This is a genomic window from Pseudomonas sp. LBUM1641, assembly GCF_059716235.1.
In genome coordinates, this window is the sequence record NZ_CP166815.1 from 1,942,592 (window position 1) to 2,393,494 (window position 450,903).

Consider the following 450,903-nt stretch of genomic DNA (forward strand, 5'->3'; position numbering starts at 1 on the left):
GACCCAGGCGGAGCTGGCGGTGTTGCGGCGTATCCGCTGCGATCAGGTGCAGGGTTTCTTGATCTCCCACGCCGTGGCGGCGGAAAAATTCAGCGCCCTGTTAATCGAGGATGGCCCTGCGCCAGCACTTATGTGAGTGGCCAGGGTCACACAGTCAAGAAGCCCGAAGGAAGGGTCGCCCGGTCAGCCGGGCGTTATTGGCCAATGCCGGGATCAAGCATAGGCCCAACGTCCTGATTCAGGCTTCTGCGGTACTGACGATGAAACATGCAAGTCTGCGCCTGGACAAGCTGGCGCAAAGCTCTCAACGCCTGAACAAAGCCCTGTTATTGCTCACGGGGCTCGCTTTGTTGCTGTCCAGCAGTTGCTATTGGGCGGTATCGCGGTTGCTCGACGCCGAGCAGGAAAAGGTCGAGTTCCACTTCGCCCGCGTGGTGGAGATTATCCATGAGCACGAGGCGTTCCTGCGCAACGTGGCCAGCGGCTACAACCGCAGCAACGCACCGCCGCTGCCGTCGGTGCTGTCGACCTCGGTGATGGAGTTGCAGCACGATGCCGGGCAAGTGGTAGTGCAGGCCAAAGGGTTTGCCTTGTCGCTGCCGTTTACCTTGTCCCACGCCGAGACGTTCTCTGCGGATGACACGCGCCGGGCGCTGGCATTTGGCGTGCAACTGACCGACTACTATGGCGGCTATTGGGCGAGCTCGTTTTACGCCTCGCCGCAAATGTTCGTGTTCACCCCCAATGATGTCGCTAGCCTGGCCGTGCCCGGTGTGGGCGGTCTGCGCCAGCATCAACCGTTGCTGCGCGAACAGTACCGCGACGTGGTGAGCCGCTTGCACCAACTGCAACAGAGTCAACGCCCGTTGCTGAACGACAGTCGCGTGCGCTGGATGCGTGCGCCACCAAAGCTGTATCAGAACAGTCGCAGCGTGGTCGCGATGATCGGCCTCGACGCGCCCGCGGCCGTGTTACCGGCCAATCAGCCCCAGGGCCTGCTGACCCTGGCGGTGGTGGTGGACACCTCGCAGGTCGATGAATTCGAGCGGGTGCTCAGGCTCTCGGTCTACAACCAGTTCACCCTGATCTCGCCCCAGGGCGATGTGTTGCTCGGCAGCCTCGGCGATGAACAGATGGCGCCGCTGGGCCTGAGCTTCAACAGCCAGGGCTTGCGTTTCAAGATGCTCAGCGAGGGCGGCGAGCACTGGACCGGCCTGTACGCCATCAGCTATCAGGACTTTCTGCGCTATGCCAAATGGCCGCTGCTGGGCCTCGGCCTGACGTTTTTGGCGGCCGTGCTGCTGGGCTGGTGGATCAACCATTGGTACAAGACCCGCATCGTCAGCCCCGCGCAGCGCGCCCAGGAACGCTTGTTCGAGAGCGAGGCGTTCAACCGCATCATGCTGCACAACGCCCCGGTGGGCTTGTGCGTGGTGCGCCGCAGCGATCACCAGTTGCTCCTCGAAAACCAGCGTGCCTTGCAACTGCGCGGCACCGCACCCTTGCTCGCCGTGCTCAAGACCAACGATGGCCCGCAGACGCCCGGCGAGATGTGCCTGGCGGTCGAAGGGCGTTATTTGCAAGTCGTGGTGGTGGCGGCACGTTACGAGGGCGAGGACGTGTTCCTCTGCGGCTGCAACGACATCACCCGGCACGTGGACGAAGCCCAGTTGCTGACCCAGGCGCGCCAGGAAGCGACCGAAGCGAATGAGGCCAAGACTGTGTTCCTGGCAACCATGAGCCATGAAATACGCACCCCGTTGTACGGCGTGCTCGGCAACCTGGAACTGATGGCCCTGACCGACATGAGTGAGCGTCAGCGCCACTACCTGGAGATTATCCAGGGCTCGTCTACCGTGCTGTTCCAGTTGATCAGCAACGTACTGGATGTATCGAAAATCGAATCCGGGCAAATGGCCGTGGAAGCGGCGCCGTTCGGCCCTAGCCAGTTGGTGGAAGAGTCGGTGTTGGCATTCAGCGCGACCGCGCGCAACAAAGGCTTGCAGATTGATGCCGAAATCGACTCGCAGTTGCCGCCGCAACTGCTCGGCGACGCTGGCCGCATCCGGCAGATCCTGCATAACCTGCTGGGGAATGCGATCAAGTTCACCGATTCGGGGCGCGTGCGTTTGCGCCTGACGGTGCAGCAACTGCTTGAGGATGAGGTGACCCTGCAATGGCAGGTCACCGATACCGGCGTGGGCATTCCGGAAAAAGCGCTGGACCAGTTGTTCAAGCCGTTTTATCAGGTGGCGGGTGGGCAGGATGGTAATGGCGCCGGCCTTGGCCTGTCGATCTGCTCGCGCTTGAGTGAGTTGATGGGCGGCAGCATGCGCGTGGTCAGCGAACCGGGGTTGGGCAGCAGTTTTTCGTTGTTCATCACCTTGCCGATACTCGAGGAAACCTTGCCCTACGCGGTGCAACCGTCAATGCCCCTGTGCCTGGACGCCCCGTGTTTGAACGTGCGCGTACTGGTAGCCGAAGACAACCCGGTCAGCCAGGCCGTGCTGCAAGAGCAGCTCGAAGCCCTCGGTGCCCATCCCACCGTAGCGCGTGACGGTGAGCACGCCCTGCAAATCTGGGGCTCGCAGCCATTCGATTTGGTGATCACCGACATCAACATGCCGCGCCTCAACGGCTACGACCTGGCCCGCGCGCTGCGTGAACAAGGTGTGCAGGTGCCGATTATCGGCGTCACCGCCAATGCCCTGCGCGAGGAGGGCGAGCGCTGCCTGGCGGTGGGCATGAACGCGTGGGTGGTCAAGCCGCTGAGCTTGAGCATGCTGCGCCAGGCATTGATGGCGCATTGTCGACGGGCCACGGCCTTGCCGGTGGCGCAGGCGGACCGGGATCGCGAAGGCTGGATCGAGCTGTCCGCGGCGATGCGCCAATTGATGGCCGATACGTTGCTGGTCGATGTGCAGCAGATCGAACGAGGCCTGTCTGCCGGTGATGCCACCCTCGTGCGTGAGCGCCTGCACAGCCTTAACGGCGCGCTGGCCAGCGTGCGTGCCGGAGAACTGTCCAGCGCCTGCCAGGAATGGGAGAACGCGCTGTACGACGCGCCGCTGGATACCCACGCCACCACTCGGATCCGGGGCTTGTGCGCACGGTTGACGGCGGTGGCGCAGTGCTTGCTCGCAGAGTCGCAAACCTGATGAATGCCCACTACAAGGAAGATAAAAAATGCGAGAAATGAACGTTGTGATCGCCGATGACCACCCGATCGTGCTGGTGGGCGTACGCGAAATCGTACAGCGTGATTCGCGCTACAGCCTGGTGGGCGAGGCGGTCAGTTCCAGTCAACTGATCGAGCAGTTGCGCAAGCACCGGCCGCAAGTCCTGATCACCGATTTCAACATGCCGGGTGACGACACCTATGGCGATGGGTTAAAGCTGATCGAGTACATCCTGCGTCACTTTCCCGCGACCCAGGTGCTGGTGCTGACCATGATTTCCAACAGCCTGATTCTCACGCGTTTGCAGGAGCTGGGCGTGGCCGGGGTGATCCAGAAAAACCACCTGCACGGCGAGATCGAAAAAGCCCTCGGCGCGATCAGTGCCCAGCGCAGTTACCGCGCACCGGAGCCCGCCGCGACTTCGGTCTTGGCCAATGTGACCCAGGTGCAGGCGCGCTTCCAGAGCCTGTCGCCACGGGAGATGGAAGTGCTGCGTTTATTCGTGACGGGCATGAGCGTGAGCGATATCGCGCGGCAGTTGAGCCGCAGCAACAAGACCGTCAGCGCGCAGAAGATTTCGGCCATGCGCAAGCTGGACGTGGACAGTGACCAGGCGCTGCTGACCTATTGCATCGAAGCCCGGCAGTTTCAGTAATCAGCGGTACGTCATCTGCATCAACAGGGTGGCTTTGTAGCTACCCGCTTCGGGCAGCTCGCCCAGGGACACGGGCTTGACGCGCAGGGTCAGCGCCAACGGTTCGCCTTCTACCGGCCAGGTGCCGGTTTGGCCCAGGCCGATCCCCGGCTTGTCGGTCTTGTCACGCAATTGCACCTGCAACCCCAGGGATGGGAGAGTGGTGAGCAACACCGGGTTGACGCTGATAGCCCGGCCCATTTTCGCCGACAAACTCAGCTCGACGTGAGCGCCCGCCTGACAGTCGAAGACCAGCGGCACATCGGTGACGACGGTGCTGTCGTCGGCCAACTGGTTGAGGTTGACCTTGCCCAGGTCCACCTGTTGCGTACTCGGAAACCTCGCGGTGCACGGCGGCGCGGTCAGCTTGCCGCTGACGTCGATCTGCGCTTCATCCGCCGGTTGCGCAAGGGCGGTGCCGGCCACGGCCAGCAGCATCCAGGCGAGCGCTTTCATAGGTAATTGATCGTCATGACCATGGACGAGGTGAACGCGCCCGGCGCCAGCGTGCCGCGTTCGACCAGTTGCGCCTTGAGGCTGATATCCACGTCGCCGCTAAGGTTGGTGTATTTCTTGACGGTGCCATTGAGGTCTGCCGCCGTGTTGTCCGCCCACAGCAACGACACACCGAGGTTATCCGCCGTGGTCTTGGCCACGGTGGAGGTGTAGGTGCCGTTATTGGACGTGAAGCTGACGTTGAGCGAAGAACCCGACGAGCACTTCAAGCGCACCGGCACTTCCACAGCGCCGGTGGTCGCCACTTGGTCGGTACGTACATCGCCAAATGCGGCGGTGAGGGTGGTGCCGGTACTCAAGACGCACGGTGGGCGGGTGAGGGTGCCGCTGACGGTGATGTTCACCACGTCGGTAGCGTGAGCGGTGGTGCTGAGCAGCACCAGGGCGAGCAGCGGAATTTTCATGGCAAGGCCCTCATTGATAGTCGATGTTCAGCGTGTATTGGGTCTGAAACGCACCCGTCGGTGATTGCCCGGCCGCCAGTTGTGGCTTGAAGCTCAGGTTTACGTCATTGCTGCCCACGCGTAACTGCATAAAGCGCGGGGTAGTGAAGTTCACCGGGTTCAGGGTGTCGGTCCACAGCGCCTGCATGTTCAAACCTGCCAGTGAGGTACGCGTCACGCCGGTGGTGGCGTTGACTACCGTCTGGTTGGGCAGCAGGTAGACGTTGGCGCGCATCGCGGACTTGCAGTTGATCGACACAGTGGTCGATTGCATCTGGTTGCTGAGGTCGGCGTTACTGATGGAGCCAAAGCGCAGGTCGACGCTGCCGGGTGAACTCAGGCTGCACGCCGGTGGAACGACGGTGTATTGAAATAGTGTTTGCATGAACCACTCGCCATAACCCAGCCAGTTTTGCGAGGTCACGCCCAGCGCTACAGCTACAAATCGTGTGCCTGCTGTTCGGGGCGCAGTGCCCACCAGAATGTAGCGGTAAGGCACCACGGTATTCAGGGGCAGAGGCCGGCAATAGCCGCCCAGGCAATTGTTACTGTATTGGCCGATGGGCAGATTGGATAAGTAGATGTTGTGATACGGGTCGGTCAATCTCAACGGGGCTTGATCCGGGCCGCTCAGGTAATTGACTTGCGAATTTAAGCCGGCGGAATAGGGGAATGCACGGCGAACGGTGCACGTACCCTCGTAGACGATTCTGATCGCCTGACCGGGCGTAAAAGTGTAACCGCCGCTCGGAAAACCCGGCACTGTGCAGTTGAGGTTTCCCTCGACCAACGCGTGCGCCTGTTGTGACAGGCAGCTCAATACTGCGCACAACAGCGCAAGCATCAGCCGTCCACGTACCTTATGTGTTGCTTTAACGATCATGTCAGGAATCCTTGGCACCCGACCCACCGGCCGCGCGCTCACATTGAATATTCAGTTGGGTAATCCCGCCCTCGGCAGGCTTTGTGTCGTCCAGCTTCAATTCGCGGCTGCACCACTGCTGGCCGTCGACGCTGACCAGCAACCGCGCCTCGGGCGGCACGCCGGTCAGGAACGCGCGGCCTTTGTCGGCCACCAGGGTGTTGCCGAGGGCGCGGCCGTCCGGGGCGAACAATTCGGCGCGGGCGGCAAACGGCGCTGCTTCGCCAAGGTTGTCGCTGATGCGAAACAGGATGCGTTGGCCGCGCCGGGTGTCGAAGTCCGCCAGCACAAAGGCGCCACGGTTCGGCGTGACTTCCTGCACCGGCTCGGCGATGTCGACGTCAGACGGCATCGACTGGGTGTCCAGCGACACGCGGTTTTTGCGATAGGGCAGGGCCTGCGGCACCACGGTGTAGCCATTGCGGTTAGTGCGCACACCACGCTTGTTGCTGATGCCCACGTCGGCGGCGCCCGGTGTTGCGACGATCACGTTGGTTTCGCCCAGTGGCTGGCTGAACATCAGGTTGTTGCCATACGCCACCACCGAACCTTCGACGCCCATGTCCAGTTGGCGGCTGCCGGTGGTCTCGTTATAGGCGCCGCGCACAATCGCGTTGGGCGCGTCGTATTGCGCGGCGAAGGTGCCGCCGGTCTGGCGTTGCGCGCCGCTGACTTGCTGCGACACACCCGCGCTGTAGGCCAGCGTATCGTCCTCGAACGCGTTGCCGCTCAGGGTCGCGGTGCGTGATGCCGAGCCACGCGCGCTCTGGTTCATGTTGGCCGTAACGCGCTGGCTGCGCGTGCCGCCCAGGGGCATGCTGATGCTCAGGGACAGGCTGCGATCGTCGCTGTTGGCGCCTTTGTTCAGGCCCAGCCCAAGGGAGTAGGAAATGTCCCCGACGCTCGCGCTGTATCCCAGTTGGATCGAGGTGTCGGCCTTGCTCTTGTCCCAGTAGGCGGTTTTCGACACGTTGGCGTACACCCCGCCGTAGCCGCCCAATTGCTGCGACACGTTGGCGGTGAAGTTGCTTTTCATGTGGCCGCTGCGGTACGTGTCCAGGGTTTGCTCGGTGCTGCGGCTGTTCAGCGCTTCGTTGAACGAGTAGTAGCCGCCGGTGGAGTAGCGGTAGCCGATCAGGCTGAAGTTGGTGTCGGTGGCCGCCAGGGACTTGGAATAGCGAAAGCGAAACGACTGGCCGCTGGAGGTGGTTTTCTCCCGGCCCATGGCGTCGCTGCGGGCGTGGGTCACGTCCACCGAGATCGCGCCGAAGCCGGCAAAGTCGTGGGCAAAACCCAGCAGGCCGGCGTTGTATTGATCACTCAGCAGGCTGCCGCCAAACAGCGTGGTGCTGCCGCTCAAACCTCGTCGCAGGGAGGCCTGGATAAATGTTGGGGTTTGCTGCACAAAGGACGATTGCGCCGGGCGGTATTGGCCGGCGAATACCGAATAGCTTTGCTGGCCTTCACGCAGCATGTAGGGCACCGACGAGAACGACTGGGTGTAGACCTGGCGCCGGCCGTCCGGGCCCTCCACGGTGACTTCGATGTCGCCATTGCTGGCGGTGGGGTACAGGTCGGTCAAGGCGAACGGCCCCGACGGCACCCATTGCTCATGGATCACATAGCCGCGCTGGCGGATGATCACCCGCGAGCGGCCATTGGCAATGCCGCGAATCACCGGGGCGAATTCGCGGGCCTGGTCGGGCAGCATGTCCAGGTCCGAGGCGATGCCCAGCCCGCGATAGGGGATGGCGTCAAACAGGTCGCCTTCGGTGGTGGAATCGCCCAGGGTGGCGATCGCCATCATGTTGCCCATGTCGCGCTGGGCGTAGGTTTCCAGTGACTCCCAGCGCCCGGGCGTGGTGCTACCTTTTTGCCAGGTCGAAAAATTGCGCAGGCGCCAGGCCCCGGCATTCACGCCGCTGCGCAGGCTGCCGAACTGGTCCTGGCGGCGGCCGCTGTCGGACTCCACGGTGCTGCCGGTAAAGCTGTAATTGGTGAACGCCACTTGCTCGCCGTTGCTCCACTGCCGACGGCGCACTTCAAAAGGAATGCTGCCCAGGTAGGCCTGGGGGATTTCAATCGACAGGATCTGGCGGTTGAAGTCGTAGTCGTAGCTCACGCCGGCCAGGCCCTGATCGAACGCAATGCAGGTAGGGTCGGCGTCGGTGCGGTTTTGCAGGGCCGTGTCGGCCACGCCCTGGGCGCGGAAGAACTCGACATCCAGGCACGGGAACAGGCCGGTGCTCGAGCGTTCCTGGGTGCCGGTGGCGCGAATGAAGCGCACATCACGCTGTTCGATCGAGCGCTGGTTGAGCTGGATATCCACCCGGTAAATCCCCGGCAACTGGCCGTCGCTCATGGCGCTGACCTGTTGTTTCACAGCGGCCGAACTCTGCCCGCCGCCGATTTCGAGAAACGACGCATCGAACTCGTAGCCGGCGTGTGCGGGGGCCAAGTGCAAGGCGGCGGCGGCCACGAGCGGGCAGCCGAAAGCCTTCACGGCGCAACGGCGCATGAATGGGAATGAACGGAGCATGGTCGTTCCTGAAAAGGCGTTCCGGGGTTGTCGCGTGGGTATCAGTGAATGCGGATGACGGGGGCGGTCACGATGCTGCCGTAGTCATCGATGTAGCTCAGTTGCACTTCATCGCCGGCCTTTGCCTGGATCGGCAGCTCACGCGCTTCGCCTGGGCGCAGCACATCCGGCGCCTGGGTGATCGGCAGGCCGTTGAGCTTCAGTTCGCTGACCACGACGTGCAGCTTGGAGGCGTTATTGAAGGCCAATGCACCCGCTTGGGCCTTCCAGTTCACTTGCGCCACCGCGTCCTTGAGCGAACCTTTGAGGCCGGCCGGGCGGTAGAACAGCTTGATCGTGGTCTTGAGCGCGATCTGCAGCACGTTCTTGCCTTTTTGATCGTCGCTCATGGCCGGGATTGCCTTGACGTTCATCAGGAACAGGCTTTCGCGGTCCTGGGGCACCTCGGGGCCACCGGTAAAAATGATGCGCAGGATGTTTTCCTTGTCGGCATCCAGGCGGAACAGCGGCGGCGTGACGATAAAATTATCGACGCTTTCCTCGTTGCCACTGCCGAAGTGGCTGACCCAGGACTGCACGAGGTAAGGCGAGGTGTCGTCGCGGTTGCTGACGGTCAGGTTGGCTTCGTTGGAAGCGCCGTCGTAGATCAGCCGAGTGGCGCCGACGGTGACCGCGGCGTTGGCAGCGCTGTGCCAGAGCGGCAGCAGGGCGAGCAGAAGATAGACTTTCAAACGCATGACAGGGGACCTCCGAAAGCCCGCGGGCCGGCGCGCAAACGCCAGGCCCACGGTGTTGACGAGCAATTACTTGTAGGTAACGTCGAAGCTGGCCAGCGCGTGCACCTGACCGGTGCTGATGCCGGAGGTGGTCACCGCGTCGTCGCCTTCACCGGTGGTGGTGTCGGCGACGGTGCGCACGTAGGCAGCGGTGAAGTCAAAGGTGTTGGACTGTGCACGCAGGTCGTAATCGGCGGTCGGCGTGTTCAGTGGCAGCTTGGTGCCGTTACGGGAGTCGGTGATCTGGATCGCGATACCGCGCACCTGGTTTTCACCGGTCAGGCCCAGCAATGTCGGGTCGCTGGCGTCTTGCTGGCCGCTGAAAGTGATCGCGACGTTTTTACGGGTCGCGGTGCTGCAGTTGTCCAGGCTGATGGAAAACGGCTTGGCTTTATCGGTGAGCACCGAACCCACGGTGGGCGCGAAGTCAGCGATGCGCACCGGGTCCAGAGTCACCGACTTGTTCACGTCGCCGGTGGTGATGGTGCAGGCGTTATCGGTGACGGAACCGGTGAATTCGATCTGCCCGTCCGCCGCCTGTGCGGTGCCGGCCAGCAACCAGCAAGCGCCGCAGGCGAGGGTGAGTTGGCTCAGTTTGTTCAGCATTGCAGTGCCTCTTTTAAGAGAAGGAAGGTTGTCTGCCTACCCGTCAGGTAAGCCAATCCATAGTGCCATGCTGTGATTTAGAGGCACATGAGACGGATCTTAAAAACTGGCGAACTGATGGCCGCCCGACCGGTGAGTCCATATAAGGCGCCGAGCGTGATATTCTGCGCGCCATCTTGGTCTAGTCTCTATCGGGTACGTACATCCGTATACGTCCCGGCGGTTGGCTGTCGCCCAGGTAGCTGAAGCCAATAATGATAAGAAGTCAGCGCAGAAGGGACATAAAAGTGAGGTCGATACGTCGGCCTTGTGTGCCCACCCTGCGGTCCCCGAATGAATGTGCAAACCCCGCGGTGCGTTGCCTGGCGCAGCGTGATTGAGGGTTGCCCATGATCAGGGGCGGTGGGGCGGATGGCGTTTTATCATAGGTGCTACTGATGTTTAAAAAAGTAAACACTGCCCTGCTGGGGCTGGCTTTGTCGATGGGGATCACCTCCGTTCACGCGGAAGAGGCAAAGAAAGTCGATGTGCTGCTGATCGGCGGCGGCATCATGAGTGCGACCCTGGGTGTGTGGCTCAATGAGCTGCAACCGGATTGGTCGATGGAGATGGTCGAGCGCCTTGATGGCGTGGCCGAAGAAAGCTCCAACGGCTGGAACAACGCCGGTACCGGTCACTCGGCTTTGGCTGAGCTGAACTACACCCCGGAAGACAAGAACGGCAACGTTGAAATCCCGAAAGCGGTCGAGATCAACGAAGCGTTCCAGATCTCCCGTCAGTTCTGGTCCTGGCAGGTTCAGCAGGGCGTCCTGAAGAACCCGCGTTCGTTCATCAACTCCACTCCGCACATGAGCTTCGTGTGGGGCGATGACAACATCAAGTTCCTGAAGAAGCGTTACGAAGCGCTGCAAGCGAGCCCGCTGTTCGCCGGCATGCAGTACTCCGAAGACCCGGTTCAGATCAAGAAGTGGGTCCCGCTGATGATGGAAGGGCGTGACCCGAACCAGAAAATCGCGGCCACCTGGACCCCGATCGGCACGGACGTGAACTTCGGCGAGATCACCCGCCAGTTCGTCGCTCACCTGCAAACCACGCCGAAGTTCGACCTGAAACTGTCGAGCGAAGTGCAGGACATCACCAAGAACGCCGATGGCACCTGGCGTGTCAGCTACAAAAACCTGAAAGACGGCACCAAGACTGAAACCGACGCCAAGTTCGTGTTCATCGGCGCGGGCGGCGGTGCACTGCACCTGCTGCAGAAGTCGGGCATTCCTGAAGCCAAGGAATACGCGGGCTTCCCCGTTGGCGGTTCGTTCCTGGTGACCGATAACGCAACGATTGCCGAGCAGCACCTGGCCAAGGCCTACGGTAAAGCTTCCGTTGGCGCACCGCCGATGTCGGTTCCGCACCTGGACACCCGCGTGCTGGATGGCAAGCGCGTGATTCTGTTTGGCCCATTCGCCACCTTCTCGACCAAGTTCCTGAAAGAAGGCTCGTACCTGGACCTGCTGACCAGCACCACCACCCACAACATCTGGCCAATGACCAAAGTCGGTATCCGCGAATACCCACTGGTCGAGTACCTCGCCGGCCAACTGATGCTGTCGGATGACGACCGCTTTAAGGCGCTGCAAGAGTACTTCCCGAACGCCAAGAAAGAAGACTGGCGCCTGTGGCAAGCCGGTCAGCGTGTGCAGATCATCAAGCGTGACGAAGAGCAGGGCGGCGTCCTGAAACTCGGTACCGAAGTGGTCAGCTCGGCTGACAACACCATTGCAGGCCTGTTGGGTGCATCGCCAGGCGCGTCCACCGCGGCTCCGATCATGCTGACCGTGCTGCAGAAAGTGTTCAAGGAACAGGTTGCTTCCCCGGCGTGGCAGGAAAAGCTGCACCAGATCGTGCCTAGCTACGGCACCAAGCTGAACGACAGCCCGGAAGCTGTGGCTAAAGAATGGGCCTACACCGCCAACATTCTGCAACTGACGCCTCCGCCAGCGATTCCGCAACTGACTGCTCCAAAAGCCACCGAGGCTGCCAAGCCTGCGGCTGAGCCGAGCAAGCCAGCTTCTGACATCGCGCTGTAAGACGTTGGCGAGGTCCTGATTCAGGATCAACCCGATGTAAAAAAAGCCCGCTGAACCGGCAACGGTCAGCGGGTTTTTTGCAGGTGTTACCAGTGCGCGGGCAACTCGACCTGGCGGTCTGCAGCCGCCAACGCGGCCTTCAGTCCCTCTTTATCCAGAGGTATGCAGTACGCCGGCTTGGCGCGTTCAAACCGCCAGCTCTCATCCAGCCCGCCGGCATCCACTGCGTCGAAGCCGATCTCGTCCAGCAGGGCGATGACTTGCGCCTTGGCTGCCGGGTCATCCGCTGCGACCGGGAGCGCACGCCGGTCCGGCGCACCGCGGGTGCGGGCGTCCTGGGTCAGGTCCGGCGCCAGGATGGCATTGAACACTTTCACTACACTCGACTGCGACAGGTGCTCGGCCACCAACCGGCTGGTGGTGGTTTCGAAACGGTCGAGCACGGGAATATGGCCGTCGCGATTCGGGTAGTAGTTGTTGGCATCCATCACGGTTTTGCCTTCCAGCCACTGCGCCGGCACGCTGCGGTAATGCTCGAACGGAATGGCCAGCAACACTAATTCGCCAAATTGCGCCGCGTCTTGCGCGGTGCCCACTTGAACCCCACGAATGCCACTCAGCACGCTGCTCATGGACTGCGGGCCACGGGAGTTGCTCAACATCACTTCATGGCCGGCGGCCAACGCCAATTGCGCAACAGCGCGCCCGATAAAGCCTGCTCCGATGATGCCAATTTTCATGTCGATGCTCCTTGGGTGAGAGAGTCGTTATGATGATTGGCTACTGGGTGAGGATAAATGGCCGTTCTGGCCTTGGTGTTGTTACTGAGAGTGGTGAATGATGGACCGCCTATCAAGCATGAGTGCCTTTGTGATGGCTGCCGAGTTGGGGTCCTACGCCCGCGCGGCCGAGCGCCTGGGTATGTCAGCACAGATGGTGGCCAAGCATGTGGCGGCGCTGGAGCAGCGACTGGGCGCACGCTTGCTCAACCGCACCACGCGCCGGCAAAGCCTGACGGAGCTGGGAAGCGCGTACTACGAGCGTTGCAAACATATCCTGACGGAAGCAGAGGCGGCGGACTCCCTCGCGCAGATCATGAACGACACGCCACGGGGCAAGCTCAAGGTCAGCGCTCCCGTGACCTTTGGCTCTTACAGCCTGATGCCACTGGTGACCGAATTTTTACGGGACAACCCCGAGGTCGAAATTGACCTGCACCTGACCGATCGGTTTGTCGACCTGGTGGAGGAGGGCTACGAAGTGGCGTTTCGCATCGGCCCCCTGGCGAACAGCAGCCTCACCGCCAGGCCGCTGCAGCCTTACCGCTTGGTAGTTTGCGCGGCGCCGAAATACCTGGCCGAGCGGGGTACGCCGCTGACGCCCGCAGACCTTGAGCACCACGAATGCCTGGGATACGCCTACTGGTCACGCCCGGCTGATCGCGAATGGTCGTTCTATCAAGGCTCCGTGTTGCACAAGGCGCAGGTCGCCAGCCGCCTGCACGTGAATGAAAGCCGGGCCCTGATGTCTGCCGCGCGGGATGGCTTTGGGATTGTGCTCGGGCCTGAAGATTTTTTACGTTCGGCCTTGAACAGCGGCGAACTGGTACGCCTGCTGCCGGATTTTGAGGCGCCGAGCCGGCAAATGCATCTGCTCTACACCGCGAACCGTCAGCGCACCGCCAAGCTGCGGCGATTCGTCGACGCGGTGCTGCTGCGTTTCGGTCCGCCTTGATTCAGGGTCAGTTTTTCTTTACCTGCCGTCCGCCCGTGGGTTCAGCAATCTGACAGTTGGCACCTGTTAAAAAGTCTTATAGCCAAGCAGGAGCGCGGCTGGAACAAGGGGGCATTTTTACTGGTGTAAACGCTGGGCGGTGACGCCCGAGGATTCTGTATGTTGTTACGTTATGCGGCATTGGCGGCTCTGGTCGTCGCGGCTTCCGGGTGTGTAGAGGAGCGGGTCGTGCATGATCGACGACCGGTGCAGCGTGAATATGTAGAAGTCATCGCGCCGCAACCGCCGCCGGTGCAGGTCATTGAGGTCGAGCCGGAAGGGCGGCCAGGTTACCTGTGGTCGCGTGGCTACTGGCGTTGGGAAGGCGGGCGGTATGTGGCGGTGCATGGTCACTGGGAGCCGGAGCGACCGGGTTATCGCTACGTGCATCCGCACTGGGTACAGCGCAATGATGGCTATCACTGGCAAGGCGGTGGTTGGGTTCGCTGACCGTTTTCCATTGGCTTAAATCGGCTTCTTAGTACCCAGAAGCCGAACTTCCCTGAGCAGCGCCGCGCCCAACTGGCCGGTGCCGAGCTCCTTGTAACCCACGGCTTTTACATCACCGTTCTCTTCCGCCTGGATGAGGATCACCGGTGTTTCCTTGCCTGTGCCTTCGTCAACATGCATCGCGTATTGCGGGATATCCAGCTTGATCGGCGTGCCTGCCGGCTTGCCCTTCACATTGATCAGAAACGCCGCACAACCGGTGTCCACATCCTGGCTGGTAGCGGATCGACCGCTGACGAAGCAGGTGTCGGGCAGGTCGGGCCAGGTGATGGCTTCGGCGAGGGCGAGAGTGGGGATCAGCGTCAGGAAAAGTAGTGTGAGTTTGCGCACTTTGGTTCTTCCAGATTTGGGTCAGTCGTCATGTGTATGACGCGGATAGGCCGAAGGTTACGCGAACCGTGAAAGAGAGTTCCAGCCAGCTAGGAGGATTTTGACGCCTGTTTGGCGCAGGCTTGTGTCATCTGATCGATGCTGATCGGTTTATCGGGGCAGCGAATCAAACCTTTCAGCGCTTGAACACTGACGTTTTTTGGTTGAGGGGCAGGTTTGCTGTTCATTGATCAGGTTCCTTGGGCAAAGTTTTGGATGCGCTGAGTATTGCCAGGCGGTAAAAAGATAGCCCAACCGCTTTCTTTCCAGCATCGAATACTGCAGCTCAAAGAGATACAACATATGACCGACCGCCACCTCATCATCCCCACCTCCATGCACCCCATCGTCGAGCGCGCCGGCTACGTTCCTGCGGTAAAAGTCGGCAAGACTTTGTATTGCGCAGGCCAGGTCGGCCGCACGGAAAACCTGGAAGTCATCGCCGACCCCGAGGCGCAGTTCATCGCAGCCTGGGAGAGCCTGCGGCTGGTATTGGAGGAGGGCGGGTGTACCTTCGAAGACGTGGTCGACATGACCACCTACCACGTGAACCTGAGCGAACACATGGCGGTTTTCCGTGAAGTGAAAAACCGCCTGTTCCCGCGAGGGTTGTGCGCCTGGACGGTCATTGGCGTATCAGAACTGGCCAATCCAGGCTTGCTGCTGGAGATCAAGTGCGTAGCGGTTCAGCGCTGACTCACTGCACCACGCGGTAGCACGGTACATACGCCGCGCCGCCCGGCAGTTTCATCCGGTGCTGCTCCACAAACGCCTTCAGCAACTCGTCCAGCGGCTTCATGATCGCCGGGTCGCCATGAATCTCATACGGCCCGTTCTGCTCGATCAGGCGGATGCCCTTGTCCTTGACGTTGCCCGCCACGATCCCGGAGAACGCCCGGCGCAGGTTGGCCGCCAGTTCGTGCGGCGGCAGGGCGTGGCTCAGTTGCAGGCTGGCCATGTTAGCGTGGGTCGGGTCGAACGGGCGCTGGAAGCCTTCGTCGATCTTCAGCAGCCAGTTGAAGTGGAACGCGTCGTTGCGCTCGCGGCGGAACTGTTTGACCGCTTTCAAGCCGACAGTCATCTGCCGTGCCACTTCAGCCGGGTCGTCAATGATGATCTGGTAGTGGGCCTGCGCTGCTTCACCCAAGGTTGCGCCGACGAACGCGTGCAACTGTTGCAGGTACGGCGCGGCGTGTTTCGGCCCGGTGAGGATCACCGGGAACGGCACGTCGCGGTTGTCCGGGTGCATCAGGATGCCCAGCAGGTACAGGAACTCTTCGGCGGTGCCGGCGCCGCCCGGGAAGATGATGATGCCGTGGCCGACGCGCACGAAGGCTTCCAGGCGCTTTTCGATGTCTGGCAAAATCACCAGTTCATTCACGATCGGGTTCGGCGCCTCGGCGGCGATGATCCCAGGCTCGGTCAGGCCCAGGTAGCGCCCGCCGGTAATGCGTTGCTTGGCGTGGGAAATGGTCGCGCCCTTCATCGGGCCTTTCATCACGCCGGGGCCGCAGCCGGTGCACACGTCGAGGCTGCGCAGGCCGAGTTCGTGGCCGACCTTCTTGGTGTATTTGTATTCTTCGGTATTGATGGAGTGCCCGCCCCAGCACACCACGATCTTCGGCTCGACGCCCGGGCGCAGGGTACGGGCGTTGCGCAGCAGGTGGAACACGTAGTCAGTGATGCCCTGGGAGCTGCTCAGGTCGATGCGCTGGCTGTCCAGTTCGTTTTCGGTGTAGACGATGTCGCGCAGGGCGCTGAACAGCATCTCACGGGTGCTGGCAATCATTTCGCCATCGACGAAAGCGTCAGCCGGAGCGTTCAACAGTTCCAGGCGCACGCCACGGTCCTGCTGGTGGATACGGACTTCGAAGTCTTTATAGGCGTCGAGGATGGTCTTGGCGTTGTCGATGTGCGCGCCGGTGTTGAGGATGGCCAGGGCGCATTGACGGAAGAGGGTGTAGATGCTGCCGGTACCGGCTTCGCTCAGTTGCTGGACTTCACGTTGCGACAGCGTTTCGAGGCTGCCTTTAGGGCTTACGGAGGCATTGATGACTTGTCTTTGGGGCATTCTGATTCCCTGAAAGCACGGCCACCGGACCATGGAAGGCCCGTGGCTTGAGGATAGTGCGCGCCGTTTTCGGTCGCATTGGACTGGCATTTTCCCCGGCACTGGAGCCGAGCGCAAACACCGTCGCGCACCATCATGCCGCAGAAGTTACTGAATCAGCTTCCAGTTTTTGTAGAAAAACCGCCGCAAGGTAAAGACCGCTCCGGCAAAGCCCGCGATCAGGCCGTTAAGCAAGGACGGCACCAGGGTTGGCCGCACGATATCGATAAACAGGCAGTAGCGCTTGGCGTCGTTCTTGTTGAAGGAGGCGTGCATCAGCGTGTCATCGAAGATAAACAGCGGGTCATCGTGCCAGTAGTGCTTGTGCTTGCCGACCTGGATGTACACGCCGTCGTGATGGGGCGCCGGTGCCATGTTGTAGAGCACGCGGAACATCATGCGCAGCGGGCCGAAGTGAAACGAGGTGGAACGGTTTTCGTTGAATACCGACACGCCGATGGTTTTCACGTAGGGCAGTTTTTCCCGCAGTTGCGGGATATCCAGGGTGGTCTCGATCGGGCGACCGTACCATTGGAAAAACAGCATGCCGCGTTTTTTCTCGGCCATGCGCTCATCCAGGTACTGGATGATTTCGTCTTTGTTGGCCATGGCGTCGTCGATCACCTTTTGCAGGTCTTCGCGCCAGGCTGGCGGCAGGTCGTTCATCTTGTAAACGTGGCGATTGCGCAGGCTCAACAAATCAAACAGCGTGTTGAACGGTGCCAGCAGCCAGGTATTGCGGCCGTTGCCGACGAAGTACTTCTTGATGGTCGGGCCGTCGTACAAGCCATTGCGCAGGAAGTCGTACAGCCCGCAGAACATCACCAACAGCAGAAACACGAGGGTGGTACGCGGGAAGCAATAAATGAACAGCAATACGCCAAGGACCCAGGCGGCGGACGCCAGGCGTTTGCGGATGACACTCTTACTCATGAAACTGGGCTCCATCGGGCGGTTTTCGATCGCTTCAAAATCGCCCGATCCTGGGCTGGCAAGGCCAGGCAGATGAACGTAAATCCCTATGGCGGGTGCCGGATTTGAAACATGTCGAAATAATATCGCCATCATAAGGGGTTATTTAGCCGCCGGGCGGTTTAAATATTGCGAAATTGTGAAGGTCGAGCACAGTTTTTTACCACTGCCCCCGCAAACCACCGCAGTTGTGCGTCGGATCAAACGCTTGGCGGATAGCATTTTGTGAACAGAAGATTTGCGACTATCGTGACGCTTCGGTTTTCCGGACGTCATAGACCGGTACGATTGACGCTGTAATGGCCACCATTGGCCTTCGGCACCTTGGAAGAGGCAGAAATTTTATGATCATCAAACCGCGGGTTCGTGGCTTTATCTGTGTGACCGCTCACCCGGTTGGCTGTGAAGCGAACGTCAAAGAGCAGATCGACTACGTGACCGAACACGGTGCCATCGAAGGCGGCCCGAAAAAGGTGCTGGTCCTCGGGGCTTCCACCGGCTACGGCCTGGCCGCGCGCATCAGCGCTGCCTTTGGCTGCGGCGCTGACACCCTGGGCGTGTTTTTTGAGAAAGAAGGCGAAGAAGGCAAGCTCAGCTCTGCCGGCTGGTACAACAGCGCCGCCTTCGAGAAGTTTGCGCTGGAAAAAGGCCTGTACGCCAAGAGCATCAACGGCGATGCATTCTCCGACGAGATCAAGCGCCTGACCATCGAAACCATCAAGAAAGACCTGGGCAAGATCGACCTGGTGGTCTACAGCCTGGCCGCGCCACGCCGTACCGACCCGCAAGGCGTGGTGCACACCTCCACCCTGAAACCGATCGGCAAGGCCGTGACCCTGCGCGGTATCAACACCGACAAGGGCATCGTGGTCGACACCACCCTTGAGCCGGCTACCCAGGAAGAAATCGACGGCACCGTGAAAGTCATGGGCGGCGAAGACTGGCAGCTGTGGATCGACGCCCTGCGTGACGCCGACGTGTTGGCCGAAGGCGCCAAGACCACCGCGTTCACCTACCTCGGCGAGAAGCTGACCCAGGATATCTACTGGAACGGCTCCATCGGCGAAGCCAAGAAGGACCTCGACAAGAAAGTCCTGACTCTGCGCGACAACCTGGCTGCACTGAAGGGCGACGCCCGTGTGTCGGTGCTCAAGGCCGTGGTGACCCAGGCCAGCTCGGCGATCCCGATCATGCCGCTGTACCTGTCGCTGCTGTTTAAAGTGATGAAAGAGCAGGGCACCCACGAAGGTTGCATCGAGCAGGTCTACGGCCTGTTCAAGGACAGCCTGTATGGCAAAGAGCCCAAGCTCGACGCCGACGGCCGCCTGCGTGCCGACCTGAAGGAACTTGAGCCGAAGGTTCAAGACGCGGTAGCGGCCCTGTGGAATCAGGTCTCTGACGACAACGTCAACGAGATCAGCGATTTTGCCGGCTACAAGGCAGAATTCCTGCGCCTGTTCGGTTTCGAGATCGACGGCGTGGACTACGACGCTGACGTCAATCCGACCGTGAAGATCAAGGGCCTGGTTCAGGCTTAAGCGCTTCGGGTAATGAAAAGCGGCCTCCAGGGGCCGCTTTTTTGTGCGCGTCATGCCAGACTTAGGCCGTTATCACACCCACGCTAACGGAGGATCTTCATGACGATTCGTGCAGTCGTTTTTGATTTCGGCGGTGTCCTGTTCGACTGGAACCCGCACCATCTCTACCGCCAGCTGATTGCCGACGACCATGAGCGCCAGCAGTTCCTGGACACCGTCTGCACCCAGGCCTGGAACACCGAGCAGGACGCCGGGCGCACCCTGGCCGAGGCGACCCGCACGCTGATTGCCGAACATCCGCAGCATGAACCACTGATCCAGGCGTACTACGACCGCTGGCACGAGATGCTGCGTGGTTCATTGCCTGAGGGCGTGGCGATCCTCGAAGCCTTGCATGAGGCGAAGATGCCGCTGTTCGGCCTGACCAACTGGTCCGCCGAAACCTTTCCCTATGCCCGAGCCAACTACCCGTTCCTGCGATATTTTCGCGACATCGTGGTGTCTGGCGAAATCAAACTGATCAAGCCCGATCCCGCGATCTACCACGCCAGCCTGGCGCAGGTGCGCGCCCATCTGCCGGATATCCAGCCGAGTGAAGTGGTGTTTATTGACGACGTGGCCGGCAATATCGAGGCGGCCATTGCGCTTGGCTGGCAAGGGATTCACCACGTATCTGCCGCGCAGACCCGCGAACGCTTGCGCGAACTCGGGGTGGACCTCTAGCGCGCCCACTTCTCCATGACGAAATCCACAAATGCCCGCAGCTTGGGCAGGCGATAGCGGTCTTGGGCGTACAGCAAATGCATTGGCCGGCTGGGCAGTTGGTAGTCCGTCAGTAATGCCACCAGTTTCCCTGCCCGCAGGTCGGGCTCGACCAGGGCGTCAGGCAGCATCACGATGCCCATGCCTTTCAGGGCAGCCTGGCGCAAGGCCTGCGAACTGTTAATGGTCAACGAGCCGGAAACGGGGATTTCCACTTCGCCCTCTGCGCCGCGCATTCGCCACAACTTGTCGGCGTTGCGCCAATCGTCGGTCGCCGGGTAAGCGAACGCCAGGCAGTCATGTTGCTGCAGATCATCGGGGCGTTGAGGTATGCCACGTCGCGCCAGGTACTCTGCAGAGGCGCAGAGGGTGATGGTGTAATCCTGCATGGGGCGCGCAATCAGGCTTGGAGCGTCCAGGTCGCCCAAGCGGATGGCCACGTCAAAGCCGCTGTCGACCATGTCCATCCGCTGGTTGCTCAGCACCACGTACAGCTTGATCTGTGGGTAGCGCCGGGAAAATTCGCTGAGTGCGGGTGCCAGGCGTTCGGTGCCAAAGGCCGGTGGTGCGGTGATCCGCAGCAGGCCCTTGGGCACGTCACTGTTGGCTTGTTCGGCCATCTGCTCGGAGTCTGCCACCAACCCCAGCACTTCCAGGCAACGCTGATAATACAGGCCGCCAAACTCCGTCAGGCTTTGCTTGCGGGTGGTGCGCTTGAGCAGGCTGACGCCCAGCCTTTGCTCCAGGGCACGCAGGTGATTGCCGACCATGGTGGTGGACATGCCGCAGGACTGCGCGGCGGCCGTCATGCTGCCGGCTTCCACCACTTTCACGTACACCGTCATCGCCTGGAACAGATCCATTATAAAGTCCTGATTTAAAGTGATTGCAGATTTACGCAGTTTATCCAGCTCAGATGGCTAACGATACTGGCGCCATCACTACGATGCACTGGAGCTTGATGCCATGACCGCCGCCTGCCTGATGACCACTTATCAACCGTCGCCCCTGAGCTTTACCCGTGGCCTTGGCACGCGCCTGTGGGACCAGCAGGGTCGCGAATACCTGGACGCCGTGGCGGGCGTGGCGGTGACCAACGTCGGTCACTCCCACCCGCGCCTGGTAACGGCCATCAGTGAACAGGCCGGTTTGCTGCTGCACACCTCCAACCTCTACAGCATCGACTGGCAGCAACGGCTGGCCCAACGATTGACCCAACTTTCCGGGCTGGACCAGGCGTTCTTCAACAACTCCGGTGCCGAAGCCAACGAGACGGCACTGAAGCTGGCCCGGCTGCATGGCTGGAAAAAGGGCATCGAACAGCCGCTGGTGGTGGTGATGGAGAATGCCTTTCACGGGCGCACCCTGGGCACCATGTCCGCCAGTGACGGGCCTTCCGTGCGGCTAGGGTTTCAACAGTTGCCGGGGGATTTTATCAAGGTCGGCTTTGGTGACTTGAAGGCGCTGGAAGCCGTGACCCAGAAGTTTGGTGCGCGCATTGTCGCGGTGCTGCTGGAGCCGATCCAGGGTGAAAGCGGCGTGCAAGTCGCGCCGCCGGGTTATCTGAAAGCCTTGCGCGAGCACTGTACCCGGCAGGGCTGGTTGTTAATGCTCGATGAGATCCAGACCGGGGTCGGCCGCACCGGTCGCTGGTTTGCCTTCCAGCATGAAGGCATCGTGCCGGACGTGATGACCCTGGCCAAAGGCCTGGGCAACGGCGTGCCGATTGGCGCGTGCCTGGCCCGGGCTGCTGTTGCGCAACTGTTCACGCCCGGAAGCCACGGCAGCACCTTTGGCGGCAACCCGCTGGCCTGTCGCGTGGGTTGTACAGTGCTGGAAATCATCGAAGAACAAGGCCTGCTGTACAACGCGGCGCAACAAGGCGAGCGGCTGCTGGCGCGCCTGCGGGTGGCGTTGAGCGAACATCCCCAGGTGCTGGCGATTCGCGGACAAGGGCTGATGATCGGCATCGAACTGGCAACGCCTCACCGCGACCTGGCCCAGCGCGCGGCGCATGAGCATGGCCTGCTGATCAACGTCACGCGGGGCAAGATCATTCGCCTGCTGCCGCCGCTGACCCTCGATGCCAAGGAAGTAGAGATGATAGTGCGCGCACTTTCCCGGCTCCTGGACTAGATCTCCACGCCCCCCGTAGCAGCTGTCGAGCGCCAGCGAGGCTGCGTCGACCACACCTCGATCTCGGGTCAAACTCGATGACGGTGGTGCTGCCGACGCAGCCTCGCTAAAGCTCGACAGCTGCTACGAGGCCGTTCAGCGAATCAGGGAAGTAGAGAGATCGTGCGCGCACTTTACCTGCTCTTGGACTAGATCTCCCCATCCCCCGTAGCAGCTGTCGAGCGCCAGCGAGGCTGCGTCGGCCACACCTCGTTCTCGGATCAAACTCGACGACGGTGTTGCTGCCAACGCAGCCTCGCTAAAGCTCGACAGCTGCTACGGGGTTGTTCAGCGAATCAGGGAGTAGAGAGATCGTGCGCGCACTTTCCCGGCTCCTGGACTAGATCTCCCCCAACTTTCGTAGCAGCTGTCGAGCGCCAGCGAGGCTGCGTCGGCCACACCTCGGTCTCGGGTCAAATTCGATGACGGTGCTGCTGCCGACGCAGCCTCGCTAAAGCTCGACAGCTGCTACGGGGCCGTTCAGCCATTCCTGGTTCAGGGTCTCGGTATCCCCCAGGTAATCCAGCAACCACGCCATGGCCGGCGACAGTTTGTTCTGCGCCCACGCCACACACGATGGGCTGGCAGGGAAGGGCCGGGACAGTTGCAGGGCGCTCAGCTCGCCACGCTCGATCCATGGCTGCACCAGGTGCGCCGGCGCCATGCCGACGCACAGGCCATCCCGCAGGCAATCAATCGCCGAAGCCCAATGCGGCACCACCAACCGGCGCTGGTTATCCAGGGTCCAGGTGTCGCGCTTGGGCAGGTTGCGTGAGGTGTCGGTCATGCACAGGGAGGCGAACGGCCGTAACTGGTCATCGCTGAGCAGGCCTTCTACGGACGCCAGCGGATGCCGGCTGCTGACCACGCACAGCCAGTTCAGCAGGCCCATGTCGCGAAATGTGAATTGACTGGCCACCGGTACCGCGCTGGTGGCGCCGATCACGATGTCGGTACGGTCATCGGCCAGGGCATCCCACACGCCGTTGTACACCTCGTATTCCATCAGCAATTCCACCTCCGGGAACTGGCGATAGAAATCCAGCACCAGTTGCCGGCAGCGCTGCTGTTTGACGATGGAGTCCACCGCGACTTTCAACTGACCGCTCCAGCCATTGGCCACTTGCTGGCATAGCCGACGGGTGCCGAGCATTTTTTTCATGACGCCCCGGGCCTCGTCGACGAACAATTTACCGGCGGGCGTCAGCTCTACGTCTCGATGACGTCGGACAAACAACGGTACCGCCAGCCATTCTTCGATTTGCCGCACGGTATAGCTGATGGCCGACGGCACGCGGTGCAGTTCTTGGGCGGCGGCGCTGAAGCTGCCGTGGCGGGCTACCGCATCCACCACATCGAGGGAATATTCAGACCACATGAAAGTTGCCTTCAAAAATATTGATAAGAACGTTCAATTATTATCGCTTCACAGGGAAATGCTCAGCTTCATAATAGGCGCCAGTCAGCAAATAGTTTGATGGCAGTTTATACAAGGCTTCAATGAAAAATTCTTTTGGATTCACCTGGTACCTGGCGGGGCTGAGCATGCTCGGCTATCTGGCCATGGATATGTACTTGCCGGCGTTTGGCGCCATGGGCGAGCAACTGCAGATTTCCCCCGGCGCAGTGGGCGCAAGCCTGAGTATTTTCCTCGCCGGCTTCGCCGTCGGGCAGTTGTTGTGGGGGCCGTTGTCCGACCGGCTTGGACGCAAGCCGGTCCTGCTTACCGGCCTTTCCCTGTTTGTTCTGGGTTGCCTGGGCATGTTCTGGGTCGAGACCGCGCCGCAGCTGTTGGCCTTGCGTTTTGTCCAGGCGATTGGCGTGTGTTCCGCCGCCGTCAGTTGGCAGGCACTGGTGATCGACCGCTACCCGGCGGACAAGGCGCATCGAGTGTTCGCCGGCATCATGCCGCTGATGTCTCTTTCACCGGCCCTCGCGCCGCTGCTGGGGGCGCTGATGTTGAATCATTGGGGCTGGCAGGCGATCTTCGGTGTGTTGTTGGTGGTGTCGTTGCTCCTGCTGCTGCCCACGTTGTTTCTCCGGCCGCTGCCGAAACGCCTGACAACCGATGCCGAACCTTCCCGGCTCGGCTATGGGCAACTGCTCAAGTCGCGGGTGTTCACCGGCAACGTGATGATCTTCGCCGCATGCTCGGCCAGCTTCTTCGCCTGGCTTACCGCCTCGCCGTTCATCCTCGGCGGCATGGGCTACAGCCCCAACGACATCGGCTTGAGCTACGTGTTGCCAACGCTGTCGTTCCTGATCGGTGGCTACAGTTGCCGCAGCGCGTTGCAGCGGTTCCAGGGCAAGACCTTGTTGCCGTGGTTGCTGCTGGCGTACTGCATCAGCATGGTCGCGTTGTACCTGGTCGCGACCTTGACCGTGCCGACGCTTGCCACCTTGCTGATTCCGTTCTGCCTGATGGCGCTGGTCAATGGCGCCAGCTATCCGATCGTGGTGGCGAATGCGCTGATGCCGTTTGCGGAAAATTCCGGCAAAGCGGCAGCCTTGCAGAACACCTTGCAGTTGGGCCTGTGCTTTCTCGGGAGCCTGATTGTGTCGTCGATGATCGACCAGCCTCTGTTGATCACCGCGATCGTGATGCTGGCGACCGCGCCATTGGCCGTGTTGGGCTACTGGATGGCGCGGCCGAAGGTTGACGATGCGGATGCCGACCTGGTGCGCGCCCGCTAGAAAGTCACTTCCATGTTCACCGTCGGCGTTGATGTGCGGCTGCCCCGGCCGCCGTCCACGCCGAACTTGTTATGCCAATACTCGTAACCCACCCCCAGGTACAGGTTTGGCTTGACGCTTTTTCCCGGCCGCACCGCCACCATCAGCGCGGCGCGCATCAGGGTTTCCGGCGCGGTGTCGCGGCCATGGAAGTCCTCGCCCTTTTCCCCGACGTGATTGATAAACCCCTGGAACTTCGCCCCGTGATTGCCGATCTCGAAAGGCCGCATCCAGGTCAGGTTGAGCATGTAGGTATCGTCGAAGGTGTGGTCGGGTTCTTTCGCACCGGGGATGCCGGAATGGTTCCGTTCCTTGTAGTACATCAGGCTCAGGTCCAGCACGCCGACGGTGTTGAACTTCAAGGTCGGGCCAATCACCAGCGCACGTTTTTTCGCCGAGGCCAGGTTGTTGTTACGGTTGGCATCAAAGCCGAAGGTCAGCGCGTAATCCTTGATCACCCCGGTGCCCAGCGGCACATCGAATACCCGTGAGGCGTACAGCTGGTGCCGGTACACGGCATACACTTCGCTGCCGCCGTGGTCAGTGCCCTTGCGCGGGTCGCGGCTGTCGGACAGGAACACATCGAGGTTCAGGTAGTTGCTGCCGTACTGGTAGCCGCTGGCGTGGGTGAAGCTGTAGATGCGCTTGCTGAATTCATCGGGGTTGTTCGGATTGGTGAACTGCTGTCCGTAGCGAAATCCTACGCTGTTGTTCATCCATTCCAGCGCGACAGCCTCCCCGCCGCCGAACAGTGTGAGTAATACGGTTGCGCCGTGCAGTGCCTTTTTCATTGTTTTAATTCCTTTGGCGTTTTGGCTCATGGCGACCGCGCAAGGGTCGTCGGGCGCAGTATCTGCACATCCTTTGCGGGTTCCAAAGAACAGAATCTCGCCTGGGCCGATGCCGAAACGGCAGCACTGAAGCTGGCCTGAGAGTCAGGAAATACGTGGCGCCGAGGATGTTTCCTGATGTTCGCGCAAGCTGATTTCTTCACTGAGCAGATGGGCCATGGCTTGCACCGCTGTCGGCAAGTCCCGGTCTTTGCGGGCGTACAAGCCCAGGTCGCTGAAGATCCCGCCCTGGTCGCTGAGTGGGATGTGCAACAGTTCGCCGCGGGCCAAATCAGCCTCCACGCCGATGCGTGTCTGGAACGCGATGCCCAGTTGCTGGCGCGCCAGTTGCCGGGCCAGCTCCATCGAATTGCTTTGCAGCAGCGGCTTGTTCGCCGCCGCCGAACGCTTGTGCAGCGGCGCGATCAGGTGATGAACCGAGAGTTCGCTCTTGGCCTGGATCACCCCATGTTCACAGCAACGTGCATAACTCACGCACGCCTCGCCGGCCAATGGATGCCCCGGTGCCATCAGCGCACCCAGGCGGAAATGGCCGACACACACCTGGATGGTTTCGCTGCTGCGCGGTAACGCAAAAGCCAGCCCCAGGTCCGCCTGGCCGTTGACCACTGCGCCGGGAATCGACTGCGAACCTTGCACCGTGACGCCAATGGTGACTTTTGGATAACGCTCACGCATGCGCTTGAGGGCGGCGGGCAGCAGTTCCACGGTGGCGCCTTCCACCGTGGCGATTTCCACATGGCCGGTCTGCACGCCGTTCAAGCCATCGAGTTCGCCGCGCACTCGCTCCACATCCTGCAACAGAACACTCACGTGACGGGTCAGGATCTCGCCGGCTGCCGTCAGGCGCAGCCCGCCTGGCAGGCGCTCGAACAGCGCCGCGCCCACTTCGTCTTCCAGCTTGAGGATCTGCCGGTTCACCGCCGAAGACGCCACGTTCAGGCGGCGCGCGGCTTCGCGGATCGAGTGGCAACGGCGAACCATGTCGAAGTAGTAAATCGCCGGAGCGTGGATGCGCAGCTTGCGGTTGAGCATTTTTTTCAAGTCCTTGTGCGCAGCACTTCGAGCCACGGGGCAGGGCGGCTGAATGGATTTTTGTAACGCAGTTGAGGGTCTCTTTGTGAAATTGATTGTATACAACTCTATGGACATCCAATCTTTCTATTGCATACAGTGAGCGCACAACAAAAACAGAGAACCCCTCACCATGACTATCCCGAAGGCGTCACCGCAGCGGCCAGAAGATGAGAATCTCGGCGTCGCAGCCAACATGGCTTACGGCCTGCAGCATGTGCTCACCATGTACGGCGGCATCGTGGCCGTACCGTTGATCGTCGGCCAGGCGGCCGGGTTGTCGCCGGCGGATATTGGCTTGCTGATCGCCGCTTCGCTGTTTGCCGGTGGCCTCGCCACGCTGTTGCAAACCCTGGGGTTGCCGTTCTTCGGCTGCCAGTTGCCGCTGGTGCAAGGGGTGTCCTTTGCCGGGGTGGCGACCATGGTGGCGATCGTCGGCAGCGACGGCGCGGGCGGTATCCCGGCGATACTCGGGGCGGTGATGGCCGCGTCCTTGATCGGCTTGTTGATCACCCCGGTGTTCTCGCGAATAACCAAATTCTTCCCGCCGCTGGTCACCGGGATTGTGATCACCACCATCGGCCTGACCCTGATGCCCGTCGCCGCCCGCTGGGCCATGGGTGGCAACAGCCGCGCGGCGGACTTCGGCAGCATGCCGAACGTCGGACTGGCGGCGCTGACCCTGGTGCTGGTGTTGTTGCTGAGCAAGATCGGCAGCGCGACCATCTCGCGGCTGTCGATCCTGCTGGCGATGGTGATCGGTACGGTGATCGCGGTGTTCCTCGGCATGGCTGACTTCTCCAGCGTGACCCAGGGCCCAATGTTCGGCTTTCCCACACCCTTCCATTTCGGCATGCCAACGTTCCATCTGGCGGCGATCATTTCAATGTGCATCGTGGTGATGGTGACGCTGGTGGAAACCTCGGCGGACATTCTCGCGGTGGGTGAAATCATCGACACCAAAGTCGACTCCAAGCGCCTCGGCAATGGCCTGCGCGCGGATATGCTGTCGAGCATGTTTGCACCGATCTTCGGTTCGTTTACCCAAAGTGCCTTTGCCCAGAACGTCGGGCTGGTGGCGGTGACCGGGGTCAAGAGCCGCTATGTGGTCGCTACCGGCGGGATATTCCTGGTGATCCTCGGCCTGCTGCCATTTATGGGCCGGGTGATTGCGGCGGTACCGACTTCAGTGCTGGGCGGGGCCGGGATCGTGCTGTTCGGCACAGTGGCAGCCAGTGGTATCCGGACCTTGTCCAAGGTCGATTACCGCAACAACATGAACCTGATCATCGTCGCCACTTCCATCGGTTTTGGCATGATCCCGATTGCGGCACCGAGTTTCTATGACCACTTCCCGAGCTGGTTCGCGACCATTTTCCATTCGGGGATCAGTTCGTCGGCGATCATGGCGATCCTGTTGAACCTGGCGTTCAACCACTTCACCACCGGCAACTCGGACCAGCAGTCGGTGTTTGTTGCCGGGACTGAGCGCAGCCTGTGCTTCCAGGATGTGGCGGCGTTGCGGGACGGGGATTACTTCAGCGGCGGCAAGTTGTTTGATGCCGAGGGCAAGGAGATACCATTACTGGCAGAAGTGCCGAAGAAAGTGGTGGTGCAGGGTAGGGCGCAGACCAGCGAGGTCTGAAGAAGCAGACGTTCTTTGCGTAGCAGCTGTCGAGCCTTGGCGAGGCTGCGTCGGCGGTGTATCTGACACACCGCTACGCAGCCTCGCCAAGGCTCGACAGCTGCTACGGCTGGTTAGCCAGTCTTGAGTGCTTTGTGGGGAACAGAGCAGGCCTGATCCAAAAACTGCACCACCGTACCCATGCACGCCTGCCGCTCTTCAACATGCGGCATGTGGCTGGAGTCTTCGAACAGCGCCCAGCGCACATCGGCAATCTCATCCAGGAACGGCTTGACCACCAGCGGCGTGGCCTCGTCATGCCGGCCGGAAATCACCAGGGTCGGCACATTGACCTTCGACAGCCGGCCAATCACGTTCCAGTCTTTCAAACTGCCAATCACATGGAATTCCGTCGGGCCGCTCATGGCGTGATATACCGTCGGGTCCGAATCCACCTGAGCGAAGGTACGCGCGACTTCTTCCGGCCATGGATTGACCCGGCACACGTGCTGGTCATAGAAAATCCGCGAGGCGGCCAGGTATTCAGGGTCTTGGTAGGTGCCGGCCTGTTCGTGCTTGAGCAGGGTTTCGTGCACGCCTTCAGGCAGTAACTTGCGCAGGCGGTTGGCCTCGGCGACCCAGGTCCGCATGCAGGTCGGCGAGTTGGCGGGGATAAACGCGCGCAGGCCCTTGGGTTGCAGGATGGCGTGTTCGCTGCCGAGCATGCCGCCCCAGGATTGACCCAGGATTGCGTAGTTATTGCTGATTTGCAGGTGGTCCAGCAGGTTGTCCAGTTCTTCCAGGAACAAGCCCACGGTCCAAAACGACGGGTCTTTTTCAGGCAGGTGCGTGGAGCGGCCGTTGCCCAGTTGGTCGTAGTGAATGACCGCGTGGCCACTGGCAGCCACGTCCTTGTAGGCGTCGACATAATCATGGGTGCAGCCCGGGCCGCCATGGAGGATGACCAGTGGCGTGAGGCCGCTGTCCAGGTCGCCGGTGACCCGATACCAGGTCTGGTAGTCGCGAAAAGCCGCATAGCCTTCGCGGATGGTTTCGATGAATTCCATTTCGTGCCCTGCCCTGAGAAAAAGTGATCAGGCACACGATAGTCGGCACAGAAAGTTTAAGTAACTAGCAAAACAGCTAGGTTTTGCCTTCGGATCAGTCTTCCAGCAACCGGTAATGGGTGGCTCGCACGACCGCTTGTACCCGGTTCTTGGCCCCCAGCTTATGCATGGCCGACGCCAGGTGCAGGGTGACAACGGCCAGGGAGCGGCTCAATTGCGTGGCGATTTCGGCGGCGGTCAGGCCGTCGGCAGCCCATTTCAGGCACTCGCGCTCGCGTTTGGTCAGACGGATGTGCGGGTAGGAGCGCAGTTCCTTGCTGAAAAGCGGGTAGGCCGCTTCCTGCAAGGCGTGGGTAATCAGGTTGAAATCCGACAGGGTCTGACGGGCATCCTCCAGCACCGTGCTGGCCTTGCCGGTGCGCAGGCCGGTCAGTGAGGCGAAGCCGCCACGGGGCAAATGGATCGGCACGCTGACGCCGCAGGTCATCTGCTGGTCGTGCAGGTAGCTGGAAACGGGGGCGTGGCAGGGGTCGATGATCTTTTGCAGCGCGGTGTCGGCCTTGGCCTCGTAGGACCAGACAAACGGTGAAACCGTCGACAGTGCGAGGTGTTGCACCGGATCGATCTGATAAAAACCGGAACTGCACCACAAGCTGTACCAGTCTGGCGGCGTATTGCGCAGTTGCAGCACAGAAGGGGTGATCAGTGCACCATTATGGTCAATGGGCACGGGGGTGTAGTCGTAGACCAGCGCATCAAAACCCAGGTCCTGGGCCAATACGAGGGTGTTGTCCATCTGTTCATCCAGGCTCCTGCCGGGGATGAGACGGTCATTAAAGGCAGTTAACCTGGCCAGCATCCGTTCTGCTCCCGAATTCGTTTGAATCTCGTCTTGCTGCAAGTAGAATGCCACGCCCCGGCGAAGGACTGCCAGACCAAACCTATAAGAATTACCAGGTTATGGACGCGCGGCATCCTCGGTAGTGTTGGCCTTTAAACGGCCACTATCCCCAGGGCCGACACACAACAAGGAATGTATGCATGTGGCGTGAAATTGCCCCCGACCAGCAGTACAACGTGCAAGTCGATGGCCATAACCTCGTGGCCTACAGCTTTGGCGAAGGCGATGAAGTGTTGCTGTGTCTCAATGGCGGCCCGGGGCTGCCTTGCGACTACTTGCGCGACGCCCATGGCTGGCTCAAGGACAACGGCCTGCGAGTCGTTGCATTCGACCAGCTTGGCACCGGCGCATCAGCCAGACCGACCGATGTTTCGCTGTGGGAAATTAGCCGTTATGTCGAGGAAGTCGAGTCGGTGCGCCAGGCCCTGGGCCTGGGTCGCGTGCACCTGCTGGGACATTCCTGGGGCGGATGGCTGGGCATCGAGTACGCCATTCACTACCCCGACGCGCTGAAAAGCCTGATCCTGGAAAACACCGTCGGCGACATTCCGCACCTGTCCCTTGAGCTGGAACGCCTGCGCGGCGCCCTCGGTAGCGAAACCGTAGCGATGATGCAACGCCACGAAGCCATGGGTACCCTCGACCATCCGCAGTACCAGGCCGCCATCACCTTGCTCAACTACCGCCACGTCTGCCGCCTGGACGAGTGGCCGGCACCGGTCCAGCGCTCCCTCGGCGACTGGAACATGGGCCCCTACGAAACCATGCAGGGCCCCAACGAATTCCTCTACATCGGCAACCTCAAGGACTGGAACCGCATCCCCGAGATGGCGGAGTTCAAGATGCCGATACTGATCACTACCGGCCAGCACGACGAACTGACCCCGGCCTGCGCCATGCGTATGAAAAGCGCGGCCAGGCACGCTGAATTGCACGTGTTCCCCAACAGCAGCCATATGCCGTTTTACGAAGAGCCCCAGGCTTACTTCCCGGTGCTGCTGGACTTCCTTGCTCGTCACCGAGGCTGACGGATGAACCTGGCGCGTTACCGTTTTGTGCTGTCCCGGCCGCTGCAATTGCTGCCGGTGCTGTTTGGCATCAGCCTGATTACCTTCGTGCTGGTGCGCTCGATTCCCGGTGATCCGGCGCGGGCCCTGTTGGGATCGCGCAGCACCCCGGACGCCTTGTTGAAGATCCGCGCCCAGTACGGCCTCGACCAGCCACTCTGGCTGCAATATTTCTATTTCCTGAAAAACTTGCTCAAGGGCGATCTCGGCCAGTCGCTGCTGTACAAGGTCGACGCGCTGAAACTGATCGTCACTCGCATCGAGCCGACCCTGTTCCTGGTGCTCGGCAGCGTTCTGCTTGCGCTGTTGATCGCCGTGCCGTTGGCCACCGTGGCCGCACGTAATAAAGGTGGCTGGGCGGATAACCTGATCCGGCTGTTCACCACGGTCGGGCTGGGCATGCCGGCGTTCTGGCTGGGTTTGATGCTGATTCTGTTGCTCAGCGTGCAATGGGGCCTGTTCCCGGTCTCCGGCTATGGGCGCACCTGGCTGGACAAGGCGCACCACATGGTTCTGCCGTGCCTGACTATCGCGTTGGCGCTGTCGGCGGTGCTGGTGCGTAACCTGCGGGCGAGCATGCTGATGGAGTTGCAGGCCGATCACGTGACTGCCGCCCGGGCCCGCGGCTTGTCGGAGGCGGCGGTGTTTCGTCGCCACGTTTTGCCCAATTCCCTGGTGCCGGCGGTCAACCTGTTGGCGGTGAACATTGGCTGGCTGATCAGCGGCACGGTGGTGATCGAAAGCCTGTTTGCGATTCCCGGCATCGGCCAGTTGCTGGTGCGCGGGATTTTCACCCGCGACTACATGGTGGTGCAGGGCGTGGCGATGGTGCTGGCCTGTGCGACCGTGCTGGTCAACTTTGTCGCGGATGTGGTGACGGTCGCGCTGGACCCGCGAGTGAAGATGCAATGAGCAGTCGCCCCTTGATTGCCCCGTGGCGCTTGCGCCTGCGCTTTGGTTTTCGCAATGGCCGGCTGACGGCGGCCTGGGGTCTGTTGATTCTGCTGACATGGCTGGCGCTGGCACTGTTCGCTCCGTGGATCGCACCGTTCGATCCGATTGCGCAAAACACCGACATCAGTTTGCTGGGCCCCAGCCTCGCCCATCCATTTGGCACGGACAACTACGGCCGCGACATTCTTTCGAGGGTGATCTGGGGCGCGCGCATCGACCTGCAACTGGCGGTGGTCGGAGTGATCTTTCCGTTCCTGATCGGCACCTTTGTCGGCGCGGTGTCCGGTTATATCGGCGGGCGTTTTGACAGTTTCTGCATGCGGGTGATCGACGTCATCCTCGCGTTCCCCTTTCTGGTGCTGATGCTCGCGATCATGGCGATCCTCGGCCCGGGTTTGAAAAGCTTTTATATCGCCATGGCGCTGGTGGGTTGGGTGTCCTACGCACGACTGATCCGGTCGCAGATCCTGGTGCTCAAGGAAAGCGACTTCGCCTTGGCCGCCAAAAGCCTGGGCTTTGGCCATGGGCGCATTCTGTTTCGGCATTTGTTGCCCAACGCGATGTTCGGTTCGATTGTGTTTTCCATGTCTGACGCGGTGCTGGTGCTGCTCAACGGTGCAGCGGTCAGCTACCTCGGCCTGGGCGTGCAACCGCCGACCGCCGAATGGGGCACCATGGTTGCCGAAGGCCAGGCGTTTATCACCACCGCCTGGTGGATTTGCACCTTCCCGGGCCTGGCCATCGTGACATTGGCCATGGGTTTCAGCCTGCTGGCCGATGGTGTGGCGCAAGTGCTGGGGGATCGCTCATGAGTCTTCTGCAAGTGCAGGACCTGAGTGTGATCGCCAACAACACCGGGCGCGATGTGACCCTGGTGGACCGGGTGTCCTTCGACCTGGCCGAAGGTGAAATCCTCGGTCTGGTGGGCGAAAGCGGTTCGGGCAAGACCATGGCCTGTCGCGGGCTGATGCGCTTGCTGCCGTCCCCGAGCCTACGGGTGCAGGGCGGTTCGGTGCGCCTGGCGGGCAAGGACCTTCTGACACTGGATGACGCGGGCATGCGTGCGGTTCGTGGCGGGCAACTGGGCATGATTTTCCAGAACCCCAGCAGCCACCTCGACCCGCTGATGCGCATTGGCGAGCAGATCGCCGAGGGCATCCGCCTGCATCAGGGCGCGTCGAAAAAAGACGCGCGCCTGCAGGCCATCGAGGCGCTGCGCCAGGTTGGTATTCCCGATCCCCAGGCGCGTATCGACAACTATCCTCACGAGTTTTCCGGCGGCATGCGCCAGCGGGCGATGATCGCCGTGGCCCTTGGCTGCAATCCAAAGGTGCTGATCGCCGACGAGCCGACCACCGCCCTCGACGTGACCGTACAGGCCCAGATCCTGCGCCTGCTGCTGGACCTGCGGGACCAGCGCGGCCTGTCGATCATCATGATCACTCACGACCTGGGCGTGGTGGCGCAAACCTGCGACTCCATCGCCGTGATGTACGCCGGCCGCCTGTGCGAGCACGGCAGCAAATACGAGCTGCTGGCGCACCCGCAACACCCGTACACCGCCGGCCTGATCGAGTGCCAGCCCGCCACCAGCAGTGGGCACGCCTTGTTGCGCACTATTGCCGGGCAACCGCCGTTGCTCGATGCCTTGCCCAAGGGCTGCCGGTTCAACCCGCGATGCCCGCAAGTCGGCAGCTTGTGCACCGAGCTGTTGCCGGAAGGCGCACGGGTTGCCTGCCACTATCCCCTGGGAGTTCGCCCATGACGTTGTTGCAGGTGAATGACCTTGAGGTGCGTTTTGCCGCCTCCGGCAGTGGCCTATTTGGCCTGAATAAACAGTGGGTGAGGGCGGTCAACGGCGTGTCGTTGACGCTGGCTGCTGGCGAAACCCTTGGGTTGGTGGGTGAGTCCGGCAGCGGGAAAAGCACCCTGGGGCGGGCGATCCTGCACCTCAACCCGATCAGCGCCGGGCAGGTGGTATTTGACGGCATCGACATGGCTCACGCCGGGCCTGTCGACATCGCGCGTTTGCGGTACGAGACGGCGATGATCTTCCAGGATCCCTACGCGGCCCTGAACCCGCGTCTGACGGTCGGCGAAACCATCGCCGAAGTCCTGCGGGTGCAGCGCAAGGTGGCGTCAGAAAACATTCCACGCCGGGTCGACGAATTACTCGACCTCGTAGGCCTGCGCCCCGAACTCGCCAGCCGCAAGCCCGGCTCTCTCAGCGGCGGCCAGTGCCAGCGCGTCGGCATCGCCCGGGCGCTGGCGGTGGAGCCGCGGCTGATCATCGCCGACGAATGCGTGGCCGCCTTGGATGTGTCGATCCAGGGCCAGATCATCAACCTGCTGCTGGAACTGCAACAGCGCATGAACTTGGCGATCCTGTTTATCGCCCACGACCTGGCCATCGTCCGTCGCCTGTGCGACCGGGTGGCGGTGATGTACCTGGGGAAAATCGTCGAGGAAGGCCCGGTTGAAGCGGTGTTCACCACGCCGCGCCATCCCTACACCGCAGCGTTGATCCAGGCGATCCCGGAGATTGATCCGTACCGCCCACTGCCCAGCGAACCGTTGCCGGGCGAGCCGCCGAGCCCGCTGAAATTGCCCAGTGGTTGTGCCTTTCACCCGCGTTGCCGGCATGCACGGGCCGTGTGTGCCGAGGTATTGCCACCGACTCACGTTGTGCAAACGCATCGGTACAGTTGCGTGCTTGAAGAACCTTTGCTTTGAACCCTTCCTGCCGATCATGAACAACCGCCGTTATAGACAAGGAGTTATGACATGCAATCCCGTCACTTGAAGTTGCTCGCCGCCGCCACACTCACTGCGTGGTCGCTGACCGCCGGTATCGCCCACGCGGCCGGTGTACTCACCATCGGTTGCCGCGAAGACAGCACCACGTTTGACCCGATCAAAAGCGCGCAGAACCGCGACACCTGGGTGTTCGCCAACGTTTACGACACCCTGGTACGCGTGGATAACCTGGGCACCAAGATGGAGCCGGGGCTGGCAGAAAGCTGGGACATTTCCAAGGACGGCCTGACGTACACCTTCAAACTGCGGGCCGCGAAGTTCTCGGATGGCTCGCCGATCACTGCTGACGACGCCGCCTTCAGCCTGTTGCGCATTCGCGACAACAAGGCCTCGCTGTGGAGCGACCCGTTCAGCCTGATCAATACCGCCAAGGCTGCTGATCCGCAGACCCTGGTCGTGACCTTGAAAACCCCGGCGGTCGCCTTCCTCTCGCAACTCGCTTCGCCGACGGTGTCGATCCTGTCGGAAAAAGCCATGACCAAGATGGGCGAAGACGCCTACTCGGAAAACCCGGTGACCTCCGGCGCGTTTACCGTGGAAGAGTGGCGCAAGGGCGATCGGGTGATCCTGAAGAAGAACCCGAACTTCTGGCAGGCCAGTAACGTGAGCCTGGATGGCGTGGAGTGGGTGTCGGTCACTGACGACAACACGCGCATGCGCATGGTGCAGAACAACGAACTGGACACGGCGATCTTCGTCCCGTTCTCCCGGGTTGAAGAGCTGAAAAAAGACAAGAACGTGGTGGTCCACTCCGACCCGTCGACCCGTGAAGATCACCTGTTGATCAACCATGCCCACGGCCTGCTGGCCAAGCCGGAAGTGCGTCAGGCGCTGGACATGGCCATCGATAAACAATCGCTGGTGAAAACCGCCACCTTCGGCCAAGGCACCGTGGCCTATTCCTACATCCCAAAAGGCTCGCTGTACCACTACGCCAACAACCTGCAACGCCCGTATGACCCGACCGAAGCCAAGAAACTGCTGGCCGCTGCCGGCGCCCAGGACTTGAAGTTGAACTACGTGGTCAACGCCGGCAACGAAGCCGACGAGCAGATTGCGGTGATGATCAAGGATCAGTTGGCCAAGGTCGGTGTGACGGCCAACCTGCAAAAGGTCGACCCGACCCAAAGCTGGCAGATGCTGGTGGACGGCGAATACGATATTTCGGTGATGTACTGGACCAACGACATCCTCGACCCGGACCAGAAGACCACCTTCGTGCTGGGCCACGACACCAACCAGAACTACATGACTCGCTACAAGAACGACAAAGTGAAAGACCTGGTGGCGGCCGCACGGATCGAGGCGGATCCGGTCAAGCGCGAGCAGATGTATGTGGACCTGCAGAAAATGGCGAAACAGGATGTGAACTGGATTGATCTGTACTACAGCCCGTACATCAACATCTCACGCAAGAACGTGAGCAACTTCCTGCAAAACCCGCTGGGGCGTTTCACCCTTGAGGAAGTGGTGAAGAACTAAGTTCTAGAGAGCACCGCAATACAAATGTGGGAGCGGGCTTGCTCGCGAAGGCGGTGGATCAGTCGATATCTCTGTTGACTGACACTCCGCCTTCGCGAGCAAGCCCGCTCCCACATTAGGTTGCGCTATGTTCCAGATAGTTATTGCGCGTCAAATGCCTGCCCATTGATGCCCGTACTGTCCGGCCCCATCAGGTACAGGTACACCGGCATGATTTCTTCCGGTGTCGGGTTATCGGTCGGGTTCTCCCCTGGATACGCTTGCGCCCGCATGCTGGTGCGGGTGGCGCCCGGGTTGATGCTGTTGGCACGCACCGGTGCAACGTTATCCAACTCGTCCGCCAGGGTTTGCATCAGGCCTTCGGTGGCAAACTTCGACACCCCGTACGCCCCCCAATAAGCCCGGCCCTTGCGGCCCACGCTGCTGGAAGTGAACACCACCGACGCATCCTGGGACAGCTTGAGCAGCGGCAACAGCGTGCTGGTCAGCATGAACATCGCGTTGACGTTCACGTGCATCACCCGCATGAAGTTCTCACCGGACAGCTGCTCGATGGGCGTGCGCGGGCCGATGATCGAGGCGTTGTGCAGCACGCCGTCGAGGTGGCCGAATTCCTTTTCGATCATCGCTGCCAACTCATCGTATTGATGGGGCAGGGCGGTCTCCAGGTTGAACGGGATCACCACCGGCTGTGGCTGGCCGGCGGCTTCGATTTCGTCATATACCTGGGCCAGGTTGGCTTCGGTCTTGCCCAGCAACAGCACGGTGGCACCGTGGGCGGCATAGGTCTTTGCCGCTGCGGCACCGATTCCGCGACCGGCGCCGGTGACCAGGATGACCCGGCCCTTGAGCAGTTCTGGACGTGCGGAGTAATCAAACATAAACAACCTCGACAAAGTTCACAGAAAATCCATGTGATTGATTGCAGCTAAGGCTTCTGTGGCGAGGGAGCTTGCTCCCGTTGGGTTGCGAAGCAGCCCCAGCTTTTCGCGACTGCTGCGCAGTCGAACGGGAGCAAGCTCCCTCGCCACAAAGTTGCATCTACCTCAGGCAGTCCCAATCAGCAGCTGCACAGGGCGCTGTCCAGGACTTTGCGCAATTCCAGCGGGTGATCCACCACCACGTCGGCACCCCAGTTGCGCGGGTTGTCGTCCGGGTGGATATAGCCGTAGGTGACCGCCGCAGTGCGGGTGCCGGCGTCGCGGCCCGATTCGATGTCCCGCAGGTCATCACCCACGAACAGCACGCTCGCCGGGTCCAGGTCGAGCATCTTGCACGCCAGGATCAACGGCTCCGGGTCCGGCTTGCTGTTCTTCACGTGGTCCGGGCAGATCAACAGCGCCGAGCGTTCGGCCAGGCCCAGTTGCTGCATGATCGGTTCGGCAAAGCGCAGTGGCTTGTTGGTGACCACGCCCCAGATCAGCTTGGATTTCTCGATTTCCACCAGCAGCTCTTCCATTCCCTCGAACAGCTTGCTGTGAATCGCGCAGCCCTTGAGGTAACGCTCCAGGAATTCCTGGCGCAGCTCTTCAAAGCCTGGGGACTCGGGGTCCATGGAAAAGGTCACGGCAACCATCGCCCGGGCGCCGCCGGAGATTTCATCGCGGATGTGTTGGTCGTTCATCGGTGCCAGGCCGCGGTCAGCCCGCATGGCCTGGCAGATGGCGATAAAGTCCGGCGCGGTGTCCAGCAGGGTACCGTCCATGTCGAAAAGAACCGCTCGCAACTTCACAGGCTTACTCCTCGCGCAGGGTCTGGATCATGTAGTTGACGTCAACGTCGCTGGCCAGTTTGTAGTGCTTGGTCAGCGGGTTGTAGGTCAAACCGATGATGTCCTTGACGGTCAGCCCGGCCTGGCGGCTCCAGGCGCCCAGCTCGGAAGGGCGGATGAATTTCTTGAAGTCATGGGTGCCGCGAGGCAGCAGCTTCATGATGTATTCGGCACCGATGATCGCGAACAGATAGGCCTTCGGATTGCGGTTGATGGTGGAGAAGAACACCTGGCCACCGGGCTTGACCATGCGGAAGCAGGCACGGATCACCGAGGATGGATCCGGCACGTGCTCGAGCATTTCCAGGCAGGTGACTACATCGAACTGCCCGGGCATTTCTTCGGCCAGCTCTTCGGCGGTGATTTGGCGGTATTCGACGCTCACGCCGGATTCCAGCTGATGCAACTGGGCCACGGCCAATGGCGCTTCACCCATGTCGATACCCATCACGGTGGCGCCGCGCTGGGCCATGGATTCGCTGAGAATCCCGCCGCCGCAACCCACATCCAGCACTTTCTTGCCGGCCAGGTTGACGCGTTCGTCAATCCAATTGACCCGCAGCGGATTGATGTCGTGCAGGGGTTTGAACTCGCTTTCGCGGTCCCACCAGCGATGGGCGAGGGCTTCGAATTTGGCGATTTCAGCGTGGTCGACGTTGCTCATGGGGAATCCTCTAAATCTGATAAAACGTTTTGCTGGCCCTGGCATGTGCTGCCAGGGCCGGCGTTATTCGCTGTGTCCGCTGATGCGCTGGCCCCAGGCGATGGCCGTGGCGCACAACTGTTGCTCATCCAGGCGGGTCAGTTGCCGGTCGTCGAGCAATTGCTTGCCGCCGACCCAAAGGTGTTTCACACAATCGCGTCCGGTGGCATATATAAGCTGTGAGACCGGATCGTAGATCGGTTGTTGCGCCAGGCCCGACAGGTCGAAGGCCACGATATCCGCGGCCTTGCCGACTTCCAGCGAGCCGATTTCACTTTCCAGGCCCATGGCCCGGGCGCCGTTGAGGGTGGCCATGCGCAAGGCGCGGTGGGCATCCAGGGCGGTGGCCGAGCCGGCGACGGCCTTGGCCAGCAACGCGGCGGTGCGGGTTTCGCCCAGCAGGTCGAGGTCATTGTTACTGGCGGCGCCGTCGGTGCCTACTGCCACATTGACGCCGGCTTGCCACAGGCGTTCCACCGGGCAGAAGCCGCTGGCCAGTTTCAGGTTGGATTCTGGGCAGTGGATCACGCTGGTGTTACTTTCTACCAGTAAAGCCAGGTCGTCATCGCTGATTTGGGTCATGTGAACGGCCTGGAAGCGCGGCCCCAGCAAACCCAGGCGGCCAAGCCGTGCCAGCGGGCGTTCACCGCGCTGTTCAACGGACTGCTGCACTTCGAAGGCGGTTTCATGCACGTGCATGTGGATCGAGGCGTCCAGCTCCTCGGCGATCATGCGGATTTTTTCCAGGTTTTCATCGCAGACGGTGTACGGCGCGTGGGGGCCGAAGGTGATTTTGATCCGTGGGTGATGCTTGAGGTCGCCGAACAGCTCGACGCCCTGGCGAATCGCCTCGTCGGCGTCAGCGGCACCGGGAATCGGGAAATCCAGGATCGGGATGGCGATTTGCGCGCGGATGCCTGCGTTGTGCACGCGTTCGCTGGCGACTTTCGGGAAGAAGTACATGTCCGAGAAACACGTGATGCCACCCTTTATCTGCTCGGCGATCGCCAGGTCAGTGCCGTCGCGCACGAAGGCTTCGTCGACCCACTTGGCTTCGGCGGGCCAGATGTGGTTTTCCAGCCAGGTCATCAGCGGCAGGTCGTCGGCCAGGCCGCGAAACAGCGTCATGGCCGCGTGGCCGTGGGCGTTGATCAGGCCGGGGCTGAGCAGCATGCCCGGCAGTTCGCGCACTTCGGTCGCTGCGAGCTTCAAGGCCGCGGCGCGTGGGCCGATAAATGCAATGCGCCCGTCACGAATGCCCAGGCCGTGCTCCTTGAGCACTACGCCGGCAGGCTCGACAGGTACCAGCCAGGTGGGCAGCAGCAATAAGTCGAGCGGGGCGGCAGTTGGCGTCATCGAGGGTGGTTTCCCTGGCATCTATAAAGAACGGCGAAGTATACCCGAGCGTCCTGGCTGGCGGATCGCTATAATCGGCGGCTTTTGTTCATGAGTGCGGGGTGAGGGATGCGCGATCGACTGTTGGCTGCGGAGAAAGTGAAGGCCATCGACTGGCGTGATGGCGCACTGTACCTGCTCGATCAGCGTGTTTTGCCGTCTGCAGAAACCTGGGTCGTCTGCAACAGTGCTGCCGAGGTGGCTGAGGCCATTCGCTCGATGGTGGTACGCGGTGCGCCGGCCATTGGCATCAGTGCGGCGTATGGCCTGGTGCTGGCCGCCCGTGCTCACATCGCCGAGGGCGATGACTGGCAGGCTGCCTGGGAAGAGGACTACGCATTGCTGGCGGATACCCGTCCGACGGCGTCGAATCTTTTCTGGGCCATGAAGCGGATGCGTGATTGCCTCGATCGCCTCAAGAAACACGCCGACCCGCTGGCGGTGCTGGAAGCCGAGGCGGTAGCGATTCACCAAAGTGATCGCGAAGCCAACCTGACCATGGCGCAACTGGGTGTGGAACTGATCCGCAAGCACCAGGGCAACGTCCAGGCGATTCTGACCCATGGCAATGCGGGCGCGCTGGCGACGGGCGGCGTGGGTACGGCCCTCGGCGTGATTCGCGGGGCGTTCCTGGAGGGCATGGTGGAGCGGGTCTACGCCAACGAAACCCGGCCCTGGCTGCAAGGCTCGCGGTTGACGGCCTGGGAGTTGGCCAATGAGGGCATCCCCGTCACCGTGAATGCCGATTCGGCCGGCGCGCATATTCTCAAGACCAAGGGTGTGACCTGGGTGATCGTCGGTGCCGACTGCATTGCGGCTAATGGTGATGTGGTCAGCAAGATCGGCACGTATCAGTTGGCGGTGTGCGCCATGCACCACGGCGTGCGCTTCATGGTGGTGGCAGCCAGCTCCACCATCGACCTGATGGCGGCCAGTGGTGATGACGTGCCGCTTGAAGAGCGCGATGCCCGGGAGCTGCTGGAAGTCGGCGGCACCCGCGTAGCCGCCGATGTAGACGCCTTCAATCCGGTGTTTGATGTAACGCCAGCGGACCTGATTGATGTGATCGTCACTGAAAAAGGCATCGTCGAACGCCCGGACACGGCGAAGATGGCGCAATTGATGTGTCGTAAGCGCCTGCATTAAGGCAATTCGTCCCCAAAAAACATCCTGGATCCAGTTCTAAGCCCCTCTCGTCGCCGTCAAGCCTGTCATCCGTCAACTTACTATGCTCCATGCGCATCAGGGGGATAGGTGCGTGGCGGCGATTGTGATAACATCCGGCGGTTTCCAGGGTCACCCCAAGGGGTAACCTTTAATGCGCAGATCCGTGTCATAACTCGTTGATTTGTCGTAAGTCGTTGCCAGGCATCATGCCAGCAGCGGCGAGCTTCGTTCGTCCCATAGGATGTGACGAGGTTTCACCCGAAAAAGGAATCAGGCTTCTCATGGGCGAACTGGCCAAAGAAATCCTCCCGGTCAATATCGAAGACGAGCTGAAACAGTCCTACCTCGACTACGCGATGAGCGTAATTGTCGGTCGGGCACTGCCTGATGCGCGCGATGGCTTGAAGCCCGTGCACAGGCGTGTGCTGTTCGCGATGAGCGAGCTGGGTAACGACTGGAACAAGCCGTACAAGAAATCTGCCCGTGTTGTCGGTGACGTGATCGGTAAGTATCACCCTCACGGCGACACTGCGGTGTACGACACCATCGTTCGGATGGCCCAGCCGTTTTCCCTGCGCTACCTGCTGGTAGACGGCCAGGGCAACTTCGGTTCGGTCGACGGCGACAACGCTGCGGCCATGCGATACACCGAAGTGCGCATGACCAAGCTGGCGCACGAGCTGCTGGCTGACCTGCACAAAGAAACCGTGGACTGGGTGCCGAACTACGACGGCACCGAAATGATCCCGGCGGTCATGCCGACCCGTATTCCCAACCTGCTGGTCAACGGCTCCAGCGGTATCGCCGTGGGCATGGCCACCAACATCCCGCCACACAACCTCGGTGAAGTCATCGACGGTTGCCTGGCCCTCATCGACAACCCTGAGTTGACCATCGATGAGCTGATGCAATACATCCCGGGTCCAGACTTCCCGACTGCCGCGATCATCAACGGTCGCGCCGGCATCATCGAAGCCTACCGCACCGGTCGTGGCCGCATTTACATGCGCGCCCGCTCGATGATCGAAGACATCGACAAGGTCGGTGGCCGTCAGCAGATCGTCATCACCGAACTCCCTTACCAGTTGAACAAGGCGCGTCTGATCGAGAAGATCGCCGAGCTGGTTAAAGAGAAGAAGCTGGAAGGCATCACCGAACTGCGCGACGAGTCTGACAAAGACGGTATGCGCGTGGTGATCGAGCTGCGTCGTGGCGAAGTGCCTGAGGTGATCCTCAACAACCTCTACGCCCAGACCCAGCTGCAAAGCGTGTTTGGTATCAACGTGGTTGCGCTGATCGACGGCCGCCCGCGCATCCTGAACCTCAAGGATCTGCTGGAAGCCTTCGTGCGTCACCGCCGCGAAGTGGTGACCCGCCGTACCGTGTTCGAACTGCGCAAGGCCCGTGAACGCGGCCACATCCTGGAAGGCCAGGCGGTTGCGTTGTCGAACATCGACCCGGTCATTGCCCTGATCAAGGCTTCGCCGACCCCGTCGGAAGCTAAAGAAGCGTTGATCAAGATGCCGTGGGAATCCAGCGCCGTAGTGGCGATGGTTGAACGTGCCGGTGCCGATTCGTGCCGCCCGGAGACCCTGGACCCACAATACGGCTTGCGCGACGGCAAGTATTTCCTGTCCCCGGAACAGGCCCAGGCCATTCTGGAACTGCGTCTGCACCGTCTGACCGGCCTGGAACACGAGAAACTGCTGGCCGAGTACCAGGAGATTCTCAGCCAGATCGGCGAGCTGATCCGCATCCTCAACAGCGCCGTGCGCCTGATGGAAGTGATCCGCGAAGAACTGGAAGTGATCCGCGCCGAATACGGCGACGTGCGCCGCACCGAGATTCTCGATGCCCGTCTCGACCTGACCCTGGGTGACATGATCCCGGAAGAAGATCGCGTCGTGACCATCTCCCACGGCGGCTATGCCAAGACCCAGCCGTTGGCTGCGTACCAGGCACAGCGTCGTGGCGGTAAAGGCAAATCGGCTACCGGCGTCAAGGATGAGGACTACATCGCTCACCTGCTGGTTGCCAACAGCCACACCACGCTGCTGCTGTTCTCCAGCAAGGGCAAGGTGTACTGGCTGAAAACCTACGAAATCCCGGAAGCGTCCCGCGCCGCCCGTGGTCGTCCGTTGGTCAACCTGCTGCCGCTGGACAGTGATGAATACATCACCACCATGCTGCCGGTAGACGAGTACACCGAAGGTCACTTCATCTTCATGGCCACCGCCAAGGGCACCGTGAAGAAGACCCCGCTGGAATCCTTCAGCCGTCAACGCAGCGTGGGCCTGATCGCCCTCGAACTGGACGAAGGCGACGTATTGATCAGCGCGGCCATCACCGACGGCGAGCGTGAAGTCATGCTGTTCTCCGACGGCGGCAAGGTTACGCGCTTCAAGGAGTCCGACGTTCGTGCCATGGGCCGTACTGCCCGCGGTGTGCGCGGCATGCGTCTGCCGGAAGGGCAGAAGCTGATTTCGATGCTGATCCCGGAAGAAGGCAGCGAGATCCTCACCGCTTCCGAGCGTGGTTATGGCAAGCGCACCGCCATCAGCGAGTTCCCGGAGTACAAGCGTGGTGGCCAGGGCGTTATCGCCATGGTCAGCAACGACCGCAATGGCCGTCTGGTCGGCGCGGTCCAGGTGCTCGACGGCGAGGAGATCATGTTGATTTCCGACCAGGGCACCCTGGTACGTACCCGGGTTGATGAAGTGTCGAGCCTGGGGCGTAACACCCAGGGTGTGACCTTGATCAAGCTGGCCAAGGACGAAAAACTGGTCGGCCTTGAGCGTGTCCAGGAGCCGTCGGAAGTGGAAGGCGAAGAGCTGGAAGGTGAGGAGTTTGAAGGCGAGGTGATCGCAGCAGGCGATGACAACGTCGACGAGCCAACACTCGACGCTGCCGCAGACGAAGAAGAACCGCAGGAATAAGCGGACACACAGGGGGCGGATGAAGATTCGCCCCCTTGTTGTTTGTCCCGTTTGAAATACAACGCCGCCCCCTGTAGGAGCGAGCTTGCTCGCGAAAATCGCCAACGATAACGCGGGCTGCCTGATACGCCCTTGCGCTCTCGGGTTTTTCGCGAGCAAGCTCGCTCCTACAGTGTTTGATTTCAGTCCCACCAGATCAGAGAGATTGGATGTGAGCAAGAGAGCCTATAACTTCTGTGCCGGTCCCGCGGCGCTTCCTGAAGCAGTCCTGCAGCGCGCGCAGGGTGAACTCCTCGACTGGCATGGAAAAGGCCTCTCCGTGATGGAAATGAGCCATCGCAGCGATGAGTTCGTGTCCATTGCCACCAAGGCCGAGCAGGATATGCGCGACTTGCTGGACATCCCGTCTGACTACAAAGTGTTGTTCCTGCAAGGCGGCGCGAGCCAGCAGTTTGCTCAGATCCCGCTGAACCTGCTGCCGGAAAGTGGCACTGCCGACTATATCGATACTGGTATCTGGGGGCAGAAGGCCATTGAAGAGGCTTCCCGTTACGGTCACGTCAATGTGGCGGGCACTGCCAAGCCTTACGACTACTTCGCCATTCCTGGTCAGAACGAATGGAAGCTGTCGAAGGATGCGGCCTACGTTCACTACGTCGCGAACGAAACCATTGGCGGCCTGGAATTCGACTGGGTGCCGGAAGTGGGCGATGTTCCGCTAGTGTGCGACATGTCGTCGGACATCCTCTCGCGGCCTATCGATGTGTCCAAGTACGGCATGATCTACGCCGGTGCGCAGAAGAACATCGGCCCGAGCGGCATCCTGGTCAACATCATCCGTGAAGACCTGCTGGGGCGTGCGCGTTCGCTGTGCCCGACCATGCTCAACTACAAGGTCGCGGCCGACAACGGCTCGATGTACAACACGCCGCCGGCCTTCGCCTGGTACCTTTCGGGCCTGGTGTTCGAATGGCTGAAAGAGCAGGGCGGCGTGGCTGCCATGGGCAAGCTCAACGAAGAGAAGAAACGTACCTTGTACGACTTCATCGACGCCAGCGGCCTGTACAGCAACCCGATCAACCTGACTGACCGTTCGTGGATGAACGTGCCGTTCCGTCTGGCTGACGACCGCCTGGACAAGCCATTCCTGGCCGGCGCCGACGAGCGCGGCCTGTTGAACCTCAAGGGCCACCGTTCGGTAGGTGGCATGCGCGCCTCCATCTATAACGCTGTGGATATCCACGCCGTCAAGGCGCTGGTGGCTTACATGGCAGAGTTCGAAAAGGAACACGGCTAATGTCTGAGCAAGAACTCAAGGCGCTGCGCGTACGCATTGACAGCCTGGACGAGAAAGTCCTGGAGCTGATCAGTGAGCGCGCGCGGTGTGCCCAGGAAGTTGCACGGGTGAAGATGGCTTCCCTGGCTGAAGGCGAAGTGCCGGTGTTCTACCGGCCGGAGCGTGAAGCCCAGGTGCTCAAGCGCGTGATGGAACGCAACAAGGGCCCGTTGGGCAACGAAGAGATGGCGCGGTTGTTCCGTGAAATCATGTCTTCGTGCCTGGCGCTGGAGCAGCCGCTGAAAGTGGCTTACCTCGGCCCTGAAGGCACCTTCACCCAGGCCGCGGCCATGAAACATTTTGGCCACGCTGTGATCAGCAAACCTATGGCTGCGATCGACGAAGTGTTCCGTGAAGTGGCAGCCGGGGCGGTGAATTTTGGCGTGGTACCGGTGGAAAACTCCACCGAAGGCGCCGTCAACCACACCCTCGACAGCTTCCTTGAGCACGACATGGTGATTTGCGGCGAAGTTGAGCTGCGTATCCACCACCACCTGTTGGTGGGCGAAAACACCAAGACCGACAGCATCAGCCGCATCTATTCCCACGCCCAGTCCCTGGCCCAGTGCCGCAAGTGGCTGGACGCGCACTACCCGAATGTGGAGCGCGTGGCAGTGTCCAGCAACGCCGAAGCGGCGAAGCGGGTCAAGGGTGAGTGGAATTCGGCGGCAATTGCTGGCGACATGGCCGCGGGCCTCTACGGCCTGACGCGCCTGGCCGAGAAAATCGAGGACCGCCCGGATAACTCCACGCGCTTCCTGATGATCGGCAGTCAGGAAGTGCCGCCGACCGGCGACGACAAGACGTCGATCATCGTTTCCATGAGCAACAAGCCTGGCGCGCTGCATGAGCTGCTGGTGCCGTTCCACGACAACGGGATTGACCTGACGCGAATCGAGACTCGTCCTTCGCGCAGCGGTAAATGGACTTATGTGTTCTTTATCGACTTCGTCGGCCATCACCGCGACCCACTGGTCAAGGGTGTGCTCGAGAAAATCAGTCAGGAAGCCGTGGCACTCAAGGTGCTGGGCTCCTACCCGAAAGCGGTTTTGTGAGGCTTTAACATGAGTGGCAACTTCCTCGCCCTGGCACAGCCGGGCGTGCAACAACTGTCGCCTTACGTTCCGGGCAAGCCTGTGGACGAGCTGGCGCGTGAGTTGAACCTGGATCCGTCGAAGATCGTAAAACTGGCCAGTAACGAAAACCCGATGGGCCCAAGCCCCAAGGTATTGGCTGCGATTCGTGACGCGCTGGCTGAGCTGACTCGGTATCCGGATGGGAATGGTTTTGAGCTCAAGTCCTTGTTGGCGGAAAAATGCCGCGTTGAGCTGAATCAGGTGACCTTGGGTAACGGCTCCAACGACATTCTTGAGCTGGTCGGGCGTGCCTATCTGGCGCCGGGCCTGAACGCTGTGTTCAGTGAGCATGCGTTTGCGGTCTATCCGATCGTCACTCAGGCCGTGGGCGCTGAAGCTCGCGTGATCCCTGCGAAGGATTGGGGGCATGACCTGCCGGCCATGCTGGCGGCCATCGACGAGGAGACCCGCGTCGTATTTATCGCCAACCCGAATAACCCGACCGGTACCTGGTTCAGCGCCGAGGTGCTGGACAACTTCCTGCAAGACGTCCCTGAGCACGTGCTGGTGGTGCTGGACGAGGCTTACATCGAGTACGCCGAAGGCAGCGACCTGCCGGACGGCCTGGACTTCCTCGCGGCTTATCCGAACTTGCTGGTCTCGCGTACGTTCTCCAAGGCTTACGGCCTGGCGTCGCTGCGGGTCGGCTATGGCCTGTCCACCCCGGTGGTGGCCGATGTGCTGAACCGCGTTCGCCAGCCATTCAATGTCAACAGCCTCGCGCTGGCGGCGGCTTGCGCTGCGGTGCAGGACGCTGAGTACCTGGAAGAAGGTCGTCGCCTCAACGAAAGCGGCATGCTGCAGTTGCAGGAAGGCTTCCGTGAGTTGGGCCTGGGTTGGATTCCTTCCAAGGGCAACTTCATTTGTGTCGACCTGGGGCAAGTGGCCGCTCCTGTGTTCCAGGGCCTGTTGCGTGAAGGTGTGATCGTGCGTCCGGTGGCCAATTACGGCATGCCGAACCACTTGCGCATCACCATCGGACTGCCTGCTGAAAACAGCCGCTTCCTCGAGGCGCTGGCCAAGGTTCTGGCTCGTGGTTGATGTCACTGCATTGCAACCTGCTGTGCCTATGATCGGTCGCCTGGTGGTGGTCGGTCTGGGATTGATCGGCGGCTCCTTCGCCAAGGGCCTGCGGGAAAGCGGCCTGTGTGGCGAAGTGGTCGGTGTGGACCTGGACCCGCAGTCGCGCAAGCTGGCGGTGGAGTTGGGCGTGGTGGACCGCTGTGAGGCGGACCTCGCCGTTGCCTGCCGGGGTGCGGATGTCATTCAGTTGGCGGTACCGATCCTGGCCATGGAGAAGTTGCTGGCGCTGTTGGCCGGCATGGATCTTGGGCAGGCAATCCTGACCGATGTCGGCAGTGCCAAGGGCAATGTGGTGCGTGCGGCGCGGCTGGCCTTCGGTGGCATGCCTGCGCGCTTTGTGCCCGGGCATCCGATTGCCGGGTCAGAGCAGAGCGGCGTTGAGGCGTCCAATGCGCAGCTGTTCCGTCGCCATAAAGTGATTCTGACGCCGCTGGATGAAACCGATCCTGCGGCATTGGCCGCGGTGGATCGGCTCTGGCGCGAGCTGGGGGCGGATGTCGAGCATATGCAGGTCGAGCGCCACGATGAAGTGTTGGCGGCGACCAGTCACCTGCCACATTTGCTGGCGTTTGGCCTGGTGGATTCGCTGGCCAAGCGCAACGAGAACCTCGAGATTTTCCGTTACGCCGCCGGTGGTTTCCGCGACTTTACCCGGATTGCCGGTAGCGACCCGGTGATGTGGCACGACATATTCCTCGCCAACCGCGACGCAGTGTTGCGCACCCTGGATACGTTCCGCAGCGACCTCGACGCCTTGCGCGACGCGGTGGATGCAGGCGACGGGCATCAGTTGTTGGGCGTGTTCACCCGTGCGCGGGTGGCACGGGAGCATTTCAGCAAGATTCTGGCGCGCCGGGCTTATATGGATGCGGCTGCAAACGCTGATGACCTGGTGTTTCTCGCCAATCCCGGTGGCCGCTTGAGCGGGCAGATTCGGGTGCCTGGGGATAAGTCGATCTCCCATCGTTCAATCATGCTCGGCTCCCTGGCGGACGGCGTTACCGAGGTAGAGGGTTTCCTGGAGGGTGAAGATGCCCTGGCGACCTTGCAGGCGTTTCGCGACATGGGTGTAGTGATTGAAGGCCCGCACCATGGGCGCGTCACCATTCACGGGGTTGGCCTGCATGGCTTGAAGCCGGCGCCAGGACCGATCTATCTCGGTAACTCCGGCACTTCCATGCGGCTGTTGTCCGGCTTGCTGGCGGCCCAGAGCTTTGACAGTGTGTTGACGGGTGATGCCTCGCTGTCCAAGCGTCCGATGAATCGCGTGGCCAAGCCATTGCGCGAAATGGGCGCGGTGATCGAGACCGGGCCGGAAGGGCGCCCACCGCTGACCATTCGCGGTGGCCAGGCACTTAAAGGGCTGACTTACACATTGCCGATGGCCAGTGCTCAGGTTAAATCCTGCCTGTTGCTGGCCGGGTTGTATGCGCAGGGTAAAACCTCGATTACCGAGCCGGCGCCGACCCGTGATCATACCGAGCGAATGCTGCGTGGGTTTGGTTATCCGGTGAAGGTGGCGGGTGCTACGGCTTCGGTCGAGTCCGGTCACGCTCTGACCGCTACGCATATCGAAGTGCCGGGGGATATTTCCTCCTCGGCGTTCTTCCTGGTGGCAGCGTCGATTGCCGAAGGCTCCGAGCTTTTGCTTGAGCATGTGGGCGTCAATCCGACCCGTACCGGAGTGATCGATATCCTCCGGCTGATGGGCGCGGATATCACCCTGGAAAACCAGCGGGAGGTGGGTGGCGAGCCTGTTGCTGATTTGCGTGTTCGCGCGGCGCTGTTGAAGGGGATCGAGATTCCCGAGGCGTTGGTTCCGCTGGCTATCGATGAGTTTCCGGTGCTGTTCGTGGCTGCGGCATGCGCCGAAGGCCGAACGGTATTGCGCGGGGCAGAGGAGTTGCGGGTCAAGGAGTCCGATCGGATCCAGGTCATGGCCGACGGTCTGCTCGCCCTGGGCGTGAAGTGTGAACCGACCCCTGATGGGATTATCATCGACGGTGGCGTAATAGGCGGTGGTGAAGTGCATGCCCATGGCGATCACCGGATTGCCATGGCTTTCAGCGTGGCCTCCCTGCGAGCCGCTGCGCCGATTCGTATCCATGACTGTGCCAACGTGGCTACGTCTTTTCCGAATTTTCTTACACTGTGTGCCCAAGTCGGCATTCGTGTTGCCCAAGAGGCTCAATTGTGAATATCAAAGCACCGGTGATTACCATCGACGGGCCAAGTGGCTCGGGCAAAGGCACGATCGCCGGCATCCTGGCCAAGCGCCTGGGCTGGTGCCTGCTGGACTCCGGGGCGCTGTACCGCTTGCTGGCCTTTGCCGCACGCAACCATGGCGTCGACCTGACCAATGAAGAGTCGCTGAAGCTGCTGGCTGCGCATCTTGACGTGCAGTTCGTCGGGGCGACGGAAGGTCATCCCCAGCGCATCATCCTGGAAGGGGACGATGTGACCGACGACCTGCGTAACGAGCAGGTCGGTTCCTGGGCCTCCCAGGTCGCCGCATTGCCGGCGGTACGTGACGCGTTGCTGCAGCGCCAGCGGGCTTTCCAGGAGCCGCCGGGTCTGGTGGCTGACGGCCGCGACATGGGCACAGTGGTGTTTCCCGAGGCGCCGCTGAAGATTTTCCTGACTGCCAGTGCCGAGGAGCGGGCCCGCCGCCGTTACTTGCAGTTGAAGGGCAAAGTCGATGGTGTTAGTCTGTCGAGTCTGCTAGATGAGATCCGTGCACGCGATGAGCGTGATACCCAGCGTGCGGTAGCCCCGCTCAAGCCGGCGGCTGACGCCATACAGTTGGATTCCACGGAGTTGTCCATCGAGCAGGTGCTGGAACGCATCTTGAGTGAAATCGCCATTCGCGATATCGCCGGGTGACCAAGAAGGCCGCAGGGGACCAGTCATAGTCCTGTGGTGCTTCTTTTAATTGAAACTGACCCACACCGTCTGGGGTGTGGAGATGGGCGTATTCTTCGCCCTTATCAACAGGAATTAAAATGAGCGAAAGCTTTGCGGAACTCTTTGAAGAAAGCCTAAAAACCCTGAACCTTCAGGCAGGCTCCATCATCACCGGTGTTATCGTTGATATCGATTACCAAGCTCGCTGGGTAACCGTTCACGCTGGTCTGAAGTCTGAAGCTCTGATCCCGCTGGAACAGTTCTACAACGATGCTGGTGACCTGACTATCAATGTCGGTGACGAAGTTCACGTTGCTCTGGACTCGGTTGAAGACGGTTTCGGTGAAACCAAGCTGTCCCGTGAAAAAGCCAAGCGCGCTGAATGCTGGATTGTTCTCGAAGCAGCCTTCGCAGCTGAAGAAGTGGTCAAGGGCGTTATCAACGGTAAGGTTAAAGGCGGCTTCACTGTCGACGTTAACGGCATCCGTGCGTTCCTGCCAGGTTCTTTGGTCGACGTTCGTCCTGTGCGCGACACCACGCACCTGGAAGGCAAAGAACTCGAATTCAAGGTCATCAAGCTCGACCAGAAGCGCAACAACGTTGTCGTTTCCCGTCGCAGCGTCCTGGAAGCAGAGAACTCCGCCGAGCGTGAAGCTCTGCTGGAATCCCTGCAGGAAGGCCAACAAGTCAAAGGTATCGTCAAGAACCTCACCGATTACGGCGCATTCGTCGATCTGGGTGGCGTCGATGGCCTGCTGCACATTACCGACATGGCTTGGAAGCGTATCAAGCATCCATCGGAAATCGTCAACGTTGGCGACGAGATCGATGTCAAGGTTCTGAAGTACGATCGTGAACGCAACCGTGTCTCCCTGGGCTTGAAGCAGCTGGGCGAAGATCCATGGGTCGCTATCAAGGCTCGTTACCCAGAAAGCACTCGCGTCACCGCGCGTGTTACCAACCTGACCGACTACGGCTGCTTCGCAGAGCTGGAAGAAGGCGTGGAAGGCCTGGTACACGTTTCCGAAATGGACTGGACCAACAAAAACATCCACCCTTCGAAAGTCGTACAAGTCGGCGACGAAGTGGAAGTTATGGTTCTGGACATCGACGAAGAGCGTCGTCGTATCTCCCTCGGCATCAAGCAGTGCAAATCTAACCCATGGGAAGATTTCTCTGGCCAGTTCAACAAGGGCGATAAAATCTCCGGCACCATCAAGTCGATCACCGATTTCGGTATCTTCATTGGTCTGGACGGCGGCATCGACGGCCTGGTTCACCTGTCCGACATCTCCTGGAACGAAGTTGGCGAAGAAGCTGTTCGTCGTTTCAAGAAGGGCGACGAGCTGGACACCGTTATCCTGTCGGTTGACCCAGAGCGCGAGCGCATCTCCCTGGGTATCAAGCAACTGGAAAGCGATCCGTTCTCCGAGTACGTTCAAGAGAACGACAAAGGCGCAATCGTTAAAGGCATCGTGAAGGAAGTTGACGCTAAAGGCGCCATCATCACTCTGGCCGACGATATCGAAGCGACTCTGAAAGCCTCCGAAATCAGCCGTGACCGCGTTGAAGACGCGCGCAACGTTCTGAAAGAAGGCGAAGAAGTAGAAGCCAAGATCATCAGCGTTGACCGCAAGAGCCGCGTAATCCAGCTCTCCATCAAGTCGAAAGACGATGCTGAAGAGAAAGAAGCCATCCAGAGCCTGCGCGACAAGCCAGCTACCTCTGAGCCTTCTGCTGGTCCTACCACTCTGGGCGACCTGCTGCGTGCACAAATGGAAAAACAGAACTAAGTTCTGTTAGACCATAAAAAAAGGGCGACTTCGGTCGCCCTTTTTTGTGGCTGGGATTTGGTGTTGTGTGCAGCGTCGCCTTGGCGTTCTGCGGCTGGAGCGCTGTCGTCACGTTGGCAGCGCATTCGCGCTTGTAGGCTCTATCTGGCAGTGATCGCGCTGGAGTGGCTTCAGTGAGGCTGAGCGAGGGCTGGCTGCCGTGGGGTGCAATGCCTGCTCTCTTCGAGTTACACCCCAAGTCTTTGAATATAAGTCAATACATGGGCTGTTCAAATTCCTCCGGTCATGCTAAAACCTTCGAAGCGCTTTTCCTAGCTGCTTGAAAAAGAAGGGAAAAATATGACGAAGTCGGAGTTGATCGAACGAATTGTCACCCATCAAGGGCTGCTCTCATCCAAAGATGTCGAGCTGGCCATCAAGACCATGCTTGAACAGATGTCACAGTGCCTGGCTACCGGTGATCGAATTGAGATTCGTGGGTTTGGTAGCTTTTCACTGCATTATCGGGCGCCGCGTGTGGGGCGTAATCCGAAGACTGGTCAGTCCGTTAGCCTCGATGGCAAGTTCGTGCCTCACTTCAAGCCGGGCAAGGAATTGCGGGATCGGGTGAACGAAGACGAGGAAGAAGGCGTCTGAGGGTTTTTGGGGTAGGAGAAGATTATGCGTGGGGTTAAGCGTGTTGCGGCAGTAGTGACTGTATTGGTTGTTGCTTTGGTGGTTCTGGTTTTTGTGCTGGAGAACCAGCAGGGCACTTCGCTTTCGTTCTTCGGCTCGTCTACCGGGCAAATGCCAGTGTCTGTATTTGTCGTGATTGCTCTGTTTGTTGGGATGTTGATAGGACCGTTTTTGGGCGCTTTGACGCGTGCTCGGCGCCCTAAGCCCGTTCCGGTGAGTCGGAGCTAGAAATCGTATCCATCGCCTGTGACGGGATCGGTATGCTGGTGTAGTGACCGCCTGTCAGATAATTCTGCTTTACGGCTAATGCCTTGTTTTCTGCAGGCGTGCGTCCTGGGCCGCCGTAAATGTTGCAGAGTTATCGATATTGGTCCGGTTACTCGAATGTTCTTTCTGTTGTTTCCTCCCCGATGGGGCTTGATAAGGGCGATCCCTAGGCGTTAGGGAAACCTCCTACAGTTATGTCAAGACTTGTAATATGTCAGAGAGGTGACAGAATGCCATCTGTTCTCGATAACGGGCATTTTGTGAGCTAAAAATTTGGCAAAGACGCCGGGTTTTTGGCGGTCATCTAATTAGAATAAAAAATACGCAATTTGGTCTGCATAACGAGCCCGCAGTTTCTCTTTGAAGGCAGGTTTTTGTTGTGAGTAGTAGCTTCCGCGCGCCCCCGGTACCCTCGTCCAGCGACATTGATCTCGTAGCTCTTTTTCAAGCTTTCTGGAAGCAAAAAAAGCTAATCATGCTTACCGCCGCCAGTTTTGGCGTTGCTGCTGCTGCTTATGCTTTTTTGGTCACGCCGGAGTACCAGGTCAGCAGCGTCCTTCGACCCGCCGCTATAAACGAATTGGATGCATTGAATCGCTCCGAAGTCTATAAGCTTCCTCCTGGAGATGCGCTTATAAAAGTCGGGGCTTCTCTAGAGTCATATGAAACACGGCTGGGTTTTTTTCGGGCGAATCAAGGTCTATTCAAAAAGTTTGAACGCCCAGGCAGATCATTGGAACAAAGCTTTGATGAGTTCAATCGAGACGCCCTCAAGCTGGTTCTGCCCGACCCGAAGAAAGCCGATTTACTTAGCGCATTTATTGGGTTGGAGCTTAGTTATTCCGGTAATGTGGACGGTGTACGGATACTTAATAGCTTTGTTAAATATGCTATCGATGCCGAGCGCGACAATATTGCTGCTGATCTAAAAGCAATCATCAATAACCGTCTGGCGGAGCTCCAAGGGAAAATTGAGGCTGCTCGTTCGAGCTACCAGACAGGTAAAGAAGCCCGCATAGCGACGCTGCAAGAAGCAGATAACGTAAAGCGCGCACAGTTACAGGATGAGTTGAGCGCGTTGCGACTGCAGCTCAAGACGGGACGTATGGATAGGATTGCGCTTTTGACTGAGGCGATAAGCATTGCGAAGAGCCTCAATATACAAAAGCCGACTACGCCTTCGGCGCTGGGTGAAGCGGGTCGCTTGGGAGAATCAAGCGTTATGCGTACAGAGATAAACAATCAGCAAATACCTTTGTATTTTATGGGTGTTGAAGCTCTAGAAGCGGAGCGTTCAGCTCTTCTTCGGCGTAAGGCAGATGATTTTACCGAAGGCCGCATCGCGCAGATTGCTCGGGAGCTTGATTTGTTGAAAAGCAATCGAGAGATTGAGATTCTGAAGCAGCGCCAAAATGAAGATCTCTTTCTCCAAGGGGTTGAGCCATTAAGGGCTGAGTTAGTGAGGTTACGCAATCTCGGCAACCTTGATATCAGCAATATGAAGCTAGTTACGATTGACCGCCAAGCGCTTGAGCCTTTAGCGCCAGTAAAGCCTAAGCGTGCCTTGATCATAATGCTTGGGCTGCTGCTCGGTGGGATCGTTGGATTGCTGATTGTTTTGTCCAGACACGTTTTTTATAACGGCCCTGCCGAAAAGAAGGGTGTTGCAACGCTGACAGGTGAGCCTCGGAATAAATCTCTGACCGCCGAGAATATGGTGTAAGACGATTAAATGGCTGTGAAGTCCGGTAGAGTACTGTGCCAGGATTGTCCATTAAAAAACCTGGAATGTTGTATTTCTTTGTTGCCATTTTTTTCTCATGGGTCGAACGGATATCAGGCCCGTAAGCGCGTCGCTTTAGCGCCATTCCTCCGCTTCTGGATTGATTCGGCTGTGCGGGATAATGGCTATCTGCCTGTTATTTGCAGTCGGACCCAAAAGTTTGCGGATCTCAACGACCACGCGTCATTTAGGGCTATGGCGTTGTGATGCTAAAGGCGCGTGGTAAGCGTGGACTTCTTGAAATGGAGCGCGGGGCCTGTATCATTCAGCGATGTTTTAGAGTTTTCTCCATCTTGAATCGTGGCTGGAAAGAGTTGATTTGTATGACCCATGCATCGCATGGCAAGCTGTTCCAGGCTAGCTTTTCTAGTTCGTATTCTCTGTTGAGTCTAGAATTTGTGAATTTGAATCATGAGCCGATGTGGATGTCAATAGTAGGAGCTAGGAATAGAAGGAATAAGCCGACATTCTGGCAAAGCAAGCGAGGAGAGTACCAGGTGCGTAATACGTGGATATGAACCGCTTTACCACTATCTCTAAATCGTCAGCGAACAAGAGGCGAGATTGGTACCTGGTGCAAAGCAAGCCCGAGCGGGACGAGGAAAACCTCGCACGCCAAGGAGATGTGTGCTGTAGGCCTCGGTCCCGGCGTCACAGAGTCGTAAGTGGAGCGTTGCAATTTGTCGAAGAGTCGCTTTTCCCAGGCTGCCTATTTATACATATGTCTAAAGAAACGAACTGGGCGCCGCTGTTTTCTACCCGGGCGTAACGAAGGTGGTGGCGTTTGGTGGGTTTCCGCTGGCGGTCGCTGATGAGTTAATTGAAGAGTTGCAGCTGCGCAGTTACAAAGAGCGGGCTACGTGTTTTGGCGTCGGCGAAACGGCCACCATAGCTGAAGGCGAATTTTCAAGCGTTGATTCGATTTTCGTCTTCTCAGCGCGCGGTGCGAAACGTGCCTTGCTGCTGATGGATATCATGTGCCATCAAGCCCAGGTCAACGTGTTACGGGCGGATGTGTGGCGTATTTAAGCTGCCATCACGCTGCGCCGCTGGGCAGTGAGGATTGGGACGTTTTCAGGGAAGCGGCGAGAAATCCTGGGGCGGTAGCGTGTGAAGAGTGAAAAAGTTAGGCCTTTAAGCTGCCTGGCTCGGCGTAGCGTGATCTGATGACCGCACGTAGATTGTAAGTAAGCTTAATATTAGAAATTACATGTCGGAGCTGTGGAAAATGGCATACATCAATCAGGTCGAACTTGAATGTTTGGGGTTTAAAGCATTAGGCCGGCATGTGAAAATCAGTGATAAAGCGTGTATTTATAATGCCGATCAGATAGAAGTAGGCGATTACTCCCGTATTGATGATTTCTGCATTATTTCAGGGAATGTGAAAATAGGGCGATTTAACCATATAACGCCTATGTGTCTGGTGGCGGGAGGGACGCCTGGGGTAATAATGGAAGATTTTTGCACGCTTGCATATGGCGTCAAGGTATTCGCGCAGTCAGATGACTACAGCGGTGAAACACTTGCGAATTCGTTAATTCCGAAAAAATTTAAAAAGGAATTATTCGCATCTGTTCACTTGGAAAAGCATGTCATCGTTGGCGCCGGGACCACTATTTTGCCTGGAGTAAAAGTCGAAGTTGGTTGTTCGGTTGGTGCAATGAGCCTACTTACAAAAAGCACGACAGCCTGGGGGATTTACGCTGGTGTACCCGCTAGGCGAGTTAAGGAAAGAAAGAAGGACCTGTTGCAACTCGAAGATGATTTTTTGCAATCGTTAGCTGAGATCTGAGCGTGTGTGCGCCTAAGTGATAGTCATCATCGTTGGCGAAGTTTTTATAGTCGTGTTTTCAAAATTAAGTAGTTCATTTAGCAGCAGGGGTTAATGTGATTCCATTTAACAAGCCGCCTTACATTGGCGAAGAAGATAAATACGTTATCAAGGCCATGAGAAGTAACAAGATGTCGGGTGACGGTGACTTCGCCCAGAAATGTCAGGATTGGTTCGAGAAAAACCTACGGTGCAAAAAAAATCTGCTGACACCGTCTTGTACCCAAGCGCTTGAAATGGCTGCGTTGCTGATCGACATAAAGCCGGGCGATGAAGTTATCATGCCTAGTTACACATTCGTCAGTACAGCCAACGCATTCGTGTTACGAGGTGCGAAAATTGTATTTGTCGATGTTCATCCGGAAACTATGAATATCGATGAAACGGTCATTGAAGCTGCAATTACTGAAAAAACCAAGGCCATTGTTCCTGTTCATTACGCAGGTATTGCGTGTGAAATGGATACCATTATGGCATTAGCTGAAAAGTACAATCTCTTTGTAGTGGAAGATGCAGCGCAAGGCATGATGTCTACCTATAAAGGAAAGCCTCTGGGAACTATTGGACATCTGGCTGCGTATAGCTTCCACGAAACCAAGAACTACACGAGCGGCGGGGAAGGCGGCTTGCTGTTGATCAATGACGAGCGCTTTATCCTCCGTGCTGAAGTTATTCGCGAGAAAGGCACCAACCGCTCACAATTCTTCCGTGGGCAGGTGGACAAGTACACTTGGAGGGATCTGGGGTCGAGTTTCCTGCCAGGTGAACTCCAAGCAGCGTACCTGTATGCGCAGCTTGAGAACGCTAATAAAATCAATGAAAGAAGAATGCAAATCTGGAATAACTATCATCAGGCGTTTGCTCATCTCGAACAACAAGGCGTATTAACCCGACCGTTTTTACCGAGCTCGGTCAGCCATAATGCCCATATGTATTACTTAAAGCTCAAAAATATTTATGTGCGTAGCAAGTTTATCGCCGCGTTGGGTCAGAAAGGTATTCTGGCGCCTTTTCACTATATTCCACTGCACTCTAGTCCTGCCGGAGAAGTCTTCGGTCGATTTGCTGGAGAAGATAAGTTTACTACCGTCGAAAGTGAACGTTTGGTTCGCCTTCCGTTGTATTTCAATATGACAGAGGAAGAAAATAAAACTGTTATAGATGCAGTTGTTGAGGTCATGAGTAACCTAAGATGACTATGGTATCGTCGTTGGCTCTCACCTCTCTCGCCCATGGTGCAAAAATACTTGCCGGGTTCGCACTACTGAAAATCATGGCTGTTTACCTAGGCCCGGACGGCATCGGCCAGTTGGGGCACATGATGAGTGTGGTAAGTATTCTCACTGTGTTGTCAGGGGGAGGGATCATCAACGGTGTTGTTAAGTACACGGCAGAGTATAGAGGCAGACCAGTTCTACTGTTTCGCTTTGTCTCTGCATCAGCTTCCTATGCATTGTGCTTTGCATTGGCGGTGATGATACTGGGCATCACATTATCCGTTACCATAGCAAGGCTAGTATTCAATAACGGCGATATGTACCCGGTGATTTGTATCTTGGCCGTCATGCAGTTGCTTTTTGCTTTTGCGAACATAGTCTTTGGCGTCTCCAATGGCCTAACGGATACTAAGGTATTTGCATTCAGTCAATTGTTTGGTAGCCTGCTTTCCATTCCGCTATTTTGGGCTGTTATCTATTACTTTGCGGTGCCTGGTGCCGCACTTTCAATGGTGTTTGCCTCGTCATTGTGCGCTATACCTGCGTTTTTCTATTTTAGAAAGTCTAAATTTTGGGGACGGGTAAATTTCTCGATTTCACAAAATTCTAATTATCAAAAGTTATTTTCTTATACTGTAATGTTGCTGTTTAGTACGGTTTGTTTTCCCATTGTGGAAATTTTCGTTCGCCAAATGCTAATTAAGCAAGTGGGGTTCCATGATGCGGGGATCTGGCAGGCTTCGATTAGGCTTTCAGCCGCTTATCTAGGGTTCTTCACTGTTTTTCTCACCTTCTACTTCATGCCTAAAGCATCTCTTCAGAATGAAAAAGGCAAGCTGTCCGCGCTGGTTGTTAAATGTTTGCTATTTGTTCAGGCCGCTTTTTTTCTTGGTGCATTGACACTGTACCTAGGGCGCGGATACTTTATAACACTGTTGTTTTCTGAGGAGTTTTCAGCGCTTAAAGATTTGATCGCCTACCAGTTGATTGGTGATTTCTTTAAGATTAGCTCCTATGTTTTTGGATTTATCGCCGTCGCGAAGGCTGCTACCAAGCTATATATTGCTGCGGAAATTATTCAAGGTGGTATGTTCTTGGGTCTAGCTACGCTATTTAGCTCATCAACCCACGGTGTTGAAAGTGTAATGCAAGCTTATATGCTGACATATATACTTTACTTTGTTGTGAGTGCGCTCAGTGCAATAGTTTATTTGCGCAAAGGCAGTGGCAGAAAATGTGTGGTGGCTGAACAATTATTAATGGACAAAAAATGAAAGTCCCGAAAATAGTGCATATATCTACCAATGATTTTGGCGGGGCTGGAAGTGCAGCATTGCGCTACCATGAAGCTTTTCTTGCGTTGGGCTATGACTCCAAGATCTACATTGCAGAATCAAAAAGGCAATTGATTGATAGCACCACAAAAATTATTTCAAGTGATAATAAGGTTCTCCGACTGAAGTCACTTTTAAGACGTCTATTACCACCAAAAATTTTCTCGAAAATACGTAGCGCTGTTGCTTCGAAATCAAAGTTTTCGGGTGGTAAAAAATATCTGTTTTTTACCCGTGGGGAATCCGTGGGGCAGGGATTAAGTCCAAAACTTGTGGCGGAGATCCAACAGGCTGACTTCTTGTTTGTGCATTGGGTCGCAGGATTCGCCAATACGCATGACGTACTGGAAATTCACAAGAATACAGGCTGCAAGGTTTATTTCATTACGATGGATATGGCGCATTTAACCGGTGGCTGTCACTATTATTGGAGTTGCAGAGGTTTTGTTTCTGACTGTTCCGATTGCCCTGCGCTCGATTATGGTGTTCGTAACTATGCGGCTTACCAGTTGCGCGCCAAGGCGATAAATGTTGCAGCAATGGAGGCGACGATCTTATGTTGCAGCGAGAAGATTGTAGAAGAGGCGAAAGCGTCTGCGATTCCTTATGGTGAATATATAAGATTGCCCATACCTATCAATGAGCAATTCTATGTTCCGGCGACTGCGCCTCGTGTTGGTATTTTTAAGATACTGACAAATGCGAATGAAGTTGATGATCCACGCAAAGGGTTTAACTACTTACTGGAAGCCCTGATTCATCTTGATCGAATGTTGTCAGGCGAAGCCAAAATTTGTATTTTGTGCTTGAAATCTGATTTTTTCAGTGGTGTGGATTTCAAGCATATTGAGTTTGAGGAGTTTGGTTTTCGTCGAGGGGATGAGCAGCTTTCAGATCTCTATAGGTCCGTCAATGTCTTCGTAAATACCTCGATTGAAGATGCCGGTCCGATGATGCTCGCAGAGGCACTCATGTGTGGCATTCCAGTCGTATCTTTCGACGTTGGGATGGCCCGCGAGTTGATTCGCGAAGGAAAAAATGGCCATTTGGTTGCCAGACTGAACGCTAAATTGGTAGCAGAGAAGGTATTTTCTCTTTACTCATCCAATACTGAAGTATTTGATACGCCACTAGAAATACACCGGCAGGTTTCTGAAGTGTTTAGTATTAAAAACTGGAAAGATAAAGTTTCCAGTCTTGTTACGCTCTAAAAAATTTAAAGGAGTTGCAATGAAAAAGAAAGCCCTCATAACTGGAGTGACGGGTCAAGACGGGTCGTATTTGGCTGAGTTCTTGCTTGAAAAAGGTTATGAAGTTCATGGTATCAAGCGACGGGCATCTTCGTTTAATACCCAGCGTGTAGATCATATTTACCAGGATCCGCATGTGGAGAATAAGAACTTTGTTCTTCATTATGGCGATCTGACAGACTCTTCGAATTTGATGCGCATTCTTCAGGAGGTCCAGCCTGATGAAGTTTATAACTTGGGCGCGCAGTCTCATGTTGCGGTAAGTTTTGAATCTCCAGAGTACACCGCCGATGTCGATGCCATGGGGACTCTCCGTCTTCTGGAAGCCATTCGAATCCTTGGGTTGGAAAAGAAGACTCGCTTTTATCAGGCATCAACATCTGAGTTGTACGGTCTGGTTCAAGAAATTCCTCAAAAGGAAACAACACCTTTTTACCCTCGGTCGCCATACGCCGTGGCGAAAATGTACGCTTACTGGATTACGGTAAATTATCGTGAGGCGTATGGCATTTATGCTTGCAACGGAATTCTTTTCAACCACGAGTCTCCGCGCCGTGGCGAAACATTTGTAACACGCAAAATTACCCGAGCATTGGCGAATATTGGCCAGGGCATCGAGACGTGTCTGTATTTGGGTAACATGGATGCGCTTCGGGATTGGGGCCATGCTAAAGACTATGTTCGTATGCAATGGATGATGTTGCAGCAGGACAACCCCGAAGATTTTGTTATCGCCACTGGGGTACAGTATTCGGTCCGTCAGTTCGTCATCTGGTCCGCTAATGAGTTAGGCGTGACCCTTCGGTTCGAAGGCGAAGGCGTCGATGAGAAGGCGATCGTCGAAAAAGTTGATGGTGACAAGGCCCCGGCTTTGAAGGTAGGCGACGTTATCGTACAGGTCGACCCGCGTTACTTCAGGCCTGCAGAAGTAGAAACGTTGTTGGGCGATCCAAGCAAGGCCAAGGAGGTACTAGGCTGGGTACCTGAAATCACTGTGCAGGAAATGTGCGCGGAGATGGTCTCCGAAGACCTGAAGGCTGCTCGCCGTCACGCGCTGCTCATGTCTCATGGGCATGACGTACACGTGTCGCTGGAGCGATGATATGAATGCTGATCTGAGTAAGACTATTTTTGTTGCCGGCCATCAGGGCATGGTTGGGTCTGCGATCGTCCGGCGCTTGAATACACTTGGTTACACCAATGTGCTGACGAGAAGCAGGAAAGAATTAGACCTGCTCAGTCAGGCAAAAGTGGCAAGCTTCTTCAGTAAGAATAAGATCGATCAAGTATATTTGGCCGCGGCTAAGGTTGGCGGTATTCACGCTAACAACGTTTACCCTGCTGACTTCATCTATGAAAATTTGGTGATTGAAGCAAATGTGATCCATTCTGCCTACAAAAGTGGTGTTCAGAACTTGTTGTTTCTGGGGTCCTCGTGCATATACCCCAAGCATGCTGTTCAGCCGTTGAATGAAGACGCATTGTTGACGGGAACGTTGGAAGAAACCAACGAGCCCTATGCGATTGCGAAGATCGCCGGGATCAAGCTATGTGAAAGTTATAATCGGCAGTACCTAACAAACTATCGAAGCGTAATGCCAACTAACCTGTATGGTCCGCACGACAATTATCATCCAGATAACAGCCATGTGATTCCGGCGCTGATACGCCGGTTTCATGAGGCTGTTCAATCAGGTAATGAGGAAATTGTCATTTGGGGTAGTGGCAAACCAATGCGAGAGTTTATGCATGTTGATGACATGGCGGCTGCCTCTGTGCATGTCATGAATCTTCCAATCGATGTTTATGCTAAGCACGTACAAAAAATGCTTTCGCATATCAACGTTGGTACCGGTGTCGATTGCAGCATTCGTGAACTGGCTGAGGCTATGGCCGAGGTGACGAACTTCAAGGGCAAACTCGTTTTTGATACCTCTAAACCTGATGGTACCCCCCGGAAACTCATGGATGTATCTCGTTTGCAGGCGATGGGGTGGAAGGCTTCTATTTCGTTGAATGAGGGTCTGAAAGACGCTTACAGCTGGTTCGTAAAAAATGCGAGTTCTGTGAGAGGATAACTCTGTGTATTCGAGCGGGCGCTGGTGTCAGCCCCGCTTGAATTTTTTGGCCTTGATGGGCGGCGATATTGGTCTTAGAGGTATGTTTTTTTAGGGTTGTTAAAAGAGTCTTTATTAATGTTTTTATATTATGTTCCCTTTGTTGTTTCTTTTTGGTATTCGTCCATAGGACGGCCGGGGCGCCTTGCTTACTTTTTTTTGGCATGCCTGCTGATTGCAATGTGCGCGTTGCAAGCGCCAGGTGTTTCAGAGGATCATCTGAATTACGTCAATTACTTTTTAGGTGTTTCTGACGGCACGTTCGGCCTCTTTTTTATAGAACCAACCTTTTATATTCTATCCCAGTTTTCCCTCTTGTTGACTGGTGGGAGTACGTTCATGTTTTTGGTTTATGCCGTGCTGGGGGTGGCTATAAAATTTTACTTATCAAAGGAGGTAAGTAAATATTATTGGTTTAGTGCGTCCATTTATATATCGTACTTTTTTTTCCTACAAGACTTTACGCAAATTCGTATTGGCGTAGCGATGAGCTTTTTATTGCTTTCCACCTTCCGTTTTTATGAAGGTAAGCGCCTGAGTGCATTGCTACTTTTTGTAGGTGCTGTGTTTTTTCATTACTCAACAGTTTTTTTCTTACCGTTTTATTTGTTGTTCTATTTTAATAGCTTTCGTGTCACTTTGGCTTTGTATGTGTTGTGCTGTTTCCTCCTGCTTTTATTCATGCTGGACATCAGTCTGACTCAAGGTCTGCTGAGTATGGCGTCGAGCATGTCAATTGAACGACTGAGTTTTTACATTGAAAACGCATTGGCAGGGGAGGGCGGCGGGATCAACGTGGTTCGTGTGCTTTTTCACTTTATCCTGCTCACCCCGCCAGTGTTATTGTTTGATCGTATCAAAAGGCAATCAAGTTTTCTTTCCTACGCGGTAATGGTTCATTTGTGTGGGTTGATTATTTTACTGTCGCTTCATGACTTGCAAGTCTTCGCTTACAGATTGTCTGATATATTTAATGGATTTATGATTTTTTCCCTACTTTCATATATCGTTATTTTTGGTGGTTTCGTCGGCGGGGCACTGGTACTCAGCGTGGCACTGTTTCAAATTGTCTATGTACTGCTTATCCTCGGATTCGTGAATCCTTATACTTCTGTCTTGGGTGTTTTATGATCGTTCCTGTAATTATGGCCGGTGGTTTCGGTTCCAGACTGTGGCCAATTTCCCGCCAGCAACATCCTAAGCAGTTCCTACCGCTTATCGGTGATCTTTCCATGCTGCAGGTCACTATCCAGCGCTTGACCGGACTTGTAACCGCGGAACCCCAACTGATCTGTAATGAACAGCACCGGTTTCTGGCAGCGGAGCAATTGCGTCAAATTGGCCTGGAAAATGCCAATATTTTGCTGGAGCCACAAGGACGCAGCACCGCTCCTGCCATTGCTCTTGCAGCGCTAAGAGCCACCCAGGACGGTGAAGACCCGGTACTTTTGGTGCTGGCGGCCGATCATCACATACAAGACGTTTCAGCGTTCCACGAGAGTATTTTGACAGCGCTGCCTTTCGCTGAATCAGGAAAACTTGTGGTTTTCGGTATTGATCCAACTGCGCCTGAGACGGGTTATGGCTATATCGAGCGCGGCGAATCCCTCGGCGGTGGTGGCTATAAAGTGAAGCAGTTTGTCGAGAAGCCTAGTTTCACCGTTGCTGAGAGCTATCTTGCACAAGGTTGTTTTTCGTGGAACAGTGGAATATTCCTTTTTCGGGCAAGTACGTTCCTCGAAGAGTTGCGGCTTTTCCAGCCTGATATTTTTTCCATCTGTCAGGAGGCCCTTAATAAGGGCGCACAAGATCTGCACTTTACCCGTGTAGACCCCAAAATATTTGCGTCGTGTCCTGATATGTCTGTCGACTACGCCGTGATGGAAAAAACCGAAAATTCCGTTGTAGTCCCCATGGGGGCTGGCTGGAGCGACATAGGATCCTGGTCGGCGCTTTGGGAGGTCGGAGCAAAGGATGGATCGGGCAATATTTTGAAGGGCGATGTATTGACCCATGACACGCGTGATACTTACCTGCATGCCGAAAGTCGTCTGGTGACCGCGGTCGGTGTGGACAATCTTATCATCGTCGAAACAAAGGACTCGGTGCTCGTTGCGCACAAAGACCGTGTGCAAGATGTAAAAGTTATCGTAGAAGAACTGAAAGCACAGAGTCGGCCTGAGTTTGTTTTCCATCGCGAGGTCTACCGGCCTTGGGGTAGCTACGACTCGATTGATCAAGGCATTCGTTATCAAGTCAAGAGGATTACCGTAAGGCCGGGAGCCAAACTGTCGGTGCAAATGCATCATCACCGTGCAGAGCACTGGATTGTAGTCAGTGGAACCGCGAGAGTGACAAATGGTAAAGAGACCTATTTGGTGACGGAGAACCAGTCCACTTACATACCTATTGGTCAAGTTCACGCATTGGAAAATCCGGGTAAAGTGCCGTTGGAGTTGATTGAAGTTCAATCAGGTTCATATCTAGGTGAAGACGATATCGTACGTTTTGAAGATCTATACGGTCGAAGTTAATTAAGGTATATAACTTGAAAGTCATTATCGCAAGTTGCGTTTTTCCGCCTGAACCGGTTGTCAGCGCAAAAACCAGCATGGACGTTGCTCAATATTTTCACGAGTTGGGACACGATGTCATCGTCGCTTGCCCTACGCCCAGCCGCAATGTGTCGAAGGCGGACGCTGACGAGAAAGTCGCGTCTATGTCGCTTCCATTTGTGGTTAAGAGGCTGTTTGCAATATCTTCCGGAAAGTCAGGCTTCCTTTCTCGATTTATCGAGAATATTTCCTATGGTGTTTCGGTTTTATTCTTTTTATTGAAGCAACGAAACGTTGATGTCGTTTACGCTAATGTTTGGCCCGTTTTTTCATTGGGGCTACTTATGTTGGCGTGCAAAATTAAAGGTATCAAGGTCGTCGCAAGCGTTCAGGATCTTTATCCTGAGTCGCTGGCTGCTCAAAAACGCTTGAGCAGTACAGGTTTTATTTATCAGGTGTTGTTTTTTCTAGATTCATTTGTAACTAAGCGATGTGATCATATTATAGTTATTTCTGATGGGTTCAAGACGTCCTATGTAAAAGGGCGTGGAATATGTGAGGATAAAATCACAGTCATCCACAATTGGGTGAAGAGTACTCAAGTGACCGTTATGGACAAGGCGCATGCTCGAACTCAACTGGCTGCGCAGACTTCGATAGTGTTGGCCCATGATGATCTTGTTTGTGTCTATGGTGGCAACATGGGCGTTGCTTCCGGGCTCGATGAGTTTATGAGCTATATTGATAGGATCGATAGTAGGTTCATCTTCCTACTGGCAGGCGATGGTTCTCTCGTTCCTGGCTTGCGTGAGATGGTCGGGCAAAAGGAGCTGGAGTCACGAGTCAAGTTTTTGGTGCCATGGCCTTCCGAGTTGACGTCAATCGCCTTCGGATCAGCTGATTTGCTGCTGCTTCCCATCGCCGAGGGGCAGGAGTTTGCCTCGGTTCCCTCCAAGCTGATAACCTACCTGCTTTCTGCGCGCCCTATCATGCTGTTGACCAATAGCCGCAGTGAGTCGGCAATCGAACTTCAAAAATCGGGCGCCGGTTTTTGCGTTGAGGAACGTAGTGGCGACGCTATTTCTTCGTGCCTAGATCTTTTTTTGCGGCTATCTCCCGAGGGTCGTTTGGCCATGGGTAAGTCCGGCCGTGCTTATGCTGAAAACTTTTACTCTTCGGATGTGGCGTTAGCAAAAATTGGTACGATTTTTGAGGAGTTGATATGAATATCTTTCGCGCCAGCAGTGTCGATTCTGATTCAGTTCGCTACTTAGTGAACCTACATATTAATGCGTTCCCGGGTTTTTTTTTAACGTCCCTTGGCCCCGAGTTTCTAAGCTTACTCTACAGTAACTATCTTTCATCCTCGGCGTGCATCTGCTTGGTCGCTCGGGACTCTGAGGATTTGAACACTCATGCAATGGGCGTTGCCGTCGCGATCGCAAATCCTTCAACTTTTTACAATGGGTTATTGAGGACGCAAGGGTTTAAATTTTTTTTTCGCGCCATCCCCAGTTTGCTTAAGCGTCCGGGCGTCGTTTTGAAAAAATTGGCTTCAGCTCTGTTTTATAAAGGCGATGCGAGTGAAGAGGTTGACACTAGTAATGCTGTATTGTTAAGCACTATTTCCGTGTCCCCTGATGCTCAAGGCCTTGGTGTGGGTCGTAAGTTGCTGGAAGGGATCGAGCAATTTGCGAACCAATCCAAATTTGATTTTATTTATTTGACAACTGATCGTGACGGCAATGACGCTGTCAACGCGTTTTATCTCAAGAACGGCTATGTTTTGGATGCGGTACTGTCCAAAAGTGGAAACAGATTTATGAATCGTTATATCAAAAAGCTCGGAGTGTAATATGGCTAGCCTAGATTTTTTGCCTTTCGCTCTTCCTGAAATCGGGGAGGAAGAAATCAATGAGGTGGTTGATGCGATTCGTTCGGGTTGGGTAACCACGGGTCCCAAGGCACGCCAGTTCGAGCAAGACTTCTCTCAATTCCTCGGCGGTGAGCTGGAAAGTATCGCTGTCAACTCCGCAACAGCTGGGCTTCATCTTGCTTTGGAAGCTATCGGCATCGGTCCTGGCGACGAAGTCATTTTGCCAACCTACACGTTTACCGCCACAGCAGAAGTGGTTCGGTACTTGGGTGGCACCCCAATTTTTGTGGACGTGCTGGAAGATACCTACAATATCGACCCTGCTGCCATCGTAAATGCGATTACGCCACGTACGAAGGCCATCATGCCCGTGCATTTTGCCGGCCTGAGCTGCGATATGGATGCGATCCTGTCAATCGCAAAAGAGTACGGCCTACGAGTCGTCGAAGACGCTGCTCATGCGTTGCCGACAACCTGGCGCGGGCAGAAAATTGGCGCGTTGAATTCCGATTTCACGGTTTTCAGTTTTTATGCCAATAAAACCATGACAACCGGCGAAGGTGGCATGGTTGTTACTCGTGATGTCGATCTTGCGAAGCGCTGCAAAATCATGCGTCTGCATGGTATTAGTAAAGATGCTTTCGACCGCTATGTCTCAAAGACCCCGGCGTGGTCCTACGAGATTGTGGCCCCAGGATTTAAATACAATATGAGTGATATTGCGGCTGCGATGGGCATTCATCAACTACGCCGGCTACCTGACTTTCAGGTAAAGCGTGAGGTGATGGCGCAGGTGTATAACGCCGCACTGAAGGACCTCCCGCTGGTTTTGCCGCAGAATCCACCAGAAAGTGATCTCCACGCCCGGCACCTTTATCCTATTCGTTTGCTTCCTGAGGCGGGTGTTAGCAGGGATGTCTTTATAGAGAAAATGGCTGCTGCCGGTATCGGTTGCTCGGTCCATTTCATCCCGTTGCACTTGCATCCCTACTGGCGTGAAAGCTGCAATGTCAACGCCGAGATGTTCCCGGTTGCCCAAAAACTCTTTGAGCAAGAAGTTACGATACCGCTGTACACGAAGATGACTGAGGCAGATCTCTTGCGTGTAATCGAGACGATAAAGGCGGTGTTGGGCAATGCTTAAAAGATTATTTGATATCTTTGCGGCATTTTTTGGCTTGCTGGTGCTTAGCCCGTTTTTTTTGTTGGTTTTTGTATGGATCAAATTGGATTCGCCGGGCCCCGCGTTTTTCAGGCAGGTGCGGGTCGGGCGCTTTGGAATTCCTTTTCGCATTCATAAATTTCGCACCATGAGTACTAACTCCGAGGTGGGGGGGCGACTGACCATCGGTAAAGACGCACGCGTAACCCGCTCGGGTAATTTTCTTAGGCGTTTCAAAATTGACGAGCTTCCTCAACTGATTGATGTCTTGCTTGGCAATATGAGCTTAGTGGGGCCTCGCCCGGAAGTGCGAGAGTTCATCGATTGCTATGATCCTGCTGTTCGGGAAAAGGTCTTGTCGGTTCGTCCTGGTATTACCGACCGCGCCTCCATCGAAATGGTTGATGAGAATGAGATTCTGGCTAAGTACCCAGATCCTCGAAAGGCTTACATTGAGGTAATTTTGCCGATTAAGCAGGCCTATTATTTGCAGTATGTTGACCACCATGGCTTGTTGGTAGATATCCGAATCATTTTCGCCACGGTTCTTAAAATCGTGGCACGTTGACGGAAAAAATCGAGCCAGCTTCCTCACACTGTATAAGTGCTGGTTCGAGCTTTCCTAGGCCTAGCGCCGGCCTTTCTATGTGGCTATTTGACTAGGCTTGGTGTTCAGTGGTCTTCAGTTCTTTATGATTCAAAAATTTGGGAGGAGGCGGGTATTTCATGGACACTATTCGTGCATATTTATTGAGCTTGTCGCGCAGGCAAAAGCGGGTTTTGCAGGTGTTCACGGACGTGATTCTGGTTTGGGCTGCGTTGTGGCTCGCCTTTGTAGTTCGCTTGGGTATCGACGATATGATAAACCCGGTGGAGATGCATTTATGGTTGTTCATTTGTGCTCCCGTCGTTGCCATACCATTGTTTGTACGTTTTGGCATGTACCGGGCTGTGATGAGGTATTTTGGCAATGATGCACTCATTGCGATCATCAAGGCGGTCAGCCTGTCGTCGCTGATTATTGGCGTGCTAGTTTACTGGTACAGTAACCACCAGCAAGTCGTCCCCCGTTCGATCATCTTCAATTATTGGTGGCTCAGCCTGATCATGGTGGGGGGCTTGCGGTTGGCCATGCGTCAGTATTTTCTGGGCGATTGGTTCGCTGCCTCACAACATGTGCCTTTCACGAGTCGTGAAGATGGCTTACCTCGGGTCGCTATCTATGGTGCGGGTGCTGCAGGCAATCAACTGGTCGCTGCTTTGCGTATGGGCCGAGTGATGCGGCCTGTAGCCTTCATCGACGATGATGCGAGCATCTCTGATCGCGTGATTTCCGGTTTGCAGGTGTATAAGCCCAAGCACATCCAGCGCATGATCGATGCAACTGGTGCTCAAGAAATTTTGCTGGCTATCCCGTCTTCCAATCGTGGACGTCGCCGAGAAATTCTTGGGTTTCTCGAAGGCTTTCCGCTGCACGTGCGCAGCGTCCCCGGTTTCATGGATTTGGCCAGCGGCCGTGTCAAAGTCGATGATATCCAAGAGGTTGACATTGCCGACCTGCTGGGACGCGATACCGTTCCTGCCAATGGAGAGTTACTCGAACATTGCATTAAGGGGCAGAGTGTCCTTGTTACCGGCGCAGGCGGGTCCATCGGCTCCGAACTTTGCCGCCAGATCTTGTCGCTACGTCCCAAGACGCTTTTGTTGTTCGAACATAGTGAGTTCAACCTCTATAGCATTCTCTCTGAATTGGAGTTGCGCGTTACCAGGGAATCATTTCCAGTCAAAATTCTACCGATCCTCGGCTCTGTTCGTGACGAGAGAAAATTGCTTGATGTGATGCAAACCTGGCATGTTGACACCGTCTACCATGCGGCGGCGTACAAGCATGTGCCGATGGTCGAGCACAATATTGCCGAAGGTGTATTAAACAACGTCATTGGTACTCTTAATACCGCACAAGCTGCGTTGCAGGCTGGAGTGGCGAATTTTGTGCTTATCTCCACTGATAAAGCCGTTCGGCCAACTAATGTCATGGGCAGCACCAAGCGCTTGGCAGAGTTGACGTTGCAAGCGCTCAGTCGGGAACTTGCTCCTGTGCTTTTCAACGATAAGTCCAATATTTCGCGTGTCAATAAAACGCGATTTACTATGGTTCGTTTCGGGAATGTCCTCGGATCGTCGGGTTCCGTAATTCCGCTTTTCCACAAACAGATCAAGTCTGGTGGACCACTGACTGTTACGCATCCCAAGATTACTCGCTACTTCATGACCATTCCCGAAGCCGCTCAGCTGGTTATTCAGGCAGGTTCAATGGGGCTTGGCGGCGATGTTTTCGTATTGGACATGGGCGAGCCGGTGAAAATCGTGGAGTTGGCGGAAAAGATGATTCATCTGTCAGGTCTTAGCGTGCGTTCTGACAAGAATCCTCACGGCGACATTGCCATCGAGTTTTCCGGCCTACGCCCAGGTGAAAAGCTTTACGAAGAGTTGCTAATCGGTGACAACGTGGTTGCCACACTACATCCGATGATCATGAGCGCCAATGAAGATCATCTGCCATGGGACGTACTCAAAGCGAATTTGACTGAGTTGATTTCTGCTGTGGCTCAGGATGATTACACGCGAGTTCGCCAACTGCTGCGCGAAACCGTCAGTGGTTACTCCCCAGACGGCGAAATCGTCGACTGGATCTACCAACAGCGGCGTCTCGAACCATGATCTTACACGTTGTAACGTAGCCACTTTTGACTCTTCCAAAACATCGGCTAAGTTGAAATAGCAGTTTATGAAAAGCTGCTTTTCCTTTACCGATGTCATGGAGCGATATTTATGCGTGTAGCAAATTTCTTAAAATTGGTTTTTGCCGTTATGGCTAGTATTTCCCTCGCAGCCAACGCTGCACCTTCAAGCAAAATTGAAGCATCGACATCCGTCATTGCCCAGACGATCAAGGTCGAGCAAGCCAGCAAGGTCAATCTCAACTCCGCCGACGCGGAAACGTTGCGGCGTGACCTGTTTGGTATTGGCGCCGCCAAAGCTAAGGCAATCATCGCTTACCGCGAAAGTAATGGGGCGTTTAAGGCGGTTGATGAACTACTAGAAGTGAAGGGTATTGGCAAGGCCCTTCTGGAAAAGAACCGCGATAGACTTGAACTCAACTGATCATTTAAATGTAAACACAGAGGCCGGTCACTGATCGGTCTTTTTGTTGTCTGCGATTTGTGTTTTGAGGCTTTCGCGCACCACCTCTAAAACACACTCTGCCAACTCGGCACTTTCAAGGCTCCTGGCCAGAACTGATGCCCCCACTAGCGTTGACATGATCACTAGGCTCTGTTCTTCAGCCTTTGGGCTTTTCAGCGCAGCTTCCACCTGTTTCAACCGAGTCTCAAGCAATTCATCCGTAGTCGCACTGTGCTGCCCCCGCTGGCCCATTTTCGAAGACACGGTCGGCAGTGGACACCTATCTTCTGGCGATGTCTGATGCCACTGTGAAAGATAGCTGTCAATACGCTTCCAGCGGGCGCTCCTGGCTGAATAAAACTGCTCACAATGCGCATTCAGCTCCGAGGCAGCGGCCCGGAGGGCCTTTTCCACCAGTTCATCCTTGGATTTGAAGTGTGCGTAAAAACCTTCGTGGGTCGGGTTCAACGCTTTCATCAGTAGCTGTAAACCGGTTGCACCGATGCCATCGCGGCGAAAGCGTGCAGAGGCTTCTTTGATGATGCGCTGATGAGTGTGAGCTTTATGGTCGTATAAATAACGCATAGGGCTGCCTCTGGAACGTGATGAACTTATTTACACATCCACACGAAGCTGGTGGCGTTGGAATGAAGCGTGATTATTGAGCAGCAATTGTTCAACAATTATGGGGTGACTGTGACGTTCAGTTTGTCGTTAGCTCACCATATTGCCTAGGCGCTGCGTGCCGACATCATAGGCCGGCGGCTTCTGCCGGGTATGGCATTGGTCGAGGTGGAGTTGGTTAGGGCGTACAACGCTACACGCAATACGATCCGCGAGGCGCTGCATCATTTGGCGAGGAGGACTTGGCGCGGTTTGAGCAACAAGAGCGTGATGGTCCTCACCTGGGACGCGTTGAAGTACGTTACCTGTTTGTGGTCCGTCGCACCTTTGAGTTGCAGTCAATCGCCCAGTGCCTTGCATTGACCGATGATCACGATGCCACCAGCCTGACGTGTAGTGGCCACCCACAGTTTGCTGCGGCACATACAGATCGTGCGGCTGATGCGCAGCTTGTTGTTCGACGAATTTTTCGCAGGCCCTGGCCCAGGTGATCGCCTGGCTTTTTTTGCCGCGATTGATTTGTTGTGTGCGTTATCGACCTACCCGGGTGATGATTTGTCGCTGCCGAGGTGTTGGGGGGCGACGCACGGGATCCGCTAACGGTGTTGAGACCTACAGGTTGGAGGAGGAATTGCTTGACGGCTGGAGCTAGCAGGAGCGTGCCGCCTTTAAAGGGCTGCACGGCTTGTATACGACCAAGTCGCCAGGGAATAACCCTCAGCGATCCTGTGCGTCTTTGGCGTCTGCCTGAGCGTTTCGCTCGGCCACGCGTTTGCGTTGCTCATCGGTGAGTTCAACCTTGTTGCTGCTGTCACGCAGCATCATCAGGCCACCAACGATCGAGCCGATCGCGAGCACCAAAATCAACCATGCATACCACGGCATAACGCTCTCCTTGAATTGAGCAGATTACCGCGGGAGAATTTTCCCACGGTAGTAAATACTTCGAGTGACGGGCTATCTGAGTAGTTCAGTGTAGGCCCGTCCTGCCCTCAAGAGATCAGAGCCCGGTCAACATCGCGTCTGCCGGTGCGTTCGTGCGGTCCTGCGCCGTCAGTTGGAAGTAGATGAAACCCACCACCATGAAGCCCAGAAAGATCAGCCCGATCAGCGCGTTGAACCAGGCCATCGCCACCAGGCACACCGCTGCCAGCACCAAAGCGATACTCGGCACGATCGGATAGCCTGGTGCGCGGAAGGTGCGTTCCAGCTGCGGCTCGGTCTTACGCAATTTGAACAGGCTGAGCATGCTCATGATGTACATGACGATGGCACCGAACACAGCCATAGTGATCATCGCTGCGGTCAGGGTCATGCCGCCGAGGTTGATCATGCCGTCGCTGTAGATGGCTGCGATACCGACGATACCGCCGGCGATGATTGCCCGGTGTGGGGTCTGAAAACGCGACAGCTTGGCGAGGTAAGAGGGCAGGTAACCGGCCCGGGCCAGGGCAAAGAACTGCCGCGAATAGCCAAGGATGATGCCGTGGAAACTGGCCACCAGGCCGAACAGGCCTATCCATACCAGCATGTGCAACCAGCCGGAACTGTCACCGACTACGGTTTTCATGGCTTGTGGCAATGGATCATTGATGTTCGACAGGGCGCGCCAGTCGCCAACGCCTCCGGCGAAGAACATCACGCCCATTGCCAGCAGCACCAGGGTCAGGATGCCGCTGATATAGGCTTTTGGAATGGTGCGCTTGGGGTCTTTGGCTTCTTCAGCGGCCATGGCCGCACCTTCGATGGCGAGGAAGAACCAGATGGCGAAGGGGATCGCCGCAAACATACCGGCGATCGCCGGCGCACCAAAGTTGTCGGACCCCGCCCAGCCATTGAGTGCGAACTTGCTGAGGCTGAATGCCGGAGCGACCACGCCCATGAACACCAGCAATTCGGCCACCGCCAGTACGCATACCACGAGTTCGAAGGTTGCGGCGAGTTTGACCCCTAGAATATTCAGGCCCATGAATACAATGTAAGCGGCGACGGCTGCGTGTTTCGGGTCGAGTGCCGGGAACTGGACATTCAGATACGCGCCGATGGCCAAGGCGATGGCGGGTGGTGCAAAAACGAATTCAACCAAGGTGGCGAGGCCGGCGATCAAGCCGCCTTTTTCGCCAAAGGCGCGGCGGCTGTAGGCAAAGGGGCCGCCAGCGTGGGGAATTGCGGTGGTCAGTTCGGTAAAACTGAAGATAAAGCAGGTGTACATCGCAGCGACCATCAACGAGGTCACCAAAAAGCCCATTGTCCCGGCGACGCCCCAGCCGTAACTCCAACCAAAATACTCACCGGAAATCACCAGCCCGACCGCGATGCCCCACAGATGCAAGGTTCCCAAGGTGGGTTTGAGTCGTGTGTTCATCGTATTGCTCTCACTGAACGGTTTGGAATTATTAAGGGCGTAGCAGTGAGCATGCCAACGTGAACACACTGGTCGTAAGGCCGTGCAATTGTCGTGGAGGGAATGGTTGAGCGAGCGGGTGCATCCATCGGCGCACCGAATAAGTGCGGGGGCCACCCGGCTGGCGCGATGACGGGCATCAAGGGACGATTCAAACGAATACAACTTACCCGGCCGGTGGTTTAGTCGCGTCCTGCCTCAAAAAATTGAACGAAATATATATTGTAATGACTCAGATACACGCTCGATAAACCCTGAAGCCAATTTGCCTCGCTATATGCGCTGCCGGTGCATCGAAGAAAAGGCTCTCCACGGAAGAGGAAAACGTGAGTACATCGAATTTAGTCACCCTGTTTGTAATGACCGAAAAAGGGCTTGCGTTCGTCGAACAGGTGATTCCTTTATATAAAGATCTTATCGCTGAAGTAGTCATTGGCCAGGACGTTGCCGTCCTGAACGATTATTCAAACGAGATCGCCGCCGTTTGCGATTCGGAAAAAGTACGATTTCGCTTCCGCGTGGATTTTTCCAGGATCGACACTGAGTACGCGATGGCCATTTCCTGGCGTTGGTTGATCGATCATCCTGCTGATAAGTTGATCGTTTTTCATGATTCTCTGCTGCCCAAGTATCGGGGTTTTGCGCCATTGGTCAACGCGTTGATCAACCAAGAAAGTATGATCGGCGTGACCGCCATTTTTGGCGCTGCTGAATATGATCGAGGCGATATCATTCAGCAGTCATCTGTGCAGATCAGATATCCCATCACGATTGCCAAGGCGATATCAGTGGTTAACGACTGCTATGTGCAGTTGGGCAAGGCGATCATGCACACTTTTACCCAGGGCGAACCCTTGAGCGGCCAGGCCCAAGCGCATGACCAGGCCAGCTATAGCCTCTGGCGCGACGATGAGGATTATCAGATTGACTGGAACCTGCCAGCCAGCAAGATACGCCGCATTATCGATGCCGTCGGTGAGCCTTATAAGGGCGCTTACTGTCTGTTGGACAAGGTGCCCGCGCGTATACTCGCAGCCCAAGAGATGAAGGACGTTCAGATAGAGAATCGCACCGCGGGAAAGGTGATCTTCATGGAGTGCGGCATGCCAGTCGTTGTATGCGGCGAGGGTCTTTTGAAAGTGACCGCTTGTGTGGCCGATGATGATCTCCAAAGCTTGTTGCCGCTTTCAAAGTTCCGCTTGAGGTTCAGTTAGTCGAACCTGACCCTCAAGGCTCGCGCACTGTCGTGTGCGAGAGTGTGAGCCTATGACCGTTCAGTCGATGTGGCTGACGGTCGCTCCCCCCGTAAACCCCGCATAAACCCACTCTTTACGCCGTCTTTACGCCCCACCCATACCGTCGCTCTCGTTCCTTTACGCCACTCCTGCGGACAATCCTCCTACACGCGGCAGTCGCCGCACGACGGAGAAACTTCCATGAGCGTTCTGGACGGGGTGTCACTGCTGTTGGCTGTGGCGCTGTTCATTTATCTGCTGGTTGCGCTGTTACGCGCGGATCGGAACTAGGAGCAGGCTATGCACAGTTATGACTATTGGCTGATCATCGCCTTCTTTGCCTTGGTGCTGATTCCGGCACCGGCCCTGGGGCGGTTCTACTACAAGGTAATGGAAGGGCAGCGAACCTGGCTCACGCCGGTGTTCGGCCCGGTCGAGCGCGTTTGCTATCGCCTTTCGGGTGTCGATGCCGACCAGGAACAGAGCTGGCAGAAATACGCGCTGGCGTTGCTTGCCTTCAACTTCGCGGGTTTCTTGCTGCTGTTCGCGTTTTTGCTGTTCCAGCAATATCTGCCGCTGAACCCGCAGAAATTGCCGGGTCTGGAATGGACCCTGGCGTTTAACACCGCGATCAGTTTCATGACCAACACCAACTGGCAGAACTACAGTGGTGAAGCGTCCCTGAGCTACCTCAGCCAGATGGCCGGCCTCACCGTGCAGAACTTCGTCAGTGCGGCCACCGGTCTCGCGGTACTGGTCGCGTTGTGCCGTGGGATCGGTCGCAAATCCACCAAGACTTTGGGTAACTTCTGGGTCGACATGACCCGCGCTACGCTCTACGGCCTGCTGCCGATGTGCCTGGTGTTTGCATTGTTCCTGGTGTGGCAGGGCGTGCCACAAACCTTCGCGCACTATGTGAGCGCGGTAACCATGCAGGGTGTTGACCAGGTGATCCCACTGGGCCCGGCCGCCAGCCAGATTGCGATCAAGCAATTGGGCACCAACGGCGGTGGCTTCTTCGGTGTCAACTCGGCGCATCCATTTGAAGACCCGACAGCCTGGGCCAACCTGTTTGAATTGGGCGCGATCATCCTGATTCCGGTTGCGCTGGTGTTCACCTTTGGCCACTACGTGAAAGACCTGCGTCAGAGCCGCGCGATCCTCGGTTGCATGCTGGCCTTGTTCATCATCGGCGGCGCTACCGCGATGTGGGCCGAGTACCAGCCCAACCCGGCGCTGAACAACCCGGCGGTTGAACAGGCCGCGCCGCAGGAAGGTAAGGAAGCGCGCTTCGGCACCACCGGTACCGTGTTGTGGTCGGTGGCTACGACCGCCGCGTCCAACGGTTCGGTCAACGGCATGCAAGACAGCCTCAACCCTCTGAGTGGGATGATCTCGCTGGTCAACATGATGGTCGGCGAAGTGATCTTCGGCGGCGTCGGTGCCGGCATGTACGGCATGTTGCTTAACGTGTTGATCGCGGTATTCCTCGCCGGCTTGATGATTGGCCGCACGCCGGAATACCTCGGTAAGAAACTCCAGGCCAAGGAAGTGCAATTGCTGGTCGTGACCTTGCTGGTGATGCCGGTCGGCACCCTGGTGCTGGGCGCCATCGCCGCCAGCCTGCCTGGCCCGGCCGGTGCCATCAGTAACCCTGGCCCCCACGGTTTCAGCCAGTTGCTGTACGCCTACACCTCGGCCAGTGCGAACAACGGTTCGGCGTTCGGCGGTTTCAGCGCCAACACCACGTTCCACAACCTGATGATGAGCCTGTCGATGTTGCTTGGCCGCTTCGGCTACATCCTCCCGGTACTGGCCCTGGCCGGCAGCCTGGCGATGAAGAAGACCGCGCCGATTGGCCAGAACAGCTTCCCGACCCACGGCCCGCTGTTTGTGACCCTGTTGACCGTGACCATTTTGCTGGTGGGCGGCCTGACCTTCCTGCCGACGCTGGCACTGGGCCCAATTGCTGAACATTTGAGCATGGCTGCTTTTTAAATGAAGAGCCTAGGGGATATGAAAATGAACTTGCCTGCAAAAAACGCGGCTCCCGTCAAAACCCAGGAGCCGGCCAAAACCGCAATGTCGGCCCTGTGGCGCCCGGCGCTGGTCCAGGCCTTCGTCAAGCTCGACCCGCGCCAGCTGCAACGTTCGCCGGTGATGCTGGTGGTCGAACTGACCGCGATCCTCACCACCGTCCTGTGCTTCGTGCCGGATGTTGCCGTACCGACCTACGTCGCCGTGCAAATCGCCGTGTGGCTGTGGTTCACCGTGCTGTTCGCCAACTTCGCCGAAGCCTTGGCTGAAGGTCGCGGCAAGGCCCGCGCCGACAGCCTCAAGGCTGGCAGCGAGGGCCTCAGCGCCCGTCGCAAGGAAACCGACGGCAGCTTCAAAGTCGTACCGGCCACCAGCCTGCGCAAAGGTGATGTGGTGCGTGTGGTCGCCGGGGAAATGATCCCGGGTGACGGCGAAGTTATCGAAGGGATTGCCGCGGTCAACGAAGCGGCGATCACCGGCGAATCGGCTCCGGTTATCCGCGAGTCCGGTGGCGATCGCTCGGCCGTCACCGGCAACACCCGCCTGGTTTCGGACTGGTTGATGATCCGCATCACCGCCAACCCGGGCGAGTCGACCCTGGACCGCATGATCGCCCTGGTGGAAGGCGCCAAACGCCAGAAAACCCCCAACGAAGTCGCGCTGGATATCCTGCTGATCGGCCTGACGCTGATCTTCCTGCTGGTGGTGGTGACCCTGCAGCCGTTCGCCCACTTCGCCAATGGCAACCTGCCGCTGGTGTTCCTGGTGGCGCTGTTGGTCACGCTGATTCCGACCACCATCGGCGGCCTGTTGTCGGCCATCGGTATTGCCGGTATGGACCGCCTGGTGCGCCTCAACGTGATTGCCAAGTCCGGCCGCGCAGTGGAAGCGGCGGGGGACGTGCACGTGCTGTTGCTGGACAAGACTGGCACCATCACCTTCGGTAACCGTCGCTGCACCAACGTGATCGCTGCGCCCGGTGTCAGCGGCAAGGAGCTGGCCGAAGGCGCACTGCTGGCGTCCCTGGCGGACGACACGGCCGAAGGTAAATCCATCGTCGAGTACCTGCGTGGCCAGCACCCGCAAGCCGAGCCATCGACCGATGAGTTGACCTCCGTACCGTTCAGCGCGGAAACCCGCCTGTCCGGCGTCGACTACCAGGGCCGTGTGTTCCGCAAAGGTGCCGTGGATTCGCTGCTGGCCTTTATCGGCCTGCAACGCCGCGACCTGCAACCAGCGCTGTCCCGGGAAATCGACAAGATCGCCCAGAGCGGCGGCACGCCGTTGCTGGTGTGTGCCGACGGCAAATTGCTTGGCGCGATTCACCTCAAGGACGTGGTCAAGCCCGGCATTCGCGAACGTTTCGCCGAGTTGCGCAAGCTGGGGATCCGCACCGTGATGGTGACCGGTGACAACCCGCTGACCGCCGCCGCGATTGCCGCTGAAGCCGGTGTGGATGACGTACTCGCCGAAGCGACTCCAGAGAAAAAGCTGGCGCGCATTCGTCACGAACAGAACGACGGTCGCCTGGTTGCGATGTGCGGCGACGGCGCCAACGACGCCCCGGCGCTGGCCCAGGCGGACGTCGGCATGGCGATGAACGACGGCACCCAGGCCGCCCGTGAAGCGGCCAACATGGTCGACCTCGACAGCGACCCGACCAAGCTGCTGGACGTGGTGCAGATCGGCAAGGAATTGCTGGTGACCCGTGGCGCACTGACGACGTTCTCTATCGCCAACGACGTGGCCAAGTACTTCGCGATCCTGCCGGCGCTGTTCGCTTCGATCTACCCGCAACTGGGCGTGCTCAACGTGATGCACCTGCAAAGCCCGCAGAGCGCGATCCTCTCGGCCATCGTGTTCAACGCCTTGATCATTGTGGTGCTGATCCCGCTGGCGCTGCGCGGTGTGCGCGTACAGGCGGCGAGTGCGGCGGCATTGCTGCGTCGCAACCTGCTGATCTACGGCCTGGGCGGGATTCTGGTGCCGTTCGTGGGCATCAAGGCGATCGACATGCTGTTGACCGCGCTGCACCTGGTTTGACCCGATGCCTGCAGGCGCCGGCAAACCGGTGCCTGCAGGTTGCAATAACCGAATCGAGGAATTTGAAATGTCCAACATAATCCGCCCGGCCCTGAGCCTGCTGGTGTTGATGACCCTGATCACCGGCGTGGCCTATCCCTTGGTTGTTACTGGCGTGGCGCAAGTCGCGTTCCCAGATCAAGCCAACGGCAGCCTGGTACACGATGCCAGCGGCAAGGTTCGCGGTTCGAGCCTGATCGCCCAGGATTTCACCGGTGACGGCTGGTTCCACCCACGGCCATCTGCCGGTGCGTTTGCTACGGTTTCCAGCAGCGCCAGCAACCTCAGCCCAAGCAACCCGGCCTTGGCTACCCGCGTATTCGACGACGCCAACAAGCTGCTGGTATCCGGTCAGGGGCCGGTGCCGATAGCAATGCTGACTACCTCCGGCAGCGGTCTTGATCCACACTTGCCACCACAAGCAATTGCCTATCAACTGGCCCGGGTAGCAGCCGCGCGTAATCTGCCGGTGGCGACCCTGGAGCGTTTGATGGACGAGCACATCGAAAGCCCGTTGGTGGGCCCGCCGGTGGTGAACGTGCTGGCGTTGAACATGGCCCTGGAAAAACTGTAAGCCGTGGCGCCGCTTTCGCGAGCAAGCCCGCTCCCACATTCGACTGAGTTTCATGTTTGGAATGCGGTCAAATGTGGGAGCGGGCTTGCTCGCGAAGGCGGACTCAAGAAACCTACATCAACACCTGAAGGAAGACTGCCCGCATGAGCGACTCCGGCCGCGCCGATGCCCTGTTAGCCGATCTACCCCGGGACGGTCGTGGCCGGCTCAAAGTCTTCCTTGGCGCCGCGCCCGGCGTGGGCAAGACCTACGCCATGCTCCAGGCCGCTCACACCCAGCTGCGCCAGGGCGTGCGGCTGATCGCCGGCGTGGTGGAAACCCACGGCCGCGCCGAGACCGAAGCCTTGCTCAGCGGCCTGCCACAACAGCCGCTGCTGCGCTCCGAATACCGCGGCGTGATGCTGGAGGAAATGGACCTCGACGGCCTGCTCGCCGCCAAGCCCAAACTGGTGCTGGTGGACGAACTGGCCCACAGCAACGCCCCCGGCAGCCGCCACGAAAAACGCTGGCAAGACATCCAGGAATTGCTCTCTGCCGGCATCAACGTATTCACCACAGTCAACGTTCAGCATCTGGAAAGCCTCAACGACCAGGTGCGCGGCATCACCGGCGTGCAAGTGCGCGAGACCTTGCCTGACTGGGTCTTGCAGGAAGCCGATGAGCTGCTGCTGATCGACCTTCCATCCCGCGAATTGCTGGAGCGTCTGCGTGACGGCAAGGTCTACGTGCCGGAACAGGCCCGCGCCGCCATCGATGCGTTCTTCACCCAGACCAACCTCATGGCCTTGCGCGAGCTGGCGATGCAAACCGCTGCGGCCCACGTCGACGATGACCTGGCCCAGGGTTATCGCCAGTTGGGCCAGGCGGCACCGGCTGTGCGTGGCCGGTTGCTGGTGGGTGTGGACGGCGATGCCCAGGCCGAACGCCTGGTGCGTCATGCCAGCCGTGTGGCCCAGCGTCGGCATTTGCCGTGGAGCCTGGTGCATGTGGATAACGGCCGGGTGCGTGATGAACAATCGCGCCTGCGCCTGCAAAACGCCCAGCAACTGGCCGAGCGTCTTGGCGGCGAAGTGGTGCTGCTGCGGGCGGGGGAGGTGGCGAAGACGCTGATCCAGCACGCCGCCGAGCGTCGTGCCAGCTTGATCCTGGTGGGGCAATCCCGGCCGCGTTGGCATCGCACCGTGTTTGGGGGTGGCTTGGCCTCACGCCTGCTGCGCAATGCCCGGGGCCTGGAAATCAACGTCCTCGACAGCGACGAAGTTCCGGCTCCTCCGCGCCTGCCGGATGTGCGTGGGCTGGTGTGGTTTGACTATGCCCTGGCCGTGGTCGCGACGGTCATCGCCGCCGCCGTGGCGTGGGGCGTATCGAGCGTTCTGCCGTTGCCCAATATCTCGCTGGTGTTCCTCGCAGCGGTATTGCTGGTGGCGGTGCGCAGTAGCCTGGGCCCGGCGCTGGCCACGGCGGCACTCTCGTTTTTGACCTACGACTTCCTGTTTATCCCGCCGAATTTCTCCTTCGCCATTCAGCGTGAAGAGGACGTGTTGACGCTGTTGTTCTTCCTGCTGATGGCTGCGCTCACCGGCAACCTGGCCGCGCGCCAGCGTCGGCAGTTGCAGGCGTTACGCGATACCCAGGAAGAAACCACCGAGTTGCTCGACCTGTCCCGCAAGCTCACCGCTGCCACCGATCGCCAGGCGGTGATCAGTGCCGCCGCGCATCACCTGGAAGGCTGGAGCGACCTGCAATTGTGCCTGCTCAACCGCGATGGCCAGGGCGACTGGAAGGTCGAGACCGGTGGTCCGATCACCTTTACCGAAGCCGAGCGCGCCGCCGCCGATTGGGCCTGGCAGCACGATCAGCCGGCAGGCATGGGCACCGGTACCTTGCCGTTCGGGCGCTGGTGGTGGTGGCCGTTGTCGAGCGAAGAGGGCCCGTTGGGCCTGCTCGGTGTCAGCCCGAAAGCCGGCCTTGAACTGAGCGGCCAACGCCGTCGCCTGCTCACCGCCTTGAGTCAGCCATTGGCCCAAGCCTTGGCCCGTGCGCAGCTCGGCCAGGAACTGGAAGCGGCACGCCTGCATGGTGAGACCGAGCAATTGCGCAGCGCCTTGCTGGCCTCCGTGTCTCACGATTTGCGCACACCGCTGACGTCCATGCGTGGCAGCATCGACAGCCTGCTGGCCCTCGGCGAAGCGATTCCCCTGGAAGATCGCCGGGAGCTGCTGGAAGGCACCCGCGATGAGGCCGAGCGCCTGGATCGCTACATCCAGAACCTGCTGGACATGACTCGCCTGGGCCACGGCGCGCTGAAGCTGGCGCGGGACTGGGTCTCACCCGGCGATATCGTCGGCAGTTCCCTTGGCCGTTTGCGCGCAGTGCTGGCGCCGCTGCAAGTGACCACCGACGTGCCGCCCGAGCTGCCGTTGTTGTACGTGCACGCGGCCTTGATCGAGCAGGCGCTGGTCAACGTACTGGAAAACGCCGCACGCTTCTCACCGCCACAAGGCCGCCTGCAACTCAGTGCTGGTGTGCAGGATAATCAATTGTTCTTTGCGGTCGCCGATGAAGGCCCGGGCATTCCCGAGGAGGAGCGGGCAAAGATTTTCGACATGTTCTACACCGCCGCCAGAGGTGATCGTGGCGGGCAGGGCACCGGGCTCGGCCTGGCGATCTGCCAGGGCATGGTCGGTGCGCACGGCGGGCATATCAGCGTGGCCGAGGGCATCGAAGGTCGCGGTACCTGCATCACTTTATTCCTGCCATTGCAGACCCAGCCTGGCCTGGAAAGCGAACTGTAGGACCGAGGGGGCGCCTAGCGCTTGCTCGCGAAGATCGTTAACGATGATGATGGTGTTCTGAGTTAACGCGGAGCCCTTGCGTTTTTCGCGAGCAAGCTCGCTCCTACAATGAAATGTTTCTTCACGGATTTTGATTGGACACCATGAGCCAGACTGCGACGATTTTGGTCATTGACGACGAACCGCAGATCCGCAAGTTCTTGCGTATCAGCCTGGCCTCCCAGGGCTACAAAGTGATCGAGGCCGGCACCGGCAACGAAGGCCTGGCCCAGGCCGCCTTGAGTAAACCGGACCTGCTGGTGCTCGACCTCGGCCTGCCGGACATGGACGGCCAGCAAGTGCTGCGCGAGTTTCGTGAATGGTCCACGGTGCCGGTGCTGGTGCTGTCGGTACGGGCGAGCGAAGTGCAAAAGGTCGAGGCGCTGGATAACGGCGCCAACGACTACGTGACCAAGCCGTTTGGCATCCAGGAGTTTCTTGCGCGGGTGCGGGCGTTGCTGCGCCAGGCGCCGGCGGGGGAGGCCCAGGAAGCGGCATTGCGGTTTGGCCCGCTGACGGTAGACCTGGCTTATCGGCGGGTGCTGCTGGACGGTGTCGAAGTGGCGCTGACCCGCAAGGAATATGCAGTACTGGCGCAACTGGCGCGGCATCCCGGGCGGGTGATCACCCAGCAGCAACTGCTCAAGGATATCTGGGGCCCGACCCATACCGAAGACAGCCATTACCTACGGATTGTGGTGGGGCATCTGCGCCAGAAACTGGCGGATGATCCGACTCAGCCACGGTTTATCGTGACTGAGGCCGGGGTGGGCTATCGGTTGTTGAACACTGAAGCGTAAGGGTGGTGCTTAACCTGTGGCGAGGGAGCAAGCTCCCTCGCCACAAACGCTCGGTTCATAAATACTTCAGTGTTGCTCACTCTCATACCGATCCAGCGTATCGCTGGCGATCTCCCGTCCCAGCGCGATCAACTCCGGCGCTTTGTAAAACTCGAAAAACCGGCACACCCGCTTCGGCACGTTGATCAAAATATCCGGCGGATACCCTGCGATCTTGTACTGCGCCAGGGACGTCTGCATCACCTCGAAGCTCTGGTTGATCAGGTCCAGCAGCGACGCCGGCCCCACGTTATCGATGATGAACGAGCCGGTCGCCGACTTTGGCGCCCCGGCCTTTTCCGGTGCTGCCGCCGGTTGTTGCGCCTCGGGTTCGGCAGAGTCCAGCCACGGGTTGATATCGGCGGCCTGGGCCAGCAGCGCTTCCTGTTCCAGCATCAACAATTGCTCGGCCTGCTTGCGTCGAAACGGCAAGTGCGAACCCAGTGAGCGCACCAGATTATCGAAGCGGCTCCTGAACGCCGGCGGACGCTGGATCACCGGAAGCGTGTAGTGCTTCTGGTTGGTGGAGTTGAGGTTGACCGCGATGATCAGGTCGCAATGGCTCGACACCACTGGCACGATCGGCAGCGGGTTGAGCAGACCGCCGTCCACCAGCATGCGGTTGCCCTGCATCACCGGTGTGAACAGGCTGGGAATCGCCGCCGAAGCGCGCATGGCCTGGTGCAGGCAGCCTTCCTGGAACCAGATTTCCTGCTGATTGGTCAGGTCGGTGGCCACGGCGGTGTAGGGGATGCGCAGGTCTTCGATATTGATCTCGCCGACGATCTTGCGGATCTGCCCAAAGACCTTCTCGCCACGGATCGCCCCGAGGCGAAAGCTCACGTCGACCAGGCGCAGTACGTCGAGGTAGTCGAGGCTTTCGATCCAGTTTCGATACTCTTCCAGCTTGCCCGCGGCATAGATCCCACCCACCACCGCACCCATGGAGCAGCCGGCAATGCAGGCGATGTCGTAGCCGCGTTTTTCGATTTCCTCGATCACGCCGATATGGGCGTAGCCCCGGGCGCCACCGGAGCCCAGCACCAATGCAACACGTTTGTTCATGACCTGATCCTTCGCAAAACAGGTGCCCACAATGCACCCATCGAGGGGCGCGCTTCAATCATCACTGTCACAACCGATTATTTTCGCGAGCGGGCGATCATGCTCGGGTATGCTCTGGCAATCGGAGCTGCGGATTCAGGCAGTCGGATAAGGCACTTTTCTGTGTAGGCAACGTCTACAGCTGTGACTGTTTTTTCTTTTCTTGAGGTGTCATTTGATGAAAGCCTGGATGTGTGTGCCTGTGATCGTGTTGGCCCTGGCCGGTTGTGCCGGGAAAACCGCTTATCGCGACAGCTGCGGCACGCAACTGGACGCGGCGTGGCACGAGCTGGACCTGGCCAAGGCCGAAGGTTTTGCCGGCACCGTGAGTTACTCCAAGGCTCTGTCGTTGTTGACTGGCGCCAAGACCCAGCAGCAGTTCGAAGCCTTCGAAGGCTGCTCGACCAAGGCCGAGAAAGCCCGCTTCTACATTCGTGAGTCCCGTGCAGGGCGCTAACCCCGCATAGCAACTGTCGAGTGCAACGAGGCTGCATCAGCGGCCTCAAGCTCACAGAAGACTAATCATTGAGGAGGGAAGGATGTCAGCCTTGGTCGATCAGCTAGTCGCTCAGGTCATTGGCCTGGAAGTAGGGTTACTGAACTGCCAGGCGCGCCTCGCCGCCGTCACGGACGACGAGGCACTGCATGATCTGCGCACCACCGTGCGGCGCTTGCGCAGCCTGTTGCGACCATTGCGTGGGTTGCCCGGTGTCGAGCAACTCGAGGCGGCCGCCAGTGCCGTCGGCCAACTGACCACGCCGTTTCGTGACCGTGAAGTGTTGGCGGCCTACCTCCACCAGCACGGCCATCACGACGCGGCTGAGCGGCGTATGCGGCAGCAGCCGGCCACCTACCGCTCGGTTGCACAAGCGCCGGAGCTGGCGCAACTGCTGCTGATCCTCGATGCATTCCCCCGTTTTATCCGCGCCTCCCAACGGCAGAAGTTGCTCAAGGGCCTGAGCACGCGCATTGAAAAACGCCTGGCCAAGCAATGGAAAAACCTCGGCGAGGCGCTGCGCGATCCCAACCATGACCGCCATCGCCTGCGCCTGTTGATCAAGCGCGTGCGTTATGCCGCCGAGGCTTATCCCGAGCTCAACAAGCTGCCGCCTAAAGCCGTGTCCCGTCTCAAGGCAGCCCAAGGCGCCCTTGGCGATTGGCACGACTGCTGGCAATGGCTGGCGCAAGCCGGGCACGAGCCTGACTTGCAGCCGTGCGTGACCGGCTGGCACCGCACCATGGCCGAGGCCGAAGGGCAGGCGGACCGGGTGCTGGACAAGTTGAGCGCCGACTGCTTCGCGTGATTGAGCGGCCTTTCTGTCCGGACTTTTGGCTGGAATAGGTGCTGTGCGGCGCAGGCCGGGTGGTTAAGATCCCTCAATCCTTTCTTCAAGTTGAGATCGCCATGCGCTTTAGTGATTTGCTCGACGCTGCCCGCAGCCACCCGCTGGACGTCTCGGTCCCGGCCGAATGGGCCCAGGGCCGTGCCACCTTTGGCGGGCTGATCGTGGCGTTGGCGTACGAAGCCCTGCGTGCGCAGGTCCCGGCGGATCGCCCGTTGCGTTCGCTGGCGATTACCTTTGTCGGCCCGGTGGCGCCGGATGTGTCTGCCCGCTACGAAGTCGAAGTGCTGCGCGAAGGCAAGGCCGTCAGCCAGTTGCTGGGCCGTGTGGTGCAGAACGGCGAAACGATGACCCTGGTGCAGGCCAGCTTCGGCGCGTCGCGGCCATCGCAGATCGACGTCGCCGCTGAACCGGCGCCCACTTTCAAACACTGGGACGAATGCCAGGAGTTGCCCTACATAAAAGGCGTAACGCCGGAATTCATGCGGCACCTGGCGATGCGCTGGAGCGTGGGCGGCCTGCCGTTCACCGGCAATAAATCCCGTGAGATGGGCGGCTGGGTGCGCTTGCGTGGCGACGTGAAAGAAGAGCCCCTGACCGAAGCGCATATCCTCGCGCTGGTCGATGCATGGCCACCTTCGGTGTTACCGCACCTGACCCAACCAGCGCCGGGCAGCACCCTGACCTGGACCATCGAATTCGTCCAGCCGTTGCAAGCTCTCAGCACCCTGGACTGGTGCCAGTACCGGGTCCACATCGAGCATGCCCGCGACGGCTACGGCCATGCGGCTGCGCAGCTGTGGAGCCCTGACGGCCAGTTGATTGCTATCAGTCGCCAGTCGGTGGTGGTGTTCGCCTGAGCCCTCAGACCAACAGGTGTTGATCGTTGGAGGCATCGCTGGCGCGTGCTTCCAGGCTGCGACCGTGATGCTGCAGCGCCAGTGCGGCCAGAATGCCGACAACACCGATGGCCAGGCTCGCCAGGTTCTCGCTGAATACCCCGGAGACCATCAACAGAAAGCCGATCACCAACAGTGGCAGCGCAAGCAGCTGCAGCACTTGATTGGTTGCATGCTGATGATTCTGCGGGTGGGTGCGCCATTGCCAGGCGGGGAGATTCGGATGACGTTTGCCCATGATCGTGATTCCTCTGTCCGTTGAAACATCTTGAACAGAGTGTAGGACGGGCAGGGTGGGGCGGCGAATCAAGGATGGCTATGGAGGCCATAGCCATTCCTTCGGGTTTACAGCTTCAATTGTCCGATGGCCTTGCTCAGTTCCCCGGCCAGGGTCGCCAGCTCATTGCTGGTGGTCGCCGAGTCCACGGTTTGTTGCACGGTGTTCTCGGTGACGTCACGGATGCTCACCACCGCCCGATTCATTTCCTCGGCCACGTGGCTTTGCTGTTCGGCCGCCACGGCAATCTGCGTATTGCTCTCGCGCATCTGCGCCACGGCTCCGGTGATTTCAGCGAGGGCGATCCCGGCCTCTTGCGCCTGTTGCACGCAGTCGTCGGCCTTGAACGAGCTTTCCTGCATAAAATCCACCGCGTCCCGGGTGCCGGCTTGCAGGGCGGACACCATACGGGTGATTTCATCAGTGGAGCTCTGCACCCGCTTGGCCAGGTTGCGCACTTCGTCGGCGACCACGGCAAACCCCCGACCCATTTCGCCCGCACGCGCCGCTTCGATGGCGGCGTTGAGGGCCAGCAGGTTGGTCTGTTCGGCGATGCTGTGAATCACCCCGACCACACTGTTGATTTTCTGGCTGTCCTCGGCCAGCTTCTGGATCATTTCGGCGGTCTGCTGCACGCCGGTAGACAGCCCGGCAATCGAGCGTTGCACCCGGCTGACCACTTCCTGGCCGCTGCCGGCGAGGGTGTCGGCGGTCTGGGACAGGTCGCGGGTGGCACCGGCATGCTGGGCGATATGGTGGACGGTGGCGGTCATCTCGTTGATCGCGGTGGCGGCCTGGTCGGTTTCACTTTGCTGGCCGAGCATGCCGTGTTGTACCTCGTTCATGCTGCTGGCCAGGCGTGCGGCACCGTCGTCCAGTTGCTTGGCGGTGCGCGCGACGGTGTTGACCACGCGCTGATAACCCGCTTGCATCGCGTTAAAGGCAGTAGCCATCTGCCCGACCTCGTCTTTACACGCCAAGGGCACGCGGGCCGAGAGGTCGCCGGTTTTTTCGACGTGCAGCATTACGTCTTTCAAGGTGTTGAGCTGGCTGAGCAGAAAGCGGATCAACAGCTGTGAGGCGCCGAGCATGGCCAGCATCAGAATCATCACCGCCACGGCGTAGTTGGCGAACCGTTCTTCGAACACCTGGCTCAAGCTGGGTCCGTAGGCCAGCACGGCGACCTGCTGGCCGTCGGCACGAGCGATCACTTCGGCGCCCATCAGCGGGTTTTCGCCAAACAACGGCATGTGATTGAAGTCCACCCAGCCACTGGCGGTGGCCAGGGCTGACAGATCCTCGTCGACCAGTTGTGGGACTTTGCCCTTGGCATAGGTCAGCCAGTGCTCGCCCTTAGGCAGCGGTTGGCCGGCCGGCCAGGCACTGAGCAAGTGCGCCTGGGCTTGCGCCGAAGCCTGGGAGGCCTGGCTGCGGGCCTGTTGTTCGAGCTGCACGGCATACAACACCAACAGCAACGTGGTGATGAAGGCGACCGCGTTTACGGCCCAGAATTTGTATTTAAGCGAGATGTTGCTAAGCCAGGCACCCATGGAAGGTTTTCTCTGATAGCGGAAACAGCATTGGCAAGGTGCCATTATTGTGCCGCTATCGAGACGCCGGGTTTTGATGTGGGTCAATGAGCCGCGTCAATCCGGCACAGGCAATCCAAAAAAGGCCCGGGCGCAGGCGGTGCTGTGTTGCGCCAGGTCTTCCATGGTTTCTTCGCGGTGCAAGGCAACTTCCCGCAGGACTTCCGGCAAATAGGCGGGTTCGTTGCGCCCGTTTTTCGGCTTGGGTCGCAAGGTACGTGGCAGCAGGTAGGGCGCATCGCTTTCCAGCATCAGACGTCCACGGGGAATTTCCCTGACCAGCGGATGCAGGTGCGTCCCACGGCGCTCGTCGCAGATCCAGCCGGTAATGCCGATGTGCAGGTCCAGGTCGAGGTAGCTGAACAACGCACGCTGCTCGCCGGTGAAGCAGTGCACCACGGCGGCCGACAGGTGATCGCGGTAGTCCCGCAGGATTTCCAGCAGGCGTTGGTTGGCGTCACGCTCATGAAGAAAAACCGGGAGTTTCAGTTCCACGGCCAGGGCCAGGTGTTCTTCGAGGACTTTTTCCTGCTGGGGGCGCGGCGAGAAATCCCGGTTGAAATCCAGCCCGCATTCACCCACCGCACGCACACGGCTCTCCTTGAGCAGACCGCGCAGGCGCTTGGCGCTTTCGGCATTCCAGTCACTGGCGGAGTGGGGGTGGATACCGGCGGTGGCGAACAGGCGTTGGCCGCTTTCGTCCAGTTGTTTGCACAGTTCCAGGGCTTGTTCACTGCCATCGACACTGGTGCCGGTGAGCACCAATTGGCTCACGCCGGCGGCGTAGGCACGGTCGAGAACGGCCTGGTGCTTTTCGTCGAAACTTGGGTTGGTCAGGTTGACGCCGATATCAATGAGTTGCATGGTGCTACCTCCGCCTGCGGTCGGAAAGCATATCAGAGCTGTAGATTTATAAGAAAAGCCAAGAACTACAACGAGTTAAAGCTGTCTTTGAAAGTCGCAAGTAACACCGTGTTTGGTTTGTCGCCATCTGCCGTGCCACCCTTGCGCCCAAAGCCTGCGCTCATGGCGCTCTGTTTCTGTTCCCCAACGCCTCGTTTTTCGCGAAGCAATGGGCAGTATTCTTTCTTCCGGAGAGCGGATGATCCGACCCTCGGCGTTGCTTGTGTTGTGCCTGACGTTACTGCTGCCCATGGCGGCGGTTGCGCGTCTGGACGGCCCGCTGGAGGTGATCAAGCCCGGTAAGGTCCGGGATCTTGCGCAGATCCGCAGCAGCCGCACCTTGCGGGTGTTGGTCAACCAGAGTCGCAACAGTTCCGGTGAAGTCCAGGGCCAGGCCATCGGTGTTGAATACCACCGCCTGCGCGCTTTCGAGCAATACCTCAACGGTCACGCCCGTGACGGTGAAGAGATCAATCTCAAAATTATTCCCAAAGCCAAGGATCAACTGATTGGCGCATTAGCCCGTGGCGAGGGCGACCTGGTAGCCCCCGGCGAATTGCTTGATGTGAAGGCCGCCCACAAGATTGCCGCCAGCGACCCGATAGCCAGCGATGTGTCGTTGTGGCTGGTAGGGCTCAAGGGCGAGCGGCGGTTTACCAAGCTTGAGCAATTGTCCGGGCGCACGCTGGCCTTGACCACGGGCAGTGCCGCGTCGGACGCGATCAATCAGGTCAACCAGAAGCTCGCGCTGCACAAGTTGCCGCCGGTGAAGGTGGAATGGGTCGACCCCAGCCTGGCAGTGGAAGATGTGTTGGAGATGGTCCAGGCCGGGATTTTTCACCTGACGATTGTCGAGCGACCGATTGCCGAGCGCTGGGCGAAGATCCTGCCCAAGCTGCGGTTTGACCGGCAAGTAGCCATCAGCGAGCCGGGTGACGAATATTGGTTTGTGCGCCAGGATGCTTCGATGCTGCGGGCCAGCATTGACCGTTTCCTCAAGACCTACCACACGCCGTCCGACCAGGACGTGGCATTTCAGCGCATCTACCGCCGCCTGTATCAAGTGCGTTATCCACTGGCCCGCGCCGATCGCCAGCGCCTGGAAAAACTGCGCCCAGTGCTGCAAAAGCATGCCCGTGAGCAGGGCATGGATTGGCTGAACCTGGCCGCGCTGGCGTTCAAGGAGTCTGCGCTCGACCCCGGCGCCAGAAGCAGCGGCGGCCCCACGGGGCTGATGCAGATCACGCCATCGGCGGCCCAGCGGGTTGGGGTCAATAACATCGAGAGCCTGGACAGCAATGTGCAGGCGGGCGCGCGGTACCTGGCGATGATCCGGCGCAAGTTTTTCTCAAGCCCCAAACTCAACGAACGCGAGCGCATGGCGTTTGTGCTGGCGGCCTACAACATGGGGCCGGAGCGGGTCCAGGGAATGCGTGCCGAAGCGCGGCGGCGCGGGCTTAACCCAAACCAATGGTTTTTCCAGGTCGAGCGCATTGCCATGGAGCAGGTGGGAATGGGTGGCGTCAGCTATGTTAATAGCGTGAACAAGTATTACCTGGCGTTTGATCGGGAACGGGAGTCGTTGGAGCCTGCAGCGCCTCGAGTCGCCTCTCGTAAATAATCTATTAATTAGATTGTTATTAGCCATTTTATCGGCTTTTATCATTGCTTAAACTGATTAATATAGCGGCCAACCAACCCCTACATCGAAAAGGATTATCAGCATGAGCCCATTGATCACCCGCATCCTCTCCACCCGCGCCGGCTACGGCCTGACGGTTCTGCGGATTTTTGTCGGGATCATTTTCGCCGCCCACGGTTCGCAGAAGCTCTTTGGCTGGTTTGGCGGTGGCGGTCTGGCGGGCACTGCCCAGTGGATGGAAAGCATCGGCCTGGCACCGGGTACCTTGATGGCGCTGTTGTCGGGTGGTACCGAGTTCTTCGCCGGGCTGGCGCTGATCATCGGCTTGCTGGCGCGGCCTGCGGCGTTGGGCTTGTCGATCATTTCCCTGGTGGCGATTTTCTCGGTGCATATCCACAACGGTTTGTTCATGGCCAACAACGGTTACGAGTTCGCCCTGGCGTTGCTGGGCGGTACGCTGGCGGTCTTGTCGGAAGGTGCTGGCAAATTGTCTGCCGACCGCGCCATCATTCACTGATACCGCGTAAACCCCTTCAAAGGCCCGCCCCGTGCGGGCCTTTTCGTTGCTCGGGATTCTTGACACCGCCCTACAGGCTTCTCTAGGATGTTGCCCATGCGCCGATTTAAACAGCTAATTGCGGGGCGCCACGGGTGACTGATCACAGTCCCGACAGAAGCCAGAGCCATGGGCCAGCTTCGAAATTCCGCTAAAGCGCTGGTTCGGTGTTGCCTCTCACCTGCCCGCAGACTTTTGAGGCAGAGACACGACACGATGAATGCACTACGCCCCCTTATACGCCTGGCCCCGATCACCGCGGACCTTACCCAACGCAATCCGAAAATCCTCTTGGGCGGCAAGCACCAGCCGACGCTACTGCGTTATCTGGATGGTTGGCCACGCCGCACGGGGCGACCTTCAGCCTTTTTGATCCAGTTCGTCGAAGACGGCGACTCCCTTGCGCGCTTTGCGTCCAACAGCTTTGACTTGGCCGTTATTCAAGCCCCCAGTGCCAGCGACGCGGGCGAAGTGATACGCCAGTTGACCCGGATTGCCCGACAAGGGCTGATAGCCCGGCGTTGAATTCTCAGTGAAATGCCGCTGGAGGCAGGTGCTGGCGACGGCGGCGCAGCAGGAAGATAGCCCACGCAATCAGGCACAGTATCAGCGGTACAGGCAGGATATTGAGCAGCTTCACGTTGCGCTCCAAGGCGTGAACCTGGGCATATGACTGAAGCTTCAGCGCGTGAATTTCCATCGGTATTCGCAAACGTTCCTTGTTGAGCGCTTGCAGCAAGGCGTCGGAGGTTACCGCCTGAGCACCCGGAGAAAGCGTCCGGGGTTTCAGCAGTTGCCATTCCTTTTCCGTTTGTTCCAGGCGTTGCGCCCGCTCCGCGGACTTTTCCTGGAAGGCCTGTGCCGCGTCCTCGCGCATCGCCTGTAACACCTGCAGTGATCGACCGCCACCTGCGCGGGTGCGAACGTTCATCAGGGTGTCAGGCGCCGCCAGGTTATCCAAGGTATTCAAGACAAACATCGCGTTATCTGACGAGGGATCACTCGGCGCATCGTTGTCATGAAGCATTCCGGCCACACGATCGCTGAGCAGATCAGTGTCCGCGACCACGACCACATGAATGTGCGCAGACTTTTGCAAGCCGGGTTCACCCCCGCTGATCCCATCAGGAAAGACGGAGTAGGCGGGCCCCTCGACGCGCGCGGCGATCACCTGGTGCTGACCATGAGCGGCGGCTTCATTGATCAGAGAATCGAACTGCGCCGGCAGGGCAAAACGCTCAGCATCAAACAGGGCCGCTTGCCCGGAGCTTTGCAGCAGCGGGGTGAAGGTCATGCGGCTTTTCTTGGTGGGCGCCAGCGCACCGCTGCTCAAGACATTGACGCTGTGGAGTTTCCAGGTGCTTAAGTCATCCGGTGTCATCGTCTGGCGGGACAAGGACAACGCAGCGGGATGGCGCACCGCCGGCTGACCTGTGGTCATGATCACTTGAGTGGCGTAGTCATGATCGGCGATTACCTTATCCGCGGTCATCTGGATGCCCCAGGCGGCCAGCAATGCTTCCAGCCTGGGGTTTTCCGGGGCGGTGGCGCTGGGCTCCAGCCCGGCAAGCGGGTCGATAAACATCATCAGCTTGCCGGCGCCCAATACAAACTGATCGATCGCGTACAGGGTTTGCTCAGGTAGTTTGCCGGGGTGCACCACCATCAAGGTTCTGATGTGTTCGGGGATTTTCTCGATGCCTGGCTCCAGGCTTACGAGGTTGAATTGGCGGCGCATCGCCTGCAATGACTGCCAAGGAGGCGTATTCACGCCGCTGCGCTCATCCCGTTCGCCGTCCATTGGCAGCAGGGTTATCAGGCCTATCACCGGCTGCTCCGGGTGGAGCACTTTATGAAGCAAATGGCTGATCTCATAGTCCAGCAGCGACTCCCGGGCCAAGCTGAACGCCTCGATACTATGTGGCCCATGACCCGCGCTGGTACCGACCAGGCCGAAGAGTCCTTGTTGGGCGTCAAGCCCCAGTAACCTCGCCTTGTACTCATCTTCCGAAAAAGGCTTGGGGTCGATGAGGTGCAGGTTGATTTTGCCCTTTGCCGCTTTTTCATACTCCTTGAGCAACAACTCCACCCGTTTACCGTAGCTTTTCACGGCATTGGATTTTTGCAGAGGGTGGCTTGAGTTGAAAAAATACAGATCAACCGGTTGCTCCAGTGAAGCGAGCAGTGTCCGTACAGGGTCGGACAATGTATGAATTTTATGTTCTGAGAAATCAAACCGTACAGTTGGAAGTTTAAGCGCCCATACCAGATTAAAAGCGAGAAAGAGTAATAGCAGGATGGTAATTGTGATGCTGGCACTTAATGGCGATCTCATCGTAACGTGTCCTTCTCAAGCGTTTCTGACATTCAGGGCAATGGTCGTCATGGCAAGAAAGGCGACGATTATGCTGATGAAGTACAAACTGTCTTGAAGAGCCAGTACCCCTTGGTCAATAGCGTCAAAGCGCGTTGACGGGCTCAGGGAGATGATACGGTCAACGAGCCAGATCGGTGCTTGATGTTCTATGGTGTCAAGTAGAGAAGAAAGTCCGCTGGCGACCAGCAGCAGACAAAGTGTTACTGTAAATATGATCAGGCGATGGTGCGTCAGTGCGCAGATAAAACCGCCCACCGACAGATAACTTCCAGCCAATAGCCAACTTCCAACGTATTGGGACGCAATGACTGTGTTATCCGGATTTCCAAAATAGTTGACGGTGATGACGATTGGAAAGGTCAATAGCAAAGCAATACCAGAAACAAACCAGGCCGCCAAAAACTTCCCGACAACCATTTCAAAACCAGTGACGGGTAGGGTTTTCATGAAGTCCATGGAGCCAGCCGTGTGCTCGTCTGCCCAAAGTTGAGTGGAAAGCACAGGGGTCAACAGCAAATAAAGCCATGGGTGTAACTGGAAGAATCCGTGCAAGTCGACGCTGCTTTGTTCCAAAAGTTGGCTTGTATGAAAGCCAAATGCAGCGGCGGCTGTCAGGAAAACTGCAGTGCTCAGGTAGGTGACGGGGGCCGAAAAATAACTGGCAAGTTGACGCTTGATGATCACCGGTAGAAGTTTCAAATCGATGCCTCCTGGCGCATGTGATGGATAACGTCATCCAGGCGTCCGGGCTCCAGTTTCAGGGCATTGATTTTCCAGCGGCGGTGAGTGATCAGTGCGTTGATATGGGGGTAAATGGTTTGCCCCGGCATAGCGAGTACGGTCACTGTGCCGGGCATCTCGTGGTCTTCCTCGATGCCGGCGACCCCGGGCAATACCGCCAGGGCCAGTAGGTCCAGCGGCGTGTCAGCGGCAAGAGTGACTGCCTGGTAATGACGGGAACTGCGCTGCAGTTCGGGCAGGGGCATGTCTGCCACTAATCGGCCGTCGGCGATCACCAATGCCCGGTTGCAAATGCTGGCCAGCTCTTCGGGCATTCGGGACGCGACAATAATCGTCATTTCGTCGTTCAGCGACTTGATGAGCATTCTGACTTTGTGTTTTTGCTCGGCATTCAGACCTTCCGTTGGCTCATCGAGCAACAGCAGGCTGGGGTCATGCAGGATTGCCTGGGCGATGGCTACTTTGCGTTTCAACCCTGCCGGGAGGGTATCGACCGGGCATTTGAGTATCCGCCCCAGTTCAAGCCGTGCGACTGCGCGGTCAATCATCTTGCGTTTTTCCGAGCCGCGGAATCCGCGTATGCCGGCAATAAAACCGAGAAAGCCCGTTACACTCATTGCGCCATAACTCAGACATTCTGGCTGGTAGCCCGTGACTTTTTTTGCGTGGAATGTATTGAGGGTAATATCGTGACCGAATACTTTTATATGGCCTGAAGAGGGGAGAATCGAGCTTGCTAGCATTTTGATGAGAGTTGTTTTTCCCGCACCATCATTTCCAAACAGTCCCAGGCATTCCTGAGGTTGGGCACTAAATGAAAAGTCCTGGATGATAGCTTTCCCTCCCATCTTTTTTGTCAGGCTCGTTATCTCGATCATTATGCTTTTCTACTGGATGGATATGGCAAGGCTCGGTTAAGTCGAGGCCTCGATTAACCTGCATGAGCGGCAGGTTGTGATTGGTCGAAAAGTCAAAATTTGAAATATTTTTTGTTGTGCGCGTGTCCGGTGTCTTACATTTTAAAAAATGGTACGTTCAATAGGCGGTCTTGGAAACATTAAGGTTGCTGAATAAGATAAGTCCTACGTGTCAAGCTATGGCTCGCTGAAACAATTGTTAGGCATTTGATGCTTTAATTACTGTCGTTGTTTATTTGGCGTGTATTTGAAGTTCTGCCAATTTGAAATGGAGCCTGAACGTCATGCTGCTTCTACGTACCCTTGTTCTAGAACAATCCGGGCATGATGCGCCGGTCAACGGTGCACTGCTGTGTGGTTTTGCGGTGGCTCAGATCGCTTCGAACTTCCTCGCTTATAGTCTGGATGAAGAGACAGAGCCCGGTAGTTCACGGGTATACATCGCGGCGTTGCGCAAAAAATCCGAACGGTACTTTCTGGGGGCGATAGATTCCAAGGAAGACCTGCAAACCGCGACCCGTGTCTTCAAGCAAATCCTGACGCTTGCCGCTGCGCCCGGGACCAAATCCGCAAGCGCCGGCGAGGCCCACATTCCTTATCATTTCGTTGATCTGAAAGGCTGCAAGTTGCCCCCCGCCAGGCCTGAAGATCATCACTCGTTGACGATCAAGAAATCCCTGGTGATGAAGGTCATTACCCTGGGAACGTCGGCGCCCGGTTTGCCCGCCATCGAAAGCAATTCATTGATTGTCCCGTCGATTCGTTTCTCCTCAAGGATGATTTCTCCTCAGAGGGCCGCGGACCCTGCGGAGCCTGCACCGCCAGTGTCCGAACCGGTGCCACAGGCACCCGTGGATACGTTCGAGATAACCGAGCCACTGATTGCGCCACCGATCGAGCCGGTAGTCGCCGCGCCACCGCCACCGCAGGCACCGGCAACGCCGCAACCTGAACCCGCCCGGCAGGAAGCGCCCTCATTGTTCGAGGTGGACACTACGCTGGCCAATCTTTCCCGACTGGCGCAAGAGTTGACACAACAAAAGCTCGGCGTGCTCAAGCAGGAGGAAGCACTTGAGCAGCTACGTCTCGAGCTGCGCCAGGAAAAGGACGAGGTTGAGCAGGAAAGTCAACGGAGTGCCGAGAGAGTTGCCGAAAAAGAGGCCTCCCTGGAACTGTTGACCCGCACGCTGGCGACCCGGGAGGAGCATTTGGCGGATTGCTCGGCGTTAAACCAGGCAGAGCAGCGTCGAATGGACGAGCGTGCGCGTGGCCTGGAGAGCGAGGAAGCCCAGGTGCACAACCGTGAACGGGCGGTTAGTCAAAAAGAGCAACAACTGACGGCGACTCTGTCTCAGTTGCCTGTCCTGCGGGAAAACCTGAGTGCCGCGTTTCAAACCCTGGACGAGTCTCTTGCACGGCTGAGTGAGTTAGCACACAGCCAGCCTGTAAGTCGCCTACTCCAGTCGGACGCAGATTGACGCTGGATACTGGAATCCATCGGCGGGTCTGGCTACTTTCCTGTGTTCATTTATCATCGACCTCCACCGCCGACACTGAGCGTCAAATGCGTTGTGCCTGATGCGGCAGCGGGTCTGAACATTGGAAACTTCCAGGGGATGTAGAGCTTTTGAGCACCAAGCTGATTACCAAAGAAGGTCATGAAGCCCTGAAAAAGGAGCTTGATTACCTGTGGCGAGAAAAGCGTCCTGATACCACCCGTAAAGTCACGTGGGCCGCCTCCCTGGGAGACCGGAGCGAGAACGCCGACTACCAGTACAACAAGAAGCTGCTGCGGGAAATTGATCGCCGGGTGCGCTATTTGCGCAAGCGCCTGGAAGACATGCGCGTGGTGGAGTACATGCCGGAGCAGGAAGGCAAGGTGTTCTTCGGCGCCTGGGTGGAGATTGAAAACGAACAGGGCGAGACCAAGCGCTTTCGCATCGTGGGTTACGATGAGATCTATGAACGCATGGACTACATCTCCATCGACTCACCCATGGCGCGTGCGTTGCTGCGCAAAGAGGTGGATGACGAGGCGCTCGTGCAGACCCCGAGTGGCGAAGTGTGCTGGTGGATCACTGCCATCGAGTATGTGAAGTAACAACGGATGGCCCGCCCTCTTAGCAGAGGGCGGGCCATTTGCGTTTTCAGCCCTCGCGCAGCACCGTCAACGGGCTGGCGTTCAGTGCGCGGCGAGTGCCAAACACGCCGGCACCGCCGATCAGCACTGCACCGATCACCGGCAGCAGCAACAGCCACGGATGTGGGTGCCAGACCAGATCGAACGCGTAGCGATACAGCACCAGTGTCACCAGTTCCGTACCCAACGCCGCCAACAGGCCGCTGACCGCGCCCAACAGCCCGAACTCGATACGCCGCGCCTTGACCAGCAACTTGCGCTCCGCTCCCAGCGCCCGTAGAAGGGCGCCTTGGCGAATTCGCTCGTCAAGGGTTGCCTGGAGCCCGGAGAACAACACCGCCATCCCCGCAGCCAGGACAAACAACAGCACGTACTCCACCGCCAGGGTGACCTGGGCGAGGATGCTGCGCAGCTGTTCAAGCAGCGCCTCCACTTGCAGGATGGTCACTGCCGGGAAGGCCCGGGACAGGTCGACGATCTGCTGGTCATGGCCGGGCGCCAGGTAGAAGCTGGTCAGGTAGGTGGTAGGCAGGTCTTTCAAGGTGCCTGGCTGGAAGATCATGAAGAAGTTCGGCTGGAAGTTATCCCAGTTGATTTCCCGCAGGCTGGTGACCCGCGCTTCACGGTTTTCCCCGCCGACGGTGAAGACCAGATGATCGTTGAGCTTGAGTTTCAGGCTGTCAGCGACCTTGGCCTCCACCGAGACGCCGGGAATCTCGTCGGTGGGTTGCGCCGTCCACCAGGAACCCGCCGTCAGCTTGTTGCCTGGCGGCAGGTCGGCGGCCCAGGTCAGGCTCAAGTCGCGCTGTACCGCACGATCGCCGCTGGAGTCCTTGCTCACAATTTCCTGCACCGGGGCGCCATTGATGCTGATCAATCGGCCGGGCACTACCGGATACAAAGGAGCTGATTGCGCCTGTAATTCCAGCAGGCGTGCGCCGAAGGTGTCTTTATCGGCGGGCAGGATATTCAATGCGAAATAATTGGGGGCGTCCTTGGGCAACTGGTTTTGCCAGGTGTCCAGCAGTTCGCCACGCAGCAGCGCGATCAAGCCCATGGACAACAGGATCAGCCCGAATGCCAGGGACTGGCCCGCTGCCGCCAAGGGATGACGCAGCAACTGGCCCAACCCCAGGCGCCAGGGCAGGGAGGCCCGGGCCAGCAGGCGTCGAAGGCTCTGCAACAGCAGCAGGAGCAGGCCGCCGAGAATCAGCGCGGCAATCACGCCGCCGCCCAGCAGGGCGAAGGTCAGCACCAGGTCGAGGCTCAAGCGCCACATGATCAGGCCCAGGGCGAACAGCGCGGCACCGTAGACCATCCAGGTGCTGGAAGGGATCGGCAGCAGGTCGCGTCGCAATACCCGCAGCGGAGGCACGCGCCCCAGCGCGGCCAATGGCGGCAGGGCGAAACCGGCAAGGGCGACCAGCCCGGTGCCAATCCCGGCAATCGCTGGCAACAGCCCACCGGGTGGAACGTCCGCCGGCAGCAGGTCATGCAACAGCGCAAACAGCCCCAATTGCGCGAGCCAGCCGAGCAGGGCGCCGGTCAGGCTGGCCAGCAGGCCCAGCACGGTCAATTGCAGGCTGAACAGCAACATGGTCTCGCGCCGGGACAGCCCGAGACAGCGCAATAAGGCACTGGCATCAAAGCGTCGACTGGCGAAGCGGTTCGCCGACAACGCTACCGCCACGCCCGAGAGCAATACCGCCACCAGACTGGCCATGTTCAAGTAACGCTCGGCTTTGCCCAGTGCGCCACCGATCTGCTGGTTGCCGTCCCGAGCATCCTGCAGCCGCTGGTTGGCAGCCAGGCCGGGCTTGACCAGGTCGCGATAGGTTTGCAGTACGGTGCCGCCTTGGGGCGCGCGCCAGAGGTCGCGATAACTGACGCGGCTGCCGGGCTGCACCACGCCGGTGGCCTCGAGATCGGCCAGGTTGATCATCACCCTGGGCGTCAGGCTATAGAAGTTGCCGGCACGGTCCGGCTCGTAGGTCAGTACGCGGGCCAGGCGCAGGGTCTTCATGCCGACGTCGATGCTGTCGCCGATTTTCAGGTTCAGTGCCGTCAGCAGCCGTGCCTCCACCCAGGCTTCACCGGGCTTGGGCCCCCCCCCGGCGGTTTCCTCGGCGAAGGGTTCTGCGGCGCTCTTCAGCTCGCCGCGCAACGGATACTCGTCGTTGACCGCCTTGATGCTGGACAGCTGGATGCCATTGTCGGTGGCAATCACGCTGGAGAACTCCACCACCCTGGCGTGCTGCAAGCCCAGCTCGGTACCACTCTGGATTTGCTCGGTACGGGCGGGTGAGCTGCCTTCCAGCACCAGGTCGGCCGCGAGGAATTCCGTGGCACGCAACATCATGGCGCCGTTCAGGCGTGCACCGAAGTAACCAATAGCGGTGCTGGCGGCGACGGCCACCAGCAGGGCGAAGAACAGCACGCGCAATTCGCCGGCGCGGGCATCGCGCAGCAACTGGCGAAGGGCAAGGCTGAACAGGCGCAAAAAGGGCAAGCGTGCCATCAAGGCTCCAGGGGCGCGACCATCAGGCCGGCTTCAAGACGGATCAGGCGGCGGCAGCGGTGGGCCAGGCGCTCGTCATGGGTCACCAGCACCAGGGTCGTGCCGCTCTCTTTGTTGAGTTCGAACAACAGGTCGCTGATGCGCTCGCCGGTGTGGCTGTCGAGGTTGCCGGTAGGTTCGTCGGCAAACAGCACGTCCGGTTCGGCGGCAAACGCCCGGGCAATCGCTACCCGTTGTTGCTCGCCACCCGAGAGTTGGCGCGGCGAGTGAGTAAGGCGCTGGCCCAGGCCGACGCGCTCCAGCAGGTGCCTGGCACGTTCGCGGGCGTCCTTGCGGCCGTCCAGTTCCAGCGGCAGCATCACGTTTTCCAGTGCATTGAGGCTGTCGAGCAACTGGAAGGACTGGAACACAAACCCCACGTGCTCGGCGCGGATGCGCGCGCGTTGGTCTTCGTCGAGGGTGCTCAGGGCTTGGCCAGCGAGGGTGACTTCGCCACTGCTCGGCAGGTCGAGGCCGGCCAGCAGGCCGAGGAGGGTGGATTTGCCGGAACCGGAGGCGCCGACGATAGCCAGGCTATCGCCCTTGTTCAGTTCCAGGCTCAGTTCGTGCAGGATAGTCAGTTCACCTTCCGCGCTGGGAACCACTTTGCTAAGGTTTCGCGCGGTGAGAATGCTTGCGCCCATGGAGAATCCAATGCGAATGTGGTTTTTGAGTGCTGGCCTGGCCTTGATGTGCATGGCCCAGAACGCAGCGGCGGGTACAGTCCTGATCGTTGGCGATAGTATCAGTGCCGGTTTCGGACTGGATACCAGCAAAGGGTGGGTAGCGTTGTTGGGACAACGGCTCAAGAGCGAAGGTTTCGACGATAAAGTGTTCAACGCCTCCATCAGTGGTGACACCAGCGCCGGAGGCCTGGCGCGGCTGCCGGCGGCGCTTGCAGAGCATAAGCCGGACCTGGTGATCATTGAACTGGGCGGCAATGACGGCCTGCGTGGGCTGCCCCCCGCGCAATTGAAACAAAATCTTGCATCGATGATCGACCAGTCCAAGGCCAGCGGTGCCAAGGTGCTGCTGTTAGGCATGCAGTTGCCGCCTAATTACGGGCCGAAATACACCACCGCGTTTGCCAATGTCTACGCGGCCCTGGCCAAGGAAAAAAGCGTCCCGCTGGTGCCGTTTTTCCTTGAAGGCGTCGGTGGTCATCCGGAGCTGATGCAGGCTGACCAATTGCACCCGGCGGTCGGCGCGCAGGGCAAGTTGCTGGAAAATGTCTGGCCAACGCTAAAACCACTGCTATGACGCTTTTCTAGCAGCGGTCTTTCGGCTAAGGTGGCGCCCCCCCGATTTGGAGCCCCCGATGTCGCGTCCTGCCTGGTCCCTGTTTGCCTACCAACTGATCGAGCCTGACGAACAGCTGGATCTGTTCGCCTGCCAGGAAGTCCGGGTGCATCTAGTGACGCGTCAATTGGAGTTGGGCGGGTCGATCGACCGCACCCTCTGCGGTACGTTACTGCCTGCCCAGCCGCGCTGGTCGTCGGTGGATCGCTCGATCTTCCAGGACCAGCGTTTGTGCCCCCTGTGCCGGGCGATCCTCGAGTCGCAAAAGCGCGGTACACCGCCGATCTGGCCAGAGCTGCGCTTCGAACTTTGAATATGGGTGCCCGCCGGGCAGCCGTGTACAATCCATTTTTTACTACCCGTCGATCTGCGAAGGAATTCCCGGATGTTGTCGCGCCTTTCCGCCGTCACCTGCTGCCTGTCTCTTGCTGCGATCTGCGCGGCCGGTTCCGCTGCAGCGTTGCAGTTGCCTTTGCCGCCACCGGGTGAAGATATCGTTGGCCAGGTCCAGGTGATCAAGGCCAAATACGAAGATACCTTCGCTGACCTTGGCACCACCTACGACCTGGGCTATTCGGAGATGGTCGCGGCCAACCCGGGCGTCGATGCCTGGTTGCCGGGGGCGGGTACCGAGATCGTGTTGCCGACGCGCTTCATCCTGCCGCCCGGCCCGCGTGAAGGCATCGTGATCAACCTGGCGGAATACCGGCTCTATTACTATCCAAAGGGTCAGAACGTGGTGTACACGTTCCCGTTGGGGATTGGCCGTGAAGGCTGGGGTTCACCGGTGGCTCACACCACGATCACGGGCAAGATCCCGAACCCGACCTGGACCCCGCCAGCCTCGATCAAGGCCGAACACGCCGCTAATGGCGACCCGTTGCCGAACGTGGTGCCGGCTGGCCCGGACAACCCATTGGGCCCGTTCAAGTTCACCCTGGGCACGCCCGGCTACCTGATCCACGGCTCCAACATGAAATTCGGAATCGGTACCCGTACCAGCCACGGTTGCTTCCGCATGTTCAACAACAACGTGCTGGAAATGGCCGACATGGTGCCGGTGGGCACGTCGGTGCGGATTATCAACGACGCCTACAAGTTCGGCGCAGCCGGTGGCAAGGTTTACCTGGAGGCTCATACGCCGTTGAACGACGATGGCACTCCATCGGTAGTCGACAAGCACACCGCGGTGATCAACGCTTTGCTCAAGCGTGAAGACTTGTCCAACAAACTGCGGGTCAACTGGGACCAGGTGCGTGACGTAGTTGCCGCCGAAGACGGTTTGCCGACGGAAATCGGTGTGCCGGGCGGGGCGCCTATGGTGTCGAGTACGCCGGTCGATCTGCAGCAATAAACCTGCACGATCCATAACCCGTTATCGCCTCGCGCGGTGACGGGTTTTTTATTGTCTGGAATCCAGCCAGATTCCGGGCAAAAAAAAGCCGATCCAAGAATGGACCGGCTTGATAACAACCCCGAAGGATTATTACTTGCGGCTTGCTTTTTCAAGCATGCGCAGAGCGCGCTCGTTAGCTTCGTCAGCAGTCTGTTGTGCTTTTTGAGCAGCAGCCAGAGCTTCATCAGCTTTACGATAGGCTTCGTCTGCACGAGCCTGGGAGCGAGCTGCTGCGTCTTCAGTTGCAGTCAGACGAGCTTCGGTTTCTTTGGAGACGCTGCTGCAACCGGTAGCCAGAACTGCGGCCAGAGCCAGAGCAGAGAATTTCAGAACGTTGTTCATCGTGTTCCCCTTCAAGGACTTTCTATTAAATGACTACTCTCTCAGAGTGAGCTAATAGCCGGCGTACATACTACCCATTACTTGTAGTAAGTAAACTGACGTAGCGCAAGAAGCAAAAAAAATTCTCGCGGCCAATCTATTTTGGCTAATCTTTTGAGAGTCTGTATAAAAAATATCCAGGTTCTTGCACTCGGCCGAGGATTGGATCCAGCCTGAAAGGGCCGGCCGGCATGTGTTAAGCCATGTAAAGATAAGTCATTTTATATATCGTCCCTGACACTATTGTTCAGATTGTCTTTTCGGTCTTCGGTATCTTTTGTGCATGTTGAGGTGACTTTAAGAGCGCGTGTTCGTCTCAAGCTTCAACTGCCGGCAATGTTCAGGCCATCGACCTAAGGATGCTCGATTGGCCCTTTCTATGTCCGCCAGCGCAACGGAAGACGAGCGCGTCTTGAGCAATTGTGCGATTGGCGCCTACTATTTCCCTGTGTTGGTTGTGAGCGCCAGTGCGAGGCACTGGCGGCTTTTCTCGTTGTCGAAACCGGCACCGGGTGGCGTAGATGTTCCTTCGCCGGAAAAACATCGGTAAGGTAGGGGTCAGAAACCAAGACCCGCGAGGAGTAGTGATGAGCGAGGCGTTGTCCATCCACCATGACCAGGCTGGTCATCAGTTCGAGACCAATGTGGACGGTCATCGTGCCTATCTGACCTATATGGACCTTGGGAAGCAGACCCTGGATATCTATCGCACCTTCGTGCCCAACGCATTGCGAGGCCGTGGCATTGCTGCCGCGCTCACCGAGGAAGCGTTGAAGTTCGCCGAAGAGGCAGGCTATACGGTGATCCCGTCCTGCTCCTACGTGGAGCGCTATATGGAACGCCACCAGCGCCATGCCGCAAAGCTCTGAGCGAGCAGGCATAAAAAAACGCCGGGTTTAGCCCGGCGTTTTTGTGTCCGCAGTGTTTGCTCAGCCGCGTCGGCGCTTGGGCAACACGTCCTTGAGCTTGGCATGCATGCTGCGCAAGGTGGTCTCGGTGGCAGCCCAGTCGATGCAGGCATCGGTGATCGACACGCCGTATTGCAGGTCGGCCAGGTCCTTTGGAATCGCCTGGCAGCCCCAGTTCAGGTGGCTTTCGACCATCAGGCCGATGATCGACTGGTTGCCTTCCAGAATCTGGTTGGCCACGTTCTCCATCACCAGCGGTTGCAGAGCCGGGTCCTTGTTGGAGTTGGCGTGGCTGCAATCGACCATGATGTTCGGCTTGATCTTCGCCTTGTTCAGCGCCTGTTCGCACAGGGCCACGCTGACCGAATCATAGTTGGGCTTGCCGTTGCCGCCACGCAGCACCACGTGACCGTAGGCATTGCCTTTGGTGGTGACGATGGACACGCCACCTTCCTGGTTGATACCCAGGAAGCGGTGCGGGCTGGACACCGACTGCAGGGCGTTGATCGCCACCGTCAGGCCGCCGTCGGTGCCGTTCTTGAAGCCCACAGCCGAGGACAGGCCGGAAGCCATTTCCCGGTGAGTCTGGGATTCGGTGGTACGTGCGCCAATCGCCGACCAGCTGATCAGGTCTTGCAGGTACTGCGGGGAAATCGGGTCCAGGGCTTCGGTTGCCGTCGGCAGGCCCATTTCGGCGAGGTCCAGCAGCAATTGACGACCGATGTGCAGGCCATCCTGGATCTTGAAGGAGTCGTCCAGGTACGGGTCGTTGATCAAGCCTTTCCAGCCGACGGTGGTACGCGGCTTCTCGAAATAGACGCGCATCACCAGGTACAAGGTGTCGGACACTTCTGCCGCCAGCACCTTCAGGCGCTCGGCGTATTCGTGGGCAGCCTTGAGGTCATGGATCGAGCACGGCCCGATGACCACGAACAGGCGGTGGTCGGTGCCGTCGAGAATCTCACGGATGACTTCGCGACCCTTGGTGACGGTCTGCAGGGCAGCGTCGCTCAGGGGGATTTCGCGCTTGAGCTGATCGGGCGTGATCAGGGTCTCGTTGGATTCGACGTTAAGGTCGTTGATCGGTAAATCAGCCATCGTGTTACTCGTCAGGGTCACGGGTGCCGGCCGCCAGCGATCCCCGTGCGGCGGAGCACAGCATGATTTAAGTGCAGCGGGGAGCCGAACCTTAGCGCGTTACAAGGTTGCGAGACAATGGGCAAAGGTCGCTTTAATCCAGTACTGGCTGCACAAAAGCCTCATGGGAGAACTCGCCGGCATGGCGTGTGACCCATTCTCGGGCCAGCGCTTCGCTCTGCCGGGGTGTTGGCCTGGCGCCTTCGTGGAGTCGGCAGTAACGTTGGATCTGGCACACTTGCTCGCCCATCCGTGCCCCGAACAAGGCTTGCTCATCGGTAAAGGTGATGCCGACGCGGTAGCCGTTTTCAGCCTTGCGGCACCACGCTACATAGCCCGGATAGCGGGCCGTGAGGCCCAATGAAGGAATGCGCATCTCGATGGCGGTGCCCTGGCGCCAGGCGCGCGGGTAATTGCATGCGACGCCGCCCAGGCCGATAGTGTGCAGCCGTTGGCGGGAAATGCCGGAAATGGGACGTTGGGTTAATTCGACAGCGACATCATCAGGGTGAGGAAAGAAACGACCCATGCACACGGACTCCGAGCACCGTCCAGTTGACGGCGGTGGCAGCAGTATAGTGAAAGAACTGCACCTTACCGATCTGGATATCGACCAGCAATTATTGGGGCTTCCCGGCACCTCGCTGGTGGTGTTCACCGGCGACGGATGCTCGCGCTGCCGCTTCCTGCACCAGCAACTGCCCGGTTGGGATTTGCCCGTGGACCGGGTCTGTTGGGTGGATGCAGGCCACAATGGCGGCGCGGTGGAACGCTACGAAATCTTTCATCTGCCGGCGTTGTTTGTGGTGTGTGACGGGAAATTCCATGGAATATTAGCGTCACTGACGCGTCTGACCGCCGGCGACCTGACTCAGGGTGTGCAGCAGGCGCTCAAACGAATACCAGAGGAATTGCCATGACCGAAGTTGCAAAAACACAGTCGCCACGGATCGGGATTATCGGCACCGGGGCCATCGGTGGCTTCTATGGTGTGATGCTCGCGCGTGCCGGTTTCGATGTGCATTTCCTGCTGCGCAGCGAGTACGCGGCGGTCAGTGAGCGCGGCCTGCAACTTAACAGCACCCTCCACGGGACCTTGCACCTGCACCCGGTGCAGGCCTATGCCCGCGCCGCGGACATGCCGCCGTGCGACTGGCTGCTGGTGGGCACCAAGTCCACGGGGAATGTCGAGCTGGCCCCGACCATCGCTCAGGTCGCCGCCCCGGGCGCCAAGATAATCCTGCTGCAAAATGGTCTCGACGTAGAGGACAGCCTGCGTGAACACCTGCCGCCGTCGCTGCACCTGCTGGGTGGCCTGTGCTACATCGGCGTGCACCGCTCCGGCCCCGGCGTTGTCGAGCATCAGGCGCTGGGCCGGGTCAACCTGGCTTACCACAGTGGTCCGGCAGCTAACGACGGCGCCAGTCGGCAGGCGATTGTCGAAGAGGGCGCCGCGTTGTTTCACCAGGCCGGTATCGACTCCCAGGCCATGGCCAATGTGCATCAGGCACGCTGGCATAAACTGGTGTGGAACGTGCCTTACAACGGTCTCTCCGTATTGTTCGGCACCGGCACTACGGCGATGATGGCGGATGAGTCGAGTCGCGAACTGATTCAGGCGCTGATGGCCGAAGTGGTACAGGCCGCCCACGCCTGCGGGCATGAAATCCCCGCCAGTTACGCCGGGCAGATGTTCACCATGACCGAAAGCATGGATGACTACCTGCCCAGCATGTATCACGATTACGCGCACAAGCGCCCGCTGGAACTGGCGGCGATTTACGCACGCCCCTTGGCTGCGGCAAAAGCGGCCGGTTGTGAATTGCCACGCATGCAGGCGCTCTACCAGGCCTTGAGTTTTATGGATCGGCATAACCGCTGATTGGGGGGAACACCATGGCAAAGGGATTGGGCGACAAACTGGTGCTGGCGATTTCCTCGCGGGCGCTGTTCGACCTGAGCGAAAGCCACAAGGTCTACCTGGCCCAAGGGGTCGAGACCTATCGCAAGTACCAGATCGACCACGAGGATGAAATCCTCGAGCCCGGCGACGCCTTCCCGCTGGTGAAGAAACTCCTGAGCCTCAACGCCAGCCTTGGCCGCGCTCGGGTCGAGGTGGTGCTGGTGTCGCGCAACAGTGCCGACACCGGCCTGCGGGTGTTCAATTCGATCCAGCATTACGGGCTGGATATCTCCCGCGCCGCGTTTGTCGGCGGGCGCAGTCCTTATCCTTATCTGGCGGCGTTTGGTTGCCACCTGTTTCTGTCCACCCATGCCGAGGATGTGCGCAGCGCACTGGATGCCGGGTTTGCCGCAGCGACGATTCTGTCGGGCGGTGCACGTCGGGCCTCCAGCGCCGAGTTGCGGATTGCCTTTGACGGCGACGCGGTGCTGTTTTCTGATGAGTCCGAGCGCGTCTATCAGTCGGGAGGTCTTGAAGCCTTCCAGGCCAGCGAGCGGGAGTCGGCCCGCGAGCCGTTACGCGGCGGACCGTTCAAGGGCTTCCTGGCGGCGCTCAACTTGTTGCAACGTGAGTTCCCGGACGAGTCCTGCCCGATCCGCACCGCACTGGTCACCGCCCGTTCGGCGCCGTCCCACGAGCGGGTGATTCGCACGCTGCGGGAATGGGACATCCGTCTCGACGAGTCGCTGTTTCTCGGTGGCCTGGAGAAGTCGGCGTTCCTTGAGGCCTTTGCCGCCGATGTGTTTTTCGATGACCAGGAAGGGCATTGCGAGAAGGCCCGGGAGTTCGTGGCCACCGGGCACGTCCCCCACGGCATCAGTAACGAGTTGAAAATTCAGACCGAGGGCTGAGCACTGCCAAAGGCGCTGCTAAGCTGAATCAATCCCCGCCATCCTGGCTGCCCAGGAGGTTCTATGATTCGTTCGATGCTGTACGCCACTGACTTGGGTCTGTATGCACCTTATGTGATGCAACATGCCCTGGCGCTGGCGCGAACGTTCAAGGCCGATCTGTACGTGATTCACGTGGTCGAGCCCATCGGGCTGTTCGCCGAATCGGTGTTGCAGAGCTACCTTGATGAGAAGGCCTTGAGTGAATGGCAAAGCCAGGGGCTGACAACGGTGATGGCGACCATCGAGCAACGGGTGCTCGACAGTTTCCGCGAGGAACTGGGGGAAGGGGAGCAGGACCTCAAGTTGATCCGTTCGGTGCGAGTGATCCAGGGCGATCCCTGTGAAGTGATTCTCGACCAGTCGCAGAAACTCTCCGTGGATTTGTTGATCGTAGGTAGTCACAGCCAGGCGGTCGGGGTGGCAACGCCTCTGGGGAGAACCGCCGCACGGGTGCTGCAGTTGTCGCAGGTGCCGGTGTACCTGGTGCCGCTGTTGCAGCGTCGTCGCAGTGATGACGTGTGATTGGTAGAAAACGATAAAAAGTTCTAGATTTACACGTCTAACCTTTAATATAGTTATATACCGTCGCTGATACCCGTGGCGTCTATCCGCTTTGAGGGACACATATGAAGCTTCAACAACTGCGCTACATCTGGGAAGTGGCGCACCACGACCTCAACGTTTCCGCTACTGCTCAAAGCCTCTACACCTCGCAACCCGGTATCAGCAAGCAGATCCGCCTGCTCGAAGATGAGTTGGGCGTTGAAGTGTTCGCGCGCAGCGGCAAGCACCTGACCCGCGTCACCCCGGCCGGTGAGCGCATCATCACCACCGCCGGCGAGATCCTGCGCAAGGTCGAAAGCATCAAGCAGATCGCCCAGGAATTCTCCAACGAGAAGAAAGGCACCCTTTCTATCGCCACCACCCACACCCAGGCGCGTTATGCGCTGCCGCCGGTGATCAGCAGCTTTATCAAGCAGTACCCGGACGTGGCGTTGCACATGCACCAGGGTTCGCCGATGCAGATCGCCGAGATGGCCGCCGACGGCACCGTCGATTTCGCGATTGCCACCGAAGCCCTGGAGTTGTTCGGCGACCTGGTGATGATGCCGTGCTATCGCTGGAACCGCTGTGTGGTAGTGCCTCAAGGTCACCCACTGGCCAAGCTGCCGAAGCTGACCCTGGAAGCCCTGGCTGAATACCCGATCGTGACTTACGTATTCGGTTTTACCGGCCGTTCGAAACTCGACGAAGCCTTCAGCCATCGTGGCCTGACGCCGAAAGTGGTGTTCACCGCCGCCGACGCCGACGTCATCAAGACTTATGTACGCCTGGGCCTGGGCGTCGGTATCGTCGCCAAGATGGCGGTCGATACCAAGCTCGACAGCGACCTGGTGGTGCTTGATGCCAGCGAACTGTTCGAGTCCAGTGTGACCAAGATCGGTTTCCGTCGCGGCACCTTCCTGCGCGGTTTCATGTGCGACTTCATCGAGAAATTCGCGCCGCACCTGACGCGCGAAGTGATGGCCAAGGCCATCCAGTGCCACAACAAGCAGGAACTGGAAGAGCTGTTCGACGGCGTTGAACTGCCGGTTCACTGATCGGCTTTACTTCACCTCGGTAACAGTAAACTGTTGCCGAGCGCCTCCCACCAGTATCTCCACCTCATCCCCTTCGAACTTGCCCAGCAGGCTTTTGCCCAGGGGCGAGCGTGGGGTGATGACGGTCACCGGTTGCCCCACCACATCGACCTTCAACCCTGCGCCGTCCGGTGCCAGGAATAGCCACTGCTGGCGATCGTTTTCATCCACCAGCCCGAGCAATGCGCCCACCTCGATACCGCGCTGGTCATCGTAGGCACGCAGTTGCATGTTCTGGCAGAGCGTCAGGGCCTGCTTGATTTCTTCGACGCGCCGGGCCTGGCCGGCGGCCAGGTAGGACGCTTCCAGCCCCAAGGTGTCGTACTTGTTCTCGGCGATGTTTTCTTCGTGGGTCGCGGTTTCATACGCGGTTTGCGCGGCGCGCTGGGCGATATCGAGATCGACCGCGAGTTTGTCCAGGACCAGTTGGTGAACGGCGTGCTTATTCATGGGCGGCTTTCGTGATCAATCGCAAAATTGCAGGACGTTGGCCCGGCTCTTGTCGTTGGGAGCGTTCTGGTCCTGTTGCAGCCAGAACTGGCATTTGGGGTTGGACAGGTTGCGCGGGTTGTTGCGGGCCTGCTCCAGGGTTTGCTGTTGCTCCTGCTTGCGGAGGTTCTCCTGGTACTGCTCGAACATCCGGTTCGGCGGCTCTGGTGCAACCACCTCCGGCTTGCCCAACTGCTGCACCACGCGGGCCACTGGGGCTACAGTTTGCTCAGGCAGGTAGCGGGACGCCAGCCACAGGCTCAGCACAATGGCGATAAACCCCAGCCACAGGCCGAAGGCCACGGCGATGCTGAGTTTGAACAGCGAGAACGAACGATCAGACATGATGGCCTCCCGGCGGGCACGTGCGGCATGGCGCCGATTGTCCCACAGCCACTCGCAGAATAATCGCGATCAACCCTTCGCAATCGAGGCATTTATACGGACAATCGAGCCTTTGAGCGTTGGAGCCCGGAATGAAAGCCCGCTGGGATATTTTTTGCAGCGTCGTCGATAACTACGGCGACATCGGCGTGACCTGGCGCCTGGCCCGGCAATTGGTGGCGGAACAAGGTTGCGCGGTGCGTTTGTGGGTCGATGACCTGCGGGCGTTCGAACGCATGTGCCCCGAGATTGACGTGCAGGTGCACCAGCAGTGGCAAGAGGGCGTTGACGTGCGCTACTGGCCCTCCGACTGGCTGGCGAACGACGCGGCAGACGTGGTGATCGCTGCGTTCGCCTGCCAACTGCCGCCGGACTATATGGAAGCGATGGCCGCGCGCGAACGCACGCCGCTGTGGATGAACCTGGATTACCTGAGCGCCGAGGACTGGGTGGTCGGCTGTCACGGCCTGCCGTCGGTGAAATTCAAGGGCGTTCAAAAGTACTTCTTCTTTCCGGGGTTCCGTCCTGGTACCGGCGGCTTGCTGCGCGAGGATGGGCTGCTGGAACAGCGCGATGCCTTCCAGCAAGACGCCATCGCCCGGCAACACTTTTTGCAGGCGCTCGGGGTTTTCCCGGCAGCCGGTGCGCGGCTGATGTCGTTGTTCGCCTATGAAAACGCCGGGTTGGCCAGTTGGCTCGACGTGCTGGCGGCCGATGGACGCGCCACTCACCTGCTGGTACCGGAAGGGCGGATTCTTGGTGACGTGCAGCGCTGGCTGAGTGTCGAGTCGTTGAGCGTCGGCGATGTGCTCCAGCGCGATGCCCTGACCGTGCAAGTGCTGCCATTCGTGCGCCAGGAGCAATACGACCGACTGTTGTGGTGCTGCGACTTCAACGCCGTACGCGGTGAAGACTCGTTTGTGCGGGCGCAATGGGCAGGCCGGCCGTTGTTGTGGCACATCTATCGCCAGGACGAAGACATTCACCTGGACAAACTCGATGCCTTCCTCGAGCTGTATACCAACGGCCTGTCACCCGCCGCGAAAACCGCGTTGGTCAGCCTTTGGCAAGCCTGGAACGCTGATGGCGATATGGCACATAGTTGGAAAATGCTGTTGGAACACTGGCCGGAAGTGATCGCGAATGCCGAGAAATGGGCTCTGGAACAAGGCTCGCGGACCGATCTTGCGACGGCGCTGGTACAGTTTTATGTAAATTGGATATGATACGCGACCTTGATTTTTGTAAATCCCATCCAAATTTCGGATATTCGCAATGAAAACTGGTAAAGAACTGAAACCCGGTACAGTGATCCGTCTCGAAAACGACCCTTGGCTGGTTCAGAAAGCTGAGTTCACCAAGTCTGGTCGTAACAGCGCAATCATGAAGACCAAGCTGAAGAACCTGCTGACCGGTTACAAGACCGAGATCGTCTACAGCGCCGATGACAAACTGGACGACGTGATCCTCGACCGCAAAGAAGCGACCCTGTCCTTCATCAGCGGCGACACCTACACGTTCATGGACACCACCGACTACACCATGTACGAGCTGAACGCTGAAGACATCGAAGCCGTTCTGCCGTTCATCGAAGAAGGCATGGAAGACGTCTGCGAAGCCATTTTCTTCGAAGAGCGCCTGGTTTCCGTAGAGCTGCCGACCACTATCGTGCGTAAGGTTGCCTACACCGAAGGTTCCGCTCGCGGCGACACTTCGGGCAAGGTGATGAAGCCTGCCAAGCTGAGCAACGGTACCGAACTGCAAGTAGCCGATTTCATCGAAATCGACGACCTGATCGAGATCGACACCCGCGAAGGTGGTTCGTACAAAGGTCGCGCCAAGAAGTAATTCTTGGGTAACCGGTACGACACAAAAAAGCCCGACCATGCGTCGGGCTTTTTTGTGGGCGCTGCTTTTTACTTCAAGTGTTGCTTCAGCTCCTCGGACGCTTGTAGCAGCGCCGAGCGAACTTCCGGTACCTGGCTGACGACGTTCAGCAAACCGTAGTCATGGATCATGCCGTTATAGCGCACGGCAGTCACCGGCACACCGGCTTCATCCAGCTTGCGGGCGTAGGCTTCGCCTTCGTCACGCAGCACATCGGAGCCTGCGGTCTGAATCAGCGCAGGTGGTAAACCCTTGAGCTGTGCCGTGGTTGCCCGCAACGGCGACGCATAGATCTCGGCACGCTGCTTGGCATCGGTGGTGTAGTTGTCCCAGAACCACTTCATCATGTTTCGGGTCAGGAAGTGGCCTTCGGCAAACTGGTTGTAGGAGCTTGTGTCGAAGTTTGCATCGGTCACCGGCCACAACAGCAGTTGGAACTTGATCTTCGGGGTGCCTTTGTCTTTGGCCATCAGGCTGACGACTGCCGCCATGTTGCCGCCGACGCTGTTGCCGGCGACGGCCAGGCGATTGCCATCGACGTTGATCTCGCTGCCATGTTCAGCCACCCACTTCGTTGCGCCGTACGCCTGGTTGATCGCCACCGGGTAGTGCGCTTCAGGGGATGGCGTGTAGTTGACGAATACCGCCGCCGCTCCCGACCCCACCACCAGGTCACGCACCAGCCGCTCGTGGGTCGGGAAATCCCCGAGTACCCAGCCACCGCCGTGGAAGAACATGAACACCGGCAATGTGCCCTTGACCCCGGCCGGACGCACGATGGTCAGGCTCAGCGGCTGGCCATCGACCTGAATGGTCTTCTGGCTGACGTCGGCCTTGGGCAGCGTCAGTTTTACTCCCGACTGGGCACCTGTCAGCACGGCGCGAGCTTCTTTGGGCGTCAGTTGCTCCATCGGTTTGCCGGTGCCGGCGTTCAGTGCATCCAGGAACGCCTGGGTGTTGTGCTCCACGTCACCGCCGGCCGCAAAGGCATTGGTGATCGAGAAAGCGAGCAGGGTGCCGGTGAGTACTTTGCCAAATGTGTTCATGTTCTTCTCCAAAAAACCGCGTGGGGTTAGACGGTCACGTGCAGGCGTACATCGACGTTGCCACGGGTGGCGTTGGAGTACGGGCAAACTTGGTGGGCCGCGTCGACCAGGCTTTGTGCTTCGTCCTGGGCCAGGCCGGGCAGGCTGACGTGCAGGTCGATGTCCAGGCCGAAACCGCCGGGGATTTGACCGATGCCGACGTGGGCAGTGATCGAAGCGTCATCCGGGATTTTGCGTTTGGTCTGGCTGGCGACGAATTTCAGGGCGCCGATAAAGCACGCGGAGTAGCCGGCGGCGAACAGTTGTTCCGGGTTGGTGGCCTGGCCACCCGCGCCGCCCAGCTCTTTTGGCGTGGAGAGTTTTACATCGAGGATATTGTCGCTGGAAACAGCGCGACCATCACGGCCGCCGGTGGCGGTGGCTACTGCGGTATAGAGAGTTTGCATGGTGATTTCCTCGTCAATATTTGCGCTAATTGTTTGCGCGCTAAGTAGGTGGCGAGGTGAATGTATCGCGCTAATAGTTAGTGCACAAGATAAATTTACAAAATATTTTGCCTGGCTCGGTGGCAGGGCACTGCACAAGCAAATGTGGGAGCGGGCTTACTCGCGAATGCAGTGGATCAGTCAATGCATCTAGTGACTGTCACACCGCATTCGCGAGCAAGCCCGCTCCCACATTTTTTGATGCCTGGTGCCTTTAGAGGGAGACTTGCAAGTTTTTCCGCAGCGCCAGTAAATCGCCCTGGAGCTTGCGCAGTTGTTCGATGTCCAGCCCGCTGGCGCCCAGAATGCACTGTGGAATATCCATCGCCTTGTCCCGCAGGGCACGCCCGGCATCGGTCAACTCAACCACCACCACACGCTCGTCTTCACGGCTGCGGGTGCGACTGAGCAGGCCTTCGGCTTCCAGGCGCTTGAGCAGCGGGGTCAGGGAGCCGGGATCCGTCAGCAGGCGATTGCTGATTTCGCCTACGGTCAATCCATCCTCTTCCCAGAGCACCATCATGGCCAGGTACTGCGGATAGGTCAGGCCGAGGGCTTGCAGCAGGGGTTTATAGACCTTGGTCATCAACAACGAGGTGGAATGCAGGGCAAAACACAGTTGGTTGTCGAGCAGCAAGGATTCGCAGGTATCGAGGGGCTTGGTCATGGCAGTGCCTTAAAACGTGTCTGGTTTCGAATCTAGCGGGCAAATCTTTAACGCGCCAGACAATTCTGTCCGCTCGGTCAGCCAAAGGCGCTTTGCAGCGCAAGATCCCACGGCGGCACGGGGCTGAAGCGCGCCTTGAGGTATTCCAGCAATAACCGGCTGCGGGCGTTGGCGTGTTGCTCCAGGCGCAGGGCGTAGATTCCGGCGGTTTCAGGTGTCGGCAAGCCGTTCTCGCAGAACAGTGGCACCAACTCGCCGCGCACCAGGTATTCGCTGGCGAGCCAGGTGGGCAGGTGCGCGATGCCCAACCCCGCCAGGGCGCCTGAAAGCAAGGCTTCGGCGTTGTTGGCGCTCATGCGAATGCGTTGCGGGCGGTAGGTGGCCTTGCGCCCGTCCAACTCAAAACGCCAGGCGAACATCGGTGCCAGGCCTTCCCAGTCCAGGCCGTCGTGTTCGTTCAACTGGCTGGGATGAGTCGGTGTGCCACGGCTTTTGAGGTAGGCCGGGCTGGCGCAGGCGATGCGCACGATACTGGCCAGGGGCGTGGCGATCAGCCGGGTGTCGACGATATGCCCGGCCCGCAGCACCAGGTCGACCTTGCCCAAATGCTCGCCCTGCATGTCGACAAAGCTGTCGATCAAGTGCAGGTGCACGTCCAGGCCTGGATAGACGTTGAGAAAGTCGGCGATGGCAGGCGCCAGGTGCCGCCGACCGAAGGCGGCCGGCGCGTCCACGCGGATCAACCCTTCAGGCGCATGGCTCAGCGACACCGCTTCGGCCCGCGCCAGTTGCAGCTCGCTGACGATCCGGCGGGCGCGCTCGGCAAACGCCAGGCCGGCGGGCGTTGGCACCACCGCATGGGTGCTGCGTTGGAACAGCCGGCTGCCCACCGAGCTTTCCAGGCTGTCGATACGCCGCGCCACCGCCGAGGGTGTGAGCGGATGACGTCGCGCAGCGGCGGAAAAGCTGCCCGCTTCCAGTACATCCAGAAACAGGCTCAGTTGGTCGGTCAGTGTATTGGGGTTCATCAGCGACTGCTTATGCGAAGTTGGCACAGCCATTGTGCGTTGCTGTGCGTTTCCGCGCCAGGACGGACTGCGTAGCATGCAAGGCTTGGGAATGGCGGGAGCGAAGTGGTGGCAGATTTAGCGTTGTATTTGGCACTGGGTGTCGCGTTGGGCACGGTCGGCGGCTTGTTCGGCATTGGCGGTGGGCTGATTGCGATTCCAGTGTTGGGGGTGTTCTTTGGCCTGGACCAACAAATCGCCCAAGGCACGGCCCTGGTGATGGTGGTGCCGAATGTGATGCTCGCGTTGTGGCGTTATCACCAGCGCAACCGGATCGAACTGCGCCATGCATTGCCGCTGGGCGTGATGGGCTTCTCCTTCGCCTGGCTGGGCTCGATCTGGGCGGTGGGGATCGATGCTGACGTGATGCGTGTGGGTTTTATCGCCTTTCTGCTGGTGTTGGCGTCCTACAACCTGCTGCGAATGTTTACCCACAACGCACCACCTTCCGCGCAGATGCGCTACTCCTGGCCGTGGCTGGGGGTGCTGGGTGCGGCGTCGGGGTCCATGGGCGGCTTATTCGGGGTGGGCGGCGCGGTGGTGGCCACGCCGGTGCTGACCAGCATTTTCGGCACCAGCCAAGTGGTTGCCCAAGGGCTGTCGCTGGCCCTGGCCTTGCCGAGCACCAGCGTGACCCTGGTGACCTACGCCTGGCACCATGAAGTGGACTGGGTGATCGGTGTACCACTGGCCGTCGGCGGCCTGCTCAGCATCAGTTGGGGTGTGAAAGTCGCCCACGCCATGCCGGAGCGCATGTTGCGCGGGCTGTTCTGCGGGTTCCTGGCCGTTTGCGCGGTGATGCTGACCTTTAAAGTTTGAAGCCTTCGAGGATGTATTCGGCGAGGCATTCGGTAATCGGCGAAGTCATCCCGGGATTGCGCAACAGCCGCAGATTGACCGAGGGCAGCGGTGGGAAACCTTCTTCACTGCCCAGCACCCGCAAGTCTTCGGTTACCAGGCTCTCCATGCTGACAGTGACCGCCAGGCCCGCGCCGACCACTGCCTGGATCGCCGCGCCGTTGGAGCTGTGGTACGCCAGGCGATAATCACGGCCAATGGCATCAAGTGCAGCGCGGGTCCATTGGGTGCAGAAGCTGTCCATGCCGGAAATCGCCAAGGGCAGGGCGCTGTGATCGTCCAGGCAGAAACACGGGGCGGCCACCCAGACCATCCGCTCATTACGCAGCAGCTCGCCCATCTCATTTCCGGGTTCGCGACTGATGACCGTCAGGGCCAGGTCCCGGCGCTGCATCAATATCGGCGACGACTCGCAGTGCATTTCAATCTGGATCAGCGGGTAAGCCTTGGAGAAGCGCTTGAGAATCCCCGGCAAGTAGCGCATCACGTAATCGTCGGGTGTGCCGATGCGCACCAGCCCGACCATGTGCGGCTCGCGCAGGGTGTTGAATACTTCGCTGTGCAACTTCAGGATCCTGCGGGCATAGCCCAATAGCACCTGGCCTTCCGGCGTCAGCCGTACCTGGCGGCCATCGCGCTCGAACAACTTGCGCTGCAACACATCTTCTTCAAGGCGTTTCATCTGCATGCTCACCGCCGACTGCGTGCGGTTGACCTGCTCGCCGGCGCGGGTGAAACCACCCTGATCGGCGATGGCGACGAAGGTGCGCAGCACTTCAGTGTCGATACTCGGGTAGCTGGACAATCGATCAATCTCCGAGATGTATTGCATAAGAAACATTCGTTGGATTGATCATAGCCCCAGGCACAGACTTCAGTCATCCCCACTGGAGGGCGAAATGATGAAAGGTCAAAGAGGCTTTGTTCTGATGGCGAAGCGGCCGTTTTCCGGGCTGCTCCAACTGGGCTCCCGGTGGCTGGCTGTGCACCGTGAGCGCCAACTGTTGATGGGCATGAGCGATGATGCGCTCAAGGATATCGGGCTGAACCGTGGCGATGTCGAGCAGGAAAGCCGCCGGCACTTTTGGGAAGATCCGCTGCGAAAATGACGCGGGATGCAGTAGGGTGGTTCGCGAGCACACAAGGAGAGTCACATGCCCGCAGAGTTATCCTTTTCCCTCAAGCAGGCGCGACGCCTGGCGCTGGCTGCCCAAGGTTTTTCCGGGCGCCAGCCGCCGGCGTTGATCAAGGCCGCACAGGTCAATCGCCTGGTTGAGCGTTTGGGCGTGTTGCAGATTGATTCGGTGAATGCGGTGGTGCGCTCGCACTACCTGCCGCTGTTTTCCCGGCTGGGTAACTACTCTCCATTGATTCTTGAACAGGCCGCCTGGAGTTCGGGGCGGCGCCGTTCGCTGTTCGAGTATTGGGGCCACGAGGCTTCTTTGTTGCCGATGGCCCTGTACCCGCTGATGCGCTGGCGCATGGCGCGGGCGGCTCAGGGGCAGGGCATCTATCAGCAAATGGCGCGGTTTGGTCGCGAGCAGCAGGCCACCATCGCGCGGGTGCTGGGCATCGTTGAGCAGCAAGGCGCCTTGGGTGCGGGCAGTTTGTCGACCCGCGAGGAGCGCGCGGGCCCCTGGTGGGATTGGAGCGATGAAAAGCATGCGTTGGAATGGCTGTTCGCCGCCGGCCAGGTGACCGTCGCCGGGCGTCGTGGTTTTGAGCGCTTGTATGACCTGCCGGAGCGTGTGATTCCGGCCGACATTCTCCAGCAAGCCCCGTTGGACGAGGCCGAAGCGCAGCGCGGTTTACTGCTGCACAGCGCCACGGCATTGGGCGTGGGCACTGAAAAAGACCTGCGGGACTACTTCCGCCTCGACCCGGCCGACAGTCGTGGGCGTCTGGCGGAACTGGTCGAGGACGGGCAATTGATCGCGTGCGAGGTCCAGGGCTGGAAACAGCCGGCTTATTGCCTGCCCGAGCCAAAAGTCCCGCGCAAGGTGCCCGCCAGCGCATTGTTATCGCCGTTTGATTCACTGATCTGGGAGCGCAGCCGTACCGAGCGGTTGTTCGATTTCCGCTATCGTCTGGAAATCTACACGCCTCAGGACAAGCGGGTGTATGGCTATTACGTGTTGCCGTTCCTGCACAATGAGCGGATCGCCGCGCGCGTGGATTTACGCGCAGAGCGGGCGGCCGGGCGTCTGGCGGTGCATGCCGTTCACGAGGAAGAGCCGGGGCTGGACGAGGAAGGGATGCAGGCGTTGGCCCTGAATCTGCGGCAGATGGCCGACTGGCTCGGGCTTGAGCAGATTCAGCTCAATTGCCAGCGGGCCAGTGCGGCGCGGTTGCGGGTGGCGCTCTTAGCGCTTGACCTGTTTTAGCGTCTCGGCAATCAGGAAGGCCAATTCCAGCGACTGATCGGCGTTCATCCGTGGGTCGCAGTGAGTGTGGTAGCGGTCCGACAGCCCGTCTTCGGTAATCGGCCGCGCGCCGCCAATGCACTCGGTGACATTCTGCCCGGTCATCTCGATATGAATCCCGCCAGCGTAAGTGCCCTCGGCTTCATGCACCTGGAAGAATTCCTTCACTTCGCTGAGGATCTGCGCGAAGTCCCGGGTCTTGTAGCCGCTGCTGGCCTTGATGGTGTTGCCGTGCATCGGGTCGGAACTCCACAGCACCTGCTTGCCTTCGCGCTGTACCGCACGGATCAGGTTCGGCAGATGGTCACCGACCTTGTTCGCACCCATGCGCGCAATCAGGTTCAGGCGGCCCGGGTCGTTGTCCGGGTTGAGGATGTCGATCAAGCGGATCAGGTCATCGGGGTTCATGCTCGGGCCGACCTTGACCCCGATCGGGTTGTTCACCCCGCGCAGGAACTCGACGTGGGCACCGTCCAGTTGACGGGTGCGATCACCGATCCACAGCATGTGGGCCGAGCAGTCGTAATAGTCGTTGGTCAGGCTGTCGCGGCGTACGAAGGCTTGTTCGTAGTTGAGCAGCAGCGCCTCGTGGGCGGTGAAGAAACTGGTCTCGCGCAGTTGTGGCGAGCTGTCCATGCCACAGGCGCGCATGAACGCCAGGGTTTCATCGATACGGTCGGCCAGTTGGCTGTACTTCTCGGCCAGGGCCGAGTTGGCGATGAAGTCCAGGTTCCACTTGTGCACCTGGTGCAGGTCGGCAAAACCGCCCTGGGCAAACGCCCGCAGCAGGTTCAGGGTGGCGGTGGACTGGTGGTAGGACTGCAGCAGGCGGTCCGGGTCCGGCACGCGGCTTTTTTCGTCGAAGCCGATGCCGTTGACGATATCGCCGCGGTAGGCGGGCAGGGTGATGCCGTCGATGGTTTCATCGTTGGAAGAACGCGGCTTGGCGAACTGGCCCGCCATACGCCCGACCTTGACCACCGGGCAACCGGCGGCGAAGGTCATCACAATCGCCATCTGCAGCAGCACCTTGAAGGTGTCGCGAATTTTTGCGGCCGAAAACTCGGCAAAACTCTCGGCGCAATCGCCGCCTTGCAACAGGAAGGCGCGACCCTGGGTGACCTCGGCAAACTGACGGCGCAATTCACGGGCCTCACCGGCAAACACCAGCGGCGGATAACTCGCCAGGTTCTGCTCGACCTGCGACAGGTGCGCAGCGTCAGGGTACTGGGGTTGTTGCTGGATCGGCAGGGCGCGCCAGCTGTCGGGGCTCCAGGGTTGGCTCATCATGAACTCGAGTGATTTGCGGTCGGGCCGTCATGTTATCAGCAATTAGTACGTGACCTGCTGCTGCCGGTTCGCCCACAATCCCGCCTTTCCTGTTGGCCCTGCGTTAGGAGTTGTAATGTCTGAGGAGCGCGTCGAGCGCCTGCTGGCTGAGGTCCATGATGACTTCGGCATGATCCGTGTGCTGGAAGTGGCCGATTATCGCTTTCTCGAGTTCGGCGATGCCATCGAGCAGAGTTGCGTGTTTACCGCTGACCCGAGTTGGTTGGAATACGATTACACCCGGGCGATGCTGATTGGGGCGTTGTGTCATGAGCAGCCGGAGAGTGCGTTGTTCTTGGGCTTGGGCGCCGGGACGTTGACTCAGGCTTGTCTGAAGTTTTTGCCTTTGGAAGATGTTGAGGCCATCGAGTTGCGGCCTGATGTGCCGCGCCTGGCCATTGAGTACTTGGGGCTGGATGATGATCCTCGGCTGTATATCCGCGTTGGGGATGCGTTGGAGTTGCTGCCTTCGGCTGAGTCGGCGGACCTGATTTTTGTCGACCTGTATACCGATGTTGGCCCGGGCGTTGGGCATCTGGCTTGGACGTTTCTGGAGAACTGCCAGAAGAAGCTGAATCCGGGTGGGTGGTTGGTGATTAATCAGTGGGCTACCGATGACGGCAAGCCGTTGGGGGCGGCGTTGTTGCGTGGGTTGTATCACCGGCATTATTGGGAACTGCCGGTGAAAGAGGGGAATGTGATTCTTTTGGTGCCGGCGGACCTGGATCAGGAGCTTGATCTGGCTGCGTTGTCTGCGCGGGCTGAGGGGTTGGCATCGCGATTGGGGTATTCGTTGCAGTCGCTGATTAAGGCGATTCGGCCGGCTACGTAGGGGGGTACATATCCGTTGCTGCGGTAACGGCTACTTAGGGTTCCGCTCTTACAGCGGGTCACTTTTGGCAAACGCCCCAAAAGTAACCAAAAGGTCTTTGCCCCACCACTCGGTGCCTCGCCTAGGCTCGGCATGCCCGCACTCCGGCACGGTTCCGCGGGCCGCCGCGACGGGCCATCCATGGCCCGGCGCGGCTAAATCGGCTTCCCTGCCGATTTACCCGCTCCACCGTGCCTACTTGCGGCCATCGTGGTTGACGGGGCCCGCAGATCAAGATCAAAAGCAGATCAAGATCAAAGGCACGCAGCCTCGCTGGCGCTCGACAGCTGCTACGGTCGGGGTGGCTCTGCTTTTCTGTGGGAGCGGGCTTGCTCGCGAAAAACCTGAGAGCGCCGTGTTCATTCAGGATGCCCACGTCATCGTTAACGACCTTCGCGAGCAAGCCCGCTCCCACATTTGGACCGTGCCCGCTTTAGCTTTTGATTTGGCTTCTAAACACTCAAGCCGGCCGGTAGGCCGCTGTGCTTTTGATCTTGATCTTAGGCGCCCCGTTAAACCACGCTGGCCGAACGCAGGCTTTGGAGCGTGGGTAACCTGGCAGGACGCCAGGTTAGCCGTCCTGGGCCAAGGATGGCCCATGACGGCGGCCCACGGTCCAAAGCCGGAGTGAGGGCACACCGAGCCTAAGCGAGGTGCCGAGTGGTGGGGCAAGAGCGTTTTGCTTACTTTTGCGCTGTTCAAAAGTGAGCCGCTGTAAGAGCGGAACCAATAGTGGCCGTTACCTAAATAACGGATATGTACCCCGCCCCAAGCCCCCCCCAATCAACAGCCTTTAAAAACCCCAGGCCGCCTCTCGATCATCGCCCGTACACCTTCCTTGGCATCCTCACTATTCAGCAGTTTCTCCACCAAAACGGGCAACCCGGCCGCCGCCGCGGTCTCCCCTTCTATCCGCGCCTGGCGGGCCGACATCAACGTGGCCTGCACCCCCAGCGGCGCCTGCTGGGCTATGCGGTTTGCCAGCGCCACCGCCCGGGGCAGCAAATCCTCACTGGCCATCACCTCCTGCACCAACCCCAACCGCAGCGCCTCATGGGCATCAAACTCATCCCCCGTGAGCAACCAGCGCATGGCATTCCCCCACCCCGCGATCTGCTGAAAACGCAACGTCGCGCCCCCAAAAGGAAAAATCCCACGCTGCACCTCCATCTGCGCAAAGCGGGTATTGCTGGCACACAGGTTGATATCCGCCGCCAACATCAACTCGATACCAATGGTCAGGCAGTACCCCTGAGCCGCAACAATCACCGGCTTACTGACCCGCGGCCCCGCGAAAACTCCCCACGGATCACAGCCACCCAGAGGCGGTTGCCAGCCTTGTGCCATCGTTGGACCCACATTGGCCAGGTCCAACCCGGCGGTAAAATGATCGCCATGCCCGAAGACAACGGCCACCCGCGCCTCTTCATTGCGATCAAATTCGCCATACGCCAGGCTCAACTCATTGAGCAATTCCAGGTCGAACGCATTGCGCTTGGCCACGCGATCCAGGCCCAGCAACAGGATATGGCCCTGCTGTTCACGGCTGACGCGGCTGCTGGTGGCTTGGTTCATGGGGTGTGCCCTCGGGCGCGAAGGGAGGTTTCGGACCGAAGGGCCCGCTGTTAAGGGTGAACCGTTTAAGCGTCATGACCAACAGGGCCGGGCCTTTGAAAAATAGACCCAGTCGCCGCAATGCGCAAAGCCTTTGGCGCAGAGCAGTTCCACTGGGTTTTCCGATAAAAAAAGCTCCCTTTTTCAGCGATTTCCGGTATAGTGCGCGCCGGCCTTTAACCGGGCCGCGTTTAGGTAGCGCAATTCCCCGAAGTCAGCTTCGGCTGCACGTCCGCACAGCGGACTCTTCCTTGACGAATCTTTTTCATTCATTCGTTTTCGCAAATCCCCGCCGACAAAGCAGCCAGGGCGACTCTTGAGTCTCAACACGGCATGCGCAGCTTTGGAGCATGGGTCTTTGCGGATGCACTTAGAGGCAGACCCATGACCCAGGAAACCGGCGGCTTCGCCGCTTTTAATCTTAACCCGAATATTCTTGCTGCCGTCATCGCGACTGGCTACGAAGAACCTTCGGCTATTCAGCAGCAATCGATCCCGATCATCATGGCCGGCCAAGACATGATTGGCCAAGCGCAAACCGGTACCGGTAAAACAGCCGCGTTCGCCCTGCCAATCCTGCACTGCATCGATCCTGCCAAGCGCGAGCCGCAAGCCCTGATCCTGGCGCCAACCCGTGAGTTGGCGCTGCAAGTAGCAACCGCTTTCGAAACCTACGCCAAGCAAATGCCGGGCGTTACCGTTGTGGCCGTTTACGGCGGCGCGCCTATGGGCCCACAACTGAAAGCAATCCGTAACGGCGCACAGATCGTTGTCGCCACTCCGGGCCGTCTGTGCGACCACCTGCGTCGCGACGAAAAAGTACTCTCGACCGTGAACCACCTGGTTCTGGACGAAGCTGACGAAATGCTCAAGCTGGGCTTCATGGACGACCTGGAAGTCATCTTCAAGGCGCTGCCAGCAACCCGTCAGACCGTACTGTTCTCGGCGACCCTGCCACAGTCGATCCGTGCCATTGCCGAACGCCATCTGCGCGATCCGCAACACGTGAAGATCCAGACCAAGACTCAGACCGTTACCGCGATCGAACAGGCTCACCTGTTGGTTCACGCTGACCAGAAGACCTCGGCTGTATTGAGCCTGCTGGAAGTCGAAGACTTCGACGCCCTGATCATGTTCGTGCGCACCAAGCAAGCCACCCTGGACCTGGCCAGTGCCCTGGAAGCCAAAGGCTACAAAGCCGCTGCGCTGAACGGTGACATTGCCCAGAACCAACGTGAGCGCGTCATCGACTCCCTCAAGGATGGCCGTCTGGACATCGTTGTGGCGACCGACGTTGCCGCTCGTGGCCTCGACGTTCCACGTATCACTCACGTGTTCAACGTTGACATGCCTTACGATCCAGAGTCCTACGTTCACCGTATCGGCCGTACCGGCCGTGCTGGTCGCGAAGGTCGTGCATTGCTGCTGGTGACTCCACGTGAGCGCCGCATGCTGCAAGTGATCGAGCGTGTAACCGGTCAGAAAGTTGCCGAAGTCCGCCTGCCGGATGCCCAGGCTGTTCTCGATGCCCGCATCAAGAAACTGACCAACAGCCTGTCGCCGCTGGTGGCTGACGCTGAATCGACCCACGGCGACCTGCTGGACCGCCTGACTGCCGATATCGGTTGCACCCCGCGTGCCCTGGCCGCAGCCCTGCTGCGCAAGGCTACCAACGGTCAGGCCCTGACCCTGGCAGCCATCGAGAAAGAACGTCCACTGGTGCCGAACAACGCTCCGCGCGGTGATCGTCCAGAACGTACTGGCGACCGTCCAGACCGTGGTGATCGTGAGCGTCGTGCTCCGGTTCCATTGGCTGAAGGCCGTGCTCGCTGCCGTACCGCGCTGGGCGCGCGTGATGGCATCGCTGCCAAGAACCTGCTGGGCGCTATCCTCAACGAGGGTGGCCTGGCACGTGAAGCGATCGGTCGCATCCAGGTGCGTGACAGCTTCTCCCTGGTGGAGCTGCCGGAAGATGGTCTGGAGAAGCTCCTGACCAAGCTGAAGGACACTCGCGTTGCCGGTAAGCAGTTGAAGCTGCGTCGCTACCGCGAAGATTGATCCGCCCTTGGGCTGATTGATCGAACATAAAAAATCCCCGACTGGTTCGGGGATTTTTTTGCCTGCGATTAAGCGAAACGATAGATATCCATGCCCAGCGCGCCCATGGTGAAGCCTTGGTGGGCTGCGCTGAATTCACCGCCTGCGCCCCGGGCGAAGTACAGCGGCAGCAAATGCTCATCGCTGGGATGGCTGCGCACGGCATGGGGTGCCTGGCTGCGATAGTCGTGCAAGGCGGCTTCATCGTTGGCCGCCAGCTTGCTGACCATCCAATCGCGAAAATCCCGCGCCCAGGGCTCAATGCTCTCCGCCCCGGCATGCCAGTCCAGTTCGCCGAGGTTATGGGTAATGCTGCCGGAGCCGATCAGCAGCACGCCTTGCTCTCGCAGGCTCGCCAGTGCGTGGCCGACGCGGGTTTGCAGGGCAGGGCCCATGCGGCTTGGCAGCGACACCTGCACCACCGGAATATCGGCGGCCGGGTACATCAGCGACAGGGGCACCCAGGTGCCGTGGTCGAAGGGGCGCTGGTCATCAATGCGCGCCTCCAGGCCATCAGCCTTGAGTAACTGCACAATTTGGGTTGCCAGCTGCGGGTCGCCGGGCGCCGGGTATTGCACGGCAAACAGCTCCCGTGGGAAGCCGCCGAAGTCGTGCCAGGTCTCGGGTGCGGCGCTGCCGGTAACCAGCAGGCCTTGGCTTTCCCAGTGTGCCGAGACCACCACAATGGCCTTGGGCCGTGGCAACTCGGCGGCCAGGCGCTTGAGTGCCGGGCCGCTGGCACCGGGTTGCAGGGCAAGCATCGGTGAACCGTGGGAGATAAACAGGCTGGGGAGCATGATCGGGTCCTGAGGGTTAAGATGGGACCATCTTCAATCAGATCATTGATCTAAATCTAATATAAGTTTTAGCGCTATTTGATCAAGTTTTAGGGTGAATCATGGAGCCTGGATTTTGGCATGAGCGTTGGGCACGCAATCAGACGGGTTTCCATCTGCCCGAGGTGAATCCTTACCTGCTGCGCCACTGGCCCGGCCTGGGTGTGGCGAGCGGGGCGCAGGTGCTGGTGCCGTTGTGCGGCAAGAGCCTGGACCTGGTGTGGCTGGCGAGCGTTGGGCATCGGGTGATGGGGGTCGAGCTGTCGGAAAAGGCCGTTGAGGAGTTTTTCAGCGAGCAGGAACTGACGCCGCAGATCAGTCAGCGCGGTGCCTTCAAGGTCTACCAGGCGGGTGCCTGAGCTGTGGTGCGGGGATTTCTTCGCCCTGGATGCAGGCGCAGTGGCTGATTGCCGGGCGCTTTACGACCGGGCGGCGTTGATTGCCCTGCCTCCGTTGATGCGGGAGCAGTATGCCGCGCACTTGAACGGGCTCCTGGCGCAAGGCAGCCGCGGCCTGTTGATCACCCTCGACTATGAACAGGCGCAGAAGGCAGGCCCGCCGTTTGCAGTGAGCGACGAAGAGGTGCAACTGCTGCTTGGCGCGCAGTGGAGCCCCGAGGTACTGGAGCAGCAGGACATTCTGGGGCAGAGCTGGAAGTTTGTTCAGGACGGCGTCACACGCCTGGAAGAGCGGGCGTACCGGTTAGCCAGGCGCTGAATCGCGCCCACAAAAAAGGGGCGATCAAATCGCCCCTTCTTCTTTTTGCTGTCAGCCGCGACGACGCAGCGCGTCAATCCGCTCTTCCAGTGGCGGGTGGCTCATGAACATGCGAGCCATGCCTTGCTTGATGCCACCGTTGATGCCAAAGGCAGTCAGGGTGTTCGGCATATGCACCGGCAAGCCCTGTTCGGAGCGCAGGTGCTGCAGGGCGCTGATCATTGCGCCGGTACCGGCCAGGCGTGCGCCGGCTTCGTCTGCACGAAATTCCCGTTTGCGCGAGAACCACATCACGATCGAGCTGGCGAGGAAGCCCAATACCAGTTCGGCGAAGATGGTCGCCACGTAGTAGGCCATGCCCTGGCCCTGTTCGTTCTTGAAGATCACCTTGTCGACGAAGTTGCCGATGATCCGCGCAAAGAACATGACAAAGGTGTTCACCACGCCCTGGACCAGCGCCAGGGTGACCATGTCACCGTTGGCCACGTGGCCGATCTCGTGGGCCAGCACGGCCTTGATTTCGTCGGGCGAGAAACGCTCCAGCAAACCCTGGCTGACGGCCACAAGAGCGTCGTTCTTGTTCCAGCCGGTGGCAAAGGCGTTGGCTTCATAGGCCGGGAAGATCCCGACTTCAGGCATCTTGATCCCGGCTTCGCGGGACAGTTGCTCGACGGTTTGCAGCAACCATTGCTCATGCCGGGTGCGTGGCTGAGTAATGATCTGGGTGCTGGTGCTCATCTTCGCCATCCACTTGGAGATGAACAGCGAGAAAATCGAGCCGGCAAAACCAAAGACCGCACAGAAGATCAGCAGCTGATTGAGGTTCAGATCAACCCCGTTGGCCGCCATGATCCCATTGAAGCCAAAAAGGCTCAGCGTGATGCTGGCAATCAGCACGACCGCCAGGTTAGTGGCCAAGAACAGCAGAATGCGCATCATGGTTGTAGAATTCTCCTCATGCTAAATATGTCGCGTACTGCGGGGTATATAAGGTGCAGCATGGGGCTATTCAACCGAGGGACTATTTCAAACTGTGTCCTACAGCCTGAATGTAGAGCCTTGAAGGGAATTTCCGAGGCCCGGGGTAGCTCGGCAATCTCGCTCCATTACCTTACGGCCCTGTAATTATAGGGTGGTGCTCGACCGAGGGGGTAACCGGTGAGTGTGAACGGCGAGGGACCTGCGCAAGGCAGAGAAGTGTTGCCAGATAATCGCTGTACGACCATGGGCGGGCCGTACAGCGCAATGTCCATTACTGGCGATAGGACTTCAGGAAGTTGCCGATACGACCGATGGCCATCTCCAGGTCATCCACCCGCGGCAAGGTAACCACCCGGAAGTGATCCGGCCACGGCCAGTTGAACGCTGTGCCCTGGACCACCAGCAGCTTTTCCGACAGCAGCAGGTCGAGCACGAACTTCTCATCGTTGAAGATCGGGCACACTTTCGGGTCGATCCGCGGGAACGCGTACAGCGCGCCCATGGGCTTGACGCAGCTGACCCCCGGAATCGCGTTCAGCAGTTCCCAGGTGCGGTTGCGCTGCTCCAGCAGGCGGCCTTGTGGCAGCACCAGGTCATTGATGCTCTGGTAGCCGCCCAAGGCGGTCTGGATCGCGTGCTGGCTCGGCACGTTGGCACACAGGCGCATGTTGGCCAGCATGTCGATGCCTTCGATGTAACTCTGGGCATTGTGCTTGGGGCCGGAAATCGCGATCCAGCCGGAACGGAAGCCCGCCACCCGGTAGGATTTCGACAGGCCATTGAAGGTCAGGCACAGCAGGTCCGGGGCCAGGGACGCGGTGCAGATGTGCACGGCGTCGTCGTACAGAATCTTGTCGTAGATCTCGTCGGAGAACACCACCAGGTTGTGCTGGCGCGCCAGTTCGAGCATGCCCAGCAGCACTTCCTTGGAGTAGACGGCGCCGGTGGGGTTGTTCGGGTTGATGATCACCAGGGCCTTGGTGTTCGGGGTGATCTTGGCCTTGATGTCGGCCAGGTCCGGGAACCAGTCCGCGCCCTCGTCACACAGGTAGTGCACCGGATGGCCACCGGCCAGGGTGACGGCGGCGGTCCACAACGGGTAGTCGGGAGCCGGCACCAGCACTTCGTCGCCATTGTTGAGCAGGGCCTGCATCGACATGACGATCAGCTCGGACACGCCGTTGCCCAGGTAGATGTCTTCGATGCCGACACCTTCAACCTGCTTCTGCTGGTAGTACTGCATCACCGCCTTGCGCGCGCTGAACAGGCCTTTGGAGTCGCTGTAGCCTTGGGCGGTCGGCAGGTTGCGGATCACATCCTGGAGGATTTCGTCCGGTGCTTCGAAACCAAAGGGCGCCGGGTTGCCAATGTTCAGCTTGAGGATGCGATGGCCTTCCTCTTCCAGGCGTTTGGCGTGCTTGAGCACTGGGCCGCGAATGTCGTAGCAGACGTTGGCGAGCTTGTTCGATTTGCTGACCTGCATGGCGATGTGATCCTGAAAATGAACGATCCAGACGGTGTGGAGACTACCGTGCTGAGAATCCTGCGTTGGCCTGACCCATAAATACGTTTGAATGCCGGTAACGCGGGTGCCAGACTGGCGCTTTGAAGAGGCGCAATCATACGTGCCGCCTGATCCATGGAAAAGACACAGATCAGGCTTTTTCAGTTGCCGAGGTGTACCGATGGAAAAGTTGCAGAAAACCGTTGATGAATGGAAAGCCATGCTCGACCCGGAGCAGTACAACGTGTGCCGTCTCAAAGGCACCGAGCGACCGTTCAGCGGCAAGTACAACGGCACCAAGACCGACGGTGTTTACCACTGCATCTGCTGCAATGAGCCGCTGTTCGATTCCAGGGCCAAGTTTGACTCCGGCTGCGGCTGGCCCAGCTTCTACGAGCCGATTGCCGAGCAGGCGATGGTCGAGATTCGCGATATCAGCCACGGCATGATCCGTACCGAAGTCACCTGCGCCAAGTGCGATGCGCACCTGGGTCACGTGTTCCCGGATGGTCCGCCGCCGACCGGTTTGCGTTACTGCATCAATTCGGTGTGCCTGGATCTGGTGCCGCGCTAAACCGTCTATCTCCTGCGGGCCTTCGTGTCCGCAGGGGCCGTTATACCAAGGCATAAGCCCGAGCAATTAAATTGCGCACAATTGAATTGCCTACTATCTTTCAGTCCTTCTTATTTCTTTCGAGGCACTGCCATGAGCGACAACCTGCTGAGCATCCCTTGCACCACCATCAAGGGTGAGCAAAAGACCTTGGCCGATTTCGCCGGCAAGGCGATTCTTGTGGTCAATACCGCCAGCAAGTGCGGCTTCACCCCGCAGTACAAGGGGCTTGAAGAACTCTGGCAGCATTACAAGGACCAGGGCTTGGTGGTGCTGGGCTTTCCCTGCAACCAGTTCGGCAAGCAGGAACCGGGCAACGAAGGTGCCATCTCCGAGTTTTGCGAGCTGAACTTCGGTGTCAGCTTCCCGCTGTTCAAGAAGATCGACGTCAACGGCAGCGATGCTCACCCATTGTTCGTGCAGCTTAAAAAACAGGCCCCGGGTTTGCTGGGCTCCAAGGGCATCAAGTGGAACTTCACCAAGTTCCTGATCGGCCGCGACGGCGAGGTGGTCAAGCGTTTCGCCCCGACCACCAAGCCCCAGGACCTGACCCAAGAGATTGAAGCCCTGCTCAAATGACCGACCTGTCCCTGTCCCTTGACGACCAACTGTGCTTCAAGCTCTACGCCGCCTCCCGCGCGGTCACCCGGGCCTACAAGCCGATGCTCGATCAGTTGGGGCTGACCTACCCGCAATACCTGGTGATGCTGGTGTTGTGGGAATGGCAGGCCGCAGCCATGCCACAGCCGACGGTCAAGGCCTTGGGCGAGCGCTTGTTGCTGGATTCCGGCACGCTGACGCCGCTGCTCAAGCGCCTGGAGCAGCTTGCTCTGGTGCGGCGTCAGCGCAGTGTGCAGGATGAGCGTGAGGTGCACCTGAGCCTGACCGATGAAGGTCGACACTTGCGTGACCAGGTGCAGCCGCTGAAGGCCCGCCTGTTGTGTGACAGCGGGGTTGACCTGAACCAGGCCGATGCCTTGCGTGACGGCCTGGATCAGCTGTTGCGACTGATCAAAGACTTGTCGTAGTCGGCACCCACAGGTCGAGCAACGCCTTGAGTTCTTCCCGGCGAAACGGCTTGGCCAGGTAGTCATTCATGCCTGCCGCCCGGCAGCGCTCGCGTTCCTCGGACATCGCGTTGGCCGTCAGCGCGACAATCGGCAAGTCCGGCCAGCGCCCGCTGCGGCGGATCTGCCGGCTGGCCTCATAGCCATCCATCACCGGCATATTGCAGTCCATCAGCACCATGTCGAAGCTTTGTTCTTCCAGCAGCTTGAGGGCTTCGCCACCGTGGGCGGCGGCGATAACCTCGCAGCCGAGCTTGGCGAGCATGCCCTTGGCCACCAGTTGATTCACCGGGTTGTCTTCCACCAGCAGGACGCGCGCCCGGTGAGCGAGGGGGCCGGTTTCCAGCTGGATCAGGTCAAGCACCACGTCCGGATCGATGCGCAAGTTGCGTTGCAGAATCTGGTACAGCGCCGTGCGGCTCAGGGGGCGGGCTTGTTGTTGCAGCGGCGCCAGGGCCGCGACTTCTTCGCTGGGCATGAAGTTGCCGTAGGCGGTCACCACCAGGATCGGGGCGGTGATGGACGGGCGCAGGCGAAACAGGCATTCGGGGCAGTCGGTGATCAGCAGGTCAGGATTCTGCCCGCTCAAATCATCGTCAATGGAGTAGCAGCGCGGCGTCAGGCCCCAACTCGGCAGCAGGCTGTTGAGCAGTTCCGCCAGGCCGCTACTGCTGCTGGTGATCGCGATCACGTCGCCTGCCAGCGGCGCCAGGCGCATCGCCGGTAAATGCGTCGGCAGTGGCAGGTCGGCGCAGAACTGGCTGCCAAAGCCGGCTTCGGAGCTGATGCTCAGGCGGCCCTTCATGGCCTCGCACAGGTTGTGGGTCAGCGCCAGGCCCAGGCCGGTGCCGCCAAACTGGCGAGTGATGCCCGCACCGGCTTGGGTGAACGGCTGGAAGATCTTGACCTGAGCATCCTGCGCAATCCCGATGCCGGTGTCGCATACCTCGATTCTGACCCGGTCGGCCTGGGCACTGAGGCGCACGTCCACCCGGCCAAAGCGCGTGAACTTCAGGGCGTTGGACAGCAAATTGCTGACAATCTGCCGTACCCGCGTCGGGTCGCCCAGCACCTGGGCGGGAAACTGCGGGTTGATCAGGCACGTCAACTCCACGCTGGGCGCGGCGTTTTGCGAGAGCAGGTTGGCGGTGTCCTCCACCAGTGCGCCCAGGTCGAACGGGATGTTTTCCAGCTCCAACTGACCGGCATCGAACTTGGACAGGTCGAGGATATCGTTGAGCAACTCCACCAGCACTTTGCCCGAGTCATGGGCGATCGACAGTTGCTGGCGTTGCTCGGCATTCAGCGGGCTGTCGAGGGAGAGGGCGATCATCCCCAGCAGGCCGTTGAGCGGCGTACGGATTTCATGGCTCATATTGGCGAGGAACGCCGCCCGTGCCTGGGCCATGGACAGGGCCGTCATCTTCGCGGCTTCCAGTTCGTCGTTCGACAGCGTCAGTCGATGATTGATGGCCTTGAGCTCGGTGGTGCGCGCAGAAACGATGTCTTCCAGTTGGCCGAGGTATTCAGTCAGGCGGTTTTCGGCGTGGCGGCGTTGCTGGATTTCGGTCTCCATGTTTTCAAACTGCTGGTTGGCAACGTTGACCAGTACGCCGATCTCGTCGTGCTCGTGCCCCGGCGGACAGTCCAGGCGCTCGTGCTTGCGTGAGCTCAGTTCGCGAATAATGCGCACCAGCGGCTTGGTCAGCATCACGTAGAACAGCGCCAGCAGAATCCCGGTGAGGATCAGGCTGCGGGCAAAGCCGTTGAACAGAGTGATCTCGGCGCGGCGCAGGAAGCGGCTGCCGAACGCGTAGGTGTCGACGTCGAGACGTAATACGCCAAGGGCGTCATTGGGCATGTGGGTGAGGTACAGCCGGTCTTCGAATTGGCGGTTGGCGCCAAACAGGAAATCGCTGATGGGGCGGTAGGTGCTTTCCTTGCGCGGGCGCTGGACATCGGCCAGTACCAAACCGTTGTTGTCGACCAGTTGTGCCCGGGTGATGGCGGGGGAGTGCAGCAGGCCCAGGGTCAGTTCCTGAGCCAGTTCGGCGTCGATGTTGTAGGCGATGCGAGAAGCCGGGTTATGACTGATTTCAATCAGCGCGCGTATTTCCCGGTTGATGGATGCGTCTTCGCTGGCATAATCAATCCCAATCTGTAGCAGGCTGAGCAGGGTTCCCAAGACGAACCCGACCAGCACTGTCAGTCTGGCTTGTTTATAAGACAAGCGGTGGGCGAACTTGATATCCATCGGGTGCTGTACCACTTTACGTTTCCTTTCGCCCGGCAAGCATAGCTGAACATCCACAGGCTCAAACTTGCCCGGCATAAATCGATTTTATTCGGTGCAGCCCTGCTGAGTCTGCCTCAGGGTTGTCAATACGCCATCTTTTACAAGAACTTGCCAGAGGAATAGTCGTGGATTCTCGATTGAATGCCTTTCTTGAGCGTGCCGACGCGGTACTTGCTCGCCTGGAGCCCTTGTTGCCTGCCCCACGCGAAGCGGTTGACTGGAACCATTGCCTGGCTGCCCGCTGGCAGCGCGAAGGTCGCAGCGGCTTTTTATTGCCGCTGGAAGTCAGCCTGGACATGCGCCTGTCCGACTTGATCGGCGTGGACAAACAACGCGAACAATTGGCCCGCAACACCCAGCAGTTTCTCGACGGCCTGCCGGCCAACCATGCGTTGCTGTGGGGTTCGCGCGGTACTGGGAAATCGTCCATGGTACGCGCCTTGCTGGCCCAGCATGCCAAGGCCGGGTTGCGCCTGATCGAGATCGAGCGCGATCACCTGGCGGACCTGCCGCGAGTGGTCGAGCAACTGATCAAATTGCCACAGCGCTTTGTGTTGTTCTGCGATGATCTGTCCTTCGAAGCCGGCGAGAGCGATTACCGCGTGCTCAAGAGCGTACTCGATGGCTCCCTGGAGCAGGCGCCGGAAAACGTCTTGCTGTATGCCACCTCCAACCGTCGTCACCTGGTACCCGAGAACCAGAGCGACAACGAAAACTGGAAGACGGTAGATGGCGAGCTGCATCCTAACGAAGCGGTGGAGGACAAGATTGCCCTGTCTGACCGTTTCGGTTTGTGGCTGTCGTTTTACCCGTTCAATCAAGAGCACTTCCTGGATGTGGTCGAGCACTGGATTGGTGAGCTGGCAAACAAGGCCGGTTTGCAGTGGCAGCGCGATGAGGAGCTGGACATCCTCGCGGTGCGTTGGGCAACCGGGCGCGGCAATCGCAACGGCCGTTGTGCTTATCAGTTCGCCCGCTACTGGGTGGGCCTCAAGTTGTTGGAGCGTCAACCATGATCGATTTGCAACAGTCCGGAACCGGCCTTGATGGTTACGCCATGCTGCATGCGCAGCTGGAATCGTTGCTGGCGGATGAACGGGATTTCATCGCCAATGCCGCGCAGTTTTCTGCGTTCCTGTTCAACCAGCTGGATGATTTGAACTGGGCGGGCTTCTACCTCAACCGCAATGAAGAGCTGGTGCTCGGGCCTTTCCAGGGGCAGATCGCCTGTGTGCGCATTCCGTTTGGTCGTGGGGTGTGCGGCGCGGCAGCGGCCTCGCGACAAACCCAGCGGGTGGAAGACGTGCATGAATTTCCGGGGCATATCGCCTGTGATAGCGCGTCGAATAGCGAACTGGTGGTTCCGCTGGTCAAGGAAGGGCGCCTGATTGGTGTGTTGGACCTGGACAGCCCATCGCTGTCGCGGTTTACCCCGCAGGACCAGGCCGGCATCGAGCAGTTGGCGGCGATTTTCCTGCGGTTGACCGATTGCTGATGGCGTGAGCCTCCTGTAGGAGCGAGCTTGCTCGCGAAAAACCAGAGAACACCGCGTGCATCCAAAAATGACCGCGTTATCGTTGGCGATTTTCGCGAGCAAGCTCGCTCCTACAAATTATCGACGGTCCAGGACGTCCAGTTGCATCTGCAGCATCCTTTCCAGCTCAAGCATGGATTTCTCCATGGCCTTGATATCCACCTCGATAGCGTGCCGATTGTCACCTTGGCCACAGGCCAGCTCCAAAGCTTCGCATTGCCCGGCCAGGATGTCCGCCTGGATGATCCGTGCGGCGCCCTTGATCTTGTGGGCTTGCTCGATCAGGTCTTGGGGGGCGGCTTGTCGCGCCAGTAAGGCCATCAGCTCGACTCGATCATGCCGGCTGCTGCTGAGCAATTCTTCAAGCAAGCGCTGACTCAACTGTGGGTCGCCGCCTGTCATCGCGTCCAGGCTTTGAAGGGTGAACACATTACCGGTGGGCAACGGGGCAACCTGTGCCAGTTGCTGCTCCAGCGCTGTGAGGCTGATGGGTTTGAACAGGCAATCATCCATGCCTGCGTCGAAGCAGCGTTGTTTCTCCTCGGGTTGAGCGTTGGCGGTGAAACCGAGTATCACGCACGGCGTTTTTTGCTCGCGCTGCTCATACTCGCGAATGGAATGACTCAACTCATAGCCGTTCATGACCGGCATATTGCAGTCGGCAATGACCAGGTCGAAGTGCTCCTCGCGCCAGGCCTGAAACCCTGCAGCACCATGATGGGCGGCGGTGAACTGATGCCCCAGGAAGCCCAGTTGCTGGCACATGAGCAAGCGGTTGGCCGGATGGTCATCCACCACCAGCACATTGAGTACGGGCGCCGGCTTGGTCGCGGCAGGCTCCAGCTGGTCTACGGCCTTGACCGGTTGCAGGCTGGTCATCTTCAGGCTGACGTGGACCTGGGTGCCCACCATGGGTACGCTGCTCAGGCTCAGTTGCCCGCCCATCATGGCGCACAGGCTGCGACAGATCACCAGCCCCAGGCCGGCGCCGCTCCGGGCCAGGTGCCCGGAGTTGTCGGCTTGGGCAAAAGGCTCGAACAGGCGTGACTGATCTTCGCGATTGATCCCGATGCCGGTGTCCTCTACCACCAGTTTCATCTCGATCTGCTGAGGTTGCCCGGTCGCCTTCAATTGCACCTTGATCTTCACCTGCCCGCGTTCGGTGAACTTGATCGCATTGCTTACCAGGTTCGAAAGCACCTGTTTGAACCGCAACGGATCGATCAGCACATCGGTGTCGCCGGCATCGGGGCTGAACTCCAGCACCAGGCTCAGGGTTTTCTGGCGCGCCAGGCCATCGAACACGCGCACCACCGACTCGATCACCTCGCGCAGGTTGACCCGCTCCGGGGCCAGGCTCAGGCGGCCGGACTCGATGCGTGCAATGTCCAGAATATCGCCGATCAGCTCCAGCAGGTCCTTGGCCGAGTTGTACGCGACCTCGATGGCGGGGCGATCAAGATGACCCTGGTCGGCACGCTTGAGTGTCAACTCCAGCATGCCAATGACGGCGTTCATCGGTGTGCGGATTTCGTGGCTCATGGTGGCGAGGAACGTACTTTTCGCGCGGTTGGCTTCGTCGGCGCGTTCCTTGGCGGCACGAAGTTCATCGAACAGCTGGCGCCGTTCGCTGATATCGATCCAGCCGCCAATGATGCCCTGCACCTCGCCCATGGAGTCGCGGTACGGGAGAATCCAGTGATAGATCGTGAGTTTTTTCCCGTGGACATGCAGGGTGCGATCCAGGATCAGTGGTTTGCCTTCGGCCACCACCTGCTGGTAGTCGGCATTGTACTGAGCCGCCTCCGTCTCAAGGGCCATGTCCATCTGGGTGATGCTTTTGCCAATGATGTCCTCACGCTTGACGTCGAACGTTTGCAGGTAACTGTCGTTGCAGGTCTGCAGGAAGCCGTTGTGGTCACGTACGTAGATCGGATGCGGGGTTTCATTGACCAGCGCCCGCATGAACTCGAACTGGTCGTTAAGGGCGCGCTCAGCCAGTTTTCGATGCTTGATCTGGCGCTGCAGGTAGCCGTTCCAGGTCAGGGAAATCAACAGCAGCAGCCCGGTGCCGATGATGATCTGGGCAATCAGGCGGTGGTAATTGCGCCAGTAACCGTCGGATGCCGCGTTGTAGCCGCGCCAACGACTGTTGATCGCCGCCAGCTCATCCGGGGCAATGCTGAGCAGCGCCTTGTCGAGGATCGAGCTCAGTTCGGTGGCGTGGCGGGACGTCGCCAGCGCAAAGGTCGCAGGCAGCGTGCCAATGCTGGAGCTGATCTGTAACTTGTCCTGGAACACCGGTGAGGAGAGAAAGTAGTTGGCGATCACCAGGGGGTTCACTGCGCCGTCCACCTGGCCCTGTGCCAATAGTTCGGAGGCCTTGAAGGTATCACCGGCCTCTACCAGAGTGACCTGGGTAAACTCCTGGCGCAGGAATTTTTCCAGCGGGTTGCCTTGGGTAATCGCCAGGCGCTTGCCGGCCATCTGTTGAAGGCTTGCGGGCGCGCCTGCCTCTTTGCGCGTCAGCAGTACATAAGAGTTTTCCAGGTAGGGGCGGCTAAAGCTCAACTGGGACTCGCGCCCGGCGCTTGGAACGATTGCGCCGATGATATCGGCTGCCCCGCTATGGACCAGCTCAATCATGCTGGCGACGTCCCGCACGTGTTGAATCTCGAAGCGCAGGCCGGTTCGCAGGCGAATCAGCTCCAGCAGGTCGGCGGTGACGCCCCGGAAATTGCCGTCGGTATCAAAAAATGTAAGCGGGGCGAGGGTTTCGTTGACCACCACCTTTACCACCGGGTTGCCTTTGAGCCAGCGCTCTTCGCGCAGGGTCAGTTGCAGCTTTCGGTCGGTCAGTAGAATGTCGCTGCCCGCACTCCAGCGCTTGGCGATGCTGTCGCGTTCATAGGTTGATACGCCATCGAGCACTGAATCGACGATGCTCAGGAGAATGGGTTGATCCTTGCGCAAGGCGAAGCTGAAACCGTAAGCCTCGTGCTTGCCGAAGTTGGCCATGCGGATGTTTTTCAGGTAGCCCTTGTTGATCATGTAGTGAGTGGAAATGGTGTCGCCCAGAAAGACGTCCGCTTGGTCGAATGCCACCGCATTCAAGGCATTCTGATAGGAGGGGTAGGCATGGATGGTCGCCTTTGGATACAGCGCCTGCACCTCATTCATGGGCAGGTAGTGGTAGACAAGGCTCAGGCGCAGGCCCGCCAGGCCGTCGCCAAGGTTGCGGTGTTCACCTTCGCGGGTGACCAGTACCGGTTGATCCACTGCGTAGGGCAATGACAGGGCAATATCGGGATTCGCCGCTTCAAAGCCGTTGGCGGACCCCAGAAAGTCGATATCGCCGTTTTCCAGCGCCCGGATCGCGGCTTCCCGGGAGGGATAGCGCAGCACCTTCAGCGGTATTGCCAGCGTCCTGGCCACCAGGCCGGCGTAATCGGCGGTCAACCCTTCATAATCGCGACCGCTGGAGGTGATGTCGAAGGGCGGGTAGTCCGGTGCAGACGTGCCCAGTATCAGTTCGCGTTTGTTTTGCAGCCACTGGCGCTGAGTCTTGTTCAGTGGGGTGTCCAGTTGAACGGCACCGGCACGCCCCAACAGTGCGTATTGCTCGGGAACAGTTTGTTCGGCAGGCACGGAAGTGCTGAGGCACGCCCCGATACTCAATATGATTAGATAGTCCTTTAAACGCCTGGGCATCCGATTTCTCACACTAGCGCGTTACGTTTTGCCATCTCGATAAGTTCTACCAAGGATTTGGCTTTTAGTTTTTGCATGAGCCTTTTTTTGTAGGTGCTGACAGTCTTGTTGCTGAGAAACATGCCTTTGGCTATTTCCTTGTTTGTCCGGCCTTGTGCAAATAATTGCAATACCATGAGTTCGCGATCATTGACCACTTTGAACAATTCAAGCTCTTCGTTGCAATCTGTTTCATTAGTGTTGCCGTTGAGGGCCTGGCTCGGAAAGTAGTTGTAACCTGACAGGACTGCCCTGATAGCACTGAGCAGTTCGCTCAAGTCACCTTCCTTGCACACATACCCATCGGCACCGGAACGCATGCACCGTGTGGCAAAGAGTTTTGGCGTCTGGGCGGTGAGGATCAATGTCTTGGTCGGTGTACTCATTGCGTTGAACCGGCAAAGCACTTCCAGGCCGTCGAGTTTTGGAATTCCGATATCAAGGATGATCAGGTCCGGCTGGCACTCCTTGACCATTTGTATCGCATCACAACCGTTATCCGCTTCTCCAACTACTTTATAGCCTTCGTGTTCTAACAACATTCGAATGGCAAGTCGGATAACGGGGTGGTCGTCGATAATAAAAACTGAGTTCATGATCAAATTCGATGCAAGCGCAAATAAAGTCGGCACATTAGCTCACATGGCAATGAAGGAGGATGAACTCGATGTGGAACAAACGTAAAACAAGAACATTCCTACAATAAAAAAAGCAAGGGATTACGCCCCGTGAGGTGTTTGTTGTTTGGGTGTAAGAAATTTGCGTGGGTAGAGTTTAAAAATAAGTGGCAGCGGGCAAGCTGTTTTACAGGGAGGGATTTTCATACGGGGCGGGCGTTTAACTTCCTACTTTCTTGTTGTGCGGGGGAAGGGGTGATTGGCGTATGAGCTCGCTCAGTTCAACGTGGTTCAAAGGCTTCGACAAGTAGCCAAGCAGCGGAAAGTTGCGTTGGAATGCCTGGGCCTTGAGGATTTCCAGTTCGTTCACGGGCAGGCCGCTGAGCAATATCGCGGATTTTATAAAGCCCCTGCGGTTGGCGATTTCAATCAACTCCAGCCCAGGCAGGTCCGGGAGGCATTGATCACACAACAGAATATCGAATGGTACGGCGGTTTGTGTCATCAGCCGCATTGCCTGCTCTGCATTTTCAGCCAGGGTCAGGTCGTGGTAGCCATAGTTGCGTAGCAGGCATTGGGTGGCCAGCAACTGAAAGGGGTGATCCTCCACCAAGAGGATTTGAAGTTGTTCGTGCATGGGGTTTTCCATGAAGTGACCAAGCGCCCGGGAGACGCTCCGCCAGGGCACGTAGTAAGACGTTAATGGCCCGCCAGTTATGGGGCGCAGGAGTGTGTCGAAACACTGCGGTCATGGCGCGCGATTATTCATCGCGGTGGGGAAGAAGTTCGATCAGGCCGCTCTGTTCCGTGCGTAGGGCGATTCTTTGAAAAAGTGGCCCTGGCCATAAGCCAGGGCGCTGGGTTATTGCGGACTGGAGCGTCCAGTCATTTCTCGGGCCATTTCACTGGCGTAGCTGTCGGTCATGCCGGCGATGAAGTCGATCATGCGCAGGAACGAAGCGTGCAATGACCACGACGGGTCGGGGGCGCTGTTGCCCAGCAGGTCGAGGATGCGCCGGTTCTTGAACGACGGGGTGCGACCACCATGTTGTTCCAGGGCCGCGCCGCAGAAGGCATTCAAGAGGATTTCGAGGGTGGTGTAGGCGCCGATTTCATGCAGGGTCTTGCGCTTGTCCTGGAAGATCTTCTTGCGCGCCATGTCCTTGGCATCCAGTACGCAACGCTTGGCGGGGCCGTGCATATGTTCCACCAAGTCCCCCGGCAGGGTACCGGCCAGCAACGCGTCCTGTTGCTCGACGAACGCCCGGGCAGCGGCGTTGGTCAGGTGCTCGATGGCCTTGCCCCGCAGGATCGCCAGCTTGCGTCGCCGGGAATCCAGCGGGCCGAGTTGCCGGTAGGTTTGCGGTAAATCGTCGCCCACCAGGTCCAGCAGCAGTGACTCGACCTCGGCGTATTCCAGCAGCTCCATTTCCAGCCCGTCTTCGAGGTCGATCAACGCGTAGCAGATATCGTCGGCCGCCTCCATCAGGTACACCAAAGGATGTCGCGCCCAGCGCTGTTCTTCCAGTTGCGGCAAGCCAAGCTTCTGGGCGATCTGCTCGAGAATCGGCAGCTCGCTCTGGTAGCAGCCGAACTTGTGTTTCTTGTAGCCCAGCGAGTCGGCGTGGCGGGCGGTCCAGGGGTATTTCAGGTAGGTGCCCAAGGTGGCGTAAGTCAACCGGGTACCGCCGTCGAACTGGTGGTATTCCAGCTGCGTGAGTACCCGGAAGCCCTGGGCATTACCTTCGAAATTGAGGAAGTCATTGCGCTCGGCGCTGGTCATGTCATCCAGCCAGCCACGTCCGGAAGCTTGCTGGAACCAGTGCCGGATCGCGTCTTCACCGGAATGACCAAACGGCGGATTACCGATGTCGTGGGCCAGGCAGGCTGATTGCACCACCATGCCCAGGTCGCTCGGGTCACACCAGTCGGGCAGGGCGCTGCGGATCGTCTCGCCCACGCGCATGCCCAGGGACCGTCCCACGCAGCTGACTTCCAGGGAATGGGTCAGCCGCGTATGGATGTGATCGTTGCTGGTCACCGGATGCACTTGGGTCTTGCGGCCCAGGCGGCGAAACGCGCCGGAAAAGATGATGCGATCATGGTCTTTGTGAAACGGGCTGCGCCCCAGTTCTTCCGGGCTGTGCAGCGGTTTTCCAAGGCGTTCGCGGGTAAGCAGGGTGGGCCAATCCAAGGCGGGTACTCTCCGTGCGGTGAATGACGCCTCCCAGCTTCCCGGTTCAGCCGGGCCTTCGCAAGCGAAAAACTACAGGCCGGCGGCGTCGATATCGATTAGCAGCAGGCGCTGACCATTATCAAAGAATTGTCCGGCAGTCAGGCAGTACTGGTTGGTGGTGGCATCGCGATAGGTTGAGGACAGGGTCAGCCGCCGCTCCTCCCAACCTTCGGCCAGCAGATGATAAAAATACGGACGCCATGACCAGTTGTGGCCCAGGTAGCGGCTGTCGGCTTGCCAGGCGCCCTGGTGCCATTCGAAATTGGGCGTCAGTTGCGTGCCATGCCGGTCGCACTGGTAAAAACGCAGCAGCCAGGGAAACGCCGGTAATTGCGGCAGTTGGCTCAGCGGTGCATGGGTGTGGGCCCAGGTTTGCAGGATCTGCATCAGCTCCGCCAGTTGCTGGCGCAGCTGCATAATCCGGCCACGTTCGGCCAGCTTCTGTTGGACGTAACCGGTGCGCAGTTGGGCGAAGCGCGGCACGAACGCGTCGGTGTCGAACCAGTCCAGGTGGGCCTGGGCGAACAGGTAGCCCTGGACATAACGCGAACCACATTCCAGGGCGAAATTGAGCTGGGTCTCGGTTTCGACGCCCTCGGCAATGATCCAGCAGCCGGTTTTTTCCGCCATTTGTGCCAGCGCCCGCACCACGTCCCCGCTGGGGCCACCCCGGGCAGCAGCCTGGAACAGGCGCATGTCGAGCTTGAGAATGTCCGGTTGCAGGGCCAGCACCCGGTCCAGTTGCGAATAGCCAGCGCCGAAATCATCAATGGCAATCCGCGCCCCGGCTTCGCGGTAGCGCTCGACCACTTCGGCCAGGCGCTGGATATCGCCGCCCAGTTCCGTGATCTCGAAGACGATACGGCGCGGGTCGACGTTATGCACCTGCAATTGCTTCAGGCTCGGCAAGGCCTGCCCCGGGCGCAGCCGGGTAATCCAGCGTGGCGAGATGTTCAGGCTGAGGAACCACTCTTGCGGGGCTTCATGCAGACGGCTCAGGGCATTGTCGCGGATCTTTCGGTCCAGGCGGCGCAAGGCCACGGAGGGCGTGCGCGGGTCGGCAAACAACGGACCCACCGAGCGCAGTTCACCGTTCGCCTGGCGCAGTCGGCCCAAGGCTTCTACGCCGGCGATGCGGCCGGTAGCGGTGTCGATGAATGGCTGGAAGCAGGCGAGCGGTTGCCCGTCGATCACAGGGCCTCCTTAAAAGACCGGAATAAAAAAGGCCCGGCCCTCGAAGGTGAGGGCCGGGCCTGATCTGTTTGCAAGAATGCAGCCAGCGCGGCTTAACTTTTGCGCGAAGCACCCTGCATAGCCAATTTGATCAACGGGATCAGACCGGCGCCAAGCCGCACCAGGCGGGTCATGGTGCCGATTCCGCCGCCCTTGGCGCCTTTACCGGTAAGAAAGCCCAACAGCGTCACCACGCCCACGCCCCACAGCGGCGCGTGCTTGATGCCAAAACCGTCCTGCCAGCTCTGGCCCATGTTGCGCACCTTTTGCAGCGGCAGCATCAGTTGCTGGGACTCGTGACGAATTTCCTGGCGGTGCATTTCCATGCGCAGGCGGATCAACGCCTTGCGCATCTCTCGCCGGGAAGTGTTTTGCGGCAGTTCAGTCATGCTCATGGCAGCAGGCGCTCCCGGTCGTTGGCCAGCTCTTCGAGGGTGGCGTGGAACGGCGTGGACTCATCGAACACCGCCGCCTTCAGGCGCAACCCGCAGAATGCTGCGGCCAGTATGTAGAACACACACAGGCTGATGATCCCGGTCAGGCGGTAGGTATCCCACACCAGAATCATCACCAGCGCCGACAAACCCACCAGCAACAGGAGGGCAAACACCAGCGCCAGGCCCGCGAACAGCAACAGGCTGACGGTGCGGGCTTTCTGCTCCTGCAACTCGATGCCAAACAGCTCGACGTGGCTGTGCAGCAAACCCAGGACAGCCGCGCCCAGGCGCCGTGAAGTAGAACTTGGGCCCGTTGACGAGCCGGATTCGCCGATAGACATGATTAGCGCCTTGTAGCCAGCAGGCCGATCAAAAAGCCCACGCCGGCTGCAATGCCGACGGACTGCCATGGGTTGGCCTGGACATAATCCTCAGTGGCCGTGACCGCCGCCTGCCCGCGTTCGCGCAGGGAGTCTTCGGTCAGTTGCAGGGTTTCACGGGCCTTGAGCAGGCTGTCGTGAATCTTGCTGCGCAGCTCGTCTGCCTGGTCACCGGCCAGAATCGCCGTGTCGTCCAGCAGTTTCTCGGTATCGCTGACCAGGGTTTGAAAATCCGCCATCAGTATTTCTTGAGCAGTCTTTGCCGTTTTTCTGGCCATGGTTATCTCCGTGAGTAGCTGGTCTGTTTACTTTTGGTTTCGAGTCACCGGCATCGGTGAAGGTTCACTGCAATTGTCTGGTACAGCTTTTGCTTTGCCTTGGTGCGCAGGCCTGGGGCCTTGCGCTGAATCCGGGCGGTTGGGGCTCAAACCCTGAAAAACCTTACCCTAAATAACTAAAACTCGCGGAAAAACCCTGTCGGATTCTGCCTTTCTCAATGATCGATGCGCTAAACCGGTTCACGGCCTCAAAAGAAGGTCGAACCGTCGGGGCCAATTTAGTGCGCGTCATGAAGGTCATGAACTGCTTTGGTGCTTTTTCCTGCATGTGCAGGCCTGCCATCCTCCATGGAAAATTTGCAAAGCGCGGTGGACACCCTCGTCCACAGTTCCAACACGCTGTTCATTCTGATTGGTGCGGTCATGGTCCTGGCCATGCACGCCGGCTTTGCCTTCCTGGAAGTCGGTACCGTGCGCCAGAAGAACCAGGTCAATGCCCTGTCGAAAATCCTCAGTGACTTCGCCATCTCCACACTGGCCTATTTCTTTATAGGCTATTGGATCTCCTACGGCGTGACCTTCATGCAACCGGCGGCGGTGATCAGCGCCGACCACGGTTACGGCCTGGTGAAATTCTTCTTCCTGCTGACCTTTGCGGCAGCGATCCCGGCGATCATCTCCGGGGGGATTGCCGAGCGCGCGCGTTTTGCGCCGCAACTATGTGCCACCGCGTTGATCGTAGCCTTCATCTACCCGTTTTTCGAAGGCATGGTGTGGAATGGCAATTACGGGCTGCAAGCCTGGTTGCTGGCCAGCTTCGGCGCGAGCTTCCATGACTTTGCCGGCAGCGTCGTGGTGCACGCCATGGGCGGCTGGCTGGCACTCGCGGCCGTGTTGCTGCTCGGCCCGCGCCAGGGACGTTATCGGGAAGGGCGCCTGGTGGCGTTCGCGCCGTCGAGCATTCCATTCCTCGCGTTGGGCTCGTGGATCTTGATCGTCGGCTGGTTCGGCTTCAACGTCATGAGTGCGCAAACCCTGTCCGGGGTCAGCGGGCTGGTGGCGGTCAACTCGTTGATGGCGATGGTCGGTGGCACTGTGGCGGCATTGGTGATCGGGCGTAACGACCCAGGCTTCTTGCACAACGGTCCGCTGGCCGGGTTGGTCGCGATCTGTGCCGGCTCCGACCTGATGCACCCGGTGGGCGCCCTGGTGACAGGCGCGGTGGCGGGCGGCTTGTTCGTCTGGTTCTTCATCGCGGCCCAGGATCGCTGGAAGATCGACGATGTGCTGGGTGTGTGGCCGCTGCACGGGCTGTGCGGCGTGTGGGGCGGGATTGCCTGCGGGATCTTCGGCCAGACCGCCCTGGGTGGTCTGGGCGGCGTGAGCCTGATCAGCCAGTTGATCGGCACCGCGCTGGGCGTGGTCGTGGCGCTGGCCGGCGGCTTCCTGGTGTACGGCGTGATCAAGCGAGTTTACGGGCTGCGCTTGAGCCAGGAAGAGGAGTATTACGGTGCGGATCTGTCGATCCACAAGATTGGGGCGGTCAGTCAGGATTGAGGGGCGGTTTCCATTTAGGGTGTTGCGTCTTGCCGCTGATAGTATGGGCAAACAACAATAGCCAATAGCCAGGCGACACCCTTTCAAACGGAACTTGAATGCCAACCTCTCAACGATTGCCCCTCGCCTGTAGGCCAATAAACATCTTGGGGTCGGGGCACGCACTGCCTGAACACATCGTCACCAGTGCGCAGCTGGATGCTGAACTTGGCCTTGTGGCCGGCAGCGTCGCGCGCATCAGTGGTGTCACCCAACGGCACGTTGCCAGCCGTAGCGAAAATGCCGCGAGCCTCGGAGCCATCGCCGCACGCCGGGCATTGCTGGCAGCGGGGCTGGCGCTGGATCAGATCGACCTGGTCGCCTGTGCCAGTGGCACCATGGACCAGGGCATGCCGTGTAACGCCGCATTGTTGCACCGCGAATTGGGGCTGGGCGCTTCCGGCATTCCCGCCATGGACATCAATGCCAGTTGCCTGGGGTTTATCGCCGCTGTTGATACGCTGTCCTGGCCACTGCTTGCCGGACGCTACCAACGCATTTTGCTGGTGTGTTCGGATATCGCTTCCTGTGGACTGGACTGGCAGCAGGTGGAAGTCTGCGCAATCTTCGGCGACGGTGCCGCAGCGGTGGTGCTGGCCGTCAGCGACGGCGGGTCGAAAATCCTCGCCTCGAACCTCAAGACGTATTCCGAAGGCGCAGATATGTGCCAGATTCCTGCCGGTGGTTCGCGTCATCACCCACGGCGAATAGATGGGCCGTTCGAACCGCTGACCAGTTTTTCAATGCAGGGCAAAAGCGTGTTCCGACTGGCCGCCAAACATCTGCCCATGCTGGTGGATGAGCTGCTTAGCCAGGCCGGTTTGACCAAGCCCCAGATCGATTGGGTCATCCCCCACCAAGCCAGCCAACAGGCGATGCAACATGCGGCCCGGCGGCTGGGGTTTGCCCCGGAACAGGTCATCGATATCTTCGCCCGGCACGGCAATCAGGTGGCCGCGTCACTGCCCACCGCGCTGGATATCGCCATCCGTGACCAGCGTATTCAGCGCGGCCAGCGGCTGATGCTGATTGGCACCGGCGCGGGCTTGTCCCTTGGCGGCATGGTCCTGGAATACTGATGAAAATTCTCGTCACCGGTGGCACCGGATTCATTGGCCGGCACATTGTCTGGCGTCTCGCCGGCCAAGGGTGTGAAGTGCAGTTTACCGGCCGTAATGCCCGTGCTGCGGCCGAGGTCATTGGCCTGAGCCCTGGTGTGGCATCTTGGGTGCCGCTGGAGCACGGTACGTCAGGGGCTTGCAGCGCACTGCTCGATGCCTCACAGGATTGTGCGGCGGCGGTTCATTGCGCGGCGCTGTCCTCGCCATGGGGCACGCCGTCGGCATTTGCCAGGGCCAATCTTGATTCCACTGCCGAGGTGCTGCATGCCTGCCGCGTCAACCGTGTAAAGCGTCTGGTGCACTTGTCCACACCCAGTCTGTATTTTGCGTTCCGTGATCGTCTCGATATTCGCGAAGACGAACCGCTGCCACCCCCGGTCAACGAATACGCCCGCAGCAAGGCGCTGGCGGAAACACGGGTGCATGAAGCCGGGCTCGCCGAGGCAGTCATCCTGCGCCCGCGTGCGGTGTTTGGCCCGTGGGACGCTACCTTGATGCCACGTTTGCTGCGGGTAATGCAGCGCGGGCCGATTCCTCTGATGCGTGGCGGACAGGCGCAACTGGACCTGACCTGCGTCGATAACCTGGTGCACGCGGTAATGTTGAGCCTGACCCAACCGTTGCCGCGGGCGGTGTGCACCTATAACGTCAGCAACGGCACGCCGTTGACTGTCGCTGACTTACTGCACCGCGTCGCCGATCAGTTTCAACTGAACCTGCGCACTCGGCGCTTGCCATGGCGATTGATGGACGCGGTGGCTCGGGTGCTGGAAGCCAGCGCACACCTGAGAGGCAGCGGCGAGCCTTTGCTGACACGGTATGGTGCCGGTGTGCTGGCATTCAGCCAAACCCTGGACCTGAGCACCATCCGAAACGAGTTAGACTACCGTCCGGTAGTGACGCAGGACGAAGGCATTCGCCAGCACGCGCAGTGGTGGCTTGCCCAACAAGGAGTGGGAGCATGAGTCGTACGGTGAGCCTGAGTGTTCTGCGGGCCGGCTGGTGCCAACATCTGGAATGCATGGCCGATCGGGGAGGGCGCTGGGCACCGACACGCTTTCCGGCGTTGTGCGGCTTGATCCGACATCCCGACGCGGGCTGGATACTCTACGACACCGGTTACGCCGAACACTTTTTTAACGCCACACACGCACTGCCTGAGCGCCTGTATCGCACTGCGGTGCCGGTCGAGTTACCGGTGAAAGAACAGCTGCTCACGCAATTACGCGCATTCGGTATTGGTCCCGATGACATACGCACGGTGATCATTTCGCACTTTCACAGCGATCATATCGCCGGGCTCAGGGACTTTCCCAAGGCCACGTTCATTGCCTTGGATGCCGACCGCAAACACATCGAAAGCCTGCGCGGCCATCGCTGGCGAGCGACCCTCGGCGGTCACCTGCCGGCCTTGTTGCCCGACGATTTCGCCGCGCGCCTGACCCTCGCCGATACCTGCAAAAAAGCTACGTTGCCGCAGTGGATGGCGCCTTTTCGCCAAGGCATCGACTTGCTTGGCGACGCCAGCCTGCTGGGCGTACCGCTGCCGGGGCATAGCGAAGGACAGTTGGGGTTGTTTATACCCGATGCCCAGGGGCGGCCAGTGTTTCTGGTGGCCGACGCGTGCTGGTCGGTGCCCGCCTGCCGTGCCGGGCGGCTGCCAGCGCCACCGGCCTTATGGTTTGCCAGCCACGATGCCCAACAGTATCGCCAAACCTACAGCGGCTTGGGCACCTTGATCCGCCACGAGCCGGCCGTAGCGGTCTTGCCTTCCCATTGCACCCATGCCTGGGAGGCGTTCGGCGATGAGCGGTGAGCGCTTGATTGGCACATTGCGCAGCGCGCTCAGTTTCCTGCATAGCCGCTACCGGTTGAGGTTTACCCGCCGGGAACAATTGGAAGCCTGGCAGGCTCGGCAGCTGAAGTACTTCCTGCGACGGGTATTGCCTCAGTCTCAGCGTTTCAAGGGCAAGGTGGTGACGAATTTGAGCACGTTGCCGCTGATGGACAAAGCCACGTTGATGGGGGATTTCGCCGGGTTCAACACCCGCGGCTTGAGCCTGGAGGAGGTGCTGCCGCTGGCACGCCAGGCTGAAGTATCCCGGGATTTCAGCCCGACGCTGGGTGACATCACCGTCGGCTTGTCGAGCGGGACCTCGGGTAATCAAGGCGTATTCCTGGTCAGTAGCCTGGAGCGGCAACGATGGGCCGGGATCCTGCTGGCTCGCACTTTACCGCGTCATCTACTGCCACGCCTGCTTCTCCCATGGCATGCGCCGCTGCGCATTGCGTTCTTTCTACGGGCCAACAGCCGGCTCTATACGACACTGGCGAGTCGTCGCATCGACTTTGCTTTTCACGACCTGACCCTGGGGTTCGACGCAGCGCTGGCGCGTCTCAACACTCAGCAGCCCGACGTACTGGTGGCGCCGGCTACGGTACTGCGCGGGTTGGCCGAAGCAGCGCTGGCAGGGCGACTCTCCATCCGTCCCAGCCATATCCTGTCAGTGGCGGAAGTCCTCGAAACAGCCGAAGCTGAAGGGGTACAGGCAGCGTTTGGCGTGGCTCCGCGGCAGATTTACCAGGCCAGTGAAGGCTTTCTTGGCTACACCTGCGAAAAGGGCACTTTACACCTGAACGAAAGCCACCTGCACATCGAAGCGGATTGGCTGGACGCCGCGCGCACACGTTTTCAGCCGATCATCACCGACTTCTCCCGACGCACCCAGTTGATCGTGCGTTACCGTCTCAACGACGTTCTCCGGGTTGCCCAGGCGCCTTGCGCTTGTGGGCGTGCCGAGCGTGCGATTGCCGCTGTCGAGGGCCGTGTGGATGACATTCTGTGGCTACCCGACTTGAGCGGTGTTCAATTGCGAGCGCTCTATCCGGATGTGCTGCGGCGCGCCTTGCTGATGCATGGCGAGTGCTTGCAGGAGTATGAAATCCACCAGCAGGGCCTGCACTGGCAGATCAACGTGCAATCTGCTGCCAACTACGCCGACCTGTGCCGGGCCTTGATGCAGAGCATTCACGCATTGTGCTGCCAACAGGGGCTGCAACTTCCCGCGTTGAGCTTTGGCCAGTGGCAGCCGCCGCAGGCGTATGCCAAGCGCCGCCGCCTGAAACTGCTGCAACTGCCCGAGGGTTTGCCATGCATGTACTGATTCTTGGCGCGCGCGCCCCAGCCTGCCTGGAGTGGGCGCGGGCCTTTGATGAGGCGGGCTGGACGGTCAGCGTGGGGGATTCCTTGAGCCAGCCGCTGAGCCGTTTCAGTTGTTCGGTGCAGCACTTTGTGCGCCTGCCGGAACCTCGACAGGTTCCAGCAGCCTGGATCACGGCACTGGCACAGGTGATCCAGGCGCAGCACATCGATTTGCTGCTGCCCACCTGCGAGGAAGTGTTTTACCTGGCCCACGGTCTCGAGCGCCTGGCGCCGCTTTGCAGGGTGTTGACCAGCGATTTTGCCTTGCTGCATCGCTTGCATCACAAGGGTAGTTTCGCAGCCATGACGGCGGGCTGGGCGTTGGCGGCTCCTGAAACCCGCCTGTTGACTGATCGCCTGGCGGTACAGGCATTGACGTGTGAAGCGAGCCAGTGGGTGTTCAAACCGGCATATTCGCGCTTTGCCTCCCAGACGTTGATCCGCCCGAAAGTCAGGCAACTGGCAAAGGTACAGCCCAGTGAAGCGGCGCCTTGGGTGGCGCAGCGGTTTATCGAGGGCCGTGAATATTGCAGTTTCAGCGTCTTGGTCGACGGTGAGTTGCGCGCCCATAGCTGCTACCACCCGCGCTACCGGGTGGGACGTGGGTCGGGGATTTATTTCGAGCCTTGCGCACCGGCGCCGGTGCGCCAGTTCCTCGAACAATTCGGTCGCGAAACTGGCTACACCGGGCAGGTGGGTTTCGACTTTATCGAAGATACGGCTGGACATTTTCATGTGTTGGAGTGCAACCCACGAGCCACCAGTGGTGTGCATCTGTTCGATAATCAGCGCAGGCAACTGGTCGCCAGCCTGAGTGGCAGCGGCGTGCTTGAGCCGACCTGCGAACCCCGGATGATTGCGCTGGCGATGCTCCTGCTGGTGGCGCCAAAGCAGGTGTTGAACGCGGGGTTCTGGCGTGACTATGCCGATGCCCGCGATGTGATTACCCGCAAAGGTGATTTCTGGCCGCTGACCGCGCAAGTGCTGAGCCTGGCTGAAATTATCGCGCGTGCGGCTTCCCGGCGCTGCGGCCTGCTGGCCGCGTCCACCGCAGACATCGAGTGGAACGGCCAGCCGTTGAGCGAGGACCTGCCATGAGATTGATACTCGAAGAGCAACTGCTCAGTGAGCCCGTCCGCGCCGACGACAGCCTCGCCCGGCGCTATGTGCGTACGTGTGCCGGCGGCGCGCTGATCGGCAACGTCATTACCCGCATGGCGCTGCTCGACACAGGGACGCAGCACTTTCCCGTCAGTATCACCGAGGGCCTTGAGCCGGATGACAACTGCTACGTGGTGTCGCCTCAAACTGCTTATAGCGGCTACGCCCGCGAAGAGATCAAACGCCTTGGCCGGCCCTGGCTGACTTGGCCGCTGAAGATCCTGACTCAGGGCGTGGACCATCTGCTGCGCCGGGCCAATGTCGACAAATTGGTGCAGGTCAACAACTGGCTGCTGTCCACCAACCTCTACCCAGGCGACTGGGACATCACCGAACTGTCGGCGATCACCGCCTTGTTGCGTCGAACGTTTCCCGATTATGGGTTTGGTTTTCGCTCTCTGAATGACTTCAGCAATCGGGAGCTACGCCTGAATCTGGAAAGACTTGGCTACCTGAGTATTCCCAGCCGACAGGTCTATCTGTTCGATGGACGGGCTGGGGCGCAGGCTTCGTTTCTCAAGCACCACAACACCCGGCTGGACGCCACCTTGCTGCGCCGCAGCCCCTATGAAGTGGTGCGGGGCGCGGCGCTGGATGACAGCGACTTTCAACGCATCGAGCATCTTTACAACCTGCTTTACCTGGACAAGTACTGCAGGCTGAACCCGCACTATAGCGCCCAGTGGATGCAGCGTGGTCAACGTGAAGGTTGGTTGGAGATGCGGGCTTTACGCAATGCTGAGGGGCGCATTGACGGTGCCCTTGGCTGGTTTGCCAACGCTGGGACGCTCAGCACCCCGATAGTGGGTTACGACACCGCCCTGCCGCAGCGGGCCGGGTTGTATCGCCAACTCACGCGGTTGTGCCTGCAAGAGGCGGTTGAGCGCGGCGTGGTATTGAACTTCAGCTCGGGTGCTGCCGAGTTCAAACGCTTGCGGGGGGGCCAGCCGCAGATCGAGTACAGCCTCATCCATGTCGCCCATTTGTCCTGGGGTCGCAGGTGGGTGTGGCAGGTCCTGAGCCACCTGTTGCATGGCATCGGTGTGCCCTTGATGCGTAAGTTCAAACTATGAGTCAAGTAAACGGCTGGTGGCCGGTAGCCTTGAGCCACGAACTGCGAAATGCTCCGTTGGCACGCCAGTTATTTGGCCTGCCGTTGGTGCTGTTTCGGGATGAAGATGGGGACGTCGCTGCTCTACCTGATCGCTGCCCGCATCGCTTTGCGCCATTGAGCGCAGGCAAGGTTCGCGATGGGCAGATTGAATGCCCCTATCACGGTTGGCGATTTGCCGCCGATGGACGTTGTACGCGGGTGCCGGGCACCAAGCTGGCAACCTGCAGCAAGCCGTTGCTGGATAGCTTGCATAGTTGCGAGGCCGACGGGCTGGTATGGGTCAGTCTTGGTCCTGAGCGTCCTCAAACAACTCCCACTGCGCCTGCCCCGCAACAGCAGGATCTCGACACGTTCTGGATGACCGATCAGGTGCAGTGTTCACTACAAGACGCTGCGGAGAATTTTCTCGACGGTTTTCACACGCATTTCGTGCATGCCGGGTGGATACGCCACGACAGGCAGCGGCAAAAACTCAGTGTTCGTGTGCGCGCCCTCGCAGACGGTGTCGAGGCAGTCTATAGCGATGAGGGCAAGCAATCAGGGTTGATCTCGCGCTGGTTCGAGGGTGAGCGTGGCGTCAGCATGGGGCGCTTTCGCTTGCCGGGGCTGGCAGAGATCGAATATCGCGATGCGCGCGGCGGGCTTAATCTGCTGGTCAGCGCCTGGATGACGCCGGATGGGGATGGCCAAGTGCGCTTGTTTGCCCGGGTTACCACAACGCGCGGGGTATTGCCGGCGCTACTCAAACAGTTGGTATTGCGCCGATTGTTCCAGGTGATCTTGCGCCAGGACCGTCAGATCCTGGAGCGTGTCAGCGCTAATCAACTGCGCTTTCACACTACACCTGCGACGCCTATGGATGGGCCGCAAGACCTGCTTGGGCCAAGCATCCGGCAGTTGCTGGAGCACGGCCAGCCACTGGTCTTTGCCGAGCGGGAGCTGGAGATCTGGCTCTAGGGGGCATCAGGATAGAGTCGTGTTGCCAAGAGTCGATGTTTGGGCGTACCTCATCCACCCTTGGCAGCATCCGCTGTTGGCCCTACTGATCTGCAGTGTCCCGACGCTGTTAGAATAGTCGCCTGATTCTTCTCGGACCCTTTGCCATGCTTCCTGAATGTCAGTTGTTCGGCACCCTGGGCTGCCATCTTTGCGAGTTTGCCGAAGCCGAAATCATGCCGTTGGTCGAACACGGCCTGCTGGTGGAGTTGGTGGATATCGCCGATTCCGAGGCCTTGTTCGAAGCCTACGGTCTGCGTATTCCGGTGCTGCGCCGGGTGGATACGGGCGCGGAGCTGGATTGGCCGTTCGATGAAGCGCAGGTGGTGAGCTTTCTCCTCTAGCACTCTGCGATGGCGAGTTTCCGATTATTCAGTTACTGTATGTTTGTACAGCGATTGAATGAGAGGGAACGCCCGTGGTGAATGTTGAACAACTGAAAAGCAGCGTCAATCGCATGTCCGCCGACGTCGTGCGCGACGCGGTGAACGAGCTGCGCCTCGATGGCCTGGTCACGGAAGGCAAGACGCCCTTTAACAAAGTGCACTTCAATACGTGCTTTGCCGAGATCGAGGCGCTGTTCCAGCGTGCCGGTTATCACAAGCAGTTGGATGTGGTGGGCTATCAGGGCTTGCTGTATGCGCTTTATGACCCGGGCCGCTGGGAAGCGGTGGATGTGCTGCGCTGGCTCAAGGAATTCACCGAGGCAGCCAGTGCGTCGCCGGTGCTGCGCGCAGAATTGGCCAAGGCTTGAATCTGTGCTGGGCCTGATCCGGCCGCATGCGGGATAATGCCCGCCTGTATGTCCACGTTTTGAGCCTGCCCATGTCCGTTTTTTCCGCTGCCCAGCATCAAGCCAGCACCTTGTACCTGCCGCCGGGCGCCTGGGCCACCGTACTGGAGTGTCTGTGCGAGCACTTCCAGGCCATCAGCCGTGAACAATGGCTGGACCGCATCGCCCGGGGCCGGGTGCTGGACATTAACGGCGCACCTATCGCTCAGGACTTGGCCTACCGCGAAGGCCTGTGCATCTACTACTTTCGCGAAGTGCCGAACGAGAAAGTGATCCCGGTGCAGGAGACGATCCTGTACGCCGATGAACACTTGGTGGTGGCTGACAAGCCGCACTTCCTGCCGGTAACGCCCGCCGGCGAGTATGTCGAGCAGACGCTGTTGCGGCGCTTGATTCGTCGCCTGGACAACCCGGCCCTGGTGCCACTGCATCGTATCGATCGGCATACCGCCGGGCTGGTGCTGTTTTCGGCAAACCCGCAGACGCGCTCGGCGTATCAGCAGCTGTTTCCCACGCGCAAGATCGACAAGTTCTACGAAGCCATTGCTCCGGCATTACCGGGGCTGACCTTTCCGCTGGTGCACAAAAGCCGGCTGGTGGATGGTGAGCCGTTCTTTCGCATGCAGGAAGGCGAGGGCGCGAGCAATACCGAGACGGCCATCGAGGTGCGGGAAAAGAACGGCGACCTATGGCGCTACGGCCTGTTTCCGGTGACCGGCAAAAAGCATCAGTTGCGGGTGCACATGACGGCGTTGGGCGCGAGTATCTGTAACGACCCGTTCTACCCCGATGTCATCAAGGATGCCGAGGACGATTACGCCAACCCACTCAAGCTGCTGGCCCAAGGCGTGCGTTTCATCGACCCGGTTACCGGTCTGGAGCTTAACTTTCGCAGCGAGATCAGCCTGGACTGGTAAACCCCCAGGAACGAAAAAGCCCGCATTACGCGGGCTTTTTCGTATCTGGCGTTAAGACTTACAGGTCTTTAACGGTGCGAACCTGATCCTTGTTGATCTGGGTGCGCTTGCCATCCAGCTGTTCAAATTCGTAGAAGCCGGTGGACTTGTCGAAACTAGGAGTGTCGACGGCCTGGATTTCGCGACCGTCATTCAGGGTAATCACTGTAGGCGAGGCGCAACCGGCAAGGGTAGCGAGGCCCAGTGCAAGCATGAGAGCGGCGATGGTCCGTTGAGTCATGAGTTTGTCTCCGAGAGAATGCTTTGTTGAGTACTGACCTTGTGACGTGTGTAACGTCGGCAAAGTTCCTTGTTCGACGCTCATTCTGACACGCTGGGCGGGCGGTGCAACAACTCCGGTGTATTGAGGTTGGCCAGGCGTGGGTCGTCGGCGGGGCAATCCAGGGCCAGTGCCCCCAGCGCCTGCATGATCCGGCGCGGGCTGCGCTCGCCGGCTGCCCAGGCCTCATCGAACCGCTCGCGCAGCCGCGTCGGTACGACGCAGAGCAGTGGCTCCCAGAAATCGCCGTGGCGCACCATCACCGGCAACAACGGATTTTGCTGCGCCGTGCTGCGCAGGTCCGCGAGCAATCGCGTGTCGATCTGCGGCACATCACACGGCAGCACCAGCAGATGCGCATGCTGTGCCACCGCAAGTCCTGCGCGGATGCCGGCCAGTGGCCCGGGGAAATCCGGGCTGTCATCGCCGACCAATTGATCGGCGTAGGTCGCGTACTGCGGCTGGTTGCGATTGCAGGAGATGATCAGGTCGTCGGTCAAAGGCCGCACCAGACGATGCAGGTGCGCAATCAACGGCTGACCGTGCCAGTCGAGCAGGCCCTTGTCGAGGCCGCCCATGCGCTGGCCACGGCCGCCGGCCAGCAACAGCACGGAGCAGGGCAGAGGGGAAGAATGGCTTGGCATGGCGGCTCCTGCGGGCAGTGAAACGGGGGGCTGTGATATAACATCGGGCTGTTCCTTCGACAACCGGACCGAGCCATGAAAGCCAAGGCTGATGCGCCCTTTGTACCCCTGAATATTGCTGTATTGACGGTCAGTGACACGCGCACCCTGGAAACCGACACGTCGGGCCAGGTCTTCGTCGACCGCCTGACCGCCGCCGGCCACCTGCTGGCCGAGCGTGTTCTGCTTAAAGATGATCTGTACAAAATCCGTGCGCAAGTGGCGCACTGGATTGCCGAAGACGTAGTGCAAGTGGTGTTGATCACCGGCGGCACCGGCTTTACCGGCCGCGACAGCACCCCGGAAGCGGTGAGCTGCCTGTTGGATAAACAGGTGGACGGTTTCGGCGAACTGTTCCGGCAAATCTCCGTGGCCGATATCGGCACCTCCACCGTGCAGTCCCGTGCCCTGGCCGGCCTGGCCAACGGCACCCTGGTGTGCTGCCTGCCGGGCTCCACCAACGCGGTGCGCACCGGTTGGGACGGGATTCTCGCCGAGCAACTGGATAACCGTCACCGCCCGTGCAACTTCGTCGCGCATTTGAAGCAGGCCGAGCCCTGTGAATCCCGTGGGTAAGCCGGGCAAGACCGGTACGTTGATGCCGGTTGAAGACGCCCTCGAACAACTGCTGGCGATGGCCGAGGCAGCACCGATTCGTGAGCAGGAAACGTTGCCGCTGGCGGAGTGTGATGGTCGCGTGCTGGCGCAGGCGCTGATCTCGACCCTGGACTTGCCGCCCTGGCCCAACAGCGCCATGGACGGTTACGCCCTGCGCCTGGCGGACTGGACCGGCGAGCCGCTGGTGGTCAGCCAGCGCATTTTCGCAGGCACGGCACCGGAGCCTTTGGCCGCCGGCACCTGTGCGCGAATCTTCACCGGTGCCCCGGTACCGGAAGGCGCGGACTGCGTTGAGATGCAGGAAAACGCCGTGGTCCACCCCGATCAGCGGGTGAGCTTCACCGAAGCGTTGCAGGTGGATCAAAACATCCGTCCCCAAGGCCAGGAAACCACGGTCGGCGAACTGGTGTTGCCCGCCGGCACACGTCTTGGCCCGATCGAGTTGGGCCTGGCGGCTTCGCTGGGTCGTGATCGGCTGGAGGTGGTGCGACGCGCCCGCGTGGCCGTGCTGTCCACCGGCGACGAGTTGATCGAGCCGGGCCTGCCGCTGGGACCCGGGCAGATCTACAACAGTAATCGCCGGGTGCTGTGCAGCTGGCTGGAGCGCCTGGGCTGTGAAGTGGTGGACGCCGGGATCCTGCCGGATGACCTGGAACAAACCCGCGAACGCCTGGGCGCATTGGGCTCGGTCGACTTGATTCTGTCCACCGGCGGTGTGTCGGTGGGCGAGGCGGATTTCCTCGGGATTGCGCTGCGGGAAGAGGGCGAGCTGGCGCTGTGGAAGCTGGCGATCAAGCCGGGCAAGCCGCTGACGTTCGGGCATTTCCGTGGCGTACCGGTGATCGGTTTGCCGGGTAACCCGGCGTCGACGCTGGTGACCTTTGCCTTGCTGGCGCGGCCTTACCTGTTGCGCCGCCAGGGTGTCGAAGACGTGCAGCCGTTGCGCATTGAAGTGCCGGTGGGGTTTGTCTGGGCCAAGCCGGGGAATCGTCGCGAGTATCTGCGCGGGCGGCTGGAGCAGGGCAAGGCGATCATCTACCGCAACCAGAGCTCGGGTGTGCTGCGCAGTGCAGCGTGGGCCGAAGGTTTGGTGGAAGTGCTGGAAGGCACGACGCTGGAGATCGGTGATCGGGTCAACTTCATTCCGTTGAGTGAAGTTCTGAACTGATCTCCCCCCACTGTAGGAGCGAGCTTGCTCGCGAAAAACCAGAGAACACCGCGTGCATCCAGGATGCCCACGTTATCGTTGGCGATTTTCGCGAGCAAGCTCGCTCCTACAGGAGGTCAGACGATCAAGGCAAATCACGACTCGCGTAAAACGCACTCAACACCTTCACCAGGTGCGCCAGGTCGTGGCTGCCGCACAGCTCGCGAATCGAGTGCATGGCAAACGTCGGCAAACCGATATCCACGGTGCGCACGCCCAGGTGGCTGGCGGTGATCGGCCCGATGGTCGAGCCGCAACCCATGTCGCTGCGAACCACAAAGCTCTGCACCGGCACTTCTTCGGCCATGCACAGGTGGCGGAAGAACCCGGCGGTTTCGCTGTTGGTGGCGTAGCGCTGGTTGCTGTTGACCTTGATGACCGGGCCGGCATTGAGTTTCGGGCCGTGGTTGGCGTCGTGCTTCTCGGCGTAGTTGGGGTGCACGCCGTGGGCGTTGTCGGCAGACACCAGCAGCGACTTCTGGATGGTGCGTACGAACTCATCACCTTCCGGCAGCAAGCGGCGCAGGGTCTGCTCCAGCATCGGGCCGTCGGCACCGCAGGCGGAGCACGAGCCGACTTCTTCGTGGTCGTTGCACACCAGCACGCAGGTTTCGTCGGTTTCGGCGGTGAGCAGGGCTTGCAGGCCGGCGTAGCACGACAGCAGGTTGTCGAGGCGGGCACCGGCGATAAAGTCGCCATTGAGGCCAATCACCGCGGCGCCCTGGGTGTCGTAGAAGCTCAGCTCATAGTCGAGCACCACGTCTGCGTTCAAACCGTGTTCACGGGCCAACTGTTCGGTAAGCACCGCGCGGAAGTCCACACGTTCGTCACCGGCAAACTGCGCGAGGATCGGCGGCAGCTCGGTCTGGGCATTGATTGCCCAACCCTGGTTGGCTTCACGGTTCAGGTGAATGGCCAGGTTGGGGATGATCGCGATGGGCAGCTTGAAGTCGATCAGTTGGCTTTCGACCTTGCCGTCACGACGGAAAGTGACGCGGCCGGCCAGGGACAAATCGCGGTCGAACCACGGCGCCAGCAGCGCGCCGCCGTACACTTCCACACCCAGTTGCCAGAAGCCCTGGCGTTGCAGTTCCGGCTGTGGCTTGACCCGCAGGCAAGGGCTGTCGGTGTGGGCGCCGACCAGGCGAATACCGCCTTGCAGGGGCGAGTGGCGGCCGAGCTTGAAGGCGATGATCGAGGAGTCGTTGCGGGTCACGTAGTAGCGACCGTTGGCCTCGGTGGTCCAGGTCTCGCGCTCGTCAAGACGCTGGAAACCGGCGGCTTCCAGGCGCTGTGCAAGGGCGGCGGTGGCATGGAACGGGGTAGGGGAGGCCTTGAGGAAGTCGATCAGGCCTTGGTTCAACTCTTCGCGCATAAGTAGCTCCAGACAGCAATGGCGCGAGTTTACCGTCCGACGGGATAAGTGCACAGAACAAATGTGGGAGCGGGCTTGCTCGCGAATGCGGTGGATCAGTTAGCTCATTCAGCGACTGACACACCGCATTCGCGAGCAAGCCCGCTCCCACATTTTAATTGCGTTTGCAGGTTAAAACGGCGCGGGGCACTCGAAGCGCAAGCGCTCGCCGCTCTGGGGATGGGTGAAGCTCAACATGCTGGCATGCAGGCACAGGCGCGGCCAGGCAGCCAAGGCCTGCTCATGGGCGTACAAACCATCGCCCAACAACGGATGCCCGATGGAAAGCATGTGCACACGCAGTTGATGTGAACGGCCGGTAATCGGCGTCAGCTCAACCCGGCACCAGTCGCCGCAACGTTCCAGGACTTTCCAGAAGGTCAGCGCGTTCTTGCCGAACTCGTGGTCCACCACGTGCCGTGGCTTGGTCGGAGGGTCGTAGCGCAATGGCAAGTCGATGCTGCCGCTGTCCCGTTCCGGTTGTCCCCAGCACAGTGCGGTGTAGGCCTTTTCGGTTTCGCGGTCATGAAACTGGCGCGACAGTTCACGGTGGGTGTCGGCGTCGCGGGCCAGCAGGATGATGCCCGAGGTTTCCCAGTCCAGGCGATGGACGATGCGGGCTTCGGGGTAGCCGTTTTCCTGCAGGCGGGTGATCAGGCAGTCCTTGTTGTCTTCGGCGCGACCAGGCACCGAGAGCAGCAGGGTAGGCTTGTTCACCACCAGGACAGCAGCGTCCTGATGAAGGATGTGGACATTGGACAACGGCATTAAAACAGCCTCGTAACAAACGCCAACGGCGGCTGGGTTGCCGAAGTTCCTGTAGGAGCGAGCTTGCTCGCGAAAAACTCAAGAACAACACGCTCATTCAGGATGAGCGCGTTATCGTTAACGTCCTTCGCGAGCAAGCTCGCTCCTACAGAAGCCCAGTAACCGAGCCGCCGTGGCGACCGCCTTTTCGATCAACGATCAGGCAGGGTGATATTGAGTTCTAGAATCGAGCAGCTGCCGTCATTTTCCAGGGCGACATGCACGTCATCGTTACCGATATTGACGTACTTGCGGATCACCTCCACCAGTTCCTTCTGCAAGGCTGGCAGGTAATCCGGAGTGCTGCGTTGGCCGCGTTCGTGCGCCACGATGATCTGTAGACGCTCTTTCGCTACCGACGCGGTACTTGGCTTTTTGTTGGCGCGAAAGAAGTCGAGAAATTTCATTGTTTAGTTGCCTCCAAAGATACGCTCGAAGAATCCCTTCTTCTTAACATCGAGGAAGCGATGTTCCACGGTCTTGCCCAGCAAGCGATCAACGGCATCGCTGTACGCCTGGCCGGCGTCGCTCTGGTCGTCAAGAATCACCGGCACGCCTTGGTTGGATGCCTTCAGGACGGCCTGGGATTCCGGGATCACACCCAGCAGGGTCACGGCGAGGATTTCCTTGACGTCTTCAACGCCGAGCATTTCGCCGTTGCTGACGCGCTCAGGGTTGTAGCGGGTCAGCAGCAGGTGTTCCTTGATCGGGTCTTCACCTTTCTCGGCGCGCTGGGACTTGCTGGCCAGCAGGCCGAGCATGCGGTCCGAGTCACGTACCGACGACACTTCAGGGTTGGTCACGACGATGGCTTCGTCGGCGAAGTACATCGCCAGGTGAGCGCCGGTTTCGATACCCGCCGGGGAGTCGCACACTACGTATTCGAAGGTTTCCTTCAGTTCAGCGAGGACTTTGCCTACGCCTTCTTTGGTCAACGCATCTTTGTCGCGGGTCTGGCTGGCGGCCAGCACGTACAGGTTCTCAAGGCGCTTGTCCTTGATCAGGGCCTGTTGCAGGTTGGCTTCGCCGTTGACCACGTTGACGAAGTCGTACACCACACGGCGTTCACAGCCCATGATCAGGTCGAGGTTACGCAAGCCGACGTCGAAGTCGACGATGACTGTCTTGTGGCCGCGCAGAGCGAGGCCGGTACCGATAGCGGCGCTGGTGGTGGTCTTACCCACACCACCCTTGCCGGATGTAACCACGAGAATCTTGGCCAAGGTGTTTCACCCCTAAGGAAAAAGGACTTTCAGTCCCTGAAAAACATCTCTTGATACTCGCGGCAGGCGGACAGCCTTTGTAGGAAAAAGATGTGGTTTCCGTAGGGGAAACGCCAGCTTTCAATTATTCCTACACAAGTATTGCCGGTTTCGCTGTGCTATCAGAGTCTAGAGATGCTTGGAAAATGCGGCAGTATCCGTTAAAGACGGATGATGTTCAACACATCGCCCGACAGGCTGACTTGTACCCCGGCTCCCCACAGCGGATCGCGGCGCAAATCTTCCGAAACCTTGTACTGGCCTGCGATGGACACTAGCTCAGCGGTCAACTGCTGGCAAAAAATACGGGCCTTGGTGTCACCCTTTATGCCGGCCAGTGCACGACCGCGCATGGGGCCGTATACATGGATGTTTCCGTCGGCAAGAAGTTCCGCCCCCGGGCTTACCGGGGCGATGACGACAAGGTCGCCACCCTGGGCGTAAATCTGCTGCCCGCCCCGCACGGGAGAGGTGATGATCTTTGTAGGCTTGATCGTCGGCTCTGGCGGTTTCTCGGGTTTTTTCTTCTCTTCGCCGACCAACGGGTCAAGCGGACGCTCACGTGCGCCGGACGGCGGCAGTACTGGCAGTTCAATGGCGATCGCTGCGGCAATGTCTTCGATACGGCTGGCACGAATCGCCAGGGTGCGCAGGCCATGCTGGCGGCACACACGCATTAACCCGGGCAGGTCGACAGCGCCCTGGCCGGCCGGGAGTTTGTCCAGGGCCAGCACCAGCGGCGCATTGTTGAAGAAGTTCGGCGCCAGGGCGACCTTGGCGGCGAGCTGGCGGTCCAGGGCATCAAGGTCATTGCGGGCCAGTTCCAGCACGGTAATGGCGAGCATGCTGCCTTTCAACTGGAACACGGGATCTTGGTCTAGCGGTTCGGTTTGGCTCATGGTCGGCAAAGCGGCTTGTCACGAAAAGTGTCGAGACTTATAACGAGAACATCCGCTAGCCGCAAGCCGGGTCGAACCGTTGTAGAATGCGCGGCCGTTGTCTTTACCGGAATCTTTAATGGATCGCCCGCGTTTTCGAGCTGTATTTTTTCACCCGCGTTTCTGGCTGCTATGGCTGGGGCTCGGTTTGCTGTGGCTGATTGTGCAGTTGCCGTACCGGGCTTTACTGGGGATTGGCCGTGCCTTGGGTGCGGGAATGTACCGGGTGGCCGGTGAACGTCGACGCATTGCCGCGCGAAACCTGGAACTGTGCTTCCCGGAAAAATCCGCCAAAGAACGTAAACATTTGCTCAAGGAAAACTTTGCCTCCACCGGCATCGCTTTTTTCGAGATGGCCATGAGCTGGTGGTGGACCAAGCCGCGCCTCGCGCGCCTGGCCCATGTCGAAGGGCTGGAACACCTCAAGCAGGCGCAGCTGGAAGGCAAGGGCGTGATCCTCATGGCCCTGCATTTCACCACCCTGGAAATCGGTGCCGCCTTGCTCGGGCAGAAACACACCATCGACGGCATGTACCGCGAACACGGCAACCCGTTGTTCGATTTCGTCCAGCGCCGGGGCCGCGAGCGGCACAACCTTGATTCCCTGGCCGTAGAGCGTGAAGACGTGCGCGGCATGCTCAAGCTGCTGCGGGCCGGCCGTGCGATCTGGTACGCACCGGACCAGGACTACGGCGCCAAGCAAAGTATCTTCGTGCCGTTGTTCGGTATTCAGGCCGCCACCGTCGCTGCCACCAGCAAGTTCGCACGCTTGGGCAAGGCGCTGGTAGTGCCGTTCACCCAGGAGCGCCTGGCCGACGGCAGCGGTTATCGTCTGGTGATCCATCCGCCGCTGACCGACTTCCCGGGTGAATCCGACGAGATCGATTGCCTGCGCATCAACCAGTGGGTCGAGGCTTCCGTGCGCGAATGCCCCGAGCAATACCTGTGGACCCACCGCCGCTTCAAGAGCCGGCCACCGGGTGAGCCTAAACTGTACGAAAAACGCCGTCGTTGATCTGAAGTCCCCAAGCACCATGGAGTGATGCAATGCGCCCAGCTGAACCGGTCACAGGCTTGATTCTTTCCGGCGGCGGGGCGCGGGCCGCCTATCAGGTGGGGGTATTGGCGGCGATTGCCGAGCTGTTGCCGCCGGGGGCAGCCAATCCGTTTCCGGTGATTGTCGGCACCTCGGCCGGGGCGATCAATGCGGTGAGCCTGGCCAGTGGCGCCATGGACTTTACCGCCGCCATCCAGCGCCTGACCGCCTTCTGGCAGGGCTTTCGCAGCCACCTGGTGCTGCGCAGTGACTGGCCCGGAGTGATCAGCCAGGCCAGTCGTTTCCTTATCCACAGCTTGCTGGGGATTGGAGCGCAGGTGCCAGTGGCGCTGCTCAACAGTTCGCCGCTGCGGGATCTGTTGCGTGACAAGCTGCACCTGGATGGCATCAACGAGGCGATCCGCCAGAAACACTTGCATGCGGTGGCCGTCACCGCTTTCGGATACGAGTCCGGGCAAGCCGTGACCTTCTATCAGGGCGGCGGCACCATCGACGCCTGGTTGCGCCATCGGCGCATCGGCATTCCCACCCAACTGACCGTTGAACACCTGCTGGCCAGCTCGGCGATTCCATTGCTGTTTGCGCCGGTCAAACTCGATCAGGAATATTTTGGCGACGGTGCCGTTCGGCAGTCGGCACCCATCAGCCCTGCGTTGCACCTGGGAGCCAGCCGGGTGCTGGTGGTGGGCGTCAGCGGCAACCCGCGCGGCAACGACCCTTCGAACCCGGCACGTACCTTCACCGGCCAGGAGCCGACTTTGGCGCAGATCGGTGGGCACATGCTCAACAGCACGTTCATCGACAGCCTCGAAAGCGATATCGAATTGCTTGAGCGCCTGAACCAGTTCAGTCATGTGTTGCCTGCCGATGCGGCGATACAGGGTTTGGCGCCGGTAGAGGTGCTGGTGATCGCACCAAGCCAGCCGATCGACGAAATCGCGGCGCGTCATCGTCAGGAATTGCCGGCGGCATTGCGCCTGTTTCTGCGTGGGCCGGGGGCGACCAAAACGAGCGGGGCGGGCGTGCTCAGTTACCTGCTGTTCGAGGCGGGGTATTGCAGCGAGTTGATCGAGTTGGGAAGGCGGGATGCGCTGGCCAAGCGCGAAGAGCTAAAGCGGTTTCTAGGCCTGACCTGATTCCCTGTAGGAGCGAGCTTGCTCGCGAAGAACCTGAGAGCGGCGCGTTTATTCAGAATAGGCGCGGTGTTCTTGCGGTCTTCGCGAGCAAGCTCGCTCCTACAGGAGAAACATCAGAAGTGGTACTTCACCAACAGGCTCGCCGTATCCTGATTGGTCTCGAACGCGCCGCTGTCCTGGATCCCGTACTTGTTCTTCCAGTAGTCGTATTCGATACCGACATACAACTGCTTATCGCCCCAATGCAGCGCCTTGCCCAGGTCATATTTGATCTGCGGGTTGAAGTGCAGGTTGGCGTGGTAAGTGCCACGGGCGTTCTTGTCGTTATCCACGACCCAGTCCATAAAGCCGTCGATCAGCACATTGGAGTTGCCCACCGGAATCGTGTACGACCACACCGGCGTGATCTGCCACACGCCATCACCCGGGCGATTGCCTTCGGTCTGGCGCTGGTAGAAGTTCAGTTGGAAGTAGTCGAAGCCGGGGATTGCCAAGTCGAAACCAGGACCCACCAGGTACGACTCGTTGTCGCCTTCGCCGAACTCGTAGGTGAACGCCAGCAACACGTCCTTGATCGGGCCGAACGACAAGTCTTTGTCGAAGATCTTGCCGAACGACAAGCGTGGGCTGAACTCGCCGTAGTAAGTACTTGGGCCGACGTTGCCGTCTTCCTTGCCGTTGTAAAAGATGCGGTCGAGGAAGAAAAAGTTGTCGCCGTACTTCCACGCATCGGCGTGTTCGAAGGTTACGGTTTGCTGGATCTGCGGGTTAACGGTGAAGTTCTTGCCCCACAGATAAGTCAGGCTGTTGTTCTGCCACTGCAGCAGATCACCGGCCATGGCCTGGCCCCCGGCCAGCAGGGATCCTGCCAGCATCAGGCTGTTCACAGTACGTTTCATTCGGTTGCTCCCGAGGTAAAGGTTTCTGGTTTTTTTTCTAAGCGGACGCTCTGGTGTGGCGTCTTTTTGCTTGCCGCAAAAATCGTCTGTTCGGTCAGCTTTAATGCTTTTAGCAAGAGCTGCGCCAAGGTGTTTAAAAAGCCAAAAAATCCCCGTCGGCTGTGATCACCACAGTCGAATTCGGAGAGTTTTTGCACACATTGGCTGCGGACTTGGGGCCCGGATAAGTTGGCCTTGCAGTCAGCTTTTACATTCGCTGTTTTTTTTTGAGTCGATTTGAGCGGGCGCCGAGAATACTGACTCCGAGGCGGCTGCTCAAGTGCGCCGTTACAGCGCGCGCGGGGCGAGAATGGGGCACGGCGCGTGGCCGGCCCCGGGTGAATGGCGTGCATGGTGTATTCCCTGATCGTTATTGTTTTTGTTGTGACGCAGGAATCAATGTTGGTGTGCGTGTTCGCTTGCGGCAGCGCGTTCGGCGCCGCCCAGAATGTTGAACAAGAGGTTCAGCGACAGCGCGCTGAGGGTGGCCATGGCGATACCGCTGTGAGTGATCGGGCTCATCCACAGTGGCAATTGCGCAAAGAACTCGGGACGCACGACCGGGATCAATCCCATGCCGATACTCACCGCCACCAGCAACTGGTTACGGCGGTCGGCGATGTCGGCTTCCTGGAGGATCTTGATCCCGGTGGCCGCCACCATGCCGAACATGGCAATCGCCGCGCCGCCCAGCACTGCGGGCGGAATCGACGCTACCAGGAGCGCGGCCTTGGGCAGCAGGCTCAGCACAATCAGAAACGCCCCGGCCATGATCGTCACCGAACGGCAGCGCACACCGGTCATCTGCACCAGGCCGATGTTTTGCGCGAACGAGGAGTGGGTAAAAGTGTTGAAGAAGCCGGCAAAAAACGACGCGCCGGCATCACACAACAGGCCGCGACGCAGCATCTTCGGCGTGACCTCCTGGCCGGTGATCTTGCCCAGGGCGAGGAACATCCCGGTGGACTCGACGAAAATAATCACCACCACCAGGCACATCGACAGAATCGGCGCCAACTCGAACTTCGGCATGCCGAAATGCAGTGGCGTCACCACTTGCACCCACGGTGCCTGGGCCAGCCCGCTGAGGTCGACCATGCCGATCATCCCGCATAACCCATAGCCGAGGGCCATGCCGATCAACACCGAGATATTCACCCAGAAACCGCGCATGAAACGGTTGATCAACAGGATGGTGGCCAGTACCAGCGCGGCAATCGCCAGGTAAATCGGTGAGCCAAACGTGGACGCCGCCGCGCCACCGCCGGCCCAATTGACCGCGACGGGAAACAGCGAGAGGCCAATGGCGGTGATCACGGTGCCGGTCACCAGTGGCGGAAAGAAGCGCACGACCTTGGACATGAACGGCGCGATCACGATGCCGAAAAAACCGGCGGCGATGGTCGCGCCGAAGATCCCTTGCAGGCCGATGCCGGGCATGCCCGCCATGGCGACCATGCTGCCGACTGCGGCGAAACTGGCGCCCATCATCACCGGCATGCGAATGCCCACCGGGCCGATACCGAATGACTGGACCATGGTTGCGATGCCCGCCACCAGCAGGTCGGCGTTGATCAGGAAGGCGATTTCTTCACGGCTCAAGCCTGCGGCCTGGCCGATGATCAAAGGCACGGCGACGGCGCCGCCGTACATCAGCAAGACGTGTTGCAGGCCTACCAGAATCAGTTGCAAGAGGGGAAGCCGCACCATGGCGGGCGCGGCAAGAGTCTGCGGTTCTAGCTGGGACATGCAACACCTCGGATCTTTTTATTGTTGTGTTGTTCGGCATTCAATTGCCGGTAGAGCTGCCCTTGATCCCTGTAGGAGCGAGCTTGCTCGCGAAGGTCGTCAACGATAACGCGCGCATCCAGGTTGAGCGCGTTGGCCTTGAGCTTTTCGCGAGCAAGCTCGCTCCTACAGGGGAGGGGGCCGATGATTAATTGGTACGCGCCCCCTGATTGATCCAGGTACCAATCAAGTCCCGTTCCTGCTGGGTCATCTGGGTGATATTGCCCAGCGGCATGATCTGGCTGGCCACGGCCTGCGCCTGAATGCGCGGGGCCATTTGCTGGATCTGCTGCGGCGTATCAAACATCACCCCGGCCGGTGCGGTACTGAACAACGGGCTTGTCGGCTTGGCCGAGTGGCACACCGCGCAGCGCTCCTGAATCACCCCATGGACCTTGTCAAAATCAATCGAGGCCTGGGCCGGTGCTGCTTCGGCAGGCGCCGGTGCAGGTGCCGCGGGTGCAGCCGGTTTAAGCCCGCCACCCAGCGCCGTTTCCGGCAGTGGCTGGTACTCGATGGCCGCGGGTGCCTTGGCCACTTCCGGTGCAGTCGCCACCGGTTTTGGGCCGGTCACGTAGGCCAGGCAAATCATCGCCAGTGCGCCTACGGGCAAGGTCCAGGCATATTTCTGGCTGTTGTGACGGGTGTTGAAGTAGTGACGCACCAACACCGCCGCCACCGCGATACCTGCCAGGATCAGCCAGTTGTATTGGCTGCCGTAGGTGCTCGGGAAGTGGTTGCTGATCATGATGAACAGCACCGGCAAGGTGAAGTAGTTGTTATGACGCGAACGCAGCAAACCCTTGGCCGGCAGTGCCGGGTCGGGCGTGCGGTTTTCCGCAATCGCTGCCACCAGCGCACGCTGGGCCGGCATGATGATGCGGAACACGTTGCCCACCATGATGGTGCCGATCACGGCGCCCACATGCAGGTACGCACCACGGCCGCTGAACACTTTGCTGAAGCCGTACGCAGCGGCAATCAACAGCACGAACAGGATCAGGCCGAGCAGGGCAGGGCGCTTGCCCAGGGCCGAGTCGCAGAGAAAGGAGTAGATGAACCAGCCGGCCAGCAACGAGCCGAGGCCCAGCAACACACCTTCCGGACCGCTGAGGCTGCTGCCCGGGGCCAGCAGGTACAAGGTCGGGTTGGCATAGAACACCACGCACAGCAGCGCGATGCCGGACATCCAGGTGAAATAGGCTTCCCATTTGAACCAGTGCAGGTTGTCCGGCATGGTTGGCGGGGCCAGTTTGTATTTTTCCAGGTGGTAGATACCGCCACCGTGGATCGCCCACAAGTCACCGGCGAGGCCGTCCTTGGGGTTGACGCGGTTGAGGTTGTTTTCCAGCCAGACGAAGTAGAACGAAGCGCCGATCCAGGCGACGCCAGTGATCATGTGAACCCAGCGCACGCTCAGGTTCAGCCATTCCATCAAATGTGCTTCCACAGTCTTTACCTCTCGCCTGTCACTCTGTCGTCGAGTGATCAGACCTTCTCTTATTGGTGGGGGGCGAGGATCAACCGCTCATCCTCTTTAAAAAAATGCTCATCGCAGTTATTGCCTGTGCCACTGCGATCAACCACCAGGAAGTCATCCCGCTTTTCGATCGTCAGCACCGGGTGGTGCCAGACGCCGCGATGGTAATTAATGCCCTGCCTGCCGTTGGTAACGAAGGCGCGGACCAAGCCCGATACAGGTTCATCGCCAAGTGGCGCGACCACGATCAGAAAGGGGTTGCCGAGCAGCGGGATGAAAGCCTGGCTGCCCAGCGGGTGTCGTTCCAGCATGCACACGGTCAGCGGCATGTCCTGCGCGTCGGCGCGGAAAATGCTGATGATCGCGTTATCTTCTGGCGTGGCGGTTTGCACCGTCGCCAGTTTATGAAAGCGCATGGTCGACCCGTTGTTGATCATGAAGTGATCGCTGCCATCGGTTTCGATAACGTCTCCGAAAGGGGCGAAGGCTTCTTTGGTCAGGGGTTCGATCATCAGTGTGCGCATGGCTGTCTTCTTATCCGGATTCTGTGTTGTTTGCTTTTGTGGCGAGGGAGCTTGCTCCCGCTGGACTGCGTAGCAGTCCCATTTCTTGGGGCCGCTGCGCAGCCCAACGGGGGACAAGCCCCCTCGCCACAAGGGTTCACCGCTTACTTCGATACCTTGCCGAAAACCCGCAGGCGGCTCACACCACCATCCGGGAACACATTCAGACGAATGTGGGTGATCGGGCCCAGCACCTTGATCTGCTCGGCAAACGTGTGTTCAGCGTGCATTTCCAGTTTCTGCGCCGGCAGCAGTTCGCGCCAGAACAGTGATTGGGTTTCGATCTGGCTGTCGGTGCCGCCCTTCACGAATGCGCCCTGGATCGAGCAGGTGTCGGGGTAGTTGCCCTTGAAGTGCAGGGTGTCGACCACGATCTTCTCGATCTCGCCCGGGTGGCCCAGTGCGACGATGACCCAGTCATTGCCCGGCGTACGGCGGCGGGCGGTTTCCCAGCCGTCGCCCATGTTGATGCCACGGCCCGGGTTGAGGATGTTGCTCATGCGCCCGAAGTGTTCATCGGAGCAGGCCAGTGCACGGCCGCCGTTCAATGCAGCAGCCAGGTCGACCTGTTCGTTGTCGCCCACCGCCGACCAGTCGCGGAACGGAATGCCGTACACACGCAGACGGGCTACACCACCGTCCGGGTAGATGTTGAAACGCAGGTGGCTGAAGGCCTGGTCGTTGTTGATCTCGTGGAAGTGATGGCTGTTGCCTTGCAGCTCCACAGCCGACAGCACTTCAACCCACTGGGTGTTGTCATCCGGCTCGCCGGACGCCAGGAAGCAGGCTTCCAGGGACGCCGATGGCGGGAAGTTGCCGGTGAAGAATGAAGTGTCGATGTCCACGCCTTTGATCGAACCCGGTACGCCCAGGCGGATCACCGCGCTGTCGTAGCCTTCGAAGCGCTTGCGGCGCGACTCCCAGCCGTCCATCCACTTGCCGTTGTCATCGAAAACGCCCTCCTTCCACACGGCCGGGGTCGGCTGGAACAGGCGGTTGGCGTCGGCGAACCAGTCATCGGTAACAGAGATGATCTTGGTGCCCAGGCGGGCGTCGGCCAGGTTGACGAACTTCTCGAAAGGTACGGCGTAAGCTTTCATTCTTCTTGTCTGCCTTAAAGTAAGTGGCTTGGGATGCTCGCCAGGCCCTGGGCGTTCATGAACCGCTCGGGCCAGGTCTGCTAAAGGGTCAGTAATCGGAACAACGCGATTTTATTGATCTCGGCCAGTGCGCATTTGAACTCGGCTTCCACCGAGTTGTGAATGCGCGTTTCAAACGCGGCGAGAATCTGGTGCCGGTTGCTGCCTTTTACCGCCATGATGAAGGGAAACTTGAACTTGGCCTTGTAGCCATCGTTCAGCTCGGTGAAGCGCGAAAACTCGTCGATCGAGCATTGGTGAATACCGGCGCCAGCCTGTTCATGGGTGCTGGCTTCGGTCAACTGGCCCTGGACGGCAGCTTTGCCCGCCAGGTCCGGGTGAGCGTTGATCAGGGCCAGTTGACTGGTGTGATCGGCGCTCAACAGGATGTCGCTCATGCGCTGGTGCAGGGTTTCGATCTCGTCGATCGAAGCATCCTGGCCCAGGTCGAAGGCCTTTTCGGCCACCCATGGCGAATGTTCGTAGATGTCGGCGAAGGCTGCGACGAACTCGTCGCGGCTCAGGGTCGACGGTTTCAAGGTCTTGAAAGCAGTCATTTGGCGGCTCCCTGGAAAGGGTGTACGTCATGCCAGTGACGGGCGATGTCGACGCGGCGGGTAAACCACACCTGGTCATGGCCCTTGGCGTATTCGATAAAGCGCTTGAGTGCAGCCATGCGCGCCGGGCGGCCGATCAGGCGGCAGTGCAAGCCGATGGAGAGCATCTTCGGTGCTTCCGCGCCTTCGGCATACAACACGTCGAACGCGTCTTTGAGGTACTCGAAAAAGTCGTCGCCCTTGTTGAAACCCTGGACCTGGGTGAAGCGCATGTCGTTGGTGTCCAGGGTGTAGGGGATCACCAGGTGCGGCTTGCCGGTCGGGTTGTTGGGTTCCCAGTAGGGCAGGTCGTCGTCGTAGGTGTCACAGTCGTAGAGGAAACCGCCTTCTTCCATCACCAGCCGCCGGGTGTTGGGGCCGGTGCGCCCGGTGTACCAGCCCAGTGGGCGTTCGCCGGTGAGTTCGGTGAGGATGCGGATCGCTTCGAGCATGTGCTCGCGCTCCTGGGCCTCGTCCATGTATTGGTAGTCGATCCAGCGGTAGCCGTGGCTGCAGATTTCGTGGCCGGCGGCGACCATCGCGCGGATCACGTCCGGGTGGCGCTGGGCGGCCATCGCCACGGCAAAGATGGTCAGCGGGATATCGAATTCTTTAAACAGCTTGAGGATGCGCCACACGCCGGCCCGGCTGCCGTATTCGTACAGCGACTCCATGCTCATGTTGCGCTCGCCTTGCAGCGGTTGCGCCGAGACCATTTCGGACAGGAAGGCTTCCGACTCTTTGTCGCCGTGCAAGATGTTGCGCTCGCCGCCTTCTTCGTAGTTGAGTACGAACGACAGGGCGATACGGGCCTTGCCTGGCCAGTGTGGGTGAGGAGGGTTACTGCCGTAACCGATCAGGTCGCGTGGGTAGTCAGCGCTCACTGCAGTCTTCCTTCTTGTTCGTGGTAACGGTGTGTGTGGCGGCCGGGCAGCGAAAAGACTGGGGTGGCGTCACAGTGATGACTGATTGTATACAACTTAGTGCGCACTTTGTAAGCCTGTATTTCTGCATTTTTTCCGCAGGGTCTTCGCAGAATAGCACTGCAAGAAACCTGCCTGACTGGTCAACTATATTGAAAAAAACCTCCTTCACTGTTGGAGCGAGCTTGCTCGCGAAAAACCTGAGAGCGCCTCGTTAACCTTGAAGCGCTGCGTTATCGTTAACGATCTCCGCGAGTACGCTCGCTCCTACAGAATCGGCGTCAGCAACGGAAAGCGGGTTTGTTGAATTTATTGTGTACAATTTTTTTGAAAAGTGTCTTAATCAGTCATCGCCGGCTTTTTCAGTGACCTGAAAAGGTGCGGTCTTTCACTTTACTGACTTCGGGAGGCGCGCAGACGCTATGGGACGTTTGACCACACACGTATTGGACGCCGCGCACGGCTGCCCTGGCAGTGCGATCAAGGTTGAGTTGTACCGTGTCGAGGGCACACAGCTTGAACTGGTGGCCAGCACCCTGACCAACAACGACGGTCGTTGCGATGCACCTCTGCTGCAAGGCGATGACTACCGCAGCGGTGTCTATCAGTTGCAGTTCAGCGCCGGTGACTACTACCGCGCCCGCGGCGTGCAACTCCCCGAACCTGCGTTTCTCGACGTGGTGGTACTGCGCTTCGGCATCAGTGCCGAACAGGATCACTATCACGTGCCTTTGCTGATTTCGCCTTACAGCTACTCCACCTATCGCGGTAGCTGAGTCGTCACCGCGCTTCACACCCCCAAAGCTCTTCGTTGGTTTTTCGCCCGCTCACACTGCGGGCTTTTTTTCGTCGGGTGATCGGGCCCTATCTATGTAAAGCCCGCCGGGTGAACGCACTGCCTACCCTCGCTGTTTTCAGCTGGAGCGGTTGGCAACATGACCACAGAACCCGATCAACCCGAGCAGGCGGACGAACGGCAGGACCTGCCGGCGATGGACCTGGCGCGCATCCGCCACAACCTGATGCGCCGGCTCAATGCCAGCACCGCGCCCAGTCGCTTTATCAACGACCTGCACGCCGCCCATGGGCGCTGCACCGAGTCGGGTCGGCAACTGCGCCGGATCATGCACCATGCACCACGAATCCAGCGGCTGGTCCGTGGAGTACTGCGTGAGCATTTCAGCCTGGAGCCCGACAACCTGTTGTTCAATGTCGCAGAGCTGCCCGGGCAGCCCGGCCGGGTGGACAGCCTGACGGAGCGGGCCATGGCCTTGCTGCACGTGCGGGTGTTTCCCCTCAACATCAACCAATTCACCCGCTTGAGCATTCAGGGCGAACCCGCCAGCAGCGTACGGTTGACCCCACGGGAAATCCTGAACCGGGTCAACGCCCTGGACCTGCCGGCACGCATCAGCGTGGCAAGGGCGGGCTATTGGGAGGGCTTGTCGCCAGGCAGCGCGTTGTCACGCACCGAACATTGGGTGCAGTTGCAGCAGGATTTTTTCGCCGACAAGGCACTGCTGGCCCATGCCCTGTGCCAACTGTCGGACCACGGCCTGGCCTTGGTCATGGGGTTGGTCGATGCGCCAACACCGCAAGCGCGGCGGCGCGCGGGTGGCGCCTGGGCACGCTTGCACGCCAGCGAACTGATGTGGGGCCCGGTCCCGCTGGGCGGCGCGCTGCACCTGTGTCGGCGCGGCGCGGACTGGGACCTTCGGCAAGTGGTGTACCTGCCGGGAGCAGCCCAGGGGTTTTATGAATTTGCCAGTTGGGTGGCCATGCAGCGTGACCTGCCGGCGCTGATCGTCGGTCTGGGGCACGCGAGCCTGCCGCTGCTCCGCCAGAATGAATGGGCAACAGAGCCTTACAGCGTGAGCCGTCGTGCTGAACTGACCGTCGATGCACTCCGTCACAGTGCATTGGCGCAGGTCCAGGTCCAGGCCGACAACGAATGGGCATGCCTGGATCTACGGCGGCCAGGCGGGACACCGCCGGGCCTGAGTTTGCAGCAGCGTTTGCACCAGGTGGAGCGCGCCCGCCGTCCAGCCATCGGTACGCCGCCGTTGAACCAGGCCATCGAGCAACTGCTGGCGTGGGACCACAGCCGCCGCGCCAGGGAAGTCACCTGCGGGCTGCTGCATCCCGGCATGGCGGTGCGAACCCGTGAGTCGCTGGTGCAGCGTTATGAGCGGGGTGTATTGACGTTGCTGGACACGAAGGATTTGCTCAGGGACTGCCCGCCTTATGAGGCTTGCATCGCTCTGCAAACCCAGTGGCAGCAGCAGGTTTCAGCGGTTTCTACATTGCTGGAAGACCAGGAGGCTCAGCTTGCCCGGCGAGAATTCTGGCTGCACACGCCGGCGGGCATTGCTCACAGCCGGGCCGCGCAATTGTTGAGCGGGCAACGCAACGCCATGCTCCACGAGGCGCACTTGCAGCGGCAGTTGGGGTTGATCAGCGAGGCCAATCTGGACGCATTGATAGAGGCCTTGGATAAAGGCGATCAACCTCGTCGCTGCCGCGTATTGAGCCTGTCCTTTGGCCAGTCCCGACAGCCACTTTTTGCGTTGCATGGGGTGTTTGTCGTCACCACGCCGCAGGGCCTGAGCCAGCCGGCGCTGCCGGAGCCGGTGCTGTTACAGGTGCCGGGCAAGGACGGCGGCTTGCAGGCGTTTACTTCCCTGGACGAGCTCTCTGCCAGCCTCGATGCCAGCCTCAAAAGTCCGGATGGTTCGGCGTTATGGCATTGCGTCGGCCGCGACCAGCGGCGATCGGCACGGACGCTGATCCGTGGGCTGGGCGCTGACGCGCCAGTACTGGTCTACTTTCAGGTACTGGAGGGCAACCTCTTGTCTGAGCGTTTTCAGGCGTACATCCGGCAGGTGCAACAGGATCTGCTTTGGGTGGATGGCGGCGGGCGGCCGTTCAGTGAAGTGAGCGACATCGGGTTGGCGCGTACCCTGCTGTCCCAGGAGCTGGGGTATCAATTGCAAGTGCCGGACAGTGCCGCCCGGGCGGTGGCGTTGGCCAATATCAGCGTGCTACGGCTGGCGGCGGCGCACGTGAAAGCCCTACCGGAGTGGCTGGCCGGCGCCGGCCAGGCATTACGCAAACGTTACCAGCGCCAGTGGCTCCAGCAACTCGCCAGCAGCGCGGTGCTTGAGCAGCAGTTGGCGTTGGCGTTGCCCAGCCTGGAATCCTTTGCGCGCACCACCTTGATCGAGCGGTTGCGCAAGGACGGGCTTCACCCGCAACTGGACATTGACGAGCCCTTCCTCGACATGCCCGACGATGTCAGTACCCATTGGGAGTCTCACCCTCAACGACCGGCGGGGGATTCCGGGGTGCGGGTGGTGGTAAGCCCGCAACGCAACACCTACAGCCTTTTGCAACTGGCACTGCACAACCTGGATGCAGAGGCGCCCTGGACCGAACTGCGCCTGCACTACAGCCGCTACCTGGGTGCGCACTGGGCCAGGCACTTGCCGGCAAAGGCGTTGATCGAGCTTATTTCCAGCCTGGATGTGGCAGGGCAGTACGAGCAGTTAGTCACCCGGGCCTTTTACCCCGCAAAGGATGAGACGCCGGCGTTGCCTCCAGCGCTGGTCGAACGGCCCTTGAACCAACAGGCACGCACGGCTTTGTTCAGTGCCACTCAACAGGGCCTGAGTACGGCGGGCCAAAGCCTGTTCGCGACCGCGCTGGCTGCACGCACGCTACAGGACCTGCAGAAAAACGGGCACGCGCTACAACTGTGCTTCGTGCATCTGGCGGCCCTGACCCTGAAATTGCCTCGGCATGTCGCCGGTATGCTGCTGATCCATGATCAGGTCTCCGCGGTGACGCTGCTCTACTGGCCCCAGGTCAAGGGCCATGCACCACTGACTGAACATGCCAGCCTCGCGGCGGCGATGCAGGTGTTGATGGGCTTGGCGGCGCGCCCGGAAAATCGTGCACAACTAGCGCTACAGATTGCGTCGGGGTGGGAGGAGGACGCACTGGCAAGTTATCCGGTGCCGGTCAGTCGCCTGCCTTGGACGCTCGACTGGCGCGCAGTGACGCCGTCGTTGAATCGGGGGTTTCCCGTATCAGTGTTTGACGGCTTCATGTGGACCTATACCGTGATCAAGCGCTGGTTCGCGTTGCGCCGCCAGCAACCGGCCACCACCTTGGCGGAGACTGAACAGGAGATTGGCGAGCAGATCACACAGGATCCCCGGCGGTGGTTGGACATTACCTGCACCACCGGTAGCGACTTTCTGCAAATCCTCGCCCATGGCCAATTGCTGGGCCTGCAGCGGGACGTGCGAGCCGTGGCCAATTCACGCCGTGCGCTGCTCGACTACCGCCAGTTGCGCCTCGGCGAGCAGTCGGAGGCACGTGTGCGGGGCCTGTTGTCGTTTATCCCGGGCGTGAGTATTGGGGTCAATCTGTATGAGCTATTGCTCGCCGCGCGCCGCGCTCACCACAGTGGCGATCCGGCGGATGCGGTGGCAGCGGGCTTCGCCACCTTCGTGCTGGTGACGGACGTGGCCTTGTTTCTTATGCCACAGGGCAAAGCCAGCCCCAGGCTGGGGGCGTTGTTGAACAGGGTTCGGCACCGCCAGCGAGTGCTGGGTGGCGGAGTCGGCAACCTACGCCTTCCGTCTACGAGCAAGCCCTTCAAAGGGTTGGGCGCGCTCAAGAAGCCACCGGTGGCCGAGGAGGCCGTGACCTTGCATGGACCGGTCAACAAGGGCAGCCACGTCAGGGGCGGCGAGCAGTTTATCCTTGATGGTGATTCGGCGTATCCGGTGTACCGCCGCAAGGGTGAGCAGAACCTGCGTTTGAAAAAGCCCGGCAACGAAGGCCAGGACGAACTGCTGCTCTACATCGAGCAACCTGGAGAATGGTTGTTGCGGGCCGATGCTCCCGAACCTCGACCTGGCCCTAGTTCCGGGATTCATCGGCCGTGGGAAGCGGCGCGGGCTGGCACCGAATGGGTTGCGCCAGTTGTGCCCCACACTGAGCGCCTGGCCCGGCAACCGATGTTGGCTTCAAGTCATTGGCAGGCATGGGGGCGTGGGTTGGAAGGGCCTGGAATTCAGGAAATATCTCCGTCACGGCGGTTGTACCGTATTCAGGGGGCGCAGTCTTACGACGCTGTCATGTTGGGGGATAAATATTATGAACTGTTGCCCAATGGCTCGACTGCCCCCGAGGGCGTCATATTTTTAAAACAGCCCGAGTTGCCTCCTGTAACTGTAAGAGATGAGTTAACGCGTTGGATGCTGCCAGGACAGCGCGAGCAGCCGATCCCGGCCACCTTTGGAGCCGATCAGCTATGGACCCCACGCGTGCCGCTGTTTACCCGGCCCATTGCAGACTACGTCGGCGACGCCTTTCCCGGCCTGACACCGGCCAGTCGCTATTTCGTCACCACGCGCTTGCTGGAAATAGCCGACACCGGCCGTTCGATGACCGCCACTCGCATGCTCAACATCCGTGCAACCCTGGATGAGTGGCTACCCTCTCCCCCCGAGGTGCCGGGCCAGACTGACGACCTGTTTCGCATGCTCAGGCCGCTCGCTCGACGGCAAAAATTGAGTGTCAATATTGGCCGTGAGGGGAAAGCTCCGGGGCTTGAACGCGTCGATTTCGTGCCGGTGACGCCGATCGCCTCCGAGGTACTCAACAAACCTGCCGAGGGCTCCGGTTACGCTCGGCCTAACGCTGCCCAGCATGCGGTGTTACAGGTGCTGGAGCGTCAGGGCTTTGCCATTAAAAAACTACACAAAAGCAGTACCGCAGGGCTGTACAACTTATCGTGCACGCATCCGAAGTCCAACAATCTGTATTACGTATTAACGCGCTGGAACGACTCATCGAACGTTCGCCTGAACTCAGGGCGCAGGGTGCAGCTGTCCGACGCGTGGTTTCGCTATAACGGCGAGCAGCAAGCGCACACTTACGCGCCTGTCATACGGGCGTTGGACGAGGGACGTCTGGTCCGGATAATCGCGGGGTTGCAACAGATTGGGCAAGGTAATCCGGTCACGGTGTTCTTTGCCAAAATGGAACGTTTCTAAGCGTGCCCGACAGTGTGGTTGCTATCGGGCAATACCAGTCAGCGACTCAGCAACGATGCCGCGCCCGCGCCACTGAACAGCCCGGCACTGACCCGGTTGAACCAGCTTTGGCCCTTGCCGCTGCGCAGATACCGCGCAGCGCCATGGGCGCCCAAGCCATAGGCCAGTTTGCACAGCAGGTCGAGCACGCTCCAGGTGGCGATCATGATCAGCAACTGCGGCAAAAAGGCCTGCTGGGCACTGAGGAATTGCGGCAGGAAGGCGGCGAAAAACAGGATGTCTTTCGGGTTGCTGGCGCCCAGCACGAAGGCTCGGCCAAACAGCGCACGAAAACGCGGGGTGGCGGCCACTTGCGGCACGTCGGCACCGAGTGACGGCTGCCGCGATTGCTGCCAGCTCTGCCAGGCAAGATAAAACAGGTACAGCGCGCCGACGATCTTCAGGGCGCTGAACAGCTGCTCCGAGGCCAACAACAACGCGCCCAAGCCCAGCGCCGAGGCGCTCAACAGGCAGATGGAAGCAATCACCCCACCGAGAAAGGCCGGGTACGAACGGCGCAGGCCGTAGTTCAAACTGTTGCTGATCATCAGCAAGGACAGGGGCCCGGGGATCAGGATCACCACCAGCGCAGCGCCGCTGAACAGCAGCCAGGTTTCCAGACTCATTGCATTCCTCCATTCGTACAAAAGCCCCACCCGACGGGGTGAGGCAGGGTCAAGCCAGTTGGCCTACAGGAACGCGAACTTGGCGATAAAGATCGCGCACAGCACCCACAGGCTGATGGAAATTTCCTTGTGTCTACCGGTACCGGCCTTCAGCGCCACGTAGGTGATAAAACCCAACGCGATGCCATCGGCGACGGAGAAGGTCAGAGGCATCATGATCGCCGTGACGATCGCCGGAATGCTGTCGGTGGCGTCGTCCCAGTTGATGTGAGCCATGCCGCTCATCATCAGCATCGCCACATAGATCAACGCGCCTGCGGTGGCATAAGCGGGAATCATGCCAGCCAGCGGAGCAAAAAACATCGCTGCGATAAACAACACGCCAACCGTAACGGCCGTCAGCCCGGTACGGCCACCGGCGGCAACCCCGGCGGCGCTTTCCACGTAACTGGTAACTGGCGGTACGCCGACCATGGCGCCGAACACGCTGGAAGCACTGTCGGCTTTCAGGGCGCGGGAGAGGTTTTCGATCTTGCCATCGGCATTCACCAGGCCTGCACGCTGGGCGACGCCCATCAAGGTGCCGGCAGTGTCGAACATGTGCACAAACAGGAAGGCGAACACCACGCTGATCATGCTGACGTTGAACACGCCCATCACGTCCATCGCCATCCAGGTCGGCGCCAGGCTCGGCGGGGAGGCGATGATGCCGTGGTATTCCACCAGGCCCAGGCCCCAACCGGCGAGGGTCACGGCGATGATGCTGATCAGGATTGCGCCAAATACCCGGTGGTAGCTGAGGATCGCAATCAACAGGAAGCAGATGGCCGCCAGCAGCGGGGCGGGCTCATGCAGGGAGCCGAGCTTGATCAAGGTGGCCGGGCTTTGCACGATGATGCCGGCGGTTTTCAGGCCGATCACCCCGAGAAACAGTCCGACACCTGCGCCCATCGCGTGGCGCAGGCTCACCGGAATGCTGTTGAGCAGCCACTCGCGAATACGCGAGAGCGTCAGGATCATGAACAACACCCCGGAGACAAACACCGCACCCAGTGCCGTCTCCCAGTTGTAGCCCATGGTGCCGACCACGGTGTAGGTGAAAAACGCGTTCAGGCCCATGCCTGGTGCCAGGCCTACCGGCCAGTTGGCGTAGAGCCCCATCAACAGGCAACCCAGCGCAGCCGCGATGCAGGTGGCGACAAACGCCGCGCCGTGATCGATGCCGGCGTCGGCCATGATGTTGGGGTTGACGAAGATGATGTAGGCCATGGTGATAAAGGTCGTGAGGCCAGCGATCAGCTCGGTCTTCACTGTGGTGCCATGCAAGCGGAGTTTGAACAGGCGTTCCAGCCAACCGTTGTGGGTTGGCGAGAGGTCGAGCGTAGGGGCTTCGGATTTGCGGCTTTCCACAGCAAGTACTCCTCAAGAGTTTTATTGTTATTTCCAGCGCCGGTCACATGAGTGGGCAGCAGCGCTTTGAGGTACCAGCGGGTTTTGTTGACCAACAGGTCAGGAACTCGCACGAAGCGAATTATGCTTTTGTATACAAATAAAGCAAATAATGTTTTCTATTTTGTGTGCGAAAAGGATGAAAGGCAATTCAGGATTGGCCACCGAGTGCCTTGTTTACTGCCAGCCAGCCCTCTACTGCCGTCTCGCCAGCCTCTGCAAACGCCCGTTGCAGCAGCTTCACTTGCTCGCGACGCAACGACTGTTCGAAACGCTGACCTTCTTCGGTCAACTCCAGCAGGCGCTTACGTTTGTCGGTCTCTGAAGCCACGCTATTCACCAGGTGCATTTCCTGCAATTGGCGCAACGGCATGTTCAACGCCTGTTTGCTCACGCCGAGCAATTCCAGCAATTCCTTGACGCTCAAGGCCGGGTAGCGCGCGATAAAAAACACGATGCGTTGATGCACCCGGCTCAGGCCACGGCGCTCCAGCATTTCGTCGGCCTTGGCGGTGAACGCCTGGTAGCCGAAGAAGAAGGCTTCCATGGCGGTTTGTTGGCTGGTCTGGTTTTTAAGGTCAAGCATATTGACGTATCTGCCCAAGTCGTCGTAATTTCGGTCAACCAGTTTGACGTATTTTCCTCAGGCTTCGCTACCGGTGACCCATATGGCCTTCTCAGAACGTGTTTCGCGCCTCAAAAGCTCCTTGATCCGTGAAATCCTCGCGGCGGCGCAAAAGCCGCAGGTGATGTCCTTCGCCGGTGGCCTGCCGGCCGAAGTGATGCTGCCCAAGCTGGATTGGACCGACATGCCGCTGAACATTGGCCAGTACGGCATGAGCGAAGGCGAACCGCAGTTGCGTGAGTTGCTGGCGGCCGAGGCGCGGGGGCTGGGTATTACGTGCCAGGCCAGCCAGGTCATGGTGGTCAGCGGCTCCCAGCAAACCCTGGATTTGGCGGCCAAGTTGTATATCGACAAAGGCACCAAAATCCTGCTGGAAGGCCCGACCTATCTCGCGGCGTTGCAGATATTCCAGCTGTTCGGCGCAGAGTGCCTGACCGTACAGCTTGAGGCGGACGGTCCGGACCTGAAGGCACTGCGCAGCAGCCTTGAGCAGCATCGTCCGTCCTTCGTCTACTTGATCCCGACGTTCCAGAACCCCTCGGCGGTACGCTACAGCGAGGCCAAGCGCGGGGCCGTCGCCGCGCTGCTGGACGAGTTCGGCGTGACCCTGATCGAAGACGAGCCCTACCGCGAACTGACCTTCGACGGCGGCAGCGCGCAACCCATCGTCAGCCGGCTGAAAAAGGCCAGCTGGATCTACACCGGCACCGTATCCAAGACCTTGTTGCCCGGCCTGCGGGTCGGTTACCTGATCGCCAGCCCGGACCTGTTCCCGCACCTGCTCAAGCTCAAGCAGTCAGCCGACCTGCACACCAACCGCGTTGGCCAGTGGCAGGCGATGCAGTGGATCGGCACCGAGAAATACCAGCACCACCTGGTGGAACTGCGCGGTTTTTATCGAGGCCGCCGCGACGCATTCCAGGCTGCACTGCAGCGGCATTTCAGCGACCTGGCCGACTGGCAAATACCCCAGGGCGGATTATTCTTCTGGCTGACCTTGAAACAGCCGCTCGATACCCGCACCTTGTTGGCACCTGCGCTCGACCAGGACATCGCGTTCATGCCCGGTGAGCCGTTCTTTTCCGAGCCGGATAACCATCACGGTCACCTGCGGCTCAATTTCAGCCATATCGACCCGGCGCGTTTGGACGAAGGTCTCAAGCGTCTTGCCGCGGTGGTCCGTCAAGCACAGCACGCGCAAGCGGCATAGGGGAGCCTCCATGTACAAGGTTTACGGCGATTACAAATCGGGCAACTGCTACAAGGTCAAACTCATGCTCAGCCTGTTGGGCATCGACTATGAGTGGATCAATGTCGACATCCTGAACGGCGACACCCAGACTGCCGAGTTCCTGGCCAAGAACCCCAACGGCAAGATCCCGGTGCTGGAACTCGAAGACGGCACCTGCCTGTGGGAATCCAATGCGATCCTCAACTTCCTCGCCGACGGAAGCGAGTTCCTGCCCACCGAACCGCGCCTGCGCACCCAAGTGCTGCAGTGGCAGTTTTTCGAGCAGTACAGCCATGAGCCGTACATCGCGGTGGCGCGGTTTATCCAGTTTTACCTGGGGCTGCCGGAAGATCGGCTGGAGGAATACAAGAAGCTGCACAAAGGCGGTTACAAGGCACTGAAGGTGATGGAGCGTCAGTTGCAGTTGACGCCGTACCTGGTGGGCGACCAGTTCTCGATTGCCGATGTGGCGCTGTATGCCTACACCCATGTGGCGGATGAGGGTGGTTTTGACCTGGGCGCTTATCCGGGTGTGCAGGCGTGGTTGAAACGCGTGGCCAGCCATCCAAAGCATGTGCCGATGCTGGGCTGACAATCCGGTCAAAAATGTGGGAGCGGGCTTGCTCGCGAATGCGGTGGATCAGCCAACCTATGCATTGGCTGACACACCGCCTTCGCGAGCAAGCCCGCTCCCACATTTAGTTTTGCGGTGCGCCAGGTAATTCTTCATTGAGCAACTCAAAACAGCGCTGCGCCGCCGGGCTCAACGGCTGCCCACTCCGACTGATCAACCCGATCTCCCGGTTCACCCCCGGATGATCAATCGTAATCCGCTTCAACCCTTCCAGGCTGTCCGCCGCCGATTCCGGCAACACACTGATCCCCAAGCCCTGCCGCACCAACGCCAACACGGTCGACATGTAGTTGGCCTCCATCCCCGCGAGCATCGTCAGGCGTGTTTCGTCGAACAACGCGTCCACCTGTTCCCGCACGCTGCTGTCGCGGCCCGTGAGGATGATCGGCTGCTCGGCCAGTTGCTCCAGGCTCAACTTGGCATAGCGAGTCAACGGATGATCCAGCGGCACGAACGCACATAACCGATCATTCAGCACTGGCACAAACGCCAGCCCATGACTCAACCGCGCCCGCACGCCAATACCGAAATCCACGTCGCCCGAACGCACTTGCGCATGAATGCGATGGGCCACCAGGTCATGCAAGCGCACCTCGATCCCGGCAAACCGCTCGCGAAACAGACGCAGGGCAGGCGGCAATGCACCGGCGCACACGGAGGGCAGGGCGGCGATGGTCACCACGCCTCGGCGTAGCGCCGCAAGGTCGCGGGAGCCGGTGACGATGTTGTCCAGGTCCAGCAACAGCTTCTCCATCGGCCCGCGTGCATCCAGGCCGGCGGCGGTGATGCTGACGTGGCGCGGGCTGCGGTCGAGCAGGGCAACCCCCAGCCATTCCTCCAGTTGTTGCACCTGCACGGTCAGCGCCGAGGGCGAGAGATGCAGCTCATTGGCGGCCTTGGTAAAGCTGCCCGTGCGGGCAACGGCGAGAAACGCCTGGATATGCTGGATCGAATTTTTCATTTTTATTTTGCTCGAGCGTTTTGTTTTTTCGAATGTGGAGTGCCGAATATTCCAATTTACAAAGCCTAACGCGATTCCAATACTCCAGGGAAAACAATAACCGGCCGAAAACGCCGTTCTGGAGCTACCCCATGCTCGCTACCCTGGGTGTTATCACCATCCTGTGCCTGCTCACTGCCGTCATGAGCAAACGCCTGTCGCCACTGGTGGCCCTGATCGCCTTACCGATCATCGCCGCGCTGCTCGGCGGTTTCGGCCTGCAAACCAGCGCCTTCATCATCACCGGCATCAAGAACGTCGCCCCCGTGGTGGGCATGTTTGTGTTCGCGATCCTGTTTTTCGGGATCATGACCGATGCCGGCATGCTGGATCCAATCATTGATCGCATCCTGCGCACGGTAGGGACGCGTCCTACACGGATTGTCGTTGGTACCGCGACCCTGGCGTTGCTGGTGCACCTGGACGGCTCCGGCGCGGTGACGTTCTTGGTGACGATTCCGGCGATGTTGCCGCTGTATACGCGATTGGGGATTGATAAACGCATCCTCGCCTGTGTGGCGGCGATGGCGGCCGGGGTCAACTTCCTGCCCTGGACCGGCCCGGTGTTGCGCTCTTCGGCGGCATTGCATGTGCCGGTGGCGGACTTGTTCCAGCCGCTGATCCCGGTGCAGATCGTCGGCCTGGTCTTTGTGTTTGCCTGCGCCTGGTGGCTGGGCCACCGTGAAGAAAAACGCCTGGGGCTGGGCGCCGGTTCCAGCGTGGACGCCGTGCCGCAACGGGTGCTCAGCGAGGATGACATTGCCCTGCGTCGCCCGCGGCTGTTCTGGGTCAACCTGATCCTGACGGTGCTGGTGATGGTGGTGATGATTGCCGGTTGGGTCGACCCGGTGGTGATGTTCATGCTCGGCACCGTGGTGGCGCTGTGCATCAACTACCCGAACGTCGACGCCCAGCGCGCGCGGATCGATGCCCATGCAAAAACTGCCCTGACCATGGCCAGCATCCTGCTCGCCGCCGGTGTGTTCACCGGCATCATGCAAGGCACCGGCATGCTCAAGGCCATCGCCGAAGTGGCGGTGGCGCAGATTCCGGCGGGCCACGGCAAGCTGATCCCGGCGGTGGTGGGCTTCCTGTCGATGCCGTTGAGCATGCTGTTCGATCCCGATTCCTACTACTTCGGCGTGATGCCGGTGATTGCCGAAGTCGGCAAAGCCCTGGGCGTCGACCCGCTGCAAGTGGCCCAGGCCTCGTTGCTGGGCGTGCACACCACCGGCTTCCCGGTCAGCCCGCTGACGCCCGCGACCTTCCTGTTGGTGGGCCTGTGCAAGATCGAACTGGCCGATCACCAGCGCTTCACCATCCCCTTTCTGTTTGCCGCGTCGGTGTTGATGACCCTGACGGCTTTGCTCCTGGGAGTGATTTGACATGAAAACCTTGCGCATCGGTTCCGGCGCCGGCTACTCCGGTGACCGTATCGAGCCTGCGGTGGAATTGGCCGAACAGGGCGACCTGGATTACCTGGTCTTCGAATGCCTGGCTGAACGCACCATCGCCCTGGCGCAACAGGCGCGGATCAGCGATCCACAAGGCGGTTACGACCCGCTGCTGAGTGAGCGCATGCGCCGCGTGCTGCCCTTTGTCGGCCAGCCCGGCGGGCGCCGGCGCTTGCGGGTGATCACCAATATGGGCGCAGCCAACCCGGTGGCCGCGGCGGCTGAAGTTCGGCGGATTGCCAGTGAACTGGGGCTGAACCTCAAGGTGCTGGCGGTGATTGGCGATGATGTACTCGAGACCCTGCGGGGCCAGCCGGAGCAGTTGCTCGACAACGGCCAGACCCTTGGCTCATTGGGCGACCGGCTGATTTCCGCGAATGCCTACCTGGGTGCCGACGGCATCATCGACGCGTTGCGCGCCGATGCCGACGTGGTGATCACTGGCCGGGTGGCAGACCCTTCGTTGTTCCTGGCGCCGCAGATGTTCGAATTCGGTTGGGCTGGCGATGATTGGCAACGCCTGGGACGTGGCACGCTGGTGGGGCATTTGCTGGAATGTGCCGGGCAGGTCAGCGGTGGCTACTTTGCCGATCCGGGTTTCAAGGACGTGGACGACCTGGCACGCCTGGGCTTTCCGTTGGCCGAGATTGATGCCGACGGCGAGGCACTGATCACCAAGGTCGCCGGCACCGGTGGGCGGGTCCGCCGGGCCACGTGCACCGAGCAACTGATCTACGAAGTGCATGATCCGGCCGCCTACCTTACGCCGGACGTGTGCGCGGATTTTTCCGGGGTGGCGTTTACCGAAGAAGCCGTGGACCGGGTGCGAGCCCACGGCGCAAACGGACGGCCACGGCCAGAGCAGTTGAAAGTCAGTGTCGGGTATCTGGATGGCTGGATCGGCGAGGGTCAGATTTCCTACGGCGGCCCGGGTGCGGTCGCCCGTGCGCAGCTGGCCCGCGATGTGGTCCTGAAGCGGTTGGAGTTGACCGGCGTGCGCATGCAGGACGTGCGTGCCGAATTGATCGGCATCGACTCCCTGCACGGCGCGCGCAGCACTGTTGAACCCTGGGAAGTGCGCCTGCGCATTGCCGCCCGCTGCGAAGAACGCAGCGAGGCGGTGCGCGTCGGCAATGAAGTGGAAACCCTCTACACCAACGGCCCGTCCGGCGGCGGTGGCGCGAACAAGAGCCTGCGCCAGGTGGTGGCGGTGGCGTCGTTATTGCTGGCGCGCAATGCGGTCAACCCGAGGATCGAGTCATGAAGCTGCATACCCTGGCCCATTCGCGTACCGGCGATAAGGGCGACACCTCGAACATCTCGATCATCGCGTATCGGGCCGAGGACTATCCGCTGCTCTGCGAGCAATTGACGGCTGAGGTGGTGGCGGCGTTTTTTGCGCCGTTACTGGAGGAGGGCGCACCACCGGTGCGGCGTTATGAATTGCCCAATGTGCAGGCGCTGAACTTCGTGTTGCCGGGCATCTTGCGGGGTGGAGTGACGCGGTCGCTGGCGTTGGATGCCCATGGCAAGTGCCTGGGCTCTGCATTACTGGATATTGAATTGCGCTCCCTGTAGGAGCGAGCGTGCTCGCGAAAAACCTGAGAACCCCGCTGGGTGCCAGGCTTCCCGCGTTATCGTTTGCGACCTTCGCGAGCAAGCTCGCTCCTACAGGGGAAGCGTGGCCGGGCTTCAGGCCGCCGCAAACCGCTTGTCCAGGTAATCGATGATCACCTTGGAGTCGTACATCCAGGTGGTCTGGCCGTTTTCTTCAATGCGCAGGCACGGCACCTTGATCTTGCCGCCTTGCTCCAGCAAGGTCTGGCGATCCTGTTCGTTGTTCTTCGCGTCCTTCAAGGCCACCGGCACGTTCAGGCGGCGCAGGGTGCGGCGGGTCTTCACGCAGAACGGGCAGGCGTGGAATTGATACAGCGTCAGGTCCTTGGCCGCCTGGTCAACCAGGGCTTGGGCGCTCGCCGGGCGTTGTTGCTTGCGCGGGCGGGTGATGAAGTCGCCGAAGATGATGATCTGGCCGAGGCCTACTCGAAGCGCTTTAACGAACACGGTTATAAACCTCTTGCCCTAGACTTAAGGGGCCGCAGCTTACCTGATTTTTCACAGGCGAAAAAAAACCGGCGATGAACGCCGGTTTTTCCAGGTGCTGCGTATTACTTGATCAGGCTGAGAAACTCGCTGCGGGTCGCCGCGTTTTCGCGGAACTCACCCAGCATCACCGACGTGATCATCGACGAATTCTGCTTCTCCACACCGCGCATCATCATGCACATGTGCTTGGCCTCGATCACCACCGCAACGCCCAGGGCGCCGGTGACCTGCTGGACCGCATCGGCGATCTGGCGGCTGAGGTTTTCCTGGATCTGCAGGCGACGGGCATACATATCGACGATACGCGCGACCTTCGACAGGCCAAGTACTTTGCCGCTCGGGATATACGCGACGTGAGCCTTGCCGATAAACGGCAGCAGGTGGTGTTCGCACAGCGAGTACAACTCGATGTCCTTGACCAGCACCATTTCGCTGTTGTCAGAGCTGAACAAGGCACCGTTGGTGACTTCTTCGAGGGTCTGTTCATAACCGCGGCAAAGATACTGCATGGCCTTGGCGGCACGTTTTGGCGTGTCGAGCAGGCCCTCGCGGGAGACGTCCTCGCCGAGTTGGCCAAGGATCTCTGTGTAATTCTGTTCCAGGGACATGAAACTACCTAGTAGGGTTTTCGCAAAGGGCAAGGGTACGGCGGCCAACACATCGCTGCAAGCCTGACGATGGCACTTGTTACTCGTCCCGGCCTTCCATCATGGTGCGCTTGAGCATCACATACACCGCACCAGCGCCGCCGTGACGTGGCTGGCATGAGGTAAAGCCGAGCACTTGCGAGTGCTGGCGCAGCCAGGTGTTGACGTGGCTTTTGATCATCGGCCGCTTACCGTCCAGGCGCACAGCCTTGCCATGGGTGACGCGCACGCAGCGGATTTCGAATTTGGTGGCTTCGGCGAGGAACGCCCAGAGGGTTTCGCGGGCTTTTTCGACGGTCATGCCGTGCAGGTCGAGGCTGCCTTCGAACGGAATCTGGCCGACCTTGAGCTTGCGCATCTGGCTTTCCTGCACGCCGTCGCGGGCCCACATCAGCTCGTCTTCGGGGCCTACATCGATAACGAACTGATCCGACAGGCCGTCCACGGTGGTGGCGTCCGTGCGCACGGTCGCGGCCTGGCGCAGCTTGGCGATCTGGGCGCGGTCGGTCTTGGGTTTGCCGGTCTCGGCGCGATCGTGCTTGATCGGCTTGACGCCGCGCAGCTCGTTCTTGAATAGGGAAAAATCGTCGTCTTGCATGTCAGCCTCCGCGAAGGGCGGGCAGTTTACCTAATCGCGGCGGCTTGATGCGCAACAAACGCTATCTGGATGCCATCAGTCGTGCTTTTTCATCAGGTGCGAGGCAATGTTCAGTGACAGGGGCTGGCGCATGCGCCGACGGCAACGGCGCCACAGCCAAACGCCGAACCACAGCACCAGCAGGCCGATCACCAACAGTATTGCAGAACCGCCAGGGCTGGCGTTCAGTTCGCCCAAGGCCGGTGAATGTCCAGACAAACCAGCGGCACCGGCAATTGCCAGCAGCACGCCCACGATCGCAAACAGCGCGGCAAAGCCGGCGCCGATGCGCAGACGCCAGTTGCTCGGGCCCTTGGGGCGCAAGCGACGAGCATCAAAACCATCGGATATCTTCATTCCGACCTTTCCTCCAGGGTATCGGCCCTTCGACCGGAAGATACACAGGTTGTTCCGGGTACAGAGGCAATTGCAGCAAATGACAGGTATTTGCGGATGAGCGGGCGGCTACCCGCTCATCGAAGGTCGATCAGATCAGATCTTTGGTCAAGGCGAGGGTGGCGAAGTTGTCGGCCATGATGGCCATTTCGGTCTGCTGCACGTGGTCGGCGCTGAGGATGCCGCCCTTGTACGGCAGGTCGCGGGTGGCGCAGGCGTCTTCTACCAGGGTGCAGCGAAAGCCCAGGTTCTTTGCCGCGCGCACGGTGGTGCTGACGCTGGAGTGGCTCATGAAGCCGCAGACGATCAGGTCCAGGGAACCGAGGTCTTGCAGGTGCTTCTCCAGCCCAGTGCCATGGAAGGCGCTTGGCAGCAGCTTGCCGATGATGGTCTCGTCAGCCTGGGGCTCGAGGCCTGGAATGAACTCACCGCGCTCGCCCTGGGGATCAAACAGCCCGCCGACTGTGCCCAAGTGGCGCACATGCACGATCGGGCGCCCGGCGTTGCGCGCGGCAGCGGCCAGTTGCTTGATGTTTTCCACAGCCGCGTCCATGCCCGAGAGGGCGAGGGGACCGCTGAGGTATTCCTTCTGGGCGTCGATGATCACGAGGGTCGCATGGTTCAGGTTCGCCGCTGCGTAACCACGACCGCTGAGTTGAAACATCGTCTTTGGAACGGACATTCTGGGGCTCCTGTGAGTGGGGCTTTTGTGACATTGTCCTCTGGCTGAGCGCTTCTGTGAATCGCTACCATCGTAAGGTACGCCGTTGCTGGCGTGTAGCGATGTCAATAGGTCACTACGTTTAGGCAAAAACCGCGTTTAAGATGAAATCCGACGTGCGGTAAAGGGTTTTTTCGTACATCGTCGGTACAGCTTAAGACTGTTAGAATCGCCGGTCGTTTTTTCCAGGAGCTTGCCCCCGTGATCACTTCTCGCCTGCGCACCTTGCGCGACCACATCCGATGGGCCGTCAGCCGTTTCCATGGGGAAGACCTGTTTTTCGGGCATGGCACCGACAACGCCTGGGACGAAGCCCGGCAACTGGTGCTCGGCGCCTTGCACCTGCCGTGGGAAATTGCCGACAGCTACCTGGATTGCAACCTGGAAGAAGAGGAAATCTCCCACGTACAACGCTTGCTGCACCGACGTATCCACGAGCGCGTGCCGACCGCCTACCTGTTGAAGGAAGCCTGGTTCTGTGGCATGTCGTTTATCGTCGATGAGCGCGTGCTGATTCCACGCTCACCGATTGGCGAACTGATCGAAAACCGCTTCGAACCGTGGCTTGGCACACCGCCAGCACGCATTCTGGACCTGTGCACCGGTTCCGGTTGCATCGGTATTGCGTGCGCCTACGAGTTCCAGGACGCCGAAGTGGTGCTGGGCGACTTGTCCTTTGAAGCACTGGAAGTGGCCAACCAGAACATCGAGCGCCATGGCGTCGACGAGCGGGTCTATACCGTTCAAGGCGATGGTTTTGATGGTTTGCCGGGCCAGCGTTTTGACCTGATCGTGTCCAACCCGCCCTATGTTGATGCCGAAGACTTTGCCGACATGCCGGATGAATACCAGCACGAGCCGGAACTGGGCCTGGCTTGCGGAGATGACGGTTTGAACCTGGTTCGGCGGATGCTGGCCGAAGCGGCGGATCACTTGACCGAGAAGGGCTTGCTGATTGTCGAGGTGGGCAACAGCCAGGTTCACGTCGAGGCGTTGTACCCGGAAGTGGACTTTGCCTGGCTGGAGTTCCAGCGCGGTGGGCACGGGGTGTTCATGTTGACGGCAGAGCAGTGCCGGGCGCATCAGGCGGTGTTTGCCGCCAGGGTCTAAACCCTGCCTGACAGTATGCTGATACTTGTGGCGAGGGAGCTTGCTCCCGCTGGGCAGCGTAGCGGCCCCAAGAATCTTGGGAGCGCTTCGCACTCCAGCGGGAGCAAGCTCCCTCGCCACAAATACACTTTATGATTCAGCGATGCGTCGCAATCCAGATCAACAACCCCGCCTGAAACACGGTAAACGCCACCAAACACGTAATCGTAAAGCGCAACCCGCTGTCTTCGCGCTTGAACTTGGTGACCTTTTCCTCTTCCTTGCGCAGCTTCACTTCCTGCTCGGCGAGGTTCTGCTCGGCCTGTTGCAGCATCTGCGCCGCTTCCAGAATCTCTACGAACTGCAGCTTCTCCGTGTTCCAGCTGTCCAGCACATCGCTGACCTTGCCCGGCTGCACGTTGCCCTTCAAATGCTGGACATCGGCATACGCCACATCAAAGCCCTGGATTCGCAGGAAGTGGTCCCGGCGCAGGCGTGTGGCTTCGTTCAGTGCGTCCTTGTTGGCCAGGTCAACGCCGTCGACGCGGTAGTGCGACCACTTCTTTTTCGCCCAGGCAGCGCCCTGGGCCACCAGGAAGCGGCCGATGCCGCGGTTCGCCGGTTCGATCTCCAGGCTGTTGCCCGGGCCAAAATGCACGCGGTGGGTGGCGTGGTCGACCCAGATATCCAGGTGATTCTGTTCCCGACGCACCCGCTGGCCAGGCAATTGGATGACCATCCGCAGCAGGCTGTGGTCTTTGTTGTTGCGTTCGGCCCAGCCGAACTGCACAAAGCGCAGGGGCCGCACGCCGGTGGCGCGGTCGGTGGCCAAAGGGGCCAGGCGCAGCATCTTGAAATGTTCGGCCTGTACCTCCGCCCACGGTAACGCGGCCGATGCGGCGGCCTCGGTTTCAGCCGTGGTGTCGGCGGTAGGTTCGGGTGTTGCTTCGGTGTTCGTCATTCGGCGCGATCCTGTCCAAGCTCTGCGGGCCGACAGGCTTTTTGCTGTCGACCCAGGGCTTATCGGCCGTTTTACTCAGGACTGGAGGGGGAATACTTGCTTAACTGGCGCGAAGTCCGTCGATAAAGCGAACCAGGCGTGTGCCGAGTGCGGCAGCCAGCGGCAACTGTGGGTCGTTGTAGGATGCCAATTGCTGCTTCACGTCATTGGGCACGATGCGCATCACGTGGTTCATGCCCTCGATCACCGTCAGCTCAGCGTCGGGCTTGGCCTTCTGCAGTTGTTGCGCATCGGCCACGCCGACCTGCAGGTCATTGGTGCCCTGGATGATCAGCGCCGGCATCTTCAGTCGGGCAAATGCCGCCGAAGGATCAGCGCGGAACAGGCTGATCAGATAAGGCTGCACGCTGGGACGGAAAATGCCCTCAAGCGGTGTGGGCACATCGGCATCCACCTGGCCGGCCCTGAGGTGATCGAGAATCTGGTTGCTGCGCAATAACAGCGCGGGAGGCATGTGATCGGCCAGTTGCTGGCGGATGACCTGGTCCACCGGGCGTGCACTGCCCGACAGGGAAATTACCCCGGCCGGATTCAGCTGCGGGGCGGCGAGGGCAGCTACCAGCGCGCCTTCACTGTGGCCCAGCACAATCAACGGCCCCATGCGCGGGTCGGCTTTGAGCAACTTGCCCCAGGCCACGGCGTCGGACACATAGGCGTCCAGGGTCAGGTTACGTTCATCGGGGGTGGCGGCAAGGCTGGCGGCTACACCGCGCTTGTCGTAGCGCACGCTGGCGATGTTGTGTTTGGCCAGCACCCAGGCCAGGCGCTTGAGGCTGTCGTTGCGTGCGCCGTCGGCGCTGTTGCCGTTGCGGTCGGTGGGCCCGGAGCCGGCGATGATCAGCACCACCGGCACTGGCTTGTCGGATTTGGGTAACAACAGCGAGCCAAACAGCTCACCACTGCCGGTGTCCAGGCTGATGGGCCGTTGCAGCACGACAGGGGAGGCGGCGAAGCCAAGGCTGGAAAACAGGGTAAGGGTCAATAGCAGAACTCGCAGCATCATCGCGCCATCATGAGGAAGGTGCCGGTTGGACCAACGTCTACCGGTAAGGTTTCGAGGATGAACTAGTCGGTTAGCCTGCGTATACTGGCCGCCTTAAGTTATTACGGTTGACTTGATTCAACTGATTTCACGGAGCGCTCTGCATGTCCGGCAATACCTACGGCAAGCTGTTCACTGTTACCACCGCGGGCGAAAGCCATGGCCCGGCGTTGGTCGCCATTGTCGACGGCTGCCCGCCGGGCCTCGAGTTGTCCCTGGAAGACCTGCAGCGTGACCTCGACCGCCGCAAGCCCGGCACCAGCCGACACACCACCCAGCGCCAGGAAGCCGACGAAGTCGAAATCCTCTCCGGCGTATTCGAAGGCCGCACCACCGGTTGTGCCATCGGCCTGCTGATTCGCAACACTGACCAGAAGTCCAAGGACTACTCGGCGATCAAGGACCTGTTCCGTCCGGCCCACGCCGACTACACCTACCACCACAAATACGGCGAGCGCGACTACCGTGGCGGTGGCCGCAGCTCGGCGCGGGAAACCGCGATGCGCGTGGCGGCCGGCGCGATCGCGAAGAAATTCCTGGCGACCCAGGGCATCGTGATCCGCGGCTACATGAGCCAGCTGGGTCCGATCCAAATCCCGTTCAAGACCTGGGACAGCGTCGAAGACAACGCCTTCTTCTGCCCCGATCCGGACAAGGTGCCGGAGCTGGAAGCCTATATGGACCAGCTGCGCCGCGACCAGGATTCCGTCGGCGCCAAGATCACCGTGGTCGCCGAGGGCGTGATGCCAGGCTTGGGCGAGCCGATCTTCGACCGCCTCGATGCCGAACTGGCCCACGCACTGATGAGCATCAACGCGGTCAAGGGCGTGGAAATCGGCGCCGGGTTCGACTGCGTTGCCCAGCGTGGCACCGAGCACCGTGACGAGATGACCCCGGAAGGTTTCCTCAGCAACAACGCCGGCGGCATTCTCGGTGGCATCTCCTCCGGCCAGCCGATTGTTGCGCACCTGGCGCTCAAGCCAACGTCCAGCATCACTACGCCGGGCCGCTCGATTGATGTGCATGGCAACCCGGTGGACGTGATCACCAAGGGCCGTCACGACCCGTGTGTCGGCATCCGCGCCACGCCGATTGCCGAGGCGATGATGGCCATTGTGTTGATGGATCACTTGCTGCGTCATCGTGGGCAAAACGCCGATGTGAAGGTCAGCACTCCGGTGTTGAGTCAACTGTGACGGTGTGTGGCGAGCGAGCTTGCTCGCGCTGGGCTGCGAAGCGACCCCAAAGCCTGCAACCCGGTATTAGCTGGAGAACTGCGGCGCTTCTATTGGTGGGGCCGCTTCGCGCCCCAGCGCGAGCAAGCTCGCTCGCCACATGTCACTTATGCTGACGAAAGCACTCCCATACTGGCGACTCTCCAGCTTCTACCTGTTCTATTTCGCCCTGCTGGGGGCGACGGCGCCGTTCCTCGCGCTGTACTTCGATCACTTGGGCTTCTCCAGCGCGCGCATTGGCGAGCTGGTGGCCATCCCCATGCTGATGCGCTGCGTGGCCCCCAATTTGTGGGGCTGGCTGGGGGATTACACCGGCCGGCGCCTGGCCATCGTGCGCTTTGGCGCGGTGTGCACCCTGGTGAGCTTCTCGCTGATCTTTGTCAGCAAGACCTACGCCTGGCTGGCGCTGGTTATGGCCTTGCACGCGTTCTTCTGGCACGCGGTGCTGCCGCAGTTTGAAGTGATCACCCTCGCGCACCTGCAAGGCCAGACCTCGCGCTACAGCCAAGTGCGGTTGTGGGGCTCCATCGGTTTTATCCTCACCGTGGTGATCATGGGCCGCCTGTTCGACTGGCTGAGCCTGGATATCTACCCGGTGGTGATCGTGGTGATCATGGCCGGCATCATCGGCGCGAGCCTCTGGGTGCCGAATGCGCAGCCGCCGGCCCAGGGCAACCGCCTGGCCGGTGACGGCTTTTTGCGGCAACTGCGCAGCCCTGGCGTCCTCGCGTTTTATGCCTGCGTGGCGCTGATGCAAATGAGCCACGGCCCGTACTACACCTTCCTGACCTTGCACCTCGAACACCTCGGTTACAGCCGTGGGGTGATCGGCATGCTGTGGGCCCTGGGCGTGGTCGCGGAAGTCTTGATGTTCTTGGCCATGAGCCGGATTCTCTCGCGCTTTTCGGTACGCCGGGTGCTGATGGCGAGTTTCCTGCTGGCGGCGCTGCGCTGGTTACTGCTGGGCTCGTTCGCCGAATTCTTCTGGGTGCTGCTGTTGGCGCAGGTGATGCACGCGGCGACCTTCGGCAGTTTTCACGCGGCCGCCATCCAGTTCGTGCAACGCAGCTTTGGTGCTCGCCAGCAAGGCCAGGGCCAGGCACTGTATGCCGCACTGGCCGGTACCGGCGGTGCGCTGGGCGCACTCTATTCAGGTTACAGCTGGAACCTGCTGGGGCCGACCCTGACCTTCAGCATTGCCAGCGTCGCGGCCCTGGCCGCCGCCATAATCATTGGCATTCGATTGCAAGAGGAGCGGCCATGAGCCGCTCCCGTGACAGAGGAAGAGTTTGATGAGCTATCTCGCCGTTTACCACGTCTCCACCCCCGACACCCCGAACAAGGTCCTGACTCACCAGGACGATATCGCGTCGACCCTGGCCGAGCTGGGCGTGGCGTTCGACCGCTGGCAGGCGGCTACCCGGCTTGAGGCAGGCGCCAGCGAGGTTGAGATCATCGCGGCCTATCAGGCGCCCATCGACACGCTGATGACCGAGCGCGGTTACACCCATGTCGATGTGATCAGTGTCAGCAACGACCACCCGCAAAAAGCCGAACTGCGTGCCGAGCGACTCGGTGAACACCGCATGGCGCAAGACCACGTACGCTTCTTCGTCGCGGGCCGTGGGCTGTTTACCTTGCACATCGAAGACTATGTGTACGCGGTGTTCTGCGAGAAAAACGACCTGATCTCGGTGCCAGCCGGCATCAAACACTGGTTTGATATGGGGGAGAACCCGCACTTCGTGGCAATCCGCCTGTTCAGTGACCCTGAAGGGCAGGCGGTCAAGCTGACCGGCGACGCGATCGCCGAGGGCTTTCCCCGGCTTGAGGACTAAGTGCGCCCGCCAATGCCTCCTGAATAGGGGGCATTTTTTTAAGTTCAATCCCTGCATGTTGGAAATCGCCGTAGGAATAAACTTTAAAGTTTGTGGGCAGCAGCTGTTTCTTGTTGGCCTTACTTAATACTTCCACTCTTTGTGTAACTCTCTCTGGTCGCAATAGTTATTCGCCTGTCAATAGGAGTTATCCGATTTCAGGCGTTACAAGACCCATCTGAAGAGAGAGGCCTGCATGAGCGGTCCAGAGCCACAGGAACAACCGTCCACGCACACTGATAACGCGCCGGTTGCCAGCCGCAAGTCGCGTGCGATGTTGTCGGGTAAACCCCTGACCCCAAAGGAACGGGAAATTCTGCATTGGGCGATCGAGGGCAAGACGGTCTGGGAGATCAGCAGAATTCGCTCAGTTTCCCAGGCCACGGTGAAGTTTCACCTGCGCAACATCTACGGCAAGTTGCAGGTGACTAACCGGGTGCAGGCGGTGAACGAGGCGCTCAAGCAGGGGTTGTGCGAATAAAAAAAGGCCGTGGTGCGCAACGGCACCACGACCTGTTCGGGTCCTGCATGTCAATCAAGCCGAATGGTAGGTCGGCAGGGCAAAGCGATGCTGGCTTTGCAGCATCGAAATCTGTGGCAGGTCGCTGGCTTGTTCAGCCAGGTCGCGGCGAATGGCGCTGATGACCCACGTCAGTTGGTCGGCCGTGTGCAGTTGCTGATAAGAGATCGAACGTTTGATCTGCTTGCCTTCGCTGTTACGCAAGGTCAGCAGAATGCCGCCATCAGGACGTGCCTGGGTGGTGACGTCGAAATTGGAGAACACAGAAGAAAATTTATCTTGGATCAGGCTCATATCTATCAGCTCCGTTTGCTCATGTTTTGCAGCGTGGAGTGATAGGTGCAGTGATTGTGCCAGTACTGAGTATCTTAAAAAATCGTTGCAAATCAGATAGTTATAAATTTTTTAGATTTTCAGTTTCGTGCAATTTGCATGAATGGCCATCGTGCATCCTGCATTTTGCGGGGTTTTGCCAAGTGTTTCGCCGCGGGAGGGCGATGCAGGTCTTCCATAGTGACCGCGTCACCGGCCGTTAAATTCCTTTTCCTTTTGGGATACAAAACTTTTCAAATCCTGCGTGTACAGCCGAAGAATGGCTGGCGTATTTTCCTGCAAGGCATTCGGCACCGGTCTTACGGTGCGAAGGGTGCCTGAGGGTCATACGAACAATAAGAAAAAGGACGTTCCCGCCATGAGCCACCCGCCGAGTGACATGATCACCTGGGGCAAGATGCTGCGTAAGGTGCCCACCATTGTCCGTGCCCTGCCGCGCCTGGTCCGCGGTATGCGCGCAGCCAACGTCACAGACCCTGCGCAACCGTGCGGCCTGGGCTGGACGTTCGAGCAAGCCACTCAACGCAATCCCGATGGCGCCGCGCTGCTGTATGGCGACAGTGTGCTCAGCTATCGCCAGGCCAACCAGCACGCCAACCGCATGGCCCATTACCTGCAACAGCAGGGCATCGGCAAGGGCGACGTGGTGGCCTTGTTTATCGAGAACCGCCCCGAGTTGCTGCTCAGCGTGTTGGCCGTGGCCAAGGTGGGCGGTATTTGCGCGATGCTCAATACCTCCCAAACCCAGGCCGCGCTGGTACACAGCCTGAACCTGGTGACGCCGGTGGCGGTTGTCGTGGGGGCCGAGTTGGCTGGGGCCTACGAGGCCGTGCGCAGCCAGGTGGCAATTGAGGCCGATAAAACCTGGTTTATCGCCGATCAGCAGCACACCAGCGTGCCGCCGAATTATGTAGACCTGATGGCCGCCAGCGCCGATTTTCCGGTGGAAAACCCCACCAGCACCCAGCAAATCTACTTCAACGACCCTTGCTTCTATATCTACACCTCCGGCACCACCGGCTTGCCCAAGGCCGGTATTTTCAAACATGGCCGCTGGATGAGAACTTCGGCCAGTTTCGGCACCATCGCCCTGGATATGGGCCCCGAGGATGTCGTCTATTGCACCTTGCCGCTGTATCACGCCACCGGTCTGTGCGTGTGCTGGGGTTCGGCGATTGCCGGGGCCTCGGGGTTTGCGATTCGCCGCAAGTTCAGCGCCAGCCAGTTCTGGGACGATGCGCGCCGGTTCAATGCGACCACCCTCGGTTACGTCGGCGAACTGTGCCGCTACCTGATCGACCAGCCTGCCAGTGAGCAGGACCGGGATAACCGGGTGACGAAGATGATCGGCAACGGCTTGCGCCCTGGCGTCTGGGCTGAATTCAAGCAGCGCTTTGGCGTCGATCACATCTGCGAGCTGTACGCCGCCAGTGACGGCAATATCGGCTTCACCAATGTGCTGAATTTCGACAACACCATCGGCTTTTCCCTGATGCACTGGGCGCTGGTGGACTACGCCCATGACAGCTGTGAGCCGATTCGCGGCACTAATGGTTTCATGCGCGAAGTGCCGAAGGGCGGTCAGGGCCTGCTATTGGCCCGGATCGACGACAAGGCGCCGTTCGACGGCTACACCGACCCCGAGAAGAATCGCAAGGTGGTGCTCAGCGATGTGTTCGAGAAGGGCGACCGCTATTTCAACACCGGCGACCTGTTGCGCAATATCGGCTTCGGTCATGCCCAATTCGTTGATCGGCTGGGAGACACCTATCGCTGGAAAGGTGAAAACGTCTCCACCACCGAAGTCGAAAACATCTTCCTGCAGCACCCGCAGATCTCCGAGGTGGTGGCCTACGGGGTTGAGATTGAAAACACCAATGGCCGCGCCGGCATGGCCGCCATCACGCCCGCCGAATCCCTGGCCTCCCTGGACATGCGCGAGCTGCTGACGTTTGCCCATGGGCAACTGCCCGCGTATGCGGTGCCGTTGTTCCTGCGGATCAAAGTGAAGATGGAAACCACCGGCACCTTCAAATACCAGAAGGTGAAACTCAAGGAGGAGGCGTTCGACCCGGAAAAGGCCGGCGATGATCCGATCTTCGCCTGGCTGCCGGGATCGGACAGCTACGTGCCGGTCACGGGCCAACTGCTGGCGGAAATCCAAGCGGGCAAGTTCCGTTATTGATTCTGCCTATCGCCGCTTTTGGGAAAAAAGGCATGACAGTGGGGAACTCCATCGCGAGACTGGGCGCCTTATGAAACACCAGACAAGGAGCCCCACATGTCAGACCAAGCCAAACAAATGACCGAAGACGAAGCCGCCGAATTTGCCGAGCAAGTGTTCGACGTAGCGCGCAAGGGCGATGCCGCGATGCTGGCTGCGCTGCTGGCCAAGGGCTTGCCGCCAAACCTGCGTAACCATAATGGCGATACGCTGTTGATGCTGTCTGCCTACCACGGGCATGTCGACGCGGTGAAAGTGCTGCTGGAATTCAAGGCCGATCCCCAGATTGCCAATGACAAGAACCAGTTGCCGATTGCCGGCGCGGCGTTCAAGGGCAACCTGCCGGTGGTCAAGGCGTTGATCGAAGGCGGTGCGTTGGTCGAAGGCGCCTCTTCGGATGGCCGTACGGCGTTGATGATGGCGGCGATGTTCAACCGTACCGAGATGGTGGATTACCTGATCAGCCAGGGCGCCAACCCCAAGGCTACCGATGCCCAGGGCGTGACCGCGCTGGCAGCCGCGCAGACCATGGGCGCAGTGGATACGGCGGCGCAGTTGCAAAAACTGGTGTAGGCTTTGCGCCCTCAAAATCAGCCCCGCCACAGGACCACCCCATGAAAACCGCACTCGTCGAACTCATCAGCAAAATCAGCTCCGGCTGCATGAGCGAACCCGAGATCGCCAAGGTGGCGGACGAAGCGGCCCAGGCCTACGCCGATCCTGAAGCTTTCCTGGCCGCCAACCCCGACATCAACTACGACGACACTTTCCCGATTCCCTTGGGCGAGTGGATCGTTGTCGGCAGTTTGCCCGATACCGTGCTGTTCCAGGCCGACACCTACCTGGACCTGTTCGCCCAGATCGTTGCCTCATTTGGCCCGAGCGTGGCCTTCAACCTCAAGCCCAAGCAACTGGCCAAAACCGAAGCCCTGACCGCGCTGAACCGCATCCAGATCCAGATGAGCGCGCTCAACCCGGAAAACGGCGGCTACGTGCTGGTCAACTTCAGCCAGTTGCTGGACGACGAAATCCAGGCCGTGCTGGTCTACGGTAATGACGTGCCACGGGTGCTGGAGTTGTGTGCCGAAGTCGGGATCAAGGGCGAGCCGTCCCTGGAAGCCCTGCGGGTTGCGGTGCACGTCTGAAATAAAACGGAACCCCTGGCCACGGCTGACTATCCTAAGCAGGCAAGCCCTCACTTAGGAGCGACACCATGGGTTCCACTTTTAATGGTCTGATCGGGTTGATCATCCTCGCGCTGGATATCTGGGCGATCATCAACGTGTTCAAAAGCGGCGCGAGTACCGGCGCCAAAGTGCTGTGGATCCTGTTGATCCTGCTGCTGCCGGTGTTGGGTTTGATCATCTGGGCGATCGCCGGGCCGCGCGGTAACGTGCGTATCTGAAGATCTGCGACGTAGCAGCTGTCGAGCCCGAGCGAGGCTGCGTTCGCGGTGTGCCTGACACACTGCAGACGCAGCCTCGCTCAGGCTCGACAGCTGCTACGGTTACTAGATCAACCAGCTGCCTTCCAGCTCCAGCAACTTCACCTTGTTTTCAATCCCGCCGCCAAACCCCACCAGTGTTCCATCGCTGCCCACCACACGGTGGCAGGGGATGATGATGGAAATCGGGTTGGCGCCATTGGCCGTGCCCACCGCGCGAATCGCCTTGGGATTTTCCAGGTGTTGTGCCTGTTCAGCGTAAGTCCAGGTACGCCCATAGGGAATCTGCAACAACGCCTGCCACACTTGCTGCTGAAAGGGCGTGCCCACCGGCGCCAGCGTTAGATCAAACACTTCGCGCTTGCGTGCAAAATACTCATCCAGCTGCCGTCTTGCTGCATCCAACTCGTTAGTTGCCAGCGCCCAATCTGCCTGCACCGGGCATTGATGCACGTCCATATATAACAGGCGCAGACCTTGTTCATCGGCCGCGAGTAACAACGGCCCGAGGGGGCTTGGGTGGTAGCAATAAAACATCATGGGCAATCCAAAAGGGCAGAGGGCCAAGATACGGCCCCAAGTTGCTCGCTACAATCCCGGCTGTTTTTTGTGTGTCGAGATATTCGCTGTACAAAATTTTCACATTCCATCCAAGACAATTCGCCGGCTATTTTCCCTGCCAGGAGGCTCTAAGACGAGTCTCAAACACTGGCCGGTATGAGTAATCAATGGCGTTGCCGGCGTTGATCGGGCACCATTTGCGCCATTGCGTTAACTGCCTACCCCAGCGTGCCTGGGCGAGGGCGGGGCGCCGCTGTATTCATTCGCAACTTAAACTTCCAATGGGTCCTAAAACGACATGGCAAACCCGGACGCCCTGAATCAGCAGCGAGCTTCTAATCGCTTGCTGCAACCGACCGTCAAATCCCATCTGGCGTACACGCTGCTTTGTGCCTTGATCATGATGGTGATGTTCTCCCTGCTGCGCCTGGCGCTGCTGGTCTACAACCGCGAGATGATCCTCGACACGCCGGCCTCGACCTTCCTTGAAGCGTTCGCCAATGGCCTGCGCCTGGACCTGCGCCTGGTGGTGTACCTGAGCATTCCGTTGCTGCTGGCGCTGTTCAGCGTACGGGCCATGGCAGCACGCGGGTTCTTCCGCTTCTGGCTGACGGTCGCCTCCAGCATCGCGCTGTTCCTCGGCCTGATGGAGATGGACTTCTACCGCGAGTTTCACCAGCGCCTCAACGGCCTGGTCTTCCAGTATGTAAAGGAAGACCCGAAAACCGTAATGAGCATGCTCTGGTACGGCTTCCCGGTGGTGCGCTACCTGCTGGCCTGGGCCGTGGGCACGCTGATCCTGAGCATCGCCTTCAAAGGCGCCGACCGTGCGACGCGCCCACGTGGCCCGTTCAGTGGCGGCACCATCAGCACCCGTCAGGTGGCGCCGTGGTATTCGCGTATTGCGGTGTTTGTGGTCTGCCTGCTGATCGCCGTGGTTGCCGCCCGTGGCACCCTGCGCCAGGGCCCGCCGCTGCGTTGGGGTGACGTGTATACCACCGACTCGAACTTCGCCAACCAGTTGGGCCTTAACGGTACCTTGTCGCTGATTGCGGCGGCGAAGTCGCGTTTCTCCGAAGACCGCTCGAACATCTGGAAAGCCACTCTGGAGCAGCCGTTGGCCACCCAGACCGTGCGCGACATGCTGGTATTGCCAAGTGAAAAACTGGTAGACCCCGACACCGCCGCGGTACGCCGTGACTTCACGCCGCCGGCGGAGAAGACCCTGCCGATCAAGAACGTCGTGGTGATCCTGATGGAAAGCTTCGCCGGTCACTCGGTGGGCGCCCTGGGCCGCCCGGGCAACATCACGCCGTACTTCGACAAACTGTCCAAGGAAGGCCTGCTGTTCGACCGCTTCTTCTCCAACGGCACCCACACCCACCAGGGTATGTTTGCCACCATGGCGTGCTTCCCGAACCTGCCGGGCTTCGAATACCTGATGCAGACTCCGGAAGGCAGCCACAAGCTGTCGGGCCTGCCGCAGTTGCTCAGCCATCGTGATTTCGACGACGTGTACGTCTACAACGGCGACTTCGCCTGGGACAACCAGTCGGGCTTCTTCAGCAACCAGGGCATGACCAACTTCATCGGGCGTAATGACTTCGTCAACCCGGTGTTCTCGGACCCGACCTGGGGCGTGTCCGACCAGGACATGTTCAACCGTGGCCTGGAAGAGTTGAAGGCCCGTGAAGGCGGCAAGCCGTTCTATGCGCTGCTGCAAACCCTGTCCAACCACACCCCGTACGCGTTGCCGACGCCATTGCCGGTTGAAAAAGTCACCGACCGTGGCAGCCTCAACGAGCATCTGACGGCCATGCGCTACTCCGACTGGGCCCTGGGCCAGTTCTTTGAAAAGGCCCGCAAGGAGCCGTACTTCAAGGAAACCCTGTTCGTGGTCGTGGGCGACCACGGCTTCGGCAATGAGCAACAGATCACCGAGATGGACCTGGGCCGCTTCAACGTGCCGATGCTGATGATTGCGCCGGGCATGCAAGAGAAGTTCGGCGAGCGTGACCACACCGTGGGCACCCAGATCGACATCGTGCCGACCATCATGGGCCGCCTTGGCGGTGACACCCTGCACCAGTGCTGGGGCCGTGACCTGCTCAACCTGCCGGAAGGCGACAAGGGCTTTGGCGTGATCAAGCCGTCGGGCAGCGACCAGACCGTCGCCTTGCTTACCGGTGACCGCGTATTGGTACTGCCTAAGGAAATGCCACCTAAGTTGTGGGAATACGAACTGGGCGCCAACCCGACCGGGAAGGTGATTCCAGAATCGCCGGACGAGGCTGCGCTGAAGCAGAAGCTCGAGTCGTTCCTGCAGACGGCTACCAAGAGCCTGCTGGATAACACCGCCGGTGTGGTGGACGGCAAGCCGGACTAAACACCCGCGCATAAAAAAAGAGGCCTTTTAAGGCCTCTTTTTTTTGCGTGCTGGAACGCGTTATATCTTGCCGAGCAACAACAGAATCAACAGCACGACCAACACGGTACCGAGAATACCCGATGGCCCGTAACCCCAGTTACGTGAGTGAGGGAACACTGGAAGACCGCCGACCAGCAGGAGGATCAGAATAATGATAAGAATGAGGCTCATGTTTTGTTTTCCTTATTGTCTTCTGAAAAGACCTGTTATTTAACGGATAGGCCCGACAGCTAATACGGACGCCTTAATAACTCCGACCCATGTGTTTGGCAGAAAATTCCGTGTTTTTTTAAAGCTTTTTGCTAACTAGCTTATTTCCTTTAACCGCGTTGCAAATAACCTTTCTTAGTTTAAATAAATGGAACTTGGCGGGTTTCCCGCTATCCGACCCGGCCCACGGTTTGCCTGGGGCATTCAGCAGTCTGATGGTGCGTGGGTGCGGGAAAAACCTTCGCTACACTGCGGCTCACTTCTTCCGTGAACCACAAGGCTATTTTCCTATGCAAAATCGCATGATGATCACCGGCGCCGGTTCTGGCCTGGGTCGCGAAATCGCTCTGCGCTGGGCCCGCGAGGGTTGGCAGCTGGCCTTGTCGGACGTCAGCGAAGCAGGCCTGCAAGAAACCCTGAAGCTGGTGCGCCAGGCCGGCGGTGACGGGTTCACCCAGCGTTGCGACGTGCGCGACTACAGCCAGCTCACCGCCTTCGCACAGGCCTGTGAGGAAAAGCTCGGCGGCATCGACGTGATCGTCAACAACGCGGGTGTGGCGTCGGGCGGGTTCTTCAGCGAACTGTCCCTGGAAGACTGGGACTGGCAGATCGCAATCAACCTGATGGGCGTGGTCAAGGGCTGCAAGGCCTTCCTGCCGCTGCTGGAAAAGGGCAAGGGCCGCATCATCAACATCGCCTCCATGGCGGCCCTGATGCAGGGCCCGGCCATGAGCAACTACAACGTGGCCAAGGCCGGCGTGGTGGCGCTCTCGGAAAGCCTGCTGGTGGAGCTCAAGCAGCAGGAAGTCGGGGTGCACGTGGTGTGCCCGTCATTCTTCCAGACCAACCTGCTGGACTCCTTCCGTGGGCCGACGCCGACGATGAAGGCCCAGGTGGGCAAGCTGCTGGAAAGCTCGCCGATTACCGCCGCAGAGATCGCCGACTACATTTACCAGCAGGTGGCTGAAGGGCAATTCATGATCCTGCCCCACGAGCAGGGACGCATGGCCTGGGCACTGAAACAGAAGAACCCGCAGTTGCTGTATGACGAGATGACCGTCATGGCGGACAAGATGCGAGCCAAGGCTCAGTCGTTCAAAGCCTGAACATTGCGTTCAGTTCTGAGGCGCAATTCGCGATTTATCATCGCCTGTCTGTAAGGCAAATTACCTGCATGTGTAAGACGTGCCTGTTTAACCTGAAGGCCATTGATGGTGATGGTCGGGGAGCGCATGGTCGGGGTTCGGTAACTTAAAAAGGACGAACCCCATGCTGGTATTAAGCCGCGCGGTAGGTGAAATAATTTCGGTGGGTGACCAGATCACTTTGCGCATTCTGGAAGTTAACGGCACCCAGGTGAAGCTGGGGGTGGAGGCGCCAGTGGGGGTCAATGTGCACCGGGCGGAGGTCTATCAGAAGATCCTCAGTCGGCAGGGGCAGCAGGCCAACACCCATCCGGTGCCCGTGCCCAATCCGTGAGTGTCAGTCGAACAGATGCTTGGGCACATCGTGCTTGAGCATCAGCTGGCACTGCTCGCTCTCGGGGTCGAAGACAATCAGCGCCTGGCCCTTGGTCAGCGCCTGGCGTACCCGCAGCACCCGGGTTTCCAGGGGCGTGTCGTCACCATTGTCGGTACCGTCGCGGGTCACGAAGTCTTCGATGAGGCGGGTCAGGGTATCGACTTCAAGTGCATCGTAGGGAATCAGCATACAAGCCTCGGCTAAGGAATCCCGGCGATGCTACTGCGTCGGGATCCCAGTTGCCAGTCTCAGGTTTTTTGACCCACCAGGCTGTCCACCGACGGCACGCGGGTATCGCTCTCCATTTGCGTGTCGTGTTCGATCTGGTGGCTGAACCGGTCGAGGGAGCCTTTGGCCGGTTGTGCATCGCTGGCGAACACTGGCGGGCTGAGGATGTACGCGCCCAGCAGGCGACTCAGCGCGGCGAGGCTGTCGATGTGCGTGCGCTCGTAGCCGTGGGTGGCATCGCACCCAAACGCCAGCAGCGCGGTGCGAATGTCATGGCCGGCGGTCACTGCCGAGTGGGCGTCGCTGAAGTAATAGCGAAACAGGTCGCGGCGCACCGGCAACTCATTTTCCGCCGCCAGGCGCAGCAGGTGGCGGGACAGGTGATAGTCATACGGTCCGCCGGAGTCCTGCATCGCCACACTCACCGCGTGTTCGCTGGAGTGCTGCTCGTGGGCCACCGGCGCAATGTCGATACCGACGAACTCACTCACATCCCACGGCAAGGCCGCCGCCGCACCACTGCCGGTTTCTTCGGTGATGGTGAACAGCGGGTGGCAGTCGATCAGCAACGGTTGACCGCTGTCGACAATCGCCTTGAGCGCCGCCAGCAGTGCGGCAACCCCGGCTTTATCGTCAAGGTGACGGGCGCTGATATGCCCGCTCTCGGTGAACTCTGGCAGCGGGTCGAAGGCGACGAAATCGCCGACGCTGATGCCCAGGGAATCGCAATCGGCACGGGTGGCGCAGTATGCGTCCAGGCGCAGCTCGATGTGGTCCCAGCTGATGGGCATTTCATCCACGGCGGTATTGAACGCGTGACCGGAGGCCATCAACGGCAACACGCTGCCACGGATCACGCCGTTATCGGTAAACAGGCTGACGCGGCTGCCTTCGGCAAAGCGGCTGGACCAGCAGCCCACCGGCGCCAGGGTCAGGCGGCCGTTGTCCTTGATTGCCCGTACGGCGGCGCCGATGGTGTCCAGGTGCGCGGAAACGGCGCGGTCGGGGCTGTTTTTCTGGCCCTTGAGGGTGGCGCGGATGGTGCCGCGCCGGGTCATTTCAAACGGAATGCCCAGCTCTTCAAGGCGCTCGGCAACGTAGCGCACGATGGTGTCGGTAAACCCGGTGGGGCTGGGGATGGCGAGCATTTCCAGCAGCACTTTTTGCAGGTAAGCGAGATCCGGTTCGGGGATGGTTCGGGTCATGGAAACTCCTGATGAGTTGAGGGCATCGATGGTTTCGATGAGTGGGCCATTGGCTAGAGAGTCATCGACTGTTCCGACCCCATCGCGGGCAAGCCCGGCTCCCACATTGGAATGCATTGCAAATGTGGGAGCCGGCTTGCTCGCGAAAGCGCCAGTCAAGGCAACACCTTTCTCAAGCCGTCGGTTGGCTATGGGGGAACAACAAGTCCACGAACTTTTCAGCCGTCGGCTGCGGTTCATGGTTGGCCAGCCCGGCCCGTTCGTTGGCTTCGATAAAGACGTAGTCCGGTTGGTCGGCGGCCGGCACCATCAGGTCCAGGCCCACCATGGGAATGTCCAGGGCCCGGGCGGCGCGCACGGCGGCGTCCACCAGGGTCGGGTGGAGGATGGCGGTCACGTCTTCCAGGCAGCCACCGGTGTGCAGGTTGGCGGTACGCCGCACCGCCAGGCGTTCGCCTCGGGGCAGGATGCTGCTGTAGTCGTAGCCGGCAGCCTTTAGGGTGCGCTGGGTTTCCTGGTCCAGGGGGATTTTGCTTTCGCCATCAGTGGCGGCCTGGCGTCGGCGACTCTGGGCCTCGATCAACGCGCCAATGGAGTGCTGACCATCGCCGGTGACTTCCGCCGGGCGGCGAATCGCGGCGGCGACCACTTCAAAACCGATCACCAGAATCCGCAGGTCGAGGCCTTCGTGGAAGCTTTCCAGCAATACACGCGTGTCGAACTGACGGGCCGCTTCAATGGCTTTTTGCACGTCCTCGATGCTCTGCAAATCCACCGCCACGCCCTGGCCTTGCTCGCCGTCCAGCGGCTTGACCACAATGCGCTGGTGCTCGTCGAGAAACTCCAGATTGTCATCGGCACTGCCAGCCAACTGCTGCTCCGGCAGCCTCAAGCCTGCGGCCTTGAGCGCCTTGTGGGTCAGGCTCTTGTCCTGGCACAACGTCATGCTGATGGCGCTGGTCAGGTCGCTGAGGGATTCGCGGCAGCGCACCCGGCGGCCACCGTGGCTCAAGGTGAACAGCCCGGCTTCGGCGTCGTCCACCTGCACGTCGATCCCGCGCCGATGAGCTTCCTCGACGATGATCCGCGCATAGGGATTGAACTCCGCTTGCGGGCCGGGGCCGAGGAACAGCGGCTGGTTGATGCCGTTCTTGCGCTTGATGGCAAAGGTGGTCAGCGCGCGAAAGCCGAGCTTGGCGTAGAGACTTTTCGCCTGGCGGTTGTCGTGCAACACCGACAGGTCAAGGTAGCTCAGGCCACGGCTCATGAAATGTTCGATCAAGTGGCGCACCAGCACTTCACCCACGCCGGGGCGGGTGCATTGCGGGTCCACTGCCAGGCACCAGAGGCTGCAGCCGTTCTCCGGGTCGTTGAAGGCTTTGTGGTGGTTCAGGCCCATCACGCTGCCGATCACCGCGCCGCTGTCTTCATCCTCGGCCAGCCAATACACCGGGCCGCCTTGATGACGTGGCGTCAGCAGTGCCGGGTCCACCGGCAACATGCCGCGCCCCTGATACAGCTGGTTCACCGCTTGCCAGTCTGTCTCGCTCTGCACCCGGCGAATCCGAAAGCCGCGAAATACCCGGGTCGCCGGACGATAGTCGGTGAACCACAGGCGCAAGGTGTCGGACGGGTCGAGAAACAACTGCTGCGGATCAATCCCGAGGATCTGCTGTGGCGCTGCCACATACAACGCGATATCCCGTTCGCCGGGTTGCTCGTTGAGCAACTCCAGGGCCAGGCTCGCCGGGTCCGGGAAGGTGTGGCCGATCAGCAGCCGGCCCCAACCGCAATGCACGGCAATCGGCGTGGGGTCCAGTGCGCTGCCGTCTTCGGCTAAGCGGGCTTGCAGGCGCTCGTAGGAGGGCGCCTGGCCCCGCAGCAAGCGTTGGCTGTAAGCCGTGGCATGAGGTTTCATGAATCAGATTCCTTGTTCGCTGAGCCACAGGTTCAGCGCCGCCAGTTGCCACAGCTTGGAGCCGCGCAACGGGGTCAATTGGCCTTGGGGATCGGTGAGCAGGCGGTCGAGCATCGCCGGGTTGAACAGGCCGCGATCCTGGCTCGGGTCCAGCAACAGGTCGCGCACCCAGTTCAAGGTGTCGCCCTGCAAATGCTTGAGGCCGGGCACCGGGAAATAGCCTTTCTTGCGGTCGATGACTTCACTCGGGATCACCCGGCGCGCGGCTTCCTTGAGCACTTGCTTGCCGCCGTCCGGCAGTTTGAATTTGCCGGGCACGCGGGCCGAAAGTTCCACCAGGCGATAGTCGAGAAACGGTGTACGCGCTTCCAGGCCCCAGGCCATGGTCATGTTGTCGACGCGCTTGACCGGGTCATCCACCAGCATCACGGTGCTGTCCAGGCGCAAGGCTTTGTCCACTGCAGCATCGGCGCCGGGCTGGGCGAAATGCTCACGCACGAAGTCACCGGCGGCGTCATTCGCGGTCAGCCATTTGGGCGCGACCGTGGCGGCGTAGTCGTCGTAGCTGCGGTCGAAGAACGCATCGCGGTACGCGGCATACGGATCGCTGGCGCCGTCCACTTGCGGGTACCAGTGGTAGCCGGCGAACAACTCGTCCGCGCCCTGGCCGCTCTGCACCACTTTGCAGTGCTTGGCGACTTCCCGGGACAGCAGGTAGAAGGCGATGCAGTCATGGCTGACCATCGGCTCGCTCATGGCGCGGAACGCGGCCGGCAATTGCTCGATGATTTCGCTTTCGGCGATACGCAGTTGGTGGTGTCGGGTGCCGTAATGCTTGGCGATCAAGTCCGAATACTGGAACTCATCGCCGCGCTCGCCACCGGCGTCTTCAAAACCGATGGAGAAGGTCGACAGGTCCTGCACGCCGACTTCACGCAACAGGCCCACCAGCATGCTGGAGTCGACACCGCCGGAAAGCAGCACGCCCACGTCCACTGCCGCTCGCTGACGAATCGCCACGGCTTCGCGGGTGCTGTCGAGCACGCGGTCGGTCCAGTCTTCGAGCGTCAGGTTGGCTTCATCGGCGTGAGGGCCGTAGGGCAGGGTCCACCAGGTTTTCTGTTCAGTCTTGCCATCGGCGTCGATGCGCATCCACGACGCGGGCGGCAGTTTTTCAATGCCCGCCAGCAAGGTGCGCGGCGCAGGCACCACGGCGTGGAAATTCAGGTAGTGATTGAGGGCCACCGGATCGAGGATCGGGTTGATATCGCCGCCCTTGAGCAGCGCCGGCAATGCCGAAGCAAAACGCAGGCGCTGGCCGGTGCGTGACAGGTACAGCGGCTTCACGCCGAGGCGGTCACGGGCGATAAACAGGCGCTGGGCATCGCGCTCCCAGATGGCGAAGGCGAACATCCCGTTGAGCTTGGGCAGCAAGGCTTCGCCCCAGGCGTGGTAGCCCTTGAGCAGCACTTCGGTGTCACCACCGGAATAGAAGGCGTAGCCCAGGGCTTCCAGCTCTTCACGCAATTCCGGGAAGTTATAGATCGCGCCGTTGAACGCCAGGGACAGGCCCAGTTGGGCGTCGACCATCGGTTGGGCAGAGCCGTCCGACAGGTCCATGATTTTCAGGCGTCGATGGCCCAGGGCAATCGGCCCTTGGGCATGGAAGCCCCACGCGTCAGGACCGCGTGGCGCTAGGTGATGGGTGATTCGTTCCACCGCTGCCAGGTCGGCAGGTTGGTGATCGAAACGTAACTCTCCAGCTAATCCGCACATAAATTCCTTACCGGTTTTTCCGTTGGGGAGGGATAGAAATGCAGCCGCCAAAACAGCGGGTACCCAGAGACTGACCCGGGTAAATTGTGGGAGTTTTAGAACAATAAGTTATAAGGCAATGAGCCTTGACGGGCTGTGGGCCCGTCTTGGCCCTCAGGATTTGCTTGGGTTGCCGCGAATCAGGGCGCGCAGCGCGAAGCGATTGGGGTGGCAGGCTTCGCTGACACTGCGCGGCAGCGGCAACGGCTCATCGTCGAGCCAGGCGGCCAGCAGCTCTGCGCAGAGGGGCGCGGTGACCAGCCCGCGTGAGCCATGGCCACTGTTGATATATAGGCCATGCAGCCACGGGCACGGCGCATTCGGGACGTGCCGGGCGTCTTTGCTGAGGGCGGCGTAGGTGTGATCAAACGTCTCGCGTTCCGCCAGCGGCCCGACGATCGGCAAGTAGTCCGGGCTGGTGCAGCGGAACGCGGCGCGGCCTTCGAGCTGTTCGGGTGCCAGGCTGTCGGTGCCCAGGCGTTGCAGCAGGTCAGGGGAGATTTCCCGCAGCATCTCGAGGTTGCCCACGTGCTCGGCCACGGTGGGCGTAAGGTCGTCGCTCTTGAAGTCAAAGCTGGCGCCGAGGGTATGCTCTCCCAGGCGTGGCGGGGCGACGTAACCCTCGGCGCACACTACCGTGGCCAACGCCTGGCTTTGCGCCGTTTGCGGCAACCGGGTAATTTGCCCGCGGATGCGCTTGAGGGGTAGGTCAGCGCTGAAGGAAAACCGCTTGATCTCGGCGGCACCGGCCACCACCACCACACTGGCTTGCGCCAGAACCGTATCGCCCTGCAGCGCCTGCCACTCACCGTCGACCTGCTTGAGCTCAAGGGCGTCATGGTGTTGGAGCACTTCGATCAGCGGATGCCTGGCTTGCCACTGGCACAGCGCGGGCGGGTGTACCCAGCCGCCCTCGGGGAAGAACAAGCCGCCTTGCTCCAGGGTTATCCCGGCTCGCGCCTGGGCCTGTTGTTGATCCAGCAGGTGCAACAGCTGCGGAGCAAAAGCGCTGGCCAGCTGTGCCTGGCGCTCGGCTTCCTTGGCATTGAAGGCCAGTTGCAGCACGCCGCAGCCATCCCAGTCCACGCCACGTTGCAGATGCTCCAGCAGGCGCCGCGTATGGCCGAAACCGCTGAGAATCAACTGCGAAAGTGCCGTGCCGTGGGCTGAAAGCTTGAGGTACAACACCCCTTGCGGGTTGCCGGAGGCTTCCTGGGCGAGCGCTGCGTGGCGTTCCAGCAAGCTGACGCGCCAGCCGCGTGCCGCCAGGCTGGCCGCCGTGGCGCAACCGGCCAGGCCACCGCCGATGACGAGCGCGTGGCGTTCACCGGCAACGGCAGGCGGGCGCGCAAACCAGGGTTTTGTCGCGGCCGGTGCGGGCGTTTCAGTGGGCCAACCGAGAAACTCACCCCGCAGGATTTCCCACTTGTGGCCGATGCCCGGGGTGCGCTTCATCTTGAACCCGGCTGCATTGATCAACCTGCGCACCCAGCCGGTGCTGGTAAAGGTGCTGATGGTCGAGCCCGGCGCCGCCAGCCGTGCCAGTTCAGCGAACAGTTCGGCGGTCCACATATCGGGGTTTTTGGCCGGGGCAAAACCGTCGAGGAACCAGGCGTCGACCTGTGCGTCCAGTTGGGGCAATTGCTCCAGCGCATCGCCGATCAACAGCGTCAGGGTGACGCGACCGTTATCCAGCACCAGCCGCTGAAAACCCTGATGGATCGCGATGTATTGCGCCAATAGTTGTTCGGCGAACGCTGCAAGTTCCGGCCAGAGGGCGAGGGCGCGTTGCAGGTCGGCGTGGCTCAGCGGGTACTTTTCCACGCTGACAAAATGCAGGCGCGCACCCGGCACTGCGTGTTGCTCGAACAACTGCCAGGCACACAGGAAATTCAACCCGGTGCCGAAGCCGGTCTCACCAATCACCAACCGCCCACCCACCGGCAGCGCGGCAAAACGTTCCTGCAAACGGTTCTGCTCGAGGAACACATAGCGGGTTTCTTCAAGGCCCGACTTGTCGGAGAAGTACACGTCGTCGAACACCCGCGAGTGCGGGCGACCTTGGTCATCCCAGTCGAGCTGGGCGTGGGATACGGGGTTCATGGGCGGCTCATAAAATACGGCAGGCAAAGGCAAGGCGGCCATTCTAGCTGATCAACAGGGTTGTCATTGATCCATGACAATCGGGTGTGGAATTTCCTCCGGCGCTGCACCGTCCAATCCGCTAGTCTTGCCTCATTCTGGAACGGAGCCGCCCATGTTCGAATCTGCCGAAATCGGTCACGCCATCGACAAAGAAACCTACGACGCCGAAGTGCCGGCCTTGCGCGAAGCGCTGCTGGAAGTGCAGTACGAACTGCACCAGCAGAAGCGCTTCCCGGTGATCATCCTGATCAATGGCATCGAAGGCGCCGGCAAGGGCGAAACCGTCAAACTGCTGAATGAATGGATGGACCCGCGCCTGATCGAAGTACGCACCTTCGACCAGCAGACCGACGAAGAACTGGCCCGCCCGCCGGCCTGGCGCTACTGGCGCCAGCTGCCGGCGAAAGGTCGCATGGGGGTCTTCTTTGGCAACTGGTACAGCCAGATGCTGCAGAGTCGCGTCCATGGCGAGATCAAGGATGCGCGGCTCGACCAGGCCATCGCCGGTGCCGAGCGCCTGGAAAAGATGCTGTGTGACGAAGGCGCGCTGATCTTCAAGTTCTGGTTTCACCTCTCCAAGAAGCAAATGAAATCCCGCCTCAAGGCCTTGCAGGACGACCCACTGCACAGCTGGCGCATCAGTCCGTTGGACTGGCAGCAGTCAAAGACCTACGACAAGTTCGTGCATTTCGGTGAGCGGATCCTGCGCCGCACCAGCCGTGACTATGCGCCGTGGTACGTGATCGAAGGTGTCGATGCGCATTACCGTGGGCTGACCGTTGGCAAGATCCTGCTGGAAGGCCTGCAAAATGCGTTGAAGGTGTCCAAGGCTAAAACCAGCGGCATGAACCCGGCGCCGCTGCCGTCGGCGGTTGACCAGATGAGCCTGCTGAACAGCCTGGACATGAGCCTGAGCCTTGAAAAGGACGATTACGAAGAACAACTGATTACCGAGCAGGCGCGGTTCTCCGGGCTGATGCGTGACAAGCGCATGCGCAAGCACGCGTTGGTGACGGTATTCGAAGGCAACGACGCGGCGGGCAAGGGCGGTGCGATCCGCCGCGTGGCGGCAGCCCTCGATCCCCGGCAGTACCACATCGTACCGATTGCCGCGCCCAGCGAAGATGAGCGCGCCCAGCCTTACCTGTGGCGTTTCTGGCAGAAAATTCCGGCGCGGGGCATGTTCACCGTGTTCGACCGCTCCTGGTACGGCCGGGTGCTGGTGGAACGCATCGAAGGCTTCTGCACGCCGACGGACTGGATGCGCGCCTACGGCGAGATCAACGACTTTGAAGAGCAACTGCGGGATGCCGGGGTGATCGTGGTCAAGTTCTGGCTGGCGATCGACAAGCAGACGCAGCTGGAGCGGTTCCAGGCCCGCGAGGAAATCCCGTTCAAACGCTTCAAGATCACCGAGGACGACTGGCGCAATCGCGACAAGTGGGACGACTACCGGGCGGCGGTGGGTGACATGGTGGACCGCACCAGCACCGAGATTGCCCCGTGGACGCTGGTCGAGGCGAATGACAAGCGCTGGGCGCGGGTGAAGGTGTTGCGCACCATCAACCGGGCGCTGGAGGAAGCGTTCGACAAGACAGACAAGCATGACAAGAAAGGCAAGAAGAAGTAGCGCCATGCTTTTGCATACGCGGGATGAATGATTGTCGCGGTTGAAGAGGGCGGGATCTATGCTCGGTCCATCTCTCAACAACCCCAACAATAGAGGTAGCCCATGCGTGAAGTAGTGATCGTCGACAGCGTGCGAACCGGTCTGGCCAAGTCCTTTCGCGGCAAGTTCAACCAGACCCGTCCCGATGACATGGCTGCCCATTGCGTCAACGCGCTGCTGACCCGCAACGGCATTGACCCGGCCACGGTCGAGGATTGCATCGTCGGCGCCGGCTCCAACGAAGGTGCCCAGGGTTACAACATCGGCCGTAACGTGGCGGTGTTGTCGCAACTGGGCACCGGTACGGCGGGCATGACCCTCAACCGTTTCTGTTCCTCGGGCTTGCAGGCGATCGCCATTGCGGCCAACCAGATTGCTTCCGGTTGCAGCGACATCATTGTGGCCGGCGGGGTTGAGTCCATCAGCTTGACCATGAAAAGCGTGAACACCGATAACCTGATCAATCCGTTGCTTAAGGAGCAGGTGCCGGGCATCTATTTTCCCATGGGGCAGACCGCGGAAATTGTTGCGCGGCGGTATCACGTGAGTCGTGAAGAGCAGGATTTGTATGCGCTGCAAAGCCAGCAGCGTACGGCTCAGGCCCAGGCTGACGGGTTGTTCGATGATGAAATTGTGCCGATGGCGGTGAAGTACAAGGTTGAGGACAAGAACACCGGGGCGGTGCAGGTGTTGGATGGGGTGGTGGACCGTGATGACTGCAATCGTCCGGATACGACCTTGGCCAGTCTTGCGGGTTTGAAGCCGGTGTTTGCCGAGGATGGGTCGGTGACGGCGGGGAATTCGTCGCAGTTGTCTGATGGGGCTTCCATGACACTGGTGATGAGCCTGGAGAAGGCCCTGGAATTGGGGCTGAAGCCGAAGGCGTTTTTCCGTGGGTTTACGGTGGCGGGGTGTGAGCCGGATGAGATGGGGATTGGGCCGGTGTTTTCGGTGCCCAAGTTGCTCAAGGCTCGGGGGCTGACGGTGGCGGATATTGATTTGTGGGAGCTGAATGAGGCGTTTGCTTCGCAGTGTCTGTATGCGCGTAATCGGCTGGAAATTGATAATGCCAAGTACAACGTCAACGGTGGGTCGATTTCCATTGGTCACCCGTTTGGGATGACGGGGTCGCGGCAGGTGGGGCACCTGGTGCGTGAGTTGCAGCGGCGGAAGTTGCGTTACGGCATCGTTACCATGTGCGTTGGGGGTGGGATGGGGGCCACTGGGTTGTTTGAGGCGGTGCGGTAGGTTGGGAGGTTGGGGGTATATCCGTTATTTAGGTAACGGCTGCCTATGGTTCCGCTCTTACAGCGGGTCACTTTTGGCAAACGCCCGGAATGCCGGCCCAGCCAAAAGTAACCAAAAGGTCTTTGCCCCACCACTCGGTGCCTCGCCTGGGCTCGGCATGCCCGCACTCCGGCCCGATTCCGCGGGCCGCCGCGCCGGGCCATCCATGGCCCGGCGCGGCTAAATCGGCTTCCCTGCCGATTTACCCGCTCCACCGTGCCTACTTGCGGCCATCGTGGTTAACGGGGCCCGCAGATCAAGATCACAAGCAGATCAAAAGCAGAGCACAGCGGCCTACCGGCCGGCTTGAGTGTGAGAAGCAGAGGCAAGATCCAGAGCGAAAGCAGGGCTGCTTTTCTGTGGGAGCGGGCTTGCTCGCGAAAAACCTGAGAACGCCGCGTTCATCCAGGATGCCTGCATCATCGTTAACGACCTTCGCGAGCAAGCCCGCTCCCACATTTGGCCCGTGCTCGCTTTAGCTTTTGATTTGGCTGTTGCTTTTGCTCCACCACACTCAAGCCGGCCTGTAGGCCGCTGTGCCCTTGATCTGCTTTTGATCTTAGGCGCCCCGTTAAACCACGCTGGCCGAACGCAGGCTTTGGAGCGTGGGTAACCCGGCAGGACGCCGGGTTAGCCGCGCTGGGCCAAGGATGGCCCATCGCGGCGGCCCACGCTCCAAAGCCGGAGTGAGGGCACACCGAGCCCAAGCGAGGTGCCGAGTGGTGGGGCAAGAGCCTTTTGGTTACTTTTGGCTGGGCCGGCATTCCGGCTCTTTTCAAAAGTGACCCGCTGTAAGAGCGGAACCCATACAAGCCATCACCCAAAAAACGGATATACACCCACCCCCCGCGTCCCCCTAGAATGCACCTCCTCCACCTCAGGCATTCGGGGCACTCATGCACATCTCATCGGGCCGTTGGGTCTACGGTCTATCCCTGGCCCTGCTGACCGCGCTGCTCTGGGGCATCCTGCCGATCAAACTCAAACAGGTCTTGCAGGTGATGGACCCCGTTACCGTCACCTGGTTTCGCCTGGTCGTCTCCGGCAGTTGCCTGTTCGTCTACCTCGCGGCAGTCAGACGCCTGCCCAGCTGGCGTTCCCTCGGACCAAAAGGCGCCTGGCTGGTAGCAATCGCCGTGTGCGGCCTGATGGGCAACTACGTGCTCTACCTCGTGGGCCTGAAACTGCTAAGCCCCGGCACCGCGCAATTGGTGGTGCAGGTGGGCCCGATCTTCCTGATGATCGCCAGCGTCTTCGTGTTCAAGGAACGCTTCAGCCTGGGCCAGGGCGTGGGCCTGCTGGTGCTGATCACCGGCTTCGGCCTGTTCTTCAACCAGCGCCTGACCGAACTGCTGACCTCCCTGGGCAGCTACACCGCCGGCGTACTGACGATCCTCCTGGCCACCACCATCTGGACCTTTTACGCCCTGGGCCAGAAGCAGTTGTTGACCGTGTGGAATTCGTTGCAGGTGATGATGGTGATCTACCTGTGCTGCGCGCTCTTGCTGACTCCATGGGCGCACCCGATGGAAGCGCTGCAACTGAGCCCGCTGCAAGGCTGGCTGCTGCTGGCCTGCTGCTTCAATACGCTGATTGCCTACGGCGCATTCGCCGAAGCCCTGGCCCACTGGGAAGCCTCGCGCGTCAGCGCCACCTTGGCGCTGACGCCTTTGGTGACCTTCGTCGCGGTGGCCGTGGCCGCGTGGATGTGGCCCGACTACGTGCACGCCGAAGACATCAACGCCCTCGGCTACGGCGGGGCCGTGCTGGTGGTGCTCGGTTCCGCGACGGTCGCGTTGGCGCCATCGTTGTTCGCCGGGCTCAGGGCCCGGCGTGCACGGTTGGCGTCTTAATGACCGGCTTCCAGCATGTTTTCCGGACGTACCCACTGGTCGAACTCTTCATCCGTGAGGTAGCCCAGCTTGAGCGCCGCCTCCCGTAGGGTCAGCCCTTCGGCATAGGCCTTCTTGGCAATCTCGGCGGACTTGTCGTAGCCGATGTGCGGGTTCAGCGCAGTCACCAGCATCAGGCCACGCTCAAGGTGCGCGGCCATTTGCTCGGCGTCGGGTTCAAGGCCGGCGATGCAGTGCTCCTGGAAGTTGCTGCAGCCGTCAGCCAGCAGGCGGATCGACTCCAGCAGGTTGTGGATGATCACCGGCTTGTACACGTTCAACTGCAAATGGCCCTGGCTGGCGGCGAAACCGATGGTCACGTCGTTGCCCAGCACCTGGCAGGCCAGCATCGACAGGGCTTCGCATTGGGTCGGGTTGACCTTGCCGGGCATGATCGAACTGCCCGGTTCATTTGCCGGCAACTTGACTTCCGCCAGCCCGGCACGCGGGCCGGAACCCAGCAGGCGCAGATCGTTGGCGATTTTCATCAGGGCCACGGCCAGGGTTTTCAGGGCACCGTGCAGGGTAGTCAACGGCTCATGGCCGGACAGCGCAGCAAATTTGTTCGGCGCGGTGACAAACGGCAGGCCCGACAGCGCGGCCAATTCCGAGGCAATCGCTTCGCCAAACCCGTGAGGCGAGTTGAGCCCGGTGCCGACGGCGGTGCCGCCCTGGGCCAGTTCGCAGACGGCGGGCAGGGCGCTGCGGATTGCGCGTTCGGCGTAATCCAGTTGCGCTATAAAGGCTGAAACTTCCTGGCCGAAGGTGATCGGCGTGGCGTCCATCATGTGGGTACGGCCGGTTTTCACCAGCTTCATGTGGCGCGCCGACAACTCTGCCAGGCCGCCGGACAGTTCACGGATGGCCGGCAACAGCTTCTCGGTGACCGCCTGCACGGCGGCGATGCTCATGGCGGTGGGGAAGCAGTCGTTGGAGCTCTGGGAGCGGTTCACATGATCGTTGGGGTGAACCGGGCTCTTGCCGCCACGGGGCTTGCCCGCCAGCTCGTTGGCGCGGCCGGCGATCACTTCGTTGGCGTTCATGTTGCTCTGGGTGCCGCTGCCGGTCTGCCATACCACCAGGGGGAACTGGTCGTCGTGTTCGCCGGCGAGCACTTCGTCGGCGGCCTGTTCGATCAGCCGGGCGATGTCGGCGGGCAGGTCGCCATTGCGGTCGTTGACCCGGGCCGCAGCCTTCTTGATCAGGGCCAGGGCGTGCAGCACGGCGAGGGGCATGCGCTGGTCGCCGATGGCGAAGTTCACCAGCGAGCGTTGGGTCTGCGCGCCCCAGTAAGCGTCATCCGGGACTTGCACTTCTCCCAGGCTGTCGGTTTCGATACGGCTCATCGGGCACACTCCTTCAGGTTCGTTTGCGCAGTTTAGGCCGTGATGGACCTTGAGGGTTCCATTAAAGACTTTTCATCGGATTATGTACCGCAAAACCAGGCCCCATAAGGCGTGGGGTTGAGCCGCGGCGTTTTTTAGGCGCAGAATGGGCGCCCTTGGGGTCTTACCTCGCCTGCTAGAAAAGGAAACTCGATGACTCGTCTTCGTGCCATCTGTACCGCGGTTGCTCTGGTATGTGCCAGCGGCCAGGTTTTTGCCGATACCGCCAGCCACAACGCCAGTGCCGAAGCCTTCCTTACCCTGGCCCATGCCGACAAGCTGGGTACCCCGGTGTACATGCAAGTGCAGCAAATGTTCGCTCAGCGTTTCGAGCAGACCAAGGCGCCTGCTTCCAAGCAAACCGTTCTGGACACCTACCAGGCCAAGGCCAACACCGCCCTGGACCAGGCCATTGGCTGGAACAAGCTCAAGCCGGACATGATCAAGCTGTACACCAGTAACTTCAGCGAATCCGAGCTCAAGGACCTGGTTGCGTTCTACCAGTCGCCATTGGGCAAGAAAGTCCTGGAAAAAATGCCTCAGCTGACCCAGCAATCGGCCCAGATGACCCAGGCCAAGCTGGAAAGCGCGGTACCGGTGGTGAACAAGCTGCTGGAAGACATGACCAACGAGCTGACGCCAAAAGCCCCGGCCCCGGCCAAGAAGAAGTAAACAGGAATGACCATGCAACAGCGTATCGAATCGGCACTCGTCGCCCTGAGCCCGGAACACTTGAGCGTGCTGGATGAAAGCCATATGCACAGCCGTGGGTTGCAGACCCACTTCAAGGCCGTGCTGGTCAGCCAGCAGTTCGAGGGGCTTAACCGCGTCAAGCGCCACCAGAAGGTCTATGCCACGCTGGGTGACCTGATGAGCGAATTCCATGCGTTGGCGCTGCATACCTACACGCCTGAAGAATGGGCGAAAATCGACGCAGCCCCGGCCTCGCCGACCTGCGCCGGCGGACATTGACACTGTGGCACATTGGCTTGATGTGGCGAGGGAGCTTGCTCCCGCTGGGCTGCGCAGCAGCCCTTCTGCCAATCACCGCGATCTTACTGAAAGGTTGCAACTGCCTTGTTGGGGCCGCTTCGCAGCCCAGCGGGAGCAAGCTCCCTCGCCACAGTAAAGAGGCGGTCCATAATCGTCGCCATTTTTGATAGAATCCGCAACGCGCCGCTTAGTCGGCGCGTTTTTTTTGCATCCGGTTCACCCTTTACGAGGGTAGCCACCTGGAGAGAACACCCATGACTCAACCAATCGTCGTGGCGGCACTGTATAAGTTCGTCACCCTCGAAGATTACGTCGCCCTGCGCGAGCCACTGCTGCAGGCGATGGTCGACAACGGTATCAAAGGCACCTTGCTGATCGCCGAAGAAGGCATCAACGGCACCGTTTCCGGTAGCCGCGAAGGCATTGATGGCTTGATGGCCTGGCTCAAGAACGACCCACGCATGGACGACATCGACCACAAAGAGTCGTACTGCGACGAGCAGCCGTTCTACCGCACCAAGGTCAAGCTCAAGAAAGAGATCGTGACCCTGGGCGTCGAAGGCGTCGACCCGAACAAAAAAGTCGGCACCTACGTCAATCCGCAAGACTGGAATGCGCTGATCAGCGACCCTGAAGTGCTGCTGATCGATACCCGCAACGACTACGAAGTGTCCATCGGCACCTTTGAAGGCGCGATCGACCCGAAAACCACCAGCTTTCGTGAATTTCCCGACTACATCAAAGCCAACTTCGATCCGGCCAAGCACAAGAAAGTCGCCATGTTCTGCACCGGCGGAATTCGTTGCGAAAAAGCCTCGAGCTATATGCTCAGCGAAGGTTTTGACGAGGTGTACCACCTCAAGGGTGGCATCCTGAAGTACCTCGAAGAGGTGCCGCAGGAAGAAACCAAATGGCAGGGCGACTGCTTTGTGTTCGACAATCGCGTGACCGTGCGCCACGACTTGAGCGAAGGCGACTACGATCAATGTCATGCCTGCCGCACACCGGTCAGCGTCGAAGACCGTGCATCCGAACACTATGTGGCCGGCATCAGTTGCCCGCATTGCTGGGATAAGCTTTCCGAGAAGACTCGTCGCAGCGCGATCGACCGGCAGAAGCAGATTGAACTGGCCAAGGCCCGCAACTTGCCGCACCCGATTGGCTACAACTACAAGCAATCCCCATCCTCCGAGGCCTGAGCCATGTCCGCGCGCCTGCTCTATGTAATGGATCCGATGTGTTCATGGTGCTGGGGCTTCGCTCCGGTGGCCAAGGCGCTGGTTGAGCAGGCCCAGGCCGCAGGCGTGGAGCTGCACCTGGTGGTGGGCGGTTTGCGCACCGGCAGTGGCGCGGCGCTGGAGCCGACCACCCGGCGCTACATTCTTGAGCACTGGCAGGCGGTCACCGACGCCACCGGCCAGCCGTTCAAGCGGGAGGGCGCGCTGCCTGACGGATTTGTCTACGACACCGAGCCGGCATGCCGCGCGGTGGTCACGGCCCGCAGCCTGGCGCCGGATTGCGCGTGGAAACTGCTGGGCCTGATCCAGCAGGCGTTTTACGTCGAAGGGCGCGACGTGACCCGCGCCGACGTGCTGGTGGAGTTGGCCGAGACGGCCGGCGTGCCGCGTATCGAATTCGCCGAAGCCTTCGACCGGGCCGATCAGCACGCGGCCACCGCGGCGGATTTCACCTGGGTTCAGGATTTGGGCATCGCCGGTTTCCCGACCTTGCTGGCTGAGCGCAATGGGCAGTTGGCGCTGCTCACCAACGGCTATCAGCCGCTGTCCGAGTTGTCGCCGCTGCTGAGTCGTTGGCTGGAGCGAGCTGCCTGTGCATGATCAGCCCGATCCGGTCGAACAACCCAAGCGCGTCGACCGGCTGACCTGGGCGGAAGTCCGCCGCCTGGCCCTGCATCACAAAAAATCCCTGTGGATCGCCAATGGGGTCGCCGTGCTGGCGACCCTGTGCAGCGTGCCGATCCCGTTGCTGTTGCCGTTGCTGGTGGACGAAGTACTGCTGGGCCACGGCGATGCGGCACTGAAAGTGATGAACCACGCGCTGCCCCTGGGTTGGCAGAAGGCTGCCGGCTATATCGGCCTGATGCTGCTGGTGACCTTGCTGTTGCGTTGCGGCGCCCTGGTGTTCAACGTGTTGCAGGCGCGGTTGTTTGCGCGGCTGGCCAAGGACATTGTCTATCGCATTCGCGTACGGCTGATCGAGCGCCTCAAGCGCATTTCCCTCAGCGAATACGAAAGCCTGGGCAGCGGCACGGTGACCACGCACCTGGTCACAGACCTGGACACGGTGGACAAATTCGTCGGCGAGACCCTCAGCCGATTCCTGGTGGCGATGCTCACGCTGGTGGGCACCTCCGGGATCCTGATGTGGATGCACTGGAAGCTGGCGCTGTTGATCCTGCTGTTCAACCCGCTGGTGATCTACGCCACCGTGCAGTTGGGCAAGCGGGTCAAGCACCTGAAGAAGCTGGAAAACGACAGCACTTCGCGGTTCACCCAGGCCCTCACCGAAACCCTCGATGCGATCCAGGAAGTGCGCGCCGGCAACCGCCAGGGCTTTTTCCTCGGGCGCCTGGGCCAGCGCGCCCAGGAAGTGCGGGACTTCGCCGTCAATTCCCAGTGGAAAAGCGACGCCTCCAGCCGCGCCAGTGGCTTGCTGTTCCAGTTCGGTATCGACATTTTCCGCGCGGCGGCCATGCTCACCGTGCTGTTTTCCGACCTGTCCATCGGCCAGATGCTCGCGGTGTTCAGCTACCTGTGGTTCATGATCAGCCCGGTGGAGCAGCTGTTGAACCTCCAATACGCCTACTACGCGGCGGGCGGGGCGCTGACGCGGATCAACGAACTGCTGGCCCGCGCCGACGAACCGCAATACGCGGGCGGTGCCGATCCGTTTACCGGGCGTGAGACCGTCGGCATCGAGGTGCGCGGCCTGAACTTCGGCTATGGCGAAGAGCTGGTGCTCGACCAGTTGAACCTGAACATTGCCCCCGGTGAAAAAGTCGCGATTGTCGGCGCCAGCGGCGGCGGCAAAAGTACCCTGGTGCAACTGTTGCTGGGGCTGTATACGCCGCAGGCAGGCAGCATCCGGTTTGGTGGTTCGACCCAACAGGAAATAGGCCTGGAGACGATTCGCGAGAATGTCTCCGTGGTGCTGCAACACCCGGCGCTGTTCAACGACACAGTGCGCGCCAACCTGACCATGGGCCGCGAACGCAGCGACCAGGCCTGCTGGCAGGCGCTGGAAATTGCCCAGCTGGATGCGACTGTCAGGGCGCTGCCGTTGGGCCTGGACAGCGTGGTCGGGCGCTCCGGCGTACGCTTCTCCGGTGGCCAGCGTCAGCGCCTGGCCATAGCACGGATGGTGCTCGCGGAGCCAAAAGTGGTAATACTCGACGAAGCCACCTCGGCCTTGGATGCGGCAACCGAATACAACTTGCACCAGGCGCTGGCGCGGTTTCTCACTGGCCGTACCACCTTGATCATCGCCCACAGGCTGTCGGCGGTGAAACAGGCGGATCGGGTATTGGTGTTTGATGGCGGGCATATTGCCGAAGATGGCGACCATCAGCAGCTCATTGCTGACGGTGGCCTGTACGCCAAACTTTACGGACACTTGCAACAAGTGCGGTGATTTAGCCTACGCTGAGCTATCAGGAGCGGTTTTCACTCGCGTGCGTATTTTAGTTGTGCATGTGCAAGGGACCTCATGAAGCAAAAGCAGACTCTCGGAACCCCTCGGTTGTTGGGCATCGTGTGGCCCTTTATTGCCGTCGTACTGTTCCAGGCATTGTTAGGCTGCGTCAGTCTCTACGTGCTCTCGGCGGTGCGCGGCTATGTGGCGGGCGAGAGCTTGTGGTCCAAGGGCCAGAAAGACGCGATCTTTTACCTGACGCTGTACGCCGACAATCGCAACGAAGCCACCTTCCTCAAATATCAGAACGCGATTGCCGTACCCCAGGGCGGGCATGAGCTGCGCGTGGCCCTCGACCGCCCGACCCCGGACCTGAGCGCTGCGCGCTCGGGCATCCTCAAGGGCGGCAACCACCGTGACGACGTTTCCAGCCTGATTTGGCTATACCTCAACTTTCGCCATTTCAGTTACCTGGAAAAGGCCATCGAGCTGTGGACGGTGGGCGACGGCTATCTGTTGCAACTGGACGACCTGGCGCAGGAGATGCACCGGGCGATCGTGGCCAATCAGGTCAGCAGCGCCGACGTGCACGCCTGGAAGGAACGGATTTTCGCCATCAACGACGGCGTGACCCCGGCCGCCAAAGCCTTCAGTGACGCGCTGGGCGAAGGCTCGCGGATGATTCTGCGCCTGCTGCTGGTGACCAACCTGGCCACGGCGCTGGGCTTGATCGTGCTGGCGCTGTTGCGCACCCACAAGCTGCTGGCCCAGCGACATGCGTTTGCCGACGCGCTTCAGTTAGAGAAGGAGCGGGCGCAGATAACCCTGGAGTCAATTGGCGACGGGGTGATCACCACCGACGTCGACGGCGCCATTGCGTATATGAACCCGGCCGCCGAAGCCCTGACTCACTGGAAAGGCGCCCAGGCCCAGGGGTTGCCGCTGGCGGCGCTGTTCAACCTGCTGGATGAAAATGCCCAGGCCGACGGCTTTACCTTGATCGAACGCATATTGGGCGGCCAGCTCGGCGGGGGCAGCGAGCATTCAAAGCTGATTCAGCGTCTGGACGGCACCACCGTGTCCGTCACCCTGGTGGGCGCGCCGATCCGCAGTGCTGGAAAAGTCGTCGGCGCGGTGCTGGTGCTGCACGACATGACCCAGGAGCGCCAGTACATCGCCAACCTGTCCTGGCAGGCGACCCACGACGCCTTGACCGGCCTGGCCAACCGGCGCGAGTTTGAGTTCCGCCTGGAGCAGGTGCTGCACAACGTCGGGCGCCAGCAAAGCGGGCGCCATGCCTTGATGTTCCTTGACCTGGACCAGTTCAAGCTGGTCAACGACACCTGCGGGCATGCCGCCGGGGATGAGCTGTTGCGGCATATCTGCGCGCTGCTGCAGTCGGACCTGCGCGAAGGCGACACCCTGGCCCGGCTGGGCGGCGACGAGTTCGGCATCCTGCTGGAAAACTGCCCGGCGCAGGTGGCGGAAAAAATCGCCGAAAGCCTGCGCCATACCGTGCAGAGCCTGCATTTTGTGTGGAAGGGCAGGCCGTTTGTCACCACCGTGAGTATCGGCCTGGTGCACATCACCCAAGCCCCGACCACCTTGGAAACCTCCCTGCGGGCTGCGGACATGGCGTGCTACATGGCCAAGGAAAAAGGCCGCAACCGGGTGCAGGTGTATCACGCCGATGACTCGGAATTGTCCCTGCGCTTTGGCGAAATGGCTTGGGTGCAGCGCCTGCATATGGCCCTGGAAGAGAACCGCTTTTGCCTGTACGCCCAGGAAATTGCGCCGCTGGGGCACACCGAGCATGGCAATGGGCATATCGAAATCCTGCTGCGCCTGCATGACGAGGCGGGGCGGATCATCCTGCCGAACAGTTTTATCCCGGCGGCCGAGCGTTACGGTTTGATGACATCCCTGGACCGCTGGGTGGTGGAAAACGTGTTCAAGATCGTCGCGGGCTGCATGCGTGAGCGCCCGGCCCGGCCCATGGCCATGTGTGCGATCAATCTGTCAGGCATTACCATCGGCGACGAGGACTTTCTCGGGTTCTTGCGTGAGAAATTCAGCGCGTATGGCATTCCGCCAGAAATGATTTGTTTTGAAATTACAGAAACCAGCGCTATCGCGAATTTGGGTAGTGCAATTCGTTTTATCAACGAACTCAAAGAGTTAGGGTGCCATTTCTCCCTCGATGACTTCTGCGCCGGGATGTCCTCGTTCGCATATCTTAAACATTTACCTGTAGACTTCTTGAAGATCGATGGAAGTTTCGTAAAGGATATGCTGGATGACCCGATTAACCGCGCTATGGTCGAAGTGATCAACCACATCGGTCATGTCATGGGTAAGCGCACAATTGCCGAATTTGTCGAGACACCCCAGATCGAACAAGCCTTGCTTGAGATCGGGGTCGACTACGCTCAGGGATACCTGATCGAGCGACCGCAGTTGTTTACCTTTGATAGTTTGCAGTGTCGACCTGTGCGACCGCAGCCTCTGTTATTCAAGGCGCCTGGCACGTTCCGATGAAACATTTGCTGGTCTGTACATATCACAAATCAAAAGGAGCCCGACAGTGATCGACACATTCAACAGAACCGGCCCGCTTATGGAAGCCTCGAGTTACCCCGCCTGGGCACAACAGCTGATCCAGGCTTGTAGCGAGAGCAAGCGCCGCGTTGTCGAACACGAACTGTACCAGCGCATGCGCGATAACAAGCTCAGCGCCAAGACCATGCGCCACTACCTGATTGGTGGCTGGCCAGTGGTTGAACAGTTTGCGTTGTACATGGCACAGAACCTCACCAAGACCAAATTTGCCCGCCATCCTGGGGAGGACATGGCGCGCCGTTGGCTGATGCGCAATATTCGCGTGGAACTCAACCATGCCGATTATTGGGTGCATTGGGCGCGTGCCCATGGCGTCAGCCTGGAAGAGTTGCAGGCACAGGAAGTGCCGCCGGAGCTGCATGCACTCAGCCATTGGTGCTGGCACACCAGCTCGGCCGATTCGCTGATTGTCGCGATTGCCGCCACCAACTACGCCATCGAGGGGGCGACTGGGGAGTGGTCCGCCGTGGTGTGTTCCACCGGCGTCTATGCTGCGGCTTTCCCTGAGGAAGACCGCAAGCGCGCCATGAAGTGGCTGAAGATGCATGCCCAGTACGATGATGCTCACCCGTGGGAAGCGCTGGAAATCATTTGCACCCTGGCCGGCATGAACCCGACCCAGGCACTGCAGGTAGAGCTGCGTCAGGCGGTGTGCAAGAGCTACGACTACATGTACCTGTTCCTGGAACGCTGCATGCAGTTGGAAAAATCGGCGACTGCCACTCGTAAACAACCGACTCTGGTTGCCAGCGAAGCATAAATCGCGTGATGGCGGGGTTACTCTGAAGTAAAGCGGTTACCCCGCCATTGCCAGGCGATTGCGGCCTTCGCGCTTGGCCACATACAAGGCGTTGTCCGCCCGGCGCAATACGCTCTCGGCGGACTCTCCTGCCAGCAAGGTCGAGCAACCCAGGCTCACCGTCAATTCGATACGTTCATCATCCGCCCAGTATTCCTGGGCCTGTGCCGCATGGCGCAGGCGCTCACCGACCATCGAGGCCGCATCCCGGCCGGTGTTGGACAGCAGGATCAGAAACTCTTCCCCGCCAAACCGAAACACCATATCCACATTGCGCAGTTGGCTCTTGATCGAGGCGGCAACGGCCTTGAGCACCTTGTCGCCTGTGGCATGGCCGTGGCTGTCGTTGATGTGTTTGAAGTGGTCGATGTCCAGCATCAGCAAGGACAGCGGCTGCAGGTGCCGGCGGGCCATGTCGATTTCCCGTTGCAGGGTCTGGTCCATGGCGATGCGGTTACCGGTTTCGGTCAGCGGGTCGCGCAGGGCGCTACGGGTCGCCGCGCGGTAGAGCAGGGCGTTGCGCATCGGGTAGAGCAGGGTGGCCAGCAGTGATTCCAGGTTGGCCAACTCGTCTTCCATGAAGTGTTGATTGCGCCGAAACACCAGTTCGCCGAGGTGCTCGCCTTCGTGGCTGAGGGCATAGCTCACCGAATGATGGCCGCGATGGCCATATTCCAGGCGCAGGTCGCTGGCTTCGTGACGGTATTGCAGGGCGTCCAGTGGCACCAGGCGTTGGATCTCGCGGAAGAACAGCGCGAGGATGTGCTCCGGCTCCAGGCTGGTTTGCAATTGCATGCCCAGTTGCTGGCGAAGTTGCACAACGGTGGTGGGGCGGCGTGTAAGAAGGGAAGGCTGACCAAAGCCCAGGCGTTGCAATTTGGCGCTGTCGAAGTCAATTGCGTTGGTCTGGGTCGGTGTTTTCATAAGTGTATGAGCCTCTAAGCACAAAACTGTCTTACAGGCTGGGTGAGAGCGTCGTACTGTTCCTTCAGTTCCGTAGGACTGACGTATAGTCTAGCCCGGTTTGCCGAAGGGTATAACTGCCGCACGTCTTATAGCCGGGGCTGCGTTGCCGCAAGCCCCGGCGTGGGGCCTATTGTTTCTGCGGATCAAACTGCTTGTCGCGGATAAACAGCGCCGGGATCACCCCGCAGATAAAGTACGCGCCGCCCATCACCAAAAATCCTACGCCGATCGAGCCATGGGACGCCAGGAACCCAATGGCGGCCGGTGCCACCGCTGCGCCAATTCGGCCAATGTTGTAGGCCCCGCCCACCGCTGAGCCGCGAAATTTTGCTTCGAAGCTTTCGGTCATGTAGGTCGCATTCACGCCGTAGGGAATGCCGTACAGGAAGCCGAACACAATCAGCATCCACAGGATGTTGTCCGGGCTCTGGAACAGCACGATCACCGGCAGGAAAATCGCCGTGCCCAACGCGCCGACGGCGAACACCAGGCGCCGGCCCAGGCGGTCTGCGGCGAGCCCGGCGAGGATCTTGCCGAAAATCATCGCGGCGTAGGTGCCGACCATGTAGCTGGTCATCGACTTGAAGTTCATCCCCAGTTCGCCTTCCAGGTACGACGGCATCCAGTTATTGACGCCGTAGTAGCCGAACTGCAGGAAGCCTGCGGTCAGCGCCCAGAGGATAAACATGCGGCTGGCTTTCGGGTCGCTGAAGATCAGCTTGAACATGCCGTCGGGTTTCTTCGCCGACACGCGCTTGATGCCCTCGGCCTTTTCCCGGGCGCGTTCGGCCTGGGCCTTGATCCAGGCTTGAGGCTCCGGCACCAGGCGTTGCATCAGCACGGCGAGGATCACCGGGATGATCGCCACGTAGAACAGCCAGCGCCAGCCGTGGTTCGGCAGGATCCAGCCCGCGAGCAAGGTGGCGACGATGTAACCCACCGACCAGCCGGCCTGCAGGGTGCCGAGCACGGTGGTGCGATAGCGGGTCGGCACGTATTCGGCCATCAGCGTGTTGCACGCGACATACAGCGCGCCCAGCCCGAGGGAGGCGAAGAAGCGTGTGCTCGCAAACTGCCAATAGCTGTGGGTCATGCCCAGGATCGCGGTGCCGACGGAGAACAGCACGATGCTCCAGACCACGGTTTTCACCCGGCCAAAACGGTCACAGGCCCAGCCACCGTAAATCCCGCCGATGGCCATCCCGGCCAGGGTGAAACTGCCCAGGCTGCCGGCTTCGACACTGGTCAGGCCAAACTCGGCCTTGAGGCTGCTGAGGCTGTAGGACAGCAGCATCAAGTCGGCACCGTCGATCAGCAGGCCGAGGAAGCAGAAGATGAAAACAATGATCCACAGGTTATTTTTCGCGGGCGACAACGCACCCGCCTGAGCGGCGACTTCCATAGCGATACCTTGTTGTAGTTGTTAGGGCACTGGGTATGGGTGTTGCGGTAATGCGGTTGGAACACAGTCAAAATGTGGGAGCGGGCTTGCTCGCGAATGCGGTGTGTCAGTTAATGCATCCGGTGGCTGATGTACCGCATTCGCGAGCAAGCCCGCTCCCACATTGGTTCTGTGTTGTTCCGAGGGTTTAGTGTTTGGCCTCGCGAATCATGTTGCGGGCGATCACCAATTGCTGGATCTGCGTGGTGCCTTCATACAGCCGGAACAGACGCACATCGCGATAGAACCGCTCGATGGCGTACTCGCTCACATACCCGGCACCGCCATGAATCTGCACGCAACGATCCGCCACCCGGCCACACATTTCCGTGGCGAACATCTTCGAGCAGGACGCTTCGGTGCCGATGTTCAGGCCTTCGTCGCGCTTGCGCGCAGCGTCCACCACCATGCAGCGGGCGGCGTAGATCTCGGCCTTGCTGTCGGCGAGCATCGCCTGGATCAGCTGGAACTCGGCTATCGGCTGGCCGAACTGCTTGCGTTCCAGGGCGTAGTGCAGGGCATCGTTGAGCATGCGCTCGGCGGCCCCGACGCTCACCGCAGCAATGTGCAGGCGGCCCTTGTCGAGTACCTTCATCGCGGTCTTGAACCCCACGCCTTCGACGCCGCCGATCAACTGGTCGGCCGGCACGCGCACGTTGTCGAAAATCACGTCGCAGGTATGGGCGCCTTTCTGGCCCATCTTGTGGTCACGCTTGCCCAGGGACAGGCCCGGCGTGTTGCGCTCGACGATAAACGCACTGATGCCGCCCGAGCCTTTGATGTCCGGGTTGGTGCGGGCCATCACGGTGTAGATCCCGGCGTGGGGAGCGTTGGTGATAAAGCGCTTGGTGCCGTTGATGATGTAGTGGTCACCGTCGCGCACCGCTGTGGTTTTCAGCGAGGCAGCGTCGGAGCCGGAGTCCGGTTCGGTCAGGCAGAACGAGCTGAGCAGCTCGCCGCTGGCCAGTTTCGGCAGGTAGTGCTGCTTCTGCGCCTCGGTCCCATCCAGCAGGATGCCGATGGAACCGATGCCGTTGTTGGTGCCGAAGTAGGAGCGGAATGCCGGAGAGGTGCGCCCCAGTTCAAAGGCCACGTTGACCTCTTCTTCCATGGTCAGCCCGAGGCCGCCGTAGGCTTCGGGCAGGGTCAGGCCGAACAGGCCCAACTCGCGGAACTGGCTGACGATATCCGCCGGGACGTCATCGGTCTCGGCCAGTTCGTTTTCCCGTGGGATCAGCGCTTCGTTGACGAACTGCTGGAGGGTTTCCAGCAACAGATGAAGCGTTTCGGCGTCTCGGATCATGTGCATTCCTCAGCGGCCCGTTCGGCGGGCCTGTTGTCGTCAATCTGCCGAGGCCCTGCACCGATCTGTCTAGCGGGCGGCGGCCTCGATGTTGTTCACCATGTGCTTGAGACGGGGCCCGATGTCGTCCTCGAGTTTCTCCCGGGAAAGGTGAAAACTCGGTCCGCCACAGTTGAACGTCAGCAGCCCATGTTGTGCATGCAGCAGCGGTACGGCGATGGCGTTTACATCGCGGTGCCACTCACCGATCGACATGCAGTAGCCGAAATCGGTGTAATCCCGGAAGGCGCGTTCCAGGCCCTTCCTGATGCCCGGCCAGTCCTCCAGATGACGCTGGCGGATATGGTCGAGGATAAATTCCCGCTCGTTTTCCGGCATCGCTGCCAGGCAGGCGCGGCCTGCGGAACTCAAGTGCAACGGCAACCGCGTACCGACCTGGCGGCGCATGGTCATGTTGGCTTCGCCCTGGACCACGTCCAGGTACACCATGTCCAGACGGTCGCGGGTCGCCATGGCCACAGCGGCCTGGGCGTACTTGGCCATCGTCTCCATCAGCGGATGGGCCACGGCCCGCACCGACAGGTTCGAAAGCATCGCGTAACCGAACGCCATCACCCCTACATCCAGCTGATACCTACCCGACTGTGGCAGGTGCTTGAGATATCCCAAGCGAGTCAGCGTATGGGTCATCCGTGTAATCGTCGGCTTTGGCAGCCCGGTCTTGCGCGCCAGCTCCTGGTTACCCAGCACGCTTTCGCTAGGGGTAAAACAACGCAGCAATTCCAGGCCGCGTGCCAGGGCGGTAACGAACTGGCGGTCCTTGTCTTCTTCCTCGTCGGCATTCATCGGATCGATCAGCAAGTGCTCGAATGCGTGGTTGCCGGCAGGTGCTTCAGGTGTATTCGGGTCCAGGTTTCGACGGCGCATGTTAGTCCCCCTTTTTTTATAAAATCAACAAAACAAAATTGTATTCCGCACAGCGAAACTAATCAACTTCGCGGGTGATTGTCTTTTTGTTTAATAAAACCCTTCTAAACAAAGAGTTATAGCTCGATTTGCGGGCGACTCAGGTTTTTACGTTTACATCACGACGAGTCGGTCCTTATGATTATCGCTAAATACGGAATTTTGTTTCGCATAGCGAAACACTCGATATCCGAACTAACAAGAACATTGCAGCAGGAGAACTTGTGGCCAGCCTCGACCAACCCGTAGTGCACCTCGACGTCCAGGACAATGGCGTCGCCGTGGTACGCATCCACCGTCCCGACGTGAAAAACGCCTTGAACGCCCAGGTTCGCGAAGAACTGGCCGAACATTTTCGTGCCCTGGCCAAGCGTCGTGATGTGCGCGCCATCGTGCTCACCGGCGGCGATCAGTTCTTCGTGGCCGGTGCCGACATCAAGGAGTTCGCCAGCGCCACTCCGATCGAGATGTACCGCCGGCACACCGAGTATTTGTGGGAAGCCATCAGCCGCTGCCCGAAGCCGGTGATCGCCGCGGTGAATGGTTTTGCCCTGGGCGGCGGTTGTGAGCTGGCCATGCATTGCGACCTGATCGTCGCCGGTGAGTCGGCGCGGTTTGCCCAGCCCGAGGTCAAGCTGGGCCTGATGCCGGGCGCCGGTGGCACTCAGCGCCTGGTGCGCGCCGTGGGTAAGTTCCAGGCCATGCGTATCGCGTTGACCGGCTGCATGGTCAAGGCCCCGGAAGCCCTGGCCATGGGCATGCTCAGCGAAGTGGTGGCGGATGACCAGACTATCCCCCGCGCCCTGGAACTGGCTGCGCAGATCGCCGCTTTGCCGCCACTGGCGGTGGAGCAGATCAAGGAAGTGATGCTCGCCGGCGCCGACCTGCCGCTGGAAAGCGCGCTGGTGCTGGAGCGCAAGGCCTTTCAACTGCTGTTCGATTCGGCAGACCAGAAGGAGGGCGCCGCAGCGTTCTTCGAAAAACGCACCGCGAACTACCTGGGGGAATGACGATGACGGATTCAATCAAGATCATGGGCCTGGTAGGCACCGGCGTGATGGGCGCCGGCATCGCACAGATTGCCGCCCAGGCGGGCGTGTTGGTGCGCTTGTTCGATGCCCGCGATGGCGCGGCGCAAACCGCTCGGGACAACCTCGGTGCCACGCTTTCGAAGTTGGTAGCCAAGGGCAAGATCAGCCAGGCGGCGATGGACGCAGCGCTGGAAAACCTGCACGTCGCCGCCACGGTTGAGGCATTGCACGATTGCGACCTAGTGGTGGAAGCCATCGTCGAAAACCTCGACGCCAAGCGCAGCCTGTTGCAGCAACTGGAAGGCGTGGTCAGCGCGGGCTGCATCCTCGCCACCAACACCTCGTCGCTGTCGGTCACGGCCATCGCCACCGGTTGCCAACATCCTGAGCGGGTAGCGGGGCTGCACTTCTTCAACCCGGTGCCGTTGATGCGCGTCGTCGAAGTGATCGACGGCCTGGCCACGGCGCCGAAGGTCGGCGATGACCTGCTGGCCTTCGTGGCCCGCACCGGCCATCGCGGCGTGCGCGCCAAGGACACCCCCGGCTTTATCGTCAACCACGCCGGCCGTGCCTACGGCACCGAAGCGTTGAAAATGCTCGATGAAGGCATTGCCGAGCGCGGCGATATCGACCGTATCCTGCGTGAAGGCGCAGGCTTTCGCATGGGCCCGTTGGAACTGCTGGACCTCACGGGCCTCGACGTTTCCCACCCGGTGATGGAGTCGATCTACAACCAGTTCTATCAGGACCCACGCTACAAACCGTCGCCCCTGACGCGCCAGATGCTGGCGGGCGGACGCCTGGGGCGCAAGAGCGGACAGGGCTTCTACCGTTATGACAATGGCCAGGTAGTCGACGGCCCGCAGCCGCAGCCGGTGCCTTCAGTGAAGCAGTTGCCGCCGGTGTGGATCACCACCGAAAACGCCGACGACTACGAGCGCCTCAGCGCCTTGGTGATCGAGTTGGGCGCGCACCTTGAAAGCACGGCACAGCCTTCGCCTGAAGCGTTATGCCTGCTGGCGCCTTACGGCCTCGATGCCACATCGGCCAGCGAGCGCTTCCACACCGACCCGGCGCGCACCCTGTGCATCGACCTGCTGACCGACCTGTCACGCCATCGCACCCTGATGCAAAACCCGCTGACCTCCACCGCCACCCGCGACGCCGCCCACGCGCTGCTAGCGAGTGACGGGGTGGGCGTGACGGTGATCAGCGACAGCGTTGGCTTCGTCGTCCAACGCACCTTGGCGATGGTGGTCAACCTGGCCTGCGACATCGCCCAGCAACGCATCGCCAGCGTCGACGACATCGACCAGGCGGTACAACTCGGCCTGGGTTACCCACAGGGTCCGCTGGCCTGGGGTGATGCCCTTGGGCCGCGGCGCATCCTCACGATTTTGCAGCGCATGAGCGAACTCACCCACGACCCACGTTATCGCCCCAGCCCCTGGCTGCGGCGGCGTGCAGTGCTGGGGATTTCCCTGCGTCATGAAGAGCCGGCAGTCGGCTGATTTCGATTCATCACAGGACAAGAATAATGGGTGCATTGACAGGTTTGCGGGTGCTGGATTTAAGCCGGGTATTGGCCGGACCCTGGTGTGGCCAGGTGTTGGCTGACCTCGGCGCGGAAGTGATCAAGGTCGAACGGCCACAAAGCGGTGACGACACCCGTGGTTGGGGGCCGCCGTGGATGAAGACCGACACCGGCGAGTCGTCCGGGCAGGCGTCTTATTACCAGTCCACCAACCGCGGCAAATTATCCGTGGCCATCGACCTCGCCACCTGCGAAGGCCAGGAACTGGTGCGAGCCCTGGCGGCCAGCTCCGACGTAGTGATCGAAAACTACAAGGCCGGTTCCCTGGCGCGCTATGGCCTGGATTACGCGACCCTGGCCGAGATCAATCCACGGCTGGTGTACTGTTCCATCACCGGTTTCGGCCAGACCGGACCGCGTGCCGAAGAGCCCGGCTACGACTTCATCATCCAGGGTATCGGCGGCCTGATGAGCATCACCGGCGAGCGCGACGACTTGCCCGGCGGCGGCCCGCAAAAAGTCGGCGTAGCGTTCTCCGACCTGATGACCGGCCTGTACTCCACCGTCGCCATCCAGGCCGCACTGCTCAGCCGCGAACGCACCGGCGTTGGCCAACACATCGACATGGCGCTGCTGGATGTACAGGTCGCAACCCTGGCCAACCAGAGCATGAACTACCTGGCCTCGGGCAAGGTGCCTGAGCGGTACGGCAACGCCCACGCCAACATCGTGCCGTACCAGGTATTCCGTGCGGCAGACCGCGACTTCATTATTGCCTGCGGCAACGACAGCCAGTTTATTGCGCTGTGCCACAGCATTGGCTTGCCGCACCTGCCGGACGACCCGCGCTTTCGGCGCAATGCCGATCGGGTCGCGCATCGGGCGGAGATTGTCGAGCTGTTGTCGGCGCACTTTCTGGAGCGTACGGCGGACGAGTGGGTGGCGAGTATTCACGCATCGAAGGTGCCGGTAGGGGCGATCAACAACATCGCGCAATCGCTGGAAGAACCGCAGGTGATTGCCCGAGGGTTGATGGTGAAGATCCCGCATCCCAAGAATCCGGAGTTCGCCATGGTCGGCAGCCCGATCAAGATGTCGGGCACGCCGGTGGAGTATGTGAGGCCGGCGCCGATGTTGGGGCAGCATACCGATGAGGTACTGGGCGAGCGCCTGGGGTTGTCGGCGGAGCAACTGGGGCAGCTCAAGGCGGTCGGGGTGATCGAGCAGTTGGACTGAACAATGGCGGCCGTGAAGGCCGCCATCCGCCTTGATGACTGTTTAGCGCGCGACTTCTTTAAGGTAGGTGTTTCGGGCAGCTACGGCAGTCGGCGTGAAGTCCGTAAATACACCATCAACACCCGCCCGGAAGAAGGCCATGTATTCGGCCGCCGGATTGCCCTTGTAGGCACCGGCCAGGTACTTCGCTTCGTTGCGGAAGGTGAAGATATGGACGAACAAACCAGCCTTGTGCGCATCGCTGATCAGGTTGGTCGGCTTGAAGGTGTCGACTTCGGGCAAACCAGGGTTTTGCGCTGAAGTGGCGGTCAGCGACATCGCCTGCGGCTTCCAAGGCCCGATGCCGTCGGCGTAGGTCTTGACCTCGGCCAACCCGGCCGGAGTCAGCATCGCACCAAAGGCGCGTGGGTCGCCGGCGACGGTCCAGCTGTAGGGGCGGCCGCTGACGAAGGTGTTGGGTTTGTCTGTGATGAAAATGGTTTCGCCGGTCTTGAAGTTCACACCGTTCCCATCCACCAACTGCACTGCCCTGGATTGCAGGCCGATAGAGCGCAGGTACTTCAGGCTGTTCGGGTCAAAGCTTTGCACAAACACCGGCGCGTCTTTGCGATTGAGGTTGTTGTCTTTAAGGGTCTTGAGGAACGCCGCTTCGAACGGATGACTGCCCGGGGCGCCGCAACCATTGGCGATGGCCTGGGCGTTGTTCCAGATTGGGTTTTTGCTTTCCGGGTAGGTGGTAATCACACGGCCTGTGGCTGTGCTTTTGGCTTTTGCGATGTCGATCACTTCCTGGAAACTCAAGATCGGCAGCTTGCCGTTGAGTTCGGTTGGACGCTCGTCGCGGGCGTCGTACGTCGTGCCGCCGATCCATTGCTTGAGTTCGGCCAGGGTGAAATCGCTGATTGACCAGTCGTTGGTATGGTCTTCGCCGTCCACGATCAAGGATTTCAACACGGATTTTGGATCGTTGGGGTTGGTCAAATCACTCAGGTACTGGGCCGGGCCATTTTCTGCGGTGGCGGGATACCGGACATTGACCAACACACCTGGAACCGTGCGCTTGCGGCGAGCAACCTCTGGGTTGGTCTTCGCGACGTCGCTGATGTTGGTGTTGTCGCTCAACCAGGGATTGTGCCGAGCTACCAATACACAGTCCTTGGTCATATGCAGGTCCAGCTCGAGGGAATCTGCACCCGCGTCGGCCGCATGCTCATACGACGCCCGGGTTTCCTCCGGGTACAGCCCCGGCAGGCCGCGATGCCCGATCACCAGGGGCGGTGCACCGTCCAGGGTCTTGAAGGAAGTGGAGGCGGCAGGCGCACTCCCGGTCACACTGTCACACGCGCTCACCATCAGGCTGCATCCGATAACGATAAAACGGGCAAGCAGGGTTTTTACCGCTGGCGGGCCTGAGCGAGTGTGCATGTGTCGTCCTTCAAGAAGAGGGTAGGGGCGGGGTATCTGCGGATGTTGGCGTTGACGCATGACAGAGTCGTGACAGGGAGTGGAGTGATGACTTTTCAGCACGGCGCACATTGGTGAAGCAAAAAACTCATTGAGCGCTTGACTTCTCCTTTTCAATCAGTAACATACGGCGAATTCCGCGATAGCTCAGTTGGTAGAGCAAATGACTGTTAATCATTGGGTCCCTGGTTCGAGTCCAGGTCGTGGAGCCAGATAGTAAAAAAGCCTGCAGAGATGCAGGCTTTTTTTTGCCTGGGATTTGACCTGGCAAAACCTAGTGCGGGGTGATCTTGATCTGCACTCCGCCTGCATGGGCCACGTTCGTCACTTTGCTCAAGCGCGGCCTGTAGCGTCGATCAGGCTTTGCCGGAACCCAGCGGTGTGTTGAGGGTGAATGCGCCCGTCAGCTTTGGCGTGCAGCACCTGGCGCCGCTGTGGGGCGAGTTCATGAAGGCCTACCCCAATGTCGAGCTGGATATCAGCTTGAACGACCGATTGGTGGACCTGGTGGAGGAGGGCTTCGATGCGGCGGTGCGCATTGCGCGGATGGAAAATTCGTCTCTGGTAGGGCGGCGTCTGGCGGGGACTCGGATGTGCCTGTTCGCGTCTCCTGGCTACCTGGCCAGTCACCCGCAGATTCGCATCTTGGCCGACCTGGCCGATCATGGGGTGATTGCCTACACCCACTTTGCCATGGGCAACGAGTGGCAGTTCGAAGGGCCCAATGGCAGCGAGACTGTACGCACGCGCTCCACCGCACGCTGCAACAACGGTGATACCTGCCGCAGTATTGCGCTCTCAGGCGCAGGGATCGCCTTGCAACCCAGCTTTATGGTCGCCGAGGATTTGCGTAGCGGGGCCCTGGTAGAAATCCTTCCGGAATACCGCTCCATCGAACTGGGTATCTACGTGGTCTATCTCACGCGTAAACACCTGGCGAGCAAGGTTCGGGTGCTGATCAATTTTCTGGCTGAGCGATTCAGCCATCCCCAGTGGGAGCAGTAGGTACCTTCCGATCAGGGACGGCGCGACACGAACAAGTTCACGCCAATACATACGAGCAGAGCCAGCGCAGAGAGCAACATTGCGTTCGACATTCCCCGGGAGAATGCGGCCGCGTCAGCACCGGCGATCATCGCCCCCGAGACGGCGACGCCTATCACGCCACCCAGTTGCCTGGCGGAGGCCATCAACCCCGACGCGATACCCGCATCATGCTGGGTGACCGATGAGAGCATGGCGTTGGTAATCGACGGCACCGACATGGCGCTGCCAATACCGACCAGCATGAGCGCGCCATTGAGCAGCCACAAAGAGGCGTGTGACGTGGTTTGCGACAGCGTGACGAACCCGATGATTTGCACCGTGAAACCCGTGGTGATGATGCGGGTGGCGCTGAACCGTTTGGCGAAGCGCGATGAAAGCAGGGTTGAAAGCGTCAGGACCGCCGTCAGCGGAATAAACGACAAACCGGTTTTGAACGCGTCGTAATGCAGGAACGTCTGGAAGTAAATGCTGAAGACGAACACCGTGCCGTAAAAGGTCAGGTTGATCGCCGCGCCGGCCAGCGCCATGCTGCCCAGCACTTTGTTCGTGGCCAGGCGTGCCGGCAGCATGGGGTGCTCGACCCGCCTCTCAACCCAGATAAAGGCCACCGCGCAGATCAGCGCCAACACCATTGCGCCGAGTGTTGTACCGACCCAGCCTTGTGCGCTGGATTCGGTTAAACCGTAGGTCAGCGCTGCCAGGCAAATGGCGATGCTGATTTGCCCGGGAATGTCGATGTGCTTGTCTACGCGAGGGGAGGCGGGCGCATATTTCAGAATCAGCAGGATCGCCAGCAGGCCGATCGGAATGTTGAGCAGAAACACACTTCGCCAGCCAAAGTATTCGATCATCAGCCCGCCGATCACCGGGCCGGCCGCCAATGCGATGCCACCGCAAGCGCCCCACAGTGCGACCGCGGAGCGGCGTTTGTCCGGATCGTCAAACGACACGCGAATCAGCGTCAGTGAGGTGGGGATCAGCAAGGCGGCACCGATGCCCTGGATGATGCGCATCGTGATCAGCATGGGCATGCTATTGGCCAGGCCACAGCCGACGGAGGCGAGGGTGAAGATGGCGAAACCCATCGCGAAGACGGATTTTGCCCCCCATTTATCGCCCCATGCACCGCCCAGGATCAGCAGGGCAGAAAACGGCAGCGCATAGCTGTTGATGACCCACTGCAGGCCCGTGAGGTCACTATTGAATGCCTCTTTGAGCGCACCGAGGCCGACGTTCACAACACTGACGTCCAGTTGCACAACAAGAAAACCGAGGCACGCCGCGGTCAGGATGGCTCGTAACGAGGAAGAAGGGTGGGTCATAGCGGCTGTAATTCACCTCGATCGCCAGTGATAGCCTGGCTATCACTGGCGCAATTCACTTAAACGAACTGCAGAACGTCGTTGACGGCTTTGCGTGGTTTTTGTGGCCAGTTGGTCGCGCCTGGGTAGCCAACGGTGACCATCATGACGGGGATTTCCGCATCCGACAGGCCGAACTCCTTAGCCACTGCAGGTTGGTCGAATCCAATCATCGGGGTTGAAATCAGCCCTTGGCCTTTGGCGGCCAGCATCAGCGTCATCGCGGCCAGGGAGCCGGAGCGGATGGCTTCGTCGCGCTGTAACTGCGGGTTCTCCCCGTACATACCCTGGGCCGCACCCACCCACATGTCGTAGATCGACTGGTCGATGATGCCGGCATCCACCGACGGCTTCAGCGCAGCCGGCAACGTTTCGTGTGGGTTGAGGGTGCCGCAGACGATAAACGTCACGGCCGCGTCCACCACCTTCTGTTGGCCAAATGCCAATGGCAGCAGACGCGCCTTGGCTTCGCTGCTGCGTACCGCCACGAACCTCCAGTTTTGCAGGTTAAAGGCGGAAGGGGCGTGTGTAGCCAGGTTGACCAGCTCGGCGATCTGATCGTCGGTCAATTGACGTTCAGTGTCGTAGCTGTTGGCGGAAATTCGGGACTGGATAATTTCGGCAATACCGGACATGGCGATCTCTGTGCGTTAAGGGGCAAGTGTCTTCGTTCACATCAACGGCTGAACCCGTCGAACGGGGTCATGTACACCGCGCCGAACGGGTCCAGGCGCTTGCGGATTTCCGCATCCGGCGTGCCGTACACCACCAGGCTGGTGATGGTGCACAGTTCCAGGAACCGCTGGCCGAACGGTGCAAACGTGGTGTCGACGTGGCTGACCACGGCATCCGCGTTGTAGCGCTCAAGGATATGAACGGTGCTGGTGTCTTCGTTGGCGCTGTATTCGTAAACCAGCGTGCCTGGCTCTGCACGGGTGGCCGTGACGATTGAGGCGATCAGCGTCTTGAACTCGGCGAATTCCGCGGGTTTTACTGCGAGGTTAAACAGGCAGGAGATGTAGGGGTACATGATGAGTTTCCGTCAGAGGCGCCAGGCGGCGCCTGTTGAGTAGGAGGAGGTCAAGACTTGTCTGGGGCATCCCCGAACAGCTTGCCGGCGCCAGCCCAATCGGACGCTGCGACGTCTTCGAAAATGACGTAGATGTAATTGGCGTCAGTGCCGGTGTGCTTGACGATGCTTTCTGTGATATCGGCGGCAACAGCGGCTTTTTGCGCGTGTTCTTTACCTTCGAACCAGCTCACTCGTACGACGGGCATAAGGCATTCCTCTTGGGACATTGATCGGGAGCAGTGCGTGGTGTGCACTGTTGTTTGACTGGAATCCATCGTACTGGCGAACAAGCTGGCGATAAACGGCCTCCAGCTATAATCTGGGTAGACTAAAACTCTACAATCAGCGAGCCCGACATGGTCCCCATTGATTCCTTCCAGGGCGTTATCACCTTTGTGGTTGCCGCTCGCTCGTCCAGCTTCACCCAGGCTGCCGAGCGGTTGGGGCTGTCGAAATCTGCCGTGGGCAAAGCCATCGCCCGATTGGAGGAGCGCCTGGGGGTGCAACTGTTTCATCGCACCACCCGACGGATTTCATTGACCGCCGATGGCGAAGCCTATTTCGCGGCGTGCTCTACGGCGCTGGAAGAAATCGGCGCCGCCGAAAGTGGCCTGGGCCCCGGTGGTGGTGAGCCTTCAGGGCGATTGCGCGTCGATATTCCGGTGGCCTTCGGTCGTCGCGTCGTTGCGCCCCTGCTCTTCGAGATCGCCAACAAGTACCCGGCGCTGCAATTGAGCCTGACATTTTCCGATCATCTGGTGGACCCCTTCGAGGAGGGGATCGACTTGTTGGTGCGTTTCGGCGAATTGCAGGACACCAGCGGTCTGGTCGCGCGGCGGTTGATGCGCCAGCGCTGGGCTATCTGTGCCGCACCTGGCTACCTGACACGTTTTGGCGTGCCACACACCCTCGAAGACCTTAATCACCACCGCTGCATTGTTGGGCATCGACGCGGCCAGCCGTTGGCGTGGCGAGTCATGCAGGCAGGGCAGACGGTGCGCTACGCGCCACCCTCTACCCATCAGATTGGTGATGGCGAAGTCATGATTCTTGCGGCGGTTGCCGGCGCCGGCTTATGCCAGATGCCGCGTAGCCTGTTCCAGGACGATATCGACGCGGGCCGGTTGGTAGAGGTGCTGCACACCTATGAACCGGAAGCGGTGGATGTGCATGCCGTTTGGCCGAAGGTGTCGCACCTGCGGCCGAAGGTGAGGTATGTGGTGGATGAACTGGTCAAGCTGTGCGCGCATTGGCAGTGATGGGCTAATCGCTGAACAGCTCAAACATCAGTTGTCGGAACCATTTATTGGCCGGGTCCCGATTGTATTTGCCGTGCCAGAACAAGTTGATCGCAATCTCGGGCAAGGGCAGGGGCAACGGCAGGCTCGTCAGTCCAAAAGGGCTGGCGCAACTGTTGGCGAAACGCTCGGGGACGGTGGCGATCAGGTCAGTGTTCTGCAGGATATGACCCACCGCAACAAAGTGCGGCACCTCCAACCGAATCTCACGCTGCAGCCCGGCGCGCTGCATATGCGTGTCGATTTCGCCGTGGCCGGTGCTGGCGGCCACAATCCTCACATGTCCGAACTCACAGAATCGTTCCCGGGTCATTGGCAGTTCAGTCAGCGGGTGGTCTTTTCGGCACAGGCACACATAGCGGTGATGAAACAGGCGGCGCTGGTAGAAGCCTGCCTGCAGGTCCGGCAGGAGCCCGACCGCCAGATCCACCTCACCATTGGCCAGGCTTTCGGAGAGCTCGGCATTGCTGCGCAGGGTACTCACCGAAACGCCCGGAGCTTGCTTCAGCAGCGCCTCGATCAAGCGCGGCACAAAGTAAATTTCGCCGATGTCAGTCATCGCCACCACGAACCTTTTCTGGCTGGTGGCCGGGTCGAATTCATCGTGGCGGTTGATCGCGCCGTGCAACAGGCCGATTGCCTGGGAGACGGGTTCCGCCAGTTGCGCGGCATAGGGCGTGGGCTGCATGCCCTTGGGCGTCCGTACAAACAGTTCATCGTTGAACGTGGTCCGCAAACGCTTCAGCGCGTTACTGACAGCGGGCTGAGTCAGCCCAAGGCTCTCGGCTGCTGCTGACACACTTCGGTCCAGCAGTATCTGGTTGAAGATCACCAAAAGGTTCAGGTCCAGCTCGCGCAGGTTCATCTCGGCTTGTCGCTCTGTGGACTTCAGAAGGGTTATGCGTATTCAGGATGATGATAGTTTGTATGGCTGTGAGGGCATTTATCAATGGTTTGTGAATAGTCATGATCGGACTATTCCAAAAACAAACATAAGGTTTACCCATGACTAGCCCTCAATCTGTCTTGCAGGTGGGCATTGTCGGCGGCGGCATCGCTGGCGTGGCCCTGGCACTCGATCTGTGCCGTCACAAGCATCTGGAAGTGACATTATTCGAAGCAGCTCCCGCCTTTGGTGAGGTGGGTGCCGGCGTGTCGTTTGGTGCGAACGCTGTTCGCGCCATCGAAGGACTGGGCATTGGCAAACCCTACGAACGGATCGCTGACCGAACCCCGCAACCGTGGCAAGACATCTGGTTTGAATGGCGTCGCGGCGCAGACGCCGGCTATCTCGGTGCCAGCGTCGCCCACGGCGTGGGCCAGTCCTCCGTGCACCGTGCAGATTTCCTTGATACCTTGGCCAAACAACTGCCGGACGGCATCGCGCGCTTCGATAAGCGTGCGGTCAGCGCACAAGAGACGGGCGACAGGGTCAGCGTCCAGTTCACCGACGGCACGGACTATGAGTGCGACCTGCTGATCGCCGCAGACGGTATCAAGTCCAACCTTCGCGACTATGTACTTCAAGGCCTGGGCCAGCCTTTGGTCGCACCGCGATTCAGCGGCACCTGCGCCTACCGCGGCATGATCGACAGCGAACAACTACGCGCCGCCTATCGCGTGGCTGGTGTCGACGAGCACCTGATCAACGTCCCGCAAATGTACCTGGGCCTCGACGCCCACATCCTCACATTCCCCGTCAAGCAAGGCCGGCTGATCAACGTGGTGGCGTTTGTTTCTGACCGCAGCGACCCGAACCCGGTATGGCCACCAGGCACACCCTGGGTGAAAAGCACCAGCCAGGCCCAGATGCTGGAGGCGTTCGCCGAATGGGGCGATGCCGTGCGCGTTCTGCTCGAATGCATTCCCGAGCCGACCCTGTGGGCCCTTCATGAACTCGACGAGCTTGCAGGTTATACCCATGGCCGGGTCGGACTGATCGGTGACGCTGCTCACGCCATGCTCCCACACCAAGGTGCCGGGGCAGGGCAAGGGCTGGAAGATGCCTGGCTGCTCGCCCGCCTGCTGGGAGACCCACGAGTGTTGGAGAGTAACGCCCAAGACGTACTCCAGGCGTATGACGCGATTCGGCGACCACGCGCCTGCCGCGTGCAGCGAACCTCTTGGGAGGCCGGCGAGCTCTATGAGTTTCGGGACCTTCAGGTCGAGGATCGAGAAGCCCTCCTGTCCACCACCCTGGCCAGTCGATTCGACTGGTTATGGAACCACGACATGCAGTCGGACCTTACAGATGCACGCGCCCGGCTTGGGTGGGCTGAAGCCGTTTGATCGCGAATTGCGCCAGGCTCCATCGTCTGGCGCTGTCCACTTTTCCTACGGGCCAAGAAATTTTGCTGCTTTGACATCGCACGGATACGCGACTGTTTTTGACGCGTGGCAGTTTTTATTCTTGTTGAGCTATAGATTCGATGTCCGTCTCCACCTCGTTTTTCGTGGCACCGTTGTGATTTCTCAGTAGCCAATGACTGTTAATCATTGGGTCCCTGGTTCGAGTCCAGGTCGTGGAGCCAGATAGTGAAAAAGCCTGCAGAGATGCAGGTTTTTTTTGCCTGGGATTTGACCTGGCAAGCCGAGCGAGCTGCGTGGCTGGCATGAGGACAACAGGATCCAGCTCGCAGTTACATGCACGCCAATGGTCTTGCCTCCGGAGCGTTGATGAGCTCACTCAAGACACATTACGATTGTTAGTAACAACTGGTAACAAGCCTGTTTGGCATATTGCCATTATTGGCATTGTTTTTTGCTTTCGCTGCTTGACTCTGTGGTGGCTACAGGGTTTATGTTTGCTCACGACAACTATTCAGCGAGATTAAGATAAGGGATAAATGCCGGACCTGAGAGACTTCTTAGTCTCACATCCCGTGTCAGTTGTCTTTGCTATGTTGTGTGGCATGGAACAAAAGCGAGCCATTCTAATAACGGATGCTGTCTATCCACTACAACAAGGACGTTGATGAAATGAAAGACCCCTGATGTTATTTGGCCTCGTAATAAAGGCCTGTCTTCTCTGCGAATAAATAGTACCCCTCTTGGTAAGCCTAACTGATTTTTAGATCAGTTGGTTGTGGCGCTTTCGGCCGGGTGCTCATTAGAAAAAATAAAAAATCAGTGCCAATAGTTTTTGGCTCATTGCTTGCCTGCGCGTGCTTTTAAAGAAATAACAAAAACAATTAATTGAAATAAGGACGCTTCATGAATAAGCATGACTTTTCATCGCAACTTAAATCCTTGGGCGTTGACCCATTGAAAGCCGCTGCTGCTTCGGTCTCGGAGCTTTATCGGTTGCCTCAACAAACACTTGACTCGATCAAAGCATCGTTGATTATCGAGGCGTTCAGGTTTCATTATCGAAACAATGATTTTTATCGCAAAGCGTGTGAAAGCAAGGGCATTGACGAATACAGCATCAACCGCTTCGAAGATTTGATACGGATTCCGCTGGTGCCCATCGCCAAGTTTAAATCCGCCAGCAGTCATGAATTGCTGTCGAAACCGCTCTCGCAAATCGAACACGAAATGCGCAGCACCGGCACCAGCGGTATTCCCAGTATTTCCCGACGTTGCCATGACACTGTTGATGTCGCAGTCGTGGCAATTTATGCGATGTACCGCGAGTTCCTGGGCATTTCCAAGGGCGCTGGACTTTATATCTGCCCGTCCACCGAGGAAATTCCGGAAATGGGCATGATCAAGGCGCTGAACATGCTCGCTGGGCTGTTGGATACCCACACCTTCATGGTTAAGCAGGAACGCTTCGTTCCCGAACAGGCCATCGAACAATTGAAGGGCTGGGAAAACCAGTTTACCCGTCACATTATCGGCCCCCCGTTTCTCATTTACCGTCTTCTGCAATTTCTCAAGCAGACGGGTCAGCGTCTTAGCCTGGATCGCGATAGTCGGGTCATCACCCTGGGCGGTTGGAAGCGCTTCACGGGCCAGATGATTTCACGACGCGAATTCAATTTGATGTGCCAGGAGTATCTCGGTATTGATCCGGGCTCTGTGCGCGATATCTATGCACTGGTCGAGTCCAACGTCATGGCTATCGATGACGAACATCAAATTAAGCATGTATCGCCTTATGTGCACTTCACCGTACGCGATGTGAACGACTTGAGCCGAGAAGTTGCCCCAGGGGAAAAAGGCGTATTGGGTATTCTGGATCCGCTGGCGCTGGCGACGCCTGGCATGATTTTAACCGAAGACATCGTAGTTCTGTTGCCAGGTGAAAGTCCTTCCGGTCGCAGCGGCCAACGCATGGAGTACATCATGCGCGCGCCTACTTCACTGGAGTTTGGTTGCTGTGCAGTGAATCTGGAAAAAACCATGGACGAACAACCCTCGCCGACAGCGGCAGTGTGCCCGGTCGCCAATTAATACAATTGACCTGACAAAAGGAACTTGTATGTTTAACGATATTATCGTCAGGCATTTTTCCGATGCCACTTATGCTGCTGAGCTGGACGCCCATGGCGCCGTTATAGAGTTGGGAAACCCTGTGTGCGGGGATCGTATTCGTGTGCAGTTTGAGGTTGAAAACGACTTGATTAAAGGTGTTCGCTTTCAAGCATGGGGGTGCGCAACTTCACTGGCAACCGGCAATATATTTTGCACACAGGTCGACGGAAAAACGCTAAGCGAAATCGACGAACTTACCCGCGCCGATATAGAGCATATGTTGGGGGAGATAGAGCCTTCACAGCACCACTGCCTGGAAATGCTCCACTCCCTCTTTACCCGGTTACGGCAATACAAAGCCGCCTGAGGAATAACAGTATGCCAACTTTCGGTTATTTCGATTACAACGCAACGACGCCGATGTGCCAAGAAGCCTCACGAGCATTAAGTGAAGCGTTGAACCATTTCGGTAATCCTTCAAGTTTGTACAAGCTGGCCAAGCAGAACCGCAATGCCCTGGCCACGGCACGGCAACAAGTAGCCCGTTTGATGAATTGTGCATCTGCCGAACTGGTCTTCACCTCGGGTGGCACCGAAGCGAATAACTGGGCGATCAAGGGTGCCTTGCTGGCATGCGGCGCAATAGGCCGTGTTGCACAGCCCACCCACATCATCATCTCGGCGATCGAACATTCGTCGGTCTTGGAAATCGCCGAGCACCTTAAGCGGGTCTTCGGCTTTGAGATAACGCTGCTGACACCGGACAAGGAAGGTATTGTCAGCGCCGAGCGGGTACGCACGGCTTTGCGGGACACCACGCGGGTGGTCTCGATCATGCTGATGAACAATGAGGTCGGTACCTTGCAGCCGGTATCCGACATTGCGCAAGTGCTTCACGGGCGTGCGATTCACTTCCATGTCGATGGTGTACAGGCAGTGGGCAAGATACCCGTGGATGTGAAAGCACTGGGTATCGATACGCTGTCTTTTGCAGGCCATAAATTCTGTGGCCCAAAAGGCGTCGGCGGCTTGTATGTGCGCAGCGGCGTGGTCCTGGAGCCTCTGCTGCATGGCGGTGGCCAAGAGGGCGGCCTGCGCGGGGGAACCGAGGCCTCGGCGTTAGTCACCGCAATGGGCGTCGCGGCAGACGTTGCGGCTACCTCCATGCCGGAAACAATTGCGCGAATGTCGGCTTACCGCACCAGTCTGATTCAGCAATTACAGCAGCGAATCGACGGTGTGACGATCCACGGCTCAGCGGACAAAACCACACAAGCGCCCAACACCCTCAGCGTGCGCATCGAAGGCATACGTGCAGAGTCGCTGGCTGCTCTTCTGGATCAACTTCACGGTATTCAAGTATCGCTCGGCTCGGCCTGCTCCAATAACGGCTCAAAGTCTCTTTCCCACGTGCTGCTAGCAATGGGCCTTAGCGAAGCAGCTATAGAATCGACTATGCGCGTCAGCCTCGGCCCGCTCACCACGCAGGACAGTCTGGAGCGCTTCGTCAGTGCCGTTGAGGCGTGCGTCAATACGCTGCGGCGCATCAGCGGGGAGGCCCAAGCATGAACACCCCAATTGTGCTGGACACCGCCAGCACCATCCTGGATTGCCTCAACCATTACGGCACTACCCGGCCCGAAGAGCCGGCCTACACCTTCGTGGGTCACCGGGATGTTGATCGGCAGGTATTAAATTATGGTGAGTTGTTGGAGCGGGCAAGGCGTTACGCTGCCGTTCTGCATGACGCCGGGCTGTCAGGCAAAAATGTCCTGCTACTGTTCCCGACCGGGCTGGACTTCATCGTCGGTTTTTTTGCCTGCGCCTACGCAGGGGCAGTAGCGATTCCGGCCAACATTGCCCGTAACAGCCACCACTACACGCGGCTTGGGCAGATCGTTGCAGACTCCGGTGCTGTAGCAGTCCTGACGGTGACGGAGTTGAAGGTCTCTATCGCTCAGGGGCTGGGTAACAGTGACTCGCTCACGTTCTACTGCGAGCCGCCTGCTTCAACGCAAACCTGCCTGCACGCTGCGCTTCCAGGGCCTGAACGGCTGGCATTCATCCAGTACACCTCGGGGTCCACCGGCGTTCCGAAAGGCGTGATGATCAGCCACGGCCAATTGATCGCCAACGAGCGGGCTATTCAGTCGGTCTCTCGCCTGCACGAGGGGTTTATTGGTGGCGGCTGGTTGCCTCAGTTCCATGATATGGGGTTGATCGGTGCAGTCCTGCAACCCATCGCAATGGGCGGTCACTACGTCTTCATGTCCCCGCTGCATTTTCTGCAACGACCTCTTCGTTGGCTGGTCCTGCTCAGCCAATACAAAGCGATCGCCACGGCAGCGCCCAACTTTGCCCTGGAGTTGTGTCTGCAGGCCGATGTCGATGAGGACACTGCCGCCCAACTGGACCTTTCGGCACTGCAGATACTCTTCTGCGGCGCAGAACCGGTGAGCGCCACGGTGCTGGAGCGTTTCGAGCGTAAATTCGCGCGCTATGGCTTGCGGGAAGGCGCCGTCACACCTTGTTATGGGCTGGCGGAAGCTACCCTGATTGTCTCCGGTGGTTTACCTCTCGACGGCCAGAGAGTCTTGAACGTCGCGCGCAAGGCTTTGGAAAACGGCAAGGCCCACACTCAGCAGGAGACGGGGGCGGAGCTGCAATCGCTGGTGAGTTGCGGGCCTGTGGTGCGACACCATCAGATCGTCATCGTTGCTCCCGATAGCCACACGATTCTCGACGAAGGCCTGACGGGAGAAGTCTGGTTCTCGGGGCCCAGTGTCGCGTTGGGCTACTGGGCGAATGAACAGGCCAGCACCACCGTTTTCGGCGCGACGACCGCATGCGGTCAAGGCCCTTACATGCGCACCGGAGATCTGGGTTTTGTCCACGATGCCAACCTGTACATCGCTGGCAGAATCAAGGAACTGATCATCCTGCGAGGTCGTAATTTTTATCCTCATGACATCGAGGCAACGTTACGCAGCGCGATGCCAAACCTGCGCGATGCGCACACTGCAGTGTTTGCCGTCGGGTCAGGGGAGTCGCAGCAGGTTATTGCCTATGTCGAGTTTCCCCGACGCGATAAAAGCATCGCTGGCCTCGACTTTACATCGTTTACCCGAGCGTTAAGGGCTGCCGTTCTGATGGTCCACGACGTTCGGCTCGGGGATGTCGTCTACCTGTACCAAGGTGCTATTCCACGTACATCCAGCGGCAAGGTTCAACGTCACTTGTGCGCGATCCGGTATATAGACCGCAGCATCGACCAGCACCGGCAACTGATCCACTCGACCCGCCTGCCCACCTTGTCCTGCCTTGAGACTATTGCGCCATGAACATCGACCAGACACTCATTTCCTCGTTGCCCGATGCCTCCTGGCCTGCGGAAGAAGGTGCGGCTGCCGTTGGCGCGCTCATCAAACTTAAACTGCGGGAATACCTGAAGGTCCATCAGCCCGAATTCGTCGAGGAGATCCACGACAATTTGTCATTTGATTACATTGGCCTGGACTCGGTCGCCCGGGTCGAACTGGTCGCAGCATTGGAGAATCAGTTGGGCATTGCAATCGACCCAACCGCTGCCTATGACTTTGTCACCGTCGGAGCACTGGCCAGCTTCGTCTGGTCGCAACTGTCCGACACGCCTCTGGACCTGAAAGCGGCACTGGGGGTTTGAATGCTTGAGTGCCTTGTCATCGGAGGGGGCCAATCCGGTCTTCTGTGTGGACATCTACTGGCGCTGGCCCGAATCGACTACCTGGTGGTCGATTCGGGAACCCGTGCAGGAGATGTCTGGCGTCAGCGGCCCGCCAGTCTGCGGTTATTTACCTCGCGCCAATTTTGTACGCTGTCGGACCTGCTGATGCCTGGTGACCCAGACGGCTATCCTTCCGGCAGCGAGTTTGCCGATTATCTGGAGCTATTCGCCCGAACAAAATATGTGCGGGTTTCGTTCGGGACCCGCGTGATGAGTTTGTCCCGCTCGCCAACGGGTTTCGAGGCCTTGCTCGACAATGGCGAAACCCTCCAGTGCCGAACAGTGATTGACGCCACCGGTTCGAACCAGGCACCGATTATTCCAGCGTTCTCCCGGAGCCTGAGCCCGGACGTCGTGCAACTGACCGCAGGCCAGTTTCGTGATTCCGATTTCATGCCGCCCAACTCCCGAATTGCGGTTGTCGGTGACGGCGCCAGTGGACGTCAAATCGCCTTGACCCTTGCTGCGCGACACCGTGTGACCCTGAGTTGCGGGCGCCGACGCAAACTCGTCGCCAACAGAGTATTGGGCAAGGATGTTTTCTGGTGGCTGGACAAGCTCGGAATATTATCGGCACGCCACGATTCATGGATTGCCGCCATCATCAAGAAACGTGACCCCATTCCGGTGGCCAGTGCCAGCAACCCGGTGCTTGCCCACTTGGGCGTGGATATAAAAGGTCGTGCCATCGATGCGCGCCAGGCTGGCCTGATATTTGAAGACGGGCACCACGTGCCGGTTCAAGCGGTGATCTGGTGCAACGGCTATCGGGAAAACACTGATTGGCTTGAACTGCCAAGGCTCAAGGATCCTGCCCTACCGGTCGGACTTGAGGGCAAAACCGCGCAGCCTGGTTTCTTTTTGATGGGCAGGAAGTGGCTGACCTGTCGCGCTTCGGAGCTGGTTCTTGGGGCCAATAATGATGCGTCTCTCATCGTCAAGTATGTCCAGGCCCATCTGGAAAAATAACGACACTTCATCTGAAGGATGAATTAATCATGATAAGAAATACGGTTGCCTGGATCGTCAGATACAGGTTGTGGGTTCTTATTGTCATCAGTTTGGCGACCTTGTTTTTTGCCACCCAGGTCCGGAACCTGCAAATCGTCATCAACCCCAACACGATGCTGCCGCAAGCACACCCGAGTGTGATCGGTACCAACCTGGCTGAATCGCTGTTTGGTTCCAAGCATGTGGTCGTCATCGGCGTTAGTGCAGCTGACGGTGGTACCGCGCTGACACCTCGAATCCTGACAACGCTCGGGCAGCTTTCTCAAGCCATCAGCGAGCTGCCCGGCATCAAGGGGCACACCTTGATGAGCGTGACGGCGAACAAGGCCAAGTCGATTTCAGGCACCGCCGAAGAGATGCGTGTCGATCCACTCCTCGACAGCCCGCCTGACGCTCGGGCTATTGCGCGCCTGCAAGAACGCATCGCGACTAATCCGGTTTATCAAGGCACGCTGGTATCCGAAGATGGCAGCCTCGTCTCGCTGTCGTTTGCCATCCAGGCCGATCAGGGTGGCTTCCGGAAAATCATGGACGGTGTTCAAAAGGCCATTGATCAACAGAGCTCTGCCGAATTGAAGATTACCGCCAGTGGATCGCCGGTGTTTTTCGCCGCCGTGGAACGCTTTGCTCAACGCATGGCTATCTTGTTCCCCATCGCACTGCTGATTATCGGTCTGATCCACCTGGAAGCCTTCCGCACTGTGCAGGGTCTGATACTGCCGCTGCTTACTGCGTTGCTTGCCGTTATCTGGGGCCTGGGCGTAATGGGCGCGGTCGGGGTGCCGATGGATGCATTCAATGCGACTACACCGATCCTGATACTGGCCGTTGCCGCCGGGCACGCGGTGCAGATCCTCAAACGCTACTACGAGGAGTACGACAAGCTCACCGCCGGCACGACCACGGACTCTCCTCAGCAACTGAATAACCTGGCGATTATCCAGTCTCTGAGTCGGGTTGCACCGGTTATGCTGACGGCCGGTGGGGTAGCCGCACTGGGCTTTTTCTCGCTGGTTACCTTCGAAATCGCCACGATCCGGACTTTTGGGCTGTTCACCGGCCTTGGCATTCTCAGTGCGCTGTTGATCGAGCTGACGTTCATCCCGGCTCTGCGCAGCTACCTGCCCGCGCCTGCGATCAATAAAACGGCCGCCCCGAAGGGCCCTAGAGTCTGGGACAGGCTGGCCGATCAACTCACCAGGTTGATCCTGAAGCGGAGCAGGCTGATCCTTTCAGTTTTCGCGCTGATCGCTTTGTCGTCATCGGTCGGCCTGTTGTTTCTCAACAAAGAAAACTCGACCAAGAGCTATTTCGGCAGCCAACTGAGCGTGTATCAGGATGACGAATTCCTCAATCGCAAGTTGGCCGGCACCAATACCCTGTACGTGGTGTTCCAAGGCGAGCACGCCGACAGCCTGAAAGATCCCCATACCCTGCGCATGATCGAAGACACGCAGCGGTTTATCGAAAAACAGCCCGATGTGGGCAAGACCACCTCCATCGTCGACTTCATCAAGCAGATGAGTCAGTCGATGAATGAAGGCAAGCCACAGTTCTACCGCGTGCCAGACGCCCAGGACATGGTTTCACAATATTTGCTGCTGTATTCCATGTCTGGCGACCCTACCGACTTCGACGCCTATATCGACTATGACTACCGCAATGCGAGCCTGATTGTGTGGGCTAAAAACGACAGTAGTACTTACGCAGCCGAGCTGGTGGAGGCGATTCGTGGGTACCTGAAAAACCGCCTGCCACCCGGTGTGAAAGTGCAAATCGGCGGCAGTGTTCCACAATCCTCAGCCCTGAGCGAAACGCTGGTTGAGGGCAAGCTCAAGAATATTTTTCAGATGATGGGCGTGATCCTGCTGGCGGGAGCGTTGGTTTTTCGGTCGTGGATGGGTGGCGTTTATCTGGTCGTGCCTCTGGCGGTCACTGTGCTGGTGAACCTTGGCGTGATGGGTGTGACCGGTATCCCGCTCAATACACCTAACTCCGTAGCTTCCGCCATGGCGATCGGGATTGGCGCCGATTATGCCATTTACATCCTGTACCGCATGCGCGAGGAGTTGCGACGCCTCAATGATTTCGACCTGGCCCTCCAGGAGACCATGCGCACTGCCGGCAAGGCGGTCGTTTATGTCGCAACAGCGATTGCCGGTGGTTATTCAGTGCTGATGCTCTCGTTCAACTTCTACGTCCATATCTGGTTCGGCTTTCTGATCGTACTTTCGATGATCGTCAGTGCGCTGTGCGCTCTGGTGCTGATCCCGGCCCTGATGAAAGCCTTCCCGCCGACCTTTATGCGAGTACACGACATGAAAAAGCCTGTACCGGTCACAGCCCTGCTTGCCTTGTTTGCCATCGTCATCGGTATGACGGCCTTGCCCGATAGCGCGCAGGCTCAAACCCCTGATGCTGACCAAATCATGTCGCGCAGTTACCAGGCCACACGTATGGACAGCTCCCTCTCGCAGTCTACGTTCACGCTGACCAGTGCTTCGGGGCAGGAGCGGGTGCGCAAGACCTTTGCCGCGACCCGTCTTCAGTCCGACGGTGCAAACAACCGCCGGGTAATTCGGTTTTTATCACCCAGCGACGTACGCAATACCACCACGCTGATCATCGAAAAGTCCGAACAGGACGATGTGTGGGTCTATCTGCCTACTCTGAAAAAGGCCAGGCGCTTGGCCAGCAGCAATAACAACCGAAGTTTTGTTGGCACAGACTTGTCCTATGGCGACCTGATCGGCCATAAGCCACAGGATTGGACGCACCGCGTGTTGCGTGAGGAGTCTCTCGAAGGTGTCACAGCCTATGTCATCGAATCCCTGCCCAAATCGGCGGAGATCGCCAAGAACACGGGCTACTCGAAACGCGTCAGTTGGGTGGCGAACGATTCGTTCGTAGCGGTCAAGTCGGAGCTTTACGACGCATCACAAGCCTTGCAGAAAACGGCAATCAACCGCGAGCTGAAAGTCGTGGATACGGCACGCAAAAAATATCAGCCCATGCTTGTGACAGTCAGCAACCACCAGACCGGACATTCCACCACCGTCAGGATGGACCGCTTTGAGGCCAACATCGACGTCAGTGACAACTACTTCACTAACGGCTATCTCGAAAGAGAAGAGTGAGTCATGCGCGCCTATCTGCTTACGCTGACAGCCGTTGCAGGCGGTTTTTCATACAGCGAACTTGCGCAGTCGGAAAACCTGCCCTTCGGTGAATGCCGCACCGGCTACTGGTCGTCCAGCCGTAACCTGGACGATCGTCGCGATGTCACCAAGGGCACTTGTCTGATCAATTGGCGCAGCGACCTTGCTGAACAGACACGTTTGGTCCTCGGTGCCAGGATCGGCATCGACGACAGTGCCAAGGCAGACGATTACAGCGGCCGCCTGCGCGAGGGTTACATAGAAACCGGCACAGGCGAATGGACCTGGCGAGTCGGTCGCCAGATCATCGCCTGGGGCCGGTCGGACCGGGTCAACCCCACTGATAATTTGTCGCCGCGAGACCTGACCTTGCTGGTACCTGAAGATGAAGATCAGCGTATGGGTATCAATGCAGTACAGATCCGCCGCACGCTTGATGACAACCTGACGGTCACGGCGGTGCTGGCTGATTTTGAAGCCAACCGAATGCCCACCGGTACGCTGCCGCGTAGCTTGCTCAAGCGGGGGCAACTCGATGCAATCGAGTCGGCGTTAAAGCTCGATCGCGCCGGAGATAGCCTGGACTGGTCCATCTCCTGGTTTGACGGCTACGAGCGTGCGCCGCGTTATCAGGCAGTCCTCTCGGCGGCTCCACTGTTTGTCAGCGCGTACGAACGCAAGCGCGCCGTAGGTGCCGACTTTGCCTGGGCTGCACAAGCCTGGACCCTGCGAGGCGAAATGGCCCACGAGCGGCTTGAACTGGACTGCTCGGGCTGCCGTACGGTGCAGCGCAAGGTCAGCCGGATAGTGCTGGGCGCCGACCGTAACATTGGCGAGTCCGCCAACTTCAATGTGCAGATATTTGGCGTACAGCGTGACTACCAGGCACCAGGAGACGGGGAGATCCGACGTTTGATTGATCAGGGAACAGACCGTTTGAACTCTGAATTCGGTGCTCGCGATTGGGGGGTAACCACCCGGGTTTCAGATATGTTTTTCAACGAGCGGCTCAAGCTCGAAATGTCCGCTGTCGTGGATCTTTCCGACAGCAGCTATGTGGTCAGACCCAGAGCGAACTATTCGCTGACTGACTCGCTAAAGCTGATGACTGGCCTCGATTATTTCCATGGCGCCCAGCAGAGTTACTTCGGCGTCAGAAAGAAGAACAGCCTGTCATTCGTGGAGCTGAGCCTGATTTTCTAGAGGCGGCGCAGGCCCTAATACAGCCCTGACCCTCACGGCTCAACTCGGTGAGCGTGGGGGCTCACGATGCTCGCACGCAAGGCTCGACGCAGTGCTGTCACGTGCCTCCTCGCGGATACGACGCACGTTATTGTTAAGTACTTTGTAAAAGAAACGATGGTACAGCCAGCCCTTCAAGCCATTCAGGTTGGTCTTGTGCTAGGTATAGAACTCGTCCGGCGAGGCATATACCCCAAGCTCCCGGGCAATACCTTCGCGCTGGATAAAGGTGTCCCGTCCCGTCCATTGCACGGCCGGGTTGGCCAAGCAAGGGGTTGCGATGGCATAGCCGAGGAAGGCGTGTTGGCATTTACTGAACTTGTTCTGCACCGCGCGCAGGTATTGCTCGTCCAGAATCACACCTTCAAGTACAACCCAGCGTTCGTGCAGATTGACCTCGACCCAGGTGTGAAGAATTTCCTTCGGCGACATGAAGTAGACAAAGGGCGTCATTGCGCCTTTTTGCAGACGCTTGTTGATGGTGAAACCGCGCAACCGGCAAGGGATGTCCAGCGCACGCAACAATCCCATCAGCAGGGTCGATTTGGTGTTGCAGTGGCCCAAGCCTTCTTCAAGGATAGCGGACATCGGCAGGCTGTCAGCGCCGGCGTTGTAGCCGAACAGGATCTCATCGCGACAGAATTCGTAAACAGCTCTCGCGGCCTCTTCCTGTGGCAGCTGGCGCCAGCCGCGCGCGTCAATGAGCTGAGTGACGTTGCGCGCATCGAAGTCGAGTATCGATGTGCGCTGTAGATAATCCTGATTCTGCCGCTTGCTCATGGCCAAAGCCTCCGTGGTTTTGAGTAGCCTGAACCCTATAGCTGCATCAAGGTCAAGGTTCTATGAGCAGAAAGCGACAAGCCTGACGTGTTACCCAATTGTTGGCAGCGCATCCGGCTTCTGATTTTTTATTGCTCAAAGACGGCCAAAGTCGGGCACCCTACACGCTATCCATTTCTGCTTTTCGACAGGATTCGAACATGTCACCACTTCCCGAAACGTCCACCGATCCCTACCAATGGCTTGAAGACGTCGAAGGCGAGCAATCGATGCACTGGGTGCACGCCCAGAACCTCAAGACCGAAGACCGACTCGCCCGCTCCGACAGCTTCCAGCAAATCAAAGCCGATGTGCTGGAGATGCTGGACTCGGACAGCAATATCCCCTACGTCGACAAGGTCGGCGCCCATTACTACAACTTCTGGATGGACGCCGCTCACCCGCGGGGCCTGTGGCGTCGCACCACGCTGGCGGAATACCGCAAGCCGCAGCCCGCCTGGGAAACGTTGCTGGACCTGGATGCGCTGAATGCAGCCGAAGGCGAAAACTGGGTATGGCACGGTGCTGACTATTTGCGCCCGGACTACCAGCGCTGCCTGCTGGCGTTGTCCCGCGGCGGCGCGGATGCGAGTGTCACCCGGGAGTTTGATCTGGCCACCAAGACCTGGGTCGAAGACGGTTTCCAGTTGCCCGAGTCCAAGGGCGGCCTGGGCTGGATCGACCGTGACAACGTCTATGTCTTCACCGATTTTGGTGAGGGCACGATGACCCGCTCCGGTTACCCGCGCATCGTCAAACAGTGGCAGCGCGGTACACCGCTGAGTGCCGCCCGTGTTGTCTACGAAGGCACGCTGGATGATATGTACATCGCGGCGATGCACGACGACACGCCCGGCCATGAGCGTGACTTCGTCAGCCGCACGCTGGCGTTCTACAACAACGAGCTGTACCTGCGGGGCAGCGACAACCAGTTAAGCAAAATCGATGCGCCGAACTCGGCTGAAAAGTCGGTATACAAAGACTGGCTGCTGCTGGAACTGCGGGAGGACTGGACGCTTGATGAGGTGTTTGTGGCCGGTTCGTTGCTGGCGATCCGGTTCGATCGTTTCATGGCAGGGCAGCGGGATTTCGACGTGCTGTTCACCCCTACGGACAGTACCTCGCTGGCGGGTTTTTTCTGGACGCTGAATCACCTGGTGCTGAACGTACTCGATCACGTCAAGAACCGTCTCAGTGTGCTGACTCCCGGCGCGAACGGATGGCAGCGCAGCGCGTTCACCGGCGCGCCCGGCATGGGGACGGTGTATGCCAGCGCGGTGGACAGCGACGACAGTGATGCGGTCTGGCTGGTAACCACCGACTACCTGACGCCGACCACCTTGTCGCTCGCCGAGATCGGTCATCCGCCCGAGGCACTGAAAACCCTGCCGGCATTCTTCGACTCCAGCCTGCACCTGGTCGAGCAGCACTTCGCGGTGTCCAGGGATGGCACCCGTGTGCCGTATTTCGTGGTGCGCGGGAAAGACTTGCCACTCGATGGCACGGCGCCGACCTTGCTCTATGGCTACGGCGGTTTTGAACACTCCCTGACCCCGCATTACTCCGGTGAAGTAGGCCGCGCCTGGCTTTCGAAAGGCGGGGTGTACGTGGTTGCCAACATTCGCGGTGGCGGTGAATACGGTCCTCGCTGGCACCAGGCGGCACTCAAGCAGAACCGTCCGCGCGCCTATGAAGATTTTGCCGCGGTGGCCCGTGACCTGATCGGCCGTGGGATTACTTCGCCCCGACATCTGGGCGCGGAGGGTGGCAGTAACGGTGGCCTGTTGGTCGGCAATATGCTGACCCAATACCCTGAACTGTTCGGTGCAATCGTCTCCCAGGTGCCCTTGCTCGACATGCAGCGTTACCACCTCTTGTTGGCCGGAGCGTCGTGGATGGGGGAGTACGGTAATCCGGACGAGCCTGAAGAGTGGGCGTACATCCAGACGTTTTCGCCGTACCACCTGTTCGATCCGGCGAAGGCCTACCCACCGGTGTTTTTCCTGACCTCGACCCGCGATGACCGCGTGCATCCGGCCCACGCCCGCAAGCTGGCGGCGAAGATGATCGACGCCGGCAAGGACGTGACGTACTACGAAAATATCGAGGGTGGGCACGGCGGGGCGGCGGACAATGCACAGGCTGCGCATATGAGTGCGCTGGTCTACAGCTTTTTGTGGGAGAAGTTGAGTCCTAACTGACGTTCGCCAGCCTTAATTGTTGGTACGCCTGCACCAACTGGTCGAGCGTAAACCCAAGGTTTCTCCCGCTGGGATTGGGCAGAACCCAAACAGCCGCATGCCCCAGGGTGTGCGGTTGAAGCCCCCAGGCAATCTGCTTCTGCCCGCTCAACGCGCTATAGGCTGCCTTTCCCAGAAACGCCACATACCGTGGCGCATAACGGGTGATCTTGCGTTCAAAACTCGCTGCTGCTGCCTTGAATTCATCCGCTGACAACTGATCCGCCCGGGCCGTAGGCCGCTCCACCACCGTGGTCAGCCCGCACTGGTACTGCAAAATCGTCCGGTCGTTTTCCGGCTGCACTTCATGGGGCGTAAACCCGGCCAGGTGCAGCGTGCGCCAGAACCGATTGCTCCTGCCCATGAAGTGATGGCCGGTGGCGGCGGCCTTCAGGCCCGGGTTTATTCCGCAGAAAATCACGGCCAGGTCTTTGGTCAGAATGTCTTCGAGTGTTTCGTTCATGCTGAGTCTCAGGCAAGGGTCTTTCGCGACGTTTGGAATAACACAGGGGGCGGTCTGGCGTATGGCGTTAGTCGGGATGGATACCCTGTGAACCTGTTCAGGCTATCTTTTACAGCGGCTAAATCGGCTTTCCTGCCGATTTACCCGCTCCACCGTGCCTACTTGTGGCCATCGTGGTTAACGGGGCCCTCAGATCAAAATCAAAAGCAGATCAAGAGCAGAGCTGCTTTATGTGGGAGCGGGCTTGCTCGCGAAAAACCTGAGAACGCCGCGTTGAATCAGGATGCCCGCGTCATCGTTAACGACCTTCGCGAGCAAGCCCGCTCCCACATTTGGACCGTGCCCGCTTCTGGTTTTGCTGTTGCTGTTGCTGTTGCTTCACCACACTCAAGCCGGCCTGTAGGCCGCTGTGCTTTTGATCTGCTGTTGATCTTGATCTTAGGCGCCCCGTTAAACCACGCTGGCCGAACGCAGGCTTTGGAGCGTGGGTAACCCGGCAGGACGCCGGGTTAGCCGCGCTGGGACAAGGAGGGCCCATCGCGGCGGCCCACGCTCCAAAGCCGGAGTGAGGGCACACCGAGCATTAGCGAGGTGCCGAGTGGTGGGGCAAGAGCGTTTTGCTTACTTTTGCGCTGTTCAAAAGTGAGCCGCTGTAAGAGCGGAACCAATCGAAGCCATCACCCAAATAACGGATATGCCCCCTAACCCAACAACGCCCGAGCAAACTCATCAGACGCAATAAAGTCCATGGCCTTACGCAACTCGCAAGCCGCCTCAGCACCAAAAGCCGCATCAAACCGCATCGCCATCTGCCTGGACACCACCCGCGCCTCCTCGTACTTACGCTGCCCCGCATCGGTCAACAGCACCCGTCGGCTGCGGCGGTCCAACTCATCCACCTGCAACACCACCAACCCATCCCGCACCAGCGGCTTGAGCGTATGCCCCAGCGCCGACAAATCCATCACCAACGATTGCGCCAAATCACGCATCTTCGGCGAGTCCCCATTGGCGATATGGTTCATCAACGAATACTGAGTAGCCTTCAGCCCAAACGGCAAAAACGCCTCATCATAAATTTGCGCCATCCGCCGGGACGCACGACGCACGGCTCCATTGGAACAGGTGCTGGGACTATTCAGGACGGGCGGTGCGCATTTCACAGGTTGATCACTCGCTACAGATCAAGGGTTAACCGAACGTTAATCCGGCAAGATGAATATTGACACATGTAGCAACAAATTAGTTGCGTATACCTCTAAAAGCTATATCGTGGCATATGCCTCTATTTTGACCGGATGTCAGCGCAGTTGGCCCGGAACACAGACGGGCGAGGCAGGAGGAAAGCACTGTTCAGTGCCTCCTTCAGTGTTCAACTTCCTGTCTGGATCACACCTATGCTCAGCCTTGTGCGCATCGCATTGCGGCGCCCCTATACCTTCCTGGTATTGGCTATTTTCATTCTGATTGTGGGCCCGCTCGCGGCCTGGCGTACCCCGACCGACATCTTCCCCGAAATTCGCATCCCCGTGATTGCCGTAATCTGGCAGTACACCGGCTTGCCTCCGGATCAGATGGCCGGCCGGATCACCTCGCCGTTCGAGCGCGTGCTGACCACCACGGTCAACGACATTCGCCATATCGAGGCGGAGTCGTTGAACGGCTTCGGCATCGTCAAGGTGTACTTCCAGCCAGGCGTCAATATCAGTACCGCCAACGCGCAAATGACTTCGGTGTCCCAGGCCATCCTGCGTCAATTGCCACCGGGCACCACGCCGCCGCTGATTCTCAACTACAGCGCCTCGACCGTGCCGATCGTGCAATTGGCGTTGTCCGGTAAAGGCCTCAGCGAACAGAAACTCGGTGACCTGGGCCTTAACACCGTGCGCCTGATGCTGACCACGGTGCCCGGTGCGGCACTCCCATACCCGTTCGGCGGCAAGACCCGCCAGGTGCAGATCGACCTCGACTCGGCGCGGATGCAGGCGCGCGGGCTGTCGGCGCAGGACGTGGCCACCGCCCTGGCCACGCAGAACCTGATCACCCCAATAGGCACGCAAAAGATCGGCAGCTACGAGTTCAACCTGCAACTGAACAACTCGCCGACGGATTTCCACGACCTGGAAAACCTGCCGATCAAGACCGCCGACGGCACTACCGTGTTGATTCGTGACGTGGCCACCGTACGCGACGGCAACCCGCCGCAGACCAACATCGTGCACGTCAACGGCAACCGTTCGGTGCTGTTGCCGGTGCTCAAGACCGGTTCGGCCTCGACCCTCGGGGTGATCGCCGGCATTAAGGACAAACTGGCCGACAACAAAGGCGCGTTGCCGCCCAACCTGAACATCGACCTGATCGGCGACCAGTCGCTGTTCGTGCGTTCGGCCATCAGCGGTGTGGCCCGTGAAGGGGTGATTGCAGCGGCGCTGACCAGCCTGATGATCCTGTTGTTCCTCGGCAGTTGGCGCTCCACGGTGATCATCGCCACCTCGATTCCGCTGGCCATCCTGTCGTCGATTGCCACGCTGTCGGCGCTCGGTGAAACCCTCAACATCATGACCCTCGGCGGCCTGGCATTGGCCGTGGGGATTCTGGTGGACGACGCCACGGTGACCATCGAAAACATCAACTGGCACCTGGAGCAGGGCAAACCGGTGGAGACGGCGATCCTCGACGGTGCGGCGCAGATCGTCACGCCGGCGTTCGTGTCGCTGCTGTGTATCTGCATCGTGTTCGTGCCGATGTTTTTCCTGGAAGGCGTGGCGCGCTTCCTGTTTGTGCCGATGGCGGAAGCGGTGATCTTCGCGATGATCGCCTCGTTCATCCTCTCGCGAACCCTGGTGCCGACCCTCGCCAATTACCTGCTCAAGCCTCACGAACATCATGCGGACGGCACGCCGGTGGTCGCGCCGTCGAACAACCCGCTGGTGAAATTCCAGCGCGGGTTCGAGCGGCAGTTCGAGGCGTTTCGCGGGGTTTACCACGGGGCACTGGAAAGTGCCTTGCATCACCGCCGTATCGTGGTGATCGCGCTGCTGGCGTTTGTTGCCGTGTCGTTTGCGCTGGTGCCATTTCTCGGCCGCAACTTCTTCCCTGAGGTCGACTCCGGGCAGATCCTGCTGCATGTGCGTGCCCCGATCGGTACACGGGTCGAGAGCAATGCGCGGTTGGTCTCGCAGATCGAAAACACCCTCCACAAAGTCATCGACTCGCAGGAGCTGGCGGCCATCGTCGACAACATCGGCCTGGCCATCAGCGGGATCAACGTGGCCTACAACAACACCGGCACCGTTGGCTCCCAGGACAGCGATATCCAGATCAGCCTGAAAGAGGGCCATCGTCCCACCGCCGATTACATGCGCGAACTGCGTGAACGACTGCCCCGTGAATTCCCGAATGCGGTGTTCTCGTTCCCGGCGTCGGACATCGTCGGGCAGATCCTCAACTTCGGGTCTTCCGCGCCGGTGGATGTGCAAGTCAGCGGCAATAACCTGCCAGCCAACTTCACCTATGCCAGCACGTTGCTGCGGGAAATCCGGCGGGTGCCGGGTGTGGTGGATGCGCGTATCCAGCAGTCGCGGCAACTGCCGACTTTCAATATCAACGTGGACCGTACTCAAGCCCAACTGGTGGGCCTGAACGAGCGCGACGTGACCAACAGCCTGGTGGTTAACCTCGCCGGTTCCAGCCAGGTGGCGCCGACGTTTTGGCTCAACCCGGCCAACGGCGTGTCCTACCCGATTGTGATGCAAACCCCGCAATACGGCCTCGACACCCTGGCCGCCTTGCATAACCTGCCGTTGAGCGGCAGTGCGGGTGCGGCATCGGACCAGACCCTCGGCGGCCTGGCATCCATCGACCGCAGCCACAGCAACTCGGTGGTGACCCAGTCGGATATCCAGCCGGTGGTGGAGGTGTTGACCGCGATCCAGGGCCGCGACCTCGGCGCCGTCGCCGCCGACATCCAGAAGATCCTCGCCGCCCACGCCAGCGAGGTGCCCACCGGTTCCAAAGTGCTGTTGCAGGGCCAGGTGCAAACCATGAACGCGGCTTTCAGCGGCTTGCTGTTTGGCCTGCTTGGCGCGGTGGTGCTGATCTACCTGTTGATCGTGGTCAACTTCCAGTCATGGGCTGACCCGTTCGTGATCATCACCGCCTTGCCGGCGGCGCTCGCGGGGATTGTGTGGATGCTGTTCATCACCCACACGCCGCTGTCGGTACCGGCGTTGACCGGGGCGATCATGTGCATGGGCGTGGCCACCGCCAACGCGATCCTCGTGGTGAGCTTCTGCCGCGAACGCCTGGCGGTGCACGGGGATGCGGTGCAGGCGGCGCTTGAAGCCGGCTTTACCCGTCTGCGTCCGGTATTGATGACCGCGATTTCGATGATCATCGGCATGGCGCCCATGGCCCTGAGCCTGGGGGAGGGCGGCGAACAGAACGCTCCCCTGGGCCGTGCGGTCATCGGCGGGCTGGCCTTCGCCACCATTGCCACGTTGTTCCTGGTTCCGCTGATTTTCAGTCTTGTGCACGGGCGGCGTCAGCACGCCACGCTTGCGACCACCGCCACTCAAGGGGTTTGACATGTCCACTTCCGTTTCCAATCCGGGTTCACCCCGCCGTAAATCCCGTGGTCTGCTCTGGCTCGTGCTGGGGCTGGTGATGCTGGTCGCCGTGGTGGTGTTCGGCATCGGCGTGCGCGCCAGCGAATCCCGCGACCTGAAAACCTGGACCGATGCCCAGGCCTTGCCCAGCGTGATCCTGATCACTCCGAGCGTGCAGCCCCAAGGGCCGATCCTGAATTTGCCGGGGCGCCTTGAGGCGTACTCCCGAGCGTCGATCTTTGCCCGGGTCAATGGCTACCTCAAGACCTGGAACGTCGACATCGGCGACCACGTGAAGGCCGGGCAACTGCTGGCCGAAATCGACACGCCGGAGCTCGATCAACAACTGCTGCAAGCCAAGGCTGTACTGGCTTCGGCCCAGGCCGACGAGTCGCTGGCACAGACCACCGCCAAGCGCTGGCAGGCGATGCTGGCCTCGGATTCGGTGTCGCGCCAGGACGTGGATGAGCGCACCGGCGACCTCACCGCCAAGCAGGCCAAAGTGGTCGCGGCCAAGGCCAACGTCGACCAGTTGGTTGCCACCAAGGGTTTCCAGCGGTTGACCGCACCGTTCGCCGGCGTGGTCACCGCGCGTTCCACCGATGTGGGTGCCTTGATCAGTGCCGGTGGTGCCACTGGCAAAGAGCTGTTCGCGGTCTCCGATGTCAGCCGCCTGCGGGTGTATGTGCAGGTGCCGCAGTCGTCGGCGCCGCAGATCAAGGTGGGCACCGTGGCGCGTCTCAGCGTGCCGGAATATCGCGGCGAAACCTTCACCGCCAAGGTGATCGCCACCGCTGATGCGGTCAACGCCGCGTCCGGCAGCACCCTGGTGCAACTGTTGGTGGACAACCCCGGCAGCCGCCTGTTGCCGGGCGGCTACACCAGCGTGCAGTTCACCTTGCCGGTGCAGACCGACGTGCTGCGCCTGCCTGCCAGCGCCCTGATATTCGATGACAAAGGCATGCGTGTGGCCACCCTCGATGCGAACAATCACGTGCACTTCAAGACCGTGACCATCGCCCGTGACTTTGGTGACAGCGTGGAAATCGGCAGTGGCCTCGTCGCCACTGACCGGGTGATCGACACCCCGCCCGACGGCCTGGCCGACGACGATTCGGTGCAACTGGCCGCCAACACCGCAGAGGCCAAACCCCATGGCTAAGCGTACTTGCCTGGTATTGATCGCGACCCTGGGTCTGGGCGCCTGCCACCTGGCGCCGCCGCTGGACGTGCCGGAGGTACCCGTGGCCGCGCAGTTCCATACCCAAGGACCGTGGACCGTCGGCACACCGAACGACCAAGCGAGTCGTGACGGTTGGTGGCATATCTACAAGGACCCGCAACTGGATGGGATGGAGCAGCAGTTGCTGCAAAACAACCCGGACTTGAGCGCGGCATTGGCTCACTATTCCCAGGCCCAGGCGTTTTTGGCCCAGGCGCAATCCGGGCTTTTTCCGAAGCTGATCGGTTCCAGCAATGCCCAGCGGATTCGCCAGTCGGACACCCGGCCACTGCGCTCAGCCAGCCCGCCGAATGTTTACGATTCCGGGACAGTGGGTGTAGAACTGGACTATGAAGTCGACCTCTGGGGCCGCGTGCGTGACACCGTTGCCGCCGGCACCAGCGACGCCCAGGCCGCCAAGGCAGACCTGGCTTCGGTGCGCTTGAGCTTGCAGGCTCAGTTGGCTGACAGCTACATCCGCCTGCGTGGCATCGACCGGCAAGACCAGTTGCTACAGGAAACCAGTGACGCTTACGCCAAGGCTCTGAGCCTGACTGAAGGCTTGCATGGCGGCGGTATCGTTTCCGGCCTGGACGTGGCGCGGGCGCGTACCCAGCTGTCGACGGTCAAGTCGCAACTGAGCCAGAACCGGGTGCAGCGTGCAGTGCTTGAACACTCGATAGCGGCGATGTTGGGTGAGTCCGCATCGACCTACGCGATTGCCCCCAGCGTCGCGGATATCGCCTTGCCCGGCGTGCCCACCGGCGTACCGTCTACGCTGTTGCAGCGCCGGCCGGATATCGCCGCTGCCGAGCGTCGGATTGCCTCGGCCAATGCACGCATAGGTGTGGCGAAAGCGGCCTGGTTCCCGGCCCTCACGCTGAGTGCCCAAGGCGGTTTCCAGAGTGATGAGTTCGCGCATTTGTTGAGTGCGCCCAACATTTTCTGGGCCATTGGCCCGTCGCTGGTGGGGACGATTTTTGATGGTGGCGCGCGCCAGGCCGGAGTCGACAGTGCCAAGGCGGCAACCGATGAAGCCGCAGCCAAGTATCGTGGTGTAGTGTTGACCGCGTTCGAGCAGGTGGAGAACAACCTGTCGATCATCTCCGGGCTCGACACTGCCCTGGTTGACCAGCGTGATGCTGCCGCTGCTGCGCAGTACGCCGAGGACTTGTCCCTGGCGCGCTATCGCCAGGGCGGCGCCGCGTACCTGGATGTGGTGACGGCGCAGGTAGCGTCGTTGCAGGCACAGCGAACTGTGCTGGATCTACAGACTCAACAGTTAAGCGCCAACGTAGGGTTGATCAAGGCATTGGGTGGCGGCTGGAATATTGCCCAACTGGCCCAAAAAAACCTGTAGGAGCGAGCTTGCTCGCGAAGGTCGTTAACGATTATGCGTATTTGTAGGTTAAACGCGGTGCTCTCGGGTTTTTCGCGAGCAAGCTCGCTCCTACAGTTAGTTATTTAGTTAGTTGCTGTGAACATTGAATCCAAGGAGTAGTGGCATGACTGATTACGTACCGCCAAAAGTCTGGACCTGGAAAACCCAAAACGGCGGCACTTTCGCCAGCATCAACCGGCCCATCGCCGGTGCGACCCACGACAAGGAATTGCCGGTCGGTCGTCATCCGTTGCAGCTGTATTCCCTGGCAACGCCCAATGGCCAGAAAGTCACGATCCTGCTGGAAGAGCTGTTGGCCCTGGGTCACCAGGGTGCGGAATACGATGCGTGGTTGATCAAGATCGGTGACGGCGACCAGTTCGGCAGTGGCTTCGTCGGCGTCAACCCAAACTCGAAGATTCCCGCGCTGCTGGACCGCAGCGGGCCCAAGCCAATTCGGGTGTTCGAGTCGGGGGCGATCCTGCAGTACCTGGCCGAGAAGTTCGGCGCGTTCTTGCCCACCGAACCGGCGGCCCGTGCCGAGTGCCTGTCGTGGTTGTTCTGGCAGATGGGCAGCGCGCCATATCTGGGCGGTGGTTTCGGGCATTTCTATGCCTACGCGCCGACCAAGATCGAATACGCCATCGACCGTTTCGCCATGGAAACCAAGCGCCAACTCGACGTGCTGGACAAGCAACTGGCCGAGCACGAATACATCGCTGGCGACGAATACACCATCGCCGACATGGCGATCTGGCCGTGGTATGGCGGCCTGGTGAAAGGCCGCTTGTATGAGGCGGGGGAGTTTCTCTCGGTGCAGGATTACACGCACGTGCTGCGCTGGGCCGATGCCATCGAAGCGCGGCCGGCGGTACAGCGAGGGCGCCGGGTCAACCGTGTGTCGGGCGAGCCTTCAGAGCAACTGCGCGAGCGGCATGAGGCGTCGGACCTCGACCTGCACCGTTGATAGAGCTGGCAACCCACACCTTGTGGCGAGGGGGCTTGTCCCCCGTTGGGCTGCGTAGCAGCCCTGAAAATTTACCGCGTTTTTTCAGGAAAATTCGGTGAGCTTATTGGGGCTGCTGCGCAGCCCAACGGGGGACAAGCCCCCTCGCCACAGGTTTCTGCGGTGCCTTCACGGCGCTCCCACTTGGCAATCACCAGCGGTGCCAGGGCATTGCCCAGCACATTCAATGCGGTGGTCGGCATTTCCATCAGGCGATACACCCCGGCGATAAACGCGATGCCCTCCAACGGCAAGCCCGCACTCGCCAGGGTCGCCGACAGAATCACGAACATGAACCCCGGCACGCCGGCCGCGCCCTTGGACGTCAGCACCATGGTCACCACCAGCAGGGCCTGGTCGCCCAGGCTCAGGTCGATGCCATACAACTGCGCCACGAACAGCGTGCCGATCCCCAGGAACAGCGACGCACCGTCTAGGTTGAACGAATACCCCACCGGCACCACAAAGCTCACCAGCGAAGGCGGCACGCCGTAGGTTTCGAGCTTCTTCATCAGTTGCGGCATCACCGCCGCCGAGCTGGCGGTGGAGAACGCCAGGATCAGTTCGTCCTTGATATGCCGCATCAACGCAAACAGGTTGATCCCGCAAAGCCGCGCCACCAGGTTGAGCACCACCAGCACGAAGAACGCAATCGACACGTAGCTGACCATGATCAACTTGGCCAACGGCAGCAGCGAACTGAACCCGAAGTTGGCCACGGTGACCGCGATCATCCCGAACACGCCGATGGGCGAGTAGGCCATGATCATCGACGTCACCTTGAACATCGCCTCCGACACCCCGCGCAGCAGGGCAATCACCGGGTCTTTGCGCTCGGCCGGCAAGCGCGAAACCCCGAGGCCAAACATCACCGCGAAGAACAGCACCGACAGCAAGCTGCCCTGGGCCATGGCGTTGATCACGTTGTCCGGGATGATCCCGACAATGATCTGCCCCAGGCTGTGGCCACCGCCGGCGCTGCTGGTGGGCAAGGTCACCGCGCTGGCTTTCAGGCTGGCCAGTTCGGTGCCGGCGCCCGGCTGGAGCAGGTTGCCCATCACCAGCCCGACGATGATCGCCAACGTGGTGATGCAGAAGAAATAGCCCAGGGACTTGGCCCCGATGCGTCCCAGGGATTTACCGTCACCGTGCCCGGCAATGCCCACCACCATGCAGGCAAACACGATGGGCACGACGATCATCTTCATCAGCTTGATAAAGATATCGCCCGCCGGTTGCAGCAGGTTGTCCACCAGCCACGGCCGGGACTCGGGAAAACGGTGCAGCAGGGCACCGATGGCGATGCCGGCGAGCAGGCCGATCAGGATTTGCCAGACCAGCGCGATGCGGGGCTTGTGCATGGGAATGCCTCATTTATATCAATGATTATGAGTGTTGTTCTAGGCAGTCAATGAGCGGCCATCCGTGGCCGCCGGGTGGGGCGGGTATCCGTCAGCGCAATCGATGGCACGCTTCATTCAGGCGACGGCAACCTTCTTCAATCACTTCAAGCGAGCTGGCGAACGACAGCCGGATATACGGCGACATGCCGTACGCCGCACCACTCACGGTGGCCAGGCCGTGTTCCCGCAGCAGGTACTCGGCCAGTTGTGTGTCGCTGTCGATCCGCTCGCCGTGCTCGGTGGTCTTGCCCATCAATCCGGCGACGTTGGCGAACACGTAGAACGCGCCATCCGGCGGGGTGAAGCTCACGCCGGGTACGTCTTCGAGCAGGCTCAGCATGTGTTCGCGGCGTTGCTGGTACACCTCGCGCATCCCGGCGATGGGCGCCTGGTCGCCGGCGAAGGCGGCAACCGCAGCGGCCTGGCTGAGAGAGCTAGGGCAGGTGGTGGTTTGCGAAAGCAGCTTGGCAATGGCCGCGATCAGCCACGCCGGGCCTGCACCGAAACCCAGGCGCCAGCCGGTCATGGCATAGCCCTTGGAGGCACCGTTGACGATCAGCGTGCGCGGCTTCAAATCCGGTGCGAGTCGGGTCAGGGACACGTGGCGGGCAGCGTCGTAGACAAAGTGCTCGTAGATCTCGTCAGCCATGATCAGCACATGGGGATGACGCCGCAGCACCTCGGCCAGGGCCAACAGCTCGGCTTCGTTGTACACCGCGCCGCTGGGGTTGTTCGGGCTGTTGAGGATCACCCATTTGCTGCGCGGGGTGATCGCCTGTTCCAGGGCTTGCGGCGACAGCTTGAACCCCAGTGACTCATCGCCGGGAATGATCACCGGCGTTGCGTCATTCAGCCGCGCGATGTCCGGGTACGACACCCAATACGGCGTGTGCACGATGACTTCGTCGCCGCGATTCAGGGTCGCCGCCAGGGCGTGATAGATGATGTGCTTGCCACCGCAGCCGGCAATCACTTCGTCCAGCCCATAGTCCAACTGGTTATCACGCTTGAGCTTGAGGCAAATCGCCTGGCGCAGGGCGAGGGTGCCGCTGGTGGAGGTGTAATGGGTGTCACCACTGTGCATCGCGGCGCTGGCTGCTTCGAGGATGTGCGCGGGTGTATCGAAGTCCGGCTCGCCCACGGTGAAGTTGACGATGTCCCGACCCTGGGCGCGCAGTTCGCTGACCAGCGCGTTGGCGGCGATGCTCGGTGAGGGCGCAATGCCCAGCACCCGATCGGACAGAAATGCAGTGCTCATGATGTACCCCTTCAACCCGCCAGGCCGGCCTGTTGCAGCACCTTGTCGATCCAGCTCTGGCGCACCGCACCGCTGGCGATTTCGGCTTTGACTTCCTCTTCGTGGGCCGCGTGTTGTGCAGCCTTGCGCAGTACTTCGGCGGCGTCGGCCTGGGAGAAGGCGACCAGGCCGTCTTCGTCACCCACCAGCACATCCCCCGGGTTGATCAGCATGCCGCCGATGGACACCGGCACATTCACTTCCCCCGGGCCGGTCTTGTAAGGCCCGCAATGCACCACGCTGCGGGCGTAGCAGGGCGTGTCCTCGAAGCTCGCGACATCCCGAATCGCCCCGTCAATCACAAACCCCACACAGCCGCGTTGCTGGGCGTAGAGCTTGACCAACTCGCCGATCACCGCGTTGTTGGTGTCGCCCTGGGCGTCCACCACCAACACGTGGCCGGGCTCCAGCATGCTCATGGCCTTGTAGATCAGCAGGTTGTCGCCAGGGCGGGTTTTTACCGTGAGCGCGGTGCCCACCAGCTTGCCGGTACGGTTGTAGCGGTTCAGCCCACGGGCGCCGATGTGCCGGCCGAGGTTGTCGCTGATGTGCGGGGTGACCACGTGAGTGAAGGCTTCAAGCACTTCGGCAGAAGCCAGCGGTGGGTTGGGGAGGATGCGGGAACCGGGCAAGGACATGGCTGTAACTCCGATTGATCTTATGGGTCTGTGGCTAGATCTTAGGAGCGATGAAGAAGCAGTTTTAGCGATATTTTATTATCTGATAGGATCGCTTTTTCTCATGGGAGGTGGCCGATGATCACGTTCAAGCAAATCGACGCGTTGTACTGGATTGCCGAGCTGGGCAGTTTCGAAGCGGCGGCGAACAAGCTGAACATGTCGCAGTCGGCGATTTCCAAGCGCATCCAGGAGTTGGAAGAAACCTTCGATGTCGAGATTTTCGACCGCAGCAAACGCAATGCCCGGCTGACCGAAAAAGGCGCCGAGTTGCTCGACTACGCCAAGGACCTGCTGGAGCGCCGCGACTACTTGCTGGAGCGGGTCAGCACCCGTGAAGTGCTGGTGCGCAGGTTTCGCCTGGGGGTGACGGAACTGACGGCCTTCACCTGGTTGCCGGCGCTGGTGGAAGCGTTGCGTGAGGCGTATCCCAAAGTGCAGATCGAGCCGTCAGTAGAGTTGAGCAGCGAGCTGTTTCGCAAGCTGGAGAGTGATGAACTGGACCTGGTGATCGTGCCCGATGCCTACAGTGATTCGCGCTTCCTGAGTACGCCGTTGGGCAGTGTGGAAAACGCCTGGATGTGCGCCCCGTGGTTAGTCAGTGAGCCTGATCCGGTAGGGCTTGAGGCGTTGGCGGGGTACACGGTGCTGACCCAGGGTTCGCACTCCGGGACGGGCCTGCTTTATGAGCGCTGGCTGGCGGCGCATGCTGTGCAGATGCCGCGTAAGCTGACCAGCCATAACTTGCTGGTGCAGGTCGGGCTGGCGCTGTCGGGGGTGGGGGTGAGTTACTTGCCCAAGGCGTGCTTGTCGCATTTGATCGAGCGCGGAGAATTACGCGCATTGGAGACGGAACCGGCGCTGCCCAAGGTTGGGTATGTGGCGTTGCATCGCGGGGATCGGCAGTTTGGCTTGAACCAGAATGTGGCGCAGTTGGCGGTGCAGTGTTGTGATTTTTCGCGGTTGTTGTTTTGAGTGTATATCCGTTATTTAGGTAACGGCTACTTAGGGTTCCGCTCTTACAGCGGGTCACTTTTGAAAAGCCGGAATGCCGGCCCAGTCAAAAGTAACCAAAACGCTCTGCCCCGCCTGTCGGCACCTCGCCTAGGCTCGGTGTGCCCTCACTCCGGCATTACTCCGCGGGCCGCCGCGCCGGGCCATCCATGGCCCGGCGCGGCTAAACCGGCGTCCTGCCGGTTTACCCGCTCCGCAATACCTGCGTTCGGCCTCGGGCTGAATGGGGCAGTCAGATCAAAATCAAAAGCAGAGCACAGCGGCCTCCCGGCCGGCTTGAGTGTTAGAAGCAGAGGCAAGATCGAGAGCGAAAGCAGAGCTGCTTTTCTGTGGGAGCGGGCTTGCTCGCGAAAAACCTGAGACCGCCGCGTTGAATCAGGATGCCCGCGTCATCGTTAACGACCTTCGCGAGCAAGCCCGCTCCCACATTTGGAGCGTGCCCGCTTTAGATTCTGATTTTGCTGTTGCTGTTGCTTCACCACACTCAAGCCGGCCTGTAGGCCGCTGTGCTGTTGATCTGCTTTTGATCTTGATCTTAGGCGCCCCGTTAAACCACGCTGGCCGAACGCAGGCTTTGGAGCGTGGGTAACCCGGCAGGACGCCGGGTTAGCCGCGCTGGGCCAAGGATGGCCCATCGCGGCGGCCCACGCTCCAAAGCCGGAGTGAGGGCACACCGAGCCCAAGCGAGGTGCCGAGTGGTGGGGCAAGAGCGTTTTGCTTACTTTTGCGCTGTTCAAAAGTGAGCCGCTGTAAGAGCGGAACCAATAGTAGCCGTAACAAAACCAACGGATATGCCCCCAATCACCGCCCCCAACGCCATATGCCTGACGCCCCGAACCGCTGAGTGAGCCGTTGTTGGCCTACCAGCGGTAAGTCACCGAACTCGTACTGCTTGCCTTCGGTGGGCACAAACACTTGCCCGGCCTTGCTCACACCCGCTACCGGGAAGAACGATTCGCTGTAGCTCAGGTACGGTGCCAGGCCGTTGTCAGCCTTGTACACCAACCCTGCGCGCGAGGTGGTGGCCTCGTCGAACTTGATCTGGTCCTGGAAATACACGCCTTTTTGCAGGGAGTCGATCTGCGAACCACGGTCGGTACTCGGTGATCGGTTGACCACGACCGGCTGGTTGTTGATGGCGTTCGCAAGGTCCAACGACGGAGCATTGCCACGGAAGTTGTGGGCGGTGTGCGTGGAATGAAAGCAAGCACGGGCCAGGTAGGACCCCTATATTTATGCGGCCCTTGCTGATAAATAGAGCGGGTGAATCCCCAAGTAGATACCCGGTGTAATCAATCATGAAGCGCCATTTCGAAGATTTGCAGTTGGGCAGCATCGAGCTGTTCTGCCTGGCTGCCGAGGCCAGCAGCTTTACCGCCGCCGCCCAAGTGGCGGGCGTGACGCCGGCGGCGGTGAGCCGCAGCATCTCTCGGCTGGAAGAACGCCTGGGTTCCCGATTGTTTGTACGCACTACCCGCAGCATCCGCCTGACCGATGGCGGGCGGACGTTTTTCGAGCAATGCCGCCAGGCCCTCACGCAACTGGTGGAAGCCCAGCAGGAAATGATGGGCGCGCAATCGGTGCCGTCCGGGCTGTTGCGCATCAGCATCCCGACCACCTACGGCCATCACCGGATCCTGCCGCTGCTGCCGAAATTCCGTGCGCTGTACCCGCAAGTCACCGTGGATATCCACATCAGCAACCGCAATATTGATTTCGTCGCCGAAGGCTATGACCTGGCCATCCGCGTGCGTGCCCAGCCGGACTCGACGCTGATTGCGCGGTTGCTGGAAGACGCCAAGCTGGTGGTGGTTGCGGCGCCGTCGTATCTGAAGCGTGCCGGCACGCCCCAAACCCTGGAGGATTTGCCGGACCATGAGTGCATCCAGTACGAATTGCCGAGCAACGGGCGGCGCATTTCCTGGCTGTTCCAGGTGGACGGCAAGGAGCGGGAGTTTGCCGGTGAAGCGGGCTACAGCTGCTCTGACGATGTGCTCGGTGGCGTAACCCTGGCCAAGCACGGTGCCGGACTGTTCCAGACCTATAAATTCATCGTCGAGGACGAGTTGGCCAACGGCAGCCTGGTGGAGGTGTTGCAGCCTTACGGTGGACGCTCACGGCCGTTTACCTTGCTGTATCCCCACGGCCGCTACGTGCCCCATCGGGTGCGGGCGTTTGTGGACTTTCTGCTGGAGCATCGCGCCGAATGGGCGGCGCTGTAGCGGCGGATAAATCCCAGGTCAGCATCAGTTGGCCGATGGCAGTATCGATGGCATTAGCGTCAACGCCATCCCGGGCCAGGATCGACACACCCTGCAGGAAACTGTCGTAGACCGTAGCCATCGCACGGGCGTTGGTCTCGGCGGGTAACTGGCCTGCGCGAATGCCACGCTCGACGCAATGCACAATGCCCGCTCGGGTGCGCTCCCGTGAATGAGTCAGCGCATGGGTCACTTGCGCGTTCTCGGGGGAGGGCGCGCTCATCACGCCCAGGGCCACCATGCAGCCTTTGGGATGCCCCTCTTCACACTGCATGCGTGCGGATTGGCGCAGCGCGGTCTCGATGGCCTGGCGCGGTGGCAGGCCGTCATCCCACAGGCATTCGGTGACCTGGGCGAACGTCGCCAGATAACGCTGCACGCATTCCTGGAAAAGCGCGTCCTTAGAGCCGAACGCCGCGTAAAAACTCGGCGCGGAGATGCCACCGCCCAATCCGCTTTTCAACTGGCTCAGGGACGTGGCGTCGTAACCGTGCTCCCAGAACAGGTGCATGGCCTGTTCCACGGCCTGGTCTCGGTCGAAAGTGCGGGGGCGGCCCATCTGCGCCATGGGGGAATCCTCTCGGGGTAATGAGATAAATACTAGTCGATACATAAGTCGTTGACAACGCTACGTGGTGCGCCCAACATTTATATCGATCGGTATTTAAGTCCTCTAGTTCAAGGAGTTTCCCTGTGACCCCCTCAACCACCTTATCGGCAGACGCCGTTCCCGACCGCTTGCCCATCGGCGCCTTGCTCGCCCTGGCCATGACCGGTTTTATCTGCATCGTCACTGAAACCCTGCCGGCAGGCCTGTTGCCGCTGATCAGCGATGGCCTGGGCGTTTCAGCGTCCATGGCCGGGCAGATGGTCACCGCCTATGCGCTGGGTTCGGTGCTGGCGGTGATCCCGCTGACCATCGCTACTCGCGGCTGGCGTAGACGCAATGTGCTGCTGCTGACCATCGTCGGTTTTCTGCTGTTCAATTCCATCACGGCGCTGTCGTCCCACTACGGGCTCACGCTGCTGGCGCGGTTCCTCGCCGGGATGGCCGCCGGGCTGGCCTGGAGTTTGTTGGCCGGCTATGCGCGGCGCATGGTTGAACCGCATCAGCAGGGCAAGGCATTGGCGCTGGCCATGGTAGGAACGCCGATTGCCCTGTCACTCGGCGTGCCGCTAGGCACCTGGCTGGGTGGACTGGTGGGCTGGCGCACCACGTTCGGGATCATGTCGGCGCTGACCCTGGTGTTGATTGTCTGGGTGCTGGTGAAAGTACCGGATTATCCCGGCCAGTCGGCCCATCAGCGCATGCCGTTGCGCAAGGTGCTGACCACGCCGGGCGTGCGGCCAGTGCTGGCGGTGGTGATCTCATGGATGCTCGCTCACAACATTCTCTATACCTACATCGCGCCGTTTGTGGCCCCGGCGGGCTTGGTTGATCGGGTGGATCTGGTGTTGTTGGTGTTTGGTGTGGCGGCGCTGCTCGGGATTTGGGTGACGGCCAGGTTGGTGGATGGGGCGTTGCGCAAGACCGTTTTGATCAGCCTGGCGGGCTTCGCGGCGACGTGCCTGGCGTTCGGTTTTCTCGCGCAGGTGCCCGGTGTGATTTATGTCGGTGTGGCGGTCTGGGGCTTGAGTTTTGGCGGCGCGGCAACGTTGCTGCAAACGGCATTGGCGGACGCGGCCGGGGACGGGGCAGACGTGGCACTGTCGCTGAATGTGGTGGCCTGGAACAGCGCCATTGCGGGAAGTGGTGTGGTGGGCGGAGTGTTGCTCGATACCTGGGGTGTGGCGTCATTCCCGTGGGCGATGTTGGTGTTGCTGGCGGTGGGTTTTGCGATTACGTGGGCCGCTCGCAACCATGGTTTCAAACCTGGGTTCAGGGCGCACGGCAAGCCTGCGGTTGGCGGGGACTGATATTTCCAAAGTCGCTGAAATAACCGGTTCTAACATCAGACAAATCTTAAAATAATCCGCCAATCGGCCGATATCCCGAGGCATAGGCTTTTAACCCCGGGAGTATTGGCATGAGCATCAAGAGAATGTCTGCAATCCATGTTGGCCTGCTGTTCAGCCTCTCCGGCGCCTGCATGGCCGCGAGCCCGGTGGGGCAGGGAGTCATTTACTTTCACGGCAGCATTGTCGAGGCGTCTTGCACGCCGCTCACCATGGCCGACGGACTAAAACTCAGCAACTGCCCGAGCCTGGCACGTGGCAGCGCCATCAGCGTCCGTAACGTGGAGCCGGTGAGCTCGGTCACTGCCCTTGATCACAGCGCCGTCAGCGTGAAACTGGTCGCCGACAGCGGGCGGTCGGGGCCTTATTACCAGCAGCAATACACATTGGTGGATGGCCAAGGGAAGCCTGTGAATTCAGGCAAGTACCTGGTGACATTGACCTCCCCTTAAGCGGAATAAAACCGGCTTATTCAGGTGCCTTGACTAGCATGTACTTGCTGAAATTATTGATGTGATCGTCGAGGTTATCCTCAAGCATCATCCGGTACTGATCACAGAAATACTTCAGCATCGCTTCACGGGCCTGGGCCATTTCTTCGCCGGATTTAAAGCTGCGTGCGCTGACCCAGGCATTGAACCGTGTGGTGCCGAACATCATAGAGGCGCTGATTTTGCCTAGGTCGGCGAACGCCCTGAACTGCTCGTTGGACAGCTCGATGTGCGCGTCCGCGCGGTCGTAGAAGCCGTTGTCGGTAGTGTCTGGCATTGCGGTTACCTTCCTGTTCGTGAGTGCGGCGAAGGTACCGCCGCGCTCCCCGGGAAGGCAACCACGTTGGCCGCTTCAGGCCTCATTTATTGCGCGTCACCCTCCACACCGTGTTGGCCAGGTCATCGGCAATGATCAGCGCACCCTTCGGATCAACCGTGACCCCCACCGGCCGCCCGCGAGTCTTGCCATCATCTCCACGGAAACCCGTGGCGAAGTCCAGCGGTTCGCCGGCCGGCTTGCCATTGCGGAACGGCACGAAGATCACCTTGTAGCCCACCGGATTATCCCGGTTCCAGCTGCCGTGCTCGCCGACGAATACGCCGTCGGCATATTTCTCGCCCATGGCCGGGATGGAGAAGTCGACGCCCAGTGCCGCGACGTGGGAACCCAGGCTGTAATCCGGTTTGATCGCGGCGGCGACCTTGGCCGGGTTTTGCGGTTGGGCGCGGGTGTCGACGTTGTGGCCCCAATAGCTGTAGGGCCAGCCGTAGAACTCACCTTCGCGCACCGAGGTCAGGTAATCCGGTACCAGGTCCGGGCCCAATTCATCCCGTTCGTTGACCACCGCCCACACCTGCCCGGAGCCCGGTTGAATGGTCAGGGCGGTCGGGTTGCGCAAGCCGGTTGCATAAGGCTTGTGAGCGCCGGTGGCGGCGTCGATCTGCCAGACCATCGCCCGGTCGATCTCGACCTCCATGCCGCGCTCGGTGATGTTGCTGTTGGACCCGATGCCGACATACAGCGAGCGGCCATCGGGGCTGATCGCCAGGGATTTGGTCCAGTGATGATTGATCGCGGCAGGCAGGTCGGTGACGGTGGTGGGCGGGCCACCGGCCTTGGTCTGGCCGTCTTCGTAGTCGAAGCGCACCAGCGCATCCTGATTGGCCACGTACAGCTTGCCGTCGGCAAATGCCAACCCATACGGTGCGTTGAGGTTGTCGGCGAACACGGTTTTCAGCTCGTAGGTGCCGTCACCGTCGGCATCGCGCAGCAGGGTCAGGCGATTGCCACCCTTGACCTTGGTGTTGCCCTCGGCCTTGATCACGCTGGCGATCACGTCCTTGGGCTTGAGCTTCGCCGCGCTGCCGCCGCGGCCTTCGGCGACGAGGATGTCACCGTTGGGCAGCACCAGGGTCTGGCGCGGAATCCGCAGGTCGGTAGCGATGGCCGTGATGCTGAAACCCTCGGGCACGGTGGGTTTCTGCTCACCCCAGGCCACCGGTTCGGCGATCTTCATGCTGGGCAGCAGGCCGCGTTGAGGTTCCGGCAGCTTGGGGTCGGGGCCGCGAGCCTGAGTGCTGTCGGCTTCGCCACCGCAGGCGCTCAACAATATCGCCATGCTTAAAACGGTCAGCGTGCTGGAAGGCTTCATTGGGCACCTCCCGAACGCAGGTTGGTCAGGCCGACCCACGTGGTCACGCAGGCCAGCAGGGTCACGATTGCGGACAGCACCAGGCCCGAAGGCATCACGGCCCAGGCATCCTTCGCATGTTCAAAGGCGTTGACCAGGCCCAGTGCCCAGGTGACCAGCAACAGCAGGAAGTACACCGTCGGGCGCCCGGCCTTGCGGTCGGCCCGCAGCAGGTTGACCAGCGCAAACAACCCCGCCAGCCCACAGAACACCAGGCCGCCGGCGATCAGCCAGGCGGCGAAGTTGCTCCATTGGATCTGGTAGGTCTGGTAGTAGGCAATGTCACTCAGCAAGGCGCCGAGAAACAGCGGGACGGTACCGGCCAGCAAGGTCGCGTGAAGCGGGCCAGGCGTGCAGCGGTAGGTGAGGGCGGGGGTGACGGTCACGGGCGGCTCCTTATCGTTGAGCGGCCCTGATGAGGCTCATCAGGGCCGCGCTGACTGCGCTTAAGGAAGGAGCCTGCTGCTTGCGCGTTAGTTCACCGTCTATTCGTTTCTAAATATGTTGTGTCAGTTGATGCGTGGATGCTGTTGCACCAGGTTTTCGCGCTTGGCTTCCAGTTCGGCGATTTGCGCGTCGATGTCTTCGATCTTCTGCTCGATATTGTCTTCGTGCTCCTGCAGCAGCTCCTTGGCTTCCTCGATATCCGACGCCGCCGGCGCTGCGCCGCGCAGGGGTTTGTTGGCGGTTTCCTTCATGGTCAGGGCGGTGAAAAGCCCCAATACGGCGAACACCATCAGGTAGTAGGCCGGCATGTACAGGTTGTTGGTGGTCTCCACCAGCCATGCCATGGCGGTCGGCGTGAGGCCGGCCACCAGGATCGAGATGTTAAAGGCGCTGGCCAACGCGCTGTAGCGGATGTGGGTAGGGAACATCGCCGGCAGGGTGGACGCCATCACGCCGATAAAGAAGTTGAGCACCACCGCAATGATCAGCAGCCCCGAGAAAATCAGCCCGAGTTTGCCGCTGTTGATCAGCATGAACGCCGGAATGGCGAGGAAGAACAGCGCGATGCTGCCGAACAGAATGAAGGGTTTACGCCCGATCTTGTCGCTGACAAAGCCAATCATTGGCTGCACGAACAACATGCCGACCATGATCGCGATGATGATCAACACGCCGTGGTTTTCGCTGTAGTGCAGGTTGTGAGACAGGTAGCTCGGCATGTACGTGAGCAGCATGTAGTAGGTGACGTTGGTCACCACCACCACGCCGACGCAGGTCATCAGGCTGCGCCAGTGCTTGGTGGCGACTTCCTTGAACGACACTTTCGGGCCGCCCGCCAGGCCTTCGCGATCGCCTTGTTCGAGTTGCTCCACATGCTGTTGAAAGGCCGGTGTTTCTTCCAGGGCATGACGCAAGTAGAGCCCGATCATGCCCAATGGCAGCGCGAGGAAGAACGGCAGGCGCCAGCCCCAGGACTGGAACGCCTCTTCGCCGATCACCGCCGAAATCAACACCACGACACCGGCGCCAAGGACGAAGCCGGCGATGGAGCCGAAGTCCAGCCAGCTGCCGAGGAAGCCGCGCTTGCGGTCCGGGGCGTATTCGGCGACGAAGATTGACGCGCCGGTGTACTCACCGCCCACCGAGAAGCCCTGGGCCATCTTGGCCAAGAGCAACAGGATCGGCGCCCAGATCCCGATCGAGTCATAAGAGGGGATCAAACCGATGGCAAAGGTGCTGATGGACATGATCACGATGGTCGCGGCCAGGACCTTTTGCCTGCCGTATTTGTCCCCCAGTCGGCCGAAAAACAGGCCGCCCAACGGGCGAATCAGGAACGGCACCGAGAAGGTCGCCAGGGCGGCGATCATCTGTACGCTGGGGGATGCCTCGGGGAAAAACACCTTGCCGAGTACATAGGCGACAAAGCCGTATACGCCGAAGTCGAACCATTCCATGGCGTTGCCCAGCGCAGCGGCGGTGATCGCCTTGCGCATCTTGGCGTCGTCGACGATGGTGATGTCATCCAATCCAATCGGATTGACGGTTTTCTTGCGTGATTTCATGGGAATTACTCAGCCCTGGTCCATTTCATTGCCATTGTTTTAATGGCACGTGCTCTTTGGTCAGATACATGCGGACACTGAATAATTCACCGTTGGCTGGATTTTTTTGTTAATGGCCAGCAAATATCAATGGATCCGGTCGCCCCCCAGGGAATCACGCTGCATCGATTGCAGGTTTTTCTCGATGGTTTCGCAGATGGTCTCCATCTGGATCTGGTGTTCGCTGTCACGAAACGGGCTTTGCAAATCGGTGCCGATGCGTTCGATCGCCAGCAGCATGAAGCCCACCACCGTGGACGCCAGCGGGGTGAACCAGCCCAGGGATTCCACCAGGCCCACCGGCACGATCAGGCAGAACAGCGAAATGAACAGCCGTGGGAAATACACGTAAGGGTAGGGCAGCGGCGTATTGGCGATGCGCTCCATGCCGCCCTGGCTGTTGGACAAATCCACCAGGGTCGATTCCAGTCGCGCCAGGCGAATGCTGTCCAGGCGACCGGCCTTGTATTCCTGGGCCAGCAGGGCTGCGGAGCCGTTGAGGATGTCGTTGGAAAAGTTATTGGTACTGGTGCTGCGGGCGAACTCGTCGGCTGGCAGGAACGCGCGGATTTCCTCCGGGCAAGGCTGGCCCCGCAAGTGCGCCGCCAGGCAGTTCACGTAGGCCACGTGACGGCGCAGCAACGTCGACTTTATCGGGTTGACCTCATTGTTCGGGTCATCCAGCAGCGTCAGCACTTGCCGCGCAAAGCTGCGGGAATTGTTGACCATTGCGCCCCACAAGGTGCGTGCTTCCCACCAGCGGTTATAGGCGCTGCTGTTGCGGAAACTGATCAGCACCACCAGCGCCGAACCGAGCAAAGTCAGTGGCATCAGCGGCAGGTTGATCTTGCTGTTGAGGAACAGCATGAAGTCCACGGTGACGGCGATATCCCAGAGCAGGAGCCAGAACAGTGCCCAGCCCACATAGCCCATGGTCTTGATGATCAGGCGGTATTTTTTGATGATGGCAGCTTTCAAACGGAAACCTCGCGGCGAGCGGTAAACATCAATGCCCTAGCTCGGACGGTGTTTACCGGGTAAAGGTTCGCCGGGGTGCCAGGTCTTCAGGCCTTAAAAGTCAGGACGAAGCGGTTTTCGCCTTGGGGCTTGCCGTCCGGTGCGGGTTGTTCAGGCACGAAACCGCAGCGGGTCAGGACTTTTTGTGAGCCCACATTCTCCGGGTACACGTACGCCACCAATTGCTTGAGTGCCCAACGCGCCTGTGCCTCGTGGATCAGATGGTTCAGCGCCAGGGTTGCCAGCCCTTGCCCGCACGAGCGCTCGCCCACGCGGTAACCGACTTCGGCAGAGCCCTTCGGTGAGTCGATGCTTTTCAGATTGGCGCGACCGACGATTTCGCCGCTGGCGTCTTCGATCACGAACGGGTGCCAGGCGCCCGCGGCAAGGCCAGATAAATAGCCTTCAATATGCTCGGCGACGCCCTGCACCGAGTAAAACGAAGGGTCGCGCGCCTCGATATGCGAATCGAACCACTCACGGTTACGGGTTTCGAAGGCCAGCAATGCTTCAGTGTCCGTACTGCTCAGCTCGCGAACGCGAAATGACGTCATTGCTCAAATCTCCCAGGTTGTTCTGTCCATTTAGTCATGGCTTCGTCATAAAGGCGTGTGAAATTTGCCTGCCAAAAATATGAAATCATGGAGTTTTTCCGATGAGGGTAGTCACCTCCGGCTCGGCGTATCTGGACATCGATGCATACGCCTGCTGCATCGCGTATGCCGAGTTGTTGAATCGCCAAGGGATCGAGGCTCGGGCCGTCAGCAGTGCTCCCTTGAATGCCAGCATCTCCAGGACCGTGCTCGGCTGGTCATCGTCACTGGATGACTACCGGCCCGGGCCCGGTGATGAGTTTGTGTTGGTGGATATCTCGGACTTCCACCACTTCGACCCGGTGGTCGTGCTCGATCAGGTGGTGGAGGTTATCGACCATCACCCGGGCTTTGAAACCTATTGGGCGCAGCAACTCGGGCCTCATGCAGACATCCAATCGATCGGCGCGGCGGCGACGCAGGTTTTCCTGCGTTGGGAGGCGGCCGGTTTATTGCCGCTGATCAGCGAACACAGTGCCGCGTTGCTGGCCACGGCAATCCTGGACAATACCCTGAACTTTACCGGGCAGTTGACCACCTCGGCGGATATTCGGGCTTATGAAGCCCTCGCTCTGCTGGCGAAACTCGCGGCGGACTGGCCTGAGCGATATTTTCATGAGTGCCAGGCCACTATCGAATCAGACCTGGTGGGCGCGCTGGCGGGCGACATGAAGTGGCTGAAGGCTGACAGCAACCTGCCGCTGGTTTTCGCGCAGATGACGGTGTGGGATGCCGGTGCGCTCATCCGAAAGCATCGCTCGACCATCGTTGATTGGCTGGCGGCCCAGGGTCAGGACTGGCTGGTGAATATCATCAGCATCCGTGAGTGCAAAAGCTATTTCCTGGCTGAGCCTACGGTCAGCCAACAAAAAATCAGCCAGGTGCTTTCCATTGACTGGCAGGCCGGGATGGCAGTGCTTGATCGTTCGCTGTTGCGCAAGGAACTGGTGAGACTGGCGGCCACTGATTGACGGCGCTCGCCAATGCGACGTTCCTCTTTGATGAACCCGGAATACAATGGCCAAGGTATTACCGAAAAGGAACGACAGTTGAACGAACACACATTGTCCATGCGCCTGGAACGCGTGGCGGCCCATATACCCGCCGGGGCGCGCCTTGCGGATATCGGCTCTGATCACGGTTATCTGCCGGTGGCGTTGATGCGTCGCGGCGCTATTGTGGCGGCGGTGGCGGGCGAAGTGGCCTTGACGCCGTTCCGCGCAGCCGAGCGTACGGTGCGCGAGAATGAGCTGGAGCAACACATCACCGTTCGCCTGGCCAGTGGCCTGGCGGCAATCGAGACGGCAGACGGGATCACCGCGATCAGCATCTGCGGCATGGGCGGCGAGACGATCCGCGACATCCTCGACAGTGACAAGGTACGCCTCAACGGCCAGGAGCGCTTGGTGCTGCAGCCCAACGGCGGCGAGCAACCGTTGCGCCAATGGCTGATGGAAAACGGCTACCGCATCGTGTGCGAAGAGCTGCTGCGGGAGAATCGCTTCTTCTACGAAATCATCGTTGCCGAGCGCGCCGGGCCGGTGACCTACACCGCCGAAGAGCTGTACTTCGGCCCGCTGCAAATGCAGGCGCGCCGCCCGGAATTCCTGCTCAAGTGGCAGCGCATCCTGCGCCACAAACAGCAGACCCTCAGTGACTTTGCCCAGGCACGGCAGGCGGTGCCCGAGGACAAGGTGCAAGAGGTGGCCCAGCAGGCGCGGTGGATTACCGAGCTGCTGGCTTAAAGGTCAGCCGGCGATGGTGTTCAGTTCTGCCAGCACCTCATCCGAAAGATCCAATGCGCTCACCGCCATGTTTTCACGCAAGTGAGTGACGGAGGACGTGCCGGGGATCAGCAGGATATTGGGTGAACGACGCAGCAACCATGCCAGCGCCAATTGCATCGGCGTGACGCCAAGCCGCTGCGCAACGTTCGACAACACTGCGGACTGCACCGGCGAGAACCCGCCCAGCGGGAAGAACGGCACATAGGCAATGCCGTCCAGGGCCAGCTCGTCGATCATCGCGTTATCGTGTTGATGGGCGATGTTGTACAGGTTCTGGACACACACGAAGCGCACGATTTTTCGCGCCTCGGCCACCTGCGTCGGGGTCACGTTGCTGATGCCGATATGGCGTATCAACCCTTGTTGTTGCAGCTCCGCAATGGCACTCAGTGGCTCTTCGATCGAGCCTTCGGCAGTGCCCATCACGCCGTGCATGGCTCGCACATTCACCACGTCCAGCACATCCAGGCCCAGGTTGCGCAGGTTGTCATGCACGGCCTGGGTCAGCTCGGCCTTCGACGACGCATTGAACCAGGCGCCATCGTCGCCACGACGGGCGCCCACCTTGGTGACGATGGTGAGGTCGTCTTTATACGGATGCAGTGCCTCACGAATGATCTGATTGGTGATATGCGGTCCGTAGAAATCGCTGGTGTCGATATGGTTTACGCCGGATGCGATGGCCTCGCGTAGTACTGCGAGCGCCGCCTCACGATCTTTTGGCGGGCCAAACACCCCGGGACCGGCCAGTTGCATGGCGCCGTATCCGATGCGGTTGACGGTACGATCGCCGAGATTGAAGGTGCTGAGGTTCATGGTTGTAGCTCTTGCTTGGCGGGAGGAAGCCTATAATATGAAGGATCCTTCAGGTTTTGAATTCGCATTCCATGAGCACTCTCAAAGCGTCACTAAAGCCAAGAAAATCAGCGGTTCAAGCCCGGTCGGCGGCGACGGTCGAAGCGTTGCACACGGCGACCCTTCAGGTTTTGACCGCTCAGGGTTTGGTCCGCTGCACCACGACCCGCGTGGCCGAACGTGCGGGCATGTCGGTGGGCAGTCTCTATCAGTACTATCCAAACCGCGATGCACTGCTCGCTGCGGTTTTGGAAAAGCATCTGGTCCATGTGGCCGAGACCGTCGAGCAGGCCTGCGACCAATACCAGGGCACGACGGTTGCTGAAATGGCATCGGGGTTTGTCACGGCTTTTCTCGCCGTGAAACTGATGGATCCGACGGCGTCCAAAGCCCTCTATGCCATCGCGGGTGAGCGGGGCGGCGCGGAGCTGGTCGCGCGGATCAACAAGCGGATGGTGGCCGCGATTGCAGCGATGTTGGCGACGGCGTCGGATGCCCGTTTTGAAGACCCATCCCTGACCGCCGCCATCTCGCTCAGCGCGGTGGTGGGACCGGTGCGGGCGTTGCTTGAAGGCAATGCATCAGCGGCCTTTGAAGCCGGCCTGGAACAGCAGGTGACACGCATGCTGCGGGCTTATCTTCAAACCTATCAGTCACTTACGTAAACCGTACACAGGGTATTTTGCAGCACGGTTTCGCACTAAAGTGACATCCATGGGTCCATAAGCCCCGCAATCGAACTTTGAAGATTTAACCCATGCACCTACGCAAAATTGCAGTTGGGCTATCGGCCCTTGTTTTGCTTTCCACTGGGGCAGAAGCTCGTGGTCTGCTGGACCTCATCAAGCTGCCTGCCGAGCATCAGCAACACACCTCCCGCTCGGGTTCCATCAGCCAGGGTGCCGCCCTGGATCTCTATTCAAACAAACAGCAACGTGCCTCGTTCGATGGCTGCGCCGATCTGTTCCCGTCCGCGCAACCGATCAACACGGCCACGGTGCCGGCCACCATGAAACCCCTGGCGCTGTGCTCGGATAATTTTGCGGTGCTGTACTCGCAAACCAGCAAGACCCCGCTGGTAGTGGTCGAACGTCTGAATGCCCGCCAGTTGCAGGACGCCAAAGGCGAGGAACGCACCAACCAGTTCTACCCCGACCCGCGCATTCCCAAGGGCGCACGCGCCGAGTTGAGTGACTACCGTGGCCAACATCCGGCCGTGGACCGTGGCCATCAATCCCCGGCCGCCGATGCGCCGAGCACCAACGCCATGGCCCAATCCTTCGCACTGTCGAACATGGTGCCCCAGGACCCGACCAACAACCGCAAGATCTGGAGCAAGGTCGAGGCGGACGTGCGCAAGTTTGCCAAGCGCGCCGACGGCAATGTGTACGTGTTCACCGGCCCGCTGTTTGACCCGGGCTACAGCACCATCGGCAACAACAAGGTCTGGGTGCCGACCCGTTTGTTCAAGCTGGTGTATGACGTGTCGTCCAAGCGTGCCTGGGCGTATGTACTGCCCAACGCTGAAACCCGTATCCAGAAGCCGATGGATTACGAAACGTTTGTGAAGACTACCGGGCTCAAGTTGTTGGGGAATTTGCCGGTAACGGGGTCAGTTGGGCGCACTTGATGGCTTGAAGCTGTTGGCGTTACTTGCCCTTTTTCAACGTCTTCAACCGCAACGTTGCGCGCTGCACAGCGGCCATCTTCTCTGGCCGCTTCATCTTTTTCCATTTGCGAATGTCGTCCTTGGTGCGTCCACAGCTGACGCACAGCTCACCACTGAGCTGGCAGGTTGAGACGCACGGATTCTCGATATCCTTAGCCAAGGCTTCGCCCCTTTACCGCATACAGTTTAGCCAGGCGCAGACGCCAATCGCCGCCATGCTGGAGGTGGCATTCTTCCTCGGAGTCGAAGCGCACGTAGCGCTCCGAAGAGGGGCGATCCACGCCGGCGTCTTCCAGCGCCGTGGCCGTCAGCTCGCGCATGCGTTGGTCCAGTCCGCTTGAAAGAGCCAGTTCCTTGTTCGCACGTGTGTCGAATACCCAGATGACGACCAGGCTTTGTGCGATGGACTGGTAGTCGACTTCGTGGGTCAGCCAATCGAAGCCGGTGATTTCGGCCTTGGCGATTTCACAGGCTTCGGTCAGGGTCGTGACCAGGCGGCGCTCGATGCGCGCGCTGTCGCGTTTGGTTGAAGACATAGGGATTCCTTGAGGCGCGAGGAGGGTGATGATACGCGAGAGAGCAACTGTGGGAGCTGTCGAGCTTTAGCGAGGCTGCGATGGCGGACTGGTAGGCGACATCTTTATTGCCTGACACGGCCTCTTCGCAGCCTCGCTGAAGCTCGACAGCTCCCACATTGGTTTGTTGTTGCTTGTCAGATCGCGATCTCCTGAGCCGTCAAGCGAACACAATATTCAAGCCTGCGAAGATCAACTGTGGGAGCTGTCGAGCTTTAGCGAGGCTGCGATGGCGGACTGGCAGGCAACATCTTTATTGCCTGAAAGGGCCTCTTCGCAGCCTCGCTGAGGCTCGACAGCTCCCACATTGGATTCGTTTTGCCTGTCAGATTTTCTTCGGCCGATCCAGCTTGCGCGTCATGGTGTACACCGCCACCCCGGCGGCCAGGATGCCGGAGGCCGCGCCGACTGCCAGCGCCCAGCGTGGGCCGAGGTGGTCGGCCACCCAACCTACAATCGGAGCACCAATCGGTGTGCCGCCAAGGGCCACGCCCACCCGCAGGGCGATCACTCGGCCGCGCATGGCGGGCTCGGTGGTGAGTTGCATCAGGCTGTTGGTGGTGTTGCTGAAGGTCAGGGCGCCCACGCCGATGATCACCAGCGCCCCGGCGAACAGCCAGTAATTCGGGGCAATCGCCGCCAGGGTGCAGCCCACCCCGAACACCAGCACGCCGTACAGCAGTGACTTGAAGTGCGGCCGCTCGCGGCCCGCGGCGAGCAGCGCCCCGGCGATGGTGCCGATGGCCAGGGTCGACGTCAGCAGGCCATAGCCACGGGCATCGGCGTGGAACACGGTGACGGCCATGGTCGAGATAAAGATCGGAAAATTCATGCCGAAGGTGCCGATCAAAAACAGCATGACCAAGATCGCCATCAGGTCTGGTCGCGCCCACACATAGCGCAAGCCTTCAGTGAGGCTGCCCTTGGTACGCAAGGCCCGCAGGCGGGTGTGCAGCCCGGAAACCCGCAGCAGAAACAGCGACGCCAGCACCGCGAAAAAGCTCGCGCCGTTGAGCAGGAAGGCCCAGCCGGTGCCCACCGACGCGATGGTCACGCCGGCCACCGCCGGGCCAATCATGCGGGCCATATTGAACGAGGTGGAATTGAGCGCGATGGCGTTGGACAGGTCTGCCTCGCCCACCAGATCCGCCACGAAAATCTGCCGCACCGGCGCGTCGAACGCCGAGGCACAGCCGGACAGAAACGCGAACACATACACGTGCCACAGCTGCACGATGCCGGTCAGGGTAAGCACCCCCAACATCAGCGCCAGCACACCCATCACGCCCTGGGTGACGATCAGCAACTTACGCTTGTCGTAGTGATCGGCCGCGAAGCCGGTCCAGGGCAGCAACAGCAATTGCGGCCCGAACTGCAACGCCATGACGATGCCGACGGCCGAAGCGTTATGCGGCGTGAGCTGGGTCAGCACCAGCCAGTCCTGGGCGGTGCGTTGCATCCAGGTGCCGATATTCGACACCAGGGCGCCGACAGCCCAGATGCGGTAGTTGACGCTGCGCAGCGAGCGGAAAATGCCCATCGAACTCACACCGTTCGCGAGGTGTGCGTTTCAAGCAAACCGAGGATGTCTTGCGCAGTACCGGTTTCGCCCAGCTTCGGGAACACCTGATGCAGGCTGTAGTGGTGGGCCTCGGGGTTCGCGTCGGTCATGGCGTCGATGGCCAGGGTCACGTTGAAACCGGCCTCGTAGGCCTGGCGAGCGGTGGATTCCACGCCGGTGCCGGTGGCTACCCCGGTGATCACCACTTGGGTCACGCCGAGTGCCTTCAACTGCGCCTCGAGATCGGTGCTGGCGAACGCGCCCCAGGTGCGTTTGGTCACCACAATGTCGCTGGGTTGCTGACCGAGTGCGGGCAACAGGTCGGCCCAGCCCGGTGGGAACACGTCGCTGCGCCGTGGCCGCTCGGTGCGCCCGGGCGCGAAGCCTGTGACGTTGACCAGCACCACCGGCATCTCGCTCTCACGGAACGCGTCCAGCAGTGCACGCGAGCGCTCCACTACGCTGCCGATGGGGTGGATGAACGGGTATTCGGCGATGCCTTTTTGCAAGTCCACGATGATCAGTGCGGTATTCGGATCCAGCGAGGTGACGGCCATGGGATGTCCTCGAGCGGGTAGGGTGCAGCTCAAAAATCGGCAAGGCGTTCCAGCAGCTTTATCGCCGCCGCGAGTTCAGCTTGTTCTTTGGCAGACAGTTGCTCCTGCAGCGCCCGCAGCAGCCAATCGTCCTTGGCTGCCCGGCTGGCGATGAGGTGTTTACGAAAGCCGGGAGTCAGCTCGATCAAGGTTTGCCGCCCGTCACTGGGATCGGGTTTGCCCCTGATCGCTTTCATCGTTTCCAGACTGGCCACAGTGATGCGCATGGACTGCGGCCGCACGCTTTCCGCCCGGGCCAGGGCCGAAACGGTACTGGGCCCGTCACGGTCCAGGCGCAGCAGCACCGACTTCTGGGCGGAGGTGAAATCGTTCGGATGGGTTTGTTCCCGCAGCCGACGTATCAGCTTGCCCAGGGAGATACGCAGCTCGGCGGCCAGGGCGGCGGAGTGGGCTTCGGAGGTGATGGAAGGTTTGTTCATGTCCGGACGTTAGCATGCGTGCAGAAAAACTGTACAGTTTAGCTGTATGAATTTTTATTCATAAAAGGCGCCGCATTCCCTGCACGCCATAGAGCGCCATTGCAGAAGGCAGACTGATCAACCACTCTATTGACGATGTTCCACCCTGCATAGGCGCTCTTACGTGACACCCAACACTGATGAACAACGCCGCCAACTCAAAGCGGCCTGCACTGTCGAGATCAACGGGTTTGCAGAGCCCACGCCTGCCCAGTGGTTCCAGGAAATGGCGGATTGGGCGCAGGCCAACGACGTATCCCATGACAATTATGGCAGCGGTCAGTTGATCGAAGGTTTTGAAGCCAAGGTTGCCGAACTGCTGGGCAAACCCGCTGCGGTGTTCATGCCCAGCGGGGTGATGGCGCAATTGATCGCGGTCAACATCTGGAGCGAGCGCCGCCGGCTGCCGCGTTTCGGGATACATGCGTCGTCGCATTTGCAGCTCCACGAAGAGCAGGCGTTTCAGGCTTTGTTACGCCTCCATGGAGTGATGGTGGGGCACCGGTTGCGACCGATCCTTGCCGAAGACCTGTCAGCGATTGCCGAGCCCCTGAGCTGCCTCGTGGTGGAGTTGCCCGCCCGGGAGATCGGTGGGCAACTGCCTGAATGGCATGAGCTGGAGACCCTGAAAGCAGCGGCTGCGGCCTCCAATACACCGCTGCATATGGACGGCGCCCGCCTATGGGAAACCCGTGCTTACTACCAGCGTTCTTACGCCGAAATCGCTGAGGGCTTCTCCTCCGTATACGTCTCGGCCTACAAAGGCCTCGGTGGTATTGCAGGCTCGCTGCTGGTCGGCGAAACCGACTTTATCCAACAGGCTCGCCTGTGGCGTAAACGGCTGGGCGGCACCCTGATAAAACAGAGCCCGATGGTGGTCTCCACGGCCATGCGCTTTGATCAAAGGCTGGCGATGCTGGACGCCTGCTATCAGCGCGCGCTAAGCCTGGCAACCTGCCTGCAAACGATCCCCGGCATTCGTCTCCTGCCGCGCACGCCTCAGGTCAACATGCTTCACCTGTATTTCGACGCAGACCGGGCGGCGTTGCTCAACGCCCGCGATGAGATTGCGCGACAGCACGGATGTTGGCTGTTCACCCACCTGGAACCCGCAGAGGTGCCGGGGTGGTGCAAGACCGAGTGCTATGTCGGTGATCGATTATTGGGTCTGGAGGATGAGCGGGTTCTACAGCTGTTCACGGACCTGATGCGGCAAGCGACTCAAGACGACTGACGCAACCCTTTCGTTAGATCGACTGTCGCCGGCTGGCCCCCGGCGGCTGCCCGGTAACGCGCTTGAACGCCCGGCTGAACGCCGCCTGGGAGTTATAGCCAAGGCGCTGCGCCACGGTTTCGATCGGCAGCCGTTCCAGCGTCAGCCACTGGCTGGCCAGGCGCATCCGCAGTTCGGTGGCGTAACGCAACGGGGGCGTGCCGATGGTGGTTTGAAAGTGCTGGGCGAACACCGAGCGTGAGGTATGACATTGCGCTGCCAGCTCCTCCACCGTCCAATCGCGCCCGGGCTGCTGGTGCAACGCCAGCAGGGCCTTGGCCAAGCGCGGGTCGCGTAACGCGGCCACCAGGCCGGACGCATTCCCGCAGGCACACTCCACCCAACCACGAACCACCAAGGCCGCCACCACCTCTGCGAGGCGCGCCAGAATGCCGGCGAAGCCGATACGGGCGCTGCTGACTTCGCGCTCCATGGCCGCCAGGATCGGCATCAGCCCCGGATAACGCTGGCCCTTGGCGTCGATCAGCATCAGGTCCGGCATCAGGCGGCCAAGGCCGTGCAAACTCCCCAATTCAAACTCCATGCAGCCGCTGAAGAGCAGGGCGCTTTGCGTCACGCCCACATCGGCCCGGGCATCCACGGCACACACTGCATCACCGAGGGACGCCGCATCGAAGCTGCTGATGTCCTGCACCGGCATGTCCGCGCGGGAGAGCAACTGATGGGCGCCCCCATGGGAGATGAATACGGCGTTGCCTGGCGTCAGTTCGTACAGGGTGCCGTCCTCGGTACGCAACGTGGCGCAGCCGGCCGCGATGAGGTGGAAATAGGCGTGCCCGGGCTTGGCCGGGAAGCCCAGGCCAAACGCCGGCCCAGTCTGGATGCGCCGGTACTCGACACCCCGCAGGCGCATGCCGCGCAGCAGCTCGTTGATGAGGTCAGAGGACTGATCGAACGGATCCGTGGGCATCATTTCCGGGGTTTCGGTGAAGGATTTGAGATTTTGCATCATAGATCATCCTGGTCGTCGCACCTAGACTGCCGGTCGCGATAACTTTTGGAGGATGACCGTTGATGAGCAGTTGTGTGTGTGACGCCGTAACCGGTGCAGATGTAGCGCCCGCGACGCCGGCCTGGATGGCGGTGTTTTCGTTGGCGATGGGCGTGTTCGGATTGCTGACGGCGGAGTACTTGCCGGCCAGCCTGCTGACGCCGATGGCAGCCGAGCTGGGTGTTTCGGAAGCTTTGGCAGGGCAGGCGGTGACGGTCACGGCGGTGGTCGCCTTGTTCGCCGGGTTACTGGTGCCGGGCCTGACCCGAGGGATTGACCGCCGCGTGGTGTTGCTGTGCTTCAGCGCATTGATGATCTGTTCCAACCTGCTGGTGGCGGTCTCGTCGAGCCTCACGGTGTTGCTGTTGATGCGTATCCTGTTGGGCATCGCACTGGGTGGCTTCTGGAGCATGGCGGCGGCGGTGGCGATGCGGCTTGTGCCGGCGGCGCTTTTGCCGCGTGCCTTGTCGATCATCTTCAGCGGCATCGCGGTGGGCACCGTCGTGGCGGTACCGCTGGGCAGCTTTTTGGGTGGGCTGTACGGATGGCGCAGCGCTTTTCTCGCAGCCGCCGCAGTGGGCGGCGTGACCCTGGTGTTCCAGCTATTCACCCTGCCTCCACTTGCACCCCGCCGGACGGCACGCTTGAAAACCGTGCTTGAGGTGCTGCTGCGTCCGGGCATCGCCGTGGGCATGTTGGGATGCGTGCTGGTGCATACCGGGCACTCTGCGTTGTTCACCTATATCCGGCCATTCCTGGAAAGCACCACTGGCGTCGGCGCCGAAGGGCTGGCGCTGATGTTGCTGGGTTTCGGCGTTGCAAACTTCGCCGGCACGCTGCTGGCCGGTTGGCTGCTGGTGCGTCTGCCACGCGGCACCTTGGTGTTGATGCCGGCCCTGGTCGGCGTGGCAGCGCTCGCCCTGGCGCTGTTGCCGGCTACCGTGACGGGCCAGGTGTGGTTGTTGATGCTCTGGGGCCTGGCGTTTGGCGGCGTGCCGGTGGCCTGGTCAAACTGGGTGGCCCGTGCAGTGCCCGATCAGGCCGAAAGCGCCGGCGGCATGGTGGTGGCTTCGGTGCAGTCTGCGATTGCAGCGGGTGCGGCGGCGGGCGGAGCGATGTTCAGCTTCAGTGGTATCGACGGTGTGTTTGTGGCGGCGGGCGTCTTGATGTTGCTGGCGGCGTTGTTGATTGCGTTGAAGGTGAAGGTTGCAGCGCCTCCACAAGGTGCAGAGGCGGGGCCGGCGTTTCATCTTTGAAAAGGCGTTGCACTGGCAAATCGGCGAGTCAAATCATCCAGAAGCCATCGGCCTGCTGTGCCTAAAGAACGGTTGTGCATGTGCGCGGCGTAGATCGTAAGAACTCATGAAGGTGCCGCAGCAAGTTAGCATCGCTTAAGCGTGACTCTATTTCCGGAGTCAACGGCAATCTTATAATTGCCTCTTAGTTTCTTCAGCACGCTAAGGCTCCTCACGGACACTGCCATGGATATAGCGGCCGTGGTTGCTGCGGCCCCGAGGACGCTAAGGGCTGCGCCGGATCCCGCAATTGCTGATTTATCGGCCGTCTCTTGCCTTTCTTTAACGTCAAGGCATGCCTGCATATCTGCTGACTTGGTTACCAGATTAAAAGTAGCGTAGATGAGGTAAGGGGCGTGAAGTTATGCGACGCCGTACCCCTCTTTACTTCAGCACCCGCGCAAAATAACCTCTGCCTCGCAGGCATCGTCCTGCCCATTCAGACTTGGCAATGCACCTCACACCCCAGAACCGCCTCGTCGATGCAGGTCAGCCGCTCCAGCCGAGCAATCAGGGAAGATAATGTTGACGACTACCGATGTTCCTCACACGTTGCGTGCACCATCTGAACTTGATTACTACGACAGCAGGTCAGTCCCGCTGCCTACTGAAATCACCGCGCTGGATGCCTGGAACATCATGACCGGCGAACCGGGGCCGTTGATGCAGGTGGCTTTTCGAATCAGGGATGCAATTTCCTCGTTGTTTGGTGTGAAGCGCATCGGCGGGTTCTCCGGGGCCCGGCGCGAGACCGTGCAGGTCGGCGACCGGCTGGACTTCTTCCTGGTGGAGCACAGCGCCCCCGACATGCTGGTGCTGACCGAGCGTGACCGGCACTTGGATGTGATGATCTGTCTTTGGATCGCTGACCGTGTGCTGACGATCACCGCGTCGGTGGTCACCCATAACACCTATGGGCGCCTCTACATGCTGCCGGTGGGCCCGGCGCACAAGCTGATCGTCAACAGCCACCTCAAACGACTGAAACGAAAGCTGCAAGAGACCACATAACGCCCGGCGGGTAGGGTGACCAACTACACCCCCTTGGCCTCGCCAATCAGAATATCCTCGAAAAACGCCCCGATCGGTTGGGTCGGATGACACAGCTGAATCTCCAAAACCCAGACCATCTCGCTCGGTACGATCTCGACCTCAGCCAGCTTGTCCTGCCCGAACAGGGCATGCGGGAAGTCGGCGATGCGGTGCCCGGCCAGGTTGCGCTCAAGACGCCAGCCTTTGGAGTGGGCACTTTGCTCGGCGAAGTCATACAGCTCGCGTCCTGTCAGCCCTTGGTGCCAGGCGTCGCGGGTTTCGTCGAACACTTCATGCAGTGCCTTCACGCAGGCGCCATGCAACGGGTGCTCGCCGAAGACGAAGGTGTCGCCGTAATCGCCTTCATAGCCATCCCACACCGGGCCAAGGTCGACCACGGCGATGTCGGTGGCGCGCAGCTTGCGTTGCGGGTCGATGCCTTGGCGCGGTGTGCGGATGGTGTCGTCGCCAAAGCGGATATAGGTGGGGTGCCAGGTGTGAGACGCGCCCATGGCCTGCAAGATTTGACTGGCCATGTCGAGGGCTTGCGCGGTGGTCATGCCGACTTTCAATTGGTCGGCGATGGCGGCCAGGGCTCTGACCGTCTGCTCGCGGGCAGCGAGCATGCCGTCCAGCGAGTAGCGTGGGCCGACTTTTTCCAGCACCGGGTGCCGCGTGTTGAGCGACTCCGCTGGTGTCAATGCACCGCTGGGAACGAAGGCTTCGGCGACAAAACGGTGAGCCTGGGCGCCCGCTGCCAGACAGGTTTCGCGGACTTGGCTGATCATCTTGCTGTTGCCGCAGGCGTAGATTTGGCTATCCGCCCAGTTGTGAGGCTGTGTCAGCGCAACCTGTTGCACGCGGGCGTCTACCGACTGCACTCGATGCCAGTGAAAGCGTGGATGTGCCTGGCTGGCCCGCTCGAGAAACTCAGCGTCGTAGAAGTCCGCCGGCGACGAGTTCCCCCAATACAGGGTGACTTCGGCCTGGCGTGCCAAGGCCGTCAGCAACAAGGGCTTGATACCGGCATAACCGGTCCCGGTCGCGAACAGCACAACAGGGCGCTCATCGTCGTGTTGCCAGGTGCAGGCGCCCACGGGGCCTTCGATTTTCACTGCGTCACCCACTTGCAGGGTCGGCAGGATGCGTTCGGAAAACAGGCCGCCGCTGACCTGGCGAATATGAAACACCAACCGGCCTTGATCCTGTGCGGGCAGATTGACGACGGAGAAACAGCGGCTGTCGCCGTCGTCAAGGCGAAACCTGACGTACTGGCCGGCCCGCACGTCGAGTGGCTGGGCGGTCAGTAACACCAGCTCGACGATGTCGGCGCTCAATGCGTGCTTGCTGATCACCTGTGCGCTGACTTCCAGCGTTGGCGTGTCCAGCGACCAGCCGGGAATTTCCAGGCGCATGTCGCTGCAGGCATGGCTCTGGCACAGCAACATTTCATCAGCCGCGAGAGGGTAGGAGGCGGCCGGGGTGTCGGGTGTGAGCATCTTTTCACGGAACTCGCCCGACACCACCTTGACCTTGCACGACCCGCAGGCGCCGCGGCGGCAGGAGAAGGGTACGGCGAGACCGCTGGCGAGCATGGCGTCGAGCAGCAATTGGTCGGCGGCTTCGAAGGATTTGCCCGAGGGCAACAATTCAACGACATGGCGGTTGTGCATAAACACCTCGGGGCAATTGAGGTTCGATTGTTGCGTTAGACTAGGACCAGAAGAACCTCCAGTTTTGGATAATTCACATGGTCCAGCTCCGCAAATGGCGCCCGCTGCTCAAGCTCGATGGCGCGCAGCCGCAGGCGTCGTACAGAAAGATCATCGAGGGTTTGGTAAGCGCGATTGCCGAGGGACGCCTGCGCCCCGGAACGCTGTTGCCCGGCACGCGGGAAATGGCGCAACTGCTGGACGTCAACCGCAAGACGGTGATCCTTGCCTACGAGGAGGCGGTGACCAAAGGCTGGCTGGTCAGCATTCAACGTCGCGGCACCTTCGTCAGTAAGCAACTGGCGACAGGAGCGGTGACTGCCGCCAGCGCGCCGAAGTCGTTTGCCCCGGCGTTGCGGGACGTGCCTGCGGCTGCCTATTTCACCCCGGGCGAGCAGGCGACAGCGCTGCAACATCGGCCGGGCGCGCTGTTTTTCGATAATGGTGCCTGTGACCATCGTTTGCTGCCCCAAGCCGTCCTGCATCGCTATTACCGCAACGCCTTGCGCAACAGCTTTACCACCAACACCGTGCGCCATGGCACCGAAGGCAGCGGCCAGTACCTGCGCAACGCCCTGGCCGAAATGTTGCGGCACAATCGCGGCCTGAATGTCGACGCGCAGCAGATCTGCCTGACCCAAGGCGTGCAGATGTCGCTGTACCTGACCGCCAGCGCGTTGCTCAAACCCGGTGATGTGGTGGTGGTCGAACGCCTGAGTTACCCACCTGCCTGGGAGATTTTCCGCCAGTTGGGCGCGCAACTGGTCACCGTGGACCTCGACGACGAAGGTTGCCGGGTCGATCAGCTCGACGAACTGTGCCGCTTGCACAACGTGCGGATGATGTATGTCACCCCCCATCACCAGTTTCCTACCACCGTCAGCCTGCGCGCCGGACGTCGCCAGCAACTCCTGGAATTGGCCCGGCTGCATGATTTCTGCATCATCGAGGAAGATTACGACCACGAGTATCACTTTTCCGGACGGCCCTATTTGCCCCTGGCCAGCGACAGCGCGCAGCGTCACGTGATCTACATCGGCTCACTGTCCAAGTCCCTGGGCAGTACCTTCCGTTGCAGCTATATCGTTGCCCCGTCGAACCTCATCGAAGTGCTCGAGCGCACGGCGGCGGTGAGCCTGGGCCAGGGCGATGCCGTCATGCAGCGGATGCTGGCGGACTTGATCAACGATGGCGAGTTGAAGAAGCATCTGCGTCGGGTATCCAAAGAATACCGTCGGCGTCGGGAGACACTGCTGGGTTGTTTGCTGGAGGCGTTTGGCGAGCAGATAGCCGTGCAGGAGCCGGAAGGCGGGCTGGCGTTGTGGGTCAGGTTCGCCGACTCAATCGACGTCGATCAACTGGCTGAAAAAGCTCTGGAGCTGGACCTGGTGGTGCGCAGCGGTCGCCTGTTTTCACCTTTTGATCATCCTGAGAATGCCTTGCGCCTGGGTTTCGCCTCGCTCAATCCGGAGGAAATCCGCGCTGCCACGCAGCGCCTGGCTCAGGCGGCGCGGGCGATTGGGGAAGCGGCTAAATAATGATGCCGGCTGAAAGGTGAATGTGTAAGGATATGTTACTTAGCTTTTGATACTGCCCATTACAGGAACCGACTCTGATGCTCGCTGCCTTCAGACACTACCCGTTTTCGGTCAATCTGCTGCTGTCATCTGCGTTGTTCCTGACACTGGGGCGCGCCATTACCCTGCCGTATATGGTGATTTATCTGTCATCCAACTTCACGTTGGGCATCAGCGAGATCGGCCTGGTCGTGGGCGGTGCGATGCTCGTCGGCTCGTTGCTTAGCCTTTACGGCGGCTACCTGACTGACAAGATCTCCAGCTATCGATTGATCCTCAGCTTCACGGGGTTTTTCACCGTTGGCTTCATCGGCATGTGCGTCACGTCGCACCTGTGGCTGTTTTTCCTGTTTCTGGTGTCGTTCAATTTTGCCTATTCAGTGATCGATATCGTGGTCAAGGCGGCGTTTGGCAAACTGCTGCCGGAAGCTGAACGCGGCAAAGTGTTTTCGGTGCGCTACACCCTGATCAACGTTGGCTACGCGGTGGGCCCGTTCATTGGCGCCGGGCTCGCGCACATGGACATGAAACTGCCGTTCCTGGTGTCTGCGATCCTGGGCATGGGCTTCTTCCTGACCTACATGGTGTGGGGCGACAGGAGCCTCAGCTCCGCCGACCCGGCCAATGCCCCAGTGTCGTTTGTCGCGGTGGGGCGCATCCTGCTCAAGGACTATCGCCTGGTCTGCTTCACGGTTGGCGGCGCATTGAGCGCCGTGGCGTTCGGCCAGTTCACCGGCTACATCTCGCAATACCTGGTGACCACAAGCACACCGGAATTTACCTACCGGGTCATCAGTTCGGTGGTGGCCGTTAATGCGACGGTGGTGATCTGCCTGCAGTACATCGTGGGCAAGCGCATTACCAATGAACATTTGAATCAATGGCTGACGGCGGGCTTCAGCCTGTTTCTGCTGGGCGTCGTCGGCTTTGCGTTGTCCACCACCGTGCTGCATTGGGCGTTGGCCGTGGCGATCTTCACCGTGGGCGAAATCATCGTCTTCCCGGCCGAGTACATGTTCATCGACCGCATCGCGCCGGACCACTTGCGCGGCATGTATTACGGCGCGCAAAACCTGTCCAGCCTCGGCGGCGCGCTGGGGCCGGTGTTATGCGGGTTTGCCCTGGCAACGCAGTCGGCGCATTTCATGTTCTACATGCTCGCGGCGTTTATCGTGGCGGGCGGGTGCTTCTATCTGATGGGCGCCTCGTATTCCAAACGCTACGACACTGGACGCGGTGATCGTGGGCAATGAGAAAAATAGAGAAGGAAAAAGCGGACGCTGAAGCAGGCTATCTTGCAGATACGTAGCGTTTGATTGACCGCTACCTTCCCTGGAAATCGCCCAATAAGGACTATGCACATGGACGTTGGAATGGCTCATGCGATCGAGACCGCAGAAAGCGAGTATTTGTGTTCCCGCGTTGAGAGTTTGTCCCGGGTAAGTGGAAACCCTTTTGGTGCTCGTGTGTTTTTCAACGAAGCGTTTCCATGCTTTCAAGTGAAGGCATCACCTAGCCCGATGTTCAATCGCATCTACGGCGACAGCTCCAGCAAACCCCAGGCACTGTTGAGCCTGCTCAAGGAATCAGCCGAATACTCGACCGTAACGCCCCTTATCGGCAAGGCCTCGACGTTGGAACAGCACGCTTTTGTCGGGGAGGGGCGACTGGAGCGCCTGAGGGGTTGGACGCACCTGCAGCTCGCGTGCTCCATCGAGGACGTGGTCCTGAACCACCACGCATTCGAAATCAAAGAAGCCACCTCACACACGCTTCCTGAGTTCGCCGCCGTTCATGCGAGTGGCTTTCATACCAAGCCAGAGCATCGTCAGATGAGCCAGGCTTCGTTTGCAGGACAGATGGCAAATGACCGTCTGAAAATCTACGTCCTTAAAGCTGATGGACAGGTGGTTGCAGGCGCGTTGATGTACCTGGCCAGCAACGGAGTTGCCTACCTTGGGACGGCAGCCACCCGAAAAGATGCACGAGGCTTGGGTTACCACGGAGCCCTGATATCTCACCGCATAGAGCAAGCAAAGAAGCACGGCAGTCTTGTGATCGCCGCAACTGCGCTTCCCGGCTCGCAAAGTCGCCGTAATTTGCAGCGTGCAGGGCTAGGGGCATCTCACGCTCAGGCGCTGTATCGTTTATCGCATTGAGGTGATCGACGCCATTATGACGTGCTGATACAAGCACGGTGGGGCCGTGGTTCATGAGGCGATAGGCTTCTTCCAGCACAACGGAAGCAATAATCGCATCGATGTGTGTCGTAAATTCTTGATTATGATTTGGTCTTTTGGAGGTGCCTGTGGCTTGAGCGCGCTGATTGAGGACTCAATGATTTGGATGCGTGTAGTAAATCTTGCTAACCACAGTCCACTTGCCATCGACCTTCAGCAGATGAAAGAAGTCTGTGAAGGAAATACCTGACATGTCGTTGGCGTCGATGCGAGCACTCGCCGCAGTACCGACGATGTTGATACTGGTGATAGCCGCCTGTGCGTCAGGAGAGGGTTGGAAATCCTTGTCGATCCCATCGAAGAGGTTTTGAATCGGGCCGCCTACCAGCTGGCCATCGGCGCCGACGCTGTACATCGTTGCATTCTTGCTGAATGCGGGCTTCATGATACTGCTCTTGGCTTGCTTGCAGCCCTCGATGTACTTGCTTAGCACTTCGGTGATGGCTTGGTGTTCTTGTACATAGGTAGGGTTATTCGTGGCTTTACCACTGATAGCGTGTTGATCGAGCGGTAGTTCTTCTGCTTGAGCAGTCGCGCTTAGGCCCGCAACCATTGCCACGAAAAATAACGCCCTGAGAATAGTTGTTTTCATTTCGTTGCTCCTAACTAAGGGGGGCATGTGCTGATTAACGTTCAGCTGTAAAAAGCGCAGCGGCATCGCGAGACACTTTGTGCCGCAGTAGCCTCGCGATGAAATGAGTGGCGTGTTTTTTCCATGAATGCCGCAGTGTCGCCGTGACCTGCGGGTTCATTGGTTTTGCTATTACTGGCTCAGGTTCGTTTTGAGTTCTTGCGATGCTTGCGCGATCGCGCTTTGCACTGCCGGCAGATGGTTGAACGCGTTCGATAGCCCAAAATCATGAATCATGCCGTTGTAGCGCACCGACTTCACCTGCACACCCGCAGCGTCGAGCTTGCGGCCGTAAGCTTCGGCTTCATCGCGCAGGACATCGAATTCAGCAGTCTGGATCAACGTCGGCGGCAAGCCTTTCAACTGCTCGGGCGTCGCCTGCAGCGGCGATGCGTAAATCTGCTTGCGTGCCTCGGCGTCGGTTGTGTAGTTGTCCCAGAACCACACCATGAGGTCTTTGGTCAGGAAGTAGCCGTTGGCAAACTCCTGGTACGACGGCGTGTCGAAGTTTGCATCCGTTACCGGGCACAGCAATAGCTGCGAACGCAGTGCAGGTGAGCCTTTCTCGTTCGCCATCAGGGCAACAGCTGCGGCCAGGTTGCCACCTGCGCTGTTACCCGCTACGGCCAGGCGCTTGCCGTCGACATTGATCTGCTGGCCATGCTCGGCCACCCATTTGGTTGCGGCATAGGCTTGCTCGATGGCAACGCCGTATCCCGCCTCAGGCGACAGACTGTAGTTAACGAACACCGCCACCGCGCCAGAGCCCGCCACCAGGTCACGCACCAGCCGTTCGTGTGTTGGGAAGTCGCCCAGCACCCAGCCGCCGCCGTGGAAGTACATGAACGCGGGCAGGGTCTTCTGTTGGCTGCCGGCCGGGCGCACGATGGTCAGTTTCAGGTCGCGGTCATTGACACGAATCGTCTTCTCGCTGACCTCAGCTGCCGGCAAGGCCACGTTGGAGGCGGCCTGGGCACCCGCCAGCGCGGCGCGGGCTTCGGTTGGCGACATGCTGTCGAGCGTCTGGCCGCCCTCCAGGGACTGCAAGAATTTTGCTACGTTGTGTTCGACGCCGGGCCGTTCGGCGGCGGAGGCGCTACCAAGCGACAGGGCCACGACGGAAAGGGCGAAAGCGGAAGTGAGAGGTTTCATGATGTTTCCTTTTTATCGCCTGAGTGTGTGTGTCATTGAATAGCGGCCTGTTTTATTACTTTGTTGCGCCTGCGGTCAGGCGATCGAAGTCAGCGGATTTCAGGCGGTGTGCCTTACGCACAGTTGCAGCGCCGCTCGGCTGCAAGGAAAAACACGACAGATAGGGTTGAAAGCCTCATCTGCCGCGTGCTCAAGGAAGGTAGATATTCAAGGCGCGACATGGGTATGGAAGATCTTGCTGACGACCGTCCACTTGCCATCGACTTTCAGCAGGTTGAAGAAGTCTGTAAAGCAAAAGCCCGATACGTCATTGGTGTCGATGCGCGCGCTGGCAGCGGTGCCTACGATGTCGATCTTGACGATTACACCTTGAGCTTCAGGAGACGGGCGGAATGCGCTGTCGATGCCATCGAACAATGTCTGAATCGGGCCGCCGGTCAGCTTACCGTCGCCATCGACGCTAAACATCGTTGCTTGCTCACTGAAAGCTGGCTTCATGATGCTGCTTTTGGCCTGCTTGCAGCCTTCGTTGTATTTGTTCAGTACCTCGACGATGGCTTGATATTCCGGCACATAAGTAGGTTTGTTCATGTTTGTATTCCTGGTTGTTAATTCGAGTCATGTTAAAAAATCGGCCACGTTTGGCTGGCATTGAGATCCACCCCTGTGACCATCCGCAGCAGCGTCCACTGTTGGGGCTCAGGGTGTCACTTTTGAAGCGTTGCCCAGTTGGCTTATCCAGCGAGCGTAGGCCAATCGGTGTAACCCTTTGCGCCGTTGCCGTAATAGGTTTCGCGTGGCGCAACAGCGAGTTCTGCACCTTCTTTTAATCGACGCACCAAATCCGGATTGGCAATAAACGGGCGACCAAAAGCCACTGCATCGACCCTGCCTTCAGCACGGCGGGTAACGGCCAGTTCGATGTCGTAATTGTTGTTGCCGATGTACGGGCCTTTGAACCGTGCACGTAACGCATCGAGATCTACGTTCTCGGGAACAGTGCGTGACGTAGCGGTAGCGCCCTCGACAAAATGCATATAGGCGAGCTGGAAGCGATTCAGTTGCTCAATCAGATAGCCATAGGTTTGCATTACCTGGCTGTCCAAGGGCGTGTTGCCGGCATCTGGCGTCACGGGAGAGAGGCGGATGCCAACGCGGTCATGACCCCAGATCTCGACGACTGCGGCGGTTACTTCCAGCGTGAGTCGTGTGCGATTCTCAATCGAACCACCATAGTGGTCGGTTCGCTGATTGGTAGAGTCGCGCAGGAACTGATCGAGCAAATAACTATTGGCCGAGTGCACTTCAACACCATCAAAGCCGGCGCGTTTTGCGCATGCGGCGGCGTGTCGGTACTGCTCGATAATGTCTGGTATCTCGGATGTTTCCAGCGCTCGCGGCATGGAGACGTCCATCATTCCATTTTCAGTGAAGGTCTGACCTTCGGCTTTAATCGCCGAGGGCGCTACCGGTGCCGTGCCATCGGGCTGCAGGTCCACATGCGAGAAGCGCCCCACATGCCACAGTTGGCAAACAATAAGTCCACCAGCGGCATGCACCGCATCTGTTACCCGTTTCCAGCCTGCTACGTGCGCTTCAGTCCAGATGCCTGGCGTTAATGCATACCCCCGCGCTTGCGCCGAAATATTGGTCGCTTCACTAATGATCAGACCGGCGCTGGCACGTTGTGCGTAGTAGCGAGCGTGCATTTCGTTGGGTACGCCTTCTGGCCCCATGCGGCTGCGCGTTAACGGGGCCATGACAATACGGTTAGCCAGAGATAAGGCGCCTAAAGTCATTGGAGTGAAAAGATCAGTTGATGGGCTGTTGAGTGCCATTGTGATTCCTAGTGATAACTGTTCTGCCGGATGAAATTCCTTGCTATATCAACTATGGAGGTCAATGATAATGACGTAAATAGTCATAGGTGTGGATACAGTATGATCAAAAAAGTCATAATCCAGGGGCCGACGCGAGCTGAGGACATAGAGGGTTCACTTCCTTTACCGCCGGTGCATTTCCCCGGTCTTTTAACCTTCGAGGCGGCCGCCAGACATTTGAACTTCGCGCGCGCCGCCGCAGAAATCGGTGTCACGCCAACTGCGGTATCACGCACGATCAAAAGTGTGGAAGCACAACTCAATGTGCGGCTATTCAATCGAACAACACGCAGTGTCAGCCTGACCGAAGCCGGGGCGTCATTGAACGCAGCATTAGCACCTGCGCTTGCTTTGATCAGAGACTCCTTGTCACAAGTCTTGCTCGCGACTGATCAACCATCGGGCACCGTGCGCCTCAACTCTTCGTACGTTGCATACCGCATCTTGATCGAACCCCACCTAACCGCCTTCATGGAAGAATTCCCGCTGATTAATGTCGAGGTATCCTTGGATAACCAACTCGGCGATATCGTTAATGCCGGTTTCGATATCGGCATGCGCATGGGGAAAAGAGTGCAAAACGACATGGTCGCGGTACAGATGGGAGCGGCACAAAAAAGAATTGTGGTGGCTGCGCCTGATTACTTCAGTACGCGGGTTGAGCCCCAGACGCTGGAGCAACTGCTGAAGCACAACTGCATTCGCCAGCGGTATTCAGTTGGCGGAAGATTTTTTGAATGGAAGTTCGATGATGGCGGGCAAATGGTTCAAGTCGATGTTCAAGGGCGTTTTGTTTTTGACGAGATGAGATCCGTCCTTGAAGCGGCAATACAAGGCCAAGGCATTGGTTTCGTTTTCGAGGACTTCGCGAAGCAAGAATTAGAAAACGGGATGCTTAGTCAGATATTGAAGCAGCACAGCGGCATGGACGATGCGTTTCATCTTTACTACCCTCATCGTAAACACATGCCAGGTAAGCTGCGTGCGTTTGTTGATTTCATGCGGAGTGCTAATGAGGTGGGAACGTTCTGATTTAACTTTCCCATGTCGGATGGTGGCGGATCGCTGCCCATCTTTAGAGAATTGGCACCGCCCCATTACTCAGAGGCCCACGCATCCGATGCCGGTAGATAAGATCATCAAACACCTGCCCATTAATTTGATAAGCATCGCTCTCACGCCGCTCAAACACGAAACCGCACTTCTCCAGCAGGCGGCAAGAAGCGGCATTACCCTCGGTCACAACAGCCTTCAGCACCTTCAACTCAAGTGTGTCGTGGGCGTAATCCATAACCCGTTGCAGCGATTCAAAACCGTAACCCTTCCCGTGTTGCCCGCTGAGGAACAAGTAGCCGACTTCTGCCGTCGCTTCTTCATCGGGCTCCAGCTTCAATCCCGTGACCCCAACGGCACAACCACTTTGCCGATCGAACACGACGAGGCACAACCAATGCCTGGAGCCTGGCAACCAGTGCGGTAACCGGGATTCAAATCTCTCGCGGGTTTCGGTTTCGGACGGGGCGTCGCAGACGTACTGGATCACCGTCGGGTCGGTGTGCAACGCGAGGAATAAATCCCAGTCGCCGGCTTCCAGTTGCCGCAGGTAAAGCCGCTCGGTGTATAGCTCCATTATTTAACGCCCCCTGTTGATCCTGGCTCAAGCGGTTAAACAAATCGGGTATCTTTAGCCGCCTCAGACCGCCAGTCTGCCTCAGGCTCAGCGCATGATCGATAGTTTAGGGAAAAATGGAATGACACTCAGGGTGATGGTGGTCGGTGGCTACGGCAATTTCGGCAGCATCGTTTGCCGGCATTTGGTGGTGGCACCGGGCATTGAACTGGTGATCTCCGGCCGCGACCCGCACAAGTTGCAGCGCAAAGTAGATGAGCTGAAAAGCCAGTCGGGCACCGGCTGCGAAGGCTGGTGCGGCGATGCCATGGGGGCGGGGTTCGCGTCCGTTTTGCGGTCGATGAACATCCAGCTGGTGATCCACACCGGCGGGCCGTTCCAGGGGCAATCCTATGCGGTCGCCCAGAGCTGCATCGACGTGGGCGTGAACTACTGCGACCTGTCCGACTGCCGCACCTTCGTCAATGGCGTGAGCGTGCTGGATGCACAAGCCCGGCAGACAGGTGTGGCGATCCTCAGTGGTTGCAGCTCCGTGCCGACACTGTCGTCCGCCATCATTGATCAGTACCGTTACCGCTTCACGCGCATCGACGCGATCGAACACGGTATTTCCTCTTCGGCCAAGATGCCGGGCCTGTCCACCGTCGAAGGCGTGCTGGCTTATGCGGGCAAACCGATCAAGCAACTCCGGCATGGCCAGGTGCATGAAGTGCTGGGCTGGCAGGACCTGACGCTGCGCAAGATGCCCGAGCTTGGCACGCGGGTGTTGGCGAATGTGGACGTGCCCGACATGGACATTTTCGCCAGCCGTTATGGCGCCCACACCCTGAGCTTCAAGGCTGGCGCGGGGCTCAAACTGGGTGGTGTCGCCAACTACCTGCTGGCCCAGGCGCTGCGCACCGGAATCGTCCAAGACCATGTCGCCTGGGCCGCACGCCTGCATCGGCTGGGCACCTGGTTCGAGCGCTTTGGCGATGGCAAAAGCGCGATGTACATCGACGTGCAAGGCCTCGGCACCGAAGGGCAGCCGCTGTCCCTGGCGGTGCAACTGACGGCCCTGAATGACAAAGGCCCGGAAATCCCCAGCTGCGCCGCCGTTGCCCTAGCCCTCAAAATCGCCCAAGGCTACGTGCCCGAACCCGGTGCGCGACCGTGCGTTGGCGAAATCACCGTCGATGAATACATGGCCGCCATCAACGACCCGGCGAACCTCAGCCTGGCCGTGCATTTCTCTGACGGGCAGGGCTGAACCATGCTCTATCTGGGCCTGAAGTACATTCACATCATCGCGGCGATTTTCCTGTTCGGCTTCGGCATGGGCTCCTACCTGTACCTGATCGCCGCAAGCCGTACGGCCAACCCGCAAGTGATCGCCCAGGTGGCGCGGATGGTGGTGCAGTTTGATACCTGGATTACCACGCCGGCGGGCTTTGTCCAGATCATCACCGGCTTTCTGCTGATCAAGCTGGCCGGGTTGCCGCTGACCACCGAATGGGTGCTGACGTCGCTGATGATCTTTCTGTGCGTGGGCGCGCTTTGGCTGCCGGTGCTGGTGCTGCAGAAGCGGTTGCAGCAGATGGCGCTCAGTGCGGTCGAGACGGGCAGGCCGCTGGATGATGGATACCGCGGCGTTTACCGGAAATGGTTCTGGATGGGCGTTTTCGGGTTTTCGGGGATGTTTGTGATCGTGCTGATCATGGTGACGAAGATGACGCCGTGGCAGTTCATTGGGCTGTGTTGCTGATAAAAGGAACTGCCAATGAGTGAAACCGAAATCCAATCCACCTCACCGGATGATCACTACCGGGTCGAGGTGACGCCCTGGGAGGCGCGGAATACGCAGTGGGTGTGTTCACCGCAGATTGTGGATACATGGCAGGGGAGCTGTGTTTTTCAGTTTGAGGACGCTCGTTGGTCGGCGGATCAGTCGGTGTGGCTAAACCCGACCACAGTGGAGCTCAAGTTGCGCAAGTTCCCGGGAGATAAAACAGGGCGGGGCGTGTGTGTGGTGATTGATTGTGCAGGGCTTGTTGCACGCTTGGGCGATGGCAGCGTGGTTGAGTTATCAGTGCTGGAAGTTGCGCTTGATGCCATTGAGCTGAAATAAAGGCCCGTTCAGGGCTTGGTATTCCAAGCCACTGCACACAACGCCAACCCCGCCACATTCAGCGACACCGGATTAAACGCCTCCCTGAGCATCGCCGGGCTGAACACCGCCACATCCACCAGCAGCCCCGCCAGCGCAGCCGCAGCCACGGCAATCGGCCAGGCGCTGCGTGGTGAAAGCAGTATCCATACCGCCAGGACAATTTCCCCAACCCCCGCCAGCGTGGCGAACACCTGCACTTGCTCGATCCCGTGAGCCTGGATCATCGTCCGCTCGCCCTGGCTCAACCACAGCAGCTTCGGCACCAGCCCATGGTAGGCAAACATGAACGCCAGGCCGCCTCGGGCGATCCAGTTGATGCGCACCAAGGTATTCATGGCTGTTCCTTCAAAAAGCGCTGCTCATGATCCGGATCGGGCAACAGGCAGGTGTCGTACTTCCCGAAAAGTCGATAGCGATTGCGTGCGATGCGATCGTAAGCCCAATCCCGAAGAAAGCGCGGGATTGCGCGCAGCACCAGCAGCGGGCGCCAACGGGCAGGCAGTTGCGCAATGATTTCGAACACCGCCTCCGAACGCGCCCAATAGTGCCGGTCGCGGATCACTGCGATGGTGTCGAACTGATCCAGCGGTAATCCCGCCCAGGCCAATAGCGCCTGACCTTCGGGCGACTGAACGGCCGCCAACCGCACACGCCGGTCGCGGTCATGGCGAATCAGGAACCTCGCCCAGCCGTTGCACAGCTTGCACACACCGTCGAACAGCACCACGGTTTCGCCGGTCTTGAGGAGTGGTGCGGGAGTAGGGCGGGTGTGGGAGGCGGGCATGTGTGTGGGTCCAGTCGGGCCGGGTTAGCCTGGATCATACCCGCGTTCGCCCACACTGTTCAGTCCGGGAGTGGAGATCTAACAAGCGAAGAAAATCCAGTGTGGGAGCGGGCTTGCTCGCGAATGCGGTGGGTCAGTCAGCACATTTTTCACTGCCACACCGCATTCGCGAGCAAGCCCGCTCCCACAGTTGATCTTTGTTGGATTGGGCATTGCGTTCACAACAGCCGAACCTAGCGCGACAACACCGGCGCTGCGCCTTTTTCCTCCGCGCCCACATCATGCAGCGAAATCCGTGACGTCTCCGGCAACGCCAACCCTCCCGCCAGCGCCAGCAACGCCACCGCAATCAGATAAAACGCCGGCGACAAATTGCTGCCCGTGGTGCTGATCAACCACGTCGCCATCAACGGCGCCGTACCCCCAAAGATCGTATAAGCCATGTTGTAAGTAATCGCCGAAGCGGTATACCGCGTGCGGGTCGGAAAGGTCTCCGACAGCAACGCCGCCGTCACCACCCCACACAACACCGCGCCCACCGCCAGCAACATCACCCCGACGATAGACGCCGCGAACGAGCCGGAACTGGCCATCAGGAATGACGGGTACACCACCACCATCAACAACACACAGGCCGTCATCACCGTGACCCGACGCCCCACCCGATCCGAATACAACCCCGCCAGCGGGCAAATTGCCGCCGCGAAGATCAGTGCAATCAGCGACACCAGCAACGCCATCGCCCGGCTCAGCCCACCCGCCACCTGCAGATACGTCGCGAAGTAGGTGGTGAACATATAAAACGACAGCGCCGTGAGCGACACAAAAGCGCCCAGGCAGCAGATCGCCGCACCATGGTTGCGCAGGGTTTCCTTGAGCGGGGAGTGGGCGACCGCGTGTTCCTGCTTCACCGCCTGGAAGGCCGGGGTCTCATCCAGCTTCCAGCGCAGGTAAAGCCCCACCAGCCCCAGCGGCGCGGCGATCAGGAACGGCAGGCGCCAGCCCCAACTGCCCATCGCCTCGGCGGACAACGACGCTTCAAGTGCATAGGCCACCACCGCTGCAGCGGCGAACGCGGAAAAGGTCGACACCGGCACAAAGCTGCCATACCAGGCGCGCTTGTCACTCGGCGCGTGCTCCATCAGATAGGCACAAGCGCCGGCATATTCACCGCCGGCGGAGAAGCCCTGGGCGCAGCGGATCAGCGACAACAGAATCGGCGCCGCCACGCCGATGGCGGCGTAGGTGGGCAGCAGGCCGATCAGCGTGGTGGCGCCGGCCATCAGCAAGATCGTCATGGCCAGCGTGCGTTTGCGGCCGATCCGGTCGCCGAGCATGCCGAAGAAAATCCCGCCCAGTGGCCGAAACGCGAAGGCCACCGCGAACACCGCGAAGGTCTTGAGCAGCGCCGCGCTGGCGTCACCGCTGGGGAAGAATTGTTGGGCGATGGTGGTGGCGAGGAAGCCGTAGACGGCGAAGTCGAACCACTCGACGAAGTTACCGATGCCGGCGGCGATGATCACTCTTCGCAGGGTTTGCGGGCTGACCTGTTCGGTGGATGGGCTCGTCATGGGGGAAGGCCTCGGCGGTGGTAGGGGGATGCTTGATTATCGTGGTCGGCCGTTGGGCGGCGGGGCTCAAAAGAGTCGTCCGCGTAGTCAGTAGCGACTTGATGGGGTAGGGCAGACGCAGGAATTGGGCCAATACATGTGGCCCGCAGGGTGAAATGATTTGAATCCAGCGCGCGCCTTGTAGAGAATCCCCGCCTTTGGCTCGAAAGGATGCGTGCGATGAAGTTCGATGGGACTTTCCAATACCTGGGCAATCACGGGATCGTTTTCAACGTCTCGCAGATCACCCTCACCGACAGCGATCGCGGACGCCTGAGCGAGCTGCATTTTGGCGAAGCGAAAAGCGCCCACTATGAGGTCAACCGTAAGGTCGTCGAGGTGTACGACAAGATGTTGGCCAAGAACCTGCCGTGCCAGATGATGATCGGCATCTCCAAGCCGCTGACCCGGCAACAGGGCGATACCCTCAATGCCCAGCGCACCAGGATCGCTAACCTGGCCGCCTCGGCCTTCGCTGGCGCCACCGCTTATGTGGCCACCCCCTACGTGGGCGCTCCCGTAGGGATCGGTGTGCGCATGTATGTGAATGACACCCTGCCCACCTATCATGCAGGCGACGTCCTGGTCAGCATCGAGGCGCAGGTCAACGGCGGTATCGGCCCGCAGCGCACCGGTTCGACACTGATCATCAAGACCTGACTGGAGAAACACATGTCCGAAATTATCCAGTTGGTTATTGCCCTGGTGCTGTTTTTTCTGCTCGACCGGTTTCTGAAGGCGTATCTGCTTCGCAAGTGGCTAGGGGGGCTGCTGGTGGTGGTAGGGGCGGTGGGCTGCGTTGTGGCGAGCCAGACGCAGTTCTTAGGGCTGGATCTGGGGTTGCTGTCGATCTTTGCCGTTCCGCTGGGATTGGGTTTGTTCAAGAGGCGGCGACGGTTCGAGCCGATTGGCTGACGAGAGGCAAGCATTTCCGCCGATTGGCGCCTGCTCAACCTTGGTATTACTCAACCCGGCCCCATAACTAGGGCTGTATCCATCCAGGGGAAGAACACGCCATGAGCAACCAAACTGAAACCGCCATCCTCGCCGGCGGCTGCTTCTGGGGCATGCAAGACCTGTTGCGACGCTACCCCGGCGTGCTGCAAACGCGCGTCGGCTACACCGGCGGCGATGTGCCGAACGCCACCTACCGCAACCACGGTAACCATGCTGAAGCTATCGAGATTGTTTTCGACCCGAGCGTGATCACCTACCGGCAGATCCTCGAGTTCTTTTTCCAGATCCACGACCCGAGCACGCCTAACCGTCAGGGCAATGACCTTGGCCCCAGCTATCGTTCGGCGATCTATTACCTCAGCGAACAGCAACGCGACGAGGCTGAAGACACCGCCGCGGATGTGGATGCCTCGGGCTTGTGGCCAGGCCGTGTCGTGACGGAAATTGAACCGGCGGGGCCGTTCTGGGAAGCGGAGCCGGAGCATCAGGATTACCTGGAGCGGATTCCGAATGGCTACACCTGCCACTTCATCCGCCCCAACTGGAAACTGCCGAAACGCGGTTAAAAATGTGGGAGCGGGCTTGCTCGCGAAAGCGGTGTGTCAGTCAGCAAATGCTTCACTGACCCACCGCTTTCGCGAGCAAGCCCGCTCCCACATAAAGCAGCTCCTACACAAGGCGTCTCGCTCACAAGACGCCTTTCCTCTCAGCGCATCTGCAGAATAATCGGGCTACTGCTCGCCGGGCCCGTGTGCTCACGCAACTTGCCCACTGCCTTCGCATCCACCGCACCACCCTGATTGCCCCACGTGCCGCGCACAAACGTCAGCACTTCAGCAATCTCCTGGTCCGACAACTGCTCCCGAAACGCCGGCATGCGATAAGCATCCGCCACATTCGCCGCCACCACCCGCTGCGAGCCATTCAAGGTGATGTTGATCGCCGAAGCATTCTCCTTGGCCAACGCCGAAGTGGCACCCGCCAGCGGCGGCATCCAGTCCGGTTGCCCTTTGCCTTCCAACCCGTGGCACGAAGCACAACGGGTCACGTAGGTATGGGCGCCCGGCGCATCCAGGCGTTCCGCAGCCGACACCGCCTGATACTGCCAGGCCTTACCATCACGCTGCTCGTCACCCGGCAACGACCTGAGATAGCGCGCAATCGCCGCCAGGTCATCGTCGGTCATGAACTGCGTGGAGTTGTTGAACGCCTCGGTCATCGACCCATAAACCACCGCATGTTTATTGCGACCGGTCTTCAGGAATTGCACCACTTCCGGCTCGCTCCAGCGCCCCAGGCCTGTGTTGTGATCGTCCCGCAGGCTCGGTGCGTACCAGCCATCCAACAAGCCACCGGCCAGATACGGTTTACCGCTCTCATCCAGCGCCTTCTCGTTAAAGGCCAAGCCCCGTGGCGTGTGGCAACTGCCGCAATGCCCCGGCCCCTGCACGATGTAGGCGCCGCGGTTCCACAGCTCATCCTTCCCAGCCTTCGCTACGTAGGGCTTGCTGTCGGTAAACACGCCATTCCACAGCGCGATGGGCCAGCGCATATTCAATGGCCACGGGATCGAACTCTTGATATTCGCCTGCTGCACCGGCGCCACGCCCTTCATGAAGAACGCATACAAGGCGCGCACATCATCGTCGCTGAGCTTGGCATAGGACGGATACGGCATCGCCGGATACAGGCGACGCCCCCCCGGCGCGACACCCTGGCGCACCGCGCGGTCGAAGTCGGCGAGGCTGTAGCGGCCGATACCCGTTTCCGGGTCCGGCGTGACGTTAGTGGCATGGATCGCCCCCAGCGGCGTGGCCATTTCCAGCCCACCAGCAAAAGGCGCGCCGTTGGGCACGCTGTGGCACGCCACACAGTCGCTGAGCCGGGCGACATACTCGCCTCGGGCGATCAGCGCCGGGTCTGCGGCGACAGGCTCGGCGCCCAGCGGCGAAACCGGCTCACGGGTGACATACCAGGCCAACAGGCCTGCCGCGACCAGGCACGGCAGCGCCAGCCAGCCAACGGTTCTTGCGAATCGACGGTTGTTCATAAGTGCTCAGGCCCCGGTCAGGTAAAGGAGTAGCGGCTTAACGGCATGCTGCGAATGCGCTGCCCCGTCAAGGTCGCCACGGCGTTGGCCACGGCAGGTGCCACGGCTGGCAGCGGCGGTTCGCCGATGCCACCCATTTTTTCCCCGCTCTCGATCACGCGCACATGCACCCGCGCCATCCGCGAAGGCGGCAGCACCGGATACAAATCGTAGTTACGCGCCCGAGGCAAGCCGTCCACATACACCGCCTCTTCCAACAGCACCTGGGACAAGCCCAGCGACACCGCCCCATTCACCTGCGCCTCGACAATCGCCGGGTTGACGATGCTACCCGGGTCGATCGCCTGCCAGATGTCATGCACCTTGACCTGCCCGTTCTCGATCGACACCTCGGCGATCACCGCCGTCTGCGTGCCGAACGGCGACGCCATCGCCACCCCACGGGCGCGCTTGCTGCCGTCTTCGGCGACAAACGGGCCACGTTTCCAGCCCCCCGACAACTCACCCACCGCCTTCAGCAGCGTGGTCAGCCGCTGGTTGTCCCGCAACAGATGCAGGCGCAACTCGAAGGGGTCTTTGCCGCCCTTGTCAGCCAGTTCATCCAGAAAGGCTTCATAGAAAAAGTCATTCAGCGAGTTACCCACCGACCGCCAGTAACCCAGCATCACCGGGCCCTTCACATAAATCTGTGCGATGCGCTTGTTGGGAATCGCATACGACTTCCCGGACAACCCCTCCAGCGCCGTCGGGTCGAGCTTCTCGCCCTGCTTGCCGGCCAGGGCCTCGGTAGGCCCCTCCGTGGCACTCACCGCTTCAATCGCCACCGGCCAGCCATCACTGTCCAGCGCCCCACGGAAATTCACCGCCGCCACCGGGCGCAGCACGTCCCGCAGAAACTCTTCCTCACGGCTCCAGATCAACTTCACCGGGCGCCCAACCGCCTTGGCCAACTCAATGGCCTGCGGGTAAGGGCTGGCCGAGTCATACAGAAAATGCCGGCCGAAAAACCCACCCAACAGCGGCGAATGCAGGGTAATCCGCGACGGGTCCAGACCGGTGCGCTTGGCGATATCGGCCAGGAACATATCCTGCGCCTGATTCGGCAACCAGATCTCCAGCGAACCATCAGCATTGAAACGCGCCAACGCCGAAGGCGGCTCCAGCTGCGCATGGTGCAGATACTGGTTGTGGTAAGTGGCCTCGATCTTGGTCTTGGCATTGGCCAGCGTGCCGGCCACATCACCCTCGTTCTCATCATCCCGGGCCGGGCCGGTTTCTGCGGCCAGGCGCTTGAAATGCTCGTCGCTGGAAAAGTCCTTCGGCATCCCGCGCACTTTCGAATCCGCCGTCGGCTCCAGCCAATCGACCTGAATCGACTCCACCGCACGCTTGGCATGCCACCACCGCTCAGCCACCACCGCCACCGCACCCGGCAGACGATGCACCGAATGCACCCCCGGCATGGCCTTGACCTGGTCCTCATTGCGCAGGTTGCCCACCGTCATGCCCAAGCGGGGCGCATGCTGCACCGCCGCGTGGAGCATGCCGTCGACCTTCATATCAATGCTGTACAGCGCCTTGCCGGTGGACTTGTCATACGCATCCAGACGCTTCACCGGCTTGCCGATCCAACGGAACTGGCTCGGATCCCGCAGCTTCACGCTGGCCACGTCCGGCACCGGCAGGTCCATCGCCCGCCCGGCCAACTCGCCATACGTAAGGGAACGCCCGGACGCCGCGTGTACCACTTTGCCCGGCTCGGTCGACAACTCACCCACCGGCACCTTCAACGCCTGCGCCCCGGCCTCCAGCAACATCGCCCGGGCCAACGCCCCCAGCCGGCGCATCGTCGGGTAACTCATGCGCACCGACATACTGCCGCCGGTGATACGCATGCCATTTTCCATCACCACAAAGGCTTCACCGGGCGGGGCGCACTCAACCAGGAAAGTGGCCGGGTCGGCGTCCAACTCCTCGCCGACAATCTGTGCCATCGCCGTGAACGTGCCCTGGCCGCCTTCAATAAAGGGGCTGAGCAAACGGATCGTGTTGTCCGGACGAATCTCCAGGAACGCCGGCACCTGCGTACCGCGTTCACCAGCCGCCGCAGCAGTGGCCGCCTGCACCCGGCCAGAACCCAACGGCAGACCAAAACCAATCACCAACGCACCCACGGCCGTACTGGCCAGGAAACGACGGCGGGACAGGTTCACCGGGTCATTCAACGCCGCGACCAAAGGCAGGGCAGCGGAATCAATGCGAACGTTCATCAGGCCTCTCCCTTCGCAAGGTCATGCACCGCCGCATGAATCGCGTTATAGGTGCCACAGCGGCAGAGATTGACCATCGCCGCGTCGATCTGTGCATCGGTCGGCTTGGGCGTTTGCTTGAGCAGCGCCGTAGCCGCCATCACCTGGCCGGACTGGCAGTAACCGCACTGAGCGACCTGATACTCGACCCAGGTCGCGACCACCCGCTTACCGACATCATCGGACTCGATCGCCTCGATAGTCGTGATCTCCCGGCCGACCACACCGGAGACCGGCGTGACGCAGGAACGGACCACATTGCCGTCCACAAGCACCGAACACGCACCACACTGCGCCAGACCGCAGCCATATTTGGTACCGGTCATGCCCAGGTTGTCGCGGATGACCCAAAGCAGAGGCGTGTCGGGTTCTGCATCGACTTGGTGGGTCTGCTGGTTAATTCGTAATTCCATGGCTCACCCGCTGATCATCGGTTGGTTTTGCATTTTTTTAGTATTTTTGGGCGGTGAAGTGGGGCTTCGCCGCAGGGCATCGTTGGCCCGTTATGGTTCACGCGCGCGTGGTTTGAGTAGTTTAGCGGGCGTTTGGATTGACTCTAGACCGTAGGTCAGGGGGGCGCTATGCGGAGGGTGAAAGGTCGGAGGATTAGGCAAGTATTCGACAGGAATGCGATAGGGGAGGCGGGAGTATGGGCGTAAGCGTCAATCGGTGGACGTTCGATCCACGAAGCTTCGTGGTTGCCTTGGTCAGCACAGTAGCTGTAATTTCGTTCTTCAGTTAGCGAGGATATTTCATTGAACGACTCTGAACATCTGGAAGCACTTTGCGCCCGTTTCAACTCCGGGGAACAGCTGAGTTTTACGTTTTTCTGGGGGCACCAACGCAGCAAAACGGCCGTCACCGCTTCGTGCTTCAGCCAATGGTTCGAGGCTGGGTTCATTGTTGAGGGGCAACATTACCCTACAGCCGAACACTTCATGATGGCCGAGAAAGCGGCCTTGTTCGACGATCAGGAAATTCGTGCGCAGGTGCTACGCGCGCCTACTCCTAATGCCGCCAAAGCACTTGGCCGCAACGTGCGCGGATTCAATGACAAGGTTTGGCTGCAACACCGATACGACATCGTCGTTCGAGCGAACCAGGCCAAGTTCTCTCAGAATCCACCGTTGAACGAATACCTTCTACAAACTGGTTCAAGCGTTATTGTCGAAGCCAGCCCGGTTGATAACATCTGGGGTATAGGGCTCGCACAGGACAACGCGGATGCGAACAATCCGAATCTGTGGAAGGGTTTGAATCTGCTGGGGTTTGCGCTGATGCAGGTGCGGGATGGGACAAGTATTCCAGCCTCAAGGTAGTGCCCTGAGCTTACTCAAGGAAAACGCACAAGCCCTGGTATACGCCAGGGCTTATTGCATGCGGCCTTATCGAAGACAGCGCGTTAATCAACAGAAGCTGAGTCGCCCGAGTTTTCGTCGATGCGTTCGAGCGGCGGCTTCTGGCCGAAAGCAATCACCGCTTTAGTCGTCCGCGCCAAGCTTCTCGACGCCCTATGCGGCGAGTCATCGGGCTAGTGAGTTGCAGGGTTAGTCATTAGCCAGGGCAGGGCGCTTTGCGGTCGAGGAGCCTGGCGTTGATTGGTCAAGAGTGGGTTGTTATCAAGGTGCTGGTAGCTGGACAATAGGTCCGGACGAGCCGGCAACCATGGACCAAGTGTGCGTACTTTTGGTTCGCTCGGCTGGGATCTACGAACTGCAAGATTACTGATCGGAAAAAAGACCAATGCTAGGGAAAGTCAGCAAAAAATATCTCGTCTGGGGCGCGGTTGCACTCTGCGCGACCCTTCTGTCCGGGTGCGCGACGTCGCGCTACGACGGCAAGCACGCACCGGACCCGAGTAAGGCGATCATCGTGGGTTCGATTGGTGAGAGCTATCTGATGCAGCCGCATGGGCTGGTGGTTGAGATCAGGCAAAAGGGAGGGCCCGGCACCGTACTGCGGCTGACGACGTTGGGCAATGAAGATGACCAGCCGTCACCAAATATACTGGGCCATTTCTTCATGTATGAAGTGCCACCTGGTGAGTATGAGTACACGCAGTGGAGTTACGTGTATTACGCGGGAAGATCCATGCCGCGCCCTGTGCCTGCGGTGTTCTCGGTGAAGGCTGGGGAAACCCTCTATATCGGCGATCTGCGCGCCGATGCCCTGCGCTTCTGCCTGTCCAACGTGAATAACGCCGAGAACACTGTGGAGGAGCTGAAGCGCAAGTACCGGATGCTCAAGGACCGGAACATCGTGAATTTGACGGCAAAGAGCGGTTTTGCGCCTTGGCCGAGTTCTGATGCCACTGACTTCGGTAAAGGGCTCTGCACGCTCTGAATCCGGTACCGGTGACAGTCACCGATACCGCCGCCCATTGATCCAAGTTCAAGGAGTTCCATGCCATGAAGCGCTGCACGCTACTCTGGGCCAGCCTGTTCGCGGCCCTGGCCTCACTGACCGGCTGCATCAGCGGTCCGGACCTGACAGGCCAACCATTCTTTACGTCACCGGCAGAACCCCGTCCGAACGAGGCCACGGTGTACTTCTATCGCACGTCGGCCAGCATCGGTAACGGAGTCGCCCCGACCATTCTGGTCGATGGCCGCGCCATCGGCAGCTTGCCCTCCGGTAGTTTTTTCAAAGCCGGCATTCCCGCCGGCAAGCACAGCGTCGCCTCCACCTCGCCACCTATCATCAGCGGTATGGTTAACAAACGTTTCGATATCACCGTCGAGAATGGAAAGGTGTATTACATCGCAGACCAACTCAGCACGTCTGTCTACAAGGACGGACAGACCTTGGGCGAAGTAGATGAGGGTCGTTTCGGTGGAACAATGTTTTACTCGCGCTACGCGCTTGTACCTGCCGAGGAAGCGCTGCGTTCTATCAAGTGGTGCCAGGAGCTGCCGGCAACCGCACCGTAGCCATGCGTAACCCATGCTCCGGCCAGCCTCGTTCCAAGCCTGCCGTGGCAAAATAGATTGTTGAGGGAAAATCCGACCAGCCCTACGGGGCTGCATTGGAGAGCGTGACCACGATAGAAAATCGTGAGACGTGATCCGATCTTCCTATACTGGCCATCCCAGCATGCCAGGCGAAGCGCAACCTATGCCCATCAAACCCAATCAAAACGCCCCAGTGACGTTAGTCCGCGCTCAACAAAGCGACTTGGACGATCTTGTTGCCCTTCGAATTGAGGCCATGCGCGAAAGTCTGGAGCGCGTCGGGCGATTTGATCCTGTACGGGCGCGCGAGCGGTTTGTTAGCGGTTTTGAAGCCCGCAACACACATCACATTGAGGTGTCTGGAGAGAGGGTTGGCTTTGTAGTGGTCAAGCATCACCCCAATGAACTCGTGCTCGACCACTTCTACGTAAGGCCGAGCGCGCAAGGATCAGGGATCGGCTCTGCTGTGCTCACTCAGATTTTCAAAGAGGCGGATGCAGCTGCACTCCCGATTAAAGTAGGTGCCCTCAAAGAAAGTGCCTCGAATCGTTTTTACACCCGCCACGGCTTCCAGTTCGTCGAAAGCAGTGAGTTCGACAATTATTATGTCCGTCTGAATCTACGGTGAGCGGCCCAACGTGTTAGTGGGTTGACGGGATGCAGGAATTCCGCTTATCAGCGCCTCTAAGCGCTAGCCTGAAACCAGCAAATAAAGGGGACGGCTTCATTAAAAATGGATCCGTCCCTTTTTCGTTCCATCTCTCGACTTACGCGACCTGGGCCTTGGCGGAAGGCCGGGCAGACTTGCGATAAGTCAGCAACACAATCCCCGTCACCACAATAACCCCGCCCACCACCTGGCCGGCGCTGAGCATCTGGTCGAGCACGATCCAGCCCATCAACAACGTCGCCAGCGGCTCAATGTTCATCACCGGCGCATTACGCGGCATATCCAGGCGCGGCACCGAAATGAACAGCACGATAAACCCCGTGCCATACAGCACCACCAACGTGGCCAATGCCTGCCAACCGGTACCGGTTGTGGGCAGGCTAACGTAGGATGGCTACGTCTCTAATGAATCGCCCCGGATTCTCTAGACACCTTGCAAGCTCATTGCGTAACGTTTTTCAAACTCTACCGGTGACAGCTGATTGTTGAAACCATGGCGGCGTTTTGCGTTGTAGAACATTTCGATGTAATCAAACACATCACTGCGAGCATCTTCCCGCGTGGTGTAGATTTTTCGCTTGATCCGTTCCCGTTTCAGAAGCTGGAAAAAGCTCTCGGCCACGGCGTTGTCATGACAATTGCCTCGGCGGCTCATGCTGGCAACCAAATTGTTTGCCTTCAAAAAACTGCGCCAATCGGAGCTGCTGTACTGGCTGCCCTGGTCGGAATGAACCATCACCTCTTGTTTCGGTTTTCGCCTCCAAACCGCCATCAATAACGCATCAATGGCCAAATCACTGGTCATCTGCGCCTTCATTGACCAGCCAATGACCTGACGAGAAAACAGATCCAGCACCACCGCCAAATACAACCAACCTTCATACGTACGAATGTAGGTGATGTCGGTGACCCAAATTTTGTTAGGTTCTACGACATCGAACTGGCGCTTCAGTAAATTGGGTGAGGCGACCGCTGGCTTACCGCCGTATTTGCCAGGACGGCGTCGATACCCTGTCTGAGAGCGCAGACCTTCAAGACGCATCAGCCTCGCCACACGATGCCGACCACAAGCTTCACCGACCTCGCGCAGGTCGTCATGGATTTTGCGATAGCCATAAACTCCGCCGCTCTCCAGCCACGAGTGCTTGATCAAACCCAGCAATCGCTGGTCGTCTTTAGCGCGTGCAGATTGCGGCTCAGACAACCAAGCGTAATAACCACTGGGATGGACTTTCAGCGTCAGGCAAAGCCGTCGAATGGAATAGTCGCCCGCGCGCTGCTTGATAAAGGCGTACTTCAGCCGCACTCCTTGGCAAAGTACGCGGCGGCCTTTTTTAAGATGTCTCGCTCTTCAGTGACCCGCTTGAGTTCCGCTCGCAGACGACGCAGTTCAGCGTGCTGATCGTCGTCTTGCTGCCGTTCTGCCTGAGGTTTGCTGTAGCGCTTTATCCAGGCATAGAGGCTATGCGTCGACACGCCAAGACGCGCCGCCACATCAGCGACAGGCAGCTTCTTTTCGGTCACTTGATTGACCGCTTGGATTTTGAATTCTTCGGGATAACGTGGGTTGCTCATGGCACCTCCTGATTGGCCTCAGTTTAAGGCATGGAGGTGTCTACGAAACCCGGGGCGATTCATAATCTGCTAAATTACATCTCAGATCTAAACCCATGGAAGGTACCAATCCTATGTTCAATTTTCTTGTCACATCTGCGGAAGGGGCATGGAACGATCCAGGTTACGAATACAGCAGAAGTCGATTTCTTGAGTATACGAGCGACGAAATCGCGGAAAGCTTTCAAGAACTGAAAGATCCGCAGCTCAAGGCGTTGATGGAGCTACCTTGTCTGTTTGCCTATGAAGGTAAGGACGAGCCTCTGCGAGTAGGTCGTCTGAAAATAGTCAAGCTCCGCCATGGGGGGCGTACTCTCTATCTAGAGCCGGAGTTCGACACAAGGGTTGATCCAATTCCATTTGACAGAATCAGACCTTTACAAGCTGCCTTAGATATCCGTGATTGGGAAATTACCCGTACCCATTGGGCGATTAAAGACGCTGACTTAGCTGAAGTATTGAGTGCAGTGGGCCTTATCCCGCAGGAAGTAGAGCCCCCTAAGGTGACAAAGTCTGATTTGCCGCCGACACCGCCACCTGAGTTTCAGGCTAACAGTGTAGGATCTCTTATCGAGGAGGTTTTAAATTTAAATCACAATGGACGAGAAGTTTTCTATCGTGGCCACTCAAATCGAAAGAAGTATCGCCTTGAGCCTTGTATTTTTCGAAAGGATGAGTACGGGAATTTCATGTATCGAGATGAGGAGGATCGTTTGTATCGAGAGCTGCTTGTCTCAAACTCGGGCGACTTCATCGGTGATGTCTACACGTTAGATCGTCTCGTTCGGATGCAGCATTACTCTTTGCCGACAAGATTGTTAGATATAACCTCCAATCCTTTGATTGCATTATATTTTGCTTGTAAGAGCCATTTGGAAGAAGATGGTGAGGTTATAGTTTTTTCCATGGATAGGAGTCAGATAAAATACTTCGACTCTGATACGGCAAGTTGCATAGCTAACTTAGCCCGCATATCAAAGCCTTCAAAAGATTCTATAGACTATAGTAGCAATGAAGTTCGTGAATTCAATGAGCAAAACCCGCTAACACAGCTGTTGCACTTTATAAAGGAAGAAAAGCCTTTTTTCGAGGGGAGAGTAAATCCCCAACATCTAAAGTCCGTGATCTGTGTTAAGGGTAAGCACACAAATAACCGAATATCGTTTCAGTCTGGAGCATTTCTACTGTATGGGCATGAAGCAAGTTTGGATGAGAGCGGAAACGCTGATATTTCAGTTCATCGCATTGCTGTTACCAACAAGCGAGCAGTGTTGAAACAGCTCGACCAGCTTAATATTAACGAGAGTACAGTATTTCCATATATCGAAAACTCGGCAAAGTATATTGCTAAGAAATTCGAATTTCGCAGAGAGAACTCTTAATTTATGCTTTTGATAACGATAGCCATCGTCGAACATACGACTCAAACCGAAATAGACGAGATCAGTCACAGTTGAGTGATTTTTATCGTGGTCTGAGTCAATCTGTCTTCGTTCGCAGAGCGTTTAGCGCCGCAAGACTTTTATGCTTACGCGCTAGTTTCATTAATGGAAATGTAGACAGAAGAGATTCAGGATGAAAGTGAGTATGCTCACTGAGCGCGAAGCTACCCTTACGCTCAAGAAATTGATTCAAACGTGCAATCAATATGCCGTGGCTGTGGCATGGGCTGGCGCGAACGAAATTGTCGACGCCATGCTGGATGCCAAAGAGAAACTTAGAAAAGTCGTAATTGGTACGCACATGTACCAGACTGACCCTACGGTGCTGCGACGCTTCAGCAAGTGCAAAGATGCTCGATGCCTTCCTCCAAGTGGACGCCTTTTTCATCCCAAGCTCTATTGGTTCAAGATGACTGATGGTTACACAGCAGTAGTTGGAAGCCATAATCTAACCGGGGGAGCTTTTGGAGGAACAAACATTGAAGCTAGTGTTTTGCTTCAGGGGGGCGAGGAAGACATTGTTTTTAATGATATTAAAAATTTTATCGATTCAAGTTGGGCTAATGCCGAAGATATTCATGAGGATAAGTTTCTATTTGCCTATGAAGTCCAATACTTTGCAAAGAAAGATAAACTTGGTGACCTAGATAAGTTCTGTCGCCTTAAAAAACCTCGAATTGGCGCGCAGCTCTCACCTTTAGCCATTACATGGCCAAGTTTTGTCAATGATGTCAAGAACGATGGGCACCACAGTCTAGAGGGGCGGCTTGCCGTTCTGGAGCGCGCTACCTCTTTGTTTTCGGAATACGAGTCGTTTGATGAGATGTCTCGATTAGAGCGAAAAGCTATTGCAGGGACTTATGCGACTAACGAACCTGGACTCGATAATTTTGATTGGGCTTGGTTTGGTAGAATGTCTGGTCAAGGGGATTTCAAAAATTTGGTCAATGAGTCTCCTCGACTACTTTCCAAAGCATTAGACAATATTCCCGCGGACGGATCGGTTTCTGAAGAGAACTTTAAATCCTTCAGTCAGGATTTCGACCTCGCTTTCCGCAACAAAGCTCATAAGGGTGGCATAGCGACCGCCTCTCGCCTACTGGTAATGAAACGTCCGGATTTTTTCGTCGGCGTCAACGACGCTAACAAACGCGGCATATGCGGAGCATTTGGTGCAGCCCACACTACGTTGGCCTTAGGGAATTATTGGGATCGTATCGTTGTGCCGATGCGGAACAGCCCTTGGTGGCTAGCGCCCAGACCTAGAGCAAAGCTTGCTGCTAGAATTTGGGATAACCGTTCGGCGTTGCTCGACAGCATTTACTATGAGCCAAGGTAGTTTGCGTAACGCAGTAAGGTCGAGTTAAAGGGTTGCTGTCAGTCTTCGCAGTTGCATTGGTTTGGGTTACTCCTGAAGCGACGGCTGTCCGAGCAGATTGGTTCATGGGATGTAGGAGTTTCAGCTCATTTAGCGTCTCTAAGCTCCAGCCTAAAATTAGTAGTAGAAGGGGGGATTTACTCGAAAATAGATCCACCCCCTTTTGTCTTATATGTTTGAAAATAAATGTCCCATTTTCGTCGTGCCTCTTAGCTTATGCGACCTGAGCCTTCACGGCAGTCTGGGCAGACTTGCGATAAGTCAGCAGCACAATCCCCGTCACCACAATAACCCCGCCCACCACCTGGCCGGCGCTGAGCATCTGGTCGAGCACGATCCAGCCCATCAACAACGTCGCCAGCGGCTCAATGTTCATCACCGGCGCATTACGCGGCATATCCAGGCGCGGCACCGAAATGAACAGCACGATAAACCCCGTGCCATACAGCACCACCAACGTGGCCAATGCCAACCAACCGGTACTGGTGGCCGGCAGGTTCAGGCCATCGACAAGCGCACCGCTCAAGCCCGCGAGGTTGACGCTGCTGAACACGATAAAGATCGTCAGCAGACTGCGCACTGAACCGCGCACCTGAGACAACTTGTGGTCGGTGATCCACAGCGCGCAGGCGAATACGAACGCGGCGCAAAAGGCCAGGGAGACGCCGACCAGCCATTGCGGGCCGAGGGTGGTGTTGGCGGAGAGGCGGCCGGGTACGTCCAGCACGAACACCAGGCCCACCAGAATCAGGCCCATCAGCAAGGCTGTGCGTGCGGTGGGGCGTGGCCCGCCGAGTGCCCAGGTGAGCAGGGTCAGCAGGATAGGGAAGACGTTGGCGACCAGTAAGGCCAGCGCTACCGGCACGCGGGCGACGGCGGAGTAGAGGCAGAGGCTTTGGGTGGCGATGAGCAGGCCGAGGAGGGCTTGCCAGCGCCATGCGCCGGGAGGGAGGCGGAGGTTTTGGCGTTGGTAAAGGACCAGTATTGCCAGAACCAACAGGGTGCCGCCGGAGCGCATGAGGATTGCCAGGAGGACTCCGGCGCCGTCGTCGAAGGCTACGCGCGCGGCGATGTGGTTGCCGGCGAAGGCGCAGCCCATGCAGAGGAGGATCAGGACGGCGATGTGGCGGGGGAATTGGGTGGGGGCAGGGGGAGTCATGGTGGGGGCTCGGGGAGTTGGCGCCATCGTCGGGGATGGGGAACTATTTTTAGGTTGTCGTACAACTAGGTGATGGGGTTTGTATCGTGTTTGGTACGAGGGAGCAAGGGGTTGTTTTAGTTTGGTTCCCTACGAGTGCCTACTGAAGCAGTTTCCACCGAAATTCGTCGGGCGCGCCGGGCCTGGGACGGATAGCTCTAATTCAGCTGGTCGTTAGAAGGAGATCGTATGAGACGTTTGACGGAAGCGTCCCAGCGTGTTTTCGGCAGCTAGGTCGGAAAGGGACGGATTTATTGATTTGGAATAGATCGCTTTTGTCCCAACAATATGGAGATAAGTTGAATAATTCGTGATGGTCGAGAACGGCTGTTCGCGAAAGACCGCTTTCGGCCAAAAGTGGACGGTGGACACTGTGGTGGCAAATGAGTAGTGTCACGAATGTTGCTCTCGACTCCAGAGGGCAGCAGGGCTTGCCGTCATCCATATCGCCTTCTCTCTGAGCAATGACCAGCTCGAAGCTAGACAAGGATATGCAGGGCGACAAGGAACGTTGTACGACATGCTAGCGCTACAAGAAACGGACATGGCATGTCACTTAATAGTTAGGTTTATTTATCATGTCCGAAGCAGCGCTTATAGATCGACTAATAAAGAATGTCGGGCATGATTTTGAAATTCGCCGAGAAGTACCGGGGTATCATCCGATATATAAGAAAAATGTTCGGATAGACCTCATGCTTAAGGCGAGGTCTCATCTGCAAGAAGCAGGCTTCACTAATGAGTGGTTTGGCGTTGAGTGCAAATGGTCTGACACAGTTCACGGCGCCACGTCTAAGGTCACGCGCATGGCTTGGCAAAGCATTACGTACGCGCAATCAACATTTTTAATTGACGGCGAACATTTAGTTCCGTCTTTTGTCGCCGTATACACTCCAGATAATCTAGACAGAATAATTGAGACTCATCTAGAAACACTATTAAGTCTTGGACTTTACGGCAACGTTGGCCGCCTGTATTTTTATAGGGATCTATCATGGGGCATAAAATTCGCTTCAATTTATGCACGCAGCAGCCCCAATGGCTTTCACATGAAACATAATCAATTACCTGGAAGAAGAGCAGGCAGTGTCTAATAACCTAACCATGCGCTCAAACCGTTCACTTCGCTCACTGGGGCCGCATTCCGCGGCTCTTTAGCTTAATCGTTGGCTGGCAAAATAAACCATGCAAAATTCAGAAGCCCGACAAATTGCAGAGTTGCTTAACCGCAGAAATCAACTCACCCAAAATTACACCGAAGCCATAATCCTTAAGTCTGCGGGCAGCTATCTATTTCGAAAAAACAACGACGTAGTAGTCGCTTGCGTTGAGTTAAAAAAGACCCAGTGGTATCAATCTGAAATTTGCCATCTAACAGTGCATGAACAGCATGAGAGACAAGGTCACGGTCGCGAGCTAATTCAACAAGCCACTGATGTAGCCATAAAGCAAGGTTCAAGAATTTTGCAATGTACAATCCGTGTCGGAAACAACGGCAGTGAAAGAGCTTTTCTCGAAGCCGGTTTCGTAATAACTTGCTCATTTCATAATGCAAAAAGCGGAAACAATGTGAATGTGTATCAGAAATCTATCGTTGTTGTTCGTTAGTAATACGCCCAAAGGCAGTGCGCGTGCATTCGCCGAGCGCTGGTAGGCGCCTAGTCATGAGGTTAACATCCGCTTCTGGCTGTTTCTGACCTATCCCCACCGTCAGCTTTGGGCCGGAAGCCGCCTGACCCGACCGGCTGCTTTTGACCGGTTAGCGGCGGTCTGACGTCGACCGTCGCTATACATAGTCAAACCTCAGTCTGTTCCGCTATCTCTAGGGCGTCATCGACCTCAATCCCCAGGTATCGAGCAGTGCTCTCCAGCTTCGTATGGCCGAGCAGCAACTGAACCGCCCGCAGGTTCTTCGTCCTGCAATATATCAGTGATGCCTTCTTACGTCGCATTGTGTGGGTGCCATACATGGCTGGATCAAGGCCCACGGCTTTCACCCAGCCTTTGACGATACGAGCGTATTGACGAGTAGATAGATGGTCTGAAGTATGCAGCCGGCTAGGAAACAGGCAGTCCTCGCTGCGTAGCTGGGCCCGATGTATCCAGGCCGCGAGAGCAGACCGTGTTTGCTCAGTGATCTCAAACTGCACAGGCCGCTGCGTTTTCTGCTGCATCACCATGGCTCGTGATGATACGTGCTCGCCATGAGCGACATCGCGCACGCGGAGGTTGGTTAAGTCGCAGGCTCGAAGCTTACTGTCGATAGCCAGATCGAAAAGAGCCAGATCTCGGGTTCTTTCCGCAATTTGAAGCCTTACTCGAATGGCCCAGATATCTCTCAGTCGGAGTGGGGTTTTCTGCCCGACCAGTTTTCCTTTGTTCCAGGGCTGACGGCTGCAGGTAGCAATGATGTTCATAACAAGTCCTCCACGTGGGGAAGGACAAGGATGGCTAATCAGAACAACGGTCGCTAACCGGCCAAGAGCAGCCCTTCGGAACGGCAGATCAATGGTCCGCTTAAAATTCAGACGTTTCACAAAAATTGAACCCATCAGATTTCAAGTGATATTATTTTGGTATGGCGCGCTTTTAGGATGAAGTATAAAATTATGCATAGTATCGAACGCAAGAAAAAACCTTCTACCCACTACTATTAGAGAATAGTCAAACATGTTCGACCTGAATAAAATACGAGAAGAAATTCATGACAACATCGACGCCAAAAATGATCTAGCTTTAGCCAAAGTTCGTGGCCAACTGCATTGGCTATCACGCACAGATAAAACATACCAAAACTCGAAAATCACTTGGGCTCTCAAAGCTCAAGAAGGGACACTTGAAAAATTTCGAGATATATACAATGCATCAAAATTAGAAGGCGATACCGAGCTGGTGGCGCTTGCACGGAATATTTTTGAAAATATAATATGGTTAAAGCTTTTCAATAAAGATCATGGTTACGGACTGGTATTTTGCTACCAGCTAATCAACGAGCAATTAAAAAGCCAAAAGCAAGTTATTGAAAAGGCCCGAGGCGAGATAACGCTATTCGAAGAGCTGGCCGAAGAAGACAAAGTTGATCTGGGACAATATGGCCACTTAGTGCATCAGGGTAGTGCTTCTGAAGAAGAGATAAAGAAAGCACGGGAGTATCTCTCTAATCGAAGTGCTATGGTAGATTCTAAGGCCCGTAATTCTTTTTCGATATACGCTGCATCCGCCAAGCACAATGGATATTCGTATCAAGCTCACTTAATAGCAACCAAGGTTATTCCATATCATGAGGAGCGCATATCAGCACTGTGTAAGCATCTAGAAGATCTAAAAAAATCACACTCTGAAGCAGATCTTTCAAAATTAGAGGAGCTTGGGTCAACTAAACGTTGGAATTGGTTTGACAAGGCGAAAAGCATAGGGATGGCGGAGCACTACCATTTTCTCTACGCATTTACAAGTCGCTCACTGCATTGTACCGCAATGAATATTATCACGCCAAAAGCTCTTGACGACAGCGAGAGACATCTTTTGCTGGACTACATATTTATCACTATTAATAATTGTTACGACGAAATAGAAAAATTTTATTACCTTGGAAAAGTTAACTTGGCGTATTTAGATATTTAGCAGTCACAGTGCACGTAAACTAGCTCTAGTTCTAAAATATACTTGTACGTTAGGGCATTGCAGAGCAGTGCGCATTGCTCCGCCTCGCGCCGTTGCAGGCTGTCTATTCGCAGATCACGAGGAAGATAGATTCCCGTGCCGGACTGGAGATCGTCTCCCTGTCGTTAAGCGCACTGTGATTGATGGTAAGCGGCACACTCGGATTATTGGCTGAAGTTTTGCTGTGAGGACACCGGGTCACCAACTGGAAATCTGGAGTGAAATCCCTTCCGGTGTCTCGCTGCCAATGTCCGCTTTGGGTCGATTCTGTTGAAAAAGTCAGTCTCCCCAAACGACCTAATCATTGGCTGGTGAAAACGCCTGTTTTGCACGCTGCTGCGTGAAATCTGCGTCTGGAAGCCTCGACCGAACGTAAAGATTTCAATCTCGGACGCGTACTTTTCAGCTGCGAAAACCATGGCCGACTTTTTCAACAGAATCGGTCGAAAGGGGTCGTTCATGAGCGTCAACTACCGGCCAGAAGCGGTCATTCAATACGTCTACAAAAATAGGGTCGATTCAAACCTCATTTTAACGAAACGCACGCTAGCGACTTCTATTACCCCGTTGAATTCCCATCCAATGGAGCCAATAATTCTTCGGGAAATACCCATTGCAATTTATAATTTTTAGGCTTGCAACTGGTCGCCAAAAACTTTGAGAAATCTATCGAGATTATTCTTCGTAGATGCGAGCACGTCTGCTGGCTGCACTACACCAAATTGACGATACAGGAACACTTCGCACATCAAAGAATATGCATATACAAATAAAAAGTAAGCATGAGCATATGTCTTAAGTGTCGCTTTGCTTGACCTAAATGGAGGGCGAACACTTCCGTGAAACCGCTCGTTTCTAAATTGCGGAAGAATTGTACTTATCATTAGCTGGGAAACTTTATCGGCAGAGAGCTGGTATGTGTTCGCGCCCACCGTAACTTGTCTGCCGGATATTATGATCTTGAGTAACCCTCCAAGCTTCCTTTGAGTTTCAGCTCTTTTGCTCGAAGTAAGCCATCCACTGTCGTATTTATTGTGGATATCACTAAGCAGTCCAGAGCCCAACGTGCTTTTTACTCTTTTGGTAAAGGCTTCGGAATGCTCGTTTGGGTTGGATGTGCTATCGAGAATCCTTTTCGCAAAGAACTCGCAAGTTTGCAAAGGGATATGTGCCGCTAAATCATGATGCGACTTTGAAGTGAAAGTGCTAGTTGATACATGTAGTGAGAACGCGGAAAATCTAGATTGATTAACAGGAGTTCCAGGGATGGCCTTCACTCGGAAAAACTCCGCATCAAGCGCCTTCCATACTTGATCAAACGAAAAGTCAGGGCGGAGAGGCAGGTAATCCAGTGAATCAATGCAGTGCGAAAGAAATGTCTGGAAGTCGTGGTTGTCGGAGTATTTTAGCTGAATCGGAAGAAAGACAGATGCCAAATTATGCTTCGCAAGACGTTGAATTACGGATTCTTCTGTAGGAAACAAAAATTTTGCAGGCCAAACATTATTGAATTTTGTTCTGGTCTCACTTGCATTTAACATGGGAATCCTTAGGTTGTATGTGACTTTAATCAAGCAATATAATCAGAACCTTGAATGAAGCGCTTGCGTCGCATAATATTTACTACCATCTTAACTGAATGCATATCAAGCTAATTTTAGTAGTTTGAAGGCGACATTGCAGTTAGAGGTTATGCGTTCATTAGACGGATGTCCATAGGCCATTCTCGGCCATTTTATTCCGGTCACCGCTGGCAGCTATACGCCCACGGCAATCATCTGGTACGTAGCCACTAAGAGTCGATTTCTGCCCTTCACGACAGACAGCAATCGGCCAAAAGCGACCCTTCGTCGCAGGCAGAAATTTGCCAAAATTAGCCATTCGCAAATGACCGTTTTTCGGCTACGGGTGGACTTCACGGTGTGTAGCGAGGATCACTGCGAAGGTTGAGGCCATCGTTTTCAGCGGTCTTGTCTCTGAAAACGAGGGTACTCTCCACTTTTGAAGGTACTGTGCAACTCGCCAATCTTATTAAGAGCATCTGCGGTTGGTGTCAGATGATTTCGTCCAGTGCTTACATATCGCAGTTCCTGTGTTCAGAGCATGGTGCATGCTAGAATAAATGGAACCATAAATACGCAGCTTTTAGGGGTAGTCCAATACGATGTTTCCCATAACTATTCGTTAGATCACTAGCCGTATTTGAAAAAATTAACTATCGATACAGGCTGGGGCGAGCTATGCAATACCAAATATTCGACATTTCCAACTTCAAGCATGAAGAGTTTGAGCCGCTAGGAACAAAAGCCAAATATTGGTGCTCTGATAGCTCCGGCAATGATTATCTTTTTAAATCTATAGAAACTCATGACTCTAAAAACAATTCGGTTTCGCGTGACGGCGAAGATTGGTCAGAGAAAGTATCTTGCGAAATTGCGAAGTCGTTACTAATTCCCTGTGCGGACTATGAGTTGGCTTACGACAACGAAATACGAGGTGTTATTACAAGAAATTTTATTACAAGAGATAATGCGTATCTTGTTACCGGCAATGAAATTCTTAAAAATTATAGCGCTCCGGTAAATATCGAAAACGCAAAAAAAACTGAAAAACAAAATATTATGCATGTTTATATTGTTCTCAGAAGAATAATTAGAAACAAGCCTTTGGGTTTCAACAGCCGTCATAATATCAAAACTGCAGCTGATTTTTTTACGGGCTATTTGATGCTTGACTCCCTTCTGTCAAATCAAGATAGGCATAGCGAAAACTGGGGCTTGATCGTAACGGGAAAAGGAAGATTTCATCTTGCACCCTCTTTCGATCATGCAGCCGGTCTAGGGAGGAACGAATCGGACGAAACGAAATTAAATAGACTCACTTCAATTGATAAGGGCCAGCAGGTCGGAACATATGTGCAAAGGGCGAGGTCTTATTTTTACCTAAAGGAAAAAAGGCTTAAAACTTTTAAAGCATTTGAGTACTTCGGAATACTTAATCCAAAAGCTGCGCTGAGTTGGCTAGAACAGCTCGATGGATTGACTGCTGAGAAAATGCAAGATATTATCGCGCCAGTGCCTGTGGAAATAATGAGCAATGTATCTAAAAAATTTGCCCTTGAAATGCTTATTTGTAACAAGTCGAATATGATGAAACTTATACCTTTTTTCAAGGACAACTTGGATTCATCATTTAGAAAGCGGCAGATTAAGACATATGAATAGTGCATTCGTCATTTGGCAAGACCCTGAAACAACGATGTGGGAGCCTGTTGCCAAGCTGACAGAGTTACATGGTGTTTATATTTTTTCTTATACACATGGAGCTCTCCACAAAAACTTTATACCTTTTCCGCGCATGAGTATTCTAGAAAAAGAATATGTTTCTCATGAGTTGTTCCCTTTTTTCCAAAACCGTATCATTCCTGAACGGCGCCCCGAATATTACACCATGCTTTCTTGGTTAGATATGATGCCTGGTGCTCATGATCCACTAGATATTCTAAGCGCGTCTGGTGGCTCTAAAAAGACAGACAACTTCAGGATCGTAAAAATCCCTAAAAAATCGCTTAGTAACGAATATAGATTGAAGTTTTTTATTAGCGGTGTTGCTTATACTTCTGATGCAGCAAAGCAAGATTTAATTACCTTGGATTCTCGAGATTTGCTATCGTGTGTGATTGAGGACAATAATCGAGCAGACTCTAACGCCATCGCCATTATTAATCCAGCATCTGGTCACAGGCTCGGATATTATCCTCGCTACTTAAATGAAGATCTAATTAGAGTCAATCGTTTGCTAGGAGTGAATGACAATAACTTAGTCACGCAAATCCCTGTCCTGAAAGTTAACTTCAGTGCTCCTGAACAATACCGAGTGTTTTGCGAATCTGTAACACCATGGCCAGATGGGTTTCTACCATTTCAGTCCTATAAGTATCAATCATTAGCACCTTCGTGCTAGCATGCTACTTTTCTCAATTAAAAAGTTCCTTCGCGCTCATTAACGCGAAGGACTAGAAGAAGGAGCAGCGAAACTTTAAAAATCCAGGTGCTTTCCGCAGTGGCCTATTACGATTTTGTTATCTTTTGCTACCCAGTCAAAATGAACCCTTAAGGTTTCCGCCAGAGAATCTTTAACTCCATGCTTAAGATGTCTCTCCATCAATATATCATGGCCTCTATAGTTAAATATTCTACGTTTTTTTCCTTCGTTACTCATGCCTGCCTCGTTCGCAGTAAACGAAGATCCGAATACATTCTTCGCTTGTTGGTCTCCCTGTCCATTGGCCATAGCTTGCCAATATGCAGTGACTAGGCGAGTTAGTAATTCATAAGCTTTGGAAGTATGGTTAAATCCGGCTTTATCGGATTCTGCGGCTGACGAGAAAGCCGTATCAAGCACAACTATTCTGTCTGCATATAAAACGCTTACAAGTCTCAAAGCATCTTCAAGCTTCGCACATCCGGCTTTTAAAGCTGATAGCGTGTTTCTGATATAAAAAAATACTTCACCTAGTTCATCTTCGTCAAATTCATTTGATTGACGGCCAGATATTTGATGCTTTAAAGCGTCGATGGTAGCCTGAGATTTTCTTGCTTCTGATTCCATTTCTTCCAATTGTTGGTTCAATATTTCAATTTCTTGGCCCTTCGCATCTAGTTCCCTATCAGCCTCGTCAAGCAAGTCAGCGAAGTACTTGATTTCCTCTGAACTGTCTGTGCTTTTAGCTTGTGCTGCAGCGTGCCCCAGCTTAGACCTCAAAACCTCGAAACGTACCGCTTCAATCGAAACATGCTTTCTAGAAAGAGAAACGTTACTTCTGTGAGTAATAGCAGCTAAAATCTCTGACTCAATTGTTATCGCTTCTCTACTTTTTTCGGGAAAATTATCTGGCATGAAGATGGCTGTTTCGCAAAACACTCCATTTGTAGTAGTTCGGCCAGGAAAAATCACCTTTGTAGCACCGGCGAAAGCTGTAAATCTTCGACCTACAATCTCTTCGAGCTTGAATGTGTCAACGTGGGATGGAATAACCACTACTTGAGCTAGTCCGAGTACTTGGCGTCTCAATATTTCGGGATCGATAAAAAAGGCGCCGTCTTTAGAGCTTATTAGAATAATCGCATTTTTGCGTGAGGTTTTTTCTATTTCCTGTAGAAAGGCATCAGCGGTTTCTGTCGTAAGGTTTTTTATAAATAGCCCAGGCGTACCATTGATAGGCCTGCACTTTTCAACTAGCTCAGCAACAAGTTTGGGTCTGGTAACTTTTATAGGAGCAGTTACCTTTGCGCTAACCTCATCAGTTTTCAGCAAAACTGAACAATCAACTACACCTCCATATTCAGCTTGGCGTACGCCCACCTCTGTTATCCACTGGCGGCCCTTAATGATCTCGTCTTGATGCACAAGCCGGAAGCTGAATAGGAAAGGAAACGTAGCCTGCTCATCTGAGCCAATTGTTGACCAGGAACTAATCGCGAATTCCTTTATAGTGAGGCTGCTTATCCCTCGAATTAACCTTGCAGGATCTACGTATCCTCTGGCTTTCCGTCCTGTCCAACTCGCGATGATTTTAATTAATTGTTCAACGCCCTCTTCGGGTTCAAATTCGAATCTATTTGCATAAACAAGCATTTGTACATCTCCATATGTAGAATAAAGATGGCATTATGCCTTTATGCTGATGTGTGGGTAAAGGTGGTACCTTCTTCTTTCGTCAGCACGGTTCCCAGCTAGGCGTACGCTCGATGATGGACGACAGTGCAATCGCTGCTATATACCGCCCCTCGGTAAGCGTCAGACTGACGATGGGGTTTGGAGGAAGCAATCAAAAGGACTTTCTTCTCTTGAGGCTTCATCAATGTACGGGAGGTATCCTTTTTGGCCGGTGGCGGTCGCTTTCCAAGATCCGCATTTGGCCGAAACCAGCCCTTTAATCCCCATACCGGTCTACCATGCCATCCCCGGCAGTGGTTCCACGCGCTACCGACCTCAATCTCAAGGTATCGCCCAATGACCTCTTTAGCTCGTACCACCCTATCCCGCATCTCATCCGAGGCATCCCAATGAGCATCGACCAAATCAGCCTCCCAAAAGGCGTAGGTCCTCAGGCCATCAAACTCCTCGACGCCATCACCGGTGCTGACACCAAAGAAGACCTGAACCGCGCAGGCGGCAAAGCCGAAGGTTTTGTATTGGGGCTGGAAAGTGCTAAAGCCATCAAAAGCCAAATCGCCGAGTCGCTATACGTTGCATACGACGACGCGGCGAGTAATCGGTTGGGTGAGTTGAAGGGCTAATCCCGAAGGACCGCGTTCGGCTCTACGCCCGAGGTGTTTCGCGGTCCATCAGTTTGCCAATCAGCTATACGCTCGATTCGCTCAGCGGGTGAATGGCCTACGCCACGTCGCAGTCTTTATAGATCAACGACCTTTGTGGTTTTGCCATTCACTCCAGCAATTCTCCGCAATCAGATCCTCATAGCCGCGCTCCCTTTCCATATCAAGCGCAACGCTGAAGGGAAGGGTGATACAAACCGCCTGGTCTCGAATATCACAGACCTCAGCCTCGGTAAGAGGTGAGCCCTTTCTGTCTTCAGCGGCGGTGAGAACGGCTACGAGGGCTGGTACAAATACTAGGCATAGCGGATCAGCTTCCATGAATCACCTTTTGGGTTTCGACTTGGCTCATTACAACGAACCAGGCGGGGTTCAGCAATGGCGGAATGCACTGCGTACCTCCCGCCGAGTCGCTGTATGTGGCATACGACGACGCGGCGAGTAATCGGTTGGGTGAGTTGAAGGGCTAGTCCCGCTGGACCGCGTTGGGCTCTATGTCCGAGGTGTTTCGCGGTCCATCAGTTTGCCGATCAGCAGCACACTCAATTCGCTCAGTTGGTGTATGGCCAATGCCACGTCGCGGTCTTTGCCGGTCAGTTCGTCGGACAGGTCGAGCAGCAGGGCGCTGACGGAGGAAACGGTTTCGTAGCTGTTGGCGATCAGGATTTCGCTGCTGACGCCGGAGGTGACGCTGAAGAGGGCGGTTGCCTCTGGGGCTGTCTCGGTATCAGTGCCGGGATTGAGGTAGTGATCAATGGCGCGCTGGGCAGCCTGGTGGAGTTTTTGATCCGGCTTGTTTGGCGGATTCGGCGTTATTTTGAACATATATAGATACCCTGGATGAGGCTGCCACCTTGTCGCTACTAAACGATGGGGTGGCAGCTGTGCACAGGTTAGTAGACCGGTGGATATCTAAAGCCGGCGCGCCCGAAGGCGCCCTGCACACAGCCACCATCAAGCACAGACAACTTGTCTGAAGAAGGTGAAGCTCATGCACAGATATCCAAACTCAGGCTACTAAACCCGATCACTGAGTTTTCAGCGACCGAGCAACCTTAGAGATGACCACCCAGGTGCACAAGCCGGCGGATTCTGACGCAAGCGTAGGCAAAGGAGCAAGGTGCTACGGCTTACGCAAAGTCTCCTTTATCCCGCAAATGGAAGCACCAGCCGGTACGCCCTCAACCCCAAATCACTCAACCCCTCCAGGCTCTCGCCCTGGCCAGGCATGAGCAGGCTGATCCCCAGATAATGCTCAAGGTGCAGGGTGAGGGTCTGGCCTTGGACGCACAAATCCCAATAGCGCTGATCCAGCCCGTCGGCCTTTAGGGTCCATTCACCTTTCAAACCGTGCTCCAGCGTTTCGGCGATGGTCGCGAACAATTGCCAGTCGGACGTTTCCGAAATCTGTATTTCCATAAGGGATCATCGATAGGGTGAAAGGGCGTGTTTCGCCGTGAGATGCTTGTCATAGAATGTGACAGAACCTGCGCAGCTTTCAAAGGAATGAACCCCTGGCAAGCCACGCCCCACCGCACGGAAGCCTGTTTATGAACATCCCACTATGGATTGCCCTGTTCCTGGGCTGCCTGTTACCGCAACTGTGCACGGCCAACAGCCCGCACATCGACCCGCACGCCGAGAGCCTCTATCAGCAAGCGGTGCCGTACCTAAAACAAGCAGATGCCAAGCTGGAAGCGGTGCCTGCGAACTTCCCCACCGCCAGCGCAGACGAGAAAAAGCGTTCCCAAGTGCTGGTGGAGGAGGCGGGCGAGTTGCTCAAGCCGGCGATCAAGCTGCTTGAACAAGCTGCCGCGCTGGACCACCCGGTGGCCCAGCATCGCCTCGCGATGATCTACGTGATGTTCTACCCGGTCGACGAGATCAAGGAAAAAGCCTGCCCGTTGCTCCAAAGCAGCTTCCTACAAGGCTTTGCACCACCGGCACTGCAGCTTTCATCCTTTTGCTTTGAATTTACGGACACGCCGGAATTCCAGACAACGCTGAAGGCCATTGCGACCGGCGCGCCCGCGTATGAGCAATATTTTCCGCAGCCTGCGGTGAAGCTTGAATGCAGGGCCGAGATGCCTCAGGGCATGGCGTTGCAGTGGGGCAGCAGTCGGGATTATCAGGCTGAAATGTACCGGCTGCTGGGGGACAGTAACCGTGCGCAGCGTACGGAGTATTACCAGCAGGCGATCGCGATCAATGATTGCTACAAGGCGAAAAAGCGCCTGGGGTTAAGTCAGTAACCGGGCGTATATGAATGACTATTTGAGACGCTTGCTGCGTTAAATTCACCCGCAACCCTCGATGCGATGACCGTTATGAAAGCTCCGAGAATGACCAAGGCACACGCGCTTCAACGAGCTCAACAGCTGGTGGCGCTCGGCTGGACCGTTAAGCATGAGTTCATGGCTGACGGCGAAATATACGAGTGGTATCTGGAGTGGGAACACGTTGAAGACCCGCCGTTGGAAGATAAGGATAAAGCGGGTCGCTAGTCGTTCTGTGCCGAGGGCGCAGAGGAAAGAAAAATACACTTTTTGCTGCGCGGGGCGTCCAACCCTGAAACCGCCGTCAAGGCTTTCATCTCCAGGCAGCTGCTCTCAGCTAAGGACCGATTATGGTGACGATGTTTATTTTTCTTCTGGCCTGCGGTGCTGCGGCGAGCACCGGCATTATCTTCAAACCGGGCGACTGGTACGCCACCCTGGTCAAACCCAGCTTCACGCCACCCAACTGGCTGTTCCCGGTCGCCTGGACCATCATCTACCTGCTGCTGGCTTGGGCCGGCTACCGCCTGACCCTGATCCCCGGCAGCGAAATCGTGCTGGCTCTATGGGCCGCGCAGATCGCACTCAACACCCTGTGGACGCCGGTGTTCTTCGGCGCCCACCGCATTCTTGCCGGGATGGTGATCATCACGCTGCTGTGGCTGGTGGTCGCCGCCATGGTGTTGCTGACGGTGCGGCTGGATGTGATCACCGGGCTGATCCTGTTCCCGTACCTGGTGTGGCTAAGCGTTGCGGCTGCGTTGAATTTCTCCATCCTGCGCAATAACCGCTGAGCCTGGCGACGTGGGGAGAGGGCGGAAACATCATTGCCATGATGCCCACGCACACTGGCCAAGGTGAACATCTCTTTTAGAGATAGAGGAAATACAGATTGGGAACTCATACGCTGTGGCCTGCTGAAGAACATGAACTGGCGCAAATGCAGCGCTTCAACCAAAGGCTCGCCTGGTTGCCGCGCTTTCGCATCCGCAACCGCGTGACGCCCCGGGTGATCCAGGCGCTGTTGCGCTCCGGCCAGATGGTGGCCGGCAACAAGTTGCTCAAGCATGGTCTTCAGGCAGAAAGCCGGCGGGTGGGCTCGGTGCCGCTGCGCATCATCCGGCCGAAGGGCAAGGCCAAGGGCGTGGTGCTGGATATCCATGGCGGCGGTTGGGTGATCGGCAATGCGCAGATGAATGACGACCTCAACGTGGCCATGGTCAACGCGTGCGACGTGGCAGTGGTATCGGTGGATTACCGGCTGGCGGTGAACACGCCGGTGGAAGGGATTCTGGACGACTGCCTGGCTGCGGCGCGCTGGTTGCTCGCGGACTGTGAGGAGTTTGCCGGCCTGCCGGTGATCGTCGTCGGCGAGTCTGCCGGAGGGCATCTGGCGGCGGCTACGTTGCTGGCGCTGAAGCAATGGCCCGAGTTGCTGGCGCGGGTGAGCGGGACGGTGCTGTATTACGGCATCTACGATTTGACCGGCACACCGAGCGTGCGCACGGCGAAGCGGGAAACGCTGTTGCTGGATGGGCCGGGCATGGTGGAGGCGCTGCGCTTGCTGACGCCGGGCTTGAGTGATGAGCAGCGTCGGCAGCCGTCGTTGTCACCGTTGTATGGCGACCTTGCGGGGCTGCCGCCGGCACTGATGTTTGTGGGGGATCTGGACCCGTTGTTGGATGACACGCTGCAGATGGCGGAGCGGTGGGCGGGGTCTGAGGTTTATCTGTTACCGCAGGCGGCTCATGGATTTATTCATTTTCCGACGGCGATGTCGGGCCGTGTGCTGGCTTACAGTCGTGAGTGGATATCGGCTCGAGTCGGGGTTTAGAGAGGGGACACCGAGGGGCACACCTTTGCCTGGTCGCTTTTAACCGGCTCGCGACTGACTTCTCCTGTGGCTCCATTCTTGACGATCTTATGAATGGCGATCGTGCAGAGCTCTGAGGTTGCCTCATAGTCAGCACCGGCTTCAGGCACAAAGTAAACGCTGTAGAAGCACTGATACCTTCTGGCAGTGCCTGAGTACACCACGGTCAGTGGCGTGTTGGGTTGCACATACACTTCAGCGCTGTTTTTCGCGCCCTCGCCACCCGGAATTCCCAAGCGTTTGTCATTGTGGGTTTGATCATTCAGCGGGGCTGAACTCCTTGAATTGACCGCGCCGGCCCCCGGCAAATCCCAGTTGACGCAGCGGGTATCAGGTATCAACCGGACTACCTGGTCAGTGATCACTCGAAGTCTGCTGGTGGTCGGGGTTTGCGGTTCTTGATACGCAGTGGTGAATGACTTGAGGCTGTCCAGGGTAGAGCACCCGGAAAACAGTGGTAGTGATAAAAGGGCCAGGAATCTAAAGGCTTTCAATCGACTCGCTCCATGCTGAGTGTTCATTGGTTTCTCTTGGCGATCCTTGCAAGCAAGTGCGGCCCGAAGGAAAATCATCCGGTTTATATAACAAGGTCACAGGGAACAGTGAAAGCAAAAATACTATTCATCGCTTCGTTGGGGATGTTATCGCTCGTTCAAACATCACTGTCCTTCGCGGAAAATGTGAACGGCAAAAATATCTACGTGCAGCGATGTGGCATGTGCCATGGAGCCGATATCAAGGGCTCAGGGCCCTTGGCCAACAAAAGCAATCCGCCTACGCCTGACCTGACAACGGCTACTTTCAAAAAACGCTTGAGTGATTATCCGGGCGTTATCGTGTCGTCCGTCATTCTTCGTCCAAATGGCGACCTGATTCCAAGAACGTTGCGGGAGAACGGTGTAAAGCTGTCGCCGTTCACCTGGAAAGTTCAGGACTTCCGCGACTTGAATCAGTACATGAGTGGTGTGATTTCAAAAAGTCGATGATGCTGTGATCGTTCCCACGCTCTGCGTGGGAATGCATACCGTGACGCTCCGCGTCACCAACAGCGGGACGCAGAGCGTCCCCGGCGGCATTCCTTTGCTGCGCGTGGGAACGATCAATTAGCAACCACTCAACGCCACCTGCGGACGCTCGCCCGCAAAGAAGAACGGCCGCAACCGCACGCCCACGCTGTTGCCGATAAACGCCGCCACCAACCACACCCACCCATGCAGGCTGCCCGACGCAATCCCGCTGAAGTACGCGCCGATATTGCAGCCGTACGCCAGTCGCGAGCCATAACCCAGCAGCAGGCCACCGATCACCGCGGCGAACAGCGAGCGAGCCGGAATCTTCAGGCTTGGAGCGAAACGCCCGGCCAATCCCGCAGCCAGCAGCGCACCAAGGATGATGCCGATGTCCATTACGCTGGTAACGTCTTCCCACACCGGCGCTGCCAGGGCCTTGGCGTTGCCCGGCATTTGCCAGAACACCCAACTGCCCACGTCCACGCCCAACCCGCTGGCGACCTTGGCGCCCCACAGCGCGAACGCCGAAGTGATACCCCACGGCCGCCCGGCCAGTGCCAGGGTGGCGTAGTTGAGCAGGGCCAAGCCAATTGCGCCCCACACCAATGGCCATGGCCCGCGCAGGAAGCGGCGCAGGCCCTGGTGTTCGCTGGTGACGCCGGCTTCGAGCTGCCCGTGACGGCCTTTTTCCAGGCGCACGGTGACTGCCGCGATGATGCCGAATACGGCCAGGCTCAGCAGCAACGCCGGCACCACGCCGAAGCTTTTGACGATGGAAACCGCCGGGAACGAAGGAAGGGCAAACCACCAGTCGACGTGGTGAGTCGCGATCAACGAACCGCAGATAAAGAAGAACAAGGTCACCAGCATGCGGGCGTTACCGCCGCCGACGGTGAACAGGGTGCCGGACGCACAGCCGCCGCCCAGTTGCATGCCGATGCCGAAGATGAATGCGCCGAACACCACCGAAACCCCGGCCGGCGCCACCAGCCCGACCACGGGTTGGCCGAACAACGTACCGGCTCCCAGCGCGGGGAAGAACAGCACCACGGCAATCGCCAGCATCACCATCTGCGCACGCAAGCCCGCACCGCGCCGGTCGGTGATGAACACTCGCCAGGCCGAGGTGAAGCCGAAAGCGGCGTGGTACAGCGTCAGGCCCAGTGCGGCGCCGACCACCAGCAACAGCACTTGGCGCGAGCCGACGCTGTTTTGCAGGAAGGCGGCGCCCAGCAGCAGGATGACAAACGCCAGCAGGGGCGCGAGCGGTTTGCGCGCAGGGGTTGTAGAGAGGGAAAGGCTCATCGGGTATCTCGGTTCGTAGGCCGTGGGTTAAAGGCGAGGGTGCCGAGTATAAACCTCGCACCCTTCCACTGGCGTCTCGAATCCTCCGATGAGGGGCATTAGCCGAGGCGAACTGACAGCTCGACGTCGTCGCCAATCGGCACCGACAGGTAGCCATTTGCCGGGGAGCGCACACGGGCCAGGTAGTCGGGGCAGTAGTCGGTGTTGTCGGCGACGATCAATGCGCCGGGCTTGAGGCGGCTTTCCACCAGGTTCAGTACATCGCCATACAAGGCTTTGGCGCCGTCGAGCAGCAGCAGGTCGACGCTGTCGGGCAGGCCGCTGGCCAGGGTGACCAGTGCATCGCCTTGGCGGATCTCCACGAGGTCGCTCACGCCGCCTTGCTCCAGGTGTTGCCGCGCGAGGGCGATCTTCGAGGGCTCGAACTCGCTGCTGATCAGCGCGCCGCCGCCGTTGTCCCGCAGGGCGGCCGCCAGGTGCAGGGTGGACAGGCCGAACGAGGTGCCGAACTCGACAATGGCATGGGCTTTGGTGCTGCGGGCCAGCATGTAGAGCAGGGTGCCGGTGTCGCGGGAGACGGGCAGCCACAGGTCTTTCAGCATCCCGTAGAGTTCCAGGTAGTCGGTTTTGCTGCGCATCAGGCGATCACGTTCTTCAGGTGTCACGTTGGTGAGGACGGGGCTCGTGACGGCATCGGCCTGTGTGTACAGCCGTTCAATCAGAGCCGCCATCGGGGCCGAGGTAAGCGTATTCATGGGGAGGTCCTGTTGCAGGTTGAGCGCCGTGAGGCGCCGGGCTAGTATGCGAATGATTCGTCGCATTTAAAGTATGCGAACAATTCGTCACATTCGCTATTCGCATTCAAACCGCAGCAGGCAAGCCCCATGACCGATCGCCAGACCTCGCAGATTTCCTCACGCAAAGAGCCCAAACAGGCGCGATCCACCGAGTTGGTGTCGGCCATTCTCGAAGCGGCTATTCAGGTTTTGGCCAAGGAAGGTGCCAGCCGTTTCACCACCGCCCGGGTTGCTGAGAAGGCGGGCGTGAGTGTGGGTTCGGTGTACCAATACTTCCCTAACAAGGCGGCCATTCTGTTCCGGTTGCAGACCGATGAATGGCAGCAAACCTCGCAAATGCTCAGCCGGATTCTGGAGGACGTGAGCCAGCCGCCGCTTGAGCGACTGCGGGCGTTGGTGCATGCGTTTATTCGTTCGGAGTGTGAGGAGGCGCAGATGCGGGTCGCCTTGAGCGACGCGGCACCGCTTTATCGAGATGCGCCCGAAGCCCATGAGGTGAGGGCGGGAGGTCAACGGATCTTCCAGACGTTCATGCTTGAATTGCTGCCGCAGGTGCCTGACGCCACTCGCGCCCTGGCGTGCGACTTGATCGTCACCACCTTCAGTTCGGTGGGTAAGGAATTCTCGGGAAGCCCGCGCACCGAGGCGCAAATTGCCGCCTACGCGGACGCGATGGCGGATATGTTCGGTGCGTATGTGACGGTGCTTAACCAGACAGCACGATGACCCGCAGGGCGGGCCATCGTTTGCAGCGCTTGCGTTAGCGGCGGTTCAGCCACACGGTCTGCGCATTGCAGAATTCCCGCACACCAAAGTGCGACAACTCCCGCCCGAAACCACTCTTTTTCACACCCCCAAACGAGACCCGAGGGTCGGACACGCTGTAGGCGTTGATAAAGATCCCGCCGGTTTCCAGTTGGTTGGCGATGTGGCGCGCCTTTTCCGGATCGGTGGTGAACACGCTGGCGGTCAGGCCGAATTCACTGTCGTTGGCCAGGGCCACGGCGTGCTCTGCATCCCGGGCGGTGATGATGGAGGCGACCGGCCCGAACAGTTCCTGTTTGAACGAGGTCATCTGGTCGGTGACGTTGGCCAGCACGGTGGGTGCGTAGAAGTTGCCTGCGCCTTCGACTTTATGGCCGCCCAGCAGCAAGGTGGCGCCTTCAGCCAGGGTGGCCTGGACCTGGCCGTCAAGTTCGTCCCGCAGGTCGAAGCGGGCCATCGGGCCGATGTAGGTTTCGCTGGCGGTCGGGTCGCCCATCACCAGGTTGCGGCTGGCTTCGAGGAATTTGGCGGTGAAGGCTTCTACCACGCCTTCCTCGATGATCAGGCGCTTGGCGGCGGCGCACACCTGGCCGGAGTTCTGGAAGCGGCCGATCAGCGCGGCTTGCACGGCTTCGTCGAGGTTGGCGTCGTTGAGCACGATGAACGGGTCGGAGCCGCCCAGTTCCAGCACGCATTTCTTCAGCGCGGCACCGGCCTGTGAGCCGATGGCCATGCCGGCGCGCACGCTGCCGGTGAGGGTGACGGCGGCGATGCGTGGGTCGGCGATGGCTTTGGACACGCCGTCTTGGGTGGCGTTGATCACTTCGAACAGGCCATCGGCGAAGCCGGCGCGCTGGAAGGCTTGTTTCATCAGGTAGGCGCTGCCCATCACGTTAGGCGCGTGTTTGAGCACGTAGGTGTTGCCGCTGAGCATGGTCGGCACGGCGCCGCGCAGCACTTGCCACACCGGGAAGTTCCACGGCATCACGGCGAGGATCGGGCCCAGCGGGCGGTATTCGATCTGGGCGGTGCCGTTGTCCACCAGGGTGGCTTCCGGGGCGAGCATGGCCGGGCCGTGGGCGGCGTACCACTCGGCGAGTTGGGCGCATTTCTCGATTTCGCCACGGGCCTGGGCGATGGGTTTGCCCATTTCCAGGGTGATCATCTGGGCCATTTCTTCGGCCTGGTCCCGCAGGGTGCTGGCCAGGGCCAGCAGCAACTCGGCGCGCTGGGCGACGGGGGTAGTGCGGCCGTTGCGGAAGGCGTTGATCGAACGGGTGAGGGCGGCATCCAGCTGCGCCTCGGTTTCGTATGGGTAGCTGGCGACCGTTTCACCGTTGGCGGGGTTGATCGACAAGGCGTGGGTCTGGGAGGAAATGGAGTTCATGGCACCGTCCTGCGCAGTGAATGGGATGGAGGCCAGCGTACGGGGCTGTATCTTTTTCGGAAACTGAATAATATTAAGCAATACGTTCACGTTTGGAGAATGACTTGGATCTGGTCCAGCTGGAAATTTTCAAAGCCGTTGCCGAGCAAGGCAGCATCAGCGCCGCCGCGCAGTTGATCCATCGGGTGCCGTCGAACCTGACCACACGGATCAAGCAGTTGGAGCAGGACCTGGGCGTGGATTTGTTTATTCGCGAGAAGAGCCGATTGCGGTTGTCGCCAGCCGGGTGGAATTTCCTCGGGTATGCCCGGCGGATTCTCGACCTGGTGCAAGAAGCCCGGGCGACGGTGGCGGGGGAGGAGCCTCAGGGCGCGTTTGCCCTGGGTTCGCTGGAGAGCACGGCGGCGGTGCGCATCCCGGCATTGCTGGCGGCGTATAACCAGAAGCACGCCAAGGTTGAGCTGGACCTGACCACCGGGCCGTCCGGGACGATGATCGAGGGCGTGTTGTCGGGGCGGTTGGCGGCGGCGTTTGTCGATGGGCCGGTGCTGCACGCGACCCTGGAAGGCGTGGCGGTGTTTGAGGAGGAAATGGTGGTGATTGCGCCGCTGCACCACGCGCCGATCACCCGGGGGCAGGATGTGAGCGGGGAGAGCATCTACACGTTTCGCTCGAACTGTTCGTACCGGCACCACTTTGAGCGCTGGTTTTCACAGGATGGTGCGGTGCCGGGGAAGATCTTCGAGATGGAGTCTTATCACGGAATGCTGGCTTGCGTGAGCGCCGGTGCGGGGTTGGCACTGATGCCGAGGAGCATGCTGGAAAGCATGCCAGGGTTTAAGACGGTGAGCGTGTGGCCGTTGGCTGATACGTTCCGGATTTTGAATACCTGGCTGATCTGGCGCCGGGGCACGGTGTCGCAGAGCTTGAACAGTTTTGTGCGGTTGCTGGAAGAGCGCGGCCTGGCCCTGGCATCGTAGCCGTAGCAGCTGTCGAGCCCCAGCGAGGCTGCGTTGGCCGCGCTGCCGCTATCGAGTCATACACTCAAACCGAGTCGCGCCTGACGCAGCCTCGCTGGGGCTCGACAGCTGCTACGGGAAGTTCAACTCAGGGAGTTAATCGCCAAATTGCAGGGTGTCTGCTTGCACCGAGTTGCACAAACCATAGTTGCCGGAAGAGAGCGGACTGAAGGTGAAATAGGCCCCCTGTGGGAGCTGTCGAGCTTTAGCGAGGCTGCGATGAGGTCGGCACAGTCGATATTGAGGGTGCCTGACCCACCGCTATCGCGGCCTCGCTGAAGCTCGACGGCTCCCACATTTGGTCTTTGTCAGCCGCCGAACTGCAGGGTGCCCATGGCCAGTTTGGCCATCAGCGCGCCGGCGCCCAGTTGCACCAGCCACAAGGCCAAACCGCCGAGGAATACGCCGAGGGCGACTTGCAGTACCAGGCTTTTCTGGCGCTTGACGGGTGGTGGGCGCGGGGTGAAGTGGTCCAGTTCGTCGCGGTCGGCACGCAGGTCCAGGTCGTCGTTTCTCATAGGCTACTCAAGGGAAGGGACTGTCTTGCTGTCAGTCTAGGGGTAGCGGACTGAAAGCAGCGAATTTTTAGGGGGGATGCCCTATTTGTTTAGGCAACCCACTTACCCTGTGGCGAGGGGGCTTGTCCCCCGTTGGGGCGCGAAGCGGCCCTGATTCAGGCACCGCATTCACTCAGAAAGTTCACGGTGGCAGGTTTTTGGGGCCGCTGCGCAGCCCAACGGGGGACAAGCCCCCTCGCCACAGGTTCGGTGTTCACAAAAGAATGTTGCAGTAAAAAGGGGAAGCCACCGGCTTCCCCTTTTTTTGCATCACAACAGGCTTACAGCACCTGAACGATGGCCTTGGTCACTGCATCAATGTTGTTCTGATTCAACGCCGCCACACAGATGCGGCCGGTGTCCAGCGCGTAGATGCCAAACTCGTTGCGCAGGCGGGTCACTTGCTCAACGCTCAGGCCAGAATAGGAGAACATCCCGCGCTGGCGACCAACGAAGCTGAAGTCGTGGCCAGGAGCTGCCTTGGCCAGTTCAGCCACCATCTGCTCGCGCATGCCGCGAATGCGCAGGCGCATTTCGGCCAGTTCGGCTTCCCACTGGGCGCGCAGCTCAGGGTCGTTCAGCACCGCTGCAACGATTGCCGCGCCGTGGGTCGGCGGGTTGGAGTAGTTGGTGCGGATCACACGCTTGACCTGGGACAGGATGCGCGCGCTTTCTTCTTTGGAGTCGGTGACGATGGACAGGGCGCCCACGCGCTCGCCGTACAGCGAGAACGATTTGGAGAACGAGCTGGACACAAAGAAGGTCAGGCCCGACTCGGCGAACAGGCGCACCGCCGCGGCGTCTTCGTCGATGCCGTCGCCAAAGCCCTGGTAGGCCATGTCGAGGAACGGTACGAGGTTTTTCGCCTTGACCACGTCCAGCACTTGTTGCCAGTCGGCCGGGCTCAGGTCGACGCCGGTCGGGTTGTGGCAGCAGGCGTGCAGCACGACGATGGACTGTGGCGGCAGGGCGTTGAGGTCTTCCAGCAGGCCGGCGCGGTTGACGTCGTGGGTGGCGGCGTCGTAGTAGCGATAGGTCTGTACCGGGAAGCCGGCTTTTTCGAACAGCGCTTGGTGGTTTTCCCAGCTCGGGTCGCTGATGGCGACGACGGCGTTGGGCAGCAGTTGCTTGAGGAAGTCTGCGCCGATTTTCAGGGCGCCGGTGCCGCCGACCGCTTGGGCGGTGATCACGCGGCCGGAGCTGATCAGTGGCGATTCAGCGCCAAACAGCAGCTTTTGCACGGCCTGGTCGTAGGCGACAATGCCGTCGATCGGCAAGTAGCCACGGGCGGCGTGTTGCGCCACTCGAATGGCTTCCGCTTCGGCAACGGCACGCAAGAGTGGAATCTTCCCCTCCTCGTTGCAGTAAACGCCCACGCCAAGGTTCACCTTGGTGGTTCGGGTATCGGCGTTGAATGCTTCGTTGAGGCCCAGGATTGGATCGCGTGGTGCCATTTCGACAGCGGAGAACAGGCTCATTTTTGCGGCAGCTCTATAGAGAGTGGAGGGACGTGTCGCGCTCCAGCCGAATGCACTAGAGCGGTGCACAAACGGGGAGCTAGTATAGAGGCCATCACTGCTCACGGCGACAGCCGAAACGGCTTTTCGGCCAAGTTTTTCGGTTTATTTATCGACCGTTAGTCTTATTGCAACATTGACCGGCAATGGCATGTAGGACGATTGCCTTGAAACCCGTCACATTCGCCTCCACTTCTACAGCTATCATGGTTTTTTCCTGCAACCTGCACCGAACGGTCGCGGGTCGCGGTCTTTTTCGTCCCCGCTGCTTTTTCCGGCCCCGGGGTGACTCAAGAGGTACGTTATGTCGGATTTCCAGCTAGTCACCCGCTTCGAGCCTGCCGGCGATCAACCGGAAGCCATCCGCCTGATGGTCGAAGGCATCGAAGCCGGCCTGGCACACCAGACCTTGCTCGGGGTGACCGGCTCCGGCAAGACCTTCAGCATCGCCAACGTGATCGCCCAGGTGAACCGCCCGACCCTGGTGCTGGCGCCGAACAAGACCCTGGCCGCGCAGTTGTATGGCGAGTTCAAGGCGTTCTTCCCGAACAACGCGGTGGAGTACTTCGTTTCCTACTACGACTACTACCAGCCGGAAGCGTATGTGCCGTCGTCCGACACCTTTATCGAGAAAGACGCCTCGATCAACGACCACATCGAGCAGATGCGACTGTCGGCGACCAAGGCGCTGCTGGAGCGCAAGGACGCGATCATCGTCACCACGGTGTCGTGCATCTACGGCCTGGGCAGCCCGGAAACCTATTTGAAGATGGTGCTGCACGTCGACCGCGGCGACAAACTTGACCAGCGCGAACTGCTGCGGCGCCTGACGAGCTTGCAATACACCCGCAACGACATGGACTTCGCCCGGGCGAGCTTCCGCGTGCGTGGCGATGTGATTGACATCTACCCGGCGGAATCCGACCTGGAAGCGATCCGCATCGAGCTGTTCGACGATGAAGTCGAGAGCCTGTCGGCCTTCGACCCGTTGACCGGCGAGGTGATCCGCAAGCTGCCGCGCTTCACCTTCTACCCGAAAAGCCACTACGTGACCCCGCGCGAAACCCTGATGGGCGCCATCGAGGGCATCAAGGGCGAACTGGTGGAGCGCCTGGAATACCTGCGTTCCAACAACAAGCTGGTGGAAGCCCAGCGTCTGGAACAGCGCACCCGTTTCGACCTGGAGATGATCCTCGAACTGGGCTACTGCAACGGCATCGAAAACTACTCGCGCTACCTCTCGGGCCGCGAGTCCGGGCAGGCGCCGCCTACCTTGTTCGATTACTTGCCGGACGACGCCTTGCTGGTGATCGACGAATCCCACGTCAGCGTGCCGCAGGTGGGCGCGATGTACAAAGGTGACCGCTCGCGTAAAGAAACCTTGGTGGAATACGGCTTCCGCCTGCCGTCGGCGCTGGATAACCGGCCGATGCGTTTCGACGAGTTCGAAGGCATCAGCCCGCAGACGATTTTTGTCTCGGCCACGCCGGGTAACTACGAGGCCGAACATGCCGGGCGTGTGGTTGAACAACTGGTGCGCCCAACCGGCCTGGTGGACCCGCAAATCGAAATCCGCCCGGCGCTGACTCAGGTCGATGACTTGTTGTCTGAGATCGGCAAACGCGTGGCGCTGGAAGAGCGGGTGCTGGTCACCACGCTGACCAAGCGCATGTCCGAAGACTTGACCGATTACCTGGCCGACCACGGCGTGCGCGTGCGGTATTTGCACTCGGACATCGACACCGTTGAGCGCGTGGAAATCATCCGCGACCTGCGCCTGGGTGCGTTCGATGTGCTGGTGGGGATCAACCTGCTGCGTGAAGGTCTGGACATGCCGGAAGTGTCCCTGGTGGCGATTCTGGATGCTGACAAGGAAGGCTTCCTGCGGTCCGAGCGCTCGTTGATTCAAACGATTGGCCGGGCGGCGCGGAACCTCAATGGCCGGGCGATTCTGTATGCGGACCGGATTACCGGTTCCATGGAGCGCGCGATTGGCGAGACCGAGCGTCGTCGCGACAAGCAGATTGCCTACAACCTGGAACATGGGATCACGCCGAAGGGCGTGTTCAAGGATGTGGCCGACATCATGGAAGGCGCGACCGTGCCGGGCTCGCGCAGCAAGAAGCGCAAGGGCATGGCCAAGGCTGCGGAGGAGAACGCCAAGTACGAAGCCGAATTGCGTTCGCCGAGTGAGATCACCAAGCGGATTCGTCAGTTGGAAGAGAAGATGTACCAGTTGGCGCGGGATCTGGAGTTTGAAGCGGCGGCGCAGATGCGCGATGAGATTGGTAAGTTGCGGGAGCGGTTGTTGGCTGTGTGATGTGCAGCGATGCAGCTTCTGTGGCGAGGGGGCTTGCTGTGGCGAGGGAGCTTGCTCCCGCTGGACCGGGCTGGCGCTCCAGTGCGAAGCGCTCCCAGGATTTTGGGGCCGCTTCGCAGCCCAGCGGGAGCAAGCTCCCTCGCCACAGGTTATTTCAGTGGGCTTCCCCAGCCTTAAGCCCCGCCGGCAGCGCCTTGGTCAACAAGATCGCCACCATACTGATCCCCAACGCCAACCCCACAAAGTGAAACGCATCGTTGTAGGCCATGATCTGCGCCTGCTGATGGGCAATCTCACTCAGCTTGCCCAACGCCGCCGTCTCACTGCCAAACGTCTCCGTCAGCCTGGCCATCCGCTCCGCCACCTGCGGATTGGTCGGCACGATCGCCTCACGCAGGTAATCAAAGTAGGTCTTGGTGCGCGCATCCAGCAGCGTCGCCAGCAACGCAATCCCGATCGCCCCACCCAGGTTTCGCAAAATATTGAACAGGCTCGACGCCGACCCTGCGTCCTTCGGCATGATGTACGCCGTGGCAATCAACGAAATCGTCACCATGATCAGCGGCTGCCCCAGTGCGCGGATGATCTGGATCCGGTTGAACTGGTCGCCGGCGAAGTCCGGGTTAAGCACTCCCGATGAAAAGCTCGCCAACCCGAACAGCCCGAACCCCAACGTGCACAGCCATTTGGGCGACACGTATTTCATCAGCTTGGGTACCAGCGGAATCAGGAACAGCTGCGGAACGCCCATCCACATGATCACTTCGCCGATTTGCAGGGCGTTGTAGTTCTGGATCTGCGCCAGGTACAGCGGCAGTAGATAAATCGAGCCGTACAACCCCACGCCCATCCCCAGGCTGGAAATGCTCGACAGCCCGAAATTGCGATTGCCGAGGATGCGCAGGTTGATCAGCGGGTTGGGCTTGGACATCTGCACGATCACAAAGGTGATCAGGCTCAGCAGGGCGACGGTGCCCAGGCTGACAATCAGGCTGGATTCCAGCCAGTCCTTGCGATGGCCTTCCTCAAGAAACACCTGCAAACACCCAAGGCCCACGGCCATGGTGACGATGCCGAGGTAGTCGGTGCTTTTAAGCAGGTCCCAGTTGGAGTCCTTTTTCTCCAGGCCGTACAGCAGCCCGGCGATCATGATCAGGCCCGGCGGGATGTTGATGTAGAAGATGTATTCCCAGCCCCAATTCTCGGTCAACCAGCCGCCGATGGTCGGGCCGATGGACGGGGCGAAGGTGGCGGTCATGGCGAACATCGCCATGCCTTTGGCGCGGTGATGCTCGGGCAACTTGATCAGGGTGAGGGTGAACGCCAGCGGGATCAGCGCGCCGCCGGTAAACCCCTGAAAGGCGCGGAACACGATCATGCTTTCCAGGCTCCAGGCCATGGAACACATCAGCGAGGCGATCAGGAACCCGCCGGACACCCACACCGCCAGGCGGCGCGCCGACAACAGCTGCACCAGCCAGGCGGTGAGGGGGATCATGATGATTTCGGCCACAAGGTAGGAGGTGGAAATCCACGAGCCTTCTTCCAGGGTGGCCGACAGTGCGCCCTGAATGTCCTTGAGGGACGAGTTGGTGATCTGGATGTCGAGCACTGCCATAAAGGCGCCGAGCATCACGCTCATGACCGCGATCCAGTCGCGCCGGGTCGGTTCTCCGATCGGGGCCAGCAGTTGATCACCGGCCATCGTGCGGGTCTTTGATATTCACTTTGACCGTCACCGACATGCCCGGGCGGATTTTGCCCTGCAGCGGGTTGTCGGCGGCGAAGGTCAGTTTGACCGGAATCCGTTGTACGACTTTGGTGAAGTTGCCGGTGGCGTTGTCCGGCGGCAGCAGGCTGAACTGCGCGCCGGAGGCGCCGAACAGGTTGGCGACGCGGCCTTCGATTGGGGTATCGCTGTAGGCGTCGAACGTCAGCTCGGCCTTTTGCCCGGGCTGCATGTGGCCAATCTGGGTTTCCTTGAAGTTGGCCTGCACCCAGATGTCCCGGTCCGGGACGATTGACAGCAGGTAGGCGCCGGCTTGCACATATTGGCCGTTACGCGCAGCACGCTGGCCGATCAGGCCGCTGATGGGCGCGTGGATTTCGCTGCGGGTCAGGTTCAGTTCGGCCTGGGCCAGGTCGGTCTTGGCGTTGGCGATCATCGCGTCGAGGCGCTTGATCTCGGCGTTCAGGGCGTTGACTTGCTGGCGCTGGCCCTGCAGGTCGGCCTGGGCCATGGTCACCTGGGAGCGGGCGATATGGTTGTCGGCGTCGAGGGTGGTGACGCGTTCTTCGGAGACGTAGCCGGGTTTGCGCAGGGTTTGTGCGCGGTTCAGGTCGATCTGCGAGCGGCCGAGGGTGGCCTGGCTGGAAGAAACCTTGGCTGCACCGGCGGCAATCAGGCTGGCTTGCTGGGTGAGTTTGCTCTGGGCCTGTACGCGTTCGGCTTCGCGCATGGCCAGGGCGGCGTTGGCGTGGTCGACAGCGAGGTGGAAGTCGTCGCCTTCGAGCTTGACCAGCAGTTGGCCTTTTTCCACGTGTTCGTTGTCGCCCACCAGCACCTCGACGATGCGCGCGCCAAGCTGGCTGGAGACGCGGGTGATCTCGCCCTGGACGTAGGCGTTGTCGGTGCTTTCATAAAAGCGGCCCTTGAAGAACCACTGGGCTAAAAAGCCCGCGGCAATCAGGACCACGATCAACAGGAAGATAAACAGGCGGCGTTTGAGCGGGGCAGGCATGGCGATCATGTCGGTAACAAAAGGTAATGGAATATAGCCAGCGAACCGTCTGGCAAATAGCCATGTCGAGTCTTGAGACCGGAGCTTGTCTCATATGCCCTTTGTTCGCCTCCCCACGCTGGAGCCCAAGGGCTTGGGGCTGTTACCATTCGCCCCTTGTTTCATTTTCAGTTTTATCGCCAATTCGAGACCCGCCATGACCACCGTCCGCACGCGCATCGCGCCATCGCCTACTGGGGATCCCCACGTAGGTACTGCTTACATCGCCTTGTTCAACTACTGCTTTGCCAAGCAGCATGGCGGTGAATTCATCCTGCGGATCGAAGACACCGATCAACTGCGCTCCACCCGTGAGTCGGAACAGCAGATTTTCGATGCCCTGCGCTGGTTGGGCATTACCTGGGCTGAAGGCCCGGATGTCGGCGGCCCCCACGGCCCGTATCGCCAGAGCGAGCGCAGCGACATCTACAAACAGTACACCCAGCAGTTGGTCGACATGGGCCACGCCTTCCCGTGCTTCTGCACCGCCGAAGAGCTGGACCAGATGCGCGCCGAGCAACAGGCCCGTGGCGAAACCCCGCGCTATGACGGCCGCGCGCTGCTGCTGTCGAAAGAAGAAGTGGCCCAGCGCCTGGCCGCCGGCGAGCCGCACGTTATCCGCATGAAGGTGCCGAGCGAAGGCGTGTGCGTGGTGCCGGACATGCTGCGCGGCGACGTCGAGATCCCGTGGGACCGCATGGACATGCAAGTGCTGATGAAGACCGACGGCCTGCCGACGTACTTCCTGGCCAACGTGGTCGATGACCACCTGATGGGCATCACCCACGTACTGCGTGGCGAAGAGTGGCTGCCATCGGCGCCGAAACTGATCCTGCTCTACGAGTACTTCGGCTGGGAACAACCGCAGCTGTGCTACATGCCGCTGCTGCGTAACCCGGACAAGAGCAAGCTGTCCAAGCGCAAGAACCCGACTTCGGTGACCTTCTACGAGCGTATGGGCTTCATGCCTGAGGCGATGCTCAACTATTTGGGCCGCATGGGCTGGTCGATGCCGGACGAGCGCGAGAAGTTCTCGTTGCAGGAAATGGTCGATAACTTCGACCTGTCCCGCGTGTCCCTGGGCGGGCCGATCTTCGACATCGAGAAACTGTCGTGGCTCAACGGCCAGTGGCTGCGTGACCTGCCGGTGGAAGAGTTCGCCAGCCGCTTGCAGCAATGGGCGTTGAACCCCGAGTACATGATGAAGATCGCGCCGCTGGTGCAGGGCAGGGTGGAGACGTTCAGCCAGGTCGCACCGTTGGCGAGCTTCTTCTTTGCCGGTGGCGTGAACCCGGACGTGAAGCTGTTTGAGTCGAAGAAACTCTCGGGTGACCAGGTTCGCCAGTTGATGCAGTTGATCCTGTGGAAGCTCGAAAGCCTGCGCCAGTGGGAGAAGGATGCAATCACCGCGACTATTCAGGCGGTGGTTGAATCCCTGGAATTGAAACTGCGCGATGCCATGCCGCTGATGTTTGCCGCGATCACCGGGCAGGCCAGTTCGGTGTCGGTCCTCGATGCGATGGAAATTCTGGGCCCGGACCTGACCCGTTTCCGTCTGCGCCAAGCCCTTGATTTGCTTGGTGGTGTGTCGAAGAAAGAAAACAAGGAATGGGAAAAGCTGCTGGGCGCTATCGCTTAAGTAAGCTGTTGTAACGGTCAAACCCCGGTTTTCCGGGGTTTGCTCGGTAAGTGATTGTTATCTCGGCAAAAAATTTTGGAAATTGTTGAAAATAAATTTGACACGTTTCAAATACGCCATTAAGATTCGCCCCGTCCTCACCGACGAGGGGCTATAGCTCAGCTGGGAGAGCGCTTGCATGGCATGCAAGAGGTCAACGGTTCGATCCCGTTTAGCTCCACCAATTTACAGGTTCAAGGTCTGGCCACACCGTCCTTGAATTCGATCAGGTCTCAGCGCTGATCAGTTGTATAGAAGGTTTGTGTCCCCTTCGTCTAGTGGCCTAGGACACCGCCCTTTCACGGCGGTAACAGGGGTTCGAGTCCCCTAGGGGACGCCAGTTTCAACAAGCAGCTCGAAAGGTCTGCTGCGCCGCGAGGCGAAAAATCCGGGGCTATAGCTCAGCTGGGAGAGCGCTTGCATGGCATGCAAGAGGTCAACGGTTCGATCCCGTTTAGCTCCACCAATTTACAGGTTCAAGGTCTGGCCACACCGTCCTTGAATTCGATCAGGTCTCAGCGCTGATCAGTTGTATAGAAGGTTTGTGTCCCCTTCGTCTAGTGGCCTAGGACACCGCCCTTTCACGGCGGTAACAGGGGTTCGAGTCCCCTAGGGGACGCCACGATTACCCGCTCTGCGGGATTTTTAAGGGTCATTCAATTATTGAATGGCCCTTTTGTTTGTCTGGCGTTTGGCCAATCCTCCTTCCTCTTCTCTAAATGTTCTTCTGACCAATGGTCATGCCTGTGGCTTGCGAAATATTATTATGGTAATAATATTCGAAGCATGAGATTCGGAGGCAACGATGAACGATAAAAAAGCGCAAACCCGCGAACGTATTCTGCAAGCTGCCGGCGCCGCCCTGGTGCAGCGTGGCCCGGCCGAGCCGAGTGTGGGCGAAGTGATGGGCGCGGCGGGGCTCACCGTCGGTGGTTTCTACGCGCACTTTGAAAGCAAGGATGCGTTGATGCTGGAGGCCTTCACCGCGTTGTTGGCCCGGCGTCGCGCGTCCATCGATGACATGGACTCGAACTTGACCGGTGAAGAGCGCCGCGCCCTGGTGGCAGCGTTCTACCTGTCGCGCAAGCACCGTGACTCCACCGCCCAGGCGTGCCCGATCCCGGCCACCGTGGGCGAGATGAGCCGCCTGCCGGACGAATTCCGCCAGGCCTTGAACGAGCATTGTGAGCTGATGGCTGCACAGTTGGCTGCCAGCCCGGAAGACACCGACAAGGCCCTGGCCGACATGGCGCTGATGATCGGCGGCCTGTCGCTGGCCCGCGCCTTGGGCCCGGGTGAGTTGTCGGACCGTGTGTTGCGTGCGGCCAAGTCCGCAGTGCGTTAAAAACGGCTTCTGGCCTGAGGAATGAGCGATGGGCACGTTGAAATGGATTCGTGGCGTCAATGGCACCTTGGGCCGGCTGGCGCCGCACACCGTTGCCAGCAAGATGCGTCGAGTATTCATGACGCCTCGCGATCTGCCGCCCCGTGACTGGGAGCTGCCGTTGCTGGCGCAGTCCGAGCGCATCACTTTGCGTTTCGGTCTGTCGGCGCTGAAGTGGGGCCAAGGCCCAGCAGTGTTGTTGATGCATGGCTGGGAAGGGCGCCCGACGCAGTTCGCCAGCTTGATCACGGCATTGGTGGAGGCGGGCTATTCGGTGGTTGCGCTGGATGGTCCGGCTCATGGCCGTTCGCCGGGGCGCGAAGCCCACGTGCTGCTGTTCGCCCGCGCCATGCTGGAAGCGGCTGCCGAGTTACCGCCGCTGCATGCCGTCGTCGGTCACTCCATGGGTGGCGCCAGCGCGATGCTCGCGGTGCAGTTGGGTTTGCGCACTGAGGCATTGGTGAGCATCGCCGCACCCTCGCGGTTTCTCGACGTGCTGCGTGGTTTTGCCGGCATGGTTGGTTTACCGGCCCGTGCGCGTTCGGCGTTTATCCAAGAGGTGGAGCTGACCATGGGAATGCCTCTCAGGCACCTCGACGTGGCTCATTATCAAATGAATATCCCGGGCCTGATCGTGCATGCCGAAGACGACACGTTCGTCTCGGTCAAAGCCTGCCAGGTCATCCACGACGCCTGGTTCGACAGCCGCCTGCTGCGCCTGGAGCAAGGCGGGCACCAGAAGGTGCTGGCAGATCCGCGCGTGATCGAAGGCGTACTGGCGCTGCTGGCCGGCCGCCACGTGCCAGAGCGCCAAACCGCCTGAACCATGGGTTACACTGCTCGCCGCCGACATTAATCGACTGGGAGCACCGCATGGGCTGGGATTTGGCAACGCCGTTTATCATCGATCTTCAGGTCGGTGCCGAAGACATCGACGGCCTGGGGCACGCCAACAACGCGGTGTACGTGTCCTGGCTGGAGCGTTGTGCCTGGCGCCATTCCCAGCGCTTGGGGCTGGACCTCACCGAGTACCGCCGGCTGGACCGTGCCATGGCCGTGGTGCGTCATGAGATTGATTACCTCGCCGCCGGCTACGAAGGCGACGAGCTGCAGTTGGCGACCTGGATCGTCGACTGGGACCAGCGCCTGAAAATGACCCGACGCTTCCAACTGGTACGCCCGCGTGACGGCGCCACCTTGCTGCGGGCGCAAACCACCTTTGTCTGCATCGAACTGTCCAGCGGCAAGCCCAAGCGCATGCCGTCGGAATTTCTTGAAGGTTACGGCCCTGCGCTGCAAGGCGAATTACCCTCCGGCGCCTGAAGCCCGTAAACTGCGCCACGTTTTTCGTTGAGTGTTTTCCATGCAAATTGCTTTGGCGCCCATGGAGGGGTTGGTCGACAACATCCTGCGGGACGTGCTGACCCGGGTCGGCGGTATTGATTGGTGCGTGACCGAGTTCATCCGGGTCAACGACCGCCTGCTGACGCCTGCCTATTTCCACAAACTTGCCCCTGAGTTGCTGCACGGTGCCAAGACCGCTGCCGGCGTGCCTCTGCGCGTGCAGTTACTCGGTTCAGACCCTGTGTGCCTGGCGGAAAACGCGGCCCTGGCGTGTGAGCTGGGCTCCCAGGTGGTTGACCTGAACTTCGGTTGCCCGGCCAAGACCGTCAACAAGTCACGGGGTGGGGCGGTGCTGCTCAAAGAGCCGGAACTGCTCAACCAGATCGTCGAGCACGTACGGCGTGCGGTGCCGGCCCACATTCCGGTCACTGCCAAGATGCGCCTGGGCTTCGACAGCCCGGACGGTGCCCTGGTGTGCGCCACGGCCCTGGCCGAAGGCGGCGCGGCGCATATCGTGGTGCACGCACGCACCAAGGTTGACGGCTACAAGCCGCCCGCGCATTGGGAGTGGATCCCGCGTGTGCAGGAGGTGGTGAAGGTGCCGGTGTTTGCCAACGGTGATATCTGGAGCGTTGAAGACTGGCGACGTTGCCGGGAAATCAGCGGCGTGGAAGACATCATGCTCGGCCGCGGCCTGGTGGCCCGTCCCGACCTGGCCCGGCAGATCGCTGCCGCACGTGCTGGCGAAGAAGTCGTGGAGATGACCTGGGCGCAGATGCAGCCGATGCTTCATGAGTTCTGGAGGCAATCGGTGGAGCAACTGACCGAGCGCCAGGCGCCTGGCCGTTTGAAGCAATGGTTGGCGATGCTGACCCGCAACTACCCCGAGGCGGTGGAGTTGTTCACGGCGATGCGCCGGGAAACGGACCTGGAGCAGGTCGGACGATTACTGGGAATACCGGATGCTGGCGCGCAGGCGTTGGCACTGAAAGATTAAGTTCATATATATAAGCATTTCAAGCCTGCATGAGAGGGCGCCGTTGGCGCCCTTTTTTGTGCTTGCGATAAAGTGTCTCATCGCCGGAGTACGCGGGCGAGCGGCAAGTTTTTAATCTTATGTTGTTTTTTTTATCCACCTTATATTTGCTTGATATGTGTTAGGTGGTGCGTATTTGCTACATGTTTTTACTGTTGGGGCTGACGTATTTTATTGGATTGGTTAGTTGGGTATGTGGGCGCGCCCGATAACATAAGTCTGGTTTGATTGTATGAGTGACTGATTTCATCGATTTGCCGATGGCGCTGAGTATTGCTCAATGTATCGGGTTCTGGGGGGCGGAAGTCGAGTAAGAACACGACATTTTCTGGAATGTCCATAGGATAACGTCCCGGTTTTAATTTTGATGTCCTTATGTGAGGGCTGATTATCGGAACTCGATGGCTGCAACCCCCACGAAAGTAGGGAGTGTGCATGACTCGTGTTTGTTTTCAGTTCAACATCAGATCAATTGATCCCCAGGCCAGTAACGGTGTTTGGGGTATCGCTTAATAAGGATTTATCAATGTCTAATTTGTCAGTTAATAACTTTCCGCGCTTGAATAATGATCTTCACTCGCCGGTGACGGATACACCAAAGCCGGTGGCTAACACTGCCAGCGATTCCCCTTCAAGTACGGACAGTAACTTGCTGAAGAACGGTACAACTGTTGCAAAAGACGGCACCGTGACCTTCAACAAGGACGCGCTTGAAAAGTTGTTTGAGATGTTTGAGTTTGCGTTCAAAGCGATACGCAACATGCTGTCGGGTCAGGGAGGCCTGCCCAGGCCGATGCCCGATGCAGCACCGCAGTCCAATAAATCCGAGCAGAGCGGCGATGCGTTGGCGAAGGTCAAGGCTGACAGCAATCCAGCGGTGCCGACCCCGGCAACCAACATCAAGCCGGATGTGAAACCAGCGGTTCAGGACCTTGCGCCCAAGGTTCAGGCGGACAGCAATCCAGCGGTGCCGACCTCGGCAACCAACATCAAGCCGGATGTGAAACCAGCGGTTCAGGACCTTGCGCCCAAGGTTCAGGCGGACAGCAATCCAGCGGTGCCGACCCCGGCAACCAACATCAAGCCGGATGTGAAACCAGCGGTTCAGGACCTTGCGCCCAAGGTTCAGGCGGACAGCAATCCAGCGGTGCCGACCCCGGCAACCAACGTCAAGCCGGGTGTCAACCCAGTAGTTCCGGCGCCGAGGCTTAACGTCGCGCCTGAAACGAATGCGTTATCAACGCGACACAGGATCGACCCTGGCTTCCGGCCGGACGCATTCCCGGACAATAGGGTGACTACCAATGTCACCGTTCAAGTTATGAACTGTCCCTGCCCTCATCCCGAGGTGCAGCCCGGGTCGCAAGACCGAAGGCCAGTAAAGCCCGGAGTTGATGACCAAGCGCCAGTTGTTCCTGACAGGCCAGTAACGCCAGTCGTTGATGACAAGACGCCAATCGCCCCCCAGCCTCCAGTAACGCCGGACGTGACGGCTCCAGGACCTGCCGAGGACGACTTTTCTGAGTTGTCCGGCAACAGCAGGAAACAGGCTTCCAACAACGATTGGCGCTTCAATCCAGGTCGTCGGATAAGCCGATAAAACGGCAACCTCTCAAGGTTTATCAAGGAAATTGCTTCCCGGTCGTCAAGACCGGGGGGCTTCTGGAAAAGGGGGATTTATGTCTTGTTTACCTATTAGTCAAAGGATGCAGGCAAGCACGGAGTATCAGCATCTGGACTCGTGTCCAGTACGGCCAAGGACGGTTTCGACGGACGAGATAAAAGTTGATGGGGGGGCTGTATCAGTATTCAGCAATAACGATCGAGGCGTGGGCGATGCAACAAACAACGGTCCAATGCTGGCGAAGTTGCTCGAAGTCTTTACGCAGTTCTTTGCCCAGTTGCAAAGTGTGCTGGCTGGCAAGGATCCGACGAACACGGTTCCGACCCCGGTAACACCGTTGCCACAGCCTCCGGTGATACCCCGTCCTGTTTCACCGCTTCCTGACCCGAATGCGCAGCCTCTTCGAGACCTGTCCAGCAAGCGCAATGGTGCGAAACCCGACAATGTCTGGAACGGTTTCCGCCAGGGCCCCGATGGTAACTGCGTGACGATTTCGGCGATCAAGGCGGCGATGATGAGGTTTGGGCAAAGCCCGACCGATATTTTCAAGTCTGTTCAAGCCATAGGTAATGACTACCGCGTGGAGATGCGGGACGGATACAAGCTGGACTTGAAAAAACATGAGCTGGACATGGCGATAAGGGGCTCAAAGTTTGTCCCGATGCGTGATCCCGGCATGCTCAAGGACGCGCACTTTCTGTTTGCCGTGAGCGCCAAGCGGGCGATGATGGAAAACAATGACGGAACTGCTGGGAGAAGTATTGAGGCCGCCATACACAGCCTTAACAATGGTGAAGATGAAAGAGGGGCGGGGGAAGGCTTTCAGCGGCTGGGATTGCGCAGGTACATGGCGACGGTATCGGTAGATGCCTTTCTTAAGGATAAGTCGTTGATAGGGATGGTCAACAGGAGTGCTCACTCAGTAGCGGTGGTTGATGGATGTGAGGAGTTATACGGCAAGAAAGGAGGGCCGCCGCGTAAGGGGGTGGCCATCGCATTAAAAAATGACGTTCTCGCAGGCTGACACCTGGATTCAGCATGTGGTGGTTTTTAGAGGGGTGTGACCATGAGTGTGTTGAACTCAGGTTTTGCGATGAACTTCGGTCTCAACGTTTTTCATGGATTGCAGGAAGCACAAGAAAGGCCGGCCGATATCGTCAATGCCTTCAGTTCTACCGAACGTAGATTTGCTGAGCACTTTGATACCAGTACTCATTCGGCGGTCATCAAAATGATGATGGTTACATTCGGTTCTCGCCCCGCCGATATGTTCAGCGAAGTCCGGCACGTCGGCGGCGGCTACGACATCACTCTGAAAGACGGCTACACGTTGCATCTTGCTGAACATGAGCTGCTCCGAACCACAGCCGCGTCGAGGTTCGACGGTAGCGATGCAGGCGCAATGGAAAATGCCAATTTTGCGTTGGCGGTCTTTATCAAACGCAAACAGTTGTCCAGCGCGGACAGCAGTATCAACAGCAACTTTGACGCGGCCTTGTCGACCTCTCTACAGGGAGAAACCACCTTTAATCTGCTCAAGGGCATGGGGATGAAGCGGTTTATGCAGCGTATACCTGCGCTGCAGCTCATCGGCAAGGACGCCGTTGGTGTAATGGAAACTCATGACTTTGGCGCCTCATTGATCCGTAACGGGGTGGCGCATCGGTTTGACCGTCAACACCGCCCCGACTGCCATTACGTCTATGTGTTGGACAACGCCGAGCAGGCGAGGCGCAACCCTGAGAAACCCTCCGGCATCCTGAATGGTTTTAATGCGGTTGAACCAAGGTTTGGCGAGTCGTTTGATGTCAGCAGCCACGCCGCCGTGATCAAGATGCTCATGCTGAGATTTGGCCAAAGCCCGGCGGATATGTTTGAGAAAGTCATCCCGGCAGAAGGAGGCTATGACATCACGATGAAAGACGGCTTCGCGATTCACCTTTCCGAACAGGAACTGAACCAGGCGAGCGACGCGTCCCGGTTTGCCGGACCTGACAGGCAGGCCCTGAACCAGGCCAACTTCATGTGGGCGGCCTACGTGAAGCGCAGGCAACTGACCCGTTTTGATCCCGCGCCGGACAAATCATTTGGCAGGGCTTTATCAAACGCCCTGAAAGGCGATACGCCCTACAGGGTCATGAAGGGGCTTGGGATGGTCGGTTTTTTGCGGCTCGTTCCCCCCGGCAAGATGATGGAGCAAGGCGCTGTCGCGGTAATCAATACCTTCGGCTATTCGGGCGCCTTAGTGCTGGATGGCGTCCAGCACAGTGTTGGAAAACCAGCTTCTGTCGCCAGGTCGTATGGCTACATGCTCGCCGAGGAGGTGCCTGCCGGATTACCGATTGATTCAATCCCCACGGTTTCTCCGACGTCCGATGTCCCGGTGGGGATCAAGCCCGCCAATATCTGGAGCGGATTTTATCAAGGGGTCGAGGGTAATTGCGTCACGGTATCCGCGATCAAGGCGGCGATGATGAAGTACGGTCAAAATCCCCGGGGCATCTATAAAAGCATCATCCCGACGCGCGAGGGTTATACCGTGACCATGCGCGACGCCTGTACGGTGCGCTTGACCTATGAGGAGCTGAAAAAAGCCCGGGAAGGCTCACACTTCAAGGGCGCTGACCCCGGGTTGCTGAAGGACGCGACGTTCTTGTACGCCGTCAGTGCCAAGCGGGCGCAAATGGAGAATCACGAGTTTCGCGCCGCCGCCGGTTTTGAAGCGGCCATGGGCACGCTCAATGATGGCGAGAGCCCCGGTGATGCGCTGCAGCGGCTGGGACTGTATGCCTTTACACGGCAGAGCAGCGTCCAGGAACTGGCCAGTGGCGTGGCCGGTACACTGGCAAACTTCGGGCACTCTGTAGCGGTTGTTGATGGCGTTTTTGATGATTACGGCGCCAAAACCTCACTGAAGACATCGGGCTGGATGCGTGACGATGGCATCGCACTAAAGTTGGTTTAACTGCAACGGCCCGGCCTGCACCAGCCGTTGCCGGAAACCCTCCATAGGCAGCGGCCGGCTGTGCAAATACCCCTGGTACAAATGACACCCAAGCCCCTGCAAGAACGCCAATTGTTCGGTCGTTTCCACACCTTCGGCAATCACCTCCAGGTTCAAGCTGCGGGCCATGGCCACAATCGCGCGGATGATTTCCGCGTCGTTGGGGTCATGGGTCGCATCGCGCACAAACGACTGGTCGATTTTCAGCGCATCCACGGGCAGGCGCTTGAGGTAGGTCAGTGACGAGTAGCCGGTGCCGAAATCATCCATCGCAAAGCTCACGCCGAGCTTTTTCAGGCGGCGCATCTTGCTGATGGTGTCGTCCAGATTCTGAATCACGATGCCTTCGGTGATTTCCAGTTTCAACAGCGTAAAAGGCAGTTGGTGGGTGCGCAGGCTGCGCTCCACCCGCTCGACAAAATCGTTCTGGCGAAACTGCCGTGGGCTGATGTTCACGCACAGGCTGAAATTCAGCGGGTCCACCAGGCCCTCGGCGATCAGTTGCGCGAAGGTCCCGCAGGCTTCATCGAGGATCCAGGTGCCGACTTCCAGAATCAGTCCGCTGTCTTCCAGCACCTTGATGAATTCAGCCGGCGATTGCGCGCCCAACTGCGGGTGCTGCCAGCGCACCAGGGCTTCGGCGCCGACGATCCTGTTACCCCGGGCATCCACTTGCGGTTGGTAGTGCACGCTGAATTCACCGCGGGACAGGGCCAGGCGCAGGTCGGTTTCCATACGCAGCCGCTCACTGGCGGTTTTCTGCATGCTGTTGTGGAACATCTGGATCGTGTTGCGTCCCGAATCCTTGGCCCGGTACAGCGCGATATCGGCGCGCTTGAGCAAGTCTGCCGGGGTCGAGCCGTGATCAGGGATCAGCGCCACGCCAATGCTCGGCGTGACTTGCAGGCGTTGGCCATCCAGAAACATCGGTTCGGATAACAGTTCGCGCAGGGTGTCGGCCAACTCCGAAACCTGGGCACTGACCTGCTGGCGCGAACCCTCCAGGCCACTGAGCAGGACTACAAATTCATCGCCTCCCAGGCGCGCCACGGTGTCTTCCATGCGCACGCTGGCTTCGAGGCGAGCGGTGACGATTTTCAGCACGGTGTCGCCCACCGGGTGGCCGAGGGAATCATTGATGTGCTTGAAGTGGTCCAGGTCGAGGAACAGCAGGGCGCCCCGCAGGTTATGGCGTTTGAGCAAGGCGATCTGCTGGCTCAGGCGGTCCATCAGCAGGGCGCGGTTGGGCAGGTTGGTCAGCGGGTCGTGATAGGCCAGGTGGCGAATCTGCGCCTGGGCGTTTTTCAGCAGGCTCACGTCCCGGGCGGTCAGCAGCAGGCACGGGGTTTCATTGAGGGTGATGGGTTCCACCGACACTTCAACCGCCAGTACTTCGCCGCGCTTGTTGTGCCAGAGCATTTCCAGGTGATGAATGCGGCCCTTGATCTGCAGCTCGGCCAATAACGCAGCGCGCTGGTTTTCGTCGGCCCAGATGCCGATCTGATACAGCGTCAGGCCGATCGCCTCTTCGGCGCGGTAGCCGGTCAAGCGGCAGAAACCGTCATTGACCTCGACATAGCGCCCGGTATCGCGTTCGGTGATCGATACCGCGTCGGGGCTGGAATGAAAGGCCTTGGCGAACTTCTCTTCGCTGGCCTTGAGCGCCGCTTCCGAGCGTTGCTGCTGGGTGATGTCCCGCAAGGTGGTGACGATGCAGGGTTGGTCGCTGACCTGGATCAGGCGGCTGGAGATCACGCAGTTAAGGGTTTGGCCGTTCTTGTGATGAACGGTGATTGCCACGTTGCTCAGGGATTGTTCGCGAATCACCTGCTCGATGCGTTGCAGGCGCCTGCTGGGTTCATCCCACAAGCCGATCTGTTCGGCGTTGTTGTTGAGCACCTCGGCGGCGGTCCAGCCGAAGGTCTGGGTGAAGGCCGGGTTGATCTCGATAAACTGGCCGGTCTCCAGGCGTGTCACGCAGATCGGGTCGGGGCTGGCGAGAAACAGGCTGGCGAACTTTTCTTCCGACGCGGTCAGGCGTTGTTCGCGTTCGACCTGGTCGGTGATGTCGAGCAGCGTGCCGGCCATGCGCAGGGGCACGCCCAAGTCATCGCGATACAGGCGGGCGCGGCTTTCCAGGTAGCGCGAACTGCCATCTTCCAGTTGCACGCGATAGGTCAGTTGGTAGTTGCCCGCCGGGCCTTCGCGCAGGGTCCGGTAGGCGTTGCGCATGCTCTCACGCTCTTCCTGAGGCATGCCTTCAAAAAACGCCTCGAAGGATTCGTGGAACGGCTGGGGTTCCAGCCCGTGCAATTGCGCGGCGCGGGCCGAGCCGTAGAGCATGCCGCTGGGAATGTGCCAGTCCCAGGTACCCAGTTGTGCCGAGTCGAGGGCCAGGTCCAGGCGTTCCTGGCTGTCCTTGAGGGCTTGCTCGGCGTTCTTGCGGTCGGTGGTGTCGAGGAAGGTGCTGATCAGGTAGTCCTCGCCGTCCAGCTCGACTTTCTGGGCGCTGAGGGTGCCATCGTGGATCTGCCCGTTGCTGGCGCGAAACTGCACCTCCATGGTGATGGGGGTGCTTTTGCGCTGGGTGGCCTTGATCAGCAGCGCGCGTTGTTCGGGGTGTACCCAGAGGCCCAGCTCCAGCGTGCTGCGGCCAATGGCATCGGCCAGTGGCCAGCCGAACAGGCTCTCGAAATACTGGTTGGCTTCGCTGATCAGGCCGTCCGCCTGGCGGGTCAGCAGGACCATCAGCGGGCACAAATGAAACAGGGTGGCGAAGCGCTTTTCCGAATGGCTGAGGGCGTGTTCGCGCTCGCGCTGGTGGGTGATTTCGCGGATCACTCCGATCATCCGCCGGCGACCGGCCTTGTCCGGCAGCAGGCTGCCGTTGATTTCCAGCCAGTGCAGGCTGCCATCGGGCCATTGAATACGGTGGTGCATGGCTTGGGCTGCGGGCTCGCCGGCCAGCACCGCATGAAAGGCCCGGACCACCTTGGCGCGGTCCTCGGGAGCCAGCAGGTCCAGGTATTCCAGGTCTTTAGGCAGTGGGTGGCGCGGGTCGAAGCCGAACAGTGCCTGGGTGCCTCGGGACCAGCTTATCCGGCCGGTATCGATTTCCCAGCTCCAGGCGCCCAGCCGGGCAGCGTTGAGCGCCGCCAGCAGTTGCGGCGCGCTGTCCCAGCTTTGCTCCGCCTCCTGTGGGTCCAGGGCGTAGATGCGAGGCAGAGGTGGCACGGAATTGACGGGGTTGCGCATTATCACAGGGCCTTGGCTCGATGGGCGTTCGGCGCGGGTTCATGGTCTACGGGCCACAGCGATTCATGCCTGATTCCCTGGCAGATCGACCTGTGCATCCAATAGGCTCATGAAAGCCCGCGCAGCGTTCGACAGCGTCCTTTCGGTGTGCACGATATAGCCTAGCTGGCGACTGAGCTGTATGCCCGGCAAAGCGATGCGTGCCACCTGATCATCGAGCATCGTGCGCGGCAATACGCTCCAGGCCAGGCCGATGGAGACCATCATCTTGATGGTTTCCAGGTAGTTGGTGCTCATGGCGATATTCGGCGTCAGGCCCTGGGCCTCGAACAGCCGCTGCACGATATGGTGGGTAAAGGTGTTGCCGCCGGGAAACACCGCCGGGTGCCGGGCGATGTCCGCCAGGTTGACGTTGCCGTTGCTGATCAGGCTGTGTTCCGGTGCCACCACGAAATCCAGCGGGTCGTCCCACACCGGGGTGGCGCGCACCAGTGTGTGGGGCTCCGGCGCGAGGGTGATGACCGCCACTTCGGCGCGGCCATGGAGGATTTCTTCGTAGGCCACTTCTGAATCGAGAAACTGAATATCCAGGGCGACGTTCGGGTATTCCCGGGTAAACGTTCGCAGTACGGGCGGCAGGCGATGCAGGCCGATGTGATGGCTGGTGGCCAGTGTCAGGCGCCCGCTGACTTCGCCGGTGAGGTTGGTCAGGGCGCGGCGGGTGTCGTCCAGCACGTTGAGAATCTGATAAGCCCGCGGCAGTAACGCTCTCCCGGCTTCGGTAAGGCCGACTTCACGCCCCAGCCGGTCGAACAGACGCACCTTTAATTGCTGCTCCAGGCCGGCGATGCGCTTGCTGATGGCGGGTTGGGTCAGGTGCAGGCGTTCGCCGGCACCGGAGAAGCTGCCAGTCTCGGCGATGGCAATAAAGGCATTGAGGTTGGCCAGGTCCATTGTGCTATTCCAGTTGGTAATCCAAAGCATAAAAAATATGAATTTGAGTTATTTAATGTAGCGCCATACCATCAGCCTCACAAGCCAAAGGGTTATTGAATCGTTCAAGGCCTGGGGCATAGAAACACCTGATGAGGACCGCGTGATGGCCGGCAAAACGCTTTACGACAAGCTTTGGGATTCCCATGAAGTGAAACGGCGCGATGATGGGTCGTCGCTGATCTACATCGACCGTCACATCATCCATGAAGTGACCTCGCCTCAAGCGTTCGAAGGCCTGCGACTGGCCGGGCGCAAGCCTTGGCGCGTCGACTCGATCATCGCCACCCCGGACCACAACGTGCCGACCACCCCGGAGCGTAAAGGCGGGATCGAAGCTATCGTCGACACCGTGTCGCGCCTCCAGGTGCAGACCCTCGATGATTACTGCGACGAATATGGCATCACAGAATTCAAGATGAATGACGTGCGTCAAGGCATCGTTCACGTGATCGGCCCGGAGCAGGGCGCCACCTTGCCCGGCATGACCGTGGTCTGCGGCGACTCCCACACCTCCACCCACGGGGCGTTTGGCGCGTTGGCGCACGGCATCGGCACTTCCGAGGTGGAGCACGTATTCGCCACCCAGTGCCTCGTTGCCAAGAAAATGAAGAACATGCTGGTGTCGGTGGAAGGTGAGTTGCCTTTCGGCGTCACTGCCAAAGACATCGTCCTGGCGGTGATCGGCAAGATCGGCACCGCCGGCGGTAACGGCCACGCCATCGAATTCGCCGGCAGCGCGATTCGCGACCTGTCCATCGAAGGCCGCATGACCATCTGCAACATGTCCATCGAAGCCGGTGCCCGTGTGGGCATGGTGGCGGCGGACGAAAAGACCATTGCCTACGTCAAGGGTCGCCCATTCGCACCGAGCGGTGCCGATTGGGACGCCGCTGTCGAAGCCTGGAAAGACCTGGTGTCCGATGCCGACGCGGTGTTCGACACCGTGGTCACCCTCGACGCCGCGCAGATCAAGCCGCAAGTCAGCTGGGGCACGTCGCCGGAAATGGTGTTGGCCGTTGATCAGAACGTGCCGGACCCGGCCAAGGAAACTGACCTGGTCAAACGCGGCTCCATCGAGCGCGCCTTGAAGTACATGGGCTTGAAAGCCAACCAGGCGATCACCGACATCCAGTTGGATCGCGTGTTTATCGGTTCCTGCACCAACTCGCGGATCGAAGACTTGCGCGCTGCGGCGGTGATCGCCAAGGGCCGCAAAGTCGCCTCGACCATCAAGCAGGCGATCGTGGTGCCAGGTTCGGGTCTGGTTAAAGCCCAGGCTGAAGCCGAAGGCCTCGACAAGATTTTCCTCGAAGCCGGTTTTGAATGGCGCGAGCCGGGCTGCTCGATGTGCCTGGCAATGAACCCGGACCGTTTGGAGTCGGGCGAGCATTGCGCGTCCACCTCCAACCGTAACTTCGAAGGGCGTCAGGGCGCCGGTGGCCGTACCCACCTCGTCAGCCCGGCCATGGCCGCTGCGGCTGCCGTCAACGGTCGTTTCATCGACGTTCGCGAATTGATCTGAGGAATACCCGATGAGAGCTTTTACCCAACACACCGGTTTAGTCGCGCCGTTGGACCGTGCCAACGTGGACACCGACCAGATCATTCCCAAGCAGTTCTTGAAGTCGATCAAACGCACCGGTTTTGGCCCGAACCTGTTCGACGAGTGGCGCTACCGGGACGTGGGCTACGCCTACCAGGACAACTCCAAGCGCCCGTTGAACAAGGATTTCGTGCTCAACGCCGAACGTTACCAAGGCGCCAGCGTGTTGTTGGCGCGGGAAAACTTCGGTTGCGGCTCCAGTCGTGAACACGCGCCGTGGGCCCTGGAAGAATATGGCTTTCGCAGCATCATCGCGCCGAGCTACGCCGACATCTTCTTCAACAACAGCTTCAAGAACGGCTTGCTGCCGATCATCTTGAGTGATGCCGAAGTGGATGAGTTGTTCCAGCAAGTGGAAGCCAATGTGGGCTACCAGTTGACCGTCGACCTGGCCGCGCAGACCGTGACCCGTCCGGACGGCAAGGTGTATCACTTTGAAGTGGACGCCTTCCGCAAACACTGCCTGATCAATGGCCTGGACGATATCGGCCTGACCTTGCAGGACGGTGATGCGATTGCAGCGTTTGAAGCCAGGCACCGGGCGAGCCAGCCTTGGTTGTTTCGCGATGCGTAACCCACTGTAGGAGCGAGCTTGCTCGCGAAAAACCTGAGATCGCCACGGGGTGTCAGATGCCCAGCGTCATCGTTGGCGACCTTCGCGAGCAAGTTCGCTCCTACAAAAAGCACAACAACGAGGAGCTTCCCATGACCAGCACCGCCCACACCCAAGTCGTGCAAAAACAATTCGGCGAACAGGCCTCGGCCTACCTGAGCAGTGCAGTTCACGCTCAAGGCACCGAATTCGCGCTACTCCAGGCCGAACTGGCCGGGCAGGGCGCTGCACGACTGCTGGACCTGGGTTGCGGCGCCGGTCATGTGAGTTTCAACGTTGCACCGTTGGTCAAAGAAGTGGTGGCGTACGACCTGTCCCAACAAATGCTCGACGTGGTCGCCGCCGCTGCCGTGGACCGTGGCCTGGACAACATCCGCACCGTGCACGGCGCCGCCGAGCGTCTGCCGTTCGCCGATGGCGAGTTCGACTTCGTGTTCAGCCGCTATTCGGCCCACCACTGGAGCGACCTCGGCCTGGCCCTGCGTGAAGTGCGCCGGGTGCTCAAGCCGGGCGGCGTGGCCGCGTTTGTGGACGTCTTGTCACCGGGCAGCCCGCTGTTGGACACTTACCTGCAAACCGTCGAAGTACTGCGCGACACCAGCCACGTGCGCGATTATTCCGCCGGCGAGTGGATGCACCAGCTCAGCGAAGCCGGTTTGCATGTGCGTAACAGCAGCCGCCAGCGCCTGCGCCTGGAATACACCTCGTGGGTTGAGCGCATGCGCACCCCAGAGGTATTGCGCGCCGCGATTCTTGAGTTGCAAAAGGCGATGGGCCAGGAAGTGCGCGATTATTTCGAGATTCAAGCCGACGGCACCTTCAGCACCGACGTGCTGGTGGTGTGGGCCGAACGCTGATTAATTTTTCCGACCTGCCCACGGGCGGGTCGCTTGATGAAATGAGGAACCCATGAGCAAGCAGATTCTGATTCTCCCTGGCGACGGCATTGGTCCGGAAATCATGGCCGAAGCGGTCAAGGTCCTGGAAGTGGCCAACGCCAAGTACAGCCTGGGCTTCGAACTGAGCCACGACGTGATCGGCGGCGCGGCCATCGACAAGCACGGCGTGCCCCTGGCCGACGAGACCCTGGACCGTGCGCGCGCAGCCGACGCCGTGCTGCTGGGCGCCGTGGGTGGCCCGAAATGGGACAAGATCGAGCGTGACATCCGCCCAGAGCGCGGCCTGCTGAAGATCCGTGCGCAACTGGGCCTGTTCGGCAACCTGCGCCCGGCGATCCTTTACCCGCAGTTGGCGGACGCTTCCAGCCTGAAGCCGGAAATCGTCGCGGGCCTGGACATCCTGATCGTCCGCGAACTGACCGGCGGTATCTACTTCGGCTCGCCACGGGGCGTGCGCACGCTTCCGAATGGCGAGCGTCAGGCCTACGACACTCTGCCGTACAGCGAGAGTGAAATCCGCCGCATTGCCCGTGTCGGCTTCGACATGGCGCGTGTGCGTGGCAAAAAGGTCTGCTCGGTGGACAAGGCCAACGTCTTGGCGTCCAGCCAGCTGTGGCGTGAAATTGTCGAGGAAGTCGCCAAGGACTACCCGGACGTCGAGCTGAGCCACATGTATGTCGACAACGCCGCGATGCAACTGGTGCGTGCACCCAAGCAGTTCGACGTGATCGTCACCGACAACCTGTTCGGCGACATCCTGTCCGACCAGGCCTCGATGCTCACCGGTTCCATCGGCATGCTGCCGTCGGCATCCCTGGATGCCAACAACAAAGGCATGTACGAGCCGTGCCACGGTTCGGCGCCGGACATCGCGGGGCAGGGCATTGCCAACCCGTTGGCGACCATTCTGTCGGTGTCGATGATGCTGCGTTACAGCTTCAACCTGACCGACGCGGCGGATGCCATCGAGAAGGCTGTGAGCCTGGTGCTGGACCAAGGCCTGCGCACCGGCGACATCTGGTCCCAGGGTTGCACCAAGGTCGGTACGCAAGAAATGGGCGACGCAGTAGTCGCCGCGCTGCGGAATCTGTAATCTCTCGGGCCCGCTTGCAGATGTTGCTGCAAGGCGGCCCACTTTTGAACAAGGTGTAGTTGCGATGAAACGTGTAGGTCTGATCGGTTGGCGCGGTATGGTCGGTTCCGTGCTCATGCAGCGGATGCTGGAAGAGCAGGATTTCGATCTGATTGAGCCGGTGTTTTTCACCACTTCCAATGTGGGTGGTCAAGGGCCGTCTGTGGGCAAGGACATTGCGCCGCTCAAAGACGCCTACAACATTGAAGAACTGAAGACCCTCGACGTCATTCTGACCTGCCAGGGTGGCGACTACACCAGCGAAGTCTTCCCCAAACTGCGCGAAGCCGGCTGGCAGGGCTACTGGATCGACGCCGCTTCCAGCCTGCGCATGCAGGATGACGCGGTCATCGTCCTGGACCCGGTCAACCGCAAGGTGATCGACCAGCAACTGGACGCAGGCACCAAGAACTACATCGGCGGCAACTGCACCGTCAGCCTGATGCTGATGGGCCTGGGCGGCTTGTTCGAAGCCGGCCTGGTGGAGTGGATGAGCGCCATGACCTATCAGGCGGCCTCCGGTGCCGGCGCGCAGAACATGCGTGAGCTGATCAAGCAAATGGGCGCGACCCACGCTGCGGTGGCCGATCAACTGGCTGACCCGGCCAGCGCGATCCTCGACATCGATCGCCGTGTAGCCGAAGCCATGCGCAGTGAAGCCTACCCGACCGAGAACTTCGGCGTGCCATTGGCCGGTAGCCTGATCCCGTGGATCGACAAGGAACTGCCTAACGGCCAGAGCCGTGAAGAGTGGAAGGCCCAGGCCGAGACCAACAAGATCCTTGGTCGCTTCAAGAGCCCGATCCCGGTGGACGGTATCTGCGTGCGCATCGGCGCCATGCGTTGCCACAGCCAGGCGCTGACCATCAAGCTGAACAAAGACGTACCGATCGCCGATATCGAAGGGCTGATCAGCCAGCACAACCCTTGGGTCAAGCTGGTGCCGAACAACCGCGATATCAGCATCCAGGAACTGAGCCCGAACAAGGTGACCGGTACCCTGAATGTGCCGGTTGGCCGTCTGCGCAAGCTGAATATGGGTACTCAGTACCTGGGCGCGTTCACCGTTGGCGACCAACTGCTGTGGGGCGCGGCTGAGCCGTTGCGTCGCATGCTGCGGATCTTGCTGGAGCGGTAATCGCTGCTTGTTATAAGAAACCCGCGTACTGGTGACAGGCGCGGGTTTTTTATTGCGCGCTCGGGCCTCTTCGCGAGCAAGCCCGCTCCCACCTTGGATCGAATTTCAACTGAAGAAACTCGGTCCAATGTGGGAGCGGGCTTGCTCGCGAAGAGGCCATCAGCCACACCACAACCCCCAGGTTAATTGCCTCACCCCCAACCACCCGGTAAAGTGCCGCTCCCCCCGCAATGCCCGAGGCAGCCCCCATGACCCAGACCTTTGATATTGCCGTGATCGGCGCCACCGGCACCGTTGGCGAAACCCTGGTGCAGATCCTCGAAGAGCAGGACTTCCCGGTAGGCAACCTGCACCTGCTGGCCAGCAGCGAGTCGGCCGGGCATTCGGTGCCGTTTCGTGGCAAGAACGTGCGGGTACGGGAAGTCGATGAGTTTGATTTCAGCAAAGTCCAGTTGGTGTTCTTCGCCGCCGGCCCTGCGGTCACCTTGAGTTTCGCCCCGCGCGCCACCGCCGCCGGTTGCACGCTGATCGACCTGTCCGGCGCCTTGCCGGCCGATCAGGCGCCGCAAGTGGTTCCGGAAGCCAATGCCCACGTCCTGGATGGCCTGAAAAAGCCGTACCAAGTCAGCAGCCCAAGCCCGTCGGCCACCGCCCTGGCCGTGGTGCTGGCGCCACTGCGCGGCTTGCTGGATATCCAGCGCGTCAGCGTCACGGCCAATCTCGCCGTTTCCGCCCAGGGTCGGGAAGCGGTCAGCGAACTCGCCCGGCAGACCGCCGAGTTGCTGAACGTGCGCCCGTTGGAGCCAAAATTCTTCGATCGGCAGATGGCCTTCAACCTGCTGGCCCAGGTCGGCAAGCCTGACGCCCAAGGCCACACCGCCCTGGAAAAGCGCCTGGTGCACGAATTGCGCGCGGTGCTGGAAATGCCTTTGCTAAAGATTTCCGCAACCTGCGTTCAAGCCCCGGTGTTTTTTGGCGATAGCCTGACTGTGTCACTGCAATTGGGGGCAGCGGTCGATCTTGCCGCCGTCAACCTTGCCCTGGACTCGGCGCCGGGTGTCGAGCGGGTGGAAGAGGGCGATTACCCCACGGCGGTTGGCGATGCGGTCGGTCAGGACGTGGTCTACGTTGGCCGGGTGCGTGCCGGTGTCGATGACCCGGCGGAACTAAATGTGTGGCTGACGTCAGATAACGTACGCAAAGGCGCCGCACTTAACGCCGTACAGCTGGCGCAGTTGTTGATAAAAGGCCTTGTGTAAAAGATACTTGGCGGCAATTTGTAGATTGATTCTAGCCAAGCGCTATGCTTGGCCCCAAGCTGGAAAGATTGCGCGTCGGTGACCTATCGGCTCGCCATGCCTTATGGCAGCGGTTACCACCCTTCTCGCAGGCCGGGGAGTGTTCAAAAAGGATGAGGCTATGGTTCAAGTTCGCAAACTGGTGTTAGCAATAGCGGCCGCCTCGGCGCTGTCCTCCGGTATGGCGCAAGCACTGCAACTTGGGGAGATGACTCTCAAGTCGAAGCTGAACCAGCCGCTGTCGGTGGAGATCGAGCTGCTCGACGTCGGTGGCCTGACCGCCTCCGAGATCACCCCCAGCCTCGCTTCGTCCCAGGCCTTCGTGGATGCGGGCGTTGATCGCCAGGCTTTCCTGAATGACCTGACCTTCACCCCGGTGGTCAACCCGAACGGCCGCAGTGTTGTGCGTGTCACCTCCAGCCAGCCGTTGCCTGATTCCTATGTGCGTTTCCTGCTGCAGGTGCAATGGCCCAACGGCCGCCTGATGCGCGACTACAGCGTGTTGCTGGACCCGGCCAAGTTCGACCAGTCGACTCCGACGGCCGGCGCGCCTGCACCTGCACCGCGCCTGACGTCGCCTGTGACGTCGGCTCCGGCAGTCACCAAGCCTAAGGAACACACCACGACTTCCCACGACACCTTGTGGGAAGTCGCCGCGAAGAATCGCAATGGTGCCTCGGTGCAGCAAACCATGCTGGCCATTCAGGCACTGAACCCTGATGCCTTTGTCGGCGGCAACATCAACCGCATGAAAACCGGACACGTCCTGCGCCTGCCGGATGTGGGGCAGAGCACCAGCCTGCCGCAGCCTCAGGCGGTTGCTGAAGTGACTGCGCAAAATGCAGCGTGGCGCGAGGGGCGTCGCGGCGCCAATCAGCCCGCCGGCAAGGCGCAACTCGACGCCACCAAGCGTACCCAGGCCGGTAACGCACCTGCGCAGACCAATACCAAGGACAACTTGAGCCTGGTTTCCGCCGAAGCCGCCAAAAAAGGCGTAAAGGGCGGAGCTGGCGACAGTCGGGCCCTGAACAACAAGCTGGCGGTGACCCAGGAAAGCCTGGATTCGACCCGTCGCGAGAATGAAGAACTGAAAAGCCGCATGGCTGACCTGCAAAGTCAGCTGGACAAACTGCAGCGGCTGATCGAGCTCAAGAACAATCAATTGGCCAAGTTGCAGACCCCAGGTGGCGCTGCGGCGCAGCCTGCTGCCACGGCTGCGATGCCGGCTGAAGTGGCTGCACAACCGGTCGCGCCGGTTGCGGCAACCCCGGCGGCTGCTCCCGCGGCTGCGCCGGTCGAGACGCCGGTCAAGGCTGACGCGGTGCCTGCTACCACCGAAGGTAAATTCAACGACCTGCTGACCAACCCGATTGTGCTCGGCGTGATCGGCGGCGCGGCGGGTTTGCTGGTGCTGTTGCTTCTGCTGCTGTGGGCGCGTCATCGCAATGCGCGCCTTGAAGAAGAAAAGCACCTGCGCATGGCGCGGGCCCTGGCTGAAGAGCCGGAATTTGCGCCGAACATTGATCACGATCTGCCATCCGACAGTTTCGAAGGCCTTGATGTGCCGCCGCCGAACGTCAAGCTGGCTCCAGCTCCAGCTCCAGCTCCGGCAGCAGTGGTTGCTCCGGTGATTGCACCGGTTGTCGCTCCTGTTGCTGCTGAGCGCCCGGCCGACGCCCTGGCTCAAGCCCAGTCGCACATCGACCGTGGCCACCTGAACCAGGCCGCTGAAGTACTGGAAGATGCGATCAAGCAAGAGCCTGCCCGCAGCGACCTGCGCCTCAAGCTGATGGAAGTCCACGGTTTGCAGGGCAACAAGGACGGGTTTGTCACCCAGGAGCGCCAATTGGTCGCCAATGGCGACAACCATGCCCAGGTTGAACAGCTGAAAAGTCGCTTCCCGGCCATGGCCGTGCTCGCGGCCGGCGTCAGCGCTGCCGTTGCTGCGGCTGCCCTCGACGCCCAATACGTCAAGGACCTGCTCAAGGACGAACCCGCGCCGCCTGCTCCTGCGCCGGAACCTGACGCGTTTGATACCGACTTCGACCTGAGCCTGGACGATCTGGAAGCCGCTTCCCCGGCCGTGGTCAAGCCAGCGTCGGACGACCTGAGCTTTGAGTCGGTGCTGCAACAGCAGACCGAGGCCAAGGCCAGCGAGGAAGACCTCTCGGACTTCGACCTGGACCTGCAGCTCGACCCGCCATCGTCGACCCAGTCCGACGACGAGTTCCTCTCCGGTCTCGAAGACCAGATGAAGGGCCAGCCACCGGTAGAGCCGCCGACCCTGACACCAGCCGACCTGGACGACCTCGAGCTGCCGGAAGATTTCGACCTGTCCCTGGCCGACGAGCCCGAGTCGCCTGCAGCGACCAAGCCCGATGCATTCGCCTCGGAGCTTGACGACGTCAATGCCGAGCTGGATCGCCTGTCGCAAAGCCTGGAGCATCCGCCGATCGAGCCGTCCTTCACCGAAGCAGACGCGGCATTGGGTGGCGACGAGCCGGAATTCGACTTCCTCTCCGGTACCGATGAAGTGGCGACCAAGCTTGACCTGGCCCAGGCCTACATCGACATGGGCGATGCCGACGGCGCGCGCGATATCCTCGCCGAAGTGCTCAAGGAGGGCGATGACGGTCAAAAAGGCGAAGCCAAGGAAATGCTCAGCCGGCTGGCTTGACCCCTTCCCCCCTGTAGGAGCGAGCTTGCTCGCGAAGAACTCCCAGGCACCGCGTTCATCCAGGATGGGCGCGTTATCGTTAACGACCTTCGCGAGCAAGCTCGCTCCTACAAAAAGCCCCAAGCTCGGCGCGCGGCCTTATAATGGCCTCCTTTGCGCAACTCATCAGGCTCTCAGTTCTTGGCAAATATAGATAACGCGGCCGCCGAAATGGCGGCCGCAGGCTTTTTCAGAATCGCCCTGGGCGTGGAATACAAAGGCTCACGCTATCGCGGCTGGCAGCGCCAGGCCTCCGGCGTGCCGACGGTGCAGGAAACCCTGGAGAAGGCCCTGTCGAAAGTCGCCGACTCACCGGTGTCGCTGATGTGTGCCGGGCGAACCGACGCCGGCGTGCATGCCTGCGGGCAAGTGGTGCACTTCGATACCCAGGCCGAGCGCTCGATGAAGGCGTGGGTGATGGGCGCCAATATCAACTTGCCCCACGACGTCAGCGTCAGTTGGGCCAAGGTGATGCCGGCGGATTTTCATGCGCGCTTCAAGGCCATTGCCCGGCGTTATCGCTATGTGATCTACAACGATCAGATCCGCCCGGCCCATCTCAACGAAGAAATTACCTGGAACCACCGCCCCCTGGACGCCGAGCGCATGGCTGAGGCCGCCCAGCATCTGGTGGGTATCCATGATTTCAGCGCGTTTCGTGCCGGCCAGTGCCAGGCCAAGTCTCCGATCAAGGAAGTCCATCATCTGCGGGTGACGCGCCACGGCAAGATGATCGTGCTGGATATTCGCGCCGGCGCCTTCCTGCACCATATGGTGCGCAATATCGCCGGGGTGCTGATGACCATCGGTACCGGCGAGCGTCCGGTGGAGTGGGCCAAGGAAGTGCTGGAAAGCCGGATTCGTCGCACCGGCGGCGTCACGGCGCATCCGTTCGGCCTGTACCTGGTGGATGTGGAGTACCGCGACGAGTTCGAACTGCCGCAGCGGTTCATCGGGCCACACTTCCTCACAGGTTTCAGCGAACTTGGCGGCTGACGCCCTCAAAAGCATTTGTTACCATCCGGGACTTTCTCGGACACGCCCTGAGGTTTCATCGACATGTCTGCCGTTCGCAGCAAGATTTGCGGGATTGCCCGCATAGAAGACGCGTTGGCGGCGGTCGAGGCGGGGGCCGATGCCATCGGTTTCGTGTTTTATGCCAAAAGCCCGCGGGCGGTGAATGTGTTGCAGGCGCGGGCGATCATTGCCGCGTTACCGCCGTTCGTGACCACTGTTGGCTTGTTCGTCAACGCGAGCCGTTGCGAACTCAATGAAACCCTCGATGCGGTGCAGCTGGACATGCTGCAGTTCCATGGCGACGAAAGCCCTGATGAGTGCGAGAGCTATCAGCGCCCGTATATCAAGGCGTTGCGGGTAAAGGCCGGCGACGATATCGCTGCGGCATGCGCTGCCTACACCGGGGCGCGCGGGATTCTTCTCGACACCTACGTCGAAGGTGTTCCCGGTGGCACCGGTGAGGCGTTTGACTGGTCGCTGATTCCCGAAGGCCTGAGCAAGCCGATTATCCTGGCGGGCGGCCTGAATCCGGGCAATGTCGCCAGCGCCATCCAGCAGGTTCGCCCTTACGCCGTTGACGTCAGCGGTGGGGTAGAGCAGGCCAAAGGCATCAAGGATCACGCAAAGGTTCGCGCATTCATGCAGGCCGTGCGCGACAGCAGTGGCACGATGTGACGGCTGGCAGTCTGCCGCCGTCCATAACTACCACTGTGTAAAACAGCCCGGCGCCGCCTGTGGGAGGCCCGGAAATGAAGTGGCAACCCTGCACTGCAGGTTGTCTGGAAGGCTGAGGGCACAGGCAGGAAATGGCAGGTCGAACGTCTGACCCCGTCCAGTTTGTGTCATCGCCACATATGAATTTAGCTCAAGGGCATACGCGGGGCTGTGTTCAAGCCACCGGTACTGGAGAAAGAAAGCATGAGCAACTGGTTAGTAGACAAACTGATCCCCTCGATCATGCGTTCCGAGGTGAAGAAAAGCTCGGTTCCTGAAGGTCTTTGGCACAAGTGCCCATCCTGCGACGCGGTGTTGTATCGCCCGGAGCTGGAAAAGACCCTGGACGTTTGCCCCAAGTGCAACCACCACATGCGTATCGGCGCCCGCGCCCGCATTGATATCTTCCTCGACGCCGATGGTCGTGCCGAACTGGGCGCTGACCTGGAGCCGGTTGACCGTCTGAAATTCCGCGACGGCAAGAAGTACAAAGACCGCCTGACCGCTGCCCAGAAGCAGACCGGTGAGAAGGACGCGCTGATTTCCGTCAGCGGCAAGCTGCTGGGCATGCCCGTAGTGGTTTCCGCCTTCGAATTCTCCTTCATGGGTGGTTCCATGGGCGCCATCGTCGGTGAGCGTTTTGTACGTGCCGCCAACTACGCCCTGGAAAACCGCTGCCCGATGATCTGCTTCGCAGCCTCCGGCGGCGCGCGGATGCAGGAAGCGCTGATCTCCCTGATGCAAATGGCCAAGACCTCCGCGGTACTGGCGCGTCTGCGTGAAGAAGGTATTCCGTTCATCTCTGTGCTGACCGACCCGGTCTACGGCGGCGTTTCCGCCAGCCTGGCCATGCTGGGTGACGTGATCGTCGGAGAGCCAAAGGCCCTGATCGGTTTCGCCGGCCCGCGTGTTATCGAGCAAACCGTTCGCGAAAAACTGCCGGAAGGCTTCCAGCGCAGCGAGTTCCTGCTGGAGCACGGTGCGATCGACATGATCATTGCCCGTTCCGAGCTGCGTCCACGCCTGGGCAACCTGCTGGCCCAGATGATGGGCCTGCCGACGCCTGTGTACGTCGCGCCTAAAATCGAGCCGATCATCGTGCCGCCGGTGCCTGCAAACATATGACCCAACGTACCCTGGGCGAATGGCTCGCCTACCTTGAGCAGTTGCATCCGTCAGCCATCGACATGGGCCTGGAGCGCTCGCAACAGGTAGCGGCCCGCCTCGGGTTGGGCCGGCCGGCGCCGCGCGTGATCACGGTGACCGGCACCAACGGCAAGGGCTCCACCTGCGCCTTTGTCGCGGCCTTGCTGCAAGCCCAGGGCCTGAAGGTCGGCGTGTACAACTCGCCGCACCTGCTGCGCTACAACGAGCGAGTGCAACTCAATGGTGTCGAAGCCACTGACGAGCAACTCTGCGAAGCCTTCGCCGCACTCGATGCAGGGCGTGGCGAGATTTCCCTGACTTATTTCGAGATGGGCACCTTGGCGGCGTTCTGGCTGTTCGAGCGTGCGCAACTCGATGTGGTGGTGCTGGAAGTCGGCCTGGGCGGGCGTCTGGATACGGTCAACGTGGTAGATGCTGACCTGGCGCTGATCACCAGCATTGGTGTCGACCACGTCGACTATCTGGGTAACACCCGTGAGTCCGTGGCCTATGAAAAAGCCGGGATTTTCCGCCAGGGCAAGCCTGCACTGTGCGGCGACCTGGATCCGCCGCATACCTTGCTGGACAAGGTGCGCGAGCTGGACTGTCCGTTCTTCCTGCGTGGACGTGATTTCAATCTCGAGATTGGCGACCTGCATTGGCAATGGCGCGGGCTCGATGCGCGCGGGCAAACCGTTGAATTGCACGATCTGCCGCTGCTGAACCTGCCAATGGAAAACGCCGCGCTCGCGCTGCAAGCCTATTTGTTGCTGGATCTGCCCTGGCATGCCGAGCAGATTGCCGCTACGTTGCAGGCTACTCGCGTGGTGGGGCGCCTTGATCGGCGCAGCTTCGACTGGAAGGGCAAGCGCCTGAACCTGCTGCTGGATGTGGGGCATAACCCTCACGCCGCCGAGTACCTGGCCAAGCGCCTGGCACGTACGCCGCCTATCGGTCGCCGCCTCGCGGTGTTCGGGTTGCTGTCCGACAAGGACCTGGACGGTGTGGTTGCGCCATTGCTGGGTGACGTCCAGGCCTGGGCGGTTGCACCGCTGGATACGTCCCGCAGTCGTCCCGCTGGCGAGTTGCAGGTTGCGTTGCAGAACCTTGGCGCGTCGGTGACGTCCCATGCAAGCGTGACAGCCGCCCTGGAAGCCCAGTGCGCGGTTGCGACGCCTGAGGATGAGATTCTGTTGTTCGGATCATTTTATTGTGTTGCCGAGGCACTCGAGTGGTTGGCCCGGCGCTCCACGGAGGAAGCTGCACATGGCATTACTGGATAGCGCATACAAGCAGCGAATGGTTGGAGCCCTGGTTCTGGTGGCGTTGGCGGTGATTTTTCTGCCGATGCTGTTTTCCCGTCAGGACGAGCAGCGCCAGGTGACCGTCGAAGCCCCCGCTGCGCCTCAGGCGCCCGCGGTGCCTCAGGTCCAGGTTGAGCCGGTGGTGGTGCCCGAGCCGCAGGCGCTGCCGGAAGAAGAGCCGGTGCCGACCGATGACGAAGTGGCTGCACAGCAAGCGCCGTCGATGCCGATTCAGCCGAGCGTGCCTGTGGTGAAGCCTGCACCTGCTGCTCCGGCAGTCGCGGCCAAGCCTGCTGCGCCGGCACTAGCGCCAAAACCTGTGGCGCCGCAACCGGCTGCACCGGGCAAGCCTGACGTCGGTCAAAGCCGCATTGATCCGAATGGCCTGCCGATCAGTTGGTCGATTCAGCTGGCCAGCCTGGCTAATCGCGAAAGCGCCGAAGCGTTGCAGAAAACCCTGCGCAGCCAGGGTTACAACGCCTATATCCGCAGTGCGGACGGCAAGAACCGGGTATTTGTCGGACCGCTGATCGAACGCGCCGAGGCGGATCGCCTGCGTGACTCGCTGGATCGCCAGCAAAAGCTCAAGGGTTTTGTGGTTCGCTTCCAGCCAGAGAAGGGCTAAGGCTGCAAGGATTCAAGTTGGAATGCGGTCAATGTGGGAGCGGGCTTGCTCGCGAAGGCGGTGTATCAGTCAGCAGATTTATTGGCTGGCCCACCGCCTTCGCGAGCAAGCCCGCTCCCACAGGTGTTTTGGGTGTGCCGCGACAGGCCGGTTTCCATTCCCCTATAACTCATTGATTTCAAATGCACAGCCAATCACAGCTTACCGATAGCCCGACGCTCTGCTAAAATGCGCCGCCTTATCCGTCTGTAGGCTGAACTGTGCCATTTACCTGGGTTGATTGGGCGATCGTTGCAATCGTCGCCATCTCCGCTTTGATCAGTCTGAGCCGCGGCTTCGTTAAAGAAGCATTGTCGCTGCTGACATGGATCATCGCAGGGGTTGTAGCCTGGATGTTCGGCGGTTCATTGTCCGTCTACCTGGCCGGATACATCGAAACACCTTCGGCTCGCGTCATCGCGGGCTGCGCCATCATGTTCATCGCCACATTGTTGGTGGGGGCAATGGTCAATTATCTTATCGGCGAATTGATACGCGTCACCGGCCTCTCCGGGACCGATCGATTTCTCGGCATGGCCTTCGGCGCCGCGCGTGGCGGCTTGCTGGTGGTTGTGGCGGTCGGGCTGTTGAGCCTGGGGCCGGTACAGCAGGATTCGTGGTGGCAGGAGTCTGTACTCGTGCCAAAATTTCTATTGGTTGCAGATTGGTCCAAAAACCTCATTTTGGGGTGGAGCAGTCAGTGGCTGGCCAGCGGGATCAGCGTACCCGCTGATCTTCCGTTCAAGGAACACCTCTTGCCGGCCAAAACGCCTCAGTAAGTTGTGTTCAGTCAAGATTCATTAAGTAGGGGTTGCGTCGCATGTGTGGCATCGTCGGTATCGTCGGTAAGTCGAACGTGAATCAGGCGCTGTATGACGCGCTAACCGTCCTCCAGCACCGCGGCCAGGATGCTGCCGGTATTGTGACCAGCCACGACGGCCGGTTATTCCTGCGCAAGGACAATGGTCTGGTGCGTGACGTGTTCCATCAGCGCCACATGCAGCGCCTGGTCGGGCACATGGGTATTGGCCACGTGCGCTACCCGACAGCGGGCAGCTCGACCTCGGCCGAAGCCCAGCCGTTCTACGTCAACTCGCCGTATGGCATCACCCTGGCGCATAACGGCAACCTGACCAACGTTGAACAGCTGGCCAAGGAGATTTACGAATCTGACCTACGCCACGTCAACACCAACTCGGACTCCGAAGTACTGCTGAACGTGTTCGCTCACGAGCTGGCCCAGCGCGGCAAGCTGCAGCCAACCGAAGAAGACGTGTTCGCTGCCGTGACTGACGTGCACAACCGTTGCGTCGGTGGTTATGCCGTGGTGGCGATGGTGACCGGCTACGGCATCGTCGGTTTCCGCGATCCCCACGGCATCCGTCCGATCGTGTTCGGCCAGCGTCACACCGACGAAGGCGTCGAGTACATGATCGCCTCCGAAAGCGTGTCCCTGGACGTGCTGGGCTTCACCCTGATCCGCGACCTGGCGCCAGGCGAAGCGGTCTACATCACTGAAGACGGCAAGCTGCACACCCGTCAGTGCGCACTGAACCCGAAACTCACCCCGTGCATCTTCGAACACGTCTACCTGGCGCGTCCGGATTCGATCATCGACGGTGTTTCGGTGTACAAGGCGCGTCTGCGCATGGGCGAGAAGCTGGCGGACAAGATCCTGCGCGAGCGTCCTGATCACGACATCGACGTGGTTATCCCGATCCCGGACACCAGCCGCACCGCAGCGCTGGAGCTGGCGAACCACTTGGGCGTCAAGTTCCGCGAAGGCTTCGTCAAGAACCGCTACATCGGCCGTACCTTCATCATGCCCGGCCAGGCCGCACGCAAGAAGTCGGTACGCCAGAAGCTCAACGCGATCGAGCTGGAATTCCGCGGCAAGAACGTGATGCTGGTGGATGACTCCATCGTACGCGGCACCACCTGCAAGCAGATTATCCAGATGGCCCGCGAAGCGGGGGCGAAGAACGTTTACTTCTGTTCTGCCGCGCCTGCCGTGCGTTACCCGAACGTGTACGGCATCGACATGCCGAGCGCCCACGAACTTATCGCCCACAACCGTTCGACCCAGGACGTTGCGGACCTGATCGGCGCCGACTGGCTGATCTACCAGGACCTGCCGGACCTGATCGAGGCCGTCGGTGGTGGCAAGATCAAGATCGATGAGTTCGACTGCGCGGTGTTCGACGGCAAGTACGTCACCGGCGATGTCGACGAGGCCTACCTGAACAAGATCGAGCAGGCCCGTAACGATTCCTCGAAGATCAAGACCCAGGCGGTCAGTGCGATCATCGATCTGTACAACAACTGAGTAGACACTGGCCCTGATACCGGTGGCTGATAATGTAGGAGCGAGCTTGCTCGCGAAGGTCGTCAACGATAACGCGGGCATTCTGAATGAGCGCGTTATCCTTGAGCTCTTCGCGAGCAAGCTCGCTCCTACAGGTTATCCCTGGGGCGTTTGAATCGTTAAAGCATTCGAGTTGAGGAGTAGAGCATGAGTCAGGAATGGGATGCCGGTCGCTTGGACAGCGACCTCGATGGCGTAGCTTTCGATACCCTGGCTGTGCGCGCCGGCCAGCACCGCACCCCGGAAGGTGAGCACGGTGACCCGATGTTCTTTACCTCCAGCTACGTGTTCCGCACCGCGGCCGATGCGGCTGCGCGGTTTGCCGGTGAAGTGCCGGGCAACGTGTATTCGCGCTATACCAACCCTACCGTGCGTGCGTTCGAAGAGCGTATCGCCGCGCTGGAAGGCGCCGAGCAAGCCGTCGCCACCGCCACTGGCATGGCCGCGATTCTCGCGGTGGTCATGAGCCTGTGCAGCGCCGGCGACCACGTGCTGGTGTCGCGCAGCGTGTTTGGTTCTACCATCAGCCTGTTCGAGAAGTACTTCAAGCGCTTTGGCATTGAAGTCGACTACGTGCCGTTGGCCGACCTGTCCGGCTGGGATGCGGCCATCAAGGCCAACACCAAATTGCTGTTCGTCGAGTCGCCGTCCAATCCTTTGGCCGAGCTGGTGGATATTGCCGCATTGTCCGAAGTGGCCCACGCCAAGGGCGCGATGCTGATCGTCGACAACTGTTTCTGCACCCCGGCGCTGCAACAGCCGCTGAAGCTGGGCGCAGACATTGTTGTGCATTCGGCTACCAAGTTCATCGACGGCCAGGGCCGTTGCATGGGCGGCGTGGTTGCCGGTCGCAGCGAGCAGATGAAGGAAGTGGTGGGCTTCTTGCGCACCGCCGGCCCGACCCTGAGCCCGTTCAATGCCTGGATCTTCCTCAAAGGTCTGGAAACTCTGAGCCTGCGGATGAAGGCCCATTGCGCCAACGCCCAGGCTCTGGCCGAGTGGCTGGAGCAGCAGGACGGCATCGAGAAAGTCCACTACGCCGGCCTTAAGAGCCACCCGCAACACGCGTTGGCCCAGCGCCAGCAGCGAGGTTTTGGCGCGGTGGTGAGTTTCGAAGTCAAGGGCGGCAAAGAGGGCGCGTGGCGCTTTATCGATGCAACCCGCCTGATTTCCATCACCGCCAACCTGGGTGATAGCAAGACCACCATCACGCACCCAAGCACCACGTCCCACGGGCGTCTGGCGCCGCAGGAGCGTGAAGCGGCCGGTATCCGCGACAGCCTGATCCGCATTGCCGTGGGCCTGGAAGACGTTACTGACTTGCAGGCCGATCTGGCCCGTGGGTTGGCTGCCCTGTGATCGAGTGGTCCATGGAGGCGGCGGGCGCGAGTAACGGGCGCGTCGCATTGGTGACTGGCGCGGCGCGGGGCATCGGCCTGGGGATTGCCGCCTGGCTGATCAGCGAAGGCTGGCAGGTGGTGCTTACCGACCTGGATCGCGAACGCGGTTCCAAAGTGTCCAAGGTGCTGGGCGACAACGCCTGGTTCATCACCATGGACGTGGCGGATGAGCGGCAGGTCGCCCTGGGCGTGGCCGAGGTGCTTGGCCAGTTCGGGCGCCTGGATGCGCTGGTGTGCAATGCGGCGGTGGCCGATCCACGCAACATCACCCTGGAAAGTCTCGACCTGGCTTACTGGAACCGCGTAATGGCGGTCAACCTCAGTGGGCCGATGCTGCTGGCCAAGCACTGTGCGCCGTATCTGCGGGCCCATGGTGGTGCCATCGTTAACCTGGCGTCGACCCGGGCCCGTCAGTCGGAGCCGGATACGGAGGCTTACGCGGCGAGCAAGGGGGGGTTGCTGGCCCTGACCCATGCGCTGGCCATGAGCCTTGGGCCGGAAGTGCGGGTCAATGCCGTCAGTCCGGGCTGGATCGATGCACGGGACCCGGCTGCACGCCGTGCCGAGCCCCTGACGGATGCCGATCACGCCCAGCACCCGGCGGGCAGGGTAGGCACTGTGGAAGACGTGGCGGCGATAGTGGCATGGTTGCTGTCGCGCAATGCGGGGTTTGTCACGGGGCAGGAGTTCGTGGTCGACGGTGGCATGAGCAAGAAGATGATTTACAGCGAGTAGGGCGGGTCACGGTCTTGAAGTGATTTTGTCTTTTTCAGAAAAACTTCAAGCAGGCTATTGACTTAGGTCCGCTACCTGCGTAAATTTCGCGGCCTCAACGAAGCAAAGGGTGATTAGCTCAGCTGGGAGAGCATCTGCCTTACAAGCAGAGGGTCGGCGGTTCGATCCCGTCATCACCCACCACTTCTTGAGAGTTTTGCCTTCGGGCAAGACGCAACGTTAAAGGTTGCACCGACGCGCAGCGGTAGTTCAGTCGGTTAGAATACCGGCCTGTCACGCCGGGGGTCGCGGGTTCGAGTCCCGTCCGCTGCGCCATATTTTCCAGGTCTGATGTTTCAGATTTGAGATTGAACAGCCAAGGCTGATCAGTCAGATGTTTGAAGACGGTTGAAGGTGACACTTCAGCAGTCTGAGCGATACGCAGCGGTAGTTCAGTCGGTTAGAATACCGGCCTGTCACGCCGGGGGTCGCGGGTTCGAGTCCCGTCCGCTGCGCCATATCTGTTCCAGGGCCCACTGAACGCCCTGAGACGCCAAAGCAAGCCGCTGGCTTGGTTGGATCGATAGCAAAGACCCTGGTCGAAAGATCGGGGTTTTTTGTGTCTGCGATTTGGCTCGGAGCTTGGTGTGCGGGGCCGGCAAGCCAGCCCCGCGATCCGGGATTAGAACCCCAGCTTGTCCCGCAGCCCGTAGTACCAGGCCCCCAGCGCCGCAAATGGCGTGCGCAACAGTTGCCCGCCCGGGAACGGGTAGTGTGGCAGGTCGGCAAACGCATCAAAACGCTCAGCCTGGCCTCTCAGTGCTTCCGCCAGCACCTTGCCCGCCAAGTGGGTGTAGGTCACGCCATGGCCGCTACAGCCCTGGGAATAGTAGATGTTATCCCCCAGGCGACCGACCTGCGGCAGACGTGACAGGGTCAGCAGGAAATTGCCGGTCCAGGCGTAGTCGATCTTCACGTCCTTGAGCTGCGGGAACGCCTTGAGCATCTTCGGCCGGATGATCGCTTCGATATTCGCCGGGTCTCGCGCGCCATACACCACGCCACCGCCGAAAATCAGGCGCTTGTCGTTGGTCAGGCGGTAGTAGTCCAGCAAGTAATTGCAGTCCTCGACGCAGTAATCCTGCGGCAGCAGTGTCTTCGCCAGCTCATCGCCCAGTGGCGCGGTCGTGATGACTTGCGTACCGCACGGCATCGACTTGGCTGCCAGCTCCGGTACCAGGTTCCCGAGGTAAGCATTACCCGCGACGATAATGAACTTGGCCCTGACCTTGCCGTGGGCTGTATGCACCACCGGATTGGCGCCGCGTTCAATGCGAATCGCCGCCGACTGCTCGTAGATCGTGCCGCCGAGGGATTCCACCGCCGCCGCTTCGCCCAGCGCCAGGTTCAGCGGGTGAATGTGCCCGCCGCTCATGTCCAGCAGGCCGCCTACATAGTTGTCACAGGCGACCACTTCGCGAATGCGGCGCTCATCCAGCAACTCCAGTTGGGTGTGCCCGTAACGCTCCCACAGGCGCTTCTGCGACTCCAAGTGGCCCATGTGCTTGCTGTTCAAGGCGGCGAACACACCGCCGTCCTTCAAGTCGCACTGGATCTGATACTTGGCCACACGCTCCCGAATGATTTTGCCGCCTTCAAACGCCATCGCGCCCAGCAACTGCGCCTGCTTGGGGCCGACGCTGCGCTCGATCACATCGATATCGCGGCTATAACTGTTGACGATCTGCCCACCGTTGCGGCCCGACGCGCCAAACCCCACCTTGGCGGCTTCCAGCACTGTGACGCGAAAACCGTTCTCCAGCAGGAACAGCGCGCTGGAAAGACCGGTATAGCCAGCACCAATCACGCACACATCGGTTTCGACTTCACCTTGCAGCTCAGGGCGAGGAGGTACCGCATTCGCAGACGCGGCGTAATACGACTGGGGGTAGGGGGTGTTCGCCATCCTGGAACCTCTGTTTTATATTTTTTACGAGTGCGCCGATCCTACCTGAGTTGAAAATCCGCTGCCAGCCACCGGAAAAATACCGTCGTGTCGCCCACAAATAAAAAATTCGCATATTCATAGGCTTAGCTGCAAAAAAGGTGTTGACACCCCTCGGGAATTCCGTAGAATGCCGCCTCACAGCAGGCACGTAGCTCAGTTGGTTAGAGCACCACCTTGACATGGTGGGGGTCGTTGGTTCGAGTCCAATCGCGCCTACCAAACAAAATCCGCTCTGCTGGGCGGTCTAGAAGGGCTCACCGAAAGGTGGGCCCTTTTTTGTTGCCTGCGATTTGCAGAACGTTTGCAAAACTCCACCTCAGGACGTCAATTCGGCGCGCACTCCAGGTGCTCGATCTTCTTTTCGTCGGGCCGCTCCTGATAATGCTCGCTTGGCAGTGTTCCTTCCACGGTGTGAGTTATGCGGAGCTAAAATCGACAATACCGTCTACCTTTCAAGGGGGTATTCCCCTTTGGAGAAGACGATCATGTTCAAATCTCGCTCGTTTGTAGCCGCTGTTACCTGCCTTGCTTTGGCCGTTGGCTCAGTGGCGGCGCTGGCCGACCCTGGTAATGGGAAGGGTCAAGGCAATGGAAAAGGCAACTCCCAGGGCGGTCAAGGCCATGGCAACCAGGGTAACAAGGGGAAAGGTTCCAGCGGAGATGATTGGGGGCGCGGACCCAGCATTGACCGGGGCGGCGTACTGGGCGTGGTCGGTGGCTACCGTGACTACTGGCGCCCAGGTCCCTCACTGCCACCCGGAATACAAAAGAACCTGGCAAGAGGAAAACCTCTTCCTCCTGGCATTGCCAAGAAGCTGGATGGTCGCTTGCTCGGCAGACTGCCCCATTACGACGGCTACGAATGGCAACAAGCGGGTACTGATCTCATCCTTGTCGCAATCGCTTCCGGCATAATTTACGAAGTCCTCAACGGGGCCTTTGATTGATGTGCTTACGGGCCCATGACCTCGTCGCCCGGGTCGCGTCTAAACTCACTTAGGCCGATATTGCGAACACTATCGTTTGGGGAAACGGCCACCGGACTCCACGTTTTGGTATGTCTCAACAAAAAATCCAGGCAACCCTTTCAGGTTCGGTCGGTATCCAACAGGGCGTACATCTCAAAGTCCCCGGGGCTGCCCCGCACCATACGGAATGACCTCAGCGTTCCTTCATATTGATATCCGCATTTTTTCAGGACGTTGGCCGAACGAGGGTTCGTCACGAGAACGGTGCCTTGTACCCGGACAAAACCATATTCCAGGAATGCCCACTGAGTTATCGCAGAGCACACTGCGCTGGCAATGCCTTTGCCCCAGTAAGCAGGTGAGAGGTCATAGGCTATCTCCGCGCTTCGGTTCGTTTCGGAAATCGTGTGAAAACCGATTGTGCCGATGAGTTCGCGGTCTGCCCCATGAGTGATAGCCAGACGCCTGTTTGAAGAAGGACGGGGCGAGTCCAGTTCGTCAAATAATGGCAAAAGGTCATTCTCGTTTTTCAAGTCCCAGCTTGTGTGTTGAATGACTTCTCTTTGTGAAAGGTAGGCATACCACGCAGGAATATCTGATCGCTCCAGTTGTCGCAGGGAGATATCCAGATGGTTCACGGCAGGGGGTTTTTGAATTCGCATGTTGGCGCTGATCCTTAGCCTGGGCGCAAAGCAATCAGGGTAACGCCGTTGCATGCCATTTATGAAGGCGTACCGCTTTGGCGCTGCCTGACTAAAATCACAGGCAAAGAAAAGCCCGCGATGGGGGCGCGGGCTTTAGGGTTTCACCAGGAGCAGGCAAACCATAGGTGTTCATCTGTGAAAGGAATGTGAAAGGGTTTCAGCGCCCAACGTTTTCACCCGCCAGAGCCAGGTTACCCAGCACCTCATCAATCAGCCCAAGCTGCCAGTTGAAGTACGGATTGAACGTCAACCGCGCGTGCATCTTGCCCGGCTCACGATAACCCCAGTCCGAATACCACACCTCTGACCCCTGCTCGCAGGCGCGGGTGGCGTCTTCCGTCTGGCCGTTCCAGCAAAACCGCAGGCTGCCCTGTTCGCCGTAGAGCGCGTTGTCGGGTGAGAACAACAACCCCATGTGCGAGAACTGGCTGATCCGCAGTTCCGGCACGTAGTCGGTGCGCGCTTTTACCCGCTGTGTGTCCCAGGCGCTCTCCGGCAGTGTTCCGTACCAGGCCAAGCGGCTGTGGGGATTACTGAAGCGTTGCTGGAAGGTCTCCAGCACATAGTTCGTATCGAGCACTGAGTCGTGGGCCGCGACGGCAATGAACACCGGCTTGTCGTAGGGACGACGCTCCAGGTCCTGGCGGGCCACTCGGCTGCTGCGGTAGAACTGGGCGAAGCCATTGGTGGGGACGGTCATGTAGCGCACCAGGCTCTGTTGTGGCCGGCTTGCGTCTGGCGCCAGCAGCCACGGGCGTGCCCAACTGATCAGGGGTGTCAGCCAGTCGTAGGTCATGCTGGACTGGAAAGCGGGGGAGAACAGCAGCAGCCCGGCGACGTCGTCGTGTTTGTAGGCGTAGTCGAGAACCAGGTTGGCACCGGTGGAGAAGCCGCCGAGGTAAATCTCGCCCACTTCTGCGCGAAGTATCGCGGCCTGTTCGTCCACCACCCGGCGCCAGTCTTCCATACGTACTTGCAGCATGTCGGCCGGTTGTGTGCCGTGGCCGGGAAGCAGCACGGTCCTCACCAGGAAGCCGCGGGCAGCCAGTGCGCTGCCGATATCGTGGAACGACCACGGAGAGTCGCCCAGGCCGTGCACCAGAATGATCCCGCGTTTGGGTGTTCCCGCCGGGCGCCATTCCTGCGGCGCGTTCCAGTTGAGTTCGGCTTCTCTGTCGGTGCCCTGGAAGTCGCGATGCTCCCGCAGCCATTGCAAGGTATCGAGGCGATATGACTCGAACGATTTCTGGCCCAAAGGCATGGCCGATTCGGCGATGGCGCTATTGGCAAATAGAAGGGCAATGATCGCAAAGGCGGCGCTTCGCAGCATCGTGCGCATGGAAAAGGAGTGGGTGTTGTTCAAGGCGGGTTCCCGGCGTCGCGTAACCGTAAAGTCATGCACGATAATCACCGGGCTGCCGCTGCTGGTAGTGCAAAACAGTCGCAAGACATTTCGCCTGTAGCGCTGGCCGGCGCCGTAAAAGGCGCCACCGCAGCGGGCATGCTCACTGCTGGGAAAGGATCGCCTGGACCAGCCCTGGAAACCGGCTGTCCATTACATCAGTGCGCAACGAGTTCATATGGGTCGTGCCCACACTGCGGGTGTGTACAAGCCCCGCATCCCTTAACACCCGGAAGTGATGGGAGACGCTGGATTTCGGCCGTCCGCCGTCCAGCTCGCCGCAAGTGGCCTCGGTGACGCCAGCCAGGCAGCGAACGATTTCCAGTCGAACAGGGTCACTCAGCGCGTAGAGCACGCGTTCGAGAATCAGGTCTTCGGCATTGGGGTGTTTGAAGGCTCGCATGGGGCGAATGATAACAGGGCTATCGCTTAACACCATAGTTCGATTAACATCGAACAATCGAAAACTACCCCACCTTCGCTTCAGGAGACTTTTCATGGCTGCATTGTTCGAACCCTACAAGCTGAAAGACGTGACGTTGCGCAATCGGATCGCTATCCCGCCGATGTGCCAGTACATGGCTGACGACGGCATGGTCAACGACTGGCACCACGTGCACCTCGCCAGTATGGCCCGTGGCGGCGCGGGCCTGCTGGTGGTCGAGGCGACCGCTGTAGCGCCTGAAGGGCGCATCACACCTGGCTGTGCGGGGATCTGGAGCGACGCGCATGCGCAAGCCTTCGTGCCCATGGTCAACGCCATCAAGGCCGCAGGTTCGGTTCCTGGCATCCAGATTGGTCACGCCGGTCGTAAGGCCAGTTCCAATCGTCCGTGGGAAGGGGATGACCATATCCCGGCTTCCGATGCCCGGTCCTGGCAGACCATTGCACCCTCGGCCATCCCTTTTGGCGCACACCTGCCGAATGTTCCCCGCGCCATGACTCTGGAAGACATCGCACGGGTTCGCCAGGACTTCGTCGATGCTGCTCGCCGTGCCCGTGACGCTGGTTTTGAATGGATCGAACTGCATTTCGCCCACGGTTACCTGGGCCAGAGCTTTTTCTCCGAGCATTCCAACCAACGCACCGATGCCTACGGTGGCAGCTTCGATAACCGCAGCCGTTTCCTGCTGGAAACCCTTGCCGCAGTGCGCGAGGTATGGCCAGAAAACCTGCCACTGACCGCACGTTTTGGCGTGATCGAATATGACGGTCGCGACGAGCAGACCCTGACGGAATCCATCGAGCTTGCCCGTCGTTTCAAGGCCGGTGGCCTGGACTTGCTGAGCGTCAGCGTCGGTTTCTCCACGCCCGATGCCAACATTCCGTGGGGCCCGGCATTTATGGGGCCGATCGCCGAGCGTGTGCGTCGCGAGGCCGGTTTGCCGGTGACTTCTGCCTGGGGCTTTGGTACGCCGCAACTGGCTGAAGGCGCGTTGCAGGCCGGGCAACTCGACCTGGTATCGGTAGGGCGCGCCCATTTGGCCGATCCACATTGGGCGTACTTTGCGGCCAAGGAACTGGGGGTCGATAAGTCATCCTGGACCTTGCCCGCGCCTTACGCGCACTGGCTGGAACGTTATCGCTAAGTAGCACCAACAGACGGGCGGCCCCGAATTTGGGTGCCGCTCCGGTCAGAAACGACTCAGCCGATAGGGTTCCAGCGCCGGCAAGCCGTGGCTGAAAAAAACCGGCGACACCAGTTGGCCAATCAACTCCGCTGTCACCGCCGCCTGCGTCAGCCCCAGATGCTGGTGCCCAAACGCAAGCAAGACCTTGCCATCGCACACCTTGTCGATAATCGGCAGCGAGTCCGGCAGGGAAGGGCGAAACCCCATCCACGGCGTCGCATCTTCAGCACTCAAATCACGACGAAACAGCCCCTGACTCAGTCGGTGCAACTGCCACGCGCGCTGCATGTTCGGCGGGCGATCGAGGCCGGCAAACTCGACGGTACCTGCCAGCCGCAATCCTGCGTCCATGGGCGTCATGATGAACTTGCGCTCCAGCGACGTGACGGCGAACGGCAGCCGCCCATGCTCATTGGGCAGCATCAAGTGATAGCCGCGCTCTGTATCCAGCGGGACCTTTTTGCCGGTCAGTTCGGCGGTCAATTTGGCCGAATGCGCACCGCAGGCGATCAACACCTGACGCGCCGCGACCACGCCTTGGTCAGTCTTCAGCGAAACACCGTGCTCGCCCAGCTTCCCACCCAAAACCGGTTGCTTGAGAAATTGCACCCCACAGGCCTTGGCCGCTTCCACCAGTTCGCAAACCACCCGGTAAGGATCGAGAAAATGCCCGGTGCGCGGAAAGAACAACCCGCCCTGAATTCCTTCGCTGAGTTGCGGCGCCACCTCCTGTACCGCACTGGCCTGCCAGTAATCCACCGGCACTGCTTGCTGGCGCATGCGTGCCTGCAAGGCGTCGATGGCCTGACGTGAGTCGGGGCGCTCGAAGACCAGCAATGAGCCGTCTTCGCGCATCAGTTCGGTACGGTCGATACTGTCCAGCAGACGGTGCCAGGCGCCCAAGCTGCTTTCATTCAGCGCGCGGATTCCGGCGACGGTGCGCTGGAATGGCGCCGGGCGCAGATTCAACAGCAGCCGGGTAAACCATGGCAGGGCGCGCGGCAGGTATTTCCAGTCCAGGCGTAGCGGGCCCATCGGGTCCATGAGCATGGCGGGCAAGCGGCTGAGGATCGACGCATCCGCGATGGGAAACACTTGCTCGGTCGCCAGGTGACCGGCATTGCCGAACGAAGCCCCGTGGCCGGGTTGCTGTTGGTCGATGACCACCACTCGCCGCCCCTGGCGTGCCAGTTGCAGCGCGCAGGCGACGCCGATGATTCCGGCCCCGACCACGGCGATGTCTGGAATGACGTTATCGGTCATGGCCTAGGCTTCTCTCTGACCGTCGAACAGGCGCCGCAGCAGCAATGGATTGCCGTGTTGCAGCGCCGTCGGCAGCAAGCCATCCGGGAAGTCCTGGTAGCACACCGGCCGCAGGAATCGCAGGATCGCGGCCGTGCCCACCGAGGTGGTGCGCGAGTCTGACGTTGCCGGGAAAGGCCCGCCATGCACCATCGCATCACAGACTTCCACGCCGGTCGGCCAGCCGTTGACGAGCAGGCGACCGGCCTTGCGTTCCAGGGTCGGCAGCAGCGCGCGGGCGGTTTCCAGATCGTCGTCATCCAGATGCAAGGTGGCGGTCAACTGGCCTTCCAGGTGCTCACTGACTTGGCGGACTTCATCGGCGTTGGCGCATTGCACGATCAAGGAGGCGGCGCCGAATATCTCGGCCTGCAAGCTGTGGTTGGCGAGAAAATCCTGTGCGTGGGTCACGAACAGGTGGGCCTGGCCCTGGTTCGGGCCTTGTGCCGCCAACCCTTTGCCCGCGACATGAGCCTGCTTGGCCAGGGCGCTGACACCGTCGTCATAAGCCTTGAAGATTCCCGGTGTAAGCATGACCTGGGCAGCGCTGCGCTGAAGCAGATTGGCGGCGTTGTCGATGAAGTAGTCCAGCGCCTGCCCCGCAACGGCAATCACCAGTCCGGGATTGGTGCAGAACTGGCCGGCGCCTTGGGTCAGGGATGCGACAAACCCCTGGGCCAATGCTTCACCGCGCGCGGTCAATGCGGCGGGAAACAGGTAGACCGGATTGATCGAACTCATCTCCGCATACACCGGAATCGGCTCGGGACGTGCCTGGGCTGCCTGGCACAATGCGATGCCGCCGCTGCGCGAACCGGTGAAACCCACGGCCTTGATGCGTGAATCGCAGACCAGTGCGATGCCCACTTCGCGGCCCGAGCCGTACAACAGCGAAAACACACCGTCAGGCAGACCACATTGCTGAACGGCCTTGGCCACCGCGCGGCCCACCAGTTCGCTGGTGCCAGGATGCGTACTGTGTGCCTTTACGATCACCGGGCAACCGGCCGCCAGTGCCGAAGCGGTATCACCGCCGGCCACTGAGAATGCCAGCGGAAAATTGCTCGCGCCGAACACCGCCACCGGCCCCAAAGGTACCTGGCGCTGACGCAGATCAGAGCGGGGCAGGGGCTGGCGATCCGGCTGAGCGGAATCAACCCGCACATCCAGCCATTCACCCGCGCGCACCGTGCGGGCGAAGGTGCGTAGTTGGTGACAGGTACGCCCGCGTTCACCCTGGATACGTGGGCGGGGCAGGCCGGTCTCGGCCATCGCCCGTTCAATCAGCTCATCGCCCAGGGCTTCGATTTCATTGGCGATGCTTTCAAGGAATTCGGCGCGAGCCGCCAACGGCGTTTCGCGGTAGCTATCGAAGGCGCTCCATGCCAACGCACAGGCTTGTTCGACATGCTCGGCGGTGCCGCCGGCATAGGCAGGTTCCAGCGCAATATCGGTGGCAGGATTGATCGCCCGGATTGCCTCGCGGCTGCCTGGAATGGAGTGCTGACCAATCAGCATGGTGCCCGTCAGAGTCATGGCGTAGTCCTGAGAAAGTAAAGAGGGGCAGACAAAGAGAATCTACTGTAGGGAGCTGTCGAGCCAGAGCGAGGCTGCGATGCAGGCGCTGCGGTCTGGCAGGTACACCGCGATAATCCCATCGCAGCCTCGCCGGGGCTCGACAGCTCCCACATTTATCTTTGCTGCCTTGAATAGTGTTAGGCGACGTTCTGCTCGGCCGACCAGTTGGCGTACCACTGGCGGAACAGCGCGTACTGATTCTCGGCATAACGACGCTGGGCATCGCTGAGGGCATCGGTCTCGTTGAAGTGCAGGGTGTATTCCTTGTCGCCGTTGAGCACCATCAGATGTTTATAGAACAGCACCAGGTCGCAGCCTTCGTCGAAGGACGACAACACCGCCAGCGCCGACTCCAACTCCCGTGCCTGGCGGCGCGCGGTGGCGTCGCCCTTGGCGGCTTTCTTGCTCAGGGCCACCAGTTGCAGGACTTCCCGTGGCAGCGCGTTGCCGATGCCGGTGATTGCGCCAGTGGCGTTGCAGTTGACGAAGCCGTGGACCACCTGGGTGTCCACGCCGACCATCAAGGTCACGGCATCATCTTTGGAGGTGATGTGTTCGGCCGCGTAACGCAGGTCTGCCGCGCCGCCGAATTCCTTGAAGCCGATCAGGTTCGGGTACTCGCGACGCAGCTCAAAGAACAGATCGGCGCGGGTGGCGAAGCCGTAGTAAGGGCTGTTGTATATCACCGCCGGCAGGTTCGGCGCCGCCTTGAGGATGGCCGCAAAGTGATCCTTCTGTGCCGTCGCCGAGGCGCCACGGGACAGCACGCGCGGGATGACCATCAAGCCATGGGCACCGACCTTCGCCGCATGCGCCGCGTGGGCCACTGCTTCACGGCTGTTGACCGCGCCGGTGCCGACGATGGTCGGTACGCCGGCGGCCACCAGGCGCGCCACGCCTTCCTGGCGCTCGGCTTCCGTCAGCAACGGCCAGTCGCCCATGGAGCCGCAGTACACCACCGCGCTCATGCCGATATCGATCAGTTCGCGGCCCTTGGCGACCAGTGCGTCAAAGTCCGGTTTGCGCTCGGCAGTGCACGGGGTCATCAGGGCGGGGATGCAGCCGGTGAAGATCTTGGTATTCATGGTTTCAGCTCCAGTTTGATTGAAGGGGCGGGGGCGGTTCAGATGCCCCACGCGAAGGGATCCTGTTCGTCGATCAGCAAGGTGCTGTCGGCGGTCATGTAGGCGCGGCCGGTGATGGAAGGGCGTACACGTTCGCCTTCCCATTCGTAGCTGCCTTCGAATTGGCTGCCGGTGATGCTGGCTTGTATCCAGGGCTCACCGGCGGCGAGTTTGCCGTCGGCCGCCAGGCACGCCAGTTTGGCGCTGGTGCCGGTGCCGCAGGGCGAGCGGTCGTAGGCTTTGCCCGGGCACATGACGAAGTTGCGGCTGTCGGCCTGGTCGTCGTCGGCGAACAGTTCGATATGGTCGATCAGCGCGCCTTCTTCACCGTAAATGCCCTGGGCCTCAAGGGCCTTGAGCATCGCCCAGGTGTAATCGGTCAGGGCTTCGACGTTGTCCATTTGCAGCGCTTGCCCGTGCTCGGAAACCAGGAAGAACCAGTTGCCGCCCCAAGCGATATCGCCGTAGACCCGACCATGTCCAGGCACCTCCACCGGTACCTGTTGGCGATAGCGGTAGGCAGGCACATTGCGCAACGTCACCGCGCCGTCGGCGTGCAACGTGGCGCTGACCGGGCCCACCGGCGTGTCGATCTTGTGCACGCCCGGTGCGATCTGCCCCAGGTGATGCAACGAGGCAACCAGGCCGATGGTGCCGTGGCCGCACATGCCGAGGTAGCCGGCGTTGTTGAAGAAAATCACGCCGCAGGTGGCATCGGCCGAGACCGGCGCGCAATACAGCGCGCCCACCAGTACATCGTTGCCACGGGGCTCCAGCAGGCACGCCCTGCGCCATTGGTCATGCTGGGTGCGCAGGTCGTCGAGCTTGTCGACCATGCTCTCGCCGGCAAGCGTGGGGAAACCTGTCATCACCAGGCGCGTGGGTTCGCCGCCGGTGTGGGAATCGATGATGTGAACTCGTTTCATAACAGTGTCCATTCAGGGGTGGGCTGATGTTCAGGAAGCCAGCTGCACGCGGCCGATGTCGGGCTCAGGCACTTCACTTTCGTCATCTTCGGTTTCCAGGCGAACCAGATGCGCCGGCACGCCGGTGGCCACGCCCCAGTAATAAATCCCCAGTGCACAAGCGGCGACGACTACGGTGTCGAACGGATGGCTGAGGATGCCCAGGCCACCAAAGCTGCCGAGCTTCGACAGGATGATGGTCACGGCGTAGAAGCCGATCAGCCACGCAGAGGAGCGAACCTGGCGGCCGAGGCTGAGGTGCAGGGTCGGCACAAAACGGCCGCACAGCAGGTACACCACAAACATCAGGATTTGCAGGCCGAGCAGCCACGACACAGTGCTCCAGCCCGACCAGTAGACGATCAGCGCGGCGATGATGAACGACAGTGGGCCGAGCACACCCATCCACTTGACCCGGAACGGGCGCGGCAGGTCAGGCGCATTGCGGCGCAGTGCGGCAACGGACACCGGCGCCACGGCGTAGCTCAGCACCAGTGCGGCGGACACCACGTTGATCAGCGCTTCCCACGACGGGAAGGGCAGGGTCCAGAACACCGACAAGCCAAAGGTCAGCCACAGCGCCGGGCGCGGGATGCCGGACTTTTCGTCGATGCGCGTGAAGATCTTGAAGAAGGTCCCGGTTTGCGCCCAGCCGTAGATCACCCGCGGCGTGGCGTTCATGTAGATGTTGCCGCAACCGCTGGGGGAGATCACCGCGTCGGCCACCACCAGGTAAGCCAGCCAGCCCACACCCAGGGCGAGGGCGATATCGCGGTACGGCAGGGCCAGTTCCTTGGCGACGCCGGCCCAGCCGTTCGCGAGCATTTCGGTGGGAATGCCGCCGAGGAATGCGGTCTGCAACAACACGTAGATTGCGGTAGAGAGCAGCACCGACAGGATCAGCGCAATCGGAATGGTGCGTTGCGGGTTTTTCACTTCGCTGGCCACCGAGATGATCGGCGTCAGGCCCAGGTACGCGAAAATCACCCCGCCGGCGGACACGGCCATTTCAATGCCCGACAGGCCGAACGGCGCGAAGCCCTGGGCGTGGAAATTTTCCGGTTTGAAGAAGGTGAACAGCACGCCGATCACCAACAACGGCACGATGAACTTGAACACGCTGACCAGGTTATTGGCCATGGCGAAGGTCTTCACGCTGCGGTAGTTGAGGGCGAAAAACAGCGAGAGCAGCGCAAACTGCACGAACCAGCCGAGGACGGTGGGGTTGCTGGAACCCGCCTGCGTCAACTCGGGAAACCAGGCCGCGGCGTATTGGCGCGAGGCGACCACTTCAATCGCCACCAGGCTCGAAAACGCGATCAGCGTGATAAAGCCCATCAGGTAGCCCAGCAGCGGGCCGTGGGAGTAGACCGGATAGCGCACCACGCCGCCGGCGCGGGGCAATGCCGCCCCCAGTTCGCAGTACACAATGCCCAGCAGCAACACGGCGAACCCGCCCAGCAACCAGGAAAAGATCCCCGCCGGCCCGGCGATGGCAGAGACGTGACTGGCGGCGAACAGCCAGCCCGAACCGAAGATCGCTCCCAGTCCGATAAAGGTGAGGTCGATCAATGAAAGCTGTTTCTTGAACTTGCCTTGGGCTGACATGGCGGCGCCTTCTTGTGGGTTATTGGATAGGCATGCAGTGGCCATACAGTGAACCCATCAACGGCGAGGCGATTGATGTTTTGCGCAGGCTGACATGACGAAATCAGCACAGTTTCGAGCGCTCGACATGCCGGCGCCCATGCGGCAATCTGCTCGCCAGGCACCGCCCGCCGGGCGCCTGGCCTGGCCGCTGAATGCAGGAGAAAGCGTCATGATGCAGAGCGCGTTCGCGACCCTTTGCCAAGGGAGCGACACCAATCGCCCGCACACCATCGAAGAATTACTGGCCGGCGTGGGGCTGTTGTTGCCGATGCTGGACGTGATTCCGAATGCCGCGATTTTTATCAAGGACGTGCAGGCGCGCTACGTATTGGCCAACCGCACCTTGGTGCAACGGTGCGGGTTGAAGCACTTGCAACCGCTGCTGGGGAAAACCAGCGCCGAGGTCTTTCCCGCGCAGTTGGGGCCCGGCTATACCGAACAGGATCGACGGGTGCTGGAGCAGGGATTTGTCCTGGAGGACCAGCTGGAATTGCACCTCTACGGCACCCGCGAGCCGGGTTGGTGCCTGACGCACAAATGGCCGCTGTACAGCCGTGACGGTGCGATCATCGGCCTGGCGGGCATCTCGGTCGACCTGCAAACCGCCAGCGAAACCCACCCGGCCTATCAACGGCTGGCGGCGGTGGACGAGCACATCCGGGCGCATTTCAATCGGCGTGTCACCCTGGGTGAATTGACGCGGATTGCCGGGATTTCAGTGGCGCAACTGGAGCGCTACTGCAAGCGCGTGTTCCACCTCACGCCGCGCCAGATGATCCAGAAGGTGCGCCTTGAGCATGCACACCGACTGCTGCATACCCAGCTGCCGATCACTGAGGTCGCGTTGCAGTGTGGGTATACCGACCACAGTGCGTTTACCCGGCAGTTCAAGGCGTTGACCGGGTTTACGCCGCGCCAGTATCGGCAGGTGACCAGTGTGCGGTGATGTCTAATTGATATTGTCTGGGTACAATCGCCCAAGGCCAACGCCGGCCGGGCTGTTTTACAGGGAGGTTTGTCTTTGAAAAAGATCTTGTTGGCGCTGTGCTGCAGCTTGAGTGCCGGTTGTGTAGGTTTCTATCAACAACCTGCCGCCACTGCGCCCCACGCAACGCTCGAAGCCATCCAGGGACCTAACACCCTGTTGAACGGTGGCGTCCAAATGTATTGGGCCTACTACGATCCGGGCTGCAACGATACGGCAGAAACCGGCGTGCTCGGCACTCGCAAAGGCGAGGTCAGCGAGCGGTTTTTACTGATCCCCGATCGACGGATCTACGTGAATGTCATGAGCAGCGGTGGTGCCAACAAGGAGGGCACCAACGCTCTTCGCAGTTGCGCAAACCTGGTCAGTTTTATCCCTGCCGTTGGCGCGACTTATCAAGTCATCCAGTCCGTGCCCGTGAGTGGCTGTGTGGCGGATATCACCGACAAAACTACCGGGCGCTCGCCTGATTCGTTCAGAAGAGAAGCGGTCGTGGGTGGGTGTTCGCCTTGACTCAGTAGGGCTGCGTCACCTTGGTAATCACTGGCCGGCCTTCAACGTTTCAAACATCGCCTGCGCCGCCAGCGCATGAACCTTGCGCGTCGGGTGCCATTCATCCCAGTAGTAATGCGCATCCGGGTTTTCACACACCGGTTTCACGTCCGGATAGGTGTATTGGCAGGGCGTATCCAGGTCTTTCAACCCCGCCACCTGGGGAGCCGCGCGCAGCTTGTCGCTGAACGCCACGTGGTCGAAGTAGCTGATGCTGACCTGATGCGCTTTAGCCAAAGTGCTCAGCACCACCGGCAGTTTTTGTTCCAGTACCTGCTGGTGGTTTTTCGCGTTCTCGACTTGATTGCCCTGCACCACGGCTGGCACGTGACTCAAATCCGTGGTGCCCACTACCATCACGTGTTTTGCGCCTGCTGTAATCAGTGTCTCGGTGGCTTTCTGAATATTTGCCACGCTGTTCTGGCTGAGCACTGAAACCGACTCTGGGTGCGAGAAGTCGGCCCATTCAAAAAAGTCGTTGGCCGAGATGAAAATGAAATACAGCGCCTTCGGGTCGGCTTTGTGTGCCTTGGCGGACTTCAGATAGTCAGCGATTTGCCCGGCAACACCGGTGTCTCGGGCGGGCTCCATCCAGGCGTAGTAGTTGCCGTTGCCACTCTTGGCGCCGCCCACGGCGTAGTCGGTCAAGGGTGTTTTCAGGGCTTGTGCCAGGTTCTCGACGGCGGTCGGGCCATTGCTCCAGCGGCCTTTCCAATACAGCGAACCGGGCAGTTCCTGGGCATCCTTGACCTTCTGCGCGGCCAGGGTTTTGGTGAAGTGCTCACCCGCACCGTTGTCGGAGTAGCTGTCACCGAATGCATACAGGTGATCGTAGCGGGGGGCGCCAAAGGCGGTGGAGGCGGTCAGTACCAATAGAGCGGCCAAGCAAGCGCGTAGAGTCATTGGAAATCTCCCGGGTGGTGCTCCAAGAGTACTGGCGGTGAAGTGCATGCCCACGGGCGGTTGCGACCTGTGTGTAGCTGAGGGCGCAAAGACTGTCCTGTATGCGACAGGTGGCTATCGCTGGTAGTGTCCGCAGAATTGGGCATTCACATCAGGAAGATTGAGATGGCATCAGCGATAGAGTTGTCTTTTGACGTTACGGAGCAAGAGCGCCAGGCCATCCTTCAGCCGCTGAGGGCATACAACATCAGCCAATGCGGCGAGAACCCGTTCGAAACCTTCGGGCTGTTACTGCGTGATCCCGCCAGCCAGGAAGTGGTAGGCGGCCTCTACGGGAAAATCTCCTATGGCTGGATGTTCGTTGAGCTGTTGAGCGTGCCGGAATCGCTGCGCACCCAAGGCATGGGCTCGCGGCTGATGCACGCGGCTGAGGAGCTGGCACGAGAGAAGGGCTGTGCGGGGATCTGGCTGGACACCTTCAGCTTCCAGGCGCCCGGGTTCTATCGGAAGCTGGGCTTCAGCGAGTTCGGGCATATTGCCGACTACCCGGCAGGGCACACGCGTCACTTTTTCCAGAAGCACCTGGGCTGAGGGCTAGCGGGTCACCGACCGCCACGTGACCAAGCCGTCCAGCCCCTGGTCGGACTTCAAGTACCTGAGCACGTTCTGCGCCTGGGCCTTCTCTTCAAACGGGCCGACAAAGGCGTGAGGCGGCTCATCGAGCACGGTGGGCACATCGAGCGCTCGCAGTTGCGCAACCAGTTCGCCAAACGCGTTGTCGTTATCTGCGGTAAGGCGCACCACCCAGCCGCTGCGATATTTCAGGGCGATAGGTTCCACCGCGGCGCCACAGAGTTTGCATTGCGCGGCGGTTGCTTTGATCGGGCTTTCACACGCGGGGCACGGGCGCAGGTCCTCGTGTACCAGGGCGTCCACACCGGTCTTGGGAACGCGCGGCATCAGCAGGAGGGCGATCAGGGGGACCACCGGCACGAACAGCCCAATCGCAAACCATCTTGGCCCTGACCTGCCGCGCTGACTGGCCAGGTAGGCAGTCACAACGGTGAGTGCCAGCCATAGTGGAATGTAGATGCTCATTTTTACGTCCTTGTGTTGATTTAGCGGGAACGATGCTTGAACCTCCCGCCGTCTGGCAAGCGATGACTGCCAAATGCCCTCTAACGCTTCAAACACCCACAAACTTTATTGGATTGCAGCAACAATTTTTCTTGTTGGACACCTCCCTCCCCAAGCAGCAAAGATGCGGCCACTGACGCTCGACCTTCCAGGTCAACAATAAAAAATCGAGCCGGGCTGCACGCCGTTTTCTTGCAGTGAACCCTTTGTTCACTACCTGCTTTACTGGCGCCGCAGCGCGCACTTAAGGACCTCACCACCATGCAAACTGTTGTGAACCTATGGCCGCTGATTGGCGTACTCGTCATCGTGGTCGGCTTTGTGTTGCGCTTCAATCCGCTGTTGGTCGTCACGGCGGCAGCGATTGCCACCGGGTTTGCCGCCCACTTCCCGCTGGAAAAGATCCTCGCCACCATGGGCGACGGCTTCCTCCAGACCCGCGCCTTGCAATTGATCCTGTTGTTGCCCCTGGCCGTCATCGGCTTGCTGGAGCGCCACGGCTTGCGCCTGCATGCGCAAAACTGGATCGCGCGTTTTGAGCGGGCCACGGTCGGGCGCTTGCTGATCATCTACCTGTTTGTGCGTGAATCCACTGCGGCCATGGGCCTGACGAGCCTGGGCGGGCACCCGCAAATGGTGCGCCCGTTGCTGGCGCCGATGGCGGAAGGCGCGGCGGAAAAACGCTATGGCAAACTTCCCGACAAGCTTCGCCACAAGGTCCTGGCCATGTGTGCCGCGACCGACAACGTCGGGCTGTTTTTTGGCGAGGATATCTTCGTCGCCTTTGGTGCGATTGCGCTGATGCACACCTTCCTGCTGGGTTCGGGGATTGATGTCGAGCCTCTGCACATTGCGGTCTGGGGCATCCCGACGGCGATCTGCGCCTTCATCATTCACGCCATCCGCTTGCACCGCTTTGACCGAATGCTGACCCGAGAGCTGTCACCGGCCAAGCAAGCGGAGGCGGCGCAATGATCATTTCCATTGAATACCTGTACTGGCTGGCCGGCATTCTGTTGGTGATCACCTCCGGGATGATCCTGATGGATCGCACCCACCCCAAGCGCTGGTCGAGTTCGTTGTTCTGGCTGCTGTTTGCCATTCCGTTCCTGGTGGGGGAGCGTTTGCCCTCGGTGGTGGTCGGCGTGGGCGTGGTGGTGATGGCAGTCATCGCGGGCCTGGGCGGCGTAGGCCGCGGCGCGCATGCCCAGTTGCATGACAAGGCCGCACGGGCCAGCGCTGGTCGCCTGGGGCATAAATTGTTTATCCCTGCATTGGCCATTCCGTTGACCACGGTGATCGGCTCGGTATTACTCAAACACACCGAGATCGGCGGCGTGCCGCTGCTGGACCCGAAGAACACCACCTTCGTGTCCCTGGGCATCGGCTGTCTGATTGCACTGGCGCTGGCCTGCTGGCTGACGCGGGACACCCCGGTGCAAGCCCTTCGCGAATCCCGACGCCTCACCGAAGCACTGGGCTGGGCGATGGTGCTGCCGCAGATGCTGGCGATGCTCGGGCTGTTGTTCAACGAAGCGGGCGTGGGCACGGCGGTTGCGCACATCACCACCACCTACATCAACCTGGATTACAAGCTGGTAGCGGTGATGGTGTATGTGCTGGGCATGGCACTGTTTACCGTGATCATGGGCAATGGCTTTGCGGCCTTCCCGGTGATGACCGGCGGCGTGGGTGTGCCGGTGCTGGTGGGCATCTACGGCGGCAACCCGGCGGTGATGGCTGCCATCGGCATGTTCTCCGGTTACTGCGGTACGCTGATGACACCGATGGCGGCCAACTTCAATATTGTCCCGGCGGCGTTGTTGGAGCTGCCGGATAAAAACGCGGTCATCAAGGCACAGATGCCGACGGCGTTGATGATGCTGGTGGTGAATATTGTCCTGCTCTACCTGCTGATGTGAGGCTGTAATGCGCACTGTATTGCTGACGGGTTTCGAACCGTTTGACCAAGACCTTATCAACCCATCCTGGGAGGCGGTACGCCTGTTGGAGGGTGTGCAGTTGGGCGCTGATGTGCGGATTGTCGCGCGGCAGTTACCCTGCGCCTTTGCCACGGCGGGCGAGCGTCTGGCTCAGCTGTTGGCCGAACATCGCCCGCAGATGGTCATTGCTGTCGGGCTGGGCCCCGGGCGCAGTGATATTTCCATCGAGCGGGTCGCGATCAATCTCAACGACGCGCGGATTCCGGACAACCTGGGTCAGCAACCTATCGACACAGAGGTGGTGCCCGGCGGCCCTGCGGCCTACTTCGGTACCTTGCCGAGCAAGGCCATGGTGAGGGCCGTGCGCGAAGCCGGCATTGGGGCCAGCGTGTCGCAAACCGCCGGCACTTTCGTGTGCAATCAGGTGTTCTATCTCTTGCAGCACGCGCTCGCCGGGTCAGCGGTACGCAGCGGTTTCATCCATGTGCCGTGGTTGCCGGGGCAGGTGGTGGGCCGTATACCCGAGCCGGCCTCGATGGCGTTGCCGATGCAGGTTGAGGGCTTGCGGATTGCGCTGCTGACCGCCTGGAATACCCAGGTGGATATCACTGAAGCGGGTGGGCAAGTCAGCTGAGGTTTTCCGCTTCGCGTCCCGGGAAAAACAACGCGAAGCACGTCACACCGTCCTCGCTGCTGACGCTGTAGCGCCCGTTGTGCAACTGCATGATGGTCGCGACGATGGACAGCCCCAACCCGTTGGAATGCGCCGATCGCTCCCGGGATTCATCCACCCGATAAAACCGCTCGAACAACCTTGGCAAGTGCTCCGCCGGGATGGTCGCCCCATGGTTGGTCACCGTCAGGCTAATGCCTTCGGCGCTGGGTGTGGCCTGGATCAGCAGTTCAGAACTTGGCGCTCCATATTTGATGGCGTTGGCGCACAGGTTGGCCAGGGCACGGCGCAACAGCATCGGTTCGGCCCAGATCACACCGGTGCCCTGGGCGAGGATGCTGATGTCGACATCGCCCGCCGGCCCTTCGAAGTAGTCGGCCATGCGCTCCACTTCATCGGCGGCATTCAGTTCCTGGCGTTGGCGCAAGGCGCTGGCGGGGTCGGTGCGGGCCAGGAACAGCATGTTGTCGAGCATGCGCGCCAGGCGTTCAAGCTCTTCGACATTGGAGGCCAGCAGTTGCTGATAGGCCTCGACGCTGCGGTGTTGTTGCAACGCCACCTGGGTTTCCCCCAGCAAGTTATTGATGGGCGTGCGCAGTTCGTGGGCCATGTCGGTAGACACCTGACCCAATTGCACAAAGCCCTTGGCCAGGCGTTCGAGCATGGTGTTGAACGAATCAATCATCGGCAGCAGTTCTTTGGGTGCGCCCTGGCTGTCGAGGCGCGCGGCGAGGTTGCCGACGCCGATGCCCTTGGCATGCACCGCCAGGCGCCGCAAGGGCAGCAGGCCGCGATGCACCATCAGGTAGCCGACCACCGCCAGTACCAGCGCGGCGATGCTGGCGAGCACATAGACACTCAGCCGGTAGCTGGCGAGCACGGCGGTGCGCTCGGTCATCAGGCGCCCGGTGGTGACTTGCAGGCTGCCCAGGTCGCCGGAATCGATGGTGGCGGCCAGCATGGAGAAGGGCACTCCGTTGACGCCAGGCAAATGCTGCACATCGGCGAAGTCCAAGGCATGGTTCCTGGGTACCGGTGTCACGGCGGGCATATTGATGTTGCCGGGGTTCACCTCCAGCAACGGCTTCTGCCCCGGCGCGGCGATGCTCAGCACCGATTCACGGTTGCCCAGCATGTTCTGGAACAGCTCTGGCTTGGTCTTGATCAGGTCCAGGGTGTTGCTGTCGTTCAGCAGATTGCGCAGTTGGTCGACGCGATAAATCAACGCGGCGTCATCGCGGCGGATCAGTTCGCGCTCAAGCTCGCGGTACAGCGCCACACCGAGGGTCGCCAGCAGGGCGAACGCCAGCAAGGCAAAGATCAGCGCCAGGCGCAGTGTCAGGGAGTAATGCCGAGGCTTGCTCATGGCTGCGTATCGAAGCGGTAGCCGATGCCGCGCACGCTGTGGATCAGCTTGAGCTGGAACGGGTCGTCGATTTTCAGGCGCAGGCGGCGCACGGCCACGTCGACCACATTGGTGTCGCTGTCGAAATTCATGTCCCACACCCGCGAGGCGATCAGCGAGCGCGACAGCACCTGGTCCTGGTGGGTGGCAAATAAGTGCAACAAGGCGAACTCCTTGTTGGTCAGGGTGATGCGCACGCCGCCGCGGGTGACGCGGCGCTTGAGCACGTCGATCTGCAGGTCGGCGATCTGTAGTTGTTCTTCTTCACGACTTGGTCCGCGCCGGGTCAGGGTGCGCAGGCGCGCCACCAACTCGGCAAAGGAAAACGGCTTGATCAGGTAATCGTCGGCGCCCAGTTCCAGGCCTTTGATGCGGTCGGCAATGTCGTCCCGGGCGGTGAGGAACAGCACCGGGGTGTCGGCCTCCTTGCGCAGGCGGCGCAACACTTCCCAACCGTCCATTTTCGGCATCATCACGTCCAGCACGATCACGTCGAACGGGGTTTCCAGGGCCTGGTGCAAACCGTCCACACCGTCGCGGGCGAGGCTCACGGAGTAGCCCAGTTCCTGCAGACCGTTAAGCAGGTAGTTGCCCGCCTTGGGCTCGTCTTCGACTACGAGGATATTCATGGGAGTTGCCCTGGTGATGTGCCGGTCGTTCGTGGCGCAAGTGTAGCCCGATCAATTGTCATTGGGGCAGCCGATGCCCTGTACCTGATAGTCCAGCACGTGTTCGCGGCCCTGGCTGTCGAGGTAGTCGAGGCGGGCGGGGACGATGCCGCACTGGCCGTAGGTGTCGGTGCTCGACAGCACTTTGGCCACGTCCATGTGCATGAAGAAGCCGGGCGTGTCATGGATCACCGAGGTAGCGGCAGTGGTACCGGCAAAAGCCGAGCCGGTGGCGAGGAGGGCAGCAAAGCCGAGGATAAACAGTTTCATGGCGGTATCTCTCTTTAAGGGTTGGCTGCCGGTATCGGGCAGTGAGTTCACAGTAACCAGGCGACACAAACAGCCAACCAACAGGATGATGACAAGGTTGTAATGAAGGGCTTAAGGCTGGCGACCGGAAGCTTCGAGGATCAGGTCGGTGATTTCCTTGGCGTGGGAAACCAGCGACAAGTGGCTCGACGGCACCTCGATGGTGGTGGCGTTCATGCGTTTCGCGAGGAAGCGTTCCAGGTCCGGGTTGATGGTCTGGTCGTTGCTGGACACCGCATACCAGGACGGCTTGGTGTGCCAGGCGGCGTTGACGGTGCGACCGCTGAACAGGGTCTTGGCGATCGGTTGTTGTACGGCGTACAGCTCCATGGCCTTGGCGTGGGGCACGTCGGCGGCGAAGTACTTGAGGAAGGCGTCCTGGTTCAGGGTCAGGTAGCCGTCGTGCTCCACCACACCGGCACGTACGGGTGTGCTCGGGTACTCGGCGGACAGGGCGACGAAGTCTTCGTTTGCGTCCGGAGCGCGGGCGGCTACGTACACCAGGGAGCTGACCTTGGGGTTGACCCCGGCGTCGCTGACCACGGTGCCGGCGTAGGAATGGCCGACCAGCACGGTAGGACCGTCTTGTTGATCGAGTACGCGATTGGTGGCAGCGACGTCATCCGCCACCGAGGTCAGCGGGTTTTGCACGGCGGTTACATGCAAGCCGGCGGCCTGCAGGCGGGTGATCACTTCGGACCAACTGGAACCGTCAGCCCAGGAGCCGTGCACCAGTACCACGTTGTTGGCTTTCACCGGTGCAATCGGGCCGGCCATGGCGGTACCGGTGCCCAGCATCAACAGGCTGGCGGCGATCAGGCAGAGTTTGCTTACAGGTTTCATCGGGCGGGCTCGCTTCTTTATCAGTGGGAAGTTGGGTCACCCGCTGTGGGTGACTGACGACTTCACTGTATGAAGTGAGGGTGCTGGCAACACTGACAGCTTGATGACAAGTTTGTAATGCAATGGGCAGCCTGGAGCTGCCCTTGTTGGGCGAAGATTCATCAGACAGTACGGGCTGCCTGCAGGCGTTCAGCGCCACCTTCCGCCAGGCCGCGTTCGTGCAGGCGGTCGGCGCCGCCCTCGGCGAGCAGGTGGGATGGCTGGTCCTTGACCGCGGCGGCGTGGGTGTTGGCCGACGCCATGGATGACAGCCCGAGGCCCGCGACGACAGCCAGGCCGAATACCAGGGACGAAGCTTTCGAGAGTTTGAACATGATGAGTCTCCTACGAGTGAGCCAGCCGGATTAGCTGGTGGTCGTAGTTAATCCCCGGGGTGTATCCGCCATGTGTGCCCGGGCGTGGCGAAATGCGGGTTCGCGTATCCAGGCAGGCTTTCCATACAGTCCGATACAAACCACGGGAAGGTTTACAGCGTTTGGGGCGATCCGTAGATTGCATCGGGCAAGCGGTTCGTCAGCACCCAAGTCCGGGTGACGAAAACATGAGGAAGCCGAGCAGTGTCCACCCGTGATTCAGCTGTATTCGCCAACCGTTACCGCGCCTTCTTGTTCGATATGGATGGCACGCTCCTGAACTCCATTGCCGCTGCCGAACGGGTATGGGCGACCTGGGCTGAACGCCACGGGCTGGATGTCGCGGCCTTTCTGAAGACCATTCATGGCGCCCGGGCCATCGATACCATCACCCGCCAGGCATTGCCCGGGGTTGACGCGCAGGCGCAGGCGCAGTGGATCACCGAGGCTGAACTCGAGGATGTAGAAGGGGTGGTGGCGATTGCCGGCGCGGTGGAATTTCTCAACGCGCTGCCCGGCGATCAATGGGCGCTGGTCACGTCCGCACCCAAGGCACTGGCTCTGCGCCGCATGCAGGCGGCTGGAATTAACCCGCCGGCGGTGTTGGTCACCGCGGAGGATGTCGCCAGTGGCAAGCCGGATCCGGCCTGTTATGTGCTCGGTGCGCAACGCCTGGGGGTGCCGGTGCAGGACTGCCTGGTGTTTGAAGATGCCAGCGTCGGGATTCGTGCCGGCGAGGCAGCAGGGGCCGATGTGATGGTGGTGACCTCGACGCACCTTACGCCTATGGTCACGGAACACCCCTCGATTGCCGGGTACGAGCATTTGCAGGTTTTGCGGGACGAAGCCGGGATGTTGCACCTGCAGCGCCTGACGTAAAAAAGGCCGATCCGGTAACCGGATCGGCCTTCTTCATAAACGGACGGCTCTACAGACGGTCAGGACGAGGCTTTCCGGCGATCACTGCGATGGGTTCGCCGACACAGTTTTCGATGAATGGCTGCCTGAATGGGCTGGAGACAGAAGACAAACAAGTACGCGCCCAGAAACAGCGTCAGGTCCAGCCAGGTGTAAGCATTCTCGGAGATGCCTTCCATTTCGTATCGCACGGCATACTCCAACCCGAAAAAAACCACGGCGATCAGCCCGGCGATTACCCAGGACTTGGATAGGTAAGGCTGTTTAACAGGACGCCTCATCAACGTGCTCCTCGGCGCGCTGCAGACTGTAGGGGATTTGTCACGAGTTTCGGCTCTGGAATACTCAACAAGTTCCATTTGTATGCAAGCTGTTTCATGCGTAGAGGACAGCCAGCGGCTATTACTGTGAAGTGTTCCTGCCGTCCGTCACGCAAAGGGAGTACGCCTTATGTTCGTTCAGTGGTTACTTGCAGCCGTCCATTTACTGGCATTCGCTATGGCGTTGTCGGCCGTGCTCGCCCGGGGCAAGGCGTTGCGCTGCCTGGTGGAGAGTGAACCATCCACCGTGCGCCGCGTATTGATCACGGACAACATCTGGGGAGTTAGCGCCCTGGTGTTGTTGGTAACCGGTGGCCTGCGAGCCTTTGGCGGCTATGAAAAAGGTGGTGATTATTACCTGCACCAGCCGTTGTTTCACGTGAAGATGACGCTGCTGGTATTAATTTTGTTACTTGAGCTCACGCCGATGATCCGCTTTATCAAATGGCGCATCGCCTTGGCGCGCGGTACGCACCTCGATTTTCACCAGGCAGGTCTTTTTGCGCGCATCAGCCACCTGCAAGCGTTGCTGGTTGTGCTGATGATGATTGCGGCGAGTGGTATGGCACGCGGCGTCAGCTTGGGGTGACGCTGGCCTGGCGTTGGAATAGGGAATAGGACGCGCTGGACGCGGGAAGCCGCGAGCAGGCTAAAGGAGGTTTTCGCCAGCCGTTACAGTGAACGAAAAGGCTGGCTACTGGATGCGCTTCAAGGTGTCTGGTTTTTATCCGGAGCCGTCAGGCCCGCCTGGATACGTTGGTAGATCTCCTCGCGATGCACGGCAACGTCCTTTGGAGCATTGATGCCGATTCTTACTTGCTGGCCGCTAACGCCCAGGATGGTGATAGTAATGTCATCACCGATGTTTATGCTTTCACCGACTTTGCGGGTGAGTATCAGCATGGACTTCTCCTTGATTGCTTTGAAGGACACATGTTTCAGACAGGGCAGATGTCGGATGTGTGTAGCTTACTGCGAAGCGCTTCCCTGTGGCTGCCTCTTTTAGGACGCATAGAGGCGGCATTAATTCCCATGGCGCCATCATACAGGTCTGCGATACATGATTCGCATTGTTTAAGCCAACGTTTATGACGGCCAGAATAGACAGTGAATGATAAAGTCGCCTCTTTGATCCTCTAAGGAGCAGGGTAGTGCGTAAAGTAGCGATGGCAATTGCGGTGTTGGCATTGGCCGGTTGCGGTGAAGGTAAAAGTGTCGATGCGCCCAAGGCCAGGCCCGCCGTTGCCGAGGCGCCCGCCCAGGCCCAACCAGCGGTCGGTGCGATCGCCTCTCAAGAGTGGGATGTATGGGTGGGGCCGCCGGATCACAAGCTGCAAGCGATAACTGACCTGACCGCGTGGTTGCTGGAACACGGTTTCAGTTTCTATCTGACGAAGGAAGACGGTAAGGACCAGGTACTGCTGGGGCCTTTCAGCACCAAGGCCGAGGCCGAGGCCAAGCAGGTGCAGTTGACCGAGAAACTGGCCACTGCGAAGAAAAATGACACCGTGTCCGAGGTCATCGAACACAAGGTTGCGCAGTAAAGGACCGACAAGCGGGAGCCCATGGCGCTCCCGCTTTTTACGTTCAGCCGCAGGCTTTCAAGTTCACCGGGCCGACAAATTCATTGCCGCGCCCCATCACGCACGCCACGGTTTGATTGCGCTGGCGCTCCCAGGATTGTACCGGGTAGGTCTTGTTCCAGGCTTCGTAGAGCTGACGGTCCTGCTTCGACAGGCGCAGGCCATATTGTTTGCTCATATAAAAGTACGTACGGGCGATCATGCCGCGAATGGACGGGCGGGGCATGACCTTCTTGGCCTTGAAGTCCACCTGGGTGAGGCACGAGCCATATTGCCCGCGTTGTACCGGCAGCCAGCCAAAACTGAAATTATTTCGGTCGCCATTGACCTCGCCGATACTCGGCACCAAGTTGTGCAGGTCGGCTTCAGCGCGTTTGTACACCGCATCCTTGCGGGTGCAGTTCTTGCGTCCGCCGTCCTGCCAGCACTGGCGCTGATGGCCGATCTGCCAGGCCGGAACAATGTGCTCCCATTCAATACGCGCCGCCCGGTTGGCGTTCTTGCGCGGGACATAGCCGCAGGCTTTCAGGTCAACCCGGTTACCGTTGTATTTGCAGCCGCAATAGAACTCCGTGGATTGCGGTTCATACAGTTTCCAGGCGATTTTCTTGGCTTCGCTGAACGTCTTGGGGGCTTGGGCTTGAGCGGTGACAGCAAAAAATACAAACAACAGGCTGATAAAACGGACACTCATTGACTCAATCTTCCTTCGGTACAACCCAGAAAATCTGCACGCCACCGTCATCGCGATAAGCGAGGGTTACGTTGTCGTTTTCTGCGATCTCCTCCAGTAGTCGTGCCCACTCGTCTTCCGGTTCCTCCGGCAAACGGAAGATCAGCGCCGCTTTGTTCTTTTGGGCGTTGGTGGAATTGATGATTTTTTGCACACGAACGGCAAGGCGTTGATAGGCGTCAGGCGCTGCTGGTGCTGCGGAAGAGGGCTTTGCCACGGAGTATTCCTTATTAGGCTGTACGTGCATACAGTATTTAACTGTGGGCAATTTCGCAACTGCTTAAAATCCAAGAATTTCTTCTGACAATGGTTTTGCCGATTTGGTGTAGGAGGGCTTTGTTTTTCAAGGGTTTTTTGCGCGGGGGTAAAGCGGGGGGGATTGCACCCGCTCGCGGTGCGCCACGAGCGGGATGGCCCAACCGTTACCGGCCAGGCCTGGGATCGATCAATATTCCCAGAACATCCGTTGCAGTTCCTTGCTGTCCTGAGTCTTGGTCAGGGCGACCATGGCCAGGATGCGGGCTTTCTGCGGGTTCAGATCATGGGCAACGACCCAGTCGTATTTGTCGTCAGGCTGTTCGGCGTTACGCAGAACGAAACCGCCGGCATTTACGTGGGAAGAGCGAATGATCTGCACGCCTTGCTTGCGCAGCTCTTGCAGGGCCGGTACTACCTTGGAAGACACCGAACCATTGCCGGTACCGGCGTGGATGATGGCTTTGGCGCCGGCCTGGGCCAGGGCCTTGTAGGCAGTGTCGCTTACGTTGCCGTAGGAGTAGGCGATTTCGACATCCGGCAGACTTTTGATGGTCTTGATGTCGAATTCCGAGTTCATGGTGTGGCGCTTGGCCGGCAGGCGGAACCAATAGGATTTGCCTTCAACCACCATGCCCAGCGGGCCCCACGCGCTCTTGAACGCTTCAGTCTTGATGTTGATCATCTTGCTGACGTCGCGACCCGACTGGATCTCGTCGTTCATGGTCACCAGTACGCCTTTGCCGCGGGCGTCTTTGCTGCCGGCGACGGCTACGGCGTTGTACAGGTTGAGCATGCCGTCAGCGGACATGGCGGTACCCGGGCGCATCGAACCGACCACGACAATTGGCTTGTCGGTCTTTTCCACCAGGTTGAGGAAGTAGGCGGTCTCTTCCAGGGTGTCGGTGCCGTGGGTGATCACGATGCCATCGACGTCCTTGCTGTCGGCCAGCTCGGCGACGCGGCGACCCAGTTGCAGGAGGTTTTCGTTGGTGATGCTTTCGGAGGCAATTTGCAACACTTGCTCACCGCGAACATTGGCGATCTGACTAAGCTCAGGAACGCCGGCGATCAATTGTTCGATGCCAACTTTGGCGGCCTGGTAAGTCGCACTGTTGGCCGCGCTGGCGCCAGCGCCGGCGATGGTGCCGCCGGTGGCGAGAATCACCACGTTGGACAGTTTTTGCTGGGTTTCAGCTTCTTTTGCCTGAGCGGCAACAGGGAACAGCAGCAGGAGGGCTAACGCGCCCGGAACGAAGGTTTTCAAAGCAGATTTCATTATTCTTCTCTCTAGTTTTTGATGAGTGCTGATGCAGGTTCATCTAGAAACACCCGGGCGGTTCTGAACGCCGCGAGGTGCTGAGTAAGAGCAGGATTTGTACCAGCGGTATTTTGTTATTCATTAGAATTTAACTTATTGATTTATATCTATTTTTATTTGATTTTCAGGCGAGGGTTTTCGTTTCGCGTCCGGCTTTCCGAACAAAGCGCCGGGTTGCTGTTCGGTTGTCCGAAAAGGATGACGGGAAAAAGACGGAGTAATACGGGGCAGGCACACCGCAGCCTGTCGTTTTAGAGAACGATCAGGCGCTGCTGAGGTTTAAGCAGAACACTCAATGGTCGAGAGGGCAGGGCGTAGAGCGGATTCATCAAAAGGCTGTTTTCTTCCGTTGACAAATCCCGACAAGCTTCTCATAGTTTGACCTAACGCAAACGTTTGCGAGATGTTTCACGGGGTTCTCCCTGAGTGCCGTGAAAGCTCGTATCAGTCGCCCGGGTGGGATGGCTGCCGAAGCGTTCTTCGGTGCAAGCGTTGCTCACAATAATCATAAGATCGGAGTGAACCCATGAAGCTGCCATTCGCTGGACGTCTTCTTGCTGTCGCTGTGCTTGCTGCCGCATCCGCTGCCCTGCCTCTTTCCTCTGCATTTGCTGCCGAGACCGCCGCCAAACCCAAGGTCGGCCTGGTCATGAAATCCCTCGCCAACGAATTCTTCGTCACCATGCAGGACGGCGCCAAGTCCTACCAGAAAGAACACGCCGCCGATTTCGACATGATCACCAACGGGATCAAGAACGAAACCGATACCAGTGCCCAGATCGATATCGTCAACCAGATGATCCTCGCCAAAGTAAACGCCATCGTGATCGCGCCTGCGGACTCCAAGGCGTTGGTCACTGTGCTGAAGAAAGCCTCCGATGCAGGCATCAAGGTCGTCAACATCGACAACCGCCTTGATCCGGAAGTGCTGAAAAGCAAAAACCTCGATATCCCGTTTGTAGGCCCGGACAACCGCAAAGGGTCCAAGCTGGTGGGCGACTATCTGGCCAAGCAACTGGCTGCGGGTGACAAGGTCGGCATCATTGAAGGTGTGCCGACCACCACCAACGCCCAACAGCGTACCGCAGGCTACAAAGATGCGATGGACGCTGCCGGCATGAAGATCGTCTCCACCCAGTCGGGTAACTGGGAAATCGACCAGGGTCAGAAAGTCGCTTCCGCCATGCTGAGCGAATACCCGGACCTCAAGGCATTGTTGGCCGGCAACGACAACATGGCCCTGGGCGCTGTCTCTGCCGTACGTGCGGCAGGCAAGGCCGGTAAGGTTCTGGTCGTGGGCTACGACAACATCGAAGCCATTAAACCCATGCTGCAGGACGGCCGCGTATTGGCGACCGCCGACCAGGCGGCTGCCCAGCAAGCGGTGTTCGGTATCCAGAACGCGCTCAAGCTGGTCAAGGGTGAAAAAGTCGATGCCAAAGACGGCGTAATCGAAACCCCGGTCGAACTCGTCCTCAAGAAGTAATTCCCGGCAGCACCAAACAGCGTCCGCTCACTCGAGCGGACGCCTGGAGACGTTCCTATGTCATCTTCCGCACCGAACGCTGTCCTATCGGTCAGCGGTATCGGCAAGACCTATGCCCAACCGGTTCTGTCCGACATCACCCTGACGCTCAATCGTGGGGAAGTGTTGGCGCTTACCGGTGAGAATGGCGCGGGGAAAAGCACCCTGTCGAAAATCATCGGCGGGCTCGTCACGCCGACCGACGGCCAGATGCAGTTCAATGGCCAGGCCTACACGCCGGGCAGCCGTACCCAAGCTGAAGAGCAGGGCATCCGCATGGTCATGCAGGAGCTCAACCTGCTGCCGACCCTGACGGTCGCCGAAAACCTTTTCCTTGATAACTTGCCAAGCCACGGTGGCTGGATCAGCCGCAAGCAACTGCGCAAGGCCGCGATTGAAGCCATGGCCCAGGTTGGCCTGGACGCTATCGACCCCGACACCCTGGTCGGCAGCCTTGGCATCGGCCACCAACAGATGGTCGAGATCGCCCGCAACCTGATCGGTGATTGCCACGTATTGATCCTCGACGAACCCACGGCGATGTTGACCGCCCGTGAAGTCGAGATGCTGTTTGAACAAATCACCCGCCTGCAAGCCCGCGGCGTGGCGATTATCTATATTTCTCACCGGCTCGAAGAGCTCGCCCGTGTCGCCCAGCGCATTGCGGTACTGCGTGACGGCAAGCTGGTGTGTGTCGAGCCGATGGCCAACTACAACAGTGAGCAACTGGTCACGCTGATGGTGGGCCGCGAACTGGGCGAGAAAATCGACCTGGGCCCGCGCACCATCGGCGCGCCGCTGTTGACGGTAAAAGGCCTGACCCGCTCGGACAAGGTCCGCGACGTGTCCTTTGAAGTGCGTGCCGGCGAAATCTACGGCATCTCCGGCCTGATCGGTGCTGGCCGTACAGAGTTGCTGCGCCTGATCTTCGGTGCCGATATCGCCGACAGCGGCACGGTGGCCCTGGGCACCCCCGCGCAAGTCGTCAGCATTCGTTCGCCCGTCGATGCGGTCGGTCATGGCATCGCCCTGATCACCGAGGACCGTAAGGGCGAAGGCCTGCTGCTGACTCAATCCATCGGCGCCAATATTGCCTTGGGCAACATGCCGAAGGTCTCCAGCGCTGGCCTGGTGAATAGTCGTGACGAAACCGCCTTGGCCAAGCGCCAGGTCGACGCCATGCGCATCCGCAGTTCCAGCCCGGCGCAATTGGTGTCGGAGCTGTCGGGCGGTAACCAGCAGAAGGTGGTGATTGGTCGCTGGCTGGAGCGCGATTGCGAAGTGATGTTGTTCGATGAGCCGACCCGGGGCATCGACGTTGGCGCCAAATTCGATATTTATGCGTTGCTCGGCGACCTGACCCGCCAGGGCAAGGCGCTGGTGGTGGTGTCCAGCGACCTGCGTGAGTTGATGCTGATCTGCGACCGCATCGGCGTGCTCTCCGCCGGGCGCCTGATCGAGACTTTCGAGCGCGACAGCTGGACCCAGGACGAATTGCTTGCGGCCGCATTTGCCGGCTATCAGAAACGTGATGCGCTGCTCAACGACGCAGCGCCTAGGAATACCCCATGAAAACCACTTCTTCCCCCGCAAAACATGGCGGCAACTTCTACGGCCTGGGCACTTACCTGGGCCTGGCCGGTGCTTTGCTGGCGATGATCGCGTTGTTCTCGTTCCTGAGCGATCACTTCCTCTCGTACGACACCTTCAGCACCCTGGCCAACCAGATTCCCGACCTGATGGTGTTGGCGGTCGGCATGACCTTCGTACTGATCATCGGCGGCATCGACCTTTCCGTAGGCTCGGTGCTGGCTCTTGCTGCATCGGCTGTCAGCGTGGCAATTCTCGGCTGGGGCTGGAGTGTGTTGCCGGCAGCCATATTGGGCATGGGCTGCGCCGCGTTGGCCGGGACCATTACCGGTTCCATCACCGTGGCCTGGCGCATCCCGTCGTTCATCGTGTCCCTCGGCGTGCTGGAAATGGCCCGCGGCGTGGCGTACCAGATGACCGGCTCGCGCACCGCCTATATCGGTGATTCGTTTGCCTGGTTGTCCAACCCGGTGGCCTTCGGGATTTCGCCTTCGTTCATCATCGCGTTGCTGGTGATCATCGCCGCGCAGCTTGTGCTGACGCGTACCGTGTTCGGTCGCTACCTGATCGGAATCGGCACCAACGAAGAGGCCGTGCGCCTGGCCGGTATCAATCCAAAGCCCTACAAGATCCTGGTGTTCAGCCTGATGGGCCTGCTGGCCGGCGTGGCGGCACTGTTCCAGATTTCGCGCCTGGAAGCGGCAGATCCAAACGCCGGTTCCGGCCTGGAGCTGCAAGTGATTGCTGCCGTGGTAATTGGCGGCACCAGCCTGATGGGCGGGCGTGGCTCGGTGATCAGTACCTTCTTCGGCGTGCTGATTATCTCGGTACTCGCGGCAGGGTTGGCGCAGATTGGCGCCACCGAACCGACCAAACGTATCATTACCGGTGCCGTGATCGTGATCGCGGTGGTGCTGGATACTTACCGCAGCCAGCGCGCCAGTCGGCGAGCCTGAGCCATGGCAACGATCAAGGATGTGGCGGCGCTTGCGGGAATTTCCTACACCACGGTGTCCCATGTGGTGAACAAGACGCGCCCGGTCAGCGAGCCGGTACGGATCAAGGTCGAAGCGGCTATCAAGCAGCTCGACTACGTGCCCAGCGCGGTCGCGCGATCGCTGAAGGCCAAGACCACCGCGACCATCGGCCTGTTGGTGCCCAACAGCCTCAACCCCTATTTTGCGGAACTGGCGCGGGGCATCGAGGATTACTGCGAGCGGAATGGCTATTGCGTGATCCTCTGCAACTCCGACGATAATGCCGAGAAGCAGCGTAGCTATTTAAGGGTGCTGCTTGAAAAACGCATCGACGGTTTGATCGTGACCTCTGTGGGCGGCGATGACAGCGGCCTGGCAACGGGCCTGAAAGCGGTGCGTACGCCGATGGTCATCGTCGACCGCGCGCTGGACGGGATCGATGTGGACTTGGTGCGCATTGACCACGAACAGGGCGCTTACCTGGCGACCCGGCACTTGCTGGATTTGGGGCACCGCGACATTGCCTGCATTGGTGGCCCGAGCCATACCCGCGTGGCGCAGATGCGTATGGCGGGCTATTACCGCGCCCTGGCCGAGGCCGGGCTTGAAGTACCGGCCGGCCGCGTGCTGGAGAGTGATTTCACCAGTACCGGCGGGTATGCGGCGGCGGCGCAATTGCTGGTGGATAATCCCCCCAGCGCGATTTTTGCCGGCAACGACATGATCGGCTTCGGCGTATTGCGCGCGGCGGCCGAGCGTAATATCCGCGTGCCCGGCGAGCTGTCGGTGATCGGGTTCGATGATATTCAAATGAGCCAGTACGTGTACCCGGCGCTGACCACGGTGGGCCAGTCGATCCTGCAACTGGGAGAGATGGCCGCCGAGCTTTTACTGCGACGAATTGCGACACCCCAATTGCCGATCGATCAACGCATCGTCACGCCGAGTATTGTCCTGCGCGAGTCGACGGCGCCGTTGACCGGCGTATTTGCCCAATACCGCTGAACCGAATTGATGAGTACTGATGTATGCCAGCAAAAGTAGTGGTAATAGGCAGCCTGAACATGGACCTGGTCACCCGGGCCAGCCGGCTGCCCCGCGCCGGTGAAACCCTGATCGGCCAATCGTTTTCCACCGTTCCCGGCGGCAAGGGCGCAAACCAGGCGGTCGCTTCGGCGCGTCTTGGGGCCGAAGTCGCCATGGTCGGCTGCGTGGGCAGCGATGCCTATGGCGCGCAATTGCGCGACGCACTGTTGGTGGAAGGTATCGATTGCCAGGCCGTGAGCACCGTCGACGGTTCCAGCGGTGTGGCGCTGATCGTGGTGGATGACAGCAGCCAGAATGCGATTGTCATCGTCGCCGGCAGCAATGGCGAATTGACCCCCGCCAAATTACAGACCTTTGACAGCGTGCTGCAGGCTGCCGACGTGATTGTCTGCCAGCTTGAGACGCCGATGGACACTGTTGGCCATGCCCTCAAACGCGGTCGCGAACTGGGCAAGACGGTGATCCTCAATCCGGCGCCGGCCAGCGGTCCGCTGCCTGAGGATTGGTACGCCGCCATCGATTACCTGATTCCCAACGAAAGCGAAGCCTCGGCCTTGAGTGGCGTAGTGGTGGATTCACTGGACAGCGCCAAGGTCGCCGCCACGCACCTGATCAAGGCCGGTGCCGGCAAAGTCATCATTACCCTCGGCTCCGAGGGCGCATTGTTTGCCGATGGCCAAGGCTTTGAGCACTTGGTGGCGCCCAAGGTCAAGGCGTTCGATACGACCGCTGCCGGTGACACCTTCGTCGGTGGTTTTGCGGCGGCACTGGCTAACGGTAAAAGCGAGTCTGAGGCCATTCGTTTTGGCCAGGCGGCTGCTGCGCTGTCGGTCACCCGTGCCGGTGCGCAACCGTCCATTCCTACATTGCATGACGTCCAAGGTTTAGTGTCCTCATGAAAAAGACTCCCTTGCTTAATATTGCGCTGTCGCGGGTGATCGCATCTCTTGGTCACGGCGACATTCTGGTGATCGGTGATGCCGGCCTGCCGGTGCCGCCTGGCGTTGAACTGATCGACCTGGCGCTGACCAAAGGCATCCCGGATTTCGTCAGCACCTTGCGCATTGTTCTTAGTGAAATGCAGGTGGAAAGCCACGTGCTGGCGGAAGAAATCCTGCTCAAGCAACCGCCGGCCCTGGCTGATCTCAATACCCTGACCGAACAGGCCGCCCTCGGCGAGCGACGCCTGCTCAGCCATGAAGAGTTCAAGCAGCTCAGCCGCAAGGCGAGGGCGGTGGTGCGCACCGGTGAGTGCCAACCTTACTGCAATATCGCGCTGGTCTCCGGCGTAACGTTCTAGAATTCCCAACGACAAGGAGTGCGTCATGCAACGTGGTACCCAAACCCTGCGACACCTTTTCCGGAGTGTGCTGCTTTTGTCCTTCCTAACTGCTGCAAGCGCCCACGCGGCGGAAAAAATCGACCTGATCATCGATACCGACCCCGGTGCGGACGATGTGGTGGCCTTGCTGTTCGCCATGGCTTCGCCCGATGAGCTGAACATCCGCGCGCTGACCACCGTTGCCGGTAACGTGCGCCTGGACAAGACCTCCCGCAATGCGCGCCTGGCTCGCGAGTGGGCAGGGCGCGAGGAAATCCCGGTATACGCCGGTGCACCAAAACCGATGCTGCGCACGCCGATCTACGCCGAAAACATCCACGGCAAGGAAGGCATCTCCGGCGTCACCGTGCATGAGCCGAAGAAAGGCCTGGCCGAAGGCAATGCCGTTGATTACCTGATCAAGACCCTGAGCACCGCCAAGCCACACAGCATCACCATCGCCATGCTCGGCCCGCAGACCAACCTGGCGCTGGCATTGACCCAGGCGCCGGAGATCACTCAAGGCATCAAGGAAGTGGTAGTGATGGGTGGCGCGCACTTCAACGGCGGCAATATCACGCCGGTGGCTGAGTTCAACCTGTTCGCGGATCCGATCGCGGCCGAGATCGTGCTCAAAAGCGGCGTCAAGCTGACTTACCTGCCATTGGACGTGACCCACAAGGTCCTGACCAGTGAAGCACGCCTGAAGCAAATCGCTGCGTTGAACAACAACGCGAGCAAGGTGGTGGGCGATATTCTCAATGAATACGTCAAAGGCGATATGGAGCACTACGGCATCCCGGGTGGCCCGGTGCATGACGCTACTGTCATTGCCTACCTGCTCAAGCCTTCGCTGTTCAGCGGCCGTGAAGTCAATGTGGTGGTGGACAGCCGTGAAGGCCCGACCTTCGGCCAAACCATCGTCGATTGGTACGACGGCCTGAAACAACCGAAGAACGCGTTCTGGGTTGAAAACGGCGATGCCCAAGGCTTCTTCGATCTGCTGACCGAGCGTCTTGGTCGCCTGAAGTAAGCGGTTTACCGGTCGGCGTTCGTCGGCCGGGTCTTATTCGCGCTCGGGGTCTGGTGCCCCCATATGATCGGCCGGGTATTTTTCGAATACCTGGCCGATAAATGCCTGCGCGGCCTGAGTTCCCAGCTCCTTGACCAGCAGGTCGATACCGATGATTGCCAACTCCTCCGGGCTGCCCGGGCTATAGGAGCTTTGCCCTTGGGGCCACTTGGCTTTGATGTCGGCGTGGATCGTAACGATGGTCATGGGTGTCTCGCGAGGCTGGAAGGCGGTTGGTGCTGTCTTGCGAGTGGAGTTAACCATTTTGCGCAGCGTTTGGCACTGCTACTTAGGCATGAGGGGAGGGCTGTGCGACACTGTCCGCCTGTTTAATTGCCAGGGCAAACCGCGTGCAGATCGATTTGAACAACCCCGAAAACCTGACGCTGGAGGCTGTGAAACAGTTGCTGGCCTCCGCCAGTGACAACGTTCACACCCAATTGCGCGTCACCAAAGCCGGCATTGCCTACATCTCTTCGGGCGTGGTGGGCGGTGTTGATATCGACGGCCTGCTGTTTCGTCTCGAAACCTGGGCGGCGGGTTCCGGTTATGTCGGCAACGTCGCAGCCAGCGACGAGGTGTGGGTGATGCAGATTTTCAATGCGCTCAAGCAGAACTGGCCGACGCCGCCGTTTGATTACATCGACATCTACTGAGCGCGTTCATATCTGGTGACGATTGATTCGCTGGCGCCCAGCGCCGACTCAGGCAGACTGGCCAACGGCCAATTGTGACAATTCTGAAACCAATCGGCCAAACCGCGGTCGCACGGTCTCTGCCCATTTTTTCTTAAAGGAGGCTTCATGCCTTGGAAGCTCGCATCATTCGGTACTTTGTTGGCTGCGCTTGTCTTGACGGGTTGCAGCACCCCGGGTACCTCTGAGCCAGCCAAAGACACTGCCGTGACCGATGCTGGTCATAGCCGCTGTGAGGCGAAGGCTGCCGAGTTCGCAATCGGCCAGAAGGCTTCGCCACAACTGCTGGAACAGGCCCGTAGCCGCGCCGGTGCGCAGAACGCACGCATTCTCAAGCCAGACGACATGGTCACCCTGGAATACCGTTCCGATCGCCTGAACCTCAATACCGATGACAACCTGGTGATCAATCGCGTCAATTGCGGCTGATTGCTTCAGCGCTTTTCTCCAGGCCATAAAAAACCCCGTCACATGGACGGGGTTTTTTTAGTTCGGCGCGGAATTACTCTGCGCGAACCTGTGCAGCTTGCATACCCTTTTGGCCTTTCTCAGCCACGAAGGAAACGGTTTGGCCTTCTTTCAGGCTTTTGAAACCGTCGCTTTCGATAGCTTTGAAGTGTACGAACAGGTCGTCACCGCCACCTTGAGGAGTGATGAAGCCGAAGCCTTTTTCATCGTTGAACCATTTAACGGTGCCGGTTTGGCGATTAGACATGGTGTATCTCCAAGAAACATATATTTTCAGTAGTGCTGTGCTGCTCAGGCCAACTGGGCACACCGAGCTATCATAGTCGAAATGTTCGACTTGGGAGCCCCCCCAAGGCATTGTTTGCTAATCAATCGCGTTGTGTTTCATGCCTTGGTTGGCTGAAAGCCCCGATCTACGGGGCTTTTAAGCGAAATATCAGCTGGTAAAAAAAGCCGTAAAAGCTGCGTAATTTGTGAGAAATGGCAGTTTTCAGGGCGATTTTTGGTCCTTTAGCCGGTCTGGCGGGGTGTGAAAATTACTTTTTCTTCACGACTTTGCAGGACGAAATTGCCGCGACAGCTTTGTTCTTCAGCTCGGGGCTCGCGTTCTGGTTGGTCATGAGCTCTTTGATCTCGGCACTGCTCAATTCGGCATTGATCTTGTCCGCGCCACATTCACAATGGTCTTTGGCGGTTTTGGCATCAACGCTTTGCTGAGCGGCTGAACTGCAATCCTTGATGAAGCTGTCCCGTGCACCGGCGGGCCAGTTCGACGGGGCTGCGGCGTGCGCACCCAAGGACATGAGGGTCAGGGATGCGGCAAGGGCGAAAGTCGAGGTAAAACGCATAATGAAATGCTCCTGGAGTCATGGACGAACGGTGATTCTCGGTGTGTTTGAGGCCCGCCGTACAGTTCAAGTTCACTTTTGCCCCTAAATGCCGGGAATTTGCGTTTCGTTAAGCGGCGTCGGCACCATGACCGTTCATCTGTGCTAGCATCTTTCGCTTGGCTATTTTCCGGCGCGCCTTATGCCGCCCCGCCAAGCTCTTTTTTGTTTAACTCCAGTCACTCTGGTTCGATTACCGGTTGGCCGAAAGGCTCCTGCCGCTGTAAGGCAGGCGTTCATTATTGAACGGCCTGGTGTTGGATCTTGTACTGGCTCATCCCAACCCACGTGACCTTTGGTAGGGGTCACCACTAGGAGAGGAGGCGCCATGCCAACTATTACTCTTCCCGACGGCAGTCAACGTTCATTCGATCATTCGGTTTCCGTAGCCGAGGTCGCCGCATCCATTGGTGCCGGCTTGGCCAAGGCCACCGTGGCCGGCAAGGTCGACGGCAAGCTGGTTGACGCCAGCGACCTGATCACCGGCGATGCCAGCCTGCAAATCATCACGCCCAAGGATCAAGAGGGGCTGGAAATCATTCGCCACTCTTGTGCGCACCTGATTGGCCATGCGGTCAAGCAGCTGTACCCAACCGCGAAGATGGTCATCGGCCCGGTCATCGACGAAGGCTTCTATTACGACATCGCCTACGAGCGTCCTTTCACTCCGGACGACCTGGCGGCCATCGAGCAGCGCATGCACGCGCTGATCGAAAAAGATTACGACGTCATCAAGAAAGTCACTCCGCGTGCCGAAGTGATCGACGTGTTCACTGCCCGCGGCGAAGACTACAAGCTGCGCCTGGTGGAAGACATGCCGGACGAGCAGGCCATGGGCCTGTATTACCACGAAGAATACGTCGACATGTGCCGTGGCCCGCACGTGCCGAACACGCGCTTCCTCAAGTCGTTCAAGCTGACCAAGCTGTCCGGTGCCTACTGGCGCGGCGACGCGAAGAATGAACAACTGCAGCGGATCTACGGCACTGCCTGGGCTGACAAGAAGCAGTTGGCGGCCTACATCCAGCGCATCGAAGAAGCCGAAAAACGCGACCATCGCAAGATCGGCAAGCGCCTGAACCTGTTCCACCTCCAGGAAGAAGCGCCGGGCATGGTGTTCTGGCACCCGAACGGCTGGACCCTTTACCAAGTGCTTGAGCAGTACATGCGCAAGGTTCAGCGCGACAACGGCTACCTTGAGATCAAGACACCGCAAGTCGTTGACCGCAGCCTGTGGGAGAAATCCGGGCACTGGGCCAACTACGCCGACAACATGTTCACCACCCAGTCGGAAAACCGCGACTACGCCATCAAGCCGATGAACTGCCCGTGCCACGTACAGGTGTTCAACCAAGGCCTGAAGAGCTACCGCGAGTTGCCGTTGCGCCTGGCCGAGTTCGGTGCCTGCCACCGTAACGAGCCATCGGGTGCACTGCACGGCATCATGCGTGTGCGTGGCTTCACTCAGGACGATGCCCACATCTTCTGCACTGAAGAGCAGATGCAGGCCGAATCCGCTGCGTTCATCAAGCTGACCATGGACGTTTATCGCGATTTCGGTTTCACCGAAGTCGAGATGAAGCTGTCCACTCGTCCGGAAAAACGCGTCGGTTCCGACGAACTGTGGGATCGCGCCGAAGCTGCACTGGCCGCCGCCCTTGATAGTGCGGGCCTCGCGTACGACCTGCAGCCAGGCGAGGGCGCGTTCTACGGTCCGAAGATCGAGTTCTCGCTGAAAGATTGCCTTGGTCGCGTCTGGCAGTGTGGTACCCTGCAGCTCGATTTTAACCTGCCGATCCGTTTGGGAGCCGAATACGTCTCCGAAGATAACAGCCGTAAACACCCGGTTATGCTGCACCGGGCGATCCTCGGTTCGTTCGAACGGTTCGTCGGGATCCTGATCGAGCACTACGAGGGTGCATTCCCTGCGTGGCTGGCTCCGACTCAGGCAGTGATCATGAATATCACTGATAAACAGGCAGATTTTGCCGCTGAAGTTGAAAAAACTCTCAATGAAAGCGGATTTCGTGCCAAGTCCGACTTGAGAAATGAAAAGATCGGCTTTAAAATCCGCGAGCATACTTTGCTCAAGGTTCCCTATCTTTTGGTTATCGGAGATCGGGAAGTCGAGATGCAGACTGTCGCTGTGCGTACTCGTGAAGGTGCTGACCTGGGCTCGATGCCCGTCGCCCAGTTCGCTGAGTTCCTCGCGCAAGCGGTTTCCCGGCGTGGTCGCCCAGATTCGGAGTAATTATTATTAAGCGTGAAATGAGACAAGATAAACGAGCTGCACCGAAAGCCCCGATCAACGAGAATATCTCGGCACGCGAGGTTCGGTTAATTGGCGCTGACGGCGAGCAGATTGGCATCGTCTCGATTGATGAAGCGCTTCGTATTGCTGAAGAGTCCAAATTGGACCTGGTGGAAATCTCCGCCGACGCAATCCCACCCGTTTGCCGGGTGATGGACTACGGCAAATCGATCTTCGAGAAGAAGAAGCAGGTTGCCGCAGCGAAGAAGAACCAGAAGCAGATTCAAGTAAAAGAAATCAAGTTTCGTCCAGGGACGGAGGAAGGGGATTACCAGGTAAAACTGCGCAACCTGGTACGTTTCCTGAGTGATGGGGACAGGGCCAAGGTATCCTTGCGATTCCGCGGCCGTGAGATGGCCCACCAGGAGCTGGGGATGGAACTCCTCAAGCGGGTTGAAGGCGACCTGCTCGAGTACGGTTCGGTCGAACAGCATCCTAAGATGGAAGGACGCCAGCTTATTATGGTCATCGCCCCGAAAAAGAAGAAGTAATCAATAGGGCACGGCAGGCCTTCTGATTATGTTTATCAACTGAATGCGGAGTACCGAACATGCCAAAGATGAAAACTAAAAGTGGTGCTGCTAAGCGGTTTCTGAAAACTGCTAACGGTATCAAGCACAAGCACGCTTTCAAGAGCCACATCCTGACTAAAATGTCGACCAAGCGTAAGCGTCAACTGCGCGGTAGCAGCTTGCTGCATCCGTCTGACGTCGCAAAAGTCGAGCGCATGCTGCGCCTTCGTTAATTTTAGTCAAGAATAGAGGAAGTAACTCATGGCTCGTGTAAAGCGTGGCGTCATGGCGCGTAAGCGCCACAAGAAAATTCTGAAACTTGCTAAAGGCTACTACGGCGCGCGTTCACGCGTATTCCGTGTTGCCAAGCAAGCGGTTATCAAGGCTGGCCAATACGCCTACCGTGACCGTCGTCAGAAAAAACGTCAGTTCCGCGCTCTGTGGATCGCTCGTATCAACGCTGGTGCACGTGTTAACGGTCTGTCCTACAGCCGTTTCATCGCTGGCCTGAAAAAAGCGTCCATCGAGATCGACCGTAAGGTTCTGGCTGATCTGGCAGTGAACGAAAAAGCGGCGTTTGCTGCGATTGTCGAGAAAGCTAAAGCCACCTTGGCTTAAGTACCCCCGACAGTCACCCTGGGTCGCTTCCGCGGCCCAAGGTGTTAAACGTCTTAAATAGGGGAAGAGCCTTCAAGCTCTTCCCCTATTTTGTATCTGGAGTCTGTACATGGAAAACCTGGATGCGCTGGTCTCTCAAGCACTAGAGGCTGTGCAAAGCGCAGAAGATATCAACGCCCTGGAGCAAATCCGGGTTCACTACCTTGGCAAAAAGGGTGAATTGACTCAGGTGATGAAGACCCTGGGGAATTTGCCGGCTGAAGAGCGTCCGCAAGTCGGTGCGCTGATCAACGTCGCCAAGGAGCGTGTTACAGAGGTTCTCAATGCGCGCAAGGCGTCGCTCGAGGAGGCCGATCTTGCGGCCAAGCTCGCCGCCGAGTCCATTGACGTGACCCTGCCTGGCCGTGGCCAGACCTCGGGCGGCCTGCATCCGATTACCCGGACTCTGGAACGTATCGAGCAGTTCTTCACCCACATCGGCTACGGCATTGCCGAAGGCCCTGAGGTCGAAGACGACTATCACAACTTCGAGGCGCTCAACATCCCAGGCCACCACCCGGCCCGGTCGATGCATGACACCTTCTATTTCAATGCGAACATGCTGCTGCGCACCCATACCTCGCCGGTACAGGTCCGCACCATGGAATCGCAGAAGCCGCCGATCCGCATCGTCTGCCCAGGCCGTGTGTACCGCAGCGACTCCGATATCACCCACTCGCCGATGTTCCACCAGGTCGAAGGCCTGCTGGTTGATCGCGACATCAACTTCGCCGACCTCAAAGGCACCATCGAAGAGTTCCTGCGGGTGTTCTTCGAGAAGGAGCTGGCGGTGCGTTTCCGTCCCTCGTTCTTCCCGTTCACCGAGCCATCCGCTGAAGTCGATATGGAATGCGTGATGTGCAGCGGTAAAGGCTGCCGCGTCTGCAAACAGACCGGTTGGCTGGAAGTAATGGGTTGCGGCATGGTTCACCCCAACGTGCTGCGCATGTCCGGGATTGACCCGGAAGAATTCTCGGGCTTTGCCTTCGGCATGGGCGTTGAGCGTCTGGCCATGCTGCGTTACGGCGTGAACGACTTGCGTCTGTTCTTCGACAACGACTTGCGGTTCCTCGCGCAATTTCGCTAGTCGTAACGGATCTTTAGGAGAGCAGGATGAAATTCAGTGAACAATGGCTGCGTGGCTGGGTAAGCCCGCAGGTAAGTCGCGACGAGCTGGTTGCCCGTCTGTCGATGGCCGGCCTTGAGGTCGATAGTGTGACGCCGGCTGCCGGTGTTTTCAGTGGCGTGGTAGTGGGCGAGGTGCTGAGCACCGAGCAACACCCGGACGCTGACAAATTGCGTGTGTGCCAGGTCAGCAATGGCGCGGAAACCTTCCAGGTCGTGTGCGGAGCGCCAAACGTGCGCCCGGGCCTGAAAATCCCGTTCGCGATGATCGGTGCCGAACTGCCAGGCGACTTCAAGATCAAGAAGGCCAAGCTGCGTGGCGTTGAGTCCAACGGCATGCTGTGCTCCCAGGCGGAGCTGCAGGTCGGTGAAGGCAATGATGGCCTGATGGAGCTGCCGGCCGACGCGCCAGTGGGTCAGGACATCCGTGTTTACCTGGAACTGGAAGACGCCAGCATCGAGGTCGACCTGACCCCGAACCGCGGCGACTGCCTGTCCCTGGCTGGCCTGGCGCGTGAAGTCGGTGCGCTGTACGCCGCCACCGTCACCCGTCCGGTGGTTGCCGCCGTGCCTGCGGTGCACGACGAAGTGCGTTCGGTCGAAGTGCTGGCTCCCAACGCTTGCCCACGTTACCTGGGTCGTGTGATCCGAAACGTCGACCTGTCCAAGCCAACCCCGCTGTGGATGGTTGAGCGCCTGCGTCGTTCCGAAGTACGCAGCATCGACGCTGCTGTCGACATCACCAACTACGTGATGCTGGAACTGGGTCAACCGCTGCACGCCTTCGATCTCGCTGAAATCAATGGCGGCATCCGCGTACGCATGGCCGAGGAAGGCGAGAAGCTGGTGCTGCTCGACGGCCAGGAAGTCAGCCTGCGTGCCGACACCCTGGTGATCGCTGATCATTCCCGCGCCCTGGCGATTGCCGGCGTGATGGGCGGCGAGCACAGCGGCGTGTCCGCAACCACTCGCGACATCTTTCTCGAAAGCGCCTTCTTCGATCAGATCGCCATCGCTGGCAAGGCCCGTTCCTACGGCCTGCACACCGACGCCTCACACCGCTACGAGCGTGGCGTGGACTGGCAATTGGCCCGTGAAGCCATGGAGCGCGCCACTGGCCTGCTGCTGGAAATCACTGGCGGCGAAGCCGGCCCGATCATCGAAACCGTCAGCGAGCAGCACCTGCCGTCGGTTGCACCGATCGTCCTGCGCGCCAAGGCCGTTGAGCAAATGCTCGGCCTGGTGATCGACCCGGTTGAAATCGAGCGCCTGCTGTCAGCACTCGGCCTCGGCATCTCTGCAGGTGAAGCAGGGCAGTGGCACGTAGAAGTGCCAAGCCATCGCTTCGATATCAGCCTGGAAGTCGACCTGATCGAAGAGCTGGCCCGCCTGTACGGCTACAACCGCCTGCCGGTTCGTTACCCGCAAGCGCGTCTGGCCCCGCAGCCGAAAGCTGAAGCCCGTGCACATCTTCCAGAGCTGCGTCGCCTGCTGGTTGCCCGTGGTTATCAGGAAGCGGTGACCTACAGCTTCATCGATCCGAAGCAATTCGAACTGTTCAACCCGGGTGTCGAGCCGCTGTTGCTGGCTAACCCGATCTCCAACGACATGGCTGCCATGCGCTCGTCGCTGTGGCCTGGCTTGGTGAAAGCGCTTTCCCACAACCTGAACCGTCAGCAAGACCGCGTGCGCATGTTCGAAAGCGGCCTGCGTTTTGTCGGTCAACTGGATGGTCTGAAGCAAGAGCCGATGCTGGCTGGCGTAGTCTGCGGCAGTCGCCTGCCGGAAGGCTGGGCACAAGGTCGCGACACCGTCGACTTCTTCGACGTCAAGGCGGATGTGGAAGCGGTGTTGGGCTTTGCCGGTGCGCTGGATGCGTTCACGTTCACCCCCGGCAAACACCCTGCGTTGCATCCCGGCCAGACCGCACGTATCGAACGTGAAGGTCGCCTGGTGGGCTTCGTTGGCGCGATCCACCCTGAACTGTCGAAAACCTTGGGGCTGGACCGTCCAGTCTTCGTTTTTGAGCTAGTCTTGGCTGAAGTGGCCTCGGGCAAAATGCCTAAATTTAGCGAGTTGTCGCGTTTCCCTGAAGTACGACGTGATCTGGCGCTGATTGCCGATCAAGGCGTTGCGGCCAGTGCTGTTCTGGACGTAATCCGTGAAAATGCAGGGGAATGGCTGACAGACCTCAGGCTATTTGACGTTTATCAGGGTAAAGGCATTGATCCGCATAGAAAAAGCCTTGCAGTTGGCTTGACCTGGCAGCATCCATCGCGCACTCTTAATGACGATGAGGTGAATACGACGACACAAAATATCCTCACCTCGCTCGAACAAAGGTTAAACGCCACGTTAAGGAAGTGACGTATGGGGGCTTTGACGAAAGCTGAGATGGCGGAACGTCTGTATGAAGAGCTGGGCCTGAACAAGCGCGAGGCCAAGGAATTGGTCGAGCTGTTCTTTGAAGAAATCAGGCACGCTCTTGAAGACAACGAACAGGTCAAATTGTCCGGTTTCGGCAATTTTGACCTTCGGGACAAACGCCAGCGGCCTGGCCGCAATCCAAAAACGGGAGAAGAAATCCCGATCACGGCTCGCCGTGTGGTCACCTTTCGTCCAGGGCAGAAGTTGAAGGCCCGAGTTGAGGCTTATGCTGGAACCAAGTCATAACGACGAACTGCCCGTCATCCCAGGCAAACGCTACTTCACCATTGGTGAAGTCAGCGAGCTCTGTGCGGTAAAACCGCACGTGCTGCGCTATTGGGAGCAGGAGTTTCCTCAGCTCAACCCCGTCAAACGCACCGGGAACCGTCGGTATTATCAGCGCCAGGATGTGCTGATGATCCGACAGATCCGTGCGTTGCTGTACGACCAGGGGTTCACCATCAGCGGCGCGCGCCAGCGTATGTCCGGTGATGAAGCCAAAGACGACACCACCCAATACAAGCAAATGATCCGCCAGATGATCTCCGAACTCGAAGATGTGCTGGTGGTTTTGAAGAAGTAATTCCGGCTTTTAAAATACTTCCACATTTCAAAAGCTTGCGGTATATTCCTGATCGCTTCGTTGCGAAGCGAACCCAGTAAAACGCCTAGTCGGGGCGTAGCGCAGTCCGGTAGCGCACTAGCATGGGGTGCTAGGGGTCGAGTGTTCGAATCACTCCGTCCCGACCATATTTTTCAATGACTTAGCCCAACCTGAAAAGGTTGGGCTTTTTCATATCTGCAATTTTGTCCTTATGGTAGTGAATTGGTAGTGGATTGATATTGTCTTGTATGCGCCTGAAGGTTGCTTGCCTCAATCATCGAGATACAACTCTATCAGTGGCACCGGTGTGCTTCCCCAGTTTGATATAGAGCTTGACCGCTCGGATGCGGTTTTCGAATGAATGCATGAACGATCTCCGGGTAGCCCCAAATTCTATCGCCCACCCCCTATTGCAAGCATCGATATATTGTCCTACAATGAACGAATCTATCATAATGACAAATGTGTTCTTTGTTGCCCGGTAATTGTCACAACACAACGGACTAACGACGGACTTCGCGAATGGCTTCGCTGTTGTATTTTGGGACGTTGGCAATAGTTTTGAAGTCGGGTATCAACCGACCGGTTAGCCACATCAGCTCGAGCTTGCATTGGGCTTTTCGCTTAATGCGTCGATTCGATTGGATGGGGTAAAAAAACCGTAGATATAGCTCTTCAGCAGAATCGAAGGTATATGCGGGTCTGCCCGGTTTCGGTCGGAATAACGCCATCCAAACCCATTATGGCGAGGTCGGGCTCAAGATATCGACCGCGCACTCCGGATTGGTATCCCTAATCATTGCCACACCTTCCAATCCCCATTAGCGGCGTATTACAAACAATTGTTGAGTTGAACAGTTCTCAGACCGCAAACATTAGGCCGACATATCTTTTTATACCTTAACCTGTATATGACTCATTAGACGAATAAGTAATGCCGGCTAAAGCTGTTAATCGATTCCTCTAGCCACTAAGCGTTACGCTGCCTACATCTTCCCCGATAAATCGAACTCGTCACGTTGCTCGAGCCGGACATTTCAGAAAGGATTCATCTCATGAGTTTGCGCATGCTCAACATCGCTCCTCGCGCCGCCTTAAGTTTTGGCGTGATAGCGATGCTGGTCGTTTTCCTGGGGCTTTTTGCCTTACTGCAGATGTCTCACATGCGTGAGGATGCTGCCGAGGTGGATCAAAATTGGATGCCTAGTATTCTGGCCCTTGGCAGCGTGAGCGAAGCTACCCTGCGGCTAAGAACAGTCACCCTACGCGTTCTGCTGTTTCGTGATCCCCAGGCCTTGAACGACAACGAAGCCCGTACCGAGCAATTAAAGACCGATATGCACGCTGCGCAAACGCGTTATGAGGCGTTGATTGATAGCGCTGAAGAAACTGCGCTCTATCGCAACTTTGAGACGGCGCAGCGTGGCTATCTCGAACAGCAGGGACAGGTTCTGGCGTTGTCGAAGCAGGACAAACTGGACGATGCGGTACGCGTGGCCGGCGGTGAAATGAATACTTACGCCGAAGCGATGGCCAAGTCCCTACAGGCCCTCAGCGAATTCAACGCTCAAGGCGCCACTACTGCCGCAGCGTCGACCAGCGCAACATTTTATAGTGCCCGCAATTGGGTGATCACCACGTTGGTTGTGACTGCCCTCGCCACCCTGGTGTTAGCGCTGCTGCTAACCCGCAGTATTGTTAGCCCACTGACCCGCGCCCTGCAGGTGGCAGAAACTGTGGCATCTGGCGATCTTACTCACGCCATTCATGTTGACGGCGCAGACGAGCCCGCGCGCCTGCTTGCGGCGCTGAATACCATGCAGAAAAACCTGCGCAGCACTATCCAGAATATTGCCGAATCCTCTAATCAACTGGCCTCGGCATCTGAAGAACTTAGCGCCGTCACTGAAGACTCTACCCGCGGCCTTCATCAGCAAAACAATGAAATTGAACAGGCCGCCACCGCCGTTAACGAAATGACTGTTGCCGTCGAAGAGGTAGCACGCAATGCGGTAATCACCTCTGAGGCTTCTCGCGAGTCGGACCGCACTACTCAGCGTGGCAGAGACCAGGTGCAACAAACAGTCTCCTCAATCTCAACCTTGGCGCAAGACGTTGCGACCTCTGCGGAGCAGGTCATCCAACTGGCCGACAAGGTCCGCGACATTAGCCAGGTGCTTGACGTGATTCGCTCTATTGCCGAGCAGACCAACTTGCTAGCCCTTAACGCGGCCATCGAAGCGGCACGGGCCGGTGAAGCCGGGCGTGGTTTTGCCGTGGTTGCCGATGAGGTCCGCGCTCTGGCCCATCGCACTCAACAATCCACTCTTGAAATTGAGCAGATGGTTAGCGGCATTCGACAAGGAACGGATCGGGCAGTCAGCGCCATGCAAACCAGCAGTCAGCGCGCCGGGGCCACGCTAGATGTCGCCCAGGCTGCCGGCAATGCGTTGGACGAAATCTCCGTAGCGATCTCTGCCATCAATGAGCGCAACTTGGTAATCGCCAGCGCTTCGGAGGAGCAGGCGCAGGTGGCACGAGAGGTGGACCGCAATCTCGTCAACATTCGTGACCTGTCGCTGCAAACTTCGGCCGGTGCCAATCAAACGGCAGCAGCGAGCCAGGAGCTATCGCGTTTGGCCGTTGGCCTGAACGCGATGGTGCTGCAGTTTAAGGTTTGAGCAGGCTTGCTTTTCAAGCGCGAGACGGTCGCTAATCAAGTCCTATGAACGCCTGGATACGCTACGCATTAATGGATAGAAGTGCGCAATCACGTACACGCTAATCGCAGTATTTAGCGACAGTGGCTCTAGGCAGATGGACTGCCAATTGACTGTCGAAGCCTGATCTACACGGATGGCATCATGCGCCTTGGTATCACCTCACTATTTCTGGGGCTCTTCAGCAGCATTGCCGTTGCCGAGCCACCGGGCGTAGTACTTTATATCCCCGAGGCAATGCCGCTGGCTTCCATGCACGAGCGTCTTGGGTACGGTATGTTCGGTGATGTTGGGCTGGAAGCCCTTAAGCGTGCCGGTTATCCAGTTACACTCAGATCCGAACCCATGCTGCGCACGTTGAAGCACCTGCAAGAAGGCGAAAATCTGTTGTTAATCCCCTTCTCGCGAACTCCCCATCGAGAGAATAACTACACCTGGATAGCGCCAGTGCTAAGGCTTCCTCGAGCGTTCTTTAGCTTTTCCGAACCCGTGCAAACCATGGAGCAAGCGCGGGGTCGCTATAAACGTATCGGGGTAGGTATTGGCACTGTCCAGGAAGAGATCCTACGAGCCAACGGCTTTCGTGCGGACCAAATATTCTCGCTGAAACTAGGTGACAAACCGATAAAGATGCTGGAGTTAAATCGGATCGACGCCTGGTTTACCACCGTGCCTGAAGGCAACTTTGCTTGGCCGCGCAGGAACAACAAACCGTTACGGATGAGCCCTGAATTAACTTCGACCGACATGTATATGGCCTGTTCAAAACGCTGCGACGCACCGATGGTGCAGGCGCTGCGTGCGGCGATTGAGGCGATGCGAGCCGAGGGCGTCATCACTTCAATCCAGGAACGCTATCATAGTTTCGACGGGAAATGATCCAAGCCCGCGCCCCTCGCTTTTTCCGCTGGACAGGATTAGCAGCTTAGCGAGTTGCGTACATTGCCACGTCAGCACGACCCGCAACACGTTGGCGTCAGAGTCCCAACACGGCCTGCCGCCCGGCCACCGCACTGGTACGAACACACCGCTCCAACTCTGCGTTTGGTGAAACTGCGAGCCAAGTATGGAGCCCAGTTCCCCGCCGATAAAATAGCTGGTGGTGTAGACCGCATTCAGACGGCTAGGCCAGTGAGCGCTTCTAACCAGTAATCGGGAGCGTAGCCGACCTATTGACGCACGGCGGCATCGAAGGTCCTGCGGGGACATGGATGATCAATTTCGGCATCGGAAATCTCTAATACAGGCGACAGGTGCGCGATGGATCCGCCTTGGGCAGAATCCATCGCTGATCAATCAAATTGATTGGCCGCCGGATACTTCGATGCGCTGACCTGTGACCCAGCGGTTGTTAGGACTCAAGAGGCTAGCAATCATTGGGCCGATATCGTCGGGCACGCCCACGCGGCCAAGCGCGGTCATATCGGCGAAAGCCTTGTTGTAGTCAGGAATATCGCGTACTGCTCCACCCAGGAAATCGGTCTCTATTGCGCCAGGGGCTACGGTATTGACGGTAATACCGCGTCTGCCCAGCTCTTTGGCCATGTATACGGTGAGTGTCTCGACTGCGCCTTTGGCTGCCGAGTAGGCCGAGAAGCCCGGGAAGGACACACGGGTCAAGCCCGACGAGAAGTTTACGATGCGCCCGCCATCGGCCAGTATCGGCAGCAGGGACTGGGTCATGAAAAACACCCCTTTGACGTGTACGTCAAAGAGCGCGTCGAACTGAGCTTCCGTGGTGGTGGCAAAGTCAGCCATTTCACCATGCCCGGCGTTGTTGATGAGGTGGTCGATCGTATCACCGCCCCAGATGTCTTTCAGTGCCGCACGCACGGCGATCACGAAGTCGGGGAAGGACGACACTTTGCTCGCGTCCAGTTGCAGGGCAGCGGCCTTGCGGCCAAGCGCTTGGATGTCGGCAACCACGGCATCCGCGGCTTCTTTGCCATTGCGATAGGTGACGATCACGTCGCCACCATTGCGGGCAATGCTCAGTGCAGTGTTGCGGCCAAGGCCACGGTTTGCACCGGTTACAACTGAAATAGTGGTCATCGTTATTCTCCTGCCAAGCACATGTGAATGAGCATTAACGATGACGTCAGACACGCGTTGCAGGTTGCGCGATCACCCATTTGAATTGCCTATTCGTCCAAATCGCCCGGTTACAGATGAAATAGTTCGGTTGCTAAATGCAGCAGTGGGGCGCAATTTGCCTAATCCTTCAAATTACTTGCTGCATTATCCATTGGTATTGCATCGGCAAGCATTCGACGCTGCAATGTGCTGATACTGGCTCAAGAGTTGATGACCTATGAACGAGCTGCTCAAAGCTGTGAGTCGCTACGCTGACGCTAATCATAAGAATGGCGTTGCTGCCACCGCTTTCTCCGGAATGGTGATTCTCAGGGATACAATGCCGACTGCGCTGCTCTACGCGATCTCCAAGCCTTTGGTTGCGCTGGTGCTTCAAGGAAAAAAGCGTGTCTCGATGGGCAATAAAGTCTTCGAATTCGGTGCAGGCGAATCATTGATCATCACCGCCGATGTGCCAACAGTCAGTCAGATCGTTGTCGCCTCTCGCCACGAGCCTTACTTGGCATTTGTCGTAGAGCTTGATCACGTACTTATAGAGTCATTGGTCGTCGAGATGGGCACCGCCCCCTTTACTGTTGGCGAGCCCTTGCGGGTAGAGTCCACAGAAACGGAGGTGGCAGACGCAGCACTTCGCTTGCTTCGCCTCCTTGATCGACCTGGGTCAGTGGAAATATTAAAAGACCAACTGGTCAGAGAACTCCATTACTGGCTCCTTTCAGGACGCCATGGTGGTGCGATCCGAGCGCTTGGGATTACCAGCAGCAATGCACATAGAATTGGCCGTGCGATCGCCAGGATTCGTGATGAATTCGCCAAGCCGCTGCGCATGGAACAACTGGCTGAGACGGCGGGTATGAGTCTTTCTGGGTTTCACACACATTTTAGGGTGATCACCTCGCTGACCCCACTCCAATATCAAAAACAACTAAGGCTAATTGAGGCCAGGCGAGGGCTTCTTGATGGTTTATCGATCGCCAAAGCTGCGTATAATGTTGGGTACGAAAGCGTTCCCCAATTCACGCGAGAGTACGGTCGCATGTTTGGCCTGCCCCCCGCGAAAGATATTCGCGAAGTAAAAATGCTGCTTAGCTCATCGGCTTAGTCTTGCGCCGATTGCTCCGCTCATTCTGCTCCAAATTCCGGACGCATCCCAAAGCACACCCTGCGGGCCGATTTCGAGATTCGCCATGCGATTCATTTGTAGGCGCCTTCTGAAGTAACCTTTCATGATTCAAGTAGACACCGCACTGATGCGGCAGCAGTTGCTCAATCTCGCCTGCCAGCTGCATTGGTAACCGCGTCAGCCTTGCTGTCGCCAGACGCGATAAAGCTTCGCTCGTCCCTTCGTTGATTTGAGCATCTTCTTGCCCTAACGGAACGTAAGCGTCTGGCAAAGTCGTGTTGACTGATGCGCGGATAACTATTGGCCATTCGTAACAAGTTATCGCGGTGAAAAGAGCTTCACTACACTCGCTGGAGCGTCATTGCCGAAGAAGCTCTGGTGATTCTTAGCCGTTTCCTCCGCGAAGGCGGCGCTGCGTGGGAACAGTGCTTGCTCGTACACAGCCAGAGCTGCCTCTACATTCCCGAAATGATCCCGTATCGCGTGAGCGAGTGAGGCCCCGTCATAGATCGCGAGGTTGGCACCTTCCCCGGCGAATGGCGACATCAGGTGTGCAGCATCGCCCACGAGCGTGACACCAGGTGTGCGCTCCCATCGGTGGTTAATCGGCAGGGAATGAATCAGCCGCACAAGCGGCGTGGTATCGCTTGCGGTGACCAACTTGCGAAGCGGCGCAGCCCAGCCTATAAACTCATCGGCAACCTGCTGAAGTGCCGCCGCCGGATGGTTAAAGTCCACTGCGTCAATCCATACCTCAGGCTTGTTCAGCGCAATGTAGGTGTGCAGCGTACCGTTTGCGTGGTGATGAGCAAGGATGGCCTTCCCTGGCGCAACAGCCATCAGCGTTCCAGTGCCGATGGCGTCGGCGCTGGCTTGATGGTGGGTGGGGCCATCGAAGAGGTAGGTTTCGATGAAAGCCGTGCCGACGTACTGAGGCTTTGCGGCAGAGACAAGCGGGCGGACTCTCGACCACGCACCGTCTGCGCCCACCAGCAAGTCTGCTGTCGCTGTCGAGCCGTCGGCGAATACCAATTCGTGCAGTCCCTCGGCGCCGCGATTCGTATGGACAAGCTTGCGACCCCATAGGATGGATTCAGCAGGTAGGGATTTGATTAGAAGGTGCCGAAGTGCGCCTCTATCAACTTCAGGTTTGGCCGAACCGCCCATTCCGGGCCTGTCAAACAAAACGGTGCCGTATTTGTCGACGATACGCTTGGCATCTTCACCCGGAAGCGTGAGGGCCAGGAAGCCATCATAGAGACCCGCAGCTTTCAGTCCCAACTGACCATTGTATTCGTGAATGTCCAACAGGCCACCTTGCGCTCGCGCTGTTGCCGATACTTCGCTCTCATAAATGGTGGCTGGTATGCCGTTGACATGCAGGACACGTGCAAGCGTCAATCCTCCGAGGCCGGCCCCCACAATAGCGATACGAGGGGTAGTCAATGAAGTCGATGATTCGGGGGAGCTGTACATGGCGTGTTCCTGTATTACGAGCATGGCCAAGAAGCAAGGCACTCGTAGAATTCCGACAAAATGTCGGGGGAAAACGCTGGCCGACCTTCCGGGAGACAGGAGGTGGCGTGTACTCGATTGCCCTATGGTGGGGCGGTTTGACCCGCGCGATATAAGCAACCGTTTTTCGCGGCTTAGACGCGTGATTTTGCACAGCGAAGTCTAAGGCGTCAACACGTCCTTAATGATCGTTTATTGGCGCAGCTTTTTGCCGCAGAGGCGTCCACCTATGCGGTAGTAATTCACCCACCAGCCGTGCAGGGCATGTCGGTAAACGCGTCAAAACATCCTTCAGATAAGCGTACGGATCATGTCCATTAAGCCGTACTGACTGGATCAAACTCATGATCGCAGCCGCACGTTTGCCGCTGCGCAGTGAACCTGCAAAGAGCCAGTTCTTGCGTCCAAGAGCCCATGGCCGGATCTGGTTCTCGCACCAATTATTGTCGATGGGTACGGCCCCGTCATCAAGGTAGCGCGATAGCGCTGCCCAGCGTTTCAGACTGTAATCCAATGCTCTGCTGATAGCCGATCCTTCGGGCACAAGATCTCGCTGGGCGATCATCCAGGCATGCAGTTTATCCATCACCGGCACGGCTTTTTCTTGCCGTATTCGGCACCGTAAATCCGGCTCCAAGTCGCGGGCTTCTCTTTCGATTTCGTACAACAACTGAATATAGCGCAGCGCTTGCTCGGCGAGCGTGCTTTTATTCGTAGCGTGCAGTTCGAAGAACTTGCGCCATGTATGACCTTGGCTTTGCGTGGGGACAGCACACCACTGCTGCGCGCCTTGCCGCCACTGGCGAAGATTGGGTCACTGACCGCCTGGGGATACAACGTTGCGAGCATCCAGTTGCAGATATTGATCAGGGCGCAGGCCCAGCCAGCCGAAGCATCCCCACGGCCGATTTCGCTGACCACATTCATGTATGTTCTGCGCTGGTTTGCAGGCCGCCATGCTGGCGTGGAATCATCACGTCGAAGGCGCCGATGGCGTCGAGGTCGGCAACAGTGTTATCGGGCAGACGGGCCAGTTCATCGACTTCACGGGTACGCGAACGCAAGGTCTCGACCAGGCCGCTGGCACGAGCAACCAAGTCGCTGGTATTTGCGTGTGCGTCGACAGTGGCGTTGGGGAGGATGGAATTCATGGCTTTTCCTATTATTGGGATTATTTGGATGAGCGCGCGACATGATAGTGACGAATCTGTCAAGGTGACGAATTCGATACTAATTAAAATATATTTTTAACATCAAGATATATATTGATCTAAGCCCTTACGCGTCTACTGGGAAAAGGGATAACTCAAATGGAACATCCGATCAGGGGGAGAGAGGACACGGACGCACTGTAGGATCGCTGAACCGTGTCCGCTCGGCGTAAACGTGATGCGTGAGCACCCGAATACTCTCGGCTACCATGAACTTGCTAGCCTCCCGGAGACGGGTCGAGGCGCGGGCTTGCTTGAACTGCCGTCGATGCAGGCAGGCGTCGATGCTCTGATCGGCGAGACGCCGGGCTTGCGGCGATACCCCTCTTAAATCAAAACCTGAAGCCAGTGGGGCATCGCAACGATGATGGCAGGAGGGCTATGAATCGGGAGCCACCGAAAACACATGAGGCGCTGAACGCAGAACTCCAGCACCGTAAACCTTGTGCGAGGTACGTGGTTGCTAGTGTTATGGGGCAAACACCAGCCGCGATGAGCCCTCACGCTGCCAGACGCTATTCACATCTTCCAACGCTACCGCTTCGGCAGCAATCGACAAGCCGGCGCTGCTGATCGCCCGTAAAACCCCACCCACCGCCCGGACCAGGCCTGCGTTGGAAACGCTGCCCAGGCCGCTGCCCATAAGCTCAAGGCCGGAACTACGCAGCAGTGAGCCTGGCAGATTAATGTTGTTGCCGGTCATAGAACCAATCTGCACAAATCGAATCCGTGGCTCACCTGAATGATGACCTTGCCCGGCAGCTGCATTCAGCAAGCATTCGGCAGAGGGTCCCCACAGGTAGTCGAGTACCACACTGACTTTGTGCGTATGTATTGCTTGGCGGAAGGTGTCTTTTAACTCATCTGCCGGTACATCGAGCGGGATCACCAGGTCGGCTCCCAGCTCCTGCAATCCCTGGACACTTTGGGCGTTGCGACCGGTGACAATGACTGTTGCAGCACCAAGATGTTTCGCGATTTGAATCGCCAACCGGCCGGAAACGCCAGTTGCGCCATTGATGAATACGTTTTCGCCGGGAACAAATTTTGCTCGGTCGAGAAGGGCACTCCATGACGACATCCCGGGGTTACCAATTGCCGCCGCCGTGACGTCATCGACATCATCGGGAATGTCCACGCAGTTCTCCAGTTGCACAACACTTGTCTCAGCCATCGAACCGAACAGCTTTCGTGGAAAGGCGAAGTAGACCCGACGGCCGTCGGGCAGGATTCCAACGCCGTCTACACCGGGAACCAAGGGCAGTATCTTGCCGCTGCTGTAATGACGGCCAGACGCCTGGGCTTTGACCAACTGGCTAAGTGCAGCGGCTCGAACCTGAACGAGCATTTCGCCGGCCTCCGCTATCGGCGTGGTGAAATTGTCGTAACGCGGGGGGGCGTTGAAATCGTGGACTACAGCAGCTTTCATAAGCAACTCCTAAACAGACCGGGTGTAAGGGTGAGAAGGGCAGAAGAATTCAGGATTCGGTTTCAGGCGAATAGGCAATAAATTGTCGGGCGGCTTCAGCGTTCATATTGAGCGCCCAGTCAGGCTTGCTCGCCGTCAGTTCTCCTTTCATCCACGATTTCAGATAAGACACAGAAAATGCCACGCCGGCTTCGCACATTTCAGTGCTGCAACCCAGGCTTGTCAGCGTAAGCCGCACGCATGCATCCATGTATTGATTGGGATGGTCCACACCTTGTTGAATGGCTTGGATGCCGTGGGCTGAAGCACCCATAAGAAAGTCTGTAGCAGCGTCGAGCCGGCTAAACCTGAAGTCACCGGCGGCTTTGCCGTTCTGGAGATCCCTGGCCATGTATTCCGCAACCAGAGTGTTGTGCTGCCACGCGTCAGCGCGTGTCACAAAACCGGCCCATTTCGAATCAAGGAGCGCGCGCATCAGGAACAGCCTGGAGGCTACAGCGGCGCGCTGCCAGGGTTTGGTCAGGACGTCATAGACTGGCAGGATATCGGTGGTCATCTGGTTATTGAGCTCTTGGCCAATGGCCACAAGCACTTGATCCAGCGAATCGAAATAGTTGTAAAAGGTACCTCGCGATACGTTGGCTTCCCGAATCACATCATCGATGACCGGAGGTGCGCTGCCCGGTGCCGCAAAAACACGCATCGCTGCGTCGAGCAATTTACTGCGCATGACTTCCCGCTTTTTCCTGGCGACTCTTGGGCGATGATCGGAAACGGCTTTATCGATTTCTGGTATTTGCACTGTAGGGCCTCAAACAATGACACGACGTCAGACTGACAATTTATAGCTTAACCTTCAGAATGACAAATATGTCTAAAAAGCCTTGCGCGGGAGAAATTCTTGTCCTACATTCTACTCAATTGTCGGAATGACAATATCGTCATAAAAATAATAGGAGACGAAAATGTTAAACCCATCACATCCTGTCGCCCGACCTCATCCCACGTCGCCCTTCGCTCGTTCGAACTGGTACGTCACAGTTTTTAAAAGCCATCGACCTTCGGCAAATCTTTGCTGACAGCAAGATTCTGACAGCGTAACTAGATCGGGTGATCGCCCGCGCACGGTCGAGCAATAAATGCTGGCCGGGGTATTCGCTCACCCGAAATTTAAAAATGACATATTAGTTCATTATGACATTCGAGGTTGGTATGAGCACAGAAACGATTTTTCAGAACGTAGATACTCTCAATGCATTTGCATCGGGACCGACGTTGTCAGAGCTAGTCAAGCGCGCCGAGGCGCTGCAGCCGCTACTGCGCAAGAACACCGTAGCGTCGGAAAAAGACCGCCGCACCTCTGAAGAAAACATTGAAGCCATTCGTGAAGCGGGTCTGTTTCGATTGATGGTTCCAAAGCGTTACGGCGGCTATGAAGGCACGCTGCGCTCACACCTCGAAGTGTCTGCGGCGTTGGGCGAAGCCTGTGGTGGGACCGCGTGGGTCGTTGCATTGACTAACGTCTGCGCCTGGTTCACTAGCCTGTTTTCAGAACAAGCGCAAAACGAAGTGTTCGGTGCGAATCCGGATGCGCGGGTCGCCGGAGTTTTCAACGCTTCGCCGACAACTCAGCGTGTAGAAGGTGGCTTGATCGTTTCTGGAAAATGGTATTCGTCGTCGGGTAGCCTGCACTCCGACTGGGCTGTCGTCGGTGCCGAAGAACGCGATACCAACGGCACAGTCGTCGCACAGTACCTGGCGCTGATGCCAAAAGCTGATTACAGCATCGAAGACACTTGGTTCACCGCCGGCATGCGCGCCTCGGGAAGCAACTGCATCGTTGCCAACGAAATCTTCGTGCCCAACCATCGTCTGCTGAACATGGCGGGTGCGATCGAGGGTGAATACGCCACCGAATTCAAGGATGAAGTCGCCTACCGCGCACTGTTCGTCCCCTTTGCTTCGCTAATCCTCAATGGTCCGCAACTCGGCCTGGGACGCGCTGCGTTGAAATACGTGATCGACAATGCATCACGCAGAGCCGTGGCTTATACCTCGTTTGAAAGACAGACCGATTCGGTGGTGTTCCAGACCCAGATCGCTGAGGCCGCGCTGAAGATCGACACCGCTCACCTGCGTGCTTTCCGCGCCACCGATGAGATGGATGAAGCCTCGCGCCAAGGCATCAAGCCCGACCCGTTAACCCGAGCGCGCATTCGCGCAGACGTTGGCCTGATCAACACCCTGATTACCGATGCGATAAATATTCTGTTGTCCGCACATGGCGCTGGCAGTTTTTCCGAAGCCAGTCCGATGCAACGCTGGTGGCGCGACTCCAACACCGCAGCTCGACATGCCGTGGCATTGCCAGCAGTCGGTAACGAGCTTTATGGGAAGGCGTTACTCGGCGTGGAAAACACCGTCACGCCATTGATCTAAGCGCCGCCACATACCTGAGGATTCTTCAATGGACGCCAAGCTTTTGCGCTCGGTAATGGGCCAATTCGCCACCGGGGTGACTGTGGTGACTTTTGTCGCCGACGGCCAACCGGCTGGCATGACCGCCAATGCCTTCATGTCTGTCTCACTGGACCCGCCCCTGATTCTGGTTTCAATCCGCAACGCTTCGAGCTTCAACCAGTTTGTAGGGGAAGGGGTGCGTTACGGCGTCAACTTTCTAGCCGAAAGTCAGCGCTGGTTGAGCGGTCATTTCGGTGGACGTCCGGAGGAGGGGGCAGAACTGCCTTTCAGCTATCACCAAGAAACGCCGTTGCTGGACGGCAGCCTCGTGCAACTTGTTGCACGCACGGTGGATGTGCACGCGGCCGGCGACCATTTGCTCTACATCGGTGAGATCGAGCACGTTCGCGTCGGCGAACTACGCAAGCCATTGTTGTTCTTCAGTGGGCGTTACCACCAGATGCACGCCCGCGCCCCAAGTGTCGAGTGGAGTGGTTGCGTCGACGTCTGGTGACATACGTCCATAGCAATAAATAGGCGCTTGAAAATGCCCGATCCAGTGTTCTGAAAGGAGCGCCCAAGGTCAGTTCATGCCGATTAAATGTAAACCGAGTGATTTTTCATGACCGCCAAAATCCGAGAATTGCCTGTGAAAACAGACAACGACATCGACAAGCAGGAAACCCACGAGTGGCTTGACGCGCTGGAAAGCATCGCCCTGAATGCCGGTTCCGAGCGTGTGGATTTCCTCCTGCAGCGTCTCGATGAACATGCCAGCCACTTGGGTGTGCGGCGCTCCGCTCACCCCTATTCGCAGTATCAGAACAGCATCTCGCTGGAAAAGCAGCCTGCTTACCCGGGCGATCTGGCGATGGAAGAACGCATTACTTCGATCATCCGCTGGAATGCGCTGGCAATGGTGGCCCGGGCCAACAAAGCCTATGGCGAGTTGGGTGGTCATATCGCCAGCTATGCGTCGGCGGCAGAAATTTTTGAAATCGGCTTCAACCATTTCTTTCGCGCGGATACGGCTGATGCCAAGGGCGACCTGGTTTACTTCCAGCCGCACTCGGCGCCAGGTGTTTATGCGCGTGCTTTTCTTGAAGGCCGCCTGGAGGAGTCGCAGCTTGCGCGGTATCGCCAGGAAGTGGACGGCGGTGGTTTGTGTTCCTACCCGCATCCTTGGCTGATGCCAGACTTCTGGCAGTTTCCGACCGGTTCAATGGGGATCGGTCCGATCAGTTCGATTTATCAGGCGCGCTTCCTGCGTTATCTGGAGCACCGAGGCATCACCGACACTTCCAAGCGTCACGTCTGGGGTGTATTCGGCGATGGCGAGATGGACGAGCCAGAGTCCATCGCGGCGCTGTCGCTGGCCGCGCGCGAAAATCTCGACAATCTGACTTTCATCGTTAACTGCAACCTGCAACGTCTGGACGGCCCTGTACGTGGCAACGGTCAGATCATTCAAGAGCTGGAGTCGCTGTTCAGTGGTGCAGGCTGGAACGTGATCAAAGTGGTGTGGGGCTCAGATTGGGATGCGCTGTTCGCACGTGATCGCAACCATGTGTTGCTGCGTCGCTTCGCTGACACCGTCGACGGTCAGTACCAGACACTGGGTGCCAACGATGGCGCCTACAACATGGAGCATTTTTTCGATCTCGATCCGGAATTGCAGGCGTTGGTGTCGCACATGACCCCCCAGGAAATCGACGGACTGCGCCGGGGTGGCCACGACTTCCGCAAGCTTTACGCTGCGTTTGCTGCCGCCAAGCAGCATAACGGCCAGCCAACGGTCATTCTGGCCAAGACCAAGAAAGGCTATGGCATGGGGCTGGCTGGCGAATCGCGCAACACGTCCCACGTACAGAAGAAGCTCGACGTGGAGGCACTCAAGGCGTTCCGTGATCGTTTTGCTTTGCCCTTGGACGATCAGGCGCTGGAGGAAATGCAGTTCTATAAACCCGCCGAAGACAGCGCGGAAATGCGCTACCTGCACGCCCGGCGTACTGAGTTGGGTGGTTACATGCCGCGTCGCAAGACCCAGGCCGACTCTTTGCAGGTTCCATCGTTGGCCAGTTATGCGCAGTTCGCGCTGACACCGGATGAGCGTGAAACCTCAACGACAACCGCCGTCGTCCGGTTGTTCACGAACCTGCTCAAGGACAAGCAACTGGGCCCGCGCATCGTGCCTATTGTCGCGGACGAGGCTCGCACCTTCGGCATGGCAAACCTGTTCCGTCAGGTCGGTATCTACTCACCCGTCGGCCAGCTCTACGAACCTGAAGATGCCGGGGCAATGCTCTATTACAAAGAGTCCAAGGACGGTCAGCTCTTGGAAGAGGGCATCACCGAAGCCGGTGCTATTTCCTCCTGGGTCGCAGCAGCGACGTCATATAGCGTTAATGGCATCAGCATGTTGCCGTTCTATATCTACTACTCGATGTTTGGGTTTCAGCGCGTCGGTGACTTGATCTGGGCGGCCGCCGACCAGCGTGCCCGTGGTTTCCTGATTGGTGCCACCGCCGGGCGCACCACCTTGTCCGGTGAAGGCTTGCAACACCAGGACGGCACCAGTCAGTTGATTGCGTCCACGGTTCCGAACTGTCGCGCTTATGACCCGGCCTTCGCCAGCGAGGCAGCTGTCATCATCGACCACGGCAGCCGTCGCATGCTTGAAGAACAGCACGATGAGTTTTACTACCTGACTGTTACCAATGAAAACTACATCCAGGCACCCGTTACCGAAGCTGAATACGCTGCAGTAATCAAAGGTATGCGACGTTTTGGCGGGCGTGGTGACGAAAGTATCGCGCCAGCAGTGCGCCTACTCGGCTCGGGTTCAATCCTGCGCGAGGTGATCGCTGCCGCCGAACTTTTGGCCGAGGACTGGGGGGTAGCCAGCGAAATCTGGAGCGTCACCAGCTTCAGCGAGCTGGCGCGCGAAGCCCGCGAGGTCGAGCGCGATGCACTGTTTGGCGGTGAACTTCAGTCGCAGAGCTACGTGCAGCAATGCCTGTCCGGCGCCACGCCCGTTGTGGCTGCCACCGACTATGTGCGCGGCTATGCGCAACTGATAGCTCCCTATATCCATGCGCCCTACATCGCCCTCGGCACTGACGGTTTCGGCCGCAGTGATACCCGTCCTGCATTGCGTCGTTTCTTCGAGATGGATCGCCAGCATATCGCTGTCGCCGCATTGGCAGCCATAGACCCACAGAAAGCGGCAATCGCCCGGGAGCGCTACGGCATTGACGTCGCCCTCGACGCCCCATGGAACCGCTGAGTCGCGAATAAGGAGACTGACTATGCAACAACTTATGGTTCCCGATATTGGCGATTTTCAGGACTTGCCGGTGATCGATGTACTGATCAAACCCGGCGACAAGGTTTCGGTCGAGCAAGCGTTGATCACCCTGGAGTCCGACAAGGCAGTAATGGATGTTCCGAGCACACGCGACTGCACGATTCGCGAGGTGTTGATCAAACCCGGAGACATCGTTTCCAAAGGCAGTTTGATTGCCAATGTCGACTTCGCCGAGATTGCCGGGATCGCCGAAACTGCTGAGGTACTGCCAGAGGTACAGGCAATACCTGCGTCACCTGCTGCGGTTTCTGTCCCGATGCCGGTAGCCGTCAAACCGACAGCGGAGGTCGAACCAGACACCCAAAAATCGGGCGTTACATCGATGGCCCTGGCCGGCCCGGCTGTACGCAAGCTGGCCCGTGAACTGGGCGTTGATCTCAATCAAGTAAAGGCCAGCGATCCCCGCGGCCGAATTCTGCGTGACGACGTTAAGGCTTTCGTCAAAGCCCAGCGAGACAGCCCATCACCTGTGGCGGGGAAGGGCACTGGTCTTGATTTGGCGCCGTGGCCAGAAGTCGACTTTGCAAAATTTGGCCCGATCGAGCGCCGTCCGATGTCGCGTCTAAAACGTCTCTCGGCGGCTAACCTGCATCGAAATTGGGTGAGCATTCCGCACGTCACCAATCATAGCCAGAGTGATATCAGCGATCTTGAGGCATTGCGCATTCAGCTCAATCAGGAAGCGAGAGAAGGGCAGGCCAAGATTACGTTGCTGGCGTTTCTGATCAAGGCCTGTGTGGCTGCGTTGCAGCGGTTCCCGCAGTTCAACGTCAGTCTGGAAGGTGAGGAAATGGTGCAAAAGCAGTATTTCCACATCGGTTTCGCAGCCGATACGCCCAACGGCCTGGTCGTCCCGGTGATCCGCGATGCGGATCGCAAAGGTATCGCTGCGTTAGCTGCTGAGATGGCCGAGCTCTCGCAACTGGCCCGAAACGGCAAGCTTTCTGGAGATCAAATGCGCGGTGGTTGTTTCACCGTTTCGTCGTTGGGCGGCATCGGCGGCGGGCATTTCACCCCGATCATAAACGCACCGGAAGTCGCAATTCTCGGCGTCGGCAAGGCATCCATGCAACCCACTTGGGACGGCTCGGCATTTCAGCCGCGACTGCAACTGCCGTTGTCGCTGTCGTGGGATCACCGTGCTGTAGACGGCGCGGAGGCCGGCCGATTCCTCGCGTACCTGGTAACTCTATTGGCGGACTTTCGCCGTGTTTCGATCTGACGCGTCACAACAAAAATAAGGAGAACGAACATGTCTGTACTGCAATCAACCAGCCTCGATACCGGCGCCCGACGTATCGCGCCGTTCAAGATGGCTCACTTGGTTTACCGCTGCGCCGATCGCAAATCCATGGTCGATTGGTATCGCAAGGTATTCCAGGCTGACCTGGTGTTTGAAGACGAAATTCTGACTTTCATTACTTACGACGATGAACATCATCGCCTGGCATTTTTCAACATGCCGGATCTGCCGAAAAAAACCGACAACATGGTCGGCGTTCATCACATTGCTTACAGCTATCAGAGCATTGGTGAAGTGCTGACTACCTACGAACGGCTAAAGGCGCTCGGCATCTTGCCGGTCTGGACCATTAACCATGGGCCAACCACATCGGTTTACTACCGGGACCCAGAGGGCAATGACATCGAGTTGCAGGTCGACAATTTCGTTGATCCTGCAGATGCCTCTGCTTTCTTCCATTCCGAGACCTTTGCCGCTAACCCAATTGGCACCGAATTCAATGCTGATGAGTTGGTTGCAATGTGGCGCGCGGGCGCCAGCGATGAACAGCTTTGCGCATTGGGCAGCGCTGCCACTGGCGTCAACCTCGGTCCCCAATACAGGTAAACAGCATGAAACTTTGTACATTCCAGATCCAGGATGGCACCCCTGCCGTTGGCTTGGTTGTCGGTGAGAAGGTTATTCGCATCACTGACCATTTCAACACGGCACCCGGCAGTATGATCGAGTTGATCACCACGTGGGCCGATTGGCGCGAGCCTCTGCAGCACTTGGCCGGGAGCGGTGCGAGGGGCATTGCACTTGATCAGGTCACTCTACTGGCCCCGGTGCCGCGCCCCGGCAAGATACTCGGCATCGGCCTCAATTATGCCGACCATGTTGAAGAGTCGGGCATGGATATGCCGGCGGACCAATTGTGGTTCGCCATGATGAGCACGGCGGCCAATGGTCCATTCGCTCCTGTCGATTTGCCGAAAGTGTCCGAGGCCCTCGACTACGAAGCTGAAATGGTCTTCATCGTCGGGCAGCGCTGTCGCCATCTCACCCCGGAAACTGCGCGAACGGCCATCTTCGGTTACTGCGTCGGCAATGACGTCAGCGTCCGTGACTGGCAGCTGCGTACTTCGCAATTCACCTTGGGCAAGTCGTTCGACACCCACGCACCATTCGGCCCGTGGCTGGTCACTGCCGATGACGTCGAGGACCCCCATCAATTGGGTATCCGATGCTTCGTCAACGACGAGAAACGGCAGGACTCGAATACAGACCAGCTGATTTTCGACTGCTTCCAGCAAATCGAGCACCTTTCCAAGGTCATGACGCTTGAACCTGGCGACGTGATCTTCACAGGCACGCCTGGCGGCATCGGCGCGGCCGAGAAACCGCCGCGCTGGCTGCGCAAGGGCGATCGGGTGCGCGTAGAGATTGATGGGCTCGGTGCCATCGAAAACGTGGTGCAGGCCGAAGCCTGATGTGTATAGAAGCAGGGACCGTGAACACGCCGTCAGTCGGCTCCTTAAATGTGCATCCAGGAGATCAACCATGAATGAGCAAGCGATCATAGACACCATTGCGCAGCTGGAAGATGCGCGCTGCCGGGCATTGGTAGAAAGCGACCTCGAAACGTTAAGCGAGTTGGTCGACGACCAATTGGTACATATACACGCCACCGGACAGATCGACGACAAGCCCGGCTATTTGCGACTGGTCGAGGATGCAATCCTCTTCCTGAGTGTGGAACGGCAAGACCTTCAAGTACAAGTTCATGCCGACATTGCGATCGCTACCGGCCGACTGTTACAGAGCATTGAATTTCGCAACAGCGGTGAACGCCGCGAGATGAATGTAATCACCACGCAGATTTGGTTACGTCGCGACGACGCCTGGCGTCAGATCAGTTTCCAGGCAACCAACCTCTAGTTCCCCCAACGCTGCGCCCATCTCTTGAAGGTGGGTTTCTGACAATAAAAACAAGAGACAGAAGATGAAGAACATCAAGGTGAAAGCGCTTGGTGCGGTTCTGGCCGCCTTTGCGATTGTGAACTGCTATGCCGATGAAGCCGAAAAGCCAGGTGAAGGTACATTGTTTCGCAGCTTGTTCGGAGAGAATCTGGAGAGGGACTACGGCATTACTGTTTCCAATCTTCTAGACATCGGCTACTCACGCAACAATCGTTCGACACGCGACGAGCGCAAGGACGGGTTGAGCAATCTGCCAATCACCGGCATGTCTGATGAAGGTCTCGATCTGGGCAGCCTTCATCTATTTGTCGACAAACAACTCAAGGGCACCTTCATACCCCGTATTACCCCTTTACCAGGCCCAAAACCCGAGGAGGTCTCCTTCGGTCTTACCCTCGAATTGAACTACGGTCGTAACGCTCAGTTCGCGCGAACCTATGGTTGGGACATGGGGTTGGACATTAACGAAAAGGACAACGGCAAGGCCCAGCGTGACAAGGATTACTTCTTGGCGATTCCAAATGCTGCGGCCACCGTCTACTTGCCCTACGGCCCCGGTGTCAGTCTTATGGCCGGTGTGTTCGGCCTGGCGATGGGCTATGAAATCCCTCCCAACGTGCGGTTCGCCCGCAATCCGTTTGCCAGTAAAACCTACGCATTTGTCAGTGAACCCAGTACCGGCGCCGGCGTGCTTTCGAGTACTCGCGCATACCAGGGAGACTTGGGCATATTGGGTGTCGAGTTGGGCGTCGTGCAGGGGTGGGCCAACCTGCGGGATAACAACTCTGATAAATCGTTGATCGGTGCATTGCGTTGGCGCACATCAGACATGAACACATGGATCGATTACGAGTTCATCGCCGGCAATGAGCAGAATGATGACTTCTCTGACGTGCAGGGACCGCCCTCGCGAATCGTCTCGCCCTCCAATCAATTCAAGCAGCAGCATTCGTTGAACGGATGGCATAAATTTGATCAGCACTGGTCGATGGGTGCCGAAGTGGTATACGGTCGCCAAGACGGCGATGGCAAGGCGTCGACGGTTGATATCGTTCGGGGCCCGGGCTTCAGTGGCGCGCATTGGTGGGGTGCTAATGCGGTCGTCACCTATCAGGTTCGACAAGATCTGACGTGGTCCCTGCGTGGCGAGCACTTCAGTGACCCTGATAGTTTTATCCTGTTTCCCACCAGTACCTCCCGGGGAGACTTCAACGCACTCACAACGGGAGTTCGTTATGAGGTCAACAAGAACCTTTCATTGCGCCCGGAGCTGCGCTACGACTGGTTTGATGCACGCGAACACGATCGACCTTTTGGCAATGGTCGCGATCGTTCGCAACTGAGCACGATGATCGAAGCGCTTTACTACTTTTGACCCAGCGCCGCACGCCATCGCTATCGCCCACGTCATATCGGCGATAGCGCTCCAGCTACTGTTAGAAATAGACCAACGCTTCCACCGTTCCAGTCAGTTGACTGCGCGCATCACCCTGACCGAATGGATGGGCATCGTCGCGGCCGTTGAACC

General features: G+C 59.1%; 429 protein-coding genes, 10 tRNA genes and 9 pseudogenes (2 of these 448 only partly in view). 260 read left to right on the forward strand and 188 right to left on the reverse strand.

Annotation, left to right across the window (positions count from 1 at the left end):
• The 3 genes from pvrR to ACA046_RS08855 all read left to right on the forward strand — a co-directional run.
• Positions 1-136 carry the 3' portion of a response regulator cyclic di-GMP phosphodiesterase PvrR gene (pvrR, locus tag ACA046_RS08845; RefSeq protein ID WP_017477279.1) on the forward strand. It extends 1,064 nt beyond the left edge of the window, so 136 of the gene's 1,200 nt are visible here — the last part of the coding sequence; the start codon falls outside the window, past its left edge; the stop codon is at positions 134-136.
• A 124-nt stretch (positions 137-260) separates the two neighbouring features.
• A complete protein-coding gene (locus ACA046_RS08850; RefSeq protein WP_497676284.1) occupies positions 261-3,158 on the forward strand; it encodes an ATP-binding protein in 2,898 nt (965 codons plus the stop codon).
• Between the two features lie 28 nt (positions 3,159-3,186).
• Positions 3,187-3,834 (forward strand): response regulator, encoded by a 648-nt coding sequence (locus ACA046_RS08855; protein WP_258344438.1) that lies wholly within the window; start codon positions 3,187-3,189, stop codon positions 3,832-3,834.
• Here ACA046_RS08855 and ACA046_RS08860 read toward each other — a convergent pair whose 3' ends face one another.
• The 6 genes from ACA046_RS08860 to ACA046_RS08885 all read right to left on the reverse strand — a co-directional run bounded on the left by ACA046_RS08860 (position 3,835) and on the right by ACA046_RS08885 (position 9,675).
• The gene (locus ACA046_RS08860) at positions 3,835-4,329 is read right to left on the reverse strand and encodes a fimbrial protein (RefSeq protein ID WP_497676285.1); all 495 of its coding nucleotides are present in this window, start codon (positions 4,327-4,329) and stop codon (positions 3,835-3,837) included.
• A complete protein-coding gene (locus ACA046_RS08865) occupies positions 4,326-4,793 on the reverse strand; it encodes a fimbrial protein (protein WP_459027099.1) in 468 nt (155 codons plus the stop codon). Before ACA046_RS08865 ends, ACA046_RS08860 begins: the two co-directional genes overlap by 4 nt.
• Positions 4,794-4,803: 10 nt before the next feature.
• A complete protein-coding gene (locus ACA046_RS08870; RefSeq protein WP_497676286.1) occupies positions 4,804-5,442 on the reverse strand; it encodes a fimbrial protein in 639 nt (212 codons plus the stop codon).
• 274 nt (positions 5,443-5,716) lie between these two features.
• Complete coding sequence (locus tag ACA046_RS08875; RefSeq protein ID WP_497676287.1) at positions 5,717-8,293, reverse strand: fimbria/pilus outer membrane usher protein; 2,577 nt, start codon at positions 8,291-8,293, stop codon at positions 5,717-5,719.
• 41 nt (positions 8,294-8,334) lie between these two features.
• Positions 8,335-9,030: a fimbrial biogenesis chaperone gene (locus tag ACA046_RS08880; RefSeq protein ID WP_497676288.1), complete on the reverse strand. Its 696-nt coding sequence runs from the start codon at positions 9,028-9,030 to the stop codon at positions 8,335-8,337.
• A 66-nt stretch (positions 9,031-9,096) separates the two neighbouring features.
• Positions 9,097-9,675 carry a fimbrial protein gene (locus ACA046_RS08885; protein WP_497676289.1) on the reverse strand — a complete coding sequence of 193 codons (579 nt, stop codon included), beginning with the start codon at positions 9,673-9,675 and terminating at the stop codon, positions 9,097-9,099.
• Between the two features lie 437 nt (positions 9,676-10,112).
• Between ACA046_RS08885 and mqo the strand changes: the two genes are divergently transcribed.
• Positions 10,113-11,759, forward strand: a complete 1,647-nt coding sequence (mqo, locus tag ACA046_RS08890; protein ID WP_076017264.1) for a malate dehydrogenase (quinone) — start codon at positions 10,113-10,115, stop codon at positions 11,757-11,759.
• An 86-nt stretch (positions 11,760-11,845) separates the two neighbouring features.
• Here the strand turns inward: mqo and ACA046_RS08895 are convergent, their stop codons facing one another.
• Positions 11,846-12,499 (reverse strand): NADPH-dependent F420 reductase, encoded by a 654-nt coding sequence (locus ACA046_RS08895; protein ID WP_497676290.1) that lies wholly within the window; start codon positions 12,497-12,499, stop codon positions 11,846-11,848.
• A 118-nt stretch (positions 12,500-12,617) separates the two neighbouring features.
• On the opposite strand from ACA046_RS08895, the gene ACA046_RS08900 reads away from it, so the two are divergent.
• Entirely contained in the window at positions 12,618-13,493 is an 876-nt protein-coding gene (locus tag ACA046_RS08900) for a LysR family transcriptional regulator (protein WP_497676291.1), read from the forward strand.
• Positions 13,494-13,652: 159 nt separating this feature from the next.
• Entirely contained in the window at positions 13,653-13,982 is a 330-nt protein-coding gene (locus ACA046_RS08905; protein ID WP_497676292.1) for a YXWGXW repeat-containing protein, read from the forward strand.
• 15 nt (positions 13,983-13,997) lie between these two features.
• Here the strand turns inward: ACA046_RS08905 and ACA046_RS08910 are convergent, their stop codons facing one another.
• The gene (locus ACA046_RS08910; RefSeq protein ID WP_497676293.1) at positions 13,998-14,372 is read right to left on the reverse strand and encodes a hypothetical protein; all 375 of its coding nucleotides are present in this window, start codon (positions 14,370-14,372) and stop codon (positions 13,998-14,000) included.
• An 89-nt stretch (positions 14,373-14,461) separates the two neighbouring features.
• Entirely contained in the window at positions 14,462-14,599 is a 138-nt protein-coding gene (locus ACA046_RS08915) for a hypothetical protein (protein ID WP_167662603.1), read from the reverse strand.
• Positions 14,600-14,714: 115 nt separating this feature from the next.
• Between ACA046_RS08915 and ACA046_RS08920 the strand changes: the two genes are divergently transcribed.
• Positions 14,715-15,107 (forward strand): RidA family protein, encoded by a 393-nt coding sequence (locus ACA046_RS08920; protein ID WP_167662602.1) that lies wholly within the window; start codon positions 14,715-14,717, stop codon positions 15,105-15,107.
• 1 nt (position 15,108) lies between these two features.
• On the opposite strand, the gene ppnN is transcribed toward ACA046_RS08920, so the two are convergent.
• Entirely contained in the window at positions 15,109-16,482 is a 1,374-nt protein-coding gene (ppnN, locus tag ACA046_RS08925; protein WP_003218868.1) for a nucleotide 5'-monophosphate nucleosidase PpnN, read from the reverse strand.
• A gap of 147 nt (positions 16,483-16,629) precedes the next feature.
• Positions 16,630-17,454: an aspartyl/asparaginyl beta-hydroxylase domain-containing protein gene (locus ACA046_RS08930; RefSeq protein WP_497676294.1), complete on the reverse strand. Its 825-nt coding sequence runs from the start codon at positions 17,452-17,454 to the stop codon at positions 16,630-16,632.
• Positions 17,455-17,837: 383 nt separating this feature from the next.
• Here ACA046_RS08930 and fabV point away from each other — a divergent pair, with 383 nt between their 5' ends.
• Both fabV and ACA046_RS08940 read left to right on the forward strand, forming a co-directional pair.
• Complete coding sequence (gene fabV, locus ACA046_RS08935) at positions 17,838-19,031, forward strand: enoyl-ACP reductase FabV (protein ID WP_459027123.1); 1,194 nt, start codon at positions 17,838-17,840, stop codon at positions 19,029-19,031.
• Between the two features lie 99 nt (positions 19,032-19,130).
• Positions 19,131-19,754, forward strand: coding sequence for an HAD family hydrolase (locus ACA046_RS08940; protein WP_459027125.1), 624 nt, complete (start codon positions 19,131-19,133; stop codon positions 19,752-19,754).
• On the opposite strand, the gene ACA046_RS08945 is transcribed toward ACA046_RS08940, so the two are convergent.
• Complete coding sequence (locus ACA046_RS08945) at positions 19,751-20,656, reverse strand: LysR family transcriptional regulator (RefSeq protein ID WP_497676295.1); 906 nt, start codon at positions 20,654-20,656, stop codon at positions 19,751-19,753. The two genes, ACA046_RS08940 and ACA046_RS08945, sit on opposite strands and share 4 nt — an antisense overlap.
• Positions 20,657-20,759: 103 nt before the next feature.
• Between ACA046_RS08945 and ACA046_RS08950 the strand changes: the two genes are divergently transcribed.
• Complete coding sequence (locus ACA046_RS08950) at positions 20,760-21,929, forward strand: aspartate aminotransferase family protein (RefSeq protein WP_497676296.1); 1,170 nt, start codon at positions 20,760-20,762, stop codon at positions 21,927-21,929.
• Between the two features lie 490 nt (positions 21,930-22,419).
• Here ACA046_RS08950 and punR read toward each other — a convergent pair whose 3' ends face one another.
• The gene (punR, locus tag ACA046_RS08955) at positions 22,420-23,346 is read right to left on the reverse strand and encodes a DNA-binding transcriptional activator PunR (RefSeq protein WP_459027131.1); all 927 of its coding nucleotides are present in this window, start codon (positions 23,344-23,346) and stop codon (positions 22,420-22,422) included.
• A 122-nt stretch (positions 23,347-23,468) separates the two neighbouring features.
• On the opposite strand from punR, the gene punC reads away from it, so the two are divergent.
• Positions 23,469-24,662: a purine nucleoside transporter PunC gene (punC, locus tag ACA046_RS08960; protein WP_076017277.1), complete on the forward strand. Its 1,194-nt coding sequence runs from the start codon at positions 23,469-23,471 to the stop codon at positions 24,660-24,662.
• On the opposite strand, the gene ACA046_RS08965 is transcribed toward punC, so the two are convergent.
• Positions 24,659-25,492, reverse strand: a complete 834-nt coding sequence (locus tag ACA046_RS08965; RefSeq protein ID WP_219272475.1) for a nucleoside-binding protein — start codon at positions 25,490-25,492, stop codon at positions 24,659-24,661. The two genes, punC and ACA046_RS08965, sit on opposite strands and share 4 nt — an antisense overlap.
• A 144-nt stretch (positions 25,493-25,636) precedes the next feature.
• Positions 25,637-26,587, reverse strand: coding sequence for a LysR family transcriptional regulator (locus ACA046_RS08970; RefSeq protein ID WP_497676297.1), 951 nt, complete (start codon positions 26,585-26,587; stop codon positions 25,637-25,639).
• Between the two features lie 172 nt (positions 26,588-26,759).
• Here ACA046_RS08970 and ACA046_RS08975 point away from each other — a divergent pair, with 172 nt between their 5' ends.
• Positions 26,760-28,271 carry a nucleobase:cation symporter-2 family protein gene (locus ACA046_RS08975; protein ID WP_459027139.1) on the forward strand — a complete coding sequence of 504 codons (1,512 nt, stop codon included), beginning with the start codon at positions 26,760-26,762 and terminating at the stop codon, positions 28,269-28,271.
• Between the two features lie 113 nt (positions 28,272-28,384).
• Here ACA046_RS08975 and ACA046_RS08980 read toward each other — a convergent pair whose 3' ends face one another.
• Together ACA046_RS08980 and ACA046_RS08985 are read right to left on the reverse strand one after the other, a co-directional pair.
• Complete coding sequence (locus ACA046_RS08980) at positions 28,385-29,317, reverse strand: proline iminopeptidase-family hydrolase (RefSeq protein ID WP_167662595.1); 933 nt, start codon at positions 29,315-29,317, stop codon at positions 28,385-28,387.
• 94 nt (positions 29,318-29,411) lie between these two features.
• On the reverse strand, positions 29,412-30,176 hold the full coding sequence (locus ACA046_RS08985) for a LuxR family transcriptional regulator (protein WP_076017282.1): 765 nt from the start codon (positions 30,174-30,176) through the stop codon (positions 29,412-29,414).
• A 182-nt stretch (positions 30,177-30,358) separates the two neighbouring features.
• On the opposite strand from ACA046_RS08985, the gene ACA046_RS08990 reads away from it, so the two are divergent.
• The 6 genes from ACA046_RS08990 to ACA046_RS09015 are packed head-to-tail and all read left to right on the forward strand — an operon-like array spanning position 30,359 to position 36,538.
• Positions 30,359-31,246, forward strand: coding sequence for a proline iminopeptidase-family hydrolase (locus ACA046_RS08990; RefSeq protein WP_497676298.1), 888 nt, complete (start codon positions 30,359-30,361; stop codon positions 31,244-31,246).
• 3 nt (positions 31,247-31,249) lie between these two features.
• The gene (locus ACA046_RS08995) at positions 31,250-32,197 is read left to right on the forward strand and encodes an ABC transporter permease (protein WP_010176243.1); all 948 of its coding nucleotides are present in this window, start codon (positions 31,250-31,252) and stop codon (positions 32,195-32,197) included.
• Positions 32,194-33,051, forward strand: coding sequence for an ABC transporter permease (locus tag ACA046_RS09000; RefSeq protein WP_201142733.1), 858 nt, complete (start codon positions 32,194-32,196; stop codon positions 33,049-33,051). The genes ACA046_RS08995 and ACA046_RS09000 overlap by 4 nt, the downstream gene beginning before the upstream one ends.
• Complete coding sequence (locus tag ACA046_RS09005; RefSeq protein WP_497676299.1) at positions 33,048-34,004, forward strand: ABC transporter ATP-binding protein; 957 nt, start codon at positions 33,048-33,050, stop codon at positions 34,002-34,004. Before ACA046_RS09000 ends, ACA046_RS09005 begins: the two co-directional genes overlap by 4 nt.
• Positions 34,001-34,972, forward strand: a complete 972-nt coding sequence (locus tag ACA046_RS09010) for an ABC transporter ATP-binding protein (protein ID WP_497676300.1) — start codon at positions 34,001-34,003, stop codon at positions 34,970-34,972. Before ACA046_RS09005 ends, ACA046_RS09010 begins: the two co-directional genes overlap by 4 nt.
• Positions 34,973-35,023: 51 nt before the next feature.
• Positions 35,024-36,538, forward strand: a complete 1,515-nt coding sequence (locus ACA046_RS09015; RefSeq protein WP_167662591.1) for an ABC transporter substrate-binding protein — start codon at positions 35,024-35,026, stop codon at positions 36,536-36,538.
• Positions 36,539-36,678: 140 nt separating this feature from the next.
• Here ACA046_RS09015 and ACA046_RS09020 read toward each other — a convergent pair whose 3' ends face one another.
• The 4 genes from ACA046_RS09020 to ACA046_RS09035 form a co-directional block, all read right to left on the reverse strand.
• On the reverse strand, positions 36,679-37,419 hold the full coding sequence (locus tag ACA046_RS09020) for a YciK family oxidoreductase (protein ID WP_076017288.1): 741 nt from the start codon (positions 37,417-37,419) through the stop codon (positions 36,679-36,681).
• Between the two features lie 179 nt (positions 37,420-37,598).
• On the reverse strand, positions 37,599-38,270 hold the full coding sequence (mupP, locus tag ACA046_RS09025; RefSeq protein ID WP_459027147.1) for an N-acetylmuramic acid 6-phosphate phosphatase MupP: 672 nt from the start codon (positions 38,268-38,270) through the stop codon (positions 37,599-37,601).
• A 4-nt stretch (positions 38,271-38,274) separates the two neighbouring features.
• The gene (gene ubiG / locus ACA046_RS09030; RefSeq protein WP_017477312.1) at positions 38,275-38,973 is read right to left on the reverse strand and encodes a bifunctional 2-polyprenyl-6-hydroxyphenol methylase/3-demethylubiquinol 3-O-methyltransferase UbiG; all 699 of its coding nucleotides are present in this window, start codon (positions 38,971-38,973) and stop codon (positions 38,275-38,277) included.
• A 63-nt stretch (positions 38,974-39,036) separates the two neighbouring features.
• Positions 39,037-40,368: a TRZ/ATZ family hydrolase gene (locus ACA046_RS09035; protein WP_218263388.1), complete on the reverse strand. Its 1,332-nt coding sequence runs from the start codon at positions 40,366-40,368 to the stop codon at positions 39,037-39,039.
• 108 nt (positions 40,369-40,476) lie between these two features.
• On the opposite strand from ACA046_RS09035, the gene mtnA reads away from it, so the two are divergent.
• From mtnA to ACA046_RS09170, 27 genes are all read left to right on the forward strand, one after another.
• Positions 40,477-41,553, forward strand: coding sequence for an S-methyl-5-thioribose-1-phosphate isomerase (gene mtnA, locus ACA046_RS09040; RefSeq protein WP_403767530.1), 1,077 nt, complete (start codon positions 40,477-40,479; stop codon positions 41,551-41,553).
• A gap of 302 nt (positions 41,554-41,855) precedes the next feature.
• A complete protein-coding gene (gyrA, locus tag ACA046_RS09045; RefSeq protein ID WP_497676301.1) occupies positions 41,856-44,510 on the forward strand; it encodes a DNA gyrase subunit A in 2,655 nt (884 codons plus the stop codon).
• A 211-nt stretch (positions 44,511-44,721) separates the two neighbouring features.
• Entirely contained in the window at positions 44,722-45,807 is a 1,086-nt protein-coding gene (gene serC / locus ACA046_RS09050) for a 3-phosphoserine/phosphohydroxythreonine transaminase (RefSeq protein WP_177045562.1), read from the forward strand.
• Entirely contained in the window at positions 45,807-46,901 is a 1,095-nt protein-coding gene (pheA, locus tag ACA046_RS09055) for a prephenate dehydratase (protein WP_003218812.1), read from the forward strand. The genes serC and pheA overlap by 1 nt, the downstream gene beginning before the upstream one ends.
• A gap of 9 nt (positions 46,902-46,910) precedes the next feature.
• Positions 46,911-48,023 carry a histidinol-phosphate transaminase gene (gene hisC / locus ACA046_RS09060; RefSeq protein WP_497676302.1) on the forward strand — a complete coding sequence of 371 codons (1,113 nt, stop codon included), beginning with the start codon at positions 46,911-46,913 and terminating at the stop codon, positions 48,021-48,023.
• 28 nt (positions 48,024-48,051) lie between these two features.
• Complete coding sequence (locus ACA046_RS09065; protein ID WP_497677056.1) at positions 48,052-50,262, forward strand: bifunctional prephenate dehydrogenase/3-phosphoshikimate 1-carboxyvinyltransferase; 2,211 nt, start codon at positions 48,052-48,054, stop codon at positions 50,260-50,262.
• Positions 50,259-50,948, forward strand: coding sequence for a (d)CMP kinase (gene cmk / locus ACA046_RS09070; RefSeq protein ID WP_003172653.1), 690 nt, complete (start codon positions 50,259-50,261; stop codon positions 50,946-50,948). Before ACA046_RS09065 ends, cmk begins: the two co-directional genes overlap by 4 nt.
• 119 nt (positions 50,949-51,067) lie before the next feature.
• On the forward strand, positions 51,068-52,762 hold the full coding sequence (gene rpsA / locus ACA046_RS09075) for a 30S ribosomal protein S1 (RefSeq protein ID WP_003218806.1): 1,695 nt from the start codon (positions 51,068-51,070) through the stop codon (positions 52,760-52,762).
• A gap of 339 nt (positions 52,763-53,101) precedes the next feature.
• Entirely contained in the window at positions 53,102-53,398 is a 297-nt protein-coding gene (gene ihfB / locus ACA046_RS09080) for an integration host factor subunit beta (RefSeq protein WP_003218804.1), read from the forward strand.
• Positions 53,399-53,422: 24 nt separating this feature from the next.
• Entirely contained in the window at positions 53,423-53,665 is a 243-nt protein-coding gene (locus tag ACA046_RS09085; protein WP_497676303.1) for a LapA family protein, read from the forward strand.
• Positions 53,666-54,083: 418 nt separating this feature from the next.
• On the forward strand, positions 54,084-55,427 hold the full coding sequence (locus tag ACA046_RS09090; RefSeq protein ID WP_497676304.1) for a Wzz/FepE/Etk N-terminal domain-containing protein: 1,344 nt from the start codon (positions 54,084-54,086) through the stop codon (positions 55,425-55,427).
• A 574-nt stretch (positions 55,428-56,001) separates the two neighbouring features.
• Complete coding sequence (locus ACA046_RS09095; RefSeq protein ID WP_497677057.1) at positions 56,002-56,256, forward strand: transcription termination/antitermination NusG family protein; 255 nt, start codon at positions 56,002-56,004, stop codon at positions 56,254-56,256.
• A 5-nt stretch (positions 56,257-56,261) separates the two neighbouring features.
• Positions 56,262-56,516 (forward strand): hypothetical protein, encoded by a 255-nt coding sequence (locus ACA046_RS09100; protein ID WP_497676305.1) that lies wholly within the window; start codon positions 56,262-56,264, stop codon positions 56,514-56,516.
• Positions 56,517-56,715: 199 nt separating this feature from the next.
• Positions 56,716-57,282 (forward strand): acyltransferase, encoded by a 567-nt coding sequence (locus ACA046_RS09105; RefSeq protein ID WP_497676306.1) that lies wholly within the window; start codon positions 56,716-56,718, stop codon positions 57,280-57,282.
• A gap of 95 nt (positions 57,283-57,377) precedes the next feature.
• Entirely contained in the window at positions 57,378-58,517 is a 1,140-nt protein-coding gene (gene rffA, locus ACA046_RS09110; protein WP_497676307.1) for a dTDP-4-amino-4,6-dideoxygalactose transaminase, read from the forward strand.
• On the forward strand, positions 58,514-59,812 hold the full coding sequence (locus tag ACA046_RS09115) for an O-antigen translocase (protein ID WP_497676308.1): 1,299 nt from the start codon (positions 58,514-58,516) through the stop codon (positions 59,810-59,812). The genes rffA and ACA046_RS09115 overlap by 4 nt, the downstream gene beginning before the upstream one ends.
• The gene (locus tag ACA046_RS09120) at positions 59,809-61,083 is read left to right on the forward strand and encodes a glycosyltransferase (RefSeq protein WP_497676309.1); all 1,275 of its coding nucleotides are present in this window, start codon (positions 59,809-59,811) and stop codon (positions 61,081-61,083) included. Before ACA046_RS09115 ends, ACA046_RS09120 begins: the two co-directional genes overlap by 4 nt.
• A gap of 19 nt (positions 61,084-61,102) precedes the next feature.
• Positions 61,103-62,224, forward strand: coding sequence for a GDP-mannose 4,6-dehydratase (gene gmd, locus ACA046_RS09125; protein WP_497676310.1), 1,122 nt, complete (start codon positions 61,103-61,105; stop codon positions 62,222-62,224).
• A gap of 1 nt (position 62,225) precedes the next feature.
• Positions 62,226-63,200 (forward strand): GDP-L-fucose synthase, encoded by a 975-nt coding sequence (gene fcl, locus ACA046_RS09130; protein ID WP_497676311.1) that lies wholly within the window; start codon positions 62,226-62,228, stop codon positions 63,198-63,200.
• Between the two features lie 117 nt (positions 63,201-63,317).
• Positions 63,318-64,370 (forward strand): EpsG family protein, encoded by a 1,053-nt coding sequence (locus tag ACA046_RS09135; protein WP_497676312.1) that lies wholly within the window; start codon positions 63,318-63,320, stop codon positions 64,368-64,370.
• Positions 64,367-65,773: a mannose-1-phosphate guanylyltransferase/mannose-6-phosphate isomerase gene (locus tag ACA046_RS09140; protein ID WP_497676313.1), complete on the forward strand. Its 1,407-nt coding sequence runs from the start codon at positions 64,367-64,369 to the stop codon at positions 65,771-65,773. The genes ACA046_RS09135 and ACA046_RS09140 overlap by 4 nt, the downstream gene beginning before the upstream one ends.
• Before the next feature lie 14 nt (positions 65,774-65,787).
• Positions 65,788-67,020 carry a glycosyltransferase family 4 protein gene (locus ACA046_RS09145; protein ID WP_497676314.1) on the forward strand — a complete coding sequence of 411 codons (1,233 nt, stop codon included), beginning with the start codon at positions 65,788-65,790 and terminating at the stop codon, positions 67,018-67,020.
• Complete coding sequence (locus ACA046_RS09150) at positions 67,017-67,649, forward strand: GNAT family N-acetyltransferase (protein WP_497676315.1); 633 nt, start codon at positions 67,017-67,019, stop codon at positions 67,647-67,649. Before ACA046_RS09145 ends, ACA046_RS09150 begins: the two co-directional genes overlap by 4 nt.
• Before the next feature lies 1 nt (position 67,650).
• Positions 67,651-68,814 (forward strand): DegT/DnrJ/EryC1/StrS family aminotransferase, encoded by a 1,164-nt coding sequence (locus ACA046_RS09155; RefSeq protein WP_497676316.1) that lies wholly within the window; start codon positions 67,651-67,653, stop codon positions 68,812-68,814.
• The gene (locus ACA046_RS09160; RefSeq protein WP_497676317.1) at positions 68,807-69,400 is read left to right on the forward strand and encodes a sugar transferase; all 594 of its coding nucleotides are present in this window, start codon (positions 68,807-68,809) and stop codon (positions 69,398-69,400) included. The genes ACA046_RS09155 and ACA046_RS09160 overlap by 8 nt, the downstream gene beginning before the upstream one ends.
• A 158-nt stretch (positions 69,401-69,558) precedes the next feature.
• A complete protein-coding gene (locus ACA046_RS09165; RefSeq protein ID WP_497676318.1) occupies positions 69,559-71,553 on the forward strand; it encodes a polysaccharide biosynthesis protein in 1,995 nt (664 codons plus the stop codon).
• 111 nt (positions 71,554-71,664) lie between these two features.
• On the forward strand, positions 71,665-71,997 hold the full coding sequence (locus ACA046_RS09170; protein WP_497676319.1) for a ComEA family DNA-binding protein: 333 nt from the start codon (positions 71,665-71,667) through the stop codon (positions 71,995-71,997).
• A 27-nt stretch (positions 71,998-72,024) separates the two neighbouring features.
• Here the strand turns inward: ACA046_RS09170 and ACA046_RS09175 are convergent.
• A pseudogene (locus ACA046_RS09175) lies at positions 72,025-72,603 on the reverse strand (TetR/AcrR family transcriptional regulator).
• A gap of 75 nt (positions 72,604-72,678) precedes the next feature.
• Between ACA046_RS09175 and ACA046_RS09180 the strand changes: the two are divergent.
• Positions 72,679-73,294: pseudogene (locus tag ACA046_RS09180) on the forward strand (GntR family transcriptional regulator).
• 65 nt (positions 73,295-73,359) lie between these two features.
• Here the strand turns inward: ACA046_RS09180 and ACA046_RS09185 are convergent.
• Both ACA046_RS09185 and eat read right to left on the reverse strand, forming a co-directional pair.
• Positions 73,360-73,527 (reverse strand): DUF2897 family protein, encoded by a 168-nt coding sequence (locus ACA046_RS09185; protein WP_497676320.1) that lies wholly within the window; start codon positions 73,525-73,527, stop codon positions 73,360-73,362.
• A 115-nt stretch (positions 73,528-73,642) separates the two neighbouring features.
• Positions 73,643-75,007 carry an ethanolamine permease gene (gene eat / locus ACA046_RS09190; protein ID WP_497676321.1) on the reverse strand — a complete coding sequence of 455 codons (1,365 nt, stop codon included), beginning with the start codon at positions 75,005-75,007 and terminating at the stop codon, positions 73,643-73,645.
• Positions 75,008-75,372: 365 nt separating this feature from the next.
• Between eat and ACA046_RS09195 the strand changes: the two genes are divergently transcribed.
• The 7 genes from ACA046_RS09195 to ACA046_RS09225 all read left to right on the forward strand — a co-directional run bounded on the left by ACA046_RS09195 (position 75,373) and on the right by ACA046_RS09225 (position 84,608).
• Complete coding sequence (locus ACA046_RS09195; RefSeq protein ID WP_497676322.1) at positions 75,373-76,260, forward strand: formyltransferase family protein; 888 nt, start codon at positions 75,373-75,375, stop codon at positions 76,258-76,260.
• 222 nt (positions 76,261-76,482) lie between these two features.
• Positions 76,483-76,572, forward strand: a complete 90-nt coding sequence (kdpF, locus tag ACA046_RS09200) for a K(+)-transporting ATPase subunit F (protein WP_003218754.1) — start codon at positions 76,483-76,485, stop codon at positions 76,570-76,572.
• A 9-nt stretch (positions 76,573-76,581) separates the two neighbouring features.
• Positions 76,582-78,279 (forward strand): potassium-transporting ATPase subunit KdpA, encoded by a 1,698-nt coding sequence (kdpA, locus tag ACA046_RS09205; RefSeq protein WP_459027197.1) that lies wholly within the window; start codon positions 76,582-76,584, stop codon positions 78,277-78,279.
• A 24-nt stretch (positions 78,280-78,303) separates the two neighbouring features.
• Positions 78,304-80,361, forward strand: a complete 2,058-nt coding sequence (gene kdpB, locus ACA046_RS09210) for a potassium-transporting ATPase subunit KdpB (RefSeq protein WP_459027199.1) — start codon at positions 78,304-78,306, stop codon at positions 80,359-80,361.
• Between the two features lie 67 nt (positions 80,362-80,428).
• Positions 80,429-80,974 (forward strand): potassium-transporting ATPase subunit KdpC, encoded by a 546-nt coding sequence (gene kdpC / locus ACA046_RS09215; protein WP_497676323.1) that lies wholly within the window; start codon positions 80,429-80,431, stop codon positions 80,972-80,974.
• A gap of 143 nt (positions 80,975-81,117) precedes the next feature.
• A complete protein-coding gene (locus tag ACA046_RS09220) occupies positions 81,118-83,769 on the forward strand; it encodes a DUF4118 domain-containing protein (protein WP_497676324.1) in 2,652 nt (883 codons plus the stop codon).
• A 143-nt stretch (positions 83,770-83,912) separates the two neighbouring features.
• On the forward strand, positions 83,913-84,608 hold the full coding sequence (locus tag ACA046_RS09225; RefSeq protein ID WP_003218747.1) for a response regulator: 696 nt from the start codon (positions 83,913-83,915) through the stop codon (positions 84,606-84,608).
• Positions 84,609-84,674: 66 nt separating this feature from the next.
• Here the strand turns inward: ACA046_RS09225 and ACA046_RS09230 are convergent, their stop codons facing one another.
• Positions 84,675-85,712: a patatin-like phospholipase family protein gene (locus tag ACA046_RS09230; RefSeq protein ID WP_459027205.1), complete on the reverse strand. Its 1,038-nt coding sequence runs from the start codon at positions 85,710-85,712 to the stop codon at positions 84,675-84,677.
• A 217-nt stretch (positions 85,713-85,929) separates the two neighbouring features.
• Here ACA046_RS09230 and ACA046_RS09235 point away from each other — a divergent pair, with 217 nt between their 5' ends.
• From ACA046_RS09235 to ACA046_RS09245, 3 genes are all read left to right on the forward strand, one after another.
• Complete coding sequence (locus ACA046_RS09235) at positions 85,930-86,208, forward strand: hypothetical protein (protein ID WP_003218744.1); 279 nt, start codon at positions 85,930-85,932, stop codon at positions 86,206-86,208.
• A gap of 82 nt (positions 86,209-86,290) precedes the next feature.
• Positions 86,291-87,055, forward strand: coding sequence for a CHAD domain-containing protein (locus ACA046_RS09240; protein WP_497676325.1), 765 nt, complete (start codon positions 86,291-86,293; stop codon positions 87,053-87,055).
• Positions 87,056-87,156: 101 nt separating this feature from the next.
• Positions 87,157-87,954 carry an acyl-CoA thioesterase gene (locus ACA046_RS09245; RefSeq protein ID WP_459027210.1) on the forward strand — a complete coding sequence of 266 codons (798 nt, stop codon included), beginning with the start codon at positions 87,157-87,159 and terminating at the stop codon, positions 87,952-87,954.
• Between the two features lie 19 nt (positions 87,955-87,973).
• Here ACA046_RS09245 and ACA046_RS09250 read toward each other — a convergent pair.
• The 3 genes and pseudogenes from ACA046_RS09250 to ACA046_RS09260 form a co-directional block, all read right to left on the reverse strand.
• Positions 87,974-88,231: pseudogene (locus ACA046_RS09250) on the reverse strand (terminase); the annotation flags it as partial.
• A 107-nt stretch (positions 88,232-88,338) separates the two neighbouring features.
• Positions 88,339-89,820: a methyl-accepting chemotaxis protein gene (locus ACA046_RS09255; protein ID WP_497676326.1), complete on the reverse strand. Its 1,482-nt coding sequence runs from the start codon at positions 89,818-89,820 to the stop codon at positions 88,339-88,341.
• 96 nt (positions 89,821-89,916) lie between these two features.
• On the reverse strand, positions 89,917-90,723 hold the full coding sequence (locus tag ACA046_RS09260) for a TatD family hydrolase (RefSeq protein WP_497676327.1): 807 nt from the start codon (positions 90,721-90,723) through the stop codon (positions 89,917-89,919).
• A gap of 238 nt (positions 90,724-90,961) precedes the next feature.
• Between ACA046_RS09260 and ACA046_RS09265 the strand changes: the two genes are divergently transcribed.
• The 3 genes from ACA046_RS09265 (at position 90,962) to ACA046_RS09275 (ending at position 93,485) form a co-directional block, all read left to right on the forward strand.
• A complete protein-coding gene (locus ACA046_RS09265) occupies positions 90,962-92,383 on the forward strand; it encodes an MltF family protein (protein WP_497676328.1) in 1,422 nt (473 codons plus the stop codon).
• Positions 92,384-92,486: 103 nt separating this feature from the next.
• On the forward strand, positions 92,487-92,921 hold the full coding sequence (locus ACA046_RS09270) for a DoxX family protein (protein WP_167662564.1): 435 nt from the start codon (positions 92,487-92,489) through the stop codon (positions 92,919-92,921).
• A gap of 255 nt (positions 92,922-93,176) precedes the next feature.
• Positions 93,177-93,485 carry a hypothetical protein gene (locus ACA046_RS09275; RefSeq protein ID WP_003218736.1) on the forward strand — a complete coding sequence of 103 codons (309 nt, stop codon included), beginning with the start codon at positions 93,177-93,179 and terminating at the stop codon, positions 93,483-93,485.
• A 4-nt stretch (positions 93,486-93,489) separates the two neighbouring features.
• Here the strand turns inward: ACA046_RS09275 and ACA046_RS09280 are convergent, their stop codons facing one another.
• Genes ACA046_RS09280 through ACA046_RS09290 form a run of 3 tightly spaced genes read right to left on the reverse strand, consistent with a single transcriptional unit; the run spans position 93,490 to position 96,956 of the window.
• Complete coding sequence (locus ACA046_RS09280) at positions 93,490-95,295, reverse strand: Gldg family protein (RefSeq protein ID WP_497676329.1); 1,806 nt, start codon at positions 95,293-95,295, stop codon at positions 93,490-93,492.
• Between the two features lie 15 nt (positions 95,296-95,310).
• Positions 95,311-96,036 carry an ABC transporter permease gene (locus ACA046_RS09285; protein WP_318303756.1) on the reverse strand — a complete coding sequence of 242 codons (726 nt, stop codon included), beginning with the start codon at positions 96,034-96,036 and terminating at the stop codon, positions 95,311-95,313.
• Entirely contained in the window at positions 96,033-96,956 is a 924-nt protein-coding gene (locus tag ACA046_RS09290; RefSeq protein WP_459027223.1) for an ABC transporter ATP-binding protein, read from the reverse strand. Before ACA046_RS09290 ends, ACA046_RS09285 begins: the two co-directional genes overlap by 4 nt.
• A gap of 323 nt (positions 96,957-97,279) precedes the next feature.
• On the opposite strand from ACA046_RS09290, the gene ACA046_RS09295 reads away from it, so the two are divergent.
• Together ACA046_RS09295 and greB are read left to right on the forward strand one after the other, a co-directional pair.
• On the forward strand, positions 97,280-98,473 hold the full coding sequence (locus tag ACA046_RS09295) for a hypothetical protein (protein WP_459027225.1): 1,194 nt from the start codon (positions 97,280-97,282) through the stop codon (positions 98,471-98,473).
• A 149-nt stretch (positions 98,474-98,622) separates the two neighbouring features.
• The gene (greB, locus tag ACA046_RS09300; RefSeq protein WP_008437752.1) at positions 98,623-99,096 is read left to right on the forward strand and encodes a transcription elongation factor GreB; all 474 of its coding nucleotides are present in this window, start codon (positions 98,623-98,625) and stop codon (positions 99,094-99,096) included.
• A gap of 46 nt (positions 99,097-99,142) precedes the next feature.
• Here greB and ACA046_RS09305 read toward each other — a convergent pair whose 3' ends face one another.
• Positions 99,143-101,653, reverse strand: a complete 2,511-nt coding sequence (locus ACA046_RS09305; RefSeq protein ID WP_459027227.1) for an ABC transporter permease — start codon at positions 101,651-101,653, stop codon at positions 99,143-99,145.
• Entirely contained in the window at positions 101,653-102,336 is a 684-nt protein-coding gene (locus ACA046_RS09310) for an ABC transporter ATP-binding protein (RefSeq protein ID WP_010176179.1), read from the reverse strand. The genes ACA046_RS09305 and ACA046_RS09310 overlap by 1 nt, the downstream gene beginning before the upstream one ends.
• Before the next feature lie 10 nt (positions 102,337-102,346).
• On the opposite strand from ACA046_RS09310, the gene ACA046_RS09315 reads away from it, so the two are divergent.
• The 3 genes from ACA046_RS09315 (at position 102,347) to ACA046_RS09325 (ending at position 104,345) form a co-directional block, all read left to right on the forward strand.
• Complete coding sequence (locus ACA046_RS09315) at positions 102,347-102,952, forward strand: arylesterase (protein WP_497676330.1); 606 nt, start codon at positions 102,347-102,349, stop codon at positions 102,950-102,952.
• A gap of 58 nt (positions 102,953-103,010) precedes the next feature.
• The gene (locus ACA046_RS09320; protein ID WP_003218723.1) at positions 103,011-103,304 is read left to right on the forward strand and encodes a hypothetical protein; all 294 of its coding nucleotides are present in this window, start codon (positions 103,011-103,013) and stop codon (positions 103,302-103,304) included.
• A 72-nt stretch (positions 103,305-103,376) separates the two neighbouring features.
• Positions 103,377-104,345 (forward strand): L,D-transpeptidase family protein, encoded by a 969-nt coding sequence (locus tag ACA046_RS09325; protein ID WP_497676331.1) that lies wholly within the window; start codon positions 103,377-103,379, stop codon positions 104,343-104,345.
• Between the two features lie 132 nt (positions 104,346-104,477).
• Here ACA046_RS09325 and oprI read toward each other — a convergent pair whose 3' ends face one another.
• Positions 104,478-104,729, reverse strand: a complete 252-nt coding sequence (oprI, locus tag ACA046_RS09330; protein WP_003172710.1) for an outer membrane lipoprotei OprI — start codon at positions 104,727-104,729, stop codon at positions 104,478-104,480.
• 626 nt (positions 104,730-105,355) lie between these two features.
• Here oprI and ACA046_RS09335 point away from each other — a divergent pair.
• A complete protein-coding gene (locus ACA046_RS09335) occupies positions 105,356-105,637 on the forward strand; it encodes a GNAT family N-acetyltransferase (RefSeq protein WP_003189869.1) in 282 nt (93 codons plus the stop codon).
• A 60-nt stretch (positions 105,638-105,697) separates the two neighbouring features.
• Here the strand turns inward: ACA046_RS09335 and ACA046_RS09340 are convergent, their stop codons facing one another.
• Both ACA046_RS09340 and ACA046_RS09345 read right to left on the reverse strand, forming a co-directional pair.
• The gene (locus ACA046_RS09340; protein WP_497676332.1) at positions 105,698-106,774 is read right to left on the reverse strand and encodes a 3-deoxy-7-phosphoheptulonate synthase; all 1,077 of its coding nucleotides are present in this window, start codon (positions 106,772-106,774) and stop codon (positions 105,698-105,700) included.
• A 133-nt stretch (positions 106,775-106,907) separates the two neighbouring features.
• Positions 106,908-107,342 carry a PilZ domain-containing protein gene (locus ACA046_RS09345; protein ID WP_167662559.1) on the reverse strand — a complete coding sequence of 145 codons (435 nt, stop codon included), beginning with the start codon at positions 107,340-107,342 and terminating at the stop codon, positions 106,908-106,910.
• Between ACA046_RS09345 and ACA046_RS09350 the strand changes: the two genes are divergently transcribed.
• The 5 genes from ACA046_RS09350 (at position 107,341) to cysB (ending at position 111,270) form a co-directional block, all read left to right on the forward strand.
• On the forward strand, positions 107,341-107,733 hold the full coding sequence (locus ACA046_RS09350) for a YbbN family protein (protein WP_167662558.1): 393 nt from the start codon (positions 107,341-107,343) through the stop codon (positions 107,731-107,733). The two genes, ACA046_RS09345 and ACA046_RS09350, sit on opposite strands and share 2 nt — an antisense overlap.
• A complete protein-coding gene (locus tag ACA046_RS09355) occupies positions 107,730-108,695 on the forward strand; it encodes a putative 2-dehydropantoate 2-reductase (RefSeq protein ID WP_497676333.1) in 966 nt (321 codons plus the stop codon). Before ACA046_RS09350 ends, ACA046_RS09355 begins: the two co-directional genes overlap by 4 nt.
• Before the next feature lie 14 nt (positions 108,696-108,709).
• Positions 108,710-109,627 (forward strand): 5'-nucleotidase, encoded by a 918-nt coding sequence (locus ACA046_RS09360; protein WP_063032090.1) that lies wholly within the window; start codon positions 108,710-108,712, stop codon positions 109,625-109,627.
• Positions 109,628-109,690: 63 nt separating this feature from the next.
• Positions 109,691-110,191, forward strand: a complete 501-nt coding sequence (locus ACA046_RS09365) for a universal stress protein (protein WP_017477371.1) — start codon at positions 109,691-109,693, stop codon at positions 110,189-110,191.
• A gap of 104 nt (positions 110,192-110,295) precedes the next feature.
• Positions 110,296-111,270, forward strand: a complete 975-nt coding sequence (gene cysB / locus ACA046_RS09370) for an HTH-type transcriptional regulator CysB (RefSeq protein ID WP_010176165.1) — start codon at positions 110,296-110,298, stop codon at positions 111,268-111,270.
• A 6-nt stretch (positions 111,271-111,276) separates the two neighbouring features.
• Here the strand turns inward: cysB and ACA046_RS09375 are convergent, their stop codons facing one another.
• Both ACA046_RS09375 and ACA046_RS09380 read right to left on the reverse strand, forming a co-directional pair.
• Positions 111,277-111,759, reverse strand: a complete 483-nt coding sequence (locus ACA046_RS09375; RefSeq protein WP_459027240.1) for a GreA/GreB family elongation factor — start codon at positions 111,757-111,759, stop codon at positions 111,277-111,279.
• 15 nt (positions 111,760-111,774) lie between these two features.
• Positions 111,775-112,143, reverse strand: coding sequence for a hypothetical protein (locus ACA046_RS09380; protein ID WP_076017338.1), 369 nt, complete (start codon positions 112,141-112,143; stop codon positions 111,775-111,777).
• A gap of 131 nt (positions 112,144-112,274) precedes the next feature.
• Here ACA046_RS09380 and earP point away from each other — a divergent pair, with 131 nt between their 5' ends.
• Both earP and ACA046_RS09390 read left to right on the forward strand, forming a co-directional pair.
• Positions 112,275-113,408 carry an elongation factor P maturation arginine rhamnosyltransferase EarP gene (gene earP / locus ACA046_RS09385; protein ID WP_497676334.1) on the forward strand — a complete coding sequence of 378 codons (1,134 nt, stop codon included), beginning with the start codon at positions 112,275-112,277 and terminating at the stop codon, positions 113,406-113,408.
• A 49-nt stretch (positions 113,409-113,457) separates the two neighbouring features.
• Complete coding sequence (locus ACA046_RS09390; protein WP_003172723.1) at positions 113,458-114,030, forward strand: elongation factor P; 573 nt, start codon at positions 113,458-113,460, stop codon at positions 114,028-114,030.
• Positions 114,031-114,098: 68 nt separating this feature from the next.
• On the opposite strand, the gene ACA046_RS09395 is transcribed toward ACA046_RS09390, so the two are convergent.
• The 4 genes from ACA046_RS09395 to ACA046_RS09410 form a co-directional block, all read right to left on the reverse strand.
• On the reverse strand, positions 114,099-115,115 hold the full coding sequence (locus ACA046_RS09395; protein ID WP_497676335.1) for an alpha/beta hydrolase: 1,017 nt from the start codon (positions 115,113-115,115) through the stop codon (positions 114,099-114,101).
• Positions 115,116-115,141: 26 nt separating this feature from the next.
• Positions 115,142-115,561: an organic hydroperoxide resistance protein gene (locus ACA046_RS09400; RefSeq protein ID WP_076017342.1), complete on the reverse strand. Its 420-nt coding sequence runs from the start codon at positions 115,559-115,561 to the stop codon at positions 115,142-115,144.
• Positions 115,562-115,814: 253 nt separating this feature from the next.
• On the reverse strand, positions 115,815-116,267 hold the full coding sequence (locus ACA046_RS09405) for a MarR family winged helix-turn-helix transcriptional regulator (RefSeq protein WP_459027247.1): 453 nt from the start codon (positions 116,265-116,267) through the stop codon (positions 115,815-115,817).
• Positions 116,268-116,344: 77 nt separating this feature from the next.
• Positions 116,345-117,295, reverse strand: coding sequence for a LysR family transcriptional regulator (locus ACA046_RS09410; protein ID WP_076017344.1), 951 nt, complete (start codon positions 117,293-117,295; stop codon positions 116,345-116,347).
• 108 nt (positions 117,296-117,403) lie between these two features.
• Here ACA046_RS09410 and ACA046_RS09415 point away from each other — a divergent pair, with 108 nt between their 5' ends.
• Entirely contained in the window at positions 117,404-118,153 is a 750-nt protein-coding gene (locus ACA046_RS09415) for a sulfite exporter TauE/SafE family protein (RefSeq protein WP_076017415.1), read from the forward strand.
• Here ACA046_RS09415 and ACA046_RS09420 read toward each other — a convergent pair.
• Entirely contained in the window at positions 118,143-119,024 is an 882-nt protein-coding gene (locus ACA046_RS09420) for a LysR family transcriptional regulator (RefSeq protein WP_017477379.1), read from the reverse strand. The two genes, ACA046_RS09415 and ACA046_RS09420, sit on opposite strands and share 11 nt — an antisense overlap.
• A 70-nt stretch (positions 119,025-119,094) precedes the next feature.
• On the opposite strand from ACA046_RS09420, the gene ACA046_RS09425 reads away from it, so the two are divergent.
• The gene (locus ACA046_RS09425) at positions 119,095-119,301 is read left to right on the forward strand and encodes a DUF1127 domain-containing protein (protein ID WP_173860412.1); all 207 of its coding nucleotides are present in this window, start codon (positions 119,095-119,097) and stop codon (positions 119,299-119,301) included.
• A gap of 45 nt (positions 119,302-119,346) precedes the next feature.
• The gene (locus ACA046_RS09430) at positions 119,347-120,576 is read left to right on the forward strand and encodes a winged helix-turn-helix domain-containing protein (RefSeq protein ID WP_167662550.1); all 1,230 of its coding nucleotides are present in this window, start codon (positions 119,347-119,349) and stop codon (positions 120,574-120,576) included.
• Here the strand turns inward: ACA046_RS09430 and ACA046_RS09435 are convergent.
• A complete protein-coding gene (locus ACA046_RS09435; protein ID WP_003218681.1) occupies positions 120,556-121,902 on the reverse strand; it encodes a class II 3-deoxy-7-phosphoheptulonate synthase in 1,347 nt (448 codons plus the stop codon). The genes ACA046_RS09430 and ACA046_RS09435 overlap by 21 nt on opposite strands.
• Positions 121,903-122,020: 118 nt before the next feature.
• Between ACA046_RS09435 and ACA046_RS09440 the strand changes: the two genes are divergently transcribed.
• Positions 122,021-122,776, forward strand: coding sequence for a spermidine synthase (locus ACA046_RS09440; protein ID WP_167662549.1), 756 nt, complete (start codon positions 122,021-122,023; stop codon positions 122,774-122,776).
• A gap of 822 nt (positions 122,777-123,598) precedes the next feature.
• Here the strand turns inward: ACA046_RS09440 and ACA046_RS09445 are convergent.
• Positions 123,599-124,390, reverse strand: coding sequence for a crotonase/enoyl-CoA hydratase family protein (locus ACA046_RS09445; RefSeq protein WP_497676336.1), 792 nt, complete (start codon positions 124,388-124,390; stop codon positions 123,599-123,601).
• Positions 124,391-124,813: 423 nt separating this feature from the next.
• Between ACA046_RS09445 and ACA046_RS09450 the strand changes: the two genes are divergently transcribed.
• Complete coding sequence (locus tag ACA046_RS09450; RefSeq protein WP_003209050.1) at positions 124,814-126,487, forward strand: DEAD/DEAH box helicase; 1,674 nt, start codon at positions 124,814-124,816, stop codon at positions 126,485-126,487.
• Positions 126,488-126,555: 68 nt separating this feature from the next.
• On the opposite strand, the gene ACA046_RS09455 is transcribed toward ACA046_RS09450, so the two are convergent.
• Positions 126,556-127,323, reverse strand: a complete 768-nt coding sequence (locus tag ACA046_RS09455; RefSeq protein ID WP_497676337.1) for a DODA-type extradiol aromatic ring-opening family dioxygenase — start codon at positions 127,321-127,323, stop codon at positions 126,556-126,558.
• 101 nt (positions 127,324-127,424) lie between these two features.
• Here ACA046_RS09455 and ACA046_RS09460 point away from each other — a divergent pair.
• Positions 127,425-128,079 (forward strand): annotated as a pseudogene (locus ACA046_RS09460) (thiopurine S-methyltransferase).
• A 51-nt stretch (positions 128,080-128,130) separates the two neighbouring features.
• Here ACA046_RS09460 and htpX read toward each other — a convergent pair.
• Positions 128,131-129,018, reverse strand: a complete 888-nt coding sequence (htpX, locus tag ACA046_RS09465; protein ID WP_076017354.1) for a protease HtpX — start codon at positions 129,016-129,018, stop codon at positions 128,131-128,133.
• A 313-nt stretch (positions 129,019-129,331) separates the two neighbouring features.
• Positions 129,332-130,543 (reverse strand): pyridoxal phosphate-dependent aminotransferase, encoded by a 1,212-nt coding sequence (locus tag ACA046_RS09470; RefSeq protein WP_076017355.1) that lies wholly within the window; start codon positions 130,541-130,543, stop codon positions 129,332-129,334.
• 202 nt (positions 130,544-130,745) lie between these two features.
• On the opposite strand from ACA046_RS09470, the gene msrB reads away from it, so the two are divergent.
• The 3 genes from msrB to ACA046_RS09485 all read left to right on the forward strand — a co-directional run bounded on the left by msrB (position 130,746) and on the right by ACA046_RS09485 (position 132,205).
• Positions 130,746-131,138, forward strand: coding sequence for a peptide-methionine (R)-S-oxide reductase MsrB (gene msrB / locus ACA046_RS09475; RefSeq protein WP_010176145.1), 393 nt, complete (start codon positions 130,746-130,748; stop codon positions 131,136-131,138).
• A 132-nt stretch (positions 131,139-131,270) separates the two neighbouring features.
• Complete coding sequence (locus ACA046_RS09480; protein ID WP_459027264.1) at positions 131,271-131,756, forward strand: glutathione peroxidase; 486 nt, start codon at positions 131,271-131,273, stop codon at positions 131,754-131,756.
• Positions 131,753-132,205: a MarR family winged helix-turn-helix transcriptional regulator gene (locus ACA046_RS09485; RefSeq protein WP_459027266.1), complete on the forward strand. Its 453-nt coding sequence runs from the start codon at positions 131,753-131,755 to the stop codon at positions 132,203-132,205. The genes ACA046_RS09480 and ACA046_RS09485 overlap by 4 nt, the downstream gene beginning before the upstream one ends.
• On the opposite strand, the gene ACA046_RS09490 is transcribed toward ACA046_RS09485, so the two are convergent.
• The gene (locus tag ACA046_RS09490) at positions 132,189-134,498 is read right to left on the reverse strand and encodes a hybrid sensor histidine kinase/response regulator (RefSeq protein ID WP_459027268.1); all 2,310 of its coding nucleotides are present in this window, start codon (positions 134,496-134,498) and stop codon (positions 132,189-132,191) included. The genes ACA046_RS09485 and ACA046_RS09490 overlap by 17 nt on opposite strands.
• 167 nt (positions 134,499-134,665) lie before the next feature.
• On the opposite strand from ACA046_RS09490, the gene ACA046_RS09495 reads away from it, so the two are divergent.
• Entirely contained in the window at positions 134,666-135,556 is an 891-nt protein-coding gene (locus ACA046_RS09495) for an ATP-binding protein (RefSeq protein WP_076017360.1), read from the forward strand.
• Positions 135,553-136,035 (forward strand): GAF domain-containing protein, encoded by a 483-nt coding sequence (locus ACA046_RS09500; protein ID WP_459027271.1) that lies wholly within the window; start codon positions 135,553-135,555, stop codon positions 136,033-136,035. Before ACA046_RS09495 ends, ACA046_RS09500 begins: the two co-directional genes overlap by 4 nt.
• 117 nt (positions 136,036-136,152) lie before the next feature.
• Here the strand turns inward: ACA046_RS09500 and ACA046_RS09505 are convergent, their stop codons facing one another.
• From ACA046_RS09505 to ACA046_RS09540, 8 genes are all read right to left on the reverse strand, one after another.
• Positions 136,153-139,785 (reverse strand): transporter substrate-binding domain-containing protein, encoded by a 3,633-nt coding sequence (locus ACA046_RS09505; RefSeq protein ID WP_497676338.1) that lies wholly within the window; start codon positions 139,783-139,785, stop codon positions 136,153-136,155.
• Positions 139,786-139,793: 8 nt separating this feature from the next.
• Positions 139,794-140,420, reverse strand: coding sequence for a response regulator transcription factor (locus ACA046_RS09510; protein ID WP_076017363.1), 627 nt, complete (start codon positions 140,418-140,420; stop codon positions 139,794-139,796).
• Between the two features lie 241 nt (positions 140,421-140,661).
• The gene (locus ACA046_RS09515; protein ID WP_318302585.1) at positions 140,662-141,078 is read right to left on the reverse strand and encodes a response regulator; all 417 of its coding nucleotides are present in this window, start codon (positions 141,076-141,078) and stop codon (positions 140,662-140,664) included.
• A 225-nt stretch (positions 141,079-141,303) separates the two neighbouring features.
• A complete protein-coding gene (locus ACA046_RS09520) occupies positions 141,304-142,635 on the reverse strand; it encodes a deoxyguanosinetriphosphate triphosphohydrolase (RefSeq protein WP_076017365.1) in 1,332 nt (443 codons plus the stop codon).
• A gap of 72 nt (positions 142,636-142,707) precedes the next feature.
• Positions 142,708-143,871, reverse strand: coding sequence for an EAL domain-containing protein (locus ACA046_RS09525; RefSeq protein ID WP_497676339.1), 1,164 nt, complete (start codon positions 143,869-143,871; stop codon positions 142,708-142,710).
• 92 nt (positions 143,872-143,963) lie between these two features.
• Complete coding sequence (locus ACA046_RS09530) at positions 143,964-144,305, reverse strand: hypothetical protein (protein WP_008432159.1); 342 nt, start codon at positions 144,303-144,305, stop codon at positions 143,964-143,966.
• Positions 144,302-144,688: a phage holin family protein gene (locus ACA046_RS09535; RefSeq protein ID WP_003209078.1), complete on the reverse strand. Its 387-nt coding sequence runs from the start codon at positions 144,686-144,688 to the stop codon at positions 144,302-144,304. The genes ACA046_RS09530 and ACA046_RS09535 overlap by 4 nt, the downstream gene beginning before the upstream one ends.
• A gap of 2 nt (positions 144,689-144,690) precedes the next feature.
• Positions 144,691-145,005, reverse strand: coding sequence for an ElaB/YgaM/YqjD family protein (locus ACA046_RS09540; RefSeq protein ID WP_026078283.1), 315 nt, complete (start codon positions 145,003-145,005; stop codon positions 144,691-144,693).
• A 348-nt stretch (positions 145,006-145,353) separates the two neighbouring features.
• On the opposite strand from ACA046_RS09540, the gene ACA046_RS09545 reads away from it, so the two are divergent.
• The 11 genes from ACA046_RS09545 (at position 145,354) to ACA046_RS09595 (ending at position 155,905) form a co-directional block, all read left to right on the forward strand.
• Positions 145,354-146,562 (forward strand): ammonium transporter, encoded by a 1,209-nt coding sequence (locus tag ACA046_RS09545; protein ID WP_258344543.1) that lies wholly within the window; start codon positions 145,354-145,356, stop codon positions 146,560-146,562.
• Between the two features lie 98 nt (positions 146,563-146,660).
• A complete protein-coding gene (locus ACA046_RS09550; protein WP_167662541.1) occupies positions 146,661-147,680 on the forward strand; it encodes a beta-ketoacyl-ACP synthase 3 in 1,020 nt (339 codons plus the stop codon).
• Positions 147,680-148,687 carry an NAD-dependent epimerase/dehydratase family protein gene (locus ACA046_RS09555; protein ID WP_497676340.1) on the forward strand — a complete coding sequence of 336 codons (1,008 nt, stop codon included), beginning with the start codon at positions 147,680-147,682 and terminating at the stop codon, positions 148,685-148,687. The genes ACA046_RS09550 and ACA046_RS09555 overlap by 1 nt, the downstream gene beginning before the upstream one ends.
• Complete coding sequence (locus tag ACA046_RS09560) at positions 148,684-149,538, forward strand: MBL fold metallo-hydrolase (RefSeq protein ID WP_167662539.1); 855 nt, start codon at positions 148,684-148,686, stop codon at positions 149,536-149,538. The genes ACA046_RS09555 and ACA046_RS09560 overlap by 4 nt, the downstream gene beginning before the upstream one ends.
• Positions 149,528-150,886, forward strand: a complete 1,359-nt coding sequence (locus tag ACA046_RS09565; RefSeq protein WP_497676341.1) for a F390 synthetase-related protein — start codon at positions 149,528-149,530, stop codon at positions 150,884-150,886. The genes ACA046_RS09560 and ACA046_RS09565 overlap by 11 nt, the downstream gene beginning before the upstream one ends.
• Positions 150,874-152,022, forward strand: a complete 1,149-nt coding sequence (locus ACA046_RS09570; RefSeq protein WP_497676342.1) for an ATP-grasp domain-containing protein — start codon at positions 150,874-150,876, stop codon at positions 152,020-152,022. Before ACA046_RS09565 ends, ACA046_RS09570 begins: the two co-directional genes overlap by 13 nt.
• A complete protein-coding gene (locus ACA046_RS09575) occupies positions 152,019-153,158 on the forward strand; it encodes a hypothetical protein (protein WP_497676343.1) in 1,140 nt (379 codons plus the stop codon). The genes ACA046_RS09570 and ACA046_RS09575 overlap by 4 nt, the downstream gene beginning before the upstream one ends.
• On the forward strand, positions 153,155-154,156 hold the full coding sequence (locus ACA046_RS09580) for a Rieske 2Fe-2S domain-containing protein (RefSeq protein WP_497676344.1): 1,002 nt from the start codon (positions 153,155-153,157) through the stop codon (positions 154,154-154,156). Before ACA046_RS09575 ends, ACA046_RS09580 begins: the two co-directional genes overlap by 4 nt.
• 146 nt (positions 154,157-154,302) lie before the next feature.
• Positions 154,303-154,539, forward strand: a complete 237-nt coding sequence (locus ACA046_RS09585; protein ID WP_026078284.1) for a glutaredoxin family protein — start codon at positions 154,303-154,305, stop codon at positions 154,537-154,539.
• A 74-nt stretch (positions 154,540-154,613) separates the two neighbouring features.
• Entirely contained in the window at positions 154,614-154,949 is a 336-nt protein-coding gene (locus ACA046_RS09590; protein ID WP_003209087.1) for a hypothetical protein, read from the forward strand.
• Positions 154,950-155,014: 65 nt separating this feature from the next.
• Positions 155,015-155,905 carry a pseudouridine synthase gene (locus ACA046_RS09595; RefSeq protein WP_497677058.1) on the forward strand — a complete coding sequence of 297 codons (891 nt, stop codon included), beginning with the start codon at positions 155,015-155,017 and terminating at the stop codon, positions 155,903-155,905.
• A gap of 58 nt (positions 155,906-155,963) precedes the next feature.
• Here ACA046_RS09595 and ACA046_RS09600 read toward each other — a convergent pair whose 3' ends face one another.
• Together ACA046_RS09600 and mobA are read right to left on the reverse strand one after the other, a co-directional pair.
• Positions 155,964-156,185 (reverse strand): YgdI/YgdR family lipoprotein, encoded by a 222-nt coding sequence (locus ACA046_RS09600; RefSeq protein WP_459027288.1) that lies wholly within the window; start codon positions 156,183-156,185, stop codon positions 155,964-155,966.
• Between the two features lie 80 nt (positions 156,186-156,265).
• Positions 156,266-156,868, reverse strand: a complete 603-nt coding sequence (gene mobA, locus ACA046_RS09605) for a molybdenum cofactor guanylyltransferase MobA (RefSeq protein ID WP_076017372.1) — start codon at positions 156,866-156,868, stop codon at positions 156,266-156,268.
• Between the two features lie 75 nt (positions 156,869-156,943).
• On the opposite strand from mobA, the gene moaB reads away from it, so the two are divergent.
• Positions 156,944-157,483, forward strand: coding sequence for a molybdenum cofactor biosynthesis protein B (moaB, locus tag ACA046_RS09610; protein ID WP_076017373.1), 540 nt, complete (start codon positions 156,944-156,946; stop codon positions 157,481-157,483).
• The gene (locus ACA046_RS09615) at positions 157,467-158,693 is read left to right on the forward strand and encodes a molybdopterin molybdotransferase MoeA (RefSeq protein WP_497676345.1); all 1,227 of its coding nucleotides are present in this window, start codon (positions 157,467-157,469) and stop codon (positions 158,691-158,693) included. The genes moaB and ACA046_RS09615 overlap by 17 nt, the downstream gene beginning before the upstream one ends.
• Before the next feature lie 124 nt (positions 158,694-158,817).
• On the opposite strand, the gene ACA046_RS09620 is transcribed toward ACA046_RS09615, so the two are convergent.
• The 5 genes from ACA046_RS09620 to minC all read right to left on the reverse strand — a co-directional run bounded on the left by ACA046_RS09620 (position 158,818) and on the right by minC (position 163,114).
• A complete protein-coding gene (locus tag ACA046_RS09620; RefSeq protein WP_459027293.1) occupies positions 158,818-160,107 on the reverse strand; it encodes a M18 family aminopeptidase in 1,290 nt (429 codons plus the stop codon).
• 171 nt (positions 160,108-160,278) lie between these two features.
• Positions 160,279-160,914, reverse strand: a complete 636-nt coding sequence (locus ACA046_RS09625; RefSeq protein WP_497676346.1) for an RluA family pseudouridine synthase — start codon at positions 160,912-160,914, stop codon at positions 160,279-160,281.
• Positions 160,915-161,105: 191 nt separating this feature from the next.
• On the reverse strand, positions 161,106-161,360 hold the full coding sequence (minE, locus tag ACA046_RS09630; protein ID WP_003175252.1) for a cell division topological specificity factor MinE: 255 nt from the start codon (positions 161,358-161,360) through the stop codon (positions 161,106-161,108).
• A 3-nt stretch (positions 161,361-161,363) separates the two neighbouring features.
• Positions 161,364-162,176 (reverse strand): septum site-determining protein MinD, encoded by an 813-nt coding sequence (gene minD / locus ACA046_RS09635; RefSeq protein ID WP_003209098.1) that lies wholly within the window; start codon positions 162,174-162,176, stop codon positions 161,364-161,366.
• Between the two features lie 200 nt (positions 162,177-162,376).
• Positions 162,377-163,114: a septum site-determining protein MinC gene (gene minC / locus ACA046_RS09640; protein WP_497676347.1), complete on the reverse strand. Its 738-nt coding sequence runs from the start codon at positions 163,112-163,114 to the stop codon at positions 162,377-162,379.
• A 118-nt stretch (positions 163,115-163,232) separates the two neighbouring features.
• Between minC and ACA046_RS09645 the strand changes: the two genes are divergently transcribed.
• Positions 163,233-164,168, forward strand: a complete 936-nt coding sequence (locus tag ACA046_RS09645) for a lipid A biosynthesis lauroyl acyltransferase (protein ID WP_497676348.1) — start codon at positions 163,233-163,235, stop codon at positions 164,166-164,168.
• Between the two features lie 32 nt (positions 164,169-164,200).
• A complete protein-coding gene (locus tag ACA046_RS09650; protein ID WP_459027298.1) occupies positions 164,201-165,346 on the forward strand; it encodes a patatin-like phospholipase family protein in 1,146 nt (381 codons plus the stop codon).
• Between the two features lie 113 nt (positions 165,347-165,459).
• Here ACA046_RS09650 and ACA046_RS09655 read toward each other — a convergent pair whose 3' ends face one another.
• The 8 genes from ACA046_RS09655 to puuE form a co-directional block, all read right to left on the reverse strand.
• A complete protein-coding gene (locus ACA046_RS09655) occupies positions 165,460-166,245 on the reverse strand; it encodes an outer membrane protein OmpK (protein WP_076017378.1) in 786 nt (261 codons plus the stop codon).
• Complete coding sequence (locus tag ACA046_RS09660; RefSeq protein ID WP_497676349.1) at positions 166,242-166,637, reverse strand: hypothetical protein; 396 nt, start codon at positions 166,635-166,637, stop codon at positions 166,242-166,244. The genes ACA046_RS09655 and ACA046_RS09660 overlap by 4 nt, the downstream gene beginning before the upstream one ends.
• Positions 166,638-166,680: 43 nt before the next feature.
• Positions 166,681-168,033 carry a nucleobase:cation symporter-2 family protein gene (locus tag ACA046_RS09665; RefSeq protein ID WP_497676350.1) on the reverse strand — a complete coding sequence of 451 codons (1,353 nt, stop codon included), beginning with the start codon at positions 168,031-168,033 and terminating at the stop codon, positions 166,681-166,683.
• A gap of 187 nt (positions 168,034-168,220) precedes the next feature.
• The gene (locus ACA046_RS09670; RefSeq protein ID WP_093200035.1) at positions 168,221-169,522 is read right to left on the reverse strand and encodes a urate hydroxylase PuuD; all 1,302 of its coding nucleotides are present in this window, start codon (positions 169,520-169,522) and stop codon (positions 168,221-168,223) included.
• 50 nt (positions 169,523-169,572) lie between these two features.
• Positions 169,573-170,076 carry an ureidoglycolate lyase gene (locus ACA046_RS09675; RefSeq protein WP_017479983.1) on the reverse strand — a complete coding sequence of 168 codons (504 nt, stop codon included), beginning with the start codon at positions 170,074-170,076 and terminating at the stop codon, positions 169,573-169,575.
• A 143-nt stretch (positions 170,077-170,219) separates the two neighbouring features.
• A complete protein-coding gene (gene alc, locus ACA046_RS09680) occupies positions 170,220-171,215 on the reverse strand; it encodes an allantoicase (RefSeq protein WP_497676351.1) in 996 nt (331 codons plus the stop codon).
• Positions 171,216-171,295: 80 nt separating this feature from the next.
• Positions 171,296-171,811 carry a 2-oxo-4-hydroxy-4-carboxy-5-ureidoimidazoline decarboxylase gene (gene uraD, locus ACA046_RS09685; RefSeq protein ID WP_497676352.1) on the reverse strand — a complete coding sequence of 172 codons (516 nt, stop codon included), beginning with the start codon at positions 171,809-171,811 and terminating at the stop codon, positions 171,296-171,298.
• Positions 171,808-172,734: an allantoinase PuuE gene (gene puuE / locus ACA046_RS09690; protein ID WP_076017384.1), complete on the reverse strand. Its 927-nt coding sequence runs from the start codon at positions 172,732-172,734 to the stop codon at positions 171,808-171,810. The genes uraD and puuE overlap by 4 nt, the downstream gene beginning before the upstream one ends.
• A 461-nt stretch (positions 172,735-173,195) precedes the next feature.
• On the opposite strand from puuE, the gene uraH reads away from it, so the two are divergent.
• Together uraH and ACA046_RS09700 are read left to right on the forward strand one after the other, a co-directional pair.
• Positions 173,196-173,549, forward strand: a complete 354-nt coding sequence (gene uraH, locus ACA046_RS09695; protein ID WP_010176091.1) for a hydroxyisourate hydrolase — start codon at positions 173,196-173,198, stop codon at positions 173,547-173,549.
• A 159-nt stretch (positions 173,550-173,708) separates the two neighbouring features.
• Positions 173,709-178,841, forward strand: coding sequence for a dermonecrotic toxin domain-containing protein (locus tag ACA046_RS09700; protein ID WP_497676353.1), 5,133 nt, complete (start codon positions 173,709-173,711; stop codon positions 178,839-178,841).
• Between the two features lie 38 nt (positions 178,842-178,879).
• Here the strand turns inward: ACA046_RS09700 and ACA046_RS09705 are convergent, their stop codons facing one another.
• The 3 genes from ACA046_RS09705 to ACA046_RS09715 form a co-directional block, all read right to left on the reverse strand.
• Positions 178,880-179,506, reverse strand: a complete 627-nt coding sequence (locus tag ACA046_RS09705) for a LysE family translocator (protein WP_459027313.1) — start codon at positions 179,504-179,506, stop codon at positions 178,880-178,882.
• A gap of 63 nt (positions 179,507-179,569) precedes the next feature.
• A complete protein-coding gene (locus ACA046_RS09710) occupies positions 179,570-180,916 on the reverse strand; it encodes an NCS2 family permease (protein ID WP_497676354.1) in 1,347 nt (448 codons plus the stop codon).
• A gap of 190 nt (positions 180,917-181,106) precedes the next feature.
• Entirely contained in the window at positions 181,107-181,541 is a 435-nt protein-coding gene (locus ACA046_RS09715; protein ID WP_010176086.1) for a MarR family winged helix-turn-helix transcriptional regulator, read from the reverse strand.
• An 82-nt stretch (positions 181,542-181,623) separates the two neighbouring features.
• On the opposite strand from ACA046_RS09715, the gene ACA046_RS09720 reads away from it, so the two are divergent.
• Both ACA046_RS09720 and ACA046_RS09725 read left to right on the forward strand, forming a co-directional pair.
• A complete protein-coding gene (locus ACA046_RS09720; RefSeq protein ID WP_497676355.1) occupies positions 181,624-182,790 on the forward strand; it encodes an aminotransferase-like domain-containing protein in 1,167 nt (388 codons plus the stop codon).
• Positions 182,791-182,800: 10 nt separating this feature from the next.
• On the forward strand, positions 182,801-183,403 hold the full coding sequence (locus tag ACA046_RS09725) for a glutathione S-transferase family protein (RefSeq protein ID WP_167662525.1): 603 nt from the start codon (positions 182,801-182,803) through the stop codon (positions 183,401-183,403).
• Positions 183,404-183,509: 106 nt separating this feature from the next.
• Here ACA046_RS09725 and ACA046_RS09730 read toward each other — a convergent pair whose 3' ends face one another.
• Positions 183,510-184,406 carry a LysR family transcriptional regulator gene (locus tag ACA046_RS09730; RefSeq protein WP_459027320.1) on the reverse strand — a complete coding sequence of 299 codons (897 nt, stop codon included), beginning with the start codon at positions 184,404-184,406 and terminating at the stop codon, positions 183,510-183,512.
• A gap of 131 nt (positions 184,407-184,537) precedes the next feature.
• Here ACA046_RS09730 and ACA046_RS09735 point away from each other — a divergent pair, with 131 nt between their 5' ends.
• The 3 genes from ACA046_RS09735 to ACA046_RS09745 are packed head-to-tail and all read left to right on the forward strand — an operon-like array spanning position 184,538 to position 187,477.
• A complete protein-coding gene (locus ACA046_RS09735) occupies positions 184,538-185,830 on the forward strand; it encodes a CitMHS family transporter (RefSeq protein WP_167662524.1) in 1,293 nt (430 codons plus the stop codon).
• Between the two features lies 1 nt (position 185,831).
• A complete protein-coding gene (locus tag ACA046_RS09740; RefSeq protein ID WP_497676356.1) occupies positions 185,832-187,163 on the forward strand; it encodes an acyclic terpene utilization AtuA family protein in 1,332 nt (443 codons plus the stop codon).
• Complete coding sequence (locus tag ACA046_RS09745) at positions 187,160-187,477, forward strand: AtuA-related protein (protein ID WP_497676357.1); 318 nt, start codon at positions 187,160-187,162, stop codon at positions 187,475-187,477. The genes ACA046_RS09740 and ACA046_RS09745 overlap by 4 nt, the downstream gene beginning before the upstream one ends.
• Positions 187,478-187,591: 114 nt before the next feature.
• On the opposite strand, the gene ACA046_RS09750 is transcribed toward ACA046_RS09745, so the two are convergent.
• The 5 genes from ACA046_RS09750 to ACA046_RS09770 form a co-directional block, all read right to left on the reverse strand.
• Positions 187,592-187,963, reverse strand: a complete 372-nt coding sequence (locus ACA046_RS09750; RefSeq protein WP_459027326.1) for a glutathione S-transferase N-terminal domain-containing protein — start codon at positions 187,961-187,963, stop codon at positions 187,592-187,594.
• A 104-nt stretch (positions 187,964-188,067) separates the two neighbouring features.
• Positions 188,068-188,613, reverse strand: a complete 546-nt coding sequence (folE, locus tag ACA046_RS09755; protein WP_024076633.1) for a GTP cyclohydrolase I FolE — start codon at positions 188,611-188,613, stop codon at positions 188,068-188,070.
• A 79-nt stretch (positions 188,614-188,692) separates the two neighbouring features.
• Positions 188,693-189,250, reverse strand: coding sequence for a Smr/MutS family protein (locus ACA046_RS09760; RefSeq protein ID WP_010176067.1), 558 nt, complete (start codon positions 189,248-189,250; stop codon positions 188,693-188,695).
• A 75-nt stretch (positions 189,251-189,325) separates the two neighbouring features.
• Complete coding sequence (locus ACA046_RS09765) at positions 189,326-189,646, reverse strand: hypothetical protein (RefSeq protein ID WP_076017396.1); 321 nt, start codon at positions 189,644-189,646, stop codon at positions 189,326-189,328.
• Between the two features lie 130 nt (positions 189,647-189,776).
• Positions 189,777-190,367: a cysteine hydrolase family protein gene (locus tag ACA046_RS09770; protein ID WP_008433198.1), complete on the reverse strand. Its 591-nt coding sequence runs from the start codon at positions 190,365-190,367 to the stop codon at positions 189,777-189,779.
• Between the two features lie 240 nt (positions 190,368-190,607).
• Between ACA046_RS09770 and prmB the strand changes: the two genes are divergently transcribed.
• Positions 190,608-191,516, forward strand: a complete 909-nt coding sequence (prmB, locus tag ACA046_RS09775) for a 50S ribosomal protein L3 N(5)-glutamine methyltransferase (RefSeq protein WP_003213129.1) — start codon at positions 190,608-190,610, stop codon at positions 191,514-191,516.
• 136 nt (positions 191,517-191,652) lie between these two features.
• On the opposite strand, the gene ACA046_RS09780 is transcribed toward prmB, so the two are convergent.
• Both ACA046_RS09780 and ACA046_RS09785 read right to left on the reverse strand, forming a co-directional pair.
• A complete protein-coding gene (locus ACA046_RS09780) occupies positions 191,653-192,456 on the reverse strand; it encodes a hypothetical protein (protein WP_497676358.1) in 804 nt (267 codons plus the stop codon).
• Positions 192,457-192,556: 100 nt separating this feature from the next.
• Positions 192,557-193,519 carry an alpha/beta hydrolase gene (locus ACA046_RS09785; protein WP_497676359.1) on the reverse strand — a complete coding sequence of 321 codons (963 nt, stop codon included), beginning with the start codon at positions 193,517-193,519 and terminating at the stop codon, positions 192,557-192,559.
• 143 nt (positions 193,520-193,662) lie between these two features.
• Here ACA046_RS09785 and aroC point away from each other — a divergent pair, with 143 nt between their 5' ends.
• The 4 genes from aroC (at position 193,663) to ACA046_RS09805 (ending at position 197,151) form a co-directional block, all read left to right on the forward strand.
• On the forward strand, positions 193,663-194,754 hold the full coding sequence (aroC, locus tag ACA046_RS09790) for a chorismate synthase (protein ID WP_497676360.1): 1,092 nt from the start codon (positions 193,663-193,665) through the stop codon (positions 194,752-194,754).
• A 151-nt stretch (positions 194,755-194,905) separates the two neighbouring features.
• Entirely contained in the window at positions 194,906-196,057 is a 1,152-nt protein-coding gene (locus tag ACA046_RS09795; RefSeq protein ID WP_459029230.1) for an MFS transporter, read from the forward strand.
• A gap of 28 nt (positions 196,058-196,085) precedes the next feature.
• A complete protein-coding gene (locus ACA046_RS09800; RefSeq protein WP_459027335.1) occupies positions 196,086-196,631 on the forward strand; it encodes a 1,2-dihydroxy-3-keto-5-methylthiopentene dioxygenase in 546 nt (181 codons plus the stop codon).
• A gap of 235 nt (positions 196,632-196,866) precedes the next feature.
• Positions 196,867-197,151, forward strand: coding sequence for a response regulator transcription factor (locus tag ACA046_RS09805; protein ID WP_459027337.1), 285 nt, complete (start codon positions 196,867-196,869; stop codon positions 197,149-197,151).
• Positions 197,152-197,205: 54 nt separating this feature from the next.
• Here the strand turns inward: ACA046_RS09805 and ACA046_RS09810 are convergent, their stop codons facing one another.
• Entirely contained in the window at positions 197,206-197,484 is a 279-nt protein-coding gene (locus ACA046_RS09810) for a DUF3509 domain-containing protein (protein ID WP_076017403.1), read from the reverse strand.
• A gap of 397 nt (positions 197,485-197,881) precedes the next feature.
• On the opposite strand from ACA046_RS09810, the gene ACA046_RS09815 reads away from it, so the two are divergent.
• The 4 genes from ACA046_RS09815 (at position 197,882) to ACA046_RS09830 (ending at position 201,152) form a co-directional block, all read left to right on the forward strand.
• Positions 197,882-199,708 (forward strand): long-chain-acyl-CoA synthetase, encoded by a 1,827-nt coding sequence (locus ACA046_RS09815; protein WP_497676361.1) that lies wholly within the window; start codon positions 197,882-197,884, stop codon positions 199,706-199,708.
• A gap of 96 nt (positions 199,709-199,804) precedes the next feature.
• Entirely contained in the window at positions 199,805-200,320 is a 516-nt protein-coding gene (locus ACA046_RS09820) for an ankyrin repeat domain-containing protein (protein WP_010176046.1), read from the forward strand.
• A gap of 41 nt (positions 200,321-200,361) precedes the next feature.
• The gene (locus ACA046_RS09825; RefSeq protein ID WP_459027341.1) at positions 200,362-200,892 is read left to right on the forward strand and encodes a hypothetical protein; all 531 of its coding nucleotides are present in this window, start codon (positions 200,362-200,364) and stop codon (positions 200,890-200,892) included.
• Positions 200,893-200,960: 68 nt separating this feature from the next.
• Positions 200,961-201,152, forward strand: a complete 192-nt coding sequence (locus tag ACA046_RS09830) for a PLDc N-terminal domain-containing protein (protein ID WP_003172956.1) — start codon at positions 200,961-200,963, stop codon at positions 201,150-201,152.
• Positions 201,153-201,257: 105 nt separating this feature from the next.
• Here ACA046_RS09830 and ACA046_RS09835 read toward each other — a convergent pair whose 3' ends face one another.
• Positions 201,258-201,728 (reverse strand): methylated-DNA--[protein]-cysteine S-methyltransferase, encoded by a 471-nt coding sequence (locus ACA046_RS09835; protein WP_076017417.1) that lies wholly within the window; start codon positions 201,726-201,728, stop codon positions 201,258-201,260.
• Positions 201,729-202,050: 322 nt separating this feature from the next.
• On the opposite strand from ACA046_RS09835, the gene ACA046_RS09840 reads away from it, so the two are divergent.
• Complete coding sequence (locus ACA046_RS09840) at positions 202,051-204,138, forward strand: LTA synthase family protein (RefSeq protein WP_459027343.1); 2,088 nt, start codon at positions 202,051-202,053, stop codon at positions 204,136-204,138.
• Positions 204,139-204,198: 60 nt separating this feature from the next.
• On the opposite strand, the gene ACA046_RS09845 is transcribed toward ACA046_RS09840, so the two are convergent.
• Positions 204,199-204,351 (reverse strand): DUF3309 family protein, encoded by a 153-nt coding sequence (locus ACA046_RS09845; RefSeq protein WP_003216767.1) that lies wholly within the window; start codon positions 204,349-204,351, stop codon positions 204,199-204,201.
• 329 nt (positions 204,352-204,680) lie between these two features.
• Here ACA046_RS09845 and ACA046_RS09850 point away from each other — a divergent pair, with 329 nt between their 5' ends.
• Entirely contained in the window at positions 204,681-205,496 is an 816-nt protein-coding gene (locus tag ACA046_RS09850; protein WP_497676362.1) for an SDR family oxidoreductase, read from the forward strand.
• Between the two features lie 163 nt (positions 205,497-205,659).
• On the forward strand, positions 205,660-205,869 hold the full coding sequence (gene csrA / locus ACA046_RS09855) for a carbon storage regulator CsrA (RefSeq protein WP_017480012.1): 210 nt from the start codon (positions 205,660-205,662) through the stop codon (positions 205,867-205,869).
• A 3-nt stretch (positions 205,870-205,872) separates the two neighbouring features.
• Here csrA (ACA046_RS09855) and ACA046_RS09860 read toward each other — a convergent pair whose 3' ends face one another.
• The 5 genes from ACA046_RS09860 to mnmC all read right to left on the reverse strand — a co-directional run bounded on the left by ACA046_RS09860 (position 205,873) and on the right by mnmC (position 213,180).
• On the reverse strand, positions 205,873-206,100 hold the full coding sequence (locus ACA046_RS09860) for a YheU family protein (protein ID WP_003192759.1): 228 nt from the start codon (positions 206,098-206,100) through the stop codon (positions 205,873-205,875).
• A 59-nt stretch (positions 206,101-206,159) separates the two neighbouring features.
• The gene (locus ACA046_RS09865; protein WP_003216760.1) at positions 206,160-207,344 is read right to left on the reverse strand and encodes an osmoprotectant NAGGN system M42 family peptidase; all 1,185 of its coding nucleotides are present in this window, start codon (positions 207,342-207,344) and stop codon (positions 206,160-206,162) included.
• Positions 207,345-207,516: 172 nt separating this feature from the next.
• Positions 207,517-209,262: an N-acetylglutaminylglutamine synthetase gene (gene ngg, locus ACA046_RS09870; RefSeq protein ID WP_497676363.1), complete on the reverse strand. Its 1,746-nt coding sequence runs from the start codon at positions 209,260-209,262 to the stop codon at positions 207,517-207,519.
• Between the two features lie 3 nt (positions 209,263-209,265).
• Entirely contained in the window at positions 209,266-211,038 is a 1,773-nt protein-coding gene (locus ACA046_RS09875) for an N-acetylglutaminylglutamine amidotransferase (protein WP_076017410.1), read from the reverse strand.
• A gap of 153 nt (positions 211,039-211,191) precedes the next feature.
• Positions 211,192-213,180, reverse strand: coding sequence for a bifunctional tRNA (5-methylaminomethyl-2-thiouridine)(34)-methyltransferase MnmC2/FAD-dependent 5-carboxymethylaminomethyl-2-thiouridine(34) oxidoreductase MnmC1 (mnmC, locus tag ACA046_RS09880; protein ID WP_497676364.1), 1,989 nt, complete (start codon positions 213,178-213,180; stop codon positions 211,192-211,194).
• A 154-nt stretch (positions 213,181-213,334) separates the two neighbouring features.
• On the opposite strand from mnmC, the gene pap reads away from it, so the two are divergent.
• From pap to ACA046_RS09895, 3 genes are all read left to right on the forward strand, one after another.
• Entirely contained in the window at positions 213,335-214,852 is a 1,518-nt protein-coding gene (gene pap, locus ACA046_RS09885; RefSeq protein ID WP_497676365.1) for a polyphosphate:AMP phosphotransferase, read from the forward strand.
• Between the two features lie 102 nt (positions 214,853-214,954).
• A complete protein-coding gene (locus tag ACA046_RS09890; RefSeq protein ID WP_177027303.1) occupies positions 214,955-216,139 on the forward strand; it encodes a thiolase family protein in 1,185 nt (394 codons plus the stop codon).
• Between the two features lie 935 nt (positions 216,140-217,074).
• Positions 217,075-218,031: a DMT family transporter gene (locus tag ACA046_RS09895; protein ID WP_459027361.1), complete on the forward strand. Its 957-nt coding sequence runs from the start codon at positions 217,075-217,077 to the stop codon at positions 218,029-218,031.
• On the opposite strand, the gene ACA046_RS09900 is transcribed toward ACA046_RS09895, so the two are convergent.
• Entirely contained in the window at positions 218,028-219,416 is a 1,389-nt protein-coding gene (locus ACA046_RS09900; RefSeq protein WP_003216744.1) for a class II fumarate hydratase, read from the reverse strand. The genes ACA046_RS09895 and ACA046_RS09900 overlap by 4 nt on opposite strands.
• A gap of 192 nt (positions 219,417-219,608) precedes the next feature.
• Between ACA046_RS09900 and ACA046_RS09905 the strand changes: the two genes are divergently transcribed.
• The 7 genes from ACA046_RS09905 to ACA046_RS09935 all read left to right on the forward strand — a co-directional run bounded on the left by ACA046_RS09905 (position 219,609) and on the right by ACA046_RS09935 (position 227,478).
• Entirely contained in the window at positions 219,609-220,127 is a 519-nt protein-coding gene (locus ACA046_RS09905; protein ID WP_017476194.1) for a DUF2059 domain-containing protein, read from the forward strand.
• 6 nt (positions 220,128-220,133) lie between these two features.
• Positions 220,134-220,427: a BolA family protein gene (locus ACA046_RS09910; RefSeq protein WP_003216739.1), complete on the forward strand. Its 294-nt coding sequence runs from the start codon at positions 220,134-220,136 to the stop codon at positions 220,425-220,427.
• Between the two features lie 275 nt (positions 220,428-220,702).
• A complete protein-coding gene (gene trhO, locus ACA046_RS09915; RefSeq protein ID WP_258344579.1) occupies positions 220,703-221,647 on the forward strand; it encodes an oxygen-dependent tRNA uridine(34) hydroxylase TrhO in 945 nt (314 codons plus the stop codon).
• A gap of 3 nt (positions 221,648-221,650) precedes the next feature.
• A complete protein-coding gene (locus ACA046_RS09920) occupies positions 221,651-222,286 on the forward strand; it encodes a DsbA family protein (protein WP_076014457.1) in 636 nt (211 codons plus the stop codon).
• Positions 222,279-224,099 (forward strand): ABC transporter ATP-binding protein, encoded by a 1,821-nt coding sequence (locus ACA046_RS09925; protein ID WP_318303473.1) that lies wholly within the window; start codon positions 222,279-222,281, stop codon positions 224,097-224,099. The genes ACA046_RS09920 and ACA046_RS09925 overlap by 8 nt, the downstream gene beginning before the upstream one ends.
• A 75-nt stretch (positions 224,100-224,174) precedes the next feature.
• Positions 224,175-226,637 carry an EAL domain-containing protein gene (locus tag ACA046_RS09930; RefSeq protein ID WP_459027367.1) on the forward strand — a complete coding sequence of 821 codons (2,463 nt, stop codon included), beginning with the start codon at positions 224,175-224,177 and terminating at the stop codon, positions 226,635-226,637.
• 79 nt (positions 226,638-226,716) lie between these two features.
• Positions 226,717-227,478 carry an iron-containing redox enzyme family protein gene (locus tag ACA046_RS09935; RefSeq protein ID WP_218585707.1) on the forward strand — a complete coding sequence of 254 codons (762 nt, stop codon included), beginning with the start codon at positions 226,717-226,719 and terminating at the stop codon, positions 227,476-227,478.
• A gap of 36 nt (positions 227,479-227,514) precedes the next feature.
• Here the strand turns inward: ACA046_RS09935 and ACA046_RS09940 are convergent, their stop codons facing one another.
• The 4 genes from ACA046_RS09940 to ACA046_RS09955 all read right to left on the reverse strand — a co-directional run bounded on the left by ACA046_RS09940 (position 227,515) and on the right by ACA046_RS09955 (position 232,154).
• On the reverse strand, positions 227,515-228,441 hold the full coding sequence (locus ACA046_RS09940) for a GGDEF domain-containing protein (protein WP_459027369.1): 927 nt from the start codon (positions 228,439-228,441) through the stop codon (positions 227,515-227,517).
• Positions 228,442-228,610: 169 nt separating this feature from the next.
• Positions 228,611-229,885, reverse strand: coding sequence for an MFS transporter (locus ACA046_RS09945; protein ID WP_459027371.1), 1,275 nt, complete (start codon positions 229,883-229,885; stop codon positions 228,611-228,613).
• A 187-nt stretch (positions 229,886-230,072) separates the two neighbouring features.
• A complete protein-coding gene (locus tag ACA046_RS09950; RefSeq protein WP_497676366.1) occupies positions 230,073-231,227 on the reverse strand; it encodes an acyl-CoA dehydrogenase family protein in 1,155 nt (384 codons plus the stop codon).
• 69 nt (positions 231,228-231,296) lie between these two features.
• Positions 231,297-232,154, reverse strand: coding sequence for an IclR family transcriptional regulator (locus tag ACA046_RS09955; protein ID WP_076014464.1), 858 nt, complete (start codon positions 232,152-232,154; stop codon positions 231,297-231,299).
• 263 nt (positions 232,155-232,417) lie between these two features.
• Between ACA046_RS09955 and ACA046_RS09960 the strand changes: the two genes are divergently transcribed.
• From ACA046_RS09960 to ACA046_RS09970, 3 genes are read left to right on the forward strand one after another with little or no spacing between them, the layout of a single operon-like run.
• Positions 232,418-233,203, forward strand: coding sequence for an enoyl-CoA hydratase (locus ACA046_RS09960; RefSeq protein WP_497676367.1), 786 nt, complete (start codon positions 232,418-232,420; stop codon positions 233,201-233,203).
• A gap of 2 nt (positions 233,204-233,205) precedes the next feature.
• The gene (locus ACA046_RS09965; protein WP_497676368.1) at positions 233,206-234,735 is read left to right on the forward strand and encodes a 3-hydroxyacyl-CoA dehydrogenase; all 1,530 of its coding nucleotides are present in this window, start codon (positions 233,206-233,208) and stop codon (positions 234,733-234,735) included.
• A gap of 26 nt (positions 234,736-234,761) precedes the next feature.
• Positions 234,762-235,994 carry a CaiB/BaiF CoA transferase family protein gene (locus tag ACA046_RS09970; RefSeq protein WP_497676369.1) on the forward strand — a complete coding sequence of 411 codons (1,233 nt, stop codon included), beginning with the start codon at positions 234,762-234,764 and terminating at the stop codon, positions 235,992-235,994.
• 42 nt (positions 235,995-236,036) lie between these two features.
• On the opposite strand, the gene ACA046_RS09975 is transcribed toward ACA046_RS09970, so the two are convergent.
• Positions 236,037-237,419, reverse strand: coding sequence for a glycerophosphodiester phosphodiesterase family protein (locus ACA046_RS09975; RefSeq protein WP_497676370.1), 1,383 nt, complete (start codon positions 237,417-237,419; stop codon positions 236,037-236,039).
• 175 nt (positions 237,420-237,594) lie between these two features.
• Between ACA046_RS09975 and ACA046_RS09980 the strand changes: the two genes are divergently transcribed.
• Together ACA046_RS09980 and ACA046_RS09985 are read left to right on the forward strand one after the other, a co-directional pair.
• A tRNA-Asn gene (locus ACA046_RS09980) sits at positions 237,595-237,670 on the forward strand.
• A 148-nt stretch (positions 237,671-237,818) separates the two neighbouring features.
• Positions 237,819-238,463: pseudogene (locus tag ACA046_RS09985) on the forward strand (substrate binding domain-containing protein); the annotation flags it as partial.
• A gap of 11 nt (positions 238,464-238,474) precedes the next feature.
• Here the strand turns inward: ACA046_RS09985 and ACA046_RS09990 are convergent.
• From ACA046_RS09990 to ACA046_RS10005, 4 genes are read right to left on the reverse strand one after another with little or no spacing between them, the layout of a single operon-like run.
• Complete coding sequence (locus ACA046_RS09990) at positions 238,475-239,827, reverse strand: MFS transporter (RefSeq protein WP_497676371.1); 1,353 nt, start codon at positions 239,825-239,827, stop codon at positions 238,475-238,477.
• A gap of 59 nt (positions 239,828-239,886) precedes the next feature.
• Positions 239,887-240,501, reverse strand: coding sequence for a nitroreductase family protein (locus ACA046_RS09995; protein ID WP_497676372.1), 615 nt, complete (start codon positions 240,499-240,501; stop codon positions 239,887-239,889).
• Positions 240,502-240,542: 41 nt separating this feature from the next.
• On the reverse strand, positions 240,543-240,896 hold the full coding sequence (locus ACA046_RS10000) for a putative quinol monooxygenase (protein ID WP_459027386.1): 354 nt from the start codon (positions 240,894-240,896) through the stop codon (positions 240,543-240,545).
• A gap of 50 nt (positions 240,897-240,946) precedes the next feature.
• Positions 240,947-241,144: a tautomerase family protein gene (locus tag ACA046_RS10005; protein ID WP_058822715.1), complete on the reverse strand. Its 198-nt coding sequence runs from the start codon at positions 241,142-241,144 to the stop codon at positions 240,947-240,949.
• A gap of 150 nt (positions 241,145-241,294) precedes the next feature.
• Here ACA046_RS10005 and ACA046_RS10010 point away from each other — a divergent pair, with 150 nt between their 5' ends.
• The gene (locus ACA046_RS10010) at positions 241,295-242,197 is read left to right on the forward strand and encodes a LysR family transcriptional regulator (protein ID WP_459027388.1); all 903 of its coding nucleotides are present in this window, start codon (positions 241,295-241,297) and stop codon (positions 242,195-242,197) included.
• 4 nt (positions 242,198-242,201) lie between these two features.
• On the opposite strand, the gene ACA046_RS10015 is transcribed toward ACA046_RS10010, so the two are convergent.
• The gene (locus ACA046_RS10015) at positions 242,202-243,101 is read right to left on the reverse strand and encodes a LysR family transcriptional regulator (RefSeq protein WP_497676373.1); all 900 of its coding nucleotides are present in this window, start codon (positions 243,099-243,101) and stop codon (positions 242,202-242,204) included.
• Positions 243,102-243,241: 140 nt separating this feature from the next.
• Between ACA046_RS10015 and salA the strand changes: the two genes are divergently transcribed.
• The 9 genes from salA (at position 243,242) to ACA046_RS10060 (ending at position 255,790) form a co-directional block, all read left to right on the forward strand.
• Positions 243,242-244,525, forward strand: a complete 1,284-nt coding sequence (gene salA / locus ACA046_RS10020) for a salicylate 1-monooxygenase (RefSeq protein ID WP_497676374.1) — start codon at positions 243,242-243,244, stop codon at positions 244,523-244,525.
• A gap of 924 nt (positions 244,526-245,449) precedes the next feature.
• Positions 245,450-246,634, forward strand: coding sequence for a LuxE/PaaK family acyltransferase (locus tag ACA046_RS10025; RefSeq protein WP_497676375.1), 1,185 nt, complete (start codon positions 245,450-245,452; stop codon positions 246,632-246,634).
• 28 nt (positions 246,635-246,662) lie between these two features.
• The gene (locus tag ACA046_RS10030) at positions 246,663-247,022 is read left to right on the forward strand and encodes an iron-sulfur cluster assembly scaffold protein (protein WP_459027396.1); all 360 of its coding nucleotides are present in this window, start codon (positions 246,663-246,665) and stop codon (positions 247,020-247,022) included.
• An 11-nt stretch (positions 247,023-247,033) separates the two neighbouring features.
• Complete coding sequence (locus ACA046_RS10035; protein ID WP_459027398.1) at positions 247,034-248,224, forward strand: cysteine desulfurase family protein; 1,191 nt, start codon at positions 247,034-247,036, stop codon at positions 248,222-248,224.
• A complete protein-coding gene (locus tag ACA046_RS10040) occupies positions 248,221-249,996 on the forward strand; it encodes a fatty acyl-AMP ligase (protein ID WP_459027400.1) in 1,776 nt (591 codons plus the stop codon). Before ACA046_RS10035 ends, ACA046_RS10040 begins: the two co-directional genes overlap by 4 nt.
• The gene (locus ACA046_RS10045) at positions 249,993-250,337 is read left to right on the forward strand and encodes an acyl carrier protein (RefSeq protein WP_459027402.1); all 345 of its coding nucleotides are present in this window, start codon (positions 249,993-249,995) and stop codon (positions 250,335-250,337) included. Before ACA046_RS10040 ends, ACA046_RS10045 begins: the two co-directional genes overlap by 4 nt.
• Positions 250,338-251,387, forward strand: a complete 1,050-nt coding sequence (locus ACA046_RS10050; RefSeq protein ID WP_459027404.1) for a flavin-containing monooxygenase — start codon at positions 250,338-250,340, stop codon at positions 251,385-251,387.
• Between the two features lie 29 nt (positions 251,388-251,416).
• Positions 251,417-254,566: an outer membrane lipoprotein-sorting protein gene (locus tag ACA046_RS10055; protein WP_497676376.1), complete on the forward strand. Its 3,150-nt coding sequence runs from the start codon at positions 251,417-251,419 to the stop codon at positions 254,564-254,566.
• Positions 254,567-254,569: 3 nt separating this feature from the next.
• On the forward strand, positions 254,570-255,790 hold the full coding sequence (locus tag ACA046_RS10060) for a hypothetical protein (protein WP_497676377.1): 1,221 nt from the start codon (positions 254,570-254,572) through the stop codon (positions 255,788-255,790).
• Positions 255,791-255,988: 198 nt separating this feature from the next.
• Here the strand turns inward: ACA046_RS10060 and ACA046_RS10065 are convergent, their stop codons facing one another.
• Positions 255,989-256,609, reverse strand: coding sequence for a transglutaminase-like domain-containing protein (locus tag ACA046_RS10065; RefSeq protein WP_497676378.1), 621 nt, complete (start codon positions 256,607-256,609; stop codon positions 255,989-255,991).
• A gap of 200 nt (positions 256,610-256,809) precedes the next feature.
• On the opposite strand from ACA046_RS10065, the gene ACA046_RS10070 reads away from it, so the two are divergent.
• Positions 256,810-258,849, forward strand: coding sequence for a prolyl oligopeptidase family serine peptidase (locus ACA046_RS10070; protein WP_497676379.1), 2,040 nt, complete (start codon positions 256,810-256,812; stop codon positions 258,847-258,849).
• Here the strand turns inward: ACA046_RS10070 and mug are convergent.
• Together mug and ACA046_RS10080 are read right to left on the reverse strand one after the other, a co-directional pair.
• Entirely contained in the window at positions 258,842-259,351 is a 510-nt protein-coding gene (gene mug / locus ACA046_RS10075) for a G/U mismatch-specific DNA glycosylase (protein ID WP_459027414.1), read from the reverse strand. The genes ACA046_RS10070 and mug overlap by 8 nt on opposite strands.
• 701 nt (positions 259,352-260,052) lie before the next feature.
• Positions 260,053-260,439 carry a MarR family winged helix-turn-helix transcriptional regulator gene (locus ACA046_RS10080; RefSeq protein ID WP_459027416.1) on the reverse strand — a complete coding sequence of 129 codons (387 nt, stop codon included), beginning with the start codon at positions 260,437-260,439 and terminating at the stop codon, positions 260,053-260,055.
• Between the two features lie 309 nt (positions 260,440-260,748).
• Here ACA046_RS10080 and ACA046_RS10085 point away from each other — a divergent pair, with 309 nt between their 5' ends.
• From ACA046_RS10085 to yghU, 4 genes are all read left to right on the forward strand, one after another.
• A complete protein-coding gene (locus tag ACA046_RS10085; protein ID WP_497676380.1) occupies positions 260,749-263,937 on the forward strand; it encodes an efflux RND transporter permease subunit in 3,189 nt (1,062 codons plus the stop codon).
• A gap of 1 nt (position 263,938) precedes the next feature.
• Entirely contained in the window at positions 263,939-265,120 is a 1,182-nt protein-coding gene (locus tag ACA046_RS10090; RefSeq protein ID WP_459027420.1) for an efflux RND transporter periplasmic adaptor subunit, read from the forward strand.
• Complete coding sequence (locus ACA046_RS10095) at positions 265,113-266,540, forward strand: efflux transporter outer membrane subunit (protein WP_459027422.1); 1,428 nt, start codon at positions 265,113-265,115, stop codon at positions 266,538-266,540. Before ACA046_RS10090 ends, ACA046_RS10095 begins: the two co-directional genes overlap by 8 nt.
• 145 nt (positions 266,541-266,685) lie before the next feature.
• On the forward strand, positions 266,686-267,528 hold the full coding sequence (gene yghU, locus ACA046_RS10100) for a glutathione-dependent disulfide-bond oxidoreductase (protein ID WP_421553391.1): 843 nt from the start codon (positions 266,686-266,688) through the stop codon (positions 267,526-267,528).
• A 71-nt stretch (positions 267,529-267,599) separates the two neighbouring features.
• Here yghU and ACA046_RS10105 read toward each other — a convergent pair whose 3' ends face one another.
• From ACA046_RS10105 to ACA046_RS10115, 3 genes are all read right to left on the reverse strand, one after another.
• Positions 267,600-268,928, reverse strand: coding sequence for a cation:dicarboxylate symporter family transporter (locus ACA046_RS10105; RefSeq protein WP_167662487.1), 1,329 nt, complete (start codon positions 268,926-268,928; stop codon positions 267,600-267,602).
• A 91-nt stretch (positions 268,929-269,019) separates the two neighbouring features.
• Positions 269,020-270,228, reverse strand: coding sequence for a pyridoxal phosphate-dependent aminotransferase (locus tag ACA046_RS10110; RefSeq protein WP_497676381.1), 1,209 nt, complete (start codon positions 270,226-270,228; stop codon positions 269,020-269,022).
• 11 nt (positions 270,229-270,239) lie between these two features.
• Complete coding sequence (locus tag ACA046_RS10115) at positions 270,240-270,905, reverse strand: RraA family protein (RefSeq protein ID WP_076014563.1); 666 nt, start codon at positions 270,903-270,905, stop codon at positions 270,240-270,242.
• Between the two features lie 117 nt (positions 270,906-271,022).
• On the opposite strand from ACA046_RS10115, the gene ACA046_RS10120 reads away from it, so the two are divergent.
• A complete protein-coding gene (locus ACA046_RS10120) occupies positions 271,023-271,919 on the forward strand; it encodes a LysR family transcriptional regulator (protein WP_063031899.1) in 897 nt (298 codons plus the stop codon).
• 840 nt (positions 271,920-272,759) lie between these two features.
• On the opposite strand, the gene ACA046_RS10125 is transcribed toward ACA046_RS10120, so the two are convergent.
• Positions 272,760-273,113: a hypothetical protein gene (locus ACA046_RS10125; RefSeq protein ID WP_497676382.1), complete on the reverse strand. Its 354-nt coding sequence runs from the start codon at positions 273,111-273,113 to the stop codon at positions 272,760-272,762.
• A 143-nt stretch (positions 273,114-273,256) separates the two neighbouring features.
• On the opposite strand from ACA046_RS10125, the gene ACA046_RS10130 reads away from it, so the two are divergent.
• Complete coding sequence (locus tag ACA046_RS10130) at positions 273,257-274,180, forward strand: LysR family transcriptional regulator (RefSeq protein WP_497676383.1); 924 nt, start codon at positions 273,257-273,259, stop codon at positions 274,178-274,180.
• Here ACA046_RS10130 and ACA046_RS10135 read toward each other — a convergent pair.
• Positions 274,083-274,787, reverse strand: coding sequence for a TetR/AcrR family transcriptional regulator (locus ACA046_RS10135; RefSeq protein ID WP_076016146.1), 705 nt, complete (start codon positions 274,785-274,787; stop codon positions 274,083-274,085). The two genes, ACA046_RS10130 and ACA046_RS10135, sit on opposite strands and share 98 nt — an antisense overlap.
• Before the next feature lie 125 nt (positions 274,788-274,912).
• Between ACA046_RS10135 and ACA046_RS10140 the strand changes: the two genes are divergently transcribed.
• Positions 274,913-276,136: an MFS transporter gene (locus ACA046_RS10140; RefSeq protein ID WP_497676384.1), complete on the forward strand. Its 1,224-nt coding sequence runs from the start codon at positions 274,913-274,915 to the stop codon at positions 276,134-276,136.
• Positions 276,137-276,246: 110 nt separating this feature from the next.
• The gene (locus ACA046_RS10145) at positions 276,247-276,627 is read left to right on the forward strand and encodes a type 1 fimbrial protein (RefSeq protein WP_076016144.1); all 381 of its coding nucleotides are present in this window, start codon (positions 276,247-276,249) and stop codon (positions 276,625-276,627) included.
• Positions 276,628-276,643: 16 nt separating this feature from the next.
• On the opposite strand, the gene ACA046_RS10150 is transcribed toward ACA046_RS10145, so the two are convergent.
• The 6 genes from ACA046_RS10150 to ACA046_RS10175 all read right to left on the reverse strand — a co-directional run bounded on the left by ACA046_RS10150 (position 276,644) and on the right by ACA046_RS10175 (position 281,979).
• On the reverse strand, positions 276,644-276,943 hold the full coding sequence (locus ACA046_RS10150; RefSeq protein ID WP_076016143.1) for a DUF3144 domain-containing protein: 300 nt from the start codon (positions 276,941-276,943) through the stop codon (positions 276,644-276,646).
• A gap of 82 nt (positions 276,944-277,025) precedes the next feature.
• A complete protein-coding gene (locus ACA046_RS10155; protein WP_497676385.1) occupies positions 277,026-278,318 on the reverse strand; it encodes a PQQ-dependent sugar dehydrogenase in 1,293 nt (430 codons plus the stop codon).
• Entirely contained in the window at positions 278,315-278,743 is a 429-nt protein-coding gene (locus ACA046_RS10160) for a DUF2231 domain-containing protein (RefSeq protein ID WP_076016141.1), read from the reverse strand. Before ACA046_RS10160 ends, ACA046_RS10155 begins: the two co-directional genes overlap by 4 nt.
• Positions 278,744-278,866: 123 nt before the next feature.
• Positions 278,867-280,369, reverse strand: coding sequence for a glycine betaine/L-proline transporter ProP (gene proP, locus ACA046_RS10165; protein WP_076016140.1), 1,503 nt, complete (start codon positions 280,367-280,369; stop codon positions 278,867-278,869).
• 126 nt (positions 280,370-280,495) lie between these two features.
• Positions 280,496-281,386 carry a bestrophin family protein gene (locus ACA046_RS10170; RefSeq protein WP_318303826.1) on the reverse strand — a complete coding sequence of 297 codons (891 nt, stop codon included), beginning with the start codon at positions 281,384-281,386 and terminating at the stop codon, positions 280,496-280,498.
• An 86-nt stretch (positions 281,387-281,472) separates the two neighbouring features.
• Positions 281,473-281,979 carry a GNAT family N-acetyltransferase gene (locus ACA046_RS10175; RefSeq protein ID WP_497676386.1) on the reverse strand — a complete coding sequence of 169 codons (507 nt, stop codon included), beginning with the start codon at positions 281,977-281,979 and terminating at the stop codon, positions 281,473-281,475.
• A 101-nt stretch (positions 281,980-282,080) separates the two neighbouring features.
• On the opposite strand from ACA046_RS10175, the gene ACA046_RS10180 reads away from it, so the two are divergent.
• Complete coding sequence (locus ACA046_RS10180; protein ID WP_497676387.1) at positions 282,081-282,989, forward strand: DHH family phosphoesterase; 909 nt, start codon at positions 282,081-282,083, stop codon at positions 282,987-282,989.
• 78 nt (positions 282,990-283,067) lie between these two features.
• Positions 283,068-283,763 carry a tRNA (adenine(22)-N(1))-methyltransferase gene (locus ACA046_RS10185; RefSeq protein WP_497677059.1) on the forward strand — a complete coding sequence of 232 codons (696 nt, stop codon included), beginning with the start codon at positions 283,068-283,070 and terminating at the stop codon, positions 283,761-283,763.
• Positions 283,764-283,766: 3 nt separating this feature from the next.
• Here ACA046_RS10185 and ACA046_RS10190 read toward each other — a convergent pair whose 3' ends face one another.
• Positions 283,767-284,621, reverse strand: a complete 855-nt coding sequence (locus ACA046_RS10190; RefSeq protein ID WP_497676388.1) for an aldo/keto reductase family oxidoreductase — start codon at positions 284,619-284,621, stop codon at positions 283,767-283,769.
• 71 nt (positions 284,622-284,692) lie between these two features.
• On the opposite strand from ACA046_RS10190, the gene ACA046_RS10195 reads away from it, so the two are divergent.
• On the forward strand, positions 284,693-285,325 hold the full coding sequence (locus ACA046_RS10195) for a TetR/AcrR family transcriptional regulator (protein WP_256670777.1): 633 nt from the start codon (positions 284,693-284,695) through the stop codon (positions 285,323-285,325).
• A gap of 92 nt (positions 285,326-285,417) precedes the next feature.
• Positions 285,418-286,290 (forward strand): DNA/RNA non-specific endonuclease, encoded by an 873-nt coding sequence (locus ACA046_RS10200; protein WP_497676389.1) that lies wholly within the window; start codon positions 285,418-285,420, stop codon positions 286,288-286,290.
• Between the two features lie 19 nt (positions 286,291-286,309).
• Here ACA046_RS10200 and ACA046_RS10205 read toward each other — a convergent pair whose 3' ends face one another.
• The 5 genes from ACA046_RS10205 to ACA046_RS10225 all read right to left on the reverse strand — a co-directional run bounded on the left by ACA046_RS10205 (position 286,310) and on the right by ACA046_RS10225 (position 289,501).
• Entirely contained in the window at positions 286,310-286,489 is a 180-nt protein-coding gene (locus tag ACA046_RS10205; protein ID WP_003207939.1) for a DUF1289 domain-containing protein, read from the reverse strand.
• Positions 286,482-286,865: a hypothetical protein gene (locus ACA046_RS10210; RefSeq protein WP_497676390.1), complete on the reverse strand. Its 384-nt coding sequence runs from the start codon at positions 286,863-286,865 to the stop codon at positions 286,482-286,484. The genes ACA046_RS10205 and ACA046_RS10210 overlap by 8 nt, the downstream gene beginning before the upstream one ends.
• Before the next feature lie 364 nt (positions 286,866-287,229).
• Entirely contained in the window at positions 287,230-288,444 is a 1,215-nt protein-coding gene (locus ACA046_RS10215; protein WP_497676391.1) for an MFS transporter, read from the reverse strand.
• Positions 288,445-288,449: 5 nt separating this feature from the next.
• A complete protein-coding gene (locus ACA046_RS10220; RefSeq protein WP_497676392.1) occupies positions 288,450-289,022 on the reverse strand; it encodes an isochorismatase family protein in 573 nt (190 codons plus the stop codon).
• Between the two features lie 29 nt (positions 289,023-289,051).
• On the reverse strand, positions 289,052-289,501 hold the full coding sequence (locus tag ACA046_RS10225) for a MarR family winged helix-turn-helix transcriptional regulator (RefSeq protein ID WP_497676393.1): 450 nt from the start codon (positions 289,499-289,501) through the stop codon (positions 289,052-289,054).
• 163 nt (positions 289,502-289,664) lie between these two features.
• Here ACA046_RS10225 and ACA046_RS10230 point away from each other — a divergent pair, with 163 nt between their 5' ends.
• Entirely contained in the window at positions 289,665-290,774 is a 1,110-nt protein-coding gene (locus tag ACA046_RS10230; protein WP_497676394.1) for a threonine aldolase family protein, read from the forward strand.
• Positions 290,775-290,787: 13 nt separating this feature from the next.
• On the opposite strand, the gene ACA046_RS10235 is transcribed toward ACA046_RS10230, so the two are convergent.
• Entirely contained in the window at positions 290,788-291,783 is a 996-nt protein-coding gene (locus ACA046_RS10235; protein WP_497677060.1) for a cupin domain-containing protein, read from the reverse strand.
• Positions 291,784-291,848: 65 nt separating this feature from the next.
• On the opposite strand from ACA046_RS10235, the gene ACA046_RS10240 reads away from it, so the two are divergent.
• Positions 291,849-293,081, forward strand: coding sequence for an MFS transporter (locus ACA046_RS10240; protein WP_497676395.1), 1,233 nt, complete (start codon positions 291,849-291,851; stop codon positions 293,079-293,081).
• Positions 293,082-293,642: 561 nt separating this feature from the next.
• Complete coding sequence (locus tag ACA046_RS10245) at positions 293,643-294,131, forward strand: DUF2867 domain-containing protein (protein ID WP_497676396.1); 489 nt, start codon at positions 293,643-293,645, stop codon at positions 294,129-294,131.
• 23 nt (positions 294,132-294,154) lie between these two features.
• Here the strand turns inward: ACA046_RS10245 and ACA046_RS10250 are convergent, their stop codons facing one another.
• Positions 294,155-295,825 (reverse strand): M24 family metallopeptidase, encoded by a 1,671-nt coding sequence (locus ACA046_RS10250; protein WP_497676397.1) that lies wholly within the window; start codon positions 295,823-295,825, stop codon positions 294,155-294,157.
• A 77-nt stretch (positions 295,826-295,902) separates the two neighbouring features.
• On the opposite strand from ACA046_RS10250, the gene pdxR reads away from it, so the two are divergent.
• From pdxR to ACA046_RS10265, 3 genes are all read left to right on the forward strand, one after another.
• Positions 295,903-297,402 carry a MocR-like pyridoxine biosynthesis transcription factor PdxR gene (gene pdxR, locus ACA046_RS10255; RefSeq protein WP_497676398.1) on the forward strand — a complete coding sequence of 500 codons (1,500 nt, stop codon included), beginning with the start codon at positions 295,903-295,905 and terminating at the stop codon, positions 297,400-297,402.
• Between the two features lie 77 nt (positions 297,403-297,479).
• Complete coding sequence (locus ACA046_RS10260) at positions 297,480-298,694, forward strand: MFS transporter (RefSeq protein WP_017478748.1); 1,215 nt, start codon at positions 297,480-297,482, stop codon at positions 298,692-298,694.
• Between the two features lie 108 nt (positions 298,695-298,802).
• A complete protein-coding gene (locus tag ACA046_RS10265) occupies positions 298,803-299,600 on the forward strand; it encodes a GNAT family N-acetyltransferase (protein WP_497676399.1) in 798 nt (265 codons plus the stop codon).
• Here the strand turns inward: ACA046_RS10265 and ACA046_RS10270 are convergent.
• The 5 genes and pseudogenes from ACA046_RS10270 to ACA046_RS10290 all read right to left on the reverse strand — a co-directional run.
• Positions 299,593-299,703, reverse strand: a pseudogene (locus ACA046_RS10270) (flavin reductase); the annotation flags it as partial. The gene ACA046_RS10265 and the pseudogene ACA046_RS10270 sit on opposite strands and share 8 nt — an antisense overlap.
• A 72-nt stretch (positions 299,704-299,775) precedes the next feature.
• Positions 299,776-300,174: a nuclear transport factor 2 family protein gene (locus tag ACA046_RS10275; RefSeq protein ID WP_497677061.1), complete on the reverse strand. Its 399-nt coding sequence runs from the start codon at positions 300,172-300,174 to the stop codon at positions 299,776-299,778.
• A 270-nt stretch (positions 300,175-300,444) separates the two neighbouring features.
• The gene (locus tag ACA046_RS10280) at positions 300,445-301,464 is read right to left on the reverse strand and encodes an alpha/beta hydrolase (protein WP_459027478.1); all 1,020 of its coding nucleotides are present in this window, start codon (positions 301,462-301,464) and stop codon (positions 300,445-300,447) included.
• Between the two features lie 207 nt (positions 301,465-301,671).
• Positions 301,672-302,055, reverse strand: a complete 384-nt coding sequence (locus ACA046_RS10285) for a nuclear transport factor 2 family protein (RefSeq protein WP_057711794.1) — start codon at positions 302,053-302,055, stop codon at positions 301,672-301,674.
• Between the two features lie 143 nt (positions 302,056-302,198).
• Entirely contained in the window at positions 302,199-303,302 is a 1,104-nt protein-coding gene (locus tag ACA046_RS10290; protein WP_497676400.1) for an alkene reductase, read from the reverse strand.
• Positions 303,303-303,404: 102 nt separating this feature from the next.
• On the opposite strand from ACA046_RS10290, the gene ACA046_RS10295 reads away from it, so the two are divergent.
• A complete protein-coding gene (locus ACA046_RS10295; RefSeq protein ID WP_497676401.1) occupies positions 303,405-304,376 on the forward strand; it encodes a LysR family transcriptional regulator in 972 nt (323 codons plus the stop codon).
• 43 nt (positions 304,377-304,419) lie between these two features.
• Here ACA046_RS10295 and ACA046_RS10300 read toward each other — a convergent pair whose 3' ends face one another.
• Entirely contained in the window at positions 304,420-304,974 is a 555-nt protein-coding gene (locus ACA046_RS10300) for a GNAT family N-acetyltransferase (protein ID WP_497676402.1), read from the reverse strand.
• A 121-nt stretch (positions 304,975-305,095) separates the two neighbouring features.
• On the opposite strand from ACA046_RS10300, the gene ACA046_RS10305 reads away from it, so the two are divergent.
• From ACA046_RS10305 to ACA046_RS10315, 3 genes are read left to right on the forward strand one after another with little or no spacing between them, the layout of a single operon-like run.
• Positions 305,096-306,223 (forward strand): saccharopine dehydrogenase family protein, encoded by a 1,128-nt coding sequence (locus ACA046_RS10305; RefSeq protein WP_497676403.1) that lies wholly within the window; start codon positions 305,096-305,098, stop codon positions 306,221-306,223.
• A 3-nt stretch (positions 306,224-306,226) separates the two neighbouring features.
• The gene (locus ACA046_RS10310) at positions 306,227-306,718 is read left to right on the forward strand and encodes a DUF2269 family protein (protein WP_497676404.1); all 492 of its coding nucleotides are present in this window, start codon (positions 306,227-306,229) and stop codon (positions 306,716-306,718) included.
• Between the two features lie 15 nt (positions 306,719-306,733).
• Entirely contained in the window at positions 306,734-307,081 is a 348-nt protein-coding gene (locus ACA046_RS10315; protein WP_497676405.1) for a hypothetical protein, read from the forward strand.
• Between the two features lie 8 nt (positions 307,082-307,089).
• Here the strand turns inward: ACA046_RS10315 and ACA046_RS10320 are convergent, their stop codons facing one another.
• The 3 genes from ACA046_RS10320 to ACA046_RS10330 all read right to left on the reverse strand — a co-directional run bounded on the left by ACA046_RS10320 (position 307,090) and on the right by ACA046_RS10330 (position 309,478).
• Positions 307,090-307,458, reverse strand: a complete 369-nt coding sequence (locus ACA046_RS10320) for a DoxX-like family protein (protein WP_459027492.1) — start codon at positions 307,456-307,458, stop codon at positions 307,090-307,092.
• A complete protein-coding gene (locus ACA046_RS10325) occupies positions 307,455-307,907 on the reverse strand; it encodes a thiol-disulfide oxidoreductase DCC family protein (RefSeq protein ID WP_497676406.1) in 453 nt (150 codons plus the stop codon). The genes ACA046_RS10320 and ACA046_RS10325 overlap by 4 nt, the downstream gene beginning before the upstream one ends.
• A 233-nt stretch (positions 307,908-308,140) precedes the next feature.
• The gene (locus tag ACA046_RS10330) at positions 308,141-309,478 is read right to left on the reverse strand and encodes an MFS transporter (protein WP_459027496.1); all 1,338 of its coding nucleotides are present in this window, start codon (positions 309,476-309,478) and stop codon (positions 308,141-308,143) included.
• A 219-nt stretch (positions 309,479-309,697) separates the two neighbouring features.
• Here ACA046_RS10330 and ACA046_RS10335 point away from each other — a divergent pair, with 219 nt between their 5' ends.
• The 3 genes from ACA046_RS10335 (at position 309,698) to msrA (ending at position 311,040) form a co-directional block, all read left to right on the forward strand.
• Positions 309,698-310,177, forward strand: coding sequence for a hypothetical protein (locus tag ACA046_RS10335; protein WP_497676407.1), 480 nt, complete (start codon positions 309,698-309,700; stop codon positions 310,175-310,177).
• 12 nt (positions 310,178-310,189) lie between these two features.
• Positions 310,190-310,432, forward strand: coding sequence for a hypothetical protein (locus tag ACA046_RS10340; protein ID WP_497676408.1), 243 nt, complete (start codon positions 310,190-310,192; stop codon positions 310,430-310,432).
• A 101-nt stretch (positions 310,433-310,533) separates the two neighbouring features.
• Positions 310,534-311,040 carry a peptide-methionine (S)-S-oxide reductase MsrA gene (msrA, locus tag ACA046_RS10345; RefSeq protein WP_063031796.1) on the forward strand — a complete coding sequence of 169 codons (507 nt, stop codon included), beginning with the start codon at positions 310,534-310,536 and terminating at the stop codon, positions 311,038-311,040.
• Between the two features lie 140 nt (positions 311,041-311,180).
• Here msrA and ACA046_RS10350 read toward each other — a convergent pair whose 3' ends face one another.
• The 3 genes from ACA046_RS10350 to ACA046_RS10360 are packed head-to-tail and all read right to left on the reverse strand — an operon-like array spanning position 311,181 to position 315,246.
• The gene (locus ACA046_RS10350; RefSeq protein ID WP_459027500.1) at positions 311,181-312,524 is read right to left on the reverse strand and encodes a c-type cytochrome; all 1,344 of its coding nucleotides are present in this window, start codon (positions 312,522-312,524) and stop codon (positions 311,181-311,183) included.
• Between the two features lie 17 nt (positions 312,525-312,541).
• Positions 312,542-314,794, reverse strand: a complete 2,253-nt coding sequence (locus tag ACA046_RS10355; protein WP_497676409.1) for a xanthine dehydrogenase family protein molybdopterin-binding subunit — start codon at positions 314,792-314,794, stop codon at positions 312,542-312,544.
• The gene (locus ACA046_RS10360; RefSeq protein ID WP_063031790.1) at positions 314,794-315,246 is read right to left on the reverse strand and encodes a (2Fe-2S)-binding protein; all 453 of its coding nucleotides are present in this window, start codon (positions 315,244-315,246) and stop codon (positions 314,794-314,796) included. Before ACA046_RS10360 ends, ACA046_RS10355 begins: the two co-directional genes overlap by 1 nt.
• A 342-nt stretch (positions 315,247-315,588) precedes the next feature.
• On the opposite strand from ACA046_RS10360, the gene ybiA reads away from it, so the two are divergent.
• From ybiA to ACA046_RS10380, 4 genes are all read left to right on the forward strand, one after another.
• Complete coding sequence (gene ybiA, locus ACA046_RS10365; protein WP_497676410.1) at positions 315,589-316,152, forward strand: riboflavin biosynthesis intermediates N-glycosidase; 564 nt, start codon at positions 315,589-315,591, stop codon at positions 316,150-316,152.
• 424 nt (positions 316,153-316,576) lie between these two features.
• Positions 316,577-317,176 carry a hypothetical protein gene (locus ACA046_RS10370; protein ID WP_017478760.1) on the forward strand — a complete coding sequence of 200 codons (600 nt, stop codon included), beginning with the start codon at positions 316,577-316,579 and terminating at the stop codon, positions 317,174-317,176.
• Positions 317,177-317,241: 65 nt separating this feature from the next.
• Positions 317,242-317,763 (forward strand): DUF2846 domain-containing protein, encoded by a 522-nt coding sequence (locus ACA046_RS10375; RefSeq protein WP_017478761.1) that lies wholly within the window; start codon positions 317,242-317,244, stop codon positions 317,761-317,763.
• A 184-nt stretch (positions 317,764-317,947) separates the two neighbouring features.
• Complete coding sequence (locus tag ACA046_RS10380; RefSeq protein ID WP_497676411.1) at positions 317,948-318,412, forward strand: GNAT family N-acetyltransferase; 465 nt, start codon at positions 317,948-317,950, stop codon at positions 318,410-318,412.
• A 139-nt stretch (positions 318,413-318,551) separates the two neighbouring features.
• Here the strand turns inward: ACA046_RS10380 and ACA046_RS10385 are convergent.
• Positions 318,552-318,839: pseudogene (locus tag ACA046_RS10385) on the reverse strand (EamA family transporter); the annotation flags it as partial.
• A 39-nt stretch (positions 318,840-318,878) separates the two neighbouring features.
• Positions 318,879-320,029 (reverse strand): IS3 family transposase gene (locus ACA046_RS10390; protein WP_497674569.1). Its coding sequence is split into 2 segments (ribosomal slippage): positions 318,879-319,795 and positions 319,795-320,029, totalling 1,152 coding nucleotides; the frame shifts between segments, so codons are not numbered across the junction.
• A 95-nt stretch (positions 320,030-320,124) separates the two neighbouring features.
• On the opposite strand from ACA046_RS10390, the gene ACA046_RS10395 reads away from it, so the two are divergent.
• Both ACA046_RS10395 and ACA046_RS10400 read left to right on the forward strand, forming a co-directional pair.
• Entirely contained in the window at positions 320,125-321,450 is a 1,326-nt protein-coding gene (locus ACA046_RS10395; RefSeq protein ID WP_497676412.1) for an FRG domain-containing protein, read from the forward strand.
• 193 nt (positions 321,451-321,643) lie between these two features.
• On the forward strand, positions 321,644-322,849 hold the full coding sequence (locus ACA046_RS10400) for a hypothetical protein (RefSeq protein WP_497676413.1): 1,206 nt from the start codon (positions 321,644-321,646) through the stop codon (positions 322,847-322,849).
• Between the two features lie 253 nt (positions 322,850-323,102).
• Here the strand turns inward: ACA046_RS10400 and ACA046_RS10405 are convergent, their stop codons facing one another.
• Positions 323,103-324,047, reverse strand: coding sequence for an EamA family transporter (locus tag ACA046_RS10405; protein ID WP_497676414.1), 945 nt, complete (start codon positions 324,045-324,047; stop codon positions 323,103-323,105).
• A gap of 617 nt (positions 324,048-324,664) precedes the next feature.
• On the opposite strand from ACA046_RS10405, the gene ACA046_RS10410 reads away from it, so the two are divergent.
• A complete protein-coding gene (locus ACA046_RS10410) occupies positions 324,665-325,180 on the forward strand; it encodes a hypothetical protein (RefSeq protein WP_497676415.1) in 516 nt (171 codons plus the stop codon).
• A 91-nt stretch (positions 325,181-325,271) separates the two neighbouring features.
• On the forward strand, positions 325,272-325,694 hold the full coding sequence (locus ACA046_RS10415) for a GNAT family N-acetyltransferase (protein WP_497676416.1): 423 nt from the start codon (positions 325,272-325,274) through the stop codon (positions 325,692-325,694).
• 188 nt (positions 325,695-325,882) lie between these two features.
• Here the strand turns inward: ACA046_RS10415 and ACA046_RS10420 are convergent, their stop codons facing one another.
• Positions 325,883-326,503: a tyrosine-type recombinase/integrase gene (locus tag ACA046_RS10420; protein ID WP_497676417.1), complete on the reverse strand. Its 621-nt coding sequence runs from the start codon at positions 326,501-326,503 to the stop codon at positions 325,883-325,885.
• Positions 326,504-326,756: 253 nt separating this feature from the next.
• Between ACA046_RS10420 and ACA046_RS10425 the strand changes: the two genes are divergently transcribed.
• A complete protein-coding gene (locus tag ACA046_RS10425) occupies positions 326,757-327,710 on the forward strand; it encodes a hypothetical protein (RefSeq protein ID WP_497676418.1) in 954 nt (317 codons plus the stop codon).
• Positions 327,711-328,378: 668 nt separating this feature from the next.
• On the opposite strand, the gene ACA046_RS10430 is transcribed toward ACA046_RS10425, so the two are convergent.
• On the reverse strand, positions 328,379-329,290 hold the full coding sequence (locus ACA046_RS10430; RefSeq protein ID WP_497676419.1) for a hypothetical protein: 912 nt from the start codon (positions 329,288-329,290) through the stop codon (positions 328,379-328,381).
• Positions 329,291-329,989: 699 nt separating this feature from the next.
• Between ACA046_RS10430 and ACA046_RS10435 the strand changes: the two genes are divergently transcribed.
• Both ACA046_RS10435 and ACA046_RS10440 read left to right on the forward strand, forming a co-directional pair.
• A complete protein-coding gene (locus ACA046_RS10435) occupies positions 329,990-330,973 on the forward strand; it encodes a HipA domain-containing protein (protein ID WP_497676420.1) in 984 nt (327 codons plus the stop codon).
• Positions 330,966-331,712, forward strand: a complete 747-nt coding sequence (locus ACA046_RS10440) for an HIRAN domain-containing protein (protein WP_497676421.1) — start codon at positions 330,966-330,968, stop codon at positions 331,710-331,712. The genes ACA046_RS10435 and ACA046_RS10440 overlap by 8 nt, the downstream gene beginning before the upstream one ends.
• 75 nt (positions 331,713-331,787) lie before the next feature.
• Here the strand turns inward: ACA046_RS10440 and ACA046_RS10445 are convergent, their stop codons facing one another.
• Entirely contained in the window at positions 331,788-333,386 is a 1,599-nt protein-coding gene (locus tag ACA046_RS10445; protein ID WP_497676422.1) for a hypothetical protein, read from the reverse strand.
• A gap of 431 nt (positions 333,387-333,817) precedes the next feature.
• Between ACA046_RS10445 and ACA046_RS10450 the strand changes: the two genes are divergently transcribed.
• Positions 333,818-334,051 carry a hypothetical protein gene (locus tag ACA046_RS10450; protein ID WP_003214497.1) on the forward strand — a complete coding sequence of 78 codons (234 nt, stop codon included), beginning with the start codon at positions 333,818-333,820 and terminating at the stop codon, positions 334,049-334,051.
• 123 nt (positions 334,052-334,174) lie between these two features.
• Here the strand turns inward: ACA046_RS10450 and ACA046_RS10455 are convergent, their stop codons facing one another.
• From ACA046_RS10455 to ACA046_RS10465, 3 genes are all read right to left on the reverse strand, one after another.
• Positions 334,175-334,411 carry a hypothetical protein gene (locus ACA046_RS10455; protein WP_497676423.1) on the reverse strand — a complete coding sequence of 79 codons (237 nt, stop codon included), beginning with the start codon at positions 334,409-334,411 and terminating at the stop codon, positions 334,175-334,177.
• A gap of 171 nt (positions 334,412-334,582) precedes the next feature.
• Entirely contained in the window at positions 334,583-334,915 is a 333-nt protein-coding gene (locus tag ACA046_RS10460; RefSeq protein ID WP_497676424.1) for a DUF6124 family protein, read from the reverse strand.
• A 321-nt stretch (positions 334,916-335,236) separates the two neighbouring features.
• On the reverse strand, positions 335,237-335,509 hold the full coding sequence (locus tag ACA046_RS10465) for a DUF3630 family protein (RefSeq protein WP_497676425.1): 273 nt from the start codon (positions 335,507-335,509) through the stop codon (positions 335,237-335,239).
• Between the two features lie 131 nt (positions 335,510-335,640).
• On the opposite strand from ACA046_RS10465, the gene ACA046_RS10470 reads away from it, so the two are divergent.
• From ACA046_RS10470 to ACA046_RS10485, 4 genes are all read left to right on the forward strand, one after another.
• Positions 335,641-336,342, forward strand: coding sequence for a hypothetical protein (locus ACA046_RS10470; protein ID WP_497676426.1), 702 nt, complete (start codon positions 335,641-335,643; stop codon positions 336,340-336,342).
• A 90-nt stretch (positions 336,343-336,432) separates the two neighbouring features.
• A complete protein-coding gene (locus ACA046_RS10475) occupies positions 336,433-336,594 on the forward strand; it encodes a hypothetical protein (RefSeq protein ID WP_497676427.1) in 162 nt (53 codons plus the stop codon).
• 125 nt (positions 336,595-336,719) lie between these two features.
• Positions 336,720-337,160 carry a tryptophan-rich sensory protein TspO gene (tspO, locus tag ACA046_RS10480; protein ID WP_497677062.1) on the forward strand — a complete coding sequence of 147 codons (441 nt, stop codon included), beginning with the start codon at positions 336,720-336,722 and terminating at the stop codon, positions 337,158-337,160.
• A 146-nt stretch (positions 337,161-337,306) separates the two neighbouring features.
• Positions 337,307-338,200, forward strand: coding sequence for an alpha/beta hydrolase fold domain-containing protein (locus ACA046_RS10485; RefSeq protein WP_497677063.1), 894 nt, complete (start codon positions 337,307-337,309; stop codon positions 338,198-338,200).
• On the opposite strand, the gene ACA046_RS10490 is transcribed toward ACA046_RS10485, so the two are convergent.
• Positions 338,197-338,760 (reverse strand): hypothetical protein, encoded by a 564-nt coding sequence (locus ACA046_RS10490; RefSeq protein ID WP_497676428.1) that lies wholly within the window; start codon positions 338,758-338,760, stop codon positions 338,197-338,199. The two genes, ACA046_RS10485 and ACA046_RS10490, sit on opposite strands and share 4 nt — an antisense overlap.
• A gap of 117 nt (positions 338,761-338,877) precedes the next feature.
• On the opposite strand from ACA046_RS10490, the gene ACA046_RS10495 reads away from it, so the two are divergent.
• The gene (locus tag ACA046_RS10495) at positions 338,878-339,225 is read left to right on the forward strand and encodes a c-type cytochrome (protein WP_497677064.1); all 348 of its coding nucleotides are present in this window, start codon (positions 338,878-338,880) and stop codon (positions 339,223-339,225) included.
• Positions 339,226-339,342: 117 nt separating this feature from the next.
• On the opposite strand, the gene ACA046_RS10500 is transcribed toward ACA046_RS10495, so the two are convergent.
• Together ACA046_RS10500 and ACA046_RS10505 are read right to left on the reverse strand one after the other, a co-directional pair.
• A complete protein-coding gene (locus ACA046_RS10500; protein ID WP_497676429.1) occupies positions 339,343-340,554 on the reverse strand; it encodes a YeeE/YedE family protein in 1,212 nt (403 codons plus the stop codon).
• A gap of 98 nt (positions 340,555-340,652) precedes the next feature.
• Positions 340,653-341,309: an O-methyltransferase gene (locus ACA046_RS10505; RefSeq protein ID WP_497676430.1), complete on the reverse strand. Its 657-nt coding sequence runs from the start codon at positions 341,307-341,309 to the stop codon at positions 340,653-340,655.
• Positions 341,310-341,438: 129 nt separating this feature from the next.
• Here ACA046_RS10505 and ACA046_RS10510 point away from each other — a divergent pair, with 129 nt between their 5' ends.
• Positions 341,439-342,077, forward strand: coding sequence for a TetR/AcrR family transcriptional regulator (locus ACA046_RS10510; RefSeq protein ID WP_497676431.1), 639 nt, complete (start codon positions 341,439-341,441; stop codon positions 342,075-342,077).
• Positions 342,078-342,111: 34 nt separating this feature from the next.
• Here ACA046_RS10510 and ACA046_RS10515 read toward each other — a convergent pair whose 3' ends face one another.
• Positions 342,112-343,503: an aldehyde dehydrogenase family protein gene (locus tag ACA046_RS10515; RefSeq protein WP_497676432.1), complete on the reverse strand. Its 1,392-nt coding sequence runs from the start codon at positions 343,501-343,503 to the stop codon at positions 342,112-342,114.
• A gap of 104 nt (positions 343,504-343,607) precedes the next feature.
• Here ACA046_RS10515 and ptrR point away from each other — a divergent pair, with 104 nt between their 5' ends.
• Positions 343,608-344,483 carry a putrescine utilization regulator PtrR gene (gene ptrR / locus ACA046_RS10520; protein ID WP_459027534.1) on the forward strand — a complete coding sequence of 292 codons (876 nt, stop codon included), beginning with the start codon at positions 343,608-343,610 and terminating at the stop codon, positions 344,481-344,483.
• Positions 344,484-344,830: 347 nt separating this feature from the next.
• On the opposite strand, the gene ACA046_RS10525 is transcribed toward ptrR, so the two are convergent.
• Positions 344,831-345,040 carry a hypothetical protein gene (locus ACA046_RS10525; RefSeq protein ID WP_167662439.1) on the reverse strand — a complete coding sequence of 70 codons (210 nt, stop codon included), beginning with the start codon at positions 345,038-345,040 and terminating at the stop codon, positions 344,831-344,833.
• 320 nt (positions 345,041-345,360) lie between these two features.
• Positions 345,361-346,557 (reverse strand): amino acid aminotransferase, encoded by a 1,197-nt coding sequence (locus ACA046_RS10530; protein ID WP_497676433.1) that lies wholly within the window; start codon positions 346,555-346,557, stop codon positions 345,361-345,363.
• A 343-nt stretch (positions 346,558-346,900) separates the two neighbouring features.
• On the opposite strand from ACA046_RS10530, the gene uvrB reads away from it, so the two are divergent.
• Entirely contained in the window at positions 346,901-348,916 is a 2,016-nt protein-coding gene (gene uvrB / locus ACA046_RS10535) for an excinuclease ABC subunit UvrB (protein WP_076016086.1), read from the forward strand.
• A 154-nt stretch (positions 348,917-349,070) separates the two neighbouring features.
• On the opposite strand, the gene ACA046_RS10540 is transcribed toward uvrB, so the two are convergent.
• Together ACA046_RS10540 and ACA046_RS10545 are read right to left on the reverse strand one after the other, a co-directional pair.
• Positions 349,071-350,621, reverse strand: coding sequence for an MDR family MFS transporter (locus ACA046_RS10540; RefSeq protein ID WP_497676434.1), 1,551 nt, complete (start codon positions 350,619-350,621; stop codon positions 349,071-349,073).
• Entirely contained in the window at positions 350,611-351,657 is a 1,047-nt protein-coding gene (locus ACA046_RS10545) for an HlyD family secretion protein (protein WP_497676435.1), read from the reverse strand. Before ACA046_RS10545 ends, ACA046_RS10540 begins: the two co-directional genes overlap by 11 nt.
• Positions 351,658-351,853: 196 nt before the next feature.
• On the opposite strand from ACA046_RS10545, the gene gltX reads away from it, so the two are divergent.
• The 12 genes from gltX to ACA046_RS10605 all read left to right on the forward strand — a co-directional run bounded on the left by gltX (position 351,854) and on the right by ACA046_RS10605 (position 361,727).
• Positions 351,854-353,335, forward strand: coding sequence for a glutamate--tRNA ligase (gene gltX, locus ACA046_RS10550; protein ID WP_459027541.1), 1,482 nt, complete (start codon positions 351,854-351,856; stop codon positions 353,333-353,335).
• A 147-nt stretch (positions 353,336-353,482) separates the two neighbouring features.
• Positions 353,483-353,558 (forward strand) — tRNA-Ala (locus ACA046_RS10555).
• An 80-nt stretch (positions 353,559-353,638) separates the two neighbouring features.
• A tRNA-Glu gene (locus ACA046_RS10560) sits at positions 353,639-353,714 on the forward strand.
• A gap of 50 nt (positions 353,715-353,764) precedes the next feature.
• A tRNA-Ala gene (locus ACA046_RS10565) sits at positions 353,765-353,840 on the forward strand.
• Positions 353,841-353,920: 80 nt separating this feature from the next.
• Positions 353,921-353,996, forward strand: a tRNA-Glu gene (locus ACA046_RS10570).
• 183 nt (positions 353,997-354,179) lie between these two features.
• Positions 354,180-354,719, forward strand: a complete 540-nt coding sequence (locus ACA046_RS10575; RefSeq protein ID WP_459027543.1) for a TetR/AcrR family transcriptional regulator — start codon at positions 354,180-354,182, stop codon at positions 354,717-354,719.
• A 28-nt stretch (positions 354,720-354,747) separates the two neighbouring features.
• A complete protein-coding gene (locus ACA046_RS10580) occupies positions 354,748-355,581 on the forward strand; it encodes an alpha/beta hydrolase (protein WP_459027545.1) in 834 nt (277 codons plus the stop codon).
• 50 nt (positions 355,582-355,631) lie between these two features.
• The gene (locus tag ACA046_RS10585) at positions 355,632-356,081 is read left to right on the forward strand and encodes an acyl-CoA thioesterase (protein ID WP_017478790.1); all 450 of its coding nucleotides are present in this window, start codon (positions 355,632-355,634) and stop codon (positions 356,079-356,081) included.
• 40 nt (positions 356,082-356,121) lie between these two features.
• Positions 356,122-357,099, forward strand: a complete 978-nt coding sequence (locus tag ACA046_RS10590; RefSeq protein ID WP_167662432.1) for a tRNA dihydrouridine synthase — start codon at positions 356,122-356,124, stop codon at positions 357,097-357,099.
• 481 nt (positions 357,100-357,580) lie between these two features.
• Positions 357,581-358,738, forward strand: coding sequence for an adhesin (locus ACA046_RS10595; RefSeq protein ID WP_497676436.1), 1,158 nt, complete (start codon positions 357,581-357,583; stop codon positions 358,736-358,738).
• Between the two features lie 229 nt (positions 358,739-358,967).
• Positions 358,968-359,786, forward strand: coding sequence for a hypothetical protein (locus tag ACA046_RS10600; protein WP_459027552.1), 819 nt, complete (start codon positions 358,968-358,970; stop codon positions 359,784-359,786).
• A gap of 42 nt (positions 359,787-359,828) precedes the next feature.
• Complete coding sequence (locus tag ACA046_RS10605) at positions 359,829-361,727, forward strand: hypothetical protein (RefSeq protein WP_497676437.1); 1,899 nt, start codon at positions 359,829-359,831, stop codon at positions 361,725-361,727.
• Here ACA046_RS10605 and ACA046_RS10610 read toward each other — a convergent pair.
• Positions 361,713-365,021 (reverse strand): EAL domain-containing protein, encoded by a 3,309-nt coding sequence (locus ACA046_RS10610; RefSeq protein ID WP_497676438.1) that lies wholly within the window; start codon positions 365,019-365,021, stop codon positions 361,713-361,715. The two genes, ACA046_RS10605 and ACA046_RS10610, sit on opposite strands and share 15 nt — an antisense overlap.
• Before the next feature lie 63 nt (positions 365,022-365,084).
• On the reverse strand, positions 365,085-365,975 hold the full coding sequence (locus ACA046_RS10615; RefSeq protein ID WP_076014707.1) for a LysR family transcriptional regulator: 891 nt from the start codon (positions 365,973-365,975) through the stop codon (positions 365,085-365,087).
• A gap of 145 nt (positions 365,976-366,120) precedes the next feature.
• On the opposite strand from ACA046_RS10615, the gene leuC reads away from it, so the two are divergent.
• Both leuC and leuD read left to right on the forward strand, forming a co-directional pair.
• Entirely contained in the window at positions 366,121-367,539 is a 1,419-nt protein-coding gene (leuC, locus tag ACA046_RS10620) for a 3-isopropylmalate dehydratase large subunit (protein ID WP_076014706.1), read from the forward strand.
• A gap of 10 nt (positions 367,540-367,549) precedes the next feature.
• The gene (gene leuD, locus ACA046_RS10625; RefSeq protein WP_497676439.1) at positions 367,550-368,194 is read left to right on the forward strand and encodes a 3-isopropylmalate dehydratase small subunit; all 645 of its coding nucleotides are present in this window, start codon (positions 367,550-367,552) and stop codon (positions 368,192-368,194) included.
• Between the two features lie 2 nt (positions 368,195-368,196).
• Here the strand turns inward: leuD and ACA046_RS10630 are convergent.
• Positions 368,197-368,286: pseudogene (locus ACA046_RS10630) on the reverse strand (outer membrane lipoprotein carrier protein LolA); the annotation flags it as partial.
• A gap of 39 nt (positions 368,287-368,325) precedes the next feature.
• Here ACA046_RS10630 and ACA046_RS10635 point away from each other — a divergent pair.
• The 17 genes from ACA046_RS10635 (at position 368,326) to ACA046_RS10715 (ending at position 385,258) form a co-directional block, all read left to right on the forward strand.
• On the forward strand, positions 368,326-369,090 hold the full coding sequence (locus ACA046_RS10635; RefSeq protein WP_318301608.1) for a class I SAM-dependent methyltransferase: 765 nt from the start codon (positions 368,326-368,328) through the stop codon (positions 369,088-369,090).
• Between the two features lie 52 nt (positions 369,091-369,142).
• The gene (gene leuB, locus ACA046_RS10640; RefSeq protein WP_497676440.1) at positions 369,143-370,225 is read left to right on the forward strand and encodes a 3-isopropylmalate dehydrogenase; all 1,083 of its coding nucleotides are present in this window, start codon (positions 369,143-369,145) and stop codon (positions 370,223-370,225) included.
• Positions 370,226-370,289: 64 nt separating this feature from the next.
• The gene (gene asd, locus ACA046_RS10645) at positions 370,290-371,402 is read left to right on the forward strand and encodes an aspartate-semialdehyde dehydrogenase (RefSeq protein ID WP_010175747.1); all 1,113 of its coding nucleotides are present in this window, start codon (positions 370,290-370,292) and stop codon (positions 371,400-371,402) included.
• Positions 371,403-371,650: 248 nt separating this feature from the next.
• Positions 371,651-372,661 carry an aspartate-semialdehyde dehydrogenase gene (locus tag ACA046_RS10650; protein ID WP_459027560.1) on the forward strand — a complete coding sequence of 337 codons (1,011 nt, stop codon included), beginning with the start codon at positions 371,651-371,653 and terminating at the stop codon, positions 372,659-372,661.
• A 160-nt stretch (positions 372,662-372,821) separates the two neighbouring features.
• Positions 372,822-375,377 carry a FimV/HubP family polar landmark protein gene (locus tag ACA046_RS10655; RefSeq protein WP_497676441.1) on the forward strand — a complete coding sequence of 852 codons (2,556 nt, stop codon included), beginning with the start codon at positions 372,822-372,824 and terminating at the stop codon, positions 375,375-375,377.
• Positions 375,378-375,587: 210 nt separating this feature from the next.
• Positions 375,588-376,412: a tRNA pseudouridine(38-40) synthase TruA gene (gene truA, locus ACA046_RS10660; RefSeq protein WP_017478802.1), complete on the forward strand. Its 825-nt coding sequence runs from the start codon at positions 375,588-375,590 to the stop codon at positions 376,410-376,412.
• Positions 376,413-376,475: 63 nt separating this feature from the next.
• Positions 376,476-377,108, forward strand: coding sequence for a phosphoribosylanthranilate isomerase (locus tag ACA046_RS10665; protein ID WP_497676442.1), 633 nt, complete (start codon positions 376,476-376,478; stop codon positions 377,106-377,108).
• A 243-nt stretch (positions 377,109-377,351) separates the two neighbouring features.
• Complete coding sequence (gene accD / locus ACA046_RS10670) at positions 377,352-378,272, forward strand: acetyl-CoA carboxylase, carboxyltransferase subunit beta (RefSeq protein ID WP_076014699.1); 921 nt, start codon at positions 377,352-377,354, stop codon at positions 378,270-378,272.
• Entirely contained in the window at positions 378,269-379,576 is a 1,308-nt protein-coding gene (folC, locus tag ACA046_RS10675) for a bifunctional tetrahydrofolate synthase/dihydrofolate synthase (RefSeq protein WP_459027566.1), read from the forward strand. The genes accD and folC overlap by 4 nt, the downstream gene beginning before the upstream one ends.
• Positions 379,560-380,222 carry an SPOR domain-containing protein gene (locus ACA046_RS10680; RefSeq protein WP_497676443.1) on the forward strand — a complete coding sequence of 221 codons (663 nt, stop codon included), beginning with the start codon at positions 379,560-379,562 and terminating at the stop codon, positions 380,220-380,222. The genes folC and ACA046_RS10680 overlap by 17 nt, the downstream gene beginning before the upstream one ends.
• A gap of 260 nt (positions 380,223-380,482) precedes the next feature.
• Entirely contained in the window at positions 380,483-381,040 is a 558-nt protein-coding gene (locus ACA046_RS10685; protein ID WP_003212681.1) for a CvpA family protein, read from the forward strand.
• A 41-nt stretch (positions 381,041-381,081) separates the two neighbouring features.
• Entirely contained in the window at positions 381,082-382,587 is a 1,506-nt protein-coding gene (purF, locus tag ACA046_RS10690; protein ID WP_017478807.1) for an amidophosphoribosyltransferase, read from the forward strand.
• Positions 382,588-382,773: 186 nt separating this feature from the next.
• Entirely contained in the window at positions 382,774-383,985 is a 1,212-nt protein-coding gene (locus ACA046_RS10695) for an O-succinylhomoserine sulfhydrylase (protein ID WP_076014696.1), read from the forward strand.
• A gap of 11 nt (positions 383,986-383,996) precedes the next feature.
• Positions 383,997-384,761, forward strand: coding sequence for an SDR family oxidoreductase (locus ACA046_RS10700; protein WP_459029243.1), 765 nt, complete (start codon positions 383,997-383,999; stop codon positions 384,759-384,761).
• A 107-nt stretch (positions 384,762-384,868) separates the two neighbouring features.
• A tRNA-Val gene (locus tag ACA046_RS10705) sits at positions 384,869-384,944 on the forward strand.
• Positions 384,945-384,999: 55 nt separating this feature from the next.
• Positions 385,000-385,076: transfer RNA gene (locus tag ACA046_RS10710), tRNA-Asp, on the forward strand.
• 105 nt (positions 385,077-385,181) lie between these two features.
• A tRNA-Asp gene (locus tag ACA046_RS10715) sits at positions 385,182-385,258 on the forward strand.
• A gap of 164 nt (positions 385,259-385,422) precedes the next feature.
• On the opposite strand, the gene ACA046_RS10720 is transcribed toward ACA046_RS10715, so the two are convergent.
• Positions 385,423-386,706: an NAD(P)/FAD-dependent oxidoreductase gene (locus ACA046_RS10720; RefSeq protein WP_497676444.1), complete on the reverse strand. Its 1,284-nt coding sequence runs from the start codon at positions 386,704-386,706 to the stop codon at positions 385,423-385,425.
• Positions 386,707-386,890: 184 nt separating this feature from the next.
• Here ACA046_RS10720 and ACA046_RS10725 point away from each other — a divergent pair.
• Together ACA046_RS10725 and ACA046_RS10730 are read left to right on the forward strand one after the other, a co-directional pair.
• Positions 386,891-386,967: transfer RNA gene (locus ACA046_RS10725), tRNA-Val, on the forward strand.
• 266 nt (positions 386,968-387,233) lie between these two features.
• Positions 387,234-387,695, forward strand: a complete 462-nt coding sequence (locus ACA046_RS10730) for an anti-virulence regulator CigR family protein (RefSeq protein WP_459027573.1) — start codon at positions 387,234-387,236, stop codon at positions 387,693-387,695.
• 140 nt (positions 387,696-387,835) lie between these two features.
• Here the strand turns inward: ACA046_RS10730 and ACA046_RS10735 are convergent, their stop codons facing one another.
• The 3 genes from ACA046_RS10735 to ACA046_RS10745 all read right to left on the reverse strand — a co-directional run bounded on the left by ACA046_RS10735 (position 387,836) and on the right by ACA046_RS10745 (position 390,261).
• Positions 387,836-388,378, reverse strand: coding sequence for a GNAT family N-acetyltransferase (locus tag ACA046_RS10735; RefSeq protein ID WP_497676445.1), 543 nt, complete (start codon positions 388,376-388,378; stop codon positions 387,836-387,838).
• A gap of 199 nt (positions 388,379-388,577) precedes the next feature.
• Positions 388,578-389,750: an alpha/beta hydrolase gene (locus ACA046_RS10740; protein ID WP_459029245.1), complete on the reverse strand. Its 1,173-nt coding sequence runs from the start codon at positions 389,748-389,750 to the stop codon at positions 388,578-388,580.
• Positions 389,751-389,925: 175 nt separating this feature from the next.
• Positions 389,926-390,261, reverse strand: coding sequence for an ArsR/SmtB family transcription factor (locus tag ACA046_RS10745; RefSeq protein WP_258348794.1), 336 nt, complete (start codon positions 390,259-390,261; stop codon positions 389,926-389,928).
• Positions 390,262-390,319: 58 nt separating this feature from the next.
• Here ACA046_RS10745 and ACA046_RS10750 point away from each other — a divergent pair, with 58 nt between their 5' ends.
• Positions 390,320-391,411 (forward strand): NADH:flavin oxidoreductase/NADH oxidase, encoded by a 1,092-nt coding sequence (locus tag ACA046_RS10750; RefSeq protein WP_258344694.1) that lies wholly within the window; start codon positions 390,320-390,322, stop codon positions 391,409-391,411.
• Positions 391,412-391,456: 45 nt separating this feature from the next.
• On the opposite strand, the gene ACA046_RS10755 is transcribed toward ACA046_RS10750, so the two are convergent.
• From ACA046_RS10755 to ACA046_RS10775, 5 genes are all read right to left on the reverse strand, one after another.
• Positions 391,457-392,716, reverse strand: coding sequence for an NAD(P)/FAD-dependent oxidoreductase (locus ACA046_RS10755; protein WP_497676446.1), 1,260 nt, complete (start codon positions 392,714-392,716; stop codon positions 391,457-391,459).
• Positions 392,717-392,719: 3 nt separating this feature from the next.
• The gene (locus ACA046_RS10760; protein WP_497676447.1) at positions 392,720-394,291 is read right to left on the reverse strand and encodes an aldehyde dehydrogenase (NADP(+)); all 1,572 of its coding nucleotides are present in this window, start codon (positions 394,289-394,291) and stop codon (positions 392,720-392,722) included.
• A gap of 179 nt (positions 394,292-394,470) precedes the next feature.
• Positions 394,471-395,418 (reverse strand): dihydrodipicolinate synthase family protein, encoded by a 948-nt coding sequence (locus tag ACA046_RS10765; RefSeq protein WP_459027583.1) that lies wholly within the window; start codon positions 395,416-395,418, stop codon positions 394,471-394,473.
• 38 nt (positions 395,419-395,456) lie between these two features.
• Positions 395,457-396,383 carry a 4-hydroxyproline epimerase gene (locus ACA046_RS10770; protein WP_497676448.1) on the reverse strand — a complete coding sequence of 309 codons (927 nt, stop codon included), beginning with the start codon at positions 396,381-396,383 and terminating at the stop codon, positions 395,457-395,459.
• A gap of 30 nt (positions 396,384-396,413) precedes the next feature.
• On the reverse strand, positions 396,414-398,030 hold the full coding sequence (locus ACA046_RS10775) for an APC family permease (protein WP_167665162.1): 1,617 nt from the start codon (positions 398,028-398,030) through the stop codon (positions 396,414-396,416).
• Between the two features lie 211 nt (positions 398,031-398,241).
• On the opposite strand from ACA046_RS10775, the gene ACA046_RS10780 reads away from it, so the two are divergent.
• Complete coding sequence (locus ACA046_RS10780) at positions 398,242-399,018, forward strand: PAS domain-containing protein (RefSeq protein ID WP_459027589.1); 777 nt, start codon at positions 398,242-398,244, stop codon at positions 399,016-399,018.
• 75 nt (positions 399,019-399,093) lie between these two features.
• Positions 399,094-399,570, forward strand: a complete 477-nt coding sequence (locus ACA046_RS10785) for a hypothetical protein (RefSeq protein ID WP_459027591.1) — start codon at positions 399,094-399,096, stop codon at positions 399,568-399,570.
• Between the two features lie 27 nt (positions 399,571-399,597).
• Here the strand turns inward: ACA046_RS10785 and ACA046_RS10790 are convergent, their stop codons facing one another.
• Positions 399,598-400,512 carry an SGNH/GDSL hydrolase family protein gene (locus ACA046_RS10790; protein WP_459027593.1) on the reverse strand — a complete coding sequence of 305 codons (915 nt, stop codon included), beginning with the start codon at positions 400,510-400,512 and terminating at the stop codon, positions 399,598-399,600.
• A gap of 165 nt (positions 400,513-400,677) precedes the next feature.
• Between ACA046_RS10790 and ACA046_RS10795 the strand changes: the two genes are divergently transcribed.
• On the forward strand, positions 400,678-401,103 hold the full coding sequence (locus ACA046_RS10795) for a GNAT family N-acetyltransferase (protein ID WP_459027595.1): 426 nt from the start codon (positions 400,678-400,680) through the stop codon (positions 401,101-401,103).
• Positions 401,104-401,106: 3 nt separating this feature from the next.
• On the opposite strand, the gene ACA046_RS10800 is transcribed toward ACA046_RS10795, so the two are convergent.
• A complete protein-coding gene (locus ACA046_RS10800) occupies positions 401,107-401,610 on the reverse strand; it encodes an SPOR domain-containing protein (RefSeq protein WP_497676449.1) in 504 nt (167 codons plus the stop codon).
• Positions 401,611-401,910: 300 nt separating this feature from the next.
• On the opposite strand from ACA046_RS10800, the gene ACA046_RS10805 reads away from it, so the two are divergent.
• From ACA046_RS10805 to pcp, 3 genes are read left to right on the forward strand one after another with little or no spacing between them, the layout of a single operon-like run.
• A complete protein-coding gene (locus ACA046_RS10805) occupies positions 401,911-402,624 on the forward strand; it encodes a DUF969 domain-containing protein (protein WP_017478822.1) in 714 nt (237 codons plus the stop codon).
• The gene (locus tag ACA046_RS10810; RefSeq protein ID WP_076014626.1) at positions 402,621-403,571 is read left to right on the forward strand and encodes a DUF979 domain-containing protein; all 951 of its coding nucleotides are present in this window, start codon (positions 402,621-402,623) and stop codon (positions 403,569-403,571) included. The genes ACA046_RS10805 and ACA046_RS10810 overlap by 4 nt, the downstream gene beginning before the upstream one ends.
• Positions 403,572-403,578: 7 nt before the next feature.
• A complete protein-coding gene (gene pcp, locus ACA046_RS10815) occupies positions 403,579-404,226 on the forward strand; it encodes a pyroglutamyl-peptidase I (RefSeq protein ID WP_497676450.1) in 648 nt (215 codons plus the stop codon).
• Here the strand turns inward: pcp and ACA046_RS10820 are convergent.
• The 5 genes from ACA046_RS10820 to ACA046_RS10840 form a co-directional block, all read right to left on the reverse strand.
• Positions 404,219-405,631: a heavy metal sensor histidine kinase gene (locus tag ACA046_RS10820; RefSeq protein WP_497676451.1), complete on the reverse strand. Its 1,413-nt coding sequence runs from the start codon at positions 405,629-405,631 to the stop codon at positions 404,219-404,221. The two genes, pcp and ACA046_RS10820, sit on opposite strands and share 8 nt — an antisense overlap.
• Positions 405,628-406,299 (reverse strand): heavy metal response regulator transcription factor, encoded by a 672-nt coding sequence (locus ACA046_RS10825; RefSeq protein WP_063031680.1) that lies wholly within the window; start codon positions 406,297-406,299, stop codon positions 405,628-405,630. The genes ACA046_RS10820 and ACA046_RS10825 overlap by 4 nt, the downstream gene beginning before the upstream one ends.
• A gap of 51 nt (positions 406,300-406,350) precedes the next feature.
• Entirely contained in the window at positions 406,351-406,608 is a 258-nt protein-coding gene (locus ACA046_RS10830; protein WP_169387664.1) for a DUF2790 domain-containing protein, read from the reverse strand.
• A 111-nt stretch (positions 406,609-406,719) separates the two neighbouring features.
• The gene (locus ACA046_RS10835; protein ID WP_497676452.1) at positions 406,720-407,490 is read right to left on the reverse strand and encodes an alpha/beta fold hydrolase; all 771 of its coding nucleotides are present in this window, start codon (positions 407,488-407,490) and stop codon (positions 406,720-406,722) included.
• A gap of 161 nt (positions 407,491-407,651) precedes the next feature.
• A complete protein-coding gene (locus ACA046_RS10840; RefSeq protein WP_459027608.1) occupies positions 407,652-407,864 on the reverse strand; it encodes a phage infection protein in 213 nt (70 codons plus the stop codon).
• 243 nt (positions 407,865-408,107) lie between these two features.
• Here ACA046_RS10840 and ACA046_RS10845 point away from each other — a divergent pair, with 243 nt between their 5' ends.
• Positions 408,108-408,782, forward strand: a complete 675-nt coding sequence (locus ACA046_RS10845) for an HAD family hydrolase (RefSeq protein WP_459027610.1) — start codon at positions 408,108-408,110, stop codon at positions 408,780-408,782.
• A gap of 59 nt (positions 408,783-408,841) precedes the next feature.
• Here ACA046_RS10845 and ACA046_RS10850 read toward each other — a convergent pair whose 3' ends face one another.
• Positions 408,842-409,102: a hypothetical protein gene (locus ACA046_RS10850; protein WP_076014619.1), complete on the reverse strand. Its 261-nt coding sequence runs from the start codon at positions 409,100-409,102 to the stop codon at positions 408,842-408,844.
• A 169-nt stretch (positions 409,103-409,271) separates the two neighbouring features.
• On the opposite strand from ACA046_RS10850, the gene ACA046_RS10855 reads away from it, so the two are divergent.
• Positions 409,272-409,730, forward strand: coding sequence for a DUF2214 family protein (locus ACA046_RS10855; protein WP_459027612.1), 459 nt, complete (start codon positions 409,272-409,274; stop codon positions 409,728-409,730).
• Positions 409,731-409,849: 119 nt separating this feature from the next.
• On the opposite strand, the gene csrA (ACA046_RS10860) is transcribed toward ACA046_RS10855, so the two are convergent.
• The gene (gene csrA / locus ACA046_RS10860; RefSeq protein ID WP_003192511.1) at positions 409,850-410,044 is read right to left on the reverse strand and encodes a carbon storage regulator CsrA; all 195 of its coding nucleotides are present in this window, start codon (positions 410,042-410,044) and stop codon (positions 409,850-409,852) included.
• Between the two features lie 263 nt (positions 410,045-410,307).
• Here csrA (ACA046_RS10860) and ACA046_RS10865 point away from each other — a divergent pair, with 263 nt between their 5' ends.
• Complete coding sequence (locus tag ACA046_RS10865) at positions 410,308-410,685, forward strand: SPOR domain-containing protein (RefSeq protein WP_497677065.1); 378 nt, start codon at positions 410,308-410,310, stop codon at positions 410,683-410,685.
• 43 nt (positions 410,686-410,728) lie between these two features.
• Here ACA046_RS10865 and ACA046_RS10870 read toward each other — a convergent pair whose 3' ends face one another.
• The 3 genes from ACA046_RS10870 to ACA046_RS10880 form a co-directional block, all read right to left on the reverse strand.
• Positions 410,729-411,418, reverse strand: a complete 690-nt coding sequence (locus tag ACA046_RS10870) for an endonuclease (RefSeq protein ID WP_497676453.1) — start codon at positions 411,416-411,418, stop codon at positions 410,729-410,731.
• Positions 411,419-411,422: 4 nt separating this feature from the next.
• The gene (locus ACA046_RS10875) at positions 411,423-411,674 is read right to left on the reverse strand and encodes a DUF1654 domain-containing protein (protein ID WP_008438695.1); all 252 of its coding nucleotides are present in this window, start codon (positions 411,672-411,674) and stop codon (positions 411,423-411,425) included.
• 228 nt (positions 411,675-411,902) lie between these two features.
• Positions 411,903-412,991 carry an asparaginase gene (locus ACA046_RS10880; protein WP_076014615.1) on the reverse strand — a complete coding sequence of 363 codons (1,089 nt, stop codon included), beginning with the start codon at positions 412,989-412,991 and terminating at the stop codon, positions 411,903-411,905.
• A 568-nt stretch (positions 412,992-413,559) separates the two neighbouring features.
• On the opposite strand from ACA046_RS10880, the gene ACA046_RS10885 reads away from it, so the two are divergent.
• The 7 genes from ACA046_RS10885 to ACA046_RS10915 are packed head-to-tail and all read left to right on the forward strand — an operon-like array spanning position 413,560 to position 420,526.
• On the forward strand, positions 413,560-414,519 hold the full coding sequence (locus tag ACA046_RS10885; RefSeq protein ID WP_459027616.1) for a sugar ABC transporter substrate-binding protein: 960 nt from the start codon (positions 413,560-413,562) through the stop codon (positions 414,517-414,519).
• Between the two features lie 57 nt (positions 414,520-414,576).
• Positions 414,577-416,130, forward strand: a complete 1,554-nt coding sequence (locus tag ACA046_RS10890; protein WP_076014613.1) for a sugar ABC transporter ATP-binding protein — start codon at positions 414,577-414,579, stop codon at positions 416,128-416,130.
• Positions 416,127-417,104 (forward strand): ABC transporter permease, encoded by a 978-nt coding sequence (locus tag ACA046_RS10895; RefSeq protein ID WP_017478838.1) that lies wholly within the window; start codon positions 416,127-416,129, stop codon positions 417,102-417,104. The genes ACA046_RS10890 and ACA046_RS10895 overlap by 4 nt, the downstream gene beginning before the upstream one ends.
• A 3-nt stretch (positions 417,105-417,107) precedes the next feature.
• Positions 417,108-418,130 (forward strand): LacI family DNA-binding transcriptional regulator, encoded by a 1,023-nt coding sequence (locus ACA046_RS10900; RefSeq protein WP_459027618.1) that lies wholly within the window; start codon positions 417,108-417,110, stop codon positions 418,128-418,130.
• Between the two features lie 23 nt (positions 418,131-418,153).
• Positions 418,154-419,071 (forward strand): ribokinase, encoded by a 918-nt coding sequence (rbsK, locus tag ACA046_RS10905; RefSeq protein WP_497676454.1) that lies wholly within the window; start codon positions 418,154-418,156, stop codon positions 419,069-419,071.
• Complete coding sequence (gene rbsD / locus ACA046_RS10910; RefSeq protein WP_017478841.1) at positions 419,068-419,472, forward strand: D-ribose pyranase; 405 nt, start codon at positions 419,068-419,070, stop codon at positions 419,470-419,472. Before rbsK ends, rbsD begins: the two co-directional genes overlap by 4 nt.
• A gap of 25 nt (positions 419,473-419,497) precedes the next feature.
• A complete protein-coding gene (locus ACA046_RS10915) occupies positions 419,498-420,526 on the forward strand; it encodes a nucleoside hydrolase (protein ID WP_076014609.1) in 1,029 nt (342 codons plus the stop codon).
• A 33-nt stretch (positions 420,527-420,559) separates the two neighbouring features.
• Here the strand turns inward: ACA046_RS10915 and ACA046_RS10920 are convergent, their stop codons facing one another.
• A complete protein-coding gene (locus ACA046_RS10920) occupies positions 420,560-420,772 on the reverse strand; it encodes a hypothetical protein (protein WP_076014608.1) in 213 nt (70 codons plus the stop codon).
• Between the two features lie 143 nt (positions 420,773-420,915).
• Between ACA046_RS10920 and ACA046_RS10925 the strand changes: the two genes are divergently transcribed.
• Positions 420,916-421,221 (forward strand): hypothetical protein, encoded by a 306-nt coding sequence (locus ACA046_RS10925; RefSeq protein ID WP_318301584.1) that lies wholly within the window; start codon positions 420,916-420,918, stop codon positions 421,219-421,221.
• Between the two features lie 147 nt (positions 421,222-421,368).
• A complete protein-coding gene (locus ACA046_RS10930) occupies positions 421,369-421,689 on the forward strand; it encodes an I78 family peptidase inhibitor (RefSeq protein ID WP_017478844.1) in 321 nt (106 codons plus the stop codon).
• Between the two features lie 73 nt (positions 421,690-421,762).
• Here ACA046_RS10930 and ACA046_RS10935 read toward each other — a convergent pair whose 3' ends face one another.
• Positions 421,763-421,975: a cold-shock protein gene (locus tag ACA046_RS10935; protein WP_007905882.1), complete on the reverse strand. Its 213-nt coding sequence runs from the start codon at positions 421,973-421,975 to the stop codon at positions 421,763-421,765.
• Positions 421,976-422,264: 289 nt separating this feature from the next.
• Entirely contained in the window at positions 422,265-422,579 is a 315-nt protein-coding gene (locus tag ACA046_RS10940) for a hypothetical protein (RefSeq protein WP_083676663.1), read from the reverse strand.
• A gap of 364 nt (positions 422,580-422,943) precedes the next feature.
• Between ACA046_RS10940 and thrS the strand changes: the two genes are divergently transcribed.
• From thrS to ACA046_RS10985, 9 genes are all read left to right on the forward strand, one after another.
• Complete coding sequence (gene thrS / locus ACA046_RS10945) at positions 422,944-424,866, forward strand: threonine--tRNA ligase (protein WP_318301583.1); 1,923 nt, start codon at positions 422,944-422,946, stop codon at positions 424,864-424,866.
• Positions 424,866-425,417 carry a translation initiation factor IF-3 gene (infC, locus tag ACA046_RS10950; protein ID WP_172979313.1) on the forward strand — a complete coding sequence of 184 codons (552 nt, stop codon included), beginning with the start codon at positions 424,866-424,868 and terminating at the stop codon, positions 425,415-425,417. Before thrS ends, infC begins: the two co-directional genes overlap by 1 nt.
• A gap of 59 nt (positions 425,418-425,476) precedes the next feature.
• Positions 425,477-425,671 (forward strand): 50S ribosomal protein L35, encoded by a 195-nt coding sequence (rpmI, locus tag ACA046_RS10955; protein WP_002553160.1) that lies wholly within the window; start codon positions 425,477-425,479, stop codon positions 425,669-425,671.
• 28 nt (positions 425,672-425,699) lie between these two features.
• Complete coding sequence (gene rplT, locus ACA046_RS10960; protein WP_003219940.1) at positions 425,700-426,056, forward strand: 50S ribosomal protein L20; 357 nt, start codon at positions 425,700-425,702, stop codon at positions 426,054-426,056.
• 109 nt (positions 426,057-426,165) lie between these two features.
• Entirely contained in the window at positions 426,166-427,182 is a 1,017-nt protein-coding gene (gene pheS, locus ACA046_RS10965) for a phenylalanine--tRNA ligase subunit alpha (protein WP_003219939.1), read from the forward strand.
• A 26-nt stretch (positions 427,183-427,208) separates the two neighbouring features.
• Positions 427,209-429,587: a phenylalanine--tRNA ligase subunit beta gene (gene pheT, locus ACA046_RS10970; RefSeq protein ID WP_497676455.1), complete on the forward strand. Its 2,379-nt coding sequence runs from the start codon at positions 427,209-427,211 to the stop codon at positions 429,585-429,587.
• 3 nt (positions 429,588-429,590) lie between these two features.
• Complete coding sequence (ihfA, locus tag ACA046_RS10975; RefSeq protein WP_002553164.1) at positions 429,591-429,893, forward strand: integration host factor subunit alpha; 303 nt, start codon at positions 429,591-429,593, stop codon at positions 429,891-429,893.
• Entirely contained in the window at positions 429,874-430,230 is a 357-nt protein-coding gene (locus tag ACA046_RS10980; RefSeq protein WP_003219935.1) for a MerR family transcriptional regulator, read from the forward strand. The genes ihfA and ACA046_RS10980 overlap by 20 nt, the downstream gene beginning before the upstream one ends.
• 90 nt (positions 430,231-430,320) lie before the next feature.
• Positions 430,321-430,397 (forward strand) — tRNA-Pro (locus ACA046_RS10985).
• Positions 430,398-430,754: 357 nt separating this feature from the next.
• On the opposite strand, the gene ACA046_RS10990 is transcribed toward ACA046_RS10985, so the two are convergent.
• Positions 430,755-430,982, reverse strand: coding sequence for a transposase (locus tag ACA046_RS10990; protein WP_497676456.1), 228 nt, complete (start codon positions 430,980-430,982; stop codon positions 430,755-430,757).
• Between the two features lie 324 nt (positions 430,983-431,306).
• On the opposite strand from ACA046_RS10990, the gene ACA046_RS10995 reads away from it, so the two are divergent.
• A complete protein-coding gene (locus ACA046_RS10995) occupies positions 431,307-432,932 on the forward strand; it encodes a methyl-accepting chemotaxis protein (protein ID WP_497676457.1) in 1,626 nt (541 codons plus the stop codon).
• A 183-nt stretch (positions 432,933-433,115) separates the two neighbouring features.
• Entirely contained in the window at positions 433,116-433,850 is a 735-nt protein-coding gene (locus ACA046_RS11000) for a substrate-binding periplasmic protein (RefSeq protein ID WP_497676458.1), read from the forward strand.
• A 417-nt stretch (positions 433,851-434,267) separates the two neighbouring features.
• Here the strand turns inward: ACA046_RS11000 and ACA046_RS11005 are convergent, their stop codons facing one another.
• On the reverse strand, positions 434,268-435,023 hold the full coding sequence (locus ACA046_RS11005; RefSeq protein WP_497676459.1) for an SDR family NAD(P)-dependent oxidoreductase: 756 nt from the start codon (positions 435,021-435,023) through the stop codon (positions 434,268-434,270).
• Between the two features lie 259 nt (positions 435,024-435,282).
• Between ACA046_RS11005 and ACA046_RS11010 the strand changes: the two genes are divergently transcribed.
• Entirely contained in the window at positions 435,283-436,167 is an 885-nt protein-coding gene (locus tag ACA046_RS11010) for an AraC family transcriptional regulator (RefSeq protein ID WP_497676460.1), read from the forward strand.
• A 339-nt stretch (positions 436,168-436,506) separates the two neighbouring features.
• Here the strand turns inward: ACA046_RS11010 and ACA046_RS11015 are convergent, their stop codons facing one another.
• The 5 genes and pseudogenes from ACA046_RS11015 to ACA046_RS11035 form a co-directional block, all read right to left on the reverse strand.
• On the reverse strand, positions 436,507-437,664 hold the full coding sequence (locus tag ACA046_RS11015) for an FAD-dependent oxidoreductase (protein WP_497676461.1): 1,158 nt from the start codon (positions 437,662-437,664) through the stop codon (positions 436,507-436,509).
• 220 nt (positions 437,665-437,884) lie between these two features.
• Positions 437,885-438,451, reverse strand: a pseudogene (gene tnpC, locus ACA046_RS11020) (IS66 family transposase); the annotation flags it as partial.
• Between the two features lie 175 nt (positions 438,452-438,626).
• Entirely contained in the window at positions 438,627-438,854 is a 228-nt protein-coding gene (locus tag ACA046_RS11025) for a hypothetical protein (RefSeq protein ID WP_497676462.1), read from the reverse strand.
• 529 nt (positions 438,855-439,383) lie between these two features.
• Positions 439,384-440,343 (reverse strand): quinone oxidoreductase family protein, encoded by a 960-nt coding sequence (locus ACA046_RS11030; RefSeq protein ID WP_497676463.1) that lies wholly within the window; start codon positions 440,341-440,343, stop codon positions 439,384-439,386.
• 49 nt (positions 440,344-440,392) lie between these two features.
• Positions 440,393-441,073: a TetR/AcrR family transcriptional regulator gene (locus tag ACA046_RS11035; protein WP_497676464.1), complete on the reverse strand. Its 681-nt coding sequence runs from the start codon at positions 441,071-441,073 to the stop codon at positions 440,393-440,395.
• A gap of 482 nt (positions 441,074-441,555) precedes the next feature.
• On the opposite strand from ACA046_RS11035, the gene ACA046_RS11040 reads away from it, so the two are divergent.
• From ACA046_RS11040 to ACA046_RS11075, 8 genes are all read left to right on the forward strand, one after another.
• Positions 441,556-442,782 (forward strand): acyl-CoA dehydrogenase family protein, encoded by a 1,227-nt coding sequence (locus ACA046_RS11040; RefSeq protein WP_497676465.1) that lies wholly within the window; start codon positions 441,556-441,558, stop codon positions 442,780-442,782.
• Positions 442,783-442,810: 28 nt separating this feature from the next.
• A complete protein-coding gene (locus ACA046_RS11045; protein WP_497676466.1) occupies positions 442,811-443,317 on the forward strand; it encodes a flavin reductase family protein in 507 nt (168 codons plus the stop codon).
• A 108-nt stretch (positions 443,318-443,425) separates the two neighbouring features.
• Entirely contained in the window at positions 443,426-446,089 is a 2,664-nt protein-coding gene (mdeB, locus tag ACA046_RS11050; protein ID WP_497676467.1) for an alpha-ketoglutarate dehydrogenase, read from the forward strand.
• A gap of 22 nt (positions 446,090-446,111) precedes the next feature.
• A complete protein-coding gene (locus ACA046_RS11055; protein WP_497676468.1) occupies positions 446,112-447,392 on the forward strand; it encodes a 2-oxo acid dehydrogenase subunit E2 in 1,281 nt (426 codons plus the stop codon).
• Positions 447,393-447,422: 30 nt separating this feature from the next.
• Positions 447,423-448,019 carry a VOC family protein gene (locus ACA046_RS11060; protein WP_497676469.1) on the forward strand — a complete coding sequence of 199 codons (597 nt, stop codon included), beginning with the start codon at positions 447,423-447,425 and terminating at the stop codon, positions 448,017-448,019.
• A 5-nt stretch (positions 448,020-448,024) separates the two neighbouring features.
• Positions 448,025-448,885 (forward strand): fumarylacetoacetate hydrolase family protein, encoded by an 861-nt coding sequence (locus tag ACA046_RS11065; protein ID WP_497676470.1) that lies wholly within the window; start codon positions 448,025-448,027, stop codon positions 448,883-448,885.
• A gap of 70 nt (positions 448,886-448,955) precedes the next feature.
• Positions 448,956-449,333, forward strand: coding sequence for a nuclear transport factor 2 family protein (locus ACA046_RS11070; RefSeq protein WP_497676471.1), 378 nt, complete (start codon positions 448,956-448,958; stop codon positions 449,331-449,333).
• A 64-nt stretch (positions 449,334-449,397) separates the two neighbouring features.
• Positions 449,398-450,750 carry an outer membrane beta-barrel protein gene (locus ACA046_RS11075; RefSeq protein ID WP_497676472.1) on the forward strand — a complete coding sequence of 451 codons (1,353 nt, stop codon included), beginning with the start codon at positions 449,398-449,400 and terminating at the stop codon, positions 450,748-450,750.
• Between the two features lie 61 nt (positions 450,751-450,811).
• Here ACA046_RS11075 and ACA046_RS11080 read toward each other — a convergent pair whose 3' ends face one another.
• On the reverse strand, positions 450,812-450,903 hold the end of the coding sequence (locus ACA046_RS11080; protein ID WP_497676473.1) for an outer membrane beta-barrel protein. The gene runs 1,255 nt beyond the window's last position; 92 of the gene's 1,347 nt are visible here — the last part of the coding sequence; its start codon lies beyond the right edge, outside the window — the gene reads right to left on this strand; it ends in the stop codon at positions 450,812-450,814.

Bases quoted from the DNA above. Each gene is read 5' to 3' on its own strand.
- ACA046_RS10400 (WP_497676413.1), top strand. From the start codon at position 321,644: ATGAAAGTGAGTATGCTCACTGAGCGCGAAGCTACCCTTACGCTCAAG.
- ACA046_RS09275 (WP_003218736.1), top strand. From the start codon at position 93,177: ATGAATGCACTACGCCCCCTTATACGCCTGGCCCCGATCACCGCGGAC.
- ACA046_RS10650 (WP_459027560.1), top strand. From the start codon at position 371,651: ATGACCCAGACCTTTGATATTGCCGTGATCGGCGCCACCGGCACCGTT.
- ACA046_RS10435 (WP_497676420.1), top strand. From the start codon at position 329,990: ATGCAATACCAAATATTCGACATTTCCAACTTCAAGCATGAAGAGTTT.
- ngg (WP_497676363.1), bottom strand. From the start codon at position 209,262: ATGAAACCTCATGCCACGGCTTACAGCCAACGCTTGCTGCGGGGCCAG.
- earP (WP_497676334.1), top strand. From the start codon at position 112,275: ATGAAAGCCCGCTGGGATATTTTTTGCAGCGTCGTCGATAACTACGGC.
- ACA046_RS11030 (WP_497676463.1), bottom strand. From the start codon at position 440,343: ATGAAAGCTGCTGTAGTCCACGATTTCAACGCCCCCCCGCGTTACGAC.
- uraD (WP_497676352.1), bottom strand. From the start codon at position 171,811: ATGACTGCTTTCAAGACCTTGAAACCGTCGACCCTGAGCCGCGACGAG.
- ACA046_RS10145 (WP_076016144.1), top strand. From the start codon at position 276,247: ATGAGCATCAAGAGAATGTCTGCAATCCATGTTGGCCTGCTGTTCAGC.
- pap (WP_497676365.1), top strand. From the start codon at position 213,335: ATGTTCGAATCTGCCGAAATCGGTCACGCCATCGACAAAGAAACCTAC.
- ACA046_RS10635 (WP_318301608.1), top strand. From the start codon at position 368,326: ATGACCAGCACCGCCCACACCCAAGTCGTGCAAAAACAATTCGGCGAA.
- ACA046_RS09270 (WP_167662564.1), top strand. From the start codon at position 92,487: ATGAGCCCATTGATCACCCGCATCCTCTCCACCCGCGCCGGCTACGGC.
- ACA046_RS10215 (WP_497676391.1), bottom strand. From the start codon at position 288,444: ATGGGCATTTTCCGCTCGCTGCGCAGCGTCAACTACCGCATCTGGGCT.
- ACA046_RS10750 (WP_258344694.1), top strand. From the start codon at position 390,320: ATGGCTGCATTGTTCGAACCCTACAAGCTGAAAGACGTGACGTTGCGC.
- ACA046_RS09765 (WP_076017396.1), bottom strand. From the start codon at position 189,646: ATGAAGATATCCGATGGTTTTGATGCTCGTCGCTTGCGCCCCAAGGGC.
- ACA046_RS09530 (WP_008432159.1), bottom strand. From the start codon at position 144,305: ATGAGCATGACTGAACTGCCGCAAAACACTTCCCGGCGAGAGATGCGC.
- ACA046_RS10980 (WP_003219935.1), top strand. From the start codon at position 429,874: ATGCTGGAACCAAGTCATAACGACGAACTGCCCGTCATCCCAGGCAAA.
- ACA046_RS09105 (WP_497676306.1), top strand. From the start codon at position 56,716: ATGGCATACATCAATCAGGTCGAACTTGAATGTTTGGGGTTTAAAGCA.
- aroC (WP_497676360.1), top strand. From the start codon at position 193,663: ATGTCCGGCAATACCTACGGCAAGCTGTTCACTGTTACCACCGCGGGC.
- ACA046_RS09780 (WP_497676358.1), bottom strand. From the start codon at position 192,456: ATGACGAACACCGAAGCAACACCCGAACCTACCGCCGACACCACGGCT.
- ACA046_RS09770 (WP_008433198.1), bottom strand. From the start codon at position 190,367: ATGTCCGTTCCAAAGACGATGTTTCAACTCAGCGGTCGTGGTTACGCA.
- gyrA (WP_497676301.1), top strand. From the start codon at position 41,856: ATGGGCGAACTGGCCAAAGAAATCCTCCCGGTCAATATCGAAGACGAG.
- uraH (WP_010176091.1), top strand. From the start codon at position 173,196: ATGGGACGTTTGACCACACACGTATTGGACGCCGCGCACGGCTGCCCT.
- ACA046_RS10730 (WP_459027573.1), top strand. From the start codon at position 387,234: ATGTTCAAATCTCGCTCGTTTGTAGCCGCTGTTACCTGCCTTGCTTTG.
- ACA046_RS09395 (WP_497676335.1), bottom strand. From the start codon at position 115,115: ATGAACACATTTGGCAAAGTACTCACCGGCACCCTGCTCGCTTTCTCG.
- ACA046_RS09895 (WP_459027361.1), top strand. From the start codon at position 217,075: ATGCACATCTCATCGGGCCGTTGGGTCTACGGTCTATCCCTGGCCCTG.
- ACA046_RS09725 (WP_167662525.1), top strand. From the start codon at position 182,801: ATGTACAAGGTTTACGGCGATTACAAATCGGGCAACTGCTACAAGGTC.
- ACA046_RS10900 (WP_459027618.1), top strand. From the start codon at position 417,108: ATGGCAACGATCAAGGATGTGGCGGCGCTTGCGGGAATTTCCTACACC.
- ACA046_RS11025 (WP_497676462.1), bottom strand. From the start codon at position 438,854: ATGAATTCCATCCTCCCCAACGCCACTGTCGACGCACACGCAAATACC.
- kdpF (WP_003218754.1), top strand. From the start codon at position 76,483: ATGAGCGTTCTGGACGGGGTGTCACTGCTGTTGGCTGTGGCGCTGTTC.
- ACA046_RS09580 (WP_497676344.1), top strand. From the start codon at position 153,155: ATGAGTCAAGTAAACGGCTGGTGGCCGGTAGCCTTGAGCCACGAACTG.
- ACA046_RS10840 (WP_459027608.1), bottom strand. From the start codon at position 407,864: ATGTTCAAACTCTCGAAAGCTTCGTCCCTGGTATTCGGCCTGGCTGTC.
- ACA046_RS10515 (WP_497676432.1), bottom strand. From the start codon at position 343,503: ATGAACTCCATTTCCTCCCAGACCCACGCCTTGTCGATCAACCCCGCC.
- ACA046_RS09570 (WP_497676342.1), top strand. From the start codon at position 150,874: ATGCATGTACTGATTCTTGGCGCGCGCGCCCCAGCCTGCCTGGAGTGG.
- ACA046_RS09825 (WP_459027341.1), top strand. From the start codon at position 200,362: ATGAAAACCGCACTCGTCGAACTCATCAGCAAAATCAGCTCCGGCTGC.
- ACA046_RS09865 (WP_003216760.1), bottom strand. From the start codon at position 207,344: ATGACCCGAACCATCCCCGAACCGGATCTCGCTTACCTGCAAAAAGTG.
- gltX (WP_459027541.1), top strand. From the start codon at position 351,854: ATGACCACCGTCCGCACGCGCATCGCGCCATCGCCTACTGGGGATCCC.
- ACA046_RS09345 (WP_167662559.1), bottom strand. From the start codon at position 107,342: ATGGGTCGTTTCTTTCCTCACCCTGATGATGTCGCTGTCGAATTAACC.
- ACA046_RS08880 (WP_497676288.1), bottom strand. From the start codon at position 9,030: ATGCGTTTGAAAGTCTATCTTCTGCTCGCCCTGCTGCCGCTCTGGCAC.
- ACA046_RS10920 (WP_076014608.1), bottom strand. From the start codon at position 420,772: ATGACCATCGTTACGATCCACGCCGACATCAAAGCCAAGTGGCCCCAA.
- moaB (WP_076017373.1), top strand. From the start codon at position 156,944: ATGAAAGCCAAGGCTGATGCGCCCTTTGTACCCCTGAATATTGCTGTA.
- ACA046_RS09065 (WP_497677056.1), top strand. From the start codon at position 48,052: ATGATCGGTCGCCTGGTGGTGGTCGGTCTGGGATTGATCGGCGGCTCC.
- ACA046_RS10605 (WP_497676437.1), top strand. From the start codon at position 359,829: ATGAGTGTGTTGAACTCAGGTTTTGCGATGAACTTCGGTCTCAACGTT.
- rplT (WP_003219940.1), top strand. From the start codon at position 425,700: ATGGCTCGTGTAAAGCGTGGCGTCATGGCGCGTAAGCGCCACAAGAAA.
- ACA046_RS09650 (WP_459027298.1), top strand. From the start codon at position 164,201: ATGCGCCCAGCTGAACCGGTCACAGGCTTGATTCTTTCCGGCGGCGGG.
- ACA046_RS10060 (WP_497676377.1), top strand. From the start codon at position 254,570: ATGCGCGCCTATCTGCTTACGCTGACAGCCGTTGCAGGCGGTTTTTCA.
- asd (WP_010175747.1), top strand. From the start codon at position 370,290: ATGAAACGTGTAGGTCTGATCGGTTGGCGCGGTATGGTCGGTTCCGTG.
- ACA046_RS10250 (WP_497676397.1), bottom strand. From the start codon at position 295,825: ATGCACAACCGCCATGTCGTTGAATTGTTGCCCTCGGGCAAATCCTTC.
- ACA046_RS09140 (WP_497676313.1), top strand. From the start codon at position 64,367: ATGATCGTTCCTGTAATTATGGCCGGTGGTTTCGGTTCCAGACTGTGG.
- ACA046_RS08915 (WP_167662603.1), bottom strand. From the start codon at position 14,599: ATGAACAGCAAACCTGCCCCTCAACCAAAAAACGTCAGTGTTCAAGCG.
- ACA046_RS10355 (WP_497676409.1), bottom strand. From the start codon at position 314,794: ATGAACGTTCGCATTGATTCCGCTGCCCTGCCTTTGGTCGCGGCGTTG.
- ACA046_RS11000 (WP_497676458.1), top strand. From the start codon at position 433,116: ATGCGCCTTGGTATCACCTCACTATTTCTGGGGCTCTTCAGCAGCATT.
- gmd (WP_497676310.1), top strand. From the start codon at position 61,103: ATGAAAAAGAAAGCCCTCATAACTGGAGTGACGGGTCAAGACGGGTCG.
- htpX (WP_076017354.1), bottom strand. From the start codon at position 129,018: ATGATGCGCATTCTGCTGTTCTTGGCCACTAACCTGGCGGTCGTGCTG.
- ACA046_RS09535 (WP_003209078.1), bottom strand. From the start codon at position 144,688: ATGTCTATCGGCGAATCCGGCTCGTCAACGGGCCCAAGTTCTACTTCA.
- ACA046_RS08855 (WP_258344438.1), top strand. From the start codon at position 3,187: ATGCGAGAAATGAACGTTGTGATCGCCGATGACCACCCGATCGTGCTG.
- ACA046_RS09830 (WP_003172956.1), top strand. From the start codon at position 200,961: ATGGGTTCCACTTTTAATGGTCTGATCGGGTTGATCATCCTCGCGCTG.
- ACA046_RS10005 (WP_058822715.1), bottom strand. From the start codon at position 241,144: ATGCCCGTCGTACGAGTGAGCTGGTTCGAAGGTAAAGAACACGCGCAA.
- ACA046_RS08975 (WP_459027139.1), top strand. From the start codon at position 26,760: ATGACTATCCCGAAGGCGTCACCGCAGCGGCCAGAAGATGAGAATCTC.
- ACA046_RS10745 (WP_258348794.1), bottom strand. From the start codon at position 390,261: ATGGTGTTAAGCGATAGCCCTGTTATCATTCGCCCCATGCGAGCCTTC.
- ACA046_RS10290 (WP_497676400.1), bottom strand. From the start codon at position 303,302: ATGGCACTCAACAGCCCATCAACTGATCTTTTCACTCCAATGACTTTA.
- ACA046_RS09930 (WP_459027367.1), top strand. From the start codon at position 224,175: ATGAAGCAAAAGCAGACTCTCGGAACCCCTCGGTTGTTGGGCATCGTG.
- ACA046_RS11045 (WP_497676466.1), top strand. From the start codon at position 442,811: ATGGACGCCAAGCTTTTGCGCTCGGTAATGGGCCAATTCGCCACCGGG.
- ACA046_RS10805 (WP_017478822.1), top strand. From the start codon at position 401,911: ATGCAAACTGTTGTGAACCTATGGCCGCTGATTGGCGTACTCGTCATC.
- thrS (WP_318301583.1), top strand. From the start codon at position 422,944: ATGCCAACTATTACTCTTCCCGACGGCAGTCAACGTTCATTCGATCAT.
- ACA046_RS10095 (WP_459027422.1), top strand. From the start codon at position 265,113: ATGGCTAAGCGTACTTGCCTGGTATTGATCGCGACCCTGGGTCTGGGC.
- ACA046_RS10835 (WP_497676452.1), bottom strand. From the start codon at position 407,490: ATGAAACCTGTAAGCAAACTCTGCCTGATCGCCGCCAGCCTGTTGATG.
- ACA046_RS10780 (WP_459027589.1), top strand. From the start codon at position 398,242: ATGATGCAGAGCGCGTTCGCGACCCTTTGCCAAGGGAGCGACACCAAT.
- ihfA (WP_002553164.1), top strand. From the start codon at position 429,591: ATGGGGGCTTTGACGAAAGCTGAGATGGCGGAACGTCTGTATGAAGAG.
- ACA046_RS09170 (WP_497676319.1), top strand. From the start codon at position 71,665: ATGCGTGTAGCAAATTTCTTAAAATTGGTTTTTGCCGTTATGGCTAGT.
- ACA046_RS09390 (WP_003172723.1), top strand. From the start codon at position 113,458: ATGAAAACTGGTAAAGAACTGAAACCCGGTACAGTGATCCGTCTCGAA.
- ACA046_RS10240 (WP_497676395.1), top strand. From the start codon at position 291,849: ATGAGCAGTTGTGTGTGTGACGCCGTAACCGGTGCAGATGTAGCGCCC.
- pheS (WP_003219939.1), top strand. From the start codon at position 426,166: ATGGAAAACCTGGATGCGCTGGTCTCTCAAGCACTAGAGGCTGTGCAA.
- ACA046_RS08875 (WP_497676287.1), bottom strand. From the start codon at position 8,293: ATGCTCCGTTCATTCCCATTCATGCGCCGTTGCGCCGTGAAGGCTTTC.
- ACA046_RS09335 (WP_003189869.1), top strand. From the start codon at position 105,356: ATGAGCGAGGCGTTGTCCATCCACCATGACCAGGCTGGTCATCAGTTC.
- ACA046_RS10225 (WP_497676393.1), bottom strand. From the start codon at position 289,501: ATGAACAAACCTTCCATCACCTCCGAAGCCCACTCCGCCGCCCTGGCC.
- ACA046_RS10175 (WP_497676386.1), bottom strand. From the start codon at position 281,979: ATGACGTCATTTCGCGTTCGCGAGCTGAGCAGTACGGACACTGAAGCA.
- ACA046_RS09505 (WP_497676338.1), bottom strand. From the start codon at position 139,785: ATGCCCAGGCGTTTAAAGGACTATCTAATCATATTGAGTATCGGGGCG.
- ACA046_RS10540 (WP_497676434.1), bottom strand. From the start codon at position 350,621: ATGGCCGGTGATCAACTGCTGGCCCCGATCGGAGAACCGACCCGGCGC.
- ACA046_RS09225 (WP_003218747.1), top strand. From the start codon at position 83,913: ATGAGCCAGACTGCGACGATTTTGGTCATTGACGACGAACCGCAGATC.
- ACA046_RS10735 (WP_497676445.1), bottom strand. From the start codon at position 388,378: ATGCGAATTCAAAAACCCCCTGCCGTGAACCATCTGGATATCTCCCTG.
- ACA046_RS10825 (WP_063031680.1), bottom strand. From the start codon at position 406,299: ATGAATATCCTCGTAGTCGAAGACGAGCCCAAGGCGGGCAACTACCTG.
- ACA046_RS09860 (WP_003192759.1), bottom strand. From the start codon at position 206,100: ATGCTGATTCCCTACGATGCACTTGAAGTCGATACCCTGACCCGCCTC.
- ACA046_RS10775 (WP_167665162.1), bottom strand. From the start codon at position 398,030: ATGTCAGCCCAAGGCAAGTTCAAGAAACAGCTTTCATTGATCGACCTC.
- ACA046_RS10280 (WP_459027478.1), bottom strand. From the start codon at position 301,464: ATGAAACCTCTCACTTCCGCTTTCGCCCTTTCCGTCGTGGCCCTGTCG.
- ACA046_RS08965 (WP_219272475.1), bottom strand. From the start codon at position 25,492: ATGAAAAAGGCACTGCACGGCGCAACCGTATTACTCACACTGTTCGGC.
- ACA046_RS09995 (WP_497676372.1), bottom strand. From the start codon at position 240,501: ATGTCCGGTATTGCCGAAATTATCCAGTCCCGAATTTCCGCCAACAGC.
- ACA046_RS09425 (WP_173860412.1), top strand. From the start codon at position 119,095: ATGAAAGGTCAAAGAGGCTTTGTTCTGATGGCGAAGCGGCCGTTTTCC.
- ACA046_RS09875 (WP_076017410.1), bottom strand. From the start codon at position 211,038: ATGTGCGGATTAGCTGGAGAGTTACGTTTCGATCACCAACCTGCCGAC.
- ACA046_RS09800 (WP_459027335.1), top strand. From the start codon at position 196,086: ATGAGCTATCTCGCCGTTTACCACGTCTCCACCCCCGACACCCCGAAC.
- ACA046_RS09430 (WP_167662550.1), top strand. From the start codon at position 119,347: ATGCCCGCAGAGTTATCCTTTTCCCTCAAGCAGGCGCGACGCCTGGCG.
- ACA046_RS09900 (WP_003216744.1), bottom strand. From the start codon at position 219,416: ATGAGCCGTATCGAAACCGACAGCCTGGGAGAAGTGCAAGTCCCGGAT.
- ACA046_RS09720 (WP_497676355.1), top strand. From the start codon at position 181,624: ATGGCCTTCTCAGAACGTGTTTCGCGCCTCAAAAGCTCCTTGATCCGT.
- ACA046_RS10935 (WP_007905882.1), bottom strand. From the start codon at position 421,975: ATGTCTAATCGCCAAACCGGCACCGTTAAATGGTTCAACGATGAAAAA.
- ACA046_RS09005 (WP_497676299.1), top strand. From the start codon at position 33,048: ATGAGTCTTCTGCAAGTGCAGGACCTGAGTGTGATCGCCAACAACACC.
- ACA046_RS09545 (WP_258344543.1), top strand. From the start codon at position 145,354: ATGGAAAATTTGCAAAGCGCGGTGGACACCCTCGTCCACAGTTCCAAC.
- ACA046_RS10210 (WP_497676390.1), bottom strand. From the start codon at position 286,865: ATGTCTTCAACCAAACGCGACAGCGCGCGCATCGAGCGCCGCCTGGTC.
- ACA046_RS09675 (WP_017479983.1), bottom strand. From the start codon at position 170,076: ATGCGCACACTGATGATCGAACCCCTGACCAAAGAAGCCTTCGCCCCT.
- msrA (WP_063031796.1), top strand. From the start codon at position 310,534: ATGAGCAACCAAACTGAAACCGCCATCCTCGCCGGCGGCTGCTTCTGG.
- ACA046_RS09340 (WP_497676332.1), bottom strand. From the start codon at position 106,774: ATGGCTGATTTACCGATCAACGACCTTAACGTCGAATCCAACGAGACC.
- ACA046_RS09820 (WP_010176046.1), top strand. From the start codon at position 199,805: ATGTCAGACCAAGCCAAACAAATGACCGAAGACGAAGCCGCCGAATTT.
- ACA046_RS09010 (WP_497676300.1), top strand. From the start codon at position 34,001: ATGACGTTGTTGCAGGTGAATGACCTTGAGGTGCGTTTTGCCGCCTCC.
- ACA046_RS09655 (WP_076017378.1), bottom strand. From the start codon at position 166,245: ATGAAACGTACTGTGAACAGCCTGATGCTGGCAGGATCCCTGCTGGCC.
- ACA046_RS10000 (WP_459027386.1), bottom strand. From the start codon at position 240,896: ATGTACCCCTACATCTCCTGCCTGTTTAACCTCGCAGTAAAACCCGCG.
- ACA046_RS10195 (WP_256670777.1), top strand. From the start codon at position 284,693: ATGAGCACTCTCAAAGCGTCACTAAAGCCAAGAAAATCAGCGGTTCAA.
- yghU (WP_421553391.1), top strand. From the start codon at position 266,686: ATGACTGATTACGTACCGCCAAAAGTCTGGACCTGGAAAACCCAAAAC.
- ACA046_RS09540 (WP_026078283.1), bottom strand. From the start codon at position 145,005: ATGGCCAGAAAAACGGCAAAGACTGCTCAAGAAATACTGATGGCGGAT.
- ACA046_RS09245 (WP_459027210.1), top strand. From the start codon at position 87,157: ATGCGCTTTAGTGATTTGCTCGACGCTGCCCGCAGCCACCCGCTGGAC.
- kdpB (WP_459027199.1), top strand. From the start codon at position 78,304: ATGAACTTGCCTGCAAAAAACGCGGCTCCCGTCAAAACCCAGGAGCCG.
- ACA046_RS10530 (WP_497676433.1), bottom strand. From the start codon at position 346,557: ATGAGCCTGTTCTCCGCTGTCGAAATGGCACCACGCGATCCAATCCTG.
- ACA046_RS10445 (WP_497676422.1), bottom strand. From the start codon at position 333,386: ATGCTTGTTTATGCAAATAGATTCGAATTTGAACCCGAAGAGGGCGTT.
- ACA046_RS09910 (WP_003216739.1), top strand. From the start codon at position 220,134: ATGACCATGCAACAGCGTATCGAATCGGCACTCGTCGCCCTGAGCCCG.
- ACA046_RS09805 (WP_459027337.1), top strand. From the start codon at position 196,867: ATGAGCGGTCCAGAGCCACAGGAACAACCGTCCACGCACACTGATAAC.
- csrA (WP_017480012.1), top strand. From the start codon at position 205,660: ATGCTGGTATTAAGCCGCGCGGTAGGTGAAATAATTTCGGTGGGTGAC.
- ACA046_RS08905 (WP_497676292.1), top strand. From the start codon at position 13,653: ATGTTGTTACGTTATGCGGCATTGGCGGCTCTGGTCGTCGCGGCTTCC.
- mug (WP_459027414.1), bottom strand. From the start codon at position 259,351: ATGAACGAAACACTCGAAGACATTCTGACCAAAGACCTGGCCGTGATT.
- ACA046_RS09585 (WP_026078284.1), top strand. From the start codon at position 154,303: ATGCTTCCTGAATGTCAGTTGTTCGGCACCCTGGGCTGCCATCTTTGC.
- rpmI (WP_002553160.1), top strand. From the start codon at position 425,477: ATGCCAAAGATGAAAACTAAAAGTGGTGCTGCTAAGCGGTTTCTGAAA.
- ACA046_RS10120 (WP_063031899.1), top strand. From the start codon at position 271,023: ATGATCACGTTCAAGCAAATCGACGCGTTGTACTGGATTGCCGAGCTG.
- ACA046_RS10085 (WP_497676380.1), top strand. From the start codon at position 260,749: ATGCTCAGCCTTGTGCGCATCGCATTGCGGCGCCCCTATACCTTCCTG.
- ACA046_RS09290 (WP_459027223.1), bottom strand. From the start codon at position 96,956: ATGATCGAGATAACGAGCCTGACAAAAAAGATGGGAGGGAAAGCTATC.
- ACA046_RS09350 (WP_167662558.1), top strand. From the start codon at position 107,341: ATGCACACGGACTCCGAGCACCGTCCAGTTGACGGCGGTGGCAGCAGT.
- ACA046_RS10755 (WP_497676446.1), bottom strand. From the start codon at position 392,716: ATGACCGATAACGTCATTCCAGACATCGCCGTGGTCGGGGCCGGAATC.
- ACA046_RS10865 (WP_497677065.1), top strand. From the start codon at position 410,308: ATGGCAATTGCGGTGTTGGCATTGGCCGGTTGCGGTGAAGGTAAAAGT.
- ACA046_RS09950 (WP_497676366.1), bottom strand. From the start codon at position 231,227: ATGATCCGAGACGCCGAAACGCTTCATCTGTTGCTGGAAACCCTCCAG.
- ACA046_RS10880 (WP_076014615.1), bottom strand. From the start codon at position 412,991: ATGAAATCTGCTTTGAAAACCTTCGTTCCGGGCGCGTTAGCCCTCCTG.
- ACA046_RS10655 (WP_497676441.1), top strand. From the start codon at position 372,822: ATGGTTCAAGTTCGCAAACTGGTGTTAGCAATAGCGGCCGCCTCGGCG.
- leuB (WP_497676440.1), top strand. From the start codon at position 369,143: ATGAGCAAGCAGATTCTGATTCTCCCTGGCGACGGCATTGGTCCGGAA.
- ACA046_RS10425 (WP_497676418.1), top strand. From the start codon at position 326,757: ATGTTCGACCTGAATAAAATACGAGAAGAAATTCATGACAACATCGAC.
- ACA046_RS09375 (WP_459027240.1), bottom strand. From the start codon at position 111,759: ATGAATAAGCACGCCGTTCACCAACTGGTCCTGGACAAACTCGCGGTC.
- mnmC (WP_497676364.1), bottom strand. From the start codon at position 213,180: ATGAACCCCGTATCCCACGCCCAGCTCGACTGGGATGACCAAGGTCGC.
- ACA046_RS10025 (WP_497676375.1), top strand. From the start codon at position 245,450: ATGAATAAGCATGACTTTTCATCGCAACTTAAATCCTTGGGCGTTGAC.
- pheT (WP_497676455.1), top strand. From the start codon at position 427,209: ATGAAATTCAGTGAACAATGGCTGCGTGGCTGGGTAAGCCCGCAGGTA.
- ACA046_RS09665 (WP_497676350.1), bottom strand. From the start codon at position 168,033: ATGTCCCAGCTAGAACCGCAGACTCTTGCCGCGCCCGCCATGGTGCGG.
- rpsA (WP_003218806.1), top strand. From the start codon at position 51,068: ATGAGCGAAAGCTTTGCGGAACTCTTTGAAGAAAGCCTAAAAACCCTG.
- hisC (WP_497676302.1), top strand. From the start codon at position 46,911: ATGAGTGGCAACTTCCTCGCCCTGGCACAGCCGGGCGTGCAACAACTG.
- ACA046_RS10295 (WP_497676401.1), top strand. From the start codon at position 303,405: ATGATCAAAAAAGTCATAATCCAGGGGCCGACGCGAGCTGAGGACATA.
- ACA046_RS10110 (WP_497676381.1), bottom strand. From the start codon at position 270,228: ATGAGCACTGCATTTCTGTCCGATCGGGTGCTGGGCATTGCGCCCTCA.
- ACA046_RS09325 (WP_497676331.1), top strand. From the start codon at position 103,377: ATGTTGTCGCGCCTTTCCGCCGTCACCTGCTGCCTGTCTCTTGCTGCG.
- ACA046_RS10130 (WP_497676383.1), top strand. From the start codon at position 273,257: ATGAAGCGCCATTTCGAAGATTTGCAGTTGGGCAGCATCGAGCTGTTC.
- ACA046_RS10325 (WP_497676406.1), bottom strand. From the start codon at position 307,907: ATGCCCGCCTCCCACACCCGCCCTACTCCCGCACCACTCCTCAAGACC.
- ACA046_RS10320 (WP_459027492.1), bottom strand. From the start codon at position 307,458: ATGAATACCTTGGTGCGCATCAACTGGATCGCCCGAGGCGGCCTGGCG.
- ACA046_RS10800 (WP_497676449.1), bottom strand. From the start codon at position 401,610: ATGAGCATCTACATTCCACTATGGCTGGCACTCACCGTTGTGACTGCC.
- ACA046_RS08885 (WP_497676289.1), bottom strand. From the start codon at position 9,675: ATGCTGAACAAACTGAGCCAACTCACCCTCGCCTGCGGCGCTTGCTGG.
- ACA046_RS09935 (WP_218585707.1), top strand. From the start codon at position 226,717: ATGGAAGCCTCGAGTTACCCCGCCTGGGCACAACAGCTGATCCAGGCT.
- ACA046_RS10490 (WP_497676428.1), bottom strand. From the start codon at position 338,760: ATGAACACTCAGCATGGAGCGAGTCGATTGAAAGCCTTTAGATTCCTG.
- msrB (WP_010176145.1), top strand. From the start codon at position 130,746: ATGGAAAAGTTGCAGAAAACCGTTGATGAATGGAAAGCCATGCTCGAC.
- ACA046_RS09410 (WP_076017344.1), bottom strand. From the start codon at position 117,295: ATGAACCCCAATACACTGACCGACCAACTGAGCCTGTTTCTGGATGTA.
- ACA046_RS10680 (WP_497676443.1), top strand. From the start codon at position 379,560: ATGGCATTACTGGATAGCGCATACAAGCAGCGAATGGTTGGAGCCCTG.
- ACA046_RS10885 (WP_459027616.1), top strand. From the start codon at position 413,560: ATGAAGCTGCCATTCGCTGGACGTCTTCTTGCTGTCGCTGTGCTTGCT.
- ACA046_RS10105 (WP_167662487.1), bottom strand. From the start codon at position 268,928: ATGCACAAGCCCCGCATCGCGCTGGTCTGGCAAATCCTGATCGGCCTG.
- ACA046_RS10500 (WP_497676429.1), bottom strand. From the start codon at position 340,554: ATGAGCCTTTCCCTCTCTACAACCCCTGCGCGCAAACCGCTCGCGCCC.
- mobA (WP_076017372.1), bottom strand. From the start codon at position 156,868: ATGCCAAGCCATTCTTCCCCTCTGCCCTGCTCCGTGCTGTTGCTGGCC.
- ACA046_RS10990 (WP_497676456.1), bottom strand. From the start codon at position 430,982: ATGGCGTTATTCCGACCGAAACCGGGCAGACCCGCATATACCTTCGAT.
- ACA046_RS11070 (WP_497676471.1), top strand. From the start codon at position 448,956: ATGAATGAGCAAGCGATCATAGACACCATTGCGCAGCTGGAAGATGCG.
- folE (WP_024076633.1), bottom strand. From the start codon at position 188,613: ATGTCCCTGGAACAGAATTACACAGAGATCCTTGGCCAACTCGGCGAG.
- ACA046_RS09135 (WP_497676312.1), top strand. From the start codon at position 63,318: ATGTTTTTATATTATGTTCCCTTTGTTGTTTCTTTTTGGTATTCGTCC.
- ACA046_RS09295 (WP_459027225.1), top strand. From the start codon at position 97,280: ATGCTGCTTCTACGTACCCTTGTTCTAGAACAATCCGGGCATGATGCG.
- ACA046_RS10405 (WP_497676414.1), bottom strand. From the start codon at position 324,047: ATGACTCCCCCTGCCCCCACCCAATTCCCCCGCCACATCGCCGTCCTG.
- ACA046_RS09260 (WP_497676327.1), bottom strand. From the start codon at position 90,723: ATGCAACTCATTGATATCGGCGTCAACCTGACCAACCCAAGTTTCGAC.
- ACA046_RS09850 (WP_497676362.1), top strand. From the start codon at position 204,681: ATGCAAAATCGCATGATGATCACCGGCGCCGGTTCTGGCCTGGGTCGC.
- ACA046_RS10315 (WP_497676405.1), top strand. From the start codon at position 306,734: ATGAGTGAAACCGAAATCCAATCCACCTCACCGGATGATCACTACCGG.
- ACA046_RS08865 (WP_459027099.1), bottom strand. From the start codon at position 4,793: ATGAAAATTCCGCTGCTCGCCCTGGTGCTGCTCAGCACCACCGCTCAC.
- ACA046_RS10430 (WP_497676419.1), bottom strand. From the start codon at position 329,290: ATGTTAAATGCAAGTGAGACCAGAACAAAATTCAATAATGTTTGGCCT.
- ACA046_RS10300 (WP_497676402.1), bottom strand. From the start codon at position 304,974: ATGGAGCTATACACCGAGCGGCTTTACCTGCGGCAACTGGAAGCCGGC.
- ACA046_RS09700 (WP_497676353.1), top strand. From the start codon at position 173,709: ATGACCACAGAACCCGATCAACCCGAGCAGGCGGACGAACGGCAGGAC.
- ACA046_RS09600 (WP_459027288.1), bottom strand. From the start codon at position 156,185: ATGACTCAACGGACCATCGCCGCTCTCATGCTTGCACTGGGCCTCGCT.
- ACA046_RS09015 (WP_167662591.1), top strand. From the start codon at position 35,024: ATGCAATCCCGTCACTTGAAGTTGCTCGCCGCCGCCACACTCACTGCG.
- ACA046_RS08930 (WP_497676294.1), bottom strand. From the start codon at position 17,454: ATGAGTAAGAGTGTCATCCGCAAACGCCTGGCGTCCGCCGCCTGGGTC.
- ACA046_RS09150 (WP_497676315.1), top strand. From the start codon at position 67,017: ATGAATATCTTTCGCGCCAGCAGTGTCGATTCTGATTCAGTTCGCTAC.
- ACA046_RS10850 (WP_076014619.1), bottom strand. From the start codon at position 409,102: ATGAGGCGTCCTGTTAAACAGCCTTACCTATCCAAGTCCTGGGTAATC.
- ACA046_RS10050 (WP_459027404.1), top strand. From the start codon at position 250,338: ATGCTTGAGTGCCTTGTCATCGGAGGGGGCCAATCCGGTCTTCTGTGT.
- ACA046_RS09735 (WP_167662524.1), top strand. From the start codon at position 184,538: ATGCTCGCTACCCTGGGTGTTATCACCATCCTGTGCCTGCTCACTGCC.
- ACA046_RS10360 (WP_063031790.1), bottom strand. From the start codon at position 315,246: ATGGAATTACGAATTAACCAGCAGACCCACCAAGTCGATGCAGAACCC.
- ACA046_RS10695 (WP_076014696.1), top strand. From the start codon at position 382,774: ATGAGTCAGGAATGGGATGCCGGTCGCTTGGACAGCGACCTCGATGGC.
- ubiG (WP_017477312.1), bottom strand. From the start codon at position 38,973: ATGAGCAACGTCGACCACGCTGAAATCGCCAAATTCGAAGCCCTCGCC.
- ACA046_RS10870 (WP_497676453.1), bottom strand. From the start codon at position 411,418: ATGAGTGTCCGTTTTATCAGCCTGTTGTTTGTATTTTTTGCTGTCACC.
- ACA046_RS10585 (WP_017478790.1), top strand. From the start codon at position 355,632: ATGGGCTGGGATTTGGCAACGCCGTTTATCATCGATCTTCAGGTCGGT.
- ACA046_RS10380 (WP_497676411.1), top strand. From the start codon at position 317,948: ATGCCCATCAAACCCAATCAAAACGCCCCAGTGACGTTAGTCCGCGCT.
- trhO (WP_258344579.1), top strand. From the start codon at position 220,703: ATGACTCAACCAATCGTCGTGGCGGCACTGTATAAGTTCGTCACCCTC.
- ACA046_RS09970 (WP_497676369.1), top strand. From the start codon at position 234,762: ATGGGTGCATTGACAGGTTTGCGGGTGCTGGATTTAAGCCGGGTATTG.
- ACA046_RS09840 (WP_459027343.1), top strand. From the start codon at position 202,051: ATGGCAAACCCGGACGCCCTGAATCAGCAGCGAGCTTCTAATCGCTTG.
- ACA046_RS09095 (WP_497677057.1), top strand. From the start codon at position 56,002: ATGAACCGCTTTACCACTATCTCTAAATCGTCAGCGAACAAGAGGCGA.
- ACA046_RS10420 (WP_497676417.1), bottom strand. From the start codon at position 326,503: ATGAACATCATTGCTACCTGCAGCCGTCAGCCCTGGAACAAAGGAAAA.
- ACA046_RS09240 (WP_497676325.1), top strand. From the start codon at position 86,291: ATGTCAGCCTTGGTCGATCAGCTAGTCGCTCAGGTCATTGGCCTGGAA.
- ACA046_RS09955 (WP_076014464.1), bottom strand. From the start codon at position 232,154: ATGCGCCGTCGAAACCTGGACCCGAATACACCTGAAGCACCTGCCGGC.
- ACA046_RS10190 (WP_497676388.1), bottom strand. From the start codon at position 284,621: ATGAACCTCAGCACCTTCAATCTCGGCGATCGTACCGTCAACCGCATC.
- accD (WP_076014699.1), top strand. From the start codon at position 377,352: ATGAGCAACTGGTTAGTAGACAAACTGATCCCCTCGATCATGCGTTCC.
- ACA046_RS10395 (WP_497676412.1), top strand. From the start codon at position 320,125: ATGGAAGGTACCAATCCTATGTTCAATTTTCTTGTCACATCTGCGGAA.
- folC (WP_459027566.1), top strand. From the start codon at position 378,269: ATGACCCAACGTACCCTGGGCGAATGGCTCGCCTACCTTGAGCAGTTG.
- ACA046_RS10305 (WP_497676403.1), top strand. From the start codon at position 305,096: ATGACACTCAGGGTGATGGTGGTCGGTGGCTACGGCAATTTCGGCAGC.
- ACA046_RS10495 (WP_497677064.1), top strand. From the start codon at position 338,878: ATGTTATCGCTCGTTCAAACATCACTGTCCTTCGCGGAAAATGTGAAC.
- ACA046_RS09265 (WP_497676328.1), top strand. From the start codon at position 90,962: ATGATCCGACCCTCGGCGTTGCTTGTGTTGTGCCTGACGTTACTGCTG.
- ACA046_RS10855 (WP_459027612.1), top strand. From the start codon at position 409,272: ATGTTCGTTCAGTGGTTACTTGCAGCCGTCCATTTACTGGCATTCGCT.
- ACA046_RS09155 (WP_497676316.1), top strand. From the start codon at position 67,651: ATGGCTAGCCTAGATTTTTTGCCTTTCGCTCTTCCTGAAATCGGGGAG.
- ACA046_RS10820 (WP_497676451.1), bottom strand. From the start codon at position 405,631: ATGAGCAAGCCTCGGCATTACTCCCTGACACTGCGCCTGGCGCTGATC.
- ACA046_RS09660 (WP_497676349.1), bottom strand. From the start codon at position 166,637: ATGCACGCCATTCACCCGGGGCCGGCCACGCGCCGTGCCCCATTCTCG.
- ACA046_RS10720 (WP_497676444.1), bottom strand. From the start codon at position 386,706: ATGGCGAACACCCCCTACCCCCAGTCGTATTACGCCGCGTCTGCGAAT.
- ACA046_RS08850 (WP_497676284.1), top strand. From the start codon at position 261: ATGAAACATGCAAGTCTGCGCCTGGACAAGCTGGCGCAAAGCTCTCAA.
- ACA046_RS10475 (WP_497676427.1), top strand. From the start codon at position 336,433: ATGACCAAGGCACACGCGCTTCAACGAGCTCAACAGCTGGTGGCGCTC.
- ACA046_RS09515 (WP_318302585.1), bottom strand. From the start codon at position 141,078: ATGCACGAACAACTTCAAATCCTCTTGGTGGAGGATCACCCCTTTCAG.
- ACA046_RS09220 (WP_497676324.1), top strand. From the start codon at position 81,118: ATGAGCGACTCCGGCCGCGCCGATGCCCTGTTAGCCGATCTACCCCGG.
- ACA046_RS10615 (WP_076014707.1), bottom strand. From the start codon at position 365,975: ATGGACCTGGCCAACCTCAATGCCTTTATTGCCATCGCCGAGACTGGC.
- ACA046_RS10610 (WP_497676438.1), bottom strand. From the start codon at position 365,021: ATGCGCAACCCCGTCAATTCCGTGCCACCTCTGCCTCGCATCTACGCC.
- ACA046_RS09445 (WP_497676336.1), bottom strand. From the start codon at position 124,390: ATGAACCAAGCCACCAGCAGCCGCGTCAGCCGTGAACAGCAGGGCCAT.
- ACA046_RS10330 (WP_459027496.1), bottom strand. From the start codon at position 309,478: ATGACGAGCCCATCCACCGAACAGGTCAGCCCGCAAACCCTGCGAAGA.
- ACA046_RS10760 (WP_497676447.1), bottom strand. From the start codon at position 394,291: ATGACTCTGACGGGCACCATGCTGATTGGTCAGCACTCCATTCCAGGC.
- ACA046_RS11075 (WP_497676472.1), top strand. From the start codon at position 449,398: ATGAAGAACATCAAGGTGAAAGCGCTTGGTGCGGTTCTGGCCGCCTTT.
- ACA046_RS09620 (WP_459027293.1), bottom strand. From the start codon at position 160,107: ATGCGCGAAGAGTTGAACCAAGGCCTGATCGACTTCCTCAAGGCCTCC.
- ACA046_RS09035 (WP_218263388.1), bottom strand. From the start codon at position 40,368: ATGACGCCAACTGCCGCCCCGCTCGACTTATTGCTGCTGCCCACCTGG.
- ACA046_RS09785 (WP_497676359.1), bottom strand. From the start codon at position 193,519: ATGATGCTGCGAGTTCTGCTATTGACCCTTACCCTGTTTTCCAGCCTT.
- ACA046_RS11005 (WP_497676459.1), bottom strand. From the start codon at position 435,023: ATGACCACTATTTCAGTTGTAACCGGTGCAAACCGTGGCCTTGGCCGC.
- ACA046_RS09490 (WP_459027268.1), bottom strand. From the start codon at position 134,498: ATGGATATCAAGTTCGCCCACCGCTTGTCTTATAAACAAGCCAGACTG.
- ACA046_RS10055 (WP_497676376.1), top strand. From the start codon at position 251,417: ATGATAAGAAATACGGTTGCCTGGATCGTCAGATACAGGTTGTGGGTT.
- ACA046_RS10285 (WP_057711794.1), bottom strand. From the start codon at position 302,055: ATGAACAAACCTACTTATGTGCCGGAATATCAAGCCATCGTCGAGGTA.
- ACA046_RS11055 (WP_497676468.1), top strand. From the start codon at position 446,112: ATGCAACAACTTATGGTTCCCGATATTGGCGATTTTCAGGACTTGCCG.
- ACA046_RS09420 (WP_017477379.1), bottom strand. From the start codon at position 119,024: ATGCAATACATCTCGGAGATTGATCGATTGTCCAGCTACCCGAGTATC.
- ACA046_RS08945 (WP_497676295.1), bottom strand. From the start codon at position 20,656: ATGGATCTGTTCCAGGCGATGACGGTGTACGTGAAAGTGGTGGAAGCC.
- ACA046_RS09160 (WP_497676317.1), top strand. From the start codon at position 68,807: ATGCTTAAAAGATTATTTGATATCTTTGCGGCATTTTTTGGCTTGCTG.
- ACA046_RS10200 (WP_497676389.1), top strand. From the start codon at position 285,418: ATGCACCTACGCAAAATTGCAGTTGGGCTATCGGCCCTTGTTTTGCTT.
- ACA046_RS10470 (WP_497676426.1), top strand. From the start codon at position 335,641: ATGAACATCCCACTATGGATTGCCCTGTTCCTGGGCTGCCTGTTACCG.
- ACA046_RS10455 (WP_497676423.1), bottom strand. From the start codon at position 334,411: ATGGAAGCTGATCCGCTATGCCTAGTATTTGTACCAGCCCTCGTAGCC.
- fcl (WP_497676311.1), top strand. From the start codon at position 62,226: ATGAATGCTGATCTGAGTAAGACTATTTTTGTTGCCGGCCATCAGGGC.
- ACA046_RS09405 (WP_459027247.1), bottom strand. From the start codon at position 116,267: ATGACCAAGCCCCTCGATACCTGCGAATCCTTGCTGCTCGACAACCAA.
- ACA046_RS09575 (WP_497676343.1), top strand. From the start codon at position 152,019: ATGAGATTGATACTCGAAGAGCAACTGCTCAGTGAGCCCGTCCGCGCC.
- ppnN (WP_003218868.1), bottom strand. From the start codon at position 16,482: ATGCCCCAAAGACAAGTCATCAATGCCTCCGTAAGCCCTAAAGGCAGC.
- ACA046_RS10440 (WP_497676421.1), top strand. From the start codon at position 330,966: ATGAATAGTGCATTCGTCATTTGGCAAGACCCTGAAACAACGATGTGG.
- ACA046_RS10090 (WP_459027420.1), top strand. From the start codon at position 263,939: ATGTCCACTTCCGTTTCCAATCCGGGTTCACCCCGCCGTAAATCCCGT.
- ACA046_RS09000 (WP_201142733.1), top strand. From the start codon at position 32,194: ATGAGCAGTCGCCCCTTGATTGCCCCGTGGCGCTTGCGCCTGCGCTTT.
- ACA046_RS10580 (WP_459027545.1), top strand. From the start codon at position 354,748: ATGGGCACGTTGAAATGGATTCGTGGCGTCAATGGCACCTTGGGCCGG.
- alc (WP_497676351.1), bottom strand. From the start codon at position 171,215: ATGAAAGCTTACGCCGTACCTTTCGAGAAGTTCGTCAACCTGGCCGAC.
- ACA046_RS11040 (WP_497676465.1), top strand. From the start codon at position 441,556: ATGAGCACAGAAACGATTTTTCAGAACGTAGATACTCTCAATGCATTT.
- ACA046_RS09565 (WP_497676341.1), top strand. From the start codon at position 149,528: ATGAGCGGTGAGCGCTTGATTGGCACATTGCGCAGCGCGCTCAGTTTC.
- ACA046_RS10415 (WP_497676416.1), top strand. From the start codon at position 325,272: ATGCAAAATTCAGAAGCCCGACAAATTGCAGAGTTGCTTAACCGCAGA.
- ACA046_RS09730 (WP_459027320.1), bottom strand. From the start codon at position 184,406: ATGAAAAATTCGATCCAGCATATCCAGGCGTTTCTCGCCGTTGCCCGC.
- ACA046_RS09555 (WP_497676340.1), top strand. From the start codon at position 147,680: ATGAAAATTCTCGTCACCGGTGGCACCGGATTCATTGGCCGGCACATT.
- leuC (WP_076014706.1), top strand. From the start codon at position 366,121: ATGGCCGGCAAAACGCTTTACGACAAGCTTTGGGATTCCCATGAAGTG.
- ACA046_RS10115 (WP_076014563.1), bottom strand. From the start codon at position 270,905: ATGTCCTTGCCCGGTTCCCGCATCCTCCCCAACCCACCGCTGGCTTCT.
- ACA046_RS09810 (WP_076017403.1), bottom strand. From the start codon at position 197,484: ATGAGCCTGATCCAAGATAAATTTTCTTCTGTGTTCTCCAATTTCGAC.
- ACA046_RS10065 (WP_497676378.1), bottom strand. From the start codon at position 256,609: ATGAGCAAGCGGCAGAATCAGGATTATCTACAGCGCACATCGATACTC.
- ACA046_RS09165 (WP_497676318.1), top strand. From the start codon at position 69,559: ATGGACACTATTCGTGCATATTTATTGAGCTTGTCGCGCAGGCAAAAG.
- ACA046_RS09940 (WP_459027369.1), bottom strand. From the start codon at position 228,441: ATGAAAACACCGACCCAGACCAACGCAATTGACTTCGACAGCGCCAAA.
- salA (WP_497676374.1), top strand. From the start codon at position 243,242: ATGACTAGCCCTCAATCTGTCTTGCAGGTGGGCATTGTCGGCGGCGGC.
- ACA046_RS10040 (WP_459027400.1), top strand. From the start codon at position 248,221: ATGAACACCCCAATTGTGCTGGACACCGCCAGCACCATCCTGGATTGC.
- ACA046_RS08990 (WP_497676298.1), top strand. From the start codon at position 30,359: ATGTGGCGTGAAATTGCCCCCGACCAGCAGTACAACGTGCAAGTCGAT.
- ACA046_RS10465 (WP_497676425.1), bottom strand. From the start codon at position 335,509: ATGGAAATACAGATTTCGGAAACGTCCGACTGGCAATTGTTCGCGACC.
- ACA046_RS10505 (WP_497676430.1), bottom strand. From the start codon at position 341,309: ATGAATACGCTTACCTCGGCCCCGATGGCGGCTCTGATTGAACGGCTG.
- ACA046_RS09715 (WP_010176086.1), bottom strand. From the start codon at position 181,541: ATGCTTGACCTTAAAAACCAGACCAGCCAACAAACCGCCATGGAAGCC.
- ACA046_RS09745 (WP_497676357.1), top strand. From the start codon at position 187,160: ATGAAGCTGCATACCCTGGCCCATTCGCGTACCGGCGATAAGGGCGAC.
- ACA046_RS10030 (WP_459027396.1), top strand. From the start codon at position 246,663: ATGTTTAACGATATTATCGTCAGGCATTTTTCCGATGCCACTTATGCT.
- ACA046_RS09470 (WP_076017355.1), bottom strand. From the start codon at position 130,543: ATGCAGGTCAGCAAATCGAACAAGCTCGCCAACGTCTGCTACGACATT.
- ACA046_RS08970 (WP_497676297.1), bottom strand. From the start codon at position 26,587: ATGCTCAACCGCAAGCTGCGCATCCACGCTCCGGCGATTTACTACTTC.
- ACA046_RS10045 (WP_459027402.1), top strand. From the start codon at position 249,993: ATGAACATCGACCAGACACTCATTTCCTCGTTGCCCGATGCCTCCTGG.
- ACA046_RS09450 (WP_003209050.1), top strand. From the start codon at position 124,814: ATGACCCAGGAAACCGGCGGCTTCGCCGCTTTTAATCTTAACCCGAAT.
- ACA046_RS09480 (WP_459027264.1), top strand. From the start codon at position 131,271: ATGAGCGACAACCTGCTGAGCATCCCTTGCACCACCATCAAGGGTGAG.
- ACA046_RS09990 (WP_497676371.1), bottom strand. From the start codon at position 239,827: ATGACCCACCCTTCTTCCTCGTTACGAGCCATCCTGACCGCGGCGTGC.
- ACA046_RS10135 (WP_076016146.1), bottom strand. From the start codon at position 274,787: ATGGCGCAGATGGGCCGCCCCCGCACTTTCGACCGAGACCAGGCCGTG.
- ACA046_RS09435 (WP_003218681.1), bottom strand. From the start codon at position 121,902: ATGAGCCAACCCTGGAGCCCCGACAGCTGGCGCGCCCTGCCGATCCAG.
- leuD (WP_497676439.1), top strand. From the start codon at position 367,550: ATGAGAGCTTTTACCCAACACACCGGTTTAGTCGCGCCGTTGGACCGT.
- pheA (WP_003218812.1), top strand. From the start codon at position 45,807: ATGTCTGAGCAAGAACTCAAGGCGCTGCGCGTACGCATTGACAGCCTG.
- ACA046_RS10575 (WP_459027543.1), top strand. From the start codon at position 354,180: ATGAACGATAAAAAAGCGCAAACCCGCGAACGTATTCTGCAAGCTGCC.
- rbsK (WP_497676454.1), top strand. From the start codon at position 418,154: ATGCCAGCAAAAGTAGTGGTAATAGGCAGCCTGAACATGGACCTGGTC.
- ACA046_RS09360 (WP_063032090.1), top strand. From the start codon at position 108,710: ATGGCAAAGGGATTGGGCGACAAACTGGTGCTGGCGATTTCCTCGCGG.
- ACA046_RS09305 (WP_459027227.1), bottom strand. From the start codon at position 101,653: ATGGCACGCTTGCCCTTTTTGCGCCTGTTCAGCCTTGCCCTTCGCCAG.
- ACA046_RS10810 (WP_076014626.1), top strand. From the start codon at position 402,621: ATGATCATTTCCATTGAATACCTGTACTGGCTGGCCGGCATTCTGTTG.
- ACA046_RS09560 (WP_167662539.1), top strand. From the start codon at position 148,684: ATGAGTCGTACGGTGAGCCTGAGTGTTCTGCGGGCCGGCTGGTGCCAA.
- ACA046_RS10260 (WP_017478748.1), top strand. From the start codon at position 297,480: ATGCTCGCTGCCTTCAGACACTACCCGTTTTCGGTCAATCTGCTGCTG.
- ACA046_RS10150 (WP_076016143.1), bottom strand. From the start codon at position 276,943: ATGCCAGACACTACCGACAACGGCTTCTACGACCGCGCGGACGCGCAC.
- ACA046_RS09320 (WP_003218723.1), top strand. From the start codon at position 103,011: ATGTCGCGTCCTGCCTGGTCCCTGTTTGCCTACCAACTGATCGAGCCT.
- ACA046_RS10220 (WP_497676392.1), bottom strand. From the start codon at position 289,022: ATGGCCGTCACCTCGCTGGATCCGAATACCGCACTGATCATCGTGGAC.
- ACA046_RS10035 (WP_459027398.1), top strand. From the start codon at position 247,034: ATGCCAACTTTCGGTTATTTCGATTACAACGCAACGACGCCGATGTGC.
- ACA046_RS08900 (WP_497676291.1), top strand. From the start codon at position 12,618: ATGAGTGCCTTTGTGATGGCTGCCGAGTTGGGGTCCTACGCCCGCGCG.
- ACA046_RS10765 (WP_459027583.1), bottom strand. From the start codon at position 395,418: ATGAATACCAAGATCTTCACCGGCTGCATCCCCGCCCTGATGACCCCG.
- ACA046_RS09890 (WP_177027303.1), top strand. From the start codon at position 214,955: ATGCGTGAAGTAGTGATCGTCGACAGCGTGCGAACCGGTCTGGCCAAG.
- ACA046_RS11065 (WP_497676470.1), top strand. From the start codon at position 448,025: ATGAAACTTTGTACATTCCAGATCCAGGATGGCACCCCTGCCGTTGGC.
- proP (WP_076016140.1), bottom strand. From the start codon at position 280,369: ATGAAATCACGCAAGAAAACCGTCAATCCGATTGGATTGGATGACATC.
- uvrB (WP_076016086.1), top strand. From the start codon at position 346,901: ATGTCGGATTTCCAGCTAGTCACCCGCTTCGAGCCTGCCGGCGATCAA.
- ACA046_RS09965 (WP_497676368.1), top strand. From the start codon at position 233,206: ATGACGGATTCAATCAAGATCATGGGCCTGGTAGGCACCGGCGTGATG.
- ACA046_RS08980 (WP_167662595.1), bottom strand. From the start codon at position 29,317: ATGGAATTCATCGAAACCATCCGCGAAGGCTATGCGGCTTTTCGCGAC.
- ACA046_RS10930 (WP_017478844.1), top strand. From the start codon at position 421,369: ATGCCTTGGAAGCTCGCATCATTCGGTACTTTGTTGGCTGCGCTTGTC.
- minC (WP_497676347.1), bottom strand. From the start codon at position 163,114: ATGAGCCAAACCGAACCGCTAGACCAAGATCCCGTGTTCCAGTTGAAA.
- fabV (WP_459027123.1), top strand. From the start codon at position 17,838: ATGATCATCAAACCGCGGGTTCGTGGCTTTATCTGTGTGACCGCTCAC.
- ACA046_RS10460 (WP_497676424.1), bottom strand. From the start codon at position 334,915: ATGTTCAAAATAACGCCGAATCCGCCAAACAAGCCGGATCAAAAACTC.
- ACA046_RS10770 (WP_497676448.1), bottom strand. From the start codon at position 396,383: ATGAAACGAGTTCACATCATCGATTCCCACACCGGCGGCGAACCCACG.
- ACA046_RS10450 (WP_003214497.1), top strand. From the start codon at position 333,818: ATGAGCATCGACCAAATCAGCCTCCCAAAAGGCGTAGGTCCTCAGGCC.
- rbsD (WP_017478841.1), top strand. From the start codon at position 419,068: ATGAAAAAGACTCCCTTGCTTAATATTGCGCTGTCGCGGGTGATCGCA.
- ACA046_RS09705 (WP_459027313.1), bottom strand. From the start codon at position 179,506: ATGAGTCTGGAAACCTGGCTGCTGTTCAGCGGCGCTGCGCTGGTGGTG.
- ACA046_RS09085 (WP_497676303.1), top strand. From the start codon at position 53,423: ATGCGTGGGGTTAAGCGTGTTGCGGCAGTAGTGACTGTATTGGTTGTT.
- ACA046_RS09835 (WP_076017417.1), bottom strand. From the start codon at position 201,728: ATGTTTTATTGCTACCACCCAAGCCCCCTCGGGCCGTTGTTACTCGCG.
- ACA046_RS10795 (WP_459027595.1), top strand. From the start codon at position 400,678: ATGGCATCAGCGATAGAGTTGTCTTTTGACGTTACGGAGCAAGAGCGC.
- ACA046_RS10525 (WP_167662439.1), bottom strand. From the start codon at position 345,040: ATGAGAAACGACGACCTGGACCTGCGTGCCGACCGCGACGAACTGGAC.
- ACA046_RS10340 (WP_497676408.1), top strand. From the start codon at position 310,190: ATGTCCGAAATTATCCAGTTGGTTATTGCCCTGGTGCTGTTTTTTCTG.
- pcp (WP_497676450.1), top strand. From the start codon at position 403,579: ATGCGCACTGTATTGCTGACGGGTTTCGAACCGTTTGACCAAGACCTT.
- eat (WP_497676321.1), bottom strand. From the start codon at position 75,007: ATGAACACACGACTCAAACCCACCTTGGGAACCTTGCATCTGTGGGGC.
- ACA046_RS09975 (WP_497676370.1), bottom strand. From the start codon at position 237,419: ATGCACACTCGCTCAGGCCCGCCAGCGGTAAAAACCCTGCTTGCCCGT.
- ACA046_RS09500 (WP_459027271.1), top strand. From the start codon at position 135,553: ATGATCGATTTGCAACAGTCCGGAACCGGCCTTGATGGTTACGCCATG.
- ACA046_RS09235 (WP_003218744.1), top strand. From the start codon at position 85,930: ATGAAAGCCTGGATGTGTGTGCCTGTGATCGTGTTGGCCCTGGCCGGT.
- ACA046_RS10895 (WP_017478838.1), top strand. From the start codon at position 416,127: ATGAAAACCACTTCTTCCCCCGCAAAACATGGCGGCAACTTCTACGGC.
- ACA046_RS10790 (WP_459027593.1), bottom strand. From the start codon at position 400,512: ATGACTCTACGCGCTTGCTTGGCCGCTCTATTGGTACTGACCGCCTCC.
- ACA046_RS10590 (WP_167662432.1), top strand. From the start codon at position 356,122: ATGCAAATTGCTTTGGCGCCCATGGAGGGGTTGGTCGACAACATCCTG.
- ACA046_RS09625 (WP_497676346.1), bottom strand. From the start codon at position 160,914: ATGCCGTTGTCCAATGTCCACATCCTTCATCAGGACGCTGCTGTCCTG.
- oprI (WP_003172710.1), bottom strand. From the start codon at position 104,729: ATGAACAACGTTCTGAAATTCTCTGCTCTGGCTCTGGCCGCAGTTCTG.
- ACA046_RS10180 (WP_497676387.1), top strand. From the start codon at position 282,081: ATGAGGGTAGTCACCTCCGGCTCGGCGTATCTGGACATCGATGCATAC.
- ACA046_RS09945 (WP_459027371.1), bottom strand. From the start codon at position 229,885: ATGGAAGTCGCCGCTCAGGCGGGTGCGTTGTCGCCCGCGAAAAATAAC.
- ACA046_RS10155 (WP_497676385.1), bottom strand. From the start codon at position 278,318: ATGAAGCCTTCCAGCACGCTGACCGTTTTAAGCATGGCGATATTGTTG.
- ACA046_RS09255 (WP_497676326.1), bottom strand. From the start codon at position 89,820: ATGGGTGCCTGGCTTAGCAACATCTCGCTTAAATACAAATTCTGGGCC.
- ACA046_RS08950 (WP_497676296.1), top strand. From the start codon at position 20,760: ATGACCGCCGCCTGCCTGATGACCACTTATCAACCGTCGCCCCTGAGC.
- ACA046_RS09310 (WP_010176179.1), bottom strand. From the start codon at position 102,336: ATGGGCGCAAGCATTCTCACCGCGCGAAACCTTAGCAAAGTGGTTCCC.
- ACA046_RS10740 (WP_459029245.1), bottom strand. From the start codon at position 389,750: ATGCTGCGAAGCGCCGCCTTTGCGATCATTGCCCTTCTATTTGCCAAT.
- ACA046_RS10350 (WP_459027500.1), bottom strand. From the start codon at position 312,524: ATGAACAACCGTCGATTCGCAAGAACCGTTGGCTGGCTGGCGCTGCCG.
- ACA046_RS11060 (WP_497676469.1), top strand. From the start codon at position 447,423: ATGTCTGTACTGCAATCAACCAGCCTCGATACCGGCGCCCGACGTATC.
- ACA046_RS10890 (WP_076014613.1), top strand. From the start codon at position 414,577: ATGTCATCTTCCGCACCGAACGCTGTCCTATCGGTCAGCGGTATCGGC.
- ACA046_RS08860 (WP_497676285.1), bottom strand. From the start codon at position 4,329: ATGAAAGCGCTCGCCTGGATGCTGCTGGCCGTGGCCGGCACCGCCCTT.
- mdeB (WP_497676467.1), top strand. From the start codon at position 443,426: ATGACCGCCAAAATCCGAGAATTGCCTGTGAAAACAGACAACGACATC.
- ACA046_RS10245 (WP_497676396.1), top strand. From the start codon at position 293,643: ATGTTGACGACTACCGATGTTCCTCACACGTTGCGTGCACCATCTGAA.
- ihfB (WP_003218804.1), top strand. From the start codon at position 53,102: ATGACGAAGTCGGAGTTGATCGAACGAATTGTCACCCATCAAGGGCTG.
- ACA046_RS10830 (WP_169387664.1), bottom strand. From the start codon at position 406,608: ATGAAACTGTTTATCCTCGGCTTTGCTGCCCTCCTCGCCACCGGCTCG.
- punR (WP_459027131.1), bottom strand. From the start codon at position 23,346: ATGTGGTCTGAATATTCCCTCGATGTGGTGGATGCGGTAGCCCGCCAC.
- ACA046_RS08940 (WP_459027125.1), top strand. From the start codon at position 19,131: ATGACGATTCGTGCAGTCGTTTTTGATTTCGGCGGTGTCCTGTTCGAC.
- ACA046_RS08985 (WP_076017282.1), bottom strand. From the start codon at position 30,176: ATGCTGGCCAGGTTAACTGCCTTTAATGACCGTCTCATCCCCGGCAGG.
- ACA046_RS09115 (WP_497676308.1), top strand. From the start codon at position 58,514: ATGACTATGGTATCGTCGTTGGCTCTCACCTCTCTCGCCCATGGTGCA.
- ACA046_RS09455 (WP_497676337.1), bottom strand. From the start codon at position 127,323: ATGCTCCCCAGCCTGTTTATCTCCCACGGTTCACCGATGCTTGCCCTG.
- ACA046_RS09315 (WP_497676330.1), top strand. From the start codon at position 102,347: ATGCGAATGTGGTTTTTGAGTGCTGGCCTGGCCTTGATGTGCATGGCC.
- minE (WP_003175252.1), bottom strand. From the start codon at position 161,360: ATGAAATTTCTCGACTTCTTTCGCGCCAACAAAAAGCCAAGTACCGCG.
- kdpA (WP_459027197.1), top strand. From the start codon at position 76,582: ATGCACAGTTATGACTATTGGCTGATCATCGCCTTCTTTGCCTTGGTG.
- ACA046_RS08995 (WP_010176243.1), top strand. From the start codon at position 31,250: ATGAACCTGGCGCGTTACCGTTTTGTGCTGTCCCGGCCGCTGCAATTG.
- truA (WP_017478802.1), top strand. From the start codon at position 375,588: ATGGCGGCCGCAGGCTTTTTCAGAATCGCCCTGGGCGTGGAATACAAA.
- ACA046_RS09440 (WP_167662549.1), top strand. From the start codon at position 122,021: ATGTCTGAGGAGCGCGTCGAGCGCCTGCTGGCTGAGGTCCATGATGAC.
- mqo (WP_076017264.1), top strand. From the start codon at position 10,113: ATGTTTAAAAAAGTAAACACTGCCCTGCTGGGGCTGGCTTTGTCGATG.
- ACA046_RS10265 (WP_497676399.1), top strand. From the start codon at position 298,803: ATGGACGTTGGAATGGCTCATGCGATCGAGACCGCAGAAAGCGAGTAT.
- ACA046_RS09230 (WP_459027205.1), bottom strand. From the start codon at position 85,712: ATGAACAAACGTGTTGCATTGGTGCTGGGCTCCGGTGGCGCCCGGGGC.
- ACA046_RS09845 (WP_003216767.1), bottom strand. From the start codon at position 204,351: ATGAGCCTCATTCTTATCATTATTCTGATCCTCCTGCTGGTCGGCGGT.
- ACA046_RS09355 (WP_497676333.1), top strand. From the start codon at position 107,730: ATGACCGAAGTTGCAAAAACACAGTCGCCACGGATCGGGATTATCGGC.
- ACA046_RS10070 (WP_497676379.1), top strand. From the start codon at position 256,810: ATGTCACCACTTCCCGAAACGTCCACCGATCCCTACCAATGGCTTGAA.
- pdxR (WP_497676398.1), top strand. From the start codon at position 295,903: ATGGTCCAGCTCCGCAAATGGCGCCCGCTGCTCAAGCTCGATGGCGCG.
- ACA046_RS10080 (WP_459027416.1), bottom strand. From the start codon at position 260,439: ATGGCGCAAATTTATGATGAGGCGTTTTTGCCGTTTGGGCTGAAGGCT.
- ACA046_RS10335 (WP_497676407.1), top strand. From the start codon at position 309,698: ATGAAGTTCGATGGGACTTTCCAATACCTGGGCAATCACGGGATCGTT.
- punC (WP_076017277.1), top strand. From the start codon at position 23,469: ATGAAAAATTCTTTTGGATTCACCTGGTACCTGGCGGGGCTGAGCATG.
- kdpC (WP_497676323.1), top strand. From the start codon at position 80,429: ATGTCCAACATAATCCGCCCGGCCCTGAGCCTGCTGGTGTTGATGACC.
- ACA046_RS08895 (WP_497676290.1), bottom strand. From the start codon at position 12,499: ATGAAAATTGGCATCATCGGAGCAGGCTTTATCGGGCGCGCTGTTGCG.
- ACA046_RS10545 (WP_497676435.1), bottom strand. From the start codon at position 351,657: ATGCCTGCCCCGCTCAAACGCCGCCTGTTTATCTTCCTGTTGATCGTG.
- ACA046_RS11035 (WP_497676464.1), bottom strand. From the start codon at position 441,073: ATGCGCAGTAAATTGCTCGACGCAGCGATGCGTGTTTTTGCGGCACCG.
- ACA046_RS09510 (WP_076017363.1), bottom strand. From the start codon at position 140,420: ATGAACTCAGTTTTTATTATCGACGACCACCCCGTTATCCGACTTGCC.
- ACA046_RS09645 (WP_497676348.1), top strand. From the start codon at position 163,233: ATGGATCGCCCGCGTTTTCGAGCTGTATTTTTTCACCCGCGTTTCTGG.
- ACA046_RS10410 (WP_497676415.1), top strand. From the start codon at position 324,665: ATGTCCGAAGCAGCGCTTATAGATCGACTAATAAAGAATGTCGGGCAT.
- ACA046_RS10370 (WP_017478760.1), top strand. From the start codon at position 316,577: ATGCTAGGGAAAGTCAGCAAAAAATATCTCGTCTGGGGCGCGGTTGCA.
- ACA046_RS10235 (WP_497677060.1), bottom strand. From the start codon at position 291,783: ATGCAAAATCTCAAATCCTTCACCGAAACCCCGGAAATGATGCCCACG.
- ACA046_RS09280 (WP_497676329.1), bottom strand. From the start codon at position 95,295: ATGAGATCGCCATTAAGTGCCAGCATCACAATTACCATCCTGCTATTA.
- ACA046_RS09185 (WP_497676320.1), bottom strand. From the start codon at position 73,527: ATGCCGTGGTATGCATGGTTGATTTTGGTGCTCGCGATCGGCTCGATC.
- ACA046_RS11015 (WP_497676461.1), bottom strand. From the start codon at position 437,664: ATGTACAGCTCCCCCGAATCATCGACTTCATTGACTACCCCTCGTATC.
- ACA046_RS10310 (WP_497676404.1), top strand. From the start codon at position 306,227: ATGCTCTATCTGGGCCTGAAGTACATTCACATCATCGCGGCGATTTTC.
- ACA046_RS10015 (WP_497676373.1), bottom strand. From the start codon at position 243,101: ATGAACCTGCGCGAGCTGGACCTGAACCTTTTGGTGATCTTCAACCAG.
- ACA046_RS09740 (WP_497676356.1), top strand. From the start codon at position 185,832: ATGAAAACCTTGCGCATCGGTTCCGGCGCCGGCTACTCCGGTGACCGT.
- ACA046_RS09815 (WP_497676361.1), top strand. From the start codon at position 197,882: ATGAGCCACCCGCCGAGTGACATGATCACCTGGGGCAAGATGCTGCGT.
- ACA046_RS10665 (WP_497676442.1), top strand. From the start codon at position 376,476: ATGTCTGCCGTTCGCAGCAAGATTTGCGGGATTGCCCGCATAGAAGAC.
- ACA046_RS09485 (WP_459027266.1), top strand. From the start codon at position 131,753: ATGACCGACCTGTCCCTGTCCCTTGACGACCAACTGTGCTTCAAGCTC.
- ACA046_RS11010 (WP_497676460.1), top strand. From the start codon at position 435,283: ATGAACGAGCTGCTCAAAGCTGTGAGTCGCTACGCTGACGCTAATCAT.
- ACA046_RS09400 (WP_076017342.1), bottom strand. From the start codon at position 115,561: ATGCAAACTCTCTATACCGCAGTAGCCACCGCCACCGGCGGCCGTGAT.
- ACA046_RS10510 (WP_497676431.1), top strand. From the start codon at position 341,439: ATGACCGATCGCCAGACCTCGCAGATTTCCTCACGCAAAGAGCCCAAA.
- purF (WP_017478807.1), top strand. From the start codon at position 381,082: ATGTGTGGCATCGTCGGTATCGTCGGTAAGTCGAACGTGAATCAGGCG.
- ACA046_RS09365 (WP_017477371.1), top strand. From the start codon at position 109,691: ATGATTCGTTCGATGCTGTACGCCACTGACTTGGGTCTGTATGCACCT.
- ACA046_RS10010 (WP_459027388.1), top strand. From the start codon at position 241,295: ATGGTCCCCATTGATTCCTTCCAGGGCGTTATCACCTTTGTGGTTGCC.
- ACA046_RS09550 (WP_167662541.1), top strand. From the start codon at position 146,661: ATGCCAACCTCTCAACGATTGCCCCTCGCCTGTAGGCCAATAAACATC.
- ACA046_RS09905 (WP_017476194.1), top strand. From the start codon at position 219,609: ATGACTCGTCTTCGTGCCATCTGTACCGCGGTTGCTCTGGTATGTGCC.
- ACA046_RS09120 (WP_497676309.1), top strand. From the start codon at position 59,809: ATGAAAGTCCCGAAAATAGTGCATATATCTACCAATGATTTTGGCGGG.
- ACA046_RS10995 (WP_497676457.1), top strand. From the start codon at position 431,307: ATGAGTTTGCGCATGCTCAACATCGCTCCTCGCGCCGCCTTAAGTTTT.
- ACA046_RS10485 (WP_497677063.1), top strand. From the start codon at position 337,307: ATGCAGCGCTTCAACCAAAGGCTCGCCTGGTTGCCGCGCTTTCGCATC.
- ACA046_RS10700 (WP_459029243.1), top strand. From the start codon at position 383,997: ATGGAGGCGGCGGGCGCGAGTAACGGGCGCGTCGCATTGGTGACTGGC.
- ACA046_RS10915 (WP_076014609.1), top strand. From the start codon at position 419,498: ATGCAACGTGGTACCCAAACCCTGCGACACCTTTTCCGGAGTGTGCTG.
- mtnA (WP_403767530.1), top strand. From the start codon at position 40,477: ATGCGCGATCGACTGTTGGCTGCGGAGAAAGTGAAGGCCATCGACTGG.
- ACA046_RS09380 (WP_076017338.1), bottom strand. From the start codon at position 112,143: ATGTCTGATCGTTCGTTCTCGCTGTTCAAACTCAGCATCGCCGTGGCC.
- ACA046_RS08920 (WP_167662602.1), top strand. From the start codon at position 14,715: ATGACCGACCGCCACCTCATCATCCCCACCTCCATGCACCCCATCGTC.
- ACA046_RS09760 (WP_010176067.1), bottom strand. From the start codon at position 189,250: ATGCAAGACGACGATTTTTCCCTATTCAAGAACGAGCTGCGCGGCGTC.
- ACA046_RS09920 (WP_076014457.1), top strand. From the start codon at position 221,651: ATGTCCGCGCGCCTGCTCTATGTAATGGATCCGATGTGTTCATGGTGC.
- ACA046_RS10375 (WP_017478761.1), top strand. From the start codon at position 317,242: ATGAAGCGCTGCACGCTACTCTGGGCCAGCCTGTTCGCGGCCCTGGCC.
- ACA046_RS09020 (WP_076017288.1), bottom strand. From the start codon at position 37,419: ATGTTTGATTACTCCGCACGTCCAGAACTGCTCAAGGGCCGGGTCATC.
- cysB (WP_010176165.1), top strand. From the start codon at position 110,296: ATGAAGCTTCAACAACTGCGCTACATCTGGGAAGTGGCGCACCACGAC.
- csrA (WP_003192511.1), bottom strand. From the start codon at position 410,044: ATGCTGATACTCACCCGCAAAGTCGGTGAAAGCATAAACATCGGTGAT.